Source organism: Micromonospora chersina, assembly GCF_900091475.1.
In the GTDB taxonomy this organism is placed as follows: domain Bacteria; phylum Actinomycetota; class Actinomycetes; order Mycobacteriales; family Micromonosporaceae; genus Micromonospora; species Micromonospora chersina.
Window position 1 is genome coordinate 4,453,823 of the sequence record NZ_FMIB01000002.1, and the last position, 450,185, is coordinate 4,904,007.

Annotated in this window: 419 protein-coding genes, 4 tRNA genes, 3 rRNA genes, 1 other RNA gene, 1 pseudogene and 2 riboswitches (1 of these 430 cut by a window edge); of the genes and pseudogenes, 252 read left to right on the forward strand and 176 right to left on the reverse strand. The window is 74.0% G+C overall.

Going from position 1 to position 450,185, the window contains the following annotated elements; translation table 11 throughout:
* Positions 1-5: 5 nt before the first annotated feature.
* From GA0070603_RS20740 to GA0070603_RS20820, 17 genes are all read left to right on the forward strand, one after another.
* The gene (locus GA0070603_RS20740; RefSeq protein WP_091316652.1) at positions 6-923 is read left to right on the forward strand and encodes an ABC transporter ATP-binding protein; all 918 of its coding nucleotides are present in this window, start codon (positions 6-8) and stop codon (positions 921-923) included.
* Positions 920-1,939, forward strand: coding sequence for an ABC-2 membrane transporter-related protein (locus GA0070603_RS20745; protein ID WP_091316654.1), 1,020 nt, complete (start codon positions 920-922; stop codon positions 1,937-1,939). Before GA0070603_RS20740 ends, GA0070603_RS20745 begins: the two co-directional genes overlap by 4 nt.
* Before the next feature lie 139 nt (positions 1,940-2,078).
* Positions 2,079-3,128, forward strand: coding sequence for a methyltransferase (locus tag GA0070603_RS20750; protein ID WP_091316658.1), 1,050 nt, complete (start codon positions 2,079-2,081; stop codon positions 3,126-3,128).
* Positions 3,129-3,153: 25 nt separating this feature from the next.
* Entirely contained in the window at positions 3,154-4,032 is an 879-nt protein-coding gene (locus GA0070603_RS20755; protein WP_091316660.1) for an FAD binding domain-containing protein, read from the forward strand.
* A gap of 15 nt (positions 4,033-4,047) precedes the next feature.
* Positions 4,048-4,542, forward strand: coding sequence for a (2Fe-2S)-binding protein (locus GA0070603_RS20760; protein ID WP_091316663.1), 495 nt, complete (start codon positions 4,048-4,050; stop codon positions 4,540-4,542).
* Positions 4,539-6,899, forward strand: a complete 2,361-nt coding sequence (locus GA0070603_RS20765; RefSeq protein ID WP_091316665.1) for a xanthine dehydrogenase family protein molybdopterin-binding subunit — start codon at positions 4,539-4,541, stop codon at positions 6,897-6,899. Before GA0070603_RS20760 ends, GA0070603_RS20765 begins: the two co-directional genes overlap by 4 nt.
* Before the next feature lie 26 nt (positions 6,900-6,925).
* Positions 6,926-7,297: a VOC family protein gene (locus GA0070603_RS20770; RefSeq protein ID WP_091316667.1), complete on the forward strand. Its 372-nt coding sequence runs from the start codon at positions 6,926-6,928 to the stop codon at positions 7,295-7,297.
* A 111-nt stretch (positions 7,298-7,408) separates the two neighbouring features.
* A complete protein-coding gene (locus GA0070603_RS20775) occupies positions 7,409-8,422 on the forward strand; it encodes an ATP-binding cassette domain-containing protein (RefSeq protein WP_341864937.1) in 1,014 nt (337 codons plus the stop codon).
* Entirely contained in the window at positions 8,419-9,228 is an 810-nt protein-coding gene (locus GA0070603_RS20780) for an ABC transporter permease (protein WP_091316673.1), read from the forward strand. The genes GA0070603_RS20775 and GA0070603_RS20780 overlap by 4 nt, the downstream gene beginning before the upstream one ends.
* A 142-nt stretch (positions 9,229-9,370) precedes the next feature.
* Entirely contained in the window at positions 9,371-9,742 is a 372-nt protein-coding gene (locus tag GA0070603_RS20785) for a VOC family protein (RefSeq protein ID WP_091316676.1), read from the forward strand.
* 3 nt (positions 9,743-9,745) lie between these two features.
* Positions 9,746-10,090 carry an ArsR/SmtB family transcription factor gene (locus tag GA0070603_RS20790; RefSeq protein WP_091316678.1) on the forward strand — a complete coding sequence of 115 codons (345 nt, stop codon included), beginning with the start codon at positions 9,746-9,748 and terminating at the stop codon, positions 10,088-10,090.
* Positions 10,087-10,527, forward strand: coding sequence for an SRPBCC family protein (locus tag GA0070603_RS20795; protein WP_091316681.1), 441 nt, complete (start codon positions 10,087-10,089; stop codon positions 10,525-10,527). Before GA0070603_RS20790 ends, GA0070603_RS20795 begins: the two co-directional genes overlap by 4 nt.
* Positions 10,528-10,662: 135 nt before the next feature.
* Positions 10,663-11,865 carry a cytochrome P450 gene (locus GA0070603_RS20800; RefSeq protein ID WP_091316682.1) on the forward strand — a complete coding sequence of 401 codons (1,203 nt, stop codon included), beginning with the start codon at positions 10,663-10,665 and terminating at the stop codon, positions 11,863-11,865.
* Between the two features lie 42 nt (positions 11,866-11,907).
* Positions 11,908-13,119 (forward strand): cytochrome P450, encoded by a 1,212-nt coding sequence (locus GA0070603_RS20805; RefSeq protein ID WP_091316684.1) that lies wholly within the window; start codon positions 11,908-11,910, stop codon positions 13,117-13,119.
* 55 nt (positions 13,120-13,174) lie between these two features.
* Positions 13,175-14,287, forward strand: a complete 1,113-nt coding sequence (locus tag GA0070603_RS20810; protein WP_139131906.1) for a class I SAM-dependent methyltransferase — start codon at positions 13,175-13,177, stop codon at positions 14,285-14,287.
* 14 nt (positions 14,288-14,301) lie between these two features.
* Complete coding sequence (locus tag GA0070603_RS20815; protein ID WP_091316689.1) at positions 14,302-15,735, forward strand: alpha/beta fold hydrolase; 1,434 nt, start codon at positions 14,302-14,304, stop codon at positions 15,733-15,735.
* On the forward strand, positions 15,732-16,628 hold the full coding sequence (locus GA0070603_RS20820; protein ID WP_091316690.1) for an NmrA family NAD(P)-binding protein: 897 nt from the start codon (positions 15,732-15,734) through the stop codon (positions 16,626-16,628). The genes GA0070603_RS20815 and GA0070603_RS20820 overlap by 4 nt, the downstream gene beginning before the upstream one ends.
* 127 nt (positions 16,629-16,755) lie before the next feature.
* On the opposite strand, the gene GA0070603_RS20825 is transcribed toward GA0070603_RS20820, so the two are convergent.
* Complete coding sequence (locus GA0070603_RS20825; RefSeq protein WP_091316692.1) at positions 16,756-17,259, reverse strand: ester cyclase; 504 nt, start codon at positions 17,257-17,259, stop codon at positions 16,756-16,758.
* Positions 17,260-17,295: 36 nt separating this feature from the next.
* Positions 17,296-17,724, reverse strand: a complete 429-nt coding sequence (locus GA0070603_RS20830) for an ester cyclase (protein ID WP_167544567.1) — start codon at positions 17,722-17,724, stop codon at positions 17,296-17,298.
* A gap of 214 nt (positions 17,725-17,938) precedes the next feature.
* Between GA0070603_RS20830 and GA0070603_RS20835 the strand changes: the two genes are divergently transcribed.
* Both GA0070603_RS20835 and GA0070603_RS20840 read left to right on the forward strand, forming a co-directional pair.
* Positions 17,939-19,075: an FAD-dependent monooxygenase gene (locus GA0070603_RS20835; RefSeq protein WP_167544568.1), complete on the forward strand. Its 1,137-nt coding sequence runs from the start codon at positions 17,939-17,941 to the stop codon at positions 19,073-19,075.
* A gap of 10 nt (positions 19,076-19,085) precedes the next feature.
* Positions 19,086-20,342 (forward strand): ABC1 kinase family protein, encoded by a 1,257-nt coding sequence (locus GA0070603_RS20840; protein ID WP_091316700.1) that lies wholly within the window; start codon positions 19,086-19,088, stop codon positions 20,340-20,342.
* A gap of 46 nt (positions 20,343-20,388) precedes the next feature.
* Here GA0070603_RS20840 and GA0070603_RS20845 read toward each other — a convergent pair whose 3' ends face one another.
* From GA0070603_RS20845 to GA0070603_RS20855, 3 genes are read right to left on the reverse strand one after another with little or no spacing between them, the layout of a single operon-like run.
* Entirely contained in the window at positions 20,389-21,240 is an 852-nt protein-coding gene (locus tag GA0070603_RS20845) for a helix-turn-helix domain-containing protein (protein WP_244282738.1), read from the reverse strand.
* A 5-nt stretch (positions 21,241-21,245) separates the two neighbouring features.
* Complete coding sequence (locus GA0070603_RS20850; RefSeq protein ID WP_091316705.1) at positions 21,246-22,097, reverse strand: SRPBCC family protein; 852 nt, start codon at positions 22,095-22,097, stop codon at positions 21,246-21,248.
* A gap of 38 nt (positions 22,098-22,135) precedes the next feature.
* Positions 22,136-23,629, reverse strand: a complete 1,494-nt coding sequence (locus GA0070603_RS20855; RefSeq protein WP_139131907.1) for a KR domain-containing protein — start codon at positions 23,627-23,629, stop codon at positions 22,136-22,138.
* A 146-nt stretch (positions 23,630-23,775) separates the two neighbouring features.
* Between GA0070603_RS20855 and GA0070603_RS20860 the strand changes: the two genes are divergently transcribed.
* The 3 genes from GA0070603_RS20860 (at position 23,776) to GA0070603_RS20870 (ending at position 26,982) form a co-directional block, all read left to right on the forward strand.
* The gene (locus GA0070603_RS20860; protein WP_091316711.1) at positions 23,776-25,101 is read left to right on the forward strand and encodes a HEAT repeat domain-containing protein; all 1,326 of its coding nucleotides are present in this window, start codon (positions 23,776-23,778) and stop codon (positions 25,099-25,101) included.
* A 21-nt stretch (positions 25,102-25,122) separates the two neighbouring features.
* The gene (locus tag GA0070603_RS20865) at positions 25,123-25,755 is read left to right on the forward strand and encodes a DUF6073 family protein (RefSeq protein ID WP_091316714.1); all 633 of its coding nucleotides are present in this window, start codon (positions 25,123-25,125) and stop codon (positions 25,753-25,755) included.
* Between the two features lie 114 nt (positions 25,756-25,869).
* On the forward strand, positions 25,870-26,982 hold the full coding sequence (locus tag GA0070603_RS20870) for an SRPBCC family protein (RefSeq protein ID WP_091316716.1): 1,113 nt from the start codon (positions 25,870-25,872) through the stop codon (positions 26,980-26,982).
* A gap of 29 nt (positions 26,983-27,011) precedes the next feature.
* Here GA0070603_RS20870 and GA0070603_RS20875 read toward each other — a convergent pair whose 3' ends face one another.
* Genes GA0070603_RS20875 through GA0070603_RS20885 form a run of 3 tightly spaced genes read right to left on the reverse strand, consistent with a single transcriptional unit; the run spans position 27,012 to position 29,533 of the window.
* A complete protein-coding gene (locus GA0070603_RS20875; protein WP_091316718.1) occupies positions 27,012-27,587 on the reverse strand; it encodes a copper resistance protein CopC in 576 nt (191 codons plus the stop codon).
* Complete coding sequence (locus GA0070603_RS20880; RefSeq protein WP_091316720.1) at positions 27,584-28,150, reverse strand: hypothetical protein; 567 nt, start codon at positions 28,148-28,150, stop codon at positions 27,584-27,586. The genes GA0070603_RS20875 and GA0070603_RS20880 overlap by 4 nt, the downstream gene beginning before the upstream one ends.
* Positions 28,151-28,171: 21 nt before the next feature.
* On the reverse strand, positions 28,172-29,533 hold the full coding sequence (locus GA0070603_RS20885) for an ABC1 kinase family protein (RefSeq protein ID WP_091316722.1): 1,362 nt from the start codon (positions 29,531-29,533) through the stop codon (positions 28,172-28,174).
* A gap of 122 nt (positions 29,534-29,655) precedes the next feature.
* On the opposite strand from GA0070603_RS20885, the gene GA0070603_RS20890 reads away from it, so the two are divergent.
* The gene (locus GA0070603_RS20890; protein WP_167544569.1) at positions 29,656-31,527 is read left to right on the forward strand and encodes an AfsR/SARP family transcriptional regulator; all 1,872 of its coding nucleotides are present in this window, start codon (positions 29,656-29,658) and stop codon (positions 31,525-31,527) included.
* Here GA0070603_RS20890 and GA0070603_RS20895 read toward each other — a convergent pair.
* Positions 31,491-32,414: a hypothetical protein gene (locus tag GA0070603_RS20895; protein WP_091316725.1), complete on the reverse strand. Its 924-nt coding sequence runs from the start codon at positions 32,412-32,414 to the stop codon at positions 31,491-31,493. The two genes, GA0070603_RS20890 and GA0070603_RS20895, sit on opposite strands and share 37 nt — an antisense overlap.
* 69 nt (positions 32,415-32,483) lie before the next feature.
* Here GA0070603_RS20895 and GA0070603_RS20900 point away from each other — a divergent pair, with 69 nt between their 5' ends.
* Positions 32,484-33,158 (forward strand): winged helix-turn-helix transcriptional regulator, encoded by a 675-nt coding sequence (locus GA0070603_RS20900; RefSeq protein WP_091316727.1) that lies wholly within the window; start codon positions 32,484-32,486, stop codon positions 33,156-33,158.
* Between the two features lie 5 nt (positions 33,159-33,163).
* Here the strand turns inward: GA0070603_RS20900 and GA0070603_RS20905 are convergent, their stop codons facing one another.
* The 6 genes from GA0070603_RS20905 to GA0070603_RS20930 are packed head-to-tail and all read right to left on the reverse strand — an operon-like array spanning position 33,164 to position 43,955.
* Positions 33,164-33,823, reverse strand: coding sequence for an NADPH-dependent F420 reductase (locus GA0070603_RS20905; protein ID WP_091316729.1), 660 nt, complete (start codon positions 33,821-33,823; stop codon positions 33,164-33,166).
* On the reverse strand, positions 33,820-34,254 hold the full coding sequence (locus GA0070603_RS20910; RefSeq protein WP_091316732.1) for an acyl-CoA thioesterase: 435 nt from the start codon (positions 34,252-34,254) through the stop codon (positions 33,820-33,822). Before GA0070603_RS20910 ends, GA0070603_RS20905 begins: the two co-directional genes overlap by 4 nt.
* A 4-nt stretch (positions 34,255-34,258) precedes the next feature.
* Entirely contained in the window at positions 34,259-39,961 is a 5,703-nt protein-coding gene (locus tag GA0070603_RS20915; protein ID WP_091316734.1) for a type I polyketide synthase, read from the reverse strand.
* Between the two features lie 33 nt (positions 39,962-39,994).
* Complete coding sequence (locus tag GA0070603_RS20920) at positions 39,995-40,984, reverse strand: enediyne biosynthesis protein UnbU (RefSeq protein ID WP_091316736.1); 990 nt, start codon at positions 40,982-40,984, stop codon at positions 39,995-39,997.
* Positions 40,985-41,013: 29 nt separating this feature from the next.
* The gene (locus GA0070603_RS20925) at positions 41,014-42,912 is read right to left on the reverse strand and encodes a CRTAC1 family protein (RefSeq protein ID WP_091316738.1); all 1,899 of its coding nucleotides are present in this window, start codon (positions 42,910-42,912) and stop codon (positions 41,014-41,016) included.
* 56 nt (positions 42,913-42,968) lie between these two features.
* A complete protein-coding gene (locus tag GA0070603_RS20930) occupies positions 42,969-43,955 on the reverse strand; it encodes a DUF1702 family protein (protein WP_167544570.1) in 987 nt (328 codons plus the stop codon).
* Between the two features lie 201 nt (positions 43,956-44,156).
* Between GA0070603_RS20930 and GA0070603_RS20935 the strand changes: the two genes are divergently transcribed.
* The 4 genes from GA0070603_RS20935 to GA0070603_RS20950 are packed head-to-tail and all read left to right on the forward strand — an operon-like array spanning position 44,157 to position 48,094.
* Positions 44,157-46,028: an ATP-binding protein gene (locus GA0070603_RS20935; protein ID WP_139131908.1), complete on the forward strand. Its 1,872-nt coding sequence runs from the start codon at positions 44,157-44,159 to the stop codon at positions 46,026-46,028.
* Positions 46,029-46,616, forward strand: coding sequence for a nucleotidyltransferase family protein (locus GA0070603_RS20940; RefSeq protein ID WP_091316744.1), 588 nt, complete (start codon positions 46,029-46,031; stop codon positions 46,614-46,616).
* Positions 46,609-47,718, forward strand: coding sequence for an XdhC family protein (locus GA0070603_RS20945; RefSeq protein ID WP_091316747.1), 1,110 nt, complete (start codon positions 46,609-46,611; stop codon positions 47,716-47,718). Before GA0070603_RS20940 ends, GA0070603_RS20945 begins: the two co-directional genes overlap by 8 nt.
* Before the next feature lie 10 nt (positions 47,719-47,728).
* A complete protein-coding gene (locus GA0070603_RS20950; RefSeq protein ID WP_091316749.1) occupies positions 47,729-48,094 on the forward strand; it encodes a VOC family protein in 366 nt (121 codons plus the stop codon).
* A gap of 58 nt (positions 48,095-48,152) precedes the next feature.
* Here the strand turns inward: GA0070603_RS20950 and argS are convergent, their stop codons facing one another.
* From argS to GA0070603_RS20965, 4 genes are all read right to left on the reverse strand, one after another.
* Positions 48,153-49,871, reverse strand: coding sequence for an arginine--tRNA ligase (gene argS / locus GA0070603_RS20955; RefSeq protein WP_091316751.1), 1,719 nt, complete (start codon positions 49,869-49,871; stop codon positions 48,153-48,155).
* Positions 49,872-50,153: 282 nt separating this feature from the next.
* Positions 50,154-51,212 (reverse strand): tryptophan--tRNA ligase, encoded by a 1,059-nt coding sequence (trpS, locus tag GA0070603_RS20960; RefSeq protein ID WP_091316753.1) that lies wholly within the window; start codon positions 51,210-51,212, stop codon positions 50,154-50,156.
* 89 nt (positions 51,213-51,301) lie between these two features.
* Positions 51,302-51,469: a hypothetical protein gene (locus GA0070603_RS31560; protein ID WP_167364291.1), complete on the reverse strand. Its 168-nt coding sequence runs from the start codon at positions 51,467-51,469 to the stop codon at positions 51,302-51,304.
* An 86-nt stretch (positions 51,470-51,555) separates the two neighbouring features.
* On the reverse strand, positions 51,556-52,002 hold the full coding sequence (locus tag GA0070603_RS20965; RefSeq protein ID WP_091322160.1) for a hypothetical protein: 447 nt from the start codon (positions 52,000-52,002) through the stop codon (positions 51,556-51,558).
* Between the two features lie 286 nt (positions 52,003-52,288).
* Here GA0070603_RS20965 and GA0070603_RS20970 point away from each other — a divergent pair, with 286 nt between their 5' ends.
* From GA0070603_RS20970 to GA0070603_RS21000, 7 genes are all read left to right on the forward strand, one after another.
* Positions 52,289-52,756 (forward strand): hypothetical protein, encoded by a 468-nt coding sequence (locus tag GA0070603_RS20970; RefSeq protein WP_139131909.1) that lies wholly within the window; start codon positions 52,289-52,291, stop codon positions 52,754-52,756.
* Between the two features lie 71 nt (positions 52,757-52,827).
* Entirely contained in the window at positions 52,828-53,388 is a 561-nt protein-coding gene (locus tag GA0070603_RS20975; RefSeq protein ID WP_091316757.1) for an alpha-ketoglutarate-dependent dioxygenase AlkB, read from the forward strand.
* Positions 53,389-53,423: 35 nt separating this feature from the next.
* Positions 53,424-53,678, forward strand: a complete 255-nt coding sequence (locus GA0070603_RS20980) for an SCO4848 family membrane protein (protein ID WP_091316760.1) — start codon at positions 53,424-53,426, stop codon at positions 53,676-53,678.
* A gap of 685 nt (positions 53,679-54,363) precedes the next feature.
* A 16S ribosomal RNA gene (locus tag GA0070603_RS20985) occupies positions 54,364-55,878 on the forward strand.
* Positions 55,879-56,250: 372 nt separating this feature from the next.
* Positions 56,251-59,361, forward strand: a 23S ribosomal RNA gene (locus tag GA0070603_RS20990).
* A gap of 88 nt (positions 59,362-59,449) precedes the next feature.
* Positions 59,450-59,566, forward strand: a 5S ribosomal RNA gene (gene rrf / locus GA0070603_RS20995).
* The 16S, 23S and 5S rRNA genes sit together here, the layout of an rRNA operon.
* A 249-nt stretch (positions 59,567-59,815) precedes the next feature.
* Complete coding sequence (locus GA0070603_RS21000; protein ID WP_091316762.1) at positions 59,816-60,442, forward strand: NADPH-dependent F420 reductase; 627 nt, start codon at positions 59,816-59,818, stop codon at positions 60,440-60,442.
* Between the two features lie 73 nt (positions 60,443-60,515).
* Here GA0070603_RS21000 and GA0070603_RS21005 read toward each other — a convergent pair whose 3' ends face one another.
* The gene (locus GA0070603_RS21005; RefSeq protein ID WP_091316765.1) at positions 60,516-62,333 is read right to left on the reverse strand and encodes a VanW family protein; all 1,818 of its coding nucleotides are present in this window, start codon (positions 62,331-62,333) and stop codon (positions 60,516-60,518) included.
* A gap of 193 nt (positions 62,334-62,526) precedes the next feature.
* Between GA0070603_RS21005 and nudC the strand changes: the two genes are divergently transcribed.
* Positions 62,527-63,447, forward strand: coding sequence for an NAD(+) diphosphatase (gene nudC / locus GA0070603_RS21010; protein WP_091316767.1), 921 nt, complete (start codon positions 62,527-62,529; stop codon positions 63,445-63,447).
* Positions 63,448-63,465: 18 nt separating this feature from the next.
* Here nudC and GA0070603_RS21015 read toward each other — a convergent pair whose 3' ends face one another.
* Positions 63,466-64,695, reverse strand: coding sequence for a polysaccharide biosynthesis protein (locus tag GA0070603_RS21015; RefSeq protein WP_244282575.1), 1,230 nt, complete (start codon positions 64,693-64,695; stop codon positions 63,466-63,468).
* Positions 64,696-64,700: 5 nt separating this feature from the next.
* The gene (locus GA0070603_RS21020) at positions 64,701-66,911 is read right to left on the reverse strand and encodes a hypothetical protein (RefSeq protein WP_139131910.1); all 2,211 of its coding nucleotides are present in this window, start codon (positions 66,909-66,911) and stop codon (positions 64,701-64,703) included.
* Between the two features lie 148 nt (positions 66,912-67,059).
* Here GA0070603_RS21020 and GA0070603_RS21025 point away from each other — a divergent pair, with 148 nt between their 5' ends.
* Complete coding sequence (locus tag GA0070603_RS21025) at positions 67,060-68,778, forward strand: MmpA family trehalose lipid delivery protein (protein ID WP_091316773.1); 1,719 nt, start codon at positions 67,060-67,062, stop codon at positions 68,776-68,778.
* Positions 68,775-68,942, forward strand: coding sequence for a hypothetical protein (locus GA0070603_RS31565; protein ID WP_167544571.1), 168 nt, complete (start codon positions 68,775-68,777; stop codon positions 68,940-68,942). The genes GA0070603_RS21025 and GA0070603_RS31565 overlap by 4 nt, the downstream gene beginning before the upstream one ends.
* 52 nt (positions 68,943-68,994) lie before the next feature.
* Here GA0070603_RS31565 and GA0070603_RS21030 read toward each other — a convergent pair whose 3' ends face one another.
* Positions 68,995-70,155: a glycosyltransferase family 4 protein gene (locus GA0070603_RS21030; RefSeq protein ID WP_091316776.1), complete on the reverse strand. Its 1,161-nt coding sequence runs from the start codon at positions 70,153-70,155 to the stop codon at positions 68,995-68,997.
* Between the two features lie 262 nt (positions 70,156-70,417).
* On the opposite strand from GA0070603_RS21030, the gene GA0070603_RS21035 reads away from it, so the two are divergent.
* From GA0070603_RS21035 to GA0070603_RS21060, 6 genes are all read left to right on the forward strand, one after another.
* A complete protein-coding gene (locus GA0070603_RS21035) occupies positions 70,418-72,079 on the forward strand; it encodes a substrate-binding and VWA domain-containing protein (protein WP_167544572.1) in 1,662 nt (553 codons plus the stop codon).
* 29 nt (positions 72,080-72,108) lie between these two features.
* Positions 72,109-76,344 (forward strand): alpha-(1->3)-arabinofuranosyltransferase domain-containing protein, encoded by a 4,236-nt coding sequence (locus GA0070603_RS32395; RefSeq protein WP_091322163.1) that lies wholly within the window; start codon positions 72,109-72,111, stop codon positions 76,342-76,344.
* On the forward strand, positions 76,341-77,189 hold the full coding sequence (locus GA0070603_RS21045; protein ID WP_091316782.1) for a class I SAM-dependent methyltransferase: 849 nt from the start codon (positions 76,341-76,343) through the stop codon (positions 77,187-77,189). Before GA0070603_RS32395 ends, GA0070603_RS21045 begins: the two co-directional genes overlap by 4 nt.
* Positions 77,190-77,257: 68 nt before the next feature.
* Positions 77,258-78,427, forward strand: a complete 1,170-nt coding sequence (gene pgfA / locus GA0070603_RS21050) for a cell envelope lipid trafficking protein PgfA (RefSeq protein ID WP_091316785.1) — start codon at positions 77,258-77,260, stop codon at positions 78,425-78,427.
* Positions 78,428-78,777: 350 nt separating this feature from the next.
* A complete protein-coding gene (locus tag GA0070603_RS21055) occupies positions 78,778-79,410 on the forward strand; it encodes a DUF6230 family protein (protein WP_091316788.1) in 633 nt (210 codons plus the stop codon).
* 79 nt (positions 79,411-79,489) lie between these two features.
* Positions 79,490-80,950, forward strand: coding sequence for a DUF6114 domain-containing protein (locus GA0070603_RS21060; RefSeq protein ID WP_091316791.1), 1,461 nt, complete (start codon positions 79,490-79,492; stop codon positions 80,948-80,950).
* A gap of 67 nt (positions 80,951-81,017) precedes the next feature.
* Here GA0070603_RS21060 and GA0070603_RS21065 read toward each other — a convergent pair whose 3' ends face one another.
* A complete protein-coding gene (locus GA0070603_RS21065) occupies positions 81,018-82,688 on the reverse strand; it encodes a DUF885 domain-containing protein (protein ID WP_091316793.1) in 1,671 nt (556 codons plus the stop codon).
* Between the two features lie 221 nt (positions 82,689-82,909).
* On the opposite strand from GA0070603_RS21065, the gene GA0070603_RS21070 reads away from it, so the two are divergent.
* A complete protein-coding gene (locus tag GA0070603_RS21070) occupies positions 82,910-83,812 on the forward strand; it encodes a DMT family transporter (RefSeq protein ID WP_425270513.1) in 903 nt (300 codons plus the stop codon).
* A gap of 56 nt (positions 83,813-83,868) precedes the next feature.
* On the opposite strand, the gene GA0070603_RS21075 is transcribed toward GA0070603_RS21070, so the two are convergent.
* Both GA0070603_RS21075 and GA0070603_RS21080 read right to left on the reverse strand, forming a co-directional pair.
* The gene (locus tag GA0070603_RS21075; protein WP_091316798.1) at positions 83,869-84,939 is read right to left on the reverse strand and encodes a PHP domain-containing protein; all 1,071 of its coding nucleotides are present in this window, start codon (positions 84,937-84,939) and stop codon (positions 83,869-83,871) included.
* Between the two features lie 69 nt (positions 84,940-85,008).
* Positions 85,009-85,770, reverse strand: coding sequence for a M23 family metallopeptidase (locus tag GA0070603_RS21080; RefSeq protein ID WP_091316801.1), 762 nt, complete (start codon positions 85,768-85,770; stop codon positions 85,009-85,011).
* Between the two features lie 209 nt (positions 85,771-85,979).
* Between GA0070603_RS21080 and GA0070603_RS21085 the strand changes: the two genes are divergently transcribed.
* The 4 genes from GA0070603_RS21085 to GA0070603_RS21095 all read left to right on the forward strand — a co-directional run bounded on the left by GA0070603_RS21085 (position 85,980) and on the right by GA0070603_RS21095 (position 87,794).
* On the forward strand, positions 85,980-86,276 hold the full coding sequence (locus tag GA0070603_RS21085) for a hypothetical protein (RefSeq protein WP_091322165.1): 297 nt from the start codon (positions 85,980-85,982) through the stop codon (positions 86,274-86,276).
* A 72-nt stretch (positions 86,277-86,348) separates the two neighbouring features.
* Positions 86,349-86,519, forward strand: coding sequence for a hypothetical protein (locus tag GA0070603_RS31570; protein WP_167544573.1), 171 nt, complete (start codon positions 86,349-86,351; stop codon positions 86,517-86,519).
* 119 nt (positions 86,520-86,638) lie between these two features.
* A complete protein-coding gene (locus GA0070603_RS21090) occupies positions 86,639-87,166 on the forward strand; it encodes a tRNA adenosine deaminase-associated protein (protein ID WP_091316804.1) in 528 nt (175 codons plus the stop codon).
* A 178-nt stretch (positions 87,167-87,344) separates the two neighbouring features.
* Entirely contained in the window at positions 87,345-87,794 is a 450-nt protein-coding gene (locus tag GA0070603_RS21095; protein WP_208863059.1) for a nucleoside deaminase, read from the forward strand.
* 9 nt (positions 87,795-87,803) lie between these two features.
* On the opposite strand, the gene GA0070603_RS21100 is transcribed toward GA0070603_RS21095, so the two are convergent.
* The 3 genes from GA0070603_RS21100 to deoD form a co-directional block, all read right to left on the reverse strand.
* Positions 87,804-88,247: an acyl-CoA thioesterase gene (locus GA0070603_RS21100; protein ID WP_091316811.1), complete on the reverse strand. Its 444-nt coding sequence runs from the start codon at positions 88,245-88,247 to the stop codon at positions 87,804-87,806.
* Positions 88,244-88,882, reverse strand: a complete 639-nt coding sequence (locus GA0070603_RS21105; RefSeq protein ID WP_091316814.1) for a TetR/AcrR family transcriptional regulator — start codon at positions 88,880-88,882, stop codon at positions 88,244-88,246. The genes GA0070603_RS21100 and GA0070603_RS21105 overlap by 4 nt, the downstream gene beginning before the upstream one ends.
* Before the next feature lie 110 nt (positions 88,883-88,992).
* Entirely contained in the window at positions 88,993-89,700 is a 708-nt protein-coding gene (deoD, locus tag GA0070603_RS21110) for a purine-nucleoside phosphorylase (protein ID WP_091316815.1), read from the reverse strand.
* 75 nt (positions 89,701-89,775) lie between these two features.
* Between deoD and GA0070603_RS21115 the strand changes: the two genes are divergently transcribed.
* A tRNA-Ser gene (locus tag GA0070603_RS21115) sits at positions 89,776-89,862 on the forward strand.
* 75 nt (positions 89,863-89,937) lie between these two features.
* Here the strand turns inward: GA0070603_RS21115 and GA0070603_RS21120 are convergent.
* The 5 genes from GA0070603_RS21120 to GA0070603_RS21140 are packed head-to-tail and all read right to left on the reverse strand — an operon-like array spanning position 89,938 to position 94,485.
* Complete coding sequence (locus tag GA0070603_RS21120; RefSeq protein WP_091316817.1) at positions 89,938-90,540, reverse strand: HD domain-containing protein; 603 nt, start codon at positions 90,538-90,540, stop codon at positions 89,938-89,940.
* 33 nt (positions 90,541-90,573) lie between these two features.
* Positions 90,574-92,721 carry an NACHT domain-containing protein gene (locus GA0070603_RS21125; RefSeq protein ID WP_091316819.1) on the reverse strand — a complete coding sequence of 716 codons (2,148 nt, stop codon included), beginning with the start codon at positions 92,719-92,721 and terminating at the stop codon, positions 90,574-90,576.
* Between the two features lie 47 nt (positions 92,722-92,768).
* Positions 92,769-93,263, reverse strand: a complete 495-nt coding sequence (locus tag GA0070603_RS21130; RefSeq protein ID WP_374628085.1) for a hypothetical protein — start codon at positions 93,261-93,263, stop codon at positions 92,769-92,771.
* Between the two features lie 32 nt (positions 93,264-93,295).
* Positions 93,296-93,910: a hypothetical protein gene (locus tag GA0070603_RS21135; RefSeq protein WP_091316825.1), complete on the reverse strand. Its 615-nt coding sequence runs from the start codon at positions 93,908-93,910 to the stop codon at positions 93,296-93,298.
* Positions 93,911-93,963: 53 nt separating this feature from the next.
* Positions 93,964-94,485 carry an ArsR/SmtB family transcription factor gene (locus GA0070603_RS21140; protein WP_244282577.1) on the reverse strand — a complete coding sequence of 174 codons (522 nt, stop codon included), beginning with the start codon at positions 94,483-94,485 and terminating at the stop codon, positions 93,964-93,966.
* Positions 94,486-94,580: 95 nt separating this feature from the next.
* On the opposite strand from GA0070603_RS21140, the gene GA0070603_RS21145 reads away from it, so the two are divergent.
* Positions 94,581-95,885, forward strand: coding sequence for an MFS transporter (locus GA0070603_RS21145; RefSeq protein WP_091316830.1), 1,305 nt, complete (start codon positions 94,581-94,583; stop codon positions 95,883-95,885).
* A gap of 56 nt (positions 95,886-95,941) precedes the next feature.
* Here GA0070603_RS21145 and GA0070603_RS21150 read toward each other — a convergent pair whose 3' ends face one another.
* Together GA0070603_RS21150 and GA0070603_RS21155 are read right to left on the reverse strand one after the other, a co-directional pair.
* Positions 95,942-96,685: an SDR family NAD(P)-dependent oxidoreductase gene (locus tag GA0070603_RS21150; protein WP_091316833.1), complete on the reverse strand. Its 744-nt coding sequence runs from the start codon at positions 96,683-96,685 to the stop codon at positions 95,942-95,944.
* Positions 96,686-96,804: 119 nt separating this feature from the next.
* A tRNA-Ser gene (locus GA0070603_RS21155) sits at positions 96,805-96,889 on the reverse strand.
* A gap of 82 nt (positions 96,890-96,971) precedes the next feature.
* Here GA0070603_RS21155 and ffs point away from each other — a divergent pair.
* From ffs to GA0070603_RS21200, 9 genes are all read left to right on the forward strand, one after another.
* An RNA gene (gene ffs / locus GA0070603_RS21160) (signal recognition particle sRNA small type) lies at positions 96,972-97,062 on the forward strand.
* 107 nt (positions 97,063-97,169) lie between these two features.
* On the forward strand, positions 97,170-99,893 hold the full coding sequence (locus GA0070603_RS21165) for a DNA polymerase III subunit gamma and tau (protein ID WP_091316836.1): 2,724 nt from the start codon (positions 97,170-97,172) through the stop codon (positions 99,891-99,893).
* A gap of 107 nt (positions 99,894-100,000) precedes the next feature.
* A complete protein-coding gene (locus tag GA0070603_RS21170; RefSeq protein WP_222866112.1) occupies positions 100,001-100,309 on the forward strand; it encodes a YbaB/EbfC family nucleoid-associated protein in 309 nt (102 codons plus the stop codon).
* 8 nt (positions 100,310-100,317) lie between these two features.
* On the forward strand, positions 100,318-100,911 hold the full coding sequence (gene recR / locus GA0070603_RS21175) for a recombination mediator RecR (protein WP_091316841.1): 594 nt from the start codon (positions 100,318-100,320) through the stop codon (positions 100,909-100,911).
* A gap of 333 nt (positions 100,912-101,244) precedes the next feature.
* The gene (locus GA0070603_RS21180; protein ID WP_091316844.1) at positions 101,245-102,915 is read left to right on the forward strand and encodes an ABC transporter substrate-binding protein; all 1,671 of its coding nucleotides are present in this window, start codon (positions 101,245-101,247) and stop codon (positions 102,913-102,915) included.
* A gap of 103 nt (positions 102,916-103,018) precedes the next feature.
* Positions 103,019-104,026: an ABC transporter permease gene (locus GA0070603_RS21185; RefSeq protein ID WP_091316847.1), complete on the forward strand. Its 1,008-nt coding sequence runs from the start codon at positions 103,019-103,021 to the stop codon at positions 104,024-104,026.
* Entirely contained in the window at positions 104,023-105,063 is a 1,041-nt protein-coding gene (locus GA0070603_RS21190; RefSeq protein WP_091316849.1) for an ABC transporter permease, read from the forward strand. The genes GA0070603_RS21185 and GA0070603_RS21190 overlap by 4 nt, the downstream gene beginning before the upstream one ends.
* A gap of 43 nt (positions 105,064-105,106) precedes the next feature.
* On the forward strand, positions 105,107-106,093 hold the full coding sequence (locus GA0070603_RS21195; RefSeq protein ID WP_091316851.1) for an ABC transporter ATP-binding protein: 987 nt from the start codon (positions 105,107-105,109) through the stop codon (positions 106,091-106,093).
* Positions 106,090-107,196, forward strand: a complete 1,107-nt coding sequence (locus GA0070603_RS21200; RefSeq protein WP_091316854.1) for an ABC transporter ATP-binding protein — start codon at positions 106,090-106,092, stop codon at positions 107,194-107,196. Before GA0070603_RS21195 ends, GA0070603_RS21200 begins: the two co-directional genes overlap by 4 nt.
* 61 nt (positions 107,197-107,257) lie before the next feature.
* On the opposite strand, the gene GA0070603_RS21205 is transcribed toward GA0070603_RS21200, so the two are convergent.
* Together GA0070603_RS21205 and GA0070603_RS21210 are read right to left on the reverse strand one after the other, a co-directional pair.
* A complete protein-coding gene (locus GA0070603_RS21205; RefSeq protein ID WP_091316856.1) occupies positions 107,258-107,755 on the reverse strand; it encodes a hypothetical protein in 498 nt (165 codons plus the stop codon).
* Positions 107,737-108,363, reverse strand: a complete 627-nt coding sequence (locus tag GA0070603_RS21210; RefSeq protein WP_208863061.1) for an HNH endonuclease family protein — start codon at positions 108,361-108,363, stop codon at positions 107,737-107,739. The genes GA0070603_RS21205 and GA0070603_RS21210 overlap by 19 nt, the downstream gene beginning before the upstream one ends.
* A 140-nt stretch (positions 108,364-108,503) precedes the next feature.
* On the opposite strand from GA0070603_RS21210, the gene GA0070603_RS21215 reads away from it, so the two are divergent.
* Entirely contained in the window at positions 108,504-109,985 is a 1,482-nt protein-coding gene (locus GA0070603_RS21215; RefSeq protein ID WP_091316861.1) for an MFS transporter, read from the forward strand.
* A gap of 25 nt (positions 109,986-110,010) precedes the next feature.
* Entirely contained in the window at positions 110,011-110,223 is a 213-nt protein-coding gene (locus tag GA0070603_RS21220; protein ID WP_091316864.1) for a DUF1737 domain-containing protein, read from the forward strand.
* Between the two features lie 44 nt (positions 110,224-110,267).
* On the opposite strand, the gene leuA is transcribed toward GA0070603_RS21220, so the two are convergent.
* Together leuA and GA0070603_RS21230 are read right to left on the reverse strand one after the other, a co-directional pair.
* Entirely contained in the window at positions 110,268-112,019 is a 1,752-nt protein-coding gene (gene leuA, locus GA0070603_RS21225; RefSeq protein ID WP_091316867.1) for a 2-isopropylmalate synthase, read from the reverse strand.
* A gap of 237 nt (positions 112,020-112,256) precedes the next feature.
* The gene (locus tag GA0070603_RS21230) at positions 112,257-113,534 is read right to left on the reverse strand and encodes an MFS transporter (protein ID WP_139131911.1); all 1,278 of its coding nucleotides are present in this window, start codon (positions 113,532-113,534) and stop codon (positions 112,257-112,259) included.
* Between the two features lie 78 nt (positions 113,535-113,612).
* Here GA0070603_RS21230 and GA0070603_RS21235 point away from each other — a divergent pair, with 78 nt between their 5' ends.
* Positions 113,613-114,599, forward strand: a complete 987-nt coding sequence (locus tag GA0070603_RS21235) for an ArsR/SmtB family transcription factor (protein WP_139131912.1) — start codon at positions 113,613-113,615, stop codon at positions 114,597-114,599.
* A gap of 15 nt (positions 114,600-114,614) precedes the next feature.
* On the opposite strand, the gene GA0070603_RS21240 is transcribed toward GA0070603_RS21235, so the two are convergent.
* Both GA0070603_RS21240 and GA0070603_RS21245 read right to left on the reverse strand, forming a co-directional pair.
* Positions 114,615-115,145: a nitroreductase family protein gene (locus tag GA0070603_RS21240; protein ID WP_091316872.1), complete on the reverse strand. Its 531-nt coding sequence runs from the start codon at positions 115,143-115,145 to the stop codon at positions 114,615-114,617.
* A gap of 86 nt (positions 115,146-115,231) precedes the next feature.
* Positions 115,232-116,014 (reverse strand): hypothetical protein, encoded by a 783-nt coding sequence (locus tag GA0070603_RS21245; RefSeq protein WP_244282578.1) that lies wholly within the window; start codon positions 116,012-116,014, stop codon positions 115,232-115,234.
* A 240-nt stretch (positions 116,015-116,254) separates the two neighbouring features.
* On the opposite strand from GA0070603_RS21245, the gene GA0070603_RS21250 reads away from it, so the two are divergent.
* Together GA0070603_RS21250 and GA0070603_RS21255 are read left to right on the forward strand one after the other, a co-directional pair.
* Positions 116,255-117,520, forward strand: coding sequence for an aspartate kinase (locus tag GA0070603_RS21250; RefSeq protein WP_091316874.1), 1,266 nt, complete (start codon positions 116,255-116,257; stop codon positions 117,518-117,520).
* Positions 117,521-117,525: 5 nt separating this feature from the next.
* Entirely contained in the window at positions 117,526-118,584 is a 1,059-nt protein-coding gene (locus tag GA0070603_RS21255) for an aspartate-semialdehyde dehydrogenase (protein WP_091316877.1), read from the forward strand.
* 136 nt (positions 118,585-118,720) lie between these two features.
* Here GA0070603_RS21255 and GA0070603_RS21260 read toward each other — a convergent pair whose 3' ends face one another.
* Complete coding sequence (locus GA0070603_RS21260) at positions 118,721-120,172, reverse strand: diguanylate cyclase (RefSeq protein ID WP_091316880.1); 1,452 nt, start codon at positions 120,170-120,172, stop codon at positions 118,721-118,723.
* 175 nt (positions 120,173-120,347) lie between these two features.
* Between GA0070603_RS21260 and GA0070603_RS21265 the strand changes: the two genes are divergently transcribed.
* Positions 120,348-121,127, forward strand: coding sequence for a phosphodiesterase (locus GA0070603_RS21265; protein ID WP_091316884.1), 780 nt, complete (start codon positions 120,348-120,350; stop codon positions 121,125-121,127).
* 203 nt (positions 121,128-121,330) lie between these two features.
* A complete protein-coding gene (locus tag GA0070603_RS21270) occupies positions 121,331-121,759 on the forward strand; it encodes a hypothetical protein (protein ID WP_244282579.1) in 429 nt (142 codons plus the stop codon).
* A 397-nt stretch (positions 121,760-122,156) separates the two neighbouring features.
* Here the strand turns inward: GA0070603_RS21270 and GA0070603_RS21275 are convergent, their stop codons facing one another.
* Positions 122,157-122,960, reverse strand: coding sequence for an alpha/beta fold hydrolase (locus tag GA0070603_RS21275; RefSeq protein ID WP_091316889.1), 804 nt, complete (start codon positions 122,958-122,960; stop codon positions 122,157-122,159).
* Positions 122,961-123,245: 285 nt separating this feature from the next.
* Here GA0070603_RS21275 and GA0070603_RS21280 point away from each other — a divergent pair, with 285 nt between their 5' ends.
* On the forward strand, positions 123,246-124,985 hold the full coding sequence (locus GA0070603_RS21280) for a bifunctional metallophosphatase/5'-nucleotidase (RefSeq protein ID WP_091316892.1): 1,740 nt from the start codon (positions 123,246-123,248) through the stop codon (positions 124,983-124,985).
* Positions 124,986-125,048: 63 nt separating this feature from the next.
* On the opposite strand, the gene GA0070603_RS21285 is transcribed toward GA0070603_RS21280, so the two are convergent.
* Complete coding sequence (locus GA0070603_RS21285) at positions 125,049-126,329, reverse strand: MFS transporter (RefSeq protein WP_091316894.1); 1,281 nt, start codon at positions 126,327-126,329, stop codon at positions 125,049-125,051.
* A 110-nt stretch (positions 126,330-126,439) separates the two neighbouring features.
* Between GA0070603_RS21285 and GA0070603_RS21290 the strand changes: the two genes are divergently transcribed.
* Positions 126,440-126,913 (forward strand): hypothetical protein, encoded by a 474-nt coding sequence (locus tag GA0070603_RS21290; RefSeq protein ID WP_091316896.1) that lies wholly within the window; start codon positions 126,440-126,442, stop codon positions 126,911-126,913.
* Positions 126,914-126,929: 16 nt separating this feature from the next.
* Here GA0070603_RS21290 and GA0070603_RS21295 read toward each other — a convergent pair whose 3' ends face one another.
* From GA0070603_RS21295 to GA0070603_RS21305, 3 genes are all read right to left on the reverse strand, one after another.
* Complete coding sequence (locus GA0070603_RS21295) at positions 126,930-128,039, reverse strand: calcium:cation antiporter (RefSeq protein ID WP_091316899.1); 1,110 nt, start codon at positions 128,037-128,039, stop codon at positions 126,930-126,932.
* A 133-nt stretch (positions 128,040-128,172) separates the two neighbouring features.
* Positions 128,173-128,249: transfer RNA gene (locus GA0070603_RS21300), tRNA-Pro, on the reverse strand.
* A gap of 73 nt (positions 128,250-128,322) precedes the next feature.
* A complete protein-coding gene (locus GA0070603_RS21305) occupies positions 128,323-129,216 on the reverse strand; it encodes a metallophosphoesterase (RefSeq protein WP_091316902.1) in 894 nt (297 codons plus the stop codon).
* 25 nt (positions 129,217-129,241) lie between these two features.
* On the opposite strand from GA0070603_RS21305, the gene GA0070603_RS21310 reads away from it, so the two are divergent.
* On the forward strand, positions 129,242-129,697 hold the full coding sequence (locus tag GA0070603_RS21310; RefSeq protein ID WP_091316904.1) for a GatB/YqeY domain-containing protein: 456 nt from the start codon (positions 129,242-129,244) through the stop codon (positions 129,695-129,697).
* Positions 129,698-129,763: 66 nt separating this feature from the next.
* Here GA0070603_RS21310 and GA0070603_RS21315 read toward each other — a convergent pair whose 3' ends face one another.
* Positions 129,764-132,208 carry a penicillin-binding protein gene (locus GA0070603_RS21315; RefSeq protein ID WP_091316907.1) on the reverse strand — a complete coding sequence of 815 codons (2,445 nt, stop codon included), beginning with the start codon at positions 132,206-132,208 and terminating at the stop codon, positions 129,764-129,766.
* Positions 132,209-132,610: 402 nt separating this feature from the next.
* Between GA0070603_RS21315 and GA0070603_RS21320 the strand changes: the two genes are divergently transcribed.
* Positions 132,611-132,931, forward strand: a complete 321-nt coding sequence (locus GA0070603_RS21320) for a WhiB family transcriptional regulator (RefSeq protein ID WP_091266889.1) — start codon at positions 132,611-132,613, stop codon at positions 132,929-132,931.
* Positions 132,932-132,941: 10 nt separating this feature from the next.
* Here GA0070603_RS21320 and bagB read toward each other — a convergent pair whose 3' ends face one another.
* From bagB to GA0070603_RS21335, 3 genes are read right to left on the reverse strand one after another with little or no spacing between them, the layout of a single operon-like run.
* On the reverse strand, positions 132,942-134,093 hold the full coding sequence (gene bagB, locus GA0070603_RS21325) for an ArsA family ATPase (RefSeq protein WP_167544574.1): 1,152 nt from the start codon (positions 134,091-134,093) through the stop codon (positions 132,942-132,944).
* 54 nt (positions 134,094-134,147) lie between these two features.
* Entirely contained in the window at positions 134,148-135,122 is a 975-nt protein-coding gene (bagA, locus tag GA0070603_RS21330; RefSeq protein ID WP_091316913.1) for an ATPase BagA, read from the reverse strand.
* A 26-nt stretch (positions 135,123-135,148) separates the two neighbouring features.
* Positions 135,149-135,736, reverse strand: a complete 588-nt coding sequence (locus GA0070603_RS21335) for an Rv0361 family membrane protein (RefSeq protein WP_091316916.1) — start codon at positions 135,734-135,736, stop codon at positions 135,149-135,151.
* A 345-nt stretch (positions 135,737-136,081) separates the two neighbouring features.
* Here GA0070603_RS21335 and GA0070603_RS21340 point away from each other — a divergent pair, with 345 nt between their 5' ends.
* From GA0070603_RS21340 to GA0070603_RS21370, 7 genes are all read left to right on the forward strand, one after another.
* Entirely contained in the window at positions 136,082-136,531 is a 450-nt protein-coding gene (locus tag GA0070603_RS21340) for a hypothetical protein (protein WP_091316919.1), read from the forward strand.
* A 62-nt stretch (positions 136,532-136,593) separates the two neighbouring features.
* A complete protein-coding gene (gene sp36 / locus GA0070603_RS21345) occupies positions 136,594-136,758 on the forward strand; it encodes a Sp36 family protein (protein ID WP_091316921.1) in 165 nt (54 codons plus the stop codon).
* A complete protein-coding gene (locus GA0070603_RS21350) occupies positions 136,755-137,216 on the forward strand; it encodes a RidA family protein (protein WP_091316923.1) in 462 nt (153 codons plus the stop codon). Before sp36 ends, GA0070603_RS21350 begins: the two co-directional genes overlap by 4 nt.
* A 118-nt stretch (positions 137,217-137,334) precedes the next feature.
* Positions 137,335-138,165: an MBL fold metallo-hydrolase gene (locus GA0070603_RS21355; protein ID WP_091316926.1), complete on the forward strand. Its 831-nt coding sequence runs from the start codon at positions 137,335-137,337 to the stop codon at positions 138,163-138,165.
* On the forward strand, positions 138,162-141,743 hold the full coding sequence (locus GA0070603_RS21360) for an adenylate/guanylate cyclase domain-containing protein (RefSeq protein WP_091316929.1): 3,582 nt from the start codon (positions 138,162-138,164) through the stop codon (positions 141,741-141,743). Before GA0070603_RS21355 ends, GA0070603_RS21360 begins: the two co-directional genes overlap by 4 nt.
* Positions 141,744-141,849: 106 nt before the next feature.
* The gene (locus GA0070603_RS21365; RefSeq protein ID WP_091316932.1) at positions 141,850-142,332 is read left to right on the forward strand and encodes a hypothetical protein; all 483 of its coding nucleotides are present in this window, start codon (positions 141,850-141,852) and stop codon (positions 142,330-142,332) included.
* A 30-nt stretch (positions 142,333-142,362) separates the two neighbouring features.
* On the forward strand, positions 142,363-143,883 hold the full coding sequence (locus tag GA0070603_RS21370) for a serine/threonine-protein kinase (RefSeq protein ID WP_091316935.1): 1,521 nt from the start codon (positions 142,363-142,365) through the stop codon (positions 143,881-143,883).
* Here GA0070603_RS21370 and GA0070603_RS21375 read toward each other — a convergent pair.
* Positions 143,870-144,334, reverse strand: coding sequence for a hypothetical protein (locus GA0070603_RS21375; RefSeq protein ID WP_091316938.1), 465 nt, complete (start codon positions 144,332-144,334; stop codon positions 143,870-143,872). The two genes, GA0070603_RS21370 and GA0070603_RS21375, sit on opposite strands and share 14 nt — an antisense overlap.
* Positions 144,335-144,587: 253 nt before the next feature.
* Here GA0070603_RS21375 and GA0070603_RS21380 point away from each other — a divergent pair, with 253 nt between their 5' ends.
* Together GA0070603_RS21380 and GA0070603_RS21385 are read left to right on the forward strand one after the other, a co-directional pair.
* Positions 144,588-146,372 carry an alpha/beta hydrolase gene (locus tag GA0070603_RS21380; protein WP_091316941.1) on the forward strand — a complete coding sequence of 595 codons (1,785 nt, stop codon included), beginning with the start codon at positions 144,588-144,590 and terminating at the stop codon, positions 146,370-146,372.
* A 223-nt stretch (positions 146,373-146,595) separates the two neighbouring features.
* Positions 146,596-147,825, forward strand: coding sequence for a GH25 family lysozyme (locus GA0070603_RS21385; RefSeq protein ID WP_091316944.1), 1,230 nt, complete (start codon positions 146,596-146,598; stop codon positions 147,823-147,825).
* Between the two features lie 53 nt (positions 147,826-147,878).
* Here the strand turns inward: GA0070603_RS21385 and GA0070603_RS21390 are convergent, their stop codons facing one another.
* From GA0070603_RS21390 to GA0070603_RS21420, 7 genes are read right to left on the reverse strand one after another with little or no spacing between them, the layout of a single operon-like run.
* Positions 147,879-149,042 (reverse strand): acyl-CoA dehydrogenase family protein, encoded by a 1,164-nt coding sequence (locus tag GA0070603_RS21390; protein WP_091316946.1) that lies wholly within the window; start codon positions 149,040-149,042, stop codon positions 147,879-147,881.
* Entirely contained in the window at positions 149,039-151,048 is a 2,010-nt protein-coding gene (locus GA0070603_RS32400) for an acetyl/propionyl/methylcrotonyl-CoA carboxylase subunit alpha (RefSeq protein WP_091316949.1), read from the reverse strand. The genes GA0070603_RS21390 and GA0070603_RS32400 overlap by 4 nt, the downstream gene beginning before the upstream one ends.
* A gap of 7 nt (positions 151,049-151,055) precedes the next feature.
* On the reverse strand, positions 151,056-152,657 hold the full coding sequence (locus GA0070603_RS21400; RefSeq protein ID WP_091316951.1) for an acyl-CoA carboxylase subunit beta: 1,602 nt from the start codon (positions 152,655-152,657) through the stop codon (positions 151,056-151,058).
* Positions 152,654-153,793 carry an acyl-CoA dehydrogenase family protein gene (locus GA0070603_RS21405; protein WP_091316953.1) on the reverse strand — a complete coding sequence of 380 codons (1,140 nt, stop codon included), beginning with the start codon at positions 153,791-153,793 and terminating at the stop codon, positions 152,654-152,656. Before GA0070603_RS21405 ends, GA0070603_RS21400 begins: the two co-directional genes overlap by 4 nt.
* Positions 153,790-155,475, reverse strand: a complete 1,686-nt coding sequence (locus GA0070603_RS21410) for an acyclic terpene utilization AtuA family protein (protein WP_091316956.1) — start codon at positions 155,473-155,475, stop codon at positions 153,790-153,792. The genes GA0070603_RS21405 and GA0070603_RS21410 overlap by 4 nt, the downstream gene beginning before the upstream one ends.
* Positions 155,472-156,266, reverse strand: a complete 795-nt coding sequence (locus GA0070603_RS21415; RefSeq protein WP_091316958.1) for a TIGR03084 family metal-binding protein — start codon at positions 156,264-156,266, stop codon at positions 155,472-155,474. The genes GA0070603_RS21410 and GA0070603_RS21415 overlap by 4 nt, the downstream gene beginning before the upstream one ends.
* Before the next feature lie 15 nt (positions 156,267-156,281).
* Complete coding sequence (locus GA0070603_RS21420) at positions 156,282-156,926, reverse strand: TetR/AcrR family transcriptional regulator (RefSeq protein WP_091316961.1); 645 nt, start codon at positions 156,924-156,926, stop codon at positions 156,282-156,284.
* A gap of 147 nt (positions 156,927-157,073) precedes the next feature.
* Here GA0070603_RS21420 and GA0070603_RS21425 point away from each other — a divergent pair, with 147 nt between their 5' ends.
* Positions 157,074-158,513: an APC family permease gene (locus GA0070603_RS21425; RefSeq protein ID WP_244282580.1), complete on the forward strand. Its 1,440-nt coding sequence runs from the start codon at positions 157,074-157,076 to the stop codon at positions 158,511-158,513.
* Complete coding sequence (locus tag GA0070603_RS21430; protein ID WP_091316966.1) at positions 158,513-159,526, forward strand: acetamidase/formamidase family protein; 1,014 nt, start codon at positions 158,513-158,515, stop codon at positions 159,524-159,526. The genes GA0070603_RS21425 and GA0070603_RS21430 overlap by 1 nt, the downstream gene beginning before the upstream one ends.
* An 85-nt stretch (positions 159,527-159,611) precedes the next feature.
* Here the strand turns inward: GA0070603_RS21430 and GA0070603_RS21435 are convergent, their stop codons facing one another.
* Positions 159,612-160,355: a metallophosphoesterase family protein gene (locus GA0070603_RS21435; protein ID WP_091316968.1), complete on the reverse strand. Its 744-nt coding sequence runs from the start codon at positions 160,353-160,355 to the stop codon at positions 159,612-159,614.
* A 110-nt stretch (positions 160,356-160,465) separates the two neighbouring features.
* Positions 160,466-161,143, reverse strand: a complete 678-nt coding sequence (locus tag GA0070603_RS21440; protein ID WP_007073398.1) for a Crp/Fnr family transcriptional regulator — start codon at positions 161,141-161,143, stop codon at positions 160,466-160,468.
* A gap of 219 nt (positions 161,144-161,362) precedes the next feature.
* Between GA0070603_RS21440 and GA0070603_RS21445 the strand changes: the two genes are divergently transcribed.
* The 6 genes from GA0070603_RS21445 (at position 161,363) to GA0070603_RS21470 (ending at position 166,698) form a co-directional block, all read left to right on the forward strand.
* Positions 161,363-162,025, forward strand: a complete 663-nt coding sequence (locus tag GA0070603_RS21445) for an adenosylcobinamide amidohydrolase (protein ID WP_091316971.1) — start codon at positions 161,363-161,365, stop codon at positions 162,023-162,025.
* 86 nt (positions 162,026-162,111) lie between these two features.
* Positions 162,112-163,305, forward strand: a complete 1,194-nt coding sequence (locus tag GA0070603_RS21450) for a CapA family protein (RefSeq protein ID WP_091316974.1) — start codon at positions 162,112-162,114, stop codon at positions 163,303-163,305.
* Positions 163,306-163,367: 62 nt separating this feature from the next.
* Positions 163,368-164,147 (forward strand): endonuclease III, encoded by a 780-nt coding sequence (gene nth, locus GA0070603_RS21455; protein WP_091316977.1) that lies wholly within the window; start codon positions 163,368-163,370, stop codon positions 164,145-164,147.
* Positions 164,144-164,746 carry a TlpA family protein disulfide reductase gene (locus GA0070603_RS21460; protein ID WP_091316980.1) on the forward strand — a complete coding sequence of 201 codons (603 nt, stop codon included), beginning with the start codon at positions 164,144-164,146 and terminating at the stop codon, positions 164,744-164,746. The genes nth and GA0070603_RS21460 overlap by 4 nt, the downstream gene beginning before the upstream one ends.
* Positions 164,743-165,432: an NUDIX hydrolase gene (locus GA0070603_RS21465; RefSeq protein ID WP_091316982.1), complete on the forward strand. Its 690-nt coding sequence runs from the start codon at positions 164,743-164,745 to the stop codon at positions 165,430-165,432. The genes GA0070603_RS21460 and GA0070603_RS21465 overlap by 4 nt, the downstream gene beginning before the upstream one ends.
* 87 nt (positions 165,433-165,519) lie before the next feature.
* Positions 165,520-166,698, forward strand: a complete 1,179-nt coding sequence (locus GA0070603_RS21470) for a MarP family serine protease (protein WP_091316984.1) — start codon at positions 165,520-165,522, stop codon at positions 166,696-166,698.
* Positions 166,699-166,719: 21 nt separating this feature from the next.
* Here the strand turns inward: GA0070603_RS21470 and GA0070603_RS21475 are convergent, their stop codons facing one another.
* The 4 genes from GA0070603_RS21475 to eccCa all read right to left on the reverse strand — a co-directional run bounded on the left by GA0070603_RS21475 (position 166,720) and on the right by eccCa (position 173,771).
* Positions 166,720-167,442 carry a phosphatase PAP2 family protein gene (locus GA0070603_RS21475; RefSeq protein WP_091316987.1) on the reverse strand — a complete coding sequence of 241 codons (723 nt, stop codon included), beginning with the start codon at positions 167,440-167,442 and terminating at the stop codon, positions 166,720-166,722.
* Between the two features lie 30 nt (positions 167,443-167,472).
* Positions 167,473-168,270: a phosphatase PAP2 family protein gene (locus GA0070603_RS21480; RefSeq protein ID WP_091316990.1), complete on the reverse strand. Its 798-nt coding sequence runs from the start codon at positions 168,268-168,270 to the stop codon at positions 167,473-167,475.
* A gap of 89 nt (positions 168,271-168,359) precedes the next feature.
* Complete coding sequence (gene mycP / locus GA0070603_RS21485; RefSeq protein ID WP_091316991.1) at positions 168,360-169,682, reverse strand: type VII secretion-associated serine protease mycosin; 1,323 nt, start codon at positions 169,680-169,682, stop codon at positions 168,360-168,362.
* An 87-nt stretch (positions 169,683-169,769) separates the two neighbouring features.
* The gene (gene eccCa / locus GA0070603_RS21490) at positions 169,770-173,771 is read right to left on the reverse strand and encodes a type VII secretion protein EccCa (RefSeq protein WP_091316994.1); all 4,002 of its coding nucleotides are present in this window, start codon (positions 173,769-173,771) and stop codon (positions 169,770-169,772) included.
* 100 nt (positions 173,772-173,871) lie between these two features.
* Between eccCa and eccD the strand changes: the two genes are divergently transcribed.
* On the forward strand, positions 173,872-175,269 hold the full coding sequence (gene eccD / locus GA0070603_RS21495; protein WP_091316996.1) for a type VII secretion integral membrane protein EccD: 1,398 nt from the start codon (positions 173,872-173,874) through the stop codon (positions 175,267-175,269).
* 63 nt (positions 175,270-175,332) lie between these two features.
* Here the strand turns inward: eccD and GA0070603_RS21500 are convergent, their stop codons facing one another.
* Positions 175,333-175,839 carry an inorganic diphosphatase gene (locus tag GA0070603_RS21500; protein ID WP_091266984.1) on the reverse strand — a complete coding sequence of 169 codons (507 nt, stop codon included), beginning with the start codon at positions 175,837-175,839 and terminating at the stop codon, positions 175,333-175,335.
* A gap of 545 nt (positions 175,840-176,384) precedes the next feature.
* On the opposite strand from GA0070603_RS21500, the gene dacB reads away from it, so the two are divergent.
* The 4 genes from dacB (at position 176,385) to GA0070603_RS21520 (ending at position 181,793) form a co-directional block, all read left to right on the forward strand.
* Positions 176,385-177,890, forward strand: coding sequence for a D-alanyl-D-alanine carboxypeptidase/D-alanyl-D-alanine endopeptidase (gene dacB / locus GA0070603_RS21505; protein ID WP_425270514.1), 1,506 nt, complete (start codon positions 176,385-176,387; stop codon positions 177,888-177,890).
* Between the two features lie 79 nt (positions 177,891-177,969).
* The gene (locus tag GA0070603_RS21510) at positions 177,970-179,040 is read left to right on the forward strand and encodes a zinc-dependent metalloprotease (protein ID WP_091317002.1); all 1,071 of its coding nucleotides are present in this window, start codon (positions 177,970-177,972) and stop codon (positions 179,038-179,040) included.
* Position 179,041: 1 nt separating this feature from the next.
* Positions 179,042-180,022: a tRNA lysidine(34) synthetase TilS gene (tilS, locus tag GA0070603_RS21515; protein ID WP_091317004.1), complete on the forward strand. Its 981-nt coding sequence runs from the start codon at positions 179,042-179,044 to the stop codon at positions 180,020-180,022.
* Positions 180,023-180,167: 145 nt separating this feature from the next.
* On the forward strand, positions 180,168-181,793 hold the full coding sequence (locus GA0070603_RS21520; protein WP_091317006.1) for a gamma-glutamyltransferase family protein: 1,626 nt from the start codon (positions 180,168-180,170) through the stop codon (positions 181,791-181,793).
* Here GA0070603_RS21520 and GA0070603_RS21525 read toward each other — a convergent pair whose 3' ends face one another.
* Positions 181,794-182,756, reverse strand: a complete 963-nt coding sequence (locus GA0070603_RS21525) for a GlxA family transcriptional regulator (protein WP_091317008.1) — start codon at positions 182,754-182,756, stop codon at positions 181,794-181,796.
* 150 nt (positions 182,757-182,906) lie between these two features.
* Here GA0070603_RS21525 and GA0070603_RS31575 point away from each other — a divergent pair, with 150 nt between their 5' ends.
* The 4 genes from GA0070603_RS31575 (at position 182,907) to folE (ending at position 186,808) form a co-directional block, all read left to right on the forward strand.
* Positions 182,907-183,044, forward strand: coding sequence for a hypothetical protein (locus GA0070603_RS31575; RefSeq protein ID WP_167544575.1), 138 nt, complete (start codon positions 182,907-182,909; stop codon positions 183,042-183,044).
* A 99-nt stretch (positions 183,045-183,143) separates the two neighbouring features.
* Positions 183,144-183,719 carry a hypoxanthine phosphoribosyltransferase gene (hpt, locus tag GA0070603_RS21535; RefSeq protein WP_091317014.1) on the forward strand — a complete coding sequence of 192 codons (576 nt, stop codon included), beginning with the start codon at positions 183,144-183,146 and terminating at the stop codon, positions 183,717-183,719.
* Between the two features lie 378 nt (positions 183,720-184,097).
* Positions 184,098-186,107, forward strand: coding sequence for an ATP-dependent zinc metalloprotease FtsH (gene ftsH, locus GA0070603_RS21540; protein ID WP_091322173.1), 2,010 nt, complete (start codon positions 184,098-184,100; stop codon positions 186,105-186,107).
* A gap of 35 nt (positions 186,108-186,142) precedes the next feature.
* Positions 186,143-186,808, forward strand: coding sequence for a GTP cyclohydrolase I FolE (gene folE, locus GA0070603_RS21545; protein WP_091317017.1), 666 nt, complete (start codon positions 186,143-186,145; stop codon positions 186,806-186,808).
* A 91-nt stretch (positions 186,809-186,899) separates the two neighbouring features.
* Here the strand turns inward: folE and GA0070603_RS21550 are convergent, their stop codons facing one another.
* Together GA0070603_RS21550 and GA0070603_RS21555 are read right to left on the reverse strand one after the other, a co-directional pair.
* The gene (locus tag GA0070603_RS21550) at positions 186,900-187,601 is read right to left on the reverse strand and encodes a hypothetical protein (RefSeq protein WP_091317020.1); all 702 of its coding nucleotides are present in this window, start codon (positions 187,599-187,601) and stop codon (positions 186,900-186,902) included.
* 42 nt (positions 187,602-187,643) lie between these two features.
* Positions 187,644-190,160 carry an FtsK/SpoIIIE domain-containing protein gene (locus tag GA0070603_RS21555; protein WP_091317022.1) on the reverse strand — a complete coding sequence of 839 codons (2,517 nt, stop codon included), beginning with the start codon at positions 190,158-190,160 and terminating at the stop codon, positions 187,644-187,646.
* A 248-nt stretch (positions 190,161-190,408) separates the two neighbouring features.
* Here GA0070603_RS21555 and GA0070603_RS21560 point away from each other — a divergent pair, with 248 nt between their 5' ends.
* Positions 190,409-190,969, forward strand: coding sequence for an Rv0361 family membrane protein (locus GA0070603_RS21560; protein WP_208862925.1), 561 nt, complete (start codon positions 190,409-190,411; stop codon positions 190,967-190,969).
* 4 nt (positions 190,970-190,973) lie between these two features.
* Here the strand turns inward: GA0070603_RS21560 and GA0070603_RS21565 are convergent, their stop codons facing one another.
* The 7 genes from GA0070603_RS21565 to GA0070603_RS21595 are packed head-to-tail and all read right to left on the reverse strand — an operon-like array spanning position 190,974 to position 199,594.
* Complete coding sequence (locus GA0070603_RS21565) at positions 190,974-191,573, reverse strand: hypothetical protein (RefSeq protein WP_091317026.1); 600 nt, start codon at positions 191,571-191,573, stop codon at positions 190,974-190,976.
* 13 nt (positions 191,574-191,586) lie between these two features.
* Positions 191,587-192,762 carry a M23 family metallopeptidase gene (locus GA0070603_RS21570; protein WP_091317029.1) on the reverse strand — a complete coding sequence of 392 codons (1,176 nt, stop codon included), beginning with the start codon at positions 192,760-192,762 and terminating at the stop codon, positions 191,587-191,589.
* Positions 192,759-193,319, reverse strand: a complete 561-nt coding sequence (locus GA0070603_RS21575; RefSeq protein WP_091317031.1) for a hypothetical protein — start codon at positions 193,317-193,319, stop codon at positions 192,759-192,761. The genes GA0070603_RS21570 and GA0070603_RS21575 overlap by 4 nt, the downstream gene beginning before the upstream one ends.
* Positions 193,316-195,250, reverse strand: a complete 1,935-nt coding sequence (locus GA0070603_RS21580; RefSeq protein WP_091317034.1) for a hypothetical protein — start codon at positions 195,248-195,250, stop codon at positions 193,316-193,318. Before GA0070603_RS21580 ends, GA0070603_RS21575 begins: the two co-directional genes overlap by 4 nt.
* A 1-nt stretch (position 195,251) precedes the next feature.
* Positions 195,252-198,854, reverse strand: a complete 3,603-nt coding sequence (locus tag GA0070603_RS21585) for an ATP-binding protein (protein ID WP_139131913.1) — start codon at positions 198,852-198,854, stop codon at positions 195,252-195,254.
* A 49-nt stretch (positions 198,855-198,903) separates the two neighbouring features.
* A complete protein-coding gene (locus tag GA0070603_RS21590; RefSeq protein ID WP_091317037.1) occupies positions 198,904-199,266 on the reverse strand; it encodes a hypothetical protein in 363 nt (120 codons plus the stop codon).
* 13 nt (positions 199,267-199,279) lie between these two features.
* Positions 199,280-199,594 carry a hypothetical protein gene (locus GA0070603_RS21595; protein WP_091317040.1) on the reverse strand — a complete coding sequence of 105 codons (315 nt, stop codon included), beginning with the start codon at positions 199,592-199,594 and terminating at the stop codon, positions 199,280-199,282.
* A 361-nt stretch (positions 199,595-199,955) separates the two neighbouring features.
* Between GA0070603_RS21595 and folP the strand changes: the two genes are divergently transcribed.
* The 7 genes from folP (at position 199,956) to GA0070603_RS21630 (ending at position 204,584) form a co-directional block, all read left to right on the forward strand.
* Positions 199,956-200,858: a dihydropteroate synthase gene (folP, locus tag GA0070603_RS21600; protein ID WP_091317042.1), complete on the forward strand. Its 903-nt coding sequence runs from the start codon at positions 199,956-199,958 to the stop codon at positions 200,856-200,858.
* A complete protein-coding gene (gene folB / locus GA0070603_RS21605; RefSeq protein WP_091317044.1) occupies positions 200,855-201,214 on the forward strand; it encodes a dihydroneopterin aldolase in 360 nt (119 codons plus the stop codon). The genes folP and folB overlap by 4 nt, the downstream gene beginning before the upstream one ends.
* On the forward strand, positions 201,211-201,738 hold the full coding sequence (folK, locus tag GA0070603_RS21610; protein ID WP_091317047.1) for a 2-amino-4-hydroxy-6-hydroxymethyldihydropteridine diphosphokinase: 528 nt from the start codon (positions 201,211-201,213) through the stop codon (positions 201,736-201,738). The genes folB and folK overlap by 4 nt, the downstream gene beginning before the upstream one ends.
* Before the next feature lie 61 nt (positions 201,739-201,799).
* Positions 201,800-202,288: a DUF3180 domain-containing protein gene (locus tag GA0070603_RS21615; protein ID WP_425270515.1), complete on the forward strand. Its 489-nt coding sequence runs from the start codon at positions 201,800-201,802 to the stop codon at positions 202,286-202,288.
* Positions 202,289-202,407: 119 nt separating this feature from the next.
* Positions 202,408-203,637: an ABC transporter permease gene (locus tag GA0070603_RS21620; protein WP_091322177.1), complete on the forward strand. Its 1,230-nt coding sequence runs from the start codon at positions 202,408-202,410 to the stop codon at positions 203,635-203,637.
* A 56-nt stretch (positions 203,638-203,693) separates the two neighbouring features.
* A complete protein-coding gene (locus tag GA0070603_RS21625) occupies positions 203,694-204,002 on the forward strand; it encodes a hypothetical protein (protein ID WP_091317049.1) in 309 nt (102 codons plus the stop codon).
* Between the two features lie 81 nt (positions 204,003-204,083).
* Positions 204,084-204,584 (forward strand): hypothetical protein, encoded by a 501-nt coding sequence (locus tag GA0070603_RS21630; protein ID WP_091317052.1) that lies wholly within the window; start codon positions 204,084-204,086, stop codon positions 204,582-204,584.
* A 41-nt stretch (positions 204,585-204,625) separates the two neighbouring features.
* On the opposite strand, the gene GA0070603_RS21635 is transcribed toward GA0070603_RS21630, so the two are convergent.
* Entirely contained in the window at positions 204,626-205,612 is a 987-nt protein-coding gene (locus tag GA0070603_RS21635; protein ID WP_091317055.1) for an ABC transporter ATP-binding protein, read from the reverse strand.
* Between the two features lie 2 nt (positions 205,613-205,614).
* Here GA0070603_RS21635 and GA0070603_RS21640 point away from each other — a divergent pair, with 2 nt between their 5' ends.
* From GA0070603_RS21640 to GA0070603_RS21655, 4 genes are all read left to right on the forward strand, one after another.
* On the forward strand, positions 205,615-206,301 hold the full coding sequence (locus GA0070603_RS21640; protein WP_091317058.1) for an ABC transporter permease: 687 nt from the start codon (positions 205,615-205,617) through the stop codon (positions 206,299-206,301).
* Positions 206,298-207,020: an ABC transporter permease gene (locus GA0070603_RS21645; protein ID WP_091317060.1), complete on the forward strand. Its 723-nt coding sequence runs from the start codon at positions 206,298-206,300 to the stop codon at positions 207,018-207,020. The genes GA0070603_RS21640 and GA0070603_RS21645 overlap by 4 nt, the downstream gene beginning before the upstream one ends.
* A 157-nt stretch (positions 207,021-207,177) precedes the next feature.
* Complete coding sequence (locus tag GA0070603_RS21650) at positions 207,178-208,179, forward strand: glycine betaine ABC transporter substrate-binding protein (protein WP_091317063.1); 1,002 nt, start codon at positions 207,178-207,180, stop codon at positions 208,177-208,179.
* Between the two features lie 150 nt (positions 208,180-208,329).
* A complete protein-coding gene (locus GA0070603_RS21655; protein ID WP_091317066.1) occupies positions 208,330-210,345 on the forward strand; it encodes a hypothetical protein in 2,016 nt (671 codons plus the stop codon).
* A 201-nt stretch (positions 210,346-210,546) separates the two neighbouring features.
* Here GA0070603_RS21655 and GA0070603_RS21660 read toward each other — a convergent pair whose 3' ends face one another.
* Together GA0070603_RS21660 and GA0070603_RS21665 are read right to left on the reverse strand one after the other, a co-directional pair.
* Positions 210,547-211,716: an NADH-quinone oxidoreductase subunit D gene (locus tag GA0070603_RS21660; protein WP_208862926.1), complete on the reverse strand. Its 1,170-nt coding sequence runs from the start codon at positions 211,714-211,716 to the stop codon at positions 210,547-210,549.
* Positions 211,713-212,801 carry an SAM-dependent methyltransferase gene (locus GA0070603_RS21665; RefSeq protein ID WP_091317072.1) on the reverse strand — a complete coding sequence of 363 codons (1,089 nt, stop codon included), beginning with the start codon at positions 212,799-212,801 and terminating at the stop codon, positions 211,713-211,715. Before GA0070603_RS21665 ends, GA0070603_RS21660 begins: the two co-directional genes overlap by 4 nt.
* Positions 212,802-213,025: 224 nt before the next feature.
* Between GA0070603_RS21665 and GA0070603_RS21670 the strand changes: the two genes are divergently transcribed.
* From GA0070603_RS21670 to GA0070603_RS21700, 7 genes are all read left to right on the forward strand, one after another.
* A complete protein-coding gene (locus tag GA0070603_RS21670; protein ID WP_091317075.1) occupies positions 213,026-213,973 on the forward strand; it encodes a Rossmann-like and DUF2520 domain-containing protein in 948 nt (315 codons plus the stop codon).
* On the forward strand, positions 213,973-214,821 hold the full coding sequence (gene panC, locus GA0070603_RS21675; protein ID WP_091317077.1) for a pantoate--beta-alanine ligase: 849 nt from the start codon (positions 213,973-213,975) through the stop codon (positions 214,819-214,821). The genes GA0070603_RS21670 and panC overlap by 1 nt, the downstream gene beginning before the upstream one ends.
* A gap of 31 nt (positions 214,822-214,852) precedes the next feature.
* Positions 214,853-215,281, forward strand: a complete 429-nt coding sequence (gene panD / locus GA0070603_RS21680; protein ID WP_091317078.1) for an aspartate 1-decarboxylase — start codon at positions 214,853-214,855, stop codon at positions 215,279-215,281.
* A gap of 194 nt (positions 215,282-215,475) precedes the next feature.
* Positions 215,476-216,369 (forward strand): septum formation family protein, encoded by an 894-nt coding sequence (locus tag GA0070603_RS21685; protein ID WP_091317080.1) that lies wholly within the window; start codon positions 215,476-215,478, stop codon positions 216,367-216,369.
* Positions 216,370-216,430: 61 nt separating this feature from the next.
* Positions 216,431-218,119 (forward strand): L-aspartate oxidase, encoded by a 1,689-nt coding sequence (locus GA0070603_RS21690; protein WP_091317082.1) that lies wholly within the window; start codon positions 216,431-216,433, stop codon positions 218,117-218,119.
* Positions 218,116-219,012 carry a carboxylating nicotinate-nucleotide diphosphorylase gene (gene nadC / locus GA0070603_RS21695; RefSeq protein WP_091317085.1) on the forward strand — a complete coding sequence of 299 codons (897 nt, stop codon included), beginning with the start codon at positions 218,116-218,118 and terminating at the stop codon, positions 219,010-219,012. Before GA0070603_RS21690 ends, nadC begins: the two co-directional genes overlap by 4 nt.
* Before the next feature lie 17 nt (positions 219,013-219,029).
* Entirely contained in the window at positions 219,030-219,788 is a 759-nt protein-coding gene (locus tag GA0070603_RS21700; RefSeq protein ID WP_091317088.1) for a type III pantothenate kinase, read from the forward strand.
* 3 nt (positions 219,789-219,791) lie between these two features.
* Here the strand turns inward: GA0070603_RS21700 and GA0070603_RS21705 are convergent, their stop codons facing one another.
* A complete protein-coding gene (locus GA0070603_RS21705) occupies positions 219,792-220,532 on the reverse strand; it encodes a class I SAM-dependent methyltransferase (protein WP_091317091.1) in 741 nt (246 codons plus the stop codon).
* 91 nt (positions 220,533-220,623) lie between these two features.
* On the opposite strand from GA0070603_RS21705, the gene lysS reads away from it, so the two are divergent.
* The 3 genes from lysS (at position 220,624) to GA0070603_RS21720 (ending at position 225,616) form a co-directional block, all read left to right on the forward strand.
* The gene (lysS, locus tag GA0070603_RS21710) at positions 220,624-222,132 is read left to right on the forward strand and encodes a lysine--tRNA ligase (RefSeq protein ID WP_091317094.1); all 1,509 of its coding nucleotides are present in this window, start codon (positions 220,624-220,626) and stop codon (positions 222,130-222,132) included.
* A 113-nt stretch (positions 222,133-222,245) separates the two neighbouring features.
* On the forward strand, positions 222,246-222,596 hold the full coding sequence (locus tag GA0070603_RS21715; RefSeq protein ID WP_091317097.1) for a histone-like nucleoid-structuring protein Lsr2: 351 nt from the start codon (positions 222,246-222,248) through the stop codon (positions 222,594-222,596).
* Between the two features lie 482 nt (positions 222,597-223,078).
* Complete coding sequence (locus GA0070603_RS21720; RefSeq protein ID WP_091317099.1) at positions 223,079-225,616, forward strand: ATP-dependent Clp protease ATP-binding subunit; 2,538 nt, start codon at positions 223,079-223,081, stop codon at positions 225,614-225,616.
* A gap of 86 nt (positions 225,617-225,702) precedes the next feature.
* Here the strand turns inward: GA0070603_RS21720 and GA0070603_RS21725 are convergent, their stop codons facing one another.
* Positions 225,703-226,608, reverse strand: a complete 906-nt coding sequence (locus tag GA0070603_RS21725; RefSeq protein WP_091317101.1) for an HhH-GPD family protein — start codon at positions 226,606-226,608, stop codon at positions 225,703-225,705.
* A gap of 96 nt (positions 226,609-226,704) precedes the next feature.
* Between GA0070603_RS21725 and GA0070603_RS21730 the strand changes: the two genes are divergently transcribed.
* The 3 genes from GA0070603_RS21730 to GA0070603_RS21740 all read left to right on the forward strand — a co-directional run bounded on the left by GA0070603_RS21730 (position 226,705) and on the right by GA0070603_RS21740 (position 228,636).
* The gene (locus GA0070603_RS21730) at positions 226,705-227,217 is read left to right on the forward strand and encodes a glycine cleavage system transcriptional repressor (protein ID WP_091317104.1); all 513 of its coding nucleotides are present in this window, start codon (positions 226,705-226,707) and stop codon (positions 227,215-227,217) included.
* On the forward strand, positions 227,214-227,777 hold the full coding sequence (locus GA0070603_RS21735) for a peptide deformylase (RefSeq protein ID WP_091317107.1): 564 nt from the start codon (positions 227,214-227,216) through the stop codon (positions 227,775-227,777). Before GA0070603_RS21730 ends, GA0070603_RS21735 begins: the two co-directional genes overlap by 4 nt.
* A 106-nt stretch (positions 227,778-227,883) precedes the next feature.
* On the forward strand, positions 227,884-228,636 hold the full coding sequence (locus GA0070603_RS21740; RefSeq protein ID WP_091317110.1) for a hypothetical protein: 753 nt from the start codon (positions 227,884-227,886) through the stop codon (positions 228,634-228,636).
* A 6-nt stretch (positions 228,637-228,642) separates the two neighbouring features.
* Here GA0070603_RS21740 and disA read toward each other — a convergent pair whose 3' ends face one another.
* The 4 genes from disA to GA0070603_RS21760 all read right to left on the reverse strand — a co-directional run bounded on the left by disA (position 228,643) and on the right by GA0070603_RS21760 (position 233,324).
* Complete coding sequence (gene disA, locus GA0070603_RS21745; protein WP_091322179.1) at positions 228,643-229,827, reverse strand: DNA integrity scanning diadenylate cyclase DisA; 1,185 nt, start codon at positions 229,825-229,827, stop codon at positions 228,643-228,645.
* 142 nt (positions 229,828-229,969) lie between these two features.
* On the reverse strand, positions 229,970-231,421 hold the full coding sequence (gene radA / locus GA0070603_RS21750) for a DNA repair protein RadA (protein WP_091317113.1): 1,452 nt from the start codon (positions 231,419-231,421) through the stop codon (positions 229,970-229,972).
* Between the two features lie 106 nt (positions 231,422-231,527).
* Positions 231,528-232,343, reverse strand: a complete 816-nt coding sequence (locus GA0070603_RS21755; RefSeq protein ID WP_091317116.1) for a putative periplasmic lipoprotein — start codon at positions 232,341-232,343, stop codon at positions 231,528-231,530.
* A gap of 141 nt (positions 232,344-232,484) precedes the next feature.
* On the reverse strand, positions 232,485-233,324 hold the full coding sequence (locus GA0070603_RS21760; protein ID WP_091317118.1) for a UbiA family prenyltransferase: 840 nt from the start codon (positions 233,322-233,324) through the stop codon (positions 232,485-232,487).
* A 45-nt stretch (positions 233,325-233,369) separates the two neighbouring features.
* On the opposite strand from GA0070603_RS21760, the gene GA0070603_RS21765 reads away from it, so the two are divergent.
* Genes GA0070603_RS21765 through GA0070603_RS21780 form a run of 4 tightly spaced genes read left to right on the forward strand, consistent with a single transcriptional unit; the run spans position 233,370 to position 237,071 of the window.
* Positions 233,370-234,125 carry a methyltransferase domain-containing protein gene (locus GA0070603_RS21765; RefSeq protein WP_091317178.1) on the forward strand — a complete coding sequence of 252 codons (756 nt, stop codon included), beginning with the start codon at positions 233,370-233,372 and terminating at the stop codon, positions 234,123-234,125.
* A gap of 43 nt (positions 234,126-234,168) precedes the next feature.
* The gene (locus GA0070603_RS21770; RefSeq protein ID WP_091317181.1) at positions 234,169-235,335 is read left to right on the forward strand and encodes an acyl-CoA dehydrogenase family protein; all 1,167 of its coding nucleotides are present in this window, start codon (positions 234,169-234,171) and stop codon (positions 235,333-235,335) included.
* Positions 235,336-235,375: 40 nt separating this feature from the next.
* On the forward strand, positions 235,376-236,425 hold the full coding sequence (locus GA0070603_RS21775; RefSeq protein ID WP_091317183.1) for a type III polyketide synthase: 1,050 nt from the start codon (positions 235,376-235,378) through the stop codon (positions 236,423-236,425).
* A gap of 40 nt (positions 236,426-236,465) precedes the next feature.
* Positions 236,466-237,071, forward strand: a complete 606-nt coding sequence (locus tag GA0070603_RS21780; protein ID WP_091317186.1) for a hypothetical protein — start codon at positions 236,466-236,468, stop codon at positions 237,069-237,071.
* A 7-nt stretch (positions 237,072-237,078) separates the two neighbouring features.
* On the opposite strand, the gene GA0070603_RS21785 is transcribed toward GA0070603_RS21780, so the two are convergent.
* Positions 237,079-237,780, reverse strand: a complete 702-nt coding sequence (locus tag GA0070603_RS21785) for a hypothetical protein (RefSeq protein WP_091317188.1) — start codon at positions 237,778-237,780, stop codon at positions 237,079-237,081.
* A gap of 327 nt (positions 237,781-238,107) precedes the next feature.
* Between GA0070603_RS21785 and GA0070603_RS21790 the strand changes: the two genes are divergently transcribed.
* From GA0070603_RS21790 to ispF, 3 genes are read left to right on the forward strand one after another with little or no spacing between them, the layout of a single operon-like run.
* On the forward strand, positions 238,108-238,593 hold the full coding sequence (locus tag GA0070603_RS21790; RefSeq protein WP_007073334.1) for a CarD family transcriptional regulator: 486 nt from the start codon (positions 238,108-238,110) through the stop codon (positions 238,591-238,593).
* 54 nt (positions 238,594-238,647) lie between these two features.
* Positions 238,648-239,343 (forward strand): 2-C-methyl-D-erythritol 4-phosphate cytidylyltransferase, encoded by a 696-nt coding sequence (gene ispD, locus GA0070603_RS21795; protein ID WP_091317192.1) that lies wholly within the window; start codon positions 238,648-238,650, stop codon positions 239,341-239,343.
* A 16-nt stretch (positions 239,344-239,359) separates the two neighbouring features.
* Entirely contained in the window at positions 239,360-239,842 is a 483-nt protein-coding gene (gene ispF / locus GA0070603_RS21800) for a 2-C-methyl-D-erythritol 2,4-cyclodiphosphate synthase (protein WP_091317196.1), read from the forward strand.
* 36 nt (positions 239,843-239,878) lie between these two features.
* On the opposite strand, the gene GA0070603_RS21805 is transcribed toward ispF, so the two are convergent.
* Positions 239,879-240,406: a hypothetical protein gene (locus GA0070603_RS21805; protein ID WP_091317199.1), complete on the reverse strand. Its 528-nt coding sequence runs from the start codon at positions 240,404-240,406 to the stop codon at positions 239,879-239,881.
* Between the two features lie 148 nt (positions 240,407-240,554).
* Here GA0070603_RS21805 and GA0070603_RS21810 point away from each other — a divergent pair, with 148 nt between their 5' ends.
* Both GA0070603_RS21810 and GA0070603_RS21815 read left to right on the forward strand, forming a co-directional pair.
* A complete protein-coding gene (locus GA0070603_RS21810; protein WP_244282581.1) occupies positions 240,555-241,949 on the forward strand; it encodes a BTAD domain-containing putative transcriptional regulator in 1,395 nt (464 codons plus the stop codon).
* 59 nt (positions 241,950-242,008) lie between these two features.
* Positions 242,009-243,046, forward strand: a complete 1,038-nt coding sequence (locus tag GA0070603_RS21815) for a tetratricopeptide repeat protein (RefSeq protein WP_091322182.1) — start codon at positions 242,009-242,011, stop codon at positions 243,044-243,046.
* Here the strand turns inward: GA0070603_RS21815 and GA0070603_RS21820 are convergent.
* On the reverse strand, positions 243,043-244,209 hold the full coding sequence (locus tag GA0070603_RS21820; RefSeq protein WP_091317202.1) for a homogentisate 1,2-dioxygenase: 1,167 nt from the start codon (positions 244,207-244,209) through the stop codon (positions 243,043-243,045). The genes GA0070603_RS21815 and GA0070603_RS21820 overlap by 4 nt on opposite strands.
* Before the next feature lie 94 nt (positions 244,210-244,303).
* Here GA0070603_RS21820 and GA0070603_RS21825 point away from each other — a divergent pair, with 94 nt between their 5' ends.
* From GA0070603_RS21825 to GA0070603_RS21845, 5 genes are all read left to right on the forward strand, one after another.
* On the forward strand, positions 244,304-245,158 hold the full coding sequence (locus GA0070603_RS21825) for a hypothetical protein (RefSeq protein WP_091317205.1): 855 nt from the start codon (positions 244,304-244,306) through the stop codon (positions 245,156-245,158).
* Positions 245,155-246,354, forward strand: a complete 1,200-nt coding sequence (gene fahA, locus GA0070603_RS21830) for a fumarylacetoacetase (protein WP_091317208.1) — start codon at positions 245,155-245,157, stop codon at positions 246,352-246,354. The genes GA0070603_RS21825 and fahA overlap by 4 nt, the downstream gene beginning before the upstream one ends.
* Before the next feature lie 141 nt (positions 246,355-246,495).
* Positions 246,496-246,705 (forward strand): DUF397 domain-containing protein, encoded by a 210-nt coding sequence (locus GA0070603_RS21835; RefSeq protein ID WP_091317211.1) that lies wholly within the window; start codon positions 246,496-246,498, stop codon positions 246,703-246,705.
* Positions 246,706-246,815: 110 nt separating this feature from the next.
* The gene (locus tag GA0070603_RS21840) at positions 246,816-247,298 is read left to right on the forward strand and encodes an SRPBCC family protein (RefSeq protein ID WP_091317213.1); all 483 of its coding nucleotides are present in this window, start codon (positions 246,816-246,818) and stop codon (positions 247,296-247,298) included.
* 87 nt (positions 247,299-247,385) lie between these two features.
* Positions 247,386-248,639 (forward strand): outer membrane protein assembly factor BamB family protein, encoded by a 1,254-nt coding sequence (locus tag GA0070603_RS21845; RefSeq protein WP_091317216.1) that lies wholly within the window; start codon positions 247,386-247,388, stop codon positions 248,637-248,639.
* Positions 248,640-248,761: 122 nt separating this feature from the next.
* Here the strand turns inward: GA0070603_RS21845 and hisC are convergent, their stop codons facing one another.
* From hisC to hppD, 4 genes are read right to left on the reverse strand one after another with little or no spacing between them, the layout of a single operon-like run.
* On the reverse strand, positions 248,762-249,865 hold the full coding sequence (gene hisC / locus GA0070603_RS21850; RefSeq protein WP_091317219.1) for a histidinol-phosphate transaminase: 1,104 nt from the start codon (positions 249,863-249,865) through the stop codon (positions 248,762-248,764).
* Positions 249,862-250,836, reverse strand: a complete 975-nt coding sequence (locus GA0070603_RS21855; RefSeq protein ID WP_091317221.1) for an RDD family protein — start codon at positions 250,834-250,836, stop codon at positions 249,862-249,864. Before GA0070603_RS21855 ends, hisC begins: the two co-directional genes overlap by 4 nt.
* Positions 250,833-251,546 carry an RDD family protein gene (locus tag GA0070603_RS21860; RefSeq protein ID WP_091317224.1) on the reverse strand — a complete coding sequence of 238 codons (714 nt, stop codon included), beginning with the start codon at positions 251,544-251,546 and terminating at the stop codon, positions 250,833-250,835. Before GA0070603_RS21860 ends, GA0070603_RS21855 begins: the two co-directional genes overlap by 4 nt.
* A 10-nt stretch (positions 251,547-251,556) precedes the next feature.
* Positions 251,557-252,762 carry a 4-hydroxyphenylpyruvate dioxygenase gene (gene hppD, locus GA0070603_RS21865; protein ID WP_091317227.1) on the reverse strand — a complete coding sequence of 402 codons (1,206 nt, stop codon included), beginning with the start codon at positions 252,760-252,762 and terminating at the stop codon, positions 251,557-251,559.
* 140 nt (positions 252,763-252,902) lie between these two features.
* Between hppD and GA0070603_RS21870 the strand changes: the two genes are divergently transcribed.
* The 5 genes from GA0070603_RS21870 (at position 252,903) to GA0070603_RS21890 (ending at position 261,329) form a co-directional block, all read left to right on the forward strand.
* Positions 252,903-253,394, forward strand: a complete 492-nt coding sequence (locus GA0070603_RS21870) for an Lrp/AsnC family transcriptional regulator (RefSeq protein ID WP_091317230.1) — start codon at positions 252,903-252,905, stop codon at positions 253,392-253,394.
* 60 nt (positions 253,395-253,454) lie between these two features.
* Positions 253,455-254,888, forward strand: coding sequence for an outer membrane protein assembly factor BamB family protein (locus tag GA0070603_RS21875; protein ID WP_091317233.1), 1,434 nt, complete (start codon positions 253,455-253,457; stop codon positions 254,886-254,888).
* 77 nt (positions 254,889-254,965) lie between these two features.
* Positions 254,966-256,633, forward strand: a complete 1,668-nt coding sequence (locus GA0070603_RS21880; protein WP_091317235.1) for a fumarate hydratase — start codon at positions 254,966-254,968, stop codon at positions 256,631-256,633.
* Positions 256,634-256,902: 269 nt separating this feature from the next.
* A complete protein-coding gene (locus GA0070603_RS21885) occupies positions 256,903-259,884 on the forward strand; it encodes an AfsR/SARP family transcriptional regulator (RefSeq protein ID WP_091317238.1) in 2,982 nt (993 codons plus the stop codon).
* 44 nt (positions 259,885-259,928) lie between these two features.
* On the forward strand, positions 259,929-261,329 hold the full coding sequence (locus GA0070603_RS21890; RefSeq protein ID WP_091317241.1) for a class II fumarate hydratase: 1,401 nt from the start codon (positions 259,929-259,931) through the stop codon (positions 261,327-261,329).
* A gap of 22 nt (positions 261,330-261,351) precedes the next feature.
* Here GA0070603_RS21890 and GA0070603_RS21895 read toward each other — a convergent pair whose 3' ends face one another.
* A complete protein-coding gene (locus GA0070603_RS21895) occupies positions 261,352-261,897 on the reverse strand; it encodes a CGNR zinc finger domain-containing protein (protein ID WP_091317244.1) in 546 nt (181 codons plus the stop codon).
* An 82-nt stretch (positions 261,898-261,979) separates the two neighbouring features.
* Here GA0070603_RS21895 and GA0070603_RS21900 point away from each other — a divergent pair, with 82 nt between their 5' ends.
* From GA0070603_RS21900 to GA0070603_RS21910, 3 genes are all read left to right on the forward strand, one after another.
* Positions 261,980-262,936, forward strand: coding sequence for an EamA family transporter (locus GA0070603_RS21900; protein WP_091317246.1), 957 nt, complete (start codon positions 261,980-261,982; stop codon positions 262,934-262,936).
* Between the two features lie 13 nt (positions 262,937-262,949).
* Positions 262,950-263,651: an HAD family hydrolase gene (locus tag GA0070603_RS21905; protein ID WP_091317248.1), complete on the forward strand. Its 702-nt coding sequence runs from the start codon at positions 262,950-262,952 to the stop codon at positions 263,649-263,651.
* Positions 263,652-263,735: 84 nt separating this feature from the next.
* Positions 263,736-265,421, forward strand: coding sequence for a vanadium-dependent haloperoxidase (locus tag GA0070603_RS21910; RefSeq protein WP_208862928.1), 1,686 nt, complete (start codon positions 263,736-263,738; stop codon positions 265,419-265,421).
* Here GA0070603_RS21910 and GA0070603_RS21915 read toward each other — a convergent pair.
* From GA0070603_RS21915 to GA0070603_RS21925, 3 genes are all read right to left on the reverse strand, one after another.
* On the reverse strand, positions 265,383-266,309 hold the full coding sequence (locus GA0070603_RS21915; RefSeq protein WP_139131914.1) for an AfsR/SARP family transcriptional regulator: 927 nt from the start codon (positions 266,307-266,309) through the stop codon (positions 265,383-265,385). The two genes, GA0070603_RS21910 and GA0070603_RS21915, sit on opposite strands and share 39 nt — an antisense overlap.
* A gap of 189 nt (positions 266,310-266,498) precedes the next feature.
* Positions 266,499-267,626, reverse strand: coding sequence for a hypothetical protein (locus GA0070603_RS21920; RefSeq protein WP_091317253.1), 1,128 nt, complete (start codon positions 267,624-267,626; stop codon positions 266,499-266,501).
* A gap of 151 nt (positions 267,627-267,777) precedes the next feature.
* Positions 267,778-268,425 (reverse strand): IclR family transcriptional regulator, encoded by a 648-nt coding sequence (locus tag GA0070603_RS21925; protein ID WP_091317256.1) that lies wholly within the window; start codon positions 268,423-268,425, stop codon positions 267,778-267,780.
* A 63-nt stretch (positions 268,426-268,488) separates the two neighbouring features.
* On the opposite strand from GA0070603_RS21925, the gene cysS reads away from it, so the two are divergent.
* On the forward strand, positions 268,489-269,904 hold the full coding sequence (gene cysS, locus GA0070603_RS21930; RefSeq protein WP_091317259.1) for a cysteine--tRNA ligase: 1,416 nt from the start codon (positions 268,489-268,491) through the stop codon (positions 269,902-269,904).
* Positions 269,904-271,022 (forward strand): 23S rRNA (guanosine(2251)-2'-O)-methyltransferase RlmB, encoded by a 1,119-nt coding sequence (gene rlmB / locus GA0070603_RS21935; RefSeq protein WP_091317262.1) that lies wholly within the window; start codon positions 269,904-269,906, stop codon positions 271,020-271,022. The genes cysS and rlmB overlap by 1 nt, the downstream gene beginning before the upstream one ends.
* Positions 271,023-271,079: 57 nt before the next feature.
* Here the strand turns inward: rlmB and GA0070603_RS21940 are convergent, their stop codons facing one another.
* Positions 271,080-272,171 carry an ABC transporter ATP-binding protein gene (locus GA0070603_RS21940; protein ID WP_091317264.1) on the reverse strand — a complete coding sequence of 364 codons (1,092 nt, stop codon included), beginning with the start codon at positions 272,169-272,171 and terminating at the stop codon, positions 271,080-271,082.
* A 364-nt stretch (positions 272,172-272,535) separates the two neighbouring features.
* Here GA0070603_RS21940 and GA0070603_RS21945 point away from each other — a divergent pair.
* Positions 272,536-272,612 (forward strand) — tRNA-Thr (locus GA0070603_RS21945).
* Positions 272,613-272,657: 45 nt separating this feature from the next.
* Here the strand turns inward: GA0070603_RS21945 and GA0070603_RS21950 are convergent.
* Positions 272,658-273,371, reverse strand: a complete 714-nt coding sequence (locus GA0070603_RS21950; protein WP_244282582.1) for a TMEM175 family protein — start codon at positions 273,369-273,371, stop codon at positions 272,658-272,660.
* Between the two features lie 120 nt (positions 273,372-273,491).
* Positions 273,492-273,956: a carboxymuconolactone decarboxylase family protein gene (locus tag GA0070603_RS21955; RefSeq protein ID WP_091317266.1), complete on the reverse strand. Its 465-nt coding sequence runs from the start codon at positions 273,954-273,956 to the stop codon at positions 273,492-273,494.
* Positions 273,957-274,099: 143 nt separating this feature from the next.
* Here GA0070603_RS21955 and GA0070603_RS21960 point away from each other — a divergent pair, with 143 nt between their 5' ends.
* Positions 274,100-274,966, forward strand: a complete 867-nt coding sequence (locus tag GA0070603_RS21960; protein WP_208862929.1) for a sigma-70 family RNA polymerase sigma factor — start codon at positions 274,100-274,102, stop codon at positions 274,964-274,966.
* On the forward strand, positions 274,963-275,391 hold the full coding sequence (locus GA0070603_RS21965) for a helix-turn-helix domain-containing protein (protein WP_091317269.1): 429 nt from the start codon (positions 274,963-274,965) through the stop codon (positions 275,389-275,391). Before GA0070603_RS21960 ends, GA0070603_RS21965 begins: the two co-directional genes overlap by 4 nt.
* Here GA0070603_RS21965 and GA0070603_RS21970 read toward each other — a convergent pair.
* The gene (locus tag GA0070603_RS21970) at positions 275,360-277,243 is read right to left on the reverse strand and encodes a hypothetical protein (protein ID WP_091322188.1); all 1,884 of its coding nucleotides are present in this window, start codon (positions 277,241-277,243) and stop codon (positions 275,360-275,362) included. The genes GA0070603_RS21965 and GA0070603_RS21970 overlap by 32 nt on opposite strands.
* Positions 277,244-277,435: 192 nt before the next feature.
* On the opposite strand from GA0070603_RS21970, the gene GA0070603_RS21975 reads away from it, so the two are divergent.
* Positions 277,436-277,855: a VOC family protein gene (locus GA0070603_RS21975; protein ID WP_091317272.1), complete on the forward strand. Its 420-nt coding sequence runs from the start codon at positions 277,436-277,438 to the stop codon at positions 277,853-277,855.
* A gap of 67 nt (positions 277,856-277,922) precedes the next feature.
* Positions 277,923-278,534: a histidine phosphatase family protein gene (locus GA0070603_RS21980; RefSeq protein ID WP_091317274.1), complete on the forward strand. Its 612-nt coding sequence runs from the start codon at positions 277,923-277,925 to the stop codon at positions 278,532-278,534.
* Between the two features lie 94 nt (positions 278,535-278,628).
* Here GA0070603_RS21980 and GA0070603_RS21985 read toward each other — a convergent pair whose 3' ends face one another.
* A complete protein-coding gene (locus GA0070603_RS21985) occupies positions 278,629-279,288 on the reverse strand; it encodes a type 1 glutamine amidotransferase domain-containing protein (RefSeq protein ID WP_244282583.1) in 660 nt (219 codons plus the stop codon).
* Between the two features lie 72 nt (positions 279,289-279,360).
* Here GA0070603_RS21985 and GA0070603_RS21990 point away from each other — a divergent pair, with 72 nt between their 5' ends.
* On the forward strand, positions 279,361-280,245 hold the full coding sequence (locus GA0070603_RS21990) for a LysR family transcriptional regulator (protein WP_091317278.1): 885 nt from the start codon (positions 279,361-279,363) through the stop codon (positions 280,243-280,245).
* Between the two features lie 9 nt (positions 280,246-280,254).
* On the opposite strand, the gene GA0070603_RS21995 is transcribed toward GA0070603_RS21990, so the two are convergent.
* Positions 280,255-280,716, reverse strand: coding sequence for a protealysin inhibitor emfourin (locus GA0070603_RS21995; RefSeq protein ID WP_139131915.1), 462 nt, complete (start codon positions 280,714-280,716; stop codon positions 280,255-280,257).
* Positions 280,717-280,887: 171 nt separating this feature from the next.
* On the opposite strand from GA0070603_RS21995, the gene GA0070603_RS22000 reads away from it, so the two are divergent.
* On the forward strand, positions 280,888-283,287 hold the full coding sequence (locus GA0070603_RS22000) for a M4 family metallopeptidase (protein ID WP_091317283.1): 2,400 nt from the start codon (positions 280,888-280,890) through the stop codon (positions 283,285-283,287).
* Positions 283,288-283,365: 78 nt separating this feature from the next.
* Positions 283,366-284,133, forward strand: a complete 768-nt coding sequence (locus GA0070603_RS22005; protein ID WP_091317285.1) for an enoyl-CoA hydratase/isomerase family protein — start codon at positions 283,366-283,368, stop codon at positions 284,131-284,133.
* A 55-nt stretch (positions 284,134-284,188) separates the two neighbouring features.
* On the opposite strand, the gene GA0070603_RS22010 is transcribed toward GA0070603_RS22005, so the two are convergent.
* Positions 284,189-285,742 carry an MSCRAMM family protein gene (locus GA0070603_RS22010; RefSeq protein WP_091317287.1) on the reverse strand — a complete coding sequence of 518 codons (1,554 nt, stop codon included), beginning with the start codon at positions 285,740-285,742 and terminating at the stop codon, positions 284,189-284,191.
* A 322-nt stretch (positions 285,743-286,064) separates the two neighbouring features.
* Here GA0070603_RS22010 and GA0070603_RS22015 point away from each other — a divergent pair, with 322 nt between their 5' ends.
* On the forward strand, positions 286,065-287,921 hold the full coding sequence (locus tag GA0070603_RS22015; RefSeq protein ID WP_139131916.1) for a hypothetical protein: 1,857 nt from the start codon (positions 286,065-286,067) through the stop codon (positions 287,919-287,921).
* Between the two features lie 108 nt (positions 287,922-288,029).
* Here the strand turns inward: GA0070603_RS22015 and GA0070603_RS22020 are convergent, their stop codons facing one another.
* The 4 genes from GA0070603_RS22020 to GA0070603_RS22035 form a co-directional block, all read right to left on the reverse strand.
* Positions 288,030-288,470, reverse strand: coding sequence for an HNH endonuclease (locus GA0070603_RS22020; RefSeq protein WP_091317293.1), 441 nt, complete (start codon positions 288,468-288,470; stop codon positions 288,030-288,032).
* 214 nt (positions 288,471-288,684) lie between these two features.
* Entirely contained in the window at positions 288,685-289,827 is a 1,143-nt protein-coding gene (locus tag GA0070603_RS22025; RefSeq protein WP_091317295.1) for a hypothetical protein, read from the reverse strand.
* Between the two features lie 73 nt (positions 289,828-289,900).
* Complete coding sequence (locus GA0070603_RS22030; protein WP_091317298.1) at positions 289,901-291,430, reverse strand: FAD-dependent oxidoreductase; 1,530 nt, start codon at positions 291,428-291,430, stop codon at positions 289,901-289,903.
* Between the two features lie 38 nt (positions 291,431-291,468).
* A complete protein-coding gene (locus tag GA0070603_RS22035) occupies positions 291,469-291,960 on the reverse strand; it encodes an MSMEG_6728 family protein (RefSeq protein WP_091317300.1) in 492 nt (163 codons plus the stop codon).
* An 87-nt stretch (positions 291,961-292,047) separates the two neighbouring features.
* Between GA0070603_RS22035 and GA0070603_RS22040 the strand changes: the two genes are divergently transcribed.
* Positions 292,048-293,832 (forward strand): potassium channel protein, encoded by a 1,785-nt coding sequence (locus GA0070603_RS22040; RefSeq protein WP_244282584.1) that lies wholly within the window; start codon positions 292,048-292,050, stop codon positions 293,830-293,832.
* A gap of 24 nt (positions 293,833-293,856) precedes the next feature.
* Positions 293,857-294,297 carry a hypothetical protein gene (locus GA0070603_RS22045; protein ID WP_139131917.1) on the forward strand — a complete coding sequence of 147 codons (441 nt, stop codon included), beginning with the start codon at positions 293,857-293,859 and terminating at the stop codon, positions 294,295-294,297.
* A gap of 4 nt (positions 294,298-294,301) precedes the next feature.
* Here GA0070603_RS22045 and GA0070603_RS22050 read toward each other — a convergent pair whose 3' ends face one another.
* Both GA0070603_RS22050 and GA0070603_RS22055 read right to left on the reverse strand, forming a co-directional pair.
* Positions 294,302-295,543: an APC family permease gene (locus GA0070603_RS22050; RefSeq protein WP_091317304.1), complete on the reverse strand. Its 1,242-nt coding sequence runs from the start codon at positions 295,541-295,543 to the stop codon at positions 294,302-294,304.
* A gap of 9 nt (positions 295,544-295,552) precedes the next feature.
* Positions 295,553-296,293: a phosphatase PAP2 family protein gene (locus tag GA0070603_RS22055; protein WP_091317307.1), complete on the reverse strand. Its 741-nt coding sequence runs from the start codon at positions 296,291-296,293 to the stop codon at positions 295,553-295,555.
* Positions 296,294-296,430: 137 nt separating this feature from the next.
* Here GA0070603_RS22055 and GA0070603_RS22060 point away from each other — a divergent pair, with 137 nt between their 5' ends.
* A complete protein-coding gene (locus tag GA0070603_RS22060; RefSeq protein WP_091322192.1) occupies positions 296,431-297,642 on the forward strand; it encodes a DUF4032 domain-containing protein in 1,212 nt (403 codons plus the stop codon).
* A 12-nt stretch (positions 297,643-297,654) separates the two neighbouring features.
* On the opposite strand, the gene nagA is transcribed toward GA0070603_RS22060, so the two are convergent.
* From nagA to GA0070603_RS22075, 3 genes are read right to left on the reverse strand one after another with little or no spacing between them, the layout of a single operon-like run.
* Positions 297,655-298,764 (reverse strand): N-acetylglucosamine-6-phosphate deacetylase, encoded by a 1,110-nt coding sequence (gene nagA, locus GA0070603_RS22065; RefSeq protein WP_091317309.1) that lies wholly within the window; start codon positions 298,762-298,764, stop codon positions 297,655-297,657.
* Positions 298,761-299,693: an ROK family protein gene (locus tag GA0070603_RS22070; RefSeq protein ID WP_091317312.1), complete on the reverse strand. Its 933-nt coding sequence runs from the start codon at positions 299,691-299,693 to the stop codon at positions 298,761-298,763. Before GA0070603_RS22070 ends, nagA begins: the two co-directional genes overlap by 4 nt.
* Positions 299,690-300,619, reverse strand: coding sequence for an SIS domain-containing protein (locus tag GA0070603_RS22075; protein ID WP_091317314.1), 930 nt, complete (start codon positions 300,617-300,619; stop codon positions 299,690-299,692). Before GA0070603_RS22075 ends, GA0070603_RS22070 begins: the two co-directional genes overlap by 4 nt.
* Before the next feature lie 200 nt (positions 300,620-300,819).
* On the opposite strand from GA0070603_RS22075, the gene GA0070603_RS22080 reads away from it, so the two are divergent.
* From GA0070603_RS22080 to GA0070603_RS22155, 16 genes are all read left to right on the forward strand, one after another.
* Positions 300,820-301,605, forward strand: coding sequence for a DeoR/GlpR family DNA-binding transcription regulator (locus GA0070603_RS22080; RefSeq protein ID WP_091322195.1), 786 nt, complete (start codon positions 300,820-300,822; stop codon positions 301,603-301,605).
* A 219-nt stretch (positions 301,606-301,824) separates the two neighbouring features.
* Positions 301,825-302,745 (forward strand): ATP-binding cassette domain-containing protein, encoded by a 921-nt coding sequence (locus tag GA0070603_RS22085; RefSeq protein WP_187399801.1) that lies wholly within the window; start codon positions 301,825-301,827, stop codon positions 302,743-302,745.
* Entirely contained in the window at positions 302,742-303,758 is a 1,017-nt protein-coding gene (locus tag GA0070603_RS22090) for an ABC transporter permease subunit (RefSeq protein WP_091317319.1), read from the forward strand. The genes GA0070603_RS22085 and GA0070603_RS22090 overlap by 4 nt, the downstream gene beginning before the upstream one ends.
* Positions 303,759-303,857: 99 nt before the next feature.
* Positions 303,858-304,274, forward strand: coding sequence for a DUF3263 domain-containing protein (locus tag GA0070603_RS22095; protein WP_091317321.1), 417 nt, complete (start codon positions 303,858-303,860; stop codon positions 304,272-304,274).
* A gap of 88 nt (positions 304,275-304,362) precedes the next feature.
* On the forward strand, positions 304,363-305,265 hold the full coding sequence (locus tag GA0070603_RS22100; RefSeq protein ID WP_091317323.1) for a hypothetical protein: 903 nt from the start codon (positions 304,363-304,365) through the stop codon (positions 305,263-305,265).
* A gap of 151 nt (positions 305,266-305,416) precedes the next feature.
* Entirely contained in the window at positions 305,417-305,926 is a 510-nt protein-coding gene (locus tag GA0070603_RS22105; RefSeq protein ID WP_091317325.1) for a GNAT family N-acetyltransferase, read from the forward strand.
* A gap of 289 nt (positions 305,927-306,215) precedes the next feature.
* Complete coding sequence (locus GA0070603_RS22110; RefSeq protein ID WP_091317328.1) at positions 306,216-306,683, forward strand: hypothetical protein; 468 nt, start codon at positions 306,216-306,218, stop codon at positions 306,681-306,683.
* Positions 306,684-306,685: 2 nt separating this feature from the next.
* Positions 306,686-307,921 carry an SRPBCC family protein gene (locus GA0070603_RS22115; protein WP_091317330.1) on the forward strand — a complete coding sequence of 412 codons (1,236 nt, stop codon included), beginning with the start codon at positions 306,686-306,688 and terminating at the stop codon, positions 307,919-307,921.
* Positions 307,918-308,352, forward strand: a complete 435-nt coding sequence (gene gvpJ, locus GA0070603_RS22120; protein WP_091317332.1) for a gas vesicle protein GvpJ — start codon at positions 307,918-307,920, stop codon at positions 308,350-308,352. Before GA0070603_RS22115 ends, gvpJ begins: the two co-directional genes overlap by 4 nt.
* Position 308,353: 1 nt before the next feature.
* Entirely contained in the window at positions 308,354-309,109 is a 756-nt protein-coding gene (locus GA0070603_RS22125; protein ID WP_091317334.1) for a GvpL/GvpF family gas vesicle protein, read from the forward strand.
* A gap of 3 nt (positions 309,110-309,112) precedes the next feature.
* Positions 309,113-309,451, forward strand: a complete 339-nt coding sequence (locus GA0070603_RS22130; protein ID WP_091317336.1) for a gas vesicle protein GvpG — start codon at positions 309,113-309,115, stop codon at positions 309,449-309,451.
* Positions 309,448-309,795 (forward strand): gas vesicle protein GvpO, encoded by a 348-nt coding sequence (locus GA0070603_RS22135; protein WP_091317339.1) that lies wholly within the window; start codon positions 309,448-309,450, stop codon positions 309,793-309,795. The genes GA0070603_RS22130 and GA0070603_RS22135 overlap by 4 nt, the downstream gene beginning before the upstream one ends.
* A gap of 1 nt (position 309,796) precedes the next feature.
* Positions 309,797-310,174, forward strand: coding sequence for a gas vesicle protein (locus tag GA0070603_RS22140; RefSeq protein ID WP_091317341.1), 378 nt, complete (start codon positions 309,797-309,799; stop codon positions 310,172-310,174).
* Entirely contained in the window at positions 310,158-310,958 is an 801-nt protein-coding gene (locus GA0070603_RS22145; RefSeq protein ID WP_208862930.1) for a GvpL/GvpF family gas vesicle protein, read from the forward strand. The genes GA0070603_RS22140 and GA0070603_RS22145 overlap by 17 nt, the downstream gene beginning before the upstream one ends.
* Entirely contained in the window at positions 310,949-311,170 is a 222-nt protein-coding gene (locus GA0070603_RS22150) for a gas vesicle protein (RefSeq protein ID WP_091317347.1), read from the forward strand. The genes GA0070603_RS22145 and GA0070603_RS22150 overlap by 10 nt, the downstream gene beginning before the upstream one ends.
* A complete protein-coding gene (locus GA0070603_RS22155; RefSeq protein ID WP_244282585.1) occupies positions 311,167-311,520 on the forward strand; it encodes a gas vesicle protein K in 354 nt (117 codons plus the stop codon). The genes GA0070603_RS22150 and GA0070603_RS22155 overlap by 4 nt, the downstream gene beginning before the upstream one ends.
* A gap of 2 nt (positions 311,521-311,522) precedes the next feature.
* Here GA0070603_RS22155 and GA0070603_RS22160 read toward each other — a convergent pair whose 3' ends face one another.
* From GA0070603_RS22160 to GA0070603_RS22190, 7 genes are read right to left on the reverse strand one after another with little or no spacing between them, the layout of a single operon-like run.
* A complete protein-coding gene (locus GA0070603_RS22160) occupies positions 311,523-313,772 on the reverse strand; it encodes an AAA family ATPase (protein ID WP_091317349.1) in 2,250 nt (749 codons plus the stop codon).
* A 54-nt stretch (positions 313,773-313,826) separates the two neighbouring features.
* Positions 313,827-314,336 carry a hypothetical protein gene (locus GA0070603_RS22165; protein ID WP_091322199.1) on the reverse strand — a complete coding sequence of 170 codons (510 nt, stop codon included), beginning with the start codon at positions 314,334-314,336 and terminating at the stop codon, positions 313,827-313,829.
* Between the two features lie 45 nt (positions 314,337-314,381).
* On the reverse strand, positions 314,382-315,143 hold the full coding sequence (locus tag GA0070603_RS22170; RefSeq protein WP_208862931.1) for a GTP-binding protein: 762 nt from the start codon (positions 315,141-315,143) through the stop codon (positions 314,382-314,384).
* Complete coding sequence (locus GA0070603_RS22175; RefSeq protein WP_091317352.1) at positions 315,121-315,564, reverse strand: DUF742 domain-containing protein; 444 nt, start codon at positions 315,562-315,564, stop codon at positions 315,121-315,123. The genes GA0070603_RS22170 and GA0070603_RS22175 overlap by 23 nt, the downstream gene beginning before the upstream one ends.
* Positions 315,561-316,025, reverse strand: a complete 465-nt coding sequence (locus GA0070603_RS22180) for a roadblock/LC7 domain-containing protein (protein ID WP_091317354.1) — start codon at positions 316,023-316,025, stop codon at positions 315,561-315,563. Before GA0070603_RS22180 ends, GA0070603_RS22175 begins: the two co-directional genes overlap by 4 nt.
* On the reverse strand, positions 316,022-318,700 hold the full coding sequence (locus tag GA0070603_RS22185) for a nitrate- and nitrite sensing domain-containing protein (RefSeq protein WP_091317356.1): 2,679 nt from the start codon (positions 318,698-318,700) through the stop codon (positions 316,022-316,024). Before GA0070603_RS22185 ends, GA0070603_RS22180 begins: the two co-directional genes overlap by 4 nt.
* Entirely contained in the window at positions 318,687-319,856 is a 1,170-nt protein-coding gene (locus GA0070603_RS22190) for a hypothetical protein (protein WP_091317358.1), read from the reverse strand. The genes GA0070603_RS22185 and GA0070603_RS22190 overlap by 14 nt, the downstream gene beginning before the upstream one ends.
* Before the next feature lie 376 nt (positions 319,857-320,232).
* Between GA0070603_RS22190 and GA0070603_RS22195 the strand changes: the two genes are divergently transcribed.
* The 3 genes from GA0070603_RS22195 to GA0070603_RS22205 all read left to right on the forward strand — a co-directional run bounded on the left by GA0070603_RS22195 (position 320,233) and on the right by GA0070603_RS22205 (position 324,544).
* The gene (locus tag GA0070603_RS22195) at positions 320,233-323,103 is read left to right on the forward strand and encodes an alpha/beta fold hydrolase (protein ID WP_091317361.1); all 2,871 of its coding nucleotides are present in this window, start codon (positions 320,233-320,235) and stop codon (positions 323,101-323,103) included.
* Positions 323,103-323,981 (forward strand): ABC transporter permease, encoded by an 879-nt coding sequence (locus tag GA0070603_RS22200; RefSeq protein WP_091317363.1) that lies wholly within the window; start codon positions 323,103-323,105, stop codon positions 323,979-323,981. Before GA0070603_RS22195 ends, GA0070603_RS22200 begins: the two co-directional genes overlap by 1 nt.
* Positions 323,982-324,100: 119 nt before the next feature.
* Positions 324,101-324,544, forward strand: a complete 444-nt coding sequence (locus tag GA0070603_RS22205; RefSeq protein ID WP_091317366.1) for a DoxX family protein — start codon at positions 324,101-324,103, stop codon at positions 324,542-324,544.
* Between the two features lie 67 nt (positions 324,545-324,611).
* Here the strand turns inward: GA0070603_RS22205 and GA0070603_RS22210 are convergent, their stop codons facing one another.
* Positions 324,612-325,259: a DUF4232 domain-containing protein gene (locus tag GA0070603_RS22210; RefSeq protein ID WP_091317369.1), complete on the reverse strand. Its 648-nt coding sequence runs from the start codon at positions 325,257-325,259 to the stop codon at positions 324,612-324,614.
* 50 nt (positions 325,260-325,309) lie between these two features.
* Positions 325,310-325,615 carry an ArsR/SmtB family transcription factor gene (locus GA0070603_RS22215; protein ID WP_208862932.1) on the reverse strand — a complete coding sequence of 102 codons (306 nt, stop codon included), beginning with the start codon at positions 325,613-325,615 and terminating at the stop codon, positions 325,310-325,312.
* 90 nt (positions 325,616-325,705) lie between these two features.
* On the opposite strand from GA0070603_RS22215, the gene GA0070603_RS22220 reads away from it, so the two are divergent.
* The 3 genes from GA0070603_RS22220 to paaN all read left to right on the forward strand — a co-directional run bounded on the left by GA0070603_RS22220 (position 325,706) and on the right by paaN (position 330,263).
* Entirely contained in the window at positions 325,706-326,671 is a 966-nt protein-coding gene (locus GA0070603_RS22220; protein ID WP_091317375.1) for a DMT family transporter, read from the forward strand.
* Between the two features lie 91 nt (positions 326,672-326,762).
* A riboswitch (SAM riboswitch) is annotated at positions 326,763-326,895 on the forward strand.
* A gap of 12 nt (positions 326,896-326,907) precedes the next feature.
* Positions 326,908-328,197: a threonine synthase gene (gene thrC / locus GA0070603_RS22225; RefSeq protein ID WP_091317377.1), complete on the forward strand. Its 1,290-nt coding sequence runs from the start codon at positions 326,908-326,910 to the stop codon at positions 328,195-328,197.
* 392 nt (positions 328,198-328,589) lie between these two features.
* A complete protein-coding gene (paaN, locus tag GA0070603_RS22230) occupies positions 328,590-330,263 on the forward strand; it encodes a phenylacetic acid degradation protein PaaN (RefSeq protein ID WP_208862933.1) in 1,674 nt (557 codons plus the stop codon).
* Positions 330,264-330,321: 58 nt separating this feature from the next.
* Here paaN and GA0070603_RS22235 read toward each other — a convergent pair whose 3' ends face one another.
* A complete protein-coding gene (locus GA0070603_RS22235) occupies positions 330,322-330,840 on the reverse strand; it encodes a GNAT family N-acetyltransferase (RefSeq protein WP_091317383.1) in 519 nt (172 codons plus the stop codon).
* Positions 330,841-331,063: 223 nt separating this feature from the next.
* Here GA0070603_RS22235 and GA0070603_RS22240 point away from each other — a divergent pair, with 223 nt between their 5' ends.
* The 3 genes from GA0070603_RS22240 (at position 331,064) to groL (ending at position 334,591) form a co-directional block, all read left to right on the forward strand.
* Complete coding sequence (locus tag GA0070603_RS22240; protein ID WP_067305333.1) at positions 331,064-331,267, forward strand: cold-shock protein; 204 nt, start codon at positions 331,064-331,066, stop codon at positions 331,265-331,267.
* Positions 331,268-331,383: 116 nt separating this feature from the next.
* The gene (locus GA0070603_RS22245; protein WP_091317386.1) at positions 331,384-332,694 is read left to right on the forward strand and encodes a hypothetical protein; all 1,311 of its coding nucleotides are present in this window, start codon (positions 331,384-331,386) and stop codon (positions 332,692-332,694) included.
* Between the two features lie 274 nt (positions 332,695-332,968).
* Positions 332,969-334,591, forward strand: a complete 1,623-nt coding sequence (gene groL, locus GA0070603_RS22250; protein ID WP_091317388.1) for a chaperonin GroEL — start codon at positions 332,969-332,971, stop codon at positions 334,589-334,591.
* Positions 334,592-334,657: 66 nt separating this feature from the next.
* On the opposite strand, the gene GA0070603_RS22255 is transcribed toward groL, so the two are convergent.
* The 3 genes from GA0070603_RS22255 to GA0070603_RS22265 form a co-directional block, all read right to left on the reverse strand.
* A complete protein-coding gene (locus GA0070603_RS22255; RefSeq protein WP_091317391.1) occupies positions 334,658-334,900 on the reverse strand; it encodes a hypothetical protein in 243 nt (80 codons plus the stop codon).
* A gap of 83 nt (positions 334,901-334,983) precedes the next feature.
* Complete coding sequence (locus GA0070603_RS22260) at positions 334,984-335,913, reverse strand: GNAT family N-acetyltransferase (RefSeq protein ID WP_091317394.1); 930 nt, start codon at positions 335,911-335,913, stop codon at positions 334,984-334,986.
* Between the two features lie 43 nt (positions 335,914-335,956).
* Positions 335,957-338,512 (reverse strand): S8 family serine peptidase, encoded by a 2,556-nt coding sequence (locus GA0070603_RS22265; RefSeq protein WP_091317396.1) that lies wholly within the window; start codon positions 338,510-338,512, stop codon positions 335,957-335,959.
* Positions 338,513-338,591: 79 nt separating this feature from the next.
* On the opposite strand from GA0070603_RS22265, the gene GA0070603_RS22270 reads away from it, so the two are divergent.
* A complete protein-coding gene (locus GA0070603_RS22270) occupies positions 338,592-340,406 on the forward strand; it encodes a glycerol-3-phosphate dehydrogenase/oxidase (protein ID WP_091322202.1) in 1,815 nt (604 codons plus the stop codon).
* A gap of 62 nt (positions 340,407-340,468) precedes the next feature.
* The gene (locus GA0070603_RS22275; protein WP_091317399.1) at positions 340,469-340,978 is read left to right on the forward strand and encodes a hypothetical protein; all 510 of its coding nucleotides are present in this window, start codon (positions 340,469-340,471) and stop codon (positions 340,976-340,978) included.
* A 3-nt stretch (positions 340,979-340,981) separates the two neighbouring features.
* Here the strand turns inward: GA0070603_RS22275 and GA0070603_RS22280 are convergent, their stop codons facing one another.
* Positions 340,982-342,382, reverse strand: coding sequence for an FAD-binding oxidoreductase (locus GA0070603_RS22280; protein WP_091317401.1), 1,401 nt, complete (start codon positions 342,380-342,382; stop codon positions 340,982-340,984).
* Between the two features lie 58 nt (positions 342,383-342,440).
* Here GA0070603_RS22280 and GA0070603_RS22285 point away from each other — a divergent pair, with 58 nt between their 5' ends.
* Positions 342,441-342,758, forward strand: coding sequence for a DUF4031 domain-containing protein (locus GA0070603_RS22285; RefSeq protein WP_167544576.1), 318 nt, complete (start codon positions 342,441-342,443; stop codon positions 342,756-342,758).
* Here GA0070603_RS22285 and GA0070603_RS22290 read toward each other — a convergent pair.
* Positions 342,730-343,365 (reverse strand): HD domain-containing protein, encoded by a 636-nt coding sequence (locus GA0070603_RS22290; RefSeq protein WP_091317404.1) that lies wholly within the window; start codon positions 343,363-343,365, stop codon positions 342,730-342,732. The genes GA0070603_RS22285 and GA0070603_RS22290 overlap by 29 nt on opposite strands.
* 74 nt (positions 343,366-343,439) lie before the next feature.
* Between GA0070603_RS22290 and GA0070603_RS22295 the strand changes: the two genes are divergently transcribed.
* The gene (locus GA0070603_RS22295; protein ID WP_091322204.1) at positions 343,440-344,699 is read left to right on the forward strand and encodes an FUSC family protein; all 1,260 of its coding nucleotides are present in this window, start codon (positions 343,440-343,442) and stop codon (positions 344,697-344,699) included.
* 109 nt (positions 344,700-344,808) lie between these two features.
* Here the strand turns inward: GA0070603_RS22295 and GA0070603_RS22300 are convergent, their stop codons facing one another.
* Positions 344,809-346,071: an aminotransferase class V-fold PLP-dependent enzyme gene (locus tag GA0070603_RS22300; RefSeq protein ID WP_091317406.1), complete on the reverse strand. Its 1,263-nt coding sequence runs from the start codon at positions 346,069-346,071 to the stop codon at positions 344,809-344,811.
* 51 nt (positions 346,072-346,122) lie between these two features.
* Positions 346,123-346,243, reverse strand: a riboswitch (SAM riboswitch).
* A 23-nt stretch (positions 346,244-346,266) separates the two neighbouring features.
* On the opposite strand from GA0070603_RS22300, the gene GA0070603_RS22305 reads away from it, so the two are divergent.
* Positions 346,267-347,751, forward strand: coding sequence for a PrsW family intramembrane metalloprotease (locus GA0070603_RS22305; protein WP_091317408.1), 1,485 nt, complete (start codon positions 346,267-346,269; stop codon positions 347,749-347,751).
* A gap of 23 nt (positions 347,752-347,774) precedes the next feature.
* Here the strand turns inward: GA0070603_RS22305 and GA0070603_RS31580 are convergent, their stop codons facing one another.
* A complete protein-coding gene (locus GA0070603_RS31580) occupies positions 347,775-347,942 on the reverse strand; it encodes a hypothetical protein (RefSeq protein ID WP_167544578.1) in 168 nt (55 codons plus the stop codon).
* A gap of 79 nt (positions 347,943-348,021) precedes the next feature.
* Positions 348,022-348,369 (reverse strand): GroES family chaperonin, encoded by a 348-nt coding sequence (locus GA0070603_RS22310; protein ID WP_091317411.1) that lies wholly within the window; start codon positions 348,367-348,369, stop codon positions 348,022-348,024.
* A 153-nt stretch (positions 348,370-348,522) separates the two neighbouring features.
* Here GA0070603_RS22310 and GA0070603_RS22315 point away from each other — a divergent pair, with 153 nt between their 5' ends.
* Complete coding sequence (locus tag GA0070603_RS22315) at positions 348,523-349,821, forward strand: AI-2E family transporter (protein WP_244282586.1); 1,299 nt, start codon at positions 348,523-348,525, stop codon at positions 349,819-349,821.
* 53 nt (positions 349,822-349,874) lie between these two features.
* Here the strand turns inward: GA0070603_RS22315 and GA0070603_RS22320 are convergent, their stop codons facing one another.
* A complete protein-coding gene (locus tag GA0070603_RS22320) occupies positions 349,875-352,016 on the reverse strand; it encodes an ATP-dependent DNA helicase (protein WP_091317416.1) in 2,142 nt (713 codons plus the stop codon).
* A gap of 124 nt (positions 352,017-352,140) precedes the next feature.
* Between GA0070603_RS22320 and GA0070603_RS22325 the strand changes: the two genes are divergently transcribed.
* The gene (locus GA0070603_RS22325) at positions 352,141-352,647 is read left to right on the forward strand and encodes a DUF402 domain-containing protein (protein ID WP_091317419.1); all 507 of its coding nucleotides are present in this window, start codon (positions 352,141-352,143) and stop codon (positions 352,645-352,647) included.
* Between the two features lie 7 nt (positions 352,648-352,654).
* Here GA0070603_RS22325 and sigJ read toward each other — a convergent pair whose 3' ends face one another.
* Positions 352,655-353,611, reverse strand: coding sequence for an RNA polymerase sigma factor SigJ (gene sigJ, locus GA0070603_RS22330; RefSeq protein ID WP_091317422.1), 957 nt, complete (start codon positions 353,609-353,611; stop codon positions 352,655-352,657).
* Between the two features lie 117 nt (positions 353,612-353,728).
* On the opposite strand from sigJ, the gene GA0070603_RS22335 reads away from it, so the two are divergent.
* The 3 genes from GA0070603_RS22335 to GA0070603_RS22345 all read left to right on the forward strand — a co-directional run bounded on the left by GA0070603_RS22335 (position 353,729) and on the right by GA0070603_RS22345 (position 356,474).
* Positions 353,729-354,718 carry a PPK2 family polyphosphate kinase gene (locus tag GA0070603_RS22335; RefSeq protein ID WP_091317423.1) on the forward strand — a complete coding sequence of 330 codons (990 nt, stop codon included), beginning with the start codon at positions 353,729-353,731 and terminating at the stop codon, positions 354,716-354,718.
* 120 nt (positions 354,719-354,838) lie between these two features.
* Positions 354,839-355,465 carry a DUF47 domain-containing protein gene (locus tag GA0070603_RS22340; RefSeq protein WP_091267422.1) on the forward strand — a complete coding sequence of 209 codons (627 nt, stop codon included), beginning with the start codon at positions 354,839-354,841 and terminating at the stop codon, positions 355,463-355,465.
* Between the two features lie 4 nt (positions 355,466-355,469).
* The gene (locus GA0070603_RS22345) at positions 355,470-356,474 is read left to right on the forward strand and encodes an inorganic phosphate transporter (RefSeq protein ID WP_091317426.1); all 1,005 of its coding nucleotides are present in this window, start codon (positions 355,470-355,472) and stop codon (positions 356,472-356,474) included.
* A 44-nt stretch (positions 356,475-356,518) separates the two neighbouring features.
* On the opposite strand, the gene GA0070603_RS22350 is transcribed toward GA0070603_RS22345, so the two are convergent.
* Entirely contained in the window at positions 356,519-357,487 is a 969-nt protein-coding gene (locus GA0070603_RS22350; protein WP_091317429.1) for a Gfo/Idh/MocA family protein, read from the reverse strand.
* Between the two features lie 123 nt (positions 357,488-357,610).
* Between GA0070603_RS22350 and GA0070603_RS22355 the strand changes: the two genes are divergently transcribed.
* Positions 357,611-358,438 carry an NUDIX hydrolase gene (locus tag GA0070603_RS22355; RefSeq protein ID WP_091317432.1) on the forward strand — a complete coding sequence of 276 codons (828 nt, stop codon included), beginning with the start codon at positions 357,611-357,613 and terminating at the stop codon, positions 358,436-358,438.
* A 123-nt stretch (positions 358,439-358,561) separates the two neighbouring features.
* Here GA0070603_RS22355 and pstB read toward each other — a convergent pair whose 3' ends face one another.
* The 7 genes from pstB to GA0070603_RS22390 form a co-directional block, all read right to left on the reverse strand.
* Complete coding sequence (gene pstB / locus GA0070603_RS22360) at positions 358,562-359,338, reverse strand: phosphate ABC transporter ATP-binding protein PstB (protein WP_091317434.1); 777 nt, start codon at positions 359,336-359,338, stop codon at positions 358,562-358,564.
* A 20-nt stretch (positions 359,339-359,358) separates the two neighbouring features.
* Complete coding sequence (gene pstA, locus GA0070603_RS22365; protein ID WP_091317437.1) at positions 359,359-360,447, reverse strand: phosphate ABC transporter permease PstA; 1,089 nt, start codon at positions 360,445-360,447, stop codon at positions 359,359-359,361.
* Positions 360,444-361,529 (reverse strand): phosphate ABC transporter permease subunit PstC, encoded by a 1,086-nt coding sequence (gene pstC, locus GA0070603_RS22370; RefSeq protein WP_091317439.1) that lies wholly within the window; start codon positions 361,527-361,529, stop codon positions 360,444-360,446. Before pstC ends, pstA begins: the two co-directional genes overlap by 4 nt.
* 44 nt (positions 361,530-361,573) lie before the next feature.
* Positions 361,574-362,677 carry a phosphate ABC transporter substrate-binding protein PstS gene (pstS, locus tag GA0070603_RS22375; protein WP_091317441.1) on the reverse strand — a complete coding sequence of 368 codons (1,104 nt, stop codon included), beginning with the start codon at positions 362,675-362,677 and terminating at the stop codon, positions 361,574-361,576.
* 298 nt (positions 362,678-362,975) lie between these two features.
* Complete coding sequence (gene mshD, locus GA0070603_RS22380; protein ID WP_091317444.1) at positions 362,976-363,902, reverse strand: mycothiol synthase; 927 nt, start codon at positions 363,900-363,902, stop codon at positions 362,976-362,978.
* Positions 363,903-363,968: 66 nt separating this feature from the next.
* Positions 363,969-364,838: a polysaccharide deacetylase family protein gene (locus GA0070603_RS22385; protein WP_091317446.1), complete on the reverse strand. Its 870-nt coding sequence runs from the start codon at positions 364,836-364,838 to the stop codon at positions 363,969-363,971.
* Positions 364,839-365,004: 166 nt separating this feature from the next.
* Positions 365,005-365,718 (reverse strand): winged helix-turn-helix transcriptional regulator, encoded by a 714-nt coding sequence (locus GA0070603_RS22390; RefSeq protein ID WP_091267462.1) that lies wholly within the window; start codon positions 365,716-365,718, stop codon positions 365,005-365,007.
* A gap of 252 nt (positions 365,719-365,970) precedes the next feature.
* Here GA0070603_RS22390 and GA0070603_RS22395 point away from each other — a divergent pair, with 252 nt between their 5' ends.
* The 6 genes from GA0070603_RS22395 to GA0070603_RS22415 all read left to right on the forward strand — a co-directional run bounded on the left by GA0070603_RS22395 (position 365,971) and on the right by GA0070603_RS22415 (position 370,392).
* Complete coding sequence (locus GA0070603_RS22395) at positions 365,971-367,014, forward strand: hypothetical protein (protein WP_091317449.1); 1,044 nt, start codon at positions 365,971-365,973, stop codon at positions 367,012-367,014.
* An 82-nt stretch (positions 367,015-367,096) separates the two neighbouring features.
* On the forward strand, positions 367,097-367,882 hold the full coding sequence (locus GA0070603_RS22400; RefSeq protein ID WP_091317451.1) for an LmeA family phospholipid-binding protein: 786 nt from the start codon (positions 367,097-367,099) through the stop codon (positions 367,880-367,882).
* An 83-nt stretch (positions 367,883-367,965) separates the two neighbouring features.
* A complete protein-coding gene (locus GA0070603_RS32490; RefSeq protein ID WP_311202345.1) occupies positions 367,966-368,043 on the forward strand; it encodes an Ms5788A family Cys-rich leader peptide in 78 nt (25 codons plus the stop codon).
* 204 nt (positions 368,044-368,247) lie between these two features.
* Positions 368,248-369,096, forward strand: a complete 849-nt coding sequence (locus GA0070603_RS22405; RefSeq protein WP_091317455.1) for a sulfurtransferase — start codon at positions 368,248-368,250, stop codon at positions 369,094-369,096.
* Between the two features lie 5 nt (positions 369,097-369,101).
* Positions 369,102-369,425, forward strand: a complete 324-nt coding sequence (locus GA0070603_RS22410; RefSeq protein WP_091322207.1) for a DUF1416 domain-containing protein — start codon at positions 369,102-369,104, stop codon at positions 369,423-369,425.
* 187 nt (positions 369,426-369,612) lie between these two features.
* Positions 369,613-370,392 (forward strand): hypothetical protein, encoded by a 780-nt coding sequence (locus GA0070603_RS22415; protein ID WP_244282741.1) that lies wholly within the window; start codon positions 369,613-369,615, stop codon positions 370,390-370,392.
* Positions 370,393-370,434: 42 nt separating this feature from the next.
* Here GA0070603_RS22415 and GA0070603_RS22420 read toward each other — a convergent pair whose 3' ends face one another.
* From GA0070603_RS22420 to GA0070603_RS22430, 3 genes are all read right to left on the reverse strand, one after another.
* On the reverse strand, positions 370,435-372,489 hold the full coding sequence (locus tag GA0070603_RS22420; protein ID WP_091317460.1) for an amylo-alpha-1,6-glucosidase: 2,055 nt from the start codon (positions 372,487-372,489) through the stop codon (positions 370,435-370,437).
* A complete protein-coding gene (locus tag GA0070603_RS22425; protein ID WP_341864938.1) occupies positions 372,486-372,866 on the reverse strand; it encodes an SCP2 sterol-binding domain-containing protein in 381 nt (126 codons plus the stop codon). Before GA0070603_RS22425 ends, GA0070603_RS22420 begins: the two co-directional genes overlap by 4 nt.
* A gap of 87 nt (positions 372,867-372,953) precedes the next feature.
* The gene (locus GA0070603_RS22430; protein WP_091317465.1) at positions 372,954-373,328 is read right to left on the reverse strand and encodes a DsrE family protein; all 375 of its coding nucleotides are present in this window, start codon (positions 373,326-373,328) and stop codon (positions 372,954-372,956) included.
* Between the two features lie 12 nt (positions 373,329-373,340).
* Here GA0070603_RS22430 and mtfM point away from each other — a divergent pair, with 12 nt between their 5' ends.
* Both mtfM and GA0070603_RS22435 read left to right on the forward strand, forming a co-directional pair.
* Positions 373,341-373,445: a small membrane protein MtfM gene (gene mtfM / locus GA0070603_RS32405; RefSeq protein WP_046570768.1), complete on the forward strand. Its 105-nt coding sequence runs from the start codon at positions 373,341-373,343 to the stop codon at positions 373,443-373,445.
* Positions 373,439-374,029: a heme-binding beta-barrel domain-containing protein gene (locus GA0070603_RS22435; RefSeq protein ID WP_091317468.1), complete on the forward strand. Its 591-nt coding sequence runs from the start codon at positions 373,439-373,441 to the stop codon at positions 374,027-374,029. The genes mtfM and GA0070603_RS22435 overlap by 7 nt, the downstream gene beginning before the upstream one ends.
* A gap of 4 nt (positions 374,030-374,033) precedes the next feature.
* Here GA0070603_RS22435 and GA0070603_RS22440 read toward each other — a convergent pair whose 3' ends face one another.
* A complete protein-coding gene (locus tag GA0070603_RS22440) occupies positions 374,034-374,882 on the reverse strand; it encodes an aminotransferase class IV (protein WP_091317470.1) in 849 nt (282 codons plus the stop codon).
* Between the two features lie 67 nt (positions 374,883-374,949).
* On the opposite strand from GA0070603_RS22440, the gene GA0070603_RS22445 reads away from it, so the two are divergent.
* The 4 genes from GA0070603_RS22445 to GA0070603_RS22460 all read left to right on the forward strand — a co-directional run bounded on the left by GA0070603_RS22445 (position 374,950) and on the right by GA0070603_RS22460 (position 378,487).
* Positions 374,950-375,378 (forward strand): Fur family transcriptional regulator, encoded by a 429-nt coding sequence (locus GA0070603_RS22445; RefSeq protein WP_091317473.1) that lies wholly within the window; start codon positions 374,950-374,952, stop codon positions 375,376-375,378.
* Positions 375,375-376,487: a CAF17-like 4Fe-4S cluster assembly/insertion protein YgfZ gene (gene ygfZ, locus GA0070603_RS22450; protein ID WP_091317476.1), complete on the forward strand. Its 1,113-nt coding sequence runs from the start codon at positions 375,375-375,377 to the stop codon at positions 376,485-376,487. The genes GA0070603_RS22445 and ygfZ overlap by 4 nt, the downstream gene beginning before the upstream one ends.
* 118 nt (positions 376,488-376,605) lie before the next feature.
* Positions 376,606-377,433 (forward strand): beta-keto acid cleavage family enzyme, encoded by an 828-nt coding sequence (locus tag GA0070603_RS22455; protein WP_091317479.1) that lies wholly within the window; start codon positions 376,606-376,608, stop codon positions 377,431-377,433.
* A gap of 94 nt (positions 377,434-377,527) precedes the next feature.
* Entirely contained in the window at positions 377,528-378,487 is a 960-nt protein-coding gene (locus GA0070603_RS22460) for an asparaginase (protein WP_091317481.1), read from the forward strand.
* 14 nt (positions 378,488-378,501) lie between these two features.
* Here the strand turns inward: GA0070603_RS22460 and GA0070603_RS22465 are convergent, their stop codons facing one another.
* Positions 378,502-379,299 (reverse strand): alpha/beta fold hydrolase, encoded by a 798-nt coding sequence (locus GA0070603_RS22465; RefSeq protein WP_091317483.1) that lies wholly within the window; start codon positions 379,297-379,299, stop codon positions 378,502-378,504.
* 111 nt (positions 379,300-379,410) lie between these two features.
* Between GA0070603_RS22465 and GA0070603_RS22470 the strand changes: the two genes are divergently transcribed.
* From GA0070603_RS22470 to GA0070603_RS22490, 5 genes are all read left to right on the forward strand, one after another.
* Positions 379,411-380,025 carry a helix-turn-helix domain-containing protein gene (locus GA0070603_RS22470; RefSeq protein ID WP_091317486.1) on the forward strand — a complete coding sequence of 205 codons (615 nt, stop codon included), beginning with the start codon at positions 379,411-379,413 and terminating at the stop codon, positions 380,023-380,025.
* On the forward strand, positions 380,022-380,732 hold the full coding sequence (locus tag GA0070603_RS22475; RefSeq protein ID WP_091317489.1) for a hypothetical protein: 711 nt from the start codon (positions 380,022-380,024) through the stop codon (positions 380,730-380,732). Before GA0070603_RS22470 ends, GA0070603_RS22475 begins: the two co-directional genes overlap by 4 nt.
* A gap of 72 nt (positions 380,733-380,804) precedes the next feature.
* Positions 380,805-381,125: a DUF2516 family protein gene (locus GA0070603_RS22480; RefSeq protein ID WP_091317491.1), complete on the forward strand. Its 321-nt coding sequence runs from the start codon at positions 380,805-380,807 to the stop codon at positions 381,123-381,125.
* A complete protein-coding gene (locus GA0070603_RS22485; RefSeq protein WP_091317493.1) occupies positions 381,122-382,009 on the forward strand; it encodes an alpha/beta fold hydrolase in 888 nt (295 codons plus the stop codon). Before GA0070603_RS22480 ends, GA0070603_RS22485 begins: the two co-directional genes overlap by 4 nt.
* Before the next feature lie 11 nt (positions 382,010-382,020).
* Entirely contained in the window at positions 382,021-382,758 is a 738-nt protein-coding gene (locus tag GA0070603_RS22490) for an alanyl-tRNA editing protein (protein ID WP_091317495.1), read from the forward strand.
* 7 nt (positions 382,759-382,765) lie between these two features.
* Here GA0070603_RS22490 and GA0070603_RS22495 read toward each other — a convergent pair whose 3' ends face one another.
* On the reverse strand, positions 382,766-383,437 hold the full coding sequence (locus GA0070603_RS22495; protein WP_091322208.1) for a nucleotidyltransferase domain-containing protein: 672 nt from the start codon (positions 383,435-383,437) through the stop codon (positions 382,766-382,768).
* A gap of 77 nt (positions 383,438-383,514) precedes the next feature.
* Between GA0070603_RS22495 and GA0070603_RS22500 the strand changes: the two genes are divergently transcribed.
* Positions 383,515-384,429: an SDR family oxidoreductase gene (locus GA0070603_RS22500; RefSeq protein ID WP_091317497.1), complete on the forward strand. Its 915-nt coding sequence runs from the start codon at positions 383,515-383,517 to the stop codon at positions 384,427-384,429.
* Here the strand turns inward: GA0070603_RS22500 and GA0070603_RS22505 are convergent.
* The gene (locus GA0070603_RS22505) at positions 384,420-385,439 is read right to left on the reverse strand and encodes a helix-turn-helix transcriptional regulator (RefSeq protein ID WP_091317500.1); all 1,020 of its coding nucleotides are present in this window, start codon (positions 385,437-385,439) and stop codon (positions 384,420-384,422) included. The two genes, GA0070603_RS22500 and GA0070603_RS22505, sit on opposite strands and share 10 nt — an antisense overlap.
* 37 nt (positions 385,440-385,476) lie before the next feature.
* On the opposite strand from GA0070603_RS22505, the gene GA0070603_RS22510 reads away from it, so the two are divergent.
* Both GA0070603_RS22510 and GA0070603_RS22515 read left to right on the forward strand, forming a co-directional pair.
* The gene (locus GA0070603_RS22510; protein ID WP_091322210.1) at positions 385,477-386,271 is read left to right on the forward strand and encodes an EI24 domain-containing protein; all 795 of its coding nucleotides are present in this window, start codon (positions 385,477-385,479) and stop codon (positions 386,269-386,271) included.
* A gap of 1 nt (position 386,272) precedes the next feature.
* Positions 386,273-386,788, forward strand: a complete 516-nt coding sequence (locus GA0070603_RS22515; RefSeq protein WP_091317501.1) for an O-acetyl-ADP-ribose deacetylase — start codon at positions 386,273-386,275, stop codon at positions 386,786-386,788.
* Here GA0070603_RS22515 and GA0070603_RS22520 read toward each other — a convergent pair.
* Both GA0070603_RS22520 and GA0070603_RS22525 read right to left on the reverse strand, forming a co-directional pair.
* The gene (locus GA0070603_RS22520) at positions 386,785-387,690 is read right to left on the reverse strand and encodes a GNAT family N-acetyltransferase (RefSeq protein ID WP_091317506.1); all 906 of its coding nucleotides are present in this window, start codon (positions 387,688-387,690) and stop codon (positions 386,785-386,787) included. The genes GA0070603_RS22515 and GA0070603_RS22520 overlap by 4 nt on opposite strands.
* Before the next feature lie 41 nt (positions 387,691-387,731).
* Positions 387,732-388,139, reverse strand: a complete 408-nt coding sequence (locus tag GA0070603_RS22525) for a RidA family protein (protein WP_091317508.1) — start codon at positions 388,137-388,139, stop codon at positions 387,732-387,734.
* Between the two features lie 256 nt (positions 388,140-388,395).
* On the opposite strand from GA0070603_RS22525, the gene GA0070603_RS22530 reads away from it, so the two are divergent.
* Positions 388,396-388,929 (forward strand): hypothetical protein, encoded by a 534-nt coding sequence (locus GA0070603_RS22530; protein WP_091317511.1) that lies wholly within the window; start codon positions 388,396-388,398, stop codon positions 388,927-388,929.
* A 176-nt stretch (positions 388,930-389,105) separates the two neighbouring features.
* On the opposite strand, the gene GA0070603_RS22535 is transcribed toward GA0070603_RS22530, so the two are convergent.
* The 6 genes from GA0070603_RS22535 to GA0070603_RS22560 form a co-directional block, all read right to left on the reverse strand.
* The gene (locus tag GA0070603_RS22535) at positions 389,106-390,113 is read right to left on the reverse strand and encodes a LacI family DNA-binding transcriptional regulator (RefSeq protein ID WP_091322212.1); all 1,008 of its coding nucleotides are present in this window, start codon (positions 390,111-390,113) and stop codon (positions 389,106-389,108) included.
* A gap of 19 nt (positions 390,114-390,132) precedes the next feature.
* On the reverse strand, positions 390,133-391,500 hold the full coding sequence (locus GA0070603_RS22540; RefSeq protein ID WP_091317514.1) for a GH1 family beta-glucosidase: 1,368 nt from the start codon (positions 391,498-391,500) through the stop codon (positions 390,133-390,135).
* Positions 391,497-392,330 carry a carbohydrate ABC transporter permease gene (locus tag GA0070603_RS22545; protein ID WP_091317516.1) on the reverse strand — a complete coding sequence of 278 codons (834 nt, stop codon included), beginning with the start codon at positions 392,328-392,330 and terminating at the stop codon, positions 391,497-391,499. Before GA0070603_RS22545 ends, GA0070603_RS22540 begins: the two co-directional genes overlap by 4 nt.
* Entirely contained in the window at positions 392,327-393,316 is a 990-nt protein-coding gene (locus tag GA0070603_RS22550; protein ID WP_091317519.1) for a carbohydrate ABC transporter permease, read from the reverse strand. The genes GA0070603_RS22545 and GA0070603_RS22550 overlap by 4 nt, the downstream gene beginning before the upstream one ends.
* 69 nt (positions 393,317-393,385) lie before the next feature.
* The gene (locus GA0070603_RS22555) at positions 393,386-394,696 is read right to left on the reverse strand and encodes an ABC transporter substrate-binding protein (protein ID WP_091317521.1); all 1,311 of its coding nucleotides are present in this window, start codon (positions 394,694-394,696) and stop codon (positions 393,386-393,388) included.
* A gap of 197 nt (positions 394,697-394,893) precedes the next feature.
* Complete coding sequence (locus GA0070603_RS22560) at positions 394,894-395,649, reverse strand: maleylpyruvate isomerase family mycothiol-dependent enzyme (RefSeq protein WP_091317524.1); 756 nt, start codon at positions 395,647-395,649, stop codon at positions 394,894-394,896.
* A 70-nt stretch (positions 395,650-395,719) separates the two neighbouring features.
* Here GA0070603_RS22560 and GA0070603_RS22565 point away from each other — a divergent pair, with 70 nt between their 5' ends.
* Positions 395,720-396,811 (forward strand): UDP-N-acetylmuramate dehydrogenase, encoded by a 1,092-nt coding sequence (locus tag GA0070603_RS22565; RefSeq protein WP_091317526.1) that lies wholly within the window; start codon positions 395,720-395,722, stop codon positions 396,809-396,811.
* An 87-nt stretch (positions 396,812-396,898) separates the two neighbouring features.
* Here the strand turns inward: GA0070603_RS22565 and GA0070603_RS22570 are convergent, their stop codons facing one another.
* Together GA0070603_RS22570 and GA0070603_RS22575 are read right to left on the reverse strand one after the other, a co-directional pair.
* Entirely contained in the window at positions 396,899-397,681 is a 783-nt protein-coding gene (locus tag GA0070603_RS22570; protein ID WP_091317528.1) for an SAM-dependent methyltransferase, read from the reverse strand.
* Positions 397,682-397,742: 61 nt separating this feature from the next.
* Entirely contained in the window at positions 397,743-398,504 is a 762-nt protein-coding gene (locus GA0070603_RS22575) for an SDR family NAD(P)-dependent oxidoreductase (protein ID WP_091322214.1), read from the reverse strand.
* Positions 398,505-398,675: 171 nt separating this feature from the next.
* On the opposite strand from GA0070603_RS22575, the gene mshA reads away from it, so the two are divergent.
* Together mshA and GA0070603_RS22585 are read left to right on the forward strand one after the other, a co-directional pair.
* Positions 398,676-400,037, forward strand: coding sequence for a D-inositol-3-phosphate glycosyltransferase (mshA, locus tag GA0070603_RS22580; RefSeq protein ID WP_091317531.1), 1,362 nt, complete (start codon positions 398,676-398,678; stop codon positions 400,035-400,037).
* A gap of 48 nt (positions 400,038-400,085) precedes the next feature.
* Positions 400,086-400,619 carry a type III secretion system chaperone family protein gene (locus GA0070603_RS22585; RefSeq protein WP_091317533.1) on the forward strand — a complete coding sequence of 178 codons (534 nt, stop codon included), beginning with the start codon at positions 400,086-400,088 and terminating at the stop codon, positions 400,617-400,619.
* A gap of 83 nt (positions 400,620-400,702) precedes the next feature.
* On the opposite strand, the gene GA0070603_RS32660 is transcribed toward GA0070603_RS22585, so the two are convergent.
* Positions 400,703-401,521, reverse strand: a complete 819-nt coding sequence (locus tag GA0070603_RS32660; protein ID WP_244282587.1) for a hypothetical protein — start codon at positions 401,519-401,521, stop codon at positions 400,703-400,705.
* Here GA0070603_RS32660 and GA0070603_RS32665 point away from each other — a divergent pair.
* Positions 401,469-401,837, forward strand: a pseudogene (locus GA0070603_RS32665) (hypothetical protein); the annotation flags it as partial. The gene GA0070603_RS32660 and the pseudogene GA0070603_RS32665 sit on opposite strands and share 53 nt — an antisense overlap.
* Positions 401,838-402,217: 380 nt before the next feature.
* On the opposite strand, the gene GA0070603_RS22595 reads toward GA0070603_RS32665, so the two are convergent.
* Positions 402,218-403,474, reverse strand: a complete 1,257-nt coding sequence (locus GA0070603_RS22595) for an MFS transporter (protein ID WP_091317538.1) — start codon at positions 403,472-403,474, stop codon at positions 402,218-402,220.
* A 104-nt stretch (positions 403,475-403,578) separates the two neighbouring features.
* Positions 403,579-404,904 carry an MDR family MFS transporter gene (locus tag GA0070603_RS22600; RefSeq protein ID WP_091317540.1) on the reverse strand — a complete coding sequence of 442 codons (1,326 nt, stop codon included), beginning with the start codon at positions 404,902-404,904 and terminating at the stop codon, positions 403,579-403,581.
* A 151-nt stretch (positions 404,905-405,055) separates the two neighbouring features.
* Between GA0070603_RS22600 and GA0070603_RS22605 the strand changes: the two genes are divergently transcribed.
* A complete protein-coding gene (locus GA0070603_RS22605; RefSeq protein WP_091317543.1) occupies positions 405,056-405,823 on the forward strand; it encodes a phosphoglyceromutase in 768 nt (255 codons plus the stop codon).
* Between the two features lie 50 nt (positions 405,824-405,873).
* Here GA0070603_RS22605 and phoU read toward each other — a convergent pair whose 3' ends face one another.
* Positions 405,874-406,527, reverse strand: coding sequence for a phosphate signaling complex protein PhoU (gene phoU / locus GA0070603_RS22610; RefSeq protein ID WP_091317545.1), 654 nt, complete (start codon positions 406,525-406,527; stop codon positions 405,874-405,876).
* Positions 406,528-406,739: 212 nt separating this feature from the next.
* Here phoU and GA0070603_RS22615 point away from each other — a divergent pair, with 212 nt between their 5' ends.
* The 3 genes from GA0070603_RS22615 to GA0070603_RS22625 all read left to right on the forward strand — a co-directional run bounded on the left by GA0070603_RS22615 (position 406,740) and on the right by GA0070603_RS22625 (position 409,816).
* Positions 406,740-408,032: a sensor histidine kinase gene (locus GA0070603_RS22615; protein ID WP_208862935.1), complete on the forward strand. Its 1,293-nt coding sequence runs from the start codon at positions 406,740-406,742 to the stop codon at positions 408,030-408,032.
* Between the two features lie 23 nt (positions 408,033-408,055).
* Positions 408,056-408,739 (forward strand): response regulator, encoded by a 684-nt coding sequence (locus GA0070603_RS22620; RefSeq protein WP_091317550.1) that lies wholly within the window; start codon positions 408,056-408,058, stop codon positions 408,737-408,739.
* 531 nt (positions 408,740-409,270) lie between these two features.
* On the forward strand, positions 409,271-409,816 hold the full coding sequence (locus tag GA0070603_RS22625; protein WP_091317553.1) for a hypothetical protein: 546 nt from the start codon (positions 409,271-409,273) through the stop codon (positions 409,814-409,816).
* A gap of 56 nt (positions 409,817-409,872) precedes the next feature.
* Here the strand turns inward: GA0070603_RS22625 and GA0070603_RS22630 are convergent, their stop codons facing one another.
* The gene (locus GA0070603_RS22630) at positions 409,873-410,526 is read right to left on the reverse strand and encodes an NADPH-dependent F420 reductase (RefSeq protein ID WP_091317555.1); all 654 of its coding nucleotides are present in this window, start codon (positions 410,524-410,526) and stop codon (positions 409,873-409,875) included.
* A 145-nt stretch (positions 410,527-410,671) separates the two neighbouring features.
* On the opposite strand from GA0070603_RS22630, the gene GA0070603_RS22635 reads away from it, so the two are divergent.
* Entirely contained in the window at positions 410,672-411,244 is a 573-nt protein-coding gene (locus GA0070603_RS22635) for a TetR/AcrR family transcriptional regulator (protein WP_091317557.1), read from the forward strand.
* Between the two features lie 112 nt (positions 411,245-411,356).
* Here GA0070603_RS22635 and GA0070603_RS22640 read toward each other — a convergent pair whose 3' ends face one another.
* Entirely contained in the window at positions 411,357-412,031 is a 675-nt protein-coding gene (locus tag GA0070603_RS22640; RefSeq protein WP_091317559.1) for a response regulator, read from the reverse strand.
* Positions 412,028-413,674, reverse strand: a complete 1,647-nt coding sequence (locus GA0070603_RS22645) for a sensor histidine kinase (protein ID WP_208862936.1) — start codon at positions 413,672-413,674, stop codon at positions 412,028-412,030. Before GA0070603_RS22645 ends, GA0070603_RS22640 begins: the two co-directional genes overlap by 4 nt.
* Before the next feature lie 99 nt (positions 413,675-413,773).
* On the opposite strand from GA0070603_RS22645, the gene GA0070603_RS22650 reads away from it, so the two are divergent.
* From GA0070603_RS22650 to rraA, 6 genes are all read left to right on the forward strand, one after another.
* Complete coding sequence (locus GA0070603_RS22650; protein WP_091317564.1) at positions 413,774-414,781, forward strand: Bug family tripartite tricarboxylate transporter substrate binding protein; 1,008 nt, start codon at positions 413,774-413,776, stop codon at positions 414,779-414,781.
* A 5-nt stretch (positions 414,782-414,786) separates the two neighbouring features.
* A complete protein-coding gene (locus GA0070603_RS22655) occupies positions 414,787-415,497 on the forward strand; it encodes a tripartite tricarboxylate transporter TctB family protein (protein ID WP_244282589.1) in 711 nt (236 codons plus the stop codon).
* Entirely contained in the window at positions 415,498-417,000 is a 1,503-nt protein-coding gene (locus GA0070603_RS22660; protein ID WP_091317570.1) for a tripartite tricarboxylate transporter permease, read from the forward strand.
* Entirely contained in the window at positions 416,997-417,389 is a 393-nt protein-coding gene (locus tag GA0070603_RS22665) for a universal stress protein (RefSeq protein WP_091317572.1), read from the forward strand. Before GA0070603_RS22660 ends, GA0070603_RS22665 begins: the two co-directional genes overlap by 4 nt.
* A 69-nt stretch (positions 417,390-417,458) precedes the next feature.
* On the forward strand, positions 417,459-418,589 hold the full coding sequence (locus GA0070603_RS22670) for an MFS transporter (protein WP_208862937.1): 1,131 nt from the start codon (positions 417,459-417,461) through the stop codon (positions 418,587-418,589).
* Between the two features lie 17 nt (positions 418,590-418,606).
* Positions 418,607-419,089 carry a ribonuclease E activity regulator RraA gene (gene rraA, locus GA0070603_RS22675; RefSeq protein WP_091317574.1) on the forward strand — a complete coding sequence of 161 codons (483 nt, stop codon included), beginning with the start codon at positions 418,607-418,609 and terminating at the stop codon, positions 419,087-419,089.
* 15 nt (positions 419,090-419,104) lie between these two features.
* Here the strand turns inward: rraA and GA0070603_RS22680 are convergent, their stop codons facing one another.
* The gene (locus tag GA0070603_RS22680) at positions 419,105-419,914 is read right to left on the reverse strand and encodes a DUF3109 family protein (protein ID WP_091317577.1); all 810 of its coding nucleotides are present in this window, start codon (positions 419,912-419,914) and stop codon (positions 419,105-419,107) included.
* A 74-nt stretch (positions 419,915-419,988) separates the two neighbouring features.
* Here GA0070603_RS22680 and GA0070603_RS22685 point away from each other — a divergent pair, with 74 nt between their 5' ends.
* Together GA0070603_RS22685 and GA0070603_RS22690 are read left to right on the forward strand one after the other, a co-directional pair.
* On the forward strand, positions 419,989-420,933 hold the full coding sequence (locus tag GA0070603_RS22685) for a Ppx/GppA phosphatase family protein (RefSeq protein ID WP_091317579.1): 945 nt from the start codon (positions 419,989-419,991) through the stop codon (positions 420,931-420,933).
* Positions 420,934-421,009: 76 nt separating this feature from the next.
* Positions 421,010-421,816 carry a sugar phosphate isomerase/epimerase family protein gene (locus GA0070603_RS22690; protein WP_208862938.1) on the forward strand — a complete coding sequence of 269 codons (807 nt, stop codon included), beginning with the start codon at positions 421,010-421,012 and terminating at the stop codon, positions 421,814-421,816.
* 36 nt (positions 421,817-421,852) lie between these two features.
* Here the strand turns inward: GA0070603_RS22690 and GA0070603_RS22695 are convergent, their stop codons facing one another.
* From GA0070603_RS22695 to GA0070603_RS22705, 3 genes are read right to left on the reverse strand one after another with little or no spacing between them, the layout of a single operon-like run.
* Positions 421,853-422,428 (reverse strand): CGNR zinc finger domain-containing protein, encoded by a 576-nt coding sequence (locus GA0070603_RS22695; RefSeq protein ID WP_091317585.1) that lies wholly within the window; start codon positions 422,426-422,428, stop codon positions 421,853-421,855.
* A 19-nt stretch (positions 422,429-422,447) separates the two neighbouring features.
* Positions 422,448-423,614: a glutathionylspermidine synthase family protein gene (locus GA0070603_RS22700; RefSeq protein WP_091317588.1), complete on the reverse strand. Its 1,167-nt coding sequence runs from the start codon at positions 423,612-423,614 to the stop codon at positions 422,448-422,450.
* 1 nt (position 423,615) lies between these two features.
* Positions 423,616-423,888: a hypothetical protein gene (locus tag GA0070603_RS22705; RefSeq protein WP_212831549.1), complete on the reverse strand. Its 273-nt coding sequence runs from the start codon at positions 423,886-423,888 to the stop codon at positions 423,616-423,618.
* A gap of 118 nt (positions 423,889-424,006) precedes the next feature.
* Between GA0070603_RS22705 and GA0070603_RS22710 the strand changes: the two genes are divergently transcribed.
* Positions 424,007-424,927, forward strand: a complete 921-nt coding sequence (locus tag GA0070603_RS22710) for a proline dehydrogenase family protein (RefSeq protein ID WP_091317591.1) — start codon at positions 424,007-424,009, stop codon at positions 424,925-424,927.
* 1 nt (position 424,928) lies between these two features.
* Here the strand turns inward: GA0070603_RS22710 and GA0070603_RS22715 are convergent, their stop codons facing one another.
* Positions 424,929-425,333: a VOC family protein gene (locus GA0070603_RS22715; RefSeq protein WP_091317593.1), complete on the reverse strand. Its 405-nt coding sequence runs from the start codon at positions 425,331-425,333 to the stop codon at positions 424,929-424,931.
* Between the two features lie 76 nt (positions 425,334-425,409).
* On the opposite strand from GA0070603_RS22715, the gene GA0070603_RS22720 reads away from it, so the two are divergent.
* The 11 genes from GA0070603_RS22720 (at position 425,410) to GA0070603_RS22770 (ending at position 435,536) form a co-directional block, all read left to right on the forward strand.
* Positions 425,410-426,204, forward strand: coding sequence for an alpha/beta fold hydrolase (locus tag GA0070603_RS22720; protein WP_091317595.1), 795 nt, complete (start codon positions 425,410-425,412; stop codon positions 426,202-426,204).
* Complete coding sequence (locus tag GA0070603_RS22725; RefSeq protein WP_091317598.1) at positions 426,197-426,766, forward strand: TetR-like C-terminal domain-containing protein; 570 nt, start codon at positions 426,197-426,199, stop codon at positions 426,764-426,766. Before GA0070603_RS22720 ends, GA0070603_RS22725 begins: the two co-directional genes overlap by 8 nt.
* Positions 426,763-427,098 carry a YrdB family protein gene (locus GA0070603_RS22730; protein WP_091317600.1) on the forward strand — a complete coding sequence of 112 codons (336 nt, stop codon included), beginning with the start codon at positions 426,763-426,765 and terminating at the stop codon, positions 427,096-427,098. Before GA0070603_RS22725 ends, GA0070603_RS22730 begins: the two co-directional genes overlap by 4 nt.
* 181 nt (positions 427,099-427,279) lie before the next feature.
* A complete protein-coding gene (locus GA0070603_RS22735; RefSeq protein WP_091317603.1) occupies positions 427,280-428,962 on the forward strand; it encodes a hypothetical protein in 1,683 nt (560 codons plus the stop codon).
* Positions 428,963-428,991: 29 nt separating this feature from the next.
* Positions 428,992-430,386, forward strand: a complete 1,395-nt coding sequence (locus GA0070603_RS22740) for an efflux RND transporter periplasmic adaptor subunit (protein WP_091317605.1) — start codon at positions 428,992-428,994, stop codon at positions 430,384-430,386.
* Positions 430,383-431,246, forward strand: coding sequence for an ABC transporter ATP-binding protein (locus tag GA0070603_RS22745; protein ID WP_091317608.1), 864 nt, complete (start codon positions 430,383-430,385; stop codon positions 431,244-431,246). The genes GA0070603_RS22740 and GA0070603_RS22745 overlap by 4 nt, the downstream gene beginning before the upstream one ends.
* On the forward strand, positions 431,243-432,427 hold the full coding sequence (locus GA0070603_RS22750; RefSeq protein WP_091317610.1) for an ABC transporter permease: 1,185 nt from the start codon (positions 431,243-431,245) through the stop codon (positions 432,425-432,427). The genes GA0070603_RS22745 and GA0070603_RS22750 overlap by 4 nt, the downstream gene beginning before the upstream one ends.
* 189 nt (positions 432,428-432,616) lie before the next feature.
* Positions 432,617-432,826, forward strand: a complete 210-nt coding sequence (locus GA0070603_RS22755) for a helix-turn-helix domain-containing protein (RefSeq protein WP_046564428.1) — start codon at positions 432,617-432,619, stop codon at positions 432,824-432,826.
* 221 nt (positions 432,827-433,047) lie between these two features.
* Positions 433,048-433,149, forward strand: a complete 102-nt coding sequence (locus GA0070603_RS22760) for a 30S ribosomal protein bS22 (RefSeq protein WP_007465623.1) — start codon at positions 433,048-433,050, stop codon at positions 433,147-433,149.
* Positions 433,150-433,269: 120 nt separating this feature from the next.
* A complete protein-coding gene (locus tag GA0070603_RS22765) occupies positions 433,270-434,343 on the forward strand; it encodes an NAD-dependent epimerase/dehydratase family protein (RefSeq protein WP_091317613.1) in 1,074 nt (357 codons plus the stop codon).
* 290 nt (positions 434,344-434,633) lie between these two features.
* Complete coding sequence (locus GA0070603_RS22770) at positions 434,634-435,536, forward strand: lysophospholipid acyltransferase family protein (protein ID WP_091322220.1); 903 nt, start codon at positions 434,634-434,636, stop codon at positions 435,534-435,536.
* Positions 435,537-435,551: 15 nt separating this feature from the next.
* Here the strand turns inward: GA0070603_RS22770 and GA0070603_RS22775 are convergent, their stop codons facing one another.
* The 3 genes from GA0070603_RS22775 to GA0070603_RS22785 form a co-directional block, all read right to left on the reverse strand.
* Positions 435,552-436,430, reverse strand: coding sequence for an HAD family hydrolase (locus tag GA0070603_RS22775; protein WP_091317615.1), 879 nt, complete (start codon positions 436,428-436,430; stop codon positions 435,552-435,554).
* Positions 436,431-436,543: 113 nt separating this feature from the next.
* Positions 436,544-437,392, reverse strand: a complete 849-nt coding sequence (locus tag GA0070603_RS22780; RefSeq protein WP_091317618.1) for a DUF5667 domain-containing protein — start codon at positions 437,390-437,392, stop codon at positions 436,544-436,546.
* Between the two features lie 292 nt (positions 437,393-437,684).
* Entirely contained in the window at positions 437,685-438,665 is a 981-nt protein-coding gene (locus GA0070603_RS22785) for an ECF subfamily RNA polymerase sigma factor, BldN family (protein ID WP_091317621.1), read from the reverse strand.
* Between the two features lie 620 nt (positions 438,666-439,285).
* Between GA0070603_RS22785 and GA0070603_RS22790 the strand changes: the two genes are divergently transcribed.
* From GA0070603_RS22790 to GA0070603_RS22800, 3 genes are read left to right on the forward strand one after another with little or no spacing between them, the layout of a single operon-like run.
* Positions 439,286-440,917 carry an AMP-binding protein gene (locus tag GA0070603_RS22790; RefSeq protein WP_208862939.1) on the forward strand — a complete coding sequence of 544 codons (1,632 nt, stop codon included), beginning with the start codon at positions 439,286-439,288 and terminating at the stop codon, positions 440,915-440,917.
* Entirely contained in the window at positions 440,907-441,161 is a 255-nt protein-coding gene (locus GA0070603_RS22795) for a glutaredoxin family protein (RefSeq protein ID WP_091317627.1), read from the forward strand. The genes GA0070603_RS22790 and GA0070603_RS22795 overlap by 11 nt, the downstream gene beginning before the upstream one ends.
* A gap of 21 nt (positions 441,162-441,182) precedes the next feature.
* Positions 441,183-441,830 carry an HAD family hydrolase gene (locus GA0070603_RS22800; protein WP_091317630.1) on the forward strand — a complete coding sequence of 216 codons (648 nt, stop codon included), beginning with the start codon at positions 441,183-441,185 and terminating at the stop codon, positions 441,828-441,830.
* 14 nt (positions 441,831-441,844) lie between these two features.
* Here GA0070603_RS22800 and GA0070603_RS22805 read toward each other — a convergent pair whose 3' ends face one another.
* Positions 441,845-442,507: a response regulator transcription factor gene (locus tag GA0070603_RS22805; protein ID WP_091322222.1), complete on the reverse strand. Its 663-nt coding sequence runs from the start codon at positions 442,505-442,507 to the stop codon at positions 441,845-441,847.
* A gap of 74 nt (positions 442,508-442,581) precedes the next feature.
* Positions 442,582-443,886: a sensor histidine kinase gene (locus GA0070603_RS22810; RefSeq protein ID WP_091317633.1), complete on the reverse strand. Its 1,305-nt coding sequence runs from the start codon at positions 443,884-443,886 to the stop codon at positions 442,582-442,584.
* A gap of 401 nt (positions 443,887-444,287) precedes the next feature.
* Between GA0070603_RS22810 and GA0070603_RS22815 the strand changes: the two genes are divergently transcribed.
* Genes GA0070603_RS22815 through hemB form a run of 5 tightly spaced genes read left to right on the forward strand, consistent with a single transcriptional unit; the run spans position 444,288 to position 449,922 of the window.
* Positions 444,288-445,025, forward strand: coding sequence for a redox-sensing transcriptional repressor Rex (locus tag GA0070603_RS22815; protein ID WP_091317636.1), 738 nt, complete (start codon positions 444,288-444,290; stop codon positions 445,023-445,025).
* Positions 445,022-446,383 carry a glutamyl-tRNA reductase gene (locus tag GA0070603_RS22820; RefSeq protein ID WP_091317639.1) on the forward strand — a complete coding sequence of 454 codons (1,362 nt, stop codon included), beginning with the start codon at positions 445,022-445,024 and terminating at the stop codon, positions 446,381-446,383. Before GA0070603_RS22815 ends, GA0070603_RS22820 begins: the two co-directional genes overlap by 4 nt.
* Positions 446,380-447,348: a hydroxymethylbilane synthase gene (hemC, locus tag GA0070603_RS22825; RefSeq protein ID WP_091317641.1), complete on the forward strand. Its 969-nt coding sequence runs from the start codon at positions 446,380-446,382 to the stop codon at positions 447,346-447,348. Before GA0070603_RS22820 ends, hemC begins: the two co-directional genes overlap by 4 nt.
* Complete coding sequence (locus GA0070603_RS22830; RefSeq protein WP_091317644.1) at positions 447,345-448,925, forward strand: bifunctional uroporphyrinogen-III C-methyltransferase/uroporphyrinogen-III synthase; 1,581 nt, start codon at positions 447,345-447,347, stop codon at positions 448,923-448,925. Before hemC ends, GA0070603_RS22830 begins: the two co-directional genes overlap by 4 nt.
* Positions 448,926-448,938: 13 nt before the next feature.
* On the forward strand, positions 448,939-449,922 hold the full coding sequence (gene hemB, locus GA0070603_RS22835) for a porphobilinogen synthase (RefSeq protein ID WP_091317647.1): 984 nt from the start codon (positions 448,939-448,941) through the stop codon (positions 449,920-449,922).
* On the opposite strand, the gene GA0070603_RS22840 is transcribed toward hemB, so the two are convergent.
* Positions 449,916-450,185: the 3' portion of a hypothetical protein gene (locus tag GA0070603_RS22840; RefSeq protein ID WP_139131919.1), read on the reverse strand. 891 nt of this gene lie beyond the right edge of the window; the window shows 270 of its 1,161 coding nt (coding positions 892-1,161); its start codon lies off the right edge, out of view; the stop codon is at positions 449,916-449,918. The genes hemB and GA0070603_RS22840 overlap by 7 nt on opposite strands.

A 450,185-nucleotide genomic window follows, 5' to 3' on the forward strand; every position in this document is an offset into this window, starting at 1 on the left:
ACGCTATGCCACAGGAGAATTCCTATCCCGCACTCCAGGCCGAGGGTCTGACGAAGCAATACGGCAAGCGGCTCGCGCTGGCCGACTGCAACCTCAACGTCCCCCGCGGACGGGTGGTCGGCCTGGTCGGGCCGAACGGCGCCGGCAAGTCCACACTGCTGAACCTCGCCTGCGGGCTGATCACGCCGACGGCGGGAAGCCTGCGGGTGCTCGGTTCGCCTCCGGCGGCGAACGCGGCGCACCTGGCCAAGGTCGGGTTCGTCGCGCAGGACACCCCGGTCTACGGCACGTTCACCGTGGCTGACCACCTGCGGATGGGCGCGAAGCTGAACCCGTCCTGGGACCAGTCCCTGGCCGACCGGCGGATCGCGCAGGTCGGGCTCAACCTCAAGCAGAAGGCGGGCCGGCTCTCCGGCGGCCAGCGTGCCCAGCTGGCGCTGACCATCGCCGCCGCGAAGCGCCCGGAGCTGCTGATCTTCGACGAGCCGGCCGCCGCGCTGGACCCGCTGGCCCGGGACGGGTTCATGCAGAACCTTATGGAGTTCGTCGCCGAACTGGGTGCCAGCGCGATCCTCTCCTCGCACCTGCTCAGCGACGTGGAGCGGGTGTGCGACTACCTCATCGTGCTCTGCGCCTCCCGGGTGCAGGTCGCCGGCGAGGTGAAGGACCTGCTGGCCCAGCACTATCGGCTGGTCGCCCCGCGCGGCGAGCTGGACCGGCTGCCGGCGGAGGTCGAGGTCATCCGCATGCAGCACACCGACCAGTACAGCCGCGCGGTCGTGCGGGTGGCCGGCGCGCTGCCGCGTACGCCGTGGAGCGTCGAGCCGGTCTCGCTGGAGGAGATGGTCCTCAGCTACATGACCCGGGCGGCGGGCGTCTCCGCCGGCCTGGCGGACGCCATGGCGGGGGAGGCCGTACGGTGATCTGGACGACCTGGCGGCAGTTCCGCGGGCAGGCCCTGGTCGGCGTCATCGGCCTGGCCCTGATCGCCGCGTACTTCCTCTACCTCGGGTTCGACATCCGGGACTCCTACGACAACTACCGGGCGCAGTGCGCCAGCCTGGCCGACTGCGGCCCGCAGCTGAGCCAGTTCAGCGCCGACTACGAGAACACCCTGCTCTACCTGGCCGCGTTGCTCGGGCTCATCCCGGGCCTGCTCGGCATGTTCTGGGGCGCGCCCCTGGTGGCGCGGGAGCTGGAGGCCGGCACCCAGCGGCTGGTCTGGAGCCAGAGCGTGACCCGCCGGCACTGGCTGGCGGTCAAGCTGGCTCTGGTGGGGCTGGCCAGCATAGTGGTGGCGGGCGCGGCCAGCCTGCTGCTGACCTGGGCGGCCAGCCCCGTGGACCAGGTGGCCGACAACCGGTTCAGCACGATCCTGTTCGGCGCCCGGAACATCGCGCCGATCGCGTACGCGGCGTTCGCCTTCGTGCTCGGGACGATCATCGGGCTCATGGTGCGTCGGACCGTGCCGGCCATGGCGCTGACCATCCTGGCCTTCGTGGTCTTCCAGTTCCTGGTGCCCAACGTGATCCGGCCGCACTTCCTGCCGGCGGAGCACCTCACCAAGCCGATGACCGTGCAGGCCATCAACCAGGCCCGCAGCCTGGGCAGCATCACCGGAGCCCCGGTGGTCAAGGGCCTGACCGTGCCGGACGCCTGGGTCACCGACGTCAGCGAGCTGCTCACGAAGACGGGTGAGCCGCTGGACGAGGGGATCTTCAACGAGTGCTTCACCAACGCCCCGGAGACCGGCACGGCCGAGGGCCCGTACGGGGACACCGCCGTCTGTCTGGCGAAGCACGACGTGCACGTGGAGATCGCGTACCAGCCGACCAGCCGGTACTGGTCGTTCCAGTGGCTGGAGTCGGCGTTCTACCTGGTGCTGGCCGGGCTGCTGGCCGGCTTCGGGTTCTGGCGGCTCCAGCGCCGCCCGAGCTGAGCCCGGCGCGGGTCGTCCGGCCGGCGGTCCACCAGGGCCGCCGGCCGGTCGCTTTTCCAGCAACCGAGAAGAAGATCCGGTACGTCCCGCCTGGATAGCTTGAGTGCGACGCAGCCGACGGGCACCGGGAGGCCGAGCCATGGAAAACCCACCGCAGCAGTTCGCGCCTCCCGTGTCGGTGACCGTGCTGGAGAAGCTGCTCGGCCGGCTGACCTCGGTGTGCATCCAGGTCGCCACGGCCGGCCTCGATCTGCCCGACCGGCTCCGGAACGGTCCGAAGTCGATCGACGAGCTGGCCGCCGAGGTGGGCGGGGACCGGGACGTGCTGCTGCTCTTCATGCGGGCGCTGACCAGCGAGTCGATCTTCCAGGAGGTCGAGCCGGGGGTGTTCGCGCACACCGAGGAGTCCCGCTGCCTGATCAGCGACGCGCCGAACTCGCTGCACGGCATCGCCGAGATGCTCGGGGCCGAGTGGGCCTGGAAGGTGTGGGAGCCGGCCGAGGTGCTGCACACCATCCGCACCGGCCAGCCCGCCTTCGAGCACGTCTTCGGCCGGGACATCTGGGACTACATGACGGCCAACCGCGACCAGTACGCCGTGTTCAGCCGCGCCCAGACCATCTTCTCCGGGCCGAAGGACGACGCGATCGTCGACGCGTACGACTTCGAGGGCGTCAAGACCATCGTCGACCTCGGCGGCGGTGAGGGCACCTTCCTGGAGAAAATCCTGCTCAAGCACCCGGGGATCGAGGGCGTCCTGTTCGACCTGCCGCCCGTGGTGGAGCGGGCCCGGGCGCGGGTGGCCGGCAGCGCCGTCGCCGACCGCTACACCTGTGTGGGCGGCAGCTTCTTCGACCGGGTGCCGCCGGGCGCCGACGCGTACGTGCTCAAGCAGGTGCTGCACGACTGGAGCGACGACGAGTCGGTGGAGATCCTGCGCAAGGTCCGCGAGGTGCTGCCGCCGTCGGGCCGGATCCTGGTGGCCGCGCACCTGGTGCCCGCGCCGCCGCGCCGCCCGCTGAAGTACCTGATGGCCGGCATGTGGGTGCGGCTCAACACGCCGGGCGGCTACGAGCGGACCGAGCAGGAGTTCCGCGACGTGTTCGACCGGGCCGGCCTGGAGCTGGTCCGGATCCTGCCCACCGCCTCCACGCACAGCATTCTGGAGACCCGCCGCGCCGAGGACTGACCGGCCGAGCCGAGGGAGGTGGCGCGTGAAGGCCGCGCCCTTCGACCACCACGCCCCGACCAGCCTCGCCGAGGCCCACGACCTCCTCGCCCGGCACGGCCCGGACGCCACGCTGATCGCCGGTGGACAGAGCCTCGTGCCGCTCATGGCGCTGCGGCTGGCCCGGCCCCGGGTGCTGGTCGACCTCAACGGGGTGGCCGGCCTGGCCGGGATCCGCGACGAGCCGGACGCCGTGACCGTCGGCGCGCTCACCCGTCAGCGGGCCGTCGAGCGGTCCCCGGTGGTCGCCGCCCGGCTGCCGCTGCTCGCCGAGGCGGTCGGCCGGATCGGTCACCCGCAGGTGCGCAACCGCGGCACCGTGGGGGGCAGCCTGGCGCTCGGGCATCCCGCCGCCGAACTGCCCGCCGCCGCGCTCGCCCTGGACGCCACAGTGGTCCTCGCCGGCATCGGGGGCGTGGAGCGCGAGGTCGCGGCCGGGGACTTCCACACCGCGACGGGCGGCACGGCGCTGCGGGCGGGCGAGGTGCTGACCCGGGTCCGGTACCCCGTGCCGCCGGCCGGCACCGGCCACGGCTTCCACGAGCTGGGCCGCCGTGCGCGGGACTTCGCGCTGGCCGGCGCCGCCGTGGTGCTCGGCCGGGGCGGTGACGGCGGGTGCGCGTACGCCCGGGTGGCGGTGCTGGGCGGCGGCCCGGCGCCGCGTCGCCTGCCCGGCGTGGAGCGGGCGCTGCGCGGCGGACCCCTCGACGCCGAGGCGATCGCGGAGGCCGCGGCCGGCGCCGCCGCCGAGGCCGAGCCGGTCGGCGACGTGCAGGCCGACGCCGGGTACCGCCGCGAGGTGCTGGTGACCCTGGTCCGGCGGGCGCTGTCCGACGCGGCGCGCCGGGCCCGACCGACACACTGACCTGGGGAGCGACGCATGGAGTCCGTCGAGCTGCTGGTGAACGGGGTACGCCGGGAGGGGCGGGTCGAGCCGCGCCGGACGCTTGCCGACTTCCTCCGCGAGGATCTCGGGCTGACCGGCACGCACGTCGGCTGCGAGCAGGGCGCCTGCGGCGCGTGCACGGTGCTCCTCGACGGCGAGCCGGTCTACGCCTGCCTGCTCTTCGCCGTGCAGGCGCGGGGCCACGAGATCACCACGGTCGAGGGGCTGGCCGCCCCGGGCGAGCTGGATCCCATGCAGGACGCCTTCCGCCGGTGCCACGCCCTCCAGTGCGGTTTCTGCACCCCGGGCATGCTGCTGGCCGCGCACGGGCTGCTCGCCGACGACCCGGACCCGGACGACGCGGGCATCCGGATCGCGCTCGCCGGCAACATCTGCCGCTGCACCGGCTACCAGAGCATCGTGGACGCGGTCCGGCTCGCCGCGGCGGAGCGGCGCCGGTCGGCCGCGCCGGACGGAGCGGCGCGATGAGCGGCGTACCCGAGGAGGGCCGGATCGGCAGCCCGGCCCGGCGGATCGAGGACCCGCGCCTGCTGACCGGCCGGGGCCGGTACGTGGCCGACCTGACCGCCCCGCACCTGGCCCACGCGGCGTTCCTCCGCAGCACCGTCCCGCACGCCCGGATCACCGTGGACGCCTCGGCGGCCCGTACCGCCCCCGGGGTGGTCGCCGTCTTCACGGCGGCGGACCTCGCCGGGACGCTCGGCCCGGTCAGCTTCGACGCCTCGATCCCCGGGATGACCCAGCTCGTGCACACCGCGCTCGCCGACGACCGGGTGCGGCTGGTCGGCGACCCGGTGGCCATGGTGGTGGCGGAGAGCCGCTACCTGGCCGAGGACGCGCTGGAGCTGATCGAGGTCCGGTACGACGAGCTGCCCCCGGTGCCGGACGTGGCGACCGCCCTCGACCCGGCCGCCCCGGCCCTGTACGACGTGGCGCCCGGCAACGTGCCGTACCACGACACCGCGCGGTACGGCGACGTCGACGGCGCCTTCCGCCGCGCGGACCGGGTGATCGGCCGGACGCTGCGGCAGCACCGGTACATGGCCGCGCCGCTGGAGACCCGGGGCGGGCTGGCCGCGTACGAGCCGGCCGGCGGCGAGCTGACGTACCACGCCAGCGCGCACGCGCCGCACCTCATGCGGATGGTGCTCGCCGCGCACCTGCGGCTGCCGCCGCACCGGGTCCGGGTGGTGGTGCCGGACATGGGTGGCTCGTTCGGGTCTAAGTGGGGCATCACCCGGGAGGACCTGCTGGTGTGCGCGGCCGCCGTGCGCACCGGCCGGCCCGTGCGGTGGATCGAGGACCGCCGGGAGAACCTGCTGGTCGGCGGGCACGCCCGGGACGAGTCGCTGCACCTGGAGGCGGCGGTACGGGCGGACGGCACCCTGCTCGGGCTGCGGGCGAGGCTCGTCATGGATGTCGGGGCGTACTCGGTCATCCCCATGAACCCGGCGTTCTTCACGCTGGCGCTGCGGCTGCTGATCCCCGGCCCCTACCGGGTGCCCGCGTACGACTTCGAGGTCAGCACGGTCTGCACGAACAAGGGGCCGTACGTGGCGTACCGGGGGCCGTGGGCGGTGGAGACCTGGGCGCGGGAGGTGCTGCTCGACATCATCGCCGGTGAGCTGGGGCTGGCGCCGGAGGAGATCCGCCGGCGCAACCTGGTCACCCCGGCCGAGCAGCCGTACCGGACGGCGGCCGGGTGGCGGCTGGACGGGACGCGGGCGTCGGCCACCCTGGACCGGGCGCTGGAGCTGGCCGACCTGCCCCGGTTCCGGGCCGAGCAGCGGCGCGCCCGGGAGCGCGGCGAGGTGCTCGGCTTCGGGCTGGCCACCTTCATCGAGCCGTCGCCGGGCGGTGCCGAGTTCCTCGCCATGTCCGGCGGCGGCAAGGAGACCGCCCGGGTCCGCGTCGAGCCGACCGGCGAGGTCTCCCTGTTCACCTCGCAGATCCCGCACGGGCAGGGGCACGAGACCACGCTCGCGCAGGTGGTGGCGGCCGAGTTCGGGCTGCCGTACACGGCCGTGCGGGTGGTGCACGGTGACACCGACGCCACCCCGTTCAGCATGGTGGGCACCGGCGGGAGCCGGTCCGCCACCTTCGGCAGCGGCGCGGCGGTCCGGGCCGCCCGGGCCGTACGCGATCAGGTTCTCCGCCTGGCCAGCGGGATGCTCGGCGCCCCGCCGGAGGAGCTGGAGCTGGGCGGCGGCCGCGTCTTCGTGCGGGAGCGGCCGGCGACCGGGCTGACCATGGTGCAGCTCGCCGGCATGGTCTCCCTGGCCCCGGCCTACCTGCCCCCGGACACGCCGACCGAGCTGGCGGCCACCGCCACCCACGACGGGGCGGACGGCGGGTTCGCCCAGGCCACCCACTGCTGCTGGGTACGGGTGGACCCGGGCACCGGACAGGTCGCGGTCACCCGGTACCTCGTGGTCGAGGACTGCGGCTCGATGATCAATCCAGCCGTGGTCGAGGGGCAGATCCGCGGCGGCACGGCACAGGGACTGGGCGGGGTGCTCCACGAGCGGCTGCACTACGACGCGGCGGCGCGGCCCCTGACCGGCACCCTGCGGGACTATCTGCTGCCCACCGCGGCGGACGTGCCGCCGATCGAGATCGTGCACCTCGGCCCGGAGCCCGGGGCCGGTCCGCCGGACTACCGGGGGGTCGGTGAGGGGGGCGCCATCTGCGCGCCGCCGGCCATCACCAACGCGCTCTCCGACGCGTTGGGCACCGAGATCACCCAGCAGTCGGTGACCCCGTCGTTCGTGCTCGCGGCGCTGCGCAAGGCCGGCGCGACACCCCCGGACCTGCTTGACAGGTAGGAAGTTCCCTACCTATCGTCGTCGGCATGAGCATCAAGGGAATCAAGTTGATCACCGTGCCCGTGTCCGACCAGGACGCCGCCAAGCAGTTCTACGTCGAGCAGCTCGGCTTCGAGGTGTCGCAGGACTCCCAGATGGGGCCCATGCGCTGGCTCGAGGTGGCGCCCAAGGGATCGCCGGTCAGCTTCGCGCTGCTGCCGAGCGTGCTGGGTGTGCCCGTGGGCGGCCTCAAGGGCGTCCAGCTCTTCACCGACGACCTCGACGGCGACTGCGAGAGCCTGCGCGCCGCCGGCGTCAAGGTGGACGGGCCGAACGCCCGCCCGTGGGGTCGTGACGCGAACTTCTCCGACCCGGACGGCAACGGCTTCGTCCTCATGTCGGCGCACGCCGACCAGTAGGTCGACGCGCCCCGGCTCGGCCGCCCCGACCTCTCCCCCCGGGGTCGGGGCCCCGAGCCGGAACGGCCCGACGGACTCCCGGTCCTCAGTTGAGAGAGTGCCATGTCATTGATGATCGAGGCCGTGGGCCTCAGCAAGTCCTTCGGGAAGGTCGTCGCCCTCAACGGGCTCGACGTGCGCCTGGAGTCCGGCCAGGTCGCCGCGATCCTCGGCCCCAACGGGGCCGGTAAGACCACCTTCCTGCGCATGATCTCCACGCTCACCCGGCCGGACGGCGGCACGCTGCGGGTCTGCGGCATCGACGTGACCGCCGAGCCGGCCCGGGTCCGCCAGCTCATCGGCCTCGCCGGGCAGCACGCGACGGTCGAGCCCGCGCTGACCGGGCGGGAGAACCTCCAGATGATCGCCCGGCTGTTCGGCCAGGACCGGCGTACCGCCCGGGCCAGCGCCGAGGAGACGCTGGAGCGCCTGCGCCTCGGCGAGGCCGGCGACCGGCTGGTCCGCACCTACTCCGGCGGCATGCGGCGCCGGCTCGACCTGGGCGCCAGCCTGGTCGGCCGCCCGCAGGTGCTGCTGCTCGACGAGCCCACCACCGGGCTCGACCCGCAGAGCCGGATCGAGCTGTGGGACACCATCCGGGCGCTCACCACCGAGGGCACCGACGTGCTGCTCACCACGCAGTACCTGGAGGAGGCGGACCGGCTCGCCAACACCATCCTGATCATCGACCACGGGCAGGTGATCGCCTCCGGCACGGCCAAGGAGCTGAAGAGCCAGGCCGGCCGCGACATCGTGGAGATCCACGTCCGCGACCGGGAGGATCTCGACCCGGCCGTGCGGGCGCTGACCCGGATCGGCGCCGAGACGCCTGTCGTCGACCACGGCTCGCTGATGGCCTCGGTGGCGGTCGACTCCGGTCCGGAGCGGCTCCGCGAGGCGTTGCACGAGGTCAGCGAGCTGGGCGTGCACGTCGAGGACGTGGCCCTGCGCCGGCCCACGCTCGACGAGGTGTTCCTGTCGCTGACCGGGTCGACCCCGGCGGGCGAGCCCCGTGGCGCCGAGCCGCGGTCGCCCGAGTCCCCCGCGGGCATCGAGCCCGAGACCGTGTCGAGGAGTTCCCGATGACCGCCGTGGCCGCGCCGCACCCGGCCAACAACGCCCGCCTGCTGCCCAGCGTCGGCGTGCTCACCGGTCGCGCCCTGCGCATCTACCGGCGCACGCCCCAACTGCTGATCCTGCGCATCGTGCAGTCGGTGGCGTTCCTGCTGATCTTCCGGTACGTGTTCGGTGGCGCGATCGGCACCGGCACGATGCGCTACGTCGACTTCATGGCGCCCGGCCTGCTCACGGTGGGGATCATGTTCGCCACGATCGGCACCGCGCTCGGCGTGGCCGAGGACCACGTCGGCGGCCTCTTCGACCGGCTGCGGTCGCTGCCCATGCCGCGCAGCGCCGTGCTCACCGGCCGGGTCCTCGCCGACCTCGCCATGACCGTCGCGGTGCTCATCCCGACCATCGCCATCGCCTTCGTGGTGGGGATGCGGGTGCACACCGACTGGGGCTCCGCGCTCGGCGCGCTGGGCCTCCTGGTGCTCTTCGGGTTCGCCTTCGTCTGGATCTTCGTGGCGGTCGGGCTGCTGGCCGGCAGCGTCCAGGCGGCGCAGGGCATCTCGTTCATCGTGATGCCGATCAGCTTCGCGTCCAGCGCCTTCGTGCCGACCTCCAGCATGCCGGGCTGGCTCCAGGCGTTCACCGAGCACCAGCCCGTGACGGTGGTGGTCAACGCGGTCCGCACCCTCACCCAGGGCGCCCCCGCCGAGGCGCTGCTCGGCCACAGCACCGGCTACTACGTCACCCGGGCGCTGATCTGGATCATCGCACTGACCGTGGTCTTCGCGGGCCTGGCCATCGCCCGCTACCGGAGCCGCTGACCGGCCGCTCCCGCGCGATGGTCCGTGCCGTGCCGCCCGTCCCGGGGTGGCGCGGCACGGACCGCCGTCGTGTTTCTCACCCGCTGCCACAGTCTCGTCACTCGGTTGACAGGTAGGAAATTTCCTACCTATCGTCCTGTCCATGACCATCACCCAGATCAGGCTCATCACGGTCTCCGTGTCGGACCAGGACCGGGCGAAGGCGTTCTACGCCGACGTGCTGGGGTTGACGGTCGTGCAGGACCTGACCATGGGGCCGATGCGCTGGTTGCAGGTGGGTCCCGAGAAGGGCGCCACTGGTATCGTTCTGGTGCCGGGTCGCACCGGTTTCGGGCCAGGTGACCTCCAGGGAGTCCAGTTGGAGACCAACGACCTCGACGCCGACTGCGCGCGCCTGCGCGCCGCGGGCGTGGCGGTCGACGGCCCGCACGACCGGCCGTGGGGCCGCGACGCCACATTCGTCGACCCCGACGGCAACGGCTTCGTCCTCGTCACTCGCGAATCGGGCGGCTGAGCCATGTCCCCCGCCACGGGAGTGGACGTCTTCGCGGCCCTGGCCAGCCCGGTGCGGCGCGACCTCATCCGGCTGCTGCGCGACGGCGGCCCGCAGTCGGTGCAGGACCTGGCCGCCTCGTTCGACATGCGCCGGCCCAGCGTCTCCGAGCACCTCAAGGTGCTCCGCGACGCCGGCCTGGTGACCGAGCGCCGCAGCGGCCGGAAGCGGCTCTACCGGCTGGAGCCGGAGCCGCTCATGGACCTGCGCGACTGGCTCACCCCCTACGAGCGGTTCTGGCGTGAGCGGATGAGCGACTTCGCCGCGCTGGTCGCCGAGGAGTCCGCGACCGAGGGGAAGCCGGTGTGACCGAACCTGACAAGATCGAAGTCGACCAGTTCCTGCCGTACCCGCCGGCACAGGTGTGGCGGATCCTGGTCGATCCCGATCTGATGGCCCGCTGGCTGATGCCCAACGACTTCAAGCCGGTGGTCGGTCACCAGTTCACCTTCCAGGCCAAACCCATGCCGGCGCTGCACTTCGCCGGCACCATCCACTGCGAGGTCCTCGCCGTCGAGCCGGAACGGCTGCTCCAGATCACCTGGGCCGACCGCAGCGGCAGCGGCCTCGACTCGGTCGTCACCTGGCGGCTGGAGCCCGAGGGTCGGGGCACCCGGATGCTGATGGAGCACTCCGGCTTCGACCTCGACAGCCCGTTCCAGGCCGTCGCCCACCGCACCATGGGCAGCGGCTGGCGCTCCTCCGTGGTGCGCTCCATGCTCACCGTGCTGGAGCAGGAGTCCTGACCCTCCGGCGGGCCCCGCCCGCCGGAGCAAGGTGGAGGAAGCCTCCTCCCGTCGCCGACGCATAGCGTGGCCGTACGCCGCTGATCTCGGAAGCGGTGTCCCCGCCCGTATCGCGCCGGAACGGCAGGTGGCCTCGTGAGTAGTGACGATCCGGCCCCCGCGTACCCGTTCACCCGGGACGTCGGCCTGACCATCGACAAGCGGTACCGGCAGCTCCTGCACGAGCGGCCGGTCTCCCGGGTGACCCTCCCGTACGGCGGCGAGGCCTGGCTGGTGCTGGACCACGCGGCGAACCGGACCGTGCTGGCCGACCGCCGGTTCAGCCGGGCGAAGATCCTCGGCGCCGACCTGCCCCGGATGTTCCCCCAGCCGATGACGCAGGTGTCCCTGCTCAGCATGGACCCGCCCGACCACACCCGGATCCGCCGCCTGGTGGCGAAGCCGTTCTCCCAGCGCCGGGTCGAGCAGCTACGGCCGGAGATCGGCCGGCACGTCGACCTGCTGCTCGACGACGTCGAGCGGGCCGGCGCCCCGGCGGACCTGATGTCGCTGGTCGCCGCCCGGCTGCCGCTGCGGGTGATCTGCCTGATCCTGGGCGTCCCCGAGGAGGACCGGGCGCAGTTCGACGCCTGGTCCGAGACCGCCATGTCGATCTTCACCCGGACCCGGGAGGAGACCGCCGAGGCGCTCGGCCACCTCTCCCGCTACATCGCCGGGCTGGTCGCGCAGCGCCGCGTACGCCCCACCGACGACCTGCTCAGCGAGCTGGTGGCGGCCCGGGACGGCACCGACCGGCTCAGCGAGGACGAGCTGGTCTTCCTCGGGGTGACCCTGCTGGTGGTCGGGCACGAGACCGCGGAGAAGCAGGTCGGCAACCTGGTCTACACGCTGCTGACCCATCCCGACGAGCTGGCCGGGCTGCGCAAGCGCCCGGACGCGGTGCCCGCCGCGGTGGAGGAACTGCTCCGCTACATCCCGGTGCAGACCGCGCACGGCGTCTTCCCCCGGGTCGCCACCGAGGACGTGCGGCTCGGTGACGTGCTGATCCGGGCCGGGGAGACGGTCTTCCCGTTCTCCTCGGTCGCCAACCACGACCCCCGGGCCTTCGACCACCCCGACGAGCTGGACTTCGACCGGGAGTCGAACCTGCACCTCGCCTTCGGCCACGGCATCCACGCCTGTCTCGGCTCGCAGCTCGCCCGGCTCGAACTCCAGGAGCTGGTCCGGCGACTGCTCGACCGCTTCCCGGAGCTGGCGCTGGCCGTCCCCGAGGCCGAGCTGGCCTGGAGCACGGAGGGATTCGTCCGAGGTCTGCGGGCGCTGCCGGTCACCTGGTGATCCGGCGGGGCCAGAAACCGATCCGACCATGGAGGCCGCAGCATGAGCACCCAGTCCGACGCGACCGGCACGCGCCACGCCACCTTCCCGTTCCCCCAGGACGACCCCTGCCTGCCGCCGCCGGAGTACGCCCGGCTCCGGGCCGACGAGCCGGTCACCCAGGTGGTCCTGCCCACCGGTGACCGGGCCTGGCTGGTCACCCGGCACGCCGACGTGCTCACCGTGCTCGGCGACGAGCGGTTCAGCCGCCGGGCACTGACCGGCCCGGACGCGCCGAAACTGGCCCCGATCCCACCGATGCCGTCGCTGTTCTACCTCGATCCGCCGGACCACACCCGGATCCGCCGGCTGGCCGCCCGGGCCTTCGACCCGGCCCGGCTGGCCCGGCTGCGGCCCCGGGTCGACCGGGTCGTCGCCGCCCACCTGGACCGGCTGGCGGCCGCCGACCAGCCGGCCGACCTGCTCGCCACGGTGGCCCGGCCGCTGCCGCTCGCGGTGGTCGCCACGGTGCTCGGCGTGCCCGAGGACGAGTACGAGCCGTTCGCCGGCTGGATCCGCACCGCCTTCAGCTTCGGCGCCGTCCCGCCCGACGAGCAGATGGCGGCCATGGGCGGCCTCCAGCAGTACCTGGCGGCGCTCGTCGGCAGCCGGCGCAAGGAACCGGCCGAGGACGCGCTCAGCGACCTGGTGGCCCCGACCGGCGACGACCAGCTCGCCGACCACGAGCTGGTGGCGCTGGTCTTCGACCTGATCGGCGCGGGCGACCAGCCGGTCACCGCGGAGATCGTGCACCTGGTGCTCAACCTGCTGCGCGATCCCGCCCGGCTGCCGGCCCTCCACGCCGAGCCGGAGCTGGTGCCGGGCGCCGTCGAGGAACTGCTCCGGCACTCCCAGTCCGCCGGCGGCGGCCTCGGCTCGGTGCGGATCGCCGTGGCCGACGTGGAGCTGTCCGGCGTCACCATCCCGGCCGGCGACCCGGTGATCCCCTCCTTCAACGCCGCCAACTTCGACGAGTCGGTCTTCCCGGACGCGGACCGGATCGACCTGGCGCGGCGGCCCAACCCGCACCTGACCTTCGCCCAGGGCATCCACCACTGCCTCGGCGCCCCGGTCGGCCGGATGGAGCTGACCGCGCTGCTCGGCGGCCTGGCCCGGGACTTCCCGAGCCTGCGGCTGGCGGTGCCCGAGGACCAGCTCCAGTGGCTGCCGGTGCCCGCGTTCCGGACCCCGGGCGCGATCCCCGTGCACTGGTGACCCGCCCGTCCCGACCGACCGGCCACGAGCCCCGTCCCCCTCCGAGGTGATCACCGTGAACCAGCCCACCCTGACCTCCGAAGCCCAGCAGCCGCCCGGCCCGCCGGGGCAGTTGGACATGTCCGCGCTGATGGCCTTCATGCAGCGTTTCGTCGGCGACGTGTCGGCGGCCGGCGTGGTCGTCATGTGCGCCCTCGGCAGCCGGCTCGGCCTCTTCGCCGACCTGGCCCGCTCGGGGCCGGCCACCGCCGGGGAACTCGCCCGCCGCACCGGCAACCACGAGCGGTACGTCCGCGAGTGGGCGCTGGCCCTGGCCAGCGCCGCCTACCTCACCCGGGACGCCGAGGGCCGGTACGCCCTGCCGCCCGGCCCGGCCGCCGCCCTCGGTGACGAGAACGGGCCGTTCTACATGGGGGACATGGCCCAGCTCGTGCCCGCGCTGTCGGCGGTGCTGGACGGTGTGATCGAGGGCTTCCGCACCGGCTCCGGGCTGCACCCCGAGGAGTACCCGGCGGAGCTGTTCGAGACCATCTGGCACAAGGACGCCAACCGCCTCGGCAAGGTGCTCGTCCCGCAGTGGGTGGTCGCGGTGGACGGGCTCACCGAGCAGCTCACCGTCGGCGGGCGGGTGGCGCAGGTGCACTGCGGCGACGGCCGGGCGCTGATCCTGCTCGCCCAGGCCTTCCCGAAGCTCGAACTCGTCGGATACGACCCAGTCGAGATCAACGTCCGCCGGGCCCGCGCCGAGGCGGCGGCGGCCGGCGTGGCGGACCGGATCCGGTTCAGCACCGCCGACCCGGCCGAGGACCTCGACGGCGGGCTGGCGCTCGTGCTGGCGATCGACGTGCTGCACGAGGCGCCCGACCCGGCCGCGCTGCTGCGCCGCATCCACGACTCCCTCCAGTCGCACGGGGTGTTCCTGCTGCTGGCCACCAACGGCGAGGACGTGCCGCTGGCCGGCGCCGGCCCGGTGAGCAGCATGCTCTACGCGATCAGCACCCTCCAGCACGTGCCGCAGGGCCTCGCGGCCGGCGCCGCCGACCCGGCCGGACTGATGGGGCTGCCGCCGGCGCTGCTGCACCGGCTGTGCGAGGAGGCCGGCTTCACGACCGTCGAGAAGCTGATGGAGCCCAGCCCGTTCAACACCCTCTACGAGCTCCGGGCCTGAAGGGAGAACGTCACATGTCCGTCGATGTTCACAGCAGCGACCTGGCCCGCTTCCACCGGCAGCGCCTGACCTGGCAGCCGACCGAGGGCGGGGCGGGTACGGAGACCAGCCGCGTCACCGTCCCGCTCGACTACCGCGACCCCGCCGGGCGCACCATCGAGATCGCCGTGGCCCGCCGGCCCGCCGGCGATCCCGGGCAGCGGATCGGGGTGCTGATGATCGCGCCCGACGACCCGGGCAACCGGGGCATCCCGCTGATCGGGCAGCTCGTCGGGGCGCTTCCGGCCGAGGTGCTGGACCGGTTCGACCTGGTCGCCTTCGACCACCGGTTCAGCGGCGACAGCCACCCCATCGAGGTGGACTGGACGCCCGAGGAGCGGCTCTGGGTCTTCCACCGGCCCCAGAGCATCACCGAGGAGATCCGGTTCCAGTCCAAGGTGGCCGCCAAGGTCGCCGACGTCGCGCTGGACCTGCTGCCGCACGCCAGCACCCGCAACGTGGCCCGGGACATGGACGTCGTCCGGGCCGCGCTCGGCGAGGAGAGGATCTCCTACCTCGGCTGGTCGTACGGGACCTACCTGGGCGCGGTCTACACCCAGCTGTTCGGCGAGCGGGCCGACCGGGTGGTGCTGGACAGCGTGCTCAGCCCGGACTGGCCCTGGCGCGGGCTCTTCCTCAACGTCGCGGCCAGCACCGAGGCGGCGGTGAACCGCTGGTGCGGCTGGGCCGCGGCGCGCGACGGCGAGCTGCGCCTGGGCGACAGCGCGGCGGCGGTCCGGTCCCGCTACGACGAGCTGCTGGAGCGGGCCGGCCGGGAGCCGCTGGCCGTGCCCGGGCTGCCCATGCCGCTGGACCGGTTCGCGCTGGAGTTCTTCACCGTGGTGATGCTGACCGCGGACCGCACGTACCCGCTGCTCGGCGCGGTGCTGAGGGCCGCGGTGCACGGCGACCCGGTGCCCGGCCCGGCGGTCGGCGAGCTGATGGGACTTGTCAACCAGCGCCAGGACAGCACCCCGGCCGGGCAGCTCGCCATCCTCTGCGGCGAGTCGAGCTGGCCGCGCGACCTCGACCGGTACGAGGCCGAGATGGCGAGTGTGGGCGCGGAGCTGCCGTTCATCGGGCGCACCCTGGCCTCGGTGAAGGCCGGCGCGTTCTGGCCGACCTCGCCCGTGGAGCCGCTGACCGAGATCGGGCCGGGGAACAGCGCCCGGTCGATCCTGCTCGTGCAGTCCGAGGCGGACATCTTCACCCGGGCGGTCGGGGCGTGGCGGCTGCGCGAGCTGCTGCCGGAGAACAGCCGGCTCGTGCTCGCCGCCGACACGGCGTGCCACAAGCTCTTCCCGTTCGGGGGGCACCCGGTGGTCAACGAGCTGACCACCCGGTACCTGCTGACCGGCGAGCTGCCGGAGAAGGACGTGACCGTCGAGAACCACCAGGAGTCGGCATGAGCGGGACGATCCTGGTCACCGGCGCCACCGGCCGGGTCGGGTCGGAGCTGGTCCGGCTGCTCGCCGGAGCCGGCGTCCGGCCCCGGGCCCTGGTCCGCGACGTCGAGCGGGCCCGGCAGAAGCTCGGGGACGCCGCGGACCTGGTCGCCGGTGACCTGAACCGGCCGGCGGACCTGGACGCCGCGCTGGCCGGGGTGGAGCGGCTGTTCGTGCTCACGGCGACCAGCCGGGGGCAGCTCACCCAGGAGCGCAACGCGATCGACGCGGCGGTACGCGCCGGCGTGCGGCACGTGGTGAAGCTGTCGGTGCTGGACGCCGGACGCGAGTCGCCGCTGCGGCACGGCGTCTGGCAGGGCGACGCGAACGCGCTGCTGGTCAACTCCGCGGTCGACCACACCGTGCTGCAACTGGCGTTCTTCATGCAGAACCTGTTCGGGATGGTGGCCGGGGGCGCGATCCGCAGCTCGGCCGGTGACGGCCGGGTGGCGATGGTCGACGCGCGGGACGTGGCGGCCGCCGCGACGGCGGTGCTCACCGACTGCCCCGACTGGGCGCGCAACGAGACACTGGTGCTGTCCGGCCCGGAGGCGCTCTCCTTCGACGACACGGCGAAGGTGCTGGCCGAGGCCACCGGTGTCCCGGTGCGCCACCTTCCGGTGCCGCGTGAGCAGGTGGCCGCCATGCTGCGGCAGTTCGGCGCCGAGGAGTGGTACGCCGAGGACGTGGCGGTGTTCAACGACCTGATCGCCGCCGGCCGGGTCCAGGCGGTCACCGACACCGTGCGGCGGCTGACCGGCGCCGAGCCCCGGTCGCTGGGCGACTTCGCCCGGGAGTTCGCGGCCGTCTTCCAGCGGGCGGCCGCACCGCCGCCGGGCGGGTGGCGGGCTGGCTGACCACGAGGGGACCGACGAGGCGACCCGGGCGGGACATCCGCCCGGGTCGCCCTTCCGCAGCACCGAGCCGTACCCACGACGTGGGCCCCGCCGGATCGCCGGCGGGGCCCATCACGGTGGCGGGTCGTCAGCCCTTGCCGGCGGTGCCGATCTCCTCGCGGTCCCACATGGACGACCAGCCGCCGGCCGCACCCGGCTCGCCGGCCAGCAGGTCGGGGATCTTCGCGACGTCGAAGACGCCCCAGTGCTCGGCGATCCTGCCGTTCTCGAACCGGAACGTGTTGGAGCCGCCGATCTCGAACCGGCGGCCGGTCGCCGGGATGCCCATGAACGGCCCGGTGTGCTCGAAGTGCAGCAGGATGGCCTGGGCCAGGATGTCGCCCTCGCACACCGACACGAGCACCTCGACCTTGCGGGTGGTGAGCACCTGGTTCGCGTGGTCGAACCGGTGCGCCACGCCGTCGCGGCTCGGCGGGTCCCACGGCGGGGCGAAATGGTCGACGAAGCCCGGCGCGAGGACGTGCTGCACGGCCGTGAGGTCGTAGTCGAACAGCACCGCCTTGCGGAAATTCCGCACGGTCTCCTCGAACTCGCGTTTGCGCTGCGCCAGATCCGGGTGGTGTCCGGTCATGTCGGTCTCTCCGTTTCCTCGAAATTGCCCGGCTGCTCAGGAAAAGGCGGTGGACAGTTCGGACGGCAGCATTCCGATCTGCACGAGGATGCCCAGCGCGTCGGCCACCCCCCAGTGGTCGACCACGACGCCGTCGACGATCCGCAACTGCCCCATGAGGGCGCAGCTCACCGGGCGGTCGGTCGGCGGGATGCCCATGTACGCGCCGGTGTGCGTGGCGTGCACGGTCATCCGGGTGGCCACGAGTTCGCCCTCGGAGACGATGCTGTGCAGCTCCATGCGCAGGTCGGGGAAGGCGTCGAGGAAGCGCCGCATCTCGGCCGCGGTGTCCTCGGCGCTGATCGTGCCGGCCCGGCCGTGGTGCACCATCGTCGGTGACCAGAAGGTCATCAGGGCGTTGATGTCGCCGTTGTTCCAGGCGTCGATGAGCTGCCGCACGACCGCCTTGTTGTCAGGTGCTGACACCGCAACCTCCGAATTGATGGGTCGGGCCGCGCGCTCGTCGTACCGGGCCGTCGCGGCACCCGGGATACCCGTCGATCGTCGCGCGCGCCCGGGTGTTTCCCCTTATCCGGTGTTGCTGTCTTTCCGGCCGCCGAAACGGAACAGCAATCGGCGAGAACCGGCCCACCGGCACGTCGCTCTACCGTTTCCGCAGTTGAGGCGGAAAGGCGGCGACATGACGACTCGACGGGCGCTCGTCGTCGGCGGCGGGCCGGCCGGGCTGGCGACCGCGCTGGCCCTGCGGGACGCGGGCTGGGACGCGCTGGTCCTCGAACGCAGCGCGGACGAGGGGCCCTCCGGCGTCGCCCTCACCCTCTGGCCGAACGCCCTGTCGGCACTCGCCGCCGTCGGTGCCGACAAGCCGGTACGGGCGGCCGGCTGCCCGGCCGACGGCAACCAGATCCGCGCCGCCGACGGGCGGATCCTCGACGACGTGCCGGGGCGGTTGATGGCGGAGCGCTTCGGCGGCCGGGGCCTGGCGCTGCTCCGTGCCGACCTGGTCGAGGCGCTGCGCGCCCAACTCTCCCCGGGGATGCTGCGCACCGGCGCCCGCTGCGTGGGCTGGACGGAGTACGGCGGCCGGGTACGCGTCACCCTCGCCGACGGCGGCACCGAGGTGGGCGACCTCCTCGTCGGCGCGGACGGACTGCGCTCGACGATCCGCCGCCAGTTGCTCGGCGGCGGCGCGGACCCGCTGCGCTACGCGGGTTACCCGGTCTGGCGCGGCATCGCCCGGTACGACCTCGGCGCCGCGCCGGGCCTGCTCACCATGGGCCGGGCCGCCCAGTTCGGGCTGTTCCCGCTGCCCGAGGGGCGGGCGTACTGGTTCGCCACCATGCCGCTGCGCCGGGGCTGGGGTGAGCAGTTGCCCCGCCGGGTCTGGGCGGCCCGGTTCGACGGCTGGCACGCGCCCATCCCGCAGGTGCTGGCCGCCACCCCGGACGAGGACGTCCTGGTCACCGACATCTACGACCGCGCGCCCGTGCCCCGGTGGAGCGCCGGGCGGGTGGTCCTGGTCGGCGACGCCGCGCACCCCAGCACCCCGAACCTGGGCCAGGGCACCTGCCAGGCGCTGGAGGACGCCGTCGTGCTGGGCCGCTGCCTGCGCGACGACGACGTGGCCGAGGCCCTGCCCCGGTACGAGGCGGCGCGCCGCCGTCGGGCGGACGGCCTCACCCGCCAGGCCCGGATGCTCGGCCGGGTCGGGCAGTGGAGCAACCCGGTGGCCTGCTGGATCCGGGAGCAGATGATCCGCCGCGCCCCGGCCGGTCCGCGGCTGCGGCAGATGGCGGAGATGTTCGCCTTCGAGTGAGGAGTGTCAGATGTCGCTGCGGATGTTCCTGCGGGTGCTGGCCATCGTCGCCGTGGCGTCCGGTGAGGCGCTGCGGACCCTTCCGGCGTCCCTCGTACTGCGGGTGACCCGGGGGCCGGAGGCGGCGGCCGACCGCCGCTACCGGGGGATGGTGCGGGCGCTGCAACGGCTGGGCCCGACCTTCGTGAAGTTCGGCCAGATCGCCGGCACCCGCCGGGACGCCCTCCCGCCCGCGCTCTGCGCCCGGCTCGGCACCCTCTTCGACGAGGTGCCGCCGATGTCCGCCGCGGCGGCCGGCGAGGCGCTGCGCCGCGCCCGGGCGGAACAGCCCCGGCTGGTGCTGCGCTCGGTGGACCCCGAGCCGCTGGCCAGCGGCAGCATCGCCTCGGTCTACCGGGCCGTGCTGGACGACGGCACCGTGGTGGCGCTGAAGCTCAAGCGGCCCGGCATCGACGACCGGATGCGGGCGGACCTGCGGCTCGTCGAGCTGATGGCGCGGCTGGCCGCACGGGCGCCGAAGATGCGGGGCATGCCCATCGCCGACCTGGTCGGCTATCTCAGCGCGGCGATCCTCGGCCAGCTCGACTTCCACCGGGAGGCGGCGAACAGCGAACGGCTCCGCGGCGAGCTGGCCGAGCTGCCGGAGGTCAGGGTGCCACTGCTGCACCGGGACCGGTCGGCGTCGAACTGCCTGGTCTTCGAGTACCTGCCGGATCTGGACGGGCGGACGGTCGAGCGGCTCGACCCGCGGGTCCGGGCGCACCTCGCCGAGGTGGTGCTGGCCGCCGTGCACCGGCTCTTCTTCGGTGCCGGCTTCGTCCACTGCGACCTGCACCCGGGCAACCTCTACCTGACCCGGGACGAGCGGGTGGTGGTCCTCGATGCCGGCTACTGCGTCCAGCTGCCCGACGGCGTACGGGCGGCGATCGGTGAGTTCTTCGCCCGGCTGGGAGCGGGGGACGGCCGGCGGTGCGGCGAGATCGTGCTGGCCAGCGCGGTGAACGCCGGCGCCGGCCTGGACCGGGAGGGCTTCGTCCGGGACGTGGCGGAGCTGGTGGCCCGGACCGCCGGCCCGGACAACGAGTTCGACATGTCGGTCTTCGGCAACGGCGTGTACGACCTCCAGCAGCGGTACGGCATCTACGCCGCCTCCGACTTCGCCTTCCCGCTCATGTCCCTGCTGGTGGTCGAGGGCACGGTGCGCGGGATCAGCCCCGACGTCGACTTCCAGCGGGTCGGTGGACCGGCGCCCACCCCGCACGCGTGACCCGCTCCGGACGCGGTGGCCTCCCGGTCAGGGAGGCCACCGCGGCTCACGGGCGGGCGGCGAGGGGGAGCACCGGCAGGCCGGTGAGGATCGGCGGGTCGATGGGGCGGGCCGGGGCCAGCCGCACGGCCAGTGGACCGGTGGTGCGGCCCGCACGGACCACCACCGGCGCGTCGGCCACCCCGACCCACACGTCCGGATCGCGGGCGCCGGCCAGCACCTCGCCGACGGTGACCGCCTCGGGGTGGGCGCAGGCCAGCAGGTGCCAGGTGCCCTCGGGCGCGCCGGTGACGGCGAACGGGCCGTCGCCCGTGACGCTGGTGCAGGCGACGGGGAGCCCCTGGGCCAGCGGGGTGGGGAAGAGCCCGAGCAGCACCAGCCGGGCGTCCCCGGCCGGGGCGTGCACGGTGCCCGTGACCACGCCCCCGGGCGGCTCGTCCTCCTCCGCCGGCCCGGTCCCGGCGGCGACCACGTGCTCCAGCGGCCGGTCGCCGTGCGCGGCGTCCAGCCGCCGCAGCCGGCCCGGCCCGACCCCGACCTGCTCGGTGAACTGGGTGGTGAAGGTGCCCAGGCTGCTGTAGCCGACCGTGGTGCAGATGTCGGTGACGTTCATCCGGCTGGAGACCACCAGCCGGCGCGCCTCGGCCATCCGCAGCGCGGACAGGAACCGCCCCGGCGGGGTGCCGGTGACCAGCCGGAACACCCGGCTGAAGTGGAACGGGCTGAGATACGCCACCTGGGCCAGCCGGGACAGGGTCCACGGCTCGTCGAGCCGGTCCCGCATGGCCCGGACGACCCGGGAGACCGCATCCCGGTGCTGCTGGAGGACTGTCGACCGGCCGCGCCGGTGCGCCGGCTCGGTGCGGTCGCCCCGGACGGCGGCGCGGTCGTGGGCCATCGCGGTCACGGCAGCTCCTGCCGGGTGCGGGCGCACTCCTCGGCCAGCGACAGCGCGGCCGTCCAGGTGGCGGCGAACCGGTGCCGCAGCGTCCGTTCCTGGAGGTCGCTGAGGCCCAGCCGGTGCCAGCCCTGGTGGGAGACGGAGAGCGTACGGCCGCGCTCGCCCGGCTCCGTCCGGACCTGGCAGGCGGTGACCGTGCGCGCCCCGGGGATCTCGACCGCGAAGGTGAGCGCCCGCTCGCGGTCGAGCTGCCAGTCGCGCAGGGTGAACCGGCGCGGGCCCTCCTCGTCGACCACGAAGAACCAGCCGGGGCCGGCGCCGTTGGTGGCGATGGGGAGCCAGTCGACCACCGTCTCCTCGCGCAGCGGGTGCCAGGAGCCGTTCGGCAGCACCACGCTGCCGTCGATCTCCTGCCGCCAGTCGTACCGGGAGGGTTTGCCGGTTTCCAGGTAGCGGGCCAGCCGGCCGACGAAGTCCAGCCACCCGGCCTTGAGCTGGGCCACCTCCGACCCGGGGCGGCCCGGGCAGCTGTCGTCCACGGTCAGCGTGGTGGCCTCCGCCCCGCCGGTCAGCGTCCAGCCGACCTGGCACTCCGGGCCGACGCCGAGGAAGCTCCACCGGAACAGCAGGCGGTCGCGCGGCTCGACGTGGTCGACCTCGATGTCGAAGAAGTCGCCGTCACCGAAGTCGACACGGGTGCTCGCCCCGGTCGTCATGGGAGCGGACAGGTGGCCGAACCACTGGGCGACCCGCCGCGGGTCGGTGACCGCCTCCCACACCTCGTCCACGGGGGCCGGCACGCTGACCATCACGCGCACCCAGTCGTCGGGCAGTTTCAGGTATCCGTCGGGCATCGTGCTCACCTCTCTCAGGAGCGGGCGGACCGGGTGTCTCAGGTGCCGGCGGGCAGCAGCCGGTAGCGGGAGCTGCGCAGTGCCGGCCCGTCGGGGTCGGCGCCGGAGCGGACCACGCAGTCCACCCCGTCACCGGTGACCGTGGCCCGGACCAGCAGCGGCGCGCCCGGACCGGCCGTCCCGTCCGGGATCAACGCGGCGCCGCCGGCCGCCGCCTCGGCCACCGCGCGCATCGCCATGTCGAGGTCGCCGCCGGCCGGCACGACCAGGGCGGCGTCCACTCCGGGTACGCCCTCCGGCCGCCCCGACCAGGCGCCCTGCGTGCCGGGGCGCTCGCTGCAGACGAGCAGCGAGTCGGGCAGGTCCTCGTCGGGCGGGGCGTCGACAAGCGCGGCGAGCAGCCGGGTGGCCGCGGCGACACCGGTGGCCACCGGCACCGGCACCATGCCGAGGTGCCGGGCGGCGACCCGGGCCACCTGCCGGGCCATCCCGGCGCCGGACCAGAGTGACCACTCGGCGGTGCAGCAGCGGACCCCGGGGTGCGTGGCGGCGTACCGGGCGGTGGCCCGGTGCAGCAGTTCGTTCGCGAGGGCGTAGCCGGCGAGCCCCGGGTGCGCGCCGTGCGCGGTGAGCGAGCCGAAGGTGAGCACCGCCCGCAGCCGCTTCGCGCGGACCGTGGCGAGCACCGTCTCCAGGGTGGCGACCTTCGCGGCGACCAGGGCGTCGACCTCGGCGGGGCCGAGGCGTACCCCGGTGCCGCCGGCGATCCGGCCGGCGCAGTGCACGATCGCGGTGGGCCGCAGCCCGGCCAGGGCCGCGCGGGCGGCCGCCGGGTCGGTGAGGTCGAGGGTGAGCAGCCGGGCCCGGGGGCAGCGCCGCCGCAGCAGGGTGAGCATCCGGCGGACGTCGGGCGGGGCGTCGTCAGGCGTACGCACGTCGAGCAGGACCGGGACGGCGCCGGCGGCGGCCAGGGCGACGGCGAGGCGGCTGCCGAGCCCGCCCAGGCCGCCGGTGACCAGGACGGTGGCCCCGGCGAAGCGTGGCGCCCGGCCGGGCAGCGGGGCGGCCCGCCAGCCGAGGGTGTGCACGGTGCCGTCGGCGGCCACGGTGAGCTCGTCGGCGGCGGACGGCGCGGCGAGCAGGCCGGCGGCGCGGCGCAACGCCGCCGGGGTGGGGTCGCCCAGCGCGACGGTGCCGACCGGCCGGCCGTCCCCGGCGCCGAGCCCGCGCAGCAGGCTGCCGCCGCCGGCTCCGTCGTGGACCAGCGTGAGCTGCCGCCCGGCGGCCCGCTGGTACGCGTCGAGCAGCACCCCGGCGCCGCCGGCCGGCCACCGTCCACCGAGGACCAGCACGTCGGCCTCGGGTCCGGCGGCCGGATAGGGCTGCCGGCGCAGGTGCCGGACGAGGGGGTGGTCGGCCGGGCCGGTCACCCGCCAGCGGGTCGCGCGGGGGGTGGGCCGGACGGGCGCCGGCGCGGGCCGCAGGGCGCGCAGGGCGATCCGGGAGGGGCGCGAGAGGGGCTCAGGTGACATGGGGCACCTTCCACTCAGCAACTTCATAAAGATATATCGATCGTGGTCTTGAAGCAATCACGAGGCTGAGCAACTTGAAAGAAATATAGGGAACGCGGAGCCCCTAGCGTCGAGGCACAGGCCAGAAAGCGCCGAAGGAGGCAGCAATGGCAATCGATCTCTGCAACAAGTCGCCGGGTGCTCTCGCGGAGGGCGCCCAGGGTGCGTGGGAGGAGGCGGTCCCGGCCGACGCGGCACCGGTCAACCTGGACGCCCTCACCGCGGACCAGCGCGACGCGCTCAACTTCTCCTACCGGACCACGCTGCCGGCGATGGACCCGCGCTTCGTCGCCGGTGACCCGGCGGCCTGGGCGAGCGACTTCGGGTACGCGCTGAACAAGGTCGCGGTCCGGCTGGACAACCGCACCAACCAGGAACTGCGCGACGCCGCGCTGAACCACCCCGACGCGGCCATGCGCGAGCAGGCCCTGTTCGAGTACGCCGACCGCGACCTGCCGGACGCGATCGAGCTGCTCGGCCAGGCCGTGCTGCACGACCCCAACCGCGAGGTCCGCTGGGACGCGCTGTGGGCCATCGAGAAGCTGGGCGGCGCCCACGCGGTCGCCAGCCTCAGCAAGTTCGCCAAGGACGCGGACCCGGAGATCGCCGAGTGGTCGCACCTGTTCCGCAGCGAGCTGCAGACGGGTGACCCGGCGTTCGACGGCCGGGCCGGCAAGTTCACCCCGGGCCGCACCTTCGACGAGACCATCTACCTGCTGATCCACTGCGACCTGTACGTGCGGCTGGACGACTCCAACCAGCACTGGGGCAAGATCTCGCTGGCCCCGCAGGGCCTGGCCCGGATCTATGGCCAGGCGCACGCCTGCCCGAACGTGGCGACCCGCGAGCGGCAGCTGGTGATCGCCAAGACCATCGACGGGCTGCACGCCGACGGCTCGCCGCACTGCGACAACTACCTGTTCCGCGGGTTCACCGACCGCACCCGCCGGGACCGGGGGAACTTCTTCTTCGAGTCGCTGGTGCCCCGGACGTTCTTCAAGTCCGGTCACGCCGACGACCCGAGCGAGGGCACCCGCCAGGCCAACATCGGCTTCGCCCGGTACGGCACCTGGCACCTCGACCCGAAGTTCCAGATCCACGACGAGGCGGCCATCCGCTACGTCCGTGGTCGCTTCCAGGGCTGGGGCTACATCAACCTGGCCCGGATCGCCGGCCGCTCCATGGAGGAGATCCTCCAGCCGGGCAACGGCGTGCTCTCCACGCTGCACGACCCGGAGATCGGCCACATGACCAACGCGTTCATCCTCGGCACCTTCAAGGGGAAGCTGAACGACTGGGACGGCGACGGGGTCATCGACATGAACTCGCGCGACGTCTACTCGACCGTCGACGGCGAGATCGACATGAACCAGGACGGCGTGGCGGACCAGCCCGGCCTGACCTGCTGCGACCACACCACCCTGCTGCCGTAACGAAGGAAGAGGACACCAGAGATGAGCACCAAGAGCGTTCTTTTCGGTCGCCCGGTCCAGACCGAGGGCGTGCCGAACGTCTACGCCGGCGCCCCGGTCGTCCCGTGGACCCCGCCGGAGCCCGGCATCGACAACCTGGGCATCAACTCGATCGACACCTTCGCGGTGCCGGGCGTGGGCGAGTACACGGTCGCCTTCGACGGCTGGGTGCGGGTGGTCCGGTCGCCGTCCACCTCGGGCGAGTGGGCCGACGCCGAGGTCTACACCAACCTCATCGAGATGAAGATGGTCGGTGAGTGCGAGGAGCTCGGCAAGATCACCGTCACGCTCAACCCGGACTGCCTCTCGGCCGGCCAGATCCGCACCCCGTTCGACCCGTACGCGGGTGAGGGGCCGTCGGCCAAGGCCTGCCGGATGGCGGTCGGCGCGATCTTCGACATGCCGAAGCTCGGGCTGAAGCTGATGAACCGCGAGCCGATCATCCTGACCATCGACGACGTGCGCAGCATCCCGCCGGCGGGCGCCCCGGGCAAGGGCCAGATCTACCGGATGATGCCGCTGCTCGACGTCAACGACCCGGACGGCCAGCCGGTCGCGTACCTGACCAGCCTCCGGTTCAACATGGGCGGCTACCTGAAGCCCGACCAGATGTGATTCCCCACGGTGCGGGAGGCCGGCTCCGGCCGGTCTCCCGCACCGGCACGACCGCCCCGCCCACCACGGCCGGGGCGCGGCAACCCGAAGGAGCGACGACAGTCGGAGGTTGGCATGCCCGTGGACGACCGGAGCGCACCCGCTCCCCGGCTGGAGCCCCGACCGGGCTTCACCGGGGTCGCACCCGATGACTTCCCGCTGCTGCACCGCAACGGCGGCTACCCGCTGGCCCAGGACCGCTGGGAGCGGCTGGTCAGCCAGGTCCACATCCCCGCGCCCGCCGACCGGGTCTGGTCGGCGCTCACCGATCCGGAGCAGGTCGCGCAGTGGCTCGCGGTCTGCCGGGGCGGGTGGGCCACCGCCGACGGCGAGGCGATCCTCGACTTCGAGGACGGGGAGTTCTTCTTCTGCCGGATCCGGGACGTGCGGGAGCCGGCCTCGGGCGGCGAGGGCCGGCTGTCGTACCTCTGGCGCTGGGTGGGGGTGGGCCCGGCCACCGAGGTGACCTGGCAGCTCACCGCGACGCCGCACGGCACCCAGGTCACCGTCGTCGAGGAGGCGTTCAACCCGCCGTCGGACTGGCGGTCCTGGAACGGCATGGGCTGGCCCGGCATCCTCGACCAGCTCGCCGACTTCATCCGCACCGGGGTGCCGTGGCGCTGGCCCTGGCGGCGGATGGGCCCCTACGTGCAGACCGAGCTGCCCGGCACCACCTTCGAGGTCTGGGGGCTGCTCACCTCGACCCCCGCCACCCAGTTCTGGCTCAGCCGCACCAGCGGCAGCCTGGACGCCGGCAGCGAGGTCGGCCTGATTCTCGGTGACGCCAGCGGGGTGGCCACCATGACGGTCACCCGGCACGTCGAGGCGTACCAGCAGTTCCCGTCGTACCTGCCGCGGCTGGAGTTCCGCCTCGGGCGGCCGGGCTGGCCGGGTGAGCTGGAGGGGCACCTCTGGATCGAGCCGGCCGGGCTGGGCGGCAGCATCATCCAGGTCTTCCACTCCAACTGGGAGGCGCTGAGCACGATCGCCCCGCCGCTGGACGAACGCAAGATCCTCACCGGCTACTGGGTGGGCGCGTTCGGCCGGGCCGCGCTGCTCTGCCAGCGGGCGTTCGGTGACTCGTTCCCGGCGGCGCCGCCCGGCCGGGACCTGGACATCCCGGCCGACCTGAACGGCACCGGGAACGGTCAGCGGGTCGACGCCGGCCCGCACGGCTGGAGCCGGTAGGACCCGGTGGCGACGCCGGCGGAGGGCGGTCATCCGGACCTCCGGCGGCGTCGCCACCAGACCAGCCGGGCGCCCAGCACCACCAGCACCACGGCGTTGGCGGCCAGCACCGCCAGGGTCAGCGGATCGGGCGGCCCGGCGTGGCCGGCGTGGCCCTCGGCCTCCGCGGGCGCCGCCGCGTCGGCGTCCACCGGTGGCGGCGGGCCCGCCGGACGGCCGACCGCGAAGGCGTACGCGCCGCTGGGCTCGGACCCGTCGGTGAGGGTCACGTGGTACGCCACCACGTACCAGCCCTCGTCGAGCGGGGGCAGCGTCTCGCGTACCCCCGTGCCCTGGATCGTGGCCACGCCGCGATCGACCCGCTGCCCGGCGGCGGCGGTGACCGTGACGTGCGCGTCGCCCCGGCGAGGGCGGCTGCCGAAGGCCAGCTCCACGGCCGGCGGGGCGGCGGCGAGCACCGCCCCGCGGGCCGGCGTGGCGGTCACCACCGGGTCCTCCGGCACCCGGAACAGCGGCCGCAGCAGCACCACCGCGCCGATCAGCAGCACCAGCGCCGCCGGGACGCGGCGCAGCGCCACGCCCCGGCGGGGATCCGCTGAGGTCATGCCGACACCCGGTGCGGTGCGGCCCGGTCCGGCGCGGTGGTGGTCGCACCGCGGCCGGAGTCCCGCAGGTAGTGGTACATGGCCACGACCATCGGCAGGAAGACCACCGCGTTGTAGAACAGGTGCAGCTGGACGCGGGGGAACCAGAACTGGAGCACGCTTGTCGGCACCGGCCGGCCGGCCAGGTGCGCGCCGGTCTGCGCCTGGACCAGCAGCAGCAGGTGCTCGATGTGGTGCCAGAACTGGATGGCCAGCGCCACCGTCCACCAGGTGCGGGCCCGGCCCGTGAAGCCGGGGCGCAGCGCCCAGAGGCCGACGAGCATGACGAGCGCGTAGCCGTAGTGCAGCCACTCCGAGCTGATCAGCCACGGGAACGGCAGGCCCAGCACGCCGCGGGCCTTCGGCACGGGCCAGCCGAGGCCCCAGATCTGCACGGCCTGGGCGATGTGCTCGGCCCAGTGCCCGAGGACCACAAGCATGAACAGCATCACGGCGGTCCGGTGGTGACGGCCGTTCAGGTTGGTCAGGAGCCCGTTGCGGTCGGTGTGCGGTCGGTCGGTCACGGTTTCCTCCTCGTGGGGCGGTCAGCCGGCCCGGCGCTGCGGGGCCAGGTGGGCGGTCTCGGCGGCGGCGCGCAGCAGCATCGGGCGGGCCGCCGCCTGGAAGTCGATGTCGGGGTCGAGGTCGCGGACGGTCCCCTCGATCACCAGCAGCGACAGCAGCGGGAAGACGAACTCGGACGCGGCGTACAGGCCGAAGTCCCGTTGCAGGGTGAACAGTTCGGTGCCGAAGCGGGTGAGCTGGAACTCCTTGGCCGGCACCCCGGTGTTCCGCTTGACCAGCTCGGCGACCCGGCCGATGAAGCCGTCGACGTCCGCGTCGGGCGCCACCCGGACCGCGCTGTCCACCACCACCTCGCCGCACTGCCGGCCCCGTCCCAGCGCCAGGCCGAGGAAGAAGTCGGCGAACTGCCGGCGTACGGTCGGGTCGAGCCGGATGCTGAACCCGGCGTCCAGCACGACCACCCGGGGTCCCTTGAAGTAGACGTTCCCCGGGTGCAGGTCACAGTGGACGAAGCCGTCCAGGAAGAGCATCTGGTAGACCGCGCTCACGGTGCGGGCGGCCAGCCGGGGCCGGCGGGCCGGATCGATCTCGGCGACCGGGCGGGCCACCAGGTCCGGGATGAACTCCATGGCCAGGCAGTTGGGCCGGCACAGCTCCGGGAGCGTCGCCGGGATCCACACGTTGTCGGACTCGGCGAAGTTGCGCCGCAGCTCGGCCAGGTTGGTCCGTTCGCCGGCGAAGTCGAGCTGCCCGAGCACTGCCGCGCAGACGAAACCGGTCAGCTCGGCCAGCGGCACCCCGCGGCCCGGCGGCAGCTTCTCCGCCAGCGCCGCCGCGCCGTGGATGAGGGCCAGGTCGAGCGCCATCCGGCGGCGGATGCCGGGGCGTTGCAGCTTCAGCGCCACCTCCCGGCCGTCCGGCCGGACGGCCCGGTAGACGCCGGCGATGCTGCCGCTGGCCCGCGCCGTCGTCTCGACCTCGGTGAAGTGCCGGCTCAGGTCCGGCCCGTACGCCTCGCGCAGCGCGCGGCGCACCTGCCGGCCGGACATCGGCCGGACCCGGTCGTGCAGCCGGCCCAGCTCGTCGCAGAGCAGGGGCGGCAGGAGGTCCCGCCGGGTGCCCATGATCTGGCCGAACTTGACCGGCGCCGGGCCGAGTCGTTGCAGGTGCCGGACCAGCCGGCGGTAGAAGAAGCGGGCCGCCGCGGTGCGGCCGCGCAGGGGTCGCAGCACCGCCGCGCCGGCCGCCGCGGGCAGCAGGTGTGCGGCGCTGCTGGCCACCACGAACGCGCCACGGGTGGCCAGGGCCAGGCGGGACTGGCGGGGGATGGTGCGGGAGAGTCCGGCGGGGCGGTCGCCGGGGAGGGGGTTCTCCGGGAGCATCAACGCCTCCTTGCACGGGGATGGGGTGTGCGTTAAGTGATCCGAACGTGGCGCACCGTCATGGACAGCGTTCTATGGATCCCCTAGCCTCTTGATGGGGGGAGGCGACAATGGGTGCTGCCGTGGACACTGTGCGGATAAAGGTGTTGGGCCCGGTCGCCGCGTTCCGTGACACCACCGAGATCCCCCTGGGGCCGTCCCGGCAGCGTGCGGTCCTCGGCTACCTCGCCCTGCACCCCGGGCAGCCGGTCCCGGTCGGCGCGCTCACCGAGGCGGTCTGGGGCGACGACGCCCCGGCCAGCGGCGACCAGCTCGTCCGGACGTACGTGGCGCGGCTGCGCCAGGTGCTGGAGCCGGACACCGCGCCGCGCGCCCGGACCAACGTCATCGCCTCGGTGCCCGGCGGCTACCGGCTCGACGTGCCGCCGGACCGCGTCGACGCGTCGCACTTCCAGCAGCTGCTCGGCCGGGCCCGGGCCCGGCAGGCGGCCGGCGCGCCGCACGAGGCCTTCGAGCTGCTCGACGCGGCGCTCGGGCTCTGGCAGGACCCGACCCTCGCCGACCTCAGTGGCCTGCTGGCCAGCCCCCGGCACCTCACCGCGCTGCGCGCCGACTGGGTCGATGCCGGCCTGCGCCACGTCGCCGTGGGGCTGAGCCTCGGCCAGGCGTCGGTGGTGCTCCCGGTGGCCGAGCAGCTCGCGGCCGTCGAGCCGCTCCAGGAGGCGGTGCAGGCCCGCTACCTGGAGGCGTTGACCCGCAGTGGGCAGCGGGCCGCCGCCGTGCACCACTACCTGAGCGTCCGGGCCCGGCTCCGCGCCGAACTCGGTGTCGAGCCCGGTCCGGAGCTGCGCCGGATGTACGCCGCCCTGCTGCACGCCGGGGACGAGCCGGGGCCGGGCGTCGAACCGCCGTCCCGGGCCGGGGCGGACGAACCCGACCGGCGGCCCGGCTGGCGCGGACCCGGCCCGGCGATCGGCCCGCTGATCGGCCGGGAGGACGACGTCGCCCGCTGCGCCACGCTGCTCGTCGCGCACCGGGCCGTCACCATCGTCGGGCCGGCCGGCTGCGGCAAGTCGGCCACCGGGCTGGCGGTCGCCGAACGCGTCGCCGCCGCGTTCCCCGACGGCGTGGCCACTGTCGACGCGGCCGAGGCCCGGGACTGCGGCGAGGTGCTGCGGCTGCTGGCCGAGACGCTGGAACTGCCGGGGCCGAACGCCGACCCGCTGCGCGCCGTAGCCGACAAGCGGATGCTGCTGGTGCTCAACGACGTCGAGCACCTCGGCTCGCGGGCCGGCGAGATGGTGGAGCATGCCCTGCACCGCTGCCCGCGCACGGCCATGCTGGTCACCTCCCGCCGCCGGCTCGGGCTCGCCCACGAGGCGGTGTTCCGGCTCGCACCCCTGCCGCTGCCCGGGACCGATGCCCCGGACGCGCTGCCGGACAACCCGGCCGTGCGCCTCTTCGTCCACCGGGCCGGGCTGGTCCGGCCCGGCTTCCGCCTCGCCCCGGCGGACGCGGTGACCGTGGCGCGTATCTGCCGCGGGCTGGACGGCCTGCCGCTGGCCATCGAACTGGCCGCCGCCTGCCTCTACACCGACAGCCTCGACGGGGTGCTGCGCCGGGTCGACGACCCGCTGGACGAGTTGCGGCCACAGCGGCGCGGCCATCCGCAGCACCACCGTTCGCTGCGCGCCGCGCTGCACCGCAGCCTGGCCGCGCTCGCCCCGGTCGAGAGGGCCTGCCTGGCCCGCCTGGCCGCCGGTGACCGGTGCTTCTCGCGCGACGAGGCGGCCGCCCGCTGCGCCGGCCTGGTCCCGCCGGCCCGGCTCGGGGCCGTGCTCGACCGGCTCGTCGACGAGTCCCTGCTGGACGCCCGGCCCGGGCCGGGCGTCCCGCGGTACCGGCTCCTCCGCACGGTGGCGCTGGCGGCGGCCACCGTGCCGGAGAGCGGGGAGCATCAGGCGTTCCACGGCATGGTCGGGAACCAGCCGTAGCCGAACATGGCCGGCAGCCGGACGTCCCAGTAGAAGACCAGGAACGCGCCGAGCGCCAGCAGGCTGACCCCGACGAGCAGGGCGGCCCGGCCGGGGCGGGACAGCCAGCGCTGGAACGCGCCCCGGGTGCCGAGCACCAGCAGCAGGGCCAGCACCGCCATGATGAGCACGTTGCCGAGCGACTGGAGCACCAGCACGAGCGCGCCGTAGAACGGGTTGTGGCTGTCCACGGCCTGCTCCAGCAACTTGTGGAACAGCGGGTACGGGCGGCCCACCAGGAAGCCGCCGACGAGCGCGCCAAGCGTCACGAGCCGGGCCACCGGCCGGCCGGCGAACGGGTCGGGCAGCAGGCCCAGGGCGGCCAGCCCGAGCCAGGCGAAGGCCAGCCCGATCACGCCGAACACCACGGACGCCTGGACCAGCCGGACCGGGAGGCCGTCGCCGACCGTGTCCGTGGAGAGCTGCGGCAGCCGGGAGCCGACGAGGACGGCCAGGAAGCCGTACACGGCGGCCACCGACACCAGCCCGAGGGCCAGCCAGCCCAGCGGGGCCAGCGCGGCGGCCAGCCGGCCGCGGCGGGGCGCGGCCGAGCACTCGGCGACGTCCGGCAGCGCGCCGAACACGGCGATGTTGCAGGCGGTGAACGTTCCGGCGAACCCGGAGACGAAGGCGAAGACCACCCCGGCCGCGGAGCCGGCGATGGCGGTCTGCTTGGCGTCGGTGCCGAGCACCGAGTTGGCGACGTTGTCGCCGATCACGTGGTCGACGAACTCGAACGACCAGAGCACGGCGAGCACCAGGCCGCCGAGCACGCCGGCGACGGCGGCGACCGGGCGGCGCCGGGTGGTGGGAACTTCGGTACGAGTGGAGCTGGCGAGGGCGGTCATCTGGCGGTCCTCTCCGGAGCCGGAACCATGGAATAGTGAAGGGATGGGATGCCCGAAAGGGAGCGAGCGATGGGGCTGCTGAAGGACCGACGCACCTACGACCAACAGTGCGGACTGGCCTATGCGCTGGACGTTCTCGGCGAACGCTGGACTTTGCTGATCGTCCGGGAGCTGCTGATCCGGCCCCGTCGCTACGGCGAACTCCTCGATGCTTTGCAAGGAATCGGCACCAACCTTCTGGCCGACCGGCTCGGCTTCCTCGTCGAAGCGGGGCTGGTCCGGCCGCTCGATCCGCAGCGGCGGACCGCGGGCTACGCGCTGACCGAGTTGGGTGAGCGGATGCGGGAGCCGGTGCTGAGCCTGGCCCGGTTCGGCCTGACCTACGCCGCCCACCAGCCGCCGCCGGCCGCTTCGGTGACCCGGCCGGCCTGGGCGATCCTCGCCACCGACGCGATGCTCGACGACACCCGCGCCCCCGGGATCGACGAGGTCTACGGCTTCGACGTCGACGGCGAGCAGTTCCACGTCGTGGTGGAGGGCGGCCGGGCGGTCCTGCACCCCACCGCCGCGCCCGACGCGACACTCCACGTGAAGACCGACGCGAAGACCTTCTTCCAGCTCGGGGTGCGGCGGCTGGACCCGCTGGAGGCGGTGCTCGCCGGCTCGGTGCAGGTCTCCGGGCCGCCGGCCGCCATGTCGCGCTGCCTGCGGCTGCTCGGCCTGGCCGGCAACCCGCTCGGCTGAGCCGGTCAGCCGGCCCGGCACGCCGGCTCCCACACGGTCCGGTCGCCGCTCGGCACGCCGATGTGGATGGACACCTGGCCGCGCAGGCCCTGCCGGTCGCTGACCGCCATCAGCAGCCCGGTCAGCGCCTCCAGGTGGCGGGCCGTGCGGATGCCCCCGGCGTCCAGTGGCGCGAAGCCCAGTGCCCGGGCCAGCGCGAAGACGTCCCGCAGCGCCGCCGGATGGTCGGCGGCGACCGGCAGCGACACCGGCAGGCCGTTGACCCGGCACCGGGCCAGCACCCCGGCCGGCACCGTGTTGAACGCCTTCGCCACCCGCCAGCCCTCGCCCGGATGGTCCGGGCCGGAGGCCCGGTCGGCGGCGAGTTCGGCCAGCAGTTCGCCGCCGGAGCGGCCGGGCGGCACCACCGGCGGCTCGCAGAACACCGGGTTCGTGGGGTCGACGAGGGTGCGACCCCGGCCGCGCCGCCCGGCCGGGCCCCGCAGGAACTCGACCGCGGCGGGGAACGGCACCGCGAGCACCACAAGCGCGGCCCGGTCGAGCAGGTCGGCCACCCGGCGCGGGTCGGCCCGGCCCGGCACCAGGAGGGGGTGGAGGCCGGCCTGCCGGACCGCCTCGGCCAGGCCCCGGCCCATCCGGCCCCGGCCCACGATGCCGACGGTCATCGGGCCACCACCGCGTACCGGCTCAGCGCCCGGCGCAGCTCGGCCGGCACCTCGACCGGTTCCAGGCCGTGCCCGGCCCGGCGCATGCAGGCCACCGTCTGCCGGCCCTGCGCCAGCAGCGTCGGCGGGCCGGGCGCCACCCGGACGTAGTCGAAGGACATCGCGATCCGGTGGCCGTCCAGCCGGTCCAGCATCATCCGCACCTCGACCTCGTCGAAGGCGCTGCCCTCGGCGTAGAAGTCGGCGTGGCAGTCGACGGTCACCAGGGCCAGCCCGTCGGCCAGCGCGGCCATGACGCCGGGCGCGTGGTCGGCCAGGAAGTGCTCCCGGCAGTGGCCCTGCCAGTGCAGGTAGTGGGCGAAGTAGACGTTCCCCACGAGGTTCGTCTCGTCGAAGGTCACCACGTGCCGGTGGACGTAGCTGTCGGGCATCTCCTCACCCCTCCCCGTCGGCGTCCACGGCGACGGCCAGGCTCACCGCGATCGGCCCGGGTGTCGCCGGCACGACCGTCCCGTAGACCGCGTGCCGGCCGGCGTGCAGCGCCACCCAGCCGTCCGGCCCGGTCTCGTCGCGCAGCACCAGCGGTACGTCGACTGCGGCGCCCGCCTTCACCAGCGCCTCCAGCGCCGTCCACACCCGGGTGCCGGCGGTGGCCGCGTCCTCGCCGGTGAGCCGGGCCAGCGCCTCGGCGACCCGCGCCGCCGCCTCGGGCAACGGTGGGGTGGGGGTGACGACCTCCCAGTCGACCCCGACCGGGCGGTCCGCCGCGGCGGTCAGCAGGTGCCCGTCGAGGTGGCTGACGCTGATCCCGCGCCACCCCAGCGGCGTGGCCGGTACGCCGGGCCGGAGCCGGCCGGTGGCGTCGGCGCGTACCTCGCCGCCGAGCAGCCAGCCGGCCAGCGCCCGGCTGCGTTCCCGGTCGCCCCGCCCGGCCGGCGCGGCGGCCAGGTCCACCCGCAGTTCCGGCCGCCAGCGGCGCAGCCGCCGGGTCACCAGCGGCCCGACCAGCTCGGCCGGCCACACGGCGTTCTCCACCGGGCCGACCGCGCGCAGCCGCAGCCCGGTCCAGCGCTCCACCGGCGAGCCGTCCGCGTCGATGACTGTGACGTCGAAGCGGAACTCGTCGCCCGCCTCGGCCACCTGCCGGGCGTGGACGGTCAGGGTGCCCTCCGGGCGGGCGTGGATGTCGATCCGGTCCACCCCGACGGGCAGCACCCGCCGGTCCGGCACGCACGCCTGGAGCAGGTGCAGGAAGGCGTCCCGCACCCCCGGGTCGCCCAGTTGCAGCCGCTGGTCGTGGAAACCGCCGAACCAGGTCCCCGCCTCGGCGTGCACCTCCGCCACGCACCGGTAGGCGCTCAGCCCGTGGTAGCCGGCCACCCGCCGGAACCGGGGGCCGTGGAAGAAGGCCGGGCCGTAGAGCGGCCCGCCGGGCACCAGCAGCCCGGTGGAGGGCGGCGGCACCGGCTCGCCCGAGGTCACCGCCCCGCCGTACGTGCCGGTGAGGTGGTCCACGGCGAAGCCGGTCTCCGCGCTGCGCACCGCCGCCCGGACGGTGCCGTCGGCGCCGGTCAGCGCGGCCACCCGGACCGGCCGGGGCTCCCGGTCGCCGACCGTCACCGGGCGGGTCAGCGCCACGTCCCGGATCACCGTGGGCACCTGCTTCGCGCCGAGCGCGGCGGCGGCCTGGGCCATGGCCTCCAGCCCGAGCACGGCCGGGAGCACCGCCGCGCCGTCGATCCGGTGGTCGTCCAGGTAGGGGTCGGCGCCGAGGGAGAGCCGGGCCTCGCTGACCAGCTCGACGCAGGGCGTGCCGACCAGCCGTGACTCCAGGAAACGGCCGTGCTCCTCGGCGCACTCGTCCCACTCCAGGGTGTCGCTCACCGGCAGCCGGCCGGCCACCAGCACCACCGGCGGCAGCGCCGGCGTGGCGAGCAGTTCCAGCAGCAGGCGGGTGCCCTCGTCGGGCGGGATGGGGCTGACCCCGCGCCGCAGCAGCCCGTCGAGCACGCCGAGCCGGACGCCCATCCCGGTCCCGGACCAGACCGACCACTCGATGCTCAGCCAGCGCACCTGCGGCACGGTCGCGGCCAGCTCCGCGCAGCGCCGGGAGAGGTACTCGTTGGCGGTGGCGTACGCCGCCTCGCCGGGAAGTCCGGCGCGGCCGATCACCGAGCCGAACGCCACGGCGAAGCGCAGCTCGTCGGGGTCGAGCGCGGCCACCACGTGCTCGAAGCCGTACGCCTTCGGGGCGAGGGTGCGGTGCAGCTCCTCGGCGGTCAGGTCGGTCACCGGCGCCGGCTCGTTGCGCCCGGCCGCGTGCAGCAGGCCGCGCACCGGGCCGTGCTCGGCGCGGACGGCGGTGACCGCCGCGGCCACCGCCACCGGGTCGGCCAGGTCGACCGACCGGTAGACCGCGCCGGTGCGGCGGACCGCCTCGACCACCTCCGGATCGTCGGCGGGGCTGCGGCCGAAGAGCACGAGCCGCGCCCCGGTGGCCTCGCCGAGGGCCGCCGCGCAGGCCGCCCCGATCCCCTTCGCGCCCCCGGTGACCAGGCAGACCTCGCCCGGGCCGAGCGGGATCCGCCGGTCGGTGCGGGGCTGCCCGTCCAGCAGCCGGGTGACCGGCACGGTGCGTACGCCGTCCGCGCCGTACACGACCTCCTGGTAGCCGGACCACGGCCGGGACGCCTCGACGGCGGCCAGCCGGACGCCGGCCGGGCCCGGCGGGGTCTCCACCACCAGCACCGGCGCTCCGGTCTCCACGGCCAGGCTGCGGCCGACGGCCGCGCCGACCCCGCCGTGGTGCAGCACCACGAGCGGCCGCCGGTCGCCCGCCGCGGCGCGCAGCGCGGCGACCACGTCGGCGGTCGGGATGTCGGCCAGCCCTGGCGGCAGGGCGAGCAGCCGGCCCGCCGGCGCCCCGGCGTCCACCCGGAACGCGGTCCGCACCGCCTCGGCGTGCGGGTGCCCGGCCAGCGGGCCGACCACCTCCCAGGCGGGCGGCTCGCCGGCGGGGGCGGCGGCACCGGCCGGTCGGGGCACCAGGTGGTGGCGGAACACCCGGACCCAGGGGCCGACGCCGGCGGCGGGCAGCTCGGCGGCGGGTGCGTCGGCGGTCGGCAGCCCCTCGATCGCGGCGGCGAACTCGCCCACCGTGGCGTCGGCCAGGGACAGCGGCGTGGCGGGCAGCGCCCGGCCCAGTTCCCCGGCGATCTCGGCGGCGAGCTGGCCGACCCGGATCGAGTTCAGGTGCAGGTCGGCGAGGAGGCGGGTGCCCGGGCCCACCTCGGCGGCCGGCAGCTCGGCCAGGTCGGCCACGCGGGCGGCGACCAGCTCGGCGGTGCCCCGGCCGTCGGCCGGGCGGGCCGCGACCGGCCCGGCGCTCGCCCGGGGGCGCGGGTCCGGCGTCGCGGCGCGGGGCGCCGGCAGGGCCACCGCGGGCACCTCCCGCTCGCACGGGTTGACCAGGAACTCCCGCTCCCGGTCCCTGTCGAACGGGCGGGTGAAGCGCCCGGCGAAGAAGGGCGTCGCGTCGTCGACAGCGCCGGCGGCGAAGAGCGCCGCGGTACCGGCGGCCATGCCCGCCGCGCTCGCCGCGCCGGCGTCCAGGCTGACCGCGGTACGCCCGGCCGCCTCGGCCAGCGCGCTGAGCATCCGCCCGGGGCCGACCTCAACGAGCAGGTCGGCGTCGAGCAGGCCGAGCGCCTCGCGGAACCGGACCGGCCCGGTGAGCTGCCGGACCAGCACCTCGACCGGGTCCTCGTCGGCCCACCACGCCCCGGTGACCGTGGACGCCACCGGCCGCTCGGGCCGCCGCCACGGGAGCCGCCCGGCGGCCCGGCGCAGCGCCTCGGCGGCCGGGGCCATCAGCGGGGAGTGGAAGGCGTGCGAGACGGCCAGCGGCGTCGCCTCGATCCCGGCGTGCCGCGCGGCCTCGGCGACCCGGTCCAGCTCGGGCCGGGTGCCGGCCACCACCACGTGCCTCTCGCCGTTGTCCACGGCCACCACCGCGCCGGTCCCGGCGGCCAGTTCCCGCGCGGCGGCCAGGTCGGCCCGGAGCGACAGCATCCCGGAGGGCGCCTCGGTCGCGGCGGACATGGCCTCGCCGCGCGCGCGGGCCAGGGCCAGGGTGTCGTCGGCGTCCAGCGCACCGGCCCAGCTGAGCGCGGCCAGCTCGCCGAGGCTGTGGCCGAGCGCGCCGACCGGCCGGGCGCCGAGCCGGTCCAGCCAGCGGATCCCGGCCAGGCTGTCGGCGATGATGGCCGGCTGGGCCACCGCCGTGTCGACCGGTTCCGCCGGCTTCACCCCGGAATCGGGGTCGGAGCCGGTTCCCGCGTCCGCGTCGCCGAGCAGGTGGCCCAGCGCGCCCCGGTCGGCGTGCACCGGTGCGGCCTGGCCGGGGAAGAGCAGCCCCACCCGCAGCGGCCCGCCGACCACGAGGAACAGCCCGCGACCCGCGTCCAGCAGGCGACGGCCGCCCTCGGCCAGGTGCCCGAGCGCCCGGTCGAGGGCGGCGACCAGCCCGTCGGCGTCGCGGACGGCCGCGGCGAACCGGGCCGGGACGTCCCCGCGGTGGGCGGCGGCGAGCCCGGCGGCCAGGTCGGTCAGCTCGGGGCGGGACAGCGCGGTGGCCGCCGCCCGGACCCGGGTGAGCAGCCCGGTCAGCGCCGCCGCGTCCGGGGCCCCGCAGACCACCAGCTCGTGGTCGGGGTGCGGCCGGCTCAACCGTCGTACGTGCGCGCTGAGCGGCCGGGACGCCGACGGAGCCGTCCCGCCGAGCACCACGTGCGTGTTGATCCCGCCGAAGCCCATCGCGCTGACCGAGGCGTACCGCTCGCCGTCCGGCCAGGGCCGGGCCTCGTCGGTGACCCGCAGGGCGCCACCCTCGGCGAGCAGCGGGTGCGGCCGGTGGCAGCCGGTGGTCGGCGGCAGCACCTCCCGGTGCACGGCCAGCACCGCCTTGATCAGCCCGGCCACCCCGGCCGCCGCCTTGGTGTGCCCGATGTTCGCCTTGATGCTGCCCAGCACCGCCGGTGACGCGGCCGGCCCGCGTACGCCGAGCAGCGCCCGCAGTTCCGCCTCGTCGCCGACGGCGGTGCCGGTGCCGTGCCCCTCCACGAGCCGGACCGCGCCGGGCTCGATGCCGGCCCGGTCGTACGCCCGGCGCAGCGCCAGCCGCTGCCCGCTCTCCTCCGGCCGGGTCAGCCCGCCGCTGCCGTCCGACGAGGACGCCCAGCCGAGCAGCCGCCCGTACGGGCGCAGCCCCCGCTCCCGCGCGTACCCGGCCCGGGCCAGCACCACCACGCCGCAGCCCTCGCCGGGCAGGAAGCCGGTGGGGTGGGCGTCGTACACCCGCATCTCGTCGCCGGCCAGCGCGCCGACCCGGGAGAAGCCGACCAGCTCCAGCGGGTCGAGGCTGAGGTCCACCCCGCCGGCCAGCGCCACGTCGAGCTGGCCGGCGGCCACCGCCTCGGCCGCGGTGATCACCGCGAGCAGCGACGAGGCGCAGGCGCCGTCCACTGTGTAGCCGGTGCCGTGGAAGTCGAACTGGTTGCAGATGCGGCCCGCGATCGTGTTTGCCAGCGCGCCGGCCAGGGTCTCGTCGCCGGGCACCGGGAACGGCGCTTTGAACCGCTCCTCCACCCGGTCCAGCAGCGCCGCGACCTCGTCGGTCGCCAGCCCTCCGTCGACCAGGCCGGCGGCGACCGCCCGGCGCACGTAGGGCCAGCGGATCCGCAGGCCGGCGGCCCGGGAGAACTCGCCGGTCAGCGAATTGCCGATGACCACGCCGACCCGGGACCGGTCGGTGCCGGTCCCGTCCGGCAGGCCGGCGTCGACAAGGGCGTCCGCGGCGGTCTCCAGCGCCAGCCAGTGGGACAGGTCCACGGCCCGGAAGGTGCTGCCCGGGATCCGGAAGCGGGCCCGGTCGAAGCGCCAGCCGTCCAGTACCGCGGCCCGGCGGACCGTGGTCCGGTCGGGGCCGTCGCCGCCGTACTCGGCCAGCGGCAGCCGGCCCGCCGGCAGCGGCCGGAACGCCTGCCGCCGGTTGAGGACGTTCTCCCACAGCTGGGTCGGGTTGTCCGCCGCCGGGTAGCGGCAGGCCAGGCCCACGATCACCACGTCGTCGTCGACCATCACGGTCTCCTCGCTCGTACGGAAGGGGCGCGGTCAGCGGGCGGCGGGCACCGGCACCTGGCCCACGTCGACGGGGGCCGCGTCGGCCGGCGGGGTCCCGGCGGGCCGGCCGGCGCTCAGCGCGGGTGTGCCGTTCGCCCGGTCGCGCAGGTTGGCGCCGAGGATCACCAGGGCGCGCAGGCCGCAGACGATCACCAGCGCGAAGAACAGGCCGAACGTGATGTGGGCGAGGACCAGCAGCCCGTAGACGGCCGCCGTGGCCAGGCCGAACACCACCTGCCGGCGCGGGGCGGCCGGCGTCGTGCCCGGGTCGGTGATCATGTAATTGGTGAAGAGGATGAACGCGATACCGGTCATCGGCAGCAGCGCGGCGGCCAGGTGCGCGTCGAAGAACACCGCGCGCAGCACCGCCTGGAGGACGAAGCCGCCGGCCCAGCCCAGGATCAGCGGCAGCCGCCGGGTCAGCTTGCCGTTGAGCATGGTGCCGGCGGCCAGGATGACCAGCGGGATCACCACGTCGACCGGCCCGTCCACGTCCTCGCTGAAGTGGTACGGCGGTGCGATGCTGACCCAGCTGAACAGGATCAGCGTGACGCTGATGCCGAAGTTGCTCGGGTTGAGCACGTGCCGCAGGCTGCCGCGGACCGGCAGCCGGATGACGTACTTGCTGCTCACCGCCACCGCGGCGGCGAACATGGTGGGCGCCAGGCTCTGGTTGCCGTAGAGCAGCATGGCGCAGGCCAGGCCGGCGATGTGGGCGGGCAGCAGGAAGTTCAGCAGGGCCACCGGTCCGCCCCGGTAGCGCTCGGGGCGCCCGGTGGCGCGCGCCTCGACGGTCTCCAGCAGCAGGTCCACCGCGTACGCGATGAGCACCGCCACGACCGGCGTGACGTACGCCTGCTCGAACCCGAGCAGCAGGTGCCCGACGATGTTGAAGACGGTGATGGACAGCGCGAACCGGCGCAGCGCCGTGATCCGTGGGTCCGGTCGGTTCGCCGTACGGGGAGTGGCCTTGTCGGACACGGTCGACCTCCTGTGGCTCGACGGGTCGGCTACGCGGTCGGGGTGAGCACGAGGGTGTGCCACCCGGGGTTCAGGGACCTGGTCATGGCGTGCTGGCCGGCGGCGTCGCGCCAGGTCACCGTGGCGGTGACCGGGCCGGACGAGTCGCCGAGCCCGAAGAGCAGGTCGGGGGAGTTGCCGCCGGTGTGGCCGTTGGCGGGGTAGAGCTGGGCGGTCAGCGCGGTGCCGTCGGCCCGGCGCACCTGGACCGTCGCGCCGACCGCGGGCCGCGGCTTCCCGCCGGGGACGGTGGCCGGGAGCAGCAGTTGCAGCCCGAGGTGGGCGCGGGCCGGGCCGGTGTTGTGCAGGAACTGCGACCGGGCCCACTGGTTGGCCACCACCAGGTCCAGCCGCCCGTCGTGGTCGGTGTCGCCGACGGCCAGGCCGCGGGTGGTGGCGTGCTGCCGGAAGGCGAGCCGGTCGGAGACGTCCACGTACCGGCCGTCGTCGCCCCGCACGAAGAACGGGTTGCGCTGGTGCCCGGCGATGTCGTCGCCGTCGCGGAAGTTCGGCCAGGCGTACGGGTACTGGAGGAACACGTCGTTGCCCATGGCCAGCTCCTGGAGTTCGGCCCAGCGGTTCACCGTGCCGCGCAGGAAGCCCAGCGCCTGCACGATCTCGTCGGTGCCGTCGCCGTCGAAGTCGGCCACCTTGATGTCCCAGGCCCAGCCGGTGCGGGCCAGGCCCAGCCGCTGGCTCTCGTCCCGGTAGGGAGCGTGGTCGGTGAGCGGGGCGGCGTCGGTGCTGACGAACGCGAAGTTGCTCTCCTGGAGCGCGTACGGGGTGGTGATGTTGCTGACCAGGATGTCCGGCCGCTGGTCGGCGTTGAGGTCGGTGAAGGTAACGCCCATGCTCTTGAACGAGTCGTTGCCGAGCACCTTGGACTTCGGCATGTCGGCGTCGCGCCGCCCGGGCAGCTCGGCGAACCGGATCCGGCCCGGCTGCGAGACGTTGTGCAGCAGGTAGTCGCGGCCGAAGTCGTTCGCCACGTACACCTCGGGCAGGTTGTCGCCGTCCAGGTCCTGGCCGCCGATGGCCAGGGTCCAGGAGCGGGCCTGCTCGTCGGTGAGGGCCGCGGAGGCGTCCGCGTAGGTGGGGCGGGCCGGGCCGCCGGCGACGGGGGTGAGGCCGGTGAAGCGCAGGATCCGGTTGCGCCCGCCGTTGCGGGCCCAGGACATCGAGTCCTGCATCCGCATCCGCGGGTCGTCCTTCGCGGCCGCGTCGAGCACCCGCGCCCCGTCGGGGAAGTAGTTGCCGACCACGATGTCCAGGTGGCCGTCGCCGTCCAGGTCGAGCACGTTGGCGGTGGTGCTGTTCCACAGCTCGGTGGGGCGGTCGGTGACGTCGACGGCGGTGAACGCGGCCGGCCCGAACGGCACGTCGGCGCGTTGCAGCCAGGCCAGCGGCGCCCGTCCCCAGTAGTAGACGAGCACATCGAGGCGGCCGTCCTCGTTGAGGTCGGCGGTCGCGCAGCCCATCGGCGCGGTGATCCCCGTGTCGTAGGGCACCCCGGTGGGGCGCAGGGGGAAGGCGGCGTAGCGGGTGGCCCGGTCCGGGGTCGGGGTGACGCTCACCGAGTCGTCCCGGGGGTCGACGAGGCAGGTGTCGTTGGGCAGGCCGTCCCCGTCGAGGTCGGCCAGCGCCGCCCCGGCGCCCACCGAGGAGATCCACGCCCGCAGGTGTTCGAGGGCGGGTTCCACGGTCCGCTGGGTGCGGGCGCCGGCCGGGTCGGCGTTCAGGTCGCCGACGTCGAAGGCGAACCGCCCGGCCAGCGCCCGGCGGTCGGCGGCGCTGGCGTCCGGCAGCCGGGAGGCCAGCCCGAGGGTCGTGGCGATGAGGACGGCCAGCAGCGGGGCGATGATCCTGCGGGCGCGGTGGGGACTGGGCATGGAGGCTCCTTGTCGCAGGTTCAGCGGTGGGGACGCGGGAAGGCGGGGACGCCCGCTCAGCCGGCGACGTGCCGGGCGGCGAGCCGCTGCACGCGGGCGCGCCACTCGCCGTAGTCGGCCGGGGTGGCGCCGGCCCGGTCCAGGCCGTGCCGGGCCTGCCAGGTCCACTCGGCGGCGGTGTCGGCGGACACCCCGGTCAGGGTCCGGGTGGCGGCGTCGACCGCCGGGCCCGCGGTGCCGTCCGCCCGGCGGGCCTCCGCCGCGAACGCGGCGCCCTGGGCGAGGGCGGGCCGGTGGTTGCCGGCGAGCCGCAGCAGCAGGGCGTGGTCGTCCGGGGAAACCCCGTTGGCGTACGTGGCGGCGAGGCCGACGCCGCTCCACACGTCACCACGGTGCGAGGCCGGCAGGCCGCTGATCCGCTCGGCCAGGGCGGCCGGGTCGCCGCAGTCGCGGAACCAGAGGCAGCGACCCAGCCCCTGGTAGCGGATGGCGCAGGTCGGGTCGCAGGGCTTCCGGTGCCGGCGCCAGCCCGCGAGGGTCGGATCCTTGACGAAAAAGACCTTGAAAAAGCCATAGCCGTCGTACGCCAGCCAGCGGAGCAGGCCATTCTCCGATCCGAGGCGGCCGAGCCGCCCCAGCGCACCGACCGAGACGGCGTCCAGCTTGGCCAGCGCCCAGCCCGCGCCGACGTGCAGCAGGTAGTCGTGGCGCGGGTGCCCGCGCAACTGGGCGGCGAAGCGGCCGTGCCGCCGGGGCGACAGCCGGTCCAGCAGCACGGCCGACATGGCCGACCCCTCGGCGGCGAATCCGCGCAGGTCAGCCGGGATGCCGTCCAGTGTGGTCGGCTGCCCGTACGGCGTGTCCAGGCCGCGGTTGTAGCCGTCGAGGAAGGCGGTGGCGGCGCGTTCCAGGACGTACCTCGTCTCAGGGCGGTCGGTCCGGAAGCCGCGGTTGGCGAAGTCCACCAGGTCCGGACTCAGCGCCAACCGGCTCCGCCAGCCGCCGGGTCGGTGCACCCCGTCCCGCGTGAGCGTCGATGTCATGTGCTCCCCCTTGGTCTGCGCCCGGCGCAAGTTCCACACCGGGGGTGGCAAACATGAAGCAGCCTGACACGAGCGGTATGCAGCATTCTTGAAGCGCATATAGTGGGACGCTCACGCCCCGCAACGATCCATGTCTGGAAAGTGATCGCCGCAGTGCCTACGCTGCGGGGGAGACAGGCGACTGGAAGGATCACCGGTCCCGTGAAACGTCAGCTGTCGGTCACCGTGCTCGGCACGGTCCAGGTCCACGACGGCACCGCCCCGGTGGATCTCGGCCCGTCGAAGCAGCGCGCCCTGCTCGCCCTGCTGGCCCTCCAGGTGGGCGAGAACATCCCCGTCGGCGCGCTCGCCCTGGCGCTGTGGGGCGACAACCCCCCGCCCAGCGGCAGCCACCTCCTGCACACCTACGTGGCGCGGCTGCGGCGGGCGCTGGAACCCGGCTCGCCCCGGCACGCCCGCACCAACGTCATCGCGTCGTCGCCCCGGGCGTACCGGTTGCAGCTCTACGCCGACCAGGTCGACCTGACCCGGTTCCGCCGGCTCGCCGAGGCCGCGCGGGAGCTGATCCGCCGCGACCGGCGGTCCGCCGCCTTCGAGCTGCTGGACGCGGCCGTCGCCATGTGGACCGACCCCGACCTCACCGACCTGCGGGCCCTGCTGCCCGGGGAGGAGGCGGTCGCGGCGCTGCGCCGCGAATGGGTCACCGCCTGCCTCGACCTGGTCACCCTCGGCCTCGAACTCGACCGGCCCGCCGCGGTGCTGGCCACCGCGGAACACCTCGCCGCCGCCGAGCCGCTGCACGAGGCGGTGCAGGCGCGGCACCTCACCGTGCTGGCGCGCACGGGCCGGCGGGCGGCCGCCCTGGACCGGTTCGCCGGGATCCGCGCCCGGCTCGCCGCCGAGCTGGGCATCGAACCGGGCCCCGAGCTGACCGCGGCCCACCGCGAGCTGCGGGACGGCCCGGCGGCCGCCCGGCCGGCGGTCCCGCCGCCCGGCTGCGTGGCGAGCCGGCCCCGGCCGCCCTGGCGCGGCACCCGGCCCGGCGCGACCGAGCTGATCGGCCGGGAGACCGACCTGGCCCGGGTGACCGGGCTGCTCACCGACCACCGGGTGGTCACCGTGGCCGGGCCGGCCGGCTGCGGCAAGTCGGCGCTGGCCCTGGCCGCCGCCCGCCGGGTCCACCCCGGGTACGCCGACGGCGTCCTGTCCGTCGACCTCGCCGCGGCCCGCACGCCGGACGACGTCACCCGGGAGATCCGCCGGCTGCTCCGCCTGCCCGAGCGGGGCGGCCTGCCCCGGCTGCTGGCCGACCGCCACCTGCTGCTCGTGCTGGACAACGTGGACCACCTCACCGACAGCTGCGCCGGCCTGGTCGACGACGTCGTGCAGGTGGGCCGCCGGGTGTCGGCGCTGGTCACCTCGCGGGAGCCGCTGGGCCTGGCGTACGAGTCGGTGTGGCGGCTGCCGCCGCTGCCCGCGCTCACCACCGGCCCGGACGGCGTCCGGGGGATGCCGGCCGTCCAGCTCTTCGCCCGCCGGGCGGCCCAGGCGCGTCCCGGCTTCGAGGTGGGCGCGAAGGAGATCGGCACGGTGGCGGTGATCTGCGGGCTGCTCGACCGGCTGCCCCTCGCCGTCGAACTGGCCGCCGACCGGATGGCCGACGAGAGCCTCGACGAGCTGCTGCGCCGGCTCGACGACCCGCTGACCGCGCTGCGCCGGCCCGACCGGCGGGGGCGGCCGGCCCACCAGACCTCGCTCTCCGCCGCCCTCCAGCGCAGTCTCGACTGCCTCACCCCGGCCGAGCGCTGGTGCTTCGTACGGCTCGGCGCGCTGCCCCGGCTCTTCGGCCTCGACGAGGTGGACCGGGTCTGCGGCGCCGCGCCCTGGTGGCGGCTGCGGACCAGCGTGGTCCTCGACGGCCTGGTGGCGAAGTCCCTGGTGACGGTCCGCCACCACGCCGGCCGCCCCACGTACGCGATGCTGCGCACCGTGCACCAGTTCGCCGCCCGGCTGCTCGCCGGCGAGCTGGGCCAGTACGGCAGCGCACCGGCCCTGTCCGCGCGGGTGGGCTGAATGTCGCCGCCCCCGGCCGGCGTGCTGCTCGCGGCCGGTGCCGGTCGCCGGTACGGCGGCCCGAAGGCGCTGGCGCGGCACGCCGACGGCCGGCTGCTGGTGGAGCGTGCGGCGGGGATGCTCAGCGGCGGCGGCTGCGCGCCCACGGTGGTGGTGCTCGGCGCGGCCGCGGCCGAGGTGCGGGCCCGCGCCGACCTGCCCGGCGCGCTGCTCGTGGACAACCCGGAGTGGGCCGGCGGGATGGGCTCCTCGCTGCGCGCCGGGCTGGCCGCGCTGGCCCGCACGGACGCGCCGGCGGCGGTGGTGCTCCTCGTCGACCTGCCCGGCGTCACCGCGGCGGCGGTCCGCCGGGTGGCCCGGCACGCCACTGCCGACAGCCTGGTGACGGCCGGCTACCCGGCCGGCCGCCGGGGCCATCCCGTGCTGCTGGGCCGCCGGCACTGGCCCGGTGTGGCCGCGCTGGCGGTGGGCGACACGGGTGCCCGGGCCTACCTGCGGGCGCACCTCGACGAGGTCCGGGTGGTCGACTGTGCCGACGTGGCCGACGACGCCGACCTGGACGTGCCGGCGGGGCGGACGGATGCGTGACGTCCTGCCCGACCTGCTGCGCTGGTGGCGTGCCGGCGTGCCGGTCGGCATGGCCACGGTGGCCCGCACCTGGCAGAGCGCCCCGCGCCGGCCCGGTGCCACGCTGCTGGTCGGGCCGGACGGCAGCGCGGTCGGCAGTGTCTCCGGCGGCTGCGTGGAGGCGGCGGTCTACGAGCTGTGCCGGGAGGTCGTCGCCGACGCCACGCCGCGGTCGGTCCGCTTCGGGGTGAGCGACGACGACGCACTGGCCGCCGGCCTCACCTGCGGCGGGACCGTCGAGCTGTACGTGGAGCGGGTCGACCGGGAGAGCTTCCCGCAGCTCGACCGGGTCGCCGCCGAGGTCGCCGCTGGCCGGCCCGTGGCGGTCGCGACCTGTGTGGACGGCCCGCCGGGCCGGCGGGGCCGGCGGATCGTGCTGGACGCCGAGGGGCGGCACGGCAGCCTGGGCGAGCCGGCCGTGGACGCGGCGGTCGCCGCCGAGGCGCGGGCGCTGCTGCGCGCGGGCCGCTCCGGCGTGGTCCGCCCCCGGCCGGTCGGGGAGGAGCTGTCCGTGCTGGTGGTGGCCGCTCCGGCGCCGGCCCGGATGCTGGTCTTCGGGGCCGTCGACTTCGCAGCCGCGGTGGCCCAGGCGGGCCGGTTCCTCGGCTACCGGGTGACGGTCTGCGACGCCCGGCCGGTCTTCGCCACCCCGCGGCGGTTCCCCGGGGCGCACGAGGTGGTGGTCGACTGGCCGCACCGCTACCTGGCCGCCGAGGCCGCGGCCGGCCGGGTCGACGCCCGGACCGTGGTCTGCGTACTCACCCACGACGCCCGCTTCGACGTGCCGGTCCTGCGCCACGCTCTCGACCTGCCGCTGGCGTACGTCGGGGCGATGGGCTCCCGGCGCACCGCCGAGGACCGGCGACGCCGCCTGCGCGAGGCCGGCGTGACCGAGGCGGCACTGGCCCGGCTGCGCGCCCCGATCGGCCTGGACCTGGGCGGGCAGACGCCGGAGGAGACCGCCGTCAGCATCGCCGCCGAGATCGTGGCGGTGACGCGCGGCGGTGGCGGCGTCCCGCTGTCCCGCCTGGCGGGCCGCATCCACGCGGACGCGCCCCGCTAGGGTCCGGCTCATGAGCGTGCATCCCCGCGTCGTCGCCGACGACTTCCCGGCCACCCTCCGCTTCTACGCCGACCTGCTCGGCGAGCCGGAGAAGGTCGTCGCCGAGTTCGAGTACGCCAGCTTCGACGCCGGCGGCGAGACCGTGCTCGCCGTGCTGGGTCGCCGGGCGGCCGAGGCGGTGCTGCCGGTGGGCCGGGGGGACGGCGGCGTGCTCGTGGTGGTCCCGGTGCCGGACGTCGACGCCACAGTCGCCGCCCTCCCCGCCGGCACGGTCGTCGCCGCGCCGGCCGACCGCCCCGGCTGGGGCGTCCGCTCGGCCTACCTGCGCGATCCGGAGGGCAACCTGGTCGAGGTGCAGACCTGGCTGCCGCGCTGAGCGACCCGGCCCCGCCGCCCGGCGCCGTCCGTTCGGGCGGCGCCGGGGCAGCGGCGGATCACAGCCGCTCCGGGGTGCGGATGCCGAGCAGGTGGAGGCCCTGCCGGAGCACCCGCGCGGTCAGGTCGCAGAGCACCAGCCGGCTCTCCCGGACCGGCTCGTCGGCCCGCAGCACCGGGCACCGCTCGTAGAACGCGCTGAACGCGGCGGCGAGCCGGGACAGGCAAGCGGTCAGGTGGTGGAACTCCAGGTTCTCCGCCACCGCGCCGACCACCGCCCCGAAGCCGACCAGCTCGAAGGCGAGCGCCCGCTCGGCCGGATCCACCAGCGAGACCGGTGCCTCGGGCCGGGCCGCAACCCCGGCCCGCCGGAAGATCGACCGGATCCGGGAGTGGGCGTACTGGAGGTAGGGCGCGCTGTTGCCGTCCAGCGACAGCATCCGCTCCCAGTCGAGCACGTAGTCCTTGTGCCGGTCGCTGGAGAGGTCGGCGTACTTGACCGCGCCGATGCCGACCGCGCGGCCCACCTCGGCCGCCTCGGCCTCGCCCAGCTCCGGGTTCCGCTCCCGGGCCAGCGCGGTGGCCCGGGCCACCGCCTCCTCCAGCAGCCCGACCAACTTGACCGACCCGCTGGCCCGGCTGCGCAGCATCCGCCCGTCGGGGCCGAGGATCGAGCCGAACCCGACGTGCTCGGCCCGGGCCGGCGGGGCCAACCAACCGGCCTGCGCGGCGGCGGCGTAGACCATCTCGAAGTGCCGCCGCTGCGGCAGCCCGACCACGTAGAGCAGCCGGGTCGCGCCCAGCGTGCCGGTCCGGTGCCGGATCGCGGCGAGGTCGGTCGCCGGGTAGCCGTACCCGCCGTCGGACTTGCGCACGATCAGCGGCAGCGGCTCCCCGTCCCGGCCCACCGAGCCGGGCGGGAACACGCACGCCGCGCCGTCGCTGGACCGCAGCAGCCCGAGCCGGTCCAGGTCCTCGACGACCGGGCCGAGCAGGTCGTTGTAGCTGCTCTCGCCGTGGAAGTCCCGCTCGGTGAGGGTCACGTCGAGCAGGTCGTAGACGGTCAGGAAGTAGCGCTCGGACTGCTCCACGAGCAGCCGCCAGAGGCGCAGGGTGGTCGCGTCGCCGCCCTGCAACGCCACCACCCGCTGCCGGGCCCGCTCGCGGAACGCCTCGTCGGCGTCGAACTTGGCCCGGGCCGCCTTGTAGAACGAGTCCAGGTCGCCCATCGACAGCTCCTGCGCCGCCTCGGCCTCGCCCAGGTCGACCAGGTGCTCGATCAGCATGCCGAAGGGCGTGCCCCAGTCGCCCAGGTGGTTGGCGCGCAGCACCCGGTGCCCCAGCCACTCCAGCAGCCGGGCCGCCGCGTCGCCGATCACCGTCGAGCGCAGGTGCCCGACGTGCATCTCCTTCGCCACGTTCGGCGCGGAGTAGTCGACCACCACGGTCTCCGGCGCGGCGGCCTCCGGCACCCCGAGCCGCGGGTCGGCGGCCAGCGCGGAGACCAGCCCGGCCAGGGCGTCGTCGGCCACGGTCAGGTTGAGGAAACCCGGCCCGGAGACCTCCGTGGCGCTGCACAGGTCGGCCAGTTCCGCGCGCTCCAGCACCTCGGTGGCGATGGCGCGCGGCGGCCGGCCGAGCCGCCGCGCCAGCGCCAGCGCCGCGTCCGACTGGAAGTCCGCGCGCTGGGAGCGCCGCACGACCGGGTCCACCGGCCCGCCGGCCACCGTGGCGAACGCCGGCGCCAGCCGGTCGGTCAGCAGTTTCTCCAGATCCATGGGTACGCCGATCTCGCTCGGATCCGCCGCTCGCGGATCACCGGACGGGGATGCGGGCGGACCGAGGACGATCGGCGATGACCGGCGGCTCGATCCGCCGGTCGCAGTGAGGAATGCTCAGCGCAGGCGGTCGCGGGACCGCCGGCGTCGCAGCACGCCGACCAGGACGTCGGAGGACGTCGTCGGGTACGCGTGCGAGCTGGTCATGCGAGCAGCCTAACCGGCCGGCCCGGGGGCGGCGCAAGGCCGTACCCGGGCCGGCCGGCCGGCGTACCCGACAGCTCAGGCCGGCGTGCCGACGGCCTTGCGGTAGCGCTCGGCCCGCCGCCGCACCTGGGTGTACGCGCTGGTCAGGCCCATGGCCCGGCGCACCTCGACAAGGGTGCGGCGCACCTGCGCCCGGGTCCGCTCGGTGCCCTCGACGATCAGCTCGTCGACCAGGCCGCGCTGCCCCTCGAACCGGGCCCGCCGCTCGCGGACCGGGTCGAGGAACCGGTTGAGCGCGCCCACCAGTTCCTCCTTGACCTCGACGTCGCCGACCCGGCCGGCCCGGTAGCGCGCCTTCAGCTCCTCGACCGTCGCCCGGTCGGTGTGGAACACGTCGAGGTACGCGAAGACCGGGTTCCCCTCGACCGTGCCCGGCACGTCGGCGCGGACCCGGTTCGGGTCGGTGTACATCCCCAGCACCTTGCGCCGCACGGTGGCCGGGTCGTCGGAGAGCGCGATGGCGTTTCCCTTGCTCTTGCTCATCTTCCCCGCGCCGTCGGTGCCGACCAGGGTGGGCGTCTCCGACATGATCATTTCCGGCACGGGGAAGACCTCGCCGTAGAGGTGGTTGAAGCGCCGGGCGATCTCCCGGGTCACCTCGACGTGCGCGGCGTTGTCCTTCCCCACCGGGACGACCTGCCCCTTCACGCAGAGGATGTCGGCGGCCTGGAGGACGGGATAGCCGAGCAGCCCGTACGGCATCTCCTCCTTGCCGGCGTCCCGGCTCATCTCCTTGAGCGACGGGACCCGTTCCAGCCGGGGCACGGTGACCAGGTTCTGGAACAGGGTGTTCAGGTCGCCGACCTCGGGGATCGCCGACTGGAGGTAGAAGGTGGCCCGGTCCGGTTCGACACCGGCGGCGAGGATGTCGGTGACCATCTCGCGGGCGTTGTGGGAGACCTGCTCGATGTCCTCGCGACTGTTGCGCGTGGTGAGCATGTGCAGGTCGGCGATGATGAAGAAGCTCTCGTAGTGCTGGTGCAGCTTCACCCGGTTGGCGATGCTGCCGACGTAGTGGCCGAGGTGCAGCCGCCCGGTCGGGCGGTCACCGGTGAGCATCCGTGCTGCGGACATGGTCGTACGCCTCTCATGGCTGGTCGGTGGAGGACGCGCGGGCGCGCGGAGGCGACCCGGGGTGTGCCCGGATCAGTGGGGGTGGCTCGTCAGTGCGAGCGCCGCCATCGCCCGCCGGCGCGGAACCGCAGCCCACCGGCACGGAGGACGTCGAGGATCTGCTCCCGACCGTCGTCGACACGGGCCGGGAGAACCGGAGCGGCAGCCGCCGGGAGACCGTCGAGGGTCTCCGGGGCGCAGGTGCTCGGCCGGACCATGCCTGACACGGTAGCCGGTCCACGGCTCCCCGCGCAGACCGGAACGCGCGACGGCCGACCGGCCGCCGCGCGTCCTCCCGCCCTGGTCAGCCCCGCCGGTAGCTCTCGGTGTAGTAGTTGCCAACCTGCTCGCGGTATTCGGTGCGGCCGAAGTCGTCCGGGTCGAACGCCGGTGACTCCTTGACCTGCTCCCGCGTCCGGTCCACGTGCACGACGCGCTCCAGGTGGTCGACCCGGGCCACCGTGCCGACCGGCAGCAGCACCTTCCGACCGAAGATCCACGGCCCGGTGTCCACCACCAGGTAGCCGGCGCCGGCGTCGTCGCTCGCCTGGTCGATCGCGCCGATCCGGCCGTCGGTCGCCTCCACCAGGTAGCCGGTGAGGTCGATCGGAGTGCCCGGGCCGGGCGCGTCGGGGCCGTCGTCGGCGCCACCGTCCGACCGCTGCCGCGGCACGTCGTCCGGGCGGGTCTGCTCGTAGCCGCCGGCGAGGGCGGACGGGTCCCGCCAGATCCACGGATTGAACGGCTGCATGGTGGCCACCTCCGGCTCTCGTCGTGTCGCCATCCGAACAGTGCCCGAACGTCCGGTGCGGGAAACACGAAGGCAATTCCGAATTCATCGGGATGCGTTTATGCGAGATACCTCATAATCGGCGCCCGCCGATCGACTCCACCGCCTCCGCCCAGGTGGCGGACCCTGTCCCGGTCGCCCGGCACACCCGGAAACGAACCGGAGTGGCCACCGCGCACATTCGTCCAACCCGGCGCCGACACCATTCTGATCACGGATCCGTCGGCACCAGGGAAAGGGAATGCAGATGCAGCGGCTCATTCGACGAATCGGGATCGCGGCGGCCGTGGCGGCCGTCCTCGTCGGGGTGGCGGGGACCGGCGCGCAGGCGGCGGCGGTCAACCCGTACACCCCGGAGGCGCTCTGCGGCCCGGGCTTCGTCGCCGTCGACCAGGACCCGATCCACGACACCGCCACCGGCGCGCGGCTCGGCACCGTCCACCTGCTGCGCAACCCCCTCACCGGGTACGGCTGCACGGTCACCCTCAAGTCCGCGTACGTCGGGACGCTCACCGGGACCCGCGTCTACCTGGATCCGGAATGGACCGCCTTCGGCGTCGACGACGGCAGCCGGCGCTACGCGGCCGGCCCGGTCCACCGCTACATCGGCGCGGGTTGTGCCATCTGGGGCGGGTCGATGACCGACCCCGCCGGCGCCGTCCACCAGCACGACCGCGCGAACCCGGCCATCGGCGGGGCGGTCACCTGCTTCTGACCCACCGGGCGGCGGGCCGGTTTCGCGCGGCGCGCGGGCCGGCCCGCCGATACGTTCGCCTCGTGGGCAGGATGCGCGGCATTCACGAGCGGCCGGTGGGGCTCACCTACCAGCCGGACCTGGTCGACGACGACGAGGAACGTTCCCTGCTGGCCACCCTCGACGCGCTCGACTTCCACGAGGTCCGGATGCACGGGCAGATCGCCCGGCGCACCGTCCGCCAGTTCGGCTACACCTACGACTACGGCTCGTTCCAGCTCACCGCCGCCGAGGCACTGCCGGTGGCGCTGTGCGGGGTGCGCGAGCGCTGCGCGGCGCTCGCCGGTGTCGACCCCGAGGCGCTCGCCCAGACCCTTGTCACCCGCTATCCGCCGGACTCCGTCATCGGCTGGCACCGCGACGCGCCCGCCTTCGGGCCGACAGTCGTCGGCCTCTCGCTGGGCTCCGCGTGCCTGTTGCGCTTCCAGCGCTCCACCGGGGAGAACCGCCGGGTGTACGAGCTGGAGCTGTCGCCCCGCTCCGGGTACGTGCTCACCGGGGCGGCCCGGTCGGCGTGGCAGCACAGCATTCCGCCAGTCCCGGCGCTGCGCTACTCGCTGACCTTCCGCACGCTCCGGTCCCCGCGCTCCTGACCTGGGCCGACGGGCCGCTGGCATACTGGCCAGCCATGGTGTTGTCGCGTGGCTGGTCGCTGTTCCTGGTCGGGGTCGGAGTCTGGACCTGGGTGATCTGGCCGAGGTTCGCGGTCGCCATCTGGAACGACCCGCGGGCGTGGTCGGCCGGCACGGTCGGCGAGGGCAGCCCCACCAGCTTCCTGTGGGTGCACGCCCTGCTCATCGCGGCCTCCCTGGCCATCGGCACGACGGTAGGGGTGCTCGGTGTCCGGGGCTGGCTGGCCTCCCGCCGCCGGCCGACCGCCTGAGGGCTCGCGCCCGCAGCCCCTCTGAGCAGGGAAGATAGCCCGGCGGTGATGGTGTGACGCGGGACGCTACCCCTGGATTTGACGATCAAACCCGAATCCGCGTAACTTTCTCTCTGCCAGCGCGGAACGGGGCAAACGGGACGAAGATCCCGAGGGCCACGGACCGGGCCAGGCGCCGGAACCACCGAGGTCTCACCTCGACGGAGCCGGGCCGGGCGGGGCTCGCCGAAACGCCGCAGGGCGGATTTGGCGGAGCGGAACCGACCGGGTAAGGTTGACGACCGGCAGGGCACCGGGCGAGCCTGCGGGAGACCGCAGCGGCCGGCCTGCCAAATCCGATGACCAAGCGACAGCGGTTCACCGCTGCGCGAAGTCGCGGGCGCCGACCCGTACGAAGCATGACAGACCGGGACACACGGTTTGACACGGCGGAGACGGTGAGGTAACGTAGTAAAAGTGCCCGGCGCGAGAGCGGTGGGTGCGGGACGAACGAAATGCCCCTGACGGGGGCTCCACGGTGTGGGGTTTCCGGATGGTGTGTGGTTGTTCTTTGAGAACTCAACAGGGTGCTTGTTAAGCCAGTGCCAAATTGATTTATACCCCGGACTGGTCAGGCTTTGTTCTGGCTGGTTGGGATTCCTTTGGCAACACTTTTGTTGTCAGGATGATTGTTCAACAAAGATTTTTGTTGGAGAGTTTGATCCTGGCTCAGGACGAACGCTGGCGGCGTGCTTAACACATGCAAGTCGAGCGGAAAGGCCCTTCGGGGTACTCGAGCGGCGAACGGGTGAGTAACACGTGAGCAACCTGCCCTAGGCTTTGGGATAACCCCGGGAAACCGGGGCTAATACCGAATAGGACCTGGCCTCGCATGAGGTTGGGTGGAAAGTTTTTCGGCCTGGGATGGGCTCGCGGCCTATCAGCTTGTTGGTGGGGTGATGGCCTACCAAGGCGACGACGGGTAGCCGGCCTGAGAGGGCGACCGGCCACACTGGGACTGAGACACGGCCCAGACTCCTACGGGAGGCAGCAGTGGGGAATATTGCACAATGGGCGGAAGCCTGATGCAGCGACGCCGCGTGAGGGATGACGGCCTTCGGGTTGTAAACCTCTTTCAGCAGGGACGAAGCGTAAGTGACGGTACCTGCAGAAGAAGCGCCGGCCAACTACGTGCCAGCAGCCGCGGTAAGACGTAGGGCGCGAGCGTTGTCCGGATTTATTGGGCGTAAAGAGCTCGTAGGCGGCTTGTCGCGTCGACTGTGAAAACCCGCAGCTCAACTGCGGGCCTGCAGTCGATACGGGCAGGCTAGAGTTCGGTAGGGGAGACTGGAATTCCTGGTGTAGCGGTGAAATGCGCAGATATCAGGAGGAACACCGGTGGCGAAGGCGGGTCTCTGGGCCGATACTGACGCTGAGGAGCGAAAGCGTGGGGAGCGAACAGGATTAGATACCCTGGTAGTCCACGCTGTAAACGTTGGGCGCTAGGTGTGGGGGGCCTCTCCGGTTCCCTGTGCCGCAGCTAACGCATTAAGCGCCCCGCCTGGGGAGTACGGCCGCAAGGCTAAAACTCAAAGGAATTGACGGGGGCCCGCACAAGCGGCGGAGCATGCGGATTAATTCGATGCAACGCGAAGAACCTTACCTGGGTTTGACATGGCCGCAAAACTCGCAGAGATGTGAGGTCCTTCGGGGGCGGTCACAGGTGGTGCATGGCTGTCGTCAGCTCGTGTCGTGAGATGTTGGGTTAAGTCCCGCAACGAGCGCAACCCTCGTTCGATGTTGCCAGCGCGTAATGGCGGGGACTCATCGAAGACTGCCGGGGTCAACTCGGAGGAAGGTGGGGATGAGGTCAAGTCATCATGCCCCTTATGTCCAGGGCTTCACGCATGCTACAATGGCCGGTACAATGGGCTGCGATACCGTGAGGTGGAGCGAATCCCAAAAAGCCGGTCTCAGTTCGGATCGGGGTCTGCAACTCGACCCCGTGAAGTCGGAGTCGCTAGTAATCGCAGATCAGCAACGCTGCGGTGAATACGTTCCCGGGCCTTGTACACACCGCCCGTCACGTCACGAAAGTCGGCAACACCCGAAGCCGGTGGCCCAACCCTTGTGGAGGGAGCCGTCGAAGGTGGGGCTGGCGATTGGGACGAAGTCGTAACAAGGTAGCCGTACCGGAAGGTGCGGCTGGATCACCTCCTTTCTAAGGAGCACCTTCACCCGAAAGGGTGCAAGGAGCCCGCGGCCCGCGAATGTCGGGTCGGGGTGCTCAATGGCGGAGACACTGGCGAGTCTTTCCCTGGCAACGGCTGGGATCCTTCTAGTACGGCCACCTTCGGGTGGTGTGGAACGAAGTCCTGGTGCGGCTGGGGGAGGATGTAAAGCACCCTGTTGGGTCCTGAAAGAACAACCCGTGGTTGTCTTTCAGAGCCTTGAGGCGAGCGTGTGCTCGTCGAGGCGCCAGGCATGGCCTGGCCTCGCATACCGCCGGCGGTTGTCGGGTTTGGTGTGGGGCGTGTCGGGTTGTGGGTTGGTCGTTTGTTGAGAATTGCACAGTGGACGCGAGCATCTTTGTGGTCAAGTTGTCAAGGGCGAACGGTGGATGCCTTGGCACCAGGAGCCGATGAAGGACGTGGGAGGCCGCGATAGGCCTGGGGGAGCTGTCAACCAAGCTGTGATCCCAGGGTGTCCGAATGGGGAAACCCGGCACCAGTCATGTGGTGTCACCCGCACCTGAACACATAGGGTGTGTGGGGGGAACGCGGGGAAGTGAAACATCTCAGTACCCGTAGGAAGAGAAAACAACAAGTGATTCCGTGAGTAGTGGCGAGCGAAAGCGGATTGAGGCTAAACCGGCTGCGTGTGATACCTGTCAGGGGTTGCGTGGTCGGGGTTGTGGGACCCCGCTGAACGAGCTGACACTCGTTCGAGGAGTTACAAAGTCAGTGGCTAGTCGAACAGTCTGGAAAGGCTGACCGTAGACGGTGAGAGTCCGGTAGGTGAAAGTTGCTGACCTTCTGTGGGTGTTCCCGAGTAGCGGCGGACCCCTGAAATCTGCCGTGAATCTGCCAGGACCACCTGGTAAGCCTAAATACTTCCTGGTGACCGATAGCGGACGAGTACCGTGAGGGAATGGTGAAAAGTACCCCGGGAGGGGAGTGAAATAGTACCTGAAACCGTTCGCCTACAATCCGTCGGAGCCTTGCGGGGTGACGGCGTGCCTTTTGAAGAATGAGCCTGCGAGTTAGTGGCATGTGGCGAGGTTAACCCGTGTGGGGGAGCCGTAGCGAAAGCGAGTCTGAATAGGGCGAATATAGTCGCATGCTCTAGACCCGAAGCGGAGTGATCTAGCCATGGGCAGGCTGAAGCGCGGGTAAGACCGCGTGGAGGGCCGAACCCACCAACGTTGAAAAGTTGGGGGATGACCTGTGGTTAGGGGTGAAAGGCCAATCAAACTCCGTGATAGCTGGTTCTCCCCGAAATGCATTTAGGTGCAGCGTCGCGTGTTTCTTGCCGGAGGTAGAGCACTGGATGGTCTAGGGGGCCCACAAGCTTACCGAAATCAGCCAAACTCCGAATGCCGGTAAGTGAGAGCGCGGCAGTGAGACTGCGGGGGATAAGCTTCGTAGTCGAGAGGGAAACAGCCCAGATCACCAGCTAAGGCCCCTAAGCGTGTGCTAAGTGGAAAAGGATGTGGGGTCGCATAGACAACCAGGAGGTTGGCTTAGAAGCAGCCACCCTTTAAAGAGTGCGTAATAGCTCACTGGTCAAGTGGTTCCGCGCCGACAATGTAGCGGGGCTCAAGCACACCGCCGAAGCTGTGGCATTCACATTTTAACCTCGCTTGGACTTGATTCCTTGTGCAGGTGTGTGGATGGGTAGGGGAGCGTCGTGCCGCGAGTGAAGCAACGGGGTGACCTAGTTGTGGACGCGGCACGAGTGAGAATGCAGGCATGAGTAGCGAAAGAAGGGTGAGAAACCCTTCCGCCGGATGACCAAGGGTTCCAGGGCCAGGCTAATCCGCCCTGGGTGAGTCGGGACCTAAGGCGAGGCCGAGAGGCGTAGTCGATGGACAACGGGTTGATATTCCCGTACCCGCGAAAGAGCGACCCTGACGAACCTCGTTGTGCTAACCACCCAAACCAGCCAAGGTCTTCGGACTGAGGTTGGGGAGCGTGGGAACCTGGCGGGTAGTAGTCAAGCGATGGGGTGACGCAGGAAGGTAGCTGAGCCCGGCCGGTGGTTGTGCCGGGGTAAGCGTGTAGGCCGTGCCGTAGGCAAATCCGCGGTGCATATAGGCTGAGACGTGATGCCGAGCCGATTCAGGTGAAGTCAGTGATCCTATGCTGCCGAGAAAAGCCTCTAGCGAGTTCTTAGCGGCCCGTACCCCAAACCGACACAGGTGGTCAGGTAGAGAATACCGAGGCGATCGGGCGAACTGTGGTTAAGGAACTCGGCAAATTGCCCCCGTAACTTAGGGAGAAGGGGGGCCGGAGACGTGAAGCCCCGCGCGGGTGGAGCGTTGTATGGCCGCAGAGAGCAGGGGGAAGCGACTGTTTACTAAAAACACAGGTCCATGCGAAGAAGTAATTCGATGTATATGGACTGACGCCTGCCCGGTGCTGGAACGTTAAGGGGACCTGTTAGCTCTTCGGGGCGAAGCGGAGAACTTAAGCGCCAGTAAACGGCGGTGGTAACTATAACCATCCTAAGGTAGCGAAATTCCTTGTCGGGTAAGTTCCGACCTGCACGAATGGCGTAACGACTTCCCCACTGTCTCAACCACAGGCCCGGCGAAATTGCATTACGAGTAAAGATGCTCGTTACGCGCGGCAGGACGGAAAGACCCCGGGACCTTTACTATAGCTTGACATTGGTACTTGAGTTAGCTTGTGTAGGATAGGTGGGAGCCGGTGAAGCTCATACGCCAGTATGGGTGGAGGCAATCTTGAAATACCACTCTGGTTGATTTGGGTATCTAACTTCGGACCGTTATCCGGTTCAGGGACAGTGTCTGGTGGGTAGTTTAACTGGGGCGGTTGCCTCCTAAAGGGTAACGGAGGCGCCCAAAGGTTCCCTCAGCCTGGTTGGCAATCAGGTGTTGAGTGCAAGTGCACAAGGGAGCTTGACTGTGAGACTGACAGGTCGAGCAGGGACGAAAGTCGGGACTAGTGATCCGGCACTGGCATGTGGAAGCGGTGTCGCTCAACGGATAAAAGGTACCCCGGGGATAACAGGCTGATCTTCCCCAAGAGTCCATATCGACGGGATGGTTTGGCACCTCGATGTCGGCTCGTCGCATCCTGGGGCTGTAGCAGGTCCCAAGGGTTGGGCTGTTCGCCCATTAAAGCGGTACGCGAGCTGGGTTTAGAACGTCGTGAGACAGTTCGGTCCCTATCCGCCGTGCGCGTAGGATACTTGAGAAGGGCTGTCCCTAGTACGAGAGGACCGGGACGGACGAACCTCTGGTGTGCCAGTTGTCCCGCCAGGGGCACGGCTGGTTAGCTACGTTCGGAAGGGATAACCGCTGAAAGCATCTAAGCGGGAAGCTCGCTTCAAGATGAGGTATCCCACCACTCTTTGAGTGGGTAAGGCCCCCAGCTAGACGACTGGGTTGATAGGCCGGAAATGTAAGCCCGGTAACGGGTTCAGTTGACCGGTACTAATAGGCCGAGGACTTGACTACGAAGCTGCTACGCGTCCACTGTGCAACTCTGAACGAGCGAACAACACCCAACAATGGTTGGTTGAGTTGTTTGACATGTTCATAGAGTTACGGCGGTCATGGCGGAGGGGAAACGCCCGGTCACATTCCGAACCCGGAAGCTAAGCCCTCCAGCGCCGATGGTACTGCACTCGGGAGGGTGTGGGAGAGTAGGACACCGCCGGACAATCTTCCAGTCAGGGCCACCCTTCGGGGTGGCCCTGACTGCGTTTGTGGCCCGCTTCGGTGAACCGCCCCGGGCACCGTGCCGCGTCTCGTACCGTCGGTGCGGGACCGTCCGAGCCTGCCCCGTCAGGCCGGCGGAAAACGTGACGTGCTGGACGCGTCCTCCCACGATCGGAGCGGACCGGTCGGGGTACCTGCTGATGGTTCGGCCGGAACTGACCGCCCGGAGTTGGCGGAGGCAGGAGAGGTCATGAAGATCGGAATCATCGGGTCGGGGCACATCGGCGGCACCCTCACCCGTCGACTGCGCACGCTGGGCCACGACGTCACGGTGGCCAACTCGCGGGGGCCGCAGAGCCTGACCGACCTGGCCACGGAGACCGGCGCGACGGCCGGCACCCTGGAGGAGGCCGTCCAGGACGCGGAGCTCGTCGTCATCGCCGTCCCGGTCAAGGCGGTGCCGGACCTGCCGGCGGCGCTCTTCGACGGCAAGCTGGTCGTCGACGCCGACAACTACTACCCCCAGCGGGACGGCGACATCCCCGAGCTGCTCGACCGCAGCCTCAGCTCCAGCCGCTGGACGGCGGACCACCTCAAGGGCGCCCGCGTCGTGAAGGTCTTCAACAACATCCAGGCCGCGCACCTCATGGACGCCGGCAAACCGGCGGGCACCCCGGGCCGCATCGCGCTGCCGGTGGCCGGGGACGACGCCGACGCGAAGCGGGTCGTCATGCAGCTGGTGGACGACCTCGGCTTCGACCCGGTGGACGGCGGCACGCTCGACGAGAGCTGGCGGCAGCAGCCGGACACCCCGGTCTACGGCACCGACCGCGACGCGGACGGCGTACGGCAGGGGCTGGCCGAGGCGCGACCCTGAGGGCGTACGACAGCGAGAAGCCCCGCCGGCGACGTGGCCGGCGGGGCTTTTCCGTGCGTGCGCGCGACGGGCGTCAGGCGGGCGGCTTGGCGCAGATGAAGCGCGGCTCGGGGTCGTAGCGCCAGCTGAACTTCTCCCGCTTCACCACCTTGCCGTCCTTCTTGATGACCCGGTAGGCGTCCTGGGCGAAGCCGACGCTGCCCGCGGCGGCGATGCAGTCCGGGCCGGGATCCAGGTAGACCGTCTTGGGCTGGGTGATGTCCCGGCGCGGGCCGTACTCGGTCTTGACGCTGTCGTAGATCTTGGTGCTCCACATCGACACGGTGATCGTGCTCGACGTGTAGGAGGTGTCGATCAGGACGCCGTACGGGGTGTTGTTGCGGAACTTGAAGTCCAGTTGCGGCCAGTAGATGGTCGACTCGATGACCGCGGGATAGCGGCTGAAGTAGAACGAGTGCGGCTTGTGCTCGACGTCCTCCAGGCCCGCGTAATAGCTGGCGTTGAAGAGCGTGGTGGTGAACTGCGAGACGCCACCGCCCACGCCCGGCACCAGCTTGCCGTTCACGATCGTCGGCGCGTCCTTGTAGCCCTGGTCGTAGCCGCGCTCGCCGGTGTGGCCGTTGAGCGAGAAGGTCTCTCCCGGCCGCACGATGGTGCCGTCCACGTCCTTGGCGGCCTGGACGATGTTCTGGCTGCGCGGCGAGGACAGGCCGCCGGGGAACCGGGTGGTGAAGGTGGAGACCCGCTCCTTGATGCCCAGCTCGGCGAGCTTCGCCTCGGTCAGCTCCGGCTCCGCCGGCTTCAGCGCGGCGGTCACCGTGCGGCCGTCCGCCTTCGGCAGGACGGCGAGCAGGTCCCGGCCGAGCGCCGCGGCGTCGACCTGCCGGCCGGCCCGGCTCGGCACCACCTTCGGCTTGCCGCCGCTGATGGTCAGCCCGGCGTCCTTCGGCGCGACCTCGAGCTTCGCGAGCTGGTCGCCGAGGGCGGTCCGCAGCCGCTTGACGTCGACGCGGGGAGTCAGCTTGCCGGTGTCGTCGGCCGAGAAGCGCAGCCCCCGGGCGATGGCGGCGGGCGGGATGGTGACCGAGCCGCCGTCGGTGGTGAGCGTGACCGGGGCCGCGACGGCCGGCCGGGCCAGCTCCGCGACGAGCCGGTCGACCTCCTCGCGGGTGCTCGCCGGCCACTTCTCGACAAGCGGCACGGCCACCGGCGCGCCGGCCAGCCAGCCGGCCTTCACCGCGTGGGCGGCGCCGGGCGCGTCGACGGTCAGCGCCGGCTTCGGGTAGACCGGCTTGGGGGTGGTGCCGGTGTAGATGATGGCCGGCATGGTCATCTCGCGGCCCTGGTCACCCATGGCCTTGCGCAGCACCGACTCCAGCCGGGCGGTGTCGACGGTGACCACCGGATCGACAGTGCGGGAGCCGACGAGGCGGCTCACCGGGTGTGCCTCGGCGGCGGCGGCCGCCGCCACGGTGGCGTCCACGTCGACGGCGAGCCCGATGTCGGCCGGCTTCAGCTCGGCGGTCTTCTGGCCCACCGTGACGGTGACCGGGGCGTTCAGCGCCGCCTCCCGGCGCTCCAGCTCGGCACGGAGCGCCCGGGCCGCCTCGGCCCGGCTCCGCCCGCCCAGCTCGGCGCCGAGGACCGTGGTGCCCCGGGGCACGTCGCCGGCGTACGCGTAGGTGCCGAGACCGGTGCCGGCGGCCAGCACCGCGGCGACGATCCCGCCGGCGAGCAGCAGCCGCCCGCGCCGGGACCGCCCCGACTTCCCGGTCCCGCCGGCGTCGGGGGCGGCGACCGGTTCCATCTCGACGTCCGGCCAGCTCACCGCTGTCACCTTCACGGTGGGCCGGTCGTCGGCGGAAGGCACTTTTTCGCCGTAGAGCGTCACAGCAACCTCGATCGGAAGTACCACGCGGGGACCGCTTCCCCCGCGGGAGACACCTACGGTAACCAACGCTCGAGCGAGCCGGGAGTGTCCGTCCCGGCGGTCCGCCGGGACGTGCGCCCGCCGTACCCCGGGTGTCGCCGTCATCACCCCCGGCGGGCTCCCACGCCGGTCCGGATCGTGGGACGGTGGCCGGGTGCGGACGGATGAGCGGACCCTGGCGTACGGCGGTGGCTGGCTGGACCGGGCTGCGGCGCTGCGCGCCGACCCGGCGTGGATCGCCGCGCGGCTGAGCGATCCGGAGAGCGTGCTGCTGCCGCTGTGGCGGGACCGCTGCCTGGTGTCGGCCGACCGGGTGCCGGTGCGCCGCTCCGCCGGGGCGGCCGGGCTGCGCGCCGCCGCCGACGAGACGGTGTTCCTCGGCCTGGACGCCGGCCGGGCGGTGTTCGCCGTGGACCTCTCCGGCCGGGGCGACGCCGAGGCGTGCGAGCTGGCCGGCGCGGCCGAGGCGGTGGACGTCCGCGCGCTGGTGGGCGGGCTGGGGGCGGCCGAGGCGGCCGTCCAGGCGTACGCCAAGGGGTTGCTGCACTGGCACCGCGGCCAGCGGTTCTGCGGCGGGTGCGGTGCGGCGACGGTGGCCGGCGACGGTGGCCACACCCGGTCCTGCACCGGCGCCGGCTGCGGGCGGCTGCTCTTCCCCCGGATCGAGCCGGCGGTCATCGTGCTGGTCGAGGCGCCCGGTGAGCCGGAGCGCTGCCTGCTGGCCCGGCACCGGGGAGCGTCCGAGGACTCCTGGTCGACCCTGGCGGGCTTCGTGGAGATCGGCGAGAGCCTGGAGGACGCGGTGCGCCGGGAGCTGGCCGAGGAGGCCGGGGTGACCGTGGCCGGCGTGGCGTACCAGGGGTCGCAGGCGTGGCCCTTCCCGGCCGGGCTGATGGTCGGCTTCCGCGCGACGGCCGCGTCAACCGAGGTGCGGGTGGACGGCGAGGAGGTGGTGGAGGCGCGCTGGTTCAGCCGGGCGGAGCTGCGGGAGCGGCTGGCGGCGGGTCGGCCGCTGGGCCGGATCGACTCGATCGACCACCACCTGCTGCACAGCTGGCTGGCCGCTGGCGACTGAGCACCGGGACCCGCGCGGTCAGCGCCGCGGGCGCAGGGCCAGCCAGGTCATCACGGCGGCGGTCAGCGCGGCGGTGGTCAGCGCACAGCCGAGGACCCCCTCGACCGTACGCGGGGCGACCAGCAGGGCCGCCCCGGCCAGCCCCACGGTGGCCGCCCACAGGGGTGCCGCGGGGAACCGGACACCGCTGGCCACCCGGTCGTTGACCAGCATGAAGACGACCGCGTACAGGGCGCCGGTGGCGACGAAGAGCGGAGCCTCGCCGGCCAGGTGCAGGTAGTCGGCGCCGCCGGCCAGCCGGAACGCCAGCTCCCCGCCGAACGCCGCGGCGGCCACCAGCACCGACCCGCAGGCGAGGATGACCGCCAGGCCCAGCGCCCGGGCCCGCCGGTCGCCCCGGGCCAGCCGGGGCAGCACCAGCAGGGTCACCACCTGCGGCCCCCAGAGCGCGCCCTTTGTCAGCACCGCGCCGACCGCGTACGCCCCGGAGCCGGCCGCCGGCAGCAGTTGGCGGGCCAGGATCAAATCGGCGTACGAGATGGTGAGCGTCGCCAGCGTGGCCGCGCACGCGGTCATCACGTCCCCGGGGCGCAGGTCGCGCTGCCCGGGCCCGGCGGTGGGCGCCGGTCGGCCGCCGGCGGCGAGGCGGACCAGCAGCGGCAGCACGAGGAGGCCGGTGACCGCGGTGAGCGCCAGCGCGGTGACGGCGTCCCCGCCCAGCGCCAGCCCGACGACAAGGCCGCCGTACCGGCCGACGGCGAGGACCGTCATCGCCGCGGAGAGCCGGAGGAAGCGCTGGTCACCCTGGAGCTCGCCGAGCCACCGGCCGGCCAGCACGGTGGCGAAGGTGGTCGCCGCGAGCAGCAGGGTGAGCGCCACCGGCAGCCGCAGCAGCACGGTCAGCACCGGCGCCGCGACCACCGTGACCGCGGCGCTGACGGCGGCGGTGAGCAGCGCCAGCCGGCCGGTGCGGGTGGGGCCGCTCCGCGCCCGGTGCACCGCGACGGCGATCTGGAGGCCGAATCCCGGCACGGCGGCGATCGCGCCGAGCGCGAGGACGGTCGCCAGCGCCCCCAGGTCGGCCGGGTCGAGCCGGTGGGCGCCGAGCACCGGCACCAGGTAGGCGAGCGCGTTGGTCAGCATGGTGGCGACCGTGACGGCGGCGCCGGCCGCGCCCATCACGATCTTCCCGCCGCCCGCGTCGGCCGTCGCGGACGGCGTCGGTTCCGACGCCGTCCGGGATCCCACGGCGGTCACTCCGGCTTCGGGATCGGGTTGCCGATCGAGATCTCGTTCGTGCAGAGGCTGATGGCCGGGCCGCTCACGGTCAGCTCGACGGCGTCCCCGCCCCCGCTGATCTCGAAGAATCGCTGGTTCAGCCCCTTCTTGACCGGGAACTCGTGGCTGCCCTGGCCGAGCCGCAGCACAGCGGTGCCGTCGCTGGAACTCAGGTAGCCGATCCGGACGATCCAGAACCAGTCGTCGCGTGGCTTGTCCAGCGGCATCCGGACGGTCTGCCCGTCGCCGACCAGGTAGCCGCAGCCCTCCTGCGGGCCCGGCCGGATGCTGCTGCCTTCGATGGTGGCCACCTGCACGCGGCCGAGGCCGTCCAGCACGGAGGCGTTCTCCGTCTCGTGCACGAACACCGGCCGGGCGCCGGCCGCCGCGAAGAAGCGGGACTGGAGGTTGTACGGCCAGGAGAGCTCCGGGATCACGGCCGGCGGGATCGGGGTGTCGAAGAAGACGGTGTCGGGTGGGGCGCTGGCCAGCTCGATCCGGGCCGTGTCCAGGTAGGACCGGCCGAACTTGAGCGCCCACTCGTCGCTGTAGCGGGACGTGGTCCAGGCGGTGCCCAACATCGCGGCCAGCAGGACCAGCACCAGACCCGCGGTGACCACCTCCCGGTACCGCTCGGGTACTCCGGCCAGCCAGTCGGGCGGCGGGGGAGCCGGCTCCCGCGGCCCCGGTTCTGCGGTGTCGGGACCCGGCGCGGGCCGGGCGACCGATCCGTCGTCGACCGCCGAGGTGCTGCCGGCCTCGCTGGTGGTCTCGGGTGCCGGCTCCGGCCCCAGGGACGCCGGCCCCGGCTCGGGGGTCGGCTCGGGTTCAAGCTGCCCGGCCGGTTCGATCTCCGGGTCGTACGGCGTCTCGGCATGGATGACGCCGACCCGGGAGGACAAGGCGGCAACCGGTCGGCGCGGGGCGACCGGTTCCGGCTGCCGTGCCGGCTCCGGCTCGACGGCCGACACCGGATCCGTCGGCGGAGCCGGTTCGGCGGGCGCGGCCGGCGCGGACCCGGCCGGTACCGGTCGGGCGATGCCGACCAGCGCGACGCCGATGCAGATCGCCGCTACCACCACAACGTCGCTGACGTACCGGGGCACGCCGCCGGCCACCCCGCTGTAGACCGAGCCCAACCGGGTCGACGCCAGCAGCACGGCGACCAGGACCAGGTACCCGCTCAGCAGAGCCCAGGACCGGCCGGCCGTGCGGTCCCGCCGCACGGTGAACACCACCAGAGCGGCCATGAACGTCCAGGCGATCCACCGGCCGAGTTCCGGCGGGGCCACCACCGGCGCGCCGTCACCAGCTCCCAGCCAGCCCCACGGGCCGCCGAGCAGCCCCGGCACGAGGGTGGAGCCGATCAGCTGGGACAGGAACGAGACGACCTCGCCGATGGACTCCGGTCGGCGCAGGGACGACTCCGACCGGAGCAGATAGACCCCGAAAAAGGCGGCCACGAGGGTGGTGAGTGCCAGCCAGGACGGCCACCACCGGCGCAGCGTGGTCAGCGCCGCGCGTACCGGGCCGCCGTCGGTGAGGAAGCACGCGGTGAAGAGAAAGACCAGCGGCACGACAAGCAGCGCCTTCTCGAAGAAGAGCAGGCCGAGCAGCACGGAGAGGACCAGCGACACCAGATGCCGCTTCCGCCCGGTGCGCACGTACTTCAGCTGCGATCCGAGGGCGAGCACCATGGCCAGCTGCATCGGCAGCATGTTCGCGCCGACCGCCCACCAGGACGTTGCCTCCAGGGTCAGCGGGCTGAACAGCAACAGCCCGAGCGGAACCAGCAGCAGCCGGCTCGGCCGCAGCAATGTACGCAGCAACCGGTAGAAGGCCACGCTGAGCACCGCCTGGCCGACCGCCATCAGCAGCACGTACGGCCAGTAGGTGAGGCCGAAGGCGCTGGTGACCAGCCAGATGATCAGCCGCCCGGCCGGCATGAAGTGGTTGTTGTACAGGCTGAGCAGGTAGCCGCCGGTGAGGTCGGACTCGGACGCCTGCGTGATCATCACGTAGTCGTCGGCCGCCAGGAAACCGCGGGAGGCGATCTGCGCCCGCCAGAGCACGCTGATCACGATCATGGCGATGGCGGCCGTGCGGATCGGATCGGTGCGCACCAGCGCACCGCCCCCGCTGGTCCCGTCCCGCGCCACGCGCACCTCGGATGCGGTCAATGCCATGGCGGGAAGACTGCCACACCGGCCACCGGCCGTCCCATCAGGTCAACGGGTGGTTCGGGGGACGTCGGGGCCCGGCGGGCGCCGCGTACAGTGGCCGCCGGACCAGGGCGGCGCGGGCCGCGCCGGGCGGGCAGGGTGAGGTCGACGGATGCGCGAACGGCTGGTGCCGCACGGCGTGGCCGCCGCCGTGACGGCGGTGGTGCTCGCGCCGCTGGTGCTGCCCGGGTACGTGCTCCGCTACGACATGGTCTTCGTGCCCCGCCAGGCGTTGAGCTGGGACGTGATCGCCCCGGCCTCGGCGCTGCCCCGGGCCGTCCCGCAGGACGCAGTGGTCGCGCTCCTCACCCAACTGGTGCCGGGCTGGCTTCTGCAACGGCTGGTGCTGGTGGCGATCCTCTGGCTGGCCGCGCTCGGCGCCGCCCGGCTGGTGCCGACCGACCGGACCGCCGTGCGGGTGGTGGCCGCGCTCGGATACGCCTGGGCGCCGTACCTCGCCGAGCGCCTGCTGATCGGGCAGTGGGGCCTGCTGCTGGCGTACGCGATGCTGCCCTGGCTGGTGGCGGCGGCGCTCGACGTGCGGGCGGGCCGGCCCGGGGCGCTGCCCCGGCTGCTCCTCCCGGCCGCCGTCGCCGCGATCACGCCGACCGGCGGCGTGCTCGCCCTGGCGACCGTGGCGGTGCTCCTGCCCGGCCGGTATCCCGGCGCCGGTCGCCGGGCGGGCACGGCGCTGGCGGCGACGGTCCTGCTCAACGCGCCCTGGCTGGTGGCCGGGGTGGGCAGCGCCACCGGTGGCCGGTCCGATCCGGCCGGGGTGGCCGCCTTCGCCGCCCGCGCCGAGAACTGGGCCGGGCCGCTGGTCGCGCTCGCCGGCACCGGCGGGATCTGGAACGGTCTGACCGTCCCGGTGTCCCGGCAGTCCGGGGTGGTGCCGCTGGCCACCGCGCTGCTGCTGCTCCTCGCCGGGTACGGCGTGCCGCTGCTGCGCCGGCGGTGGCCCGCCGGCGCGGCCGGCCGGCTCGGCCTGCTGGCGGTCGGATCGTGGCTGGTCGCGGCGCTCGGCGTGCTCCCCGGTGGGCCCGCCCTGCTCGGCCGGCTCGTCGACACGGTTCCGGGCGCCGGGCTGATCCGCGACGGGCAGAAGCTGCTGGTGCCGTACGCGCTGGCCCTCGCCGTGGCCGTGGCGCTCGGCGCGGAACGGCTGGCCGAGCGGCTCGCCAACCGGTTCGACGCGACCGTCGGTCGGGTGTTGCTGGTGGGCGCCGCGCTGCTGCCGGTGGCCGTCCTGCCCGACCTGGCCTTCGGGGCGGTCGGCCGGCTGCGGCCCGTCGACTACCCCGCCGACTGGGCGGCGGTGGCCCGGCAGGTGGCCGACCGTCCGGGTGAGGTGCTCTCCCTGCCGTTCCAGGAGTACCAGCGGTACGCCTGGAACCGTGGCCAGGTGGTGATCGACCCGGCGCCCCGGTACCTGTCGACGCCGGTGCTGATCGACGACACCCTGCGCGTCGGCGACCTCGCCGTGGGCGGGGAGGACCCCCGGGCCGCCCGGGTCCGGGCCCTGCTGGCCGCCGGCCGGCCGCTGGCCGGGACGGGTGTGCGCTGGGTGCTGGTGCAGCGGGCGTCCGGGCCGCCGGTGCCGGCGTCGTCGCTGGTCGGACTGCGTCTGGCGCACGCCGGGCCGGAGTTGACCCTCTACGAGAACGCCGACTGGACGGCGCCGGCGACGACGAACGGACCCGGTCCGGTCGGACTGGCCCACCTTCTGGCCGGAACGGTGGTGTTGACCATCGGTTTTTCGGGCGCTGCGCGGGGGCTGCGACGCGTGGTAGCGTCCCGGGACGCGAGTCCCGCGGAAGGAGAAGGTGGATGAGGAACCTGCCCGCGTTCGTCGCCGTCGGGGTACTGGGGATCGTGCTCGGCCTGCTCGGCAGCGTCGGTCTGGCGAATGCGCTCAGCCCGTCCGCCAACGAGGTTGCCAAGACCAGCACGGTGAGTGAGCAGAGCTCCGAGGCCACCCTGTACGGCACCCGCTGACCAGCGCCGACCGGGGCGTCCGCCGATGCGGGCGCCCCGGTCGCGTGTCCGCCTAGCGGGCGGCGGTGAGCCCGGCGACCAGCTGCGCGAAGCGGGCGCCGGTCGCCGTCCAGGTGAACCGGGCCGCGTGCCCGAGTGCCGCCTCGCCCATCGCCTTGCGCCGCACGTCGTCGGCGAGCAGTTCCCGGACCCGCTCGGTGAACTCCCGCTCGTCGTCCACCAGCAGCCCGGTCTCCGTGTCGACCATCGCCTCGGCGACGCCGCCCGCGTAGCGGAACGCGATCGTCGGGGTGCTGCGGGCGGCGGCCTCGACGATGGTCAGCCCCCAGCCCTCCTTGAGCGACGGCGTCAGGGCCAGCCAGCAGGAGGAGAGCAGTTCGTGCTTCTCCTCCTCGCTGATGAAGCCGGTGAACCGCACCCGGTCGGCGATGCCGAGCGAGTCGCTGAGGTCCCGCAGCGGCTGCTCCCACCAGCCCTGCCCGGCCACCACCAGCTCCAGGTCCGGCAGCTCCCCACTCAGTTCGGCCACCGTACGCAGGGCGATCTCCACCCGCTTGTGCGGAACCAGCCGCCCCAGCACCAGCAGCGACGGGTGGGTCGTCCGGGGCAGTGGGGCGCCGGTCACCGGCGGGGTGCCGTTGGGCACCACGTCGATCCGCTCGTGGTCCACGCCCAGCTCGGTCAGCTCGGCGCGGCTCGCCTCGGAGACCGTGACGTAGCGGCACCGCCGGTACAGCCGCACCGCCAGCCGGGACTCGATCCACCACCCGAGCCGGCTCATGACCGGCCCGAAGACCACCGGCCACTGCTCCCGGTGCACGTGGTGCACCAGGGCGAGCACCGGGCGTCCGGCGTAGAGCGGGGCGAAGAAGGGCACGCCGTTGCACACGTCGACGACCAGGTCGGGCCGGCCGAGGCGCCGCCGGGCCAGCGGGCCCAGGCCGAACCGGCCGGCGAGACAGGTGAGCGCGGCGCGGGCGTAGACGGTGTGCCGGGAGCCCCGGCGCAGCACCCGGGTGCCGTCGGCGTTGGTCTCCTCCGCCGCGCCGCGCTCGTGGGCGGCGCAGAGCAGGGTCACCCGATGACCGGCGGCGACCAGTTCGGCGGCGATCCGCTCGATGTAGACCTCGGAGCCGCCGCCCTCGGGGTTGCTCGTGTCGCGCCAGTTGAGGAACAGCACGTGGCGCGCGGTGGTGCTGCCGGACCTGTCCACGCTGCTCCTACCGATCGGTAACGGCACGATCGCGCCACCCTAGGGCGGCGGAGCACGCGTACGCAATGGGTCGTGTCGGCAGCGACGATCGGATAACAGCTCGTCGACCGGGGGTTTGCCGGGGGCCCGAAAGCTTGGCAGGGTGTGTCAGCGCGGAACCGTGCGCGCCGCCGGTGGCGAAGCCGGTCAGGCCGGTCCGCGATACCCGTGACCTGCGGCCGGTGCCTGCCGGCTTGGCGAAATGGCGAGGAGGTGGCCGGTCGTGGTGCCCGACGTTCCGGCGCGGATCCTCGCTCGTCGTTCCCCGGTCGTGCTGCTCAGCGCGGCCCTCGCGCTGCTGCTGATCGGCTGGGGCGGATTCGTCTGGCTGCGCGACGAGCGCGGCACGCCGGAGTGCCTCCAGCGGATACGCCTGCGGGTGGCCGCCGCCCCGGTCGTCGCTCCGGCGGTGGACCGGATCGCCCGGGCCACCGTCGGCCGGCAGCCGTGCGTGGCGCTGGTGGTGCAGGCCCGGGAGTCCGACGAGGTCGCCACCGAGCTGGCCAACGGCGCCGACGTGGCGGACGCCTGGCTGCCGGAGTCCACGTTCTGGCTGCGCCGGGCCCGTTCCGCAGGGGCCTTCGAGGTGCCCGGGCAGGGCACCTCGGTGGCGATGACGCCGGTGGTGCTGGCGGTGACCGAGCCGGCGGCCCGCCGGTCGGGCTGGCCGGCCCGGCCGCTGACCTGGCGGCCGGTGGTCGGCCCGAAGGCCGACGCGGCGAAGGTGGGGCTGCCCGACCCGGCCGTCGACCCGGCCGGGGTCGGGGCGCTGCTCGGTGTCCGGGCGCTGGCCGCAGGGGAGCGCGATCCGGGCGGTGCGGTGGCGGCGACGCTGCGGAAACTGGCCGGTCGCACCTTCAGCCCGGCCGACGGCACGACCTCGCTGCCCCCGGACGCCGGGCTGCCCGGCGGCTCGGACGCGGTCGCCACCACCGAGCAGGCGGTGCTCGAACACAACGCGCTTACCGGCGCGAACAAGCTGGTCGCCGCGTACCCCGAGGTCGGCGTCCCCGATCTGGACCTGCCGTACGTGGTGCTGCCCGGCGCCCCCGACGCGGTCCGCGACGCGGCGGCCGGCTTCCTCAGCGACCTGCTCAGCACGCCGTCCCGGGACGTGCTCACCGGGTACGGCTTCCGGACCGCCGCCGGCTACCCGCCGGCGATGCCGCGTGACCAGCGGCTCAGCCCGGACCGGCGCAACCCGGTTCCGCTGCCCGGCGAGGAGACCGTCACCGAGATGCTTACCGGGTGGAGCGGCGTGCAGCGCAGCGCCCGGATCCTCACGGTCCTGGACATCTCCGGGTCGATGGCCGTCCGGGTGCCCGGCGGTGGCACCCGGCTCGACGTCACCCTCGCCGCCGCCCGGGAAGGCGCCGGGCTCCTGCTGGACAACAGCGAGCTGGGCGTCTGGGTCTTCGCCACGAAGGTCGACGGGGATCGCGACTACCGGGAGATCCTGCCGGTCCGGCCGCTGCGCGCCCAGCGGGCCACGCTGGACCGGCGCCTCGGCGAGGTGAAGGTCAAGCCGAACGGCGGCACCGGCCTGTACGACACCACGCTGGCCGCGTACCGGGACGCACGGCGGCACTGGACCCCGGGCCGCATCAACCTGGTGCTGGTGATGACCGACGGCCGGAACGAGGACGCCGAGAGCATCGGCCGGACGAAGTTCCTCGCCGAACTCAAGGCCCTCCAGGACCCGCGCCGGCCGCTGCCGATCCTCTTCATCGGCCTGGGCCGGGACGTCGACCCCGACGAGCTGAACGCGATCGCGAAGGTGACCGGCGGCCAGGTGTTCCGCACCGACCAGCCGAAGGGCATGCGGCAGATCTTCTTCTCCGCGTTGGCCGCCCTGAGCTGCCTGCCTCCGGAGTGCCGGCGGTGACCACGACGCCGTCGCGTGTCCTGGCGCGGGTGCTCCGACCGGTCCGGGAGGCGCCGGCCACCGCACTGTGCCTGCTGCTGCTCACCGCTGTCTCGTTCGCCCAGCGACCCGGCCAGGTCACCTTCGACACCAAGCTCGACCTGGCGGCGAACCCCGTGCACTTCCTGGCCCGGGCGCTGCACCTGTGGAACCCGGAGGCCACCTCCGGCGAGCTGCAGAACCAGGCGTACGGCTATCTCTTCCCGATGGGGCCGTTCTTCGCGGTGGGGCAGCTGCTCGGCGTACCGCCGTGGATCACCCAGCGGCTCTGGTGCGCGTTGCTCTTCTGCGCCGCCTTCTACGGCCTGCTGCTGCTGGCCCGGACGATGCGGATCGGCACCGAACCGACCCGGTACGCGGCCGCCCTCGGCTACGCGCTCGCGCCCCGGATGCTCACCGAGATCGGCGCGCTCTCCTCGGAGGTCCTCTCCGCCGCCCTGCTGCCGTGGGTGCTGCTGCCGCTGGTCCGGGTGCGCCGGATCGGCTCGCCGCGCCGGGCCGCCGCGCTGTCCGCGCTGGCCGTGCTCGGCATGGGCGGGATCAACGCGGCCGTGGTGCTGCTCGCCCTGGTGCTGCCCGGGGTCTGGCTGCTCACCCGGCGGTGGGACGCCGCCCACCTGCGGCTGGTCGGCTGGTGGTGCCTCTGCGTCGTCGGGGTCTGCCTCTGGTGGATCGTGCCGCTGCTCCTGCTCGGCGAATACAGCCTGCCGTTCCTCGACTACATCGAGTCGTCCACCACGACCACCGCCGTCGCCTCGCTCTTCCAGGCGGTACGCGGCACCAACCAGTGGGTGGCGTACATCGTGCAGGGCGACCCCTGGTGGCCGGCGGGCTGGCTGCTGATCGACCACCCGGTGCTGATGGCGCTGACCGCGGTGGTGGCGCTTGTCGGCCTGGCCGGGCTCGCCGGCAACCTGCTGCCCGAGCGCCGCTTCCTGGTGCTCGGCTTCCTGGCGGGGCTCACCCTGCTCACCATGGGCTACGTCGGCAGCCTGGACAGCCCGCTCTCCGAGCAGGTCCGGGACCTGCTCGACGGCCCGCTGGCGCCGTTCCGCAACGTGCACAAGCTGGAGCCGGTGCTGCGGCTGCCGCTGATGCTCGGTTTCGCGCACGGCGTGGACGCCTGGGCCACCCGGCTGCACACCGCGGCCCGTCGGCGTCGCCCCGGGCTGCGGCTGCGCCCACTGGTGTTCGTACCGGTGTTCCTGCTGGTGGTCGGGGCGGCCGCGCCGGCCTGGACGGGGCTGCTGCGCCCCGGCCCCGGCTGGTCGGACCTGCCGCCGCACTGGCGGGCCGCCGCCACCTGGCTCGCCGACCGGGACGCCCTGGCCCGCACCCTTGTGGTGCCCGGCTCCGGCTTCGGCCAGTACGACTGGGGACGGACCGTCGACGAACCGTTGCAGTCGTTGGCGGGAGCGCCCTGGGCGGTGCGGCACCAGATCCCGCTCGGTTCGGCCGGCAACACCCGGATGATGGACACCGTCGAGACGGTGCTGTCCGGCGGGCGGGGGTCGGCCGGCCTGGCCGACTTCCTGGCCCGCTCGGGCTTCCGCCACCTGCTGCTGCGTAACGACATCGACCGGACCCAGGTGGACGCCCCGCCGGTGGCGGTGCTGCGCCGGGCGCTGGACGGATCGCCAGGCATCGCACGGGTGGCCACCTTCGGCACGACCGGCGCGGTCGGCCGGACGCCCGGCAGCCCGGTGGACGACGGCGCGGGCCCGTTGCCGGCGATCGAGGTGTACGAGGTCCAGCGATCCGTGCCGGCGGCCTCCGCGGTGCTCACCGCCGACGTGCCGACGGTCAGCGGCGGGCCGGAGTCGCTGCTGCCCCTGCTCGAACAGGGCCTGGTCCGGCAGGACCAGCCGGTGGTGCTCGCCGGCGACCGGGTCGACAGCGGGTCGGACGCGGCCGGCGGGCCGTGGATCGTCACCGACGGGCTGCGCCGGCGGGAACGGGACATCGGCCGGGTCCGGGACAACCTCAGCCAGACGCTGACCGCGACGGAGGCGGGACGGCAGGGGCGGGTCGCCCTCGACCTGTTGCCGTTCGCCGGGCAGGAACACCAGACGGTCGCGACGTACCAGGGGATCCGCGACGTGACCGCGTCCACGGCGGCCAGCTTCGTGGACAACCTGGCCGCCGCCGACCCGTCGCACCTGCCGTTCGCCGCCGTGGACGGTGACGCCGGCACCTCCTGGCACTCCGCGCCGCTCAGTGGCCCGGTGGGGCAGTGGCTCCAGCTGGACCTGGACACCCCGCGCCAGGTGGGACAGGTCTCGCTGTCCTTTGTCGACGACCTCGGGGTCGGTTGGCCGGTCACCCGGTTCCGGATCAGCACCGACCGGGGTTCGGTCGACCACGACGTCGCCGCCGGGCTGGGCGCCCAGACGTACTACACCCTGCCGGGGGTCACCAGCACGATCCGGGTCACCGTGCTCGCGGTGGCCGGCGGCCGGCTCGACGGCGGGGTGGGCATCCGGGAGCTCTCGGTTCCGGGCACCACGCCCCACCGGGCTCTGCGCGTCCCCACCGACCTGCCCGCCGGCACCGGCCCGGTCTCCTGGTCGTTCAGCCGGGGTTCGGCGAGCCGGCCCGCGTGCTTCCCGGCGGCCGCTCCCGGCTCCGACGCGGCCCCGTCCGCCGAACCGACCACGGGCTCCGGTGCCATGACGGCCGGGCCGGGGATCCGGGCGGCGGGCACCGTCATCAGGTGCGACCGCTTCCTGGCCCGGGTCGGCGAGGAGCCGCTCGGCGTGGACCGGCTGTTCCGCAGCGCCGCGCCGGGCCCGTACCTGTTGACCGTCACCGCCGTGGCGCGCCCGGGGGGCGCGCTGGCCCTCGCGGGGGCGCCGGTCACCGCGGAAGCCTCGTCGTACCTGGCCGGGGACGCGGCGGTGGCGCCGTGGGCGGCCGTCGACGGCGATCCCGGCACCGCCTGGCTCGCCGACACCGGTGACCTGCGTCCGACGATCACCCTGAGCTGGCACGGAAAGCGCCGGATCGACCAGTTGCGGCTGCGCCCGGCGGACCTGCCCGTGGGCTCCCTGCCCAAGCGTGTCGAGGTGCGCGCCGGCGGCGCGGTCCAGCTGGTGCCGGTCGGCGCCGACGGTCTGGTCCGCCTGGCCGCGGTGCACACCGACCGACTCGAGATCAGCGTGCGGGAGGCCGTCGACCGGGTGGCGGACCGGCGCGGCAACGGCTGGACCGCGACCGTCGGCATCGCCGAGGTCGAGGTCCCGGGCCTGGACGGCCTGCTACGGCCGCTGCCCGCCGACACCCGGATCGCCGCGCCGTGCGGTGCCGGTCCCGCCGTCGAACTCGACGGCTTCCGGTACGACACGTCGGTCGCCGGCACGCTGCGCGACGCCGTCGCCGGCACGCCGATGGCGGTGACCCTGTGCGGGGAGACGGGCGCGGTGGTGGACCTGCCGGCCGGCGCGCACCGCCTGGCCACCTCCCCGTCGCGCGGCTTCGTGGCGCAGGACGTCACGCTGCGCCCGACCGGGGCCGCGGCCGCGGCACCCCGGCACCGGGACGTGTCGGTGCTGGACTGGGCGCCGGCCGACCGCCGGGTGAGGGTGGGGGCCGGGGAGGGCGCGCTGCTCGTCGTACCGGAGAACGCGAACGCCGGTTGGACGGCCACGATGGACGGACGGACGCTGCCGAAGACACGGGTCGACGGGTGGCAGCAGGCGTGGGTGCTTCCGGCGGGCGCCGGCGGCGAGGTGCGCCTGACCTTCGCCCCGGACCGGGCCTACCGTGGCGGGCTGGCCGCGGGTGCGCTGAGCGTGCTCGTCGTGGTGCTGCTGGCCGCCTGGCCGGTGCGCCGAAGGACCGCGGACGGCGAGCGGGTGCCGGCCGAGGGCGCGCCCTGGCTGATCGGCACGTTGCTGGTGGTGCTGCTCGCCGCGCTGGGCGGGGTGCTGCCGGTGGCGATCGTGCTCGCCGCGATGCTGCTGCGCCAGCTCGCCCGTCGCGCGTTGCCGGTGGTGGTCTTCGGTGGCCTGACCCTGGCCACGGTCACCGCGGTGACGGGCCGGCTCCGGGGCCACGGGCAGGAATGGGCGTACGGCACGTGGGTGCAGGCGGCGATGCTCGTGGCGATCGGCGCGGTGGTGGCGGCGGTGGTGCCGGTCCCCGGCGCGCCGGCGCGGGTGACAGCACAGGGGACAGGCGACCCGCCGGTCGCCGGTGAGGACGAGGACGGGACGGAAGTGCGATGACGGCTGAGCAGGAACGGGCGGCGCGCCGCCGGTTCGCCACCCTGGGCCGTTCGGTGGCCCTGTTCCGGGCGTTCCTGGTCGAGCAGACCGACCCCGACCACTTCTACGGCCTGCTGGCCGACGACTCGGTGCGGCAGGTCGCCGGCTACACCCCGCTGACCGGGCGGACGGTGCTCGACGTGGGCGGTGGCCCCGGCTACTTCGCGCAGGCCTTCCGCGCGGCCGGCGCGCACTACGTCGGTCTCGACCCGGACGTCGGCGACTTCTCCGCGGCCGGTTCCGCAGCCGGCATGCTGCGCGGCAGTGGCACCGCGCTGCCGGTGCGCACCGGCAGCGTCGATGTCTGCTTCTCGTCGAACGTGCTGGAACACGTCTCCGAGCCGCACCGGATGCTGGACGAGATGGCCCGGGTGACGCGGCCGGGCGGGATCCTCTTCGTCTCGTTCACCCCGTGGCTGTCCCCCTGGGGTGGGCATGAGACCGCACCCTGGCACTACCTGGGCGGGGACCGGGCCCGACGGCGCTATGAGCGGCGGATGGGTCGTCCGCCGAAGAACCGCTTCCGGGAAACCCTCTTCCCGGTCTCCATCTCCGACGCGCTGCGCTGGACCCGGGGGAACGGCGAGGTCGAGGTCCTCGACGCTCTGCCCCGCTATCACCCCTGGTGGGGGCGCTGGATCGTGCGGGTCCCCGGGGCCCGCGAGATCGGCTCGTGGAACTTCCTGCTCGTGCTCCGGCGTGCCGGTGCGCGGCCGGACGGGCTCGGGCAGGCGTCCGTAGGTACCGGCGATTCACCGGCTGCGGCGGGAAAAGTGGGGCTGACCGGGGGTCGCGTCGCGATGTGACCTGGTAGTAACCTCGCGGCCATCTCGCTGATCGATATCGACGAAACTGAGCTCCTCAGGGAGGAAAAATGAAGCACCGCGCCATCGGTGCCGTGCTGTTCGGGGTTGGCGTACTGCTCCTGGCGCTGGCCGCCGGGTTGGTGTTCGTCGTGACCCCCGCGCTGGCCAAGCTCCCCTACGATCTGGATTCCTCGACCTCCGTGGCGGAGGCCAGCAACGCGAAGTTCCTCCAGATCAACGACGGGTCCATCAAGATCAATGATGGCAACCTCCGGTCCACCGTCCTGGTCACCCAGCTCCCCAAGGAGACGGCGAACCTGACCGGAGACCTCGACGGCAAGGCCGTGGTGTGGCGGGTCGGCCAGACCGTGGAACGGGTCGACAACAAGCAGCTGGTCAGCGCGTACGGCGCCGAGCTGGCCCTGGACCGGGTGTCCGGCGAGGCGCTGAAGTGGGACGGCCAGTGGCTCGACGACGCCGGCGAGCAGGACAAGGGGATCCGGTTCGCCGGCCAGATCTACAAGTTCCCGTTCAACACGGAGAAGAAGGACTACCAGATCTTCGACCGTGACCTGCGGGCCGTCCGGGACGCCAAGTTCGCCGGTACGGAGAACATCAAGGGCATCGAGACCTACCGGTTCGAGCAGGTGATCACGGACGAGCCGCTGAACCTCGGGGACCGGCTCACCCCTCTGCTGGCCACGTTCGCGCCCGGCGCGACCGACGGCAAGGTCGTCTACAGCAACAAGCGGACGGTCTGGGTGGACCCGGTGACCGGGTCGTTCATCAAGGTCCGCGAGGTGCAGAAGAAGGTGCTGACCCCGAACGTGGGCACGCCGACCACGCTGCTGGACGCGGACTTCGCGTACAACGACGCGACCATCACCGCGTCGGCGGACCGGGCCAAGGACAGCCGGGACAGCCTCCGACTGCTGAGCGTCTACGCCCCGATCGGGCTGGTCGTGCTGGGCCTGGCGCTGCTGGCCGGTGGCGTGCTGATGGGTCGTCGCGCATCGGCGGTCGCTGCGGGTGAGGCGCGGCACCGGGCGGACGCCCCGACCCGCGTCGAGGAGCCGGTCCGGGACGCGGACGCGACTGACGAGCGGGTCGAGGTCGATCGGCAGGGTGGTCCGTTGAGCGACGAGATTCCGCCGGCGTCGACGAACTGGCGCACCGACGAGGAGTCGACGGTGCCGGCCCAGCGGCCGGCCGTGGACGACGAGGCCGAGAAGCGCTGACGTAGGGCACAACGGGGGCGGGTCGACCGGACGGTCGGCCCGCCCCCGTAGTCGTGCCGTCACGCTCAGCGCCCGTTATTGAATCGTAATGGGTCGATGGTTTGAACGCGTACGGTGACGAACGCCGGCTCTCCCGCCCGATTCGCGGGCTTCTCCCCGCTGCCGGCCGGCCCGGTCGCGCACCGACGGTGAGCGCGAGGGCGGCTCGCCGGCGTCGGAGTTACCTGTGAGTAGGATCGCCCCTTGTGACGCAGACCTCTGCCGGTGCACCATCAGACGCGCGTTCGTTACCCGCTGGTAACAGTCGCCTCAGCCCACCCCGGGGCGCGACCGGTCGACCAGCCACCCCGATGAGCGCCCGCCCCACCGAGGAGGAATCTGTGCAGATCGACAACCCGGGACGTACCAGGTGGCGGCGCTTCGCCGCGATGATGGTGCCCGCGACCGCAGCCGTCGGGGCCATCCTGTTCGGCATGTCGACCGGTGCGATCGCGTCCGACATCACCGTCTCCGGCCAGACCTTCAAGATCAGTGCCGACCGCCTGGAGGGTGACGGCTTCAAGCAGTACGGCGGCATCGTCCGGGAGAAGGACGGCACCGTCCACCCGGTCGCCCTCGCCGAGATCACCAGCGCCGACCTCTACAAGCTCTGCCAGTCGGTCCGTGCCGACCTGCCGGGCCTGCCGGTGGTGCTCACCATCAACGCCGGTGACGGCAAGGACCCGGCCAAGGCCAAGGACCTGATGATCGCGATGGACAGCCTGGACGGCAACGCCACCTTCGGCGACATCAAGATCGGCCGGGACGCGTCCGACCTGAACCCGACGGCGCGCGCCGGCTCGTTCGGGCAGAACGCCGAGAAGGTCACCATCACCAACCTCGAGCAGGTGTCCCGCTACACCACGGCCTCCACCTTCAACCTGGTGGGCCTGCGACTCAAGGTCAACGTCGGGGACGCGGCCGCGGGCAAGGAATGCTTCTGAGCGGAACCGCAGGCCTGCGGCGGGCGACCGCCGCAGGCCCGTTCCCGTCCCTCGTTTTCCGCTCCGCCAGGAGGAGTACGTGACGAACGCTGATCCGCAACACGTCCGCGCCGGTGGTGCCGGCCGGGTGTGGCGGGGCTTCCAGAGCTGGCGACGGACCCGGCCGTTCTGGGGCGGCCTGCTGACCGCGCTGGCCGGGGTGGAGATGTTCGCCTCCACCAAGATGACCCTCAACGGTCTGAGCTTTCACAGCGGGTCCACCGGGCTCTACTCGCTGCTGATCCCGGTGATCCTGCTGAGCTGCGGACTGCTGCTCTGGTTCAGCCCGGGGCAGCGGCTGTTCTACTCGATCGTCGCGATGGTCACCACGATCTACTCGCTGATGGGGCTCAACCTCGGCGGCTTCTTCCTCGGCCTGCTGCTCGGCATCATCGGCAGCGCCCTCGCCTTCGCCTGGACCCCGACCGCCCGGCCCGCCGGCGGCCCCACCGCCGGTCCCGCTGACGGCGAGGCGACCGCCGAGGTGCCGCCGGCCGGGGGAAGCGCCCTCGGATCCGACGACGACCCGCAGGCGGCCGAGCCGGTGCCGACCGACGCGGGTCTGCCACGGCAGCGTGACGAGGCGTCGCCGGCGGGAGCACCCGGCGCCTCCGGCGATGCCCGGTACTTCGCGGTGGCGCTGCTGGTGCTCGGCCTCACCGCCACGGCGCTGGTGGCCACCCACCCCCAGCCGGTACGGGCGGCCGCGCCCGCCACCTGCGCGAAACCGCCGGTGCGGGCCGCCACCCCGTCCCCCTCGCCCAGCCGCGCCACCCCCACCCCGACGGCCAGCCCGACTCCGTCGGCCGAGCCCAGCCCGGACGGCAACATCCTCACGGACATCCTGGACGGCATCGGGGACCTCTTCACCGGCGGTGAGCGGGCCGCGTCGACCGCGCCGTCGGCGAGTCCCAGCCCGAGCGCCGGAGCGGTCGGGACGCCGGGCGCCCCGGCCGCGGCGACCCCCACCCCGACCGCATCGGGTGGCGCCACTCCCACCTGCCCTCCGGCGAAGCCGAGCCCGCCCCGCAAGGTGGCGGAGGGCGAGATGATGCCGAAGATCGCCCCCGAGCCGGGGCAGCCGAAGGTGGCCGAGCAGCCGTCCAAGCTGACCGGCTCGAAGGTCACCATGACCGGGCTGCGGTTCGAGGGGATCGTCGAGCTGCCCACCGGGAACGGCACGCTCAAGTGCCTGAAGTTCACCATGGACAAGGCGGTGACGGAGGACTTCGCGCTCCTCGCCGGCGGCCCGGCGGGCAAGGCCCAGCGGTACGTCACCGACCGGCTCACCGTCGAGGGTGATGTCTCCTTCTACGCCACCCGGTTCGTCGGACGCCTGCTCGGCATCAAGATCACGCTCACCCCGGACCTGCCGTTCCCCGACGGCCTGCCGATCACCTCGCCGATCCCGATCAGCTTCACCGACCCGGCGATGGACCTGGCGTTCGTGGACAGCCGCACGCTCACCGCGAGGCCGTCGCTCCGGCTCGACCTCGCCTGACACCTACCGCCGAAACGGCCGGAAGCCGGAGGATTGATTCCCTCCGACTCCCGGCCGTCGTCGTCGCTCAGAGCCGGGCCAGCGCCCGGCGCAGCGGGTCGAGCCCCAGCGACCCCAGGTCGAGGGCCTGCCGGTGGAACTCCTTGAGGTCGAACTCGGCGCCCTTGCGGGCCTTCGCCTCCTCGCGGGCCTGGAGCCAGATCCGCTCGCCCACCTTGTACGAGGGCGCCTGCCCCGGCCAGCCCAGGTAGCGGTTCAGCTCGAAGCGCAGGTTCTCGTCCGGCACCCGGCAGTGCGCCCGCATGAACTCCCAGCCCAGCTCCGGCGTCCAGCGCTCGCCCGGGTGGAAGCCGAACGGGTTGTCGGCCGGGATCTCCAGCTCCAGGTGCATGCCGATGTCGACGATCACCCGGGCGGCCCGGAACGCCTGCCCGTCGAGCATGCCGAGCTTGTCGCCCGGATCCTCCAGGTAGCCCAGCTCGTCCATGAGCCGCTCGGAGTAGAGCGCCCAGCCCTCACCGTGGCCGGAGACCCAGCAGAGCAGCCGCTGCCAGCGGTTGAGCAGGTCGGCCCGGACGGCGGTCTGCGCGACCTGGAGGTGGTGACCCGGCACGCCCTCGTGGTAGACCGTGGTCACCTCGCGCCAGGTGGAGAAGTCGGTGATGCCCTGCGGCACGGCCCACCACATCCGGCCCGGCCGGGAGAAGTCCTCGCTCGGCCCGGTGTAGTAGATGGCGCCGTCGCTGGTGGGCGCGAGGCAGCACTCGATCCGGCGGACCTGCTCCGGGATGTCGAAGTGGGTGCCGTGCAGCTCGCCTATCGCCTTGTCGGCGAGAGCCTGCATCCAGTCCCGGAACGCCTCCTTGCCCTGGATGGTCCGGGCCGGGTCCGCGTCCAGGGCGGCCACCGCCTCGTCGATGCTCGCGCCGGGGCCGACGATCCGGGCCGCCACCGCCCGCATCTCACTCTCCAGGCGGGCCAGCTCCGCGAAACCCCAGGCGTACGTCTCGTCGAGGTCGACCCGGGCACCGAGGAAGTACTGCGAGGCCAGCTCGTAACGCTCCCGCCCGGCGGCCTGCTTGAGCCGGCCCTGCGGGGCCAGTTCGGTGCGGAGGAACTGCCCGAACTCCGCGGTGGCGGCCGTCGCGGCGGCCGCGCCCTTGCGCAGCTCCGCGCCGAGCGCGCCCTCACCGCCGAGCCGCTCGGCCAGACCGTGGAAGAAGTTGTCGCCGTTCGGGTCGACCCAGATGTCGCACTGCTTGGCGACCTCGACGAGCTGCACCTGCGAGCTGACCTGGCCGGCCGCCGCCGCCTCGCGCAGCGTGCGCTTGTAGCCCTCCAGCGCGCCCGCGAAGCCGTTGAGCCTGGCGGCCACGTTCGCCTTGGCGTCGTCGCCCTCGGTCGGCATGAGGTCGAAGACCATCCGCAGGTCGTGCAACCCGCTGGCGATCACGTTGACCTCGCTGCTGGCCTCGCCGGCCTCGTAGCGGGCCAGCTCCAGGCCGAGACGCTCCTGCATCGCCTCCTTGGCGGTCCGCTCCGACTCCGTGTCCGGCTCGGTCACGTCGAGGTCGGCGAGGGTGCGCCGGGTCAGGTCGGCGCGGGCCGCGTAGCCGTCCGGGGAGAGGTCGTCGAGCTTGTCGTCGTAGCCGGCGATACCGACGTAGGTGGCGCCGGTCGGGCTCAGCGGAGCCCAGTCGGCCACGTAGCGGTTGGCGAGGTCATCGATTCGTCCCACGCTGCGACCCTACGTGACCGCGCCACCCCGTTGTCGACCAAGTTCGTCGTGTTCGAAGGAGCAGGGGCCGGCGTGGTGGAGCCGCTGTGGCGGTCGACACGGCGTCCGATTTTCGCGGGACTTCGTCGTACCCCTACGGCAGAGTGTCAGGGGTGACAGCGGATACCACTCCTGACCGGGCCGCACTGCGGAGCTGGCTGCCCGGATTCGTCGCGCTCGGCATGATCTGGGGTTCCAGCTTCCTCTTCATCAAGGTGGGGGTGGCCGAGCTGCACCCGCTGCACCTCACTCTCTACCGGGTGGCCACCGGCGCCGTGACGCTGCTGGTGGTGCTGGCCGTGCTGCGCGACCGGCTGCCCCGCGAGCCCCGGGTCTGGGCACACCTCGTGGTGGTGGCCGCCTTCGGCGTGGCCCTGCCGTTCACCCTGTTCGGCTTCGGCGAGCAGCGGGTGGAGTCGATGCTCGCCGGCATCTGGAACGCCACCACGCCGCTGATCGTGCTGCCGCTGGCGGTGCTGGTGTTCCGCACCGAGCGGCTGACCGTGCGGCGCGCGATCGGGCTCGGGCTGGGTTTCGCCGGCGTGCTCGTGGTGCTCGGCGTCTGGGAGGGCGTGGGCGGGTCGCACTTCACCGGCCAGCTCATGTGCCTCGGCGCGGCGGCCTGCTACGGGGTGGCCATCCCGTACCAGAAGAAGTTCATCGCCGGCAGTTCGTACTCCGGCCTGTCGCTGTCGGCGGCCCAGCTGCTGGTGGCGACCGCGCAGCTCGCGCTGGTCGCGCCGCTGGTGGCGGGCGCGCCGCCAGTGCCGACCGGCCTCTCCGCGAAGGTGGTGGCCTCCGTGCTGGCGCTCGGCGCGCTCGGCACCGGGCTGGCCTTCGTGATCAACCTGCGCAACATCCGCGTGGCCGGTGCGAGCACCGCCTCCACGGTCACCTACCTGATCCCGGTGTTCGCGGTGCTGGTCGGCGCGGTGGTGCTCGGCGAGCGGATGAACTGGCACCAGCCGGTGGGCGCCCTGGTCGTGCTGCTCGGCGTGGCCGTCGCGCAGGGGATGCTCGGCCGGCGCCGGCCGGCGTCCGTCCCCGCCGCCGCCACCCGCCCGGCGGTGCCGGCCGGCCGCTGACCGTCGCACCGGCGAGGTGGCGGGGTCCGGATCCCGGATGCCGCCACCACGGCGGCTCATCCTCGGCCGGCCGTCCACTTCACCAGGCGGTCGGCCTTCCAGGTGTTGACCACCCGGCTCGCCGGCACGCCGCACAGCGCGGCCCGCTCGCAGCCGAAGCGCTGCCAGTCGAGCTGGCCGGGGGCGTGCGCGTCGGTGTTGATGGCGAACTTGCAACCGGCCTCCAGGGCGCGGCGGATCAGCCGCTTGGGCGGGTCCTGCCGCTCCGGCCGCGAGTTGATCTCGACGGCCACGTCGTGCTCGGCGCAGGCCGCGAAGACCGCGTCCGCGTCGAAGTCGCTCTCCTTGCGGGTACGCGCCCGGTGCCCCCGGTCACCCGGGCCGGTCACCCCGGCAGGCCGGGACGAGACCATCCGCCCGGTGCAGTGGCCCAGGACGTCCAGGTGCGGGTTGGCGATCGCGGCCAGCATCCGGCGGGTCATCTTCGCCCGGTCGTCGTTGAGGCCGCTGTGCACCGAGCCGACCACCACGTCGAGCCGGGCCAGCAACTCCTCGTCCTGGTCGAGTGACCCGTCAGCGAGGATGTCCACCTCGATGCCGGTGAGGATCCGGAAGCCCTTCGGCAGCGCCTCGTTCACCGCGGCCACGTGGTCGAGCTGCTTGCGCAGCCGGTCCGCGGTGAGCCCCCGGGCCACCGTGAGCCGGGGCGAGTGGTCGGTGAGCACCACGTACTCGTGCCCCAGCTCGACCGCCGCCAGGGCCATCTCCTCGATGGGTGAGCCGCCGTCGGACCAGTCCGAGTGGGTGTGGCAGTCGCCGCGCAGCGCGTCCCGCAGCTTCGCCGCGGCCTCGTCGAGGTCGGTGCCCTCGGTGGCGACCAGCCGGCGCAGGTAGACCGGCTCCTCGCCGGCCAGCGACTCGGCCACGCAGCGGGCCGTGACGTCGCCGACCCCGGACAGCTCGGTGAGCTTGCCGGTGCGGGCCCGCTCGGCCACCTCGCCGGCCGGCAGGGCGGCGAGCGCCTTGGCCGCCGACCGGAACGCCCGGACCCGGTAGGTGGCCTCGTTCGCCCGCTCCAGCAGGAACGCGATCCGCCGCAGGTCGGCGATGGGGTCCCGGGCACTCATGCCCTGCAACCTACGCGCCCGCGCGGCCCGCCGCGCGGTGTCGCCCGGGGTGTCGGGAGTGGACGGCGGTCAGCCGGCCGCGGCGGAGTCGGTCGGCACCTTCGGGCAGCCGTGCCGGCGCTGCCAGGCGGTCACCTCGGCGGCCGGCGAGCGGTTGCCCCGCTTGCGCCACGAGTCGAGGTACTTCGCCGGCCAGACCACGCCGCGCCGGATCCACCAGTCGTCGTGGCCCGTGCACTTCGGGGAGAGCCCGAAGTGCAGGTGGCAGACGTTGTTGGCGTTGCCGGTGCGGCCCACCTTGCCGAGCTGCTGCCCGGCCCGCACCCGGACCCCGGCGTCGACGCCGGTGGCGATCGCGCTCAGGTGCGACCCGTAGTAGCGGACCCCGTCGTCGCCGAGCAGCGAGACCGACAACCCGCCGTTGTACGGGCCGAGCGGCCCCCGCCTGCTGAACCTGTCGACCCGGCTCACCTCCAGGATCACCCCGTCGGTGACCGCCACCACCGGCTCGCCGCAGTCGGCGAAGATGTCCGTCCCCGGGTACGCGGAGTGGGTCGGGTGGTAGGCGACGTTGCCGGCGCGGACCGGGAAGACGTGCGGCACGTCGGTGCGGGTCGGCGACGGGGCCGGCGTGGGCGGGGCGGCCGACGCCGTGGGGACGGCCGGTTCGGTCGGCCGCGCCCCGGTGGCCCGCGTGCTCGGGCCCTGCCAGGAGTTGCCCGGCGCCGAGGTGGGGCGGTCGCCAGGGGCGCACCCGGCGGCCAGCGCCGCCACGAGCAGCAGGACCGGGTACGCCGGACGCGCGCGACGTCCGATCGATGGCGAGCGCATCCGGCCATCCTGACAGACCACTACCGTGGGGACGAACGCTGAGACAGGTCCGTTCCGCGCGGTCGCTCTGCGTGACCTTGGCACATCTACGTTCCGTGAGGGGGGCAGCGGTGACGAACGGCTGGCAGGGCGTGGCCGGCGAGCCCGGCGCGGGGCCGGTGCGGCCGCTGCCGCGTACCCCGTCGGGGCTCTTCCCGTCCGGGGCGCCGATGCGGCCCAGCTACCGCGAGCCGCACCCGGTCACCGGCGCCGGCGTCGCGGTCGGCGCGGTGACCGCCTTCGCCTGGCTGCTGCTGTTCGGCCTGCTCGGCCGGGACGTCCCCGGCTACGCGTGGTGGACGCTGTTCGCCGGCGGGCTGGCCTGGCTGGCCGCCGCGGTGCTGGTCCGGCACGGTGACCGTGGGGTGGCCACCGGGGTCGCGATCGTCACGGCGGGTGGCTGGAGCGTCGCCGCGGCGATCGTCGCGGTGCGTTGGGCGCAGAGCGGCGACTGGCCGCTCTGGTGACCCAGCGTGCCGGTTTCACTGCGTAGTGAAGGCCGTCTTGACGTACGCGCGGTGACGGTTCACGCTCGCGGTATGGCCTGGACCACCCCGCCGCGGCTCGACCCCGAGCGGAGCCGCCGTCGCCTGCAACTCCTCGCCGAGTTGGCCGGTGCCCGCACCGTGCGGCAGCGTGAACGGCCGCAGCGGGCCCGCAGCGAGCGTCTGCGGGAGCTCATCGCCACCCGCCGACGCATCGCCGGCTGACCGACTTTCTCCGGTAACGGCCGGCCCTTCGGGGCGTTGACCGGTCGGCTGCCGACCCGACCGGTTAACGTGCATCGCGTGACGAGTCGGCGTGCTGCCGAGGCCAATTTGGGGGGACCGTGTCGTACTTCGCTGCTGCCGTGGCGCGCGTCGAGGGCGCCTGGACCGCCGACGAGGTGAGCCTGCGGGGCGTCACCGACATCGAGGAGGTGGCCGACCGGCTGCGCGACGTCGAGCCGGACGCCGACCTCTCGCTGCTCTTCGTCGAGGCCGACGACACGTACCTGGTGATCCTGCGCCTGGACGAGGGGGAGGACCTGCGGGTCTTCGGCTCCGACTCCGCGTACGCCGAGGAGTCCCGGCTGGGTGCGCTGCTGGTCGGGGACCTGAAGACCTCGGTCACCGGGCTGGAGGACGGCGACGAGCCGCGCCCGGCCACCGGTGGCGACGAGGAGTCCGAGCAGCCGGCCGTGGATCCGGAGGCCGACCCGGTGGGCGACGCCGACATCCTCGCCGACCTGGGCATCCCGGCGCCGAAGCTGCTCGCCCTCAGCGGCTCCGAGGGGATGATGCCGGCCGACGTCACCGCCGAGATCTGCCAGGTGCTCGGCTGCGCCGACGAGGTCGAGGAGCTGCGTGAGGTCTGAGCCGCCCGGGCCGGCGTGGACCGGCGGGGCGGAGCCCGCCGACGCCACCGATCCGGCCCTGGAGACCGTACGCCCGGGGCAGCCCACCCCCGGCCGGCCGGCGCGGGTCGGTCCCGGTGCGGACGAGGGGTTCGCCGACCTGGACGGCGTGGGCCGCCGGCAGCGGCACGAGCTGTGGATGAGCCGGGCCCTGGAGGTCGCGGTGACCGGCCCGGACAGCGTGCCCGCCGACGGCGCCGACGCGATCGAGGACGTCCCGGTCGGCGCGGTCGTCTACGGCCCGGACGGCGCCGAGCTGGCCATCGGCCGCAACGAGCGGGAGCTGACCGGCGACCCGACGGCGCACGCCGAGGTGCTGGCGCTGCGCCGGGCCGCCGAGCGGCTGGGCCGCTGGCGGCTGGAGGGTTGCACCCTGGTGGTGACCCTGGAGCCGTGCACGATGTGCGCGGGGGCGATCGCGCTGGCCCGGGTCTCGACGGTGGTCTTCGGCGCGTGGGAGCCGAAGACCGGCGCCGTCGGCTCGCTGTGGGACGTGCTGCGCGACCGCCGTCTCACCCACCGCCCCGAGGTGTACGGCGGGGTGCGGGAGGCGGAGAGCGTCGCGTTGCTGCGCGCCTTCTTCCGCTGACCCGCCCGGTCAGGCGGGTTGCGGGGCGGAACGCAGCAGCGTCTCGGCGACGGCGCGACCGGCCTCGGTCCAGGCGGTGGGGCGCATGGTGGCCGGGTCCAGCCGGACGATCGACCGGGTGCCGTCGGCGTGCAGGACGGCGCCGTCCACCGAGCGGAACTCGAAGGCGTAGCGGGCGCTGCTGGTGCCGAAGTGCTCCAACCAGAAGTGCACCGCCACGGGCCCGACCCCGGTGACCGGGGCCCGGTAGGTGATGGTGAACTCGCGGACCGCGTGGAACACGTCCGGGGCGCTCCGCAGGTCACCGTTGAAGGCGACTCCGCGCTCGGCCCAGTAGGGCGTCAGGGCGCGCTCCAGCAGCACCGCGTAGCGGGCGTTGTGCAGGATGCCCATGGCGTCGAGGTCGTCGAAGTGCACGGGGACGTGCTCGACGTGCCCGAACTGCTGGCTCATGGCTGGCCTTCCGGTAGCAGGGCCGGATCCGGGCAGAGCGCCCGCAACCGGTTCAGCAGGCCCTGGCGGGCGTGCCGGTAGGTGGCGTCGGGGTCGAGCATCCGGGACCGCATCGCCGCGCTGATCCCGAGCGCGTCGATCTCGTACGCCAGCAGCGGCACGTCCACGTCGGCGGGGAGTTCACCGAGGTCGACGGCCTCCTGGACGAGGCGTTCGAGGAACGCGGTCCACCGGCCGAACGCCTCGGCGAGCCGGTCCCGGACCGGGCCTGGGCGGGCGTTGTACTCGAACTCGGTGTTGGCGAAGAAGCAGCCGCCGGGCAGCACCCGGGCGGCGTAGAACCCGATCCGGGCCTCGTGCAGCGCGCGCAGCCGGCGGACGCCCCGGGGTGCGCGCAGGGCCGGGGCGGCGATCCGCTCCTCCCACTGGGCGACGGCCCGGTCGACGGTGGCGAGTTGCAGCGCCTCCTTCGAGCGCCAGTGCGCGAAGAGGCCGGACTTGCTGACCCCGAGACGGTCGGCGAGCTGGGCGAGGGAGAGCCCGTCCAGGCCGACCTCGGTGGCCAGCGCCACGGCGGTGTCGAGCACCGCGGTGCGGGTGCGGTCGCCGCGGGCGACGCGGCCGTCGGAGGTCATGCGGGCAGCCTAACGGAAATAAGAACGACCGGTCGTATTCTTTTGTGTGACCCCGGTAACGCGACCGCCCCGCCACCTGGCGGTGACGGGGCGGTCGAGGATCGGGTCGGTCAGGCGATGATGGTGTCCAGGGCGATCTCGACCATCTGGCCGAAGGTCTGCTCGCGCTCCTGCGACGTGGTCTTCTCGCCGGTCTTGATGTGGTCGCTGACAGTCAGCACGGTCAGCGCGCGGGCCTTGAAACGGGCCGCGATCGTGTAGAGCGCCGCCGACTCCATCTCCACCGCGAGCACGCCGTAGTCGGCGAGGGTGTCGTAGAGGTCCGGCCGGTCGGTGTAGAACGCGTCCGCCGCCAGGATCGGGCCGACCCGCATGCTGATGCCGCGCCGCTCGGCCACCTCGACAGCGGTACGCAGCAGCCCGAAATCGGCCACCGGGGCGTAGTCGATCAGCCCGTCGAACCGCATCCGGTTCATGTTCGAGTCGGTGGACGAGCCGATCGCCGCCACCACGTCCCGCAGCTGGAGGTCCTCGGTCAGGGCACCGCAGGAACCGACCCGGATCAGCGTCTTCACGCCGTACTCGTTGACCAGCTCGTGGGCGTAGATGGAGGCGGACGGCATGCCCATGCCGGAACCCTGGACGGAGACCTCGACGCCGTTCCAGCGGCCGGTGAAGCCCAGCATGCCGCGAACCGTCGTGTAGCAGCGGGCGTCCTCGAGGTAGGTCTCCGCGATCCACTTGGCCCGCAGCGGGTCGCCCGGCATCAGGACCCGCTCGGCGATCTCTCCCGGCTCAGCGCCGATGTGCGTACTCATGGCAAAGATCCTGCCAGGCCGGGCCGGGGGATACCGGTTCGGCGTCCAGACCCGGGGTCCTGTACCCTACTCGGCGGTGGCGTGTCCGAGTGGCCTAAGGAGCACGCCTCGAAAGCGTGTGAGGGTTTACGCCCTCCGCGGGTTCAAATCCCGCCGCCACCGCTCGTGCGCGCGAACGCCCGGTCGATCCGTGAGGATCGGCCGGGCGTTCCGCTTTCGTCGTCGGAGCCGGGGCGGTCAGACGTCCAGCGGGTGCGCGGAGATCCGGAGGCGCCCGCCGGATTCGACCGACCGTGCCGCCGCGCTGGACGGCTTGCGTTCGGCCTGGTCCTCGAACCAGGCCAGGAACTCGGTGGCGAAGTCCAGTCGGGGATACCGGTCGAGCACCTTTCCAGTGAGAGCCTCGGAGAACTCCTCGGGGCGCCGTCCGGCCACGTCCCAGGACGTCGCGACCTGGAGCAGGTGGGACTCGGCGTCCTCGGCGGCGGACACGTCGGCGCGCATGTGGGTCACGATGACGTGTTCCGCGCGGGCCGCGCGGGCCTCGGGCCAGCCGGCGGCCACTCCGAACACCCACGCCAGGTGCCCGCCGGCCTCCTCGAACGGGAGCGAGTGGCTGTCGAACGGCTCGGTGAGCCCGGTGTCGTGCAGGAGCGCCGAGACGTAGTACAGCTCGTCGTCGAACGCGATGCCGTGTGCGCCCGCGTACGTCACCCCCCACACGTACGAGCGGATGGAGTGGTTGAGCAGCGCGGGCGAGCAGTAGCGGGTGGCCACGGACAGCGCCGCCGTCGCCGCCGGCGTACGGGGAAGGTCCGGCAATCCGGAGGATTCGGGCATGAGTGGATCGTAGTTCCGCCGTGCCGGTCCTGGTCACCGCGTCGAGGTGGGCTCCGCTGGATCCTGCCGTGCCGGCGCCGCGCCCGGTCGCGTCCCCTCCCGCCGGGCCTGCGCGGCGGCGCGGAACCGCAGCAGCGGCATGTCGGCCTCGGCCCGCTCGGCGAAGTGGTCGAGCAGTTCCCGGTGCACGAAGATGTAGCCGTCGCCGACCTGACGCAGGAAGAGGCACTGCACCGCGTGGTCGAGGAACGGCAGCAGCGGGTACGGCACCAGGTCCGCCCGGGCGAGCCGCCGCCGGACCAGGGCCTGCTCGATCATCGGGGAGACCGCTACCACGCTGAACAGCAGGAGGCTCGTGCCGCCACCCAGCAGCACCGCGAAGCGGAGCGCCTCCATCGCGCCCCGCGCCAGCGCGACCGGCACGAAGCCGAGCACGGCGACGCCCACACCGAGCGTGAGGAAAGTGCCGGCCATGACTGTCAGCCGCTGCCGCAGCAACGGGCTGGGCAGCTCGCGGCGGCCGGTACGGGGCGGCGGCGGCCGGAAGTAGAGCAGCACCTGGGCGCTGTCGAGGCCGACCAGGGCGACCACCGTGGCGAGGAAGGTCCCGGCGCCGTAGCCGAGGCCGGTGGTCCAGCTCGGCCCGCCGGGGGCGAGCCAGCCGGTGAGCCCGCCGACGGCCGCGCCGGCGACGAGCGCCGAGAGCTGGACGGACCGTTCCAGCCCCGCGAGCTCCGTGGTCCAGGCCACCACCCAGCTCTCCGGGCGGCGGTCCTCGCGGTCGCGGATGGCCCAGGTCAGGTCGAACAGGTCGTCGTAGTTGGCCGCGTACATGAGCACGGCCAGCCCCAGCAGGCCACCGGCGACCACCAGGCCGGTCACCGAGCCGAGCGCCCAGCCGGCGGCGCTGAGCAGCGCGGCGAGCGCGGTGCAGCTGAGCAGCCGGGTGATCGCCGTCGAGGTCCACAGCGCGGCCGAGTGCCGGGCCGACCACGACTCGTCGATCATGTCGAGCACGAAGACCGTCTGCTCGCGCAGGCTCAGCACCCGGGCGAGGGTGGCGAGGTGGCCGGCGGTCCGCTCGGGTGGATACCCGGGGTGCGGCCGGCGGCGCAGCATGGTGTCGACGTAACGGGTGAAGAGGCGTTCGCGGCCGGAGCCGGCCGGGGCCCGGTCGGTGTCCGCGCCGGTCGGGTCGGCGTACGCCAGCGCCATGATGCTGAGCATCAGCGGCGAGTCGGCGAGCTTCCACAGCTCGGGGTCGGCGTCGAGCGCGTCCCGCAGGCCGCCCAGCCCTGGCCGGTCGAGGTACCGGGCGATCTGCGACCGGTCCAGCGGCTGGATGGCGACGGCGCCGTAGAGGGGCAGCTCCGACCGGAGCCGGGCGTACTCCGCCTGCCGGCAGCAGACGGCGATCGGGGTGAGCGGCTGCCGGCCGTGGAACGCGGCGATCGCCTCGGCGCAGGCGTCGCGGTGCTGCTCGGCCACCTCGTCGAGGCCGTCCAGCAGCGGCAGGATCTCTCCGGCGGCCACCCAGGCGGTCGCCTGTTCGGCCGGTATGCCGTACCGCTCGGTGAGCTGCTCGACGAGCCACTGCTCGAGGGGTCGGCGGAGGGTGGCCCAGGAGGACAGGTTGAACACGGCCGGGATCGGGGCGTCCGGGTCGTGGTCGGCGCGGTCGAGCAGGTCCCGGGCGAGTTCCAGCAGGGTGGTCGTCTTGCCGGCGCCGGGGGCGCCGACGATGACCACCGCCTGGTCGAGCTGGTCGAACACTGCCGACATCGAGGTCCGGTCGTCCAGCGAGCCGGTGAGGCCGTCCCGGTGGCTGGCCCGCAGGCTCCACGGGTGCCGGCGGTCGTCGGCGGTCGCGGCGATGCCCAGCTCGATCCGCGCCTCCTCGTACAGGGAGCGGTCCAGGACGCTTGTCACCCAGTAGCGGCGGACCCGCTCCAGCAGCACCTTCCGGGCCCGCGCCGCGCCGGCGGTGCCCATCCGCCGCGGCTCCCGGCCGCGCTGCACCTCGATGACCACGAGGACCGTCACGAGCAGCAGGACCAACGGCCAGGCCAACCAGAGGTACGGGGACCAGCGCACGGGCAGCGCCCCGGTGGCGACGTTCGTGGCCACGCCCAGCAGGGCCACGACGATCACCGACAGGCCGACCATGACCACCCGACGCATGCGTCGTCTCTACCGTCCGCAGGGGCGCACGCACAACCCGCGTCCGGTCAGCAGGGGCCGTAGCCCTCGTCGAAGAGGCGGCGGGCCCAGTCCGCGTACCCGGCGATGATCTTCCGGACCGTGCTGCCGTCGTGCAGGAAGAGGTACGCGCGGTCGCCGCTGCGGGCGAGCAGCCCGTCGAACCGGTGCATCTCCTGTGGAGCGTCGAGGTCGACCACCGACGGGTACGCGGCGTGCACGGCGTCGACAGGCGTGCCGACGGTGATCCCTTCGGGTGTGCTCATCGGGTCGTCGAGCCACAGCAGGACGAGCCGGTCGTCGACGAAGATCGGGCTCACCGAGCCGTGCCCGGCCAGCGTGGGCCCGCACGCGTCCTCGTCGGTGCGCAGCACGCCGCGCCGGGCCAGGTCCTCCTCGGTGGCCCCGAACTCGGCGTTGCCGAGCCCGTCGAGGCTTACCACCTCGGCGGCCCCGACGGGCCGGGCCGGCACGTCCGGTCCCTGTGGACGGACGCCGCTGCCGGCGATCGAGGCGGCCGCCATCAGTGCGGCGATGAATCCGAATTGTCGCAATCTCATGCAATCCCCCAGTCCCCAACGGGACCGGGGCGTGGAGGTTGCTGGTGCTGGTCGGATTGCCGCAGTTCCCACTCCTCGGCCAGCTCGTCCCAGTAGTCCGCGGAGAGTCCGCGCCGGCCGTGCGCCAGCCAACCGGCCGTGTCGCGCTCCAGGTGCAGGCCCAGTTCGGCGAACGGGTCGATCCACGGCCCCGGCTCGGCGCCGAGCCGGGCGAGCGCCGCGTTGATCGGCCACTCGGCGCGCGGCCGGTCCAGCCGGTCGTCGAAGCAGGGCCCCCAGCTCGGCTCGCCGCCCAGCCAGACCGCCGCGGCCTGGTGGCCGAGCCCGCCGGCGAACTCCGCCTCCAGGTACGCCACCGGACCCTCCCGGGACCAGCGGGCCAGCAGTTCGTCAAGGGCGGGCGAGAGGACGAGCTGGAACGGCTGCTCCGCCGAGGGCTCCCCGGTGGCGAAGTCGGGCAGCCGGCCGGTCAGCTCCTCGACGAGCTGCGGGGTGACCGGCAGCAGCGCGAAGTCCTGGCGGAGCGCGGCGAGCACCGCGTGGTCCAGGCCGGCGGTCTGCTCGCGGAGCAGCTCGACGTCGGCGACCACCGCGCTGAGCTGGTAACTCATCCGCTCCCCTCGGCGTCCACAGGCTGTGGATGGAACATGTGTACGACGGTCGGTCAGTCCTCGGCGGCCGGCGGCGGGTCGGTCATCTCGAAGGCCATGAGGGTGGCGCCCACCCGGACCGTACCGGGCGCGTGCGGCGGCTGGGCGGCGTCGTGCAGCTCGGTCATGATCGCTTGCAGCCGCCGGCGGGCCGCCGCCCAGGCGTCGGGGGAGACCCACAGCTCCGCGTCGGTGGTGACGCCGGCCGTCCCCGGGGCGCGGTGGGCCACCCGGTCGAGCAGGTTGCGGGCGAGCGACTCGGCGAGCAGCGGCTGCCCCTCCTGCTGCTCGGTGAGCCACGGTCCGCGTACCGCCCGGTAGCGGCGTTCCCGGCCGCCGCGCCGGGCGCGCACGTCGGCCAGTTCGACAAGGCCGGCGGCGTCCAGCCGGCGCAGGTGCTGGCTGGCGAGAGCGTGGGAGATGGCCAGCTCCCGGGCGAGCGCGGCGGCGGAGAGCGGCGCGCTCCACAGCAACGAGAGCATGCGCAGACGTACCGGATGGGCCAGCGCGCGCAGGCGCGGGTCGGTGGTGCTCACGGCCGCCATTGAACCGCACCCGCCGGCACCCTCACCCCCAAGCATTGACTTGGGGGTCGCGTGTGGACAGAATCGCACCGCACGGGGGAGGTGCCATGAGCTGGGGTACGACCAGGGTGCTGGGCAGCCGCGACGCCGCGCGCTACCTGGCCGCGGTGCTGGTGTCCGGCTTCGGCACGGCGGCCATGCTCCTGGTGGCCGGCATCTGGGTGAAGGACCTCACCGGGTCGAGCGGCCTGGCCGGGCTGGTCACCCTCGGCATCTGGGGGCCCGCCCTGATCGCCCCGCTGATCGGGGTGCTGGCCGACCGGTTCCGCCGCCGGCCGCTGCTGATCTGGCTGCACCTCGCTATGGCCGCCCTGCTGCCGGTGCTGCTGGTCGACACCGCCGTCCTGGTCTGGCTGATCTTCGCGGTGATGGTCGCGTACGGGGTCAGCTTCGTGCTGATCGACTCGGCCGAGGCGGCGCTGGTGCCGGCCGTGGTCCCCGGCGAGCTGCTCGGCGACTTCAACGGGCTGCGGATGACTGTCAACGAGGGCATGAAGCTGGTCGCCCCGCTGGCGGGCGCGGGCCTCTTCGCCGCGTACGGCGGGCGCCCCGTGGTGCTCCTCGACGCCGTCACCTTCGCCCTCGCCGCGCTGCTGCTCTCCCTCATCCGGGTCCGCGAGGCGCCCCCGCCCCCGGCCGAGCCCTGGACCCGCCAGCTCGCCGAGGGACTCGGGCACCTGCGCCGCCACGCCGTGCTGCGGCACCTCGTCGCCTGCACGGGAGTCGCCATGCTGCTGATCGGGATCAACGGCGCCCTCGCGTACGCGGTGGTGGACGACGGCCTGCACCGGCCGCCCGAGTTCAACGGGGTGCTCGGCACGGTGCAGGGCGTGGGGTCGCTGGTCGGCGGACTGGCCACGGGCGCCCTGTTGCGCCGGCTCGGCGACCGGCGGGTGACCGCGCTCGCGGCCGCGCTCCTGGCCGCGGGCCTGGCGCTGCGGGGGGCGCCCGGCCTCGTCCCGGTGGCCGCCGGCACCCTGGCGGTCGGGGTGGGGGCGCCGCTGGTGCTGATCACGGTCTGGACCGCGGTGCAGCGGCAGACACCGAATGCGCTGATCGGGCGGGTGTCCGCGACCGTGAACACCCTCACCTTCGGCCCCGGCACGCTCGCCGTCGTGGCCGGCGCCGGCCTGTTGGAACTTGTCGACTACCGGGTGATCCAACTGGCCGGGGCGGCCGGCGCCGTCCTGCTCGCCGGCTGGGCGCTACGGGGCGGCCCGCGCCCCGCCGCACCTGACGCCGCGCGTGGCGCAGCACCGGACGGCCCGCGTGCCGCCGGCGGGGAGGAAGCCGCGCCGGGACCGGCCACCCCGCAGACCGCCCCGGCCGCCGGGACGGCGGAGCGGGGCTGACGGCGTACCCCGGCAGGGGCCGACCCCGGAGGAGCCGGCCCCTGCCGCGGCGTCGGTCAGCCGGTGAAGCCGCCGTCGGCGTTGATCGTCGCGCCGGTGACGTAGCCGCCGTCCGGCCCGGCCAGGAAGGCCACCACGGCGGCGATCTCGGCGGGCGCGGCGTAGCGACCCAGGGCGGTGAACCCGCGGATGGCGTCCGCGTTCGGCCCGTCCGCCGGGTTCGCCTCGGTGTCGGTCGGCCCGGGGTTCACCAGGTTCACGGTGATCCCCCGACCGCCCAGCTCCCGGGCGAGGCCCCGGGTCAGGCCGAGCAGGGCCGTCTTGCTCATCGAGTAGAGGGCGAGACCGGGGAAAACGGCCCGCTCGGCCACGTTGCTCCCGATGTTCACGATCCGGCCACCGTCGCCCAGGTGCCCGACCGCCGCCTGCGCGAACACGAACGGCGCCCGCACGTTCACCGCTATGGTCCGCTCGACCTCGTCCGGGCCCAGCTCCGTCACCGGGCCGGTCAGGAACACCCCGGCGTTGTTGACCAGCACGTCGAGCCGGCCGAACTCACCGGCGACCCGGCCGACCGCCGCGCGCGCCGCGGCCGGGTCGGCGCTGTCCGCCGGCACCGCCAGGGCGCGCCGCCCCACCGCCTTGATCTGCTCCACCAGTTCGGCCGCCCGGTCGGCGCGCCGCTCGTAGGTCAGCGCCACGTCGGCGCCCTCCTGCGCCAGCCGCAGTGCCACGGCGGCCCCGATACCCCGGCTGCCGCCGGTCACCAATGCCACTTTTCCGTCCAGAACTCCGGTCATGCCACAAGCCTGGTCGGTGGCGGGCGGGGAGTCTGGCGGCGATCAGACGCCGCGTTGCGGGCGGCCGGGGAACGACGAAGGGCCGGCCCCACGGCGGGAGCCGGCCCTCGCGTCGACGGCGGAGGATACGAGATTCGAACTCGTGAGGGTGTTAACCCAACACGCTTTCCAAGCGTGCGCCCTAGGCCTCTAGGCGAATCCTCCGCGAGCCAGGATACAGGTCCCCGACGGGCGGGACACCCCACCACCCCCTGAAGATCCACCCCGGGTCGGGTAGGCTTGGCGGCACCCCCCGTGCGGCGTGCATCTCGTGAACCTCCCCAGGGCCGGAAGGCAGCAAGGATAAGCGGGCTCTGACGGGTGCACGGGGGGCCTTTCTGTCTCCGGGTGCCGGTAACGTCCCTGCGGGTCAGGTCACGGGGTGGTGGGTGGTCACCCGGGGCCGACCGGCGCAGAATGGCTCGGTCGAGAGGAGGCGGGACGGGTGGCACTGGCCCTTTACCGCAAGTACCGGCCCCGTACGTTCGCCGAGGTCATCGGCCAGGAGCACGTCACCGAGCCGCTGTCGCAGGCGCTGCGCAGCGGGCGGCTCAACCACGCCTACCTCTTCTCCGGCCCCCGGGGCTGCGGCAAGACCTCCAGCGCCCGGATCCTGGCCCGCTCGCTCAACTGCGAGCAGGGGCCCACGCCCGAACCGTGCGGGCAGTGTGAGTCGTGTCGCTCGTTGGCCACCGACGGCGCCGGGTCGATCGACGTCATCGAGATCGACGCGGCCAGCCACGGCGGTGTCGACGACGCCCGTGAGCTTCGCGAGAAGGCGTTCTTCGCGCCGGCCCGCAGCCGGTTCAAGATCTACGTCATCGACGAGGCGCACATGGTCTCGTCGGCCGGCTTCAACGCCCTGCTCAAGCTTGTCGAGGAGCCCCCGGAGTACGTCAAGTTCATCTTCGCCACCACCGAACCGGAGAAGGTCCTCGGCACGATCAAGTCGCGGACCCACCACTATCCGTTCCGGCTGATCCCGCCGAAGGTGCTCCGACCCTACCTGGAGCAGCTGACCGAGGCCGAGGGCGTGAAGGTCGAGCCGGCAGTGTTCCCGCTGGTGGTGCGCGCCGGTGGCGGCAGCGCCCGGGACAGCCTCTCCGTGCTCGACCAGCTCATCGCCGGCGCCGGCCCGGAGGGCGTCAGCTACGCCCGGGCCGCCGCGCTGCTGGGCGTCACCGACTCCGCCCTCATCGACGAGATGTGCGACGCGCTCGCCGCCGGGGACGGCGCGGCCGCGTACGCCACCGTCGACCGGGTCGCGGAGGCCGGGCACGACCCGCGCCGGTTCGCCTCCGACCTGCTGGAGCGGCTGCGCGACCTGATCGTCCTGCAGCAGGTGCCCGACGCCGCCGCCAAGGGCCTGATCGACGGCCCCGACGACCAGATCGAGCGGATGGCCGCCCAGGCCCAGCGGCTCGGCCCGGCCACCCTGTCCCGCTGCGCCGACATCGTGCACAACGGCCTCGTCGAGATGCGCGGCACCACCGCGCCCCGGCTGCTGCTGGAGCTGATCTGCGCCCGGATGCTGCTGCCCGGCGTTGACGACTCGACCGGCGGCCTGCTCCAGCGCCTGGAGCGGATGGAACGCCGGCTCACCCTGGGTGGCGCCGAGCCGCCGCCGGCCGCCGCCGGCCCCGCGCCGGTCGCTCCCGCCCCGGAGGTACGCCCGGCCAGTCCCGCCCCGACCGCGGCTGCCGCCGCGTCCGACGTCGAGACCGCCGGCACGCCGGCGGCTGCCGGTGCCCCGACCGGGGCGGCCGCCGCCCGCGCCGCCGCCGCGGCGGCCGGTACCCGCTCGGCGCCGGCCCGCCCCGCCGACCCGGCCACGAACGGTCCCGCCCAGCCCGGCCCGGGCACCCGCCCCGCCGACCGGGCCGGCTCGGCCCAGCCTGGCCCGACCGACCGGACGCCCGGTGCTGGGGCGGCCGTCGGTCCGGCGTCCGGTGCTCCCGCCCGGCGGCCGGTGCCCGCCTCGGCGGTGCTGCCCGATCCGGCGACCCCCGAGCCGCCGCGCCCCGGCGCGGCCCCGGCCGGCGCACTGGACGCCGTGGCGGTGCGCCGGGTCTGGCCGGAGGTGGTCGGCAAGGTCAACCGGAGCAACAAGCGGATCGCGGCGCTGATGCGCGACGCGGTGGTCCGCGACCTGGACGGCGACACGCTGGTGCTGACCGTGAAGTCGACGGTGCTGGCGAAGATGATGGCCGACCACGCCGCCGTGCTCACCGACGCGCTCTACGAGGAGCTGGGCGGCCGCTGGCAGATCCGGTGCGAGGTGGCCGGCGAGCGGGGCGCGGCCTCGCTCGGCGGCCCGTCCCGCCCCTCCGGTTCGTCCCGTCCGGCGCCCGAGGCCGACCCGACCCGCTCGGCGGCCGGTCCGGATGCCGCACCGGCCCGTCCGGCGGCGGATCCGGTCCGCCCGGCCGGGCCGTCCGACACCGCGGGAACCCAGGCCGGGGGCCGGGGCGGGAACGCCGGCCCGTCCGGTGGCGCCGCCCGCACGTCCGAGCCCTCCGGTGGCCCTGCCGCTCGCGGGGCGGCTGCCGGCGGGGACGACGACGAGGAGGACTGGCCGGAACCGGCCCGGCCGGGGGCCACCGGACTGCCGGCGGGCGACAGCGCCGCTCCGGCGGCTGCCGACAGCGAAGACTGGCCCCTACCCGCCCGTCCGGGCGGCGCGGCACCCGTCACCGTGGCTGCTGCCTCGGCCGCCACCTCGATGACCGCGCCCACGACGACCGCCACCGGGTCGGGCGGTTCCGCGCCCGCCGTACCCAGGCCGGCCGGACCACCGGCCACGGCGCCGGCGGGCGGTGGCACGGCGAAGAACAGCGCGATCGCGGCGGCCCGGGCGGCCGCGGCGGCGGCCGCCGCCGGTGGCGGGCCGAGCAAGGGCCCGCGGGCGGCGCAGGCGACCCGGAAGACCGCGGACGCCGACTGGGCCGGCGAGCCGCCCTACGACCCGGACTACGACGGGCCGGTCGGTAACCGGTCGGCGGGCGCGGCCCCGGCGGCGCCCGCCTACGAGGGCTTCGATCCGGGCGACGAGCCGCTGGACGACGTGATCGACGAGCGGACCGCGCGGCAGTCCAGCGAGGAGCAGGCAGTGCAGTTGCTGCGCGAGGCGTTCGGGGCCGAGAAGATCGACGAGGTGGACGCGCGCTAGAGCGCGTCGACCGCCGAGGAGCAGTGCCGCCGCCAGACTAGGCTGGGCGCGGCCGATCAGACGAGTGCGAGAAGGAGCCATCCGTGCGCCCAGGTGGACAGCCGAACATGCAGCAGATGCTGAAGCAGGCGCAGAAGATGCAGCAGCAGATCGCCAAGGCCCAGGCCGAGCTGGCCGAGACCGAGCTGACCGGCACCGCCGGTGGGGGTCTGGTCACCGCCACCGTCGCCGGCACCGGTGAGCTGAAGGCGATCAAGATCGACCCGAAGGCGGTCGACCCGGAGGACGTGGAGACGCTGGAGGACCTGGTCGTCGCCGCCGTGCACAACGCCGCCGAGGCCGCCCGGGAGCTGACCGAGAAGAAGATGGGCCCGGTCGCGGGCGGGATGGGCGGCCTCGGCCTGCCCGGGTTCTGAGCCGGCAGATGTACGAGGGTGCCATCCAGGACCTGATCGACGAGCTGGGCCGGCTGCCGGGCGTGGGCCCGAAGAGTGCCCAGCGGATCGCGTTCCACGTCCTCTCGGCGGATCCGGCCGACGTGAACCGGCTGGCCGGTGCGCTGCGCAAGGTCAAGGAGCTGGTGCGGTTCTGCACCACCTGCTACAACGTGGCCGAGTCGGAGCAGTGCCGGATCTGCCGCGACCCGCGGCGCACGGACGAGGTGCTCTGCGTGGTCGAGGAGCCGAAGGACGTCGTGGCGATCGAGCGGACCGGTGAGTTCCGCGGTCGCTACCACGTGCTCGGCGGCGCGATCAACCCGCTGGAGGGCATCGGCCCGGACAACCTGCGGATCCGGGAGCTGATGACCCGGCTGGGCGGCGGCGCGGTGCGCGAGCTGATCCTGGCCACCGATCCGAACACCGAGGGTGAGGCGACCGCGACCTATCTGGCGCTGATGGTGAAGCCGATGGGCATCGCGGTGACCCGGCTGGCCAGCGGGCTGCCGGTCGGCGGCGACCTGGAGTACGCCGACGAGATCACGCTGGGCCGCGCGTTCGAGGGCCGCCGGGCGATCTGACCCGCCCACGACCATGCCGGCCGGTCCCGTTCGGGGGGCCGGCCGGCGTCGTCCGTCCATCCGGAATGTGGGACGAGTGCGATTCGCCACCCGCTCGCCATTCGGCCGTCGACTGACCTGTTATGCCCCGATTCATCCGATCCCACTATCTGCTCGCGGCTGTGACAGTCCTGTTTGTCGGGAGATCCGCCGCTGTCAGACCCGGCCACTTGGTGTCGGCTTGGTAGCGATTGCCTAACGGGCGTTCCGCATTCTGTGTGTCGTGTCATAGCCTCCCGCACACGGACTGAGTCACAGCTCGGCGTGGACACATGCGCATGACAGAGGTGAGAGATGCAGGCGAGCAGGCTTAAAGCGGCCGTGGCCCTCGCGGCCGCCGCCGCTCTGGCGGTCGGGGCGTCCGGCTGCGCGAAGAGCGAGCGCGACGAGGACAGCGGTGGGGCCAAGACCGGCGGCACCTTCGTCTTCGCGGGCGCCGGTAACCCGAAGAACTTCGACCCGATCTTCAACGACGACGGGGAGTCCTTCCGGCCGATCCGGCAGATGTACGACACCCTCGTGCAGAACAAGCCGGGCACGGCCGATCTGCAGGGCGCCCTGGCGGAGAGCTGGGAGCACGACCCCGAGGGCAAGGTCTGGACCTTCCACCTGCGCAAGAACGTGAAGTTCCACGACGGCACCCCGTTCAACGCCGCCGCGGTCTGCTTCAACTTCGACCGCTGGTTCAACATGAAGGGCGCCGCCGCCCAGTCGCAGATGATCTACTACTCGGACGTCTTCGGCGGGTTCGCCAAGAACGAGGCCGAGGGCGTCGGCGAGCCGGTCTACAACAAGTGCGAGGCGAAGGACGACGGCACCGCCGTCGTCACGATGAACCGCTACAAGGGCGCCTTCCCCGGCGCCTTCGCGCTGACCGCGCTGTCGATCGCCAGCCCCGAGGCGCTGAAGAAGTACGACGCCGACACGGTGAAGCAGAACGGCGACTCGTTCGAGTACAGCGCGTTCGCCAACGAGCACCCGGTGGGCACCGGCCCGTTCACCTTCGGCGGCTGGGACAAGGCCAAGGGTGAGATCACCCTGAACCGGAACCCCGACTACTGGGGCGAGAAGGCCAAGGTCGACAAGCTCGTCATCAAGATCATCGAGGATGAGAACACCCGCAAGCAGGAGCTGCGGGCGGGCACCGTCCAGGGCATCGACTTCCCGGCTCCGGCCGACCGGAAGGCGCTCGCGGGCGAGGGCTTCCAGGTTCTCGACCGCCCGGCGTTCAACATCCTCTACCTCGGCTTCAACCAGAAGAACCCGAAGCTGAAGGACCTGCGGGTGCGCCAGGCGATCGCCTACGCCCTCAACCGCCAGGCGCTCGTCCAGACCAAGGGCCCGGGTGGCACCAAGGTCGCCGACGAGTTCATGCCGGACACCGTGCTCGGCTACGCCCAGGACGTGCAGAAGTACGACTACAACGTCGACAAGGCCAAGCAGCTGCTCAAGGAGGCGGGCGCCGAGAACCTGACGCTCAACTTCTACTACCCGACCGACGTCTCCCGGCCGTACATGCCGAACCCGCAGGAGATCTTCACCGTCCTGGCCAACGACCTGCAGGCCGTCGGCATCAAGGTCAACGGTGTGGCCCGCCCGTGGAACGGTGGCTACAAGGACGACGTGCAGCAGTTCGGCAAGCAGGACCTGCACATCCTCGGCTGGACTGGTGACTACAACGACCCGGGCAACTTCGTCGGCACCTTCTTCGGCCGCGCCAAGGTCGAGTTCGGCGACCAGGCGATGACCGAGATGTTCGACGCGATCACCAAGGCCGACGCCACTGTCGACGAGGCCGGCAAGAAGACCGCGTGGGAGCAGGTCAACCGCGACATCGCCGCCAAGTGGCTGCCGGCCGTGCCGATCTGGCACGCCCCGCCGGCCATCGTGGTCACCAAGGACGTCAAGGGTCTGGTCGCCAGCCCCCTGACCGACGAGCGGTTCAACACCGTCAGCGTCGGCTGAAGCGCTACTGACCGCTGACGCCGTACGTGGAATCGGCCCGGGCCGGGCTCTCTCTCCCGGCCCGGGCCGACCCGCTGTTTACCGAGAATCTGGTGTGTGAGAGATGTTGCGAGTCATAGTCCGCCGCCTGCTGCAGCTGGTGGTGACCCTGATAGGGCTGTCCTTGCTGGTCTTCGTCTGGCTGCGGAACCTCCCCGGCGGCCCGATCGAGGCGCTGCTCGGTGAGCGGGCCACGCCGGAGCGGCGTGCCCTGCTGGTCAAGGCCCTCGGCTACGACCAGCCGATCCTGGTGCAGTACGCCAAGTTCATGCAGCGGCTGCTGACCGGCGACTTCGGCAACTCGATCCGGAGCGGCGACCCGGTCACCGAGGTGATCGGCCGCGCCTTCCCGGCCACCATCGAGCTGGCCGCGGCCGCCATGATCATCGCCATCGGGTTCGGCGTGCCGCTCGGCTACCTCGCCGCCCGGCACCGCGGCCGGCTGCTCGACAACCTGAGCATCGCCGGCACCCTGCTCGGTATCTCGATCCCGATCTTCTTCCTGGGCTACCTGCTCAAGGACGTCTTCACCCAGAACATGCACTGGTTCCCGCCCTCGGGCCGGATCAGCACCGGGGTGGACAACACCGACGTGACCGGTTTCTTCGTCCTCGACGGGCTGCTCACCCGGGAGTTCGACGCCACCGGCGACGCGCTGTGGCACCTCATCCTGCCGGCGTTCACCCTGGCCACCATCCCGCTCGCGGTGATCGTGCGGATCACCCGCGCCAGCGTGCTCGACGTGCTCAACGAGGACTACGTCCGCACCGCCGAGGCGAAGGGCCTGCGCCACAAGACCATCCGGGGCCGGCACATCCTGCGGAACGCCCTGCTGCCGGTGGTCACCACCATCGGCCTCCAGACCGGCGCGCTGCTCTCCGGCGCGGTGCTCACCGAGCGGGTCTACAACTGGGGCGGCCTCGGCACGCTGATCTACAACTCGATCAGCGGCGGCCGCGACTATCCGGTGCTCCAGGCGCTGATCCTCCTGGCCGCGCTGGTCTTCGTGGTGGTCAACCTCCTGGTCGACCTCTCCTACGCCTTCATCGATCCGAGGGTGCGTGTGCGATGAGTGACCCGATCACCCGGCCCGTCGTGGGCACACCGCGCGAGAGCGTGGACCCCGCCGCCGTCGAGGAGAAGCGCGAGGGCACCCTCCCGCGCGGCATCGACCGGCTCGGCGAGCGCAAGCGCGCCCGGCTGGAGCAGCTCGCCCAGGCCACCGCCGACAAGGGCGGCGTGAGCCTGGTCCGGGACGCGTTCCGCCGGCTGCGCCGCAACCCGACGGCGATCGTCGGCGCGTCCATCGTGGCGCTGTTCATCCTGATCGCGATCTTCGCGCCGCTGCTCGCGCCGCACGACCCCGCGCAGCGCTTCGACGAGCTGACGAAGAACCTGACCGTGGACAGCATCCCCGGCGCCAGCAGCGAGTTCCCGCTCGGCTCCGACCCGCTCGGCCGGGACTTCCTGTCCCGCATGATCCACGGCAGCCGGCAGACGCTCTTCGTCGGCGTGCTCGCCACGCTGATCGGGTTGGCCCTGGGCGTGCTGATCGGCGCGATCGCCGGCGCCTTCGGCGGCTGGGTCGACAACATCCTGATGCGCTTCACCGACGTGATGCTGGCCCTGCCGGCCCTGCTGCTCGCCATCAGCCTGGTGGCCATGGCGAGCCGGTCCAGCCAGTGGACTGTCATCCTGGCGGTGGCCATCGTCAACGTGCCGATCTTCGCCCGGCTGCTGCGCGGTTCGATGCTCGCCCAACGGGAGAGCGACCACGTGCTGGCCGCCCGGGCGCTCGGTGTCAAGCAGGGCTCGATCGTGCTCCGGCACATGCTGCCCAACGCCATGACCGCCGTGATCGTGCAGGCCACGCTGACCCTCTCCACCGCGATCCTGGAGGCGGCGTCGCTGTCCTTCCTCGGTCTCGGCGACCCCGACATCAACCGCGCCGAGTGGGGCCTGATGCTCGGTGTGGACGGTCAGCGCTACTTCGAGGTCCGGCCGGAGCTGGCCTACTACCCGGCGGTCGCGATCATCGTGGTCGCGCTGGGCTTCACCCTGCTGGGTGAGGGCATGCGCGAGGCGATCGACCCGAAGAGCCGGCGGTGACGGCGATGCGGACCAAGGACCTGCACGGTGAGGAAGTGACCCGATGAGCCTGCTCGACGTACGCGATCTGAGCGTGGTGTTCCAGCGTCGCGGTGAGCGGCCGTTCACCGCGGTCGACAACGTCAGCTTCAGCGTGGAGCCGGGGCAGACCGTGGGCCTGGTCGGCGAGTCCGGCTGCGGCAAGAGCGTGACCAGCCTGGCGATCATGGGCCTGCTGCCCCGGCGGGGCAACAAGGTCACCGGTGAGGTCAACTTCGACGGCGCCGACCTGCTGAAGCTGCGCCCGGACGACATGCGGGACCGGCGCGGCCGGGACATCGGCATGATCTTCCAGGACCCGCTGTCCTCGCTGAACCCGGTCGTGCCGATCGGCACGCAGGTGGCCGAGGTGCTGGAGCGGCACCGCGGGATGGACCGCAAGGCGGCCATGAAGGAGGCCCGGGAGCTGCTCGACGCCGTTGGCATCCCGGACCCCACGCGGCGGCTCAAGGAGTATCCGCACCAGATCTCCGGCGGCATGCGGCAGCGCGCGCTGATCGCCATCGCGCTGGCCTGCAAGCCGCGGCTGCTGATCGCGGACGAGCCGACCACCGCCCTGGACGTGACCATCCAGGCGCAGATCCTCACCCTGCTCAAGCAGCTCGTCGACGAGACCGGCACCGCGCTCATCATGATCACGCACGACCTGGGCGTGGTGGCCGGCCTCTGCGACACGGTAAACGTGCTCTACGGCGGCAAGGTGGTCGAGCGGGCCGCCCGGCACGATCTCTTCGCCCGGCCGCGGCACCCGTACACGCACGGGCTGCTCAGCTCGGTGCCGCGGCTGGACTCGCCCCGGGGCGAGCGGCTGCACGCCATCCGTGGCTCGGTGGCCGACAACATCCCGTGGGTCGAGGGGTGCGCGTTCGCCCCCCGCTGCGACAACGTGGTGGACGCCTGCCTGGAGGGCACGCCCCCGCTCGAACCCACCGCGACCGGCGGCGACCTGCGCTGCAACAACCCTGTCTCCGAGGAGGTGGCGGTGCCGTGACCGAGTCGACCGAGCGGACCGGACCACTTGTCGAACTGCGCGACGTCAAGGTCCATTTCCCGATCAAGAGCGGTGTGCTCTTCGACCGCACCGTCGGCTACGTCTACGCCGTCGACGGCGTCTCGCTCTCCATCAACAAGGGCGAGACGTACGGGCTGGTGGGCGAGTCGGGGTGCGGCAAGTCCACCCTGGGCCGGGGCCTGCTGCGGCTGGTCGAGCCGACCGACGGTGAGATCGTCTTCGACGGCACCGACATCCGCGCGCTCAAGGGCGAGTCGATGCGCCGGATGCGCCGCCGCATCCAGATGATCTTCCAGGACCCGCTGTCCAGCCTCGACCCCCGCCAGTCGGTGGAGTCGCTGCTGGTCGAGGGGCTCAACGCGCACGGCCTGGCCAAGGACAAGGCGGCCACCGCCAAGCGGCTCCGGGAGGCGCTCGCCGCGGTCGGTCTGCCCGCGTCGGCGCTGAGCAAGTACCCGCACGAGTTCTCCGGCGGGCAGCGGCAGCGCATCGGCATCGCCCGGGCGCTGGTGCTCGACCCGGACCTGATCGTCGCCGACGAGCCGGTCTCCGCGCTCGACGTCTCGATCCAGGCCCAGGTGATCAACCTGCTGGAGGAACTCCAGAACGAGCACGGCCTGACGTACCTGATCATCGCCCACGACCTGGCGGTGGTCCGGCACATCGCCGACACGGTCGGGGTGATGTACCTCGGCGGACTGGTCGAGGAGGCGTCCAGCGACGACCTCTACCGGGAGCCGATGCACCCGTACACGAAGGCGCTCATGTCGGCCGTGCCGGTGCCGGACCCGCAGGTGGAGGACCGCCGGGAGCGGATCCTGCTCGCCGGCGACCTGCCCTCGCCGACGAACCCGCCGGCCGGCTGCCGGTTCCACACCCGCTGCCCGTGGGCCCAGCCGACCCGCTGCGCCGACGAGCGGCCGGCGCTGCGCGAGGTGCTCGGCGGGCACCGGGTGGCCTGCCACTACGCGGAGGACATCGCCGCCGGCCGGATCCGGCCGCACGAGGTGGAGCCGGAACTGGTCCGGCCGGACGACGGCGCGGCGCCGGGCGACACGGGCGAGCTGATCCCGACCCCGTGACGTGACGACGCGAGGCCCCTTCCCCAGCTCGGGGAAGGGGCCTCGTCGCATCCGGAGCGGGTCAGCCCTCGGGGCGGTTGAGCAGGGCCACCGCGACGGTGTGGACGGCGTCGAGCGCCGCCGGGTCGGCCAGCGGCACCCGGCCGCCGGTCACCGCGTACCACTCGTCGGCGTCCTTGTACTGCACCCGCAGGGTGACCTGGCCGTCGGCGTACTCGGTGCGCAGCGTCAGGTCGCCGGTCACCACGCCTTCCTCGTCGGTCATCACCCCGCCCGGGCCGGCGGTGATGTCGCTGGTCCGCTCCTGCGGCCCGGGTGCCGCCGGGGCGCCGGCGGGTGCGGGCGGGGTGGCGTCGGCGGACATCCCGGCCCCGGAGACGTCGGCGGGGGCGGCCGGCGTTCCGTCGGCAGTCATCCCGGCCGAGGTCGGGCCGGGCGCGGTCGTGCCGCCGGCCGCCGCGGCACCGCCGGCCGCCGCCGCGGCGTCCTCGCCGGTGGCGTCCGGCGTCCTCTCAGGTGCCGGTGTGCCACCGGCCCCGGTCACCGCTTGGTCGCCCATGTGCAGTCCTCCAACATGTCGGTGAGAGCGGCCTTCTCGGCACTGGTCACCGTGAGACGCCAGTAGTGCTTGACCGTCACCCAGTCCGCCGCGTACCGGCACCACACGGCCTTGTTCGGCGGCTTCCACTGGGACGGGTCCTGGTCACCCTTTGCCCGGTTCGAGCGCAGGGAAACCGCCACCAGCTGCGGCCGGGTCAGGTCGTTGGCGAAGTCGCCGCGCTTCGCGTCGTCCCACTCGTCGGCGCCGGAGCGCCAGGCGTTGGCCAGCGGCACGACGTGGTCGATGTCCACGTCGGCCGGATCGGTGAGGTCCAGCCCGTCGTACGGGCTCTCCCAGCGGCCGCCGACCACGTTGCAGCCGGAGAGCTTGATGCTCTCGCCGTCCCGTTGCAGCACGCTGTCCCGCACGTCGCAGTTCTTGCCGGTGTCCCGCCAGTGCGGGAAGCGGGTCCGGCTGTAGCCCTTCATCGACCCGGCGGCGGCGACCGTCAGCTCACCGAGCTGCTGGTCGACGTTGCCGGTGCTGCTGGGCGGTGTGTCCGGCTCGTCGACCGGAACGCAACCGGCCACGCCGAGGGCGAGCACCGCGGTGAGCGCGGCGGCCATCCCGGCACGGGCTCCTGATCTGGTACGCACAGACGACACCTCTCCAGCTTGCGTGCTCCGGGCGATCCCGCACAGTACCGGGGCGACGGTTTCTGTGATTCGTGGCGTCGGCAGTGGAGCGCCCGGCAGAGTGGTTACCCATGACCGCACCCGCCCCCGCGCTGCGCATCGGCTCCGCCGCCGGCCGCGGCACGCTGCTCGCCGCGATCCTCGCCTCGGGCATGGTCTTCCTGGACAGCACCGTGGTCAACGTGGCCCTGCCCCGGCTCGGCGCCGAGCTGGGCGCCACCGTCGCGGGTCTCCAGTGGACCGTCAACGGCTACCTGCTGATGCTGGCCGCCTTCGTGCTGCTGGGTGGCGCGCTCGGCGACCGGTTCGGGCGGCGGCGGGTCTTCCTGGTCGGGGTCGTGTGGTTCGCCGTGGCCTCGGTGCTCTGCGGGCTGGCCCAGGGGACCGGCTGGCTGGTCGCGGCCCGGTTCCTCCAGGGCGCCGGCGGTGCGCTGCTCACCCCCGGCTCGCTCTCCGTGCTCCAGGCCAGCTTCGACCCGGACGACCGGGCCCGGGCGATCGGCACCTGGTCCGGGCTCTCCGGGGTGTCCACTGCGCTCGGCCCGCTCCTCGGCGGCTGGCTGATCGACGCGCTCTCCTGGCGGTGGATCTTCTTCGTGAACCTGCCGCTGGCCGTGGGGGTGGTGCTCGCCGCGCTGCGCTGGGTGCCGGAGAGCCGGGACGAGGCGGCCTCGCGTACCGGGGCCGGCCGGCGGTTCGACGTGGCCGGGGCGCTGCTCGGCGCGCTCGGGCTCGGTGGCGTCACGTACGCCCTCATCGACGCCCCGGCGCGCGGCGCCGGCTCCCCGACGGTCCTGGTGGCGGCGGTGCTCGGCGTGCTCGGCGCGGTGGTCTTCGTGCTGGTCGAGCGGCGCCGCGGCGACGCCGCCATGCTGCCCACCGGGCTGTTCGGCAGCCGCCTCTTCTCGGTGCTCAACGTCTTCACCGTGGTGGTGTACGCGGCCCTCGGCGGGTTCACCTTCTTCCTCGCCGTCTACCTCCAGAACGTGGTCGGGTGGTCGGCGCTGCTCACCGGCCTGGCCACCGTGCCCATGACGCTGCTGCTGCTTGTCGGTTCCGCCCGTGCCGGGGCGCTCGCCGCCCGGATCGGCCCCCGGCTGCCGCTCACCGTCGGCCCGGTGGTCGCCGCGGCCGGCCTGCTGCTGCTGCGCCGGGTCGGCCCCGGGGCGTCGTACTGGACGGACGTGCTGCCCGGGGTGGTCCTGTTCGGCGCGGGGCTCACCCTGGTGGTCGCCCCGCTGACCGCGTCCGTGCTGGCCGCCGTCGCGGACCGGTTCGCCGGGGTGGCGAGCGGCTTCAACAACGCCGCCTCCCGGGCCGGCGGCCTGCTCGCGGTGGCGGCGCTGCCGCTGCTGGTCGGCCTCTCCGGCAGCGGGTACGAGCAGAAGACCGCGCTGGCCGACGCGTTCCGCGGGGCGATGCTCTGGTGCGCCGGCCTGCTGCTGGCCGGGGCGGTGCTGGCCGGGCTGCTGATCCACCGCCCGACGCGGACCGCACCCGGCGGCCAGCCCTGCCCCTCCCTGCCCGCCTCCACGCCACCGGACCGGCGGTGACCGCTGGCGCTGTTAGCGTCGGACCATGGGTGATCAGGAGAGTGGGACGCCGGCCCGGCTGCGGTACCGGCTGCTGACCGGGCCGGACGACGCCGACTTCTGCCGGCGGGTCAGCGACCTGCTGGCCGACGGCTACCGGCTGCACGGATCGCCGGCGGCGACCTTCGACGGGCAGCGGGTGATCGTGGCGCAGGCCGTCGTGCTCGACGACGGCAACCCGGTCGTCGTGCCGGTCTGACCGGGTGGTCGGGCCCCGGCGTGCAGGGCCCGACCACCCGTCGCTCAGCTCCGGGCGCGGTTGACCGCGCTGGTGACCGCCTTGATCGAGGCGGTCACGATGTTGGCGTCCACCCCGACGCCCCAGACGGTCCGGCCGTCGACCTCGCACTCCACGTACGCGGCGGCCTGCGCGTCCCCGCCGGAGGACAGCGCGTGCTCGTGGTAGTCGAGCACCCGTACGGCCACCCCCACCGACTGGAGCGCGTTGACGTACGCGTCGATCGGGCCGTTGCCGACCGCGGTGAGCGGGCGGACCTCGCCGTCGTAGCCGACCCGGGCCTCGATCTCGACCTTGCCCTCGGCGGTGCCGATGGCGTAGCCGGCCAGCGTGACGGCCGGGTCGACCTGGTGGTCGGCCAGGTAGTTGCGGGCGAAGATCTCCCACATGGTGCCCGGCTCGACCTCGCCGCCGTCGTGGTCGGTGACCTGCTGCACCACGCCGGAGAACTCGATCTGGAGGCGGCGCGGCAGGTCGAGCTGGTGCTCGGACTTCATGATGTACGCGACGCCGCCCTTGCCGGACTGCGAGTTGACCCGGATGACCGCCTCGTAGGTGCGGCCCAGGTCCTTCGGGTCGATCGGCAGGTAGGGCACCGCCCAGGTGAACTCGTCGACGGGCACCCCGGCCGCCGCCGCGTCGGCGTGCAGCGCGTCGAAGCCCTTCTTGATCGCGTCCTGGTGCGAGCCGGAGAAGGCCGTGTAGACCAGGTCGCCCGCGTACGGGTGGCGCTCGTGCACCGGCAGCTGGTTGCAGTATTCGACGGCCCGCTTGATCTCGTCGATGTTCGAGAAGTCGATCATCGGGTCGATGCCCTGGGAGAACAGGTTCAGCCCCAGGGTCACCAGGTCGACGTTGCCGGTGCGCTCGCCGTTGCCGAACAGGCAGCCCTCGATCCGGTCGGCGCCGGCCAGCAGGCCCAGCTCGGCGGCGGCCACCCCGGTGCCCCGGTCGTTGTGCGGGTGCAGGCTCAGCACCAGGCTGTCCCGGCGGGGCAGGTGCCGGTGCATCCACTCGATCGAGTCGGCGTAGACGTTCGGCATGGCCATCTCGACGGTGGCCGGCAGGTTGACGATCAGCTTCCGGTCCGGGGTGGGGTCGACCACCTCGATGACCTTGGCGCAGACCTCCAGCGCGTACTCCAGTTCGGTGCCCGTGTAGGACTCCGGCGAGTACTCGTAGTGGATGTCGGTGTCCGGGGTGTGGATCTCCGCGTACTTCTGGCAGAGCCGGGCGCCCGTGGTGGCGATGTCGGTGATGCCGTCCCGGTCCAGGCCGAAGACCACCCGGCGCTGGAGCGTGGAGGTCGAGTTGTAGAAGTGCACGATGGCCCGGCGGGCGCCGCGCAGCGACTCGAAGGTCCGGTCGATCAGGTGCTCCCGGCACTGGGTCAGCACCTGGATGGTGACGTCCTCGGGGATGAGGTCCTGCTCGATCAGCTGGCGGACGAAGTCGTAGTCGGTCTGGCTGGCCGAGGGGAAGCCGACCTCGATCTCCTTGTAGCCCATCTGCACCAGCAGCTGGAACATCCGGCGCTTGCGCTCCGGGGACATGGGGTCGATCAGGGCCTGGTTGCCGTCGCGGAGGTCGACGGCGCACCAGCGGGGCGCGGTCTCGACGCGGCGGGTGGGCCAGGCGCGGTCCGGCAGGTCGAACCGGAACTGCTGGTGGTAGGGCAGGTAACGCTGGTACGGCATCCGGCTGGGGCGCTGCCGGGCGATCGGATCGGTCTCAGCGTCGGTGACAGGTTGAGCCATCTCGGAGTGCTCCCTGGGAACATGTGGCGTCAGCAGATCGGAAGGTGTCGGCGGTTGCCGGGCGACGGTGCGCGGCGGTGCCGAGAGGAAGTTCGGATGTGCTGGACGGCGCGGTTCAACTCCGCGACGAGGTGCCGGCCGGTCAGGCCTCGTCGCGGCAGCCAAGGAGAAGGTACGCCCGCCACATGACAGGGTCACCCTACGTGGTGGGACCGGTGGTGGGAAGGCGGGTCCGGACTATGGGACCGGAGTCACGCGCTCGGGTGTCGGCGGAACGGCGTCGCCCAGCCGGGGCGTCCGCTCGGCCCGGGCCACCGCGGGCACGAGCGCCAGGCCGACCAGCGTGAAGATCGCCGCTGCCGGGTACCAGCCCCAGCCGCCCGTGGTCACCCCGAGCGCGGTCAGCCCGGCCGGGGCGATCAGGAACTGCACCTGCGTGCCGAGGCCGAGCGCTCCCACGTACGCGCCGCGCTGGGCGGCGGGCGGCAGGGTGGCGCTGAGCCCCCAGGTGCCCGCCGACTCGACCAGCTCCGCCACGATGAGCAGCGTCGCGGCGGCCACCAGCACCACCACGGTGAGCGTCCCCCGGGTCGCCCCGGAGACCGGCACGACGACGCAGAAGAGGGCGATCAGCAGGGCGCCGCGGCGGGACGCCCGGGCGGCTCCCGGCGCGGTGTCGGCGCCCCGGCTGGCGCGGACCTGGAGCAGCACGATCAGGATGGTGTTGAACAGCACCAGCCCGGCGATGAGGATCTTCGGGGCGTCGGTGTGCGTGATGATCCACAGCGGCAGCACCGTCAGGTAGAGCGTCTGGTGCGCGGTCAGCAGCCCGGAGAGCAGGGAGACCGTCATGAACGGGCGGTCCCGCAGCACGGCGAACCGACTCATCGGTTCCACCGGCCGGGTCACCTCGGGCAGCCGCGGCAGCCGCCGGACGAAGACCGCGGTCACCAGGAACACCGCCGCGATGAACCAGACCATTCCCCGGTACGCCGCCATCGTGTCCACCGCCAGCACCAGACCGCTGATCACCGAACCGAACCCGAACCCGACGTTCAGCAGGGAACGCTGGTAGGCCATCGCGGTGACGCGCTCGGCCGCGGGGAGCGCGTTGATCGAGTACACCTGCCGGGCGGTGCCGGTGGCCGTGCCGACCAGGGCCAGCGCCACCACCACGGCGAGGAAGCCGACGAAGCCGCCCACGAACGGGTAGGTGGCGAATAGCGCCGCGTCCAGCAGCAGCCCGGCCACCCAGACCCGCTGCGGCCCGTACCGGTCGGTGAGCCCGCCCAGGGGGACCGTGCCGAGCAGCGACACCCCCGCCGCCACGGACAGGCCCAGCCCCACCTGGGCGGCGCTGAGCCCGAGCGCCCGGGTGAAGAAGACCGCGCTGCCGGCCTGGAACAGGCCGTTGCCGACGGCGAAGACCATGGCCTGCACGGCCAGGGCGCGGGTCAACCCGGCGGGCGGTACGACGTGACGGACGGCGGTGCGGATGGTGTCTCTGGCCCCCATGGCCGGTGAGTGAACCGTGCCCCCACGGCACCGGTCGAGCCTTTTAGGCTGAGGCGAATCCTGCGTCCGGGGGTGCGCGTGTCCGAGTTGCGGTTCAGCCTTGCCGACGTCGCGGGAGTGCGGTTCGCCGTCTCGCCGGCCAACGAGACGGTCATGAGCATGTGGGCGCTGGGCGATCCGGTCCGCTACGCCGTGCACCTGCCCTGGATCGACCGGGCCCGGCTGACGCTGCGCCGTCCGGAGGTGGCCGACCGGGTCCGCCCGCTGGTGGAGCTGACCCGGCCGCGCCGCTGGCTGCCGGACTTCCTCACGCCGGCGGCCCGGCCGGGCATGGAGATGACCGACCAGCTCGACCAGATCGCGGCGACGCCGCCGGACGTGGTGGTCCAGGACCTGCTGGCGACCATCCCACGCGGGCCGCTGAGCCCGTTCGGGCAGGCACTGCTCGCCGATCCCCGCGGGCTGCTGCCCCCGCTCGTCGACGCGCTGCGGGTCTGGTACGACGAGGCGATCGCCCCGGACTGGACGCGGATGCGGGCGCTGCTCGACGCCGACGTGGCCCATCGTGCCGCCCAGCTCGCCGAGGGCGGTGCCGGCCGGTTGTTCGCGCAACTCCACCCGAGCCTGCGGTGGCTGGGCGACCGGGTGGTCAGCGACGACCCGTTCGAGCGGGACTTCGACCTCCGTGGGCGCGGGCTGGCGCTGAACCCGAGCGTGTTCGCGGACCGGCGGGTGCTGTGGAACCTGCTGGAGGACTCGCTGCCCGCCGGCGCGTACCCGGTCCGGGCGGTCGGGACGCTCTGGGAGCGGGTCCCGGCCACCCCCGGGGACCCGCTGGCCCGGGTGGTCGGCGTCGGCCGGGCCGCCCTGCTGCACCTGCTCGCGGCACCGGCCACCACCACCGACCTGGCCCGGCGCACCGGCATGTCGGGCGGGAACGTGTCGCAGCACCTGGCCGCGCTGCACGCCGCCGGCCTGGTCTCCCGGTCCCGGCGGGGCCGGCACGTCCTCTACCGCAACACCGAGGCGGCGACGGTGCTGGTCCGGGCCAGCGGCGGCGGGTGACGCCGGCCGGAGCGGTCAGGCCAGCAGCAGGTCGGCGAGCGGGCGGCGGCGGCGCAGGTCGGTCTCCCGGTCCCGCAGGTCCTCGGGGAGCGCGAACGGGTCGCCGAGCCGGCCGATCGCGACCACCACGGCGGGCCGGACGCCGACCGGCAGGTCCAGTTCGGTGGCGAGGCGGGCCCGGTCGAATCGGGTGAGCTGGTGCGCGTGCAGGCCGAGCGCGGTGGCCTGCACGGTCAGGTGGGCGACGGCCTGACCCAGGTCGTACGCGGCCCGCTCGGGGTCGCCGCCGGTGTGCGCGCCGAGCAGCAGCGCCGCGGCGTGCCGGGCCCAGCGCTGGTCACCGTCGGGGAGGCTGACCAGCAGCCGCTTCCAGGTGTCGTCCTCCCGGTGCCCGAACGCGAACCGCCACGGCTGGGTGTTGCCGGCCGAGGGCGCCCAGCGGGCGGCCTCCAGCAGCGAGGCGGCCTCGTCGCCGGTGAGCCCGGCGGTCGGGTCGAAGGCGCGCGGGCTCCAGCGGAAGGCGAGCAGCGGGGTGAGGTCGAGCATGCGGAGAAGCATCCCTCATGGGTGTTTTGCACCCTCAACCGCCCCCGGTCAGATGTGGCCAAGAGCACCCGTAACGGACATCCGGGTCACGGCGTTCCCGCGCTCGGGCTGTCGGTCGGCGACGGCGCCTCCCGGCTCACCGGCTCACCCTCGGTGACCGGCCCGGCCAGCTGCACGGTGGCCGGCGCCGCGCCCGGCTCGCCGGCCAGCTTCAGCGTGCCGAAGGCGGCCCGGACCGCCGCCGGGGTGCCGTCCGGCCGGTAGCAGTAGATGCCCACGTCCAGCGGGGCGTTCAGCGAGGCCGAGGTCGACTCGACCGAGTAGCACCCGGCGCTCACCCCGGGCAGCGGGGCGGCCGGCGAGACCGCGAGCGGGGCCCGCCGGTCGGTGAGCACCTCCAGCCAGTCGGTGAACGGGTGCTGCACCCGCGGGTCCAGCTTCCGGGGCACCGCGTCGTCGGCGTCGCCGAGGCGTACGCAGCCCGCCTGCTGCGCCCAGCCGGCCGAGGGCAGGGCGCACTGGAAGAGCCCGTCCGCGTTCGCGGCGACCGAGACGTCGACGGTCCCGCCCTGCCCCCAACCGGGCACGTCGACCCGCCAGGTGCCGTCGTTCGCGCTGGTCACCGCCACCGTCCGGGCCGCGCCGTCGGCCGGCTCGAAGGTGTACGTGGCGGTGAGGTGCCGGTCCTGCGCGGCCGCCGCCAGCGCGGCCAGCTCGTCGCGGGCCGCGTCCACCTCGGCGGGGACCGGATCGGCGGTGCTGGTCGGGGCCGGGCTCGGCGGGTCGGCGGTGCAGGCGGCCAGGAGCGCCGGCAGGGTGAGCGCCAGGGCGCCGGTCAGCCGCCGGGCCGCGCGTCGGTGTGCGTGCACCGGGTCATTCTGCGGTGCCGCCCCCGGTGCGGGGAGCCAGCCGTACGGGTGTACCGCTCGGCGTGTCGCGCGGCCGGGCCGCGCCGGTGAGCCGCCCCACGCCGGGCCGGATGGTGGGATCACCCGACCCGGCGCCGTGCGCCGCCCGATACCCTGGGGAGGTCTGACACGCGCCGCCGGACCGAAGAAACCGGCGGCGCCGGCACGCTCAGGGTCGTCGCTGGGAGGGAGTGCACCGTCGTGGCACTCGTGGTGCAGAAGTACGGCGGGTCCTCCGTCGCCAACGCCGAGCGGATCAAGCGGGTGGCCGAGCGCATCGTGGCCGCCCGCAAGGCCGGCGACGACGTGGTCGTGGTGGTCTCCGCCATGGGGGACACCACCGACGAGCTGCTCGACCTGGCCAACCAGGTCAGCCCGCTGCCGCCCGGCCGCGAGCTGGACATGCTGCTCACCGCCGGGGAGCGGATCTCCATGGCGCTGCTCGCCATGGCCATCCACAACCTGGGCTACGAGGCCCGCTCGTTCACCGGCTCGCAGGCCGGCGTGCTCACCACCTCGGTGCACGGCCGGGCCCGGATCATCGACGTCACCCCGGGGCGCCTCAAGGGCGCGCTCGACGAGGGCGCGGTGGTCATCGTGGCCGGCTTCCAGGGCGTCTCGCAGGACACCAAGGACGTCACCACGCTGGGCCGGGGCGGGTCGGACACCACGGCGGTGGCCCTCGCGGCCGCGCTCGACGCGGACGTCTGCGAGATCTACACCGACGTGGACGGCGTCTTCACCGCCGACCCGCGGATCGTGCCGAACGCCCGGCACATCAAGCACATCACCTACGAGGAGATGCTGGAACTGGCCGCCTGCGGCGCCAAGGTGCTGCACCTGCGCAGCGTCGAGTACGCCCGGCGCGCGGGGTTGCCGATCCACGTCCGTTCGTCATACTCGACCAACACCGGCACGATGGTCACCGGATCGATGGAGGACCTTCCTGTGGAACAGGCACTGATCACCGGGGTCGCCCACGACCGCAGCGAGGCGAAGATCACCATCGTCGGGGTGCCCGACGAGCCGGGCGCCGCCGCGCGGATCTTCGACACGGTGGCCGGCGCCGAGATCAACATCGACATGATCGTGCAGAACGTGTCCACCGAGGGCACCGGCCGCACCGACATCTCGTTCACGCTGCCCAAGACCGACGGCCCGACCGCCATGGCCGCGCTCAGCAAGATCCAGGAGCCGGTCAAGTTCAAGGGCCTGCTCTACGACGACCACATCGGCAAGGTCTCCCTCATCGGCGCCGGCATGCGCTCGCACCCGGGCGTCGCGGCCGGTTTCTTCGCCGCCCTCGGCGCGGCCGGCGTGAACATCGAGATGATCTCCACCTCGGAGATCCGGGTCTCGGTGGTCTGCCGGGACACCGACCTCGACAAGGCGGTCCGGGCCATCCACGACGCCTTCGACCTGGGCGGTGACACCGAAGCCGTCGTCTACGCCGGCACGGGGCGGTAGCGCGGATGTCGTCGCTGCCCACCCTCGCCGTGGTCGGGGCGACCGGCGCCGTCGGCACGGTGATGTGCCAGATCCTCTCCTCCCGCCGCAACGTGTGGGGCGAGATCCGGTTGCTCGCCTCCGAGCGCTCGGCCGGCCGCCAGATCCAGTGCCGGGGCGAGATGCTGACCGTCCAGGCCCTCACCCCCGAGGCGTTCGACGGCGTGGACGTGGCCATGTTCGACGTCCCGGACGCGGTCTCGGCCGAGTGGGCGCCGGTGGCGGTCGCCCGTGGCGCGGTCGCCGTGGACAACTCCGGCGCGTTCCGGATGGACCGCGACGTCCCGCTTGTCGTTCCCGAGATCAACCCCGAGCAGGTGCGCAACCGGCCGAAGGGGATCATCGCCAACGCCAACTGCACCACCCTCGCGATGATCGTGGCGATCGCACCGCTGCACCGCGAGTACGGGCTGCGCGAGCTGGTGCTCGCCTCGTACCAGGCGGTCTCCGGGGCGGGGCAGGCCGGCGTGGACGCGCTGCACGCCCAGCTCGGCAAGATCGCCGGGGACCGGGTGCTCGGCTCCCGGCCGGGCGACGTCCGGCAGGCGGTCGGTGACGAGCTGGGCCCGTTCCCGGCGCCGCTGGCGCTCAACGTGGTGCCCTGGGCCGGCTCGCTGGCGGACGGCGGCTGGTCGTCCGAGGAGCTGAAGATGCGCAACGAGTCGCGCAAGATCCTCGGGCTGCCCGACCTCAAGGTCTCCGCGACCTGCGTCCGGGTGCCGGTGGTGACCGGTCACTCGGTCGCCGTGCACGCGGTCTTCGCCACCGAGGTGGACGCCGAGGGCGCCCGCGAGGTGCTGCGCAACGCGCCCGGCGTGATCCTGGTCGACGACCCGGCCGCCGGCGAGTTCCCGATGCCGATCGACGCGGTGGGCACCGACCCGTCCTGGGTGGGCCGGATCCGCCGCGCGGTGGACGACCCCCGCGCGCTGGACCTCTTCGTGACAGGCGACAACCTCCGCAAGGGCGCCGCCCTGAACACGGCCCAGATCGCCGAACTCCTGGCCAAGGAACTAACCCACTAACCCCAACCCCGCGCCCCCACCCCGCCCCCTCCCCCGCGCCGATCTTGCACTTGGTGCCCCGGCATAACGGGTAAAAGCGGCGCGGGAGGGGCCGCAAGTGCAAGATCGGCGCGGGTGGGTGGGGCCGGGTGGGGGGTTACGCGGCGGAGAGGTGTACTCCGTCTCGGCCGTGTTTCTTCACCGCGTAGAGGGCCTGGTCGGCGCGGCTCAGGGTGCGCTCCGGGGCTTCGCCGGGGCGGGGGAGCGCGACGCCGACGCTGATCGTCCGGCCGACGCGGCGGGCGGCCTCGGTGAGCCGCTCGGCGATCCGCACGGCCTCCTCGGGGCGGCTCACCTCGATCACCGCGACGAACTCGTCGCCGCCGGTCCGGTACAGCTCGTCGCCCTGGCGCAGCGCCCCCTCCAGCGCCCGGGCCAGCCCCACCAGCAGCCGGTCGCCGGCCTGGTGGCCGTACGTGTCGTTGACGTCCTTGAAGCCGTCCACGTCGATCGCCAACAGGGCGGTACGCCCCGGCGTGGCGCGCGCGATCCGCTGCCCGAACGGCCCCGTGTGGCGCAGCCCGGTGAGCGGGTCCGAGCTGGCCTGCTCGCGCAGCCGGGCGAGCGTACGCAGCCGGTCGAGGCAGGTCCACGCCTGCCCGGCCAGCAGCTCGATGAGGTTGACAGTGGTCGGGTCGGGGCGCAGCAGCCGCTCGTCGGCGACCAGCAGCACCCCGCCGCCGTCCGGCGGGCCGACCGGCACGGCCACCAGGGTGCGCGCACCGGCGCGCGTCAGCGGCAGGTAGTCCTCGGTGGGCGGGTGCCCCGCCTCGCCCAGCGTGTACGCCGAGCCGTGCCGGTGCGCCCGGGCGATCATCCGGCCGAGCGCAACCGGCCCAGCCTCGGCCAACTCGGCCCGGATGCGGGCCTCCAGCGGGCCGGGGGTGCCCGTCGGGGCGCCCAGCCGCGGCTCGCGCCGGCCGTCGAGGATCAGCACGGCGGCGGACAGTGCCGAGACGTCCCGGGCCGCGGCGATCGCGGCGGTCATCAGGTCCCAGTCGGTGGGGGCCGTCGTCATGGCGGTGGCGTGCCGGAGCAGCTTCTCGCTGCGGCTCTCGGCCGGCGGGCCACCGAGCGCCCCGAGCCGGGCGCCGAGCCGGTCGGCCAGCCGCTGCGCGGTAGCCCGCCACCGGTCCGTCTCGACCGGGCCGCTCCACTGGAGGTCCAGCACGCCGAGCGGCCGGCCCGACCGGTCCCGCACCGGCACGCAGATCTCGGCCGTCACGTCGGGGCGTACGGGGAGGTAGTCGGGGTCGGCGGTCACGTCGGGGACGGTGGCGGGCTCGCCGGAGTCGTACACCCGGGCGACGATCGACGGTTCCGGGTCGCGGCGCGTGTCGCTCCCGGCCTTCAACGGCACGGTGGAGAAGACCTGCCAGGCGCCGGTGGCCGCGACGCAGCGGAGCCGGTCGTGGACCTGGAGCAGGATCGAGATCGTCGCCGGGGTGTGCCGGGACAGCGCCGCGACGGTCCACTGGCACGCCTCCAGCGCGGTCGACGCCATGGGAAGGCGGACCGTGACGTCCCGGACGACTCGCTCGTGATCCACGTCGTTCCTGCTCGGAGGGGGCGGGGCGCGATCAAGGGTACTCAGCGGACGAGGCGACGACCTTCGTACACATGTGCTATCCACAGGCTGTGGACGGGGCCTGTGGGTGCGGCCGGGACCCGCGGCCGGGCCGGCGACGCTAGCGTGGAGGTCCCGGGCTCGTCAGGAGGCGCCGATGCTCATCGCCCAGCTCAGCGACCCGCACGTGACCACCGGCCCGCTCGCCGCCGAACCGGCGTCCGGGCTGCACCGGGCGCTCGGCCGGGTGCTCGCCCTGCGTCCCCGGCCCGACTGCGTGGTGATCACCGGCGACCTGGTGGGCAACGGTCGCCCCGACGAGTACCTCGCGCTGCGCGAGATCCTCGCGCGCTTCCCGCTGCCCGTCCACCTCGCCGCCGGCAACCACGACGACCGGGAGTCCCTGCTCGACACCTTCGGCGGCACCCCGTACCTGGGTGGCGGTTTCTCGGCCCACTACCACGTGGACCAGCCGGACGGGACGCTCGTGGTGCTCGACTCGCACGCGCCCGGGGACGATGCCGGGCGGCTCGGCGATGACCAGCTCGGCTGGCTGGACGGCGTGCTCGCCGGCCGCACCGAGGTGCCCGCCGTGGTGTGCCTGCACCATCCGCCGGTCGTCGTCGGCGTACCGGCCATGGACGCCATGGGGCTCACCGACGCGGACGCACTCGCCGAGGTGATCGGGCGCCACCCCCACGTCGCGCGCGTCGCCGCCGGCCACCTGCACCGGCCGGTGACCAGCGCCTTCGCCGGCACGGTGCTGACCACCGCGCCGAGCACCTGGATGCAGGTCAGCCTCGCCATGACGGGCGAGGAGGAGATCGGGTGGGTCGCCGAGCCCACCGCGTTCCTGCTGCACCTGGTGTCGGGCGGCGGCTGCGTGACCCACACCGTCCAGGTCAGCCACTCCGCCGGGCGGACCTGCTGGTTCTGACCGAGCAACTCCTCTGGTACGTCGCGTACGGCTCCAACCTGCACGCGGCGCGTCTCGACAGGTACCTGCGCGGCGGGCGGCCGCCCGGCGGGCTGCGCACGTACCCCGGCTGCCGGGACTGCCGACCACCGCGCCGGACGGAACCGGGGCTGATCCCCGGCGGCGTCTACTTCGCCGGGGAGTCGCGGGCCTGGACCGGCGGGATGGCGTTCTACGACCCGGAGCTGCCCGGACGGGCGGCCGTGCGGAGTTACCTCGTGACGGTCGAGCAGTTCGCCGACGTGGCGGCGCAGGAGATGTACCGGCCGCCCGGCACGGACCTGGACCTGATCCGGGCGGCGGCGGAGACCGGCCGGGCCACCCTCGGCCCCGGCCGCTACGAGACCCTGCTCCGGGTCGGTACGCGCGACGGCCTGCCGATGCTCACCTTCACCGCCCCGCACCGGGCGTCCGAGGTGGACTGGGCGTCGCCCGCGCCGGTCTACCTCGGCATGCTCGCCCGCGGGCTGCGCGAGGCGCACGGCTGGGACGTCGCGAGGATCACCGGCTACCTGGCGGCCCGGCCCGGTGTCGCTGGGCGCTGGTCCCGCTCGCAGGTCCGCCGACTGGTCGCGGAGGCGTCGCACCGCTGACGCCACGTCGGCGCGGGGCTCCGGTGCGATGCTCGCTCCCTGCCGGTTCGGCCACGCCTCCGGGCGCCTGGTCGGGAGCACGCGCTGGCGTGCGGCCAGCGGCCGCCCTGCCCGGGGAAGCGCTACCGGGCGGACCGGCAGAACGGGACGCCGTTCGGTCGGGATCCGCCACCCGGTGGGCTGTATTTGCCTGCGCAGAGGTTGTCGACGCAAACGTCTCCCGGTGACATTGGCAGCGTCGACGGCGTGCCGCTCGGCACCCGTTCGTGGACCGGCAGGCGCCGCACCCTCCTGCCGGTCCACCCGGCGCACGGCGCCGGCTCCCTGGTCCCTGGGGGCCGGTGCCGTCGGGCCGCGCCGTGCGGTTGCGCGCCGACGGCCGGCGTGCCGGACCGGATCAGCCGAGCAGGGTGTCGCGCAGCGCGGGGGCCAGCACCTCCGGCGGCACCTCGTGGAAGCCGCCCGCCAGGCTCAGGTGGGTGGCCCCGGGGATCGCCCCCGCGGTCGCCACGGCCGCGTCCCGCAGCCACGGCGGGCTGCCGGTGCTGTCCAGCACCACGGTGGGGGCGGCGATCGCCTTGAGCCGGTCGGCGGGCAGGCCGGCGTAGCCGGTGACCGTCGTGTCGTAGGCCAGGGTGTGGGCCAGCCCCACCATCCAGGCCCATTCCGGGGCCTCGCGCATCCCGCCGACCGCCTCGGCGGGCACGCCGACCGCGTCGGTCAGGAAGAGGGCGACCGCGTCGTCGCGCCGGCCGGCCGCGACCAACTCGCTCAACCGCTCGGCCAGCCCGGGCTTGGCGCCGCCGTGCGGGCCGGCCTGGAACGGCGGCTCGAAGAGCGCCAGCCCGCTGACCGGCACCCCCTCGGCCACGGCGTACGCGGCGAGGATCGCACCCGACGAGAGGCCGTAGAGGTGGGCGCCCGGGCCCGCCCTCTCGATCAGGGCGGCCACGTCCTCGATCTCGCGCTGCACCGCGTACGGGCCGGTGTCGCCGCTCTCGCCGCGGCCCCGACGGTCGTAGCCGTAGACGGTGAAGTCGGCCGTGAGCGCGGCGGCCAGCGGGCGCGTGGTGCTCCGGTCGTTGAAGGCCCCGCCGACCAGCAGGATCGGCGGCCCGTCGCCGGCCGTCTCGTAGGCGATGGTGGTGCCGTCGGCCGACCGCACCGAGTCCACCGTCCAGTTGGTCCCGCTCGACTCCATGGCTACATTCCTAGCCCATACCTCCGACAGCGGCGCGCCGTGAAGGAATTCACCCCCCGGTCATGTCCGACTAGTCGGGCGTACCGGCCCAGGTTGCTGTCGATATCCACAGTTGAGATGCACTGCCCCGGTCGACCGATCGCTTGACGGGTGGCAAGCTTGCTTCGGCAGGCGGCGTCCCCCCGACCGCCGTCATCCGCGATCGACCCCTGTCACGGCACGTCCAGGGTCACCGGTGCGAACCATCGCCCGGACAGCCACGCGCCGAGTCTCACGAGGAGTTCCATGTCCGTCCCCGGGATGCGCCGGGCCGCCGTCGGCCTGGCCGCACTCGCCGCGACCGCGTTCACCGCGGTCGCCGTCAACCCCAACCAGGCCGAGGCCGGCCCGAAGCCGGTCGACGTCAAGCTGCTCGCCATCAACGACTTCCACGGCAACCTCGAGCCGCCGACCGGCTCCAGCGGCTCCATCGCCGGGCAGCCCGCCGGTGGCGCCGCATACCTGGCCGCCCACCTCGACGCGCTGCGTGGCACCACCGAGGAGGAGCGGGAGCGCACCATCACGGTCGCCGCCGGTGACCTGATCGGCGCCTCGCCGCTGCTCTCCGCCGCGTTCCACGACGAGCCCACCATCGAGGAGATGAACCTCGCCGGGCTCGAGTTCACCAGCGTCGGCAACCACGAGTTCGACGAGGGCGCCACCGAGCTGCTCCGGATGCAGAACGGCGGCTGCCACCCGGTCGACGGCTGCGCCGACGGCACGCCGTTCGCGGGCGCCAACTTCCAGTACCTCTCGGCGAACGCCTTCAAGACCGCCACCGGCAAGCCGCTGCTGCCGCCGTACGGCATCAAGAAGGTCGACGGCGTCAAGATCGGCTTCATCGGGATGACCCTGGAGGGCACCCCGCAGATCGTCAGCCAGCAGGGCGTCGCCGGCCTCTCCTTCGCCGACGAGGCGGACACCGCCAACAGGTACGCCCGCATCCTCCAGGCCCAGGGCGTGCAGTCGATCGTCGTGCTGCTCCACGAGGGCGGCGTGCAGAACGGCGGCGGCATCAACGACTGCGTCGGCTTCAGCGGCCCGATCGTCGACATCGCCAACCGGATGGACCCGTCCATCGACGTGATCGTCAGCGGGCACACCCACGCCGCGTACAACTGCAACATCAACGGCAAGCTGGTCACCAGCGCCAGCTCGTTCGGCCGCCTGGTCACCGACATCGACCTGAAGGTCGACCGGCGCAGCGGCGACATCGTCAGCGCGTCGGCGAACAACGTCGTGGTGACCCGGACCGTCGACCCGCACCAGGCCACGAACGACCTGATCACCCACTACAAGACCGCCCTCGGCCCGGTGGCCGACAAGGTGGTCGGCGAGACCACCAGCGCGATCACCAAGACCCAGGAGAACCTGTACCAGACCGGGATCGACGTCAACGGCAAGCCGACGTACCAGACCGGTGAGTCGCCGCTCGGCAACCTGATCGCCGACGCCCAGCTCGCGGCCACCGACAACGAGCAGAACGCCGTCGCCGCGTTCATGAACCCCGGTGGTGTCCGCGCCGACCTCGACGCCGGCCCGGTCACCTACGCCGAGGCGTTCACCGTCCAACCGTTCGCCAACAACCTGGTGACGCTGGACCTGACCGGCGCGCAGCTCTACTGCCTGCTGGAGCAGCAGTTCACCACCACCAAGGTGCTGTACGCGTCCTCGACCGTGCACTACGTCGTCGACGTGAACGGCACCACGGCGCCGGCCGCCACGCCGTGCAGCGGCACCCGCGTGGTCCGGGGCAGCCTCACCATCAACGGCGCCCCGGTTACCGACAGCGCGACCTACCGGGTCACGGTGAACAACTTCCTGTCCGGCGGTGGTGACGGCTTCAGCGTCCTCACCGGCGGCACGAACGCCGTCACCGGCATGATCGACCTGGACGCCTTCACCGCGTACCTGACCGAGAAGTCGCCGGTCTCCGCGCCGGCCCTGGACCGGATCCAGACCACCGCGGAGGTCCCCGCCGCCTGACGGCCGACCGTAACGACGACGGGCCCCCGGAGCTGATGCTCCGGGGGCCCGTTCCGTGTGCCGTCAGGCGTGCGCGGGCTCCGGCTCCCGCACGGGGGTGGCGGCGCGGCCGTCCTGGGCCGCGGTGAGCAGCGGGCGCAGCGACAGGGCCAGCACCGAGGCGGTCAGGCAGCCGCCCACCACGACCGCGACCCAGAGGCGGCCGTGTGCCGCGCCGATCAGCGGGCCCGCGGTGACCGGGCCGATGACCCCGCTGATCCCGAAGATCATCGAGCTCATGGCGTTGTACCGGCCGCGCAGCTCGTCGGTGGCGAGCGCGTTGGTCAGCGCAGGCATCACCGGTGACAGCATCGTCTCGCCGAACCCGAAGATCGCCGAACAGGCCACCACGCCGAGCGCCGCGAGCAGCGCGTTGCCCGTGCCGACCACGCCGGCCGCGCCGAGGACCAGCCAGGCGGTCGCGAAGACCGCGCCCACCGCGGCGAGCGCGCCCGTCCGGCTCCGCCCCTCCATGCGACGGATCACCAGCAGCTGGGACAGCACGATCATCACGGTGTTGCCGGCGAGCGCCCAGGCCACCACCCGGGGTGACACCTCCACCACCCGCACCGAGTACGCGGCGAAGCCCACCTCGATCTGCGCGTAGCCGCAGGTGGTGAGGACCAGGCCGAAGAGGACCAGCCGGCGGAACGGCCGGTCCCGCAGCACGGTGAGGTAGCCCCCGGGCGCCGTTCCGGTGTCCGCCGCCCGGTCGCCGGCCAGCCGGTGCCCGACGTGCGGCAGGCTGAGCAGGATCAGCCCCGGCATCAGGTAGCTCACCGCGTCCAGCACGTAGATGGCCTGGAAGGTGACCGGCCGGGCCACGTCGACCACCGCGCCGGAGATCAGGCCGCCCACGCCGATGCCCAGGTTGAGCAGGGCGAAGTTCAACCCGAACACCCGCTGCCGCTCACCGTCGCCGGTGAGCGAGGCGAGGATGGTGTTCTGGCCGGCCCAGATCGCGGAGCTGCCGATCGCGATAAGCGTCATGACGCCGAACGCCGTCGCGGTCGAGTCGACAAGCGCCAGCGAGCCGGTGCCGATCGCCTCGACGACCAGGCAGGGCAGCACCACCCGCCGCGCGCCGAACCGGTCGATCAGCGTGCCGCCCAGCGGCGACAGCGCCAGCGTCACGGCGCCGAACCAGCCGATCACCAGGCCGGCCCGGGCGTCGCTCAGGCCGCGCACGTCGGTGAGGTAGATGAAGAGGAAGGGCAGGGTGAGGCCGCGCCCGACGGCCGACAGCAGGGTGCCGATCAGGATCCGACGGGCTTCGGGACGGGCGGGAAGGGCGCGGCGCAGCATGGCTGCATTCTTGGCGGCGGGTACGACGACCCGCGACCCGATTTGCGCCGGCCACGCGCTCAGGAGAGCCGGCGGGTGAGCAAGCTAACGCCGTCTGCCATGCTGGCGCGGTGACCACCACCTGGCGCCACCTGCCCGCCCCGGCCCGCGAGATCGCGCAGGCGGCCACCGAGGCGGTCGACGCCGCGCAGGACCGGGACGTCGAGGCGTACGAGCCGGCGGTCGAGCGGCTCGCCGCCGCGGACCGGGCCGGCCTGGTGCTCGGCGGCGTGGTCCGGTTGCTGCTGGAGGAGGGCCACCCCGACGGGCTGGACGGCGACGACGTCCGCCAGGTGCTGGAGCGCTGCGTCCGGTCGAACGCGGCCTGGCGGCCCGACGTCGACCCGCACGTGCTGCTGGTGCTGCTGGCGGGCGCACTCGGCGTCCATGACCCGGGCGACGACGACGCGCCGCCCGCTCCGGCCGCGATCGCCCGGCACGCCCCGCTGCTCGTCGCCGACCTGCTGGCAGCCACCGGACGGCCCCTGTCCGGCTACCTGTCGGCGGCGTTCGCCGAGGTCGCCCGCACCGAACTGCACGACTGACCGCCGCCCGGGACGGTCACGGGCTGGCGGCCAGGAAGACGAACGCGGCGAGCAGCACCAGGTGCACCCCGCCCTGGAGCACTGTGGCGCGACCCGGCACCACGGTCAGCACGCCGGTCACCGCGGTCAGCGCGAGCAGCGTCATCTGGGTGCCGCCGAGGCCCAGCAGCAACGGGCCCTCCAGCCAGATCGAGGCCAGCGCTATGGCCGGGATGGTCAGGCCGATGCTGGCCATGGCCGAACCGAGCGCCAGGTTGAGGCTGATCTGCACCCGGTCCCGGCGGGCCGCCCGCGCGGCGGCGAGGGTCTCGGGCAGCAGCACCAGCAGGGCGATGACCACGCCGACGAACGCCTGCGGCAGGTTCGCCGCCTCGACGCCCGCCTCGATCGCCGGGGAGATGGTCTTCGCGTCGCCCACCACGGCCACCAGCGCCACGACCAGCAGCGCCAGGCTGGCCAGGGCGGTACGCGTGGACGGCGGATCGGCGTGCCCGTCGCCGTCGGCGTCCTCGGGAATGATGCTGCCCTCCTGCGTCACCGGCAGGAAGTAGTCGCGGTGCCGGCCGGTCTGCACCATCACGAACAGGCCGTACAGGGCGAGCGAGGCGACCGCCGCGAAGGTGAGCTGTGCGGGGGAGAACTGCGGGCCGGGCCGGCTGGTGAAGGTCGGGACCACCATGCTGAGGGTGGCGAGCGTGGCCACGGTCGCGAGCGCCCCACCCGTACCCTCCGGGTTGAACACCGCCACCCGGCGGCGCAGCGCGCCGAGCAGCAGGGACAGGCCGAGTATCCCGTTGCAGGTGATCATCACGGCGGCGAAGACCGTGTCCCGGGCCAGCGCCTGCGTCTTGTCGCCGCCGCTGATCATCAGCGTGACGATCAGGCCGACCTCGATCACGGTGACCGCCACCGCGAGGACCAGCGAGCCGAGCGGCTCGCCCACCTTGTGCGCCACCACCTCGGCATGGTGCACCGCCGCCAGCACGGCCCCCGCGAGCAGCGCGGCCACCACCACGATCAGCGGACCCGGCAGGTGCCGGCCCCAGGTGGCCGCGAGCACGACGACCGCGATCACGGGTAGGACGGTGGTCCAGTCGGTCAGGCGGGATCGGATCTTGGCGGTCATCCATCAACCTTGCCAGGTGAACAGACCGATCGCCCGTGGCTGGAGGCTCGTGATCGCGGCCTCGGGCGTCGCGTCGCCGGTGTGGAATGCCGAAAGGCCGCACCCGATGGAACCGGATGCGGCCTTTCACCTCTGGTCGGGGTGGCCGGATTCGAACCGACGACCTCTTCGTCCCGAACGAAGCGCGCTACCAAGCTGCGCCACACCCCGAGGCGTGCCGACAAATAGTAGCCCACCCGTCCCGATGGTCAAACTCGGTACCCCCCGCGCCGAGCCGGGGCGGTCAGCGGGGGATCAGGGTGAGGACGCTCGCCTCCGGGGGGCAGGCGAAGCGCACCGGCGCGGTGGGGTGGGTGCCCAGGCCGGCCGAGACGTGCAGCCAGGAGTCGGAGCCGGGCCAGCGGTGCAGTCCACGCGCCATCGACCGGGGCAGCCCGCAGTTGGTGACCAGCGCGCCGTACCCGGGCACGCAGACCTGCCCACCGTGGGTGTGGCCGGCGAGCAGCAGCCCGAAGCCGTCGGCGGCCATCCGGTCCAGCACGGCGGGCTCCGGGGAGTGGGCCAGCGCGATGGAGAGCGCCGCGCCCGGGTTGACCGGCCCGGCCACCGCTGCGTAGTCGTCGCGCTCGATGTGCGGGTCGTCCACGCCGACCAGCTCGATCTCCCGGCCGCCGGCCTTGAGGGTGGTCCGCGCGTTGTTGAGGTCCACCCAGCCGGCGCCCGTGAAGACGTCGCGCAGCTCCTCGTACGGCAGCGGCACGCCCTCGGTGTACTCCCGGTCCGGCAGAAAGTAGGTGAACGGGTTCTTCAGGACCGGCCCGGTGTAGTCGTTGGAGCCGAAGACGAAGGCGCCGGGCAGGTCGAGCAGCGGTTGCAGGGCGCGCAGCACGCCCGGCACGGCGCCCGGGTGGGCCATGTTGTCCCCGGTGACCACCACCAGGTCGGGGTCGAGGGCGGCCAGCGAGGCCACCCAGTCCTGCTTGCGCCGCTGGCCGGGCATCATGTGCAGGTCCGACAGGTGCAGTACGCGCAGCGGCTCGGCGTCGGTCGGGAGCACCGGTACGTCGTACCGGCGCAGGGTGAACATGTTGCGCTCGATGAGCGACGCGTAGGCCAGGGTGGCCGCCCCGGCGGCGACGGTCCCGGCCGCGAGCCGGAATAGTGTGCGCTTTCGCATGGCGTTCAGGGTAGTTTGACCGTCCATGAGCACGCTGAAGGACCGTCTCACCGCCGACATGCGCGCCGCTCTCAAGGCGCGCGACGAGCTGACCACCTCCACGCTGCGGATGGCCCTGGCGGCCGTCGGCACCGCCGAGGTCGCCGGGAAGGAAAAGCGCGAGCTCAGCGACGACGAGGTGCTCGCGGTGCTGACCAAGGAGGCGAAGAAGCGGCGCGAGGCGGCCACCGCCTTCGCCGACGCCGGACGCGCGGAGCAGGCCGGCAAGGAGACCGCCGAGGGCGAGGTGCTGGAGCGCTACCTGCCGAAGCAGCTCTCCGACGACGAGCTGGCCGAGCTGGTCTCGGGGGCGCTGGCCGCGGGAGGCTTCACCGGCAAGGCGCAGATGGGCCCGGCCATGAAGGCGGCCCAGGCCGCGGTGGCGGGCCGGGCCGAGGGCGGCCGGGTCGCCGCGGAGGTACGCCGGCAGCTCGGTCTCTGACCGCCCCGGTACGACGAAGCGGGCGGGCACCCACCTGGGGTGCCCGCCCGCTGTCGTCAGCTCGGGTCAGCCGCGCGGCCGGCCCGGTTTGGTGGGACCGGCCGGTGGCGGAACCACGGGGCCGGTGCCGGTGCCGGTGCCGGGCTTCGGCTGGCCGCCGCCGGCGCTGACCTCGATGGTCACCACGCCGCCCTTGATGGTGCGCCCGTCGGGGCTGGTGCCGGCCGCGGTGTCCACCGGGCACTCCGACGGGGTCTTCTGGGTGGCGACCACCGGCTCGAATCCGGCGCCGCGCAGCCGCGACTTGGCGGTCTCGATGGACTCGCACTTCACCCCGGGAATCGAGCGCTGGTCACCCTCGATGATCTTCCCGCTCGGCGGGGTGAAGTTGATCCGCTCCTTGCCGATCATGGCGTCGCGCAGCGTCTGGTAGACCGCCGGGTTGATGCCCCACGGCACCTCGTTGTGCCGCATCCGCTGGTTGGTCTGCGGCCAGTCCGGGTCGGCCTGGATGCCGGCCACCGCGTACTGCTTGGTCATGGCGACCAGCGCGGAGGTCTTGTCCCCGTCGGTGGTGCCGGACTTACCGGCCACCGGGGCGTTGACGACGTCCCGGACGTTGCGGGCGGTGCCGTTCTTGCACTTCGAGGTCGAGGAGTGGTCACCCACCGGGCAGCGGGCCGCGTCCACGGCGGCCCGGGCCACCTCGGTGCTGATCCGCTGCTCGCAGTGCGGGTTGGCGATGTCCAGCTTCTCGCCGTCCGGGCCGCGGATCTCCTGCACCGGGATCGGCTCGCAGTACTTGCCGTCCGCGGCCAGCGTGGCGTACGCGTTGGCCAGTTCCAGCGGGGTGGTCTGCGAGACGCCCAGCGTGAACGCGCCCCACTGGTGCGCGGAGTCCTTGTCCGCGGCGAACTTGGCGTCGTTGGACGCCCGGAAGGTGATGCCGAGCTTCTGCGCGGCCTTCACCACGTTCTCCGCCCCGACCCGCTGCTGGAGGTCCACGAAGAAGGTGTTGACCGAAGCGCCGAAGGCGCTCCACATGTTGTGCACGCCTGCCATCGACTTCGAGGCGTTCTGCGGGCAGTAGAAGTGGGTGCCCGGGCAGGCGGCATCGTTGCCCGAGTCGATGATGTACTCCGACTTGAACTGCGGCTGCGCGTTGATGGTGTAGCTGAGCGGGTAGCCCTTCTCCAGAGCCGCCACCAGCGTGAAGATCTTGAAGGTCGAGCCGGCCTGGTAGCCGGTGATGCCGGCGCCGCCGCTGATCAGGGGGTTCACCGTGTTCGGCCGGTTGCCCCGGATCTTCTTCGCGGCCTTCTTCGGGTCGCTGGAGATCTTGTTCTGCGGGTGATCCGGGTCGTCGAGCTTGAAGTTCCGGTTGACCGCGATGGCGCGGACCCGTCCGCTGCCCGGCTCGATTGCGGCCACCATCCGGGCGGCCGTGGCGTCCTCGCTCAGTTGGTTGCGGACCGCCTTGTCGGCGCCCCTCTGCGCCTGCACGTCGAGCGTGGTGGTGATGGTGTAGCCGCCGCTCTTCAGCCGCCGCTCCCGGTCGTAGGAGGTGGAGCCGAAGGTCTCCTGCTGGAGCCACCAGCGGTAGAAGTAGTCGCAGAAGAAGCCCCAGGAGCGGGTGTTGGTGGCGACGCAGCCGTTCGGGGTGCGCTTCTTCGCCACCTTGAGCTTGATCTGCTTGGCCTGGGCGGCCTGCTCCTGGGTGATGGCGCCGATCTGCACCATGTTGTCGATGACGTAGTCGCGCCGGCCGACCGCCTCGGGGTAGCCGGCCGCGGTGGTGGGGTCGAACGCGGTCGGCGCCTTCACCATGCCGGCCAGCATGGCCGACTCCTGGATGTCGAGCTTGCTCGGCGGCTTGTTGAAGTAGACCTGGCTGGCGGCGTAGATGCCGTACGCGCCGTTGCCGAAGGCGGCGATGTTCAGGTAGCGCCGCAGGATCTCGTCCTTGGAGAGTTCCTTGTCGATCTGGAGCGCGTAGCGCATCTCGCGCAGCTTGCGGGCGCTGGTGTCCTCGGTAGCGGCGACCACGTCGGCCGGGTGGGTGGCCGAGTAGGAGATGGCCAGCCGGACGTACTGCATGGTGAGCGTCGACGCGCCCTGCCGCTGGGCGCCGGCCTGGTTGTTGACGAACGCCCGGGCCACGCCGTTGAGATCCACGCCGTTGTGCTTGTAGAAGTCGTGGTCCTCGGCGGCGATGATGGCCTTCTGCATGATCGGCGCGATGTCCTTGAGCTCGACGTCGCGCCGGTTCTCGTCGTACATCGTGGCCAGCGGGGTCTTGCCGTCGGAGGCCAGCAGGTAGGTGATCTGCGGGGCCCGGGCCACCGTCAGTTCCTTGGGCAGCGCGCCGAAGGTCTCGGCTCCCGCCTTGGCGGCAAGTCCGGACATCGCCACCGCGGGGAAGGCCGCCGCTGCGACCACCACGCCGGCCAACAGGCCACAGATGAGTAGCGATGCGGCGTTGGTCAGCACGTTGTGGTCACGTTTCCGCATCCAGGTCACCTCGACAGGGTACGCGAGTAGGGAACGAGGGGCGCGCGGGGAAGTTTCCCCATTTCCTGCGCGCGCCGACCTCGTTGTGCTAAACGCACGAACCCCGGTGCGTGGTTGCGTGAAACCTGGCAGAAGTCTCCTCCGAACGGGGGAGTGGCGCAGCGTTTTCCCGTACTCGGGCCGGGTAGACGGCGGGCGAAAGCCCGGGAAGCCGGGAGTGTCCGGAATGATGGATTTCGCCGACAACGTTGCGTAATCGGGCGACTACACAGCATGATGGTGGCGGCGACAGCAGCCACACGTCGTCCGTGCCGCCCTGGGGAGGCCGGCCCGGACGACCGGGGGGAATTCGACGGCTGGTCGCGCGAAGTCGGTAGGTACTGCAAGGGGGGACGTGTACAGATGGGCATGATCACTGACTGGCCGTCACTGGCGGCGTGTCAGAACGGGGACCCGGACGCGTTGTTCGTACAGGGCGCCGAACAGAACGTGGCGAAAAGGATCTGCCGGAGCTGCCCAGTTCGGTACGAGTGCCTGGCCGACGCGCTCGACAACCGGATCGAGTTCGGTGTGTGGGGTGGCATGACCGAACGCGAGCGTCGAGCGCTGCTGCGCCGTCACCCGCAGGTGACCAGCTGGCGCAAGATGTTCGAGGCGGCCATGAAGAAGAACGCCAAGGAGAAGGCCGGTCGGGACAAGGTCCTCGTGACCACGGCCAACTGACCGGCGGTGCTCACCGCCGGCTGATCGCCTCGCCGATCGTCCGCAGCCCGTCGACGTCGTGCACGTCGGCGGGCTGCGCCGTCACCGACACCGCCGGCACCTCCGGGAACTCCTCGGTGAACCGGGCCGCCACCCGCTGCTCGCGTGCCGCCTGCTCGGCCAGCGCGGCGTGCGCCCGCAGCACCTCGGCGGTGCTCTCGTGCCCGCCCGCGCCGGCCAGCCGCTCCGCGGCCGCCAGGCTGTCCGCCGCGGACAGCTCCGGCACCGCCGGTCGGTGCACCCGGTTGAGCACCAGGCCGGCCAGCGGCATCCGCTCGGAGCGCAGCCGGCCCGCGAAGTAGGCAGCCTCCCGGACCGCGTCCGGCTCCGGCGCCGCGACCAGCAGGAACGCCGTCTCCCGGGCCTGGAGGATGCGGTACGTCTGCTCGGCCCGCTGCCGGAAACCGCCGAACATCGAGTCCAGGGCGGCGACGAAGCCGGACAGGTCGGTGAGCAGCTGCGCGCCGAGAACCTTCTGCACCACCTTCGAGAACATCCCGAAGCTGGCCGTCACGAAGCTGAACATGCTCCGCCCGCCGCTGCGGGCCGGTGCGAGCAGCAGCCGCAGCATCCGGCCGTCGAGGAAGCGGGAGAGCCGGGCCGGCGCGTCCAGAAAGTCCAGCGCCGAACGGGACGGCGGGGTGTCCACCACGATGAGGTCCCACTCGCCCCGGGCGTGCAGCTGGCCCAGCTTCTCCATCGCCATGTACTCCTGCGTGCCGGCGAAGGTGGAGCTCATGGCCTGGTAGAAGGGGTTCGAGAAGATCTCCGCGGCCTTCGCCGGATCGGTGTGCTGGAGCACCACGTCGTCGAAGGTGCGCTTCATGTCGAGCATCATGGCGTGCAACTGGCCGCCGCTGTCCTCGACGTCGATCCCCTTGACCTGGCGCGGGGTGTTGTCCAGCTCGGTCAGGCCGAGCGACTGGGCCAGCCGGCGGGCCGGGTCGATGGTGAGCACCACCGTCCGCCGGCCGTGCCGCTCGGCCGCCCGCAGCGCCAGCGCCGCCGCGGTGGTCGTCTTGCCCACTCCGCCCGCCCCGCAGCAGACCACGATCCGCACGCCGGGGTCGGCGAGGATCTGGTCGACGTCCAGCGGTGGCGCCGCGTCTTCGGAAGGCACCAATCGAGCGTATCGGTCTCGAGGGTCTCTCTGCTCCGTGCCGGCCGCAGGTGTGAGTCAATCCGCCCGGACGAGCGTCTCCGCCAGCGTCTCGAGCCCCGCCCGGTCGACCCCGGCGGGCAGCAGCGGCACCTCGGTCAGGGGCAGGCCAAGCTCCACCAGGTCGGCGCGGAGCGAATCCTCCAGCTCCCGGCGTACGTGCTGGTCGCGGGCCTCGGCGGCGAGGCCGGACACGGTCCGGGCGTCGGTCGGCAGGCCGGCGGCGGCCAGCCCGCGCTTCAGCTCGGCGGCGGTCACCGGGCCGCCGGCCGGCACCGGGGGACGGGCCGCGTTGACGATCACCCGGCCGACCGGGAAGCCGAGCTTGGTCAGCTCGGCGATCGCGTCGACGGTCTCCTGGACCGGCATCTCCTCCAGCAGCGTGACCACGTGCACGGCGGTCATCGGCGAACGGAGCAGCGCGGAGACCCCCTCGCTCTGGGTCTTGATGGGGCCCACCTTGGCCAGCCGCGCGGTCTCCGCGGTGACGTTGAGGAAGCGGCCGATCCGCCCGGTCGGTGGCGCGTCCAGCACCACCGCGTCGTACACCCGGCGTTGCCCGCTGGTCCGGGTGGTCGCCTCCTTGACCTTGCCGGTGAGCAGCACGTCCCGCAGGCCCGGTGCGATGGTGGTGGCGAAGTCGATGGCGCCGAGCTTGCGCAGCGCCCGCCCGGCGGCGCCGAGCTTGTAGAACATGTCCAGGTACTCGAGGAGCGCCTCCTCGGCGTCCACCGCCAGGGCGCGCACCTCGCCGCCGCCCGGCGCGTCGGCCAGGTGCCGCTCCTCGTAGGGCAGCGGGTCGGTGCCGAAGAGCTGGGCGATGCCCTGCCGCCCTTCCACCTCGACCAGCAGGGTGCGCCGGCCGCCGGCGGCCAGCCCGAGGGCCAGCGCCGCCGCCACGCTGGTCTTGCCCGTGCCGCCCTTGCCGGTCACCACGTGCAGGCGGGCCGGCCATCTGCCGGCGGACTCGGCCGGCTGCTCAGTCGCTGCCACCCGTCGAGCCTATCCAGCCGCCGGGGTCAGGCGACCTCGCAGACCCACCAACCCGTCTTCCGCACCACGGTGAAGCGCAGCTCCTGGTCGGCCACCTTCTCGTCGGCGGTGGTCATGGTGACCTTCGTGCTGACCGTGGCCCGGTCCCCGGTCTGGTTGTCCACCTTCGGGCTGGTCCACCGGAACCGCGGGTTCTGGTACTGCCCGGCGTACTTCCGCACCTCGTCGACCTTGGCGGCGATCTTGTCGTCGTCGCGGGACGCGGAGCAGACGAACGTGGCCGCCTTGCGGGCGTCGCGGTCCTGGTAGACCGCGGTGAGGAAGCCGTCGACGGCGACCGTCGGCTCCTTGGCGCCCTGGCCGTCCTCGGCCTGGCGCAGGGTGAGGAACGCGGCCGTGCCGCCGCCACCGCAGAGGAGGATCGCCGCGCCCAGCACGATCGAGGCGATCAGCAGGCCGCGCCGCTTCTTCGGCGCGGCCGGCTGCGGGTACGGCGGGTAGCCGGGCGCCGGCGGAGGCACGGCACCGGGGGCCGGCGTGGCGCCGGCGGGCGGCTCCTGGTGGGCGGGGCCTCCGGGCGAGCCGGCGGCGCCACCGATGGGCGGTTGGGTCATGTGCTCCCCCGAGTGCCTGGCGCGCCGTCGCCGCCCCAGGCGACGGACACGTGATCGAGCGTGGCGGGCGAACGCGGGCGCTCGTCCAGACCGGAAGGGTAGCGGTCGGCCGGCGTCTTGCCAGCCCCGCGTCCGCCGCGCCGCGCCACACCGGACGTGAGGTCGCCGTCGCATTCCGGATCGACAATGTGTCGCATATGTGACTGAAGGTGACCAGCCGTGCGCGTCCCGTTGCCGGGACTCCGCGCAGGTCCTACGTTCGTCGCGACGCGGGGGCCGGACCGGGCAGGGGTTCCGAGCCGGATGGTGGTGACTGTGAACAGGTACGAGGCCCGGAGGCAGCGGATGCGCGACGCGGAGAACATTCCCCGAGCCCAGTTCTCCCCCGGTGAGCGGGCGGGACGGCCCGGCGACGCCGAGGGGCCCGGCACGGGAGTGCCGTTCAACGAGCGGTCCTACCGGCCGCCGATCGAGGTGCTCCGCACCCTGGTCCGGCCCGGCGGGCGGGGCCGGGACGAGGACGAGCCCGGCTACGTCATCCACCTGCCGGTCCGGGTCCCCGACCTGGCGGCGGCCACCGCGCTCGCCGGCACCGTGGCCACCTCGCTGGGCTTCCTCAGCGAACTCGACGCCGGCGAGACCACCGTCTCCACTGCCGACGACCAGAACAACCGGCACCGGGTCTTCTGCGACCTGCTGCTGCCCGACCGCACCCGGTGCCCCCAGCGGTACGACCACGAGGGCCCCTGCGGCGAGCCGCCCGGTACGCCCGAGCAGCGTCCCGGGTCCCCGTAGGAGCGCCGGACCGTAGGCTGTGCCTGACCGCAGTCCATGCCAGGCAAGGGAGCCTTGACTCGATGCAGAAGTGGGAATACGCCACGGTCCCGTTGCTGGTCCACGCGACCAAGCAGATCCTCGACAACTGGGGCGAGGACGGCTGGGAGCTGGTCTCCGTGGTTCCCGGCCCGAACCCGGAGCAGCTCGTCGCCTACCTGAAGCGCCCGAAGGGTGCCGGCGCATGAGCAACGGACCGCACGCGAAGCTCGCGGAACTCGGCCTGACCCTGCCCGAGGTGGCGGCGCCGCTGGCCAGCTACGTGCCGGCCGTCCAGTCCGGGCAGCACGTCTACGTCTCCGGCCAGCTCCCGCTCGCCGAGGGCAAGCTGCTGGCCACCGGCAAGGTCGGCAACGGCGTCTCCGCCGAGCAGGCGAAGGACCTGGCGCAGCGGTGCGCGCTGAACGCGCTCGCCGCCGTCGACTCGCTGGTCGGCCTGGAGAACGTCGTCAAGATCGTGAAGCTGACCGGTTTCGTGGCGAGCGCGCCCGGCTTCACCGGCCAGCCCGGCGTGGTCAACGGCGCCTCCGAGCTGTTCGGCGCCGTCTTCGGCGAGGCCGGCCGGCACGCCCGCAGCGCGGTGGGCGTGGCCGAACTGCCCCTCGACGCCCCCGTCGAGGTCGAGGTCATCGTCGAGGTGGCCTGACGCTCCGCACCCGCGATCTTGCGGACGCCGTACGGGCAGACAGCCCGCAGGGGGACATAACACCTGGCGGAGCCGCAAGATCGCGGGGAGTGGCGGGCGGGGTCGTACGATCGCTGCCATGGGTGGGCGTGTGACCGGAGCCGCAGCGGCGCTCGCGGACGAGCTGCCGGAGTGGGTGACGCTGGTGCGTGCCCCCAACCCGGGGCCGATGACGCTCGACGGCACGAACAGCTGGGTGCTGCGCGCCCCGGGCGCGTCGCACGCCGTGGTGGTCGACCCCGGCCCGGCCGACGAGGAGCACCTGGCCGCGCTCACCGCGCACGGCCCGGTCGGCTTCGTGCTGATCACCCACGGCCACGCCGACCACACCGAGGGCGCGCCCCGGCTCAGCGCGCTGCTCGGCGGCGCGCCGGTCCTCGCCGTCGACCCGGCGCACACCGTGGGCGGGGCACCGCTGACCGCGGACACCGCGCTCGACGCCGGTCTGGAGATCCGCCCGCTGACCACCCCCGGGCACACCGCCGACTCGGTCTGCTTCCTGGTGGGGCACGGCGACGAGCGGGTCGTGCTCACCGGCGACACGATCCTGGGGCGGGGCACCACCGTGGTCGCCCACCCGGACGGGCACCTCGGCGACTACCTGTCGAGCCTGGAACTGCTCAGCACGTACCGGGGGATCCCGGCGCTGCCGGGGCACGGCCCGGCGCTCGCCGACTGCGGCGCGGCGGCCGAGTTCTACCTGGCCCACCGGCGCGCCCGGCTCGACCAGGTCCGGGCGGCGGTCGCCGCCGGCGCGACCACCGCGCCCGAGGTGGTCGAGCGGGTCTACGCGGACGTCGACCGGTCGCTGTGGTGGGCGGCCGAATGGTCGGTCCGGGCCCAGTTGGAGTACCTCGGCGTGACCGCCCGGGAATCCGGCGCCGGGGGTGCGGAGTTGGAGCAACCGTGACCTGCCCGGTGTGTGGCACCGTCGCCGTACCCGGCGCGCGGTTCTGCCACAACTGCGGGGCCGCGCTGCCGGCCGCCGCCACGCTGCCCGCCGCCGAGCGGCGGGTGGTCACCGTGCTCTTCGGTGACCTCTCCGACTTCACCTCCTGGTCCGAGGACCTCGACCCGGAACGGGTCGGTGCGGTCACCGACCGGGTGCTGGCCGCCCTGGCCGGCGCGGTCAAGACCTTCGGCGGGCACGTCGACAAGCTCACCGGCGACGGGATCATGGCGGTCTTCGGCGCGCCGGTGGCGCACGAGGACGACGCCGAGCGGGCCGTCCGGGCCGCGCTCTCCATGCAGCGGGCGGTCCGCCGGGTGCTCGACGACGAGCGGGGCGGCGGCGCGCCGCTCGGCCTGCGCGTCGGGCTGAACACCGGCGACGTGATCGCCGGCATCCAGGCCGCCATCGAGTACACGGTCATCGGCGACACGGTGAACACGGCCGCCCGGCTCGCCGACGCCGCCGCCGTGGGCGCGGTCTACGCCGGGGCGCGCACCTCCGCCGCCACCCGGCACGTCGCCTCCTGGCGGGCCCTGCGCCCGCTGCGGCTCAAGGGCAAGCGCGAGCCGGTCGAGGCGTACGAGCTGCTCGGCCTGCTGGACGCGCCGGGCACCCGGTCCGGCCTCGGCGACGAGGCGCCCTTCGTGGGCCGCGAGACCGAGATCGGCCGGGTCGCCGGCCGGCTCGCCGAGGTGATCGACCGGAGCGAGCCGCGGGTGCTGCTGATGACCGCCGAGGCGGGGATCGGCAAGTCCCGGTTCGCCGCCGAGGTGGAGCGCCTCGCCGCGGGCTACGACGTCGGCGCCGGCCGGTACGCCGCGCACACCGGCGCGCGGGTGCTCTCCGTCCGCTGCGCCGCGTTCGGCGAGCGGCGCCGGCTCGCCCCCCTCGCCGACCTGGTCCGGGCGGCGGTCGGCCTGCCCAGCGACGCCGCCACGGCGCTCACCCGGCCGGCCGTCGAGGAGCGGCTGCGCCGCCTCGGGCAGCGCCTCGGCCGGCTCCCCGGCGACACGCCCCCGCTGGCCGTGGAGCAGCTTCTGGCCCTGCTCGGGTACGCCGAACTCCCCGCCGCCGCCGAGAACGGCGAGTGGAACGCGGCCTCCCCGCCGCCGGACGCCGAGGCGGTGCCAAACGCGGTCGCCGACCTGCTCAGCGCGCTCGCCGTCGAGGCGCCGCTCGTCGTGGTCGTGGACGACCTGCACGACGCCACCGCCGAGACCATCAACGCGCTCGGCCTCACGCTCTCCCGGCTCAGCGGCCCGGTGCTGGTGCTGCTGCTCGGCCGGCCCGAGCTGGTGCGGACCGCCGGCGCCCTGACCCGGGTCGCGGACGCCGAGGTGCACGCGTTGCCCCCGCTGCGCGGCGCCGACGCCTCCCGGCTGCTCACCAGCTACCTGAGCGGCGGCAAGCTGTCGCCGGCCGACGCGGACCGGCTGCTCGCCACCGCCCAGGGCAACCCGTTCTACCTGGCCGAGCTGGTCACCCTGCTCATGGAGCGCGGGGCCCTGACCGCCGGCCCGGGGCGGGACGCCAACGTCGGCTGGCGGCTGGCGCCCGGCTCGCTGGGCAGCCGGCTGCTCTCCCGGGACCTGGCGGCCGTGCTCGCCGCGCGTATCGACGCGCTGCCGCCGGACGCCCGCTCGGTGCTGCGGGACGCCGCGGTGGTCGGCGACACGGTGCCCGGCGGCACGCTGGAGGCGCTCCGCGAGCAGCGCGTCGGGCGGGACGGCCGGCCGGCCGCGGTGGCCGCGGTCGAGCTGGACCGGGCCGTGGAGGAGCTGCTGCAACGCCGGATGCTGCATCGCACCCGCACCGGGTTCGCCTTCGCCACCCCGCTCATGCGGGAGGCCGCGTACGCCGGGGTGAGCAAGGCGGAGCTGGCCGACCGGCACGCCGCCCTGGCCCGCTGGGCCGCCCCGGAGAGCGCCGACGGCACCACCACGCCGCCGGGCGGGTTCACCGAGGCCGCCCGGGACGACTTCGTCGCCGAGCACGTCGAGCGGGCCGCCGCGCTCGCCGACGCGGTCAAGCTCCGCCCGGACGCGCCGGCCCGGGCCGTGGTCCCGCTGGGCGTGGCCGCGCTGGGCCGGGCCGCCCGCCGCGCGCTGCGGTCGGGGGAGCCGGCGCTGGCCGTCGAGTACGCCGAACGCGCCGCCGAACTGGCCCGTGACGGGGTGCCGCTGGCCGACCGGGTGGTGCACGCCCGGGCGCTGCTCCAGATCGGCCGCCCGACCGACGCGCTCGCCTTCGCCGAGAAGATCGCCGCCAACGCCGGCGACGCGGCGGCCACCCGCACCAGCGCCCTGCTGCTGGCCGGGCAGGCCCACCAGACGCTGGGCGACGCCGCCCGGGCCGAGCGGAGCTGGCAGGAGGCGTTGCAGGTGGCGACGGCCGCCAACCTGCCGACCCTGCGCGCCTCGGCGATGCGCCGGCTCGGCATGGCCGACTTCATCGCCGGCCGGCTGGGCCAGGCGAGCAGCCGGCTCGCCGCCTCCTACCAGGTCAGCCTCGCCGCCAAGGATCCGCGCGGGCAGGCCTGGTCGTTGCAGAACCTGGCCTGGGTGACCACCACACGGGGCGACTTCGCCGGCACCGACGCGGTGCTCGGCCGGGCCGCCCGGCTCTTCGCCGAGCTGAAGGACCCGTACGGGCGGGCCTGGCTGCGTGGCACCACCGCGTTCGCCCGGCTGCTCGCCGGCCGGCTGCGCGAGGCGTGCCGGATGGCGCAGGTGTTCCTGCCGTTCGGCGAGCGGGTCGGCGAGGCGTGGGCCGTGGGCACGCTCCGCGCCGTCGAGGCGTACGCCACCGCCGAGCTGGGTGAGCTGGCCGAGGCGGACCGCGCGGCGCGCCGGGCGTACCGGGAGTTCGCCGAGGTCGGCGACGACTGGGGGCAGGGCTTCGCGCTTGTCGTGCGCGGGGTGGTGGCGCGCGGGCTGGGCGAGCCGGAGCACGCCGCCGACCTGCTCACCGACGCCCTCGCGTACGCGGATCGCACCGCGCACCCGCTGCTCACCGGGATGGCCGGGACGCTGCGCGGCTTCGTGGCGCTGGACATGGGCGACGCCGGGACCGCCGAGCGGGAGGCCCGGTCGGTGCTGACCACTGTGGAGCCGCACAACCCGCAGGCCCCGGCCCAGGTGGGGCCGCGGGTGCTGCTCGCCATGGCCCGGCTCGCCGCCGGCGACTCGGCGACCGCCGTGGGGCTGCTCGCCCCGGTGGCGACCGCCGCCGCCAACACGCCGTCGCTGCTGTTCTCCCGCCGGCAGACCATGGCCCGGTACGCGTCCGCGCTGCTCGCCCATGGCCAGCGGGAGCAGGCGCTGGACTGGGCGCAGCGGGCGGTGTCCGCCCCGGCGGAGGACGTGCGCAGCCAGGTCGTCGCCCGGATGGTGCTGGCCGAGGCGTTCTCCGCGTGCGGCCGTCCGGCCGAGGCGCTGGCCAGCGCCGAGGAGGCGGTGCGGCTCGCGTACGCCACCGAGCAGCGCAGTGAACGGGCGGTCGCCGACACGCTCCGCGACCGCCTCGCCGGGCACTGATCCCGCCCCCAGTTCTGCCGGTTCCGGGGATGTCTCCGTCGGAGGGGGCGGTTAGCGTGGGGGCGAGGGCCGTCCGCGTCGACGGCCGCGGGTTGGGGAGGAACGGATGAGGCTGCCGCGCTCCGGCGCCGGCTGGACGATCGCGGTCTTCGGGCTCCTGGCGCTGCTGCTCGGCGCCCTGGGCCTGATCTGGCCGGAGACGCAGCTGCGCCTGCTCGGCTTCGAGGTGCCGGCCGAACGCGCGCCCGGCGACTACACCGGCACGTTCCTCACCGCGTCCTCGATGGCCTCGTTCAACATGGGGGTCTACTACCTGCTCGCGGTGGCCACCGAGTGGCGGCCGTTCTACCGGTTCACCGTCTGGTTCCGCCTGGTCACCTTCACCGTCTTCAGCATCGCGGTGCTCTCCGACGTCGCGCCGGACCGGTTCTTCGGGGTGGCCGCCTGGGAGGGCCTGGGCGCGGTCGCGACCGCCGTGGGCCTGTGGTGGGACGCCCGCCGGGCGGCCACCGGGCCGGCCGGGCCGGGTGCGGCGGACGACGGCGTCGCGGGCCCGGGCGCGGTGCCGGCGACCGACGCGGTGCACTGAGCGACCGGAACAGTTGGGTATTTTCGAGCCGTGACCGAGACCCCGCCCGGCGCCCTGCGGCTGCCCATCGTGCCCGGTCTGACCGACCTGGAGGTCTTCGCCCGGGGCGGTTACGCCACCGTCTACCGGGCCACCCAGATCTCGGTGGGGCGCGAGGTCGCCGTCAAGGTGGAGAACCGCACGCTGGCCAGCGAGCGGGACCAGGCGCGCTTCCTGCGTGAGGCGCGGGCCGCCGGCAAGATGTCCTCCCATCCGCACGTGGTGGACCTCTTCGACGTCGGGGTCACCGTCGACCAGCACCCCTACCTGATCATGGAGCTCTGCGACGGCTCGTACGCGGAGCGGATGCGCCGGAGCCCGTTGGGCGCCGTGGAGGCCCGCGACCTCGGCGTGAAGATCGCCGACGCGCTGGCCCACTCGCACGCGGCCGGGGTGCTGCACCGGGACGTGAAGCCGGCCAACATCCTCTACTCGCACTTCAACCCGGCGGTGCTGGCCGACTTCGGGCTGGCGGTGCTGGCCGAGGTGCGCGACGCCTCGGTCACCCTGGAGGTGCTCACCCCGGCGTACGCGCCGCCGGAGATGTTCAGCCACAGCCCGCCCAGCCCGGCCGTCGACGTCTACGCGCTCTGCGCCACCCTCTACGCGGTGATGCACGGCCGGCCGCCGCGCTGGCAGTCCGAGCGCAACCCGAGCCTGGTCACCGTGCTGGAGATGTTCCAGCAGCCGATCCCCGGCCTGCCCGGCGTGCCCGACGAGCTGATCGACGTGCTGCGGCTGGGCATGGCGAACGACCCGGGCGAGCGCCCCTCCGCGGTCGAGCTGCGCGGCCTGCTCGCGTCGCTCCCGCTGGACCCGGGCGCCGCACCGGTGAGTGGCGCGCCCTACCCGGGGGCCCCGGTCAGCGGCGGTCCGACCACCGGCGGCCACCCGCTGACCCGCAGCGGCCAGCCGAGCCCGCGTCCGCCGTCCGAGGACACCCATCCGACCGTGCCGACCCGCGGCCGGCGCTGGCCGCGCCGGTGGTTCCTCGGCGGCGCGGGGGTGCTCGCGCTCGCCGCCTCGGCCAGCGCCGGGGCCTGGCTCGCCGGCGGTGCGCCGCCCGTGGTGTCGCCGACTCCGGTGGCCAGCGGTGCGGTCCAGCCCTCCGGGGCGAAGGTGCTGCCCGGCTGTGCGGCCGGCGACGTCCGGCTGCCGGCGGGCGCCCACTGCGCGTCCGAACTGGAGTGTTACGGCCCGGTCCGGCTGCGCCGCGACCGGGCCGAGGCGACCCGGGTGCCCTGCGACGGCCGGCACACCTGGGAGACCTACGCGGAGGGTGACCTGCCGGCCGCGCTCGCCGGGGCGGGCCACGACGCGGTTGTCGCCGACCCGACCGTCCAGCAGGTCTGCAACGTCAGCACGTTCCGGCTGGCCAGCGGCATCCGGCAGGCGACCGGCTGGAACCTGGAGGTCCTGCCGCCGGCCGGCACCGAGCTGGACCGCACCTACCGGTGCCTGGCGGGTCGGGGCGTGGACGCGCTCGCCGTGCCCACCCTCACCGGTCGCTGACGCCGTTCGCCGCCCGCTGTTCCCGCACGGCCCGGGGGTCGAGCGTGGCCAGGGTGTCGGCGTCCACCGGGTAGGCGCCGCCGGACGCCCGCAGGTCGCGGACCGCCCGCGGGTCGAGCGTCTCCAGGGTGTCGGCGTCGCCGGCGTAGCCGCCGGTGGGCGTGCGGAGCTGCCGCACGGCCCGGGGGTCGATCGCCTCCAGGGTGTCGGCGTCCACTCCGTACCCGGGGGCCGGCCACTCCTCGGCCGGGGCGTCGGCGCGGGGCGGGGCCTGGCGGGCGGCGGTCACCGTCACCCCGGCGACCATGCCGAGCAGGACACAGATCAGGGCCAGCACCACCGACAGGATGCCGGCGGGGCGCCACACCACCAACGTGACGAGCGCCGCGACCGCCGCCAGCGATGCGACGGCGGCCTTGACCCGCGCATCGGGCTTCGGGAACGAACTCACCCGACAAGCATGGCCCAGCGCGTCGACCTGTCAACCGCCGGGCCGGGACGGCTTCCCGTCAGAAGCGTTCCCGCGGGCGTCACCCTCCCACCTGGAGGGCCAAAAGCGTCGATCAAGAAAAATTCGTTACATCAATCGGCAATCTGTCGCTTCTGCCCGCGTTTGACGGGCGGCTCCAGTGGGCCTTGATCCCTAAAGTGACGGGGGTCGAGGTCTCCTCGACGGACCCCGTTCCCCACCGGAAGGCAGCCACATGCCACATGCAATCCGGTCCCTCACCGCAACAGGGATCGCCGGCATCGTCCTCGCCGGATCGGCGTTCACGCCCGCCGCGGCCGCGGCGCGCACGCCGCAGCCGGCGACGCACGACCGGACCAGCGCCGCCGAGGCGCGCCGTGTCGACCGCGTGCCGACGCCGAAGCTCGACTGGTACGCCTGCTACGACTACGCCGAGTGCGCCACGGTCCGGCTCCCGCTGGACTACGACAGCCCGAAGGGCGCCACCACCGAGGTGGCGGTGCTCCGGGTCAAGGCCCGCGACCAGAAGCACAGGATCGGCAGCCTGTTCCTCAACCCGGGCGGCCCGGGCGGCTCCGGCACCAGCATCGCGCTCGCCGCGCCCTACTTCCTCGGCGACGACCTGCTCGACCGCTTCGACATCGTCGGCGTCGACCCGCGCGGCGTCGCCGCCAGCGACAACGTCAAGTGCTTCCCGTCCGTGAAGGACCAGACCCGGGCGTACGCCGGGCTGAACGTCGCCTTCCCGTACACGAAGGCCGAGGAGAAGGCGTACGTCGCGGCGTCCAAGGCGGTCGGCAGGGGCTGCTCGACCACGGGTAGGCCGCTCACCGGCGCGGCGTCCACCGCCGAGGTGGCCCGCGACATGGACGTGCTGCGCCGCGCGGTCGGCGACAAGAAGCTCAGCTACCTCGGCTTCAGCTACGGCACCGCGCTGGGGCAGTACTACGCGAACATGTTCCCGGACCGGTTCCGCGCCCTCGTGGTCGACGGCGTGCTCAACCCGAACGCCTGGGTCGGCCAGGGCAAGGCCCGCAACCAGCTCCAGGAGACCCGGCTGCGCAGCGCCGACGGCGCGTACCGCGCGCTGCACGAGATCCTGGTCCGGTGCGCCAAGGCCGGCGCGGAGAAGTGCGCGCTGGCGTCCGGCGGTGACCCGGTCGCCGCGTACGAGACGGTCGCGCAGCGGCTGCGCAAGAAGCCCCTGGTCGTGGACGACCCGGACCTCGGGCAGTTCACCGTGAGCTACGCCGACTTCGTCAGCGCCACGCTCGGCAACCTGTACGACCCGAACGGCTGGCAGTACATCGTGGAGCTCACCGGTGAGCTGCTGGTGCTGACCGACCCGGCCGCGGCGGCGCCGGCCCGGGCGCAGGCGCGCACCGCTGTGGCCCGCCGCGCCGCCCAGGCCCACCAGCAGCGCGGGTACGACTTCCCGTACGACAACGGGCTGGAGACGTTCCTGACGGTGGACTGCACCGACGCGTACCACCCGAAGAGCGCGGACGCCTGGCCGGCCCTGTCGGCCAGGGAGGACAAGCGGGCGCCGTACTTCGGCCGGGCCTGGGCGTGGGGCACCGCTCCCTGCGCCCGCAACACCTGGACCGTGCGCGACGAGGACGCCTGGACCGGCCCGTTCGACCGGACCACCGCCGCTCCGGTGCTGGTGGTCGGCAACTACTGGGACCCGGCGACCAACTACCAGGGTGCGGTCAGCTCGGCCCGGCTGCTGCCGAACAGCCGGCTGCTGAGCAGCGACAGCTGGGGGCACACCGCCTACGGCACCTCGGCCTGCGTGACCGGCGCGGTCGACGCGTACCTGCTCAAGGGGACGCTGCCGGCCAAGGGCACGCTCTGCACCGGTGACGCCCAGCCGTTCCAGGACGAGCCGGAGACCACCCGGGCGGCGGCGTCGAAGAGCGACCTGGCCCGGGCCGGCGAGCCCGGCCGTGGTGAGCCGAAGCGGCTGCCGCCGGTGGTCGCGCCGCTGCCGGCGGTCGGCACGCTGACCGTCCGCTGACGGACCCCCGGGGTACGGCGGGTGATCGGGCATCCGCCGTACCCCGGGCCCCGGGCGACGCGGCCGGTCGGGGCACCACGCAGGCGGTTCGGCGGGTTAGAGTACGGCCGCGCCCTGCTCCCGCCGATTCCCCGGCCCGAGTGCGAGGGCGTTCCGCCGCCGTGATCCGCCTGCTCGGCGACCGGCGGTCCTCGACTTCCCGACTGAGGAGATCTCGACCTCCATGTCAAGAAGATGGATCTCTGTTCTGCTGTCCGCCGGGCTCGCGCTCGGCGCACTCGGCATGTCCCAGCCGGCCGGCGCCGCCGACGCCGCTCCGGACGGCGGTGGCCACGCGAACGCGGGCGTCAAGCCGGGCGCCCGCGTCACCTCGGCCACCACGAGCGCCACCATTCCGGCCGGCTACACGATCCGCGGGATCGACGTCTCCAGCCACGACCACAACCTCGGCGCCATCGACTGGCCGGGCGTGGCGGCCGACGGCTACAAGTTCGCGTACGTGAAGGCCACCGAGGGGCAGACGTACCGCAATCCCTACTTCGCCGCGGACTACGCGGCGGCCAAGGCCGCCGGCCTGCTCGTGGGCGCCTACCACTTCGCCCGCCCGGACGGCCGCGACCCGGTCACCGAGGCGAACTTCTTCATCGACAACGCGCAGTTCGCCAAGGACAGCCAGACGCTCGTGCCCATGGTCGACATCGAGTGGCCCTACTGGAGCGGCGCGCCGACCTGCTACGGGCTGACCACCACGGAGATGTCCGCCTGGATCAAGTCCTTCACCGACCAGGTCAAGGCCCGCATCGGCCGGCCGGTGATGATCTACACGAACACCAACTACTGGAACCCGTGCACCGGCAACAACGCCACCTTCGGGGCCAACCCGCTGGACATCGCCGGCTACACCACGACCCGCCCGCCGCTGCCGGCGGGCTGGACGACCGAGACCATCTGGCAGTACGCCGCCGGCGATCCCAGCCAGCCCGGCAACTACAGCCAGAACGTGTTCAACGGCGACTACGCGGCCCTCACCCGGCTCACCGGCGCTCCGGCGCCCGCGGCGCCGATCGCCCTCCGCGCCCGGGTCAACAGCCGCTACGTGGTGGCCGAGAGCGCCGGCGCCAAGCCGCTCATCGCCAACCGCACCTCGGTCGGCCTGTGGGAGCAGTTCGACGTGGTCGACGCGGGCGGCGGGTTCGTCGCCCTCCGCTCGCGGGCCAACGGCCGGTACGTCGTGGCGGAGAACGGGGGCGCCAAGGCCCTGATCGCCAACCGCACGTCGATCGGCGCCTGGGAGAAGTTCACCGTCATCAACAACTCGGACGGCAGCATCAGCCTCCGGGCCAACGCCAACGGCAAGATCGTGGTGGCGGAGAACGCGGGCGCCCTGCCGCTCATCGCCAACCGGACCGCGATCGGGCCGTGGGAGAAGTTCGACAAGGTCGCCACCTCCTGAGCCCGCCGCCGTTGCCCGGTGCCCCGAGGAAGGGGCGCCGGGCAACGGCGCACTCAGTAGGACTTGTCCTGGCCCAGCACGTGCTGGGCGACGAAGTTGAGGATCATCTCGCGGCTGACCGGGGCGATCCGGCCGGCCCGGACAGCGCCGAGCAGGGTCGCCACGCCGTACTCCGTGGTCATGCCGGCGCCGCCCAGCGCCTGCACGGCGGTGTCCACGGCGAGGGCGGCGGCCTCGCCGGCCGCGTACTTGGCCATGTTGCCGGCGACGCCGGCCTCCAGGTCGCGGCCCGCGTCGTAGAGGGTGGCCGCCTTGTGGATCATCAGGCGGGCCAGTTCCACCTGCACCGCCGCGTGGGCGAGCGGGTGGGCGACGCCCTGGTGCGTGCCGATGCTCCGGCCGCCCCACACCTTCCGCGTGGCGGTGTACCCGCTGGCCCGCTCGATGGCGTACCGGCCGGTGCCGGCGCCCATGGCGGCGACCGTGATCCGCTCCGGGTTGAGGCCGGCGAACAGCGCCGGCAGCCCGGCGTCCAGCGACTCGCCGACCAGCGCGTCGGCGGGCAGCCGCACGTCGTCCAGGTAGAGCAGGAACTGGTTCTCCGGGGAGAGGATCTCCATGTCCAGCTTGGACTTCTCCAGGCCGGGCGCGTCGGTCGGCACGATGAACAGCGCCGGCTTCAGCTTGCCGGTCGCGGAGTCCTCGGTCCTTGCCACCACCAGCACGTGCCCGGCCTCGTCGACGCCGGAGATGTAGCACTTGCGGCCGGTGAGCAGCCAGTCGTCGCCGTCGCGGCGGGCCACCGTGCCGAGCCGGTGGAAGTTCGACCCGGCCTCCGGTTCGGTGATCGCGAAGACGATCTTCTGCGAGCCGTCGGCGAGGCCGGGCAGGTGCCGCTTGCGCTGCTCGTCGGTGCCGTGCTTGTTGATCACGGTGGCCGCGATGGCGGGCGAGACCACGAGCAGCAGCAGCGGGCAGCCGGCCGCGGCCAGCTCCTCGCAGACGATGGCCAGCTCGGTGATGCCGCCGCCCCCGCCGCCGTACTCCGTGGGGATGTTGACGCCCAGGTAGCCGAGCCGGCCGGCCTCCTGCCACAGCTCGGTGGTGTGCGCACCGGCCTTGGCCTTCTCGACGAAGTAGCCGTGGCCGTACTTCCGGCCCAGCGCCCGGACGGCGTCGCGGAGCTGGTCCTGCTCGGGGGTGAGGTCGAAGTTCATCGCGGGTCCTCCTCAGTGACCACGGCCAGCACGGCCCCGGTGTCGACCTGGCCGCCGGCCGGCACCGGCAGCTCCGCCACCACGCCGTCGGTCGGGGCGAGCACGGGGTGTTCGAGCTTCATCGCTTCGAGGGTCAGCAGCAGGTCGCCGGCGGTGACCCGCTGGCCGACCTCGACGTGCACCCGGGTCACCGCGCCGGGCAGCGGCGCGAGCAGCGACCCGGCGGCCAGCTCCGCGGTGGGCAGGGGGAAGCGCGGCAGCTCGGTGAGGCTCGCCGCCCCGTCCGGGCCGTCCACGAAGACCTCCGCACCCACCCGGTGTACGCGGAACGCCCGCCGCGTCCCGTCGACGTCGAGCACGACGCGGTCGGGAGCGGCCTCGACCACCGTCATGTCCGGCGGTCCGTCGCCGCCCGCCGCCGGCCCGTCCTGGGTGGTCGAGGCGGGGGCCGGCGACACCGACCAGTCGGCGAGCGTGCCCGTGCGGTCCAGCCGGTACCGGACCTCGATCTCGCCGTCCGGGCCGGCGAAGCGGGTGACCTGCGGGAAGGCCGGCACGTTCCGCCAGCCCGAGGGGAGCCCGCCCAGGACGGGCGCGGCCGCGCGACGCCCGGCGGCGCCCGCCAGCGCGGCGGCCAGGGCGACCAGGGGGAGCTGGTCGGCCGCCAGCAGCGGCGCGAAGACCTCCTCGTGCCGCTCCAGGAAGCTGGTGTCGGCCGCCGCCGCGCCGAACTCACGGCTGCGCAGCACCCGGACCAGCAGGTCCCGGTTGGTGGTCACGCCGTGCAGCTCGGCCCGGGCCAGCGCGCCGGCCAGGGCGCGGGCGGCCTCGGCCCGGGTGGGCGCCCAGGCGACCAGCTTGGCGAGCATCGAGTCGTAGTGGACGCTCACCGCCGAGCCGTCCACCACCCCGGAGTCCAGCCGCAGGCCCTTCGTCGGGGTGAACTCGCCGGCCACCCCCGGGATCGCGAAGCGGTGCAGGGTGCCGGTGGCCGGGCGGAAGCCCTGAGCCGGGTCCTCGGCGCAGAGCCGCACCTCGATGGCGTGGCCGTCGGCCGGCGGGGTGGCCGTCAGCGGCAGCGGTTCGCCCTCGGCGACCAGCAGTTGCAGCCGGACCAGGTCCCACCCGGTGACCGCCTCGGTGACCGGGTGCTCCACCTGGAGGCGGGTGTTCATCTCCAGGAAGTGGACCTCGCCGTCGGGCGCGAGCAGGAACTCGACGGTCCCGGCGCCGACGTAGTCCACCGCCCGGCCGGCGGCCACCGCCGCCTCGTGCAGCCGCGCCCGCACCTCCGGCGGCAGGACGCCCGGCGCCTCCTCGACGATCTTCTGGTGGCGGCGCTGGATCGAGCAGTCGCGCACCCCGAGGGCCACCACCGTGCCGTGCGTGTCGCCGAAGATCTGCACCTCGACGTGCCGGCCGCGCTCGACGTACCGCTCGATGAAGACCGTGCCGTCGCCGAACGCCGCGGCCGCCTCGCGGCGCGCGCCCGCCACGGCCTCGGCGAGCCCGGCGGCGTCGCGGACCACCCGCATGCCCCGCCCGCCGCCGCCCGCGGCGGCCTTGACCAGCACCGGGAAGCCCGTCACCTGGTCGGCCTCGGTCCAGGTCGGCAGCATGGGCACGCCCGCGTCGGCGAGCAGGGCCTTGGCCGCCATCTTGTCGCCCATGGCGGCTATCGCCTTGGCCGGCGGGCCGACCCAGGTCAGCCCGGCGTCGGTGACCGCCGCGGCGAAGTCGGCGTTCTCGGCCAGGAAGCCGTAGCCCGGGTGGACCGCGTCCGCGCCGGCCCGCCGGGCCGCGTCGAGGACGAGGTCGATGCGCAGGTACGTCTCGGCCGGCGTGTTGCCGGGCAGCCGGACGGCCAGGTCGGCCTCGGCCACGAAGGGCGCGTCCGCGTCCGCGTCGGAGTGCACGGCGACAGTCGTGACGCCGAGCGCCCGGCAGGTGGCGAAGATCCGGCGGGCGATCTCCCCGCGGTTGGCAACGAGCAGTTTTCGAATCATGTCCGCCTCACATCCGGAAGACGCCGAAGCCGTCGGCGCCCTTCACCGGTCCGCTGTGGATCGCCGACAGGCACAGCCCCAGGACGGTCCGGGTGTCCCGGGGGTCGATCACCCCGTCGTCGTAGAGCCGGCCGGAGAGGAAGAGCGCCCCGGACTGGGACTCGATCTGCTGCTCGACCATCATCCGCATGGCGGCGTCGGAGTCCTCGTCGTAGTCGCGGCCCCGGGCGGCGGCGGCCTGCCGGGCGACGATCGACAGCACCCCGGCGAGCTGCGCCGGCCCCATCACCGCGGACTTGGCGTTCGGCCAGGTGAACAGGAACCGCGGCTCGTACGCCCGGCCGCACATGCCGTAGTTGCCGGCCCCGTAGGAGGCGCCGAGGTTGACCGTCAGGTGCGGGACCGTCGAGTTCGACACCGCGTTGATCATGAGGGCGCCGTGCTTGATGATGCCGCGCTGCTCGTACTCGGTGCCGACCATGTAGCCGGTGGTGTTCTGGAGGAAGACCAGCGGGGTGTCGGCGGCGTTGGCGAGCTGGATGAACTGGGCCGCCTTCTGCGCCTCCTCGCTGAACAGCACGCCCCGGGCGTTGGCCAGCACGCCGACCGGCCAGCCGTGCAGCTCGCCCCAGCCGGTGACCAGCGCGGTGCCGTAGTTCGGCTTGAACTCGTCGAACTCGCTGCCGTCCAGGACCCGGGCCAGCACCTCGCGCGGGTCGAAGGGCACCTTGAGGTCGGCGCTGGCGATGCCCAGCAACTCCTCCGGGTCGTACTTCGGTGGCTGCGGGAAGGGGTTGCGCGGCGGCGGGCCCTGCTTGCGCCAGTTGAGCCGGCGTACGCACTGCCGGGCCAGCCGGATGCCGTCCCGCTCGTCCTCGGCCAGGAAGTCGGCCAGGCCGGACCTCGTGGCGTGCATGGTCGCCCCGCCCAGCGACTCGTCGTCGGTGACCTCGCCGGTGGCCATCTTCACCAGCGGCGGCCCGGCCAGGTAGACCTGCGACCGGTCCCGGATCATGATCGTGTAGTCGGACATGCCCGGCACGTACGCGCCGCCCGCGGTGGCGTTGCCGAAGACCACGCTGACCGTGGGGATCTTCGCCGCGGAGAGCCGGGTCAGGTCGCGGAACACGCGGCCGCCCGGGATGAAGATCTCCGCCTGGGTGGGCAGGTCCGCGCCGGCCGACTCGACCAGATTCACCATGGGCAGCCGGTTGGCCAGCGCGATCTCACCGGCCCGCCGGGTCTTGGCGAGCGCCCACGGGTTCACGGCCCCGCCGCGTACCGTCGGGTCGTTGGCGACCACCAGGCACTCCACGCCCTCGACCACCCCGATGCCGGTGACCGTGCTGGCGCCCACCGGGAAGTCGGTGCCGTACGCGGCCACCGGCGACAGCTCCAGGAAGGGGCTGTCCGGGTCCAGCAGCAGCTCGATCCGCTCCCGGGGGAGCAGCTTGCCGCGCTTGTGGTGCCGGGTCACGTACTTCTCGCCGCCGCCGGCCCGCGCCTGGTCGAGCGTCGACTCCAGCTCGGCGAGGCGTTCCAGCAGCGCCTCCCGGTTGGCGCGGTGGGCCGGCGAGGACGTGTCGATCCCGCTGTCGAGTGTGCTCACAGGCCCATGCCCTTCGCGATGATCTCGTTCATGATCTCCGTGGTGCCGCCGCCGATGCCGAGGATCCGGGCGTCCCGGTAGTGCCGTTCCACCTCGGCGTCCCGCAGGTAGCCGAAGCCGCCGTGCAGTTGCAGCGCCGCGTCGACGACGAAGTCGCAGGCCGCCACCGCGACGTTCTTCGCCATGGCCACCTCGGTCACGACCGGCTCGCCCGCGGCGACCCGCTCGGCCACGTCGTGCACGTACGCCCGGGCCGCCTCGGCGCGGGTGTGCATCTCGGCCAGCCGGTGCCGGACGAGCTGCCGGCTGGCCAGCGGGCGGCCGAAGGTGGACCGGTCCCGGCACCAGCGGGTGGCCAGCTCCACGCAGCGCTGCGCGGTGGCGTACGCCTGGGTGGCCAGCGAGAGCCGCTCGGTGGCGAACTGCTGCATGATCGCCAGGAAGCCGGTGTCCTCCGGCCCGATCCGGTTCGTCACCGGCACCCGGACGTCGACGAAGGAGAGCTCGGCGGTGTCCGAGCAGTGCCAGCCCAGCTTCTCCAGCCGCCGGCCGACGGTGAACCCGGGCGTGCCCTTCTCGATCACGAGCAGGCTCAGCGAGCCGGAGCCGGGGAAGTCGGTGCAGACGGCGGTGGTCACGAAGTCGGACCGGACACCGCTGGTGATGTAGGTCTTCGACCCGTTCACCACGTAGTGGTCGCCGTCCCGCCGGGCGCAGGTGCGGATGCCCGCCACGTCGGAGCCACCGTCCGGCTCGGTGATCGCCAGCGCGCCGATCATCGTGCCGGCGAGCGTCGGCCGCACGTACCTGTCGATGAGGCCGTCGTCGCGGGAGGCGACCATGTGCGGCAGCGCGATGCCGTGGGTGAACAGCGCGGCGATCAGCCCGGACGAGCCGCCCGAGCGGATGACCTCCTCGGTGACCAGGATCGAGTCGAGCAGGTCGCCGCCGCTGCCGCCGACCGGCTCGGGGAAGCCGACGCCGAGCAGCCCGATCTTCGCGGCGGTCTCGTGCAGCGAGCGGGGCACCTCGCCGGCCCGCTCCCAGTCGTCCAGGTAGGGCAGGACCTCCTTGGTGACGAAGGCCCGGGTCAGCTCGCGGAGCTGCCGCCGTTCGGGAGTGTCCACGATTGTCACGACGGCACCTCCGGGGTGAGGTCGGCGGGCAGGTCGACGACCCGGGAGCGGAGCAGCTCGCCGAGCGCCTTGGCCTGCGGGTCGAAGCGGGTGGAGGCGGCCACGCCCTGGCCGAGCAGCCCCCGGATCACGAAGTTGACGGCGCGCAGGTTCGGCAGCTCGTGCCGCTCGACGGTCAGCGGGCCGGTCTCCGGCAGCAGCTCGGCCAGCCGCGCGACGGTCAGCCAGCCGCGCAGCCAGGCCCAGGTCGCGTCGGTGCGGGCCCACACGCCGAGGTTGGCGTCCCCGCCCTTGTCGCCCGACCGCGCCCCGACCAGCTCGCCGAGCGGCGCCCGCCGGGTCGGGTGCAAGGAGAGGCCCCCTGTTAACGCCTCGTGTTGTACAGGGGGCCCCTGCAAACACGTGGTGGGCGGGGGCGGAATCCTGACCCGCTCGCCGGAGGGCAGCACGGCCACGTGCGCGACCGCGTCCTGCGGCACGGCGTCGGCCGTGAAGACCCCGTACGGGGTGGCGTCGCCGGGCAGGGTGGTCAGCGTGCAGCCCGGGTAGGAGGCCAGCGCCAGCTCCACGGCGGCCGCCGAGAAGGCCCGCCCGGCCCGCGCCTTGTCGCCGTCCCGCAGGTGTACGTGCAGCAGCGCGCTCGCCGCCTCGGTGTCGGTGGCGTCCGGGTGGTCGGTGCGGGCCAGCGTGAACTCCAGCCCCTCCTTGCCGACCGCCTCCTCCAACTGCCCCCGCACCAGGGCCGCCTTGGCCGGGATGTCCAGCCCGCAGAGCACGAACGTCATCGAGTTGCGGAAGCCGCCCAGGTTGTTGACGCCCACCTTGAGGGTGTCCGGCGGGGGCGTGCCCCGGACGCCGGAGACCCGCACCCGGTCCGGCCCCTCCCGGGTCAGCTCCACGGTGTCGAGCCGGGTCACCACGTCCGGCCCGAGGTACGCCGGCCCGCCCACCTCGTACAGCAGTTGGGCGGTGACCGTCTCGACGGTGACCGCGCCGCCGGTGCCGGGGTGCTTGGTGAGCACCGACGAGCCGTCCGCGTGGATCTCGGCGATGGGGAAGCCGGGGCGGTGGCCGCCGTCGGGCAGTTCGGTGAAGAAGCTGAAGTTGCCGCCGGTGACCTGCGCCCCGCACTCGATGAGGTGCCCGGCGACGGTCGCGCCGGCCAGCGCGTCGAGGTCGTCCCGGGTCCAGCCGAAGCGGGAGATGGCCGGGCCGACCGCCAGCGAGGCGTCGGTCACCCGCCCGGTGACCACCACGTCCGCCCCGGCGTCGAGGCAGGCCGCGATCCCGAACGCCCCCAGGTAGGCGTTCGCGGTCAACGCGTCCGGCCGGGCGAGGGCGTCGCCCTCGACGTACCCGATCCGGACGGTGAGGCCGAGCCGGTCGGCGAGCGCGCCGATCGCGGCGGCCAGCCCCGCCGGGTTGAGCCCGCCGGCGTTGGTGACCAGCCGGACCCCGCGCTCCAGCGCGGTGCCGAGGGTGCCCTCCAGTTGGCGCAGGAACGTCTTCGCGTAGCCGAGGGAGGGATCGCGCATCCGGTCCCGGCCGAGGATCAGCATGGTCAGCTCGGCCAGGTAGTCGCCGGTCAGCACGTCCAGTTCGCCGCCGTCGAGCATCTCCCGCCAGGCGGAGAGGCGGTCGCCGTAGAAGCCGGACGCGTTGCCGACCCGCAGCGCGGTCACCGGAGCACCTCGCTGCCCGCCGCCGCCCGCTTCCCGCCGGGCGGGCCCGCGAACGCCTGCGCCACGTCCAGCCACTCGTCGGCGACCGGTCCGGTGGCGACCAGCCCCAGGTCGGTGCGGTGCCGGCGCTGGGTCACCAGCAGGCAGAAGTCGAGTGCCGGGCCGGTGACCCGGTCGGGCGCGTCCTCCGGCCCGAAGGCCCAGGTGTCCCCGTCGGGCGCCACCAGCTCGACCCGGACCGGCGCCGTCGGCACCGCGCGGCCGTGCGCCGCGAAGCCGTGCCCGAGGGTACGGAAGCCCAGGTGCGCGACGTGCCGCAGCCGGCCCGTCGGCGTACGCCGGACGCCCAGCGCGTCGGCCACGTCCTCGCCGTGCGCCCAGGTCTCCATGAGCCGGGCGGTCGCCATCGAGGCGGGCGACATCCGGGTGCCGTACCAGGGCAGTTTCTCCCCGGCCGGCGCGGCCGCGAGCGCCGCCGCCAGCGCGGTCCGCCCCGTACGCCAGCGGACCAGCAGCGCGTCGGGCGGGGCGAGGAACGCCTCGGCGCCGTCGTCGACCAGCCGGGACGGATCCGGGGCGCCGGTGACCGAGGCGAAGAACGCCGCGGTGTCCGTCGCCGCGAGGTGGGCCACGTGGTCGGTCCACGCCAGGTGGGCGATCTGGTGGGCGACGGTCCAGCCGGGGGCCGGGGTCGGCCGCGCCCAGGCTTCCGCCGGCAGCGGCGCGACGAGGGCGTCGAGCTGCTCGGCTTCGGCGGCCAGGTCCGCGAGCAGGGCTGTCAGGTCGACCATGGAGCCTCCGGGGAGTCAGTGCGGCCGCGCGCTCCCGGGCGTGGGCGGGCCGGCGTCGGGGGTGAGCAGAGCGGCGAGCTGGCGCTTCCAGGTGTGCAGCAGGGCGGCCCGGCGGGCCGAGTCGTCGCTGAGCAGGTTGGCGACGCCGAGGCCGCGGAGCAGGTCGAGGGTGGCCTGCACCGCCTCGCGGACGCCGGGCCGCCGCTCGTCCACGCCGAGCAGTTCGACGGTGAGCCGGTGCATCTCCCGGCCCACCCGTGCTTCGAGGGGGACCAGGGCGTCGCGCAGCTCGGCGTCGGTGCGGGCGGCCACCCACAGCTCCAACGCGGCGACGAAGAGCGGCCCCGTGAAGGCGGCGGCGAGCAGGTCGACCACCCGGTCGAGCCGCCGCGGGCCGGCCGGCAGCGCGGCGGCCTCGGTGCGCAGCTCCACGGCCCGGCGTTCGGTGAGGTGCGTGACGGCGGCGGTGACCAGGGCAGCCTTGGTCGGGTAGTGGTGCAGCTGGGCGCCCCGGGAGACACCCGCCCGGGCCGCCACCACTGTCGTGGTGGTGCCGGACCAGCCGTGCTCCACCAGGCACTCGACGGTCGCCTCCAGCAGCCGGGCCTGGGTGGCGCGGCTGCGCTCCTGCTGAGGGACGCGGGTCGATGCGGTGGGCACGGGGACAGCGTGCCGCCCTCGAAACAAACAGTCAAGCCTGACTTTTTCTGAGTCGCTTTGTCGATGTTTTCAATTCAGGCACATGGATCTAGCTGTCCGTCGTGGGCAGGACTAACGTGCGGCCTCACCAGATCAAGGAGGCGTGCCGTGACTCAACCTCCCGCCCCATCCGAGACAGGTACCCAGGTCGAACGGTTCGGCTACCGGCAGGAACTGAGCCGGACCCTCAGCTTCACCGACCTGCTCATCTACGGACTGATCTTCATGGTGCCGATCGCGCCCTTCGGCATCTTCGGCAGCGTGTACGCCGGCTCCGGCGGCATGGTCGCGCTCGCCTACATCATCGGCATGGTGGCGATGATGTTCACCGCCCTGTCGTACGCGCAGATGGTCCGCGCGTTCCCCATGGCCGGCTCCGTCTACACCTACACCGGTCGCGGCATCGCACCGCCCGTCGGCTTCCTCGCCGGCTGGGTGATCCTGCTCGACTACGTCCTCGTGCCCGGCCTGCTCTACCTGGTGGCCAGCGTGGCCATGCACTCCCTCGTGCCCGGTGTGCCGGTGTGGGTGTGGCTGGCCGCCTTCGTCGTGCTCAACACCGTCGTCAACTACTTCGGCATCCGGATGACCGCCCGGGTCAACCGGGTGATGCTCGCCGCCGAGGTGGTCATCCTCGCCATCTTCCTGGTCGTCGGAGTGGTCGCGCTGGCCCGGGGCAAGGGTGCGGGCTTCTCGCTCCGGCCCCTGTTCGACGCGGACACCTTCTCCTGGCCGCTGGTCTTCGGCGCGGTGTCGATCGCCGTGCTCTCCTTCCTCGGCTTCGACGGGATCTCCATGCTGGCCGAGGAGAGCCGCGAGGAGGCCCGGCAGATCGGCCGCGCGATGGTCGGGGCGCTGCTCCTGGCCGGCGCCCTGTTCGTCGTGCAGACCTGGGTCGCCGCCCTGCTGGTGCCGGACGCGCCCAGCCTGCTCGACAACGGCGACCCCGAGGGAACCGCGTTCTACGACGCGGCGCGCGCGGCCGGCGGGGCCTGGCTGGCCGGGCTGACCGCCCTGGCCACCGCGATCGCCTGGGGCTTCGCCAACTCCCTGGTCGCCCAGGCCGCGACCTCCCGCCTGCTCTACGCGATGGCCCGCGACCGGCAGATGCCGCGCTTCCTCGCCCGGATCAACCCGAAACACAAGGTGCCGGCCAACGCGACCCTGCTGGTCGCCGCGATCTCCCTGGCGCTCGGCCTCTACATGGCCAGCCGGGACGACGGCATCTCGCTGCTGTCCACACTCGTCAACTTCGGCGCCATGACGGCGTTCCTGGCGCTGCACGTCTCCGTCGTGACCCACTACGTGGTGCGCAACGGCAGCCGGGACTGGTTGCGGCACCTGGTGGTGCCGGTGATCGGATTCCTGATCCTGCTCTACGTCGTGATCAACGCGAAGGTGGCCGCCCAGGTGCTCGGCTTCGTCTGGCTCGGCGTCGGGCTGCTGGTCCTGCTGGCCTTCTACCTGACCGGCCGGCGTCCCGAGCTCGCCGCGCTCGTCGACGTCGCCCACGAGAGCACCGACGAGCCGGTGAAGGAGCCGCACTGATGACCGACGTGGTGAAGTACCGGCCGGAGCCGGACGAGCTCTCCTACACCTTCGGCGGGCGCGAGGCGGTGCTCCGGGTGCGCCCGGGCACGATCCTCGAGCTCTACACCGAGGACTGCTTCGGCGGGCGCGTCCGCACCGTCGACGACCTGCCGTCGCAGGTCTGCCAGTTCCCGTACCTCAACCCGGTGACGGGACCCGTCCACGTCGAGGGAGCCGAGCCCGGTGACACCCTCGCCGTGCACTTCATCTCCATCGAGCCGGCCCGCGACTGGGCCGTGTCGACCACCTTCCCGCACTTCGGCGCGCTCACCAGCACCCACACCACGGCGACCCTGCAACCCCCGCTCGACGAGGTGGTCTGGCGGTACGACGTCGACGTCGCCGCGGGCACGGCGACGTACCGGGCCCGCCGGGGCGACTACACGGTGGCGCTGCCGCTGGACCCGATGCACGGCACCGCCGGGGTGGCGCCGGGCGCCTTCGAGGCCCGTATGACGATCACCCCGGACGCGCACGGCGGCAACATGGACACGCCGGAGCTGCGGGCCGGGGTCACCGCGTACTTCGGGGTGAACGTGTCGGGAGCGCTCTTCGCCCTCGGTGACGGGCACTGCCGGCAGGGCCACGGCGAGGTCTGCGGCACCGGCATCGAGGCGGCCATGAACACCACCGTCGTGGTGGACGTGATCAAGGGAGCGGGCACCCCGTGGCCGCGGCTGGAGTCGGACGACGCGCTCATGTCCACCGGCTCGGCCCGCCCGCTGGAGGACGCGTACCGGATCAGCCAGCACGACCTGGTCACCTGGACCGCCGAGCTGGTCGGGCTGGACCAGCTCGACGCGTACCAACTGGTCAGCCAGGCCGGCGAGGCGCCCGTCGGCAACGTGTGCGACACGAACTACACGATGGTGGCCAAGGTGGACAAGCGCTACCTGGGCGGGCTCGGCGGATACGGCGGGGTGCACGCCCGGCTGCGGGAGACGGCCCAGCACTACCTGAACCACCGCTGACCGGTGCCGGGACCGGCCGGGCCGCCCCCGGCCGGTCCCGCCGCCCGCGACACACAAACTTCACGATCTCGGTTCGGATGGCCGGTCAGCGGCCGTCGCGCGGGCCGAAGACGGCGAGCGCGTCCGCGTCGGAGTGGCGCGAGCGCAGGTACTCGTCGGCCCAGGCTGCGGCGTCCGGGAAGAGCGACTCGGCGGCCACCCGGGCGCACGCGGCGTCCACGTCGAAGGCGGTCCGGCGCAGTTGCACGCCCGGCCCGAGCAGCGCCCACCAGGCGCCCGCGCCGCCGTACGGCATGCCGACGCTGCCCGGGTTGACCACCAGCCGGCGGTCGACGAGCCGGGTGAACGGCATGTGGGTGTGCCCGCAGACCACAGCGCCCACCTCGGCCGGCAGCCCGGCGAAGACCTCGGCCCACCGTTCCAGCCGGGAGTCGACAAGCACCATCTCCTCGTCGTCCCGGGGGGTGGCGTGGCAGAAGAGCACCTGGCCGAGGCCGGCGACCGGCAGCGTGACGGTGGGCGGGAGCGCGGCCAACCGGACCACCTGGTCGTCGCGGAGCTGGGTCGCCGCCCAGTCGGACACCTCGATCTGCGCCGGCCGCCCGGCCCGCGCCTCGACCAGTTCCCGGTCGGCGTTGCCGCCGACCCAGCAGGCCCGGTCGCCGAGCGAGGCGAGCAGGTCGAGCACCTCGACCGGCTGCGGGCCGGCCGCGATGTCGCCGGTGAGCACGATCAGGTCGGCGGCGGCCACGTCCGGCTCGGCCAGGACGGCCTCCAGCGCCGGCAGCGCGCCGTGGATGTCGGAGAGGACAGCTACCCGCTCGATCATCGCCCCAGCCTCCGCCGTGCCGGCCGGATGGTCCAGCAATTCTGCGGCCGGCAGAGACGGAACCGGCCCGGACCGCAGAGCGGGCCGGGCCGGGACGTCGGGTGGAGGTGTCAGACCCGCGCGCGGCGGGCCAGGCGCTCCGGGTCGAGGATGATGATGCTCTTGCCGTCCAGCCGCAGCCAGCCGCGCGAGGCGAAGTCGGCCAGGGCCTTGTTGACGGTCTCCCGGGAGGCGCCGACGAGCTGGGCGATCTCCTCCTGGGTCAGGTCGTGGGTCACGCGCAGCACGCCGCCGTCGCGGGTGCCGAACCGGCCGGCCATCTGGAGCAGGTTCTTGGCGACCCGCCCGGGCACGTCGGTGAAGATCAGGTCGGCCAGCGAGTCGTTCGTCCGGCGCAGCCTGCGGGCCAGCACGCGCAGCAGCTGCTCGGCGATCTCGGGCCGGTTGTTCAGCCACGGGCGCAGCGCCTGCTTGCGCAGCCGGACCAGCCGGGTGTCGGTGACCGCCGTGGCCGTCGCCGTACGCGGGCCGGGGTCGAAGAGCGACAGCTCGCCGACCATGTCCGACGGGCCCATCACGGCGATCAGGTTCTGCCGGCCGTCCGCCGCGCGGCGACCCACCTTGATCTTGCCGGACAGGAGGATGTAGAGACTGTCGCCGGGCTCGCCCTCGTTGAAGACGACCTCGCCCTTGCGGACCTCGATCGTCTCCATCTCCTTGGCGAGCGCCTCGGCAGCCTCCGGGTCGACACCCTGGAAGATCCCGCTGCGGGCCAGTACCTCGTCCATCGCGCACCTCCGCTTGCGCGTGCCGTCCGTCGGCCGGGTCCGCCGTCCGCTGATCCCTCGCGCGCCGCCAGTCTAGGCGCACATGAGCGGGAATCAGAGGTGCACCCCTGGAATCTTGATCGTTGGGCGTAACCTGCCCGACCCGCCCAACGACTAGGATCCCGCCTCCGGTGCGGGCCGCCACCACCCGTCCCCACCTGTGATCGTAGGGTGACTGGCGTGCTGAGCGAGCCGTTCCTGACCAGCCGGCCCGAGGACGGGTCGGACATCCCGCTGCTGGTCTGGCGGGCCGAGGCGCCGCTGCTGGCGGTCGGGTCCGCCCCGCTGGGCGGCGGGATCGGCGTACGCCGGTGGGTCGTCAACGCGACAGTGCCGATGTCGTACGACCGGGACGACCCGGCCGCGCACCTGGCCGAGCTGGCCGACGGCCTCGGTCTGACCGGGCCCGGGGTCGGGCTGCTGACCGGGGTCGACGTGACCGAGGTGGTGGCCCGCGCGGACGGCGGCGTGCGGGTCTGGGCGACCGTCGGCCTCGGCACCCCGGTCTGGGCGGCCGAGCCCGAGCCCGCCGCGCCCGCCCAGCGGGTCGGCACGGTCAACATCGTCGTGCACGTCCCGGTCCGGCTCGGCGACGCCGCCCTCGTCAACGCGGTGGCCACGGCCACCGAGGCGAAGGCGCAGGCGATCTGGGAGCTGGGGTTGCCGGCCACCGGCACCCCCACCGACGCGGTCACCGTGCTGTGCCCGGCCGACGGCGAGCCGGCCCCGTACGGCGGTCCCCGCTCGGCCTGGGGCGCCCCGCTGGCCCGGGCCGTGCACGCGGCGGTCCTGGCCGGCGGCGCCGGCACGGTCGTGCCCTGGTCCGACCGGTTGGCGGGCTGAGCGTGGATCCGGCCCGCCCGGCCGATCGGGTTTTCCGACCGATCGGCCCTCGTCGCGGCATTCCCGGGACGGTAGCGTCGCGCACGATGTACGCTCCCGCCCTCTCCGTGCCTCGTCCCCGTCGCTCCGCCGCCCGGGGCGTGCGCCTCTCCGCGGCCGTCGGCGCGCTGCTCGTCGTCCTGCTCGCCGCCGGGTGCGGCGGCGAATCCGGCGACGGGCCGATCTGGCAGCCGGGCCAGGGCGGGGGGTCGACCGCCTCGGGCGGCCCCGCCGAGGCCGACCAGCCCGACGCGTCGGGCGAGCCGGCCGAGAAGTCGATCTCGCTGACCGCGACCGGTGACGTGATCATGGGTAACGCCCCGTCCCGGCTGCCGGCCAACGGCGGGAAGGGCTTCTTCGACGACGTCAAGGCCGCGCTCAAGGGCGACCTCGTGATGGGCAACCTGGAGGAGCCGCTCACCGACGACACCGGTGCCGGCAAGTGCGGCCCGCAGCCGAAGAACTGCTACCAGTTCCGGGCGCCCCCGGGCTGGGCGGCGCACCTGCGCACGGCCGGGTTCCAGCTGCTCAACCAGGCAAACAACCACGGCTACGACTACGGCCAGCAGGGCTACGAGAACACCCAGTCGGCGCTGGAGGCGCACGGGCTCAAGCACACCGGCGCGCCCGGCGAGATCACCGTGGTCGACGTCAAGGGCATCAAGGTCGCGGTGGCCGGCTTCTCGTCGTACCCCTGGTCGAACAGCCTCATCGACATCGACGCGGCGAAGCAGGTCATCACCATGGCCAAGGGGATGGCCGACCTGGTCGTGGTGCAGGTGCACATGGGCGCCGAGGGCGCCGACCGGTCCCACGTGAAGCCGGGAACCGAGATGTACGTCGGGGAGAACCGCGGCGACCCCGTCCGCTTCTCGCACGCGGTGATCGACGCGGGCGCCGACCTGGTGATCGGGCACGGCCCGCACGTGCTGCGCGGCATGGAGTTCTACAAGGGGCGGCTGATCGCCTACAGCCTGGGCAACTTCGCCGGGGGCGGGAAGTCGCTGAACAGCGCGGGCCGGCTCGGCTGGGGCGGCGTGCTGAAGGTGTCGCTGACCGCGGAGGGGCGCTTCGTCGGGGGCGAGTTCACCTCGACCGCGATGAACAGCGTGGGCCGGCCGGCCATCGACCGGCAGGACCGCGGCCTCGGGCTGGTCCGCGAGGTGACCCGGGCCGACTTCCCGCAGTCCGGCGCGCGACTCGACGCGACCGGCAAGATCAGCGCTCCGGCGGGTGGCTGAGGCGCACCGCCGCCCGCGTGGGCCCCGCCGGGACGTCACCCCCGCGACGTAGGCTGGCCGGCGTGACCACGCGCCTCCCCGAGACCGACCTCGGCCGCACGCGTCGCGCCCGCCGGATCGGCCGGGTGCTGACCGAGACGCACCCCGACGCGCACTGTGAACTCGACCACTCCAACGCGCTGGAGCTGTCCGTCGCCACGATCCTGTCGGCCCAGTGCACGGACAAGAAGGTCAACGAGGTCACCCCGAAGCTGTTCGCCCGCTACCGCAGCGCGGCCGACTACGCCGGGGCCGACCGCGCCGAGCTGGAGGAGCTGATCCGGCCCACCGGGTTCTACCGGAACAAGACCAGCTCACTGATCAACCTGGGCCGCGCCCTCTGTGAGCGCTACGACGGCGAGGTCCCCGGCCGGCTCGCCGACCTGGTCACCCTGCCGGGGATCGGGCGCAAGACCGCCAACGTGATCCTCGGCAACGCCTTCGACGTCCCCGGCATCACCGTCGACACCCACTTCCAGCGGCTCGTGCAGCGGTGGGGGCTGACCACCGAGACCGACCCGGTCAAGATCGAGCACGCGATCGGCGCCCTCTACCCGAAGCGCGACTGGACGATGCTGTCGCACCGGATCATCTTCCACGGCCGGCGGGTCTGCCACGCCCGCAAGCCGGCCTGCGGGGCCTGCACGCTGGCGAAGCTCTGCCCGTCGTACGGCACGGGGCCGACCGAGCCGGTGGCCGCGGCCAAGCTGCTCAAGGGTCCCCGCGCGCGGGACCTGGCGGTGGCCGTCGGCCTCGACCCCGACCTGGTGCCGCAGCAGGCCGTCGCGGCGGAGGTGCCGTGACCCGCCGGCTCGCGTACCTGCTCGTCCCGCTGCTGCTCGCGGTGGCCGGCTGCACCGGCACCACCGAGGAACCGGCGGGCCCGGCCCCGGCCACCCGGGCCGAGCGCCCCTCGCCGTTCGAAGACTGCGCCCCGTTGACCGCCGCGCCGCCGTCCGGCGCGGCCCCGTCGGGCGCATCCGGTGACCCCCTGCCCGACCTGGCCCTCTCCTGCTTCACCGGCGGCGCCCCGGTGAACGTGCGCGACATCAAGGGCCCGGCCGTGATCAACGTGTGGGCGTCCTGGTGCCCGCCGTGCCGCAAGGAGCTGCCCGCCTTCCAGCGGCTCAGCGAGCGGGCCGGCGGCCGGTTCCAGGTGATCGGGGTCAACAGCCGGGACAGCCGCGGCGGCGCGCAGTCCATCGGCGAGGACTTCGGCGTCCGGTTCCCCATGCTTGTCGACCAGGGGGACGCGTTCGAGCGGGCGCTCGGCCGCAACGCCTTCCCGCTGACCGTCCTGGTCGACGCCGACGGGCGGATCCGGCACACCGACTCGACCGGAGCGCTCGACGACGCCCGCCTCACCGAGCTGGTCCGCACCCACCTCGGGGTGCGGCTGTGACCCGACCGCCCGGCTGGCTCGACCCGCTGCTCGACCGCCTCGGCACCGCGCGGGCCGAGGACTTCACCCGGCTCACCACCCCGGAGAGCGGCGGCCGGGAGAGCGCCGTGCTGGTGCTGCTCGGCGAGGAGCCGGGCACCGGCCCGGACGTGCTGGTCCTCCAGCGGGCCGCCACGCTGCGCAACCACGCCGGGCAGCCGGCCTTCCCCGGCGGCGCGGCCGACCCGGAGGACGCCGACGCCAGCGCCACCGCGCTGCGCGAGGCGAACGAGGAGGTCGACCTCGACCCGGCCAGCGTCACCGTGCTGGCCGAGCTGCCCAAGCTGTGGATCCCGGTCAGCGACTTCCTGGTCACCCCGGTGCTCGCCTGGTGGCACGACCCGCACCCGGTGCACCCCCGCGAGCCCGCCGAGGTCGCGCACGTCGCCCGGCTGCCGATCGCCGAGCTGGTCGACCCGGAGAACCGCATGCGGGTACGCCACCCGAGCGGCTGGATAGGCCCGGCCTTCTCGGTGCGGGGCATGCTCGTCTGGGGCTTCACCGCCGGGGTGTTGAACACGCTGCTGGAGATGGGTGGGTGGGCCCGTCCGTGGCCGCGTTCCCGGGTGGTGGAGCTGCCGCCGACCGGCGCCGCCCCGGCCCCCTCGGCGGGCACCGACGCGGTCGACGAGAGCCCGGTCCGCTGAACCGACCGGGATCACCGGCGCGGATCTGAAGGTCACGTTCAGCGAGCGGTCAGCCTGTTCCGGGCACCGTGCCCGTACCCTGGGGGCGTGTCCGCCGTGGATCTCGTACTGCTCCTGCTCATGCTCGTGTTCGCGATCAGCGGATACCGTCAGGGCTTCGTCATCGGGGCGCTGTCGTTCTCCGGCTTCTTCCTGGGCGCCCTGCTCGGCCTCCAGGTCGGGCCGCTGGTCGCCCGGCAGTTCGCCGACAGCGGCACCCGCGTGCTGATCTCCCTGGTGGCGATCTTCGGGCTGGCCGTGCTGGGGCAGGCTCTGGCCGGCTGGCTCGGCTCCAACCTGCGGGCCGCGATCACCGGGCCGTTCGGGCGGAAGGTCGACGACGCCGGCGGCGCGGTCATCTCGGTGTTCGCCGTCATGCTGGTGGCGTGGCTGGTGGCCGTGCCGCTGGGCTCCTCGTCGGTGCCCTGGCTGGCCTCCTCGGTGCGCAACAGCGCGCTGCTGACAGTTGTCGACCGGGTGCTGCCGGACAAGGCGCAGGAGCTGTCCACGGCGCTGCGCGACACTGTCGACACCAACGGCTTCCCGGACGTCTTCGGCGACCTCGCGCCGACCCGGGCCCGGCAGGTCTCCCCGCCCGACCCGGCGCTCGCCAACTCCCAGGTGGTGAAGAACAGCCAGCGGTCGGTGGTGAAGGTGCTGGGCTCCGCCCCGAGTTGCGCCCGCCGCATCGAGGGCTCCGGCTTCGTGTACGCCGACGACCGGGTGATGACCAACGCGCACGTGGTGGCGGGCACCCGGTCGGTGGCGGTGGAACTGCGCGGCGAGCGCTACGACGGCGAGGTCGTCGTCTACGACCCGGCGCGGGACCTGGCTGTCCTGCACGTGCCGGGGCTGCCCGGGCCGTCGCTGCGCTTCGCCGCCGGGGAGGCCGGCAGCGGGGCCGACGCCATCGTGCTGGGCTTCCCCCTCGACGGCCCGTACGACGCCCGCCCGGCCCGCATCCGCGACGTCGACCGGATCACCGGGCCGGACATCTACTCGTCCGGCGACGTGACCCGGGAGATCTACACGATCCGGGCGCTGGTCCGCAGCGGCAACTCGGGCGGCCCGCTGGTCTCCTCGAACGGGCTGGTCCTCGGCGTGATCTTCGCGGCCGCCGCGGACGACCCGAACACCGGCTTCGCGGTGACCGCCGCCGAGGCGCGGTCGGTGGCGCTGGCCGGCGCGGAGCGTACCCGTGGGGTGGCCACCGGCGAGTGCACCTGAGCCGGCGGCGGCCGACGGCGGTCAGCCGGCCGCGGCGCCCGCCGGCTTCACGTCGTCGCCGGAGCGGCCCAGCGGCAGCTTGGCCCGACCCCAGGTGAGCGTGCGGTCGAGCACCGCCCGCGCCATGATCGCCACGCACACGCCGCCGTTGAGGAAGGACGCCGCCACGTCGCTGGGGTGGTGCATGCCCCGGTACATGCGGGTGAGCGCGACCCCGACCGGCACCAGCACCAGGAGCGTCCACCAGGTGACCTTGGCCGGGGTGCTCCGCGCCCGCAGAGCGAGCAGCACGGCGATGCCGACGTAGAGCGCCATGGCGGCGGACGTGTGCCCGGACGGGAAGCTGGAGGTCGGCGGCGAGCTGTCCATGTGCTCGACGGCGGGGCGTCGGCGGTCGATGGCCATCGTCGTGAAGAGGAAGATCAGCGCCTGCGCGCTCACCGCCGCGCAGAGGAAGATCGGCTCCCGCCAGCGGTGCAGGACCAGCCGCAGCACCAGCGCCACCAGCACGGTCACCACGACGATCAGCTGGGTGCTGGCCAGCGTGCTGAACACCAGCGAGACGTCGTTCCAGCCCGCGGTCCGGTGGGCGGCCAACTCGCGGTTGACGGTGTCCTCCACGGTGAACGGCCAGGTCTTCGCGAGCACCCGGGTGACCAGGAGACCCAGCGCGACCATGACGGAGAAGAGCAGGGCCACCGGCAGCAGGACCCGCCGGGCGATCTGGACCGCGACATCGGACATGAGCGGCCCTTTACCCCGGCGGGTGCCGGACTACGCGTGGCGGCCGTCCGGCCCCGGCTCGGCCAGCTCCGGCTCGACCCCTTCCCGCGTGGTACGCGCCGGCCGCCGTCCGACCCGGGTCCGCCAGGTGGAGAAGGCGGCCGAGGTCGCGGCGACCACCGCCACGCCGAGCAGCCAGCCGCCGACCACGTCGCTGGTCCAGTGCACGCCCAGCGCGATCCGGCTGAGCCCGGTCACCACGGCGATCAGCACCGCCGCCGCCCAGAGCGCGCCGCGCAGCGCCCGGCTGTGCCGGGCGAACGGCAGGAAGACCAGCAGCAGCACCCCGGCGGCCAGGGTGGCGTTCAGCGCGTGGCCGGACGGGAAGGAGTAGCCGGCCGCCCGCGCCACCGGGTCGAGCAGGTCCGGCCGGTGCCGGCCCACCAGCAGCTTGAGCAGCGCGCCGAGCAGCCCGCCGACGGTCATGGTGGTGACCACCCAGAGGGCCAGCCGGGGCGCGCCGCGCACCAGCAACCAGACCACCACCGCCGCGGCGGCCACCCGGAGCGGGCCGGGCCCGAAGACGTGGGTCCACACCTCCATGAGCCGGACCCAGGCCGGGTGGTCGACGGCGTACCCGTGCAGGGCGTCGGTGATCGAGGCGTCCAGCCGGGACAGCGGCGACCAGGCGCCCAGCACCAGCAGCGCGAGCAGGGCGAACGGCACCAGCACCAGGAAGGCGGCGGTGGCGGCCAGGGTCAGCCGGAGCCCCAGCGATCGGTCCCGGTCGAGGCGGCGGCGCCGCCAGGACCGCTCCTGCGGGGAGATCAGGTCGCCGGAGGTGTTCATGCGCTGTTCACTACCCAGGGTGGGGCCCGGTCAGACGGGCGTTCCCGCTCGGCGCGTCGTCGCCGCGCCGCGACCCGGAGCCGTCGCCGTCAGCGGCGGGACTGCCGGAACCGGCGGACCATCAGGGCGGCACCGGTGACCAGGGCGACGAACAGGGCCAGGCCGGTCCACAGCCGCTCCGGCGCCGAGTCGTCGGTCTGGCCGGCCGGGCGGGCCGACCACCGGGCCTGCTGGTTCGGGTTGTAGCCGAACGGGTCGCCGCCCTGCCCGGCCGCGGCGGCCCGGGTGTCCCGGCCCGCGCCGGGCGCCGGCCCGAAGCCCACCACGCCCGGCGAGTCGTTGTCGTCGAGCGGGTTGCGGCCGACCGACGGCACGTCGGTGGTGAGCGCGGCCACCGGGTCGACCAGGCCGAAGCCGAACCGGTCGTCGCGCCCGGTCGGGCCGAGGTCTCGGGCCGTGGTGATCAGCCGGTTGACCACGTCCCCGGCGGAGAGCTGCGGATAGCGGGACCGGACCAGCGCCGCCGTCGCGGCGACAAGCGGGGCCGCGAAGCTGGTGCCCTGCACCCGCCAGTAGCCGCCGTTGGTGCGGGCGCCGTAGAGCGCGGTGGCCGGTGCCGTGAGCACCGTCTCGTGGCCGGTGATCGAGCCGGACCAGAGGTTCTGGCTGTTGCGGTCCAGGCCGGCGACCGCCAGCACGCCCGGCTCACGGGCCGGGTACCAGACCTTCGGGCTGTTCGACGTGGCCAGGTTGCCGGTGCAGGCGACCACCACGACGTCCCGGGCGAAGGCGTAGTCGAGGGCCGCGGCCAGGGCCGGGCTGTCCCCGCCGCCGCCCAGCGACAGGTTGATCACGCGGGCGCCGTTGTCGACCGCCCAGCGCACCCCCTTGGCGACGATCATGGCGTCGTCGTACCGGTTCTCGTCGTCCAGCACGCGGACCGGGAGGATCCGCGCGTCCGGCGCCAGCCCCACCACGCCGCGGTCGTCGTCGGCCCGCCCGGCGATCAGCCCGGCCACCGTGGTGCCGTGGCCGACCGGGTCCGGCCCGTCCGAGCCGTCCGGCGTGACCAGGTCGAGGCCGGGGAGCACCTGGCCGGCCAGGTCGGGATGGGTGCCGTCCACTCCGGAATCGATCACCGCGACCACCACGCCGCGGCCGGTCGACGTGCGCCAGGCGGTCCTCGCGCGCAACTCCTCGAGCTGCCACTGCTCCTCGCGGACCTGGTCCACCCGGGGCAGCGTGCCCACCGGGGCGAGCCGGGGGGTCGCGACGGGCGGGGCCGGGGCGGCGTGCGCGGGCGGGGCCGGCGGACCGGCCACGGCGGCCAGGACCGCCGCCGCACCGAGCAGCACGCGTCCGGCGAGACGCCGGGGCGGCGCGGTGGAACCCCCCTGCCGATCCCTGGTCACATTCCCCAGCCATTCATCGCGTCAGACACATGCCGCTCGGAGATTACCGGTTTTCCCGCGTGTCACGGTGCAACTCGGTGAGACCCGTCAGCCGGGCGGCAGGTGCGCCAGCTGGACCAGGCGTACGCCCTCGCGCCGGGTGACCAGGCGACCGCGGCCCGCTGGCAGCGGACCGGCCTTCACCTGACCGACGAGCGGCCCCTCCTCCGGGCCGCCCGACATGACCAGCCCGGCCGTGGACAGCTCCCGCAGCCGCTGGATGATCGGCTCGTACGAGGTCCGGCCGGCGCCTCCGGAGCGGCGGGCCAGCACGAGGTGCAGCCCCACGTCCCGCGCGTGCGGCAGGTGCTCCTCCAGCGCCCGCAACGGGTTGGTCGGCCCGCCGGCCACCAGGTCGTAGTCGTCCACCAGCACGAACAGCTCCGGCCCAACCCACCACGATCGGTCGCGCAGCTCGGCCGGTGTCACCTGCGGCCCGGGCAGCCGCCCCTGGAGGTAGCCGGCCGCCGACTCGATCAGCTCGGTCGTGTGCGGCGCGGCGGTCCCGTACCCGATGAGGTGCGCCGACTCGATAGTGCCCATCAGGCTGCGCCGGTAGTCCACGAGGATGACCCGGGCCTGCTCCGGGGTGAACCGGTGGACGATCGAGGTGGCCAGCGCGCGCAGGAACGAGGACTTGCCGCACTCGGCGTCGCCGAAGACCACGAAGTTCGGCTCGGTGGCGAAGTCCAGCACCACCGGGCGCAGGTCCGCCTCGGCCACCCCGATGGCGAAGGCCAGCCCGCTGGTCGCGGTCTGGTCCAGCTCGGCGTACGGCAGCACCGGCGGCAGCAGCCGCACCCGGGGCGCGGCCGGCCCGGCCCAGGCCCCGGCGACCGCCTTCACCAGGTCACCCGTCTCGGCGCCCAGGCCGGCCACCCGGGGCGCGGCGGCGAGGAAGTGCAGGCCGCCCGCGGTGATCCCGCGCCCCGGCCGCTCCTCGGGCACGGTCGCCGCCAGCGCGCGCTTGACCACCACCGAGTCGGCCGGGTCGCCGAGGCGCAGCTCCAGCCGGGAGCCGAAGAGGTCGCGGATCGCCGGCCGGAAGTCCGACCAGCGCAGCGCGCTGGCCACCACGTGCACCCCGTACGCCAGGCCCCGGGTGGCCAGCTCGGTGACCAGCGGCTCCAGGTCCTCGTACTCGCCGCGGAGGGTGTTCCAGCCGTCGACCACCAGGAACACGTCGCCGAACGGGTCGGTGCCGGGCCGGCCGCCGGCCGTCGCCGTGGCCCGCCGCCGGCGCCAGGCCGCCATCGACTCCACGCCCGCCTCGGTGAACCGCCGCTCCCGCTCGGCCAGCAGGGTGACCATCTCGCCGACCGTCCGGCGTACCGCGGTGTCGTCGGCCCGCCCGCTGACCCCGCCGACGTGCGGCAGGTCGCGCAGCGCGCCGAGCGACCCGCCGCCGAAGTCCAGGCAGTAGACCTGCACCTCGGCCGGGGTGTGGGTGAGCGCCAGCGCGCAGACCAGGGTGCGGAGCAGGGTGGACCGGCCGCTGCGGGTGGTGCCGACCACGGCGACGTGCCCGGCCGCCCCGTCAAGGGCCAGCCAGAGCAGGTCGCGGCGCTGCTCGAACGGCTTGTCCACCACGGCCACCGGCACCTGGAGGGCGCCGTGCAGCTCCGGGTTGCCCACGGTGAGCCCGCGGGCCGGGTCGGCGCCGACCGGGCCGAGCAGTTCGTCGAGGCAGGGCGAGGCGTCCAGCGGGGGCAGCCACACCTGGTGCGCCGGCGGACCCTGCCCGGCCAGCCGCCCCACGAGCAGGTCGAGCAGGGTCTCGCCGGTCTCCTCCTCGGCGGTGAGGGCGGCCGGGGTGGCCGGCTCGGGCGCCGGCACCAGGTGGGTGGAGAAGGCGAGCAGCCGTGCGCTTCCGGCGCCGGCCGCGCCCGCCGGGCCTTCGCGGCGGTGCACCGCGCCGGAGACGTACGCGGCCTTGAACCGGACCAGCGGGTCGGTGCCCGAGCGCAGGTAGCCGTGCCCCGGACTGCGCGGCAGCTCGTGCGCGTCCGGCACCCCGAGCACCGTCCGGGACTCCAGCGCCGAGAAGGTCCGCAACCCGATCCGGTACGACAGGTGCGTGTCCAGCCCGCGCAGCCGGCCCTCCTCCAGCCGCTGCGAGGCGAGCAGGAGGTGCACGCCGAGCGACCGGCCCAGCCGGCCGATCTGCACGAAGAGGTCGATGAAGTCGGGCTTGGCGGAGAGCAGCTCGGAGAACTCGTCGCAGATGAGCAGCAGCGACGGCAGCGGGGCGAGCGGGGTGCCGGCCGCCCGGGCCCGCTCGTAGTCGCGTACGCCCGCGAAGTTGCCGGCCCGGCGCAGCAGCTCCTGGCGGCGCATCAGCTCGCCGTTGATGGCGTCGACCATCCGGTCGACCAGGGGCAGCGCGTCGGCCAGGTTGGTGATCACCGCGGCGGTGTGCGGCAGCCGCTCGAAGGGCGCGAAGGTGGCGCCGCCCTTGAAATCGACGAGCACGAAGTTGAGCTGCTCCGAGCTGTGCGTGGCGGCCAGCCCGAGCACCAGCGTGCGGAGCAGCTCCGACTTGCCCGAGCCGGTGGCGCCGATGAGCAGCCCGTGCGGGCCCATCCCGTCCTGCGCCGACTCCTTGAGGTCCAGCTCGATGGCCCCGCCGTCGGCGCCCACCCCGATCGGCACCCGGAGCCGGTCCCGGGCGGCCCGGGGCGTCCAGCCGTGCTCGGCGGCGAAGTTCTCCGGGTCGCCGAGACCGAGCAGCTCGGGCAGGCCCGGCTCGGCGCCGGGCGGGGCGTCCGGTCCGCGTGCTGTGCCGGCCAGCCGCAGCGGTGCGAGCCGGCGGGCGACCGCCTCGGCGTCGGCCGCCTCCAGGGCGTCGGCCGCGCCCACCTCGGCGTGCCCCTCGGCGGAGTGCGAGTGCAGCCGGCCGTCGACCAGGTCGAGCAGGAGGGCGTACCGGTCGAGCAGGCGGGGCGGCGGGGTGTCCAGGTCGAGGACGGTGACCGCGTCGATCCCGCCGTCGCCGGCCAGGTCGGCGGCCCCCGTCAGGTCACCGCCGTCGAGCACCACCACCACGTGCGGCCCGTCGGTGGCCGGGCCGGCCGGGCTGAACCGGGACCGGCTGCCCAGCACGTCGTCGAGGAGCCGTTCCAGCTCGGCGGCGGAGCTGGTGACCAGCCGGACCGGGCCGAGCGCGTCGGTGCGCCCCGGGTGGTGGGCGTGCGGCAGCCACTTGACCCACTCCCACCGCGCCCGCCGTTCCGGCCCGGCGCACACCGCGATCAGCAGCTCGTCGGGGGCGTGGAAGACGGCGAGCTGGATGAGCACGGCCCGGGTCAGCGCCTGGGCGTCCGGCGAGCCCGTTCCACCGACGGCTCCAGGTCGCTGCGCGGCGTCAGACGCGCCGAGCTGGAGTTGTCGCACGGCGGGTCCGCGCACGAAGACCCGGGCGAAGCTGCGCAGCGAGAGCGCCACCGGCAGGTCCGGCACCACCGAGTACGCGTCCAGGAAGCGCCGCAGCGCCCCGGCGGTCATCGGCTCCAGCTCGTCCAGCGGCCGGGTGACCGGCGGCAGCAGCGGGGTGGCCAGCGTCTGCGGCCCGACGCCGACCCGGACCACGGCGAAGTCGGGGTCGGCCGGCCGGCGTTCCCAGACCCGGTGGCTGTCCACGGTCGACCAGAGCCGCCCCGGGTCGGGGTGCCGGTAGTAGAGCCCGGCCCGCTGCGCCCCGGCGGTCTCCCGGACCCGGCGGCGCAGCGCGGCCAGGTGCCGCAGGTACTCCCGACGGGCGGCCATCATCTCCGACTTCTTCGGGCCGGCGCTGCCCCAGGAGGTCACCAGCATCGCCACCGAGGAGAGCCCGAACATGCCGCCCACCACGTACGAGTAGGCCCCGCCGCCCCGGCCGAACATCATGGCCATGGCCACCGTCCCGCCGAGCATCGGCAGCACCATCAGCGCCTGCTGCCAGCGCCCGCCGGCCACCGCGGGGATCTCCGGCGGCGCCTCCACGGTCAGCTCGCCGGCCGGGATCTCCGGCGCCGGGCGGCGTGGCGGCCGCTTGATGACGACAGTGGACACAGAGCCTCCCCATGGCTCTCGGTAACCCGAGCCTGGCTCATCGTAGGTAAAGTCCACTCGTCCGTCAGCCACCGTTCCCGCTCGATATGGAGAAGCATCGATGACAAGCGGGCTGGCCCGGGTCACGATCAGCGCCCCCCGGCGGCGGGTCGACGTGGCCCTGCCGGAGCAGGTCCCCCTGGCCGAGCTGCTGCCCGAGGTGCTCCGGCACGCCGGGGAGGGGCTGGCCGACGACGGCGAACGGCACGGCGGCTGGGTGCTGCGGCGGACCGACGGCGCCCCGCTGGCCACCGCGCAGGCGCTGCTGCCCCAGGGCGTCCGCGACGGCGAGGTGCTCCATCTCGTCCCGGCCCGCGCCGAGTGGCCCGAGTTGGAGTACGACGACGTGGTCGAGGCCATCGCCGACGGCGCCCGACGCCGCGGCGCCGCCTGGTCGTCCCGGGCCACCCGGGCCGCGGCGCTCGCCGGGGCGGGCGTGCCGCTTGCCGTCGGGCTGCTCGCCGTGCTGGCCGCCGGTCCGGGGCCGCGCGACGGGTGGCCGGTCGCCGGCGTGGTGGCCCTGCTCCTGGTGCTCGCCGCCACCGCCGCGTCCCGGGCGTACGGGGACGGGCCGGTCGGCGCCACCCTCGGCGGGTACGCGCTGCCCTGGGCCGCCGCGGCCGGCGCCCTGGCGGTCGGCTCCGGCGACCCTGTCGGCCCGTTCGGGCCGCTGCGCTGGGTCGGCGCGCCCGAACTGCTCGCCGGCTCGGTGGCGCTGCTGCTGGTGTCGGTGCTCGGCCTGCTCGGGGTGGCCAGCCGGTCCCGGGTCTTCCTGGCCGGCGCGACCACCGGCGCGGCCGGCGCGGCAGCCGGCCTCGGCGGGCTGTTCCTCGACCCGGCCGGCACCGCCGCCGTGCTGCTCTGCGCGCTGGTCTTCGCGCTCGGCGGGCTGCCGCTGCTGGCCATCCGGCTCGGCAAGGTGCCGCTGCCGCCGATCACCCTGCCCGCGCCGGCCGGCGGCCCACCCGGCGTCCGCGACCTGCCCGACCGGGGCCGGGTGCACGCGGCCGTGGCCCGCACCGAGGAGATGCTGACCGGGATGCTGCTCGGGCACGCGGTGCTGGCCGTGCTGGCCACGGCCGTGCTCGCCACCACCGGCGGGCTCGCCGGTCGGCTGCTCGTGGCGGTCGGCTGCGGGGTGCTGCTGCTGCGCTCCCGGCTCTTCGTGGCGGTCCGCCACCGGGTGCCCGCCGTCGCCGCCGGGCTGGCCGGGTACGCGCTCCTCGGCGCGGTGCTCGCCGGCCGGTCCGGCCCGGCCGGCCGGCTGGCGCTGTCCCTCGGCGGGCTGGCCCTGGCCCTGGTGGCCGTCGCGGCCGGCGCCACGTACGCCCGCCGGCCGGTCTCCCCGTACCTGGGCCGGCTGGCCGACCTGACCGACACCGCGCTGGTGGTCGCGGTGGTCCCGGTGGCCTGCGCGGTGCTCGACCTCTACGACCGGGCCCGGGGCCTGCTCGGCTGACCGGCACGCACGAGGGCCCGGGTCGCTCGGTGGAGCGGCCCGGGCCCGTCGGCGCGGATCAGGTCAGTGCAGGGTCTCGCCGCGCTCGGCGGCCTCCTTGGCGCGCTGGTACGAGGCCACGATCTCGGCCTCGGCCTCGGTGCGGCCCACCCAGGTCGCGCCCTCGACCGACTTGCCCGGCTCCAGGTCCTTGTAGACCTCGAAGAAGTGCTGGATCTCCAGGCGGTCGAACTCGCCCAGGTGGTGGATGTCCCGCAGGTGCTCCTGGCGCGGGTCCTCGTAGGGCACGCAGAGGACCTTGTCGTCGCCGCCCTTCTCGTCGGTCATCCGGAACATGCCGATGGTGCGGCAGCGGATGAGGCAGCCCGGGAAGGTGGGCTCGGGCACCAGCACCAGCGCGTCCAGCGGGTCGCCGTCCTCGCCCAGGGTGCCCTCGATGAAGCCGTAGTCGGCCGGGTACTGCGTGGAGGTGAAGAGGGTGCGGTCCAGCCGGATCCGGCCGGTCGCGTGGTCCACCTCGTACTTGTTGCGGTGACCCTTCGGGATCTCAACCGTGACGTCGAAATCCATCTCCCACGCTCCCTCGTTTGCCCACGCTGGCTAACGGAACCAGTGGCGCCGCCCACCGGCCGGGGTGAACCTCCCCCGCCGGCTCCGACCGCCGCATAGTGTTCGGACCGAAGTAGTGTCACCCAAGGCGCTTAGAGGCGGGGGAGGAGGGGGTCGTGGGGAGGGAAGATTCACACTACCGCCCCGAGGGGGTTGACGGGCGCAGGTCCGCAGGTTCCGGTTCCGGCGGGGCCACCGGCCGCGTCTCGGTCCCCGGCACCAGCCCCGCCCACCGCCCCGGGCCGCCCGTCGGGTCCGCCCCGGTCGGCCGCGCCAACCCCGGGCAGTACGGCCACCCCGGCCCCCCTGAGCACGGCCGCCCTCAGGAGTACGGCCGTCCGGCCGCGCGGGAGTACGGCCGCCCGCAGGAGTACGGCCGCGCGACCCCGCGGGAGTACGGCCACGCCGACCCCCGGCAGCACGGTCACCCGGACCCCCGGGACCACGGCCCGGGTCCGGTCGCCCCGGTGAGCTGGCCCGGCTACGACGCGCCCGGCGCCATTCCGGTGAGCCCGCCCGTCCCGCCGGTCGGCGCCGCGCCGCTCCCGCCGCCCCCGCCACCCCGCCGGCGCCCGGTCCGGCTGGTCGCGGTGCTGGCCAGCGTGCTGATCGTCGCCCTCGCGGCGGTCGGGCTGGCCGTGGTCCGTCCCGGGCCGCTGGCCGGCTGGCTGGGCGGCGAGGACAGCCGCACCGCCGCCGCGCGGACGCCCGAGCCGCCCCCGCCCGCCGTGCTGGCCGCCGCCGACGGCAACGCGCCGCTGCCCACCCCCGAGGGGGTACGCGCCGCGCTCGAACCCCTGGTCCGCGCCGCCGCGCTCGGCGACCGGGTGAACGTGTCGGTGGCCGACGTGACCACCGGCCAGGCGCTCTACGGCAGCGGGCAGGACGCCCCGACCGTGCCCGCCTCGGTGACCAAGCTGGCCACCGGGGTCGCCGTGCTGGCCGCGCGCGGCCCGGCGTACCGGATCCCCACCCGGGCGGTGGCCGGCGCGGCCCCCGGCGAGGTGGTCCTGGTGGGTGGCGGCGACCCGACCCTCGCGGTCGACAAGAACGGCTTCTACCCGGGCGCGGCCCGGCTGGACGACCTCGCCGCCCAGGTGCGCAAGGCGCTCGGCGGCACCGCCCCGACCACTGTCACCGTCGACTCGTCCCTGTTCACCGGCCCGGTGTACGGGCCCGGCTGGGACTCCGACATCCCCACCGGCGGGTTCGGCGCGGCGATCACCGCGCTGATGACCGACGGCGCGCGGCGGGATCCGGCCGAGGCCCGCCGGACCGAGGAGGCCATGAACCACGCCGCCGAGCGGGTGCCCCAACCGGACCTGACCGCCGGCCGGCAGTTCGCGAAGCTCCTCGGGCTCTCCGGGGCTGCCGCCGAGGTGAAGCGGGGCACCGCGCCCGCCGACTCCGGGGCGTCCACGGCCGGCACGCCCGCTCCCGGCACCGAGCTGGGCAAGGTCGAGTCGCTGCCGATGGTCCGCCTGGTCGACATCATGATCAGCGACAGCGACAACGTGATCGCCGAGGCGATGGCCCGCCAGGTCGCGCTCGCCAAGGGCAAGCCCGGCTCGTTCGCCGGCGGCGCGGCCGCCACCGACCAGGTGCTCGGCGAGCTGGGCCTGCCGGCCGACGAGATCAGCCTGGCCGACGGCAGCGGGCTGTCCCGCACCAACCGGATCAGCCCGTCGCTGCTCACCGACCTCATCACGCTGGCCGGCAACGGGAGCCACCCCGACCTGGCCGCGATCTTCGGCGGCCTCCCGGTCGGCGGCTGGTCCGGCACCCTGGACGAGCGCTACCAGGCGTCGGTGACGAAGGCCGGTGCCGGCGTGGTCCGGGCGAAGACCGGGACGCTCAGCGGGGTGAACGCCATCGCCGGGCTGGTGACCACGGCCGACGGCCGGCTGCTCACCTTCGCCGTCCTCACCGACCGCACGCCGGACACCCTCGACGAGACCCGGCAGGCCCTCGACCGGATCACCTCCGCGCTGGCCGGCTGCGGCTGCCGCTGACCGACCCCACCGTGTGACCGGCGTCGATCGGCCGGCGCGAGCCCCGGTTGGGGTGTCGCGGCGCGGGTACGGTGGGTTCATGGCGCAGTTCGTGGACTGGGATCTGGCCGCCGCGACCGCGGGGGCGCTGGGCAAGTCGGGCCCCCGGGTGTCGTACGCCGAGGCCACCGACGTGGTGGGCGAACTGCGCCGGCTGACCGAGGAGGCGGCCGGTCACGTCGCCGACTACACCGGCCTGCGCTCCCAGGTCGCCCACCCGCCGGTGCGCGTGGTCGACCGCCGCGACTGGGCGGCCGCCAACATCGCCGGGCTGCGCGAGGTGATCACCCCGCTGGTGGACCGGCTCTCCGGCGACAAGCGCCCCGGGCCGATCACCGAGGCGATCGGTTCCCGGCTCACCGGGGTGCAGGCCGGCACCGTGCTGGCGTACCTCTCCGGCCGGGTCCTCGGCCAGTACGAGGTCTTCGCCGGCGACCCCGGCCAGCTCCTGCTGGTCGCCCCGAACATCGTCGAGGTGGAGCGGAAGCTGGACGCCGACCCCAGGGACTTCCGGCTCTGGGTCTGCCTGCACGAGGTGACCCACCGCACCCAGTTCACCGCCGTGCCGTGGATGCGCGCGTACTTCCTCAGCGAGGTGCAGGCGTTCGTCGACGCGTCGAAGGGCGGCGAGCACGTGCTGGAGCGGCTGCGCCGTGGCGTGGCCACGCTCGCCGACGCGGTGAAGAACCCGGACAGCCGGGCCAGTGTGCTGGACATCGTGCAGACCCCGGCGCAGCGGGCCGTGCTGGACCGGCTCACCGCGCTCATGACCCTGTTGGAGGGGCACGCCGAGTTCGTCATGGACGGCGTCGGCCCGCAGGTCATCCCCAGCGTCGAGTCGATCCGGGCGGCGTTCAACCGCCGCCGCGAGTCCGGCAACCCCCTGGAGAAGGCGATCCGCCGGCTGCTCGGCATCGAGGTCAAGATGCGCCAGTACGCCGAGGGCCGCAAGTTCGTGCACGGGGTGGTGGACCGGGTCGGCATGGCCGGCTTCAACAAGATCTTCTCCTCGCCGCTCACCCTGCCCCGGCTCGACGAGCTGGGCGACCCGGACGCCTGGGTGGCCCGGGTGCACGGCGGCCCGGCGAACGTGCCCCCGGCCGCCGGCTGAGTTGGCCCCGCTCGCCCCGCCGGTCGCCGCCGTCCGGCTCGCCGTACGCCGGGCGCTGGCCGGGCTGCCCGGGGCCGGGCCGGTGCTGGTGGCCTGCTCCGGCGGCGCCGACTCGCTCGCCCTGGCGGCCGCCACCGCCTTCGTGGCGCCCCGCCTCGGCCGCCGGGCCGGTCTCGTGACCGTCGACCACGGCCTGCAACCCGGCTCGGCCGAGCGCGCCGAGGGGGTGGCCCGGTGGGCGGCCGAGAGCGGGCTCGACCCCGTCGAGGTGGTCCCGGTGACCGTCGCCGGCCGGCCCGGCGGCCCGGAGGCGGCCGCCCGCGAGGCCCGGTACGCCGCCCTCGTCGCCGCCGCCCGCCGGCACGACGCGGCCGGGGTCCTGCTCGGGCACACCCGGGACGACCAGGCCGAGACGGTGCTGCTCGCGCTGGCCCGGGGCGCCGGCCCGCGCGGCCTCTCGGGCATGCCGCCCCGGCGCGAGCTGGACGGCGTGCCGCTGCTGCGCCCGCTGCTCGACGTCTCCCGCGACGACACCCGGGAGGCGTGCGCGGCGCTCGGGCTCACGCCGTGGGCGGACCCGCACAACGTCGACCCCGCGTACGCCCGGTCGCGGGTCCGCGCCGACCTGCTTCCGGCGCTTGTCGAGGCGCTCGGTCCCGGGGTGGTGGGCAATCTGGCCCGGACCGCCCGGCTGCTGGCCGCCGACACCGCCGCGCTGGACGACCTCGCGGCCGCCGCGCTCACCGAGGTCCGGGCCGCCGAGGGCGGGCTATCGGTCGACGGCCTGGCCGCGCTGCCGGCGGCGGTACGCACCCGGGTGCTGCACGCCTGGGCCCGCGAGCTGGGCGCCCCGCCGGCCGCCCTGTCGCACCGGCACGTGGCGGCGCTGGACGCCCTGGTCACCGACTGGCACGGGCAGGGCCCCGCGCACCTGCCCGGCGGCCTCCCGGTGCGCCGCCAGGCCGGTCGCCTCACCACCTGACCAGCCCCGGCGGACCGCCCGCCGGAACGCCGGCCCACCGAGGTGGCGGTGTTCCACCGCACGGGACACCGCCGGCTCGCCGAGCCGGCGGTGGTGGGCGCGCCGAGGGGTCGCCGGGAGCCGCCGGAGGCGGTAGACAGGGCGCATGGCGTACCCCCGACAGCCGTTGCTGGCCCCCCAGGGCGCCGTCGCGACCAGCCAGCCGCTCGCGGCGGCCGCGGGCCTGGCCGTGCTGCGGCGCGGCGGCAACGCCGTCGACGCGGCGCTGGCCACCGCGATCACCCTGACCGTGGTGCAGCCGCCCTCGAACGACATCGGCGGCGACCTGTTCGCGATCGTCTGGGACGGTGAGCGGCTGCACGGTTTGAACGCCTCCGGCCGCTCCCCGGCGGCGCTGACCCGGGAGCTGGTGCTGGCCGCGACGGACCGGCGCGGCGCCGCGCCGGTCGACGCGCTCGGCGGCGCGCAGGGCGAGGGGCGCACCGTGCCGGCCCGGGGCTGGCTGCCGGTGACCGTGCCGGGCGCACCGGCCGGCTGGCGGGACCTGCACGAGCGGTTCGGCTCGCTGCCCTTCGCCGACCTGTTCGCCGACGCGATCGGCTACGCCGAGCGCGGCTACCCGGTGGCCCCGGGCACGGCGGCCACCTGGGCGCGCGGGGTGGCCGCGCACGACGGGCTGACCGGCGCGGAGCACGCCGAGTTCCGCCGGGTGTTCACGGTGGACGGCCGGGCGCCGCGGCCGGGGGAGTGGTGGCGCAACCCCGACGCGGCCGGCACGCTGCGGCGGATCGCGGAGAGCGGCGCGGCGGACTTCTACCGGGGGCGGATCACGGCGGCGATCGACGACCACGCGGCCCGCACCGGCGGGTTCCTCACCGGGGACGACCTGGGCCGGCACGCGTCGACCTGGGTCGATCCGGTCTCGGTCCGCTACCGGGGGCACGAGGTGTGGGAGCTGCCGCCCAACGGGCAGGGGATCGCCGCGCTGCTGGCGCTCCAGATCCTCGACGGGGTGGACCTGGCCGCGCTGTCGCCGGAGGAACGGCTGCACTGGCAGATCGAGGCCGTGAAGCTCGGCTTCGCCGACGCGCACGCCCACGTGGCCGACCCGGAGCGGGCCGAGGTGCCGACGGCGCTGCTCGACAGGGGCTACGCGGCGGCCCGCCGGGCGCTGGTCACCGGGCGGGCGGGTGACCCGGTGGCCGGCGAGCCGGAGCGCGGCGGCACCGTCTACCTCTGCACGGCCGACGCCGGCGGCATGATGGTCAGCCTGATCCAGTCGACCTACCTGGCGTTCGGCTCGCACGTGGTCGTCCCCGGGCACGGCTTCGCGCTGCAGAACCGCGGCCTCGGCTTCCGGCTCGACAGGCACCACCCCAACGTCGTGGGGCCGGCGAAACGGCCGTTCCACACGATCATCCCGGGCTTCCTGACCCGGGACGGGGCACCGGTCGGACCGTTCGGGGTGATGGGCGGGCACATGCAGCCGCAGGGGCACGTGCAGCTCGTCTCGGCCACCGTCGACGCGGGGCGTGACCCGCAGGCGGCCCTGGACACCCCGCGCTGGTACTGGCACGCCGGCCGGACCCTGCTGATCGAGCCGGACCTCGACCCCGAGGTGGTCGCGGGGTTGCGGTCGCGCGGGCACGAGGTCACCGTCGCGGCCGAGCCGTCGGTCTTCGGGTACGGCCAGGCGATCTGGCGTGCGCCCGGTGGCGGGTACGTGGCCGGGTCGGAGTCCCGGGTCGACGGCGCGATGCTGGGCTGGTGATCAGGCGTCGACCCGCTCCCGGAAGGTCGTCCGGTAGGCGTGCGGGGTGGTGCCCACCCGGCGGGTGAAGTGGTGCCGCAGCGCCGCCGCGTCGCCGAACCCGGCCTGGTCGGCGACGCTCTCGACGCTCAGCCGGGTCTCCTCCAGCAGCCGGCGGGCCAGCAGCACCCGCTGGTTGGTCAGCCAGTCGTGCGGGGTGGTGCCGGTCTCGGCGCGGAACCGGCGGGCGAAGGTACGCGGAGCCATCCCGGCCCGGGCGGCCAGCTCGTCCACGGTCACCGCCCGGTCCAGGTGCCCCATGAGCCACTCCAGCACCGGCTCCAGGGTGGGCGCCTCGGGCGCCTTGGGGATGGGCGCCTCGACGTACTGGGACTGGCCGCCGTCGCGGTGCGGTGGGACGACCATCCGGCGGGCGAGCCGGGTGGCCGTGGCCGAGCCGTGCTCCTGGCGGACCAGGTGCAGGCAGGCGTCGATCCCGGCGGCGGTGCCGGCGCTGGTGAGCAGCCGGCCGTCCTGCACGTAGAGCGAGTTGCACTGCACCCGGGCCGCCGGGAACCGCTCCTGGAGCTCGTCGACGTGCCGCCAGTGGGTGGTGCAGTCCCGCCCGTCGAGCAGCCCGGCCTCACCGAGCACGAACGCCCCGGAGCAGACGCTGAGCAGCCAGGCGCCCCGGTCGGCGGCCCGCCGCAGCGCGGCCAGCACGGGCTCGGGGACCGGCGTCCGCCCGTCACCGTGCGCGGGCACCGCCACCAGGTCGGCGGACTCGATCGGGGTCAGGCCGGCGGTCGGGGTGAGCTGGAAGCCGGACCGGCTGCGGACCGGCCCGCCGTCGACGGTGCAGACGTCGAACCGGTAGCCGGGGAAGCCGTCGGCGGTGCGGTCGGTGCCGAACACCTCCGCGACGACCCCGAGTTCGAACACGGCGACCTCTTCGAGGGCGACGACGGCGACCGAGCGAAGCATGTGACGAGGGTAACCCGACAGGTGGCAGGAAATCGAGGCTCACTGGCATTTCTGCCACTGTCCGATGGGTACGGCGGCTCGCAGAATTGATGGTGTCCGGTGCGCACCGGCGGCGAAACCCACATCAACCACGCGAAAGTGAGCGCCGCCATGACCGTTCTGCTGCTCCTCCTCTTCCTGCTCCTCCTCGTGGGCGCCAGCGCCTCCGGGCTGACCGCCGACAGCCGCGACTCGGCCGACTGGAAGCCGACCGAGGACGGGCGCCGCTGGCGCTCGCGCACCTGCTGAGGTGATTTGCTCCGTCTGCGCCGTTAATCCCCGGCGGGACCGCGCCAAAAGGGGCGGCCCCGCCGACGGAGGCCATAGGGCGTACGGCAGGCTAGGAGCATGGCTGACGGCTCCTGGTACGACGCCGACATCGACCACGTGATCATCTCCGAGGCGCAGATCCGCGAGAAGACCGCTGAACTGGCCAAGCAGGTCTCGGCGGACTACGCGCACGTCGAGGACGGTCTCCTGCTCGTCTGCGTGCTCAAGGGCGCGGTCATGTTCATGGCCGACTTCGCCCGCGCGCTGGGCCGCCAGGGCCCGCCCGCCGAGCTGGACTTCATGGCCATCTCCTCGTACGGCCAGGGCACCACCTCCTCCGGCGTGGTGCGGATCCTCAAGGACCTGGACCGGGACATCGCCGGCCGGCACGTGGTGGTCGTCGAGGACATCGTCGACTCCGGCCTGACCCTCTCCTGGCTGCTGCGTTACCTGGAGTCGCGCTCCGCGGCCAGCGTCGAGGTGGTCGCCCTGTTCCGCAAGCCGGACGCGGTGAAGGTGCCGGTCCCCGTGAAGTACGTGGGCTTCGACATCCCGACCGAGTTCGTGGTCGGCTACGGCCTCGACTTCGGCGAGCGCTACCGCGAGCTGCCCTACGTCGGCGTGCTGAAGCCCGAGGTCTACGCCCGGGCCTGACCCCGGCGCCCCGCCGGTCGTCAGCCGACGTTCAGCGGGCTCTCAGCCTTCCGGTCTACGGTAGAGGCCGGTGACGTGGAGGCACCCTCCACGCCCGACCCCTCGAACCGCGTGACCGGGCGGTCGGGTGGCCGGGTGGGGAGCTCCCCGCCACGCCGGCTCAAACCCGGGTTCGCCGTACGCGTAAGTGCCGGGCTCGCAAGCTCACATCTGGCACGAACGGTGTACCGTCGAATGACCGCGGCGCGGCAGTTCGCGCGTCTCGGGGTCGGGGCCGGCCCGCACGGCGGCTGCGGCCGCCGCCCGAGGCGGCGACACCATTCAGACGGTCAGGACGTCGATCAGGAGGATGCGGGCGCCTCGGTGCCCGACAACAGCATGGAACGTACGCGTTTCTTCCGCCGACCGGTGGTCTGGATCATCCTGGTCATCCTCGGCGCCGTTGTGCTCAGTCAACTCTTCACGGCTGGCCCCAGCTACCACCGCGTGGACACGTCGGTGGCGCTCGACCAGCTCCACACCGCAAAGATCAACAAGGCGGTCTTCCAGGACAAGGAGCAGACGCTCCAGCTCGACCTGGCCCAGAAGACGAAGTTCGGCGACACCACCACCGACCGGATCGAGGCCCAGTTCCCCTACGAGGTGGGCAGCCAGATCTGGGGCGAGGTGCTGGACGCCAAGGCGGCCAACCGGATCACCGGCCCGGCCGACACCAAGGTGTCGTCGGACAGCATCTGGGTGAGCCTGCTGGTCAACCTCCTGCCCATCGCGCTGCTCGTGCTCCTGCTGCTGTTCTTCATGTCGCAGATGCAGGGCGGCGGCTCCCGGGTGCTCAACTTCGGCAAGTCCAAGGCGAAGATGATCACCAAGGACACGCCGAAGACCACCTTCGCGGACGTGGCCGGGGCGGACGAGGCCGTCGAGGAACTGCACGAGATCAAGGACTTCCTGCAGAACCCGGCGAAGTACCAGGCCCTGGGCGCCAAGATCCCGAAGGGCGTGCTGCTCTTCGGCCCGCCCGGAACCGGTAAGACCCTGCTCGCCCGCGCGGTCGCCGGTGAGGCCGGCGTGCCGTTCTACTCCATCTCCGGCTCGGACTTCGTGGAGATGTTCGTCGGTGTCGGCGCCAGCCGGGTCCGCGACCTCTTCGAGCAGGCCAAGTCGAACGCGCCCGCCATCGTCTTCGTCGACGAGATCGACGCGGTCGGCCGGCACCGTGGCGCCGGCATGGGCGGCGGCCACGACGAGCGGGAGCAGACCCTCAACCAGCTGCTGGTCGAGATGGACGGCTTCGACACCAAGGGCGGGGTCATCCTGATCGCCGCCACCAACCGGCCCGACATCCTCGACCCGGCGCTGCTGCGCCCGGGCCGCTTCGACCGGCAGATCCCGGTCGACGCCCCCGACATGGAGGGCCGCAAGGCCATCCTGCGGGTGCACGCCAAGGGCAAGCCGTTCACGCCCGACGTCGACCTCGACTCGGTCGCCCGGCGCACCCCCGGCTTCAGCGGCGCCGACCTGGCCAACGTGATCAACGAGTCCGCGCTGCTCACCGCCCGCAAGGACCAGCGGGCGATCACCAACGACTCCCTGGAGGAGTCGATCGACCGGGTGATCGCCGGTCCGCAGCGCCGGACCCGGGTGATGAGCGACCAGGAGAAGAAGATCACCGCGTACCACGAGGGTGGGCACGCTCTTGTCGCCTGGGCGCTGCCGCACGCCGCGCCCGTGCACAAGGTGACCATCCTGTCCCGGGGCCGGTCGCTGGGCCACACCCTGGTCCTGCCGACCGAGGACAAGTACACCCAGACCCGGGCCGAGATGATCGACACCCTGGCGTACGCGCTGGGTGGCCGGGCCGCCGAGGAACTGGTGTTCCACGAGCCCACCACGGGCGCCGGCAACGACATCGAGAAGGCCACGCAGCTGGCCCGCGCGATGATCACCCAGTACGGCATGAGCTCCAAGCTCGGCGCGATCAAGTACGGCACCAGCGGGGACGAGCCGTTCCTCGGCCGCAACATGGGCCACGAGCGGGACTACTCGGACGCGGTGGCCGCCGAGATCGACGGCGAGATGCGGGCGCTGATCGAGCTGGCGCACGACGAGGCCTGGGAGATCCTGGTCGAATACCGGGACGTCCTGGACAACATCGTGCTCGAGCTGATGGAGAAGGAAACCCTCTCCACGGCCGACATGGCCCGGATCTGCGCCCGGGTGGCGAAGCGCCCGCCGATGGCCCCCTACCACGGCTTCGGCAAGCGTCAGCCCTCCACCGAGCCCCCCGTGCTCACCCCGGCCGAGAAGGAGACGCTGAAGGCGCAGGCGCAGGCCGATGGCGCCTCGGTCAGCGGCTCCCCCTCCAACAACTCGGACGGTACCCACTGAGCAGCGACCCGACGGCCAGCTCCCCCAACCGGGAGCTGGCCGTCTCCGCGACCGAGCCCGACGGCGACGACGCGCTCGACTACGTCGCCGCCCGCCTGATCAGCGGCAAGCTGACCGGGCGGCCGGTGGAGGAGAGCGTCGACCTGGCCCGCATCGAGAAGGCGGTCCGGGAGATCCTCGTGGCGGTCGGCGAGGACCCGGACCGGGACGGCCTCCAGCAGACGCCGGCCCGGGTCGCCCGCGCGTACGCCGAGCTCTTCGCCGGCCTGCGGGTCGACCCGGCGCAGGTGCTCAGCACCACCTTCGAGGCCAACCACGAGGAGCTGGTGCTCGTCCGGGACATCGACGTGATGAGCCTCTGCGAGCACCACCTGCTCCCGTTCCGGGGCAGCGCGCACATCGGCTACATCCCCGGGCCGGACGGCCGCATCACCGGCCTGTCCAAGCTGGCCCGGCTGGTCGAGGTGTTCGCCCGGCGCCCGCAGGTGCAGGAGCGGCTGACCTCGCAGATCGCCGACCTGCTGATGACCAAGCTGGCGCCGCGGGGCGTCGTGGTGGTGCTCGAATGCGAGCACATGTGCATGGCGATGCGCGGCATCCAGAAGTCCGGCGCCAAGACCATCACCTCGGCGGTCCGCGGCACCCTCCAGCACGACGCCAAGTCGCGCGCCGAGGCCATGGCGCTGATCATCCCCCGCTGACCGCAGCGAGACAGGGCCCTGCCTCCTGGGAGGGCCCTGTGTCGTGTCCGGGGGTCACCCGCCGCCGCGCGAGCGGCCGGAGGGCGTCGAGTCAGTCGGCCAGCATGGCCAGCAGCAGCCCGGCCGTGGTCAACACCGCCGGGACCAGGCAGACCAGCGCGCCGAAGCGGGGCGTCCGGTCCACCCGGTCGGCCGGGCGGGGCCGGAACAGCCGCCCCACCGCGAGCCAGCCCAGCATGAACGCGACCGCCGGCAACGGCAGCCCGACCACCAGCGCGACAACGGTCAGCGGGCCGGTGCCGGTGGCGAGGAACAGCACGAGCTGGACCAGCGGCACCAGCAGCGCCAGCGGACCGTAGACCAGCAGGTTGCGCGGGTGCGCCGGCCAGCGGGCCAGCCGGGGCAGGCCGCGCGCCGCGAGACTGTCGTCCGCCGAGTCCGCCCAGCCCCGGGCGGACCGCAGGGCGGCCAGCACGGCCGCCGGACCGGCCGCCATCGGTCGGGCCGCCTCGGTCACCTCGGGGGGCGTCGGGACCAGCGAGATCGCGGGTACGCCCAGCTCACGCAGCCGCGACTGCTGCGGGGCGAGCCGCTCACGGACCGCCGTCAGCTCCTCCCGGGCCGCCGCCACCGACCGGGCCTGCTCGCTCGCGGCGGTCGCCGCCGCCCGGCGTACGCCGTCGAGCTGGCGCGCGGCGGCCACGTAGTCCGCCCAGGCCGCCCCGGCCGCGTCCACATCCACCGTCGGGCCGCCGGACCGGGGCGCGGGGACGGCCGTGCCGGTCTCACTCATGGCTCCTCCCCGTTGGCATTCGTGGCGGCCCACTCCGCGCGCTCACGGTGTCACCCCCTCGCCGAAGGGGACCAGCACCGTGCCCTGCTCGCCCGGGCCGTCCCAGAGCACCGCACGGCCCGGCCGGGGACGCCAGAGCACCGGCCGGTCGAACAGCTGCTCCAGCCGGCCACCGGGCACGTCGGTGACCGCCACGGCGGTGAGCTTGTCCACCTCGCCCTCCGGACCGAGCAGCCCGGCCAGCGGCGCCACCGTGCGCCACCAGCCGAGCAGGTGCCGGCCGGCGGGCGGCCCCTCCAACAGCAGCGCGCGCAGCAACTCGGGCGGCAGCTCGGTCGCGTCCGGCACGTCCAGCCCGAACACCACGAGGTAGCCCGGCTCGTCCGCCGCCATGGCCGCCCGCAAGCCGATCACGTCGACCGTCTCCACCCGGTGCCGCCCGGCCAGCTCGGCGGCGAGCACGCCGGCCGGCTCGGCCGAGCCGTTGGCCAGCGGCGCCAGCACGAACCGCGCCGCGCCCGGGTGCGCCGCCGCCGCGCTGCGGACCGCGGTGACCAGCAGCCGCTCCGCCTCGTCGTCCCGGCCCAGCACGGCCAGGTTGCGGCCGGCGGCCGGCCCGAGCGGCACGGCCACCGTGGAGCGCCGGACGTCCACCGCCCGGCCGAGCAGCGCGGCCGGCGCGTGCGCCCGACCGGCCAACGCGGCCCGGTGCCGCGGGTCGTTGGCGAGCAGCGGGCGGGCGAACCCGGCGAAGACCACCGGCGGGGCGGCACCCTCGGGCCGGGCAGACCAGAGCCGGTGCCGCAGGTCGGCGAGGACCTCGGGGTTCTCGTGCGGGTCGGGGAAACGGATCATCCGCTCGTGGCCCCGGGTCGCGCCGCGCGGGCCGCCCAGCCCGCCGGCGGTGTTCACCACCGCGCTGCCCACCGGCAGGCCGGCCGCCGAGTCGTTTGTCGGCTCCAGCACGGCCGAACCCCCGGGCAGCGCCACCCGGACCGGGAACTGGCCGAGCAGCGGGTCCCGCGGGCCGCCGATGCCGAGGTCGCCCTCGCCGGCCAGGACCAGGTGGATCCCGTACGACCGGGCGGCGCGGGCCAGCGCGTCCAGCCGGGCCAGCAGGTCGGTGGCGAGCCGGTCCCGCTCGCGCAGCAGCAGCGGGAAGTTGTCGATCACGCAGACGATCCGGGGCAGCGACTGGTGCTGGCGCAGCTCGGCGTAGCGCTGCCCGCCGGCTCGCCGGGCCGCCTCCTCGCGGCGGCGCAGCTCCGCCTCCAGCTCGCCGAACAGGTCCGCCACGTACTCCCGGTCGGCGGCCATCCCGGCGGCCCGGACCTGCGGCACCCAGGACCGGTCCCGCTCGGTCTGGAGGAACTCCACGAAGGACTCGCCGTCGTCGAGGTCGGCCAGGTAGAGGATCAGCTCGTCGGGGCCGTAGCGGGCGGCCAGGCCGAAGAGCGCGTCGGTGAGGAACGCCGACCGGCCGGCCTGCGACCGGCCGCTCACCAGCCAGTGCGGGGTCAGCTCGGTGAAGCCCAGGCTGACCGGCCGCCCGGCGGCGTCACCGACAGTCGTGACGAGCCCGTCGACCGAACCCTCCGCCCACAGCTCGCCGTCGGGCAGCAGGTCGGTGAGGGCGAGGCGGGAGCCGTCCTCGATCTGCCGGACCAGCCGCCGGCACACCCCGGCCACCAGCTCCTCGGGCGGGTCCTCGTCCAGGAAGACCGGGCAGTTCAACCCGCCCGGCGGCTCCGCCCCGGGACCGCTGAAGCCGGCGGCGGGCGGATCCCCGACCAGCGCGTACGCGGTGCGCACCGCGAGCGGCGTGGCCTGCGGCAGCGGCACCGAGTCGGGCCAGCCGGCCACCACCAGGTGCAGCCCGGCCCGGGGACCCTGCGCCGCCAGCTCGGCGAGCCGGTCGAGATCGGACGGTGCGGCCCCGTCCGGCAGGGCGGCCACCACCAGCAGCAGAGTGCGGTCGTGCCCGCGCTGACGGGCCGTGCCGGCGGCCACCCACTGCTCGGCCTCGGCAAGCACCGCCCGGAAGCCGGTCAGGTCGGTGGCGGGAGGCGGCAGCAGGCCCGCGTCGGCCAGCGGCGCGTAACCAGCCAGCGTGGCGACCAGGCCCCCGTCGACCGCGCGGGCCAGCAGGGCGCCGGCCGGGCTGGCCGCGAACAGCCGCAGCAGAAGGGCCCGGAGCAGCCCGGCCACCCGCGGGTCGCCGGCGTCGGCGTCGACGCTCAGATGTCCGCTGCCCAGCAGCGGCACGAGCGCGGGGAACCGGGCGTCGTCCAGCGGCGCGGCGGTGCCGACCCGGACGAAGGAGGGCGGGCCGTCCCCGGGCGGGCTCGTCGGGGTCAACGTCTCCAGCGGGTCACCGGCCCAACCGGGGGCGGCGAGCGCCGCCGCGGCACGGAGCCGCTCGGCCAGCTCGTACTGCCGGTGGTGATCGGCGGGCGCGGGCCGGATCTCGTCGAGGATCGCGGCCGCCGCGGTCGCGGTGGCCTCGGCCCTGCGGTGCAGCGCGGCGGCCCGGCCGGCGCGCGCCTTCGGACTCGCCACCCGTCCACCTCTCTTCCCGAGGCCGACATCTCCTCCCCGATGGTGACGGTATCCCAGCCGGGGGCCGTCCTCCGGGATGTCGGTCGGCGCGGTGCCCGGCTCCGCGGTGAGCAGCCTCACCCGCCCGGAGGCTCCGGCGGTTCGCCACGGCCTTCATTCGGACGGAGTGCCGCCCGGCGGCGTGGAGGCCGAATTATGGCCGCTTCTGAGGCATTGGGTACGCGCCGCGCAGCCGATAGCCTCAGGAGGTGGAATCAGTGCAGCCCCCCGCCGGTTCCCAGGTCTCCCGGGTACCGGCGCAGCGGACCCCGCCCGAGCAGTTGGCGCCGCCCGCGCCCGCTCCGGCGCCGGCACGCCCGAAGCGGCGGCTGCGCACCGTTCTCGCCGTGGTCGCCGGGGTGATGGCGCTGCTCTGCGCCGGCGGAGCGGTCGTCGGCTTCGTGTTGTACGACCGGGCAACTGCTCCCGACCGCAGCGCCCCGGACGTGGTGGTGGTCAACTATCTCCAGGCTGTGCTGGTTACCCGCGACGACAACAAAGCAGCCCTGTTCACCTGCGATGGCTCGGTGCCGACGATGGACGATTACCGGGATCAGATCGTCAGCCGGGAACAGGAGTTGAAGGTCGCCTTTTCGATCAACATCGAGAACGTCGTAGCGCCGAAGCCCGACTCGTCGAACGCCGTCGTCACCGCCGTAATCAGGAGAAGCGCGATCGTGGACGGTGTGCAGCAGAGCCTTACTGATCCCTGGCGCTTCGAGCTGAAGGATCAAAATGGTTGGCGGGTCTGTTCTGCGCAGCAGATGTGACGCCTTACTCCAGCCACAGCAGGTGTACCGGAACCTCGAGCGTGGTCGGGGCTTGGCCGCGCCAGGCCCAGCGGTACCACTCCAGTTCCGGGGCCACCCGGACGCAGATGTCCCCGTCCGCGCCGGAGTAGGCCTCGGTGACCGCGCGGAGGTCGCGCTGCTCGGTCGCCCCGCTCACGTGCACCACCCGGCGACCCGTGACCGAGTCGGCCTCGAAGACCGGGGTGGGCGGGCGCCGGGTGGGCGCGTCGAGCGAGACCAGCCGGATGCCCGGCTCGGGCGGACCGGTGCCCGGTCGCCGCTCACCCACGGTCTCCACCCAGACCCGCTCCACCGGCACCAGCGGCGCGAAGACCTCCACCTGCTCGGACTCGGCGCGGTACCACTCGTGCTCCGGGATCACCGGCACGTAGGTCCGGCTGCCCTGCACGACCCGCTCGTCGGCGCGCAGGTCACCGCGCCACCCGAGGCCGGGCAGGCCGACCAGCACGCGGCGGCCACGCAGGTCGATCCGCCCGGTGGCGGGGACGATGTCGACGGGGCGCGGCGGCAGCGGCGCCCAGTCGGGCCGGTCCGCGAAGGGGTCGGGCAGCGGGTTGTTCATGTGCCGGTGCGCCTCACGCGGTCCCGTCCACCGGAGCGCCCCGCTCGCGCATGAACGGCACCGGGTTGATCGCGCCGCGGCTGGACCGGTCGCTGTCGACGTGCACCTCGAAGTGCAGGTGCGGGCCGGAGGAGTTGCCGCTCGTGCCGGAGAGGCCGATCAGGTCGCCCGCCTCCACGGACTGGCCCGGCACCACCCGGGGGCGCTCGATCATGTGGCAGTAGCGGGTGATGTAGCCGCCGGCGTGCAGGATGTCGACGAACCATCCGCAGCCGCCCTTGCCCGGCCAGCCGTCCCGGTCGCAGTCGCGCTTCCCGGAGCGGTCGGGGTCGCAGCGGGCCACCAGTACCCGGCCCGCCGAGGCGGCGTGGATCTCGGTGCGCTTGTCCGCGGCGAGGTCAACCCCGTTGTGGCTGGGCCGCTCCGTGGTGCGGAAGCCGGAGACCACGCCGCCGGGCAGCGGGGCGGTCCAGCCGGACGCGGCGATCCTTGCCCCGGCGGCGGCGTCGCAGACCGCCTTCCCGGCGATCTCGACGGTGCGGGCCGCTCCACCGGCGAGCGCGTCCACAATCCGGCCGGCCAGGTCCTCGTGCTTGGCGTAGGCGTCCGGGAAGGCGCTGACCTGCACCCGCTGGGCCACCACCGTGAGCGGCCGGTGCTGCCAGTCCCGCACCCGGACCATCTTCTCGTAGAACTTCCGGGCCGTGTAGGAGGGCGTCATCCGCTGTTCGACGCTGCCCCACCCCGGTCGCTGCTGGAACAGGCCCAGCGAGTCGTGGTCGGCGCCGACGCCCTCGTGTGGCAGGGCCAGGGACGCCGGCACCGTGCTGTTGGCGAGGTTGCGCAGAGCGGACTCCTGCATCGCGGTGGCCAGCGCGATCACCCAGCCGCGGGCCGGTACCTTCATGTCCTGGCCGACCTTGATGATGACCGCGGCGTTGCGGAGCTGGCCCTCGCCGTACTCGGTGAAGCGCGGCATCTCTCCGGTCAGGTTGACCTGGTAGGCCGGGTCGCAATTCAGGCCGGCGAGCACGCCGTCCTTCTGGTCGCCGCCGAGTTCGGTGAGGAGGAACGCGCCCGCCCCACCGACGCAGCAGAGCAGGGTGAGCACCGTGGTGACGGCGGTGACCAGCACGCCGACCCGCAGCTTGCGGCGGACCGGCGCCGTGACGCCGGGCGCCGTGCTCACTGCCGCTCCCAGTCGACCGCGTCCACCAGCCACCGGCCGTCCGGGGCCACCAGTTCGAGCCGGAGCCGGCCGTTGTCGAGCGGGACCAGCGCCTCCACGAAGGACTCGGTCCGCGGGCGGAGGGTCACCGCGCCGGCCGTCCGGCGGGCGGGCACGCTCTCCGGGTCGGCGCCGGTCATCTTCTCGACGAGCGCGGGCGTGGAGAGCGGTCGCAGCCGGGCCTGCCAGGCGTCGCCGCTGCTGCCGGGACCGGTGAGCCAGGCCGTGGTGAACCGGCTCGCGGTCTGCTCGGGCGTGGCCTCGCCCGCCCGGGTCTTCGGGGAGACCGCCGCCGGCGGGCTCGACAGCACGCCGTCGTCGCCGGCGTGCGGGTCGACGGTGCTGATCGGCTGGGTCGGCCGGGTGCTGAGGCCGGTGGTCGGGTCGACCGGACCGGAGACCAGCCGGGCCGCGCCGATCACGCCGAAGACCAGCACGGCGATCACGAGCGCGATGCCGAGCCGGGACCGCAGTACCCGCGTGAGCAGGAATTCCAGCGCCCGCCGCACCGGTGTCACCGCGCCTCGGAGCGGACCCGCGGCGCCGGCTTGGGCGCCGGGGCGCGGTCGGCCGAGTCCGGCCGGTAGACGGCGAAGGAGGGTGCCTCCTCGGGCACGTCGGGCCCGGTCCAACCCGCCGGCTGGCGGCGGGGCCGGGGCGCGGCACCGCGGCGCTCGGACACGGGCTCGGTCGCCGGCGCCTGCTCGGGGCGCTCCCGCCCGTCCGGCCGCTCCCGCTCGACCGCCGTGACGGTGTGCGCCGGGTCCTCGTGCCGGGCCTCGGGCCGGAGGCTGCGCTGGTCGGCCGTCACACCGCGCCGCCGCCCCATCGCGGGCTCGGCCGTGCCGCCCGGCTCGGCCACGTCGAGGCGGGCCGCGACGCGCATGTCGCGGAAGAACCGCCGGTGCCAGGAGCCGGCCGAGCTGACCGCCTCGCTGCTGTCCTTCCCGCCGAGCTGGGTGATCCGCCGGTACGGGCGGAGCAGCAGCCAGCCCACCACGCCGCAGAGCCAGACCAGGACCACCTGGAGCCAGCCGGGCAGGGTGGGCGTATTCATGATCAGATCCACCGCGAACAGGTAGATGGCCGCGCCGGTGCCGAAGATGGCGATGTTGAAAACGGCGGCGACCACGGCGTTCGCGAGCCGCCGGAGGCCGGCGCTGGCCGGGCGCATCAACCCCACTGTGCCCAGGATCGGCGCGGCGATCACCGCCCAGCGGAAGATCAGGAAGCCGAGCAGCACCAGCAGCGAGGCGGTCAGGTCGAACATCGCGAAGAGCAGCGAGGCCAGCACCGCGATGAAGCCCGCGCCGATCCGGTCCATGTCCCGGACGCCCTGGAGGTACTCGTACGCCTCCGGGTCCTCCGACCTGATTTGTTCGGCGACCTTCATCCATTGCTGCTGCTTGGCCTTGATGACCGCATCGCGGGTCGCCGGGTTGGCCCGGATCGACTGTGCTTCTCCCCAGGTCAGCGACTTGGCGTCGTAGAGCGCCGGACCGTACTTCTTGGCGGTCTCGCTGTCGGCGGAGCCGAGCACACCTCGCAGCCAGTTCCGGTAGAGCATCGTCTCGGCCGCAGTGTCGCTAGCGCGAACGGCGGGAGGACGCAGGTCCTTGCATCGGTCCGGATTCTCGCCGATGCAACGCCCGGGCCCCGGATCCTTCTTCTGCGGCCCGACGGCATCGTGGACCACGCTAAGGGTGGTGATCAGGGTGTTGTCGGCGATGTTTGCCGACTTCACCGGCCAAGCGGCCAGGGCGGTCACCGCCACCATGACCAGGATCGCCCAGCCAGCTGTGGTCATGGCGTTGCTCATGTCCGACTGGCGGGACCGCCAGAGCAGGTAGAGGCCGACCACGCAGATCGTGATGATGCCGAAGACGCTGAACACCTTCTGGTAGACGGCCTTGGTGGCCTGCTCCACCAGCGGGTCCGCCCAGCCCCACATCGTCCGGGGATCCCAGGCGCGCTCGCGCAGTGCGTTCGATGCCCCGATCACGGCAGTGGCGAACATGAATTCACCGTTGGCAACGGTGGTGGTGAACTTGTAGTCGGGATGTAGGACAGTAGACGCGCAGCCACCGTCCACGTCATAGGTGGTGTAGTTGTAACCGGCGTATCCGTAGAGGCTGTATCGGCCGGTGACGCCACCGGCAGTTTCCGGGGGAGCGCTCGCGAACCAGCCGGCTAGGCCAGAGTCGGGTGCACTCGGCGTGGGTGCCTCGAGGCATTCCGCTCGTGCCGAAGAGACCTCTTTGAGCTTGGCCACGCACGCCCGGAAGTCGGCCTGCCACTCCTTGGTGCTGCACAGCTCGGCCCGGGCCTGGGCGGCCGGTACGGCGGCGTACGCGGGTGTCGCCCCGACCAGCGGCCAGCCGATGGTGGCCCCGGCCAGTACGCCGAGCGCGAGGAGGAGCGCCGCGATCCGTGCCCGGGCCCTCGCCATGTCACGCCTCCAGATCAGCCAGGACGGTCGGCAGCTGCCCGGCGGCCTGGGCGACCGCGGCGGGGGTGGTGTCCAGGTGCTCCAGCAGCCCGTCGACGTACGACACGTCGACCCGGACCTTCTGCACCCGTCCGTCGACGTCACGCATGACGAACTCGCGGAAGCCGAGCCGGGCGGCCGAGCCGCTGTCGGCCTGGGACAGCGAGGCGAGGGTGGCCTCGTAGCCGTCGTTGACCGGCACCCGGAGCAGCCGCAGCGCCTCGGACGCGATCTCGGTGTCCTCGGCGATCCGGCCGACGAAGACGGTGGAGACCAGGTTCTGCACGTCGAGGCCGAGGATGTCCTTCGGGTTCTGCGAGGCGACAAGCGCGGCCAGGTTCCACTTGCGGGAGTCGCGGGCGAGGCGGACCAGGAACGACCGGCCGGACCGCCAGCCCTCCATGAAGTGCGCCTCGTCCAGGCCGACGAGCTTCCGCGAGGACATCGAGCCGCCGTAGCAGCGGCGGACGGCCAGCCGGTGCGCGGTGTGCAGCATCGGCAGGGCCAGCGCCTCCTCGGCGGACCAGTACTCGCGCTCGATCTTGAGATCGGGTAGCCGGAGCCCGGCCATGGTGATCACGGTGAGCGCGGCGTCGGCACCGAGCAGCCCCTCCGGCGGTCGGCCGAAGAAGAGCATCGCCAGCGGCATCTCGGCCGTGTCGAGGAGCAGGTTGGCCAGCTCCCGGCCGGCGTCGTCGTCCAGCCCCTGAAGGCAGGCGACCACGTCGTCCAGGGTGGAGGTCTCCTCGGCCGGCACCTGGCGTACGGCGTGCCGGAACAGGGTGGCCGTGGACGCCTCCCGGGCCACCTGCGGCGGCACCAGCATCATGCAGATGTCCTGCACCAGCATCCGGCGTTCGGCGCGGGCGTTGGAGACCGCGATCTCGAACTCCCGGTCGCCGGCCGCCCCGGCGCCGAACTCGGTGCGCAGCGGCGTGGGGATGAGCGCGTACGGGGCCAGGGTGCCCTGCTCCGAGCCGGTCAGGTTCAGCACCCGCGAGTACGGGGCCAGCTCGGGCATGGCGCAGAGCCGGGCCAGCGGGCCGGACGGGTCGAGCAGGGTCACCTGCACGCCCCTCCGGGCGGCCAGGTAGCCCAGCGCGCCGAGCAGGGTGGACTTGCCGCCGCCCGGCTCGGCGACGAAGACGGCGAGGCCGGAGCGTTCGCGGACCTCCATGGGGAAGTGCAGGTCGAGGAAGACCGGGCGGCGGCAGGTGCCGGCGGTACGGCCGATCAGGTCGCCGCGCCGGTCGCCGACGGTGGACGCCGCCTGGGGCAGCGCCGCGGCGAGCAGGTTGACCGGCATCCGCCGGACGTAGCCGGTGTTGGCGATCGGCTCGCCGGGGATGAACTCGCGGGCCAGCCAGTCCTGGTTCTTCGGGTGCTGGAGCGAGATGCGTAGCTCGCGCGAGTAGAGCTGGATGAGCCGGCGGGCGCGTTCCAGGCACTCCTCGCGGGTGCGGCCGCCGACCGCGATCCGGTGCCAGCCGTGCGCGCGGGCCGAGTCCACCGGCAGGCCGGTGGTCATCTCGTCGCCGATCACCAGTGCCCGCTTGGCCAGTCGCTCCAGCTCCGGCGGGGCGTCGATGCCGTGCTCGGCGTAGTCGAGCTGCTGGGAGCGGATCATCCGGAGCCGGTGTTCGAGGTTCCGGAAGGAGTCGCCGGGACCGAGGATGTCGACCCGGGTGGAGAGCTCCATGGGCCACGGCAGCCGCTCGTGGAAGTGCAGCCACGGTTCGTGCCGCTCGGGGATCTCCAGCGGCTCCATCCGGCCGACCGCCAGCACGGCCACGTGCCGCTCCTCGCCGGTCATCCGGTTGACCAGCTTGACCGTGGAGCCGTAGGGCGTGCGGTAGCGCTCGACCTGCTCGGTGAGGGCGAGAAGGTCGCCGCGTTCCCACCGGCCGTTGGTGATGGGGGAGAGCACGCCCGGCGGCGCCATGCAGAGCGCCACCGAGCGGTAGAGCAGCCACTCCAGCTCCTGCGCGGTGACCCGGCGGCCCCGCATGCCGAACGCGCCGAGCACCTCGTCGAACTGCTCGACGGTGCGGCCGAGCCGGCGCCGCTCGCCGTCCGCGGTGCCCCGGCCGAAGGTGCGCAGCAGCCGTTCGGTGAGCGAGTCGCCGAGGGACCGGCGGGCGAAGGTGACGCCCAGGTAGGTCTGCCCCTCGGCGTGGTTGACCGCCATGAGGTGCCGCTGCGCGGCGACGAGGTGGTCGGCCCAGCCGGTGGTGCCGGGCACGTCGGGCAGCGGGGCGGCGGTGTGCGCGTCGATGGTGCGGGCCCACTCGTCGGCCGGGAACGGCCGGGTGGTGCGGCGCAGGTGCAGCCGGAAGCCGGCCAGGCCGGCGTACTGCTCGGAGATCGCGGAGAGCAGCGCCTCGCGCTCGGCGTCGGGGCGGAACGCCCAGCGCACCTCGGGCAGCCAGTACCAGGCCGTCACCGTGTTGGGGGTGAAGGTGAGGTGACCGGCGATCTCGGTGATGGCCAGTTCGACCGAGGGGTCCCGGTCGCCGAACTTGATCTTCGGGGCACGGACCCGGACCGGCTTCGCCGGCTTGCCGCCGCGCTCCGGGGACCGCTGCCGGGGCGGGGCCACCTCCCGGCCGGACGGGGTGGCCAGCTCGCGCGCCTCGGGCCGGGGCTCCGCCGTCCGCCGGTCGCGCCGGCGGGCGGGGCGCTCGACCGCGGCCTCCGGCTCGGCCGGCTCCGGTTCGACGGTGGACCGCAGCGCCGGGAGCCGGTCGCCGACCTGGTGCGGCACCCGGGTACGGGCGGTCGGCGCCGGTTCGAGGGCGGGCTGCTCCGGCGCTTCGGGGATGGCGTGCGCCGCCGGGCGTGCGGCCTGGACCGCCTCGCGGGGCCGGCCCACGGGGCGGACGCCGGGCGCGCTCTCCCGGAACCGGGCGGCCGGCGGCTCGTCCTCGGGCCCGGCGGGCAGGGCCGGTGGCGGCAGGGGCCGCTCGACCGGCTCGACCTGGGCGGCGTGCTGGTGCGGGATCGGCAGGGGCGGGTCGACCGGCTCGACCGGGGTGGCGTGCTGGGACGGGACAGCCCGGGGCGGGTCGACCGGCTGGACCGGCTCGACCGGGGCGGTGTGCTGGGACGGGACGGTGCGGGGCGGTAGGGCCGGCTCGACCGGAGCGGCGTGCTGGTGCGGGATCGGCAGCGCCTCCCGGCCGATGCCGCGCCGGGGTGGCGCCACCACGGGCTCCACCGGGGTCGGCGGCCCGGCGGGCGGGTTGGCCGGCCGGCGGACGCGGGGCTGCGCGCCGCCGAAGAGGTCGAGGAACGGGGAGTCGATGTCGCCGCTGTCGGCGACCACCGGCTCCCGCTGCTCGCCGCGCGGGGCGACCACCGGCTCCCGCTGCTCGCCGCGCGGGGCGAGCGGACGGGGTGGCTGGAAGACCCCGACGCGACCGTGCTGAGGGCTGGTCACCAGGGCGGGGTCGAGGGTGACCTCGTCCAGCTCCTCGTCCGGTGGGTAGTCGAACGATCGCGCACGGTTACCGTAGGGCCCGGCCGGGCGTCCGGCCGGGGAACCCGGCGTGGAAGAGCGACTCATGCGACCGCCTCACCCGCGTGGTTCGTCTGCGCCGTCTGCGTACGCCCGGTCATGCCAGTTCCTCCCGGATCCTGATCCGGCTCGCGACGAGGCGCGGGTCGCGCAGTTCGGCGGCCGGCTCCCGGGTGCGCCGCCAGTCCGTCAGCGCGGTCCGGATGACCATGCGCGCCGGCCGGTCCGGGTCGACGTACCGGAAGATGAACGAGGTCGTCACGATGGCGAGCGAGATCTCCCAGGCGGGGAACAGCTCGACCTGGAGCGTGAACAACCAGTGGATGAACATGTAGAGGGGTACGAGCAGCATGAACAGGCCGTACTGGGCGTACGGCAGGTGGACGGGAAGGGTGTAGCCGGGCGGCCCCAGGTAGACGAGGCGAGCCCGGTAGATGTCGTCGTCGGTGCGCAGCCGCATCGTCGCCCAACGCCTATTCGAAGATCAGCTTGATCAGGTAGTCGCCGACGAAGAAGAGTGTGGCGGCGCCCGCGATGAAGGCCAGCCCGATGATCGCGATGGCGGAGCTGGTCAGCACCTTGGAGATCTCGCCGCGGCTCGCTCGGCCGATGAAGATCACGCCGAGCACCGCGAGCAGGATCGGCGCGATCTTGCTCGCGAAGAAGGAGACGACACCGTTTGTGTCGATGCCCTTGGGAGCCGGCTCGGCGAGTGGAGTCGACGCCAGGGTGTGGAGCGCGTGGTCGACGGCGGCGTACGCCGTCCCCATGAGCTCGATGGCGATCACTGGAAAACCTCCCCAAGGTCGCGGCCGGCGGCGCCGCGGTGGTGCACGTGGGCAAAGCCTGGCGGGATGGTGCTCGTTCCACACAGCGTCGACGACGCTGCGTTCGTCACCCACCACGAAGGGTGGTGAGCAATGGGGGGATTCGTCCCGCTTCGGCCCTCCCTCCAGGCTTCGCCATCTCGATGCTGGGCAATTCCAAAGCGTACGGCCCGGCCACCTTTGCGACAACCCGCGAAGAGTCGACCCGGAACGGACCCGACGACCGATCGTACACCTGTTCCAATCCGCACGTCAGGGGTGCCGTCCGGCGCGGTAGCCCGGGCCGCCGGAAGCGCTGCTGGCGACCGGTACTGTCGGGTCCGTGACCGATCTGGTACGGGCGGAGAACCCGGTGGTGATGGGCGTCCTCAACGTCACGCCCGACTCCTTCTCCGACGGCGGCCGATACGCCGACCTCGACGCCGCCGTCGCACACGGAGTGCGACTGCGGGCGGCCGGCGCGGACCTGATCGACGTGGGCGGCGAGTCCACCCGGCCGGGCGCCGACCGGGTCGACGCGGAGACCGAGATCGCCCGGGTGCTCCCGGTGATCCGCGAGCTGAGCGCCGCCGGCATCCCGGTCAGCATCGACACCAGCCGGGCCCGGGTGGCCGAGGCGGTCCTCGCCGTCGGCGCGGACGTGGTCAACGACGTCTCCGGCGGTCTCGCCGACCCGGACATGGCCCGGGTGGTCCGCGACGCCGGCTGCCCCTGGGTGCTCATGCACTGGCGGGGTCACTCCCGGGAGATGCGGGACCTGGCCCGCTACACCGACGTGGTGGCCGACGTGCGGGCCGAGCTGAGCCGGCGCGTCGACGAGGCGCTGGCCGCCGGTGTGGCCGCCGACCGGATCATCGTCGACCCGGGGCTGGGCTTCGCGAAGACCGCCGCGCACAACTGGGAGTTGAGCGCCCGCCTGCCCGAGCTGGTCGACCTCGGCTTCCCGCTGCTGTTCGGGTCGAGCCGCAAGTCCTACCTGGGCCGGCTGCTCGCCGACCCGGACGGCAACCCCCGCCCCACCGCCGAGCGGGAGGCGGCCACGGTCGCCACCAGCGTGCTCGCCGTGGCGGCCGGCGCCTGGGGGGTACGCGTCCACGACGTCCGGGCCACCGCCGACGCGCTCGCCGTCTGGCGGGCCACCGGCCGCCCGCGCCTGGCCCGGCCCGCCGCCGCCGGGAACCGGGGACCGACCGGGCGATCCAGCACCGACGAGGGGGATCGATGACCGACCGGATCGAGCTGACCGGCCTGCGCGCGCACGGCCGGCACGGCGTCTACGACTTCGAACGCGCCCAGGGGCAGGAGTTCGTGGTCGACGCGGTGCTCGAACTCGACCTCGCCCCGGCCGCCGGCTCCGACGAGGTGACCGACACCGTGCACTACGGCGAGCTGGCCGAGAAGCTGGTCGCCGTGGTCACCGGCGAGCCGGTCAACCTCATCGAGACGCTCGCCGATCGCCTTCTGGCGGTCTGCCTGGCCGAGCCGCTGGTGGCCGCCGCGACGGTCACCGTGCACAAGCCGGAGGCCCCGATCCCGCACACCTTCCGGGACGTGGCCGTGACGATGCGCCGTACCCGATGAGCCGGGCCCTGCTGTCGATCGGCAGCAACCTGGGCGACCGCCTCGCCCACCTGCGCGCGGCGGTCGCGTCGCTCGGGGACACCGTGCTGGTGGTCTCCGGCGTCTACGAGACTCCACCGTGGGGGGACGCCGACCAGCCCGCGTACCTCAACGCGGCGGTGCTGGTCGCGGACCCGGCGGCGACCCCCCACGACTGGCTGGCGCGGGCCCGGGCCGCCGAGGCGGCGGCCGGCCGCACCCGCGACCCGGAGCGGCGGTACGGGCCGCGCACCCTCGACGTGGACGTGATCGCGGTCTGGGACGCGGCCGGGGAGCCGGTGCTCAGCGAGGATCCCGAGCTGACCCTGCCGCACCCCCGGGCCCACCTGCGCGCCTTCGTGCTGCGGCCCTGGATCGACATCGAGCCGCACGGCCGGCTGCCCGGCCACGGCTGGCTCACCGACCTGCTCAACGCCGAGCCACTCGCCTCCGACGCGCTGGAACTCGGTCCGCGCCCCGATCTGGCGTTAGAGTCGGACACATGACCCTGTGGAGCCGGACGGCATGAGCCAGGCGCAGTCCCCGCGCGACCCCCAGCGCTTCCGGATGGGTCCGACCCGGATCTCCACGCTGGTGGTGGCCGCTCTGGCCGCCGCCGCGCTCGCCTGGCTGCTGATCAGCACCTTCTACTACGAGGTGGCCCCCAGACTGCCCTGGCTGCCGGTGGTCACGCTGGCCGGCCTGGCCGTGCTGGAGGCCTACGCGGCGGTCAACACCCGCGGCCGCATCGAGCGCCGCCCCGGGCGGGATCCGGTGAACCCGCTGCTGGTCGCCCGGTTCGTGGTGCTGGCCAAGGCGTCCGCCCTGGCCGGGGCCATCTTCGCCGGCTTCTACGCCGGGCTGACCGCCTGGCTCTTCGTCGAGCGGACCAACGCCGCGATGAGCGACCGACCGGCCGGCGGGGGCGGGCTGATCGCCTCGCTCGCCCTGGTCGCGGCGGCGCTCTGGTTGGAGCGGTCCTGCCGGGTGCCCGAGCAGGAGGATGACGAGGACCGGGAGCCCGGCGACCGGGAGACCCCGCGCGGCCGGCTCTGATCCGGGGGTTCCCAGCACCTCCCCCCGCAGGTACCGTGCCTGGCGACCGGAGAGCAACGGCCGCCGCCGGTCCGCCCGCGCGTCGGACGGCTCGGCCGGCCATGTGGGAGGCGCGGGCCATGGCGTACGACGAGACGGGCCGGATCGCGCCGGTGGAGACGTCGTCCGGCGTGCCCGCGGCGGTGCTGGAGAACGTCTTCGACGACCCCTCCCACGGCGAGCCCGGCCGGGACCGGATCGCCGTGCACGTGGTCTGGGAGTTCCTGCTGCTGGTCGGGCTGGCCGCGGTGACCTGGCTGCTCTGGCGGGAGGACGCGGACGCGCTGCGCGGCGGCGCGTTGAAGACGCTGCTTGTCGACGTGGCCGGGCTCGGGCTGCTCGCCCTGGCCGCCGGGCTCAGCCTGCGGGCCGCCGCGGTGAACCTGGCGATCGGGCCGGTCGCGCTGGCCGCCGCCCTGCACTTCGCCGAGCAGGGCGACCGCGGCGTACGCGAGGCGCTGCTCCCGGCGCTGGTGGTGGCGGCGCTCGGCGGGCTGGCGCTCGCCCTGGCCGTCGTGGTGCTGCACGTGCCCGGCTGGGCGGCCAGCCTGGCCGGCGCCGCGGCCGTGATCGTGTACATCGAGCGGCGGACCACCCCGGTTGTGGTCCAGGGCGGCTACGACCCCCGGCGCACCGCCCTCTACCTCTTCGTGGGCTTCGCCGCGGTCGCCGTCCTCGGCGGGCTCTTCGGCGCCATCAAACCGGTCCGCCGGCTGGTCGGGCGGTTCCGGCCGGTCGCCGACCCGGCCCGGCGGCGGGGTGCCGTGGCCGCCACGGTGACCGCGCTGGCGCTTATCGCCTCGACCGTGCTGGCCGTGCTCGGCGGTGTGCTGATCGCCGCCAACGGGGACGGCCCGGTGGCGCCCGCCAGCGGGCTCGACTGGTCGGTCCTGGCGATCGGCGCGGTGATGCTCGGCGGCACCAGCGCGTACGGCCGGCGGGGCGGGATCTTCGGCACCCTGCTGGCGGTGTGTGCCGTGGAGGTCTTCCTGGCCTGGGCCGTGACGCAGGACTGGACGATCAGCCGCTGGGCGGTCGGCGGGGCCGCCCTCGGGGCCGGGCTGCTGGTCACCCGGCTGGTCGAGACGTTCGGCCGGCCGCGGCCGACGCCGCCGGGCGGGGTGCCGGCCCATCCCACCGGGCCGAGCGGCGACGGCACGATCAGCACCGGCTGGGCGCTGACCCCGTCGCCCGAGCCGGCCGACGCCTGGCCGTCGGTGCTGCCCGTCCGGGACACCGACACCGTCGACTCGTGGGAGTCGCCGCGCTGGGAGAGCGAGCCGCGCCGCTGGGACGCCGGGGACCGCTGAGCCGACGGCGTGGCGTCCGGCGGGCCCGAGCTGATCTCGCCGGTTAGGCTCGCGGCATGACGGAGACTCCTGCCCCCGGCGGCCGCACCTTCGACGAGCTGGACAAGCTCTCCACCGAGGAACTGCGCGAGCAGGCGTTCCACCTGGCCCGGGAGCGCCGCGACGTCGAGTTCTTCTGGTCGGTGCTGCGGCACATGCCCAACGCCGACGAGGCCGCGGCCCTGGACGGCGCCCCCAACTCGATCGGGCCGATCATCGACGAGGCCAACGCCCTCTGGCGGGAGATGACCGGGCACGGCTACCAGGAGGAGGAGTCCACGCCGCTGCTGCGGGCCGCCTTCATCGACTACCTGCTGAAGCACTAGGCGATGACCACCCGCCGACCCTCGGCGGTTTCCCGGGTACGCAGGTTTGCCCGGCGCGGTGGGCCGGGAACTGACCGCTCCATGGCCCTCACCAACCGCCCCCGCACCGTCGGCGCGTACGGCACGGCCGCCGGCACCGGCACCCTCGCCGCGCTCCTGCTCGTCGCCGTCTGCGGCAGCCCGATGTACGTGGGCTGGGTGCAGGACCACACCGACCCGACCGGGGCCGGCGGCTGGTTCCTCCGGCTGCTCGCCTGGCCGGCCTGGCGGCTGCACGCCGACGACCCGTCGCAGGGCGTGCTCGCCACCAACCTGCGGGCGATCCTGCTGGTCGTGCTGGCCGCCGCGCTGCTCTACCTGCTGCCCGGCCCGCAGGTGGCCCGGGTGGAGAGCTCGGGCAGCCAGTTCTTCTCCGGCTGGGGCGCGTACGCCCTGGCCGCCGGCTGCACCGCCCTGCTGGCCACCCTCCTCGGGCCGCACGGCTCGCTCTTCGCGGCCTTCCAGGGCGCCAGCACCGGCGTCACCTACGGCTTCTTCGCCGGCTGGATCGTCGGCCTGGCCAGCCTCGGCGGCCGGGCCTGACCGCTCCATCCTCGGCCTGGCGGGTCCGGGCCTGAGCAGGCTCAGTCCAGCACGCCGAGGCCCAGCACGCGGGCCCGGCTGAGCAGGCCCACCGGCCGGCCGTCCTCGGTCACCACCGCGTGCTCGGCTCCCGAGGTGAGCAGCCCGCCCAGCGCGTCGTACGCCGAACCGCCCAGCGGAACGGTCGGCAGGTCGACGCCGCCGTCGGCCGGGAGCGGGTCGAGCACCTCGCGGGTCACCGGCGTGACCGCCAGCCGGCGGATGCCCCGGTCGGCGCCGACGAACTCGCGGACGAACGGCGAGGCGGGCGACCCGAGCAGTGCCGCCGGGGTGTCGTACTGCTCCAGCCGGCCACCCTCGGACAGCACCGCGATCCGGTCGCCCAGCCGGACCGCCTCGTCGAGGTCGTGGGTGACCAGCACGATGGTCTTGCGGACCTCGGCCTGCAACCGGAGGAACTCCTCCTGCAGCCGGGTCCGGACGATCGGGTCGACGGCCGAGAAGGGTTCGTCCATCAGCAGCACCACCGGGTCGGCGGCGAGCGCACGGGCCACACCGACCCGCTGCCGCTGCCCACCGGAGAGCTCGTGCGGGTAGCGGCGGCCGAACTGCCGCGGGTCGAGGCCGACCAGCTCCAGCAGCTCGTCCACCCGGGCCCGGGTCCGCTCCCGGGGCCAGCCGAGCAGCCCCGGCACGGTGGCCACGTTGGCGGCGACGGTCTGGTGCGGGAACAGGCCGACGTTCTGGATGACGTACCCGATGCGGCGGCGCAGCGTGACCGGGTCGACCCGGGTGACGTCGTCGTCGCCGAGCAGGATCCGCCCGTCGGTGGGCTCGATCAGCCGGTTGATCATGCGCAGGACGGTGGACTTGCCGCAGCCGGAGGGGCCGATCAGCACCACCAGCTCGCCGGCCTTCACCTCCAGGCTCAGCTCCCGCACCGCCTCCGTGCCGTCGGGATAGCGCTTGCGGATGCGCTCCAGCCTGATCGAGGCCGCGCCGCGTCCGGCGCCCGGGGTAACGTCCACGTGTGTCCCTCCACCTGAGCTACCGGGCCGCGCCCGGTAACCCGTGGTTCTCCTGGCAGTACGTGCGGGACAACTCTGACACGATCCTCGCCGCGCTGCGGGAGCACACCTGGCTGACCGCCCGTGCCGTGCTCATCGCGGCGCTGGTGGCGCTGCCGCTCGCGGTGGCGGCCTACTGGTTCCGGTCGCTGGCCGCGCCGATCGTGGCGCTGACCGGTGTGCTCTACACCATCCCGTCGCTGGCGCTGTTCGCCTTCCTGGCGCCGTACCTGGGCATCGGGGCGATCACCGTGCTCACCGTGGTGGCCCTGTACGCCCTGCTGGTCATCGTGCGCAACGCGCTGGCCGGGCTCAACCAGGTGCCCCCCGAGGTGCGGGAGGCCGCCGAGGGCATGGGCTACGGCCGCTGGGGCCGCCTGTTCCGGATCGAACTGCCGCTGGCGCTGCCGGGCATCCTCACCGGCGTACGGCTGGCCACGGTCTCCACCGTGGCGCTCGTCACGGTCGGCGTGGTGGTCGGTCGGGGTGGCCTCGGCCAGCTCATCTTCGCCGGCTTCCAGAACAACTTCTACAAGGCCCAGATCATGACCGGCACGGTGCTCTGCGTGCTGCTGGCGCTGGTGCTCGACCTGATCCTGGCCGCCGTGGGCCGGCTGCTCACCCCCTGGCTACGGGGGCGGAACTCATGAACCCGGTGCAGCAGGCGGTCGTCTGGCTGAACGACCCGCTCAACTGGACGAACCCCGGCGGCATCCTCGACCGGCTGGGCGAGCACCTGAGCATGTCCGCGCTGGCGGTGCTGCTCGGCTGCCTGGTGGCCTGGCCGGTCGGGCTCTGGCTCGGGCACACCGGCCGGGGCGGCGGCCTGGTGCTCCTGGTGTCCAACGTCACCCTCGCCGTCCCGACCCTGGCCCTGCTGACCATCCTGCCGTTGACCTTCCTCGGCTTCGGCCGGCCCGCCGTGGTGGTCGCGCTCGCGGTCTTCGCGGTGCCGCCGCTGCTGGCCAACGCGTACACCGGGGTGCGGCAGGCCGACCCGGAGGCCCGGGACGCGGCGCGTGGGATGGGACTCTCCGGCGCGCAGGTGCTGCGCCGGGTGGAGCTGCCGCTCGCGGTCCCCTACCTGGCGGCCGGGTTCCGCACCGCCGCCGTCCAGGTGGTGGCCACCGCGGCGCTGGCCTCCTTCGTCAACGGCGGCGGGCTCGGACAGATCATCCGCGCCGGCTTCGGGCTGGACATCGCAGCCGGCGGCGGCCAGATCGTCGCCGGCGGCGTCCTGGTGGCCGGGCTGGCGCTGCTCGTCGAGGGGGTGCTGGCGCTTGTCGAGCGGGTGGTCACGCCGCGCCCGCTGCGCCGGGCCCGGCGGGCGGCGAACCGCCGTGCGGCCGACGCCACGGCGGGCGGCTGAAATCCATCCGGTGACGATCGGGTGACGAAACCCGCTCGGAGTTTGTCGGTCCGAGCCGGAGGATATTGGCTGGAACTCGCGGGCGACTGATCGGATCGCCCGTCGGACACGCGGCCGGCCCGGACGGGTCGCGCCGGGACACGGAAGGCGGGCACTGATGCGCGCACGTACCAGCCTGGCCGTCGGGGCGCTCGGCGTCCTGACCGCCGGCCTCCTCGCCGGCTGCGGCGACGCCGGTTCCTCCGGCACCGATGCCCCCGAGAAGGGCGCCTCCGGGGCCGGCTGCGCCCCGGTGGCGGGTGACAAGCTCGTCGTCCTCACCGACGACAAGAAGCTCCAGAACACCGACAACGTCATTCCCGCGGTCAACGCGAAGGCGGCCACCCCGCAGCTCGTGGCCGCGCTCGACAAGGTCTCCGCGAAGCTCGACACCCCGAAGCTCATCGAGCTGAACCGGGCGGTCGACGTCGACCGGAAGACGCCGCAGGTCGCCGCGAAGGAGTTCGCCGACGCCAACGGCGTGACCGACGGCGTCGAGAAGGGCCCGGGCGGCCAGGTGACGGTCGGCGCCGGCAACTTCAGCGAGAGCCAGACCATCGCCGAGCTCTACAAGATCGCGCTCACCGCGGCCGGCTACCAGGTCAAGGTGCAGACCATCGGCAACCGCGAGCTCTACGAGCCGGCCCTGGAGAAGGGCCAGGTCCAGGTCGTCCCCGAGTACGCGGCGACCATGGCCGAGTTCCTCAACACCAAGGCCAACGGCAAGGACGCCCAGCCGGTCTCCTCGCCCGAGCTGGACAAGACGGTCAGCGCGCTGAAGGCGGCCGGCGACAAGGTCGGCATCAGCTTCGGCCAGCCCGCCCAGGCCCAGGACCAGAACGCCTTCGCGGTCACCAAGGCCTTCGCCGACAAGTACCAGGTCGCGACCCTCTCCGACCTGGCCGCCAAGTGCTCCGGCACGGCCACCGTGCTGGCCGGCCCGCCCGAGTGCCCGCAGCGGCCGAAGTGCCAGGCCGGCCTCGTCGAGGTCTACGACTTCAAGGCCGGCTCGTTCAGCTCGCTCGACGCGGGCGGCCCGCAGACCAAGAACGCCCTGAAGACCGGCGCGGCCAGCGTCGGCCTGGTGTTCTCCTCGGACGCCGCGCTCGCCGCGAGCTGACCATCGCGCCGCGCCGGCGGGCCACCCCGGCCCGCCGGCGCCGGCGCGGCAGGCCGCCGTGGGCCGGACGGGAAGTCCTGGTCACCGGCTTTTACATCGATGCTTTCGGCCCGTTCCCTACCGGGGCAACTCTCGGTAGTCTGCTCAGCCATGCCCGCCTCGGTCGCCCCCGCCGAAAACCGCAGTCCCGCGCTGCTGACCGTCCTGTTCTGGATCGGCGTGGCGCTCGCGCCACTGGCGGCGCTCATCCTGCTGATCGCCGACGGCAACGGCCCGCTCCGGTTCGGCGCCGTGCTGGCGATCCTGGCCGTGGTGCTGATCGGCCTCTCCATCGCCCTGCGCGCGGAGAGCGGCGGCGGCGCGGCCGGTGCCGACGAGCTCCGCGCGGAACTCGAGCAGCTCCGCCGGGAGCTACGCGGCGAGATCGTGGCCGCCGCCCAGCGCGGCAACCAGGCACTCGACCAGGTCCAGCGGACCCAGGAGTCGGTCACCGCGATGCGTCGCCGGCTCGACGCGGCGGCCGCCGGTATCGCCGCCGCCGCCGGCATCGCCACGTCCGCCGCCGACGAGCCGGCCGGTGGCCGCGCCCGGGTGCCGGCCACCGAGCCGCACGACGAGGGGCGCGCCCGCCCCGAGCCGGCCCGGCCCTCGGCGCGGGACGAGGACGAGCCGGCCCGCCGGCCGGGCGCCCGGTCCGCCGACCATGCCGCCGACCACCCGGTTCACGGCGGCGACCGCCCGCAGGCCGGGGTCTACGGCGGAGACCGTCCCCAGGCCGGGGTCTACGGCGGCGACCGCCCACAGACCGGCGTGTACGGCGGCGACCGTCCCCAGGCCGGGGTCTACGGCGGCGACCGCCCACAGACCGGCGTCTACGGCGCGCCGCGCGTGCCGGAGCCGGAGGCCCGGCCGGAACCCCGCCAGGTCGGGGTGGTGCACCACACCGAGACCGTGCACGTCACCACCCGGCACACCATCGTGGATGGCGGCGCCGACCCGGCCGGCACCCGGTACGGCGGGTACGCCGGCCGCTGGTCCCCGGCGCCCGAGGAGCGCTCGTGGAGCGGTGCGGAGCCGGACGATCGTCCCCGCGCCGGTTACCGGGGCTCCGACGACGACCGCCCCCGCGCCGGCTACCGGGAATCCGAGGACGACCGCTTCGGCACCGGTTACCGGGACTCCGACGACGATCGCGCCCGGGCCGGTCGGGACGAGCGCTCCTGGTCGGCGCAGGTCGGCGGCGGCTGGTCCGGTCCGGCCGAGGGCTCCCGGCCCGGCGGTTCGGTGTCCGGCCAGGGCGGCGAACGTTCCTGGTCCGGGTCGGCCGGTCCCCGCGACGACGCCTCCTGGTCCGGTGCGCCCGGCGGCGAGCACCCGTGGGCGGGGGTCGGCCGGGCGTCCGGCGATGACCGGGGCTGGTCGGCGCGGGAGGACGACGACCGCGGCTGGGCCGGGGAGCCGGCGGACGACCGGTCCTGGCGGTCGGGTCAGGACGGTCGGGCCGACGACCGGTCCTGGCGGTCGGGTCCGGAGGGGCGGGCGGACGACAGGTCCTGGTCGGCGGGGCCCGGCGGGCGCGAGGAGGCGGACTGGACCGCCGAACGCGACGAGCCCGCCCGCACCGGCCAGGGCGCCTGGGCCGGCCAGGCTGACCGGGCCGCCAAGGGCGGCTGGTCGGGCCAGGGCGACCGGGGCGGGTACGGCGAGCGGGCCGCCGAGGAGGGCTGGGCGGGAACGGGTGCTCGCGCCTGGACGCCGGCGGAGCAGTCCGGCCGGGCCGACGACCCGGACGGCGACTACTGGTCCGAGCTGCGCACCGGCAACCGGTGGGCCGCGGTCCGCGACGACGAGCACGGCCGGGAGATCCGGGTCGGGGAGCGGCGGGCCGCGGTGCACGCCGACGGCGGCGGCACCGAGTACCGGATCGAGGACCGGTGGGCGTCCGTCCGGGGCAGCGCGGGTGCCGGAGAGGCGGCCGGCGGCTGGGGCGAGGAGAGCCGACCGGCGCTCCCGGCCGGGGGCGTGCCGGTGCCGGACGAGTGGCGGCCCCCGACGCAGCGCAGCGGCCAGCCCGAGTGGCGCCAGGTCGAGCCCGAGCCGGCCCGCTACGGCTACCCGCCGCGCGACGACGCACCCCGCGCCGGCGGCGCCGACCGCTGGCGCTGACGGCCCACCTGCCGGCGGCCTAGCGCTGGTCCGGTCGTCCAAAGGTGGCCTCGCGCTGGCCCGGCCGTCCAAAGGCGGCCCCGCGCTGGCCCGGTCGTCCAAAGGTGGCCTCGCGCTGGCCCGGTCGTCCAAAGGTGGCCCCGCGCTGGCCCGGTTGCCCAAAGACGGCCTCGCGCTGGCCTGGTCGCCTGCCGGCGCCCGCTACTTGTCGATGTCGCCGACCACGAAGAACATCGAGCCCAGGATGGCGATCAGGTCCGGCACGAGGCAGCCGGGGAGCAGGGTCGCCAGCGCCTGCACGTTCGCGTACGAGGCGGTGCGCAGCTTGAGCCGCCACGGGGTCTTCTCACCCCGCGACACCAGGTAGTAGCCGTTGATGCCGAGCGGGTTCTCGGTCCAGGCGTAGGTGTGCCCCTCGGGTGCCTTGACCACCTTGGGCAGCCGGGTGTTCACCGGCCCGCTGAGCCGGTCCACCCGGTCCAGGCACTGCTCGGCGAGGTCGAGCGAGGCGTACACCTGGTCGAGCAGCACCTCGAAACGGGCGTGGCAGTCCCCGGCGGTCCTGGTGACCACCGGAACGTCGAGCTGGTCGTACGCCAGGTAGGGCTCGTCCCGGCGCAGGTCCAGGTCCAGTCCTGAGGCCCGGGCGACCGGCCCGGAGGCGCCGAACGCGGCGGCGTCGGCGGCCGACAGCACGCCGACCCCGACGGTGCGGGCCAGGAAGATGTCGTTGCGCCGGATCAGGTTGTCCAGGTCGGGCATCCGGCGGCGGACCTCGCCGATCGCCGCACGGGCCCGCCCGGTCCAGCCGGCCGGCACCTCCTCCTTGAGCCCGCCCACCCGGTTGAACATGTAGTGGATCCGGCCGCCGGAGACCTCCTCCATGACGGCCTGGATGGTCTCGCGCTCCCGGAACGCGTAGAACATCGGCGTGATGGCGCCGATCTCCAGCGGGTAGGAGCCGAGGAACATGAGGTGGTTGAGCACCCGGTTCAGCTCGGCGAGCGCCATCCGCAGCCAGACCGCGCGCTCCGGCACCTCCATGCCCATGAGCCGTTCCACGGCGAGGACCACGCCCAGCTCGTTGGAGAAGGCGGAGAGCCAGTCGTGCCGGTTGGCCAGCACGATGATCTGCCGGTAGTCGCGGACCTCGAACAGCTTCTCCGCGCCCCGGTGCATGTAGCCGACGATCGGCTCGGCGGAGACCACCCGCTCGCCGTCGAGCACCAGCTTGAGCCGGAGCACACCGTGCGTCGACGGGTGCTGCGGGCCGATGTTGAGCACCATGTCGGTGCCGAGCTGCTCCCCGCCGGCGCCGGTGCCAACGGTCAGTTCGCGGAGGTCGCCGGCGTCGGTGGTCATGTCCGTCATCGTGCCATGAGCGGATCGAGGGTGACGCCGACCGGTTGCAGCAGCCACCAGTGCCCGCCGAGGCCCGCCGGGTCGGTCAGCTCGGCCACCGCCGACGCGGCGGCCAGGGCCCGCAGGTAGCCGGCCGGGTCCCGGGAGGCCAGGCTCAGCGGCGGTCGCCCGCCGTCGGCCCCGAGCGCCCGCAGCCCCTCCCGCTGCGACACCAGGGTGTACGCACACCGCGCGACCCGCTCACCGGCAGAGGCGACCGAGTCCATGGCCACGTGCGCCGTCACGTCACACGACCCGTCCGGCACCGGCGGAACCTGGCGCCCACCCCGATACCCGGTCAACGTCCCGCCAACGGGCCGCCCGGACCGCAGGTGCCCGTAGTCCACCCCCAGGGCAAGCCCCCGGTCGAGGCGCCCCACGGCCCCCGCCCAAGCCTCATCCCGGCTCCTCCCGATCTCGGCCCGCCCCGCCACCCCGTTGATCAAGAGGTTTCCGTCGGAATCGGCCTCGGAATCAGACGCAGACCTCTTGATCAACGCGTCGGGGGCGGGGGCGGGGGAGGGGGAGGGCCACCACTGGTTCAGCCAGGTGGTGTCCTCGGGGGTGACCGGGTCGCCCGTCGACTCCTCGCCCGTCGTTGGGTTCACCAGCAGGTAGCGCCAGCCCTCGGGGGTGTGGACGGCCAGGTCCAGCGGGACGTTGTCCAGCCACTCGGTGGTCACCAGCAGGCCCGTGATGCCCTGCGGGATCTCGTCCACCCACTCGATCTCCGGCGGCAGGTCGTCCGGCCGGGGAGCCTTCTCGACCGCGACGAGACGTACCCGCTGGGCCAGCGGCACCGGCGCGGCGGGCGACGACCCGACGGAGGTCGACCCCACGGCGAGCGACAACGACCGCAACAGCTCCCCCCGACCGGCACCCACATCCACGACGTCGAACCGAGCGGGATGCCCGAGGGCGGCGTCAAGAGAAGACAGCAGTCGGAGCAGGCACGAGGCGAAGGCCGGAGAGGCGTGGACGCTCGTGCGGAAGTGGGCGGCCGGACCCGGGCCGGAGACGAAGAAGCCGTCCGGTCCGTAGAGGGCCGTCGCCATGGCCTCGCGCCAGCGGAGCGGACGTTCAGGGGGCGTCACCGTGCCGACCCTACGTCGGCGGAACCATGACGTGGGCCGGCGTACCGGAAGGGGTCGTTCGGCGCCGCCGGAGTGGCCCCTTCGCGCCGTCGGTGAAGGTTTTCACACATGCTTGTTTAGGCTCCGTGGCCCCGGCGCATACTTGCGATCGACCGGTACCCCCTTCGAGGACTGGATCGATTGCCATGAGCGCACCGCTGCGTTCGCGTCCCGCCGCCCCGCACCGGGCCGCCGACGCCCCGCTCGTCTTCCCCCGCACCCTCACGGTCGGCGTGATCGGCGCCGGCCGGGTCGGCACCGTGCTCGGCGCCGCCCTCGCGGCCGCCGGCCACCGGGTGGTCGCCGCCGCCGGCGCCTCCGGCGCGGCCAGGGCCCGGATGGCGCTGCTGCTGCCGCAGACCCCCACCCGCTCCGCCGCCGCCGTGGCGCGCGCCGCCACCGACCTGCTGGTCGTGGCGGTCCCCGACGACGCCCTCGCCGGCGTGGTCGCGGGGCTGGTCGAGGCCGGCGCGCTGCGGCCCGGCCAGGTGATCGCGCACACCTCGGGCGCGCACGGGCTGGCCGTCCTCGCCCCGGCCGCCGCCTCCGGCGCCCGGCCGCTCGCGCTGCACCCGGCCATGACCTTCACCGGCACGCCGGACGACCTGACCCGCCTCGCCGGCATCTCCTACGGGGTGACCGCCCCGGCCGAGCTGCGCGCCTTCGCCGCCCGGCTGGTGGCCGACCTGGGCGGCGTGCCGGAGTGGGTGGCGGAGGGCGACCGGCCGCTCTACCACGCGGCGCTGGCGCACGGCGCGAACCACCTGGTGACCCTGGTCAACGAGGCGGCCGACCGGCTGCGTGACGCCGGGGTGGACCGGCCGGAGAAGGTGCTCGCCCCGCTGCTCCGGGCGGCCCTGGAGAACGCGCTGCGGCTCGGCGACGACGCGCTCACCGGCCCGGTGTCGCGGGGCGACGCGGGCACCGTACGCCGGCACCTGGAGCGCCTGGCGGCGACCGCGCCGGAATCCGTGCCCCCCTACCTGGCGTTGGCACGACGGACGGCGGACCGCGCGATCGCGGCAGGACGGCTGCGGCCGGCGGACGCGGCGCCGCTGCTGGACGTGCTGGACGGGATGGAGGTAGCGGCCTGATGACGGAGCTGGTGCACACCCGCAAGGAGCTGGCGGCGGCCCGGGACGCGCTGACCGGCACGGTCGGCGTGGTGATGACCATGGGCGCGCTGCACTCGGGGCACGAGACCCTGCTGCGGGCGGCCCGGGAGCGGGCGGACCACGTCCTCGTGACGATCTTCGTGAACCCGCTCCAGTTCGGCCCGAACGAGGACTTCGACCGCTACCCGCGCACGCTGGACGCCGACCTGGAGATCTGCCGGCGGGCCGGCGCGGACGTGGTGTTCGCCCCCGCCGTGACCGACATGTACCCGGAGGGCCAGCCGACGGTGCGGCTGAACCCGGGCCCGCTGGGCGAGGACCTGGAGGGGCTGAGCCGGCCCGGCTTCTTCCACGGCGTGCTCACCGTGGTCATGAAGCTGCTCCAGCTCACCCGCCCCGACCTGGCCTTCTTCGGCGAGAAGGACTACCAGCAGCTCACCCTGGTCCGGCGGATGGTCCGCGACCTGGACGTGCCGACGGAGATCGTCGGGGTGCCGACCGTACGCGAACCGGACGGCCTGGCCCTGTCCAGCCGTAACCGCTACCTGTCGGCCGATGAGCGGGCGGCCGCGCTGAGCCTGTCCGCCGCGCTGCGGGCCGGCGCCGAGGCCGCCGAGCGGGGCGCGGACGCCGGCGCGGTGCTGGCCGCCGCCCACCGGGGCTTCGACTCGGGCACGCCGGGCGCCCGCCTCGACTACCTGGTGCTCACCGACGCCGACCTGGAGCCCGGCCCGGTCTCCGGCGCGGCGCGGCTGCTGATCGCCGCCTGGGTCGGGGCCACCCGCCTCATCGACAACGCGGCGATCCACCTCGCCCCGCGTTCCTGACCCCACCACATCCCTTCGGAAAGGCACTCCGATGCTCCGGACCATGCTCAAGTCGAAGATCCACCGGGCCACGGTGATCCAGGCCGACCTGCACTACGTCGGCTCGGTGACCGTGGACGAGGATCTGCTCGACGCCGCCGACCTCATCCCCGGCGAGCAGGTCGCGATCGTGGACATCACCAACGGCGCCCGGCTGGAGACGTACGTGATCCCGGGGCGGAGGGGCAGCGGCGTCATCGGCATCAACGGCGCCGCGGCGCACCTCGTGCACCCCGGTGACCTGGTCATCCTCATCTCGTACGGTCAGATGGACGACGCCGAGGCGCGCGCGTACCAGCCGCGGGTGGTGCACGTCGACGCCGACAACAAGGTCGTCGACCTGACCGCGGACCCGACGACGGCCGCCCCCGGCACCGCCGGCGACCCCGTCCCCAACCCAATGGCCGCCGCCCTCAACTGACCCACCGCCTCCTCCCCGCGATCTTGCAGTTGGCGCCCATCAACTGCACCCTTTGACCCACTTGCCGGGGCCACAACTGCAAGATCAGCGGGGGTGGACGGGCGGGGCGGCGTGCGCGGTCTGTTACCGGAAGGTCATTTTCGGCTACCCTGGGCGGACCGTCGGGTTGACGGTCTCGCCTGGGGGAGGCCGCGATGCGCCGTGCGCTGAGGGTTACGGTCGCCGCCCTGCTCACGGGGGCGCTCCTGGCCGGGTGTGCCTCGTCGGGTGGGCTGGACGGGGATCTCACCGACGACTGGGGCGCACTGCCGCCGGCCGGCCCGTTCACCCCGGCGGCCGGGGTGTGCCAGGTCGCCGACTTCACCCCCACCGTGGGCCTGTCCGGCTACGACCCCGTCGGCTGTGACCTGCCGCACCGGGTGGAGACCGTGCACGTGGGGGCGTTCACCGGCGAGCGGCCGACCCCGCCGGCGCTCGGCTCGGCCGAGCTGCGCACCGCCTTCGCGGAGTGCGACACCCGGGCCGGCGGCTACGTCGGTGACAACTGGCGGGCCGGCCGGCTGCGGCTGGCCGTGGCGCTGCCCACCGGGCCCGGCTGGGCGGCCGGTTCCCGCTGGTACCGCTGCGACCTGACCGAACTGACCACGGTCGAGGCGGCGGCGACAGTGGTGACCCGGACGGGCAGCCTCCGCGACGCGCTCAGGGGGCCGTCCCCGCTGCGGCTGGGCTGCCAGCGCACCGGCCGGGACGCCCGCCGGGTGCAGACCCTCACCCCGGTCGACTGCCGTGCCGCGCACGACGCCGAGTTCGTCGGGGTGTGGGCGGCGCCGGACCGCCCGTACCCGAAGAAGGCCGCCGACTGGGCGCCCCTCTACACCGGCTGCAACACGGTCCTCGCCAAGTACGCCGGCGTGCCCGACGACCCGACGCTGCGGTTCCGCACCGGCGTGGTGGTCCGCCCGCCCGGCGCCGGCCGGTGGGTGGTCGGTGACCGAGGGGTGCGCTGCTACCTCTGGCTCAGCGACCGCACGGTGACCGCCTCGCTGAAGGGGGCCGGCCCGGCCGGCCTGCCGGTCCGGACGAGGTAGCCGAAACCACTCGTCCCGCCCCCGCCGCCCGGGATGAGAGGGCTTCGGGTTGACTGTGCTCATGGACCTTCCGACCGTCGACCTGCCGGCCCTGCCGAGGCTGCTCGCCGCGCCCGCACCCGGCTGGGTGGAGACCACCGACGTGATCGTCGTCGGGTCCGGGGTCGCCGGGCTGACCGCCGCGCTGCACCTGCGCGAGGCGGGGCTGCACGTCACAGTGGTCACCAAGGTCAACATCGATGAGGGCTCGACCCGTTGGGCGCAGGGCGGCATCGCCGCCGTGCTCGACCCGGCGGACACGCCGGCCGCGCACGCGTACGACACCGAGGTGGCCGGCGTCGGCCTCTGCGACCCGGCGGCCGTGCGGGTGCTGGTGGAGGAGGGCCCGACACGGCTGCGCGAGCTGATGCGGATCGGGGCGGAGTTCGACCGCAACCCGGACGGGTCGCTGATGCTCACCCGGGAGGGCGGCCACCGGGCCGACCGGATCGTGCACGCCGGCGGCGACGCCACCGGGGCCGAGGTGCAGCGGGCGCTGCACGCCGCGGTCCGCCGCGACCCGTGGATCCGGCTGGTCGAGCACGCCCTGGTGCTGGACCTGCTGCGCGCCCCCGGCGACGGGCCGGACGGGCTCGGTCCGGCCTGCGGGATCACCCTGCACGTGCTCGGTGAGGGCAGCGAGGACGGCGTCGGGGCCATCCTGGGCCGGGCCGTGGTGCTGGCCACCGGCGGGATGGGGCAGATCTTCGCGGCCACCACCAACCCGGCGGTCTCCACGGGCGACGGGGTGGCGCTCGCGCTGCGCGCCGGCGCGGCGGTCACCGACGTGGAGTTCGTGCAGTTCCACCCGACCGCGCTGATCGTGCCGGCCGGTGAGCCGGGCGCCGGCCTCGCCCAGCAGCCGCTGGTCTCCGAGGCGCTGCGCGGCGAGGGCGCCCACCTGGTCGACGGCGACGGCAAGCGGTTCATGGTGGGCCAGCACGAGCTGGCCGAGCTGGCGCCCCGGGACGTGGTGGCCAAGGGCATCCACCGGGTGCTGCTGGCCACCGGCGCGGACCACGTCTGGCTGGACGCCCGCCACCTGGGCGGCGACTTCCTGGCCCGGCGCTTCCCCACCATCGTGGCGTCCTGCCTGGCCATCGGCGTGGACCCGGCCGCCGACCTGATCCCGGTCGCCCCGGCCGCCCACTACGCCTCCGGCGGCGTCCGGACCGACCTGCGCGGCCGCACCTCCATCCCCGGCCTGTACGCCTGCGGCGAGGTCGCCTGCACCGGCGTGCACGGCGCCAACCGGCTGGCCAGCAACTCGCTGCTGGAGGGGCTGGTCTTCTCCCGCCGGATCGCCGAGGACATCGCCGCCGGGCTGCCCGAGCAGGCGAAGCCGGCGGAGACCGGCGCCTGGGTGGGCGGCCAGGGCTGGCTGGTGCCGGCGGGCGCCTCGCCCACCCTCCAGCGGGCCATGACCCGGGGCGCGGGAGTGCTCCGGTCGGCGCCGACCCTCGCCGACACCGCCGCCACCCTCACCGAGCTGGGCCAGGCCCGGGGCGTGCCGCGCACCGCCGACTGGGAGGCGACGAACCTGATCACGGTGGCGTCGACGCTGGTGGCCGCCGCGTACGCCCGCCGGGAGACCCGGGGCTGCCACTGGCGGGAGGACTTCCCGACGGCCAACGAGCGGTGGCGGGGCCACCTCGTGGCCAGCGTCGGGGTGGAGGGCTTTGTGAACGAGCGCTGGGAGGAACAGCAGTGAGGGAGTCGACGGAGCGGGCGCTGCGAGCCGGGGGTCTGGACCCGGAGCGGGTCCGGCGGGTGGTGGTCGACGCGCTCACCGAGGACCTGGGCGCGGACTTCCTCGACGTCACGAGCGTGGCCACCATCCCGGACTGGCAGAACGACACCGCCGACCTGGTCGCCCGCGCCGACGGGGTGGTGGCCGGGCTGCCGGTGGCCGCGGCCGTGTTCGAGCTGGTCGGCGAGGTGACCGGGGCGGACCGTACCGTCGAGGTGTCGCTGGTGGCCCACGACGGGCAGCGGGTGGCGCGCGGCGACGTGCTGGCCACGGTGACCGGCCCGACCCGGCTGCTGCTCACCGCCGAGCGGACGGCGCTCAACCTGCTCTCCCGGATGTCCGGGGTGGCGACCCACACCCGGGCCTGGGCCGACGCGCTGGCCGGCACCAAGGCGATGGTGCTCGACACCCGCAAGACCACCCCCGGCCTGCGGGCGCTGGAGAAGTACGCGGTCCGCGCCGGCGGCGGCACCAACAAGCGGATGGGCCTGCACGACGTCGCCATGATCAAGGACAACCACAAGGTCGCCGCGGGCGGGATCGGGGCGGCCTTCCGCCGGGTCCGGGAGGCGTTCCCGGACGTCCCGGTGCAGGTGGAGGTGGACACCCTGGCCGAGGCGGTGGAGGCGGTCGAGGCCGGCGCCGACTTCCTGCTGCTGGACAACATGACCCCGGCGCAGCTGCGCGAGGTGGTCGCCGCGGTTGGCGACCGGGCGGAGCTGGAGGCGACCGGTGGGCTCACCCTGCCGGTGGCCGCCGAGTACGGGGCGACCGGCGTCGACTTCCTCTCCGTCGGCGCCCTGACCCACTCCTCGCCGATCCTGGACATCGCCCTGGATCTGCGCGAGGAATGACGGTCTAGGCTGCCGCTGTGCTGCTCTGCATCGACATCGGGAACACCAACACCGTGCTGGCGACCTTCGACGGCGACAAGCTGGTGCACAACTGGCGGATCAAGACCGACGCCCGGTCCACGGCGGACGAGCTGGGTCTGATGTTCCGGGGACTGCTCGCCGGTGACGCCGTGGAGATCACCGGGGTGGCCGCCTGCTCGACCGTGCCGGCCGCGCTGCGCTCGCTGCGCACCATGCTGGCCCGCTACTACGCCGACCTGCCCAGCGTGATCGTCGAGCCCGGGGTACGCACCGGCGTGCAGCTCGCCATCGACAACCCGAAGGAGGTGGGCGCGGACCGGGTGGTGAACACGCTGGCCGCGTACACCCTCTACGGCGGGCCGTGCATCGTGGTGGACTTCGGCACCACCACCAACTTCGACGTGATCAGCGGTCGGGGCGAGTTCCTCGGCGGCGCGTTCGCGCCGGGCATCGAGATCTCCTTCGACGCGCTCGCCGCCCGCGCCGCCCAGCTGCGCAAGGTGGAGGCCACCCGGCCGCGCTCGGTGATCGGGAAGAACACCGTCGAGTGCCTCCAGGCCGGCCTCTACTTCGGCTTCGCCGGCCAGGTGGACCGGATCGTCGAGCGGATGACCGAGGAGCTGGGCGAGGTGAAGGCCGTGATCGCCACGGGCGGCCTGGCCTCGCTGGTGCTCAGCGAGTGCCGCACCATCACCCACCACGAGCCGATGATCACCCTGATCGGCCTGCGGATGGTCTACGAGCGCAACACCTGAGCCTCACCGCCGCCGGGAGCGCAGCACCAGGGTGCGGTAGGGCAGCTCGACAGTGGCCCGGTCGGCCAGGTCCGGGTGGGTGGCGAAGAGTTCGCGCAGCTCGCGGTCGATCCGCTCCTGCTCGGCCGGCGTGGCGGTCAGCCAGTAGGAGCGGGTGTGCAGCATGCCGACCACCTCGTCCGGCGTCAGCGTGGTGGTGTGGGCGAACCCGCCCAGCTCGACCGGTGTGAAGGCGGGCCCGAAGTCGGCGTACTTCTCGGTCACGTCGCCGGCGTTGTCGCCGAGGTGGGCGATCCGGGTCAGCTCCGCCACCCAGGCCACCCGCTCGTCCCGGACGTTCCAGATCGGCGCGAACGTGCCGCCCGGCCGCAGCACGCGGGCGATCTCGGCGTGCGCGGGCTGCCTGTCGAACCAGTGGTAGGCCTGCCCGACCAGCACGGCGTCGGCCGACCCGTCCGGCAGCGGCACCGCCTCGGCGCTGCCGGCCAGCGCCGTCGTGCCCGGGGTGGCGGCCGCCAGTTGCGCCCGCATCCCCGGATCCGGCTCCACGGGTACGACCTGGTGCCCGAGCGCGAGCACCCCGCGGGTGAGGATGCCGGTGCCCGCGCCGAGGTCCACGACCCGGGCCGGGGCGGCCTGCCCGTCCAGCGCCCAGCGCAGCGCCTCCTCCGGATAGCGGGGGCGGAACCGGTCGTAGTCGGCGGCGGCGGCGCCGAAGGAGAGCGCCTGAGTGGGGTCGGTCATGGCGGGCAGGTTATCCCGTAACGACCCGGCGGGCCCTTGAGTACGCTCGGGGCCTGACCCCGCCCGAATTCTCCCTCTGAGGAAGCGTGCCGTGACCGAGCAGAACGCCCTGCCAGTAGACCCCGCCGACGACCTTCCGGAGCAGATGAAGGTCCGCCGGGAGAAGCGGGACCGGATGCTCGCCGAGGGCGTCGAGCCGTACCCGGTCGGTTTCCCGCGGACCACCACCCTGGCGCAGATCCGCGAGCGGTACGCCGACCTGCCCACCGACACGGCCACCGGCGACCGGGTCTCGGTCACCGGCCGGGTGATCTTCGTGCGCAACACCGGCAAGCTCTGCTTCGCCACCCTGCGGGACGGCGACGGCACCGAACTCCAGGCGATGCTCTCCCTGGACCGGGTCGGCGCCGAGCGGCTGGACGACTGGAAGCGCCTGGTCGACCTGGGCGACCACGTCGGCGTGACCGGTGAGGTGATCACCAGCCGGCGCGGCGAGCTGTCGGTGCTGGCCGAGGAGTGGGCCGTCACGGCCAAGGCGCTGCGCCCGCTGCCGGTGGCGCACAAGCCGCTGAGCGAGGAGGCCCGGGTCCGCCAGCGCTACGTGGACCTGGTGGTCCGCCCGCAGGCCCGGCAGATGGTCCGCACCCGGGCCGCCGCGGTGCGCAGCCTCCGGGACACCCTGCACGCGCAGGACTTCATCGAGGTCGAGACCCCGATGCTCCAGTTGCTGCACGGCGGCGCGGCGGCCCGCCCATTCGTGACCCACAGCAATGCGTTGAACACCGATCTGTATCTGCGAATCGCGCCGGAACTGTTTCTCAAGCGTGCGGTCGTCGGCGGCGTCGACCGGGTCTTCGAGATCAACCGCAACTTCCGTAATGAGGGCATCGACTCCTCGCACTCGCCCGAGTTCGCGATGCTCGAGACCTACCAGGCGTACGGCGACTACAACACCATGGCCGAGCTGACCCGAAATCTCGTGCAGCAGGCCGCTCTCGCGGTCGCCGGCTCGACGGTGGTCACGCACGCCGACGGCCGCGAGTTCGATCTGGGCGGCGAGTGGCGCTCGGTGTCGCTGTTCGGTGTTCTTTCCGAAGCGCTCGGTGAGGAGGTCACCGTCCGCACCGAAAGGACCCGCCTCGTCGAGTACGCCGACAAGGTCGGTCTCTCCGTCGACCCGAAGTGGGGCCCGGGCAAGCTCGCCGAGGAGCTGTTCGAGGAGTTGGTGGTCCCGTCCCTCCAGGCGCCCACCTTCGTTCGCGACTACCCGGAGGAGACCAGCCCGCTGACCCGGGCGCACCGCAGCGAGCCGGGCCTGGCCGAGAAGTGGGACCTCTACGTGCTCGGCTTCGAGCTGGGCACCGCGTACTCCGAGCTGGTCGACCCGGTGGTGCAGCGGGAGCGGCTGGTGGCCCAGGCGCAGCTCGCGGCCCGGGGCGACGACGAGGCCATGCGACTCGACGAGGACTTTCTCCGGGCGATGGAGTACGGAATGCCGCCGGCCGGTGGTATGGGAATGGGAATCGACCGGCTCTTGATGGCGCTGACCGGCCTGGGAATTCGGGAAACCATCCTGTTCCCGTTGGTCCGGCCCGAGTAGCGCAGAAGCTTCTCCGGGTCGTTACCGCATCCTATTGACGGAGCAAGCAGCGGGCGGGTTATTGTGCTCCTGTATTACCGGGGGCACAACCCTGCTCGAAAGGAATGTAGGACGTGGCCAAGCAGATCATTCACAAGCTGGTCGATGACCTGGACGGCGGGGACGCTGACGAGACCGTCAAGTTCGCGCTCGACGGTGTGCAGTACGAGATCGACCTCTCCGCTTCCAACGCTGAAAAATTGCGTGACGTATTCGCGCAGTACATCGCGCACGGCACGAAGGTCGGTCGCGGCGGCGTGGTCGTGGGTGGCCGGGCGGCGCGGGGTCGTGGCGGCGCGACCGCCGACCGCGAGCAGAACAAGGCCATCCGGGCCTGGGCCAAGAAGAGCGGCAAGGACATCTCCGACCGGGGGCGCATCCCGCAGGAGATCGTGGACGAGTACCACGCGAAGGCGGGGCACTGACCCGACGACCCCCGCAGCGGGCGACACGACGCCGGACCGGAGTGCCACTCCGGGCCGGCGTCGCCGTTTCGGCCCGGCTGCGCCGTCTGTCCGGTCCGCGCCGGCCGCGCCGCTGGCCCCTCGGGGCCCGGGAAGAAACCGGCCGCCGCGGGAGTTGTCCACAGGCGGTGGAGATGCTGTCCACAGGTTGTGGAAGACCGCGGCCGGGCGCCGACGCCCCCGCACGAGCCCCTCGACCGGGCTTTTCCACCGGCGGTCGAATTTCGCTCTGCGCGTACAGGCTGGGGTACCGGAACACCTCCTGAGCGCGGACGGTTGTCAGAAACGACGCGTGAACGGCCATTCGCGGGGACACACGACCTCAGCGGAGTCGGTCCGCGGCGATAGAGTAAGGAGGCACGGACGCCCGTCCCGGACGTCCGCGCACCGGCCCCGCCGAGATCTGACCATCAAGGCGCACGGCACGTGAGGAGCACGAGGGCATGTTCGAGCGGTTCACCGACCGAGCGCGACGGGTTGTCGTCCTGGCCCAGGAAGAGGCCCGGATGCTCAACCACAACTACATCGGTACGGAGCACATCCTGCTGGGCCTGATCCACGAGGGTGAGGGTGTCGCGGCAAAGGCCCTGGAGAGCCTCGGCATCTCCCTCGAGGGCGTCCGTCAGCAGGTCGAGGAGATCATCGGCCAGGGCCAGCAGGCGCCGAGCGGGCACATCCCGTTCACGCCGCGGGCCAAGAAGGTGCTGGAGCTGTCGCTGCGTGAGGCGCTGCAGCTCGGCCACAACTACATCGGCACGGAGCACATCCTGCTCGGCCTGATCCGTGAGGGCGAGGGCGTCGCCGCCCAGGTGCTGGTCAAGCTCGGCGCCGACCTCAACCGGGTCCGCCAGCAGGTGATCCAGCTGCTCTCCGGCTACCAGGGCAAGGAGCCGGCCGCGGCGGGCGCCGCGCCGGGCGAGGCCGCGCCGTCGACCAGCCTCGTGCTGGACCAGTTCGGCCGGAACCTGACCCAGGCCGCCCGCGAGGGCAAGCTCGACCCGGTCATCGGGCGCGAGAAGGAGATCGAGCGGGTCATGCAGGTGCTGTCCCGCCGCACCAAGAACAACCCGGTCCTGATCGGTGAGCCCGGCGTCGGCAAGACCGCCGTGGTGGAGGGGCTGTCCCAGAAGATCATCAAGGGCGAGGTGCCCGAGACGCTGAAGGACAAGCAGCTCTACACCCTCGACCTCGGTGCCCTGGTCGCCGGTTCCCGCTACCGCGGTGACTTCGAGGAGCGCCTCAAGAAGGTGCTCAAGGAGATCCGCACCCGCGGCGACATCATCCTGTTCATCGACGAGATCCACACCCTCGTGGGTGCGGGTGCCGCCGAGGGCGCGATCGACGCCGCCAGCATCCTCAAGCCGATGCTGGCCCGTGGCGAGCTGCAGACCATCGGCGCCACCACCCTCGACGAGTACCGCAAGCACCTGGAGAAGGACGCCGCTCTCGAGCGCCGCTTCCAGCCGATCCAGGTGGGTGAGCCGTCGCTGGCCCACACCATCGAGATCCTCAAGGGCCTGCGGGACCGCTACGAGGCGCACCACCGGGTGAGCATCACCGACGCGGCTCTCGTCGCGGCGGCCACCCTGGCCGACCGCTACATCTCCGACCGCTTCCTGCCGGACAAGGCGATCGACCTGATCGACGAGGCCGGCGCCCGGATGCGCATCCGCCGGATGACCGCGCCGCCAGACCTGCGTGACTTCGACGAGCGGATCGCCCAGGTCCGCCGCGACAAGGAGTCCGCGATCGACGCGCAGGACTTCGAGCGGGCCGCGCAGCTCCGTGACAAGGAGAAGCAGCTCCTCGGGCAGAAGGCCCAGCGGGAGAAGGAGTGGAAGGCCGGTGACCTGGACGTCGTCAGCGAGGTCGACGACGAGCAGATCGCCGAGGTGCTCGGCAACTGGACCGGCATCCCGGTCTACAAGCTGACCGAGGAGGAGACCTCGCGCCTGCTGCGCATGGAGGACGAGCTGCACAAGCGCGTCATCGGCCAGGAGGACGCGGTCAAGGCGGTCTCGAAGGCGATCCGGCGCACCCGGGCCGGCCTGAAGGACCCGAAGCGCCCGTCCGGCTCGTTCATCTTCGCCGGCCCGTCCGGCGTCGGTAAGACCGAGCTGTCCAAGGCGCTCGCCGAGTTCCTGTTCGGCAGCGAGGACGCCCTCATCCAGCTGGACATGTCCGAGTTCCACGACCGGTACACGGTGTCCCGGCTGGTGGGTGCCCCTCCCGGCTACGTCGGCTACGACGAGGGCGGGCAGCTGACCGAGAAGGTGCGTCGCCGGCCGTTCTCGGTGGTCCTCTTCGACGAGATCGAGAAGGCCCACCCGGACGTGTTCAACACGCTCCTCCAGATCCTGGAGGACGGGCGCCTCACCGACGGCCAGGGTCGGATCGTGGACTTCAAGAACACGGTCATCATCCTGACCACCAACCTCGGCACGCGGGACGTCGCCAAGGCGGTGTCGCTGGGCTTCCAGGCCTCTGAGGACTCCGAGTCGAACTACGACCGGATGAAGCAGAAGGTCAACGACGAGCTCAAGCAGCACTTCCGGCCCGAGTTCCTGAACCGGATCGACGACACCATCGTCTTCCACCAGCTGCGCGAGAACGAGATCCTCTCGATCGTGGACATCATGATCGCCCGGATCGAGACGCAGCTGAAGAACAAGGACATGGGCCTGGAGCTGACCGACAACGCCAAGAAGTACCTGGCGAAGAAGGGCTTCGACCCGGTGCTGGGCGCGCGGCCGCTGCGTCGCACGATCCAGCGCGACATCGAGGACAACCTGTCCGAGCGGATCCTCTTCAACGAGCTGACCCCGGGTCAGATCGTGGTGGTGGACTGCGAGGGCGACCCCGACAACATCGACAAGTCCAAGCTCGTCTTCCGGGGCGCCGACCGGCCGGTGGCCGTGCCGGACGCGGTTCCGGCGGACCTCGGCGGCACCGCCGCCACGGGCGCGGACGACGCCGCGTGAGTTCGGGCAACTGATCGAGGGCGACGGCCCCGGCAGGCGAGAGCCGCCGGGGCCGTCGCCTTTTCCGTGCCCGGAGGTCGGGTGGATCAGGGGCGGGGGAGCGGGACCGGCGGGCCGTCACCGACCAGCCGGAAGGACTCCTCGCCGACGGGCTCGACCAGGCCGTCGGTGACCAGCCCGGCGAGGGCCCGGGCCCGCTGCACGTCGTCGTGCCAGACCTGGTCCAGCCGCTGGTGCGGCACCGGCCCGGGAGCGTCGCGCAGCACGGCGAGGAGCAGGCCACGCACCTGTCGGTCGGTGCCGGCGTAGCGCTGGGGGCGGCGGGTCGGCCCGGCCGGGGCCACCTGGCCGGAGGCCCGCCAGGCGCAGACCGACTCGACCGGGCACACCGCGCAGCGCGGGGCGCGGGCAGTGCAGACCACCGCCCCGAGTTCCATGAACGCCGCGCTGGCCAGCGCCGCCGCGGCCGGCTCGACGGGCAGCAGTTCCTCGGTGGCGACCAGGTCGGCGGGGCGGGTGGCCGGGCCGGCGTCGGGCTCGCCGGCGATCGCGCGGCACACCACCCGCCGCACGTTGGTGTCCACCACCGGGTGCCGCTGCCCGTACGCGAAGGCCGCGACCGCCCGGGCCGTGTACGTGCCGACCCCGGGCAGCGCCAGCAGGTGGTCGAGCCGGTCCGGCACCTCACCGCCGTGCCGTTCCACGATGGCGACCGCGCAGTCGCGCAGGCGTACCGCACGGCGGGGATAGCCGAGGCGACCCCACATCCGGATCGCCTCGGCCGGGCTGTCCCCGGCCAGCGCGGCAGGGGTCGGCCAGCGGGTCAGCCACGCCTCCCAGGCGGGCAGCACCCGCACCACCGGCGTCTGCTGGAGCATGACCTCGCTGACCAGGATCGCCCAGGCGCCGACGCCGGGCTCGCGCCAGGGCAGGTCGCGGGCGTTGCGCTCGTACCAGCGGCTGACCAGGGTGGCGAAGGTGGGCTCAGTCATGGCGCCGCCGATGATGTCACGGGCCGCTTTCCCGCAGGTTGGGCGGGGCGGGCGGCCCGTCGCGGCGGACCGGCGGTGACCGGGCAGAATGTCCGGATGAACGAGCTCGCGATCACCGTCATCGGCCGGGACCGGCCGGGCATCGTGGCCGACGTCGCCGAGGTCCTCGCGCGGCTGGGCGCGAACCTCACCGACTCCACGATGACCCGGTTGCGGGGACACTTCGCGATGACCCTGATCTGCGTCGGCCCGGCCGCCGCCGACGTCGAGGCCGCGCTGGCCCCGCTCGCCGCCGAGGGTCAGCTCCTGGCCACCGTACGCGCGGTCACCCCCGACGGGCAGGCCGCGCCCGCCGGCGAGCCGTACGTGATGGCCGTACACGGCGCTGACCGGATGGGCATCGTGGCGGCCATGACCCGGGTGCTGACCGACGCGGGCGGCAACGTGACCGACCTGAGCACCCGGCTGACCGGTTCCCTCTACGTGGTGGTCGCCGAGGTCGACCTGCCGCCTGGCAGCGCCGACGAGGTGGCCGGCCGGCTCGCCCGTACCGCCGCCGAGCTGGGCGTCGGGGTCAGCCTCCGCCCCGCGGACACGGACCTGCTGTGACGGCGGAGGAGTACGCCGGCCTGGGCGGCTGGACCCCGGAGAAGCTCGGCCTCGCCGGCGAGGTACGCGCGGTGGTGGCCGCGCCCGATCCGGTGCTCAGCCGGCCCGGGCCGGAGGTCGACCCGACCTCGGCCGAGGTGGTGCGGCTCGCCGCCGACCTGGTCGCCACCATGCGGGTGTCGCCGGGCTGCGTGGGCCTGGCCGCGCCGCAGGTCGGGGTGAGCGCCCAGGTGTTCGCCGTGGACGTGACCGGGCACCCGAAGGCGGTCACCGTGCACGGCACCTTCGTGCTCTGCAACGCCACAGTGGTGGAGGCGAGCCGCTGGAAGGCCGGGCGGGAGGGCTGCATGTCGGTGCCCGACCTGACCGGCGACGTGAAGCGCGCCAGCCGCCTGGTGGTGGAGGGCGTGCTGCCGGGCACCGGCGACCCGGTGCGGCTGGTCACCGACGGGTTCGAGGCGCGGGCGCTCCAGCACGAGATCGACCACTGCGCCGGCCTGCTCTTCCTCGACCGGGTGGCCGGGGCGCACGCCGTCTACCAGCGCAAGGTCTACCTCTGAGCCGCCGTGATCCGCATCCACTGTGGAGTGCCGGCGGGGCCGGGCGAAGGGTCACCGGCGCGTCGCGCCAGCGGGTCGGGCGTCGCGCCGCTACGGTGAACGCATCATGCGTCTGACGGTCGGCCCTCTGTCTCCCACCGTGTACTGGCGGCGTCGAGCCGTCGTACTCGGCGCCGTGCTGCTCTTCGTGATCGTTGTGCTCTATTCCTGCTCCGGGAACGACCAGAACACCGGTGGGTCCGGCGGCGGCGTGTCACCGAGCAAAACGGCCGCTCCGGGATCGACCGGCTCGCTGCTGACCCCGCAGTCCACCAGCCCGTCGCCCAGCGCGGGCGACTCGGGCGGCGGCAGCGGGACGGGTGACGGCAGCGGGACGACCAACGGCGGCGGCACTGGGACGACCAACGGCGGCGGCACCGGCACGAACGACGGTGGCGCGCCGGCCGCCCCGGTGGCCGACGTCGGCACCTGCGCCGACTCGGAGATCCGGGTGACCCCGGTGGCGGTGCCGGCCACCGCCCAGCGGGGCACGGTCGTCACCCTGCGCCTCAAAATCAAGAACATCTCTGACCGCACGTGCAGCCGGGACGTGGGCGCCGACCTCCAGGAGCTCTACGTCAAGGCCGGCGCCGAGAAGATCTGGTCCTCGGACACCTGCGGCACCGGCAAGGGCTCGGACGTGCAGTCGTTCACGCCGAACTTCGAGCGCTCCTACGAGCTGGGCTGGAACGGCCGCGACGTGAGCAAGTGCGCCAACGGCCTGGCCGCCGGCCCGTACGCCCCGATCGGCACCTACCAGGTCTTCGCGCGGGTGGGCACCAAGCTCAGCGAGCCGGTGAAGCTGACCATCACCGGCTGACGCCGGTCAGACGTAGCGCTCCAGGATGGACGCCTCGGCGAGGCGGGACAGCCCCTCGCGTACGCCCCGGGCGCGGGCGTCGCCCACCCCCTCGACCGCCTGGAGGTCCTCCACTGTCGCGCCGAGCAGCCGCTGGAGGCTGCCGAAGTGCACCACCAGCCGGTCGACCACGGCTGCGGGGAGCCGGGGCACCTTGGCCAGCAGGCGGAAGCCGCGCGGGCTCACCGCGGCGTCGAGCGCGTCGGAGGCCGACGGGTAGCCGATCGCCTTGGCCACCGCGACCAGGTCGATCAGCTCGGTGGCGCTGAGCAGGTCGAGCTCGACAAGGGCCTCGTCGAGGGTGCGCGACTTCCGGCCGACCGGCAGGTAGTCCCGGATGACCAGGGTGCGGTCGGCGTCCACGCCGGCCATGAGCTCGTCGAGCTGGAGGGCGAGGAGCCGGCCGTCGGTGCCCAGCTCGACCACGTAGCCGGCGATCTCGTCGGCGATGCGGCGGACCATCTCCAGCCGCTGCACCACGGCCACCGCGTCGCGGACGGTGACCAGGTCCTCGATCTCCAGGGCGGAGAGCGTGCCGGAGACCTCGTCCAGCCGGAGCTTGTAGCGCTCGAGGGTGGCCAGCGCCTGGTTGGCCCGGGAGAGGATCGCCGCCGAGTCGTCCAGCACGTGCCGCTGGCCGTTGACGTAGAGGCTGATGATCCGCATGGACTGGCTGACCGAGATCACCGGGTAGCCGGTCTGCCGGGCCACCCGCTCGGCGGTGCGGTGGCGGGTGCCGGACTCCTCGGTGGGGATCGACGGGTCGGGCATGAGGTGCACGGCGGCCCGGACGATGCGGGTGCCGTCGCTGGAGAGCACCACGGCCCCGTCCATCTTGCACAGCTCGCGGACCCGGGTCGCGGAGAACTCGACGTCGAGCGGGAAGCCGCCGGTGCAGATCTGCTCGACGACCTTGTCGTAGCCGAGCACGATCAGCGCGCCGGTGCGGCCGCGGAGGATCCGCTCCAGGCCGTCGCGGAGCGCGGTGCCCGGTGCCATGAGGGCGAGGTTGGCCCGCAGCGGGTCGCCGCCGGCCCCGCCGACGTTTCCGGTGACGCTCACGCTGATGGCACGGGCGGGGGAGCCCACGGCGCCGGTGCGGGCGTGCGGCGTCGCCGCGGCGGGCTTGGTGGCATCGCGGTCGATCGGCACGGGCACAGTCTACGGACTGCCCTGCGGTGGGTGCTCTCGTGGTTACTGTGATGTGTCACGATGTCCGGCTCCCCCGGTCGCCGACGCGCTGCGCCGGGTGTCCGGAATCGCCCGGCCGGTCCCCCCGCACGCCTACGGACCGTCACTCGGCCGACGCGCGGGCGGCAGCCTGGAGGGCCGCCCGGACGTCGGTGACCTCCGTCACCCGCATGTTCTCCGGGGCCACCACCCCGCTGCTGCCGGGCCCGCAGCCGGGCGGCACCAGGGCGAACCGGAAGCCGAGGCGGGCCGCCTCGGCGAGCCGGCGGGGAACCGCCCCGACCCGGCGGACCTCGCCGGTGAGCCCGACCTCGCCGATGGCCACCAATTGCGGGTTGAGGGCCAGGTTGAGCCCGCCCGAGGCGACCGCCAGCGCCACCGCCAGGTCGGCCGCCGGCTCGACCACCCGGATGCCGCCCACCGTGGCGGCGAAGACCTCGCGGTCGTGCAGGGTGAGCCGCTCGGTGCGGCGCTGGAGCACCGCGAGCACCATGGCCAGCCGGGCGCCGTCCAGCCCGGAGACCGTGCGCCGGGGGGAGCCGGCGACCGTGGCGCCGATCAGCGCCTGCACCTCGGTGACCAGGGCACGCCGCCCCTCCATGGCCACCGTCACGCAGGTGCCCGGCACCGGCTCGGAGTAACGGGTCAGGAACAGGCCGGACGGGTCGGCCAGGCTGCTGATGCCGCCCTCGTGCATCTCGAAGCAGCCCACCTCGTCGGCCGCGCCGAACCGGTTCTTCACCCCGCGGACCATGCGCAGGGAGGAGTGCTTGTCGCCCTCGAAGTGCAGCACCACGTCGACCAGGTGCTCCAGCACCCGGGGGCCGGCGACCTGCCCGTCCTTGGTGACGTGCCCGACCAGCACGGTGGCGATGCCGCGTTCCTTGGCGACCGCGACCAGGGCCGCGGTGACCGCCCGGACCTGGGTCACCCCGCCCGGCACGCCCTCGGTGCCGGTCGTGGAGATGGTCTGCACCGAGTCGAGCACCAGCAGACCCGGCTTGACCGCGTCGAGGTGCCCGAGCACCGCCGACAGGTCGCTCTCGGCGGCCAGGTAGAGCTGATCGTGCAGGGTGCCCATGCGCTCGGCGCGCAGCCGCACCTGGCTGACCGACTCCTCGCCGCTGACCACCAGCGACGGGCTGCCCGAGTTGGCCGCCCACTGCTGGGCGACGTCGAGCAGCAGTGTGGACTTGCCGACCCCGGGCTCGCCGGCGAGCAACACCACCGCGCCGGGGACCAGGCCGCCGCCGAGCACCCGGTCGAGCTCGCTGACCCCGGTGGCGCGGGCCCGGGCGGGCGCGGCGCTGATGGTGGCGATCGGGCGGGCCGGCTCGGCGGGCATCCGGGAGCTGACCACCCGGCCGGACACCAGCGGGCCGGTCACCGTGCACTCGACCACCGAGCCCCACTCGCCGCACTCCGGGCAGCGCCCGACCCACTTGGGGGGCTGGTGGCCGCAGGCGTCGCACTCGTAGGCCGGGCGCGGCTCCTTGGCGGTGGTGCGGGCGCGGCCGGCGGTGGCGCGGGGGGAGGTCGATCGGGGCGTGCTCACCCCAGGACGCTAACCGGACGGTACGACGAAAGCCCACCCGGAAACGGCGACACCGCCGGGCGTGGCGCTGGCCACACCGGCGGTGCCGTCGGAGCTGGGTCGGGCGTCAGCTGTGGTTGCCGCCCTCGGTGCCGCCCTCGATCAGGCCGCCCGGGTGGCCGGCGCCGCCCTCCTCCTCACGGGGCTGCACCACCGGCGAGGGCGGTGCGGCCGGGGTCAGCGGGACGCCGACCGCCGCGCCGGTCTTGATGACCTTGCCGCCGCCGAAGTCGAAGGTCAGGTTGACCGGCTGGCCGACGCGCAGGCTCTGGTTCAGGCCGACGAGCTGGAGGAACCGCGGGCTGCTGCCGGTGAGCTGGATGTAGCTGTTGGCCGGGATCTCGATCCGGGCCGGCTGACCGGCCGGCGCCGACTCGCTGGCCGACGGCGACGGGTTCGCCGAGGCGGACCCGCTGGCCGAGGCGGAGCCGCTCGCCGACGGGGACTCGCCGGTGCCGAGCGACTGGCTGGGCGAGGCGCTCGGGTCGGTCGCCGTGGGCGACGCGGACGCCGGCTCGGTCGGCGAGCCGGTCGGGGTGGCCGCCTCGCTGCCCGCCCCGGCGCCGCTCAGCACGATCTCCCGGGCGCCGTCGGTGGTGACGGTCACGGTCACCGGCTGCTCGCTGTCGTTGTAGATGACCGCGTTCAGCCGCGCGTTGGCGCCGGACTTGTAACCCTCGGGGCCGGGGAACTCCACGTAGAGGCCGCGCACCTTGTAGAGGTTGTCGGGGGTCTGGACGTTGACGCCCTGCACCGACGGGATCTTGTTGGCGGTCTCGGCCACCTGGCCGGCGCCACACCCGGACAGCAGCAGGCTCGTCGCCGCCGCCGTGCCGGCCAGCAGCAGGGCCGCCCGCCCGGAACCCCTGATCGAGCGCGTCACGTCGGTCCTCCTCGTCACGATCCCCACCCGGCGGGACGCCGGACACGGGGTGGCCATACCCGCGCAGACCGCGCTCCAGGGTAGTTGGAGCTGATCGAGGCCCGCACGCCGACCCGGTAATGCCACCTTCGTGGGGAACCGTCAGACCACCCGGCCGCTCGCCACCAGCAGGACCACATCGATGAGCGCCACCACCAGCACCGCGCGGAAGGCGGCGACCTGCCGGACGCCGGCCCCGGCCGCGGTGCGTCCGGCGTACCAACCGACGGCCGGCACGCCGACGGCGGCGGCGACCGCCGACAGCCCGGCCCACGACGGCGGCCCGGGCGGCCCCAGAACCAGCGCGACGGTGGCCGCGAGGAGCAGCCCGGCGGCGGCCGTCCGGCTGCCCGTGGGTCCCAGCCGGTGGGGCAGCCCGCGCACCCCGGTCCGGGCGTCGTCGGCCAGGTCGGGCAGCACGTTGGCGAAGTGCGCCCCGGCGCCCAGCAGCGCGGCGGCCGCGACCAGCCAGACCGGGGGCGCGGGCGCGCCCGGCAGGGCCAGCACCACGAAGGCGGGCAGCGCGCCGAACGAGACCGCGTACGGCAGCACCGAGACCGGTGTCGACTTCAGCGGCCAGTTGTAGAGCAGTGCCGAGACCAGGCCGAGCGTGGCGCAGAGCGCCGCCGCCGGTCCGGTGGCCAGCGCCAGCAGCGGGGTGGCGACGGCGGCCGGCACGGTGGCGCGGGCCAGGGCCCGCCGGGAGACCGCGCCGGTGGTCACCGGCTTGTCGGTACGCCCCACCGTGGCGTCCCGGTCGGCGTCGATCAGGTCGTTGCTCCAGCCCACGGTGAGCTGGCTGGCCAGCACCGTGAGCGCGACGACGGTGATGCCGGCAGGGTCGTGCCCGACGCCCCGGGCGAGCAGCGCGGCCACCACGGTCACCGCGGCGGCCGGTTCCGGATGGCTCGCCCTGACCAGCCCTAACACCGACATCGACATAAGGGAAGTCTGGTCGTTACCGGGGAGTCGTGCCACGCTCGGTCCATGCGGAACGCGGCCCCGGTGTCCACCCCGCCCCGGGTGCTGCCGCCCAACGATCCCCGCCAGTACGACGACCTGGCCGGCGAGTGGTGGCGACCGGACGGCGCGTTCGCGATGCTGCACTGGCTGGCCCGGGCCCGCGCGGCCCTGGTGCCGCCGGCGTCCGAAAGGGACGCCCTGCTGGTCGACCTCGGCTGCGGCGCCGGGCTGCTCGCCCCGCACCTGACCGGCAAGGGCTACCGGCACGTCGGGGTGGACCTGACCCGCTCCGCCCTCGACCAGGCCGCCGCGCACGGCGTGACGGTGGTCCAGGGCGACGCCACCGCGGTCCCGCTCGCGGACGGCTGCGCCGCCGTCGTCTCCGCCGGTGAGCTGCTGGAGCACGTGCCGGACTGGCGGCGCGCGGTGGCCGAGGCGTGCCGGCTGCTGCGGCCGGGCGGGCTGCTGGTGCTGGACACCCTCAACGACACCCTCCTGGCCCGGCTGGTCGCGGTGGAGCTCGGCGAGCGGCTGCCCACCGTGCCGCGCGGCATCCACGATCCACGGTTGTTCGTGGACGCCCGCGCGCTGGTGGCGGAATGCGCCCGCCACGGCGTGGCGCTGCGGCTGCGCGGGGTCCGACCCGAGCTGGGCGGGACACTGGCCTGGCTGCTGCGCCGGTGGCGCGGTGCCGACCGTCCGGTTCGGAGGGAGCCGCGCATCGTGCCGACCTGGTCGACCGCCGTGCTCTACCAGGGCCACGGGCTCCGGAGCGGGTAGCGGGGGCCGCCCGGGGTAAAGGGGACGCCGAGAAGGGGGCTACATGACTGTGCACGCGCTGGAGGCGGCCCGCAGGTTGGCACCGCGACTGGCCGCCCGCGCGGCCGACCACGACCGGGACGGCTCGTTCCCGGTCGACGACTTCGCCGACCTCCGGGAGGCCGGCCTGTTCGGGCTCCTGGTGCCGCGCGAGCTGGGCGGCATGGGCGCCACCTTCGCCGGGTACGCGGCGGTCGCCACCGAACTGGCCCGGGGCAACGGCGCGACGGCGCTGGTGTTCAACATGCACGCCTCGGTCACCGGCGCGCTGGGTGCGGTCACCGAGGAGCTGGCCGAGGCGCTCGGCGTACCGGACGAGGCGCTTGCCGCCCGGGACCGCCTGCTCCGCGCGGCGGCCGAGGGCGCCTGGTACGCGGTGGCCATGAGCGAGCGCGGCGCCGGTGCCCGGCTGTCCCAGCTCAGCACGGTCTACGAGGCGGTCGAGGGCGGCTGGCACCTCAAGGGCAGCAAGACCTTCTGCTCCGGCGCCGGCCACCCGGACGGCTACCTGGTGGCCGCCCGCAGCGCCACCGACCAGTCGGTGGTCTCCCAGTTCCTGGTCCCCGCCGGGGAGGGGATCACTGTCGAGCCCACCTGGGACTCGCTGGGCATGCGTGCCACGTCCTCGCACGACCTGCACCTGGACGTGACAGTCCCCGCCGACCGGTTGCTCGGCGGGGTGGAGGGCCTGGCCCTGGTGGTCGCCCAGCTCATGCCGCACTGGCTGGTGGCCAGCTACGCGGCGGTCTACGTCGGGGTGGCCCGGGCCGCCATCGACGCCGCCGCCGAGCACCTGAACGCGCGCAACCTGGCCGGCCTGCCGGCGGTGCGGGCCCGGCTGGGCCGGGCGGACGCGGCCGTGGCGGCGGCCGAACTGGTGGTCGCCGAGGCGGCCCGCCGGGTCGACGAGGCGCCCGGCGACGCCGAGACCAACCGCTGGGTGTGGCGGGCCAAGCTGCTGGCCGGCACCACGGCCGCCGAGGTGGCGGCGTCCATGCTGGAGGCCGCCGGCACGTCGGCCACCCGGCGGGGGCATCCGTTGGAGCGGCTCTACCGGGACGCCCGGTGCGGCTCGCTCCACCCGGCCACGTCCGACGTCTGCGCCGACTGGCTCGGCATCGCCGCGCTCGGCGGCGACCCGGACCGTGACGGCTCGACGCCTCGTTGGTGAAGCGTCAGGTTGGGGACGAGAGGTGGGGGACGTGGGGGACATGGGCGTGCCGGTGATCGCGGGTCTGGGTACGGCGCAACCGCCGTCCGCCGCGCAGGACGAGCTGTGGGAGGGATTCTTCGCGAAGCACTTCTCCGGGACCACCCGGGCGCTGGCGGAGCGGATCTTCGCCAACTCCGGGGTGTCCCGGCGCCAGGCGGCGGTGAACCCGCTGCTGGAGGACGTCTCGGAGTGGCCCACCGAGCGCCGGATGCGGCGCTACCAGGTCGAGGCGCTGCCGCTGGGCAAGGAGGCGGTCGGCCGGGCGCTCACCGCCGCCGGCCTGGACGCCTGTGACATCGGCCTCTTCGTGGTCTGCTCCTGCACCGGGTACGCCACCCCGGGGCTGGACATCCTGCTCGCCCGGGACCTGGGCATGGCGCCGGACACGCAGCGCATGTTCGTCGGGCACATGGGCTGCTACGCGGCCCTGCCGGGGCTGGGCGCGGCGAGCGACTTCGTCACCGCCCGGGGCCGCCCCGCGCTGCTGCTCTGCGCGGAGCTGACCAGCCTGCACATCCAGCCGCCGGGTGCGCGGGTGGACACCCAGCAGATCGTCTCGCACGCGCTCTTCTCCGACGCCGCGGTCGCCGCCGTGGTCGTCCCCGGCGGCCGGGGGTACGCGCTGCGCGAGGTCACCTCGGTCACCGACACCTCCACGGCCGACCACATGACCTGGGACGTCACCGACACCGGCTTCCGGATGGGGCTGTCCCCGAAGGTGCCGCAGGTGCTCTCGCGCCACGTGCGGGGGCTGGTCGACGACCTGCTGGCCCGGCACGGGTGGCAGCGTTCCGAGGTGGACGGCTGGGCGGTGCACCCGGGCGGCCCCCGCATCCTCAACGTGGTGGAGCGGGAACTGGCCCTGCCGCCGGATGCGCTCGCGGCGTCCCGGGCCACCCTGGACGAGCACGGCAACTGCTCGTCCCCGACGGTGCTGCTGATCCTGGACCGGCTGGGCCGGGCGGAGACGCCGCCGGGGCGGGTCGTGATGCTGGCGTTCGGCCCGGGCCTCACGCTCTACGCGGCCCTGCTGGAGCGCACCGGCTGACGGGACGGTGGCCGCCGCCGCGCGCCGATACGCTCTCCGCATGGCTCCCGACGAGCGGATGCGGAGTGCGCTCCTGGCCGGGCTGACCGTGACGGCGCTGGCGGCCGGCGCGGGCTGGTGGCGGGCGGCGGCGCCGGAGCTGGGCCGGTCCGCGCCCGCGCCCACCCCGTCGGCAGGCGCCTTCCTCGAACCCGGCGTCCGGCTCGGTCCGACCGGCTCCCCGGTCGGGTTGAGCGTGGTGGTGGACGTGCGGACCGGGCGGGTGCTGGAGCAGACGGAGGTGGATCCGGACGCGCCGGTGGTGATCCACGAGGAGCCAGGCAGGGCGACGTGGCGGAGCGAGGTCCTCTTCGAGGTGTGGCGGGAAAGGTCCCGTCTGATGCCGGACGGCGCTCCGGTGACCCGCCGGGCGAACGCCTCGGACGGCAACCGGTTCCTGCTGACGGTCGGCTGCTCCGGCGGGGGCGCGGTGGTGGTCGGGTTCACCGGTTCGTCCGACGACGGGACCGAGCAGGTGCTGAGCTGCGGCGACCCGAGCGCCACCTCGCTCGTGGTGGTGAGCTCGACGGGCGGGCCGCTGCTGGTGCGGTTGGCCGCGCTGCGGGAGCCTGTCGACCTCGACGCCCGGCTGGAGGCGCTGGGCTGATCGGCGGTCAGCCGGCCAGCCGGACCAGGTCGTCGCGGTAGTCCGTCACCGGGCCCAGGTCGGGCACCACCCGGACCAGGGTGCCCCGCCGGTCCACCAGCAGGGCGGCGGCCGTGCCCGGGTGGGCGGAGAGATGCAGGTAGGAGCGGAGGCCGCCGGCCGGGTCGGCGAGCGGGCGGACCCCCGGGGCGGTGGCGGACCCGGCGCTGCGGCTCTCGGTGACGGTCACCACTGTCACCCCGGGCGGCGCCGTCGCCGCGGCGGTGCCGACCTCCTCCGCGCAGACGCACGCGTCCACCAGGATGATCATGGCGGGCAGCAGGCTGCGCAGCGGCACCGGCGCGTCGTCCGGGCCGACCAGGTCGAGCGCGGGCAGCGGCCCGATGGGCGCCGTCGGGTACGGGAGCACGGTGGGAGCGCCGCCGGAGCGGCTCGACCGGGGCCAGGTGACGGCGGCCAGCCCGGTGAGGGTGATCAGCAGGGCGACCAGCAGGACCAGCACCGGCAGCCCGGGCGCCGCCCGGCCGGCCGGGCCGGGGCGTTGCCGCGAGGTGGCCTGCCGGCGGGCCACCCGCAGCTCGCGGCGGACCTGGCGGGCCTCCTCGGCCAGCGCCGAGGCGTCGTCGGGGACGACCACCCGGCCCCACTCCGGAGGCAGGTCGGGCAGCCCGTCCGGTGGCCCGTGGCCTTCAGCGTCAGGCATGCCCATCGGACCCCCAGAAGCCGTCGCGGTGAGCGGACGTACGTCCGTTTCCAGCGTCCCGCACCGGCCGTCGTACCGCCACACCTGGGCGCACGCGGAATTCCGGAGCTACCATGGAAGGAGCGCATCGCCCTAGATATGAACGCTTCCGTCACCCTTACCGGGTTGTCATCCGTTGGTCACGGAGCGTGTCGAAACCATCGGCTTGACCGCCTGTCAAGCTGAAGAAATACCTCTCACAGGGCCCCTGAGCTGCGCCAACGGTCAGGACAGCGGTGAGACATCGGTGCCTGAGCGTGTTACCCTAGACACAGCGAAAGGGGTTTCGAACCTATGGTTTTCAGTGTCGGCGAGACCGTTGTTTACCCCCACCACGGGGCCGCACTCATCGAGGCAATCGAGACTCGGGTCATCAAGGGCGAGCCTAAGCAGTACCTCGTCCTGAGGGTCGCGCAGGGTGACCTGACGGTCCGGGTGCCTGCCGAGAACGCCGAGATCGTGGGTGTGCGAGAGGTGGTCGGCGAAGAGGGCCTGGGCAAGGTCTTCGACGTGCTCCGTGCACCGCACACCGAGGAGCCGACCAACTGGTCGCGGCGTTACAAGGCGAATCTGGAGAAGCTGGCCTCCGGCAACCCGCTGAAGGTCGCCGAGGTCGTCCGCGACCTGTGGCGCCGGGAGCGGGAGCGGGGTCTCTCCGCGGGTGAGAAGCGCATGCTGGCCAAGGCCCGCGACATTCTCGTCGGCGAGGTCGCGCTGGCCGAGAAGAGCACCAAGGACGAGGCGGAGACGCTGCTCGACAAGGTGCTGACCGAGGCCTGATCCACACCTCATCGTCGTACCCACGCCGTAGCAAACGAATCCGAGGACCGCGACGTGACCGCGCAGCTCAATCCGCGCGGTGACGTCGCGGTCCTCGTTCCTGCGGCCGGTGCCGGGGTACGCCTCGGCCCGGGCGCGCCCAAGGCGCTCCGGCTGCTGGGCGGCGAGCCGCTGCTGGTGCACGCGGTGCGCCGCATCGCCGCCGCGCCCTCGGTGCACACCGTCGTGGTGGCCGCCCCGGCCGCCGACGTCGAGGCGGTCCGGGCGATGCTCGCGCCGGTGGCCCCGGTCACCGTGGTCCCCGGCGGCGCCGAGCGACAGGCGTCGGTGGCCGCCGCGCTGGCCGCCGTCCCCGCCGGACCGGACATCGTCCTCGTGCACGACGCGGCGCGGGCGCTCACCCCGCCCGAGCTGGTCGAGTCGGTGGCCGCGGCGGTCCGCGCCGGCCACGACGCGGTGATCCCGGTGCTGCCGGTGGTCGACACGGTCAAGGAGGTCGACGCCGGCGAACGGGTCCTCGGCACTGTCGACCGGGCCGCCCTGCGCGCGGTGCAGACCCCGCAGGGCTTCCGCCGGTCGGTGCTCACCGCCGCCCACGAGGCGGCCGGGGACGCGCTCACCGACGACGCCGGCCTGGTCGAGAAGCTGGGCGTCCCGGTCGACTGCGTACCCGGGTCGGAGCTGGCCCTGAAGATCACTCGCCCGTTCGACCTGGCCCTGGCCGAGCACCTGCTGGCCAGCGGCGCCTGACGCGTACCCTCGGTTCATGATCGTTCCTCGGGTGGCCATCGGCACCGACGTGCACGCCTTCGCGGCCGGGCGGCCCTGCTGGGTCGCGGGCCTGCACTGGCCGGACCAGGACGGCCTGGCCGGCCACTCGGACGCCGACGTGGCGGCCCACGCCGCCTGCAACGCCCTGCTCTCCGCGGCCGGCCTCGGCGACCTGGGCGCGAACTTCGGCGTGGACCAGCCGGAGTGGGCGGGCGCTTCCGGGGTGGCCCTGCTGACCGAGAGCGCCCGGCGGGTCCGGGCGGCCGGCTTCGAGATCGGCAACGTGTCGGTCCAGGTGATCGGAAACCGGCCCAAGATCGGTCCGCGCCGGGACGAGGCGCAGCGGGTGCTGTCGGCGGCGGTCGGCGCGCCGGTCACCGTCTCCGCCGCCACCACCGACGGCCTGGGCTTCCCGGGGCGCGGCGAGGGGCTCACCGGGATCGCCGTGGCCCTGGTCTACGAGGCGCCGGCGGCGTGACGCGGCGACCGGGTGGCGCCCGGTCGCCGCGCCGGATCAGTCGACGTCCGTGCAGACGTTGTGCGTCGTGCCGTGGAGCATCGTGATGGTCTTCTCGAAGGTGGGGGTGAACTCCACGGTGAACTGGCCGTCGACGATCCACAGCCCCTTCGGCAGCGAACCCGCGTTCTCCCGGAAGCCGAGCAGCACCGGTCCGGTCACGTACCAGGTCATCGACCCGTCCGTGCCGTAGACGACAAGCGCGCTGCCGCTGGCGTCCGCCGTGGACGTGGCCCCGGTCTCCAGGTTCGTCACCCGGTCGATGAGGGCACCGGTGAACAGCTCCCGCTCCGGCGAGCCGTCCGGGTACGTGGCCAGGGTCAGCTTCCGGACCTCGTCAACGATCGGTTCGACACGTACCGCGAAGTCGCAGCGGGCCCCGGCCGGCAGCTCGAACGCCGCCTGCGGGGCCGGCTCCCAGGCGCCGGGGGCGGTGTCGCCGCCCGCGGCGGACGCCGTGCCGGGCAGGGTCGCGACGATCGCGGCCACGACCGACGCCACCACGATGCTCATCGTGAAACGCATTGTCACTCCATCCGTGCTTCTGGTCAGGGCCGGACCAGGGTCACCGGGCCCGCTCACCACCGGCTCACCGCGCGCCGAGCCGCAGCCGGGGCGGATCCGCCCGGGCGCCGGACGGACCACCGGGCACCCACCATCCGCTCACCGCCCGATGACAACCGGCGGGCCGGGCCAGCCGGTCCTGTTCGGTATGGACTTCCGACTGCTCGGACCCTTCGAGGCCCGCCACCGGGGCCGGCCGGTCGAGGTCGGCAGCCGACGCCAGGAGCGCTGCCTGCTCGGTGTGCTGCTGCTCGACACGGGACGGGTGGTCCCCACCGAGCGCCTCATCGACCTGCTCTGGAACGGCCGGCCGCCGGCCTCGGCCCGGGGTGCCGTCCAGACGTACATCGGCCGGTTGCGGGGGTCGTTGACGCCGTACGGGGTGCGCATCAGCACCCGGGGCGAGGGCTATCTCGTCGAGGCGGACGGGCACCGCGTCGACGTCGACGAGTTCGGCGATCTGGTCCGGGCGGCCGGCGTGGCCGCCGACCCGGGCGAGCGGGTGCGGTTGCTCGACCGCGGATTGGCCCTCTGGCGAGGGCCGCTGCTCGCCGACGCGGCCGACGGCGAACTGCGGGACCGGCTGCACGGCACCGTCGAGGAGCTGCGGCTGGTCGCCGTCGAGCTGCGCGCCGAGGCGCAGCTCGCGCTGGGCCAGCACGCCCGGGCGATCGCCGAGCTGATGCCACTGGCCGCCCGGCACCCGACCCGGGAACAGCTCGTCGCCGTCCTGATGACCGCGCTGTACCGGGGCGCGCGGCAGGCCGACGCGCTGCGGCTGTACCGGACCACCCGGCAGGTCCTCGTGGACGAGCTGGGCGTCGAGCCGGGGCCGCGCCTGCGGGAGGTGCACCGCCGGATCCTGCGCGGCGACGACCGGCTGGACCGGCCCGGGCGGCCGGTGTACGAGGTGCGGGTCCGCGACGAGAGCCTGCCCTGGAGCGTGGGCGGCCATCCGGCGCTGGACTTCTGCAACACCTTCGCCGGGTGGGGGCACGAACCGCCGCTGCCCGGCGCCGAATGGCTGCGCGGCTACCGCACCCTGGCCGTGTGGGCCGGGCACGTCGGTCTCCTCGACGACGTCTCGGTGAGCCGGCTGCTGCACCTGGCCCGCCGGGACCCCGACCAGGCCGAGGCGGTGCTCGTCGAGGCCCGGGGCCTGCGGCAGGCGCTGTACGGGTGCCTCACCGGGCCCGACGACCGGCGCGCGTTCGACGCGGTCGCCCGGCACGCGGAGGCCGCCGCGAAGGAACTGGCGTTCCGGCCCGAGAGCGACGGCCGCGGGCGCTGGTGGCCGGAGCTGGCGGCCGGGCTCCGGATGCCCCTGCACGCGGTCGCCTGGAGCGCCGCCCAGCTGCTCGCCGACCCGCGCCGGCTCACCCTCCGGACCTGCCCGGACGAGCGGTGCGGCTGGCTCTTCCTGGACGAGAGCGGGCTGCGGCGCTGGTGCAGCCTGGGCACCTGCGGGCGCTCGCCGGACCGGCCCCGCTGCCACAGCGCCTGACCGGTGTCCGCCCGCTCGGTGACGGGCGGGCGGCCCGGCCGGGGGCTACGCTCGCCGGGATGTCGAACGACGCCGCCCCCGACCAGTCCGCCGCCGACGGCTACCTCCAGCGCGCGCAACTCCTCGCCGAACTGGGCCGGTACGACGAGGCAGCGGAGGAACTCGACGCCGCGCTCGCCGGCCACCCGGGTAACGCCGAGGCGTTGACCATGCTGGCCCGGGTGCACCTGGCCGCGGACCGGTCGGCGGAGGCGCTGCCGGTGGCCGAGGCCGCCGTGGCCGCCGCCCCGGGTGCCCTGTCACCGCTCGTGGCGCGCGGCTTCGCCCTTGTCGACCTGGGCCGGTGGAAGGCCGCGGCGAGCACCGGGGACCAGATCCTGGCGCTCGGCCCGGACGACGCGTACGCCCAGCGGAGCGCCGCCGCGATCCTGGCCGGGGCGCGCAACGGCCAGGCGGCGCTCAACGCCGCCTGGCGGGGTGTGGAGCTGGCCCCGGAGACCGCGCAGGCGCACCTGGTGCTCGGCCTGGTCGCCGCCCGGCTGGAGCTGTACGACCTGGCCGAGCGGGCCTACCGGGAGGCGCTGCGGCTGGACCCGGAGGTGGCCGCGGCGCGGCACGACACGGGCGTGATCCGGCTGGAGCAGCGCCGCTACGCGGAGGCGCTGGAGCACCTGGCCGAGGCGGCCACCATGGACCCGGAACGCCGCGACGCCGGCCCGACCACCGTCGACCCGCTGCACCGCCTGGTGCTCCACGGCGCCGGCTGGTCGCTTGTCGCCACCGTGCTGGTCGCCTTCCTCGCCCCGGTCGCGCCGGGCCCGTCCCGCGTCCTCGCGGTGCTGGCCGCGCTCGGCGGGGCCCTGCTGGTCTGGCGGCACGCGGCCCGGCTGCCCGGCCTGCGGGACACCGTCCTGCCCGGGCTGCTCCGCGCCGACCGCGGCCTGGCTCTGAGCGTGTACGCGGTGGCCGCCGCCCCGGCGCTGCTGGTGCTCTACGCGCTGGTCGGCGGCCCGTGGCCGCTTGTCGCCGGGATCACCGTGGCGGTGGTGGCCGGGTTCGCCGTGCTCGCCCGCGCCGGCCGGCACCCGGTGCGCTAGGCCCGGCGCGCCCAGGTCCAGGCGTACGCGTCGTCCTCGCAGGCGGTCCCCGCGTCGCAGAGGTCCAGCGGGCGGAAGGTGTCCACCATGACGGCCAGCTCGTCGAAGAACTCCGCCCCGATCGACCGCTCCGCGGCGCCCGGCTGGGGGCCGTGGGTGAAGCCGGAGGGGTGCAGCGAGATCGAGCCCTGCTCGATGCCGGAGCCGCGCCGGGCCTCGTAGTTGCCGCCGGTGTAGAAGAGCATCTCGTCGGAGTCGACGTTGTGGTGGTTGTACGGCACCGGGATGGCGTCCGGGTGGTAGTCGACCTTGCGCGGCACGAACGAGCAGATCACGAAGTTCGGGCCCTGGAAGGTCTGGTGCACGGGCGGCGGCTGGTGGATCCGGCCGGTGATCGGCTCGAAGTCGTGGATGGAGAACGCCCACGGGTACATGTGCCCGTCCCAGCCGACCACGTCGAACGGGTGGTTGGCGTAGACGTACCTCGTCCACCCGCGCCGGTGCCGGACCAGCACCTCGACGTCGGTCTCGTCGACGAGCAGCGGGCTGTCCGGCCCGCGGACGTCCCGCTCACAGTAGGGGGAGTGCTCCAGGAACTGCCCGCGCACCGAGAGGTAGCGCTTGGGCGGGCCGATGTGGCCGGCGGCCTCGACAGCGAGCAGCCGGGTCGGCTCGTCGCCGGTGGGCACGAGGCGGTGGATGGTCGAGGTGGGGATGACGACGTAGTCGCCGGCCACCGCCTCCAGCACGCCGAACGGCGACTCCACGCGCAGCGAGCCGGACTCCAGGTAGAGGCAGTGGTCGCCGGTGGCGTCGCGGAACAGCGGCGACGGCTTGTCCGCCAGGACGTACGCGATCCGCACGTCGTCGTTGGCGAGCAGGTACTGCCGGCCGAGCACCGGGTCGGCGCCGGCCCCGTCGAGCTTGTGGGTGCGCAGGTGCCGCGGCTTGAGCGGCAGGTTGGGCACCCGGGTGAAGGCGGGCGGGGTGAACTCCTCGGCGGCCACGATCGCGGTGGGCGCGTGCCGGTGGTAGAGCAGCGACGAGTCGGAGGAGAAGCCCTCCTGACCGACCAGCTCCTCGGCGTACAGGCTGCCGTCGGGCTGGCGGAACTGGGTGTGGCGCTTGCGGGGCACCTCGCCGACGCTGCGGTAGTACGGCATCTCGCCTCCCGATATGTCCCGTTCTCCGGCCGGTGACGTCCGATAATCGGACGCGGTTGTCCGTTCCTTGTAGCGTCCCGTAGATTCTTGTCTCGTGTCAACGCAGGTGCCCCGCCTTCTCGCCGGCCTGGTCGACGACGCGGCGGTCTTCCCGCCCGGCAGCGCCGCGCTGCCGGACGCCGTGACCGCGCATCACCGGCACCGGGCCGGCTGGTACGCCGACCTGGTCGGCCCGCTGCTGCTGCCCGCCTCGACCCTGCCGGACCTGCCCGAGCTGCTCGCCCCGGAGGCGACCCTGGCGGTCGGTGTGATCGGTGACGTGCCGGTCGGCCGGCTGGAGGCGGCCCTCGCCGAGGCGGATCCCCGGCTCACCGTCCGCCAGGTCGAGGCGCCGGTCGCCAAGCGCGGCGAGGACCCGCAGCCGGGCCTGGCCGACCTGGTCAAGCTCGCCGAGCGACTCGGCGGCACCGTCTACGCAGAGGTCCCGCTGACCTTCGGGCTGATGGGCGCGCTGGACGCCCTCGCCGAGGCGCGGGCCGGCGGGCTGCCGGTGGCCGCCAAGTTCCGCACCGGCGGGCTGGCCGCCGAGCTGTTCCCGACCCCTGTCGAACTGGCCGCGGTGATCTGCGCCTGCCGGGACCGGGACCTGCCGTTCAAGCTGACCGCCGGGCTCCACCACGCGATCCGGCACCGGGATCCGGAGACCGGCTTCACCCACCACGGCTTCGTCAACGTGCTGGCCGCCACCCTGGCCGCCACCGGGGGCGCCGAGGTGGACGGTGTGGCCGAGCTGCTGGCCGCCACCGACCCGCTCCGGGTGGTCGAGCTGGCCCGGTCGCACCGGGAGGCCGAGCGCCCGCTGTGGGTCGGCTACGGCTCGTGCAGCATCTCCGAACCACTTACCGATCTGATCCGGCTGGGGCTGGTGAACGGGGGCTTCGAGGAATGAGCTGGGTGACGGGTGCGGCGGGGTCGCCGTACGGGGTGAGCAACCTGCCGTACGGGGTGTTCCGGCAGGGCGACCGCGCGCCGCGGATCGGCGTACGCATCGGCGACTTCGTGCTGGACCTGGCCGGCGCGGAGGCCGCCGGGCTGGTGCTGGCCGCCGGGGCGCTGGGCCGGCCGACCCTCAACGACTTCATGGCGCTCGGCCGTCCGCAGTGGACCGCCGTCCGGCAGCGGGTGACCGAGCTGCTCACCGACCCGGCGCACCGCCCGGCCGTGGAGCCGCTGCTGGTGCCGCTGCGCGAGGTGGAGCTGCTGCTGCCGTTCGAGGTGGCCGACTACGTCGACTTCTACTCGTCGGAGCACCACGCGTCGAACGTCGGGCAGATCTTCCGGCCCGGGCAGCCGCCGCTGCTGCCGAACTGGAAGCACGTGCCGATCGGCTACCACGGCCGGGCCGGCACGGTGGTCGTCTCCGGCACCCCGGTCGTCCGCCCCAGCGGGCAGCGGGCCACCGCGCAGGGCCCGACCACCGGTGCCTCCGTGCGGCTGGACATCGAGGCCGAGGTCGGTTTCGTGGTCGGGGTGCCGAGCCGGCTCGGCGACCGGGTCGCCGTCGCGGACTTCGCCGACCACGTCTTCGGCGTGGTGCTGGTCAACGACTGGTCCGCCCGGGACATCCAGGCGTGGGAGTACCAGCCGCTCGGGCCGTTCCTGGGCAAGTCCTTCGCGACCTCGGTCTCGGCCTGGGTCACCCCGCTGGACGCGCTGGCCGACGCCTTCGTGCCCGCCCCCGACCAGGACCCGCCGGTGCAGGAGTATCTGCACGACACCCCGCACCTCGGGCTGGACCTGACCCTGTCGGTCGAGTGGAACGGCGAGCGCGTCGCCGAGCCGCCCTTCGCCACCATGTACTGGACGCCGGCCCAGCAGCTCGCCCACCTCACGGTGAACGGCGCGTCGCTGCGGACCGGCGACCTCTACGCCTCCGGCACCGTCTCCGGTCCGGAGCGCGGCCAGGTCGGCTCGTTCCTGGAGCTGACCTGGGGCGGGACCGAGCCGGTCAAGTTCGCCGACGGCGCCGCCCGCACCTTCCTGGAGGACGGGGACACGGTGACGATCACCGCCACCGCGCCCGGCCCGGACGGCACCACCATCGCCCTCGGCGAGGTCACCGGGAGCATCCTCCCGGCCCGCTGAACCGACCCCTGTTCACTCTCCGTCCCCGGTCGCACCCGCTGTGCGACCGGGGACGTGTCCTTCGGCGTTGATCGTCGCGGATTGCGTACGCCCCGGCGGTGCGGGCCGGGGCGCACCCGAGAGGAACAGGAAGGACGAGAGATGACCGAGCTGACCGGCGCCGTCTGGCGCACCAGCAGTCGCTCCAACGATCAGGGCCTCTGCGTCGAGGTGGCCACCAACGTGGTGGCCGCGCACGGCGTGGTGGGCGTACGCGACTCGAAGGACCCGCAGGGCCCGGCGCTCGCGGTCAGCCCACCGGGCTGGACGGCGTTCGTCGCCGCGATCCGGGGTGACGCCTTCCGCCGCTGACCGCTCGCCGCACACCCGGTGCCCCGCTCGGGGCACCGGTGGTGGAAATGTCACCGCAAGGCTCCCGTTACCCGGTCACGGCCCGTACCGTGGACGACACGGGAGGTGCCATGTCGACGGTGACGGTTTCCGCATTCATCGAAGCGCAGGACGTCGACGTCTGGCGGCTCCTCACCGATCTCCCGGCGCGTGCCGACTGGCTGTCCGCGGTCGGCGACGTCGAGGTTCTCAACCCCGGCGACCTCGGGCCCGGCACCGCCTGGCGGGAGACCCGGGTCCGGCCGGACGGCGTCGCCGAGGCGGAGGAGTTCCTGGTGGTCGAGGCCGCCGCCCCGGCACGGCTGGTGCTCAGCTCGCGGGGTGCGGGCGCTGACTACCGGATCACCTGGACGCTGCGCGCCGTCGAGCGCCGGCGGCGCGGCTGCACCGAGGTCACCGTCGAGCACGAGGCGGTGCCGACCCGCCCGTACGGCCGGGTGCTGGCCCTGATCCTCGGCGGCCTGGCCGCCCGGGCCGTGGAGGGCGCCCTCCGCCGCGACCTGGCCGACCTGGCGCTGGCCGTCGGGCCCGCCCGGTCCGCCGAGGCCGCCTGAGCCGACCCGCTGACCCGACCCGAGCGGGGTCGGCCGGTGCGGGGCCCGGGAGCCGCCGCTGGGTAGGGTGCCGGGCGGAGGTACGGCATGGGGAAGCCCTCGGGGCGGCGGATCGTGGTGGCGGTCGTGGCGGTGCTGGCCGTCGCGGCGGCGGCCGCCGTGGTCCTGCGGGTCCTCGCGCCCGCCGAGGTGGAGACGGTCGCCCGGGGCGCGTACCCGGCCGCGCCCACCCCGCCGGTCGGCGTGATCGGCCGGCTGCCGGTGGCGCCGCTGGTCGTGGACGGCCGGCTCCGCGTCTACGCGGGCGCCCGCCAGGTGTACGCCGACCAGCCGGTCTCCGGGAAGCACCGGGTCACCCCGTTCTGGTCGTACCGCCGCTGGCCGGCGAAGTTGGTCGGTGTGCTCGCCGAGGGCACCACGGTGGTGAGCCGCTGGTCCGACGGGAAGCTGGTGGCGCTGGACGCGCGTACCGGGCGGGTCGCCTGGCGGGCCGACGGCCCCGCGCCGGGCGCGGTGCCGAAGCCGCGCCGCACCTACGCCGCCACGGTCTGGGACCCGGCGGGGCTGCACGTCACCCGGGCCGCCGACGGCCGTGCCGTGCTGATCGCCGCGGGCCCCGGCGCGGTCGGCGGGTACGCCCTCACGGACGGCCGCCGGCTGTGGCGGGCCGAGGTGGGGCGGGGCTGCCGCGCCGACGTGGGCACCACGGCCGACGGCGAGGTGGTCGGCGTGGACTCGTGCGCCGGGCCGGCCGCTGTCGAGTTCCGGGACGCCGCGACCGGCGCGGTGCGGACCCGCTGGCGGCCTCCGGACGCCCCGGGCCGGCTCGTGGTGACCCCGGTGGGCTGCCGGGACGGGCGCTCGTCCTGTCGGGGGCTGCGTACCTCGGGGCGCGGCGACGAGGCCGGCCGGGGCTGGCTGGTGGTCGGCGCGGCCGAGCCGGTGGCCGCCCCCGCCCTCGACGGCCCGGACGCCGAGCTGGACGGCGAGCGCGCGGTGGGCACCGCGGGCGGCGTGGTCACCGGGCGCTCCGCCCGCACGGGCGAGGAGCTGTGGCGCCGGGCCGACCTCGGGCCGGTCCGGATCCTGGCGGTCGAGCCGGGCCGGGTGCACCTGCTGACCGAGGGGCGGGACCTGGTCACCCTCGACCCGGTGACGGGCGCGGAGCGGTCCCGGTTCGCCATGGACATCGGCCGGGACGGGACCGGCTGGCAGCCGGGCCGGGCGCACGCGGCTGGCGGCTACGTGGCGGTGGAGCGGCTCCGCGAGCGCGCCGGTCCGGACGACGACGACCAGGGCTACTTCCTGATGGCCGAGCCGGTGCTGCTGGCCGCGACCTGACCCGCATGAAACGGACAAATGGTACGATTCTCCACGGTTGCCCGCACGCCAGGTCGACGGGACGACCCGAGGCGTCCGGGGCCGGTCCGTAGGGGGTTGACGGACCGGCCCCGGACCTGCCGTCAGGCCAGCGCGGCCTCCGCGGCGGCCAGGAAGGCGTCGTTCTCGGCCGGCGTGCCGATGGTGACGCGCACCCCGTCACCGGGGAACGGCCGGACGATCACGCCGCGCGCCTCGCACGCCTTGCCGAACTCCACGGCCCGGTCGCCCAGCGGCAGCCAGACGAAGTTGGCCTGGCTGTCCGGCACGTCCGGGACGAACTTGCGCAGCGCCTCGGTGACCCGGTCCCGCTCGGCGACGACCAGCGCGCACCGCCGCTCCACCTCGTCGGCCTGGGCCAGCGCGGCCAGCGCGCCCGCCTGCGCGGCCATGCTGGTGGAGAAGGGGGTGACCACCTTGCGCACGGCGGCGGCCACGGTGGGCGCGGCGACCAGCCAGCCGATCCGCAGGCCGGCCAGGCCCCACGCCTTGGACAGGGTGCGCAGCACCGCGACGTTCGGCCGGTCCAGGTAGGTGAGGCCGTCCGGCACCTCCGGGTCGGTGACGAACTCCCGGTACGCCTCGTCGATCACCACGAGCACGTCGTCCGGCACCGCGTCGAGGAAGCGGTCCAGCTCGGCCCTGCGGACCGCCGTGCCGGTCGGGTTGTTCGGGTTGCAGACCAGGACCATCCGGGTCCGGTCGGTCACGGCCGCCGCCATCGAGGCCAGGTCGTGGCCGTGGCCGGCGTCGTTCGGCACCCGCACGCTTGTCGCGCCGCTGGTCGCCGCGATGATCGGGTACGCCTCGAAGGACCGCCACGAGTACAGCAGCTCGTCGCCGGGGAGGCAGGTCGCCCGGACCAGGTGCTCGGCCAGCGCCACCGAGCCGCAGCCGGTGGCGATCCGGTCGGCGTCCACGCCGTACCGCTCGGCGAGGGCCTGGCGCAGCGCCACCACACCCATGTCCGGGTAGCGGTGCGAACCCGCCACCGCCTCGGCGACCGCCTCCACCACGCCGGGCAGCGGGCCGTACGGGACCTCGTTGCTGGCCAGCTTGATCGCCTCGGGCAGGCCCAGCTCGCGGGCCAGGTCGGCCGGGCTGCGCCCGGGCACGTAGTTGGGCAGCGCGTCCAGGTCGGCGCGGGTGAGCCGCAGCGGAGGCTGGTGACGTCCGGTGTCGGTCATGGGGTGTCTCCCGGGGGGTTGGCGCGGTCGCGCGGGGCGGTACGGGTGTCGGGCCGGGTGCGGGGGAGCTGGACCACCACGGTCTGCGCCCGCTTGTCGTGCAGGGCCTGGCGCAGCGGCTGGTCGAAGAGCGGGGAGACCGCGTCGACGAACTGGAGCAGCAGGCCGAGGCCGCAGCAGTACCAGAGCAGGGTGGGCAGGCCGAGGGTGCTCCAGCGCCGGGTGGCCCGGCCGAACCCGAGCGGCTGGTCCGCCTCGACCGGCACGGCCCGGACGCCCACGAGCCGCTTGCCGAAGGTCTGTCCGCGCGCCGCCATCGAGGGCACCTCGTAGGCGAACCACAGCGCGGTGGCGATCAGCAGGATGGCGATCTGGAGCCCGGCGGCCTGCTCGCCCGGCTGGGGCAGCCCCTCGGTGGAGGTGTCCCCGGCCAGGGACCGGCGCACCGACTCGCGCAGGTACGGCGAGATCTCCTCGACGTAGCGCCAGACGAACCAGCCGTTGACGACGACGTTGAGCAGGAACACCACGCCGAGGTCGATGAGACGGGCGACCAGCCGGGCGCCGTACGAGGCGAGCGGCAGCCCGTGCGGTCGCGGCGCCGGCGGACGTCCCGGCCAGCCCGGGTACGGCCAGCCCGGCGGCGGCCCCTGCTGGCCGGGTGGGCCCGCCCAGGGTCCCGGCTGCCCCGGCTGACCCGGCCACGGCTGGCCCGGGCCACCGGCCGGCGGCCCCGACCACGGCCCGGGGGCCGGACCGCCGGGTTGCGCGCCGGTCACCGGGGCCGGCTGGCCCGGGTGCGACGCGGCGGCGGGGGCCGCTGCGGCGGCGGGGGCCGGCTCGGGCGGCGGCGGTCCGTCGGGCGGGGTGGCGTCGACCGGGATCGGCGCGCCGATCCACCCCTCGCCGTCCCAGTACCGGCGGGTCTCGGGATCGGCGGGGTCGACGTACCAGCCGGGCTGCACACTCACGGTGCAACCTTAACGACGACCGTTCCGGCGAACTTGTCGTGCAGGCACTGCTGCCAGGGCTTGTCCCAGAGCTGCCAGAAACCGTCGAGGTAGTTGGCGAACGGAACCAGCGCGCCGGCGACGAACTCCACGAGGTACCGCTTGCCGAGCATGCCCCGGGTGAGCGCGGCGTTCGGGTCGAGCGGGACGATGCGCAGCTTCATCACCTTCTTGCCGAGCGTCTGCCCGCTCCGGCGGGCGTACTCGACGTGGTAGAGCCAGTAGAAGACGAGCATGAGCGCGAGGACGCCGAACTCGGCGAGGAGCACGGGCAGGAAGAAGTCGGTCATGGCCGTGCCGAAGTCGGGCCCGGCCACCGTGCCGTCCGGCCCGGGCGGCGGCAGGTCGTCGACCATCCTGACGACCATCCAGACGAAGACCGGCGCGAAGAGCACCATGGCGACCCCGGTCGCCACCAGGCCGTCGATCAGCCACGCCACCAGCCGATCGCCGAAGCCCGCCAGCGGCTGCCCGCCGGGGGCCAGGGGAGGCGGCACGAAGGCGGCGTGCGGGGCGTACCCCGGGGGTGGCGGGGGGTAGCTCGGCAGCCCGGCGTACGTGGGCGGGGTGTGCTGCGCCGGCGGCAGGTACGGCCCGGACGGCGGCGCGAAGCCGCCGCCCGCGGGCGGGGGCCCGGCGGGCGGCGGAGACGCTGGTTGAGGCTCGGTCACGCGGACAGTGTTACAGGTTCCCGCGCTTCTCCTGCTCCCGCTCGATGGCCTCGAACAGGGCCTTGAAGTTGCCCTTGCCGAAGCCCAGCGAGCCGTGCCGCTCGATCAGCTCGAAGAAGACGGTCGGGCGGTCCTGCACCGGCTTGGTGAAGATCTGGAGCAGGTAGCCGTCCTCGTCCCGGTCGACCAGGATCTTGCGGGACTGCAGCTCCTCGATCGGCACCCGCACCTGGCCGATCCGGGCGCGCAGCTCCGGGTCCTCGTAGTAGGAGTCCGGGGTGTCCAGGAACTCGACACCGGCGGCCCGCATGGCGTCGACGCTGGCCAGGATGTCGTTGGTGGCCACGGCGATGTGCTGGGCGCCCGGGCCCTGGTAGAACTCCAGGTACTCGTCGATCTGCGACTTCTTGCGGGCGACGGCCGGCTCGTTGAGCGGGAACTTCACCTTGCGGGTGCCGTTCGCCACCACCTTGCTCATGAGCGCCGAGTAGTCGGTGGCGATGTCGTCGCCGATGAACTCGGCCATGTTGCTGAAGCCCATGACCCGCTTGTAGAACTCGACCCACTCGTCCATCCGGCCCAGCTCCACGTTGCCGACCACGTGGTCGACGGCCTGGAAGAAGCGCTTCGGCTGGATGCCGGCGTCGATCATCGGCTGCCGGTCCACGATCGGGCCGCGGGCCACGAAGCCGGGCAGGAACGGGCCGGTGTAGCGGGACCGGTCGACAAGCGTGTGCCGGGTGTCGCCGTAGGCGGCGATGGCCGCCATCCGGACGGTGCCGTGCTCGTCGCTGACGTCGTGCGGCTCGATCAGGCCGGTGGCGCCCTGGGCGGTGGCGTGCGCGTACGCCGCGTCCACGTCCGGCACCTCCAGCGCGATGTCGGAGACACCGTCGCTGTGCTTCGCCACGTGCTCGGCGCCCTCGGCGTCGGGGCGGACCGCGCCGGTGAGCACGAACCGCGCGGAGCCGCTGGTCAGCACGTACTGGGCGTGGTCCCGGTAGCCCTGCTCCGGCCCCCGGTACGCCACGCAGGTCATGCCGAACGCGGTGGAGTAGTAGTGGGCGGCCTGCTTGGCGTTGCCCACCAGGAAGTGCACGTGGTCGAGGCCCTTGACCGGGAACGGGTCGCGGGTGATGTCGTGGTCGACGGCGCCGACGAGGGCGTCGACGTCGACCTCCTCGGTCGACTGGGGTCGGTCGATCGCCTGGGTCATGGTGGCCTCCCTTGCGCACCGGCCGGCCTCGTGGGCCGCCGTTGATCTGCTGTTGTGGCGAGGATCGCTGCGCGGCGGCCGGTTGGGCAACAGTCGCCGAAACTCCTGGTCAGGTTGTGCATTCGGTAATGTGAAACCCCATGAACACTGGTCAGGATGTACAGCTCGATGTGCTGGACGCCCGCTTGATCGATCTGCTCGCCGAGGAGCCCCGGATCGGGGTGCTGGAGTGCTCGCGGCGGCTCGGCGTGGCCCGCGGCACCGTCCAGGCCCGGCTCGACAAGCTGGTCGAGCGGGGGGTGATCGCCGGGTTCGGGCCGGACATCTCGCCGGCCGCCATCGGGTTCGGGGTGACCAGCTTCGTGACCCTGGAGATCAGCCAGCGGCACGGCCACGACCCGGTGACCGCGCACCTGGCCGCCATTCCGGAGGTGCTGGAGGCGCACACCATCACCGGCTCCAGCGACCTGCTGTGCCGCATCGTGGCCCGCTCGAACACCGACCTCCAGCGCGTCATCGACCAGATCGTCGCCTCGGAGGGCATCCGCCGCGCCTCCACGATCATCGCCCTCGCCGAGCAGATCCCGTACCGCACCCTGCCTCTGGTGCGCTCGGCCGCCCGCGGCGGCTGACCGAGAAAGCGGCGCGACACGGCCGTTCGGGGGGCCGGCGCAGCGGTGGTCGTCGCTACCGTGTGCGGTGTGAAGGGCCTTGGCGTACGCGGCTGGTTGCTGCTGGGGCTCATCACCGTGGTCGTGCTCGCCGCCACCGGTGTGTGGAACCCGTTCCCCGCCATCTGGGACTGGGTCGACCGGAGCAAGCCGATCTCCGAGCCGGACGTCGTCTGGCAGCAGCGGGTCGGCGGCACCCCGAAGAGCGTCACCATCGCCGGCGACACGGTGATCGTCGAGCAGCGCACCCGGGTCGAGGCGCGCAGCCTGGCCAACGGCGCGCAGCTCTGGGAGCGCAAGGCCGACTGGGCCGCGGTGGCCGGCAGCGACCGGGACCCGGTCGTGGCCGTGGGGAAGCTCCTGGACAAGGGGTACGAGGTGCTCGACCCCACCACCGGGGTGGTGCGCCGCCGCGACGAGCGGGCGATCGCCGTCTGGACGTACCGCAACCTCCTGCTCGACGCCTACTGCGTGCAGCCCACCGACTGCACCCTGCGCGCCTGGGAGCCGCGCGGCACCGCGCCGCGCTGGAGCGCGTTCCTGCCCGGCGTGCACAGCGGGGTGCTCGCCGACAACCCGGAGCTGCTGGGCACCCGGCGCCTGGGCGCGCCGCGGATCGACGAGGGGGTGGCCGGGCCGGAGTCGGTCCCGCCGCTGCTCGGCTTCCCGGTCGACGGCCGGGTGCACGTGGTGGACACCGCCACCGGCCGGGTGCTCCAGAACGTCGAGCCGGGCCGCGAGGAGCGGCTCGCGGTGGTCGGTGGGCGCCTGCTCCGGATCTCCGCCACCTCCCGGGACGGCACCTGCTACTTCGTCCTCACCGCTGTCGACCCGGCGACCGGGCAGCAGGTGTGGCGCCGCAACGGGGTCAACCTGCGGACCGCCGACTACGCCGGCTGCGTGCAGCGGGAGGACCCGCAGGGCGCCCGCAACGTGCTGCTCGGGGTCGCCCCGGACGGGCGCGAGGCGGTCCTCGACGGGTACGACGGCCGGCTGCTCCTCGTCGGCGCGGAGGGCGAGAAGGTGCTCGCCGTCGACGACCGCTACGCGGTGGTGCGCAGCGCCGACAAGCGCTCGCTGTTCGGCCGGGAGCTGACGGCCGACGGCACCCGGTGGACCCGGCCGGCCGGCGGCAGGAGCGGCGCCGCGCTGACCCCGTACGCGGCGCTGATCGCCGAGGAGAAGCCGTCCCGGCTCATCGCGCTCGAACCGCGCAGCGGTCAGGAACTGGTCCTGCTGCGCACGTCGGCGAACGCCCTGGCGGTCGGTCCGCACGGCATGATCATCGGCGAGGGCCGGGAGATCGGGTACGTCCGCTGGGGCGCCGGCGCCGCCGAGCTGCCCCCGCCCGACGAGGGCGCGGTGCCCGCGCCGGACCCGGGCGACACCTGGCGCCCCCCGACCGACCAGGGCAGCTGCGGCCCGAAGAACGAACTCTGCGCCGACGGCAAGTGACGCCGGGTGAGAGCGGCGTCCCAGGACGCACCCGGCGGGTGCCACCGATCGACGGCTCTGCCCTAGGCTTTTCCGTCATGAGCAGTGCCGCCGCCTTCTCGTACGCCCCCCTGCTGCCGACCGGACCCGACCAGACGGAGTACCGCCTGGTCACCGACGAGGGCGTCGACGTCGTCGACGGCCCGGGTGGCCGCCGGTTCCTCACCGTGGAGCCCGCCGCGCTGACCGCGCTGACGGCCGAGGCGATGCACGACATCGCCCACTTCCTGCGCCCGGCCCACCTGGCCCAGCTCCGGTCGATCATCGACGACCCGGCGGCCTCGCCGAACGACCGGTTCGTCGCGCTGGACCTGCTGCGCAACGCGAACATCGCCGCCGGTGGCGTGCTGCCGATGTGCCAGGACACCGGCACCGCGATCGTGATGGGCAAGCGCGGCCGGCACGTGCTCACCGACGGCACCGACGCCGAGGCGATCTCGCGCGGCGTCTACCAGGCGTACACCCGGCTCAACCTCCGCTACTCCCAGCTCGCCCCGCTGACCATGTGGGAGGAGCGGAACACCGGCAGCAACCTGCCCGCCCAGGTCGAGCTCTACGCCGAGGACCCGGACGGCCACCCCGACGCCTACAAGTTCCTCTTCATGGCCAAGGGCGGTGGCTCGGCCAACAAGTCCTACCTCTACCAGGAGACCAAGGCGCTGCTGAACCCGACGCGGATGATGCAGTTCCTGGAGGAGAAGCTGCGCCTCATCGGCACCGCGGCCTGCCCGCCCTACCACCTGGCCATCGTCATCGGCGGCACCTCCGCGGAATACGCGCTGAAGACCGCCAAGTACGCCTCGGCGAAGTACCTGGACGCCCTCCCGACGCAGGGCTCGATGAGCGCGCACGGCTTCCGCGACCTCGAACTGGAGGCCGAGGTGCTGGAGCTGACCCGCAACTTCGGCATCGGCGCGCAGTTCGGCGGGCGCTACTTCTGCCACGACGTCCGCGTGGTCCGGCTGCCCCGGCACGGCGCGTCCTGCCCGGTGGCCATCGCGGTCTCCTGCTCGGCCGACCGGCAGGCGGTCGCCAAGATCACCCCGTCGGGCGTCTGGCTGGAGCGCCTGGAGACCGACCCGGCGCGCTACCTGCCCGACGTCACCGACGCCCAGCTGGACACCTCCGAGGTGGTCCGGGTCGACCTCAACCGGCCGATGGACGAGATCCGCGCCGAGCTGTCGAAGTACCCGGTGAAGACCCGGCTGTCGCTGAGCGGCCCGCTGGTGGTGGCCCGGGACATCGCCCACGCCAAGATCGCCGAGCGGCTGGACGCCGGTGAGCCGATGCCGCAGTACCTGCGGGACCACGCCGTCTACTACGCCGGCCCGGCCAAGACCCCCGAGGGCTACGCCTCCGGCTCGTTCGGCCCCACCACCGCCGGGCGGATGGACGCCTACGTGGAGAAGTTCCAGGCGGCCGGCGGCTCGATGGTGATGCTGGCCAAGGGCAACCGCTCCGGCCAGGTCACCCGCTCCTGCCAGGCGCACGGGGGCTTCTACCTCGGCTCGATCGGCGGCCCGGCCGCCCGGCTCGCCCAGGACTGCATCAAGCACGTCGAGGTGCTCGAATACCCCGAGCTGGGCATGGAGGCGGTCTGGAAGATCCAGGTGGAGGACTTCCCGGCCTTCATCGTGGTCGACGACAAGGGCAACGACTTCTTCGCCGAGGTCACCAAGCCGGTGCTCACCGTCGGGCGGCGCTGACCTTCGACGTACGCGAAAGGGGGCGTCGGGTGGGATCCCACCTGGCGCCCCTTCGTCATGCCGTCTGCTTGTCGACATCGGTGCGCCCGCCCGGGTCAGGGCCCGGGCGGGCGCACCGCCCCCGTCGGATGCCGTGCCCGGCAACCCAGCACGAGTCTCCGGCCTGGTGCTGTCGATCCGCTATCACGCCGCTATCACCCGGCCGCCGCGAGCGGTGACCGGCGGGTTACGCTGCTGGAAGTTCCACAAAGAGGCGTGCGGGGGCACAGATGCGGTTCGGGATCCTGGGGCCGCTGCGGGTCGGCGACGGCGAGTCCACCATCACGGCGGGTCGTGATCGGACACTGCTGGCCATGCTGTTGCTGCGGGCCGGCCGGGTGGTCCCCGTCGAGGAACTCGTCGACGCCATCTGGGAGGAGCGCCCACCGGCGACCGCCCGGACCCAGCTCCAGATCTGCGTGTCGCGGCTGCGGCAGCGCTTCGTCGCGCTCGACCTGCCGCCGGAGATGATCGTCACCGATCCGGTCGGGTACGGCATCCGGGTCGCACCCTCCGACCTGGACGCCGAGGTCTTCGCCCAGACCGCCGAGGCCGGCCGGTCGGCGGTCGACGCGGGGCAGCCGGCCGACGCCAGCCGCCACTACCGGTCCGCGCTGGCGCTCTGGCGGGGGTCGGCGCTGAGCGGGATCGCGAGCCGGAGCGTACGCCGACGGGCGCAGGCGCTCGACGAGCAGCGGCTGACCGTGCTGGAGGAGTGCGTCGAGGTCGAGCTGCGGCTGGGCCGGGCGGCCGACCTGATCGACGAGCTCAGCGAGAGCGTGGAACGCAATCCGCTGCGGGAGCGGCTGCGCGGCCAGCTGATGCTGGCCCTCTCCGCGGTCGGCCGCCAGGCGGACGCGCTCACCGTCTACCGGGAGGGGCGCCGGATCTTCGCCGAGGAACTCGGCATCGAACCGGGCACGGCGTTGCAGGAACTGCACCAGCGGGTGCTCGCCGGGGACCTGGCCCTGACGGGGCCGCCGCGACCGGCTTCCGGCCCGATCCGGGCGCTGCCCCGGGCGATCAGCGACTTCACCGGCCGGCAGGACACACTGGCCAGGCTGGTCAAGGAGATCGAGGAGCACGACGCCCGGATCCACCTGATCGACGGGATGGCCGGCACGGGCAAGACCACCCTGGCCGTGCACCTGGCGGCGGCTCTGGCCGGCCGCTACCCGGACGCCCAGGTCTTCATCGACCTGCACGGGCACAGCGAGCGCGAGCCGGTCACCCCGGCGGCGGCCCTGGCCGCGCTCCTCCGCCAGCTCGGGGTGCCCGCCGCGGGCATCCCCGCCGACGCCGACGAGCGGGCGGCCCTGTGGCGCAGCGAACTGTCCGGCCGGCGGGCCATCGTGGTGCTCGACAACGCGGCCAGCGCGGTCCAGGTGGCGCCGTTGCTGCCCAACGGCCCGGACTGCCTCACGCTCATCACCAGCCGGCGCCGGCTCACCGGCCTCGACGGCGGCCGGCCGTCCTCGCTGGCGGTGCTCGACCCGGACGAGGCGGTCGAGTTGCTCGCCCGGGTGGTCGGCGTGGACCGGGTCGCCGCCGAGCCGGAGGCGGCCGCCGAGGTGGTTCGCCGCTGCGGCCACCTGCCGCTCGCCATCCGGCTGGCCGGGGCGCGGCTGGCGCACCGGCCGCGGTGGCGGGTCCGGGACCTGGCGGACCGGCTGGCCGCGGGCCGGAACCCGCTGATCGAGCTGTCCGTCGGGGAGCGCTCGGTGGGGCAGGCCTTCGACCTGTCGTACGCGCAGCTCGACCCGGCCGCGCAGCGGCTGTTCCGGCTGGTCGGCGTGCATCCCGGGGCGTTCTTCGACCATCAGGTGGGTGCCGCCGTCGCCGACCTGCCACTTGCCGACGCGCAGGACCTGCTGGACGGCCTGGTGGACGCCCACCTCCTGGAGGAGCCCGACCCCGGCCGGTTCCGCTTCCACGACCTGGTGCGGGACTTCGCCCGGCAACTGCTCGACGGAGCGGGGCGGCCCGGGGAGCGGGCCGAGGCGGTGCGGCGGCTCCTCGACCACCACCTGCACGCGGCGTACGCGATCTCCCGCCAGATGGAGCCGGCGGCCAGCCGCGCCGCCCTGGTGCTGCCCGAGCCGCCCCGACCCGACCTGGTGGCCGTCTGCGAGACCGAGGGCCCGGCGTGGTTCGAACGCAACCGGGCCACGCTGCCGGCGCTGGTCCGGCTGGCGGCCGACGAGGGCCTGCTCGCGCACTGCTGGCAGCTCGCCCGGGTGAGCTGGTACTTCCTCTTCAGCCGGGGCCACCTGGACGAGCTGATCGACACCCACACCGTCGGCCTGCGCGCCGCCGAGCGGTGCGACGACGAGGCCGCCGTGGCCACCACCCGCAACTACCTGGCCTCCGGGCTGTTCCGGCTCGGCCGCTTCCCGGAGGCGATCGACCTCATGGAGGGCGCCCTCCAGATCCGCCGACGGCTGGGCGACCGCGAGGGCGAGGCCACCGTCCGGCGCAACCTCGCCATCGCGTACGGGGCGAACTGGCAGCTGGCGCCGGCCCTGGCGCACCTGGACGCGGCGCTGGACCTGGCCCGTTCCACCGGGCAGCCGGCCGCCGTGGCGGCGCTGCTGAACAACCAGACAGTGGTGCTGCTGGCCTGGGGCCGGTACGCCGAGGCGCAGGCCGTCTCCCGCCGGCACCTCGCCCTGGGCCGGGAGGTGGGTGACCTGAACAGCGTGCGCAACGCGATCGGTCACCTGGGCGCCGCGCGGGCCCGGCTCGGCGACCTCTCCGGCGCGCTGCGGTTCCTGCGGCTCGCGCTGCGGCTCAAGCGCCGGGAGGGCAACCGCTTCGGCGAGGGCGAGGTGCTCAACGAGCTGGGCGTCATCGAGCGGAAGCTGGGGCGGCCGGAGGCCGCGGCGGCCCTGCACCGGGAGGCGTTGACCGCGGTGACCGCCTCGGGGGACCGGGTGCTCGGCTGCCTCTCCCGCAACCTGCTGGCCCGGGCCCTGCTCGAACAGGGCGACGTGCGGAGCGCGCTCGACCTCTACCGCCGGGTGCTCCAGGACGCGGTCCGGCTGCGGGCCCGGCACGAGGAGGCCGAAGCGCTGGCCGGCATCGCCCGCTGCCAGCGCCCCACCGACCCGGCGGCCGCCCGCTCGCACGCGACCCGGGCCCTCGACCTCCTCCGGCAGCTCGACGCGCCGGAACGGGACGAGGTGGCGGCGCTGCTCGCCGAGTTGGGCTGAGCGATCATCTGCGCGTCGCCGCGCGGCGGGGCAGGATGGAACGCGTGACGACTCCAGAGGCGACCGGTTACCGGATCGAACGCGACTCGATGGGTGAGGTGGAGGTCCCCGCCGAGGCACTGTGGCGGGCGCAGACCCAGCGCGCGGTGCAGAACTTCCCGATCTCCGGGCGGGGCATCGAACCGGCCCAGATCAAGGCCCTGGCGCAGATCAAGGGCGCGGCGGCCCAGGTCAACGGCGAGCTGGGGGTGATCGGCGCGGACGTCGCCGAGGCGATCGCCACCGCCGCCGCGCACGTGGCTGACGGCGGCTACGACGACCAGTTCCCGGTCGACGTCTTCCAGACCGGCTCGGGCACCTCGTCCAACATGAACACCAACGAGGTGATCGCCACGCTGGCCGGCCGGGAGCTGGGCCGCGGCGTACACCCGAACGACGACGTCAACGCGTCCCAGTCCAGCAACGACGTCTTCCCCTCGTCGATCCATTTGGCCGCCACCCAGGCCGTGGTGGAGGACCTGCTGCCCGCGCTCAAGCACCTGGCCGGCGCCCTGGAGGAGAAGGCGGCCGAGTTCGAGACGGTGGTGAAGGCCGGGCGTACCCACCTCATGGACGCCACCCCGGTCACCCTGGGCCAGGAGTTCGGCGGCTACGCGGCCCAGGTCCGCTACGGCGTCGAGCGGCTGGAGGGAGCGCTGCCCCGCCTCGCCGAGCTGCCGCTCGGCGGCACCGCGGTGGGCACCGGCATCAACACCCCGCTCGGCTTCGCCGCGAAGGTGATCGAGAAGCTGCGTGCCTCGACCGGGCTGCCGCTGACCGAGGCGCGCAACCACTTCGAGGCGCAGGGCGCCCGCGACGCGCTGGTGGAGACCTCCGGCCAGCTCCGCACCGTCGCCGTCGGCCTCTACAAGATGGCCAACGACATCCGCTGGATGGGCTCCGGCCCCCGCGCCGGCCTGCGCGAGCTGCGCATCCCCGACCTCCAGCCCGGCTCGTCGATCATGCCCGGCAAGGTGAACCCGGTGGTCGCCGAGGCCATGCGGCAGGTGTGCGCGCAGGTCGTCGGGAACGACGCCGCGGTGGCGTTCGCCGGCTCACAGGGCGACTTCGAGCTGAACGTGATGCTTCCCGTGATGGGCCGCAACCTGCTGGAGTCGATCCGGCTGATCTCCGCGGCGAGTCGGCTCTTCGCCGACCGCCTGGTGGTCGGCCTGGTCGCGGACGCCGAGGTCTGCCTGGCGTACGCCGAGGGCTCGCCGTCGATCGTCACCCCGCTCAACCGCCACCTCGGGTACGACGAGGCCGCCTCGATCGCCAAGGAGGCGCTGGCCAAGCAGGTCTCCATCCGCGAGGTGGTGATCTCCCGCGGCCACGTCGACTCGGGCAAGCTCAGCGAGACCCAGCTCGACGAGGCCCTGGACCTGCTCCGGATGACCCACCCCTGAGGCACGCCCGCGCCGGGGTGCGTCAGGAGTGGGACGCGGCCTTGCGGGCCCGGTAGGCGCTCACCGCGGCCCGGTTGCCGCAGCCGGCGTCGCAGAACCGGCGGGACCGGTTCTTGGAGAGGTCGACAAGCACGTTCTCGCAGTCGGGGTGGTCGCAGCGGCGCAGCCGGCTCAGCTCGTCCATCCGGACCAGGTCGGCCAGGGCCATGGCGGCCTCGACCGCCATCCGGGTGGCCAGCGGCGCGTCCCGCGGCACGGCGTGCAGGTGGTACGGCTCGTCGTCGTGCCGGACGAGTTGCGGGAGCGCGTGCGACTCGCGGAGCAGCCCGTTGACCACCGCCACCACCTCGTCGGTGTCGGCGTACCAGATCTGGCGGAGCCGGGGCCGCAGCGCCCGGACCTCGCGCAGCTCCGCCTCGGTGTGCTCGTGCCGACCGGTCCACCCGTACGCCGTGAAGAACTCGTCGAGGGCGGCCACGTCGGGCAGCCCCTCCCGGTCCGGACCCGCCGTGTTGACAAGCGCCGCGGCCGCGACCAGGCCGCACTCGGTGTCATGAGCAAACAGCAACTTGACTCCTGTCGGGGTGCCGGCCTAGCGTCATCAGCATAACCCCGTTTGACTCATGTCCGGTCGACCCAAGGAGCTGTCGATGCGTGAACGGCCCGGCGTCGGCCTCGGCCTGGCGCTGCTCTCCGCGCTCACCTTCGCCACCTCGGGCACCTTCGCCCGACCGCTGATCACCGGCGACTGGTCCGCCGAGGCCGTGGTGCTCGCCCGGGTCGGCATCGCGGCCCTGGTGCTGGCCGTGCCCGCCCTGCTGGCGCTGCGCGGCCGGTGGCCGGTGCTGCGCCGCAACGCCGGCACGCTCGTGGTGTTCGGGCTGCTCGGGGTGGCTCTGGCCCAGGCGTGCTTCTTCAACGCGGTCCGCTACCTGCCGGTCGGCGTCGCGCTCCTGCTGGAATACCTCGGCATCGTGCTCGTGGTGGGCTGGATGTGGCTGGTCCACGGCCAGCGGCCCCGGCTGCTCACGGTGGCCGGTTCGCTGACCGCCCTGTGCGGGCTGGTGTTCGTGCTGGACCTGACCGGCGCCGGCCGCCTCGACCCGGTCGGCGTCCTCTGGGGACTCGGCGCCGGGGTCGGGCTCGCCGGTTACTTCGTCATCGCCGGCCGGGTCGACCCCGCGCTGCCCTCCGTCGTGATGGCCAGCGGCGGCATGGCCGTCGGCGCTCTCGTGCTGCTCCTGCTCGGGCTGGTCGGGGCGCTCCCGCTGCGCGCCGGCACCGCCGATGTCAGCTTCGCCGGCCACGAGATGAGCTGGCTGGTGCCGATCGCGGGCCTGTCGCTGATCGCGGCGGTGGTGGCCTACCTGACCGGGGTGGCCGGGGCCCGGCTGCTCGGCGCGCGGCTCTCCTCCTTCGTCGGGCTGACCGAGGTGATGTTCGCGGTGCTGATCGCCTGGCTGGTGCTGGGCGAGCTGCCGAGCGCCGTGCAACTGCTCGGCGGTGCGCTCATCGTGGCCGGTGTCGCCCTGGTCCGGGTGGACGAACTGCGCGGCGGTCGCGCCGAGCCGGTGGACGAGCGGGCCGACGCGCCGGCGCTGGCGTGAGAGGCTGCCCGTCGTGCTGCGCGTGGTGGTGTTCGACGCCGACGAGACCCTGCTCGACCTGCGCCCGGCGGTGACCGGCGGGCTGGTCGCCGTACTCGCTGAGATGCGGCGGCTGGCGCCGGCGGCGGCCGCGCTGTCCCTCGCGGACCTCGAGGCCGACTGGCACACGGTCTTCGGCGAGCGGAGCGCGGCGCCGGTGCAGGAGATCCGGCGCGCGGCGCTGGCCCGGTCGCTCGCCCGGGCCGCGCTCGACGACCACCTGGACGCGCTGGCGGGGCTCTTCTTCGCCCGCCGGTTCGCGCTCACCCGACCGTTCGCCGACGCGCTGCCCGCCCTCGCCGTGCTCCGTGGGCGCTACCTCCTGGGCTACGCCACCAACGGCAACAGCCGCGCGGAACGCTGCGGGCTCGCGGGTGAGTTCGCCTTCGAGCGGTACGCGCACGACGGCGGCCTGCCCAAGAAGCCCGCCCCGGAGTTCTACGCCGCGGTGGTCGAGGCGGCGGGCGTGCCGGCGGAGCAGATCGCGTACGTCGGCGACTCCCTCGACCACGACGTGGCCGGCCCGCAGCGCGCCGGCCTGCGGGGGATCTGGCTCAACCGGCAGGGCGTGCCCTGCCCGCCCGGAGTGCGTCCGGACGCGGAGGTGGCGACCCTGGCCGACCTCCCCGAGGCCCTGGCCGCCCTCGACGGGGTGGCCCCCATAGCGTCGCCGTAGCCGGCGCGTAGCCGGTCCGCCCAGCCTGGTGGGAGCCGCGGCCATCAACCGCGGTAGATCGAGGTCTCTCACCGAGGAGTCCCATTGGGCTGGTTGCACACGTCCCGTCGCCGCTGGAGCGCCATCGCGCTCACGGCCCTCACGGCCGGCACCGTCGCCGCCGTCGCACCGACCGCCCCGGCGCTCGCCGCCGGGCCCACCGACCACGTCCTGTACTGGAACGACGTCCTGCTGCGCACCTTCCGCCAGGTCGGCGGCGCGCCCGGCCCGCTCGCCCGCGCCGGGGCGATGGTCCACGGCGCCATCTACGACGCCGCGAACTCCGCCCTCTGCGCCGACGGAGCTGATCGGTGCATCGGGCAGCCGTACCGGACCAAGGTGACCCCCACGGCCGGGGTCAGCCCCGACCTGGCCACCGCCATCGACTACGCGGCCTACGACACGCTGCGCAGCATCTGGCCGTCGATCAGCTTCGCCGCCGACCTCACCACCGCGCAGCAGGACATCCCCGCCTCCGCGGCGCGGACGGACGGCCAGCGGATGGGCTCGGCCAGCGCGCAGGCCATGATCAGTTTCCGGACCAACGACGGTTCGCCGGACACCTCGACCTACGCCGACGGCACGGTCGCCGGCCAGTGGCGCCGCACCGGCTCCGGGGAGCCGGCGACCCCCAGCTGGGGGCTGCTCAGGCCGTTCGCCATGACCTCCACCACGCAGTTCCGCCCCGGCCTGCCGGGCGGCTACGCCACCTACGCGCAGCTGCTGGCCAGCCAGACCTACGCGAACCAGGTAAACGAGGTGAGGGGCCTCGGTGCGTCCAACAGCACCACCCGCACCGCCGACCAGACGCAGGCGGCCTGGTTCTGGGCCAACGACCTCGACGGCACGTACAAGCCGCCGGGCCAGCTCTTCGCGCACACGCAGGTGGTCGCCAAGTCGGCGAAACTCACCCAGGCCGGCAACGCCCGCCTCTTCGCGCTGGTCGGCATCGCGATGGGTGACGCGGCGATCGTCGCCTGGGACGCCAAGTACCAGACCGCCATCGACCTGTGGCGGCCCGAGACGGCGATCCACGAGCCGCAGGACGACAACAACGCGGCCACCACGCCCGACCCGAACTGGAAGCCGCTCTCCGCGAACACCAGCGGGGTCAACTTCTCCCCGCCGTTCCCCGCGTACGTCTCCGGGCACGCCACCTTCGCCGCCGCCTGGGCGGGTGCGATGAAGGGGTTCTTCGGCACCGACGCGTTCCGCTTCGTCGGCGGCACGGAGGACCCGCACGCCGTCGGCGTGAGCCGCAGCTTCACCGGGTTCGGGGCGGCCGCCACGGAGAACGCCCGGAGCCGGGTCTACCTGGGCGTGCACTACCAGTTCGACGCCGACTCCGGGATGTCCGCGGGCACCTCGCTGGCCAACCACGTGACCGGGAACTTCCTGCGGCCGAGCGTGCCGGCGTACACCTTCGACGGCTTCTACGAGGGGTCCGCGTACCTGGGCACCAGCTACCCGGACGCCGTCTCCGGGGGGAACTTCCTCGTCACCTTCAAGCTGACCGCCAACGGGACGCCGGTCACCGACCTGAACGCGGTCGTCGGGGTCTCCTGGAACGGTCAGCCGGCGGCGAGCAGTGGCCCGGTCGCCTTCACCAACGGCCGGTACGAGGTCCGGGTCTACACCGGCAAGTCGTGCGGCCCCGGCGGGCAGACGCTCTCCGTCCTGCTGCGCGACGGGTCAAGCCGCAATCTCCGCGTGACCTGCACCATCGTCTGACACCTTCGGCACTGGCGGCGCGGTCGGGACCACCGGCCGCGCCGTCGCCGCGTCGACACCCAGCCGCGACAACTGCTGCCGGATCTCGCCCAGCATCCGCTCGGCCTCGGCCAGCCGGTCGAGGGTGCGGGTGAGATCGGTCCCGACGGCCGCAGCCGGCGGGGCCTCCAGCAGCGACCGGTAGGTCCGGGACAGCTCGGGACCCGGCTCGACACCCAGCTCACGGCGGAGCAGCAGGCGGACCCGGTGGTAGCGGGCGATGGCCTCACCCCGGCGGCCGGCGCGGTCCAGCGCCACGAGCAGGTGACACCAGAGCGGCTCGTGCCACGGGTGCCGCTCCACCAGCGCGGAGAGGCGGGGGATCAGCTCGTGGTGCCGCCCGGCGGCGAGGTCCAGGTCGACCAGGTCAGCAAGGACCGCCAGCCGTTCCTCGGTGAGGCGGGCCGCCGCGGCCCGGGCGAACGGCGCGTCGATGTCGCCGAGCGGCGGACCGACGTGGAGCCCCAGTCCCGCCCGGTACGCCTCGGCCGCTGCGGCCGGCTGCCCGGTGGCGGTCAGGCCGCGCCCCTGTCGGGCCAGCCGGCGGAACACCTCCACGTCGATCTGGGACGGATCCGTGCGGAGCACGTAACCGCTGTCGTGGGTGACGATCTGAGCGTCCGGGGCAGCGCGCAGCCAGCGGCGCACCGCGGAGATCTGGCCGTGCAACTGGGTGCGGACCGTGCGCGGCGGCGCCTCGCCCCAGACCGCGTCGATGATCTGCTCGACGCGGACCAGAGAGTTGGCCTCCAGGAGCAGGAACGCCAGCACCGCCCGCGACCGCCGGCCGTCGAGGCGCTGCTGACCGGGCCCCTCGACAGCGAGCGGGCCCAGTAGTCGGAATCTCATGACGGCCGCGCCGAATGGCGGCACACGACACGCGAAAAGAAGCCCATCAGTCCTCCGGCCCCCGTCTTCCGAGGAGAACGCCAAGCTGCTGTAACCATAGAAGTTGCTAGATGCGATGACAATCGTGCGGATGGTCACGACGTCCCGCCGGCCGTTCCTCTGGACGGGCGGTGTGCGAGGCGGCGTCTCTCACGGCCGCCAGCCCCGGGCGACCAGCGCGGCGCGGATCTCGCGGACCAGCGCGGGGAACTCCCGGTCCAGGCGGCGACCGGTCACGCGCGGCACCAGCCAGCCGGCCGCGCCGAGCTGGTGTAGCCGCTGATGGTGCCGGTCCAGTTGATCCGGGTCGGCGTGCCACCGGTCGTCGTGCTCGACGGCGACGCGGAACTCGGGCCACGCCAGGGCGGGATGCAGCACCAGGCCCGACGGCCCGCGCACCGGGTGCCGCGCGACCGGGCGGGGCAGGCCGGCCAGCACCAGCCGGACCCGCAGGTGCGACTCGGGCGCGGACTGTGCCCCGGGATCGGCCAGGCCGAACACCCATCGCGCCCGCCGGCCACCGGGCCGGCCCGCGTTGCGGTCCGCCACGTCGGCCAGATCGGTCCGGCTGGCCCTGCCCATCCGCAGCAGGGCGTCGACGATCCCGACCGCGCGGACCGGATCGGACCACACCGCTGTCTCCCAGGCGCAGACGGCCGGCTCGGTGCGGAGCAACCGGCCCGGCTCGCTCGGCCGGCCCGCCCCGCTCGGCCGGCCCGGCTCGCCGCCCAGCGGCCCGGGCTCCGCGATGGCCGTGGCGACTGCCGCCGTGCTGTGCCTGGCGGCACTGCCGTTCCGGCCTGACGTGGTGCTCGGGAGGCCGACGGTCGGGCCGTTCCGGCCGGGGGTGGTGTTCGCCGGGCCGTTCCGGGTCGTGTCCGGGGGGCCGGCTGCGGCGGTGGTGGGGATCAGGAGGCCGATCCGTTCGGGCGACGACGGGGCCTGGTGCACCCGGACGCCGGGCTGGGCGTCGGCCCGGGCCGCCGCCGGAATCAGGACGTGCACGTCGTCCCGGAAGCCGGCGGCGTGCGCGACCCCGTGCAGGTGGGCCGCCGACGGGCCGGCGAGCAGCGTGCCCGGCGGGAGGCGGAGCAGCGCGGCGCGGCAGGCGAGCGTGTGGTCGCGGTCGAGGCGGGCGTCCGCGTAGACGTCCTGCCGGAGCCGCACCCAGGAGGCGCCCCGGAGCTGGTGCCGGGTCAGCAGCCCGCGCCGGACCACGTCCGAGCCACGGAAGACCTGCCAGGCCAGCTCGGGCGGTCGATGGGGATGAGGTGGCATGTCGACGAGCCTGGCGGCGACGGACCGTCGCCGGACACCCCTGTGGACAGCCGCGCCCGGACCCGGCGCGGGGCCCTGTGGACAACCACCGCGGCGCCCGGACGGTGTGCTAGCGGCTCCCGCCCCGCCCGCAGTGGAACGCAGGAAACGGTCAGGACAGGGCCGCGGCGATCGACTGGGCGGCGGCGGACACCTGGGCGCCGACCTCGGTGACGTCGAGCGGGGTCAGCGAGACCACCCCGACGCTCGCCTCCAGCCCCGGCACCCCGAGCACCGGCGCGGCCACCCCGTACGCCCCGGACTGCAACTCGCCGCTGGTGCTCACCGGGCCGGCGGCGCCCGTCCGCCCGGCCAGGATGGCCCGCCCGGCCGCGCCCCGCTCCAGAGGATGCCGCGAGCCGGTCCGGTACGCCACGTGGAACGAGGTCCAGCTCGGCTCGACCACCGCGAGGGCGACCCCCTCGCCGCCCTCGACCACGGTCAGGTGGGCGGTAGCCCCGGCCTGCTCGGCGAGCCGGCGCAGGGCGGGCAGCGCCCCCTCGGCCAGCAGCGGCTGGGCCCGCCGGGCCAGGTGCAGCACGCCCGCGCCGAGCCGGAGGCGCCCCTCGCCGTCGCGACGGAGCATGCCGTGGTCGGTCAGCGCGCCGACCAGCCGGTAGACCGCCGCCCGGCCGATGCCCAGCCGGTTCGCCGCCTCGGTGACGGTCAACCCGCCCGGCGCGTCGGCGACCAGGTGCAGCAGGCGCAGCCCCCGGTCCAGGGTCTGCGCCGTCTCTCCCGCACGTGCCGCCGTGTCCACAGCACGCAGCGTACGACCCGGCTCCGGGGTACCTCGAAATGCGCGGACGGCTACCCTTGTACGGTGACGCTACGCCTGTATGACACCGCCACCCGTTCGGTGCGGGACTTCGTCCCGCGGGAAGCCGGCAAGGTGGGGGTCTACCTGTGTGGTCTCACCCTCCAGGCCCCGCCGCACATCGGCCACCTTCGCTCCGGTGTCAACTACGACGTGCTGCGCCGCTGGCTCACCGCCTCCGGTTTCGAGGTCACCTTCGTCCGCAACCTGACCGACATCGACGACAAGATCCTGGTCAAGGCGACGGAGCAGGAGCGGCCGTTCTGGTCGATCGCGTACGCCAACGAGCAGATCCTGGCCGCCTCCTACCGGGCGCTGAACGTGCTGCCGCCGACCTACGAGCCGCGGGCCACCGGGCACATCCCGGAGATGCACGAGCTGATCGCCCGGCTCATCGAGACCGGGCACGCCTACCCGGCCACCGACGGCTCCGGCGACGTCTACTTCGACGTGGCCTCCTGGCCGGCGTACGGGTCGCTGTCCGGCCAGTCACCGGAGGACATGCAGTCCGCCGGGGACGCCCCGGACCGGGGCAAGCGCGACCCCCGCGACTTCGCGCTCTGGAAGGGCGCCAAGCCGGGCGAGCCGGCCGACGCCTACTGGCCGTCGCCGTGGGGCCGGGGCCGGCCCGGCTGGCACATCGAGTGCTCGGCCATGTGCTGGCGCTACCTCGGCCCGGAGTTCGACATCCACGGCGGCGGGCTCGACCTGACCTTCCCGCACCACGAGAACGAGATCGCCCAGTCGCAGGCCGCCGATCTGCCGTTCGCCCGCTACTGGGTGCACCACGGCCTGCTCGGCATCGGCGGCACCAAGATGGGCAAGTCGCTGGGGAACACCCTCGACCTCGACTACGTGGCCTCCCTCGGGGTGCGCCCGGTGGAGCTGCGCTACTACTACGCCGCCGCCCACTACCGGTCCCGCATCGACTACTCCGAGGACGCGCTGCGGGAGGCCGCGGTCGCCTACCGGCGGATCGAGGGCTTCGTGCAGCGGGCCGCCGAGCGGGTCGGCGCCGGGCAGCCCGGCGAGCTGCCGGCGGGCTTCGTGGCGGCGATGGACGACGACCTCAACACCTCGGCCGCCCTGGCCGTGCTGCACGAGGTGGTCCGGGACGGCAACACCGCCCTGACCGCCGGCGACGATGTGACCGTCCGCACGACCCTCGCCGCCACCCGGGCGATGCTGGATATCCTCGGCGTCGACCCCCTGGACCCGGCCTGGACCGGCGGTGGCCGCGCGGACGATCTGCGCGGCGTGGTGGACTCCCTGATCGCGCTGGCCCTGGAGCAGCGCGCCCAGGCCCGCAGCCGCAAGGACTGGGCCGCCGCCGACGCCGTACGCGACCAGCTCAAGCAGGCCGGCGTGGTCGTCGAGGACACCCCCCAGGGCCCGCGTTGGACTATTGGAGAGCAGGACTGATGGCCGGCAACTCGCAGCGCCGTGGCCGGCGACTGACGCCGAAGGCGGGTGCCCCGAAGGGCTCCGGCGGCAAGAACAAGGACTCCCTCGCCGGCCGGGGCCGCACCCTCCCCGCCGACGAGCGGCCGTGGCACAAGGCGTACTCGGGCACCGAGAAGCTGCCCCAGCGCACCGCGTGGAAGCAGGACAAGGAGCGCCGCGCGGCGGCCGAGGAGGGGCGTGCCCCCAAGATCGGCCAGCCGGGCAGCAAGGACACCACCTGGGGCAAGGGCGGGGGCCGGGGCGTCCCCGCCGCGAAGGGCCGCGGCGGCAAGCCCGCCGGTCGGTCCGGGCCGCGGGTCGCACCCGGCCGCAAGGCCAACCCCGCCAAGGACAGCCCGGAGCTGCTGGTCGGGCGGAACCCGGTGCTGGAGTCGCTGCGCGCCCAGGTGCCGGCGACCGCCCTCTACACCGCCCAGGGCATCGACATCGACGACCGGGTCAACGAGATCGTGCGCACCGCCGCCGACCGGGGCATCGCGATCCTGGAGATCAGCCGGGCCGAGCTGGACCGGATGACCGGCGGTGTGCTGCACCAGGGCGTCGGCCTCCAGGTGCCGCCGTTCGCGTACGAGCCGTTCGAGGACCTCATGGCGGCCTCGCTGGAGCAGGCCGCCCCGCTGCTGGTCGCGCTCGACGGGGTCACCGACCCGCGCAACCTCGGCGCGGTCATCCGGTCGGCCGCCGCGTTCGGCGCGCAGGGTGTCTTCGTACCCGAGCGGCGGGCCGCCGGGATCACCGCGACCGCCTGGCGGACCAGCGCCGGCGCGGCCGCGCGGGTGCCGGTCGCGCAGGTCACCAACCTGACCCGGTCGCTCAAGGCGTGCAAGGACGCCGGCTTCATCGTGGTCGGGCTGGACGCCGACGGGCAGACCGACCTCTACGACCTGGAGGCCGCGGTCGGCCCGCTGGTCGTGGTGGTCGGCTCGGAGGGGCGCGGCCTGTCCCGCCTGGTCGGCGAGACCTGCGACCTGACCGTCAGCATCCCGATGGTCTCCGACGTCGAGTCGCTCAACGCCAGCGTCGCCGCGGCGGTCACCCTCGCCGAGGTCGCCCGCCGCCGCTCCGTCGAGGCGTAACGACGACACGAGAAAGGGGCGGTCCGCCGTGGCGGGCCGCCCCTTTCTTCGCGTACGTCAGATCCGGTTGCCGGTGGCGGCGTGGAAGACGTGGCTGCGGCCGGTGCGCGGCTTGACGAACACGGTGTCGCCCATGTTCGGCATCGAGCGCCGGTCGGTGCGGACCACGAACCGCTCGTTGTGGCCCTCGAGCGCGGCGTGGCCGTAGACGTTGGCGTCGGAGCCCAGGTCCTCGACCAGCTCGACCACGACCGGCATGCCGCCCTCGGTCGGGCTGACCAGGTCGCAGTCCTCCGGGCGGAAGCCGACGGTCACCTTGCCGTCGCCGCCCTCGGCGCGGGCCGCCTCGACCTGCTCGCGGGTCAGCGGCACGTTCAGCTCGGCGAACGCGGCGCCGTTCTCGGTCAGCGGCACGGTCTTGATGTTCATGGCCGGGGAGCCCATGAAGCCCGCGACGAAGACGTTGGCCGGGGTGTCGTAGAGCGCCCGCGGGGTGTCCACCTGCTGGAGGACGCCGTCGAGCATGACGGCGACCCGGTGACCCATGGTCATGGCCTCGACCTGGTCGTGGGTGACGTAGACCGTGGTGACGCCCAGCTTGGCCTGGAGCGACGCGATCTGCGTGCGGGTCTGCACCCGGAGCTTGGCGTCGAGGTTCGACAGCGGCTCGTCCATGAGGAAGACCTGCGGCTCGCGGACGATCGCGCGGCCCATGGCGACACGCTGGCGCTGGCCACCGGAGAGCGCCTTCGGCTTGCGGCTGAGGAACTCCTCCAGCTGGAGCAGCCCGGCCGCCTCCTTTACCCGCCGGTCGATCTCCGACTTCGAGGTCTTGCGCAGCTTGAGGGCGAACGCCATGTTCTCGTACACCGTCATGTGCGGGTAGAGGGCGTAGTTCTGGAAGACCATCGCGATGTCGCGGGCCTTCGGCGGGAGGTGGGTGACGTCCCGGTCGTCGATGTAGATCGCGCCGTCGTCGACGTCCTCCAGGCCGGCGAGCATCCGGAGGCTGGTGGACTTGCCGCAACCCGACGGGCCGACCAGGACGAGGAACTCCCCGTCGCCGATCTGGAGGTCGAGCTGGTTGACCGCGGGGCGTTCGGTGCCCGGGTAGATCCGGGACGCCTTCGCGTAGGTGACCGTAGCCATGGTGGAGCGCTTCCTTTCACCGGCAGGAACGTGCCGGACGATCCGAGTGGAAGGAGCGACCGGCACCCGAGGCGCCGGCCAACGGGCGGTCGCCGGGCAGCCGAGGCCAACCGGACTGTCGTCCGTGTCACTGCACCGTAAACGGGTTTGGCGAGCCTGCCAAGACGGGAGGCAGCCGGTGGGACGGAGCGCATACGGCATAACGGTCAGTCGGGCACGGTGAGGTATCAATCTCCACGGTCGTCGTGGCGTGCGGGCGTCGATCCGTTGGCGTCGAGGTCAGGAAATTGACGTTTTCCGTGCTCGGGAGCCCTGCCGAACGGGATTTCCGGCCGTCGGTCGCTATGCTGAGCCCGGACCACACGCCCCTGTAGCTCAGCTGGCCAGAGCACTCGCCTTGTAAGCGAGATGTCGCCGGTTCGATCCCGGCCGGGGGCTCCATTTCCCTGAGGTGTCTCGCGGCGGCAGCCGCCGCGGGACGCCAGGCTAGGCGGATCCTCCGCCGGCGTGCTCGCGGGCCCGCCTGATGCTGGCCACCTCGCCCTTGATCGGCCACCAGTAGAACGGGACGAACGCGGCGAGCACCACCAAGCCGAGAACCGGGTGCCACGCGCCCAGGGCGGTGCCGGCGGCGATCCACACGGGTGCCGGCCGGAAGCGCCTGCTGATCGCCGCCGCGGCGGCCGGGTCGGTGTCCGCGTCCAGCAGGCGGCGGCCGTGCCGCGCGTACTCCCAGATGACGTTGAACAGGATCGCCGCCACCTCGTACGCGATCCCGTAGAAGACGACGGCGGTCCGCTCTCCCTCACCGGACTCGAACGCGCCGGCCAGGACGGCCGAGGCGAAGGGCAGGAACGCGATCTGCATCAACAGGAGGGTGTTGAAGAGCAGGACCAGGCGATCGGCGGCGCGGATGTGGTCGAACATGACGTGGTGGTTGACCCACATCTGACCGATGAGCAGGAAGGTGAGGAAGTACGCCGCGTAGGACGGCCAGAGTTCCCGCAGGCCCTGCCACAGGTGCCGGGTGTCCTCGGGCGGGCGGATCTCCAGGACGAGCAGCGTGACGGCGATGGCGATGACCGCGTCACTGAACCCGACGACCCGTCTCGGGTTCCGTTCCGCACCTACCGGCGTGCTGCGCCGGTCCTTCCGGTCACCGCCGGCCCTGCGCGACCAGGGCATTCCCTCACGAGCCACCGCTGGCCTCCTCGGCGCGGACCTGGTCGACTCCAGCCCGGCAGCCTTCCCCCTCGTTGTCGGGGACAAACCCGCCACCCCGGGGCGGAGGTGCGCACACACCCCCGCCCCGGGCGTCGGTTAGCCCCAGTTCTGCGGGGCCGGCTGCCGGGTGGTGGCGTTGATCCGGTTGAAGAAGTTCGTGGTGGCGATCCAGAGCACCAGCGCCGCGAGTTCCTTCTCCCCGAAGTGCTTCGCCGCCTCGTCCCACACCGCGTCCGGCACGGCGTCGCTCCGGTCGGCGAGCCGCGTGGCGTGCTCGGCCAGGTCGAGGGCGGCCCGCTCCGCGTCGGTGAAGTACGGCGTCTCGCGCCAGGCGGCCACCGCGAAGAGCCGCTCCTCGGTCTCGCCGTTCTTCCGGGCGCCCCGCGCGCCGGAGTCGACGCAGGCGCTGCACCCGTTGATCTGGCTGGCCCGCAGGTGGACCAGTTCCAGGGTGGTGCCCGGCACGCCGGCCGAGTACGCGGACTTGTAGAGCAGGTTGACCGCCTTCACGGCGTCCGGGAGGAGGGCTGCCGGGTTCGGGATGCGAGCGTCGAGAGACATTTTCATCCGTCCTGTCCTGTTAGGCTGGCCCGCGTTCGCCGCGCGGCCGCTGTCGTCGTCCGTCACCGGGTTGTCGAGGGCGGGACCGGCGGCGTGACAGATGTGACGGCGGTCACCCGGAGAGCGTGGGGGATGGCGGGGCCGTGAGCGACACCGACCTGTTGGTCCGCAGCTTCGAGGAGCAGCGCCCGCGCCTGCGCGCGGTGGCCCAGCGGATGCTCGGTTCCGGCGCCGAAGCCGACGACGCCGTGCAGGACACCTGGCTCCGGCTGAGCCGCGCCGACGTCGACGCCATCGACAACCTGCCCGGGTGGCTGACCACCACGGTCGGCCGGGTCTGCCTGGACCGGCTGCGTTCGGCCAGCAGCCGGCACGAGGAGGCCACCGACGAGGCGGGGGACGGGCCGGCGGGGGAGGCGGTCGGCGGGCGGGACCCGGAGCAGGAGGCGCTGCTCGCCGAGTCCGTCGGCCAGGCGCTCGAGGTGGTGCTGACCACCCTCGGCCCGACCGAGCGGCTGGTGTTCGTGCTGCACGACATGTTCGCCGTCTCCTTCGAGGAGATCGCGCCGGTGGTGGACCGCACCACTCCCGCGGTCCGGCAGATCGCCAGCCGGGCCCGCCGCCGGGTGCAGACCCGGTCGGCCGACCCGGTCGCCGACCCCGTGCGCCAGCGCCGGGTGGTCGAGGCGTTCCTCACCGCGTCCCGGGAGGGTCGCTTCGACGACCTGGTCACTCTCCTCGACCCGTACGTGGTGCTGCGCGCCGACGCCGCCGCGGTGCGGATGGGCGGAACAGCGGAGTCGCGCGGCTCCTCGGTGGTGGCCGACTTCTTCAACGGCCGCGCCCAGGCCGCCGTGCCCGCATTCGTGGACGGGCTGCCCGGCGCCGTGGTCGTCGTGGACGGCCGGACCCGCCTCGCGCTCAGCTTCACGGTCACCGACCGGATCATCGGCATCGAGGTGGTGGCCGATCCCGAGCAGCTGCGCCAACTCGACCTGGTGGTCGGATGAGCCGCGCGGTCGAGGAGTCGAACCGGGCGATGCTGCGGGCCCGGGACGCCATGGACCGGGCGTACGCCGAGCCGCTCGACGTGCCCGCGCTGGCCCGGATCGCGCACGTCTCGGCGGCGCACTTCATCCGCACCTTCCGGGCGACCTTCGGCGAGACCCCGCACCGCTACCTGCAACGGCGCCGGGTGGAGCGGGCCATGTACCTGCTGGTGCAGACCGACCAGCCGGTCACCGAGATCTGCCACCTGGTCGGGTTCGGCAGCCTCGGCACCTTCAGCCGGACGTTCCGCGACATCGTCGGCGAGTCGCCGTCGGCCTACCGACGGCGCAAGGTGGCGCCGGTGGCCGCGCCGAGCTGTTTCACCATGGCCTGGATGCGGCCCAGCGCGGCGGTCACCGGCCGCGGACGCGACGACGCACGGTGACCCAGAGCCGGTCGCCGAGCCGGGTTCGCCGGATCCAGCGCAGCGCGGCCAGCCGGCCGGTCGCCGGGGTACGCGGGCGCGGCGGCGCGACGAGCCGGGCGTAGGTGGTGCCGGTCGACGCGCGGGTGGTGCCCGGTTCGAGCCGCTCCGAAGCCACCGCCAGCGCGGTGAACTGCTGGAGGACGCGGGGATCGGGTCGGCCGCCCCGGACCGCGGTGCGCAGCGCCTGCTCCACGGCCGGCCGGCGCATCAGTCCGGTGAGCGGCCCGTGCGCGGTGTCCAGCAGGTCGGCGACGGCCGTCACCCCGTCGCCCTCCCAGACCCGGGTGGCGGTGGACGGCCCGGTGGCGGCGCTGACGAACGGCACCTCCGCCCACTCCGGCACCAGCCGGGCGATCAGAGCGGTGTGCAGCAGCCGGTCACGTTTCTGGGCCACGCCGAGGGCGAAGGTGGTGGCCACGAAGCCCGGCGCCAGGAACGGGGTGACCATCCCGGTGAGGTACGCGGAGGTGCACCACCGGCGCATCCGCTCGACGAGGTAGAGGTAGTCGACCAGGTGCTCGTCGCGCAGGCCGAGGCCGCGGGCGTGGGCCAGCACGGCGGTGACCCGGTCCCGTTCGGCGGCCACCGCCTCCGGCGCCGCGGCGGCGTGCGGCACGCCGGCCAGCAGCTTGGTCAGGCCCGCCTGCTCCGGGGTCGGCACGGGATCGGCACCGGCCGCCGGGTACCAGTAGCCCACCGCGAGTTCGCCCGCCGCGCCGGTGAGGCTCGCCGGGCGGACCGCCTCGGGCAGCCGGTCGCGCACGGCCGGGCGGACCAGGTAGGTCGAGGGGAACTGGTGGTCGTGCAGGTGGGCGAGGCGTCGGGCGCGCTCGCGCAGGCCGGTGCCGAGCACGCTGGCCGGGGCGGCGGCCAGCTGGGTGCGGTGGTCCAGGCGCAGTCCCCGCTTCTCCCGGAGGAGTTGCACCAGCCGGCGGGCCACGTCGCCCTCCGCCGGGGTGTCGTCGTTGGTGACCAGCCGGGGCGCGCGGCCTGCGGCGATCAGCGTCGCGGCGATGAGCCGCGAGTCCCGGCCGCCGGAGAGACCGAGGGTCACCTCGGCGTCGTGCAGCGGGTGCAGGCTGGCCGCGGCCCGGGTCAGGGCGTCGGCCGCCCGGTCCAGCCGTTCGTCGAGCGGTCGTCCCTGGTCGGCGTGCCCGCCGCACACCACGTCGTCGGTGGCGTACCGGAGGTCGGTGTCGAGGTGCCAGCCGCCCTCGGCCCGGCGGCGACCGGTGACCCGTTCGCCCGGGCGCAGCAGCCGGGTGCCCTCGACCGGTGACAGGTCGCCGCCGAAGTGACCGCAGAGGGTGTACGAGGTCCAGCCGGCCACGTCCGGCCGGACCCTGCCGTGCAGGAACGCGGCGAGCAGGCCGGGGCGGGTGCACCAGGCGCTCACCCCGTCGCCGGCCCCCGTGAACACCCGGGCCATGCCGAGCCAGTCCTGTTGCAGGGTGAACCGGTCCCGGTGCAGCGCCAGCAGCCCGAACGGGGGCACCACCTCGCGGTGCACGTCCTCCCCGGCGAGCAGCCGCGCGGCCAGCGCGGCCGGACCGCCCGCCGTGTCGAGACCGACCGGTATCCCCAACGAGATGGCGGTGACCGGGCCCTCCGTGCCGACCGTCGGCCACCGGTACGCGCCCGGGTCGGCCGGGTGCAGCACCAGGACGCCCCAGTCGTCACCGCCGAACTCGTGCCGTCGCCAGGTGTCGGGCACCACCTCGGCGGCGGCCCGCTCGAACCGGTCCAGCCGGGCGGCCCGCGCGGGCCCGGACAGCGGAGCGGCGGCGAACCAGGCAAGCATCACGTGCATCTGCGGTCCCTCCGGGTCGCGGTGGAGCAGCTGCGTGGCCAGCAAGTTAACAATCGATCACGCCGGGTGGTGTCCCGTGCGGACAAACGACGCAGGCCGGACGGCGTTGCGTCCGCACCGGGGGCCGCGCGGGGGCGAACCCGTCACTTTTGGATAAGCAGCAGGTCAGCGGGCTGCTCTAGCGTTCCAGGCATGACGATGACCTCGATTTCCCGCTCCCAGATCTACGTCCTCGACCAGGACGAGGCGCTCGACTTCTACGTCGGCAAGCTCGGCCTCGAGGTGAGCACCGACCAGGACCTCGGCTTCATGCGGTGGCTCACGGTCAACGTTCCGGGCGACCCGGAGCACGAGATCCTGCTGGAGAAGCCGGGCCCGCCGGCCCTCGACCCGGCCACCGCCGAGCGGGTCCGCGAGCTGCTGACCAAGGGTGCGATGAGCGGCTGGCTCTGCCTCACGACGGACGACGCCCGCAAGTCGTACGAGGACCTGGTGGCCAAGGGCGTGGACGTGACCGACGAGCCGACCGAGCGGCCGTACGGGATCGACTTCGGGATCCGCGACCCGTTCGGCAACCGGATCCGCATCGGTCAGATGCACCCCCGCCCCTGACCGGCGGGACAGTGCGGTCGGGAGCGGGCGGCTAGTCTCGCCTCTCCCGACCGCGGAGGTGACCCGAGTGCCCAGCCGTCTGCTCTACCTGGTCCGGCACGCCGAGCAGGACCGGCCGGAGGAGGAGGCGGACACCGGCCTGTCGGCGCGTGGCCGCCGGCAGGCGACGCTGCTGGGCGAGCGGTTGCGCGGCACCGACTTCGCCGCCGTCCACCACGGGCCGGCCCGCCGCGCCGCGGAGACCGCCGCGCTGGTCGCCGCCGCGCTGCCGGGTGTGCCGGTGCACGAGGACGACCGGGCCGGTGACCACATGCCGCACGACACGGACCCGGCCGTCCTGCCCGAGCCGTACGCGGCCTTCCTGGCCGGGTTCACCGAGCGGGAGCGGCGCGACGGGCCGCGCGTGACGGCGGAGGCCGTGGCCCGCTTCGCGACCGCGCCCGCCGAAGGCGACGTACGCGAGTTGGTCGTCACCCACAACTTCCTGGTCGCGTGGCTGGTCCGGCACGCCCTGGAGGCCCCGGAACGCCGCTGGATCGGCCTCAACCACCAGAACGCCGGCCTGACCGTCATCCGCTACACGCCGGCCGCCCCACCCACCCTGATCGCCCTCAACGACGTGGCCCACCTGCCCCCGGACCTCCGCGCCACGGGCCTTCCCCCGGCCTACCGCGTCTGACTCGGTACCACGCCGTCGACCATGAGGTTGGCGGGGTTGAAGCGGACATTCCGCACCGCCAACCTCATGATCAACGAGGCGGGGGAGGTCGGCGTCAGGCGGCGAGGAGCTTGACCACGGCTTCGGCCAGGGCGCGGGCGGACTGGGGGTTCTGGCCGGTGGCGAGGCGGCCGTCGACCACCACCTGCTCGGTGAAGTTGGGCGCCGGGACGTGCTGGGCGCCGGCCTCGGTCAGCTTGTCGGCGAGCAGGAACGGGACCTCTCCGGTGAGGCCCACCGCCGCCTCCTCGTCGTTGGTGAAGCCGGCCACCCGCTTGCCGGCGACCAGGTGGGAGCCGTCGGAGAGCTTCAGGTTCACCAGCGCCGACGGGCCGTGGCAGACGGCGGCCACCACCCCACCGCGCTCATAGATCGAGCGGGCGATCCGGGCCAGGTCCGGGTCGTCGGGGAAGTCCCACATGGTGCCGTGGCCGCCGGCGAAGAAAATCACGTCGTACCCCGTCGGGTCGACGTCGGCGGCCTTCGGGGTGCTCGCCACCCCGGCGGTGGCCAGGAAGTCGTTCTGTGTCTTGTCGTTCTCGTCCCGGCCGTCGAGCGGCGGCTGTCCGCCGGCCACCGAGACGAGGTCGACCTGGTAGCCGGCGGCCCGGAAGACCTCCCACGGCTCGGCGGCCTCGCCCACGTAGAAGCCGGTGCGGCGGCCCGTCCGGCCCAGCTCGGAGTGACTGGTCAGCGCGATGAGTGCACGAGTCATGCCGACCATGCTGGCGCGCGGATCCATAGCTGACCAATAGGCCGAGGTCACCCCGGCGATAGGTTTGCTGATGTGAAGGTGTCCCTGGACCTGCTCCGCAGCTTCCTCGCCGTGCACCGCTCGGGGTCGGTCACCGGCGCGGCGGAGCTGCTCGGGCTGGCCCAGCCCACGGTGACCGCCCAGCTGCGCGCGCTGGAGGAGGCGGTCGGCCGGCCGCTGTTCGAGCGGCTGCCCCGGGGCGTCACCCCGACCGCCGCCGGGAACGAACTGGCCCGCCGCGTCGCCGACCCGCTGGACCGGCTCGCCGCCGTGCTGGCCGAGGATTCGGCCACGTCGTACCCCCGGACGGTCTTCCTCGGCGGGCCGGCCGAGTTCCTCGCCGAGCGGGTGCTGCCGGCGCTGGCCGGGCCGGTTGCCGACGGCCTCGAACTCCGCGTCTCCGCCGGGCTGCCGGAGCGGCTGGTGGACGACCTGGTGGCCGGGCGGCTCGACCTGGCGGTGACAAGCGTGCGCCCGCGCCGCCGGGGCGTGGTCGTGGAGCCGCTCTACGACGAGGAGTTCGTGCTGGTGGCGGCGCCGGCCTGGGCCGGGCGGCTGCCCGACCCGGTCACCGCCGCGGCGCTGCGCGAGGCGCCGCTGGTGGCGTACGGGGAGGAGGCCCCGATCCTGCGCCGGTACTGGCGGACCGTCTTCGACACCCGGCTCACCAGGACGCCCAGCCTGGTCGTGGCCGACCTGCGGGCGGTCCGGGCGGCGGTGGTGGCCGGCGCCGGGGTGAGCGTGCTGCCGACGTACCTCTGCGGGGGTGAGCTGGCGTCCGGCGCGCTCCGGGCGCTGCTCGCGCCGCCGGTGCCGCCGCTCAACACGCTCTTCCTGGCGGTCCGGCCCGGGGTGGCCGGGCGGCGGGAGGTCCAGGCGGTCCGGCGGACACTGCTGGCGGCGGCGGCCGACTGGTGAGCGTCGGGGTCAGCCGGTGGCGCGGGTGAGCAGGTCGACCACGGCGGCGGTGGCGGGCGGCGGGGTGGCCTCGGGTGGGCAGTCCACGTAGCTCGTGGTGGTCGGGCCGACGGTGAGCCGGTAGCTGAACGCGTCCGCGCACATGGTCACCGGGACGGTGGCGGCGGCCTCGGCGGCCAGCCGCGAGTCCGCGGCGAGTTGCCGCAGCCGGTCGAGGTCGGCGGCGCTGAGCTGGCCGGTTCGGGAGGCGCCGGTCCGGTCGACGCGGGTCCACCGGCCGTCGGGCTGCACGGTGACGGTGTCGTTGAGCCCCACGATGCCGCCGGACTTCGTCAGCTCCACCGGCACGGCCGGCGCGGCGGTGGTCGGTGCCGGCCCGGACGACGCGGGCGCGTCGCCGTTCTGGGCGCAGGCGGCGAGCGGGGTGAGAAGCGCGGCGAGGAGGGTCGCCGCGACGGGGGTGGCTCTCATGCCGATCGGACGCACGGTGGAGCCACCCGGTTCCGACACACTCCGTCGCATCGTCCGAACGGTCAGTGTCTCCGGCAGGAAAGCGCTCGCACCCTTTCACGTTCTTCGATGTATCGCTATATCTACATCAGTGACTACCCCCGTCACAACTTCCCCCCTTCAGGAGGGCCCGTGAAGAGATCCCTCGCCGCCGCCAGCGCAGCGCTGCTCACCAGCGGCGTGCTGACCTGCGTCACCACCACGGCGTACGCGGCAACCCCGAGCGCCCCGTCCCCCGAGTCCGCCGCCGCAACCCGGGCGGACAGCCTGCTCCGTGCCAACCCCGGTGCCGTTCAAGGCGCCGGCGGTGAGGCCTACCAGGTTGTCCGCACGAAGGTGGACCCGTCCGGGGCCACCCACACCCGCTACACCCGGACCTACCACGGCCTGCGCGTCTACGGCGGCGACTTCGTCGTGCACACCGCGCCGAACGGCACCATGGCCGGGACCTCGGTCGGCCTGGCCGCGCCGCTCACGCTGAGCACCACGGCCAAGGTCGGCTCGGCCGCGGCCAAGGCCAGCGCGCGCAAGGCGTTCTCCGGCTCGCTCACCTCGGTGGGCACCCCCGAACTCTTCGTCGACGCCAGTTCCGGCAAGGGCCGGCTGGCCTGGGAGACCGTCGCCAGCGGCTGGAAGGCGGACAAGCAGACGCCGTCCAGGCTGCACGTCGTCACGGACGCGACCACCGGCGCGCTGATCGGCTCCTACGACGAGATCGAGACGGTGGTCGGCAGCGGCCAGGGCATCTACACCGGCACGGTCAGCATCGACACGACGCTCTCCGGCAGCACCTACCAGATGGTGGACCCGTCGCACGGCAACGGCCGCACCTGCGACATGAACAACACCACCGGTGGCACCTGCACCACCTTCACCGACCCCGACAACAACTGGGGCAACGGCACCAACTCGAACCGGCAGTCCGCCGGCGTCGACGCCCACTTCGGCGCGGCGAATACCTTCGACTACTTCAAGAACACGCACGGCCGCAACGGCATCTTCGGCAACGGCGCGGGCGTGCCGAGCCGGGTGCACTACGGCAGCAACTACGTCAACGCCTTCTGGGACGGGTCCCAGATGACCTACGGCGACGGCTCGGGCAACTCCCGTCCGCTGGTCTCGCTCGACGTCGCCGGCCACGAGATGAGCCACGGTGTCACCGAGGCGCTCGCCGGCCTGGTCTACTCCGGTGAGCCCGGCGGCCTCAACGAGGCCACCAGCGACATCTTCGGCAACATGGTGGAGTTCTACGCCGCCGCGCCGAGCGACCCGGGTGACTACCAGGTCGGTGAGAAGATCAACATCAACGGCAACGGTACGCCCCTGCGCTACATGTACAACCCGTCGCTGGACGGCTCGTCCGACTCCTGCTGGTCGACCAGCACGAAGAACAAGGACGTGCACTACTCCTCCGGCGTGGCCAACCACTTCTACTTCAACCTGGCCGAGGGCACCGGCTCCACCGCGTACGGCACGTCGCCGGTCTGCGGCTCGGCGCCGGCGGTGACCGGCATCGGTCGCGCCAAGGCGGAGAAGATCTGGTACCGGGCGCTCGACGTGTACTTCACCTCGAACACCTCGTACGTCAACACCACCACCCCGTCGAACACCGCCCGGGCCTACACCCTCAAGGCGGCGACCGACCTGTACGGCAACTGCTCCACCGAGTACAAGACCGTCCAGGCGGCGTGGACCGCGGTGAACGTGGCCGGCAACGACGCGCCCTGCGGCTCCACCGGCAACGACTTCTCCGTCTCGCTCTCCCCGACCTCCGGCTCGGTGACCGCGGGCGGTTCGGTCTCCACCACCGTCGCCACCGCCACCACCAGCGGGACCGCGCAGACCGTGACGTTCTCCGCGTCCGGCCTGCCGACCGGCGCCACCGCGTCGTTCAGCCCGTCCTCGGTGACCTCCGGCGGCTCGTCCACGCTCACCATCGCCACCACGGCGAGCACCCCGTCCGGCACCTACTCGGTGACCGTCACCGGCGCCGGCTCGGTGAACCACTCGGCGACCTACACGCTGACCGTGAACGGCACGGGCGGCGGCTGCACGGGGGCCGGCCAGAAGCTCGGCAACCCGGGCTTCGAGTCGGGTAACACGGTGTGGTCGTCGACCTCGGGTGTGATCGGCCAGTACGGCTCCAGCGGCCAGCCGCCGCGTACCGGCACCTGGAACGCGTGGCTGGACGGCTACGGCAGCACCCACACCGACACGCTGTCGCAGTCGGTGAGCCTGCCGGCCGGCTGCACCTCGTACAACTTCACGTTCTGGCTGCACATCGACTCGGCCGAGACCACCACCAGCGTCCAGTACGACAAGCTGACCGTGCAGGTGCTCAACTCCTCCGGCACCGTGCTGGCCACCCTGGGAACCTGGTCGAACCTGAACAAGGCCAGCGGCTACAGCCAGAAGTCCTTCTCCCTGGCCTCGTACGCCGGCCAGACCGTCACAGTGAAGTTCACCGGCACCGAGGACTCCTCGCTGCAGACCTCGTTCGTCATCGACGACACCGCGGTCAACGTCTCCTGACCTGACCGCCCGACCCCCGGGGCCCGGCGGCCACCCCACGCGGGTGGTCACCGGGCCCCGCCCGTTACGGTCGGAGCCATGTCCGACGCGGAACTGACCGTCACGGTCGACGGCCCGGTGGCGACAGTGGTGATCCGGAACCCGGCGCGCCGCAACGCCATGACGCCGGCCATGTGGCGCCAACTCCCGGTGCTGCTCGACGGCCTGGAGGCCGATCCGGCGGTCCGCGTGCTCGTGCTCACCGGAGCCGGCCGCACCTTCTGCGCCGGCGCCGACCTGGGCGACCTGGACGAGCTGCTGGAGGCCGGGGACGGCAGCATCGCGGTGGCCGCCGAGGAGCGGCTGGCCGCCTTCGGCCGGCCCACGGTGGCCGCCATCGAGGGCGCCTGCGTCGGCGGCGGCTGCCAGCTCGCCGTCGCCTGCGACCTGCGCCTGGCCGCGACGGACGCCCGGTTCGGCGTACCCCCGGCGCGGTTGGGTCTGGTCTATCCCGCGCCGACCACCCGGCGGCTGGCCACGCTCGTCGGACCGTCCGCGGCGAAGCACCTGCTCTTCACCAGCGAGCTGGTCGACGCCGAGCGGGCGCTGCGGATCGGGCTGGTCGACGAGGTGCTGCCGACCGACGCGCTCGCCGCCCGGGTGGCCGCGATGACCGCCACCATCGCCGAGCGCTCCCGGCTCACCGTGGCCGCGGCCAAGGAGATCATCGACGGGCGCGCCGACGCCGACCGGATCGCCTGGTGGCACGGGCAGGTGCGGGAGAGCGGCGAGGCCCGCGAGGGGATCGCGGCGGTTTCCGAGCGCCGGCCGCCGCGCTTCGGCTGGACCCCGCCGGCCGCCGGCTGACGAGCGAGCCTACGGACGCCGGTGGGGGCGGGCGTGCCGCCCCCACCGGCGCCGGTCAGGCCGGATCCGCGAGCACGATGGTGATCTGGCTGGTGCGGTCGTGGCGCACCCGGACGCTCGTGGCCGAGTCGCGGTCGGTGCCGCCGTACCAGCCTCCCGGCGAGGAGAGGGCGGGCCCGTACCGGACCTTCACCGACTGGTCCGCGAGACCCTCGACGACCCGCGGCCCGTAGAACGAGAACTCCTTCACCAGGTCGCCGGTGGTGGCGTTGTAGACCTCGCCGGCGAACCAGCCGTTGTAGGGCTGCCCGTCCTCCGACGTGACGGTGAGGCCGAGCCGGGCACCGGAGCGGGTCAGCGAGGCGTCGGCGACGCCCGGCTGGTCGACGCCGGCCCGGATCGCCTTGGCGGTCTTCCGGTCGGCGGCGCCGCCCGACCACACGGCCGCGTACGGCTCGACGTAGTCATAGAAGTGGGAGAACTCGAGCGGCCACTCGTACGGGCCGAGGGTCGGCACCGTGTAGACGCCGTCGGAGCCGGCGCAGAACGGGCCGACGCCGGGGACGAAGCTGCCCTGCCGCACTGGCAGCACGGCGGCGCAGCCGTTGCCCAGCGGCTCCTTGGTGTCGGCGTCCCGAATGGTTCCGGTGATGCGGGCGGCCGGATCGAGCCGGACGGTCGGCACCGTGCTGAGCCGGCCACCCTCGCCCGTCACCAGCAGGGCGTCCTGCTGCCGGCCGACTCCGCCGTTGCGGCCGACCCACTGCATGCCGTGCACGTCGTCGCCGGGTAGGACGAGCACCGTGTAGTCGCCGGGAGCGAGTTCGCCCACGGTGATCCGGCCCTGGTCATCGGTGTAGTTGACGTCCCACTGGCAGGTCTGGTCGTCGAGCGCGCCGAAGACCATCGGCAGCAGCGCGACGCAGGTATAGGGCACCGGCTCGCCGGTGGCCCGGTCGACCACCGTCGTGGTGATGGCGGTCGTGGGTCGGAGGGACACCTCGACCCGGGTGGTCTGGCCGAGGACGACCTTGACGCCCTTGACCTCCTGCCGCGCGTGCAGACCGTCGGAGGAGCGCAGGTAGAGGGTGTAGCTGCCGGATTCGAGGTTCTCCAGCCGCAGGTGTCCTCCGGTCGCTCCACACTGGAGCGAATACTCCTGGACCCCCGCGCAGAAGGCGTCGACCGGCGCTCCCGTGGTGGCGTCGGTGGCCACGACCTCGACCACGCCGGGCAGGAGCATGGTCTCCTCCGGCACGGTGGCCGTCTGGCCGGAGCTGACGGTGACGACGTCGGCGGTGGAGTAGCCGAGCTTCTCGTGCGACCACTGGTAGCGGCCCAGGAAGCCGTACTGGATCTTGTAGGTGCCGACCGGCACGTCGGCGAAGCGGAAGGTCCCGTCGGCGTCGGTCAGCACCTGTCCGCTGCTGGCGCCGTCGGTGGTGAAGAGGTTGACGGTGACGCTGCCGGGCTTCTCCGTCACGACGTGGCCGGTGATCGCGCCCGGCGTGGGTTCCTCGGCGTACGCCGGCGTGGCGGTCAGCGCGGCGGTGAGGCTCAGCAGCAGGCCGGCGGCGAGCGCGGCGCGCCTGCTGGCGGGTCTGGTCATCTGTTTCCCCCGTTTCGACGGTGGGAGCGAGCGGGTGCCGGCCCGCGGGATGCCCTGTCGCCGGTCCGCCTGCCCACGACCGGTGCTCCGGTCGCGAGCACGCTACTCCGCACCGCGCCGCCCACGCAGTCCCGAGAAGCGGGAACCGGCCGTACGGCTCGGCGGAGGACCACCGAGTCGACGGCGTGGCTCCGCCGATCAGATAGATCCTGGTCACGTGGCCCGCTCGGGCCCGAACGGGACGGTTCACGACGCCCGGGATGGCTAGCATCCTCATCGATCGCCCCGTTGTGGGGGTGATCGACAAAGGAGGACCGTCCACGTGACACTCAGAACCCGCGACGCACGGGGGCGCGGGCGCACGACACTGCGGGGGGCGATCGCCGCACTGGTGCTGGGAGCCGTCGTGCTCCCCCCGGTGTCGGCCGCCGCCGCCGAGCCGCACTTCGTGCTCACGCCCTCTCTGCTGGCGTACACCGACTCCACCACCCCGGACACGGCCGTCTTCTACCCGAGCGGCGGCGACCTGCCCGTCGGCTCGTGGCGCGACGAGGAGTCCACCCGGCACACCTCTCGCGCCTACGTGACCTTCGACATCGGCGGCATCTACGTCGGCCGGCTGAGCAGCGCGACCCTGGTCGCCCGCGAGAGCCGCGCGAACGACTGTGCGAAGCCGCGGACCGTCGTCGCGCTGCCCACCGCGCCCTTCACCGGCGACAACAGCTGGTCGAGCCCGCCGAAGACGATCGGTAAGGAGGTCACCGCCACCGCCGAGGGCGGCGACTGCACCTCGTGGCGCACCATGTGGAACCTCACCACCGCGCTCACCGACGCGCTGACCCGCGGCGATCATCAGCTCACCGCCGAGCTGCGGGTCCCCAAGAAGTACGAGGGGGACGTCGCCTACGGCCGCTGGCTGGAGACCAACGAGTTCCGGTTCGAGGTGGAGTTGAAGAACACCGCTCCGCTCAAGCCGACGAAGCTCTACAACGGCAACACCGAGACGCCGTGCGGCCCGGACTACTTCGCCCGGTCCAACTTCAGCGTCTTCGCGGACATGACCGACCGGGACCGCGATCCCGGCGACTCCCTGACCCCGGAGTTCGAGTTCTGGCCGCTCGCCGACCCGTCGGCCACCACCGCGATGACGATCGGCATCTCCAGCGGGGGCGACGGTCTCAGTGGCGTGGGCAACGTGCCGGTGGACACCCTGGCCGACGGCGAGTACGCCTGGCACGCGCGGACCTATGACCAGCGGGCCTGGTCGCCGTGGAGCGACCCGTGCCGGTTCACCGTGGATCGCACCGCACCGGGTGTGGCGCCCACCGTGGCCTCCCCCGAATACCCGGAGAACCCGGCCAGCCCCACCGGTGGCACCAGCGTGACCGGAACCTTCCTCTTCACCGCTCACGGCGTGCCGGACGTGGTCGGCTTCCGGTACGGCGACAGCCAGTGGAGCATGTACAACCAGGTGCCGGCCGACCAGCTCGGCGGCGCCGCGACCATCCGGTGGCAACCCCGCAGCGCGGGTGAGCAGACCCTGTACGTGGTGAGCGTGGACCGGGCCGGCAACAGCTCGCCCGTGCGCTCGTACACCTTCAAGGTGCGCGACCTGACCGTCACCGCCTGGTCGACCAGGCAGGAGCCGGACCCGTCCGGTGCCGGCATCCTGGTGAGCATGCGGTTCGGCACCCAGCCGGGCAACGGCATCACCACCGTGACCTACCGGGTGGACGGCGGCGCGGAGCAGTCGGTCCCGGTCGACGCGCAGGGCGTGGCCGAGCCGGTCCTCGGCCCGTTGAAGGGTGGCGAGCACACGCTCGCGTACGCCGGGCGCAGCGCCACGGGCGAGGTGCTCTACCAGGCAGAGACAACCCTCTACGCGGACGACGCCCCGTCGATCGCCTCGGACGGTGTCTACCCGATCGACGGGTCCGGCGGCGGGGTCGGCGTGCCGGGCGTTTTCACCGTCACGCCGACGGTCACCAGGGACGCGACCGCCGTCACCTGGTTCACCACCCAGAACAGCGAGCACCTCGACGTGTCGCTGGACGCCGACGGCAAGGCCCGGGTCACCTTCACCCCGACCGCCTCGGGCTGGACCTACTTCTGGTTCTCGGTGAAGTACGCCGACGGCACCTCGTCCGGCTGGCGCTCGTTCTCGGTCACCGTCGACTGATGGCGGCGGGGGTGCGGGACCATTCCCGCACCCCCGGCTCCCGGGACCGGCGGGCGCCGCGCCGGAGGCGTACCTCCGACGCGGCCCCCTGTGCCCGCCGGCCGTCCGTCACCGCGCCAGGGCGGCCCAGCTCGGCGTCCCCGGCTCCCGCCGCAGCGGCATGCCCGCCTCGGCCGGGGTCCGGTCGCCCTTGCGCTGGTTGCACGCGTAGCAGGCGGCGGTGGTGTTCCCCCAGGTGTTCCGGCCGCCGCGCGAGCGGGGCAGGATGTGGTCGACGGTGCTGGCCGGGCCGTCGCAGTAGGCGCACCGCCGGCCGTCGCGGCGCAGCACCCCGCCCCGGGACCAGGCCGGGCCGGCGCTGAACCGCCAGCGCGTCACCACGTACCGGACGAGGCGGACCACGCGCGGCATCGGGAAGACCCCGATGACCTGGTCCGGCTCGGCCTCGTGGATCTCGGCGACCCGCCGGCAGAGCATCCGGATCGCGTGCTGGACGGTGACCCGGTGCAGCGGGCCGAGGTCGGCGTTGATGACGAGGACGGCGTCCACCGGGCTCTCCCTTCACGATCGGTGGTACGGCAGCAAAAAGCCGCCCGGTCCACGGGACCGGGCGGCGACGACGGGGACGCGCGGGCGCGTCAGTCGGGCCACCCGGGGCGGGGACCTTCGGCTCGGCAACCGTCGCTGAGCAGCCACGACGGCATCGTGGTGGCGTGTCGCAGCGACATCGACGGCTCCCGGAGCGGTGGTTGACCTTGCGCGCTCACGGTAGATCCGCGCCGGAAACGCGGGCAACGTATTTCGATCCGCCGTCCGGCGCGGGCCGCTGCCGGCCGGCCCGACCGGCGGCGCGCGCGGCGGTGAGCGGGCGGCCGATCCGGGCGGCCATCTGCACCACCAGCTCGCTCTCCAGCAGCGGCCGGTTCACCTCGGCGGCCACCGACAGGGCCGGCGTGGACACCGACCGCCAGATCGCGGTGAGCCCGGCGCCCAGGCCGACCAGGGCCACCGCCGCCCGGGTGGTGGGCGAGCCGGCCGCCGCCGCGGCGCTCACCCCGACCACCGCCAGCAGCACCACCAGCAGGGGTACGAGCACCGGCCAGAAGATCCCCCGGGCGGCCTGCACCACCAGCTTCCGGTCGCGGATGATCAGGTTCCGGGCCACCACCGCCCAGTTCTCCTCGTCCAGCAGGTCGCGCGGGTGCAGGCCGCCGGTGAGCACGCCCCGCCACAGCTCGCCCTGGTTGCGCAGCTCGCGGGCCAGCTCCGCCAGCCCCGCCTCGCCCGGGTCGCCGATCGCGGCCCGGGTGACCGCCGCCGCCCACGCGGCCAGCGAGTGGCGCACGACCGCCGCCGAGTACGGGGGCAGCACGGTGGCCAGCTCGTCCAGCCACCGGCTGATCTGGATCTGCCGCCCGCCGAACCGCCCGACCAGCTGGTGGGCGTCGCCGTGCCGGACCGTGTCGGCGAGCGACCGGCCGAGCCGGTAGGCCAGGCCCACCCGGTGGTTGGTGGCCATCGTCCAGCGCAGCACCGCCACGTTCAGCTCGTCGAGGGCGAAAAGCAGCGGTTCCCGGTCCGCCCCGGCGGCGGCCCGGGCGGCGGCGGTGGACGGCAGCGGCCGGCCGGGCGCGGTGAGGGCGGCGATCTGGGCGAGCGCCACCTCCACCCCGTCCAGGTTCATCCCGAGCCGGAGCCGTCCGGGCAGCTCGGTGACGTTGGAGAGCTTCGCCGGGGCGGCCGCGGGCGGGTCCGCGTCGTCGAGCAGGTCGGTGGTCTGCGCGTGGTGGTAGGTGTCCGCCATCGACCAGCCCAGGCGCAGCGCGGTGACCACGCACGCCCGCTCGTCGCGGAGCAGCCCGTACGCGTCGTCCCGCTCGTCGTCCACCCGCGGTGCCGTGCTCACCCTCCCGACCTCCCGTGCCGACGGAGTCAGTCGAGACTAGTGCAGCTTTTGAAGGCTTATGACCGGTTTCGGGTCAGCGCCGGCCGGCCAGCAGGCCGCGCGGGCGGACCGAGCTGACCGGCTCGGCCGCCGCCCCCTCCGCCCGCAGGATGTGGTTGGCGGCCACGATCCCGGTCGCCGCCGACCGTTCCATCAGCGCGCTCGGGAACTCGGTCCGGATGCCGTCGCCGGCCAGGTAGAGGCCGGCCGCCCCGGTGCGCACCCCCGGCCGCCAGGCGTGGCTGCCCGGGGTGAACGCCGGCGCCTGCGCCTCGACCCGGGCGCGCAGCGCGCGTACCCGCAGGGCGGCCGCCTCCGGCCACAGCGCGGTCAGCTCCACCCGCATCCGCTCGGCCAGCTCCTCGGCCGGCACGTCCGGCTCGCAGGCGTACGCGTGCAGCTCGACCACCGAGCCGCCGGTCCGCCCCGCCCAGCGCCGCGGCTCGTCCTCCAGCCGGTGGTAGAGGGTCACCGAGTCCAGGGTGGGCTGGCGGGACACCCCGCTGAACACCGCCCGGTCCGGGCGCACGTCGCCGTCCATCCAGTAGCGTGCCACCGCGTACGGCGGGCCGGGCCGGCCGAACGCGGGCATCCGCGCCACCAGCCCGGGCGCCGCCGCGTGCAGGCCGGGAGAGGCGGCGACAAGCGTGGCGAGCGCCGGCGGGTCGACGGCGAGCACCACGTGCCCGGCCTCGTGGATGTCGCCGCCGGCGGTGGTGACCCGCCAGCCGTCCGGCGTCCGGTCCAGCCGGGCGGCGGCCGTGCCGGTGCGGACCCGGGCGCCGTGCCGCTCGACGTGCCGGGTGAGCGGCTCCCAGATCGCCGTGGCGTAGTCCCGGTCCGGGCAGTCGAAGGCCAGCCCCTCCGGGTTGCCGAGCAGGTAGAAGTGGAACTGCGCGATCATCTCGGCGGCCGACATCTCCGCCTCGTGGTTGAAGAACGAGTGCGAGAAGACCTCGAAGAGCATGGCCCGGGCCCGGTCCGGCAGCCGCAGCGAGGTGAGCAGCTCGTCGGCGGTCCGGGCGTCGAACTCGGCGTAGGTGCGCTCCGGGTCGTAGGTGAGCAGCGGCAACGCCGCGTCCCGGTCCATGGCCCGCAGGTCGGCCAGGCGCACGCTGGGGCTGCGCAGCAGCAGGGCGAGCAGGTTGGCCGGCGGTGCCGGCGGCAGACGGCCGAACTCCTCGGTCGGCCACTCGGCGGAGAGGATCGGGTAGCCGGGGACCGGCTTGAGGAAGCGCAGGGCCGGGTCGGCCCGGCGCAGGATGTTCCGCCAGTTCCAGTACTGCCGGAAGAAGGCGTGGAAGCCGTGCTCGTTGCGCTGGACGCCGTGCGGCAGCTCCTCCGGCCAGGCGCCGAGCCGGCCGCCCAGGTGCGGCGCCGCCTCCAGCACTGTCACCTGGACGCCGCGTTCGGCAAGCACCACGGCCGCCGACATGCCGGCGATGCCGCCGCCGACCACCACGGCCCGCACCCGCGGTGGCACGCGCGGGGCGCCACCACCGCCGGGGTCCACCACGTGCCGGCGTACGCCGATGAGCCGGCCGACCACTCGCGACAGTGCCATCTGCGCCTCCGCCCGACGGGAGCCTCCAGTCTGCCGGCTCACGCCTCCGGCGGCAGCAGACAGCGGCGCGGCCGGTCCGACGCCGGCCAGACGTACTCCAAATCGGGCGGGACGCCGTCGAACTGCGGGCCGTAGTGCGCCGGGTCCTTGCGCAGCAGCGACGACCGGTGGCTGCGGTGCAGGTCCTCCCGGCCCAGCCAGGGCGGCAGCTCGCCGGCCTCGGCCAGCTCCGCCTGGGTGCGGATGACGTCGATGCCGCAGGCGGTGGCGAGGTCGGTGGCCATGGTGGCCGCGCAGGTGTCCGCCCGGCCCGGCTCGCACCACACCGCGCACATGTCCAGGCCGTACCGGGTCAGCGCCTCCTCGTACCCGGCCCACATCTTCACCGCCGGGTGGTTGCGCCAGCCGTAGTCCGGCCGGGTCAGCCCCCGCAGCACCTGGATGGTCTCCACGCGCTGCTTGCCCAGCCGCTTCTGGTCCAGCGTCCGGGCGCTGGCCAGGAAGTCCGGATACGGCAGGAACGTCTGCATGGCGGTGCTCTACCCGTACTGGCCGGCACCATGCGTTCATGATCGAGGGGGCTGCGCGCGCTGCGAGCGACTGACTACGATCCGGACATGGCCGAGCCCCTCCGCGACCGCGCGCGCCGGGCGACCGGATGGCGGCTGAAGATGAACGGCGACGTCCGTCCGCACTACGTGGTCTGCGGCTCGGACCCGTTGGCCTACTGGGTGGTCCGCTCGCTGCTCGCCACCGACCCGCCCGCCGGCCGGGTGCGGGTCACCCTCGTGGTGCCGGAGCGCCGACGCTCCGAGGGGCCCGACGGTCGGGATCTCCCGGGCGTCCAGGTCGTCCGGGCGGACCGGCTCGACGAGGCCGCCTTCCGCCGGGCCGGGCTGGCCGGGGCGGACGGGCTGGCCCTGCTGCACCAGGACGACGTGGGCAACATGCACGCGGCGCTGTGCGCCCAGGAGGTCGAGCCCCGGCTGCGCTTGGTGGTCCGGATGTTCAACACCAGCCTGGCCAACGGCGTGCGGCAGCTCTTCCCCGACTCGGCGGTGCTCTCCGACGCCTCGATCTCCGCCCCGGCGTTCGTGGCCGCCGCCCTCGGCGAGCTGGCCCCCACCCATTTCCGGCACGCCGGCCGCACCCTCTACGTGGCCCGCCGCGCCGACGTACGCCCGCAGGACGTGGTCAGCGGGCTGGCCGTCACCACCGACCCGGAGCTGGTCCGGGTGCTGCCCGCCGACGAGTCATCGGCCGACGTGGTGCTGGCCGAGGCGACCGGGCGGCCGCCCGGCACCGAGCTGGCCGCCCGCCGGCTGGTCCGCGCCCGCCGTCGCCGGCAGCCGGTGGCGGTGCTGCTCCGCGCGCTCCGCAGCTTCGCCACCCGCAAGATCGGCGTGGCGGTGCTGGTGCTGCTCGCGGTGATCGCCGTGCTCGGCTGGCTCAACGCCCGGGCGGCGGACGTGACCTGGTCCGAGGCGCTCTACCTCACCCTCGTCACCACCCTCAGCGGGCAGGACCCGGACGTCAACAAGCCGCTCGCCGCCCAGGTCATGCAGGTGGTGCTCAACCTGGCCGGGCTGGCGCTCATCCCGCTCATCACGGCCGCCGTCGTCGACGGCATCGTGAACGCCCGGCTCGCCCTGCACGCCGGCCGGATCCAGCCCGACCGGTCCGGGCACGTGGTGGTGGTCGGGCTGGGCAACATCGGCACCCGGGTCATGGCGCAACTGCACGACTTCGGGGTCGAGGTGGTGGCCATCGACAAGAACCCGGAGGCGCGCGGCGCCCCGCTGGCGCACCGGCTCGGCGTGCCGCTGATCATCGGGGACGCCGGGCAGGAGGAGACGCTGCGGGCCGCCTCCGTCGACACCAGCCAGGCGCTCGTGGTGGTCTCCACCGACGACGGGGTCAACCTCCGCGCCGCGCTCAACGCCCGGTCCCTCGACCCCGACCTGCGGGTGGTGCTGCGCCTCTTCGACGGCGACTTCGCCGAGCGGATCCAGCAGGCGTTCGGCATCGGGATCTCGCGCAGCGTGTCGTACCTGGCCGCACCGGCGTTCGCGGCGGCCATGCTGGACCGCGCGGTGATCGCCACCATCCCGGTCGACCGGCACGCGCTGCTGGTCACCGAGGTGCCGGTGGTGGCCGGCTCACCGCTCGACGGCCGGCCGCTCGCCGCTGTGGCCCGTCCCGGCGAGGTGCGCCTGCTGGCCTACACCCGGGCCGGGCAGAAGACGGAGTGGTCCGCCGACCCGCGGATGGTGATCCACGCGGGGGACCGGCTGACAGTGGTGGCCCGCCGCGCCGGGTTGACGGCCCTGCTCCGCGAGACCACGCCCGTGCCGCCGCCCGCCCCGGCCGGCGCCCCGGCCCCCCGCCAACCGGACGAATGATGCTGCCCCGGCAGTTTCCACCTGGTGCCTGGAGTGATGGTGTCGTCGATTGACCGGCTCGGTGCGGCCGGCCTGGAGGTCCTTGAGTCGCCCTTCGCCCCGCCGGGGTTGCCGTCGGTTACCGCGGCTTGGCGACCAGTGATCAGCTCCCTGGCGCAACCCACGTGCCGGATCGGCCACGACGAGGAGGATGGGCAGGCCAAGCTGGAGCGGGAGTGGCGCCGTCTGCTGGTCGAGCACCGGGTGGTGACCGGCGACGGGCGTCTGCTGGTGAGCCTGTCGGGCGGTGACGCTGCCTGGGCGCTCGTGCGGTTGCCGTGCGAGCCGGTGCGTCTCGGAGAGCTCGGGCCCTACCCCGGTCAGCCGGAGTTCGTCGCGATGTCTGTCGCCGGTGACGCGGTCTGCGGAGTGACAGTCGAGGAGTACGACATCTGGATCATCTGTACTCGACCGGCGTCCGAGTAGCGGGTCATGTTGGCCGGGTGGTGTGGCGGAGGGCGTACCAGGCGGCGCCGAGGGCGAGCACGCCGAAGCCGGTGAGCACGCTGGCGACCGGCAGGTTGACCGCGAGCAGCAGGCAGCCGACCAGCCCCAGCGCGGCGAGCAGCTGCACCGGCAGCTTCCGGGCCGGATCCCGGCCGAGGGTGAGCGCCGAGGCGTTGGCGATCGCGTAGTAGACCAGCACCGTGCAGCTGGAGAAGCCGATCGCACCGCGGACGTCGACCAGGGACACCACGACGATCACCACGGCGGCCACGGCCAGCTCGGCGCGGTGCGGCACCTGGTAGCGCGGGTGCACGGCGGCCAGCGCGCCCGGCAGGTCCCGGCGGCGGGCCATCGCCAGCGTGGTCCGGCCGACCCCGGCCAGCAGGGAGAGCAGCACCCCGGTCACCGCCACTGTCGCCCCGGCCCGCACCAGCCAGGCCAGGCCGGGCAGCCCGGCCGCGGTCACCACCTCGGCCAGCGGTGCGGTCGAGTCGCCGAGCCGCTGCTCGCCCAGCACGCCGACCGCGACCACGGCCAGCACCAGGTAGATGGCCAGCACCACGCCGAGCGCCAGCGGCACCGCGCGCGGGACGGTGCGTTCCGGGTCGCGGACCTCCTCGCCGAGCGTGGCGATCCGGGCGTAACCGGCGAAGGCGAAGAAGAGCAGGCCGGCGGCGGTGAGCACGCCCCGGACACCGGTGTCGGCGAACCCGGCCAGCCGGTCGGTCGCGACGTGCGGGGCGCCGGTCACCGCCACCACGGCGAGCACCGTGAGCACCACGCCGACCAGCACCCGGGTGGCCGCCGCGGTCTTCCCGATGCCGCGCAGGTTCACGGCGGTCACGGCCAGCACCGCGAGGACCGCGATGAGCCGCGCCCGCCCCGGCCAGAGGTACGCCCCGATGGTCAGGGCCATGGCGGCGCAGCTCGCGGTCTTGCCGATCACGAAGCCCCAGCCGGCGAGGAACCCCGCGAACGGGTGCAGTCGCTCCCGGCCGTAGACGTAGGTGCCGCCGGACTCCGGGTAGCGGGCGGCGAGCCGGGCCGAGCTGGTCGCGTTGCAGAAGGCGATGAAGCCGGCGAGGGCCAGTGCGACCAGCAGGCCGGCGCCGCCGGCCGCCGCCGCGGCGGGGGCGAAGACCACGAAGACGCCCGCGCCGAGCATCGACCCGAGCCCGATGACGACCGCGTCGGGTACGCCCAGCCGGCGCGCCAGTTCTGCCACCAGCGCAGGCTAGGTCATGGAGGTGAACGGCCGGTCCCGGTGGCGCAGCGGGCCGGGCAACGGAAGGTCGTCCCAGGGCGCCCGGTGCAGCAGGCGGTCCAGCAGCAGGCCGAGCAGCAGCCCGGCGACCGAGTCGGTGAGCCAGTGCCAGCCCAGGTAGATGGTGGTGCAGAGGACGACGAGCGGCGGCACCACCCGGACCACGGTGACCAGCCGGGGCGGGACGGTCCGGCCGAAGGTGCGCAGCAGGGGGGCCAGCAGCAGGGCGAGCACGCCGTACCAGACGATCGCGTTGGCCACGTGCCCAGACGGGTACGACTGGGCGAAGCGCACCGGCAGGTCGTGCTGGAACAGCGGCAGGGTCTGCTCGGGCGCCAGGAACGGCTCCTTCACGCTGGCGCTCGGCGCGGGCCGTGCGGTCCACACCTTCAACGGCCCGATGGTCAGGTAGGTGAGCGCGAACGCGGTGACCGGCGGCAGCACCGGGCGGATCGAGCGGAGTCGCACCGCCAGCAGCACGCCGAGCCCCGCCGCGAGCAGGGTCAGCGGTGTGCCCTGGCCGAGCAGGTTCAGCACCATGGCGGCCCACCGGGCGGCGGTCGGCCGGTGCGCGGCGGACCAGTCGGCGACGGCCCGGTCGAGCCCGAAGAGGTGCCCCTCGGCCAGCGCCACGGTGAGCGCCACGAGGGCGGCGAGCAGCAGCCCGTCGAACCACCAGCCGGCCGGCCGGACGGGCCGGAGGCGCGGCATCCGGCGTACCCCTGTGGTCTCCCGCACGCGACCACGCTACCGGCCGCCCGCGGCGCCGGACCGGCGCGGGCGGCGGCGGCTGTGGGCCCAACCACGAAGGGAGGCGCTCGGCCGGGTGAGCGGTCACACTTGTGGCCGTGCGGATCACCTCGGCCCTCGTCGACCCGGCGCTGCTCGACCTTCCCTGGTCGACCCCGCTGGAGGAGTGGCCTGCCGAACACCTGGTCGCGCTGCCGCAGGGCATCTCGCGGCACATCGTGCGGTTCGTCCGGCTCGGCGGCTACGTCTACGCCGTGAAGGAGACCGGCGAGCGGGTCGCGGAACGGGAGTACGACCTGCTCCGGGCGCTGGAGCGGATCGACTTCCCGTCCGTCGAGGCGATCGCGATCGTGGCCGACCGGCAGACCGACGACGGCGAGCCGCTCGACCCGGTGCTGATCACCCGGCACCTCCAGTTCTCGCTGCCGTACCGGGCGCTGTTCTCCAACACGTTGCGCCCGGAGACGATGAACCGGCTGCTGGACGCGCTGGCCGCGCTGATCGTGCGGATGCACCTGACCGGTTTCTTCTGGGGCGACTGCTCGCTGTCGAACACGCTGTTCCGGCGGGACGCGGGCGCCTTCGCCGCCTACCTGGTGGATGCCGAGACCGGCGCGCTGCACCCGTCGCTCTCCAACGGCCAGCGCAGCGAGGACCTGGAGATCGCCCGGGTCAACATCTTCGGCGAGGCGCTCGACCTCCAGGCCGCCGGCCTGCTGCACGAGTCGATCGACCCCGAGGTGGTGTGCGAGGAGGTCGTGCGGCGCTACGAGCGGCTCTGGCACGAGATCACCTACGAGCAGCAGGTCGAGCGGGAGGCCCGGCACGACATCGAGGGCCGGATCCGCCGCCTCAACGAACTGGGCTTCGACGTCGCCGAGGTGGCCATGTCGACGGTCGACAACGGGCGATACCTGGTCCGGCCCAAGGTGGTCGACGCCGGCTACCACACCCGGCGGCTGCTCCGGCTCACCGGTCTGGACGCCGAGGAGAACCAGGCGCGCAAGCTCCTCAACGACCTGGACGCGTACCGGGTGGAGAGCGACCTGACCGACGAGCAGCAGGCCGCGCACCGCTGGCTCACCGAGGTGTTCGAGCCGGTGGTCCGGGCGGTGCCGGCGCACCTGCGCCGCAAGCTGGAGCCGCAGGAGCTGTTCGCCCAGATCATCGAGCACAAGTGGCTGCTCTCGGAGCGGGCCGGCCGGGACGTCGGCATGCGCCAGGCGGTGCAGTCGTACCTGGCCGACGTGCTGGTGCACCGCCCGGACGAGCAGGCGGTGCTCGGCGTCGAGGTGCCGGCAGCCGGCTGAGCGGGCCGGGCCTCACTCCACCCAGGCGCCCGCGCGCATCACCCGGACCACGTTGAGGTCGTCGTCGAGGACGACCAGGTCGGCCCGGAGGCCGGCCTGGAGCGCGCCCAGCCGGTCGCCCAGGCCGATGGCCCGGGCCGGCGTGGTGGCGACCATCCGGCAAGCGTCCGGCAGGGGAATCCCCGCGCCGACGGCGTGCCGCAGGGCGGCGTCCATGGTCAGCGTGCTGCCGGCGATCGCGCCGTCCCGGCTGAGCCGCGCCACCCCGTCGGCCACGGTGACGGCCTGGCCGCCCAGCTCGTACTCGCCGTCGGGCATGCCGGCGGCGGCCATCGCGTCGGTGATGAGGGCGGCCCGGTCCGGGCCGGCCACCGAGGTGGCGAAGCCGAGCATGCCGTCGTGCAGGTGCACGCCGTCGGCGACCAGCTCGCAGACCACGTTCGGGGCCTCCAGCAGGGCCACCACGGGCCCCGGCTCGCGGTGGTGCACCGGACGCATCCCGTTGAACAGGTGGGTGCCGACGCTCGCGCCGGCCGCCACGGCCGCCCGGGTCTGCTCCCAGGTGGCGTCGGTGTGCCCGACCGCCGCCACCACGCCGTGGCCGACCAGCAGCTTGACGGCCTCCACCGCGCCGTCCCGCTCGGGGGCCAGCGTGACCATCCGGACCGCGCCGCCGCCCAGCTCGATCAGCTCGGCCAGCTCCTCGGTGGACGGGTCGCGGAGGAACTCCGGGTTCTGCGCGCCGCAGCGGGCCGCCGACAGGTAGGGCCCCTCGAAGTGGACGCCGGCCAGCACCCCGGACTCGACAAGCGGCCGGTACGCGGCGGTGGCCTCGCGCATCAGCGGGAACGGCGAGCTGACCAGGCTGGCCAGCAGCGTGGTGGTGCCGTGACCGAGGTGGAAGTCGGCGGCCTGGCGGGCCGACTCCGCGTCACCGGTGGTGAAGGTGTGCCCGCCCCCGCCGTGGGTGTGCATGTCCACGAAGCCCGGCACGATCCAGTGCCCGTCACGCACCGTGGGGTACTCGGCGACGGCCCGGATCCGGTCGCCCGCGATCTCGACGCAACCCTGCCGGATCACGCCGGTCGGGGTCACCACCTTGCCGGTCACGCGCAGGGTCATCGGCTCTCCTTCGCCAGGGTGTCCAGGGCCAGCAGGGCGGCGCCGAGGCAGCCGGCCTCGTCGCCGAGGGCCGCGGCGACCAGGCGCGGCTCCCGGTGGAAGGTCAGCCGCTCGCGCAGCGCCGTGCGCAGCGGGTCGAACAGCCGGGGACCGGCCTGGGCCAGCCCGCCGCCGATCACGATGGTCGCCACGTCGAAGAGCGCCTGCCCGGTGGCCAGGCCGTCGGCCAGCGCCTCGACCGCCTCCCGCCAGACGCGGCCGGCCAGCGGCTCGCCGGCCGCCGCCCGGTCGGCCACCTCGGCGGCGGTGGCCGGGGCGCCGGACAGCTCGGCGTAGCGGCGGCCGATGGCCGAGGCCGACGCCACCGCCTCCAGGCAGCCGGGGCGGCCGCAGCCGCAGGGCGGGCCGTCTGGGCGTACCAGGATGTGCCCGATCTCCCCGGCGGCGCCGTGCGCGCCGACGGCGGCCCACCCGTCGACCACGTGGGCGGCGGCGATGCCGGTGCCGATCGCGACGAAGAGCACGTGGCCGGCGTCCCGCCCGGCGCCGAGCCGGGCCTCGGCCAGGCCGCCCACCCGCACGTCGTGGCCGAGCGCCGTGGGCAGGCCGAGCCGCTCCCGCGCCAGGTCCCGCAGGGGTACGTCCCGGAAGCCCACGTTCGCCGACCAGACCGCGACGCCGCGGGCCTCGTCGACCACCCCGGGCACGGCGATGCCGCACGCCACCGGGGTGAGGCCGTCGGCGCGGGCCTTGCCGGCCAGCCCTTCGGCCACGTCGAGGATCGTGCCCACCACCGCCTCGGGGCCGCGCGCCGCGTCGGTGGCGTGCCGCTCCGCGTGGACGGTGGCGCCGTCCGGCCGGACCAGGGCGCACTTCATCCCGGTGCCGCCCACGTCCAGCGCGACGACGACCTCGTCGCCTGGCGTCATGCGAGCACCACGGACCGGGTCAGGTGGCGAGGAGCGTCGGGGTCGAGGCCGCGGCTGGTGGCCAGCGCGACGGCGAAGCGCTGGGCGAGGATCAGGTCCGCCATCGGGTCGACCGGGTTGCGCCCGGCCGCCCAGCTGGTCAGCACGGTGTGGCAGCCGTGCGTCCGGCTGTGCACGAAGGCCGCGCCGGTGGCGGCGACGTCCTCGGGCAACCCCTCCGGGATCCCGCCGAACGCCCAGACCAGCCGGCCCGGGGCGGCGATCGAGATGGGGCCGTGCCGGTAGTCCATGGCCGGGTACGCCTCGGCCCAGAAGGTGGCCGCCTCGCGGCACTTCAGCGCGGCCTCCTGGGCCAGCCCGACGGTCCAGCCGCGGCCGAGGAAGGTGACCTGCTCGATGGTGGCCGGGTCGATCGGCAGCGGGGCCCGGACGGCGACCTCGGCGTCGGCGGCCAGCCGGCCCAGGTCCTCGCCGAGGTGGGCGCGGAGCAGCGCGAGCGCGGTGGTGGCGAAGCGGGTCTGCACCACCGAGCGTTCGTCGGCGAAGGGCAGGGGCACCGCCGCGTCGGCCAGTTCGACGGCCGGCGAGGCGGGGTCACCCACCAGGACCGTGGTGGGCACCTGCCCGCGCAGTGCGGCGAGCAGGTCCAGCACCTCGGTGGTGGTGCCGGAGCGGGTGATGGCGATGAGCCGGTCGTAGCGGCGGCCGGTGGGGAACTCGCTGGCCTGGAAGGCGTCGGTCTCGCCCTGGCCGGCGCGCTCGCGCAGCCCGGCGTACGCGGCCGCCATGAACCACGACGTGCCGCACCCGACGACGGCGACCCGCTCGCCGGGGCGCGGCAGGCGGTCGGCGACGGTCGGGGCGAGTCGCGCCGCCTCCCGCCAGCAGTCGGGCTGGCTCGCGATCTCCGCGTGCACGTACGCCATGACAACTCCTCGCCAGGGGAGACCTTGCGCAATACGGCGCGATATGGCCGCCTTTCGCGCGTCATTCTGCGCGATTCGGGGTGGCCGTGGCAACCGGCTCCCAGATCGCGCAGGACAGGGTTTTGCGCCTGACCAGTTTCGCGCACTACTGTGCACGCAATCAATCACCGTTCGTGCAAGAGCCAGTGGAGGCCCCCGCGGTGGACCGCTACGCGCGATGGAACGCGCTGCTCGAGATGCTGACCGACAGCGGCCGGGTCAGCGTCGAGGAGGCGGCCGAGCGCCTGGACGTCTCCCAGGCCACCATCCGGCGTGACTTCGACCAGCTCGCGCAGCAGCAGATGATCACGCGTACCCGGGGCGGCGCCGTCGCCAACGGTGTCTCCTACGACCTGCCGCTGCGCTACAAGACGGCCAAGCACTCGGCCGAGAAGCAGCGGATCGGGGCGGCCGCCGCCGCGCTCGTCTCGCCGGGCACCGTGGTCGGCCTGAACGGCGGCACCACCAGCACGGAGGTGGCCCGGGCCCTCGCCGTCCGCCCCGACCTGAACACCAGCGCCGAGGGTGCGCAGCTCACCGTCGTCACCAACGCCCTGAACATCGCCAACGAGCTGCTGGTGCGCTCGCGGATGAAGGTGGTGGTGGCCGGCGGCGTGGTCCGGCCCAAGTCGTTCGAGCTGGTGGGCCCGCTGGGCGGGGCGCTGCTGCGCGAGGTGACGCTGGACGTGGCGCTGCTCGGCGTGGACGCGATCGACCCGCAGCTCGGCGCCGCCGCCCACCACGAGGGCGAGGCGGCCATGAACAGCCTCATGGTGGCCCGGGCCAAGCGGGTCGTGGTCATCGCCGACTCGTCCAAGCTGGGCGGACACGCCTTCGCCCGGATCTGCCCGGTGGACCGGATCGAGACGCTGGTGACCGACTCCGGCGCGTCCCCCGCCGTGGTGCAGGCGTTCCGCGACGCGGGCGTGCACGTCGTCTGCGCCTGACGCGGCTCCCCGGCGCGCCTTCCCCTGCGCCTGACCCCGAATCCGGGAAAACCCCGATGCATACCGGGTATTGTCTCCGGCTGCATACCGCGTATGGTGTCCGCTGTCACCTACTTATCGGGGGAGGTCAGCTTGTCGGCTGTCCTGGAGATCGAGGGTCTCCGCAAGACGTACCGGAGCCGGAAACGCGGGGTCCGCCACGCGCTCGACGGCTTCGACATGCGGGTCGAGGCCGGCCAGGTGCACGGCTTCCTCGGCCCGAACGGCTCGGGCAAGACCACCACCCTGCGCACGCTGCTCGGGCTCATCCGGCCCAACGGCGGCCGGATGGCCATCCTGGGCCAGGAGCTGCCGCAGGCGCTGCCCGCGGTCGCCGGCCAGGTCGGGGCCATCGTGGAGAGCCCGCAGTTCTTCCCGCACTTCTCCGCCCGGGACACCCTCGGCCTGCTCGCGCAGGCCGGTGAGCTGCCCCGGCAGCGGGTCGACGAGGTGCTGGAGCTGGTGGGGCTGCGCGACCGGGCCGGGGAGCGGGTGAAGACCTACTCGCTCGGCATGAAGCAGCGGCTCGCGGTCGCCTCCGCGCTGCTCAAGAACCCGAAGCTGCTGATCCTGGACGAGCCGGCCAACGGCCTCGACCCGGGCGGCATCCGGGAGATGCGCGGGCTCATGCGCGACCTCGCCGCCGCCGGGATGACAGTGGTGCTCTCCAGCCACATCCTCGGCGAGATCCAGCTCATCTGCGACTCGGTCACCATCATCTCGCTGGGCCGGCGGGTCGCGTTCGGGCCGGTCGACGAGGTGCTCGCCGCCCACTCGCAGGGTGCCGTGCGGGTCCGCCTGGAGGCGGTCACCGACCTGCCGCAGGCCGCCGAGACCCTGACCCGGGCCGGGATCCGGGTCACCGCCGAGCCCGACCACCTGATGCTCGCCGGGGTCGACAAGCCGGCCGCGGTCAGCCGGGTCCTCGCCGAGCAGGGCCTCTACGTCAGCGAGCTGACCCCCGTCGCGGTCGACCTGGAGAGCGTCTTCCTCGAACTGACCGCCACCGCGCCGGTTCCCGGCCAGCACCGGCAGGTCGACCAGTCCATGAAGGTCGGTGAGCCGGGCAGCGGCGCCACCACGGGAGGTTGGGGCGCATGAGCCTGTACGTCACCGAACTGCGCCGGCTCGGCAAGCGCCGGGTCACCCGGCTGCTGCTCGTCCTGCTGCTGCTCGGGCTGGCCGCGGTGGCCACCGCGTTCAGCTTCTCCAGTCACCAGCTCTCCAAGGAGACGGTGGCGGCCGCCCAGGCCGAGTCCGACGCCCAGTACCAGCGGGCGGTGGAGGACTGGAAGAAGTCGGTCGCCGACTGCGACGCCGCCAAGGCCCGCGGCGACCAGAACACCGAGGACCGGTACGGCCCGAACTGCGGCCGGGACTGGCAGCCGCAGCCGGAGATGTTCGACCCGAAGTGGAACCTGCCCTACCAGTTCGACTTCCGGGCCGAGTTCCCCATGTTCATCGCCGTCTTCGCCGGGGCGGTGGCGCTCTTCGCGTTCATCGTCGGCGCCTCCTACGTGGGCGCCGAGTGGAGCACCGGCGGGATGATGAACCTGCTGCTCTGGCGGCCGAAACGGCTCGCCGTGCTGGGCACCAAGCTGGCCGCGCTGCTCACCACCGTGCTCGGGGTGAGCCTGGTGCTCGGCTCCTTCTGGACCCTCGCCTTCTGGCTCATCGGCCGCTACCGGGGGACCACCGCCAAGGTGACCGCCGGGGTGTGGCGTTCCATCGGCCTGGACGGGCTGCGGGCGGTCGGCCTCATCCTGCTGGTCGGCGCGGTCGCCTTCGCGCTCGCCTCGCTGGGGCGGCACACCGCGATGGCGCTCGGCGCGGCCGTGGCGATCTTCGCGATCAGCGAGATCGGCATCCGGATCGCGGTGAACGTGCTCTCCGTCCCGTTCGGCGACCGGTACGTGCTCTCCACGTACGCCCAGTCCTGGTTCATGAAGCAGGCGGAACTGTTCGACTACGACACCTGCCAGTTCGCCAAGGGCGCGTGCGAACCGGCAAAGCTCGTGATCACCTGGCAGCAGTCGGCCCTGGTCTTCGGGGTGGGCGCCGCCGCGGTGCTGATCGGCGCGTTCTGGTCGATGCGCCGGCGCGACATCTCCTGACCGGACGCCGCGTCCGATGCGGGCCGGGCGGACCCTGGTTACGCTGGGGTCCCCCGGCCGGCGCCGTCGCGCCGGTCGCCCGTTCTCGTGAGGAGCGCCATGCCCGCCGACGCCACGGAGCGGGCCGTCACCGACGACCGGCCCGAGCCGTCCGGGACCGCCCACGTCACGCGCCGGGAGGCCGGCGTCACCGTCCCGCCACCCCGCTCCGCCCCCGCGGTCGAGTCCGCGCCGCCGGACGAGGTGCCCGCGGAGGCGGCACCCGCGGCGGAGCCCGGTGAGACCGACGGGCTGACCGAGCGGGAACGCAAGATCCTCGCCTTCGAGCAGCAGTGGTGGAAGCACGCGGGCGCCAAGGAACAGGCCATCCGGGACACCTTCGGGCTCTCCGCGACCCGCTACTACCAACTGCTCAACGCGCTGCTCGACCAGCCGGCCGCGCTGGCCGCCGAACCGGTGCTGGTCGGCCGGCTCCGCAGGCTGCGCTCGTCCCGGGCCCGGAACCGGCGGCGCTGACCGGCCGCGATCGCCGCGACTCCGCCCGTCCCGGCATGGGCACCGGCGGTCCGGGTAGGCGGCGGGCGGCGACGGAGGGAGCAGACGGATGGGGGCACCAGATCGCCGGTACGCGACCGGCAGCCGGCCGGCCCGACCGGTCGGAACGGCGCCGATGATGCGGGTACGCTCCGCCTCCGACCCGGCACCCGGGCGGCTGGAGAACGAGGACGTGGTGTTCCAGTTCGGCCCGCTGGTGGGCGTGCTCGACGGGGCGACGGTGCCGGAGGGTTTCGACACCGGGTGCGTGCACGGGCCGGCCTGGTACGTGCGGCACCTGGCCGCCCGGATCGGCCTGGCCGTCGCGTCCCGCCCGGCGGCGACGCTCATGAGCAGCCTGGCGGCGGCGATCCTGGCGGTGCGGGCGGACCACGGCGGGGAGTGCGACCTGGACCACCCGGGCACCCCGTCCTCCACCGTCTGCCTGCTCCGCGAGGGCGGCGACCAGGTGGACTACCTGGTGCTGTGCGACAGCCCTCTGGTGCTCGACACCGGCGACCGGGTCGACGTGGTCTCCGACGACCGGCTGGACGCGGCGCTGGACGACCTGCGCCGGACCGCCGCCGCGCTGCCGGACGGGGGCGTCGACGCGGCGACCCGGTTCCACCGGGCGGTGACCGCGCAACGGGGCCTGATGAACCGGACCCACGGCTACTGGGCGGCCGCCAGCAACCCGGACGCGGCGTACCACGGGGTGACCGGGACGCTGCCGCTGCGCGGGCCGGGTGCGCTGCGGCGGGCCGCGTTGCTCAGCGACGGCGCCTCCTGCGCGGTCGAGCAGTTCGGCCTCTTCGACTGGGCCGGCCTGCTCGACGTGGCGGCCACCGAGGGCCCGGAAGGGCTGATCGACCGGGTCCGGGAGGCGGAGCGGGACCACCCGGACCGCCTGCGCCGGCACAAGCGCACCGACGACGCCTCGGTAATGCTCTGCGAGTTCGGTCCGGCGGCGTGAGCACCCTCACGGCCAGAACGGACCGGTCGGCTGACAACGCAGCGTGAGGCGGAACACCCCGGGGGTACGACCGGCCGACCCCCTCCGCCGGACCGGCAGTCCGGGTCCAAAGGGGTGGACTTGGGCCGGTACGACCGGCAGACTGCGGCTCGTGACGGGTGCCGTACGACTGGAACCGGTGGACGAGCGCAACCTGGAGCCGTTGCTCTCCGTAGCGGCCGCCGAGGCGGAGCCGGAGGACGTCATGCCCCCGGTGGAGGCGCCGGCGGGTTGGTCGCTGGCCCGCCGGGAGGCGTTCCGCGAGTTCCACCGGGCGAGCTTCGGCGGGCTGGACGGCCCGACCCGCACCCGGATGTACGCGATCGTGGCCGGCGGCGAGGTGGTCGGCATGGTCCGGATGACCCGCTGCGAGGAGCCGGGGACGGTGGAGACCGGGATGTGGCTCGGCCGCTCGGCGCGCGGCCAGGGGCTCGGCGCGGCGGCCCTGCGGGAGTTGCTCCACGCCGCCGCGGCGGCCGGCATGCACACGGTCGTGGCCGAGACGACGCCGGACAACCAGGGCGCCGTGTCAGTTCTTCGTAAATGCGGCGCTGAATTGCGCGAGAAAGACGGAAAGCTGCACGCGGAAATGTGTCTTGATTCCGCTCTGCCGGCACACTGAATCGCTAATTGCCCTCAGACAAGCGATTTGACTTTTCCCTGGTCCAGACGGCCTGTCTGCCCGCTTTGCGCGCTTTGACCCGCCGCTTGCCGGGTTTCCAATTCCGCAGTTAAACGCGTCTCCACGTCCCTCTCCGGAATGTTTTGTCGGTGGGGTGACGGGTACTGCCCGCCGGGTCCGCAGATACGGAACGTCGGTTGCAGGCCCTTTCCGCTGATCCCCGGTAGCTGCTTTCCGGGCCTGCTCCAGACGAGGGTGTCCGCTTCCGCCGGGGAGCGAAGGAGAACTGATGAAGAGCGGAGCACGGGTGGCGCTGGCGGTGGGCTTCGGCTACCTCCTCGGTCGCCGGAAGAAGATGCGTACGGCCCTGACCCTGGCCGCCGCCGTCGCGGCCGGACGGGCCAGCCAGCGCCCGGGTGGCCTGAAGCAACTCGGCACGGACCTGTTGAACGTCCCCCAGCTCGGCGGCCTCGGCAAGCTGGGGGCCCCGCTGGCCACCGCCGGCAAGGCCGCGGCGACCGCGGCCGCGGGCAGCGGCATCGACGCGCTCAGCGGCAAGCTGCGCGGCAGCGCCGACGCGCTGCGCCGGAGGTCCGCCGGCGGCCGGTCCGACGCCGGCCGGCCGGACGAGGAGCCGGCGGATGACCAGCGCTCGGCCCCCGACGACGAGGAGGAGCTGGACGAGCAGCCGACGGCGGAGGACGAGACGGACCGGGGCGCGCGCCCGGCCGTCGCGCGACGGCAGCGGGGGCGGTGACCATGGCGACCAGCAACCTCGCGGACAAGGCCCGGGACCAGCTCGGCGGCGAACTGCGCAACCTCGCCTCCGCCATCGGCGAGCGGGCGATGCACGTGGTCACCGAGCGGATCACCGGCGCCACCGGGCGGCTCAGCGAGTACGCCAAGCAGGGCGGCGGACCCGGCCTGGTCGCCGCCGCCACCGGCGCGCAGAAGCTCGCCGAGGGCCAGTCCCCGGTCAAGGCCATGTTCCATGCCGGCCTGGCCGGCGGTAAGGAGAAGTTGATGTCGGCGTTCGGCGGCGGCAAGGGCGGCAAGGGCGGCGGCAAGAAGCTCAAGGTCACCAACATCGTCGAGACGATCGAGGTCGGCGTGCCGGTGCGCGTCGCGTACAACCAGTGGACCCAGTTCGGCGACTTCCCGAGCTTCATGAAGAAGGTCGAGCAGGCGGACTGCGACTCCGACGAGAAGATGACCTGGAAGGCCCAGGTCTTCTGGTCGCACCGGACCTGGGAGTCGACGATCGTCCGGCAGATCCCCGACCGGCTCATCCACTGGCGGTCCAAGGGCGAGAAGGGCTCCGTCGACGGCACGGTGAGCTTCCACGAGGTCGGCCCGGAGCTGACGAAGATCCTCGTGGTGCTGGAGTACCACCCGCAGGGCCTCTTCGAGCACACCGGCAACCTCTGGCGCGCCCAGGGCCGCCGGGTCCGGCTGGAGCTGAAGCACTTCGTCCGGCACGTGATGACCCAGACCGTGCTCGACCCCGACTCGGTCGAGGGCTGGCGCGGCGAAATCGAGGACTCCCAGGTGGTCAAGGACCACGAGACCGCGCTCCGTGAGGAGCAGGAGGCCGAGGAGCAGCAGCGCCGCGAGGAGCAGGGCCGCGAGGAGCAGCGGGGCCGCGCCGAGGAACCCGAGGAGGAACAGCCCGAGGAGGCCGAGGAGGAACCCGAGGAGGAGCGCCGGCCCGCCGCCCGCGGCCGCCGCCGGCCGCCGCCGCCGCGTCGCCGTCCCACCCCCGACGAGGAGGAGTACGCGGACTACGACGAGGGCGACGACTTCGACGACGACGAGTACGCCGAGGAGCCCGAGGAGGAGGAGCCGCCGCGCCGAAGGGCGCCCGAGCGGGCCCGCCGCCCCCAGCCCCGCGAGGAGCGGGAGGCGCGCCCCGAGCGCCCGCGCCCGGTCCGCCGGGCTCCCGAGGCACCGCGACGGCCGGTGGTGCGCCGTCGGCGAGAGGAGCGTGAGGAATGACAGTGGCGACCACGACAGGTCAACCGGGCAGCGCCCTGGAGCGCACCGGCGGCGGTGGCGGGGGCACCCTCGCCGACGTCGTGGAGACCGTGCTGGACAAGGGCGTGGTGATCGACGCCCAGGTGTCGGTCGCCGTGGTCGGCATCCAGCTCCTGGAGATCAACGCGCGGATCGTGATCGCCAGCGTCGAGACGTACCTCCGGTTCGCCGAGGCGGTCGACCGGCTGAGCATCGTGCCGAAGGACCAGAAGGGCCTGCCGGACCTCGTCGGTGACGCGGCCGGCGCCGCCACCAAGGGCAAGGCGATCTCCGGGCTCGGCAAGGCGGCCCAGGAAATCAGCGGCGCCGTGGCGGACTCGATCCGGGACCGCGGCTCCGAGCCGGAGCGGGAGCGGGAGCGGCCGCGCCGGCGGCGGGACGAGGAGCGCTGACATGGCCCAGGAGAACGGACTGTTCATCTACGGCATCGTGCCGTCCGACGTGGAGCCGACCCCCGAGGCGGAGGGGGTCGGCTCCCCGCCCGGGGAGGTGACCGCGGTCCGGCACGGGAAGCTGGCCGCGCTGGTCAGCGAGGTCGGGCTGGAGGAGCCGCTGGGCCGGCCGGACGACCTGACCGCGTACGAGCGGCTGCTGGACGGGACGGCGGTGGTCGCGCCGGTGCTGCCGGTCCGGTTCGGCACTGTGGTGACCGGCGCGGACGCGGTCGAGGACCTGCTCGCCGCGCACCAGGACCGGTTCGCCGCCGCCCTCGACGAGTTCGAGGACCGGCTCCAGTACACGGTGCACGGCCGCTTCGACGAGCAGGAGTTCATCAGCGGGTTCCTGGCGGAGAACGCCTCCGCCGCGGCCCTCGCCGACGAGGTGCGCGGCCGGCCGGAGATCGAGAGCCGGGAGCAGCGGATCCGGCTCGGCGAGATGATCAGCCAGGCCGTCGAGCTGCGCCGGGAGGCGGAGAACCGCGACCTCATCGACGCCGTCGGCCGGTACGCGGTGGCGGACGCCCCCCTCCCGCCCAGCCACGAGTTGGACGCGGTGCGCGTCTCCTTCCTGGTGGCGGGCGACGAGGAGGACGAGTTCGTCCGGGCGGTCGAGGACTTCGCCGAGCAGCGGCGGGACCTCATTCGGATGCGGCTGATCGGCCCGCTCGCCCCGTACGACTTCGTCAGCGCGCACCAGCTGGTGGAGTGAGCCGTGGACATCCTCTGGGCGCTGCTGACCCTGCCGTACGCGCCGGTGCGCGGGCTCACCGCGCTGGTCAAGGTGGTGGCCCGGGAGGCGGAGTCGCAGCAGTACAACCCGGTCAACGTCCGGCGCGAGCTGGAAGAGCTGGACGAGGCGGCGGCGGCCGGGGACATCACGCCGGAGGAGCGGGACCGCGGGCAGCAGCAGGTGCTGGACCGGCTCACCAAGCCGGCTGCCGGCGCCGGCCGCACCGGGGCGCGTCGCGACGGCGCGCCCGGGCGGCCGGCGCCCGCCCGGCGGGGGAACGGCGGCGGTAGGGCACGCCGCGGACGAGGGGGAGGACCATGACGGCACGGATCCGGGGCGACGGCGACCGTGAGCGGTGGCGCGACCGGGGCGGTCGGGCCGAGGAGCGGTATCTCGACGAGGACGACGAGGAGGCGGTCAGCGCGGCCGAGGCGGCCCGGGAGGGGCTGCGCCAGATCGTCGCGCTGACCGGCAAGGATCCGCTCGGGGTCACCTCGATCCAGCCCACCGACGACGGCTGGCGCATCGGGGTGGAGGTGGTCGAGGACCACCGCATCCCGGCGTCGACCGACCTGCTGGGCCTCTACGAGGTCGAGCTGGACATGACCGGGAGCCTGCTCGGCTACCGGCGGACGCGCCGCTACCAGCGCGGCAAGGGGGACTGAGATGACCATTGGGCGGGCTCCGTCGGTCGTGCAGAACTCCGGTCAGGTGCTGCCGGCCGGCCACGAGCCGGCGAACCTCGGCGACATCCTGGAACGGGTCCTCGACCGGGGCATCGTGATCGCCGGTGACATCCGCGTCAGCCTGCTCGACATCGAGCTGCTGACGCTGAAGCTGCGGCTGGTCATCGCCTCGGTGGACACCGCGCGGCAGATCGGCATCGACTGGTGGGAGCACGACCCGTGGCTCAGCTCCCGGGCCCGTCCGCCGGTCGAGCCGGGTCCGCGTGACCCGGAGGAGGTCGAGGCGTCCCGCCGACCGCGGGTGGCCGCCCGGGCCGAGCGGGACGCGCGGGAGGGCTGGCATGACCATGACCTCTGACCCCACCCCGGACACCGGGACGGCCGTCTGGCTGCACGGCGTGGTCGCCGGCACGGCCACGCCGGCCGGGCTTCCCGGCATCGCCGGCACGCCGGTCCGGGCCGTGGCCGCCGCCGGCCTGGTAGCCGTGGTCAGCGACGCCCCGCTCAGCGAGTACGGCGAGGCCGCGCTGCGCCGCAACCTGGAGGACCTGGCCTGGCTGGAGCGGGCCGCCCGGGCCCACCACGCCGTGGTGGACGAGCTGTCCCGGTCCGGCGCGGTGGTGCCGGCCCGGCTCGCCACCGTCCACCGCGACGACGACCGGGTGGCCCGGGTGCTGGTCGAGCGGCACGACGAGCTGGCCGGCACGCTGGCCCGGCTCGCCGGCCGCGCCGAGTGGGGCGTCAAGGGGTACGTGGTGCCCGGCGCGACCCCGCGGGTCGAGGAACCCGCCGGTGGGGGCGGGGCCGGCGCGGCGTACCTGCGGCGGCGCAAGGCCCAGCTCAGCGCCCGCGAGGAGGGGCAGCGGGCCGCCGCCGACGGGGCCGCCGCCGTGCACGCCGCCCTCGCCGGGTACGCGGTGGCCGCCCGCCGGCACGCCCCGCAGGACCGGCGGCTCTCCGGCGCGCCCACCGCCATGGTGCTCAACGGGGCGTACCTGGTCGACCGGGACCGCTGGGACGGCTTCGCCGCGCTGGCCCGCGAGCTGGCCGACGGGCACCCCGAGGTGCGCCTGGAGCTGACCGGACCCTGGCCGCCGTACTCCTTCGTGGCGGAACCGGAGGGGGAGCCGGCATGGGCGTGACCACGCTGGCGCCGAACAGCGCCGACGACCCGCTGACCTACCGGCCGGTGGCCCTGGTCGACCTGCTCGACCGGGTGCTCGCCACCGGCGTGGTCATCACCGGAGACATCACCCTGGCCATCGCGGACATCGACCTGGTACGCGTCTCGCTGCGCGCGCTGATCGCGTCGGTCGGCGCGCTCGCCCCGCCCGAACCGGAGGCCACGGCGTGACCGGCCGGGACGAGGCGGCCGACCTGGCGGCGGCGCTGGGCGAGCCGGGGTGGACGGCGCCCCGCGTCCGGCCGCTGGACCGCCGGCTCGCCGTGGACCAGGACTCGGTCGAGCGCGGGCTGGCCAGCCTGGTGCTCACCGTGATCGAGCTGCTGCGGCAGCTCATGGAACGGCAGGCGTTGCGCCGGGTCGACCTGGGCGACCTGACCGAGGAGCAGATCGAGCGGGTCGGCGCCACGCTGATGGCACTGGAGCAGCAGATGACGCAACTCCGCGAGTACTTCGGCCTGGCCCCCGAGGACCTCAACCTGGACCTCGGCCCCCTCGGCCCCCTGCTGCCCACCGACTGACCTCACCGCCGGGTGGCCGCGTACGCCTCCAGGTGGGCGAGCTGGACCGGGTCCAGGGAGGGGCGGACCCGCGTGCGGGCGGTCTCGACGTGGGCGGCGGTGACCGTGCTGGCCGCCAGGGACTCGCGCATCGCGGCGAGGGCCGCCTCGCGGATCAGGGCGGCGCAGTCGGCCGCCGAGTAGCCGTCCAGCTCCGCGCCGAGCGCGGTCAGGTCCACGTCGGGCGCGAGCGGGACGTCCCGGGCGGCCGCCCGGAGGATCTCGCCGCGGGCCGGGCCGTCCGGCGGCGGGACGTACACCAGGCGTTCCAGCCGGCCGGGCCGGAGCAGCGCCGGGTCGACCAGTTCCGGCCGGTTCGTGGCGCCGACCACCACCACGTTGCGCAGCGCCTCCACCCCGTCCAGCTCGGTCAGCAGGGCGGCGACCACCCGGTCGGTGGTGCCGCCGTCGGTCGCCTGGCCGCGGACCGGCGCGAGGGCGTCGACCTCGTCGAGGAAGACCAGCGTGGGCGCCGCCTCGCGGGCCCGGCGGAACAGCTCACGGACCGCGCGTTCGCTCTCACCGACCCACTTGGACAGCAGCTCGGCGCCCTTCACCGACAGCACGTTGGCCCGGCCCGAGCCGGCCAGCGCGGTGACCAGGTAGGTCTTGCCGCAGCCGGGCGGCCCGTAGAGCAGCACCCCGCGCGGCGGTGTCACGCCCAGCCGGGCGAACGTGTCCGGGTACGTCAGCGGCCACAGCACCGACTCGGTAAGCGTCTGCTTGACCTCGTGCAGGCCGCCCACGTCGTCGAGGGTCACCGTGGCCAGCTCCAGGGTGGACTCGGCCATCGTGGTGGGCCGGACCACCTCCAGCGCGGCGGTGAAGTCGGCCATCGCCACGGTGGGCGTCTCCGCCGCCTTCTGCCGCAGCGCCGCCCGCACCCCGGCCTCCCGGACCAGCGCGGCCAGGTCGGCGGCGACGAACCCCGGCGTACGGGCGGCCACCTCGTCGAGCCGGACGTCGTCGGCAAGCGGCACCCGCCGGGTGAGCACGCTGAGCTGCTCCCGGCGCAGGGCCGGGTCGGGCAGCGGCACGGTGATCCGCAGCGACAGCAGGTCCGGGGCGCGCAGCGCGGGGTCCACCGCCTCGGGGCGCCCGGTGGTGCAGACCACCGCCGCCCCGGCCCGGACCGTCTCGGCGACCACCTGCCGGAACACGGTGGCCAGCGGGCCGGGGTCGTCCGCCGGGGCGATCGCCTCCACGTCGGTGACCAGCAGCACGGCCGGACCGTTGTCGCGGACCGCCGCGGCGGCCTCGCGCAGCCGGCGGGCCGCCGCGTCGTTGCCCAGCGCGGCCAGTTCGGGGGCCCACAGCGGGCGGACCCGGGCGCGGACCCGGGCGGCGACCGCGCGGACCAGCGCCGACTTGCCGGAGCCGGCCGGGCCGCCGATCAGCACGCCGAGCGAGACCGTGGTGCCGAGCCGGCCCAGCACCTCCCCGTGGTGGAAGCCCAGGTCGAGCAGCTCGGTCAGCTCCTCGGCCTGTGCCCGCAGCCCGGGCAGCTCGTCCACGTCGGGGGCGTCCTCGGGGCCGAGCAGGCCGTCGGCAGGCGCGGTCGTGGCTTGTCCGGCCGGGGCCATCGAATCCGCAGGACCCGACTCATCCGCCGCGCCGGCCGGGCCGGAGCCGCGGGTGGCCGCGCCGTGCTGCCAGCCGACCACGGTGTCCATGGTGACCAGCGCGCCGGTCGCCGGCTCGGCCGCCACGACGGTGAGCAGCGTGCTGGTCCAGGCGTACCCGACGGTGCTGGCGAGGCTGCGCCGGGCGGCCTCGACCAGGCCGCGCAGCGCGGCGTCGGGAAGCACGTCCTGGGGCAGCAGCGAGACGTCGTCGCCGGCGGTGACCACCTTGCCGAGCAGCGCGAGCCGGAGCATCTCCGGGGAGACAGCGGCCACGACGCCGACCGGGCCGGCCAGCGTGACCCGGCGCAGCGGGGCCGCCGGCAGCGGGCTCACCGTGACCTGCCCACCGTCGCGCAGGCCCAGGTTGCCCAGCAGCAGGTCGTCGGCGTAGAGCAGGGCGCTGCTCGCGCTCGGCGCGGCCGGGGCGGCGATGCCGGCGGTCACCCGGCGGCCGGCCAGCCGCACCGGGTCGCCGGGGCGCAGCGCCAGCGCGGTAAGCACCTCGGGGTGCAGGCGGACGACGCCGCGCCGGGCGTCCAGCGCCGCCGGCCGCAGGCTCGCGGTCAGGGTCAGGTCGGGTTCCGCCACCGCCCGACAGTAGCCGCCGGCACCGCGTCGTGCCGGCGTGCCCGGTCGGCGGCGTCAGAGCGGGCCGGTGTCCTCCAGCAGCGAGGGATCGCGCCGGATCATGTCGGCCAGCCGGGCCGCCGGGTCGGCGGCCACCCCGTCCTGCCCGGGGGCCGGCACGGTCTTCACCGACATCGGCCAGGCCGGCGGGGGCGCCGGCGGGGGCGCCGCGCCGACCCGCACCTCCGGGCCGGACCACGAGACCCGCAGGGGGTACGCCTGCCCGCCCACCTCCACCCGCAGGACGACGGCCAGCCCGGGGTGCTCGGCGACCACCCGGCGGACCGCCTCGGCCACCTCCTCGACCGGGTCCCGCCGCTCCGGCCGGTCGCCCCCGCGCAGCCGGTACGCGCCGTGCCCCGCCCGGTCGTCCGCCGGGGCATCGCCCGGCCCGGCCGCCGGCGCGCCGCCCGGCCCGGCCGCCTCGAACTGCTCCTCCGGCTCGCCGGGCAGTGGACCCCGGCGGCGCAGCGCCTCCTCGCGCCGGGCCAGCCGGGCCAGGGTCTCGTCCAGATCACCTCTCATCGCGTCCACCCCTTCCGTCACCACGGGTCGGAACCGACGGCCGGTTCAGGCCCCCTTCTCCCGGGTCGCCCGGTCCAGCGCCCGGTCCAGGACGACAAGCAGTGCGTCCCGTACGGAGAGCCGGTCCCGGGCGTCGAACTGCACCAGCGGCACGTGCTCGCCGATCGCCAGTGCCCAGCGGACCGAGGGCAGGTCGAGGGCCAGCCGGCCGTCGAAGGCGTTCACCCCCACGGCGAACGGCAGCCCGGCCCGCTCGAAGTAGTCGATCGCCGGGTAGCAGTCGTCGATCCGCGCGCTGTCCACCACCACGAGCGCGCCGAGCGCGCCCCGGGCCAGGTCGTCCCACATGAACCCGAAGCGGGCCTGCCCGGGCGTGCCGAAGAGGTAGAGCTTGAGGCTGCGGTCGATGGTGACGCAGCCGAAGTCCATGGCCACCGTGGTGGTGGTCTTCTCGGTGACCGCGCCCGGGTCGTCGACGCCGATCCCGGCGCTTGTCATCTCCGCCTCGGTGGTCAGCGGGGCGATCTCGGAGATGGCGCCCACCGTGGTGGTCTTGCCCACCCCGAAGCCGCCGGCGATGAGGATCTTCACGGGGATCGGCGGGCGGGGCGCGGGCACCCGGGCCACGGTCGGGGCGCTCCCCGCCGGCCGGTACGGCGGCGGCGGGGGCGCCGGCTCGGCCGGCGCGGCGGCCCGCCCGGTCGGTGGGCCGGGCGTGGCGGGGGCGCCGTACCGGACGGCGGCGCTGTTCGCGACCGGCCCGCCCGCGGCGGCGGCCCGCCATTCAGGAGATCGCACGGAGTCCATCAATCACTCGCAGGATGAGGTCGGGGTCGAGGGCGTCGTCGGCGTCCCCGAGGTGCACGTCGAGGTGACCGGCGGCGCGGAGGTCACCGACCAGCACCCGGGTCACGCCGAAGTGCATCCGCGTCCGGGCGGAGATCTCCGCGACCGAGATCGGTTCCGCGCTCAGCGCCACGATCGTCGCCAGTTCCGCGGGCAGCCGGCCGGTCACCGCCCACGAGCCGCTCTCCGGCCGGGCGGTCACCTGGGTCTCCAGGCCGATAGCCGGATCGCCGTCGACCCGGCCGGCGGTGAGCACGAACGGACGCGGCCCGGTCGGCTCCCCGTCGCCCGCGTCCGGCCCGGGGGCGGGTGCGCGCAGGAAGGGCCGGATCCGGGTGCCGGGTTCCGGCTCCGGGTCCTCGCCGGCCGCCTCCGGGATCATTGCTGGACGGCGTTCTTCAGCTCGGCGATCAACCGGGGGCTCAGGGCGCCGCCGGCCCGACCGGCGAAGAGCGTCATCTCGTACGCCACGGTGCCCAGGTTGGCCGAGCGGTCGGCGACCACGCCGAGCACCGAGCCACTGCTGATGGCGCTGATCAGCAGGTAGCCCTCGGCCATGTCCACGATCACCCGGTTCAACCCGCCGAGGGCGTACCAGCTCGCGGCGCCACCGGCGAGGCTGGTCATGCCGGACACGACGGCGGCGAGCCGCTCCGCATTGGACCGGTCCTTGATGGCGGACATGGCCATCAGCAGCCCGTCCGAGGAGACCGCGATCGCCTCCATCACCCCCGCGGTGCTGGAGGTGAACGAGTCGAGCAGCCAGTTGAAGGTGCGCGCCTCGGGGCTGAGGCCGCCGGCGGCGCTCTGGTCGGTGCTGTCGTGCAGGAAGGGGCTGGTCACCGTGATGGGTCCTCTTCGTAGCGGCGGTCGGGACTGACTTCGCGCAGAGCACGGGCGACGCCCGCCTCGAACTCGGTGATGAGGTCGCGGACCTCGGCCGGGTCACCGGGGTGGGAACTGGCGGGCGGGGCGGTGCGTACCGGGGTCACGGCCAGGTTCGCCCCGGGCACCCGCTGGCTGAGCGGGGGGCGGCCGGGGGTGGGCGCGGCGGGGGCGGAGTCGTGCTCGGCCCGGCGTACCCCGTCCTGGAACGCCTCGACGAGCGCCCGGACCGTGGCCGGGTCGGCGGGGGCGTCGGCCACCAGCCCGGCCGCCGGGGTGGCGGCCGGCAGGCTCGCTCCGGGCACCCGCTGCCGGATCAGCGGCCGTACGGCGTCCGGCCCGGTGGTCGAGGACGCGGGCGTGGGGTCGGCCGTCGGGAGACCGGTCGTCGGCCCGGCGGCCGGGGGAGCGGCCGGTGCCGGGCCGACGACCGGTGTCGGCGGGGCGGGGGTGCCGGGACGGGGAGCGGCCGGCGCCGGCGTGGCGGGCGCCCCGGCGGGCGGCCAGGCGAACGGCGGCCCGCCGGTGGGAGCGCCGGCCGGTGCGACCGGCCCGGGCAGGGCGGCCGGTGCGACCGGCTCGGCCGGGGTGACGGGCCCGGCCGGGGTGACGAAGGCGTTCCAGGACGCCCCGGTCTCGATGCTGCGGGTGGCCCGGCTCAGCAGCGCCGCGTCGAAGCCGGCCAGCTCGTCGGCCGGCGGGATCCGGGCGGGCTGCGGCAGCGCCCGGCGCTCCCGGGGCGGCACGGTGGCCCGCGCCACAGTGGCGCCGGCCCGCTCGGGACGGCGGATCACCAGCAGGGCGGCCGGGACGTCGAGGTGGGCGGTCACCCCGCCACCGGCCGTCGCGGCCAGCCGGACCGTCCAGCCGTGCCGGCGGGCCAGCCGGCCCACCACGAAGAGCCCGAGCACCTCGGTCGGCGCCAGGTCGAGCCGCTCCCGGCGGGTGAGCCGGGCGTTCTCCTCGGCGAGGCGCTCCGTGGTCATGCCGATGCCCCGGTCCACCACCGTGATCCGGGCGCCGCCGTCGGTCTGCTCGGCGGCCACCAGCACCCGGGTGTGCGGCGGGGAGAAGACTGTCGCGTTCTCCATGAGCTCGGCCAGCGCCAGCACCAGGTCGCCGGCGGTCGCGGGCGCCGCCGCGACCCCGGGCGGGACCTGCACGTCCACCCGGGTGTAGTCCTCGATCTCGCCGAGCGCGAGCCGGACCAGGTCGGCCAGCGGGACCGGCGCGACGTGCCCGTCCGTGCCGGTGGCGCCGGAGAGCACCACGAGGCTGCCGGCGTTGCGGCGCAGCCGGCTGGAGATGTGGTCGAGGCGGTACAGGTGCTCCAGCCGCCCCGGGTCGGTCTCCTGCCGTTCCAGCCGGTCGATCAGGGCGATCTGCCGGCCGACCAGGTTCTGCGTCCGGCGGCCGACGTGGCCGAACATCTGCGCCACGTTGCGCCGGCCGGCGACCTGCCGTTCGACCAGCCGCGCGGCGGTGTGCTGCACCCGCTCGAACGCCCGGGCCAGGTCGCCGATCTCGTCCCGCCGCTCCGCCCCGACGTCCACGGGGTCGAGGCGTACCGGGGGGACGCTCTCCGCCTCATCGTCGGCCACCCGGGTCAGCTCGGCCTCGGCGACCCGGGCGACCCGGTCCGCCGAGCGGGTGAGCCGGGTCAGCGGCCGCGCCACGGTGCGGGCCACCGCCATGCTGAGCAGCACCACGCTCAGCAGGACGAGGGCGGCCGCCCCGCCGACCAGCCAGGCGGCGGCGAGCGCGTCCCGCTGCTCGTCGCGGGTCTCGGCGATGACGTCGGCGACGATCTTCTTCTCCACGAACTGGCCGAGCGTGATCATCGACCGGACGGAGGGGAAGAGCGCGTCCAGCGGCACCGCGGCGATCGCCGCCACCGGGTCCCGGACGCTGTCGACGAGGAAGGTGGGGCTGGTCCGGGCGGCCACCGCGGCGTCGTCCAGCATGGCCAGCCGGTACTGCTCCGGCGTGATCAGCTTGCGGAACCGCTGGTTGTCCACCTGGAGCGCGGCCATGCAGGCGATGTACGAGCCGGCCACCTTCGGATCGCCCGTCGCCTTGACCAGCACGATCAGCGTGGCGCAGGCGCCCAGCCCCTCGTCGGCGCGGAGCAGCGCGTCCAGCGCCAGCACCTGCCGCCCGGCCGAGGTGCCGGTGTCCACCTCGAACGGCAGCCGCAGCGCCTCGATCAGCGCCATGTCGACGGCACGGAACGCGGTCATGATCTCGTCCGGGGTGGCCTTCCCGGCCAGCACGGCGGTACGCAGGTCGGCCAGCGTGCGTACCCCGTCGAGGGCCGACCGGACCGGCGCCGGCAGCGACTCGGCCCGCAGGTCGGCGACCCGGTCGTCCACCGTGGCGGACTTCTGGATCAGCTCGGTGCGGGTGACCCGGCCGAGCAGCGACCCCACGGAGAGCAGCCGTTCCTGCTGGAGGTCCTGCACGAGGCTGCCGATCCGGCTGGCCACCCGGACGGTGTCGGCGGTGTCGACGGCCCGCTGGGCGGAGGCGACCCGGTCGAGGACCACCGGCACGGCCAGCCCGACCATGCTGAGCAGCGGGATGATCACCAGGAGGGCGAGCCTGCCCCGGATCCGGAGCCTACCGAGCAGCATCGAACGGCCTCCACCGCTCGGCCTGGCCGGCGCCGACCGGCTGGAGTTCGCCGCCGGCCACGGACGTCCGCGGCTCGGGGCGGAACGCCGCCGGCGGCGGGGCGGCCTCGTCGCGCTCGCGCTCCGCCTCGGCGAGCCGGCGGCGGGCCCGGCGCAGTGCGGCGAGCAGCACCCCGGCCAGCACGGCGAGCAGGACGGCGGCCACCGTGACGGCGCCCCGGGCCAGCCAGCGGTCCCGGTCGAGCCGGTCGAGCCGCTCCACCAGCAGCGCGTCGAGCTGGTCGAGGATGACCTGCCGCAACTGGGTGGCGGCCGACTGCGCGACGCGTCGGGCGGCGCCCAGCTGGACCGGATCGGGCCCGGTGGCCCCGGTCGGCGCCGAGAACGCGGCCAGCGCCTCCACCGAACGCTGGTAGGTGTCCAGCGGGGTGAGCACGGTGGGGCCGAGGTCGGTGCTCTCCGAGCTGTCCACAGCGGCCCGCAGGTCGTCCACCAGGTCGGTGGCCGGCCCGAGCGCGGCGACCCGGAGTTCGGCAAGCTCGGCCACGGTCCTCGGGCGGTCCGCGGCGGGGCGTCCCGGGGCGAGGGTGGCCAGGTCGGCGAGGCGGCCGGCGGCGACCATGGCCGCGGGCAGGTCCGCGCCGACCGCGTCCTGGACGAAGAACGAGTCGGACCGCGGGTCGCGGACCAGCCCGGATGCCTCCCGGACCTTCCGGTGCAGGGCGAGCAGCAGGTCGCTGACCTCGGCGTACGCCTGGAAGGCCGCCTGCGGGTCGGCCAGCGCGCGGTCCGGCAGCGCCTCCAGCTTGGCCCGTACCCCGGCCCAGCGTTCCCGGGTGCGGAGCTGGTCGCCGACCTCGCTGTCCACCTGCGTCGCCCGCTCGACGGCGGCGGTGAGTGTCGCCCGGGTGACGGGCCGGCCGGCGACCGCCGTGCTCTGCGCGTCGGTCAGCGCGTCGGTGACCGGTCCGAGTGCACGCAGGTAGCGGACGCCGAGGCGTTCCCTGGCCGCCAGGTCCCGGTCGGCGCCGGTGTGCCGGTCGGTCTGGACGAAGAGGAACCCCAGCGGGGCCAGCAGTGCCAGCACCAGCAGCAGGGGCAGGGCGCGGCCCGGTACGGCGGGCCGCCGGCGGACCCGCGGCGCGGGGACGGTCATGGTCGGTCTCCTCCGGCGACGGCGGGGGACGTTCGGGAGCCGGGAGGTCGCCGTACGCAGTCCCGTGCACCGGACCGGAAAAGTAGTCGAACCGGGCGCGGGTGTGACCGTTGTCGCCGAGTCGACTTCACGTCACTTCCTGTCACGTCACGTCCGGTTGACCTTGCGGCTACGCAGTGTCCGAGATGGCCGGAAGGAAGGTGTGATCGGCACCGATTTGCGGGCGTAGATGTGATTCCACGGGATCCGAATTCATCTCGCTGGGACGCTCTGGACCTTCCACGGTCGACGGGACCCGGACAACGAACGGCGCAGCCGGACGGACGTACGGCGGATCTCAGGGAACGCTCAGCCGCTGGCCCGTACCGTGTGCCGCATGAGATCACCGCTGCCCGTCGCGCGGATCCGGCGCGCCCTGGCCAGCCGTCCCCGCCGGGTCGTCGCCGCGGTGGTGGTGGTCGTCCTGGTCGCCGCCGCCCTGGTCTGGGCGGCCCGCCCGCAGCGCCCCGACTTCCGGACCGAGTCGGCAGTGGTGACCGTGCGCTCCGGACCGGCCGGCGACCAGCCGGTCGACCTGGACACCACGCTCTACCTGCCGGGCGACGCCTCGGCCCGGCACCGGGTCCCGGCGGTGCTGCTGGCGCACGGCTTCGGCGGCACCAAGGAGTCGGTCCGCTCCGACGCGGAGGACCTGGTCGCCCGGGGCTACGCGGTGCTCACCTGGACCGCCCGCGGGTTCGGCCGCAGCGGCGGCGAGATCCACCTGGACAGCCCCGACTACGAGGTGCGGGACGCCCAGCGGCTGCTCGACCGGCTCGCCGCCCGCCCGGACATCCGCCTCGACGCGGCCGGGGACCCCCGGGTCGGCGTGGTCGGCGGCTCGTACGGCGGCGGCCTGGCCCTGCTGCTGGCCGCCCAGGATCGCCGGGTCGACGCGATCGTCCCGATGATCACCTGGAACGACCTGTCCCGCGCCTTCCTGCCGGAGAGCACCGGCAAGGCGCCCACCGAGGGCGTCTTCAAGAAGGGCTGGGCCGGCATCTTCTTCGGCGGCGGCGGCAACGCCGGCTCCGGACCGGCCGGGCTGGCCGGCACCGGCGCGGCCCAGCCGGAGGGCGCCCCGGCGTCGGCCGGCGCGCCCAGTCCGCAGCCCGGCGCCGGCCCGGGCACCGGCCCCGGTCGCGCCCCGGCTGGGGCCGCCGATCCGTCCTGCGGCCGGTTCGCCGCCGACGTCTGTGCCGCGTACCTGCGGATCGCCACCTCCGGGCGGGCCGACGGCGCGGCGGTCGAGTTGCTGCGCCGCTCCTCGCCGGCCAAGGTGCTCGACCGGATCAAGGCACCCACCCTGCTGGTGCAGGGCGAGGCGGACACGCTCTTCCCGCTCACCGAGGCGGACGCCAACGCCCGGGGCATCGCCGCCGCCGGCACCCCGGTGCGGGTCGCGTGGTTCACCGGCGGCCACGACGGCGGCGCCGGCCCGACCTCCGACTCGGACCGGGTGAAGTTCCTGACGGCGCAGTGGCTCGACCACTACGTCAAGGGTGACGGGGAGGCGCCCGGCGACAGCTTCACCTTCTCCCGCATCGCCGGGTTCGACGCGCTCGACCGGGGCCTGGTGGCCACCGGCTTCCGCACCGCCGACTACCCGGGCGTGACCGGGCAGGGCCGCCGCGAGGTGACGCTGTCCGGGCCGGCCCAGCCGGTCGCCAACCCGCCCAACGGCAACCCGGCGGCCATCTCGTCGGTGCCGTTCGCCGGTGCGCTCGGCTCGCTGCTGGACGGGGTGGCCGGCGACATCCCCGGCCAGCACGCCCGGTTCCAGTCCGCGCCGCTCGCCGACCCGGTCGACGTGGTGGGCGCGCCGACCGTGCGGATCCGGGCCGCCTCGGCGACCGGCGAGGCGGTGCTCTTCGTGAAGCTCTACGACGTCGACCCGCAGGGCGCGGCCACGCTGCCCGACGGCCTGGTCGCGCCGGTCCGGCTGACCGGCCTGCCGCGGACCGTCGAGGCGGCCCAGCCGGTCACCGTCACCCTGCCGGCGATCGTTCGCCGGATCGAGGCGGGGCACCGGCTGCGGGTCGTGGTGGCCACCTCCGACCAGGCGTACGCCACCCCGGCCGAGCCGACCGTGCACACCGTGGCGCTCGGCGACGGCCCGCTGGTGCTGCCCACTGTCGACGCCTCGCCCATCCCCACCACCGCCACGGTCTGGCGCTGGGTGCTGGTCGGCCTGCTCGCCGCGATCGCGGTCGGGCTCGTCGTGGTCGTCCTGGTCGCCCGCCGCCGGCACCGCCGCCAGGACAGCTCGGTCCACCCGGCGTACGCGGGCGTCCCGCTCGCCGTCCGCAACCTGCGCAAGGAGTACGCGGACGGCTTCGTGGCCGTCTCCGACGTGGACTTCGAGGTGCACCCCGGGCAGGTGGTCGGCCTGCTCGGCCCGAACGGCGCCGGCAAGACCACCACGCTGCGGGTGCTCATGGGGTTGACCCAGCCGACGGCCGGCGAGATATACGTGTTCGGCCACCGGCTGGTGCCCGGCTCGCCGGTGCTCTCCCGGATCGGCGCGCTCGTCGAGGGGCCGGGCTTCCTGCCGCACCTGTCCGGGCTGGAGAACCTGCGGGCGTACTGGCGGGCCACCGGCCGGCCGTGGGCGGACGCGCACTTCGACGAGGCGCTGGAGATCGCCGGCCTGGGCGACTCGGTGCACCGGCGGACGAAGAACTACAGCCACGGCATGCGCCAGCGGCTGGCCATCGCGCAGGCCATGCTGGGCCTGCCGGAACTGCTGGTGCTCGACGAGCCGACCGACGGGCTGGACCCGCCGCAGATCGCCGAGATGCGCCGGGTGCTCCAGCGGTACGCCACCGACGGCCGGGCGGTGCTGGTCTCCAGCCACCTGCTGGCCGAGGTGGAGCAGACCTGCACGCACGCCGTGGTGGTGAACAAGGGGCGGATCGTGGCGTCCGGCCCGGTCGAGGAGATCGTCGGCGAGTCGCCGAGCGTGCTGTTCGAGGTGAGCGACCCGGACGCGGCCCGCACCGTGCTCGACCGGCTGGCCGGCGTACGGGTGCTGCCCGACGGCGACGGCGCGCTGGTGGTGGACACGAACGGCACCGCCCGCAGCGAGGTGGTGGCGGAACTGGTCCGGGCCGGCATCGGGGTGGACCGGGTGGTGCCCCGGCGCCGCCTGGAGGACGCGTTCCTCGCTCTGGTGGGCGAGAACTCTCGGGGAAGCGGGGACCGGTGATGGCGCAGTCGTCTTCCGTGGGACCGGTCGGGGCGGCGACCGGTTACCGGCCGTCGGGCACCCTGCCGTTCCTGGCGGAGTTCCGCCGGCAGGCGTCGCGGCGGCGCACCCAGCTGGCGCTGGGCTTCATGGTGCTGCTGCCGCTGATCATCCTGGTCGCGTTCCAGTTCGACTCCGGCGACGACGACCGGAACGGCCGGAACGAGTTCGCCAGCCTGGTCGACCTGGCCACGTCGGGCGGGCTGAACTTCACCCTCTTCTCGATCTTCGTGTCGTCGTCCTTCCTGCTGGTCGTCGTGGTGGCGCTGTTCTGCGGTGACACGGTCGCCAGCGAGGCGAGCTGGGGCAGCCTGCGTTACCTGCTGGCCGTCCCGGTGCCCCGGGCCCGGCTGCTCACGGTGAAGCTGCTTGTCGCGCTCGCGTACTCGGCGCTGGCGCTGGTGCTGCTCGCCGGGACCGCGCTGCTCGCCGGCACCCTGCGGTACGGCTGGTCCCCGCTGCGTAGCCAGGTCTCCGCCGAGCTGGCGCCGGCCGACGGGCTGGTCCGCCTGCTCGCCGTGCTCGGCTACCTGGCGGTCGTCCTGCTCGTGGTGGCCGGCCTGGCGTTCCTGCTCTCGGTGACCACGGACGCCGCGCTGGGCGCGGTCGGCGGTGCGGTGCTGCTGTGGATCCTCTCCAGCATCCTCGACCAGATCACCGCGCTGGGCGCCCTGCGCGCGTTCCTGCCCACCCACTTCAGCAGCGCCTGGCTGGGACTGCTGTCGACACCGGTGCAGACCGACGACGTGGTACGCGGCGCCATCTCGGCGATTGCCTACGCCACGCTCTTCTGGGGCCTGGCCTACTGGCGGTTCACGCGCAAGGACGTCACGAGCTGACGCCGGGACGGTAGTATGGGAGCGTTCCCAAGAAGTCTTCCCAACCATAAGGAATCAGTAACGGTCGATGCGTTGGTGCCTCATGCTGGGGATATCCATTCCCATCTATGGAGGTTCCGATGGTCCCGGCACGACTGCACGGCCCCGTGCTCTCCCTGTTCCGCATGGTCACCGGCCTGCTCTTCCTCTGTCACGGCGCGGCGTCCCTCTTCGGCGTTCTCGGCGGCAACCCGATGACCGGCGAGGCGGTACCGGTCGGCGAGTGGCCGGGCTGGTGGGCCGCGCTGATCCAGCTCGTCTGCGGCGCGTTGGTGCTCGTCGGCCTGCTCACCCGGCCCGCCGCGCTGCTCGCGTCCGGCTCGATGGCGTACGCGTACTTCGTGGTGCACCAGCCGCACGGCGCGCTGCCGCTGCGCAACGGCGGCGAGCCGGCCGCGCTCTTCTGCTGGTCGTTCCTGCTCGTCGCGGTGCTCGGCCCGGGCACCTGGGCCCTGGACGCCCTGCTGTCCCGACCTCGCGGAGTGGTCACCGAGCCCGCCGCCCGTCCCTCGGTCCCGGCCTGACCCCGCGATCCCGGTGGGAGGCGGCCCCGCCGAGGGCCGTCTCCTGCCAGGATCCGGCGAGGACGCCTCAGAGGCGGCTGTCGGGGGTGGGTGGCAGGGAGGGCAGGTCGCTGGGGGCGGGTGGCTTCGTTGCCGACGGGCCGTCGTAGCGCTTCCACGCGCTGACGCCGAGGCGGCCGGTGTTGCCGAGGTCGATCGGCCCGTCCAGTTCGACCGGGTACGTCGGCCGACCCCGCAGCGGGGCGACGTCGAGGTGGGCGCCGTTGCTCGCCACCACCGTGGGGTCGGTGACCAGGTTGCGCCAGAGCAGCGCGGCGGCGGCCCGCTCGCCGGGGCGCAGGACGACCCGGGTGGGCGGCTGGTCGAAGCCGGCGGTGATCGGGCGCGCGCCGGGGATGACCTGGACGGTCAGCGGGTTCCCGTCGGCGTCCCGGAGGCTCGGCGCCGGATAACCACGCAGCTCGTACGGCCGGTCACCGCAGTTGACCAGTTCCAGGCCCATGGCCCGCAGGCCCATGGCGGCGTCCACCCCCAGCTCGGTGATGCGGATCCCTTCCGGCGAGCAGGCCGGCGTGGGCGGTGAGGTGCTGACGGCCGGCGTCGGACGGGCCGGCGTGGCGGGGAGACCGGGCGCGCTCCCGGGCGTCGGGGCGGGAGCGCAGGCGGCGAGCACCCCGATGCCCGCGAGGGCTCCGAAGCGCGCCGCCGTTCGCATCCGGCGATCATGCCAGCCGGCGGCCCTCTCGCGTTGCCCCGGGGCGGAGATCAGGCGCGGGCGGGCGTGCTGAGGACCGCGTCGAGCAGCCCCGGGTAGAGGCGGTCCAGTTCGTCGCGGCGCAGCCGCACGAAGCGGCTCGTGCCGGCGACCCGGGTGCGGGTCAGGCCGGCCTCGCGCAGCACCTTGAGGTGGTGGCTGCGGGTCGCCTTGGAGACGCCGAACTCGAACGTGCCGCAGGCGTGCTCACCGCCCTCGGCGAGGGCGCGCACGATCTGCAGCCGGACGTCGTCGGCCAGGGCGGCCAGCACGGCGGTGACCGGCACCTCGCGCAGTTCGGGTTCGTGCAGCTCCACGTGACCAGCGTAACCCATGTTCGACATTCGTCGAACAACCTCCTAGAGTCGGCTCCGTTGGTTCGACGATACTCGAACATAGGAGCCGCGATGCGTTACCGTTCCGCCTTCTTCCCGCTCTTCGCGGCGCTCAGCTGGGGCGTCATGTTCCCCGTGCTGGCCACCGCGCTCGGCCGGGTGGACGCGCTCAACCTGACCACCGCCCGGTACCTGCTCGCCACCGCCGTGCTGGTGGCCCTGCTCCTGGCCCGGGAAGGGGTGGCCGCACTGGGCACCGCGCGGCGCGGGACCGAGGTGCTGCTGCTCGGCGCGCTCGGCTTCGCCGGCTTCAACACGCTCACCAACCTCGCGCTCGGGATGGCCGCCCCGCAGCAGGTCGCCCTGTTCGCCGCCACCGTGCCGGTGGTCACCCAACTGGTCCGCTGGGCGCGGGACGGCGTGCGGCCCCGGCCCGCGCTGCTCGGCCTCTCCCTGGTCGCGCTCGTCGGCGTCGGCCTGGTGATCACGCGCGGCCGGCTCGACGGGCTGGGCGAGTTCGGCCTGGGCGGGCTGCTCATGGTCGGCGCGGTGCTCGGCTGGGCGTTCTACACCCACGGGGCGAGCCGGTTCCCCGAGTGGTCGCCGCTGCGCTACACCACGCTGACCTCCGTCGCCGGCGCGCTCGCCCTGTTCGCCGTCAGCGCGGTCGCCGACCTCACCGGGCTCCAGCACGCGCCGTCCGCCGCCGATCTCGTCGCGGTCTCGCCCCAGCTCGCGTACGCGGTGCTGATCGCCGCCGTCGTCGCGGGCCTGGCCTGGAACATCGGCGTGCGCCGGCTCGGGCCCGCCGACGCCGCGCTGTTCATGAACCTGGTGCCGGTGACCACGTTCGTGGTCCAGCTCTTGCGCGGCTACCGGCCGGGCACGGTGGAGCTGGTCGGCGCCGGGCTGACCGTGGCCGCCCTGGTGGCCGCGAACCTCGTCACCCGTACCCGGAAGGCGCCCGCCGCTCCGGCGGCGGTCGCGGTGACCGACCGCGTCGCGGTGATCGAGCCGGTGGCGGTGGTCGCGCGCTGATTCAGCGGGCCGGCGGGGCCGGGGCTCACACCGTGGGAACCCGGCTCCGCCGCGCCCCGGCGCGCGCATAGACTCGGCGGCACAACTGCATACCTCATCCAGAGGGGCTGAGGGATACGGCCCGATGACGCCCCGGCAACCACCCGCGCGCTCGACGACGAGCGACCGCGGGCAGGTGCCAATTCCGTCCCCGCCGCACCCGGCGATGCGGGGAAAGATGAGAGGAAATCCTCGACATGACGTCGACGCTTCCCGCCGCCTCCGGCATCGACACCACCCTCAGCCCGGCCCGCGCCCTGGTCTGTCGCGCCTGCTCCGCGCGCTACCCGCTGGCCGCCCAGCACGCCTGTTACGAGTGCTTCGGCCCGCTGGAGGTCGACTACGACACGACGGCGCTGGCCGCCGTCACCCGCGAGCAGATCGAGGCCGGCCCGAACAGCATCTGGCGGTACGCCGCACTGCTCCCCGCCGGCCAGGACCCGGCCACCCGCGTCACCCTCGACCCGGGCCTGACCCCGCTGGTCGCCGCCCCGCACCTCGCCGCCGAGCTGGGCATCACCGCCCCGCTCTGGGTCAAGGACGACAGCGGCAACCCGACCCACTCCTTCAAGGACCGGGTGGTCTCGGTCGCGCTGACCGCCGCCCGGGCGCTCGGCTTCACCCGCTACGCCTGCGCCTCCACCGGAAACCTGGCCAACTCGGTGGCCGCCCACGCGGCCCGGGCCGGGGTGCCCTCGGTGGTCTTCATCCCCAGCGACCTGGAGCAGGGCAAGGTGGTGACCACCGCCGTCTACGGCGGCGACCTGGTGGCCATCGACGGCTCGTACGACGACGTGAACCGGCTCTGCGGCGAGCTGGTCGAGACCGACGAGTTCGAGGACACCGCGTTCGTCAACGTGAACGTGCGGCCCTACTACGCGGAGGGCTCGAAGACCCTCGGCTACGAGGTGGCCGAGCAGCTCGGCTGGCGGATCCCGGCCCAGGTGGTCATCCCGATGGCCAGCGGCGAGCTGCTCACCAAGATCGACAAGGCGTTCGCCGAGCTGGTCGAGATCGGGCTGGTCGAGGCGCCGGCCGGCGGCTGGAAGGTGTTCGGCGCCCAGTCCGCCGGCTGCAACCCGATCGCCACCGCGCTGCACGCCGACACCGACACCATCGTCCCGGTCAAGCCGACCGGCATCGCCAAGTCGCTGAACATCGGCGACCCGGCCGCCGGCCTCTACGCGCTGGAGGCGGTGCGCCGCACCGGCGGCTGGATGGAGTACGCCGACGACGACGAGATCCGCGCCGGCATCCGGCTGCTCGCCCGGACCACCGGCGTCTTCGCCGAGACGGCCGGCGGCGTCACCGTGGCGGTGCTGCGCAAGCTTGTCGAGTCCGGCCGGCTCGACCCGACGGCGGAGACGGTCGTGTTCAACACCGGCGAGGGCCTCAAGACCCTCGACGCGGTCGCCGCCGAGGTCGGCCCCACCCACCGCATCAAGCCCAGCCTGCGCGCCGCCCGCGACGCCGGCCTCCTCTCCTGACCCGCCCCCGACCCGGCCGGGCGGGGGAGGGCGGATCGCCCGGCCGGGGGATTGGGGTGATCCGCTGGGTAACTGGCTTTTCGCTGTGAGTGTGGAAAACGCGCCGACAAGGACTTGACGGCAGGAATTGGACGGCGCAAGATGCTCCGTGCGGGAGGGCGTATCGCCGGAGACTTTGTTCTTGCGACCCAGCGCCGGAGGCGTTGTGCGATCGTCCCTCCCGACCAACGTCCGAAGGGGCCGGCGGAAAACCGCCGGCCCCTTCGCTGTCTGCTGCCGAACCAGGCTCGCGCGACACCGCCCCGCCCGAGTGGGCGGGCAACGGCGCCCGACGATCCGACTTGTGACACGCCCCTACTGATCTGGTGGCTTCCTGTTGCATGATGGCGGGCATGACGGAGACCCCGCACCCCCTGTACGACAGGCACGCCGAGACCCTCAACCGGGCGCTGACCGCGATCACGGAGCGCGGGTACTGGTCCGCCTACCCCGAGTCGCCCAGCCCCCGGGTGTACGGCGAGACCGCCGCCGCCGACGGCAAGGCCGCCTTCGAGGCGTACCTGGGCCGCGACTTCCCGCTCGACCAGCCGGGCGACGGCGACACGGTCGCCACCGAGGCCAGCCCGTTCGGCGTGGCGCTCGACGTGCGCTACCCGCACGCCGGCGCCGACCAGCTCGTGGCCGCCGCCACCGCCGCACTGCCGGCCTGGCGCGACGCCGGCCCGCAGGCCCGGGTGGGTGTCTGCCTGGAGATCCTCGACCGGCTGCACAAGAACGTCTTCGAGCTGGCCAACGCGGTGCAGTTCACCAGCGGCCAGGCCTTCGTGATGGCCTTCCAGGCCGGCGGCGCGCACGCGCTGGACCGGGCGCTGGAGGCGGTCGCCTACGCGTACGCCGAGATGACCCGGCACCCGGGCACCGCCGGCTGGGAGAAGGCCGCCGGCAAGGGTGACCCGCTGCGGATGAGCAAGACGTTCCACGTGGTGCCCCGCGGCGTGGCGCTGGTGATCGGCTGCAACACCTTCCCGACGTGGAACTCGTACCCCGGGCTCTTCGCCTCGCTGGCCACCGGCAACCCGGTGGTCGTGAAGCCGCACCCGCGTGCCGTGCTGCCGCTCGCCATCACCGTGAAGTACGCCCGCCAGGTGCTCGCCGAGGCCGGCTTCGACCCCAACCTGGTGCAGCTCGCCCCCGAGGCGGCCGGCGAGAAGCTCGCCTCGACCCTGGCCCTGCACCCGGCCGTGAGGATCGTCGACTTCACCGGCTCGACCGAGTACGGCGACTGGCTGGAGGCGAACGCCCGGCAGGCCGCCGTCTACACCGAGAAGGCCGGCCTGAACACGGTGGTGATCGACTCCACCGACGACTTCGCCGGGATGTGCCGCAACCTGGGCTTCACGCTGACCCTGTACAGCGGCCAGATGTGCACCACCTCGCAGAACCTGCTTATCCCCCGGGACGGCATCGAGACCGACCAGGGGCACAAGAGCTTCGACGAGGTCGCCGCCGGCATCGCCGGCGCGGTCGCCAAGCTCACCGCCGACCCGGCCCGGGGTGTCGAGCTGACCGGCGCCATCGTCAACGACGGCGTGCTGGAGCGGCTGGAGGAGGTCACCAAGGTCGGCGAGCCGGTGCTGGAGTCGCGGGCCGTCGCGCACCCGTCCTTCCCGGACGCGGTGGTGCGGACGCCCACCGTGGTCAAGCTGGACGCGGGCGACACCGCCACCTACTCCCGCGAGTGGTTCGGCCCGATCTCGTTCGCCATCGCGACCGACTCGACCGCGCACAGCCTGGAGATCCTGCGCTCCACCGTCGGTGAGAAGGGCGCGCTGACCGCCGGCGTCTACTCCACGGACGAGGCGGTGCTGTACGCGGCCGAGGCGGCGGCCATCGACGCCGGCGTGCACCTGTCCTGCAACCTGACCGGCGGGGTGTTCGTCAACCAGTCGGCGGCGTTCTCCGACTTCCACGGTTCGGGGGCGAACCCGGCGGCGAACTCGGCGCTGACCGACGGGGCGTACGTGGCGAACCGGTTCCGGATCGTGCAGAGCCGCCGGCACGTGTGACCCTCTGGTTCGGGTGCGTCCGTTGTCGCTCCGGCAGCAACAGGCGCACCCGGAACCGTCAGGCGGGGCGGCGCATCTGGAGTTCGTGCAGGGCGGGGATCCGGGGGTGCGGGACGCGCACGCCCGTGTCCACGAAACCCAGCTTCTCGTACGCCCGGCACGCGCGGTCGTTGCCGACCACCACCTCCAGCATGAGTTCCGGCCGGCCGCAGGCCCGGGACCAGGCGGCGACCTCCTCCACGAGCGCGCCGAGCAGCCCCCGGCCCCGCCAGGCCGGCGTGATGTAGACGGCGTAGATGAGGGTCAGCCCGGGCTCGTCCGGGGCGACCGTGCCGCCGGCGTGGCCGACCAGGCGACCGCCGGGGTCGGCGACGAACTGGGCGTTCTGATCGCCGTGCGAGACGGCGGCGATCCGGGCCGCGTAGTCGGCGTGCGGCCGGGCGGCGGCCTCGGCCACTGTCTCCAGGAACGCCAGCGGGGTGTCGGCCAGCATCTCCAGCCGGAGCGCCCGCATCCGGGCGGCGTCCGACGGGCGGACCCGGCGGACCGTGGTCGTCGTGGTGGGCGCGCTGGTCATCTCGCATGCATACCGGAAGGGGCGGCACCCGCGTCGACCGGGCGCGCACCGTGGCCGAAATATGCCCGATTTGTGGTCGTGCGCGGTCGTCACGCCTCGTGTAGCGTGCGATTTCGGTCACTCAATTCAGCGGCCGTCGCCGATCGCTGAACCGGTGGCTCACCGGTGCCGGTCCGCCGGTCGCCGGGGTTGTGGAACGCCGCGCAGAGTGAGGAAGTGCACCGTGGCACAGGGCACCGTGAAGTGGTTCAACTCCGAAAAGGGCTACGGCTTCATCGCCGTCGACGGCGGGCAGGACGTCTTCGTCCACTTCTCCGCGATCGAGATGGACGGCTACAAGGCGTTGGACGACGGCCAGCGGGTCGAGTTCGAGATCGCCCAGGGCCAGAAGGGCCCGCAGGCCGAGCGGGTCCGCGTCATCGCCTGATCTTCCCTGGCCGCCGCCCGATCGGCGGCCGTTCCACCCCGACGAGGGGGCTGCGGTGCGCGCCCGCGCCGTGGAAGATCATGAGCCGTTCCAGCCGTCGCTGCTGAGGAGGGTTCATGTCCGACCTGCCCCCGTCGGGTCCCACCGAGCCGGTGCCCCCGGCGTCGCCCGGTGTCCCGGCCGACCCGACCCGGTCCACGCCGCCGGCCGCCGTGCCGGCTCCGGCGTCGGGGCACGCGGCCGACCCCACCGCGCCCGGGTCACCCACCCCGACCGATCCGGGCCGGCCCGCCGTGGCCGATCCCGCCGTGCCGGCGCAACCCGGGCCGCCCGCCGTGCCGGCGCAACCCGGCCAGGCCGCCCACCCGGCCGCGCCCGCGCAACAGGGATGGCCGGCCGTTCCCGGCGGGTTCGCCGCCCCCGGGCAGCCCGCACCCGCTGCGCCGCAGCCCTGGGACCCGTACCGGACGGACCCGGCCGGGTCGCCGCAGGGCTGGACCTGGCCGGCCGGTGCCGCTCCGCTGCCCGGCGCGGCCTACCCGGGCTACGCGCTGCCCGGCCAGCCGTACGGCTGGCACCCGGGCCTCGACCCGCAGGACCCGCTCGTCACCCCGCCGCACGCGGGCGTCGGCGGCTGGTTCAGCCGGTGCGGGGGCGCGCTGCGGCGGGGCTGGCGGCAGCTCCTGCCGATCATGCTGCTGACCCAGACGGTCCCGGCGGCGGTGATCGCGGTCCTCTCCCTCGCCTTCGCCCCGACCGGCCAGCCGGTTACCGGCCCGGACGGCGCCCCGGCGCTGCCCGACGGCTACTTCGAGAACATCTTCGCCTTCTACGGCGTGGTGCTGCTCGCCGCCCTGATCTTCGGCCCGTTGCAGAGCACCGGCTGGGCCGCCGGCACCTGGGTGGTCGCCCGCCAGGCGGCCGGCGAGCCGGTCGGTACCGGTGCCGCCCTCCGCTACGGGCTGCGCCGCGCCCTCGGCCTCTGGGGCTGGACCCTCGTGGTCTCGCTGCTGATCACGGTCGGCGCCTGCTTCTGCCTGCTGCCCGGCCTCTACGCGGCCTGCGCGTTCGCCCTGTTCGGCCCGATCTACCTGTTCGAGCGGCAGGAGCCGGTCGGCCGTGCCTGGCGGATGTTCCACCAGCGGTTCGGCATGGTGCTGGGCCGGGTGGCGCTGGTCATGTGCGCGCTGATCGCCGCGGCGGTGCTGGACGGCGTGCTGGGGGCGGTCAACCAGCTGGCCTTCGGGGTGGACCCGATGGCCGCCCCGGGCACGGCCGCCGGCGCCGTGGCGGTGGCCGTGGTGGGCGCGGTGCTGGCCACCCCGGCCTACCTGGCGCAGCTCGTCGGGCTGGTCGCCGCGTACGCGGAACAGCGCGCGCAGGAAGGCCCGGTGAACGCCGCCCGACTGGCGGCGGAACTCGGCTGAGCGGGGACGTCGTGCTTGCACTCGGCTAGGGAGAGTGCTAAACAAGTCATTGGCACTCGCGTACGGTGAGTGCCAATGGTCGGGGCGGTAGGGCCACGGCCGCGCCGGTGTCGAGATGGCGCCGGAGTGGCACGGGGCCGGTCGTCGCGGGCTGTCCGGCCCGACCGAGGAGACGTCGTCGTCGCCAGGTGGCGACATCCCCAAGGTGCGTACACCAGACGGCCCATCCGGGAACCCTCGGGTGGCCCGTGAGTGTCCAGGAGGACAACGCCGTATGGCCAAGATGATCGCGTTCGACGAAGAGGCGCGCCGCGGCCTCGAGCGGGGCATGAACCAGCTCGCCGACGCCGTGAAGGTGACCCTCGGCCCCAAGGGCCGCAACGTCGTGCTCGAGAAGAAGTGGGGTGCCCCCACCATCACCAACGATGGTGTGAGCATCGCCAAGGAGATCGAGCTCGAGGACCCCTACGAGAAGATCGGCGCCGAGCTGGTCAAGGAGGTCGCGAAGAAGACCGACGACGTCGCCGGTGACGGCACGACGACGGCGACCGTCCTGGCCCAGGCCCTGGTTCGTGAGGGTCTGCGCAACGTGGCCGCCGGCGCCAACCCGATGGCCCTGAAGCGGGGCATCGAGGCCGCCGTGGCCAACGTCTCGGAGGAGCTGCTGAAGCTCGCCAAGGACGTGGAGACCAAGGAGCAGATCGCCTCCACCGCCTCCATCTCCGCGGCTGACCCCAGCGTCGGCGAGATCATCGCCGAGGCGATGGACAAGGTCGGCAAGGAAGGCGTCATCACCGTCGAGGAGAGCAACACCTTCGGCCTCGAGCTCGAGCTCACCGAGGGCATGCGCTTCGACAAGGGCTACATCTCCGCCTACTTCATGACCGACCCGGAGCGTATGGAGGCCGTCTTCGACGACCCGTACCTCCTGATCGTCAACAGCAAGATCTCGTCGGTGAAGGACCTGCTCCCGATCCTCGAGAAGGTCATGCAGTCGGGCAAGCCGCTGCTGATCATCTCCGAGGACATCGAGGGTGAGGCCCTGGCCACCCTGGTCGTCAACAAGGTCCGCGGCACCTTCAAGTCGGTCGCCGTCAAGGCGCCGGGCTTCGGTGACCGCCGCAAGGCCATGCTGGCCGACATCGCCATCCTCACCGGTGGTCAGGTCATCAGCGAGGAGGTCGGCCTCAAGCTCGACGCCGTCAGCCTCGACATGCTGGGCCGCGCCCGCAAGGTCGTGGTGACCAAGGACGAGACCACCATCGTCGACGGTGCCGGCGACGCCGACCAGATCCAGGGCCGGGTCAACCAGATCCGGGCCGAGATCGAGAAGAGCGACTCCGACTACGACCGCGAGAAGCTGCAGGAGCGCCTGGCCAAGCTGGCCGGCGGTGTTGCGGTGATCAAGGTCGGCGCGGCCACCGAGGTCGAGCTGAAGGAGCGCAAGCACCGCATCGAGGACGCCGTCCGCAACGCGAAGGCCGCCGTCGAGGAGGGCATCGTCCCGGGTGGTGGCGTCGCGCTGGTGCAGGCCGGCAAGACCGCCTTCGACAAGCTGGACCTGGCCGGCGACGAGGCGACCGGCGCGCAGATCGTCAAGATCGCGCTGGACGCCCCGCTGCGGCAGATCGCCGTCAACGCCGGCCTCGAGGGTGGCGTCGTCGTCGAGCGGGTCCGCAACCTCGACCCGGGTCACGGCCTCAACGCCGCGACCGGCGAGTACGTGGACCTGCTGGCCGCGGGCATCATCGACCCGGCCAAGGTGACCCGTTCCGCGCTGCAGAACGCCGCCTCGATCGCCGCGCTGTTCCTCACCACCGAGGCCGTCGTGGCGGACAAGCCGGAGAAGACCCCGGCCGCCCCGGCTGGCCCGGGTGGCGGGGAGATGGACTTCTGAGTCCAGCTCCACCCAGCACGCCGAAGGGGGCGGGCCGCGTCAGCGGTCCGCCCCCTTCCGTGTGTCTCAGGTCGGCAGTCGGCGTTGGTTGCGTCGCTTGTGCGCCCGGTCGTACGGCGGCGTGATCCGGGTCGGCTCGTCCACCGGTTGCCGCGGCTCCCCCGGGTCCGGTCCGGTGCCGCCGGTCATCTCCGCGAGCTGCTCGGCGTCGCCGAAGTCGAGCCGGTCGAACGGCAGCTGCCCGGGAACCTCGCCGACCGGGCGCCAGCGCGCCGGCTGGTCGTCGGTCCGTTCGTCGTCCGTGGTCATGCCCGCCTCCTCTGGTTCCGACCGTAGGGGCCGGTCGATGCCGAGGAGGCCGAACGGGGTTATTACCGTCTATGTAACTTTAGTTACTTCTGTCCGTTAAGTTCTTTTCGGAAGAGGAAGAACACCCGCTCGATCCGCGCTCCCGCCGCTCCGGAGTAGAACGGCACGGGGCCCACCCAGCCGATCTGTGCCGCCTCGACCCCGGCCGCCGCCTGGTCGCGCAGGCAGCGCCGGAGCAGCACGCCGCCGATGCCCGAGCCCTCGGCCGCCGGGGCGGTCCCCATCGGCCCGAACCAGCTCGGCCGCGACGACCCGTACGCGGCGAAGCCGAGGATCTCGCCGTCCCGCTCGGCCAGGTGCGCGCCCGCGTCCGGCCGGCCCACCGAGCCGGTCAGCTCGCCGTCCCAGGCGCCGCCGAAGGTGGCCCGCGCGAAACCGGCCAGCGCCGGCAGGTCCGCCGGCTCGGCCCGGCGTACCGTCACGCCCCGGCCGGCCAGCCGCTGCTCGGCGGCCTCGGTGGAGCGCAGCGCCGGCGAGCCGTCGCTCAGGTCGGCGGTCATGTTCCAGGCCGTCCGGTCCTGCCGGTAGCCGAGCCGCAGCGCGGCGCAGACCGCCGGGGTGTAGCGCACGTCGATGCCCGGCCAGGCGTACTGCGGCGGGTTCCCGGCCAGCAGCAGCTCGGCCGCGCCGAGCCCGGCGAGCCGGGCCTCCGCCTCGGCCAGCAGCCCGCCGCCGATCCCCTGGCGACGTTCCTCCGGCGTCACCGCCAGCAGGTCGACGTGACCGAGCCGCGGATCCCGCGCGGACAGCGAGCCGACCAGCACCCCGACCAGCGCGTCGCCGCGTACCGCGCCGAGGCGCAGCACCGGCCGGTCGGCCGCCGCACGGTCGGCGAGGGTGGCCACGATCGACGGCGCCTCGGCGGCGTCCTCCGGCAGGTCGAGGGCGCGCCGGCAGAGGTCGACGACCTCGGGCAGGCGGTCAGGACCCAGCTCGATGATCTCCACGTCCATGGACGCCGACCCTAGGCCATCCGCCCGCCAATGGACAGGGTTGTTAACCGAGGTCCGCGGCCCGCGCGGCGCGGACCGCCGCGTACGCGTCGACCAGGCCGGCGCCCACCAGGTTCCGCGCGCCACCGCAGGGCGCGTCGGCGGGCGAACCGGCCGGGGTGGCCGTGTCGGCCAGGATGCGGCGGGTGCGGTCCAGGTCGCCGACCAGCGCCGGGTTGGCCGACCACATGAGCGCCACCACCCCGGCCACCTGCGGGGTCGCCATCGAGGTGCCGTCCAGGGTCGCGTAGCCGCCCCCCGGGTACGCCGACGGCACCCCGGCGCCGGGCGCGACCACGTCCGGCTTCGCGGCGCCCCCGGCTGCCGGCCCCCGGCTGGAGAACCGGGTGAGCTGGCGGGCCCGGTCGACCGCCCCGACCGTGAGCACGTCCGGGTACGGCGCCGGCGGGTCGGCGATCGAGCCGCAGTACGGGCCGGTGTTGCCGGCGGCGGCCACCACCAGGATGCCGGCCGCGGCCAGCGCGGCGGTCGCCGGGCGCAACGCCCCCGGGTCGCAGCCCTCCACCGGCGGGCAGCCCCACGAGTTGGTCAGCACGTCCGGCGCGCGTTGCGGCCGGCCGTCGGTGAGCGGATCCCCGCCGGGCGGGAACGGGGCCAGCATGAACTGGAGGCAGTCCAGGTAGCGTGCCGGGCTGCCCAGGTTGCGGTCCAGGTTGACGCAGCCGACCCAGCTCGCGCCGGGGGCCACCCCGATCCCGTTCCGGCCCACGGCGCTGCCCACCGTGTGGGTGCCGTGACCACCGCGGTCGGCCGGCGTCCGGCGGTGCTCCCAGGGGTCGTACCAGGAGTCGTCGCCGCCCCGGAAACCCGCGGCCAGGGCCGGGTGCCGGCCGTCCACCCCGGAGTCCGAGCTGCCCACCACCACGCCGGCGCCCGTGACGCCCAGCTCCGACCAGACCCGGTCCGCACCGATCAGCGAGACGTTCCAGGTCGGGCCGGTCGGCGCCGGCACGGTGCCCCGCGCAGGGGGCGCCGCCGCGGGCAGCGGGCGCAGCCGCTGGCTGACCAGCACCCGGGCCACCTCCGGGCGACCGGCGAGCCAGGCCCGGACCGCCGGCCCGCCGTCCGTCTCGATGGCGTTGACCAGGTAGTACGGCGTCGGCTGCAGGCGCAGCCGGCCCAGCTCGCGGCGCAGGTCGCCCTGGGTCCGCTCGGCCGTGGCCACCAGCCGCCGGTAGACCTCGGCGGCCCGGGCGTCCCGGCCGGCCCGACCGGGCGCCCCGGCCGGGATGCCGGTCAGGTCGGCCTGCTCGCGGAGCACCACGAGCAGCCGTTCCCCGTGCAGGCCGGGCTGGCCGGGGACCGCGTAGACCACCACCACGGCGGCGAGCAGGGCCGCGGCGGTCAGGCCGGCCAGGCCGCGCCGGGGCGCGCGGGCGCGGGACCGGGCGAGCAGCACGCCGTACCCGACGGCGAGCAGGACCGCGACGGCGAACGCGACGCCCGTCGCGACCGCGACCCAGAACGGGACGTCGCGGGTGGTCGCCAGCAGGGCGGTGACCTCCTCCGGGTCGGTGAACGCCAGCGGCCCGACCAGCGCGAGGCCGACCAGCCAGCGCACCGGTCCGCGCCCGGCGGGCCGGCCGGCGTGCCGGGCCCCGGCCTCCAGCGTGCCGAGCACGAAGCCGAGCGGCGGCAGCAGGAGCAGGGCGGGCAACTGCGCCCCGGACTGGCCGGCCCCGGCGCCCAGCAGCGCGAGGGTCACCCCGGCGACCAGCCCGCCGACCAGCACCAGCCGGGCCGGGCGGGGCGGCGTGCCCACCGCGAACGCGGCCCAGAACGCGGGGCCGAGGAGCACCCCGGCGAGCGTCCCGAGCGCGGCGGCGGCCAGCCCGGCGAGCAGGGTCTCCGACGCCCCGCCCAGCGCGCCCACCCAGACCCAGGGCAGCAGCGAGGCCAGCCCGGCGGCGAGCGCCAGCAGCGTCACCGGCCCCAACCGCCCACCCGGGCCGCCGGCCGGTGCCACGCCGTCGTCCGGACCGTCCGGTGCCGTCGCGCCGCCCCGACCGGCGGCGTCGCCCGTCGCGCTGCCCGGAGCCGGTGCACTGGCAGCGGGAGCGTCGCCGGGAGCCGCCGCGCCGTCCCGGCCCGGAGCGACGGACCCGCGGCGGTGGGTGAGCCGGTCGAGGACCACGGCGACCACCACGGCGGTCGCGGCCAGCGCGGCCAGGTACGCCTCGTGGTGCACCGGCGGCAGCGCCCGGAGCAGGGTCAGCGCGCCGAGCACGAGCGTGCCCGCCAGCCAGGCGCGGCCGGTCGCCCGGATCGCGGGGGAGCGGGGGATCAGCGCGAGCGCCAGCGTGGGCGCACCCACCAGCAGCACGGTGACCAGCGCGACCACCGGCCAGACGGCCACCGCCCGGTCCAGGCCGGCGACCAGCACGATCTGGTCGACCACCCAGCCGGCGAGCTGGCCCGGCACCGCCACCAGCACGGCCCAGAGCCCGGTGACCACCGCGGCGACCACCGGCCACGGGCCGGTGTCGCGGCGGGCGGGGCGAGGCGGGGGGACGGGAGCGGTGGGCGGGCCGGCCTGCATGGCACTCACCGTACGGCCCGGCGGGGGCGTGCCGCCGGAGTGCGGGGCCGGTTACGGTGGACACGTGCGCGACCCCAACGTGTCCCGATCCGTGGCCGGTCAGCTCTCCGTGGAGCGCCGCGCCGATGACCTGCGCCGACTCCGCGCCGAGCGGTTCGACGTGCTGGTCATCGGTGGTGGCGTGACCGGGGCGGGCGCCGCGCTCGACGCCGCGTCCCGTGGCCTGAAGGTGGCCCTCGTGGAGGCGCGCGACTACGCCGCCGGCACCTCCAGCCGGTCCAGCAAGCTGATCCACGGCGGCCTGCGCTACCTGGAGCAGTTGGAGTTCCACCTGGTGCACGAGGCGCTGACCGAGCGGGGGCTGCTCGCCACCCGGCTCGCCCCGCACCTGGTGCGCCCGGTGCCGATCCTCGTGCCGCTCCCCGCCGAGGGCGGCGTGCGCGACCTGGCCGGCCGGTTCTTCCGCCGCTCCTACTACGGTGCGGGGGTGGCCGCGTACGACGTCTTCGCCGGCGTGTTCGGCGGCGGGCGCGGCATGCCGCTGCACCGGCACCTGAGCCGGGAGGGCACGCGCCGGATCTTCCCGAGCCTGCGTCCGGACAAGCTGGCCGGTGCGATCCGCTACTACGACGGGCAGGTCGACGACGCCCGCCTCGTGGTGACCCTGGCCCGCACCGCCGCCAGCCTCGGCGCGACGGTGGTGACCAGCGCCCGCGCGGTCGGCCTGATCCGGCAGGCCCGGGAGGTCACCGGGGTCCGGGTCCGTGACCTGGAGGCGCCCGCCGGCTCGCCGGACGCCGAGTTCGAGGTACGCGCCCGCACGGTGATCGCCGCGACCGGCGTGTGGAGCGACGACATGTCCCGGATGCTCAACGACGTCGGGCTGCGCCCCGGCTTCCGCGTCCGGGCCTCCAAGGGCGTGCACCTCGTGGTGCCCCGCTCGGCGATCACCGGTGAGACCGGGCTGATCCTGCGCACCGCCAGCAGTGTGCTCTTCGTCATCCCGTGGGGCGGTCACTGGATCATCGGCACCACCGACACCGACTGGCGGCTCGACAGGTCCCATCCGGCGGCCACCGCCAAGGACATCGACTACCTGCTGGAGCAGGTCAACACGGTGCTGGACCGCCCGCTCACCACCGACGACATCGAGGGCGTCTACGCGGGGCTGCGCCCGCTGCTGGCCGGCGAGGCGGACTCCACCTCCAAGCTCTCCCGGGAGCACGCCGTCATCGAGCCGATGCTCGGGCTGCTCCTGGTGGCCGGCGGCAAGTACACGACGTACCGGGTGATGGCCTCGGACGTGGTCGACCGGGCGGTGCACCGGCTCGGCTGGACCCGGCCGTCGCGCACCGCCGACCTGCCGCTGCTCGGCGCCGACGGGTACGCGGCCATGTGGCGGGACCGGGCCGACCTGGCCCGCCGGCACGGGGTGCCGGTCGGGGTGGTGGAGCACCTGCTGGAGCGCTACGGCACGCTCACCCTCGACCTGCTCGCCCTGGTCGACGCCGACCCGCTGCTCGGCTCCCCGCTGGCCGGCGCGCCGGAATACCTGGCCGCCGAGGTGACGTACGCGGCCCGCGCCGAGGGGGCGCTGCATCTGGAGGACGTGCTCACCCGGCGTACCCGGATCTCCATCGAGACCAGCCACCGCGGCCTGGAGTCGGCGGAGCACGCCGCGGAGCTGATGGGTGCGGTGCTCGGCTGGGACGAGGCGACCCGTGCCCGGGAGGTGGCCCACTACCGGGCCCGGGTGGAGGCCGAGCGGCAGTCGCAGCTGATGGCGGACGACGTCGCGGCCGACGCGGCCCGGCTGGGAGCGCCGGACGTCCGGGGCTTCGCGGCGGACCGGGGCGCCGACGGCGACAGCGTCGAACTTCCGTCCTCGCGGTGACCGGTCGGTAACGTCGGTCCGGAGGGTTCCGGCCTTACCTACGGAAGTGTAGGTTTCCCCGCGTGGTTCGCCCATCCTGGTCGCGCGTCCCTGCTTTGTCCCTCGGCGTCCTGCTGGCGACCGCGCTCACCGGCTGCTCGCTCTTCGACCGGGCCGAGGGCGCCACCACACCGGACGGGGCGGGCACCGTCTCGCCGACCCCGGTCGGCCGGCGGGTCTCCCTGGTGCAGCAACTCGGCCCGGACAGCCCGCCGCGCACGCTGGAGGTCGACCCGACCGGGCGCTGGCAGTGCCGCGACTGCGCGGGCGACGGGGTGGACTCGACGGGTGCGCTCACCCCCGAGCAGACGCAGCGGTTGCAGCAGATGCTCGCCGACCCGGCCCTGGCGAAGGAGACCGACGAGGCCCGGCACTACAAGCAGGGCTGCATCGACACGCTGACCTCGACGCTGCTGATCCCGCCGGGCCTGACCATCACGACGCAGGACTGCCCGGGCGAGCCGAAGCCCCCGGTGGCCTACCAGGTGCTGCTGCTGATCACCCAGGCCACCCCGGCCGAGGACAAGGGCTGAGCGTCAACACACCTTGCCGGGGTTGAACAGCCCCGCCGGGTCCAACGCGGCCCGGATCGCCTGGTGCACCCGCACGCCCACGGGGCCGATCTCCCGGGCCAGCCAGTCCCGCTTGAGCAGGCCGACGCCGTGCTCGCCGGTGCAGGTGCCGCCGAGGTCCAGCCCGAGCCGCATGATCTCGTCGAAGGCCCGCCGCCCGCGTTCCAGGCTGGCCGGGTCGGCCCGGTCGACCACGATGTTCGGGTGCATGTTGCCGTCCCCGGCGTGCCCGACCACGCCGATCGGCACGGCGCACTCCTCGGCGATCCGGGCCATCCCGTCGAGCAGCGCCGCGAGCGCGCCCCGCGGCACCGCCACGTCGTCGATGACCAGGCCGCCGTTGCCGCCCGGGAAGGACTCCGCGGCGAACCTCTCCATGGCCGGGTGGGCCAGCCGCCGGGCCTGGAGCAGGGCGGCCGCCTCGGCCGCGTCGGTGGCCGCGTAGACCTCGTCGGCCCCGGCCGCCGTGCACACCTCGGCGAGCCGGGCCAGGTCGTCGGCAGCCCGCGAGCCGGTGTCCACCGCCGCCAGCAGCAGCGCCTGCGCGTCGGTGCGCAGCCCCATGGGCCGGTACGCCTCGATGGCCCGCAGGTGGGTCCGGTCCAGCAGTTCCAGCAGGCTCGGCGTGAGACCGCGTTCGGCGATCCCGGCGACCGCGGTGCCGGCCGCCGCCGTGGTGGGGAAGACCGCGACAAGGGTCAGCGACTCCTCCGGCGCCGGCCGCAGCGCCACGGTCACCTCGGTGATCACCCCGAGGGTGCCCTCCGAGCCGACGAAGAGCCGGGTCAGGTCGTACCCGGCGACGCCCTTGGCGGTGCGCCGGCCGGTCCGCAGCACCTCGCCGGAGGCGAGCACCACCTCCAGCCCGAGCACGTACTCGGTGGTCACGCCGTACTTCACGCAGCACATCCCGCCGGCGTTGGTGGCCACGTTGCCGCCGATGGTGGACGACTCCCAGGAGCCGGGGTCCGGCGGATACCAGAGGCCGTGCTCGCGGACCGCCGCGCCGAGCGTCGCGTTCACCACGCCGGGCTGGGCCACGGCGATCCGGCTGACCGGGTCTACCTCCAGGATCCGGTCCATGGCCACGGTGCTCAGCACCAGCGCGCCGTCCACCGCGTTCGCCGCGCCGGCCAGCCCGGTCCGCGCACCCTGCGGCACCACGGGTACGCCGTGCCGGCCGGCCGCGCGGACCACCGCCACGACCCCCGCGGTGTCGCGCGGGCGGACCACGACCAGCGGGACGCCCGCCGGGCACAGGTCGGCCTCGTCCCGCGCGTGCATCGCCAGCAGGTCGGGGTCGGTCAGCACGGCGGCGTCGCCGAGGGCGGTCCGCAGCTCGTCGAGGAGGGGGTGGGCGGCCATGCCGGGAAGGCTAGGTCGTGCCGGCGGGGTTGACCAACCGGGCGTACCGTTGGTCGCCATGCTCTACCTGGACCCGCCCGCGGTGCCCTCGCGGGGGCGGCTGTGGTCGCACCTGATCAGCGACCTCTCGTACGCGGAGCTGCACGCCTTCGCCGAGGCGCTGGGCGTGCCCCGGCGCGGCTTCGACCGCGACCACTACGACATCCCGGCCGAACGCGTCCCGATGGCCGTCTGGCTGGGCGCCCGGCTGGTTCCCTCCCGCGAGATCGTCCTCCTGCTCCGCGCCGCCGGCCTGCGCCGGCCCAAGCCCCGCACGGTCTCCGTTCCGGCGGCACGGGAGGCCGGGATCAGCGCAGGGTCGCGAGTTCCCGGGTGAGGTTGGCGCGGGCGGGGGACTCCCAGCGGGCGTGCGGCTCCGGGAGCCGGTAGAGGGCGGGCAGGGCCAGCAGGTTCGCCAGGACGGCGGCGCGACCGGCGCGGAACGCCGGGTCGGGGACGTGCGCGTACTCGCGCCGGACGGCGGCGGCGTAGCGGTCGTAGTCGGCGGGCGGGGCGGCCAGGACCGCCAGGTCGGCGTCGCACAGCAGGGCGCCGTCCGGGTCGTCCGGCCCGACCGCGTGGCCGGCGGTGAGCAGCACCAGGCGGCGTACGCCGGTCACCGCCGCGGCCGGCAGCCCGGCGGCGGTGAGCAGTTCGCCGGCCAGCTCGGCGCTGGCCCGCTCGTTGGCGTCGCCGCCGGCCCGGGGGTCGTAGACCGCGTCGTGACACCACGCCGCCAGCCGGACCAGGTCCGGGCGGCGGGCCGACCCGGCGTACGCGTCGACCACGTCGAGCACCGCCCGCAGGTGGGTCACCGTGTGGTAGTGCCGGTGCGGCTCCCGCCAGCCGGCCAGCAGCCGGGCGCCGGCCCGTTCCACGCCGGCCGGATCGGTCGCGCCCGCCGCCCGGGCCGCGTCCCGCCACCGTTCCATCAGCTCGTCCACCCGGTGGAGTCTGCCCCACCCCGGGCAATCGGGAGGATTCACCGGGGACGGGACGGGTAGTCCCGGCCATGGCCGTGGCCCGGGACCGACGACCGCCGTTCCTACGCCGTAAGTCGTTGCGCGAGGGACTGGTCGACGTCGACGGGCCGCGGGTCTCGGAGGCCATGGAGGAGCTCCGGCACCGGAGCAAGGCCACCCTGCACGACCGGCTGCACCGGGTGCGTACGGCGGCCGGCCTGGCGCTCCAGGCGGGCCTCGCGGCCGGGCTGGCCTACCTGATCTCCCACCGGCTGCTGAAGAACCCGCAGCCGGTGTTCGCGCCCATCTCGGCGGTCGGCACCCTGGCCGCCTCGGTGGGCCAGCGGCTCCGCCGGACCATCGAGCTGATCATCGGGGTGGCGGTCGGGGTCGCCGTCGGCGACGGGCTCATCTACCTCCTGGGCACGGGTGCCTGGCAGCTCGGCCTGGTGGTCACCGCGGCGATCCTGCTGACCGTCTTCGCCGGGGCGAGCGTCGCCATCGTGATCCAGGCGGCGGCCACCGCCGTGCTGATCGTGACGCTCAGCCCGTCGACGCAGAACCTGGAGATACCCCGGTTCGTGGACGCGTTCCTCGGCGGCGGCATCGCGCTGCTGGTCACCGCGATCCTGCTGCCGCTCAACCCGCTCCGCGTGATCAACCGGGCGGCCCGGCCCGCGCTGGACCTGCTCGCCGGGCAGCTCGACACCTGCGCCGAGGCGTTGCGGAACCGGGACCGGGGCGCCGCCCAGCGGGCGCTGTTCCGGCTCCGCGAGAACAAGGAGGAGCTGGCCGCGCTGTCGGAGGCCATCGAGGGGGCCAAGGAGACCATCACCATCTCCCCGGCCCGCTGGCACCGGCGCGACGAGCTGACCCACTACGCCGAGGCGGCCGACCCGATCGACCGGGCGATGCGCAACAGCGGCACGCTGATCCGCCGCTCCGTCACCATCATCGAGGACGAGGAGCCGGTTCCCGAGACGATGCCCGACTCGATCGCCCACCTGGCCGAGTCGGTACGCCTGCTGCGGCACGAGTTCGCCGCCGGGGAGGAGCCGGAGAAGGCCCGGGAACGGTCGCTGCGCGCGGTCAGCGAGGCCGGCCGGGCGTACGCCGAGGGGGTGGGTTTCTCCGGCAGCGTGGTGATCGCCCAGGTGCGGACCACGGCGAGCGACCTCATGGTGGCCTCCGGCATCGAGCAGGAGGAGGCGAACCGCCTGGTCCGCCAGGCGTTCGGCGACCGGGAGCAGCGCTCCGGCGAAACGACCGAACAGAGCCCCGCCCCCAAACCCCCCACCGCACCCCCCGTCGGCTGACGCCTGGGGCCCACCGCCCCGCCTGGGTGATCATGAAGTTAGCGGCGCTGGAAAGCGCCTTCCAGGGCGCTAACTTCATGATCATTGGGGAGAGGTGGGCGCCGGCGGGTCAGGGGAGGGTGGCCAGGGCGGTCAGGAGGGCCTCCACGTCGGACTCGGTGGTGCCCAGGCCCAGGCTGGCGCGCAGGGCGGTGGGGGGCAGGTCGGTGCGGCCGCTGCGGGCGGCCGCCTCGGTGAGCAGGCGGCGGGCGAGCGGGTGGGCGCAGAACAGGCCGTCCCGGACGCCGATCCGGTGCGCGGTCGCCAGGTGGGCGGCCACGTCGGCGGAGTCCCGACCGGCGACCACGAAGCTGACGATGCCCACCCGGGGCGCGTCCGGCCCGAAGGTGCGCAGCTCCACCACGTGCGGCAGGGCGGCGATGCCCTCCCGGAGCCGCGCCAGCAGCGCCTGCTCGCGGGCGTGCAGTGCGTCCCGGTCGGCGGCGGCCAGCGCAGTGCAGACCGCCGCCAGGGCCACCGCGCCGAGCAGGTTCGGTGTGCCGCCCTCGTGCCGCGCTGGGCCGGTGGTCCAGCGCACCTCGTGGGTGCCCGCCCCGACGTGGCTGGTGGCCCCGCCGCCGGCCAGGTACGGCGGCGCCGCGTCCAGCCAGTCCGCCCGCCCCACCAGCACGCCCGCGCCGAACGGGGCGTACAGCTTGTGGCCGGAGAGGGCCAGGTAGTCGACGTCCAGCGCGGCCAGGTCCACCGGGGCGTGCGGGGCCAGCTGGGCGGCGTCCACCAGGATGCGGGCACCGTGCCGGCGGGCCACCTGGGCCAACTCGGCCACCGGCCAGCGTTCCCCGGTCACGTTGCTCGCGCCGGTCACCGCGACCAGCACCGGCAGCCCCGGCCGGGCGTCGCGGGACAGCTCGGCCAGCGCGGCGTCGAGGGAGCGGACCGCGCCGCCCGGGCTGTCCGGCACCGGGAGCCGCACCGACCCGCGCGGCCAGGGGAGCAGGTTGGCGTGGTGCTCGCCGGCGAACGTGACCACCGTGGTGCCGGCGGGCAGCGCCCGGGCCAGCAGGTTCAGCGCATCGGTGGTGTTCCGGGTGAAGATCACGTGGTCGTCGGGGCGGGCGCCGAGGAAGTCGGCCACCGTCTGCCGGGCCCGCTCGTAGGCCAGCGTGCAGCGCCGCGACAGCGCGCCGGCCCCGCGGTGCACGCTCGCGTACCAGGGCAGCAGTTCGGTCACCGCGTCGGCCGCGGCCCGCGCGCACGGCGCGCTGGCCGCGTGGTCCAGGTTGATCTCCCCCGGTACGCCGAGCACGCCGAGCGGGTCCGGCCGGCTCGGAGTGGACAGCGTGGGCAGCGAGGGTACGAGGGTGACGGTCATGCCGGAGCCTCCCGGGTCCAGGGGACCCCGGGTGGGTGGGCACCGGGACGGGGTCCGCGCTTGCCCAGCACGCGGTTCGGGCTGGGCCCGGTCATCACCCGGGGCACCCCACCGCGAACTCGACGAGGGTTGCCGGCCAGCAAGCCGGGGCTTGACGCTGGCGCTCGTGACCTGTCCCGGAGCATAGCGGCCGCGATGCGGCCGGACCAGTGGGTCGCGGGTGACTACGCTGACCGCATGGCCGTCACCCCGCCCGGCGGAGCCCTGCCGCCGCCGCCGACCGCGCCCGCCGTCCCGCCGGGGTCGCCGGCTCCCCGGATGCCGCTGCGGCGGCTCGGCCGGCGGCGGTTCCTGGCGCTGGCCGGGGTGGTGCTGCTGATCGCCGCCGGCGCCGTCTTCATGGTCTTCACCCTGGGCGAGAGCCTCGGCGCGGAGGCGCTGCTGGTGGGCGTGATCGCGGCGATCCTGCCGGTGCCGGTGCTGGTCTCCTGCTTCCTGTGGCTCGACCGTTACGAGCCCGAGCCGCTGAAGTACCTGATCTTCTGCTTCGCCTGGGGCGCGTTCGTCTCCACCGCCATCTCGCTGCTGGTCAACGAGACCGGTGCCCGGCTGTTCAAGGACTGGGGGCTGCCGGCGGCGCTGACCGCCGTGCTGGTCGCCCCGTTCATCGAGGAACTGACCAAGGCGGCCGGCCCGCTGCTGCTGCTGATCTTCCGCCGCCGGGAGTTCTCCGGGATCACCGACGGCCTGGTCTACTGCGGGCTCTCCGCGGTCGGCTTCGCCATGGTGGAGAACATCCTCTACCTGGGCGGTTACGGCTACCGCACCGGCGTCGAGGAGTACGGGCCGGCCACCGGCGCGCGTCAGGTCATCGCCATCTTCATCGTGCGGATCCTGCTCTTCGGCTTCGCCCACCCGCTGTTCACCTCGATGACCGGCGTGGGGCTGGGGGTCGCCGCGCGTGCCGCCGACCGGCGGGTGCGTTTCCTGGCGCCGATCGCCGGTCTGCTGCTGGCCATGATGCTGCACGGCACCTGGAACCTGCTGCCCTCGCTGGCCGCCGCCACCGGGCAGCCGCTGATCGCGCTGTACGGCTACATCGGCGTGATGGTGCCGATCTTCTTCGGCATGGTGGGGCTTGCCGTCTGGCTGCGTGCCTGGGAGGGGCGGCTCACCGAACGCACGCTGCCCGACTACGTCCGGGCCGGCTGGCTCACCCCGCCCGAGGTGGCGGCGCTGGGCAGCCTCGGCCGGCGGCACGCCGCCCGCACGTGGGCCCGGCGGGTGGCCGGTGACGGCGGGGTGCGGGCCATGCGCGGCTACCAGTTCGCCGCCACCCGGCTGGCGCTGCTGCGCGACGGGATGCGCCGGGGGTTGGACCGCAAGCCCGCCGAGCGGGACCGGACGGCGCGGGAGGAACGGGAGCTGCTGGACGCGATCGGGGCGTACCGGGCGTTCTTCGTGGGGCGCGACCCGCAGGCGCCGGTCGGGGTCTGGGACGGGCAGCGCTACCACCTGCGGTTCCCGGACGGGTCGCAGCGCGCGGTCGAGGCCCCGGACGAGCCGGTGGTGCCGATCCCGGTGGTGCTGGCCCCGCCGCCGCCACCCTTCCCGCACCCCTACGGCCCGCCCGGCGGCTACGGTCACCGCCCCGCCGCCCCCTGGGGTCCGCACGCCTGAGCGGCCGCACTGCGCCCGTACCGTCAGGTCATCAGGCCGGTGAGGAAGTCGCCGAGGCCCTGGGCGATGGCCATGAGCGCCGCCCCGATCCCCTTGAACAGCTGGGCCGCGCCGTCCGGCCGGAACGCCATGAAGTAGATCAGGAACGCGAGGAATCCCCAGGCAAGTATCTTCTTGATGACTACCGGCATGATCCCTCCCCAGGGCGCTGTCGTGCCTGGGGCTTCCCGCCGGGCAGCGGCGCAAACGGCGCCCGCGCCGGGGCGGCGCCTACAGGTAGAGGCCGGTCGAGCCGGTCTGCTCCTTCTCCACCCGCTCGGCCGCCACGGCGTGCACGTCCCGCTCGCGCAGCAGGACGTACGCCCGGCCGTGCAGTTCGACCTCGGAGCGGTCGTCCGGGTCGAACAGCACCCGGTCGCCGGAGACGATGGAGCGCACGTTCGGGCCGACGCCCACCGCGGTGGCCCAGGCCAGCCGCTTGCCGACCGCGGCGGTGGCCGGGATGACGATGCCGGCGGTGGAGCGGCGTTCCCCCTCGCCGTTCTCGGTACGCACCAGCACGCGGTCGTGCAGCAGGCGGATCGGAAGGCCGGTGTCGAGGTCCTGGTCGGCGGTCACGCGAAGACGCTACCGCGTGCCCGGTGACGGGTCCCGGCGTGGTTGGGCGGGGCGGCAGGGGGGCAATGTGTGGCGCAGTCGCCCTAGGGTGGGGCGGACGGACGTATCCTGTCCCCTTGTCTTCAGGGGCGGACCAGTTTGCGGGAGGTGCGCTTGAGCCGCTTCGAGCGGATGCGTGGACGGCTCCGCCGCGCGTACGAGTCCGGCCGCGAGTCGGCGCGGGCCCGCCGGCCCGACCCGGACCGGTCGCCGGAGGAGTCGGGCCTCGCCTCGCCCTCCGCGCCGGGCCCGGCCGCGCCCCCGACGGCGACAGTGGTGGGCGCGGAGCCGCCGGCCCCCGTGCACGCCTCGACCACCAGCCAGGACGACGTGGAGGTGCCGCACGCGCTGCGGATCGCCGCGGCCTGGTGCTGGCGGCTCATCGTGGTGGGCATCGTCACCTGGTCGCTGCTCAAGATCGTCGGCACCATCCGCATCGTGATCATCCCGCTGGCGGTCGCGCTGCTGCTCTCCGCGCTGCTCGCCCCGGCGGTCGGCTGGCTGCTCAGGGCGCGCCTGCCCCGGTCGCTGGCCACCGGCGTGGTGCTGGTCGGCGGCCTGGCCGCGGTGATCGGCACGCTGACCCTGGTGGTGAACGAGTTCATCCAGGGCGTGCCGGAGCTGAGCGAGAAGTCGTCCCAGGGCGTCCGGCAGATCCAGGACTGGCTCAAGACCGGCCCGCTGCACCTCTCCGACGGCCAGCTCAACCGCTACATCGACGAGGCCCAGAGCTGGATCAACGGCAACACGGAGAAGTTCACCAGCGGGGCGCTCAACACGGCGGCCACCCTGGCCGAGGTGCTCACCGGCACCGTTCTGGTGCTCTTCGCGACGTTCTTCTTCCTCCGGGACGGCAGCAAGATCTGGCGGTTCCTGGTCCGGCTGCTGCCGGTGAACGCCCGCTGGAAGGTGGACGACGCCGGCCGGGCCTCCTGGTCGACGCTCGGCGCCTACGTACGGGCCACCGTGCTGGTCGCCTTCATCGACGCCCTGGGCATCGGCATCTTCCTGGTCATCTTCGACATCCCGTTCGCGTTCCCGCTGGCCGCGCTGGTCTTCCTGGGCGCGTTCATCCCGATCGTCGGCGCCTTCCTGTCCGGCGTGGTGGCCGTCCTGGTAGCGCTCGTCGACAGCGGCCCGGTGACCGCGCTGATCATCCTGGGCGCGGTGATCGGCGTGCAGCAGGTCGAGGGGCACGTGCTCCAGCCGCTGATCATGGGCCGGGCGGTCGCCATCCACCCGCTCGCCGTGATCATCGGCATCGCGGCCGGCGTGGTGCTGGCCGGCATCGCCGGCGCGCTCGTCGCGGTGCCGCTGATCGCCGTGCTCAACACCGCGGTCCGCCGGCTCGCCGCGCGCACCGTGCCGGACACCCCGCCGGACGCCGTGGTGGTCGCCTCCCAGGCGCCCTGACCCGACCGACCCGTCGACGCCCGCGTCGCCCCCACCGGGGGGAGGCGCGGGCGTCAGCTCTTGGCGAGCCGCTCCAGCGCGCCCCGCGCCACGTCCGGGCGGGTGGTGTACCAGAACGGGGGCAGCGAGCGCCGCAGGAACGGGCCGTAGCCCCGGGCGGTCTCCAGCCGGGAGTCGAGCACCGCCACCACGCCCCGGTCGCCGGTGGCCCGGATCAGCCGGCCGACGCCCTGCGCCAGCCGGACCGCCGCGATCGGCACGCTCACCGCCGCGAAACCGGAGCCGCCACCGGCGTCGACCGCCGCCGCCCGGGCCGCGGCGAGCGGCTCGTCGGGCCGGGGGAAGGGCAGCCGGTCGATCACCACGAGCTGGCAGGAGTCGCCCGGCACGTCGACCCCCTGCCAGAGCGACATCACACCGAACAGGCAGCTCTCCCGCTCCTCGCGGAACCGGCGGACCAGCAGCGGCAGCGCCTCCTCGCCCTGCAGCAGCACCGGCAGGTCGGTGCGCGCGCGGAGCAGCTCCGCCGCCTGCTGCGCGGCCCGCCGGGAGGAGAAGAGCCCGAGGGTACGCCCACCGAGCGCCCCGACCAGCGCCAGCAGCTCCTCACCGGCCGCCTCGGGCAGCCCGGAGACGCTGGGCCGGGGCAGGTGCGCAGCGACGTACAGGATGCCCTGCCGGGCGTAGTCGAAGGGTGAGCCGACGTCGAGCGACGTCCAGCCGGGCCCCTCGGTGGCCGGAACCGTGCCGATGGCCGCCCGGCTGCCGTCGGTGCTCGCCACCGGGGGCGTGGTGCCCGTGCGGCCGGCGGCGGCCGCGGTGGCCATCGCGGCGGCGGCCGGGGAGGGCGGGGCGGGCGGCGGCGCGTCCAGCCCCAGCGCCCGGGCCACCGTGTCGAACCGGCCGCCCAGCGCCAGGGTGGCCGAGGTGGCGACCACGGTGCGCTCGTCGTAGAGGTGGGTGGCGAGGGTGCCGGCGACCGACAGCGGGGCCACCACGAGCGCCCGGCGGCTGCCGTTCTCCGGCTTCTCCACCCAGGCCACGTCGTGGTCGGCCTCCTCCAGCAGCCGCTGCGCGGTGGTGGACAGCTCGTCCAGCGCGGCCTTGGCCTGCTGCTTGCGCACCGGGTCCGGGTCGTCGGCCTTGATGTCGCCGATCGCCTCCAGCGCGGCCCGGGTGGCCGCGTCGAGCAGGGTGCACGCCTCGCGCAGCGCGGGCGGCAGGCCGGCGGTGAGCCGCCCGGCCGGGGCCTCGGCCAGCCCCACGGCGAGCGCGTCGCCGGCCTCGGTGAGCCGCTCGGCCACGTCGGGCCGGAGCAGCGGCCGGGCCCGGCGGGCGGACCGGTCGATCAGCTGCGGCTCCAGCTCGGCCTGGGCCGCCGAGGAGACCCGGTCGGCCAGCTCGTGCGCCTCGTCCACCACGAGCAGCTTGTGCGGCGGCACGATGTGCCGGCCCGCGAGCATGTCGACGGCGAGCAGGCTGTGGTTGGTCACCACGATGTCGGCCTCGCGGGCCCGGGCCCGGGACGCCTCCGCGAAGCACTCCTGACCGAACGGGCAGCGGGTGGCGCCCACGCACTCCCGGGCCGGCATCGAGGCGCTGCGCCACACCTGGTCGTCGACGCCCGGGTCCAGCTCGTCGCGGTCGCCCGTGGCGGTCTTCTCCGCCCAGTCGCGCAGCCGCTGCATCTGCTTGCCCAGCCGGCCCGCCTCGCCGAGCCACTTGGTGCCGCCGCCGGGGCGCGGGGCGTCGAAGAGGGTGTCCTCCGGCTCCTCCTCCATCGAGTTGTCCAGCCGGGCCAGGCAGAGGTAGTGGTGCCGCCCCTTGAGCACGGCGAAGGTGGGGCGGCGGCCGAGCACCGGCTCGACCGCGTCGGCAAGCCGGGGCAGGTCGTGGTCGACCAGCTGGGACTGCAACGCCAGGGTGGCCGTGGAGACCACCACCGGGCCGTCCACGGTCAGCGCCGGGGCCAGGTAGGCAAGCGACTTGCCGGTGCCGGTGCCGGCCTGCACGAGCAGGTGCTCGCCGGAGGCGATGCTGCGCTCGATCGCCTCGGCCATCTGCTGCTGGCCGGGCCGGGCGGCGCCGCCGGGGACCGCGCCGACCGCGGCGGCCAGCAGCTCACCGCCGCCGGGCTTGCCGCCCCGGCGCTTCTTGGGAACGGCGGGGCCGGTGGCGGTGCGGGGCGGGGTCACCGTGCGACCGTACCCGCCGCCGCCGACAGGGGATGGGTCGCTCCGCCGCGTGGCGTGGCCGGCGGGTCGCGTCCGGTTACCTGCCGATCGCGTCGCGTGGCCGGAATCGGTTAGGGTGCCAATCATGCCGAGCGACGTGGTCCGCGTGATCTACCGCAAGTACGACGGCAGCGCACACCGCGACTACCCGGCCCGCAGGCTCGCCGAGGACGACCTCGGTGTCTGGCTCGGCGTGCCGGCCGGCACCGAGTCGGTCTACCACGGCCGGCCGTCCGTGGAGCAGATCCCGTTCGTCCTGCTGGTGCCCCGGCACGGCTGGTGGACCGGCATGTTCAACCCCCCGCCGCGCACCAGCGAGGTCTACTGCGACATCGCCACCCCGGCCCGCTGGGAGGGCGAGGAGACGGTCCACCTGGTCGACCTCGACCTGGACGTGGTGCGCCGCCGCGAGACCGGCCTGGTCGAGCTGCGCGACGAGGACGAGTTCGCCGAGCACCGGGCCCGCTGGTCCTACCCGGACGACGTGGTGGCCGAGGCGCAGGCCGCGGCCCGCTGGCTGCTCGGCGCGCTCGGTGACGGCACCGAGCCGTTCGCCACCTCCTACCGGAAGTGGCTGGCCCTGGTGGTCTGAGCCGGCCTCAGAGCCGCGGCGGCCAGTCCTCGTCGGCCCCGACGCCGCCCAGGCGGGCCACCTTCTCCGGATTGAGCTGGTTGAACACGCCGGTGATCCGCCCCTCGTGCACGGCGAACGAGGTGACCATCCGCAGCGGCCGCCCGTCCCGGAACACCGTCTCCGCCTGCCAGCCCAGCGCGCCGTCGACAAGCACCGGCCGGGCGCGCAGGGGGCCGCCCCAGCGGTCGGCCTGGCCGAAGAGGCCGAGGATGAAGCGGCCGGCCAGCTCGGCGCCGACCACCGGCCGGCGGGCGGCCGGGAAGTGCCCGCCGCTGTCGCCGATCACCACCACGTCCGGGGCGAGCACCTCGACCAGCCGGTCCAGCTCCCCGGACTCGACCGCCGCCACGAACGCGGCGAGCACCTTGTGCTGCTCGGCCAGGTCGGCGGTGTGCCGGGGCACGTCCGGCGCGGTGACCGCGCGGCGGCCCCGGGAGGCGAGCTGCCGGGCGGCCGCCGGTGTGGTGCCGAGCACGTCGGCGACAGTGGCGAACGGCACCGCGAAGACGTCGTGCAGCACGAACGCCACCCGCTGCTCCGGGGTGAGCCGCTCCAGCACCACGAGCAGGGCCGTGCCGAGCTGGTCGGCCCGGACCGCCCGCTCGGCCGGGTCGGGGGCGAACCCGTCCGCCGTGGGGGCCGCGCTCACCACCGGCTCCGGCAGCCACTGACCGGGGTACGCCTCGCGGCGTACCCGGGCGGAGCGCAGCACGTCGAGGCAGATCCGTGAGCAGGTGGTGGTGAGCCAGCCCCGCAGGTCGCGGACCTGTGCCCGGGCGGCCGGGTCGGCGAGCGCGCCCGCGTAGCGCAGCCAGGTCTCCTGGACCGCGTCCTCGGCCTCGCTCCGGCTGCCCAGCATCCGCTGCGCCACCGCCAGCAGGTGCCCGCGTTCCGCCTCGAACTCCGCCGCCAGCTCCTGCACGTCGTGCTCCTCCCGCCCGGAGTTCCCATTCTCCCCGTACCCCGGGATACGCCGCGGTCCCCCCGGCGTGGCACCGCTCGGGAGGCGGGCGCGGGCGGGGTGGGTGAGGATCGGGGGATGAGCGGTGGCGACGAGGTGGTGCGGCCCGACGGCGGGTCGATGCGGGAACTGCTCCGGGCCGGCCCCGGCGCGGTGGACCTGGCGGCGGTGGATCCCCGGTCGACACCGGGCCTGCCCGCGGCGTCCGGGCACGGCAAGGGGCGCAAGGAGTGGGCGCGCGGGCAGGTCGAGCTGCTCGGCGCGGAGCTCGGCCGGCAGCAGGAGATGCTGTACGCCTCCGCGAAGGGCGCCGCCGGCCCGGGGAGCGCGACCAGCGCACCCACCCAGGCCGGCGCCCACCTCGACGGTGACCGCCCGCGCCGGGTGCTGCTGGTGCTCCAGGCCATGGACTGCGGGGGCAAGGACGGCACGGTCAAGCGGGTGGCCGGCGCCATGAACCCGCTCGGCCTGCACATCCGCTCGTTCGGCCCGCCGACGGACGAGGAGCGGCGGCACGACTTCCTCTGGCGCATCCGGCGGGCCCTCCCGCCCCCCGGCTACGTGGGCGTCTTCAACCGCTCGCACTACGAGGACGTGCTGATCGCCCGGGTCGAGGGCCTGGTCGACGAGCACACCTGGCGGGGCCGCTACGACCTGATCAACGACTTCGAGCGGGAACTGGCCGACAACGCGGTGACCGTGGTGAAGGTCATGCTGCACATTTCGTACGCCGAGCAGGGCGAGCGGCTGATGGAGCGGCTCACCGACCCGACGAAGTACTGGAAGTACAACCCGAGCGACCTGGACACCCGGGCACGTTGGGACGATTACCAGGCGGCGTACGCCGAGGCGATCGAGCGGTGCGGCCCGGACGACGCGCCCTGGTTCGTGGTGCCGGCGGACCGGAAGTGGTACCGCGACTGGGCGGTGGCGCACCTGCTCAGGGAGACGTTCGACGGGTTGGATCTGGGGTATCCGCCTGCCGATTTCGACATCGCGCGGGAGCGGGACCGGCTGCGGAGCGAGGGTGGCACGGGGCAAGGTGAACAGCAGGTGAACGAGCGGTGAATCGGGCCTGACCAGGGGTGGGCCGGGCGTTGCCCGGTTCCACGGGGTACCTAGCATGCGCAGAGCAGACGCCCTCCGGGGCGGCGGCCACCCTTCCACCGACACGACGAGGTCCGTGCTGTGAAGTTTTCCTTCCGTCCCACCGAGGGCGCCTTCTACGAGCTCTTCACCAGGGCCGCGCAGAACCTGGTGAAGGGAACCGAGCTGCTCAACGAGCTGGCTCTGCCGGGGGTCGAGGTCCAGTCGGTGAGCGAGCGGCTCACCGAGGTCGAGCACGACAGCGACCAGATCACCCACGAGCTCTACAAGAAGATCAACTCCACCTTCATCACCCCGTTCGACCGGGAGGACATCTACCGTCTGGGCTCCCTGCTCGACGACGTGATGGACCACCTCGAGGCGGTCGGCAACCTGCTCTACCTCTACGGCCTCACCAAGCTGCCGTCGCTGCCGCGCGAGATGCACGAGCTGGTGAACGTCCTCGACCAGCAGGCCAAGCTGACCGCCGAGGCGATGCCCCGGCTGAAGTCGATGAAGGATCTCGAGGACTACTGGATCGAGTGCAACCGCCTCGAGAACGACGGTGACCAGGCGTACCGGATGCTGCTGGTCCGCCTCTTCAGCGGTGAGTACGACGCGCTCACGGTGCTGAAGATGAAGGAGGTGGCCGACGAGCTGGAGGCCGCCTGCGACGCCTTCGAGCACGTGGCCAACACCGTCGAGACCATCGCGGTCAAGGAGTCCTGATCCTGTGAGTCCCGAACTCATCGCCGTGCTGGCGGTGATCGTGGTCGCCATGGCGTTCGACTACACGAACGGCTTCCATGACGCGGCCAACGCGATCGCCACCAGCGTGTCCACCCGGGCGCTGACACCCCGGGTCGCCCTCGCGCTGGCCGCCGTCGGCAACTTCGTCGGCGCGCACTTCGGCGCGGGGGTGGCCAAGACGGTCGGCGACGGGCTGGTCACCCTGCCCACCGGGATCGAGAGCCTGGGGGTGGTGTTCGCCGGGGTGCTCGGCGCGATCGCCTGGAACCTGATCACCTGGTACTTCGGGCTGCCCTCGTCCTCGTCGCACGCCCTCTTCGGCGGCCTGGTCGGCGCGACCCTGTTCGCCAACGACGGCGTCGTGCAGTGGGGCAACATCCTCGAGAAGGTCATCATCCCGATGGTCCTCTCGCCGGTCGTCGGCCTGGTGCTCGGCTTCCTGGTGATGCTGGCCATCCTGTGGCTGTTCCGGAAGGGCCAGCCCGGCAAGCTCAACCGTGGCTTCCGCTGGGCGCAGACCGCCTCGGCCGCCGCCATGTCCGTCGGCCACGGCATGCAGGACGCCGCCAAGACCATGGGCATCATCGTGCTGGCCCTCTACACGGGCGGCTTCCAGGAGTCCAAGACGCACATCCCCGGCTGGGTGTTCTGGACCTCCGCGGCCATGCTGGCGGCCGGCACCTACGCGGGCGGCTGGCGGATCATCCGGACCCTGGGTCGGAAGATCATCGACCTGGGCCCGCCCGAGGGCTTCGCGGCCGAGACCGTCGCCAGCGCCGTGCTCTACTTCAACGCCCTGGTGCTGAAGGCCCCGATCTCCACCACGCACACGATCACCTCGGCGATCATGGGTGTCGGCGCGACCAAGCGGCTCTCCGCGGTCCGCTGGAACGTGGCCGGCAACATCGTGATCGCCTGGATCATCACATTCCCGGCCGCCGCGGCCATCGCCTGCCTGGCGTACCTGCTGGTCCGCCCGTTCTTCTAGAGCGCCTGACGTCTGAGGGGTCCTTCGCCGTGGCGGGGGACCCCTCACGCGTAGGAGACGCCGATCCGTTCCTTGATGTCGTCCAGCAGGCCCATGATCTCCAGGGTGGCGGAGTGCGGCACCAGCGGGCTCTCGATCAGCCCGGCCGCCAGGCAGCGCTGCACCTCGATCGCCTCGTGCTGGTAGCCGCCCCCGGTCAGGTCGGCCGGGATGGTCTCCGGCTCCGCGCCGGCCCGGTGCAGCACCGCGGCCCCGGGCCGGTAGAACGGCTCCGGCAGGTCGATCCGGCCGGTGGTGCCGGTGATCGCCGCGGTGATCGCCGTGGCGCCGACCATCCCGCAGCTCAGCGTCGCCACCGCCCCGGAGTCCCAGCCCAGCACCATGCCGGTGTTCTCGTCCACCGCCTCCGGGCTCAGCCTGGCCCAGGCCCGCACGTGGTCGGGGACCCCGAGCACGAGGTGCGCCAGGCTCAGCGGGTAGACCCCGAGGTCGAGCAGGGCACCGCCGCCGAGCGTCCTTGCGCGCATCCGGTGCTCCGGCGGGAACGGGCCGGCCGCCCCGAAGTCCGCCCGGACGTGCGTCACCTCGCCGATGGCGCCGTCCCGGATCAGCTCCAGCACCCGCAGGATGAGCGGGTTGGTCCGCATCCACATGGCCTCCATGAGGAAGAGACCGCGGGCGCGGGCCGTCTCGACCAGCTCCGTGGTGGTGGCCAGGTCGAGCGTGCACGGCTTCTCCACCAGCACGGCCTTGTCGCCCGCCAGGCAGGTCAGGGCCGCCTCGTGGTGGGCGGCGTGCGGGGTGGCGACGTAGATGACGTCCACGTCCGGGTCCGCGGCCAGTTCCGCCCAGGAGGCGTACGCCCGGGGCACGTCGTGCCGCCGGGCGAACAGCTCGGCGCTCTCCCGGGTACGCGAACCGACCGCCACCAGCTCGGCCCCCGGTGCCAGCCGCAGGTCCTCGGCGAAGCGGGCGGCGATGCGGCCGGTGGCCAGGATTCCCCAACGCGTCATGCCGGCACGCTATCCCGGGACGTCGTATGACCGGGCAGAAGATCCACCCGTCGGGAAACCACGGCCGACCAGGGGGACCGCTGCCGGACTGGTGATCGACTGGGCGGGAACTAGGCTCGGGTCATGACGATCGACGGCTTCGCCGCACCCCCCGCCCTGGTGGAGCACGCCCGCCGGTTCCGCGCCGAGGGTGGTGTGCCGGCCGTGCCCCGGGTCGCCGCCACCGTGCTGCTGCTCCGCCCGGCCGGCGCCGACTTCGAGGTCTACCTGATCCGCCGGGTGGCCGCGATGGCCTTCGGTGGGATGTACGCCTTCCCCGGCGGCGGTGTGGACCGCTCCGACTCGCAGACCCACCTGGACTGGGCCGGCCCGACGCCGGCCGCGTGGGGCGAGCGGCTCGGCCTCGACCCGGCGGCCGCGCAGGCGGTGACCTGTGCCGCCGCGCGGGAGGTCTTCGAGGAGGCCGGTGTGCTGCTGGCCGGCCCCGACGGCGGGACCGTGGTGGGCGACGTGAGCGGGGACGACTGGGAGGCGGCCCGGCAGGATCTGGTGGCCCGGCGTACCGGCTTCGCCGACCTGCTGGCGGGGCGGGGCCTGACCCTCCGCTCCGACCTGCTGCTGCCGTGGAGCCGCTGGATCACCCCGGAGTTCGAGCCGCGCCGCTTCGACACGTACTTCTTCGTGGCCCTGCTGCCGGAGGGGCAGCGGACCCGGGACGTCTCCGGCGAGGCCGACCACACGCTGTGGCTGCGTCCGGCGGACGCCCTGGCCCGGGCGGAGGCCGGCGAGCTGACCATGCTCCCGCCCACGATGGTCACCCTGGCCCAGGTCGCGGCGGCCGGCGACCTGGCCGGCGTGGCCCGAGCGGCGGCGGACCGTGACGCGTCAACCCCGGTGACCCCGAGCCTGGACCTGCCCGAAGACGGCGAACCCCGCTTCATCCTGTCCTGACCCCTCCCGCCCCCGCGCCCCCCGGCCCCCGGCGATCTTGCACTTGGTGCCCCGGCAAACGGGGCGTATCGGTGCAGGTCGAGGGCCGAAAGTGCAAGATCGCGCGGGGGGCAGGGCGGCGGTTCAGCCGAAGCGGCCGGTGATGTAGTCCTCGGTCTTCTTCTGGCTCGGGTTGCTGAAGATCTTCTGGGTGTTGTCGTACTCGATGAGCCGGCCCGGGTCGCCGGTCTTCTCGATCGAGAAGAAGGCGGTCCGGTCCGACACCCGGGCGGCCTGCTGCATGTTGTGCGTCACGATGATGATGGTGAACTTGTCCTTGAGCTGGAACATCAGGTCCTCGATGGCCAGCGTCGAGATCGGGTCCAGCGCCGAGCAGGGCTCGTCCATGAGCACCACCTGCGGCTCGACCGCGATGGTCCGGGCGATACAGAGCCGCTGCTGCTGACCACCGGAGAGGCCGGCGCCGGGCTTGCCGAGCCGGTCCTTCACCTCGTCCCACAGGTTCGCCGAGCGGAGCGCCTTCTCGGCCGCTTCCTCCAGGATCGACTTGCGCCGCACGCCGTTGAGCCGCAGGCCGGCCACCACGTTCTCGAAGATGCTCATGGTGGGGAACGGGTTCGGCCGCTGGAAGACCATGCCGATCATCCGGCGGACCGCGGTGACGTCCACGTCCCGGTCGTAGATGTCCTGGTTGTCGATGGTCAGGCTGCCCTCGACCCGGGCGCCCGGGAGCACCTCGTGCATCCGGTTGATCGACCGCAGGAAGGTGGACTTGCCGCAGCCGGACGGCCCGATGAGGGCGGTGACGGTCTTGGGCTCGACGGTCAGGCTGATGTTCTCGATCGCCTTGAACCCGCCGTAGTAGGCGGTGACGTCGGTGGCTTCGATGCGCTTGGCCATGGTGGTGGTACCTCCGGGGTTCATCGGCCGAGCCGGTTGCGACGGGCCAGCAACTTCGCCGCGACGGTCAGGATGAGGACGAGGGCGACCAGGGTCAGCGCCGCGGTCCACGCCCGTGCCGGCGAGTACTTCGAGGCCTCGCCGGCCTGCTGGTAGACGAAGAGAGCCAGCGACGACTGGTTGTTCTCGAACGGGTTGAAGTTGATCGCGGCGCCGCCGCCGGCCACGAGCAGCACCGGCGCGGTCTCGCCGGCGGCCCGCGCGATGGCGAGCATGATGCCGGTGACGATGCCGGGCAGCGCGGTCGGCAGCACGACCCGCAGGATGGTCTTCCACTTCGGCACGCCGAGGGCGTACGCGCCCTCGCGCAGCGGAGCCGGCACGAGGCGGAGCATCTCCTCGGTGGAGCGGACCACGGTCGGGAGCATGAGCACGCTCAGCGCCAGCGCGGCGGCGAAGCCGGAGAAGCCCGGCCGGCCGTCGTTGAACCACGGCGAGACGATCAGCACCCAGAAGGCCAGCACGAACAGGCCCGTGACGATCGACGGGATGCCGGTCATCACGTCCACGAAGAAGCGGATGGTGAAGGCGAACCGGCCCCGGCCGTACTCGACCACGTAGATCGCGCAGAGCACGCCGAGCGGGACGGTGATCAGCGTGGCGATGCCGACCTGCTCCAGGGTGCCGACGATGGCGTGGTACGCGCCGCCGTTGGCGTCCCGGGCCCCGATGTTGTTCATCGAGGTGCCGAAGAAGTTGCCGTCGAGCCGCTCGGCGCCCTTGCTGACCAGGGTCCAGACCACCGAGGCGAGCGGCAGCACCGCCAGCACGAAGGCGGAGTGGATCAGCGCGCTCCAGGTCCGGTTGCGGGCGGCCCGGCGGCCCTCCACCGCGTTCGCGGCGGCGTAGAGGCCGGCCAGGTAGAGCAGCGCGCCGACGACCACGACCAGGACCGGGCCGCCGATGCCGGCGCCGTACACGATGCCCGCCGAGGCCAGCAGGGCCACGACGGCGATGGCGGGCGCGGCGTACGCCGGAAGCCGCCGGGCCCGCAGCGAGACCGGCTGGGCCGGTGGCTGCGGGCGGTGGGAGGTGACGGTGGCGGTCATGCGGCTGACTCCGTGAACTCGCGGCGGCGGTAGATGATCGCCCGCGCGGTGATGTTGACGATCAGCGTGATCGCGAAGAGCACCAGGCCGGAGGCGATCAGCGCGCCCCGGCCGGTGTCGTTCGCCTCGGCGAACCGGTTCGCGATGTTCGCGGCGATCGAGTTGCCACCGCTCTGGAGGACGTTGAACGAGATGGCGTACGTGGAGCCGAGGGTCAGCGCCAGGGCGATGGTCTCGCCGAGCGCCCGGCCGAGGCCGAGCATCACGGCGGCGATCACGCCCGGCCGGCCGTAGGGCAGGACTGCGGTGCGGACCATCTCCCACCGGGTGGCGCCCAGCGCGAGGGCGGCCTCCTCGTTGGCGGTCGGGGTCTGCCGGAACACCTCGCGGGAGAGCGAGGTGACGATCGGCAGCACCATGATCGCCAGCACCACCGAGCCGAGCAGGATCGAGTTCCCGTACGGGCCCTCGCCGAAGATCGGGATCCAGCCGAAGTAGCGGTTCAGCCAGGCCGACAGGTCGGCGACGGGCTGGGCGAAGTAGTCCCGGCCCCAGAGGCCGAAGACCACGCTGGGCACGGCGGCCAGCAGGTCGATCAGCCCGCCCAGGCCGTTGCCCAGCCGGCGCGGGGCGTAGTGCGACAGGTAGAGGGCGATGCCCAGCGCCACCGGCACCGCCATGAGCAGGGCGAGCAGCGCGGTGAGCACGGTGCCGAAGGCGAGCGCGCCGATGCCGAACTTCGGCGGGTCGTCGTTCGGGAACCAGCCCTCGAAGGTCCAGAAGGACTCGCTGTTGGCCCGCAGGGCCGGCACGGCCTTGGCGATCAGGAAGATCGCGATGGCCGCGATGACCACCAGGACGGTGGTGCCGGCGGCCAGGGTCAGGCCACGGAACGCCCGTTCCGCGCCGAAGGCCCGGGCCCGGGGCAGCCCGCCGCCGCCACCGAGACCGTTGTCGGGCATGCCCGGGATACCGGAGGGCTCGGCCACACGCGCCGAGGCACCGGCGGGCCGCTCGTGGCTCGTGGCCACGCGGGTCCCGCCGGTGCCGGCGTGCGCCGAGCGGTGAGGGGTGTCACCCATCTGCTCGCTCGCTTCGGGGTAGAGGAGGTGTCTCGGTCAGCGGGTCAGGAGAGGCTCTTGACCGCGGTCTCGACCTTGGCGCGGACGGTCTCGGGCAGCGGGGCGTAGCCCAGCTCGACCAGGTCCTGCTGGCCCTCGGCGCTGGCGGCGTGGCCCAGCAGGCCCTTGACCAGCGGCAGCTTGTCGGCCGCGAGGCCCTTGCTGCAGACGATCTCGTAGGTCGCCAGGACGATCGGGTACGCCCCGGCCTCCGTGGTGTTGTAGTCGATCGACATCTTGAGGTCGTTGCCCTGGCCCTCGAACTTGGCCCCGGCGATGGTCTTGCCGGCCGACTCGGCGGTCAGCTCGGCGAACTCACCGGCGCCGTTCTTGACCTTGGCCTTCTTCAGGCCGCCGTTCTCGGCGTACGACCACTCGACGTAGCTGATGGTGCCGTCGGTGCTCTTGACCTTGCTGGCCACGCCGTCGGACTTGGCGGCGCCGACGCCGCCCGGGGCCTTCCACGCCTTGGCGTTGCCGAAGGTCCAGTCGGAGGCGGCGGTCTTCGACAGGTACTTGGTGAAGTTGTCGGTGGTGCCCGACTCGTCGGAGCGGTGCACCGCCTGGATCGCGGTCGACGGCAGCTTGGCGTCCGGGTTGTCGGCCTTGATGGCCGGGTCGTCCCACTTGGTCACCTTGCCGGCGAAGATCTTCGCCAGGGTGGCCGGGGTGAACTGGAGGTTGTCCGCGCCGGTGACGTTGTAGACGACGGCGACCGGGCCGATCACCATCGGCAGGTTGAGGGCCTGGCCGCCGCTGCACTTGGCGTCCGCCTGCGGCTGCTCCTCCGGCTTGAGCGCGGAGTCGGAGCCGGCGAAGTCGGCGGTGCCGGCGATGAAGGCCTGGATGCCGGCGCCCGAGCCGGTGGGCTCGTAGTTGATCGTGGTGCCGGCGCACTTCTGCTGGTACGCCTTGATCCACTCGGCCATGGCGTTCTTCTGGGCGGAGGAACCCTGCGCGTTCAGCGTGCCCTTGCCGCAGTCGACCGCGGCGGCCGAGCCGGAGGCGGACGTGCTGGTCGACTCGTTGTTGTCCGAGCCGCAGGCGCTGAGACCGAGCACCGCGGTAAGAGCGAGGCAGGCAATGGCGCCGTGCCGCTGGAGCTTCACCTGAGGGGTTTCCCTTCACGTCTTTGGTCAGGTCGCCCGGTCTCCCGGGTGCCGGCGCTGACCGGCTGACACGAAAGGTAGGAGTGCCAGGTAGACGGTTCGCCGGTCGGAAGTGAACGGAAGATGAACAGGCGCGGCCGGCCGGGTGGCCATAGCCTGAGGGCCGGTTGTCCGTTTCGTGAACTCGCGACCCACTATCGCTAATAATACGATTTTTCCGGGCACCCGTTATCCGGCTGAGTCCACCGCGTGACGCGGCCGTGACCGCTTCCCGGGACGGCGAAAGGTGGCGTGACCCTCAGCCGAGGTGGTAGTTCACGTGGGCGGACCAGCGGGCGAAGCCGAGCCGCTCGTAAAGGGCCACCGCGGCCGTGTTCGACTCGTCCACGTAGAGCATCACCCGGTCGAGCCCGCGCCGGTCCCGCAAATAGGCCAGGCCGGCGGTGGTGAGCGCGCGGCCGAGGCCACCACGGTGTGCGCCCGGGTCCACGCCGAGCACGTAGACCTCGCCGATCCGGGCCGAGCCCGGGCGCTCGTGCACCTTGGTCCAGTGGAAGCCGAGCAGGCGGCCGGTGGCCGCGTCCTCGGCGATCAGCAAGCCGGCCGGGTCGAACCACGGCTCGGCGAGGCGTACGCGCAGGTCGGCGGGGGTCCACCGGCCCTGCTCGGGGTGCTGGGCGAAGGCGGCGTTGTTGACCGCGAGCCAGGCGTCGTCGTCCTCACCGGGACGGAACGCGCGCAGCAGTATCCCGTCGGGCAGCGTGGGCTCGGGCAGCGCGGCGGTCAGCGGGCGGCGCAACTGCCACAGCACCCGGGCGCGGGCGAAGCCCAGGTCGACCGCGAGCGCGGCGGCGGACGGGTGGTCGCCGTGCGCCCACGCGCGCAGCGGCCCGGACGCGGCGGCCAGCACGCCCCGCGCGAGGGCCCGCCCGGTGCCCCGCCGCCGGTACGCCGGATGCACCACCAGCTCCACCCCGATCCCGTCCCCGGGCGTCGTGGTGTCGAGGTGGGCGTACCCGGTCAGGGTGTTGTCGGCGGCCCGGGCCGTGAGGTGCACGGCGGGCGCCTCCGGGTCGCGCAGCCGGAGCAGCACGTGCTCGTCGAGCGGGTCGGCGCCGTCCGCGTCGCCGGCGACGCGGGCCAGCGCCAGCACCTCGGCGACCTCTACCGGCGCCAGCCGGTCGGCGCGGGCGACACGGTCGGCGGTCGGCGCGGTGCTGCTCATTCCGCCACCGTAGCGGCCGGCGAGCCGCCGATCATGCCGGACGCGGGCGCCGGACGGTGGCGGTGGTCACGTGGTGCCGGTGGGCAGCGCCTCCAGCTGGAAGCGGTGCATCAGTTCGGGGAGCAGGCTCTGCAACGCCTCGACCGTGCCGGAGCGGTCGCCGCCCGCGTCGTGCATGAGCACGATCGAGCCGGGCCTGGTCTCCGCCAGCACCGTCTGGGTGATCTTGGCGGCTCCGGGCACCTGCCAGTCCGTCGGGTCCACGGCCCAGTGCAGCGGTGTCATGCCCAGGTCCTCGCAGACCGAGACCACCGGGTACGTCCACGCCCCGCCCGGCTGCCGGAAGTACGCGATCCGCGCGTCCGGCGCCGCCGCCCGGATCGCGTCGTTGGTGCGCAGGAGGTCGTCGCGGATCGTGACCGGCGAGCGCTTGCCCAGGGTGATGTCGTGGTTCCACGAGTGGTTGCAGAGGGTGTGCCCGTCGGCCACGATCGACCGCACCAGGTCCGGGTGGCTCTCGGCGTTCTCGCCCACCACACAGAAGGTGGCCTTCACGCCGTACTCCTTGAGCAGGGCGAGCACCTGCGGTGTCCACTGTGGGTCGGGGCCGTCGTCGAAGGTCAGCGCGATCCGGGTCGAGCCGGTGGAGGTCCGCGCGCCGTACGGGCCCTCGCTGTCGTCGGGCTGGCGGGCGTCGTCCGACGCGCTCGGGCTGGCGTCGGGGCTCGGCCCGCCGTAACCGCCGCCCGGCGGGCCGGGGAACTCGGTGCTGGGCGGCTGGTCGCCGTAGTGCGGGGTGTGGATGCTGGCGGCCACACCGGTGTCCCGGTCCGGGTGGTCGGGCACCAGGCTGCGCCCGAGCGCGTACGCGGAACCGAGCAGCGCGGCCACCACAAGCGTCACCATCCCCGCCGCCCGCAGCGTCGACGCCGACATCAGCAGACCCGACCGTTCGTCGCCCCCGTGGTCACCACACGCACCGTCGCCCCCTTCGCCCGGCGGATCCCGGCAGATCCGGCAGTCAGATTAGGTCCGACTGAGCGGGCAAAAAGGGCGAACCGGAGGAAGCATCCCCGATGGGGGACGGTGCGGAGGTCTCGGGTCAGACCGGCAGCGGGGCGGGCTCCGACTCCGGCAGCGACCGCGACGGCGGCACGACGAACTTGTAGCCCACCTGGCGCACCGTGCCGATCATCGACTCGTACTCGGAGCCGAGCTTGGCGCGCAGCCGCCGGACGTGCACGTCGACGGTGCGGGTGCCGCCGAAGTAGTCGTAGCCCCAGACCTCGCGCAGCAACTGGTCCCGGGTGAACACCCGGCCCGGGTGCTGGGCGAGGAACTTGAGCAGCTCGAACTCCTTGTAGGTGAGGTCGAGCGGGCGACCCTTCAGCTTGGCCGCGTAGGTGTCCGGGTCGATGGTCAGCTCGCCGGCCCGGATCGAGCCGCCGGCACCCGCCGTGGCGTTGCTCAGCCGGCCGACCGCGAGCCGCAGCCGGGCCTCCACCTCCGCCGGACCCGCGCCGGCCAGGATCACGTCGTCCACGCCCCAGTCGGCGTTCAGCGCGATCAGCCCGGCCTCGGTGACGACCGCGACGAGCGGGACGCCCAGCCCGGTGGCGTGCAGCATCCGGCAGGTTGCGCGGGCCTCGCTCAGCTCGGCGCGGGCGTCCACCAGGACGGCGTCCGGGGTCGGGCCGGAGACCAGCGTGCGCACGTCACGCGGCGCGGTGCGGACCGAGTGCGGCAGCAGGTCGAGTGCCGGCAGCACGGCCGATGGCTCACCTGCGCGTGCGGTCACCAGCAGCAGGAGCTCCACACGATCACCTCCGTCCCGGCGGCTCTCCGGCCGCGCGCGACCAGCGGCACTCCCGAGGGGTGTGGCGCTGAGAATTTGCGTGGGTCCCGGCGTCGCTGACGGGGCGGGTAACGGCTTGAGCGTAACGGATGACCCGGCCGTCACCTCTGCGCCCTTTCCTGTTTGTCGGATCTGCCCCCGATCGCGGCCCAGGTTTTAACGTTGCCGAAACCGTGACTCCGCCGGGCCGGGCCGGTCTGGCACGATCGGGGCGTGTTTCCCTCGACCTCGCCCGACACCGGCCGCGACCCGTGGTCCGGCGACCCGGCACCCGCGCCCGCCGGCCCCGCCCGTGGCTACCCGCCGGCCCCGCGAACCGGCCCGGCCGACGACGACGGGCGGGAGCGGAAGGGTCCCCGCCGGCTCCGCAAGGGCGGGCCGGGCCGGCGCCCGGACGACGAGTCCGACGAGGCGCCCGAGGAGGAGGTGCCGCCGGTCCCGGTGCGCCGCCCGCTCGCGCTGACCGTCGCGGGCTTCGCCGCGCTGCTCGGCGTGGGCCTGGTGCTCGGCGCGCAGACCGCCGGCCCGGGGCACCGGCTGCCGTTCGCGTTCATCATCTTCGGCGTCCAGCTGCTCTTCGTGCTGTCCTGGACGATGGCCATGCGCCCACCGGCGCTGCTGGTCGTCGCGCTGGTGAGCGCCGCTTCGGCCGGGATCGCCGACGCCGCCGCGGTGCAGTCGGAGATCGCCGGCCTGGCCCCGCTCGGCTACGCGGCGGCCGCCGGCCTCGTGCTCGCCGTGCTCGGCCAGCTCTTCCGGCGGGTGGACCGGGTCCGGGTCACCGACTCGCTGGGCAGCACCCTGCTGATCGTGGTGGGCGTGGTCGCGTTCGCCACGCTGATCGTGCTCAGCCGGGTCCCGAAGGGCACCCAGGCGATCACCGTCTGCCTCACGGCCACCGGGGTGGCCCTGCTGGTGGCCCGGCTCACCGACGCCGTCGCCCCCTGGCCCCGGCTCGCCCCGCAGGTGCCCCGGGGCGCCGCCGGCGTGGTCGCGGGAGCCATGCTCGGCACCCTGACCAGCGCCGTGCTCGGCAGCTACCTGGTCGGCTTCACCCCGACCAGCGCCGCGCTTGTCGGCCTGGTCACTGCGGGCACTGCCGTGCTGGCCGACCTCGCCGTCGGGTACGCCGAGGCGGGCCGGCTCATGGCCGGTGAGCCGCCGACCATGTGGGTCGCCCGGCACATGCAGGGCCCCCTGGGCGGCTTCGCGCTCGCCGCGCCCGCCGCGTACGCCATGTGCGTGCTCTTCCTCTGAGCCGTGCGGTTGGGCCGACGGCGCCTCGGGTAAGTACGGTTGCGCCGCGAGACGCGGTGATGCGGCGAGGGCAGGAGGCGGCGTGGCAGAGGCGTACCCGGCGAACGAGGGCCGGCCCCGACGGCGGGGCCGGAAGGTGCTTGTCGGTTTCATCGTCCTGCTGCTGGTCCTGGCCGGGCTCCTGGTCGTCGCCGACCGGGTGGCCGCCGGCGTCGCCGAGCGGGCCATCGCCGACCAGGTCAAGAAGGAGGTCGCCAAGCAGGACGCGCAGTCCGCGGCGCCCCAGGTCGAGGTGGGCGGCTTCCCGTTCCTCACCCAGGTGCTCGCCGGGAAGTACGAGCGCATCTCCATCGTGCTGACCGACGTGCAGGGCAACGTGCAGGGCGACGCGGTGAGCGTGCCCCGGCTGGACGTGGACGCCCGCGACGTCAAGGCGTCGCTGGACACCCTCCGCTCCGGGCGGGGTGACGTGGTGGCCGAGAGCGTCGACGGCCGGGGCACCGTGACCTACGACAGCCTGGCCAAGCTGCTCGACCGGCCCGGGCTCACCCTCGGCGAGCGGAACGGCAAGCTCGCGGTCACCGCGCCGGTCGACATCCTCGGCGCCAAGCTCACCGTCAACGGCACCGCCGACGTGTCCGTCGCCAACGGCAAGGTGGCGCTGCGCTTCAACGACCTGACCGCCGAGGGCCTGCCCAACCTGCCGCTCGCGAAGACGCTGCTGGCCAACTACGCCAGGGGCATCTCGGTCGACGTGCCCCTCCCGGAGCTGCCGTTCCAGCTCAACGTGCGCAAGGTGGAGCCCAGGCCGGAGGGTCTGGTGGTCACCGCCGACGCGCGGAACGTGCCCATCAACTCGGCCGGCTGAGACCGGCCCGCACTCGCGCCCGGTGTCCCGGATGCTGGTCGGCCCGGTGGCGCCCATCGGGCCGGCTGGTAGTCTCCCTCTCCATGGGGACGCTCCTCACCAAACGGCGCGCGGTCGACCTGTGCCGCGTGGCCACCTGCCTGTGTCGCCCCGTCATCTGACGGCGGGGCTGTCCTCGGCCGCCTAGCGGCCACCGGCACGCAGGGTCCGCGTACCCTCCGGCTCTCCCCCTGATCGCCCGGCAGCGGCGCCGTCGCACGTACCCGTGATCCGTTCCTAGCTCTGGGTCCCGCGCGTGGTGCGACAATCACCGACTTCGATCTCCGCGCGCTGGCTCACCATCCATCCTCACAGGGAGTGATCTGATGAGTCGCGACACCGCACTCGTCTCGGCCGAGTGGGCCGAGAAGAACATCGACGCCCCGGGCGTCGTCTTCGTCGAGGTCGACGAGGACACCTCGGCCTACGACACCGGCCACATCGCCGGCGCCGTCAAGCTCGACTGGCGCACCGACCTCCAGGACCCGGTGCGCCGGGACTTCGTCAACCAGGCCCAGTTCTCCGAGCTGCTCTCGGCGCGGGGCATCGGCAACGACGACACCGTGATCCTCTACGGCGGCAACAACAACTGGTTCGCCGCGTACGCGTACTGGTACTTCAAGCTCTACGGCCACCGTGACGTGAAGCTGCTCGACGGCGGCCGCAAGAAGTGGGAGCTGGACGCCCGCCCGCTGGTCACCGACACGGTGGAGCGCCCCGCCACGCAGTACGTCGCGCAGGCGCCGGACACCTCGATCCGCGCCTTCCGCGACGAGGTGGTCGACGCGATCGGCACCAAGAACCTCGTCGACGTGCGCAGCCCCGACGAGTACGCCGGCCGGCTGCTCGCCCCGGCCCACCTCCCGCAGGAGCAGGCCCAGCGCGCCGGCCACGTGCCGACCGCGATCAGCGTCCCGTGGTCCAAGGCGGCCAACGAGGACGGCACCTTCAAGTCCGACGACGAGCTGCGCAAGATCTACGCCGACGCCGGGCTGGACGACAGCCGCGAGACCATCGCCTACTGCCGGATCGGCGAGCGCTCCTCGCACACCTGGTTCGTGCTTCAGGAGCTGCTCGGCCACCGCAACGTGAAGAACTACGACGGTTCCTGGACCGAGTACGGCTCGCTGGTCGGCGTGCCGGTCGCGCTCGGCGACGAGCCCGGGGAGGCGTGATCACCATGACTGCTCCCACCGCCGCCGGCTGCGCCGCGCCGGACCAGGCCGCCCCCCTCCCGGCCAGCCTGGACCTCGAGAAGGAAACCGTCATCACCGGCCTGGTCACGGCCGAGTCCGGCGAGGTCGTGCCGGGCGCGTACGTCCGGCTGCTCGACTCGACGGGCGAGTTCACCGCCGAGGTGGTGACCTCCCCGGCCGGCCAGTTCCGGTTCTTCGCCGCGCCCGGCAACTGGACCCTGCGGGCGCTCTCCCGGCACGGCAACGGCGACACCGCTGTGGCCGCCGCCCGCGGGATCAACGAGGTGACCGTCACGGTCTCCGCCTGACCCACGCTCTGATCGTGGCCCGCCGTCCCCATCGGGGACGGCGGGCCACGTGCCGTTCCGGCCCGGGGCGACGGGCGCGGCCGGGCCGGTCGCCGGCGCGTGACACGATGGCCCGGTGAGTGGTGCCGTCCAGGCGGGATACGCCCCGCCGACCCGTCCCGACCAGCCGACCGGAGGCCGGCGTCGACTGCGCTGGCTGGTGGCCGCCACGGCGGCGTGGGCGGTGCTGCTGGCCGGGCTCACCTGGTGGTCGGTGCGGCACGACCCGCCGACGGTGAAGGAGCAGCGCACCCTGGGTCAGGCGGTGCCCGTGCTGACCCGGGCGGCCGGCCAGGTGGTGGCCGCCCTCGGCGACGCCGCCTGGGCGTTCACGCCGCCCGTCGTCGAGCGGGGCTGTCGCGTCACCCCGCTGGCCGACGGCGCGTCGCTCACCCGGGGGGTGGACGTGCTGGTGCCCGCCGGTGGGGAGCGCGAGGTGCTGGAGCGCGTGGCGCGGCGGCTGCCCGCCGACTGGCGCGCCGGGGTGGCCCCGGAGGCCGGCAGCCCCCGGCTGCGCGCCGACGCGGGGGAGTTCGTCGCGGTCGACGGCCGGGTGGTGGCCGACGGCCGGGTGCGCTTCTCGGCGGACACCGGCTGCCGCCCGCTCGACACCACTGCCGTCGACGCCCACCTGCTCCCGGGATACCCGCTGGGAGCGGAACTCGACGGGGCGCTGCGGGCCCTCGGCCGGCCGGCACCGCCGGACCCCGAGCAGGTCGTCGCCCCGTGCCCGGCCGGCGGGGTCGCGCGGACGGTCCGCGTCGCCGCGGGCGCGGAGCCGGTGTCGCTGGCCGCGCTGAAGCCGCTCGGCGTCGCCGTGGTCGACCGCCCCGAGGAGTACGCCTACCGCAGCGGATCCGTCGTCGTGCTGGCCGACGCCACCGGCGACCAGCTTCGGCTGTCCGCCTCCACCGGCTGCGCCGGCTGACGTCCCGGCGGCCGCCGCGTCACCGGGCGGACCGGTCGGCGATCAGTGCCCGCGCGGGTGGTCGTGCGGCGTGCGGCTGCGGCCCAGGGCGTCCACCCGACCCCACCGGCCGGGGATGTCCAGCAGCTCCACCCGGCCCATCCCGCCCGGGACGGCGGGGTCGATGATCAGGTGCTCGCCCTGCGGCTCCAGGCCCAGCATCACCCGCAGCAGCAGCAGCGGGGTGCCGGCCGACCAGGCCTGCGGGCTGCACGCGGTGGGGTACTCCACCGGATAGTCGGTGAGACCCCGCTCGTAGCCGGCGAAAGCCTCGGGCAGCCGCCCGTCGAAGTAGCGGGACGCGCTCAGCATCCCCTCGCAGATCTGCCCGGCCTCGTCCCGGAAGCCGTACTTCCACAGGCCCCAGGCGATGATCGAGTTGTCGAACGGCCACACCGTGCCGACGTGGTAGCCGATCGGGTTGTACCGGCCCTGGTCGTCGGCGAGGGTCCGCACCCCCCAGCCGGAGAACAGCCGCGGCCCGAGCAGGTGCCCGGCGACGGTCGCCGCCCGGGACTCGTCGACGATGCCGCTCCAGAGCAGGTGCCCGATGTTGGAGGAGAGCGCGTCGACGTGCCGCCCGTCCGGGTCCAGGGCGAGCGCGTAGTACTCCCGATCGGGGATCCAGAAATCGCGGTTGAACCGCTCCTTCAGCGCCGCCGCCTCGCGTTCCAGCCGCTCGGCGTACGCCGGGTCGTTCCAGTACTTGCGGGCCAGCCGGGCGCCGCGCAGCTTGGCGTCGTACGCGTAGCCCTGGAGTTCGCAGGTGGCCCGGGGGAACGGCGGCAGCCGGCCGTCGGAGTAGGAGATCGAGTCCCAGGAGTCCTTCCAGCACTGGTTCGCCAGGCCGGTCTCCGGGTTGCGGGTCATGTACCAGACGTAGCCGGTGCCGAGCAGGTCGCCGTAGGAGTCGAGCCAGCCCAGCGCCCCCCGGGCCTCCTGCTCCAGCTGCCGGACCAGCTTCGCGTCCCCGGTCCACCGCTCGTACTCGTCGAGCAGGATCACGAAGAGCGCCGTGGTGTCGGCCGAGCCGTAGTACGGGGAGTGGGGCTGCTCCTGGAAACCGGCGGTCTCGCCGTAGCGCAGCTCGTGCAGGATCTTGCCGGGCTCCTCGTCCCGGAAGTCGTCCAGCCGGCTGCCCTGAAGGCCGGCAAGCATGAGGATGGTCGGCGGGACCAGTTCGGGCAGGAACGGCAGCACCTGGAGCGAGGTGAAGATGCTGTCCCGCCCGAACAGGGTCATGAACCAGGGCAGGCCGGCGGCGAGCAGGCGTACCCCCAGCGCGATCGACTCGTACCGGAGGGCGGCCAGGTCGTTCAGGCTGCGCCGGTACGCCCCGGCCAGCGGCTGGCAGTCGCAGCCCAGCTTCGGAGCCCGCTCGATCAGCTCGTTCTGCTCGGCGTGGATGGCCGCGACCGAGCGGTGCCCGCCGAGCGGCAGGGTGGCCCGGATGTCCTCGCCCCGGGCCCCGAAGATGGACGTCTCCACGTGCAGCTGGGTGGTCCACTCGCCGTGCGGCCCGACCCGGAGCCGGTAGGTCAGCCCCTCCTGGTCGAAGTCGGCGGGCGCGGTGCTGGTCACCACCACCTCGCGGTGGAACCCCTCCCGGCGGTAGGTGAGCCGCAGCCGGTCCCCGCTGACCGTGGGCGTGGTGCGCCCCTTCTTCTGCCGCTGGTGCTTGATCTCGAACAGGTCGGCGAAGTCGGAGCCGATGTCCACCCGGAGGGTGAACTCCACCTCCTGGCCGGAGTGGTTGAGCAGGGTCAGCTCCTCGTCGAAGCTGCCGCCGATCGACCGGCTCCGGATCACCGACACCTTTGCGTCCAGGTAGTGCGTCGGCTCGCCGGGGACCAGGAAGAACCGGGTCCGGTACGACATCGAGTCGTCGATCGAGAGCGGGTGCAGCCGCTGCCCGTTGAGGGTGAGCAGCCAGGTCGAGATGAACCGGGTGTCGAAGGAGAAGAGCCCCGTGGGGAAGTCGAACGACGGCTCGATGTCGCCGCGCCGGTCGCTGACCAGGAAGGTGTTGCCGTCCAGGATGCTGATGCGTTCCTTCATCCCGGCCGCCGGACGTGTTCGCGGGCGGTCTCCCGGGGGTCCCGGACGCCGGGCGGGTCGGGGAAGAACCGGCGGAACACCAGGAACAGCACCACGTTGCCGCTGAACGTGGCCTCGTTGCGCAGCACCGCCGCCATGCCGGCCTGCCGGCCGGTGACCAGTTCCTCGAACAGCTCGGCGCTGACCGTGAAGATGGCGTCGGCCGGCAGTTGCTCCCGGCTCACCTGGACCGCCCCGGGCGCCAACACCACGTACCAATGCTCGGTGCGGTTGCCGGTGGTCAGGTCGATCTGGAGGCGGCCACGGGTCGGGCCGCGCAGCACCCCCGGGGCCCGCGCCGGCAGGGACCCGAAGAACCGCTCGATCGCCTCACCCACAACCAAATCGTAGGCAGCGGTCGGACATGTCGGGCCAGGATCGGCAGTCCACGCGGAACGGACATCAGCCGCGCCGCCCCCGGTGGGTCAGTAGATCAGGGCCTGGGCGCCCTCGGTCATCGCCTCCTCGACGAACACCGCCGCCCCGGCGATCCGTACGCCGGGGATGACGTCGCCCTGGCCGATGTCCCGGCGGGCCGCGCACTGGGTGCAGGCGGTCACCTTGCCGGTGGTCAGGATGACGTGCAGCAGCTCGGCCAGCGGCGCGGAGTGCGGGAGCTCGAAGTCCTGCGCCCGCCCGGGCAGGGCGAACCAGGTCGATTCGCCGGTGAGCCAGAGCGACACGTCGACCCCGGCGGCGGCCGCGGTGGCGGCGACGGTGAAGGCCTGTGCGCAGCGCTCGGGGGCGTCCGCGCCGGCGGTGGCCTTGACGACGAGAGTGCGGGCCATGAGGCCCAGCATAGGATGGTCGGGATGGTTACCGAGATCGGGTTCGTCAGCCTGCTGGTCGCCGGCCTGGGCGCGCTCGCCGGTGGCCTCGTCTACCTCGCTGTTCGCATCTCGAGAGGAAAATGGTGAGCGAGAACCCGCTCCAGCCGCCGTGGCTGAACGCGCCGCCGGTCGACCCGTACCCGTACGAGGAGAGCCACGACCTGCGCGTCGGCCCGAAGCTGCACCGGAGTCTGGACGGCCTGCTCCCGTACATCGGGGTGTGGCGCGGGCGGGGTCGCGGCGGGTTCCCCACCATCGAGGACTTCGACTTCGCGCAGGAGATCCGGATCAGCCACGACGGCCGGCCGTTCCTGTTCTACGAGTCCCGCGCCTGGATCCTGGACGAGCAGAGCCGCCCGGTCCGCCCGGCCGGGCGTGAGGTGGGCTGGTGGCGTCCGGTCATGGACGGCGACCGGGTCACCGACGAGCTGGAAGCGCTGATGACCACGCCCACCGGTGTGATGGAGCTGCACATCGGCAAGCGCAAGGGCACCCAGATCGAGTTCGCCACCGACGCGGTGGTCCGCACGGCCACGGCCAAGGAGGTCACGGCGGGCGCCCGCCTCTTCGGCATCGTCGAGGGCGCCCTGCTGTACGCCCAGGAAATGGCCGCTGTGGGCCACCCCCTGAGCCCCCACCTGTCAGCCCGCCTGACCCGAGTGGCCGGCTGACCCCTCAACCCGCCTCGAAGCCCAGGAGGGTGAGGAGGTCGGGGGTGCGGGGGGAGCGTGGGCGGGGGGTCTGGTCCAGGGCGGTCACCTCGGCCAGGCCGCGGAGGGACGACGTCAGCCAGATCCCGTCGGTTTTGTGCAGATCGGCGAGGGTGATCAGGCGTTCCTCGGCCCGTAGGCCCAGGTCGGCCGCGTGGTTCAGGAGCCAGCGGGCGGTCACCCCGGGCAGGACGCCGGTTTCCGTCGCCGGCACCGTGCACAGCGTCGTGCCGGTCAGCCAGACCACGTTCGCGGTGGGCGCCTCCAGGACGTAGCCGTCGGTGGAGACCCAGAGCGCCTCGTCCACCCCGGCCCGCTCCGCCCAGCGGCGGGCGGCGGTGCTCACCGCGTACGAGGTGGACTTCACACCGGCCGGCAGCCAGCCCAGCTCGGGGCGGGAGCGGGCGGTTACCCCGAGCGGCAGGGTGGCGACCGTCACCCCGTCCCGCCGGGCCCGGCGCGCGGCCGCCGGCACCTCGCCGAGCGTGGCGTAGACCGTCGGCGGCCCGCCGCCCTCCGGCCCTCGGGTGCAGACCAGCCGCAGCGCGCCCTCGACCTCGGGCGGCCAGCCCGCGCGGACCGTGTCGAGCAGCTCGACCAGCACCCCGGTCGGAGGCAGGGCCAGCCCGACGGCGTCGGCGCCGGCCCGCAGCCGGGCCAGGTGGGCGTCGCGCAGCCAGGGCTGCCCGCCGCGCAGGTGCAGGGTCTCGAAGAGGCCGTCCCCGTGCAGCACACCCCGGTCGTCGCCGCGCAGCACCGCCTCGCCGGCCGGCACGACACCCCGGCCCGGCACGGCCACCCGCGTCGCCACCACGAGCGCAGCGTAGTGGCGTACCCCGGCGGCGGGCGGACCGGCGCGGCGGCCGAACTATGATCGGACGGTGTCCGAACCCTCCCTGGCGGAACTGCTCCGCTCCCGTGGGCTGCGGCTGACGGCGCAGCGGCAGCTGGTGCTCCAGGCTGTCCTGGACCTCGGGCACGCCACGCCGGAGCAGGTGCACACGGCGGTCCGCGAGGTGGCCGCCGGGGTCAACATCACCACCATCTACCGCACCCTGGAGCTGCTGGAACGGCTGGGGCTGGTGACCCACACGCACCTGTCGCACGGCTCGCCGACCTACCACGCGGCGGGTGAGCACCAGCACGTACACCTGGTCTGCCGGGAGTGCGGCGCGATCGACGAGATCGACCCCGAGCTGCTGCGGCCGCTCGCCGAGCAGCTTGCCGCGCAGCGGGGATTCCAGGTCGACATCGGGCACGTGGCGCTCTTCGGCGTCTGCGGCCAGTGCGAGGACGGGGAACGCCAATGATCGACATCGCGGGAGCGGTGACCGCCGAGGCCATCGACGAGGAGACCCGGGACCAGCCCGAGCCGGCCCACCGGGCGGCCGGGGTCGGCCCGGTGGCCGCCCACTACGGCGACCCGATGCGCGAGCAGCGCACCCTGGCCACCGGCGTCGGCCTGGTCGACCGCTCGCACCGGGGCGTCATCGCGGTGCCGGGCGAGGAGCGGATGACCTGGCTGCACACGCTGACCAGCCAGCACCTCGCCGCGCTGCGCCCGTGGCAGGGCACCGAGCTGCTGGTGCTCTCCCCGCACGGGCACGTCGAGCAGCACGCCATGGTCGCCGAGGACGGCGAGACCACCTGGCTGGACACCGAGCCCGGGATGACCGGCGGCCTGCTGTCCTACCTGGAGAAGATGCGGTTCTTCAGCAGGGTCGACCCGCGCGACGCCACGGCCGACCACGCGCTGCTCTCGCTGGTCGGGCCGGAGGCCACCGGCGCGCTCGACACCCTCGGTGTCACCGGGCTGGCCGCGCCGGACGTGGTCGCGGTGCCGGGTCCGAAGTTCCGCTCCGGCGAGCTGCCGCCCCGGCCCTCCGTGGTGTACGACGTGAAGCCGCTGCCCGTCGGCGGCTGGGCCCGGCGGGTGGCGCTCGGCGTCGACCTGCTGGTGCCCCGACCGGCCATGGCCGGGGTGGTCGAGGAGTTGCGCGGCGCCGGCGTGCCGGTGGCCGGGCTGTGGGCGTACGAGGCGGTGCGGGTGGCCGCCCGACAGGCCCGGGCCGGGGTGGACACCGACCACCGGACCATCCCCGCCGAGGTGGGCCTGATCGGCTCGGCCGTACACCTGGACAAGGGCTGCTACCGCGGGCAGGAGACGGTGGCCCGCGTGCACAACCTGGGCAAGCCGCCGCGCCGGCTCGCCCTGCTGCACCTGGACGGGGTGACCACCGACCAGCTCCCGGCCGCCGGCACGCCGGTGACGCTGGACGGCCGGACGGTCGGCTTCGTGGGCACCGCCGTGCATCACTTCGAGCTGGGCCAGATCGCCCTGGCCGTGGTCAAGCGGAACGTGGCGGACGACGCCCGCCTGATGGTGGGGGAGACGGCCGCCGCCATCGATCCGGCGTAAGGGCTGTCGTCCCGGCGGCCCTGAAGCGGAAAATCTTCCGCGTCCGGTGGCGGGTGCGCCCGATTCTGCTGCGATCCGCCTGTCGACCGGAGGGCGGCCGGCGGTCTAGGATCCGGGCATGACCACAGGGACGTTGATCACGGTTGCCCCGACCGGCGCGGAGTCGGCCAAGGCGGAGGTGCCGGCGCTGCCGGTGACCCTGGACGAGCTGCTGCTGACCGCCAAGGAGTGCGAGGCGCTCGGCGCCGCCGTGATCCACGTCCACATCCGCGACGACGAGGCGAAGCCCACCCTCGACCAGGGCCGGCTGCGGGAGACCGTGGCGGCGCTGCGCCAGAGCACCGACCTGATCGTGCAGCTCTCCTCCGGCGGCGCGGTGACCGACCCGGAGTCCGCCCGGCTGGCCGTGCTCGACGCCGGCCCGGACATGGCCTCCTGCACCATGGGCACTGTCAACTTCGGCGACGACGTGTTCCTCAACCGCTGGGAGTTCATCGTCGACCTGCACACCCGGATGCAGGAGCGGGGCGTCGTCCCCGAGTACGAGATCTTCGACCTCGGCCACCTCGCCGCGCTCCAGCGCCTGCTCGGCAAGTACGGCCTGCCGCACGGCGGGCACGTGCACGTCGACTTCGTGATGGGCGTGCCGGGCGGCATGCCGGGCACCACGGCCACCCTTGTCGCGGCCCAGCAGATGCTGCGCGACCTGCCCGAGGGCACCACCTTCTCGGCCACCGGCATCGGCCGCAGCACCATCCCGGTGATGCTGGCCTCGCTCTCGACCGGCGGTCACCTCCGGGTCGGCATGGAGGACACCGTCACGTACGCCAAGGGCCGCCCGGTCGAGTCGAACATGCAACTTGTCGCCCGCGCGGTCGGCTTCGCCCAGCTCGCCCAGCGTCCGCCGCTCACCACCACCGAGGCCCGGGCGCTGCTCGGCCTGTAAGCGACGGTCCGCCCGGCACCCCTGTACGCAGGCGGGCGACGCCGCTGGTCACCCCGGTGCCGGGCCCGCCGCGCCCCTCGGTACCGTCCACTCCGTGGGAAAGACGTACGAGGGCGGCGTGCCGCTCGCCGAGGTGGTCCGGTCCGGGTTCGTGGAGGGCGTCCACCGTGGTTCCGTGGTGGTGCTCGACGCCGCCGGCGCGCCGGTGTCCGGGGCGGGTGACGTCGCCTCGCCGATCTTCCCCCGGTCGTCCAACAAGCCGATGCAGGCGATCGGGATGCTCCGGGCCGGCCTGCCGCTGACCGACCCGGCCGACGTGGCGCTGGCCTCGGCGAGCCACGCCGGCGAGGAGTTCCACGTCGAGCGGGTCACCGCCCTGCTGCGCGGCGCCGGCCTGACCGAGGAGGCGCTGCACTGCCCGCCGGACCTGCCGGTCGGCGAGGCGGCCCGGGAGGCGGTGCTGCGCGCCGGGGGCGGGCCGACGCGGACCCTCATGAACTGCTCGGGCAAGCACACCGCGATGCTGCTCACCTGCCTGGCCGCCGGCTGGCCGCTGGACGGCTACTGGCGCCCCGAGCACCCGCTCCAGCAGCGCCTCACCGCCGCGATCGAGGAGTTCACCGGGGAGAAGGCGGCGGCCGTCGGGGTGGACGGCTGCGGCGCGCCGGTGCTCGCCGTCTCGCTGACCGGGCTGGCGCGGGCCTTCCTTCGGCTGGTCTCCGCCGAGCCGGGCACCGTCGAGCGGACCGTGGCCGACGCGATGCGGGCGTACCCGGAACTGGTCGGCGGCACCCAGGCCGACGACACCCGGCTGATGCGGGGCGTACCGGGGCTGCTGGCCAAGGTCGGCGCGGAGGGCGTGATCGCCGCGGCGGTGCCGGGGGTGGGCGCCGTCGCCCTCAAGATCGACGACGGCGCCGGCCGCCCCCGGATGCCGGTGCTGGTCTCAGCGCTGCGCCGCCTGGGCGTAGAGGCGCCAGTACTGACCGAGTACGCCGAGATCCCGCTGCTCGGCGGCGGCCTCCCGGTAGGCGCGGTCCGCCCGGTCTGGTAGCCCGCGGCGGCGGGTCAGGGGAGGAAGTCGAGCAGTGCGGCGTTCACCGGCTCGGGGCGCTCCAGGGGGAGCAGGTGGCCCGCGTCGGGGACGTCGGGGAGGCGCTTGCCGTGCGGGGCTTCGGCGGCGATGCGGTCCGCCAGGCGGCGGATGTCGGCCAGGTCGTCCGCGCCCGCGCCCGCCAGCACCGGCATCCGCAGCTCGGCCAGCCGCTCGATCGCCGGCGGGTCGAGTTCGCCGGCCTCGACCGCGCTGAGCGCCTGCTCGGCGGCGAGCGCCCGGCGGTCCATCTCCTCGGCGAACCGGATCAGCTCCGGGTCGACGTCGGCCGGCTGGCGGGTCGGGCCGACCACCCAGAACCGCACCTCGCCGGCCGCGGTCGCGGCGAAGTCCTCCGGGTCCACCTCGCCGACCAACTCGTCCCAGAGCCGGTCGGTCTCCTCGGACCACTCGTTTCCGGAGACCGGGGCGCCGAAGACTGCCAGCGCGGCCACCCGGTCCGGGTACGCCAGCGCGGTGTCCACCGCCACCTTGCCGCCGAACGAGCAGCCCACGAGGGCGGCCTGCGGCAGGCCCAGCGCGTCGAGCAGCCCGATCACGTCGTCGTGGTGTGCGAACGGGGTGGGTGGCAGCTCGGAGTCGCCGTAGCCGCGCAGGTCGACGGCGACGACCCGGTGCCGGGCGGCGAGCGCGGGCACCTGGTGCCGCCACATCCGCCGGTCGGCGATGCCGGCGTGCAGCAACACCACCGGGGTGCCGCTACCGGCCTCGTCGTACGCGAGCTGGGTGCCGTTGACCTCGATCTTGACCACGGGGGAACCGTACGGACGTGACACCCGGCGCGCAACCGGCTATCAGTGACCTCGCTAACTCTGGCTAGCACTTTGCTTGCAGCAGCTAGCACCGCGAGCTAGCGTGGAGTCATGGCCACCAGCAAGGACCTTCCCGACGTCGGCGGGTTCATTCGCGACCTGCGCCGCAACGCGAAGATCTCGCTGCGACAGCTCGCCGAGCAGGCCGGCGTCAGCAACCCGTACCTGAGCCAGATCGAGCGCGGCCTGCGCAAGCCGAGCGCCGAGGTGCTCCAGCAGCTCGCCAGCGCCCTGCGTGTCTCCACCCCGGCCATGTACCTGCGGGCCGGGCTGCTGGACGACAAGGAGGGGCAGGGCGTGCTCGCGGCGATCGCCGTCGACCCCGAGCTGACCATGGCCCAGAAGCAGTCGCTCACCCAGATCTACGAGACGTTCCGCCGGGAGAACGCGCGCCTCGCCGAGGCGACGGCCGCGACCCAGGCGGCCACGGAACCGGAGGCCCCGGCCACCGAGCCGGCCACCGCGCCGGAGGCCCCGGCCACCGTCGCGCCGGCCGCGACCGGCCCCACGACGCCGGACGGCACCCCGACCGAGGCGGTCCTCGAGTCGGTCGCCGTCACGGAGGCGGGCACCGCGCCCGCCCCGACCACCGCCGTCCCCCAGAAGAAGACCGCCCGCAGGGTGGTCCGGAAGGCCGCCGGTGCGGCCGAAGAGGAGCAGTCATGACCCAGCCGAAGACCAACCGCATCCCCGCCCCCGTCTACGCCGCCGCCGGCGCCGGCGAGCTGGCCCTCCAGCAGCTGCGCAAGCTCCCCACCGTGGTCAGCGACCTCGGCACCCGGGTCGTCGCCGACCTCGGCGGCAAGGCCGTCGTCACCGGCTTCGAGCTGCGCCAGAAGGCCACCGAGACGCTGAAGACCGCCAACCTGACCGCCACCGGGCTGCGGGAGAAGGCCGGCTCGGGCGACCTCGACCTCGACAAGCTGCGCGAGGCCGCCAACCTGGACAAGCTCCGGGAGGCCGCCAACCTGGACAAGCTGCGCGAGGCCGCCGGCCGCAACGCCGCCGCCGTGCTGGCCGGCGCCCAGGCCGCGCAGGAGCGGGCCCTGGCCGCGTACGCCGAGCTGGTCGCCCGCGGTGAGCGGGTCGTCGGCGCGGGCGTGCTGGAGGCCGCCGACACGGTGAACGCCGACATCGAGGCCACCGAGGCCGTCACCACCCCGGCCGCTCCGGCCACCGTGGCCGCGGAGGCCGCCGCCGCGCCGGCCGAGGTGCCGACCCCGGCGGAGGTGGCCGAGGTCGTCGAGGCCCAGCCCGCCGCCGTGAAGCGGACCCGGGCGAAGGCCACCACCGCGAAGGCGACCGCCACCAAGGCCACCCCCTCGGCGAAGCTGCCGAAGACCACGAAGCGGACCCGCCCGACCGCCGAGTGAGTCGAGCCTGGACCGAGACCCCGGACGGCGTCCTGTCGGACGTTTCCGGGGTCTCGGCATAAGCTTGCCGACATGGCCTACGCCGCGCCGCTCTTCTACCTCGAAGTCCGCTACGTGATCGAGCTGATCCTGCTCGTCTTCGCCCTGGTCATCGAGGCCGTCTCCCTGGTGCACGCGATCACCCAGCGATCCGACGCCTTTGCGGCCATCGGCACCCTCCCCAAGGGTGGCTGGATCGCCATCCTGGCCGTCTGCATGGTGCTCACCCTGCTCGGTGTCGGCGGCGGTGTGCTCAGCATCTTCGGTCTCATCGGTGTCGCCGCGGCGCTGATCTACCTGCTGGACGTCCGGGTCGGGCTCCGCGACCTGCACGACGGCCGGGGCTTCTGGTGAGAGGTTTCCGCTGGCCACCACCGCCCGACGGCGGGCCCCGCACCTGGGGCCCGGGCCCCGGCGCCCCCCGCACCGGCCGCCCGGCCCTGCCCGAGCCGGAGACCGAGCTGGTCACCACCCCGCACGGCGTACGCCTGGAGCGGCTGGTCACCGGCACCGGTGACCCGGTCACCGTGTTCGCGCACGGGCTGGGCAACGGCATCGCCACCACCCGCCCGTTCGGCAGCGGGGTCACCGGCCGGCGGCTCTTCTTCCAGTTCCGCGGGCACGGCCGCTCCGACTCGCCGCCCGGCCCGTGGAGCTACCTGGACCTGGCCCGTGACCTGCGGGCGGTCGCCGACCTCGGCGGCGCCACCCGGGCCTTCGGGGCCAGCCTCGGCGCCGGCGCGCTGTGCCGGCTGCTCGTCGAGAGCCCGGAACGCTTCGAGAAGCTGGTCTTCTTCCTGCCGGCCGTGCTGGACACCCCGCGCGGCGAGGTGGCCCGCACCCGGCTCACCGGCCTGCTCGACGCGGTGGCCGACGGCGACGCCTCGACGCTGGCCGACGTGGTGTCGCTGGAGCTGCCGCCCTCGGTCCGCAACACCCCGGCCGGTTGGGCCTACCTGCGGCAGCGGCTCGACCAGCTGCTCCGCGACGGGCTCGCGCCGGGCCTGGCCAGCCTGCCCGAGCAGACCCCGGTGCGCGACGCCGGTGCGCTCGCCGCGGTCACCGCGCCGGCCCTGGTGATCGGCTGCGCGGGCGACGACCTGCACCCGGTGGCCGTCGCCGAGCAGTTGGCCGCCGCGCTGCCCGGGGCCACCCTGCACGTGTACGACAGGCCCGGCGTGCTCTGGACGGAACGCGCCGACCTGCGGGAGCGGATCTCGACGTTCCTCAACGGGTAACGTCGGCGGTCATGGGCGTCACACACCACGGCCGCACGCACCGACTCGACCTCGCCGACCCCACCCTGCGGGAGTGGCAGTGCACGGTGCTGGCGGCCGATCCCGAACAGGGCATCGTGCTGGACCGGTCGGCCTTCTACCCGGGCGGCGGCGGGCAGCCGCCGGACCATGGGGTGCTGCTCTGGCAGGGGGTGCAGACCCGGATCGTGGGCACCCGCAAGGGTGACGACCTCTGGCTCGTCCCGGCCGAGGGTGACCCGGTCCCCCCGGTCGGCACCGCCGTGACCGGCGCGGTCGAGGACACCCGGCGGACCATGCTGATGCGCACCCACTCCGGCCTGCACGTGCTCTGCGGCGTGGTGTTCCGCGACTTCGGCGCCCTGGTCACCGGCGGCAACATGGAACCGGGCGAGGCCCGGATGGACTTCAACCTCCCCGAGGTCCCGCCGGACTTCAAGGCCCGCATCGAGGACCTGGTCAACGCCGAGGTGGCCGCCGACCGGTCGGTCGCCGTCCGGGTGCTGCCCCGGGCGGAGGCGCTGGCCCTGCCGGACATCATCCGTACCCAGTCCAACCTGATCCCGCCCGAGGAGCAGGAGGTGCGGATCGTCGACATCGTCGGGCTGGACGTGCAGGCCGACGGCGGCACGCACGTGGCCTCCACCGCCCAGATCGGCAAGGTCCAGGTGGTCAAGGTGGAGAGCAAGGGCCGGGCCAACCGCCGGGTACGCGTGCGCCTGGTCGACTGAGGCCGGTTCAGCGCGGCAGGTGCGCCGCCCGGACGTCGAGCAGCCACCGCTCCACGGTCTCCTCGTCCGGACGCTCGGGCAGCGGGGTGCGGATCCGTGCGAAGTCCCGCTCGGCCGCCGCCACCAGCTCCTCCGCCTCGGCCAGCGCGCCACCTGCCACCCGCTCGCCGAACGCCCGGAACCACTCCGGCTCGGCCAGCCGGATCTCCAGCACGCCTGTCGCGTAGAGCACCCGGCCCTGGTGCAGCAGCCGGGCCAGATGCCGGGCGTGCTTCGCCGACCGCCGCCGACCCCCGACAGTGGAGTCACGAGCCGTCAGCTTGCGGAACTGCTGGCTCGCGTAGCCGAGGTAGGCGTCCCGGACCCGGGGTGCGCTCAGGAAGGCCGAGCGGATGCCGATGAGCCGCTCGCCGAACGCGGTGCGCGTCTCGTAGCACTCCTCGGGCAGCCACATCAGTTCGGTGGCGGTCGGGTTGCCGCTCAGCGCGAGGCGGGCGTACTTCGCGCACTCGTGCAGGGTCACGTCCGGATCCGTCGTCACCACGGACTCCCGGGGCGGGTGCAGGCCGTGGAAGGCGATCGTGGGCGCGGCGAAGACGCCGATCCGGTCCACGTCCGAGTCCGGCCCGGCCAGCCCGTACGCGACCGAGCCGACGATCCCGGAGAGCAGCAGGTGCATGCGGGCCATGATGGCCGATCCCTATCGCTTCGGAAAACCGGACTTCGGCCGTCAGGTATCGGTGTCACGGTGATGGCATGACCACACCGCTGACAGGGAAGATCGCGCTCGTCGCCGGCGCGACCCGGGGCGCCGGCCGGCAGATCGCCGTCCAGCTCGGCGCCGCCGGGGCCACCGTCTACGCCACCGGCCGCTCCACCCGCGCCCGCCGCTCGGAGATGGACCGGCCGGAGACCATCGAGGAGACCGCCGAACTGGTGACCGCCGCGGGCGGCACCGGCATCGCCGTCGCCGTCGACCACCTCGACCCCGAGCAGGTCCGCGGCCTCGTCGCGCGGATCGACGCCGAGCAGGGTCGCCTCGACGTGCTGGTCAACGACATCTGGGGTGCCGACCCGCTGATCACCTGGGAGAAGCCGGTCTGGGAGCAGCCCCTCGACGCCGGCTTCCGCACCCTCCGGCTGGCCGTCGACACCCACATCATCACCAGCCACTTCGCACTGCCACTGCTGATCCGCAACCCCGGGGGCCTGGTCGTGGAGATCGGCGACGGGACCAAGGAGTACAACGACACCGAGTACCGGCTCTCGGTCTTCTACGACCTGGCCAAGGTCTCGGTGAACCGGCTCGCCTTCAGCCAGGCGCACGAACTGGCCCCGCACGGCGCCACGGCGGTCGCGCTCACCCCCGGCTGGCTGCGCTCGGAGGCGATGCTGGAGCACTTCGGCGTCACCGAGGCCAACTGGCGCGACGGCGCGGCGAAGGACCCCCACTTCGTCATGTCGGAGACGCCGGCCCTCGTGGGACGCGCGGTGGCCGCCCTGGCCGCCGACCCGGACCGGGCCCGCTGGAACGGTAAGTCCGTGGACAGCGGTGGGCTGGCCCAGGTGTACGGCTTCACCGACCTCGACGGCACCCGCCCGCACTGGGCCCGCTACTACGAGGAGGTGGTCCGGCCCGGCAAGCCGGCGAACGACACCGGCTACCGCTGACCGGCGTCCGGCGCGGCCGCGCCCTCGGCGTCGTCCGGGTCGTCGGCGTAGAGCGCGGCCGCGCGCCGGGCCGCCGCGGCACAGCGGGCCCGCAGCTCGGGCGGGTCGAGCACCTCCACCTCGGGGCCGAGCGCCAGCAGTTGGGCGTACGCCACCTCGACCGACTCGACGGGCAGCCGGAGCACCACCCGGCCCTGCTCGTCGGGCGGGCCGGCGGCGGCGACCGCCTCGGCGTGGAGGAACGGCGCGTCGACGAGGTGCCGCAGCGCGCGCAGCCCGGCCGGGCTGAGCCGGACGGTCACCTCGGCCCGGAGCAGGTCGCGCAGGAACGCCTCGGCCTGCTCCCGCCAGTAGGCCCCGAGGTCGAACCCCTCGTCCCGGTCGAAGCTCTCCCCGCTCACCGCCACGCCGACCACCCGGTCCACCCGGTACGTCCGCCACCCGTCACCGACCCGCCCGACCAGGTACCAGACCGCGTTCTTCAGCACCAGCCCGTACGGCGCGAGCGTGCGGGTCACCTCGCGGTCACCGCGCCGGTAGCGCAGCTCGACCAGCCGGTCCCGCCACACCGCCCGGGCCAGCTCGGCCAGCCACGGGGGCGGGCCGGCCTCCCGGAACCAGCCCGGCACGTCCAGGTGGAACCGCTGGCCGGTCCGGGCGGGCGCGTCCCGCAGGCTCGGCGGCAGCGCGGCGAGCACCTTCAGCTCGGCGGCGGCAACGGCGTCGGCCAGCCCCATGTCTCCGGCCGGCCCGGGCAGCCCGGCCAGGAAGAGCGCCTCCGCCTCGTCACGGGTCAGCCCGGTCAGCCGGGTCCGGTAGCCGCCGAGCAGGCGGTAGCCGCCGGCGCGGCCGCGGTCGGCGTACACCGGCACGCCGGCCGCGGAGAGCGCCAGCACGTCCCGGTAGACGGTGCGCTCGGAGACCTCCAGCTCGCGGGCCAGTTCGGCCGCGGTCATCGTCTCCCGCGCCTGGAGCAGCAGCACCAACGAGATCAGCCGGGACGCACGCACCCGCCCATTGTGCGCGCGGCCGTTAGGCTCCTTGATCGTGGACGCACCCCGCCTCGCCGCGCCCGTGACCGGCGCCGTCACCCGTTTCCTCGCCGGCGCCGGCCTGCTGCTGCGCGGCCTGGGCCTCTACGTCCGCAGTCCGGGGCTGATGCTGCTCGGGATCGTGCCGGCGCTGATCTCGGGCGTGCTCTTCGTGGCCCTGTTCGCCACCCTGCTGTACTTCGTGGACGACCTGGCCGCGCTGGTGACCCCGTTCGCGGACGACTGGTCGGGGACCTGGCGCAGCCTGATCCGGGTGGCGGCCGGCCTGGCCGTCGTCGGGCTGGCCGGCCTGCTCGGGGTGCTCACCTTCACGGCGGTCACGCTGGCCGTCGGCGACCCGTTCTACGAGAAGATCTCCGAGCGGGTCGAGGAGCGCCTGGGCGGCACGCCCGGCGCCGTCGACGTGCCGTTCTGGGCCTCGCTGCGGCGCAGCATCCTGGACTCGCTGCGCCTGGTGGCCATCTCCGCGCTGGTGGGCGTACCCCTCTTCGTGGCCGGCTTCATCCCGCTGGTCGGGCAGACGGTGGTCCCGGTGGTCGGCGCCCTGGTGGGCGGCTGGTTCCTCGCCCTGGAACTGGTCGGCGCGCCGTTCTACCGGCGCGGCATGCGCCTGCCGGAGCGGCGGTCGTTGCTCAGGGCGGACCGGCCGACCACCCTGGGCTTCGGGGTGGCGGTATTCCTCTGCTTCCTGATCCCGCTCGGGGCGGTGCTGGTCATGCCGGCCGCCGTCGCGGGCGCCACCCTGCTGGCCCGCCGGTCGCTCGGGCAGTCCGTCGTCGAGGAGGCGTGACATGGAGACGGTCCTGATCGAGGGGGACATCACCGCGCAGCAGGTCGACGCGATCGTCAACGCGGCGAACTCCTCCCTGCTCGGCGGCGGGGGCGTGGACGGCGCCATCCACCGCAGGGGCGGGCCGGCCATCCTGGAGGAGTGCCGGGCGCTGCGCGCCTCCCGCTACGGCCGGGGCCTGCCCACCGGCCAGGCGGTAGCCACCACGGCCGGCAACCTGCCGGCCCGCTGGGTGGTGCACACCGTCGGGCCGGTCTTCTCCCCGCGCGAGGACCGGTCGGCGCTGCTACGCGACTGCTACGCCAACAGCCTCCGGATCGCCGACGACCTGGGCGCGCTGAGCGTCGCCTTCCCGCTGATCTCCGCCGGCGTCTACGGCTGGCCGGTCGGTGACGCGGTGGCCCAGGCGCTGGCCGTGCTGCACGCGGCCACCCCGGTCAACGTGACCGAGGCCCGGCTGGTGCTCTTCGGCGCCGACACCTACGCGACGGCCGTCCGGGTCGCCGCCGGGCGCTAGTCGAGGTCGCGCAGGCAGGACCACTGGCTGGCCACCGGCCGGTAGCCGAGCCGGTCGTTGATCGCCAGCATCGGCGCGTTCGCCTCGTCGTTCGAGGTGTACGCGGTGCGCACCCCGGAAGCCGCCGCCCGGTGCAGCGCGGCCTGCTTCGCCAGCCGGGCCAGCCCCCGGCCCCGGTGCCCCGGGACGGTGCCGGTGAAGTCCGACCACATCCGGTCGCCGTCCCGCTTGACCAGGCTGACGGCGACCAGCCTGCCGTCCACCTCGGCCAGCGTGCTGGCGTCCCGGTCCAGCCCCAGGTTGTCCCAGACCTCGTGGTGCCAGATGTCGTAGCCGAGCGCGTCGGTCGGCACGTCGCCCGGCTCGTCCAGCGACGACTCGGCGTCCACCCGGTGCACCTCACGCGGGTCCACCTCGGCGGCCGGCACCAGCCGTACGCCGGGCGGCGGCTCGGGCATCGGCGGCGCGGGCCGGAGGTCGAGCGCGGAGTAGCGCAGCTCCCGGCTGGGTGTGAAGCCGTGCCGGCGGGCGAACGGCAGGGAGCCGGGCTGGGACCAGGTGAGCACCCGCTTCACGCCGAGCAGGCGCAGGTGGGCGAGCGCGGCGTCCAAGAGGGCCGTGCCGACTCCCCGGAGCCGGTGCGCCGGGTGGACGTGCAGGGTCGAGACATCCCCGACGTTCGGCGCGGAGGTCTGGATGTTGCGGTACGCCGACACCCAGCCGATCACCCGCCCGTCCGCCTCCGCCACCCAGGCCGCCCAGTCCTCGCCGGGCGGCGGCTGGGCGATCATCCGTCGGGTCGACTCGACGCCGCGCACCAGGTACGGGTGGACGACGCCGCGCAGTGCCACGACGCCGGGCGCGTCGTCGGGGCGGGCGGGCCGGATCAGGTTGTCGGTCATCCGGCCGACCCTAGAGCGACCGGCCGCCACCGGCGACGGGATTACCGGGGCGTGGCGGCGACCGCCTCGACCTCCACGAGCTGTTCCGGGTAGCCGAGCACCGCGACGCCGAGAAGCGTGCCGGGCGGATCGTGGTCGCCGAACGCGTCCCGGACGACCTGCCAGACGGCCACCAGGTCGGCGCGGTCACCGCTGGCCACGTAGACAGTGGTCCGGACGACGTCGGTGAGCCCGGCGCCCGCGGCGGCCAGCGCCGCCGCCAGGTTGACCATCACCTGCCGGGCCTGGGCGGCGGGGTCGCCGGGCGCGACGGTCCGCCCCTCGGCGTCCAGCGGGCAGGCCCCGGCCGTGAAGATCAGCCGCGCGGGCGGCACGACCTCGGCCGCGTACGCGTACTCCGCGACGTCGGAGAGTTCGGGCGCGCGGATCAGGCGCACGGTGCCGGTCATCTGCGCGACCCTAGCGCCGGCCGCCCATGTCCGCGACGCAATACCCGGCGGCTCCGGTCTGCGCCGCCAGCTTCCTCGAACCCCCAACATGGTCGTGCCGACGGGCTACTTCAGAGGCGAGGACCGGGCCGCTCGGGACGGGGCAGACATAGATCAGATGCTTGGGTACTCTGCGCGTGCTGGGTTCGTCACTGCACGGGGGCGAGTGACCTCGCCGCGTTGACGGCTGGGACTTGACGTGAAGAAGAGGTAAGGCATGCGTGTGCTGTCCAAGGCTGCGGTGGTCGGTGTGACCGGGGCCGCGGTGGCGGCGACCTTCGCCGGCGTCGCACTGGCGGCGGGGGACGACACCCCGACGGAGACCAACGGCGGATCCATCGTGGAGGATTTCAAGTACCCGGGCGCAGCGGCCATCCTGGCCGAGCAGAACGTCGAGCTGATCTCGGGCGACGGCCACATCATGCTGGCCGACTGCGACACGCCGGTCACTGGTGACGTCGGCCTGATCAAGGTCTGGACGACCGAGCCGATCGGCCAGACCAGCGCCGGTCTGATCTGCTTCAAGGCGCTGGCGTCGACCGGCCGGCTCGACCTCAAGGTGCCGGGGGTCTACGAGATCCGGGGCGACGGGCAGACCTCCACCTCCGGCCACAACGGCACGGCGACCGTCACCACCGACGCCGGGGTGAAGACCACCAAGGATCTGGACCCGAACGGCAGCACCCAGTTCGGGATCGGGGAGGGCGGCGAGGAGCCGACCACCCTGCTCCAGTTGACCGTCAAGCCGTGAGCTGAGCGGCCGCCCTTGACGGCCGCCGGCCCAGAACCAGACGTACCTCACGCTCGTGGCCGCGTACCAGGTCTCGGTACGCGGCCACCGGTGTCTCTTGCGGGCGCCGGCGAGCGGACATGTCAATCCACTCGAGGACGCCCGACGGTCGGCCCGCCGACCTCGTCCGCGTTCGCTCAGGCGGAATCGCGCAGCACCAGCTCCGTCGGGAGCACCAGCGCCTGCTCGACCGTCTCGCCCGCGGCGATCCGGAGCAGTTGCCGGGTCATGGCCCGTCCCAGTTCCACTATCGGCTGCTTCACGGTGGTGAGCGGCGGCTCGGTGTAAGCCGCCGTCTCGATGTCGTCGAACCCGATCACCGCGACGTCGTCCGGCACCCGCCGGCCGGCCTCCCGCAGGGTGCGCAGCGCGGCGTGCGCCATGAGGTCGGACGCCGCGAACACCGCGTCCAGCTCCGGGTCGGCGGCGAGCAGCTGCCGCATGGCGGCGGTGCCGGACTCCCGGGTGAAGTCGCCGTACGCGACCAGCTCCGGCAGGCCGGCCGCGGCGACCGTCTCCCGGTAGCCGATGAGCCGCTCGATGCCGGCGACCATGTCCTGCGGCCCGGCGATGGTGGCGATCCGCCGCCGACCGTTCCCGATCAGGTGGCGGACCGCCTCGGCCACCCCGCCGACGTGGTCCACGTCGACGTAGGGCACCTCGGCGCCGTCGAGGGGGCGGCCGCTGCACACCACCGGGATGCCGAGCCGGGCCAGCCGCCCGGGGAGCGGGTCCTCGCCGTGCAGCGAGGCGAAGAGCACCCCGTCGACGTGCCGCCCGGTGGTGTACCGCTCGACCCGTTCGTGCCCGGCCGGCGAGCCGGCCAGCATCAGCACGAGTTGCTTGTCCGCCGCCTCCAGCTCCTGGGCCGCGCCGCGGATGATCCCCGGGAAGACCTGGTCGTCGGAGAAGACCCGGGTGGCCGCCTCGGGCATGACCAGCGCGACCGAGTCGGTGCGCTGGGTGACCAGGCTGCGGGCGGCGAGGTTCGGGACGTACCCCAGTTCCTCGACCGCCCGGCGGACCGCCTGCTGGATCGACTCGGCCACCGTGGTGGAGCCGTTGACCACCCGGGAGACCGTGGCCCGGGACACGCCTGCCCGCCTGGCCACCGCCTCCAGGGTCGGCCGCTGTGCCGTCGTCATCCCCGTCACCACCACCTCGTCACAGCCCGTTCCGGGAGATCACCTCCTGGTACCAACGGGCACTTTCCTTCGGTGTGCGCCGCTGGGTCAGGTAGTCGACGTGGACGATCCCGAACCGCTTCCGGTAGCCCTCGGCCCATTCGAAGTTGTCCAGCAACGACCATACGAGATAACCGCGCAGGTCGACGCCGCGGGCGACGGCCTCGTGCGCGGCGCGCAGGTGCCCGTCGAGGTAGGCGACCCGGTCGGTGTCCGCCACCCAGCCGGTCCCCTCGGTGTTCCGGTCCGGGAAGGCCCCGCCGTTCTCCGTGATGATCAACGGTAGGCCCGGGTAGTCGGCGGCCACCCGCTCCAGCAGCCGGGTGAGGCCGGCCGGCTCGATCATCCAACCCATGTCGGTGAGCGGCCCGACCGGCGGCAGGAACTCGACGCCGCCCTCGGTGCCCGGGTACGCGCTGCTCCCGGCCCCGCCCGCCCGGCCCGCCACGTAGGTGGGCGCGTAGTAGTTGAGCCCGAGCAGGTCGAGCGGCGCGGCGATCACCTTCTCGTCCCCGTCCCGGACGAAGTCCGGCTCGACGATCCGGGCGACGTGGGCCAGCACGTCGTCCGGGTAGCCGGCGCCGGTCAGCGGGTCCAGGAAGATCCGGTTCTGGAGGCCGTCGACGAGCCGCACCGCGGCGGCGTCCGCCGCGCTGCCGGCGTCGGCCGGCTGCACGTCGGCGAGGTTGAGGGTGATCCCGACGACCTCCGCGCCGGCCGCGCGCAGCGCCCGGGCCGCCAGGCCGTGGCCGAGCAGCAGATGGTGTACGGCCCGGAAGGCCGCCCCCGCGTCCCGCCCACCGGGCGCGTGCACGCCGTTGCCGTAGCCGAGGTACGCCGAGCACCACGGCTCGTTGAGCGTGGTCCAGGTGCGGACCCGGTCGCCGAGGCGCTGGTGCACGGCGAGGGCGTAGTCGGCGAAGTGCTCGGCGGTCTCCCGCGCGGTCCAGCCGCCCTGGTTCTCCAGCGCCTGCGGCAGGTCCCAGTGGTAGAGCGTGACGATCGGGTCGATGCCCCGGTCCAGCAGGGCGTCCACGAGCCGGTCGTAGAAGTCCAGGCCGCGCGGGTTGACCGGGCCGGTGCCGTCGGGCCGGATCCGGGGCCAGGCGACCGAGAAGCGGTACGCCCGCAGCCCCAGGTCCGCCATGAGCGCCACGTCCTCGGCGTACCGGTGGTAGTGGTCGCAGGCCACGTCGCCGGTGTGTCCCTGGAACACCTTGCCGGGCGTACGGCTGAAGGTGTCCCAGATGGACGGGGCCCGCCCGTCCTCGGCGACCGCGCCCTCGATCTGGTACGCGGCGGTGGCCGCCCCCCAGACGAAGCCCTCGGGGAACCGCAGCTCCGTCATGCCTTCACCGCACCTTCCATGATCCCGCCGATGATCTGGCGGCCGAACACGACGAACACCAGCAGCAGCGGCAGGGTGGCGATGGCCGTACCGGTGAACACCTGCGACATGTCCTGGTAGTAGCCATCGGACAGGGCCCGCAGCGACAGTTGCACTGTCGGGTTCTCCGGGTCGTTGAGCACCGCGTACGGCCACAGGAAGTCGTTCCAGGTGGTCATGAAGGTGAGCAGGCCGAGCACGGCGGCGGCCGGGCGCAGCGCGGGCAGCACCACGTTCCAGTAGATCCGGGCGGTGTTGCAGCCGTCCATCCGGGCGGCCTCGATCAGTTCGGTGCTGACGGCCTGGCCGGCGTACTGGCGCATCATGAACACGCCGAAGCCGGTGACCAGGGCCGGCACGATGACCGCGGGCAGCCGGTCGTTCCAGTTCAGCTTGGTCATCAGCAGGTAGAGCGGGATCACGCCGAGCTGGGTGGGCACCATCATGGTGGCCACGATGACCAGCAGCAGCGCGTTGCGCCCGCGGAAGCGCAGCTTGGCGAAGGCGAATCCGGCCAGGGTGGAGAAGAAGACCACGGAGACGGTGACGGTGCCGGCCACGATCGCCGAGTTGATGAGGCCGGTGAGGAAGTACGCGTCGGTGTTGTCGAACAGCCGGGCGATGTTGGCGCCGAGGTTGCCGCCCGGGGTGAGCGGTGGCGGGACCTGGCCCATGGCGTCGCTGGTCCGGCTCGCCACCACGAACATCCAGTAGATCGGGAAGACCGACATCAGGGCCGTGACGCCCAGCGCCAGGTAGGTGAGCCGGCCGGCCGACCAGAGGCGGGTCATCGGGAGACCTCCTTGCGCGCGCCGCCGCCGAGCCGGCGGAGGAGCAGGACGTTGATGGCCGCGACCACCGCGATGAGCGCGAAGAGCAGCCAGGCGATCGCCGAGCCGTAGCCGAAGTTGTAGTGCGGCGCGAAGGCGTTCTCGAACATGTACATGGTCACGGTCTGCGACTCGCGCAGCGGCCCGCCGCGGATCGCGTTGGTGCCGGAGTTGAACATCCGGGGCTCGGTGAAGAGCTGGAGACCGCCGATGGTGGAGATGATGACCGCGAAGACGATCGTGGGCTTGAGCAGCGGCACGGTGATCGACCAGAACTGCCGCGATCGGCTCGCACCGTCGATCGAGGCGGACTCGTAGAGGTCGCGCGGGATGGCCTGCATGGCGGCCAGGAAGATCAGCGCGTTGTAGCCGGTCCACCGCCAGTCGACCATCGTGGAGATGGCGACCCAGGAGGCGAGCCGGTTGGCCTTCCAGTCGATCGCGCTCACCCCGACGTGGTCGAGCAGCCAGTTGATCATGCCGAACTCGCGGCCGAAGAGCACCGCGAAGACGATCGCCACGGCGGCGGTCGAGGTGACGTTCGGGATCAGCACCGCCATCCGCCAGGTGGTCCGGGCCCGGAGCTGCCGGTTGAGCAGGTTGGCCAGCCAGAGCGCCAGCAGCAGCTGCGGGACCGTGGAGATGACGAAGATGCCGAGGGTGTTGACCACCGAGTGCCAGAAGTCGGGGTCGCCCAGCAGCTGGCTGTAGTTGTCGAGCCCGATGAACGGGTGCTCGGCGCCGAGCAGGTCCCAGTCGTGCAGCGAGACCCAGAACGTGTACGCCAGCGGGTAGGCCCCGAAGACGCCGAAGAGCAGGAAGAACGGGGCGATGTAGAGGTAGGGCGAGTACTTCGTGTCGAACCGGCTGAGCCGGACGCCCCGGGAGGGGCGGGGGACACGGTGCGCCGGCTGGACCGGCGGGCGGGCGTCGAGCTGGACTGCCATGGCCCGGGACTCCTTTCCGCCGTGCGGGCGGCACCCGTCACCGGGGACCGCCCGCACGCCTGGCTCGGGTTACTTGGCAGCGGCCTTCTTGGCGTTCCCGACCGCGTCGGTCCAGCCCTGCTCCGGGCTGCGCTTGCCCAGCTCCACGGTGCGGACGGCGTTCTCCACCTCGGTCCGGACGGCCTGGTTCTTCGGGCCCATGTAGACCGGCTTCAGGCTCTTGGCGCCCTCGGCGAAGATCTTGCCGACCGGGGCCGCGGAGAAGTACGCGTTCGTCGAGTCGACGATGGCCGGGTCCGCCAGCGCCTGCGGGGAGGAGGGCAGCGGGCCCTTCGCCTTGAACGCGCCGATCTGGCCCTTGGCGCTGGTCAGGAACTTCGCCAGCTCGATCGCCTCGGCCTGGTGCTTGCCCTGCTTCGGCACGGCGAGGAAGGAACCGCCCCAGTTGCCGCCGTTGCCGGGGACCTGGGCGATGTCCCACTTGCCCTTGGCGCCCGGGCCGGCGTTGCCCTCGATGACACCTGTCATCCACGCCGGGCAGGCGATGGTGGCGAACTTCGACTGCTTGAACGCGGAGACCCACTCCTCCGACCACGACCCGTACTTGCCGGACAGGCCCGAGTCGATGATGTCCATGGTGGTGTCGTACGCCTGCTTGACCGCCGGGTTGCTGTCGACGACCAGGTTGTTGCTGGTGTCGTAGTAGCTGTAGCCGGTGGTGTTGCCGGCGGTCTGGAGCAGGATGGTGTTGAACGTGTTGGTCGCGGCGTCGAGGAACGAGGCGCCGGTGTTCTTCGCCTTGAACTGCTCGCCGACCTTGATGTAGTCCGCCCAGGTGGGCCAGAGCTTCGAGACCGCCTCCCGGTCGGTGGGCAGGCCGGCCTTGGCGAACAGGTCCTTGCGGTAGCACATGGCCATGCCGCCGACGTCGGTGCCGAGGCCGATGAGCTGCTTGCCGTCGGCGGTGAGCCCCTGGTTCCACTTCCAGTCCAGGAAGTTGCCCTTCAGGTCGGCGGCGCCGTGGTCGAGCAGGTTGACGAAGTTCTGCGGGTTGGCCTTGTACTCGACGAGCAGCCCCTCCTCGATGGCGACGATGTCGCCCGCGCCCTTGCCCGCGGCGAGCCACTGGGTGAGCTTCGGCGAGTACTCGTCCAGGTTGCTGCCGGTGCCCCGCTCAACGATCTTCACGTTGGGGTGGCTGGCCATGTACTCCTTGTAGAGCTCCTCGTAGCCGAACTGGCCGAAGACGTCGACGGTGAGCGTGACCGGGCCGTCGGCGGCGGCCTCGTCGTCACCGCCCCCGCAGGCGGTGGCGCCCAGCAGCGCGGTGGTGGCGACCAGGGCCACCGCGGCCAGGCGGCGACGCGTGAAGGTGACCATCTCTTATCTGACCCCTCTAGGTGTATCGGGTGGTGGCGGGTGGTTCCGGTACTTAGAGAGCGCTCTCACGACAGGGTGGTGGTTGCCCCCGACCCTGTCAAGAGAGCGCTCTCAGAGCGTCCGGAAAAAGGCGGAGAGTGGCGCTCCGGTGGGAAACGCCGCTCTCCGCCTGATCTCCCGGCCGACCCTCCGGCGGGTCAGCCCACCCGCAGCCCGTCGAGCAGGCGGCGGTCGCCGGCCACCCCGAGGGCGTCGAAGCTGATCCGGCCCATCACCGCCAGCAGCAGGTCGCTGGCGGTGCCGGTGACCTGCGCGCGGGCGTGGTGGTCGTCGTGGTCGAGGATCGTCGCGGTGTCCAGCAGGGCCATCCCCTCGCCGCGCAGCCGCAGGTACCACTCCTGGGCGGCGTCGGTGGCGGTCAGCTGGACCACGCCGTGCCACTGGCCGGGCTGGACCCGCCGGCCCGCCGGCAGCCAGGTGTCCAGCACCTCGCTCACCCCGTCGGCCGCGAGCTTGGCCTCGATCGGCTCACCCGCGCCGATGGCGAGCTGGGCGTCCCAGCGGTGCACCGCGGTCTCGTGCGCCATCCGGCGTGGCCAGAAGGCCGCCTTCTTCGGCTGCGGGGCGAAGTTCCAGGCCGGGGCCTCCGGGTCCAGCCCCTCGAAGAGCGTGAGCAGCCGCTCGTACTCCTGGCCGTACCACTGCGCCGGGGTCAGGCCCGCCGGCGGCTCCGGGTCGTGCCGCTCCGGGCGGGTGGCCGTGCCGGCGGTCACCACGGTGCGGACCCACACGTAGACCCGGGTGAGGTGGTGGGCGAGGTCGGAGACCGTCCAGCCGGGACAGGACAGCACCGGTGTCTCGGGGGGCGCCTCCGCGACGGCGGCGGCGAAGGCGGGACCCTCCGTCCGCAACGCGCCGATCCAGAAGTCCTTCGTGCCGTGCAGTCTGCTCATCGCCATCCTCCCGGGGGTGACCGGGCCACCAGTGGGTGCCGCGGCTACCCCTCAGCCTAGGGTGAAAGGCGTGTCAGACGTCTACGCCGAACCGACGACCGGAGCCGACCCGACCGACCCCGCCACCCTGGCGCGCTACACCACGCTGCGCCTCGGCGGCCCCGCCGGTCGGCTGGAGATCGCCACCAGCGCCGACGAGATCGTCCGGCGGGTGCGCGAGGCGGAGGCGCGGGAACAGGCCGTCCTCCTGCTGGCCGGCGGCAGCAACGTGGTGATCGGCGACCAGGGCTTCCCCGGCACCGTCGTGCTCATCCGCTCCCGGGGGTTCCGGGTGGTCGCCGAGGACGCCGACACCGTCACCGTACGGGTCGAGGCCGGCGAGCCCTGGGACGACCTGGTCGCCGCCACAGTCGAGCGCGGCTGGTCGGGCCTGGAGTGCCTCTCCGGCATCCCCGGCTCGGCCGGCGCCACCCCGATCCAGAACGTCGGCGCGTACGGCCAGGAGGTCGCCGAGACGATCGTGGCCGTGGAGGCGTACGACCGGACCGGGGGAGCCGTGGTCCGGATCGCGGCGGCGGACTGCGGGTTCGCCTACCGGGGCAGCATCTTCAAGTACAGCGACCGCTGGGTGGTGCTCTCGGTCGACTTCCGGCTCACCCGCTCCCCGCTCTCCGGCCCGGTCCGCTACGCCGAACTGGCCCGCGCGCTCGGCGTCGAGGTGGGCGACCGGGTGCCGCTCGCCGACGCCCGGGCCACCGTGCGGCGGCTGCGCGCCGGCAAGGGCATGGTGCTCGACGCGCAGGACCCGGACACGTGGTCGGTGGGCTCCTTCTTCACCAACCCGGTGCTGGAACGGGAGGCGTACGAACTGGTCCGCGAGCGCGCCGCCGACCTGGGTGAACCGCCGAACTGGCCGTGCCCGGGCGACACGGTCAAGGTGAGCGCCGCCTGGCTGATCGACAAGGCCGGCTTCGGCAAGGGCTACACCGGTCCCGAGGGCGTCGCCATCTCCACCAAGCACACGCTGGCCCTGACCAACCACACCGGCACCGCAAGCACGGCAGCCCTGGTAGCCCTGGCCCGCGAGATCCGCGACGGCGTGAACACCCGCTTCGGCGTAACCCTCCACCCCGAACCCGTCCTGATCAACTGCACCATCTGACCCCCAAGGTCGCGTTGATCAAGAAGTTTGCGTCTGGAGAGACCGTCGGTCTGACGCGAACTTCTTGATCAACCAGGCGAGGTGGGGTCAGGTGGGGGCGATCGTCGGCCAGGGGAGGGTCACCTCGCCTCGGCGCCAGCGGGTGGGGCGGTCCAGGACCGGCCAGCCTGCCGCCTTTACCGCGGCCACCGTTCTCGTCCAGCGGTCGCGGGGGCCGAAGGGGGCGTAGCCGGCGGTGGACTGCCAGGCGCTCTCCAGGGCCTGGATCAGGTCGTGGACCGGCTCGCCGGGGACGTTGCGGTGGATGAGCGCCTTGGGTAGCCGCTCGGCGAGCTGGGCCGGGCTGGCCAGGGTGGTGAGCTTCGCGGCCAGGGTCAGCGTGCGCGGGCCGCTGGCGTCGAGCAGCACCCAGGCGCCGAGCCGCCCCAGCTCGTCGCACGTTCCCTCGACCAGCAGCCCGCCCGGCGCGAGCCGCCCGGTGACCGTACGCCAGGCGTCGGCCACCTCGCCCTCGTCGTACTGGCGCAGCACGTTGAACGCGCGGACCAGGGCGGGGCGCAGCCCGGCCAGCTCGAAACCGCCGCGGGCGAAGGTGAGCCCGGGCGGGTCGGCGGCCGGCTGGGCGGCGGCCACGCGTACCGGATCGATCTCCAGCCCGACCACCCGCACGTCGGCGCGGACGGCGGCGGCCAGCCGGGCGCGGAGCTCGACGGCGGTGACCGGGGTGGCCCCGTAGCCCAGGTCGACCACGAGCGGGTCGGCGGCGGCACGCAGGGCGTCACCGCAGGTCGCGGCGATCCAGTTGTCCACCCGCCGGAGCCGGTTCGGATTCGTCGTGCCCCGGGTTACCACCCCGAGCGGCCGGACCATCAGGGCCTCCCGGTTCGCGACTGCGGGGCTCGCAAGAGCGGCTCACTCCTCGCGCTTCACGCTAGACCCGGTGCACCTTGTGCTGGGCGGCCTGGGCCAGTGGGCGGACCACGAGCTGGTCGATGTTGACGTGGTGCGGTCGGGTGGCGCACCAGGCGACGCAGTCGGCCACGTCCTCGGCGACGAGCGGCTCGGCCACCCCGGCGTAGACCGCGGCGGCCCGGTCGGCGTCGCCACCGAACCGGACCAGGCCGAACTCCTCGGTCTTCACCATGCCCGGGTCGATCTCGATCACCCGCACCGGCCGGCCGCACAGCTCCAGCCGGAGCGTGCCGGCGATCGCGGTCTGCGCGTGCTTGGCCGCCGTGTAGCCGCCGCCGCCCTCGTAGACGACGTGCCCGGCGGTGGAGCCGACGATCACGACGGTGCCCGCGCCGGAGGACTCCAGGGCGGGCAGCAGCGCCTTGGTGACGCGGAGCGTGCCGAGCACGTTGACGTCGTACATCCACTGCCAGTCGCCCACGTCGGCGGACTCCACCGGGTCCAGGCCGCGCGCACCGCCCGCGTTGTTCACGAGCAGGGTGACCGGGCCGGGCGCGGCGGCGGCAGCGGCGGCCAGGCCGGCGACGGACTCGTCGGAGGTCACGTCGCACTCCACCGCGGTGGCCGCGCCGCCGGCCGCCTCGATCTCCGCGACCAGGCCGGCCAGCCGGTCGGTACGCCGCGCGGCGGCGAGCACGTGGAAACCCTCGGCGGCCAGGCGGCGGGCGGTGGCCGCGCCGATCCCGCTGGACGCCCCGGTGACGATCGCGACTGAGGTCATCCGGTCATTCTCACCCGCCGCCCGGCTCCGCGCGGTGATGAGGTCCGTCACGCCCGGGACCCGCCGGGACGCATTTCCGAAGCCCGATGGGGAAGATGACATCCGGCGCGGAGGTTGACCGAGAAGCGCCGGTCGTGCGGGACGGCATCAACCGTGACAGAGGGAGCGGACGTGGCGGAGTTGCACACCGGTGTCGGTCGTCAGCGAGGTGCCCTGCCGTGGCCCCGGCCGCGCCGGATCGCCACCCTCTCCGTCCACACCTCGCCGCTGCACCAGCCCGGCACGGGCGACGCCGGCGGCATGAACGTCTACATCCTGGAGGTCGCCCGGCGGCTCGCCGAGGCCGGCGTCGAGGTGGAGATCTTCACCCGGGCCACGTCCGGTGACCTGCCCCCGGTCGTCGAGACGGCGCCCGGGGTGAGCGTCCGGCACGTCACCGCCGGCCCCCTGGAGGGGCTGACCAAGGAGGAGTTGCCCGGCCAGCTCTGCGCCTTCACGGCCGGGGTGCTCCGCGCCGAGGCCGCCCGCCCGCCGGGCCACTACGACCTCATCCACTCGCACTACTGGCTCTCCGGGCAGGTGGGCTGGCTGGCCAAGGAGCGCTGGGGCGTGCCGCTGGTGCACACCGCGCACACCCTCGCGAAGGTCAAGAACGCCCGGCTCGCCGCCGGGGACCGGCCCGAGCCCAAGGCACGCGTCATCGGCGAGGAGCAGGTGGTCGCCGAGTCCGACCGGCTGGTCGCCAACACCCGCGTCGAGGCCCGCGACCTCATCGACAGGTACGACGCCGAGCCAGCCCGGGTGGCCGTGGTCGAGCCCGGCGTGGACCTGGACCGGTTCCGCCCGGCACCCGGCGACCGGGACGCGGCTGTCCTGGCGGCCCGCCGCCGCCTCGGCCTGCCGACCAGCGGTTACGTGGTGGCCTTCGTGGGCCGGATCCAGCCGCTCAAGGCCCCGGACGTGCTGATCCGGGCGGTCGCCGCGCTGCGCCAGCGGGAGCCCGCGCTCGCCGACGAGGTGACCGTGGTGATCTGCGGCGGCCCGAGCGGCAGCGGGCTGGACCGCCCCACTGCCCTCATCGAGCTGGCCGGTTCCCTCGGCGTCGCCGACCGGGTCCGGTTCCTCCCGCCGCAGACCGGCGACGACCTGCCCGCCCTCTACCACGCGGCCGACCTGGTCGCGGTGCCCTCGCACAACGAGTCGTTCGGACTGGTCGCGCTGGAGGCCCAGGCGTGCGGCACGCCGGTGCTGGCCGCCGCCGTGGGCGGGCTGGTCACCGCGGTCCGGGACGGGGTCAGCGGGGTGCTCATCGACGGCCACGACCCGGTCGACTGGGCCCGTGCGCTGGCCCGCCTGCTGCCCGAGCGGCTGCGCCGGGCCGCCCTGGGCCGGGGCGCCGAGCGGCACGCCCGCGCCTTCTCCTGGCACCGCACCGCGTCCGGCCTGCTCGCCGTCTACGGCGAGGCGATCGCCGACCACCGTGCCCGCCTGGCCCGCCGGCTCGGTGACCCCGCGCTCACCTGCTCCTGGTGACCGCCCGTGGCCCGGCGGCCTCCGGTGGGCGGCCGTAGAGTGGGTGCGATGAGCCGCAGGAGTGAGGTCGCCGCGCTGATCGAGGCCGTCTGCGCCGAGCGCGAGCTGGAGTGGGAGTCCACCGGCGAGACGTCGTACGCGGTGACCCTGCCGGGGACGCACAAGCTCAAGACGATCTGCAACCTCATCGTGGGCGAGCACGCGCTCCGGGTCGAGGCGTTCGTGATGCGCCAGCCGGACGAGCGCCGCGAGGAGCTGTGGGCCTGGCTGCTCCAGCGCAACGCCCGGATGTACGGGGTGTCCTTCTCCATCGACGCCGTCGGCGACATCTATCTGACCGGGCGGGTCAACCTGGCCGGGGTGGACTCCGACGAGCTGGACCGCCTCCTCGGGTCCGTGCTCACGTACGCCGACGAGTCCTTCGACAGCATGCTGGAGATCGGCTTCGGCACCGCCATCCGCCGCGAGTGGGAGTGGCGGGTCAAGCGGGGTGAGTCGACGGCCAACCTGGCCGCGTTCGCCCACCTCTTCGAGCCCTCGACCGCGGCCGGGTCGGCCGCCGGAGGTTCGGACCCGTCCTGAGGGGTATGCCGCACCGCGCGGTGCGGCGAAATCGGGACCCACCGCGGGCCGAGGACGGACTGTCGAGGAGCGTGTCCCATGGCTCAGCGCAACAGCTCAAGTCGCGGCACGACTGCGACGAGGACCAAACGCCAGCCCGGCAACCAGACGGCGAACACGCCGGGCATCTCCGAATCCGAGATCTCCCGGATGAAGGTCGACGACATCCGGGGCCAGTTGCGTCGGCGCGGGGTCTCCGGGCTCTCCGCCATGCGCAAGCCGGACCTGGTGAAGACCCTGGTCCGGAGGCTGCGATCCGAACAGGGCGGTGCGGCCCGGAAGAGCACCGGCCCGGCCGGCCGGCCGTCGGCGACGAAGAAGACGGCGGCGGCGAAGAAGACGACCGCGGCGCGCCGGACCGCGCCGTCGCGGGCGAAGGCCGCGCCGGCCGCGAAGGCCACCGGCGCCCGGGCGAAGGCGACCCCGGCGAAGAAGACGACGGCCGCCCGGGCGAAGGCCGCGCCGGCGAAGAAGACGACGGCCGCCCGGGCGAAGGCCGCACCGGCGAAGAAGACGACGACCGCCCGGGCGAAGGCCGCGCCCGCGAAGAAGACCGCGAAGACGGCGCCCGCGAAGAAGGCGCCCGCGAAGAAGACCGCGAAGGCCGCGCCGGCGAGGAAGGCCGCTGGCGTACGGGCGAAGGCCGCGCCCGCGAGGAAGACCGCGAAGGCGGCGCCCGCGAAGAAGACAGCGAAGGCGGCGCCGGCGACGAAGGCCGCGGGCACCCGGGCGAAGGCGGTGCCGGCGAGGCAGGCGGCCGCCGTTCCCGGACCGGCCCTGGCGCGAGCCACGGCCGCGACGGCCACCCAGGTACGGAGCGGTGCGTCCGCCTCCCGGTCGGTCGGTTCGTCCCAGCAGATCACGTCGCTGGACGACCGTCCGGAACGTCCCGGGCGCAGCCTGGTGACGACCAACCACGAGGTCATCCAGCGGTGGGCCCGGGCGCGCAACGCCAAGCCGGCCACCATCGCCGGAACCGAGCGGGGTGACCGTCCCGGGGTGCTGACGTTCAACATCCCCGGATACCGGGAAAGCAGCCGGATCCGCGAGGTGAGCTGGGACGACTGGTTCCGGACGTTCGACTCGCGCGGGCTGAACCTGATCTACCAGGAGCAGATGCGGGACGGCCGGCAGAGCAACTTCTTCCGGACCGAGAACCCGAATCGCGAGGACGCCTGAGGTTTACGGGAATGGTCGACGGGAACCCGCTGTTGGCCAACGAAGAGACCGGAGCAGGGACAGCCGGGTTTCCGACACGGGTGCTGTGACGGGTAAGACAGCAATCTGGGTTGAATCCGGAATCCGGGCGAACTAACTTTATTGCACCGCGCCACGCTTGGAAACGTTCGGGGGAGCGGCGGATCGATCAGATCCGCGCAAGCGAGGCGCGAGGGATCGGGTGGAGCACACCGTTGGGGGACGGTGCCACCCGTGGAACCGGCGGCGCGAGCGGGCGACGCTTACGGGGGTGAGGGTCGCCCGCCGCCGCCGGGTCGTACGGTGCGAGCGCCCATCACGACGGGGGTCGTGGTGGGCGCTCGACGCCGTTCCGGGGACCTTCAGCGCCCCGCCGACACCGTCTCGCCCCGTTCCGCGGCCACCCGCAGCGCGGCGACCCGCCGTTCCCGCGGCGGCCCCGCCAGCAGGTGACCGGCCGCCGCGACCAGGCCCAGGGCGCCCACCACGAGCCAGTGCCCTTCGCCGAGATGCTGGAGGCTCAGCCCGCCCAGCGCCGGCGCCACGAAGGAGGCTGCCGGGAAGGTCAGGTAGAACACCGACTGGTAGCGGGCGCGCAGCTCGGGCGGGGCGAGGTCCGCGTTGATCTGCGCGTTCGGCGGCGCCGCGAGCATCTGCCCGACCGTCCACACCACGGCGGCGCCCAGGTAGAGCGGCAGACCGTCGGCGACGGTCAGCGCCCCGAAGCCGAGCGCCATGAGCCCGGTGGAGACCGCCAGCACTGTCGACTTCCGGTACGGCTCGATGAGCCGGGGCACGAAGAGCTGCCCGACCACGATGAGCGCGCCGCCGAGCGCCACCACCAGCCCGTACGCCGAGGGGCGCAGGCCGTCGGCCCGCATCGCCAGCGGCATGATCGTCGAGGTCTGCATGGTGAGCACGGCCAGCAGGAAGGTCAGCCCCACGAAGGCCAGGAAGGTGCGGTCGGTCAGTGCCGTGTGCAGCCCGGGCCGCCGGCCCGCCACCGCTCGTGGGGTGACCGCCGGGCGGCGGGTCAGGGTCTCCGGGACCTTCAGCGCGATGACCACGGCCGCCGCCAGCGTCGCGGCGGCGTCGACCAGGAACAGCGCCAGGAAGCTCGCCTCGGCGAGCACACCGGCCAGCAGCGAGGCCACGGCCATGCCGAGGTTGAACGCCCAGAACTGGAGGTTGAACGCGCGGGAGCGGCGTGCCTCGGGCACCACGTCCACGATGGCGGCCACGAACGCCGGGCTGGGCATCGAGTGCACCATCCCGACCAGCGCGGCCAGCACGGCGATCACCGCCAGGTGCCGGCTGAACGCCAGCCCCACCATCAGCCCGGCCGCGCCCAGGTGGGCGGCGAGCAGGGTGGACCGGCGGCCCCACCGGTCGGCCAGCACCCCGCCGAGCAGCGTGCCGGCCGCGCCGCCGGCCCCGTACGCCCCGACCACCAGGCCGGCCAGCGACGCCGAGGCGCCCCGCGCGGCGGTCAGGTAGAGCGACAGGAAGAGCATGGCGAAGGCGCCGGCACGGTTGATCAGCAGGCCGGACCAGAGGTACCAGAAGGTGGCGGGGAGCCCGCCGGCCGTGTCGTCCCACCAGCGCCGCAGGCCGCGCACCCGTCCTCCATGAAGCTTTGTTAACTGATCCGCCCCTGCCGACCGTAGTGGCCCGGCCCGGCGTTCGCCTGGTGGCGCTGGTCACCACCGCCGGAAGGCGTACCTCAGGAGCCGGCGCGGACCGGCTCGGCGGGTGCGGTGGCCGCGGCCTCGGCCGCCTCCGGCACCGGGGTCCGGGCCACGGTGACCGGCGTGACCGGGGTGCCCGCGGTGCGGAGCCGGGCCGCGCGCCGCTCCCGGGCCGGGCCGGAGATCAGGTGGGCCACCGCCATCACGGCGCCGATGACGGCGCAGCCGAGCCAGAGCGCCGTGTTGCCGGCGTGCTCCCGGACCAGGCCGCCGAGGACCGGGGCGGTCGCACCGGCGAGCTGCCAGGAGAGTGAGAACGCCCCCTGGTAGCGACCGCGCAGCGCGGCGGGGGAGAGCTCGGCGATGAGGGTGGCGTTGGACGGCGAGTTGAGCATCTCGCCGACCGTCCAGATCAGCACGGTCAGGCCGTAGAGCCAGGCGGTGTCGGCGAGCGCGGTCAGCCCGAAGCCGACGCCCGTCACCAGCGCGGCGAGCGCCAGCACGTGCGAGCGGCTCCGGCCCTTGATCAGCTTGGGCACGAAGAGTTGGCCGACCACGATGAGCACCCCGTTGAGCGCGATCACCGAGCCGTAGGTGGCCGGGCTCAGCCCGGAGTCGCCCATGGCGATCGGCAGCATCGAGATGTGCTGGAGGAAGACCAGCGCGCCGAACAGGTTGAGCGCCACGAAGCCCAGGAAGACCCGGTCGGTGAGGATGGTCCGCAGGGCGCCCGCGGGGGCCGCGGCGCCCTTGCTCACCGGTCCGGCGTGCGCCGACCGGGTCTCGCCGACGCGGGTGAAGATGATCAGCGCGGTGATCAGCGTGGTCGCCGCGTCGACCAGGAAGAGCAGCAGGTAGCCGGCCTGGGCGGCGACGCCGGCCAGCACGGCGGCGCAGGCGAAGCCCAGGTTGATCGCCCAGTAGTTCAGCGAGAAGGCGCGCAGCCGGTCCTTCTCCGGCACCACGTCGACCATCATGGCGCCGAACGCCGGGCGGGCCGCCTCGGCGAACGTGCCGAGCAGCAGCGCGCCCAGCGCCACCGCCCAGAGCGGCCGGGCCAGGCCGAGCGCGACCATCATGGTGGCGGCGCCGAGATGCGCGGTGAGCAGGGTGGGCCGGCGTCCCCACCGGTCGGTCAGGGTGCCGCCGATCGTGGTGCCGACCGCGCCGCCGACGCCCCAGAGGCCGATGACCAGGCCGGCCTGTGAGGCCGAGAAGTCGCGTTCCTGGGTGAGGTAGATGGCCAGGAAGACCAGGACGAACGAGCCGAGCCGGTTGATCAGGGTGCCGGTCCAGAGGTACCAGAAGGTCCTCGGTAGCCCGCCTGTGGTGTCCCGGAACCAGCCCTGCACCGTCCGCATCCCCGCGCCCCCGTATTGGTAATGACCGAGCTATCCTCAGCGCCTTACAACCTAGTCCTGCCCCCGAACGCCGGTCATCAGCTTTTCCACGTGGTGGTCGTCACGACCCGTCCCCGCGTGTCCGCCGAGCCGGTACGGCAGGATGATCCGCATGACTGCGAGCGAGGGGCCCACCGTCGGGACGCTGGTCCTGCTGCGGCACGGCGAGAGCGACTGGAACGCCAAGAACCTCTTCACCGGCTGGGTCGACGTCGACCTGACGGCCAAGGGCGAGACCGAGGCGCGGCGCGGCGGCGAGCTGCTCCGCGAGCACAACCTGCTGCCCGACGTGGTGCACACGAGCGTGCTGCGCCGCGCGATCCGCACCGCCGAGCTGGCGCTGAACGCCGCCGACCGGCACTGGATCGCGGTGCGCCGGTCGTGGCGGCTCAACGAGCGCCACTACGGCGCCCTCCAGGGCAAGAACAAGAAGCAGACCCTTGACGAGTACGGCGAGGAGCAGTTCATGCTCTGGCGCCGGTCGTACGACACGCCGCCGCCGCCCATCGACGACGCCGACGAGTGGTCGCAGGTCGGCGACCCCCGGTACGCGCTGCTGCCGACCGAGCTGATGCCGCGCACCGAGTGCCTCAAGGACGTCGTCGAGCGGATGCTGCCCTACTGGTACGACTCGATCGTGCCGGACATCCTGGCCGGCCGGACGGTGCTGGTGGCGGCGCACGGCAACTCGCTGCGCGCCCTGGTCAAGCACCTCGACCAGATCTCCGACGAGGCGATCGCCAAGCTGAACATCCCCACCGGCATCCCGCTCCGCTACGACCTCGACCCCGACCTGCGCCCGCAGGTCCTCGGGGGCACCTACCTCGACCCCGAGGCCGCCAAGGAGGCCGCCGCGGCGGTCGCCAACCAGGGCCGCTGACGCCGACGACGAAGGCCCCCGGGTGACCGGGGGCCTTCGTCGTGTCCGGGTCAGCTGGCCGAGGGCGCCGTCTCGCCGGTGATCAGGTAGACCACGTGCTCGCCGGCGTTCACCGCGTGGTCGGCGAAGCGCTCGTAGAAGCGGCCCAGCAGGGTCGCGTCGATGGCGGTCTCCACCCCGTACGGCCAGTCGTCGCCGAGCAGCACGCCGAAGAGGCTCTTGTGCAGGTCGTCCATGGTGTCGTCGTCACGGTCCAGCTCGGCTGCCAGGTCGGCGTCGGGCTTCGCGAGCACCGAGGCGATCTTCTCGGCCATCCGGTCCGCGATGGCGGCCATGTCCGTGAAGACCGGGCGCAGCTCGGCCGGCACCGCCGGCGACGGGTGCCGGCGCAGCGCCGTCTTGGCGACGTGGTCGGCCAGGTCGCCCATCCGCTCCAGGTCGGCGGCCACGTGCAGGGCGGTGATCATGGCACGCAGGTCGGAGGCGACCGGCGCCTGCCGGGCCAGCAGGTCGCAGACCCGCTCCTCCACGTGCCGGTACAGGTCGTCGATCTCGGCGTCCCGCGCGATCACCGTCTCCGACGCGGCGCGGTCCGCGGTGAGCAGGCCCCGGGTGGCCTGCCGCATGGCCGCCCGCACCCCCTCGGCCATGTCCACCAGCAGCTGGCTGACAATCTGGAGGTCGGCCCGGAACTCGTCGCGCATCGTCACTTCCTGGGGTCGTTTGTCGCCGTCCCGGCCGGAAGGGCCGAGGTGCGGCGTGAGCAGGTGCGCGACCCACGGTAGGCCGGGGGAACCGGCGTCGAGATGAACGCGGGTTAACGACGCGGGGCCCGCGAGTGAACATTCCCGGAAGTGAGAGTGGTTCGTCCCGTTCTGACCGATCGCCGGGTTAACAATGACCCTACGATCGCCGGGTGGAATGGGCGGTGGCGGTCGTGGTGGCCGTGGCGCTGGCGACCGGGCTGGTCGCCGGCCTCCTGCTGTCCGGACCCGTCCAGCAGTGGCGGCGCCGGTCGGTGCCGCCGGGAGGCCAGACCTCCCTCCGCAGCTCAGGGAGGCCCGCGATTCCCGACGACCAGCAGGGCGGGCTCTCCGGGCTCGGCCGCAAGACCGTCGACTCGCTGCGCGCCGGCGTGGTGGTGCTCGACCCGGACGACATGCCGGTGCTCGTGAACCCGGCCGCCCGGGCCATGGGCCTGCTCCGCACCGGTGCCACACCCGGCTCCATCGCCGCGCACCCGCTGATCCGTACCCTCGCCGGGCAGGTCCGGCGCACGGGCGTGCGCCGCGAGATCGAGCTGGACCTGCCGCGGGGCCGCGACAGCGCGGGGGACAACCCGCTCGGCGTGCACCTGCGCGCCATGGGGCTGGGCGGCGGCTACATCTCGATCGAGGCGGCCGACGTCACCGAGTCGCACCGGCTGGCCCGGGTCCGGCGGGACTTCGTGGCCAACGTGAGCCACGAGCTGAAGACCCCGATCGGTGCCCTCCAACTGCTCGCCGAGGCGCTTGTCGACGCCACCGAACCGGCCGGTGACGGGCCGGCCGAACTCTCCGAGGATCTGGTCGCCGCCCGGCGGTTCGCCGAGCGGATCCAGCACGAGTCGACCCGGCTCGGCCGGCTGGTGCAGGAGTTGCTGGAGCTCACCCGACTCCAGGGCGCCGAGCCGCAGCCCGCGCCCGAGCCCGTCTCGCTGGACTGGGTGATCGCCGAGGTGATCGACCGGACCCGCACCGCGGCCACCGCCCGGCACGTGGAGATCGTCGTCGACGGGCAGCGGGGGCTGACCGCGTACGGCAGCGACAGCCAGCTCGCCACCGCCGTGGCGAACCTCGTGGAGAACGCGATCAACTACTCGGCCGAGGACACCACCGTCCGGGTGACCGCACGGACCACCGACGAGCACGTCGAGATCGCCGTCGCCGACCAGGGCATCGGCATCGCCCCGAACGAGGTCGACCGGATCTTCGAGCGGTTCTACCGGGCCGACCAGGCCCGGTCCCGGGCCACCGGCGGCACCGGCCTGGGCCTGGCCATCGTCAAACACATCGCCAGCAACCATGGCGGTCGGGTGGATGTGTCGAGCACTCTTGGTGGGGGGTCGACGTTCACCCTCCGGCTGCCCGCCCGCCCCCCGGACGACCTGGAGGCGACACTCTCGTCCGCTGAGATCGAGGCCGGCCCGGCCGAGCTCCGGCAGGTCTGACCGACAGGAAAGGAAACACCCCGTTGAGCCGCGTACTGGTGGTGGAGGACGAGGAATCGTTCTCCGACGCCCTGTCCTACATGCTCCGCAAGGAGGGTTTCGAGGTCTCCGTCGCCGCGACGGGTCCCTCCGCCCTCACCGAGTTCGACCGGACCGGCGCCGACATCGTGCTGCTCGACCTGATGTTGCCGGAGATGTCGGGCACCGAGGTCTGCCGGCAGCTCCGGCAGCGGTCCCACGTGCCGATCATCATGGTCACCGCCCGGGACAGTGAGATCGACAAGGTGGTCGGCCTGGAGATCGGGGCCGACGACTACGTCACGAAGCCGTACTCGCCGCGCGAGCTGGTCGCCCGCATCCGGGCCGTGCTGCGCCGGCAGAGCGCCGAGGCCGCCGAGTCGGGTGCGCCCACGCTGGCCGCCGGGCCGGTCCGCATGGACATCGAACGGCACGTCGTGACCGTGGACGGCGCCGGCGTGCAGCTCCCGCTCAAGGAGTTCGAGCTGCTGGAGCTGCTGCTCCGCAACGCCGGCCGGGTGCTCACCCGCGGTCAGCTCATCGACCGGGTCTGGGGCGCCGACTACGTGGGCGACACCAAGACCCTGGACGTGCACGTCAAGCGGCTGCGCTCCAAGGTCGAGCCGGAGCCGTCCGCCCCGCGCTACATCGTCACCGTCCGCGGCCTGGGCTACAAGTTCGAACCGTGACGGGTTCGCGCCGCGGCCTTGCTCGCTGGTACCAAGCCCGATAACCCCAAGGGGTACGCAGAGCGCCGGCCCCACCGGGCTCCGCCCGGCTACCGGTGGCCCGATGAACGCGCCGGGCCGGCCCGGAGTGGGACCCAATGTCCGCTTTCGTGCGGACCCCGACCGTTGGGTGGAACGCCATGGGTGTCTCCGGTGTCCGGATACACCCATGGCGTTCCACCGACCGGGGTGTGCTGTGCCGGGTGTCCGTTCCGAGGGTGGTCGGCGGCACTCTGGCGGCGGAATGGTCGGCGGGCCGGGGTCGTTGTATCCCCGTGAACGACCGAGGAAGGCGCCCCGCCAGGCGGGGTGGTCGGGCCCGGAATGATGGCGGGTCGCCGGTCGTTGTACATGGTCCCGGCGCGACGAAGAGGCCCCGCCCCGCACGCCGGATGATCCCCCAAGACTTTCCCCTTTTGAGCGCCTGACGGTGCTTGCGCACACGCTGACCCCCATCGGCGTGGTGCGCCAACCCCCAAGGAGCTTTCCCCCATGAACACGATGCTGCGTAAGAGCGTTCTCGGTATTGCTGGTCTGGCCTTCACCGGTGGTGTCTTCGCCGGTCCGATCGCCGCTCACGCCGCGGAGCCGGTGAGCACCACCAAGCCGGTGGCCGTGTCGGTGCAGGGTGCGCAGTCGAAGATCGACCTGAACGACGAGCAGACCGCCAACGCCAAGGCGATCATCGCCGCCACGAAGAAGGCCGGTCTGCCGGAGCGGGCGGCGGTCATCTCGATCGCCACCAGCCTGCAGGAGTCGAAGCTGGAGAACCTGGGTCACCTCGGCGACCGCAACGACCATGACTCGCTGGGCCTGTTCCAGCAGCGCCCGAGCTCGGGTTGGGGCACGCCGGAGCAGATCACCGACCCGGAGTACTCCACCCTCGCCTTCCTGAAGGGTCTGAAGCAGGTCGACGGGTGGCAGGACATGCCGCTGACCGAGGCCGCCCAGACCGTGCAGGTCTCGGCCTACCCGGATGCGTACGCGCAGTGGGAGCAGCAGGCCGCCGACATCGTCGCCCACAACTGGAACAGCTGACATCACGAAGGCCGGCACCCCGAGCGGGTGCCGGCCTTCGGCGTACAGGACGTGAGTCAGCGGACGACCTTGATGTTGAACAGGGCGGTGCCGAGTCCCCCGTACAGGCGCAGCCAGAGCGGTAGCAGCATCTCGGTGCCCCGGGCGGTGGTGATGTCGCCCAGGTCGATCACGTCGGTGTGGCCGAAGCTGGTGAGAAGCTCGGTGACCACCTTCTTGGCCTCCGCGTCGTCGCCGGAGACGAAGACGGTGTGGTCCCCGTCGGCGAGCTGCCGGGGGTGGGTCATCAGGTCGGCGGTCAGGGTGTTGAGCGCCTTCACCACCCGGGTACGCGGGAACGCCCGCTGGATCCGCTCGCCCAACGAGTCGTCGTTGAGCACGGACAGGGTGGGCGGGAAGCCCTTGCTGAAGTCGAGCGGGTTGGCGATGTCGAGCAGGACCTTGCCGGCCAGGTTCTCCTCGCCCGCGGCGGTCAGCGCGGGGAGGGCGCCGTCGCCACTCGTCGCGTTCACCACCAGCTCGGCGTCGGCGGTGGCGTCGGCATGAGCGGCCAGGTCGACGCCGGTGTGGGCGGTGGCCCAGTCGGCCCAGTCGCCCGCCCGGGTGGCCGCCACGTCGCGGGTGCCCACGGTGACATCGTGCCCCAGCTCGGCCGCGCGCGCGGCGATCGCCCGACCCACCATGCCGGTGCCCAGTACTGCGATGCGCATGTCGAGTCCGTCCTCCGGAGATGGCGCGACGCCGATGCGACGCGCTCGGTGCGACCGAGACTAACAGACAGGTCTGTCTACCGCGATGCCTCCGGGCGGGCGAGCGCGGCGACCGGGCAGACGTACCGGTCTGTAAGCTGGGCTGATGGCTCGTACCCCCGCCGGCTCCGCCCGGGAGCGCATCCTGGACACCGCGTTCCGGCTCTTCTACGCGCACGGGCCGCGCGGCGTCGGCGTGGACACGGTGATCGCCGAGTCGGGCGTCGCCAAGGCCACCCTCTACAAGCACTTCCCCAGCAAGGACGATCTGGTGCTGGCGTACCTGGACAAGGTCGACCAGGCCTGGTTCGGCGCGCTGCGGGCCGCCGCCCGGGACGCCGGGGACGAACCCCGGGAGCAGCTCGTCGGCATGTTCGACGCGCTCGGCGGCGCCTGCCGGCGGGAGGGTTACCACGGCTGTGCGTTCATCAACACCGCCGCCGAGTCACCGGCCGGCAGCCCGGTGCACGCCCGTACCGTCGAGCACAAGAACGTCGTCCGGGCCTGGGTGACCGACCTGGCCCGACGGGCCGGGGCGGCCGATCCCGACCTGCTGGCCCGCCAGCTCACCCTGCTGCTCGACGGTGGCCTGGCCGGCGGCGTGCTGGACGCCGACCCGGCGGTCGCCGAGGCGGCCAAGCGCACCGCCCGCGCCCTGGTCGACGCCGCCATCGGCTGAGCCGCCGCGCTGGCCGACATCGCCGCCGGCTCAGCCGGTACGGCCCGCCCCTGGTCGCCGCGGCTGCTGGGTCAGCACCGCACCGACGCGGGTGGCGTCGAGCCGGGCCGGGTCAGGCCAGCCAGGTGTAGCGGCGCTCGGGGCGCCCGGCCGCGCCGTACCTGAGGGTCACCTCGGCGCGCCCGCTGCTGGCGTAGTGCTCCAGGTAGCGGCGGGCGCTGACCCGGGAGATGCCGACCCGGTCGGCGCACTCGCTTGCCGACAGCGTCCCCTCGTGCTCGCGCAGGGCGCGTTCCACCAGCTCGGCGGTCTCCGGACTGAGGCCGCGGGGCAGGGTCGCCGTGGCGGCCGGCGAGCCGCTGCGGGACAGCACCCGGTCGACGTCCGCCTGGTCGGCGACGACGGCCGCGCGCAGCGCGGTGCGGCGGGCCGCGTACTGCTCCAGGCGGGTGCGCAGCTCGTCGAAGCCGAACGGCTTGAGCAGGTAGTTGACCGCGCCGTAGCGGACCGCCCGGCGGACCGCCTCCGCCTCCCGGGCGGCGCTGATCACGAGTACGTCGCAGTCGTGCCGGGCGGCCCGGATCCGGGTCACCACGTCGAGGCCGAACATGTCGGGCAGGTAGAGGTCGAGCAGGACGAGGTCGGGGCGGAGCCGGTCGACAGCGGCCACCGCCTCCTCGCCGGTGCTGGCGGTGCCGACGACCCGGAAGCCGTCGATCCGCTCGACGAAGCCGCGGTGGATCCGGGCCACCATGAAGTCGTCGTCGACCACGAGTACGTCGATCATCGTGCCTCCTGCCCCACGGTCGCGGGCACCGACATCCGCGCGGTGAACATCGCGCCCTCGTCGGTGTTGGTCACCGCGACCTCGCCGCCGCGGCGGTGGCAGACCAGCCGGGTCAGTGCGAGGCCGATGCCGCGCTCGCCGCCCTCGGCCGCCTTGGTGGTGAAGCCGTGGGTGAACACCTCCTGCGCCAGCTCCGGCGCCACCCCGGGGCCTGAGTCGCGGACCACGATCTCCACCGAGGCGGCGTCCTGGCGCAGCTCGGCCTCGACCCAGGCGGGGCGGTCGGACGTGTGGCCGGCCACCGCCTCGACCGCGTTGTCCAGCAGGTTGCCGAGCACGGTGGCCACGTCGGCGGCCAGCTCCGGGGGCAGCCGGTCCAGTCCGGTCCGTTCCGAGACCCGCAGCTCCACCCGGCGTTCGGCGGCGACCGCCGACTTCGCCATGAGCAGCGCCGCCACGGCCGTGTCGTGGATCCGGCTGGTCACCGTGAGGTCGAGTGAGGCGCGGTGGCGGCTCAGCGCGTCGACGTACCGGACCACCTCGTCGTGCTCGCCGATCTGGATGAGCCCGGAGATGGTGTGCAACTGGTTGGCGAACTCGTGGGTCTGCGCCCGGAGCAGCTCGGTGGTGCTGCGGAAACCGCCGATCTCCTGCTCCAGGCGAGCCAGCTCGGTCCGGTCCCGCAGGGTGGTGACGGAGCCGAGCCGGCGGCCGTCCTTGCGGACCGTCATCCGGTTCATCACCAGCACCCGGCCGCCCCGGACCACCACCTGGTCCCGGGCCTCCGGTCCGCTGCCCGCGCCGGCCAGCACGTCCCGCAGCCGGCCGTTGATCCGCAGCTCGGCGAGGCTGCGGCCGAGGCAGTGTTCGGGCAGGTCGAGCAGCCGCCGGCCGACCGCGTTGACCAGGGTGACCCGGTGCTGCGGGTCGAGCGCGATCACCCCCTCGGCGATGCCGTGCAGCAGCGCCTCCCGGTGCTCGGCCAGCCCGGCGATCTCGCGGGGCTCCAGGCCGAGGGTCTGCCGCTTGATCCGGCGGGCCAGCAGCCACGACCCGACAACCCCGAGACCGCAGGCGATGCCCAGATAGGTCAACAGGTACGACGACGCCCCGACCAGCCGCTGGGACCAGGTCGGCGACGCCTCGCCGACCACCACCACACCGAGGTACCGGCCGAGGTTCTTCTTGGTCTTCGGGTCGTCACCGAGCACCGGCACCTGGGCCACGAGCTGTTGCGACCCGTCGATCTCCAGCTCGCCGAACCAGCTCCGGCCCTGCGCCACGTCCGGGTCGCCGAGCCTGACCGGGCTGCCCACCAGCGTCGGGTTCGTCGAGGCGACCACCCGGCCCCGGGCGTTGGCGACGGTCACCGACGTGACGCCGTACTGGTCGGGGATGCTCTGCACCAGCGGGGCGATCGCCTCGCCGGGTGCCGGTTGGTCGAGCTGGTCGCGGAGCAGGGGGCTGCCGCCGAGCCGCTCGCCCAGAGCGGCGACGCGGCGACCCTCGACCCGGTTGAAGGTCGCCGCCGACTGCGCCAGCGAGACGGCGGCCACCGCCACCAGCACCACGACGATGATCGCGAGCTGGAGGATCAGCAACTGCCCGGCGAGCGTACGGCGCCGGGACGTGACCGCGACCACAAAGACCTCAACTTCCGCTGGTGACACAACGCAGACAAGCTGCCCGGGTGGAGGCCACCATCTTGCCGCTGGACTCATTCGAAACGGAAGAGAAACAAGATGGCAACTAGGAGAAACGTGCTGGTCATGGGGGTCGCCGCCGCCACGGCGCTGGCCCTGGCTGCCTGTGGCGCCACCGCCGACAAGAACGAGGGCGGCTCCGGCAACGACGGCAAGCCGGTCAGCGGACTGCGGATCATGGTGCCGAACACCCCCGGCGGCGGATACGACACCACGGCCCGGACCGCCGCGAAGGTGATGGAGGACGCCAAGATCGCCACCGGCGTGCAGGTGTTCAACCTGCCCGGCGCGGGCGGCACGGTCGGCCTCCAGCGGACCGTGAACGAGAAGGGCAACGGCAAGCTGGCCATGCAGATGGGCCTGGGCGTCGTCGGTGCCTCGTACACCTCCAAGTCGGCGGCGACGCTGACCCAGACCACCCCGCTGGCCAAGCTCATCGAGGAGGCCGGCGCCATCGTGGTGCCGAAGGACTCCCCGTACAAGACCATCAACGACCTGGTCGCGGCGTGGAAGGCCAACCCGAAGGGGATCGCGGTCGGCGGCGGCTCGTCGCCCGGCGGCCCGGACCACCTGCTGCCCATGCAGCTCGCCAAGACCGTCGGCATCGACCCCAAGCAGGTCAACTTCGTCTCGTACGACGGCGGCGGCGAGCTGCTGCCGGCCGTGCTCGGCGGCAAGGTGGCCTTCGGCGCCAGCGGCTTCGGCGAGTTCCTCGACCAGGTCGAGGCCGGCCAGATCCGGGTCCTCGCGGTGACCAGCGAGGCCCCGATCGAGGCGCTCAAGGACGTGCCGACCCTGAAGTCCGCCGGCATCGACCTGGTCTTCACCAACTGGCGGGGCATCGTGGCGCCCCCCGGCATCAGCGACGCCGACAAGAAGGTCTGGATCGACGTGCTGACCAAGATGCACGACTCGGAGGAGTGGAAGGCCGAGCTGAAGAAGCGCGGCTGGACCGACGCGTTCCTCACCGGTGACGAGTTCGGCACCTTCCTCACCGAGCAGGACAAGGCCGTGGCAGACGTGCTCAAGCAGCTCGGGTTGGCATGAGCGGCATGACGACGCGACCGGACCGGGGCGGCGACCTGCCGCCCCGGCCCCCGGTCGTACCGGACATCCCGGCGCAGCCGGGCCCGGAGGCCACCGCGCCTCCTGAGGCCGCGCCGACACCGCCGGCCACGGCCGACGCGACGGCGACGGGCGCGGAGCGTACGCCCGACGGGCCGGCGACGACGGCCGGAACCGACCCGGCGGCAGCCACGGAGGCGGACGCCGTCCGGCACCCGGACCGGGCCCAGTACGGCGTGGTGGCGTTTCTCGCCCTGGTCGGCGCGCTGGTCATCTTCGACGCGACAACCCGGATCGGGAGCGCGATCAACACCGCCGACCCGATCGGCCCGAAGCCGGTGCCGATCCTGCTCGGCGTGCTGCTGCTCGTCATCGCGGTGATCTACGCGGTGGACGTGGCCCGCGGCGGCGCCGGGGAGCCGGAGGCCGGCGAGGACGTCGACCTGAGCCTTCCGATCGACTGGCGCACCGTGCTGCTGCTTGTCGGCGCGTTCCTGGTCAACGCCGTGCTCATCGACCGGCTCGGCTGGGTGATCAGCGGGACGATCCTCTTCTGGGGTTCGGCCTACGCGCTGGGCAACCGGCACTACGTGCGCAACCTGCTGATCGCCGTCGCGCTGTCGTTGATCACGTTCTACACCTTCGCCATCGGGCTGGGCGTCGACCTGCCCGCCGGCGTGCTGCAAGGGATCCTGTAGATGGACAACTTCGCCAACCTGCTCGACGGGTTCGCCAACGTACTGACCCCGATGAACCTGCTGTTCGCGCTGATCGGGGTGACCATCGGCACCGCCGTGGGCGTGCTGCCCGGCATCGGCCCGGCCATGACCGTGGCGCTGCTCCTGCCGGTCACCTACGGGATGGAGCCGGCCCAGGCGTTCATCATGTTCGCCGGCATCTTCTACGGCGGCATGTACGGCGGTTCGACCACCTCGATCCTGCTGAACACCCCCGGCGAGTCCTCGTCGGTGGTGACCGCCATCGAGGGCAACAAGATGGCGAAGGCGGGCCGGGCCGCCCAGGCGCTGGCCACCGCCGCGATCGGGTCGTTCGTCGCCGGCACCATCGCCACCGTGCTGCTGGTGGTGGTCACGCCGCCGGTCGTGCAGTTCGCGATCAGCCTCGGCGCACCCGACTACTTCGCGCTCATGCTGCTGGCGTTCGTGTCCGTCACCGCGGTGCTCGGCGCGTCCCGGGTACGCGGCTTCGCCTCGCTGCTGCTCGGCCTGGTGATCGGCGTGATCGGCATCGACCAGTCCGGCCAGCAGCGGCTCACCTTCGGGCTGCCGCAGCTCGCCGACGGCATCGACGTGGTCGTGGTGGCGGTCGGCATCTTCGCCGTGGGCGAGGCGCTGTGGATCGCCGCGCACCTGCGCCGCAAGTCCGGCGAGGTGATCCCGGTGGGACAGCCGTGGCTGGGGAAGCAGGACTGGAAGCGGTCCTGGAAGCCGTGGCTGCGCGGCACGGCGTTCGGGTTCCCGTTCGGCGCGGTGCCGGCGGGCGGGGCGGAGATCCCCACCTTCCTGTCGTACGTCACCGAGAAGAAGCTCACGAAGCACCCGGAGGAGTTCGGCCGGGGCGCGATCGAGGGCGTCGCCGGGCCGGAGGCCGCGAACAACGCCTCGGCCGCCGGCACGCTGGTGCCGATGCTGGCGATCGGCCTGCCGACCAACGCCACCGCCGCGGTGATGCTTGCCGCCTTCGAGGGGTACGGCATCCAGCCCGGCCCGCTGCTCTTCACCCGCGAGTCGAGCCTGGTCTGGACGCTGATCGCGAGCCTGTTCGTGGGCAACCTGCTGCTGCTGGTGCTCAACCTGCCGCTCGCCCCGGCCTGGGCGCGGCTGCTGCGGATCCCGCGCCCCTACCTCTACGCCGGGATCCTCTTCTTCGCCTCGATGGGCGCGTACGCGGTCAACGCGCAGCCGTTCGACCTGTACCTGCTGCTCGCCCTCGGCCTGCTCGGCTTCGGCATGCGCCGCTTCGGGCTGCCGATCCTGCCGCTGATCGTCGGCGTCATCCTCGGCCCGCGTGCCGAGTTGCAGGGCCGGCGCGCGTTGCAGCTCTCCGGCGGTGAGCTGCACGGCCTGATCGGCGGCTGGGTGTCCTGGCTGATCTACGCCACGATCGCCGTGGTGCTCCTCTGGCCGCTGATCGGCCGGTTCGTGGTCCGTCCGCTGCGGGAAAGGGTGGTGACGGCATGACGGTGCTGGTGGGGTACGTCCCCTCGCCGCTGGGCGAGGCGGCCCTGCGGGCCGCGATCGAGCAGGCCCGGTTCCGCGACGAGCCGGTGCTGGTGGTGAACACCTCGCGCGGCGACGCGTACGTCGACCCGCGGCTCGCTCAGGAGCCCGACCTGGACCGGGTGGTCCGCGAGCTGGTCGCCGCCGGGGTGCCGCACGACGTCCGGCAGCTCATGCGGGGGCGGGACGCCGCGGAGGAGATCGCCGAGATCGCCGAGACGGAGGACGTGTCGCTGGTCGTGATCGGCATCCGGCACCGCACCCCGGTCGGCAAGCTGATCATGGGCTCGACCGCGCAGGAGATCCTGCTCCGGGTGCCCTGCCCGGTGCTCGCCGTGAAGGCCGACTGAGTGCCGCCCGGGGGCTCCGCCGTCCCCGGGCGCGCCCAGAGGGGCCTCCTGCTCACGCACACCGTCGCGGTGCAGGCGGTCACGTTCATGCTCCGGCCGGCCTCCGCGTACCGGGCGTTGGAACTGGACGTGCCGGGGGCCTGGCTGGGCGTGCTCGGGGCCAGCTTCGCCGTCGTACCCCTGGTGCTGGCCGTGCCCTCCGGGCACGCCGTGGACCGGCTCGGCGAGCGCCGGGTGGCGCTCGCCGGGTCGGCCCTGCTGGTGGCCGCCGGCCTCGGATTCGTGCTGCTCGCCGGCTCGGTGGCCGGCCTGGTCCTGGCCAGCATGGCGCTCGGCACCGCGCACCTCTGCGCGGTGGTCGCCCAGCAGGCGCTGGTCGCCAACCGCACCCCGGCCGACCGGTACGACGCCGCGTTCGGCTACTACACCTTCGCCGCCTCGCTGGGGCAGGCGCTCGGCCCGGGCCTCATCGTGGTCTTCGGCGGGGACCGCACGATCCCGGACACCCGGGCCATCTTCCTCGGCGCCACTGTGGTGGCGGTGCCGTTGCTGGTCGTCGCCCTGTTCCTGCGCCCGTCGGGACACCACCGGCAGGCCGCCGACGGTCCCGGCGCCGGCGGGCTGCGCGACCTGCTCCGCGAGCCCGGCCTGGTCCGCGCCCTCACGGTGAGCTGCGTCGTCCTGGCGGCGGTCGACATCACCCTTGTCTACCTGCCCGCGCTCGGCGCGGAACGCGGCATCGCCGCCGGTTCGATCGGCATCCTGCTCGGGGTCCGGGCGGTCGCCTCGATGGCGTCCCGGCTGCTGCTCGGCCGGCTCGTGGCGGCCCTGGGCCGGCGGGTCGTGCTGGTCGGCACCGTGGCGCTCTCCGCCGCCGGGCTGGCCCTGCTGCTGCCCCCGCTGCCCTTCGCGGTCCTGCTGGTGGTGGTCGCGGTGGCCGGGCTCGGGCTGGGCGCGGGCCAGCCGCTGACCATGTCGTTCCTGGCCGAGGTGGCCCCGCCCGGGCTGCGCGGCCGGGCCATGTCGCTGCGGCTCACCGGCAACCGGCTCGGTCAGGTGCTCATCCCCAGTGCGGCCGGCGCGCTCGCGGCCGGCACCGGCGCGGCCGGCGTGCTCGCCTGCACCGCGGCCGGCCTGGCCGGAGCGGCCGTCGCCGCCACCCGCCTGCACCGATCCCCGCCCCCGACTCCGCATCCCTGAGTGAGAGAAGGACGACAATGGAGAACCCCACCACCGCCGACCTCTACGACCGGCACGGCGAGGCCCTCGGCTCGTGCGACACCCAGCTGCGCCAGTTCGGCGGCGTCCGGGCCTTCGCCGGTCCGGCCGTCACGGTGCGCTGCTTCCAGGACAACGCCCTGGTCAAGTCGATCGTGGCCGAGCCCGGGGAGGGCCGGGTGCTGGTGGTGGACGGCGGCGGCTCGCTGCACACCGCCCTCATGGGTGACCTCATCGCCGGCACCGCGGCGGAGAACGGCTGGGCCGGCGTGGTGGTCAACGGCGCCGTCCGCGACGCCGTGGCCCTCGGCGCCCTGCCCATCGGCATCAAGGCGCTCGGCACGAACCCGCGCAAGAGCGCGAAGACCGGCGCGGGCGAGCGGGACGTGCCGGTGTCGTTCGGCAACTGCGTCTTCACCCCCGGCGCCGAGGTGCACAGCGACGACGACGGCGTCGTCGTGCTGCCCGGCCCAGTCAGATGATCTGCCGGGCGGGTCCTAAGCCTCGGTGGCCGGGTGCGGGGCGACCTGGCCCTGGCGGAGCCGGGCCGCGCAGAGTTCGGCGAGCTTCGCGTACGCGGGGGCGCCGATCAGCGCGGTCAGCTCCGGGCCGTAGGAGATGTACATCGGCTCGGCGCCGACGTGCGCGTCCGTGGAGGAGGTGCACCACCAGTCCAGGTCGTGACCGCCCGCGCCCCAGCCGCGCCTGTCGAACTCGGTGAGCGTGGAGATCAGCACCTTGGTGTTGTCGGGCCGCTTGTGCCAGTCCTGGTCGCGGCGGATCGGCAGCTGCCAGCAGACGTCCGGCTTGTACTCCAGCGGGTGCACCCCGTCGCGCAGCGCCTGGGCGTGCAGCGCGCAGCCGCCCCCGCCGGGGAAGTCGGCGTCGTTGAGGAAGACGCAGGGCGCGTCGGCGGCGCGGGTGGCCGTGCGCCGGGCCGGGTTCTTCCCGTCGATCGTGTCGTTCTCGGTCCAGTTCTTGAAGCCCCGGCGGAAGTGCTGCCAGGTCTCCGGGGTGAGCCGCTTGACCGCCGCCCGGACCCGCTTCTCGTCGTCGCCGTCGGTGAAGAACGCGCCGTGCGAGCAGCAGCCGTCCGCGGCGCGGCCCGCGATGATGCCGTGGCAGCCCCGGCCGAAGATGCACGTCCAGCGGGAGAGCAGCCAGGTCAGGTCGGCCCGCACCAGGTGCTTGGCGTCGGCCGGGTCGACGAACTCGATCCACTCCCGCGGGAAGTCCAGCCCGACCTCGCGGCTGCGCGGGTCGTCGGGGTCGTCCACCAGCACGTGAAGCTCGATCTGCCCTGTCACCCGGCCCAGCGTACGCGGGGTGACCCCGCCCGGCCGGCGAGCCGACGAAACGTGTTGGCCCTAGGGTCGTCACCATGCGACTGGGTGTCCTCGACGTCGGCTCCAACACGGTGCACCTCCTGGTGGTCGACGCCCACCACGGCGCCCACCCGTGGCCGGCGCACTCCGAGAAGGTGGTGCTCCGGCTGGCCGAGCAGATCGGCCCGGACGGCGCGCTGACCGACGCGGGCGCGGACGGGCTGGTCAAGGCCGTCGGCATGGCCCGCGCCGCGGCGGACGGTCTGGAGGCCGACGACCTGCTGGCCTTCGCCACCAGCGCGGTCCGTGACGCCACAAACGCCGGCGAGGTGCTGGCCCGGGTCCGGGACGAGACCGGCGTACGCCTGGAGGTGCTCTCCGGCGCGGACGAGGCGCGGATGACCTTCCTGGCGGTGCGGCGGTGGTTCGGGTGGTCCGCCGGCCGGCTGCTCGTGATGGACATCGGGGGCGGCTCGCTGGAGCTGGCCGCCGGCATCGACGAGGGGCCGGACGTGGCGGTCTCGCTGCCGCTCGGTGCGGGGCGGCTGAGCCGGGAGCGGCTGGCGGTCGACCCGTCCGGCGCCGTGCCGCCGTCGGCCGAGACCGTCGAGGAGCTGCGGGAGTACGTCGACGCCCAGCTCGACCCGGTGGTGGAGCAGCTCACCGCGGTGGGCTGGGAGCGCCCGGTGGCCACCTCGAAGACGTTCCGGATGCTGGCCCGGCTGGCCGGCGCGGCGCCCTCCGGGGCCGGGCTCTGGGCGCGGCGCAGCCTGACCCGCACGGGGCTGCGCCAGGTGCTCGGCTTCATCCGGCACATCCCGCCGGCCCAGCTGCCCGAGCTGGAGGGGGTCAGCGCGCAGCGGGCCCACCAGCTCCTCGCCGGGGCGGTGGTGGCCGAGGCGGTGCTGCGCCGGCTCGACGTGGACTGCCTGGACATCTGCCCGTGGGCGCTGCGCGAGGGGGTCATCCTGCGCCGCCTCGATCAACTCGCGCCGATGTGATCCCGGTCGGCCCTTCTACGTCTTTTGCGGGTGCTCGTCCCGATGCGCGCTGGCGGGGGCGGCTACCCTGAGGGGCGTGACTTCCCGCGTTCCGGTGCTCCTGTCCACGTCCTCGGTCTTCCCTGAGCGGACCGCGGCGGCGTTCCAGCTGGCCTCGGCGCTCGGTTACGACGGCGTCGAGGTGATGGTCTGGACCGACCCGGTCAGCCAGGACCCGGGCGCGCTGCGCGGCCTGTCCGAGCACTACGGCGTCCCGGTCCTCTCGGTGCACGCGCCCTGCCTGCTGGTCACCCAGCGGGTGTGGAGCCCCGACCCGTGGGAGCGGCTGCGCAGGGCCGCGGAGCTGGCCGAGGTCCTGGAGGCGCCCACCGTCGTGGTGCACCCGCCGTTCACCTGGCAGCGCGACTACGCCCGCACCTTCGCCGACGGGCTCGACAAGATCGCCGGCCGCTTCCGCGGGCTGCGCTTCGCCGTGGAGAACATGTACCCGGTGCGGATGGCCGGCCGGCAGTTCGTTCCGTACGTCCCCGGCTGGGACCCGACCGACACCGGCTACGCCTCGTACACCCTGGACCTGTCGCACTGCGCGGCGTCGCACACCGACGCCCTGGCCATGGCCGACCGGATGGGGTCCGGCCTGGCCCACGTCCACCTGGGCGACGGCACCGGTGAGGGGCGCGACGAGCACCTGGTGCCGGGGCGGGGCGGGCAGCCCTGCGCCGAGCTGCTCCGCTCGCTGGCCGGCCGGGGCTTCACCGGCTCGGTGGCCGTCGAGGTGACGACCCGGGGCGCGAAGAGCCGCGCGGTCCGCGAGGCGGACCTGCGCGAGTCGCTCGCGTTCGCCCGGGCCAACCTGACCGCACCCTCCCCGGTCGACGCCTGACCGCCGGGGTCGACGCCGGACCGGGGGAAGAACCGGTCAGCTGACCGGGGTGAGCGGTTCCGGTTGGGCCGGCACGGTCACCTGCTCGCCGACGGCGGCCCGCTTGCGGGCCCGGTGCGCGGCCACGTGCGAGCGGGTGGCACAGCGCTCCGAGCAGAACCGCCGGCAGCAGTTCGACGAGGTGTCCAGGTAGACGTTGCCGCAGCGCTCGTCGGCGCAGACGCCGAACCGGGCGCTGCCGTACTCGCAGAGCCAGACCGACAGCCCCCACACCGCGCCGGCCAGGTACTCCGAGCTGACCGAGGCGCCCCGGCTGGTCACGTGCATGTGCCAGTCGGAGGAGTCGTGGCCGGAGATGCGCGGCTGCACCGGGAACGCCTCCAGCAGCGCGTTCAGCTCCGTCACCGCCTCGGCGTCGCGACCCGAGGTGCCGTAGTCGAAGATGTCACGCAGGCGCTTCTGCGCCCGCCGGAAGATCGTCAGGTCCCGTTCGGCGACCTCGTCGCGCATCCACGCGTTGTCGTCCGGGAAGAGGGCCCGCAGGTCGTCGAGGTCGTCCAGGCGGGCGTTGACGAGATCAACACCGGTCCGGGCGTACGCGTCGAAGTTCACGACACCAACGGTAGACGACTCACGGGGCACGCGGCGCGTCGATGTAGTGGGGCAGGAACCGCGCGTAACCGTCAGTGATGAGGCTCTCGCTCTCCCGGACGCCCGCGCCGGCCGACTCGCCGTCCACGATCCAGCTGCCCAGCACCATCCGGCTGCCCGCGAACTCGGGCAACGCGCGGAACTCCTGGTAGCAGAACCCCTCGTCGCCGTAGATCCCCGGGTTGGTGATCTCGGTGCCGCCGCTCACGATGCGTACCGAGCCGCCTTCCCGGCCGAGCAGCGGCTTGGCCACGTACTCGGCCATCCCGCGCGGCGAGTCCAGGTACGCGGGCAGCAGGTAGTCGTGCCCCGGGTAGAGCTCCCAGAGCACCGCCAGCAGTGCCTTGTTCGACAGCAGCAGCTTCCAGGCCGGCTCGATCCAGGTGGTCGGGGTGCCCGGCTCCAGCGCCGGCGGCCCGTACGGCTCGGCCAGCATCCACTCCCAGGGATAGAGCTTGAAGCAGGTGGTGATCGGCCGGTCGGCGGCGTCGACGAAGCGCCGCCCGTCCCAGCCGACCTGCTGGATCGGCATGAGCGTGACGTCCAGGCCCGCCTGCCGGGCGGTCTCGGCCAGGTAGCCGGCCGTGATCTGGTCCTCGCCCGACTCCTCCTCCGACGACCAGAGCACGTGCACGCGGGGGTCGTGCAGGCCGGCGCCGATCTTGGCCCAGGCCCCCACCAGCCGTTCGTGCAGGCTGTTCCACTGGTCCGCGTCCGGCCTGGTGTGCTCCAGCCAGTACCACTGCACGATGCTCGCCTCCACGAGCGCCGTCGGGGTGTCGGCGTTGTACTCCAGCAGCTTCGGCGGCCAGCTTCCGTCGTACCAGAGGTCGAAGCGGCCGTAGAGGGTCGGCGGCGCCTCCCGCAGCGACCGGGCGACCGCCTCGGCGGCCCACTCCGGGATGCCGAACTCGGCGTACCGGTTGCGGGCCACCACGTGCTCGGCGGCGGCCACCGACATCCGGTGCAGCTCCTCCGTCGCCTCCTCCAGCCGGAGCACCTCGTCCAGCTCGAAGGCGTACGCGCCGGTCTCGTCCCAGTACGACATGATCTCGCCGTCGGGCAGCTCGGTGTCGACGTACACCAGGCCCTGGGCCCGGATGGTGGCGTCCCAGTCGGGGCGCGGGGTGCTGGTCTCGCGCCGCACCTCAGCCGCCGCAGGAGGCGAGGTGGGTGCCGAAGCCGCCGCGCTCGGGCAGCGCCGCGGCGACCGGCGCCGGGGTGTCCCGGGCGGTGGCCGGCGCGGGGACCCGCAGGGCCACGGCGACCGTGTCGCCGCCCCCGCCGGCCGGGCCGAGCGCGCAGTCGTCATCGTCGTCGTCGTAGCCGTTGTTGCAGCCGGAGAGCGCGAGCGCGAGGGCGGTCAGGGCGCCGAGCTGCACGGTGGCCGACCGGAGCCGGCGTCGGGGGCGTCGTTCCACGTGATCGTTGTAGCGGATCGCCGCCAGCCGGGCGGCCCCGCGGTGCCCGCCGGAACGCTGCGTGACGTTGCCCGCCGCCCCCCGGCGCGGGCCCACCGCCGGGCGTTACGCTCGGCTCATGCTCCGTTCCGTCATCCTCGCCGCCTCCCGGTCATCCCAGGTCGAGCGGCTCGTCGCGACGGCCCCGTTCACGCGGGACGTCGTCCGCCGGTTCGTCGCCGGCGCCGGCACCGACGACGCGCTGCGCGCGACCCGCGCACTCGTCGCCGACGGCCAAGCGGTCACCCTCGACAACCTCGGCGAGGACACCGTCACCCCGGAGCAGGCGAACGCCACCCGGGACGAATACCTCAAGCTGCTGCGACTGCTGGGCGCCGCCGGGCTCACCCCGGCCGCCGAGGTCAGCGTCAAGCTCTCCGCGCTCGGGCAGATGTTCGACGAGCAGCTCGCGTACGACAACGCGCGGGCGATCTGCGCGGCGGCCGACGCGGTGGGCACCACCGTCACCCTGGACATGGAGGACCACACCACCACCGACTCGACCCTGGACATCCTCGCCAAGCTGCGCAAGGACTACCCGTCGACAGGTGCGGTGCTCCAGGCGTACCTGCGGCGGACCGAGTCGGACTGCCGCGAGCTGTCCGGCGCCGGGTCCCGGGTGCGGCTCTGCAAGGGCGCGTACAAGGAGCCCGAGTCGGTGGCGTACCAGTCCGCCCGCGAGGTCGACAAGTCGTACGTGCGCTGCATGAACGTGCTCATGTCCGGTGACGGCTACCCGATGCTTGCCACCCACGACCCGCGCCTGATCGCCATCGGCGAGGACCGGGCCCGCTGGTTCGACCGCGGCCCGGAGCGGTTCGAGTTCCAGATGCTGTTCGGCATCCGCCCGGAGGAGCAGAAGCGCCTCGTCGGCGACGGCTACACGGTGCGCACCTACGTCCCCTACGGCGACCAGTGGTACGGCTACCTCATGCGCCGGCTGGCCGAGCGCCCCGCCAACATGATGTTCTTCGGCCGCGCCCTGATGTCGAAGAAGTGAGTCAGTCGTTCGACCAGGTCCGGGTGCAGAGCACCAGCCGGTAGCCGTCCGGATCGGCGAACGTCAACCCCCAGCGGTCCCAGTACGGGCCGGCGGAGACCCTGGTCCCGCCGGCCCGTTCCAGTCGGCCGGCCAGTTCGTCGTCGACCGGCCCGTCGAGGTAGAGCACGAACAGGTCCTCCGCGGTGGGGCGCGGCGCGACGGCCAACTGGGCGCCGCCGACCAGTTCCAGGTGCCAGCCCGCGCCCGGCCGGCCGAGCATCACGAGGTCGTGCTCGCCGGGCCCGTCGGCGGTGCTCCGGTAGAGCACGTCCAGGCCCAGGCCGTCGGCCCAGAACCGCTCGGCGGCGGCGAGGTCCCGGCTCGGGCGGGCCAGGCGTACGTGGGTGTCTGCGGTGAGCGGCATGGCAAGATCCTCCGACCTCCACCCGAGTTGAGGTCAACCCTTGACGGTTAAAGCTAATGGCATTAGCTTTACGGCTATGACGATTAGCCAGGTGGCGCGGGACGGCGGAACCATCGCGTACGAGGTGCACGGGGAGGGGCCGCTCGTGGTCCTCGCGCACGGCATGGGGGAGAACCGGGCGACCTTCCGCCACCTGGTGCCCCGGCTGGTCGCGGCCGGCTACCGGGTCGCCCCGGTGGACGTGCGCGGGCACGGCGACTCCAGCCCGCGCTGGTCCACCTACGCGCCGGCAGAGGTCGGCGGCGACCTGCTCGCCGTGGTCCGGGCGCTCGGCGGCGGCCCGGCCACCCTGGTGGGCAGCTCGTCCAGCGCCGCCGCCGTGGTGTTCGCCGCCGCCGACGCCCCCGCGCTGGTCAACGGCATCGTGCAGGTCAGCCCGTTCGTCACCCCGCCGAATCCCAACCCGGTGCTCCGGGCGGCCCAGGCGCTCGTGCTGCGCAGCCCGCGGCTGTTCGGCATGTTCCACCGCACCCTGTTCCCGTGCGGGCGGCCCGCCGACGACGCCGCGTACCGGAAGGAGATGGTCGTCAAGCTGCGCGGCCGGATGGACGCGGTGCGGGGCGTGGTCGCGCCGGTCGACCCGCACTGGACCGAGCGGGCCCGGGAGGTGCGGCAGCCGGTGCTGGTGCTGATGGGCACGAAGGACCCGGACTTCCCGGACCCGGGCGCCGAGGCGCGTGCCGCCCGCCGGCTCTTCGCCACCGCCGAGGCCCGCATGATCGCCGACTCCGGCCACTACCCGCACGCCGACCAGCCCGACGCCACGGCCGCCGACCTGACCGAGTTCCTGGCGGTGACCTCCGGTGCCTAGGGCCGGCCTCACCCCGCAGACCGTGGTCCGCGAGGCGGCCGTGCTCGCCGACGAGGTCGGCCACGACCGGCTCACCCTGGCCGCGCTCGCCGCCCGGCTCGGTGTCGCGCTGCCCAGCCTCTACAAGCACGTCAAGGGCGTCGACGCGCTGCACCAGAAGCTGGCCGTGCTCGCCACCACCGAGGTCGCCAACGCGCTGACCACCGCCGCCGCGGGCCGGGCCGGCGGGGACGCGCTGCGCGCCACCGCCGGCGCCTTCCGCGAGTACGCCCGCCGGCACCCCGGCCGCTACCCGGCCACCCAGCGGGCGCCGGACCCCCACGACCCCGAGCACCTGGCCGCCGCCGAGCGGGCCGTCGGCGCCATCTACGCGATCCTGCGCGGGTACGACCTCGACGGCGACGCCGCGGTCGACGCCACCAGGATGTTCCGGGCCGCCGTGCACGGGTTCATCACCCTGGAGGCGGCCGGCGGGTTCGGGCTGCCCCGGGACATCGACCGTTCCTTCGACGAGATGGTGGCCGCCCTGGACACCGCGTACCGCAACTGGAGGTCCCGGTGAAGGCCGCCCTGCTCACGCTCATCTTCCTGCTGGAGCTGGCCATGCTCGCGGCCGCCGGCTGGTGGGGGTTCACGCTCGACGCCGGCTGGCCGGTGCGGCTGCTCGCCGGCCTCGGCGCCCCGCTGGCGATCGCCGTGGTCTGGGGGCTCTTCTGCTCGCCCCGCGCCACCGTGGCGCTGCCCGCGCCGGCCAAGCTGGGCGTGCAGGCCGCCTGCTTCCTCACCGGCGGCCTGCTGCTCGCCCTGGCCGGCCGCCCGGTTCCTGGCGCGCTGCTGGTGGCCCTGTGGGCGCTCGACAAGACCCTCCTCACCCTGTCGGGCGAGAAGATCTGACCCCAGCTCTGGATCTTGGACGATTTCGGCCCCTGTGGGGGCCACTTCTTACCAAGATCTTGGACGGGTGGCGGTCGGGGATCCGGGGGCGGCGGGTGGGCGGGTTGGTGCGGCCGATCGGAGCCGGCGCGACGCGCGGGGGACTCTTCCCGGATCGCCCGATTGGTCGTACCCTTCGCCGGTGACCGACGGTGACGAGCGGCCCGCCGGCGCGGCGGCGAGCGGCGACGAGCCGCCGGCCGTGCCGCGGGACGGCGACGGTCCGGCCGACGAACCGGCCGCCGCCAGCACCCACGAATCCGGCCAGGCAGCGGCACCGAGCGGCGCCTCGGCAGCCGAGGACGACGACATAGCCGGCGACCCCGCCCCGGCAGACGCGCCGAACGGCGGCCCGGCAGTCGAGGACGACAACGTAGCCGGCGCCCCGGGTCCGGCGGCCGTGCCGAACGGCGCCCCGGCAGCCGAGAACGGCGAGGCGGCCGGGGACCTCCGTCCGGCCGGCGGCGTCGGTCCGGCCGGCCACCCCGCTTCGCGGCCCGGGCCGCCGCCCCACCCGGCCGGTCACCCGGGCACCGCTCCCGGCGTACAGCCGGTCGTCGCCGGTGGTGGACGCCCGGCGGGGCGGCGGTGGCGGCTCTGGGTCGTGCTGGGGCTGGTGCTCGTGCTGGTGGCGTGCGGGGTTCCCGGCGTACTCCTGCTCGGGCTGGTGCGCGACGCGGCCGGGCGGCCGGCGGCGGACCGCGAGGAGCGCGGCACGGCGGCCGAGCGGCAGCTTCGCGCGCGGATGGCGGCTCAGCTCGACCGGCAGGCCGCCGCCCTGCTCGACGGTGACCGGGCCGGCTTCCTGGCCGTCGCGGAGCCCGCCGCCCGACCCGCGCTCACCCGGCGGTACGCCGCGCTGCGCGCGCTCCGGGTCACCGCGTGGCGGCCGGTGGCGGACGGGGTGCCGGCGGCGGACGACCGGCGGCCGGGGGAGTGGCGGCTGACGGTGAGCGTCGGCTACTGCTTCGTGGTGCCGGGCTGCACGCCGAGCAGCGTCGAGCTGGGCACCCGGTGGCGGGTGGCGGGGGACGCCGAGCCCCGGCTGACCGCGGTCGAGGAGTCCCGGGCGACGCCGGCCGGCGCGCGGCCCTGGGAGGTCAGCGACCTGGCCGTGGCGGTCGGGAAGCGCGCCGTGGTCGCGACCACGCCGGCGCTGCGGGCCAAACTGCCCGGCCTGCTCGCCCAGGCCGAGGCCGCCGCCGCGGTCGCCGACCTGTACGCGGTGGCCGCGCCGCCGCCGGACCGCTACCTGGTCTACTACGCGGGTCGGGCCGAGTGGCAGCGCTGGTACGGCGGCGGGCGGCCGAAGTGGACCGCCGGGTACGCGGTCGGCGTCGGCGGCGGGCACCACGACGTCGTGCTGAACGCGCAGAGCCTGACCCCGAGCGGCGTCGACGACCTGCTCCGGCACGAGCTGACCCACGCCGCGTCGCTGCCCGACGGGGGCTACGCGGACCGGTCGAGCTGGTGGCTGGTGGAGGGGCTGGCCGAGTACGCGGGCGCCGACGGCCAGCCGGTGGACCGCTACGAGGGCCTGGCCGAGGCTCGCAAGCTGGTCCGGGGCGGGTGGAACGGCCGGCTCGACGCGCTGGCCCCGGCCGACGACGCGTCCGACGACCGGGTGGGCGGCGCCTACGGCATCGGTTACCTGGCCGTGCACCACCTGGTCGACCGGTTCGGGGAGCAGCGGGTGCTGGACTTCTTCCGGGCCGTGGTGCACGAGCGCCGGTCGGTGGCCGAGGCCGCCGACGAGGTGTTCGGCGAGCCCTGGTCGGGGCTGCACGACGACTGCGTGGCCTACCTGCGGGCGGTCGCCGGCTGAGGCGTAGACGCTGGTCGACGGGTCGTAGCATGGGCCGGGTGGCCCGCACCCCCTCGCCGCGGCTGCCCGCGGCCCGCCGCCCCCGCCTCGTCACCGCCCTCCTCGCCGCCGTCGCGCTGACCGGCGCCACCGCCGCCTCGTGCGGCGACGACCGGTCCGCTGTCACCGTGGCCCAGGTGGGCCGTTCCGCGGTGACCGAGGTGATCGACGCGCCGGCCACGGTGACCGCCCGGGCCGCCGCGACCCTCACGGCCCCCGCCGACGGCACCGTGGCCAGCCTGCGTGTCCAGCCTGGACAGCGGGTCGCCCGGGGGCAGGTGCTCGCCGTGATCGACTCGCCGTCCGCGCGGGACCGGTTGTCGCAGGCCCGCGAGGCGCTCCGGGCCGCGAAGCGGGCGGGTCGGGGCGTCGGTGCCGGCGACCTGGGCGGCCGCCGGCGGGACACCGACCGGGCCGCCACCGAGGCGTTCGCCGCCGCCCGCAAGGCCGCCGGGAAGATCGGCGACCCGCAGCTGCGGGCGGCGCTGCTGCTCCAGGTCGAGTCGGCGCAGGAGCAGTACGCGTCGGCCGCCCGCGCCGCGGACCGGGCGGTCAGCGCCGTGCAGCGCGGGGTGGCCGGGCTGAACAGCGCCGTCGGCGCGCTGTCGACCGCGCAGCGCCTCCAGGCCCAGCAGGCGTACGACCTGGCGAAGGCGACCGTCGACGCGCTGACCCTGCGCGCCCCGATCCCCGGCGTGGTGCAGCCGGGCGGGACCCGGGCGGCCACCCCGACCGACCTCACGGGGCTGCTCGGTGCCGCCGGCGGCGCCGTGCCGGGCATCGACCCGTCGGCCCTCGGCACGGCCGGGCAGGGCGGGCCGCCGGCAGGAGTGGACGACGCCGTGCCGGCCGGTGGCCGGGTGACCGCGGGCACGCCGGTGCTGACCGTGGTGGACACCGGTCAGCTCGGCCTGCTCGCCGAGGTGGACGAGACCGATGTGCTGCTGGTCCGGGCCGGGCTGGCCGCTACGGTCGAGCTGGACGCGGTGACCGGCGCGACGTACGACGCCACGGTCCGCTCGGTGGACATGCTGCCGACCAGTTCGGCGCGGGGCGGGGTCACCTACCGGGTGCGGCTCGGCCTCGGTGCCGGGCGGCTCGGCGAGGGTGAGGCCGCCCCGGCGCCCCGTCCCGGCATGAACGCCGTGGTCCACCTCCGGGTCCGCGAGGCGGCCGACGCGGTGGCCGTGCCCGCCTCGGCGGTCTTCAACGCCGACGGGCGGGACGCGGTCTGGCTGCTGCGCGACGGGAAGGCCGACCGGGTGCCGGTGACCGTGGGCGTGCAGGGGCAGGACCTGGTGCAGATCGTCAGCGGGGTGCGCGCCGGGGACCGGATCGTCGTCCGCGGCGCCGACCAGGTCCACGACGGCCAGGAGCTGCCGTGACCGTCGCCGCGATCGAGGCGGTCGACGTGTCCCGCACGTACGAGCTGGACGGGGTGTCGGTGCCCGCCCTGCGCGGGGTGTCGCTCACCATCGCGCAGGGCGAGTACGTGGCGGTGATCGGGCCCTCCGGCTCGGGCAAGTCCACACTCATGCACCTGCTCGGCGGGCTGGACCGGCCGACCGGCGGCCGGCTGGTGATCGGTGGGCGGGACGTGGCCACCCTGACCGCGCCGGAGCTGGCGACGCTGCGCAACGAGACCATCGGCTTCGTCTTCCAGGCGTTCCACCTGCTGCCCCGCACGTCCGCCGTGGACAACGTGGCGCTGCCCCTGGTCTACCGGGGCGTCGGGGCGCGGCAGCGGCGGGAACGCGCCGCGGCGATGCTCGGCCGGGTCGGGCTGGGCCACCGGCTGACCCACCGCCCCAACCAGCTCTCCGGGGGCGAGCAGCAGCGGGTGGCGATCGCCCGGGCCCTGGTCACCGACCCGGCGGTGCTGCTCGCGGACGAGCCCACCGGCAACCTGGACAGCGCCACCGGCGAGGCGGTGCTGGAGCTGCTGGAACAACTGAACGCCGAGTCCGGGGTGGCGCTGGTCATGGTGACCCACGACCCGGAGGTGGCGGCCCGGGCCCGCCGGCGGATCGCCGTCCGGGACGGGCTGATCCGCTCCGACACCGTTCATGATCGACCGCTGTCGGGCGGCGACGGTGGACCTGAGACACTGGACGCCGCTCCCAGCGCGGAGCCCCGGTCCGCGTCCGGAAGCGGCCCGGGGCACCCGTCCGGTGGCTCCGGTGGCGCCACCGGAGCCACCGGACGCCTTCCGCGCAACGGCGCGCAGGCCGGGGGTGCCGGATGAGGGTGGCCGAGGCGTGGCGGGTCGCCCTGGACGCGCTGCGGGCCAACCGGATGCGCAGCGCGCTGACCATGCTCGGGGTGATCATCGGGGTCGCCTCGGTGGTGCTCCTGGTCGCCATCGGCACCGGCACCAAGCAGAAGGTCGAACAGCAGGTGGAGGGGCTCGGCTCCAACCTGCTCCTGGTGGTGCCCGGCAAGCTCGACGTCGGCACCGCCCCGGTGGTGTCGCCGCTGGACCTCAAGGACGTGGACGCCGTCTCCCGGGTGGTCGGCGACCCCGGCCGGGTGGCCGTCACCATCGCCTCCGGCGCGACGGCGCGGGCCGGTGCCCGGTCCGACTTCACCACCGTGCAGGGGGTGCTGGAGACCACCCCGTCGGTCTTCACCCGCACGCTGGCCCGCGGCCGCTACCTGACCGGGGCCGACGTGGACACCAGCCGCCGGGTGGCGGTGCTCGGCGCGTCCGTGGCCCGGGCGCTCTTTCCCGACCGGGACCCGCTCGGCCAGCAGGTCACCCTCGCCGGGGTCCGGTTCCGGGTGATCGGCGTCTTCACCCCGCTCGGGCAGAGCCTCGGCGTCGACCGGGACGACGAGGTACACATCCCGGTGACCGCCGCGCAGCGGCTCTGGGGGACCCAGCGGATCGACGGCATCGCGGTCAAGGCGCCCGACCGGGAACGGATCGACCAGCTCGGCGAGCGGATCGTCGCCGAGCTGTCCCGCCGGCACCCGGACACCGAGTTCAGCGCGGTCACCCAGCAGCAGATCCTCGGTGTGCTCGGCGACATCCTCGGCGTGCTCACCGGGGTGCTGGCCGCCATCGCCGGCATCTCGCTGCTGGTCGGCGGCGTCGGCGTCTCCAACATCATGCTGGTCTCGGTACGCGAGCGGACCCGCGAGATCGGCCTGCGCAAGGCGGTCGGCGCGCGGCCCCGGGACATCGGGGTGCAGTTCCTGCTGGAGGCGGTGCTGCTCACCTCGATCGGCGGGCTGACCGGGATGGCGCTCGGCGTGGGCACCGCGCTGCTCGTCGACGCGGTCTCCCCGATCCCGGCGGCGATCACCTGGTGGTCGCTGGCGCTCGCCTTCGGCGTGTCGGCGGCCGTCGGCATCGTCTTCGGGGTGGTGCCCGCCCAGCGCGCCGGCCGGCTCGACCCCGTGGTGGCGTTGCGCGCCGAGTGAACCGGACGAGCCACCCGTCCGGGCGAAAAACGCCAGCTCAACGAGGCGCCCGCCATGATCAAAAGAAAGAAGGGATCGCGCCGGTCACAGCCGCCCCGCTACCGTACTGGTAACACGCGCGTCGCTCGTCGTGGCGGGAAGCAACCTGCTCGGCGGCACGCGCCGGGCATGGGAATGGGTCGGTGAGCCATGGCCGGGTCGCAGTCCGACGCTCGACTGTCGGATGTCAGGTTCCTGACCGTCGCCGAGGTGGCGACGGTCATGCGGGTGTCCAAGATGACGGTCTACCGTCTCGTGCACAGCGGTGAGCTGACCGCGGTGCGGGTCGGCCGGTCGTTCCGGGTACCCGAGCACGCCGTGCACGAATACCTCCGGGGCGCGTTCCAGGAAACCGCCTGACACGTCGCGCGGCCAGGCCGGCGAGTGCGACGTAACGGGCATCGACGGGGGCGCGTTGGTCCTGCTGACGCACTCCGGCTACCCTGGACCCCGACCGTGACCGCACCCTGGTGTGCCCTGCCCACCACGCTGGTCCGGTCCGTTGTCCGCAAGCGGTCACCGACGCCACGTCCCGTGGTGTCTCCCGGTCCGCCCCGCACGTTGCATCGAAAGGCTGTCGTATGGGCTCGGTGGTCAAGAAGCGCCGCAAGCGCATGGCTAAGAAGAAGCACCGCAAGCTGCTGCGCAAGACCCGCGTCCAGCGTCGTCGTCTCGGCAAGTGACCGGGGCCGGGCTGCGGCCCGGCACCCGGCGCCACTTGCCACCTGCCGACCCTCGGAGGCTCAGGTGATCAGGCCGTGGACGTCCCGGCTCGATCCCGCCTGCCGGCCAGGGCGCACGACATGACCCCCGGCGGCACCTCAGGTGCTCCGGGGGTCGTCGTCGTGACCGGCGTCGGCCGCTACCTCGGCGCGCACGTCGCCGCCCGGCTCGCCGCCGACCCCCGCATCGAACGCGTCATCGGGGTCGACCCGGCCACCCCCAACCCCGAGCTCGACGACCTGCTCTCCGGGGTCGAGCGGGTCCGCCTCGACCTCGACTCGCTCGGCGGCCTCCTGGTCGACCTCGACGTCGACGCCGTGGTGCACCTGGCGCTGGTCACCGCCCCCGACCCGCAGCAGGGCGGCCGTTCGGCGATGAAGGAACAGAACGTCATCGGCACCATGCAGCTCCTCGCCGCCTGCCAGCGGGCGCCACGGCTGCGCAAGCTCGTGGTCCGCTCGTCGACAGCCGCGTACGGGGTGTCGTTCCGCGACCCGGCCGTCTTCACCGAGGAGACCGAGCCGCGCGAGGTGCCGCGCGGCGGTTTCGGCCGCGACATCCTCGACATCGAGGGATACGTCCGTGGGTTCCGCCGCCGCCGGCCCGACGTGACGGCGACCGTGCTGCGCTTCGCGCCGTTCATCGGCTCGACCGCCGACACCACGCTCACGCGATACTTCGCCCAGCCGGTGGTGCCCACCGTCTTCGGCCGCGACCCGCGGTTGCAGTTCGTCCACTTCGACGACGCCCTGGAGGTGCTGCACCGATCGGTCGCCGAGGAGCACCCCGGCACCTACAACGTCGCCGGGCCGGGGGTGCTCTCGCTGTCGCAGGCCATCCGCCGGGCCGGCCGGGTCGCCGTGCCGGTGCTGGAGCCGGGCCTCGCCGGGGTGGCCGCCATCGCCCGGAGCATGGGCTTCGGCCGCTACGGTTTGGACCAGGTCGACCTCTTCGTGCACGGTCGGGTGGTGGACACCACCAGACTGGAGCGCGAGTACGGCTACACGCCCCGCTCGACGGCGGCCGCGTTCGACGACTTCATCCGCGCCCACCACGGCGGTGTCGTGGTGACCCGGGACCAGCTCGCCACGGCCGAGCAGCTGGTGCTGGAGGGCATCCGGCAGGTCCGGGCGGCCGTGCGGGAGCGGTCGTGAGCACGGGGGAGGAGCGGTACGACGTACCGCTGACCGTGCCCGGGCCGGACGCGGAGCCGGCGCGGCGCAACGGGCACCGGCGTGCCGCGGCGGCCGCCGCCGAACCGGCGATGAAGGCGGCGCCGCCGGCCGCCGACGAGCCGGACACCTCCGCCGACGAGCCGGCCCCGGCCCCGCGGACGAGTGCGCCGGGCGACGTCCCCCCGAGGAAGACCGTGGCGAAGAAGGCCGTGGCCAAGAAGACCGTGGCGAAGAAGGCCGTTGCGAAGAAGGCCCCGGCCGAGAAGCCGGTGGACGAGCCGGTCGCGGGCGACGCGACCCCGCCCGGGCCGGCGGTGGCGGACCGGCCGGGGGACCACTGGGACCGGAAGGTCGCCAACGGGCTGGCCTTCCTGCGGCGGCGGCTGGCCGGCGACTACGAGGTGGACGAGTTCGGCTTCGATCCCGACCTGACCGACGCCGTCTTCCACCCGCTGGTCCGGCTGCTCTACCGGGACTGGTTCCGCACCGAGGTCAGCGGCGTCGAGCACGTGCCCGCCGAGGGGGCCGGCCTGGTGGTCGGGAACCACTCCGGCACGGTGGCGCTGGACGCGCTGGTGCTCTCGACCGCGCTGCACGACCGGCACCCGGCGCGCCGCTACCTGCGACTGCTCGGCGCCGACCTGGTCTTCCGGATGCCTGTGGTCTCCGAGATCGCCCGCAAGACCGGCGGAACGGTGGCCTGCAACCCCGACGCGGAGCGGCTGCTCGGCAACGGCGAGCTGGTCGGCGTCTTCCCGGAGGGCTTCAAGGGGGTCGGCAAGCTCTACGCCGACCGCTACAAGCTCCAGCGCTTCGGGCGGGGCGGCTTCGTCTCGGCGGCGCTGCGCACCGGCACGCCGATCGTGCCGGTGGCGATCGTCGGCGGCGAGGAGATCTACCCGATGCTCGCCGACATCAAGCCGCTGGCCCGGCTGCTCAAGCTGCCCTACTTCCCGGTCACGCCGACCTTCCCCTGGCTGGGGCCGCTGGGCATGGTGCCGCTGCCGAGCAAGTGGCTCATCGAGTTCTGCCCGCCGATCCCGACCGCGCACCTGCAGGACTCGGCCGACGACCCGCTTGTCGTGTTCAACCTCGCTGACCAGGTGCGGGAGACCATCCAGCAGACCCTGCACCGGCTGCTCGAACGCCGCCCGGACCCGTTCGGCCCCTGAGCCGCGGGCCGGGCGTCAGTCGACGCGCTGCCGGCGGCGGTGCAGGGCCAGCCCGGCCGTGACGGCGCCGGCGACCAGCCCGGCGGCGGCCGTGGACGGCACGGCGATCTTCACGGCCCGGCGGCCGGTGCGGAAGTCGCGGACGTCCCAGCCCCGCTCGCGGGCCTGCCGGAGCAACGCCGGATCCGGATTGATCGCCACCGGTCGCCCCACGGTGGAGAGCAACGGCAGGTCGTTGGCCGAATCGCTGTACGCCGCGCAGCGGCTCAGCTCCAGCCCCTCCACCGCCGCGAGCTGGGTGACGGCCTCGGCCTTGGCCGGGCCGTGCATGAGGTCGCCGACCAGCCGGCCGGTGTACGCCCCGTCGACCACCTCGGCCACCGTGCCGATCGCCCCGGTGAGGCCGAGCCGGGTGGCGATCACGCGGCCGATCTCCACCGGGGCCGCGCTGACCAGCCACACCCGCTCGCCCGCGTCGAGGTGGCGCTGGGCCAGCTTGCGGGTGCCGTCCCAGATGCGCGGGGCCATCAGCTCGTCGAAGATCTCCTCGGCGAGGCGTTCCACGTCGTCGACCCGCCAGCCCTCGATGAAGGCCAGCGCCGCCTCCTTCGCCTGCGACATGTCCCCGGCGTGCTCGGTGGCGAGCAGCCGGAACTTCGCCTGCTGCCAGGCGAACCGGGCGAGGTCACCGGTGGTGAAGTACTTCCGGGCGGCCAGCCCGCGGGCGAACCAGTAGATCGACGCGCCCTGCATCATCGTGTTGTCCACGTCGAAGAACGCGGCGGCCGTCGGGTCGGGCGTCGGGGTGGCCGGGGGCGCCTCCGGGGTCTCCGACCAGCCGGCGGTGTGCCCGTGGACGTCGGTGCTGACCGTCACCTTGCGGCTCCGGGTCACGGCGACCTCCCCTCGACGACCGCGTACGCCCTCCGTACCGAGCCTATCCGGCGCCGTGTGACGGGCGGATGTCCGGCGGGAGAAGTGTGGCGTGAACGGCTGTGCCGGGCGGTTCAGCGGTCGCCGGGGCAGGTGGTCGGCGCCGGTCCGAGCGCGTCGCTGGCCGCCGGGGCCGGCAGCCCGCAGGCGATCGCCTCGCGGAGCGCGTCGGCACGGCGGCCGGCCGCGTCGAGCAGGGCGAGGGAGCGGCGGGTGCGGTCCCGGTCGGCGTGGTCCGACCGGTCGAGCAGCCCGCTGACCGCCCGGCGCTGGCCGCCGAGGAACGTGTCGACGGCGTCCAGCGCCGCCGGGTCGGAGCGCTGCGCGGCCACCGTGGTCAGCAGGCGTACGCCCTGCCGGGTGTCGGCGTCCATGTCGTCCAGCACCGCGCTGAAGCCGAGCCGGTCGTCGCGCACCGTGGCCGCCTCGTCGAGCCGGGTGCGGGCGAAGTCGAGGAACAGCTGACCCCGGCTGATGTCGGAGCTGGCCAGGGCGAGCTGGGCGCGCTCGGTCGAGCGCTTCATGCCGTAGAGGGCGTCGCCGGGCACCGCGTTCTCGCTGGCGGCGGAGATGCCGGACAGGGCGATCGCACCGGCGGCCACGCCGACCAGGATGGCCCCGCGGGCCCGCGCCCGCCGCCCGGTCACCGCCGGCAGCAGGGAACCGCGGACGCCGGTCCTCGCCGGGGCGGTGACGCCCTCGCGCTCGGCGGTGGCGACGAGCATCGCCCGCAGCCCGGTGCGGTACTCGGTGTCCACCTCGACGTCCGGCCGGTCGGCGGTGAGCCGGCGGCTCACCGCGACGAGCGCGGTGAGTTCGTCGTCGGCCCGGGAACGGACGTGGTGCCGCCGGCCGCCGTTGGCCTCGTCGAGGAGTTGCGCGAAGCGCTCGGCACGCCGACGGGAGAAGAGGTCGCTGTCCACCGCAGGCACCCCCTCTCGCTGGTCACGGCCGCTCTGGCCGTCGTCGTCACCAGCGACCGGTGGCAGCGTGTGGCCGACGGCCGACCGGGACGGCCGACCTGACCCGCCGGACCGGGTGGGCCCGGGGGACGCCGGGACAACCACTGGTCGCACCCGGAGAAACGGTTCGCGCCGGTAGCCGGTTACGGCCCGGTCGGTGGCGAAATCACCAAGAGTGATCGCTGTCACGAGGTGCGGAGGGCGCGCCGGCCCGCGCCCGGGGTGCTCGCCGGGCGGGTGGGGACGGGTCGGGTCAGGGCTGGAAGCCGTCCGGCAGCAACCGAGCCAGGGCCCGGACCGCCCGGTACTGCAAAGCCTTGATGGCGCCCTCGTTCTTGCCCATGGCGCGGGCCGTCTCGGCCACCGAGAAGCCCTGGAGGAAGCGGAGCACGATGCACTCCTGCTGCTCCGGGTTGAGCTGCTTGACGGCGGTGAGCAGGGCGACGTTGGTGATGTGCTCGACCACCGCGGCTTCCGGGCTGCCCTCGGGCCCCCGGTCCTCCCGGTCGGCGTCGAGGACGTCGCCGGTGGTCACCTCCAGCCGGTAGCGGCCGGACTTGAAGTGGTCGGCGACCAGGTTGCGGGCGATGGTGACGAGCCAGGCGCCCAGGTCGCGCCCCTGCCAGGTGAAGCTGCCGATCCGCTTGAGCGCCCGGAGGAACGTGTCGGAGGTGAGGTCCTCGGCGAGCTGGCGGTTGCCGACCCGGAAGTAGACGAACCGGAAGACGGTGTCGACGTACCGGTCGTAGATCAGGCCGAACGCCTCGGCCTCGCCGGCCTGCGCCCGCTCCACCAGCGCCCAGACCTCGGTGGCCGGATCGGACGGGTCGGGGCGGCTCGGGAAGCCGGTGGCCGGCGCGGCGGCGGCCGGGACGGCCGGCAGCACCGCCGTGTCGCCGGTGGTCACCGCGGGCAGCACGGCGGTCTCGGCGGCCGAGGGCTCGCTGTTCGCCGCGGCGTCACCGCGCCGGCCCTGGGCCGGCATGGTGGGCCGGGACGGCGCGCCGAGCCGGCCGGCGGCGGTCTTCGCGTTGCCGCCGGGCGTCGCCGGCCGCGGCGGCGCCTCGTTGTGGTGCGTCCGGTTGCGGACCCGCCGCCCCTCGCCGCGGACGGCGAGACCGCGCATCCCGTCGGCGGCGGCCCGTGGAGCGGGCTCCAGGCGCTCGTTGACGGGTGTTCGCTGGGTCGGGCCGGTCACTCCGGCCGGCCGGTCCGCGTAACCGAAGGTGGTCACCGCGCCTCCCCGGTGCAGGCGGGGCACGGCCGCACCGGCCGCCGCGTCGTCGCGGCGGGACCGGGTACGCCCCGACCGGGCGCGGCGGTTCGGGGACGTGCCGACGGGCGGCAGGTCACCTTGAGGTGCTGGTCCAATGCGCTCACAGGCACGGGGGCCTCCTCGGGCTGAGGGGTGTCGACTCACGGCAAATGGGGTGAGCCGACCCGAGTGATGATAGGGCCAACGTCACCCACGCGTGGCAAGTCCGTTACACAGAGCGGAAGTATTTCCGGTCCCGTCGCACAAATGGCGGACGCCTTGTCCGTCGTGTGCGGTTGACTTTCGCGTCGCCAGCTGGTCCGGAGTGGAAAGTCCTGGTCGGAGCCAATTTTGTTGCGCCTTCGGCGTGTCGCGGCGGCGGCACCGCCGGTGCGGTTCCGGCTGCCCGGAGGACCCCGTCGGCCGACCGGTGGAGGGCCCCTTCCCACGTTCGGGAATCGCTCCTGGCGGGGTGGACAGTCCCGTCGGGGGGACCGCGGTCCGGCGTGTCCGGTGGAGCCGGACGCGTTGTCCGCCACGCGGCGTCCCCGGCGCTCGGGCGTGGCCGGGCGGACGCGGCTGTGCCAGACTCAGCCACCGTGCAGGACGCAGCCCACAGCTCCGCGCCGAACCTCGCCGACCGGCTCCGCCGGGTGGCCGCCGTCGACGGTGACCGTCCCGCGCTGCACTGGCGCGACCGGACGCTGACCTGGTCCGCTCTGGACGCCTCGGTGACCGCGACCGCCCGTGCCCTGGCCGCGGCGGTGCCACCGTCCGCTCCCGACGGCCATCCGCCCCGGGTGGCGATCGCCTTCGGCAACACCCCGGACTTCGTGGTCACCTACCTGGCCGTGCTCCGCGCCGGACTGGTGGCGGTGCCGGTCAACCCGGGCTTCACCGCCCGGGAGCTGCGGCACGTGCTCGCCGACTCCGGTGCCGCCGTGCTGGTCGGCGCGGCCGAGGTGGTCGACCGGGTGCCCACCGGCGACCTGCCCGCGCTCACCGCGGTGCACACCACCCCGCCGGTCACCGACGGTGACGAGGCGGCCGGCTTCCCGGCCCGGGACGGGGACGACCTCGCCGTCCTGCTCTACACCTCCGGCACCGAGGGCCGGCCCAAGGGCGCGATGCTGTCGCACCGGGCCCTGGCCGCCAACCACGCCCAGGTCGACCGGATCGACCCGCCGGTGGTCGGCCCCGACGACACCGTGCTGCTCGCGCTGCCGCTGTTCCACGCGTACGGGTTGAACTCCGGTCTGGGGGCCGTGGTCCACCACGGAGCGACCGGGGTGCTCGTCGACGAGCCGGGCCCGACGGGGGCGCTCGACGAGATCGCCCGGCACCGGGTGAGCGTGCTGGTGGGCGTACCGTCGATGTTCCTGGCCTGGGCCGACGCGGCGGGCGACCGCCCCGGGGTGCTGGATTCGGTGCGGGTCGCGGTGTGCGGCGCGGCGCCGCTGCCGCCGGCCGCCGGGGCGCGCTTCACCGAGGTGACCGGGCACCCGGTGCACGTCGGGTACGGGCTCACCGAGACCGCGCCCGTGCTCACCTCCACCCTGGTCGGGGGCGAGCCCAAGCCGGGCTCCATCGGCCGCCCCCTGCCCGGCGTCGAGCTGCGCCTGGTCGGGTCCGACGGCGTGGAGCTGTGGCGCGACGGGGTGCCCACGGCCGAGGAGGACGCCGACGAGCTGCACCTCTCCGACGACCCGGAGGGCACCGACCCGGGGCAGATCGTGGTGCGCGGCGCCAACCTGTTCGGCGGTTACTGGCCGGACGGCCGCGACGGCCCGGACCCGGACGGCTGGTGGCCCACCGGCGACGTGGCGTACGCCGACGCCGACGGGGACCTCTTCCTGGTCGACCGGCTCGGCGAGCTGATCCTGGTCAACGGCTTCAACGTCTACCCGCACGAGGTGGAGCTGGTGCTCCAGGCGCACCCCGGGGTGGCCGAGTCGGCCGTCCTGGGCATGCCGCACCCGCGGACCGGCGAGACTGTCCGGGCGTACGTGGTGCGGGCGGCCGGCTCGACGGTGACGGCGGAGGAGCTGCTCGGCCACTGCGCGCGTAACCTGGCCCGGTTCAAGTGCCCGACCGCCGTCGAGTTCGTCGACGAGCTGCCCCACTCGGCGATCGGCAAGGTACGCAAGACCGAGCTCCGCCCGGCGGCGCCCCCGGTGCCCGCGCCCGCGCCGCCGACCGAGATCCGCACGGAGGTATCCGATGTCCAGTGACGCCCGGCTCACCCTGATCACCCGGCCCGCCTGCCACCTCTGCGAGGACGCGAAGGCGGCGCTCGACCGGGTGGTGGCGGTGACCGGCGACCGCTGGATCGAGAAGGACGTGACGGGCGACCTGGAGCTGGAACGCGAGTACGGCGACCGGCTGCCGGTGGTGCTGCTCGACGGCAAGGAGCACGGCTACTGGCGGGTCGAGGAGGAACGGCTGCTGCGGGACCTCACCACCCCCCAGCTCTGAGCCGCCCCTTACAGTGCAGCGATGACCGCTGCGCGCCGCCACCTGGTGTGGGACTGGAACGGAACCCTCCTCGACGACCTCGACCTGGTGGTGCGGGCCACCAACGTCGCCTTCGCCAGCGCCGGCGGTCCGGTGGTCACCGCCGACGAGCACCGGGTGCGGTTCCGCCGCCCGATCGCCGACTACTACGCCGAGATGCTCGGCCGGGCGATCGACGACGAGGCGTTCGGCCGGCTCGACCGGATCTTCCACGAGGCGTACCGGGCCGGGTTGACCAGCTGCGCGCTGGCCGCCGACGCCACCGCCGCGATCGCCGCCTGGCCGGGCAGCCAGTCGCTGCTGTCCATGTGGTTCCACGACGAGCTGGTGCCCACGGTGCACACGTACGGGCTGACCCCGCACTTCGCCCGGGTGGACGGGCTGCGCGCCGCGGTCGGCGGCGGCCCGAAGGCCGAGTGGCTGGAGAAGCACCTCGCCGAGCTGGGCCTCGACGGCCGTGAGGTGGTGCTGATCGGCGACTCCCTGGACGACGGCGACGCCGCCGCCTCGGTGGGGGCCGCCTGCGTCCTCTACACCGGTGGTCTCTCCGACCCCGCGCGCCTGCGCACCTCCGCGCACCCGGTGGCCGACACCCTCACCCAGGCGGTCGCCCTCGCGCGGACCTTCTGAGCCCGCCGGGCGTCTCAGGCGCGGAGGTGGGTGAGGACGGCCAGGACCCGCCGGTGGTGGTGGGTGGCGTCGGGGGGCAGGTCGAGCTTGGTGAAGATGTTGCGGACGTGCTTCTCGACGGCGCCGTCGCTGACCACGAGGGCGCGGGCGATGGCGGTGTTGGAGCGGCCCTCGGCCATGAGGGCGAGCACCTCGCGTTCGCGGGGGGTCAGCTCGGCCAGCGGGTCGTCGCGGCGGCGCCGGACCAGCAGCTGGCTGATCACCTCCGGGTCCAGCACCGTCCCGCCGCCCGCCACCCGGGCCAGCGCGTCCAGGAACTCGTCGATCGCGGCCACCCGGTCCTTGAGCAGGTAGCCGATCCCGCCCCCGCCGGCCCCGCCGCCCGTCGTGGCGAGCAGGTCGTCGGCGTACGACACCTCGACGTACTGGGAGAGCACCAGGACCGGCGTACGCGGCACCCGCCGGCGCGCCTCCACGGCCGCCCGCAGCCCCTCGTCGGTGTGCGACGGCGGCATCCGCACGTCCACCACCGAGACGTCCGGCCGGTGCGCCACCACCGCCTCGACCAGGGCGTCCCCGTCACCGACGGCGGCCACCACCTCGTGTCCCGACTCGGTCAGCAGCCGGACCAGCCCCTCCCGGAGCAGTACGGCGTCGTCCGCGATCACCACCCGCATGGGTCCGGTGTCTATCACGTCCTGGATCCACAGCGCGGCCGTGTTCCGGTCCGGCGTGCCGCCGGTCGGTGGTGTCACCGGGGGAGTTCCGCGTGGATCCGGGTCGGCCCGCCGGTGGGGCTGGCCACCTCCAGGGTCCCGCCGGCGGCGCGCACCCGGTCGGCGATGCCGCTGAGCCCGTGGCCCTTGGCCAGGTGGGCGCCGCCGATCCCGTCGTCGGCCACGGTGATCTCCAGCCGGCCGACCTTGCGGGTCACCTCGACCCGGCAGGTGGCGGCCCGGCTGTGCTTGGCGACGTTGGTCAGCGCCTCGGCCACCACGAAGTACGCGGTGCTCTCCAGCCCCGGGTCGAGCCGCCCGGCGGCGGTGCCCAGCTCGTCGTCGACCACCAGTTCGGTGGGGACCAGGGCGCGGGCGGCGAGCGCGGCCAGCGCGCTGGGCAGGCCCCGGTCGACGAGGATCGGCGGGGCGATGCCCCGGGACAGGGCGCGCAGCTCGTCGAGGGTCTCCCGGGTCTGGCTGACCGCCTCGTCCAGGGTCCGGCGGGCCGCCTCCGGGTCGGCGGCGAGCTGCTGGCGGGCCCGGCTCAGGTCCATGGCGAGGCGGACCAGGCGCTGCTGCGGGCCGTCGTGGATGTCCCGCTCCAGCCGGCGCAGGGCGGACGCCTCCGCGGACGCGGCGGCCCGCTTCTGCTCCTCCAGCGTGGTGATCCGCTGCCGCATCTCGGCCACCCCGGTGAGCAGCGAGTAGGCCAGGGCGGCCTGGATCCGGGCGCAGGCCCGCGCCACGAGCGGCAGGGTGAACAGGGCGAACAGCCCGATCGCGGTGTTCAGGGCGACCCGCGCCCCGGCCCCGTCACCCATCCCGAGGAGCTGGCTGAGGTCCTGGTCGTCGGGGCCGCGCGGGATGGCCCAGTCGTACGCGCCGTAGAGCGTGCCGGTGAGGGCCAACGCCCACCAGACCACGACCACCACGAACGTGGGCAGGGTCACCAGCAGCCGGATGAAGGCGTGCAGCAGGTCGAGCCAGGACTGCGGGTCGCGCATCGGGGTGAGAACCCGCCGCCAGAAGCCCGCGCCCCGCTCGGGGGCCAGGTAGATCGGGCGTACCCGGGGCTGGCGCAGCACGGCGGGCAGCCGCAGCCGTTCCAGGTCGGCCAGCCCTCGCGCCGCGTACAGGGTGCCGGTGAGGACCGGCAGGCCGAGCGTGGTGACCAGCAGCCCGGCGGTGAGCGAGATGCCGGCCACCGCCAGCACGAAGCCGACCAGCGCCAGCGGCAGGCTGAAGAGCACGTAGCCGGAGTCGCGCAGGAGCTGGCGGACGAGGCCCCGGACGGGTGTGGTGGGGGTGGGCGCGGCGCCCAGCGGTACGGCGGTCATGCTCCGAGGCTATGGGCCGGGACGGGCCCGACCCATCCCGTGCACGGGCCTCTCCGGGGTGGGGTTCTCCCTACCTCCGCCGCCTCCCGGACGTGAGACGCGCCTCTCCCCGACGACGACACAGCGTTACCGGGCGCGCGCGATTGGTCAGAGAAGTCGGGATTGAGCAATAATCGCCACGCGGCGCCGAGGGAGCTCCGTCTATCGATCTTGTTGGAATGGAGGGGCAGGTGGAGGCGCGTCGCGAGCTTTCAAGATCGCGATTTGTGCACCTCTTCACAAGCGCCTACTCTGTAGTTCCGACGCGCCCTGCTAGCACAGCCGGCAACATCGGTCGCCAGCGGGAGTCCCGGAACGACCGGTCACCGTCGCTGGTCGAGGATCGCACCGCACGGAGTCTCATGAGTCAGCACCGTCACCCTGGCGCGCCCGGCCGAGCCGGTGCCGTGCCGGCGCTCCCGGAACTGCCCGAGGCGACCGTCGCGCGGCTCCCGGAATACCTCCGTGCCCTGCACGCGATCGCCGAGACCGGCCACGAGACGGTCTCCAGCGAGGGGCTGGCCAACGCCGCCGGGGTCAACTCGGCGAAGCTCCGCAAGGACCTCTCCCACCTCGGCTCGTACGGCACCCGGGGCGTCGGCTACGACGTCACCCTGCTGATCGAGCAGATCGAGTCGGTGCTCGGGCTCACCCAGTGCCGCTCGGTCGCGCTCGTCGGCGTGGGTAATCTCGGTCACGCCCTGGCCGGCTACGACGGCTTCGCCAGCCGCGGTTTCCGCATCGCCGCGCTCTTCGACGCCGACCCGTCCCGCGTCGGCGAGGAGATCAACGGGCTGGTCGTGCGGCACGTCGACGACCTGGCCCGGGTCGCCGTCGAGGAGTCGATCTCGATCGGCGTGATCGCCACCCCCGCGCCGGCCGCCCAGGCGGTCGCGGATCAGCTCGTGGCCGTCGGCGTGACGAGCATCCTCAACTTCGCGCCCTGCGTACTCTCGGTTCCGGAGGGGGTCGACGTGCGCAAGGTCGACCTCGCGATCGAGCTGCAGATCCTGTCCTTCCACGAGCACCGCAAGGCGTCGCTGACCGCGCTTCCCGGCGGGCTCGCGGCCACCGACACCCAGGAGGCGATCGGCACGTGAAACTGCTCGTCGTCGGCGCGTCCTACCGCACCGCCCCGGTCGCCACGCTGGAGCAGCTGGCGGTCCCGCCCGCGGACCTCACCCGCACCCTGGACCGCCTGGTCGCCCAGCCGTACGTCGCCGAGGCCGTGCTCGTCTCCACCTGCAACCGGGTCGAGGTGTACGCGGCCGTCTCCGGCTTCCACGGCGGCCTCGGGGACATCTGCGCGGTCCTGGCCGAGCAGGCCGGCGCCCCGCCGGCGACGCTCGCCGCCCACCTCTACGTGCACTACGACGCCGCCGCCGTGGACCACGTCTTCCGGGTCGCCACCGGGCTGGACTCGATGGTCGTCGGCGAGGCGCAGATCCTCGGCCAGCTCCGCGACGCCTACCACTCGGCCAGCGGCGCCGACACCGCCGGGCGGCTGCTGCACGAGCTGATGCAGCAGGCGCTGCGGGTGGGCAAGCGCGCGCACGCCGAGACCAACATCGACCGGGCCGGCCAGAGCGTCGTCACCGCCGCCCTCGACCTGGCCGCCGGCCTGCTCGACGGCGACCTGACCGGCCGGCCCGCCATGGTCGTGGGCGCCGGGGCGATGGGCTCGCTGAGCGTGGCCACCCTCTCCCGGCTGGGCGCCGGCCCGCTCACCGTCACCAACCGGGGCGCCGCGCGGGCCGTCCGGCTGGCCGAGTCGTACGGCGCGGCCGCCGTGCCGATGGCCGAGCTGGTCGACGCGCTCACCACTGTCGACATCGTGGTGGCCGCCACCGCGGCGACCGAACCGGTCCTGACCCGCGACGTGGTGACCCGGGCGCTGGCCCGCCGCGACCCCGCCCGGGGCCCGCTGGTCCTGCTCGACCTGGCCGTCCCGCGCGACGTCGAGGAGGGCGTCGCCGCCCTGCCCGGCGTCGAGGTGATCGACATCGACCGGATGGCGGCGATCCTCGCCGACGGCCCGGCCGCCGCCGACGCCGCCGAGGTCACCCGGATCGTGGCCGGCGAGGTCGAGGCGTTCCTGAGCTGGCTGCGCGGCGCCGACGTGGCCCCCACCGTGGCGGCCCTGCGCGGGCGCGCCGACGACGTGGTCACCGCCGAGCTGCGCCGGCTCGCCCAGCGCCGCCCGGAGTTCACCGACGACCAGCGCGCCGAGGTCGCCCGCACGGTCCACCGGGTGGTGCAGCGGCTGCTGCACCAGCCGACCGTCCGGGTCCGCCAGCTCGCCGCCGAGCCCGGCGGCGACCAGTACGCCGCCCTGCTGCGCGAGCTGTTCGACCTCGAGGTGCCGCAGACCTCACCGGTCGACACCGTCCCCGACGTGGTGGAAGCAGAGATCATCATGCCGGCCGACTCCGACCCGCCCACCGGAGGTGCGCGATGACCGCCCCCCTGCGCCTCGGCACCCGGGGCAGCGCCCTGGCGATGGCCCAGTCCGGCCACGTCGCCGAGGCCCTCACCGCGGCCACCGGCCGCCCGGTCGAGCTGGTCGAGGTGGTGACCGCCGGCGACCGCTCCACGGCACCGGTGCACCGGCTCGGCGTCGGCGTCTTCGTCTCCGCGCTGCGGGACGCGCTGACCGCCCGGGAGATCGACTTCGCCGTCCACTCGTACAAGGACCTGCCCACCGCGGCGGCGCCCGGCCTGCACATCGCCGCCGTGCCGCAGCGGCAGGACCCGCGGGACGCGCTTGTCGCCCGGGACGGCCGCACCCTCGCCGAGCTGCCGCCCGGCGCCCGGGTGGGCACCGGCGCGCTGCGCCGCATCGCCCAGCTGCACGCCCTCGGCATGCAGCTGGAGGTCACCCCGATCCGCGGCAACGTCGACACCCGCCTCGGCCGGGTGCTCGGCCCGGACGCGGACCTCGACGCCGTCGTGCTGGCCCGGGCGGGGCTCGCCCGCCTCGGCCGGACCGACGTCATCACCGAGACGCTCGATCCGATGCTCATGCTGCCGGCGCCCGCCCAGGGCGCGCTGGCCGTGGAGTGCCGGATCGACGACCAGGACCTGGTCGAGCTGCTCGGCGTGCTCGACCACGCACCGTCCCGCGCCGCGGTCGTCGCGGAGCGGGCACTGCTGGCCACCCTGGAGGCCGGGTGCAGCGCACCCGTCGCCGCCTACGGCGAACTCGCCGAGGGTGACGCCGGTGAGGAGATCTACCTGCGCGGGGCGGTGATCAGCCCGGACGGCACCCGTGACCTCCGGCTGTCCCGCACCGGAACGCCCGCCGACGCGGCGGAGATCGGCAAGGCACTCGCCGCCGAACTCCTCGAACTCGGCGCCGACTCGATCCTCGGCCAAGAAGGACACGCCGGCCCGGGGACCCAGCAATTTGGGAGCACAGAATGACCCGCACCCGTAAGCCCGTAGGCCGGATCGCGTTCGTCGGGGCCGGTCCCGGCGACCCGGGCCTGCTGACCCGCCGGGCGCTGGACGCCCTGGTGGACGCCGACCAGGTGGTCTACGACCGGGGAGTCCCCGAGTCGCTGCTCGACCACGTGCGCGCCCAGGCCAGGTCCGACGCCGAGTTCAGCCCCGCCGAGGGTGTGCCGGGGGACGTGGCGAAGGTGCTGATCTCCGCGGCCCGGTCCGGCCAGAACGCCGTGCACCTGGTCGCCGGCGACCCGTTCGGCCACGACTCGGTGGTCAAGGAGGTGCAGGCGGTGGCGCGTACCGCGGCGCACTTCGAGGTGGTGCCGGGCGTCGGCCAGGCCGAGGGCGTGGCCACCTACGCCGGCGTGCCGCTGCCGGGCGTACGCACCGCCGCCGACGTCGAGGACGTCACCACGCTGGACTTCGACGCGCTGGCCGCCGCCGTGGCCCGTGGCTCGCTGGCCATCGCGGTGGACGCCGGTGACCTGGCCGCCATCCGGGACGGCCTGCTGGCCGCCGGGGTGGAGGGCACCACCGCCGTCGGGGTGACCGGCGACGGCACCGGCGAGACGCAGTACACCACCACGTCGACCGTGGACTCCTTCGTCGCGGCGGCGCTCGGCTTCACCGGCCGGGTGGTGCTCACCGTCGGCGCGGGCGTCGCCGACCGCGACAAGCTGAGCTGGTGGGAGAACCGGCCGCTGTACGGCTGGAAGGTGCTCGTACCCCGCACCAAGGAGCAGGCCGGCGCCATGAGCGCGCGGCTGCGCGCGTACGGGGCGATCCCGTGCGAGGTGCCGACCATCGCGGTCGAGCCGCCGCGCACCCCGGCCCAGATGGAGCGGGCGGTCAAGGGCCTGGTCGACGGCCGGTACGCCTGGGTGATCTTCACCTCGGTGAACGCGGTCCGGGCGGTCTGGGAGAAGTTCGCCGAGCACGGCCTGGACGCCCGCCACTTCGGCGGTGTCAAGATCGCCTGCATCGGCGAGGCCACCGCCGAGGCGGTCCGCGCGTTCGGCATCCAGCCGGAGCTGATCCCGTCCGGGGAGCAGTCCTCCGAGGGCCTGCTGGCCGAGTTCTCGCCGCACGACGAGATCCTCGACCCGGTCGGCCGGGTGCTGCTGCCGCGCGCCGACATCGCCACCGAGACCCTGGCCGCCGGGCTCACCGAGCGCGGCTGGGAGGTCGACGACGTGACCGCGTACCGGACCGTCCGGGCCGCGCCGCCGCCGGCCGAGATTCGCGACGCGATCAAGTCGGGCGGGTTCGACGCGGTGCTCTTCACCTCGTCCTCCACCGTCCGGAACCTGGTCGGCATCGCGGGGAAGCCGCACGCGCGTACCGTTGTTGCGGTTATCGGGCCCAAGACGGCGGAGACCGCCACGGAGTTCGGCCTGCGGGTCGACGTGCAGCCGCCGCACGCCTCGGTGCCCGACCTGGTGGAGGCGCTCGCCGCCTACGCCGTCGAGCTGCGCGAGAAGCTCGCCGCCATGCCGGCCAAGCAGCGCCGGGGCTCGAAGGTGCAGGGCCCGACCGCCCTGAGGTTCCGCTGACAGGAGGCCCCTCATGTCGTACCCCGAGATCCGGCCCCGCCGGCTGCGGCGCAACGCGGCCGTGCGGCGGCTGGTCTCCGAGACCCGCGTCGACCCGGCCGAGCTGGTCGTGCCGATGTTCGTCAAGGAGGGGCTGACCGAGCCGCGGGCCGTGGCGTCGCTCCCGGGGGTGCTCCAGCACTCCCGGGACTCGCTGCGCAAGGCCGCCGTCGAGGCGGTCCAGGCCGGGGTCGGCGGGATCATGCTCTTCGGGGTGCCGGCGACGCGGGACGAGACCGGGTCGGGTGGCATCGACCCGGACGGCATCCTCAACGTGGCCATCCGGGACGTGATCGCCGAGGTCGGCGACGCCACAGTGGTGATGAGCGACCTCTGCCTGGACGAGTTCACCTCGCACGGGCACTGCGGCCTGCTCACCCCCGACGGCACCGTGGACAACGACGCCACCCTGGAGGCGTACGCCCGGATGGCGGTCGCCCAGGCCGACGCCGGGGTCCACGTGGTCGGGCCGTCCGGGATGATGGACGGTCAGGTCGGCGCGGCTCGCCGGGCGCTGGACGCCGCCGGGCACCAGGACGTGTCGATCCTCGCGTACGCGGTCAAGTACGCCTCCGGTTTCTTCGGCCCGTTCCGGGACGCCGTCGAGTCGGCCCTGGAGGGCGACCGGTCCGCCTACCAGCAGGACCCGGCCAACCTCCGGGAGTCGCTGCGCGAGGTCGAGCTGGACGTGGCCGAGGGCGCCGACATGGTGATGGTCAAGCCGGCCCTGCCCTACCTCGACGTGGTGGCGGCGGTCCGAGCCGCGGTCAACGTCCCGGTCGCCGCCTACCAGGTCTCCGGCGAGTACGCGATGGTCGAGGCGGCCGCCGCGAACGGCTGGATCGACCGCGAGCGGGTGATCATGGAGACGCTCACCTCGATCCGCCGCGCCGGCGCGCAGATCATCCTCACCTACTGGGCGGTCGAGGCCGCCCAGCTGCTCCGCCAGCGCTACTGAACGCCGACCGTCACCACCCGGGCCAGCTCCGCGACGGAGTAGACCTTCCGGGGCGGGTCCGGTAGCTGCGCCCAGACCACGCGCACGGTGGTGTCGTCGACCCAGGCGGCACCCCAGGTCCCGCCGCCCGTCATGCCGTGGGTCGGGCTGGCCGTGCCGAGCGGCTGGTCAGCCCGGAGCCGCCCGGTGGCGGTGTCCAGGATCGCCAGCCGGTAGTCGAGGTTCCGACCGTCCGGGCGGCGGTAGGGGACCGCGACGAGGCT

What these genes read in the sequence shown, in the direction of transcription:
- GA0070603_RS22500 (WP_091317497.1), top strand. Translation starts at nt 383,515, where the DNA reads ATGACCACACCGCTGACAGGGAAGATCGCGCTCGTCGCCGGCGCGACC.
- groL (WP_091317388.1), top strand. Translation starts at nt 332,969, where the DNA reads ATGGCCAAGATGATCGCGTTCGACGAAGAGGCGCGCCGCGGCCTCGAG.
- GA0070603_RS21685 (WP_091317080.1), top strand. Translation starts at nt 215,476, where the DNA reads ATGCGCCGTGCGCTGAGGGTTACGGTCGCCGCCCTGCTCACGGGGGCG.
- GA0070603_RS31580 (WP_167544578.1), bottom strand. Translation starts at nt 347,942, where the DNA reads ATGCCGGTAGTCATCAAGAAGATACTTGCCTGGGGATTCCTCGCGTTC.
- GA0070603_RS22635 (WP_091317557.1), top strand. Translation starts at nt 410,672, where the DNA reads ATGGCTCGTACCCCCGCCGGCTCCGCCCGGGAGCGCATCCTGGACACC.
- GA0070603_RS22650 (WP_091317564.1), top strand. Translation starts at nt 413,774, where the DNA reads ATGGCAACTAGGAGAAACGTGCTGGTCATGGGGGTCGCCGCCGCCACG.
- GA0070603_RS21880 (WP_091317235.1), top strand. Translation starts at nt 254,966, where the DNA reads ATGAGCAGTGCCGCCGCCTTCTCGTACGCCCCCCTGCTGCCGACCGGA.
- pstC (WP_091317439.1), bottom strand. Translation starts at nt 361,529, where the DNA reads ATGGGTGACACCCCTCACCGCTCGGCGCACGCCGGCACCGGCGGGACC.
- eccD (WP_091316996.1), top strand. Translation starts at nt 173,872, where the DNA reads ATGACAAGCGGGCTGGCCCGGGTCACGATCAGCGCCCCCCGGCGGCGG.
- GA0070603_RS22255 (WP_091317391.1), bottom strand. Translation starts at nt 334,900, where the DNA reads ATGACCACGGACGACGAACGGACCGACGACCAGCCGGCGCGCTGGCGC.
- GA0070603_RS22145 (WP_208862930.1), top strand. Translation starts at nt 310,158, where the DNA reads ATGACCATGACCTCTGACCCCACCCCGGACACCGGGACGGCCGTCTGG.
- GA0070603_RS22640 (WP_091317559.1), bottom strand. Translation starts at nt 412,031, where the DNA reads ATGATCGACGTACTCGTGGTCGACGACGACTTCATGGTGGCCCGGATC.
- GA0070603_RS22515 (WP_091317501.1), top strand. Translation starts at nt 386,273, where the DNA reads ATGGAGACGGTCCTGATCGAGGGGGACATCACCGCGCAGCAGGTCGAC.
- GA0070603_RS22720 (WP_091317595.1), top strand. Translation starts at nt 425,410, where the DNA reads ATGACGATTAGCCAGGTGGCGCGGGACGGCGGAACCATCGCGTACGAG.
- GA0070603_RS20900 (WP_091316727.1), top strand. Translation starts at nt 32,484, where the DNA reads ATGGGGCTGCTGAAGGACCGACGCACCTACGACCAACAGTGCGGACTG.
- GA0070603_RS21760 (WP_091317118.1), bottom strand. Translation starts at nt 233,324, where the DNA reads ATGTCGATGTCGGTGTTAGGGCTGGTCAGGGCGAGCCATCCGGAACCG.
- GA0070603_RS21430 (WP_091316966.1), top strand. Translation starts at nt 158,513, where the DNA reads ATGACCGACGTGGTGAAGTACCGGCCGGAGCCGGACGAGCTCTCCTAC.
- GA0070603_RS22090 (WP_091317319.1), top strand. Translation starts at nt 302,742, where the DNA reads ATGAGCCTGTACGTCACCGAACTGCGCCGGCTCGGCAAGCGCCGGGTC.
- GA0070603_RS21740 (WP_091317110.1), top strand. Translation starts at nt 227,884, where the DNA reads ATGCGTCTGACGGTCGGCCCTCTGTCTCCCACCGTGTACTGGCGGCGT.
- GA0070603_RS21550 (WP_091317020.1), bottom strand. Translation starts at nt 187,601, where the DNA reads ATGAGTGAGACCGGCACGGCCGTCCCCGCGCCCCGGTCCGGCGGCCCG.
- GA0070603_RS22200 (WP_091317363.1), top strand. Translation starts at nt 323,103, where the DNA reads ATGGCGCAGTCGTCTTCCGTGGGACCGGTCGGGGCGGCGACCGGTTAC.
- GA0070603_RS21590 (WP_091317037.1), bottom strand. Translation starts at nt 199,266, where the DNA reads ATGCGGCTGCGCACCGACGACGACATCTACCGGGCTCGCCTCGTCTAC.
- GA0070603_RS21785 (WP_091317188.1), bottom strand. Translation starts at nt 237,780, where the DNA reads ATGGGCATGCCTGACGCTGAAGGCCACGGGCCACCGGACGGGCTGCCC.
- GA0070603_RS21055 (WP_091316788.1), top strand. Translation starts at nt 78,778, where the DNA reads ATGAGCGCCCGCCCCACCGAGGAGGAATCTGTGCAGATCGACAACCCG.
- GA0070603_RS21815 (WP_091322182.1), top strand. Translation starts at nt 242,009, where the DNA reads ATGTCGAACGACGCCGCCCCCGACCAGTCCGCCGCCGACGGCTACCTC.
- GA0070603_RS22455 (WP_091317479.1), top strand. Translation starts at nt 376,606, where the DNA reads ATGACCACAGGGACGTTGATCACGGTTGCCCCGACCGGCGCGGAGTCG.
- phoU (WP_091317545.1), bottom strand. Translation starts at nt 406,527, where the DNA reads ATGCGCGACGAGTTCCGGGCCGACCTCCAGATTGTCAGCCAGCTGCTG.
- GA0070603_RS21985 (WP_244282583.1), bottom strand. Translation starts at nt 279,288, where the DNA reads ATGACTCGTGCACTCATCGCGCTGACCAGTCACTCCGAGCTGGGCCGG.
- GA0070603_RS21285 (WP_091316894.1), bottom strand. Translation starts at nt 126,329, where the DNA reads ATGCTGCGCCGCGCCCTTCCCGCCCGTCCCGAAGCCCGTCGGATCCTG.
- GA0070603_RS21145 (WP_091316830.1), top strand. Translation starts at nt 94,581, where the DNA reads ATGAGCTGGGGTACGACCAGGGTGCTGGGCAGCCGCGACGCCGCGCGC.
- GA0070603_RS21645 (WP_091317060.1), top strand. Translation starts at nt 206,298, where the DNA reads ATGAACCCGGTGCAGCAGGCGGTCGTCTGGCTGAACGACCCGCTCAAC.
- GA0070603_RS20765 (WP_091316665.1), top strand. Translation starts at nt 4,539, where the DNA reads ATGAGCGGCGTACCCGAGGAGGGCCGGATCGGCAGCCCGGCCCGGCGG.
- GA0070603_RS21965 (WP_091317269.1), top strand. Translation starts at nt 274,963, where the DNA reads ATGAGCCGCGCGGTCGAGGAGTCGAACCGGGCGATGCTGCGGGCCCGG.
- GA0070603_RS22070 (WP_091317312.1), bottom strand. Translation starts at nt 299,693, where the DNA reads ATGACGCCAGGCGACGAGGTCGTCGTCGCGCTGGACGTGGGCGGCACC.
- deoD (WP_091316815.1), bottom strand. Translation starts at nt 89,700, where the DNA reads ATGAGTACGCACATCGGCGCTGAGCCGGGAGAGATCGCCGAGCGGGTC.
- hemC (WP_091317641.1), top strand. Translation starts at nt 446,380, where the DNA reads ATGACCGCCCCCCTGCGCCTCGGCACCCGGGGCAGCGCCCTGGCGATG.
- GA0070603_RS22550 (WP_091317519.1), bottom strand. Translation starts at nt 393,316, where the DNA reads ATGGCAGTCCAGCTCGACGCCCGCCCGCCGGTCCAGCCGGCGCACCGT.
- rraA (WP_091317574.1), top strand. Translation starts at nt 418,607, where the DNA reads ATGGAGAACCCCACCACCGCCGACCTCTACGACCGGCACGGCGAGGCC.
- recR (WP_091316841.1), top strand. Translation starts at nt 100,318, where the DNA reads ATGTACGAGGGTGCCATCCAGGACCTGATCGACGAGCTGGGCCGGCTG.
- GA0070603_RS21845 (WP_091317216.1), top strand. Translation starts at nt 247,386, where the DNA reads ATGGGGAAGCCCTCGGGGCGGCGGATCGTGGTGGCGGTCGTGGCGGTG.
- GA0070603_RS22305 (WP_091317408.1), top strand. Translation starts at nt 346,267, where the DNA reads ATGCGGCCGGACCAGTGGGTCGCGGGTGACTACGCTGACCGCATGGCC.
- GA0070603_RS21525 (WP_091317008.1), bottom strand. Translation starts at nt 182,756, where the DNA reads ATGCTTCGCTCGGTCGCCGTCGTCGCCCTCGAAGAGGTCGCCGTGTTC.
- thrC (WP_091317377.1), top strand. Translation starts at nt 326,908, where the DNA reads ATGACGTCGACGCTTCCCGCCGCCTCCGGCATCGACACCACCCTCAGC.
- GA0070603_RS21105 (WP_091316814.1), bottom strand. Translation starts at nt 88,882, where the DNA reads ATGACCTCCGACGGCCGCGTCGCCCGCGGCGACCGCACCCGCACCGCG.
- GA0070603_RS22055 (WP_091317307.1), bottom strand. Translation starts at nt 296,293, where the DNA reads ATGCCGCGCCTCCGGCCCGTCCGGCCGGCCGGCTGGTGGTTCGACGGG.
- GA0070603_RS21500 (WP_091266984.1), bottom strand. Translation starts at nt 175,839, where the DNA reads ATGGATTTCGACGTCACGGTTGAGATCCCGAAGGGTCACCGCAACAAG.
- GA0070603_RS21915 (WP_139131914.1), bottom strand. Translation starts at nt 266,309, where the DNA reads ATGAGATTCCGACTACTGGGCCCGCTCGCTGTCGAGGGGCCCGGTCAG.
- GA0070603_RS21820 (WP_091317202.1), bottom strand. Translation starts at nt 244,209, where the DNA reads ATGCCGTACTACCGCAGCGTCGGCGAGGTGCCCCGCAAGCGCCACACC.
- GA0070603_RS22135 (WP_091317339.1), top strand. Translation starts at nt 309,448, where the DNA reads ATGACGGCACGGATCCGGGGCGACGGCGACCGTGAGCGGTGGCGCGAC.
- GA0070603_RS21100 (WP_091316811.1), bottom strand. Translation starts at nt 88,247, where the DNA reads ATGAGCCAGCAGTTCGGGCACGTCGAGCACGTCCCCGTGCACTTCGAC.
- GA0070603_RS22385 (WP_091317446.1), bottom strand. Translation starts at nt 364,838, where the DNA reads ATGTCGGCGTCGACGCTGCGGGCGGCGGGGATGGTGACGCTTGTGGTG.
- GA0070603_RS21295 (WP_091316899.1), bottom strand. Translation starts at nt 128,039, where the DNA reads ATGACCGCCAAGATCCGATCCCGCCTGACCGACTGGACCACCGTCCTA.
- GA0070603_RS21135 (WP_091316825.1), bottom strand. Translation starts at nt 93,910, where the DNA reads ATGAGTTACCAGCTCAGCGCGGTGGTCGCCGACGTCGAGCTGCTCCGC.
- GA0070603_RS21210 (WP_208863061.1), bottom strand. Translation starts at nt 108,363, where the DNA reads ATGGCCGCCGCGCTCACCGCGGTGCTCGCCCTCGGCGTGGCCGGTTGC.
- GA0070603_RS21955 (WP_091317266.1), bottom strand. Translation starts at nt 273,956, where the DNA reads ATGTCTCTCGACGCTCGCATCCCGAACCCGGCAGCCCTCCTCCCGGAC.
- GA0070603_RS21835 (WP_091317211.1), top strand. Translation starts at nt 246,496, where the DNA reads ATGACCGAGCTGACCGGCGCCGTCTGGCGCACCAGCAGTCGCTCCAAC.
- GA0070603_RS22655 (WP_244282589.1), top strand. Translation starts at nt 414,787, where the DNA reads ATGACGACGCGACCGGACCGGGGCGGCGACCTGCCGCCCCGGCCCCCG.
- GA0070603_RS20885 (WP_091316722.1), bottom strand. Translation starts at nt 29,533, where the DNA reads ATGCTCCCGGAGAACCCCCTCCCCGGCGACCGCCCCGCCGGACTCTCC.
- GA0070603_RS22585 (WP_091317533.1), top strand. Translation starts at nt 400,086, where the DNA reads ATGAGCCGCAGGAGTGAGGTCGCCGCGCTGATCGAGGCCGTCTGCGCC.
- GA0070603_RS20940 (WP_091316744.1), top strand. Translation starts at nt 46,029, where the DNA reads ATGTCGCCGCCCCCGGCCGGCGTGCTGCTCGCGGCCGGTGCCGGTCGC.
- GA0070603_RS21615 (WP_425270515.1), top strand. Translation starts at nt 201,800, where the DNA reads ATGGGTCCGACCCGGATCTCCACGCTGGTGGTGGCCGCTCTGGCCGCC.
- GA0070603_RS22520 (WP_091317506.1), bottom strand. Translation starts at nt 387,690, where the DNA reads ATGACCGACAACCTGATCCGGCCCGCCCGCCCCGACGACGCGCCCGGC.
- GA0070603_RS31565 (WP_167544571.1), top strand. Translation starts at nt 68,775, where the DNA reads ATGAGGAACCTGCCCGCGTTCGTCGCCGTCGGGGTACTGGGGATCGTG.
- GA0070603_RS21520 (WP_091317006.1), top strand. Translation starts at nt 180,168, where the DNA reads ATGGCGTACCCCCGACAGCCGTTGCTGGCCCCCCAGGGCGCCGTCGCG.
- GA0070603_RS22810 (WP_091317633.1), bottom strand. Translation starts at nt 443,886, where the DNA reads ATGACCGCCGTACCGCTGGGCGCCGCGCCCACCCCCACCACACCCGTC.
- GA0070603_RS22800 (WP_091317630.1), top strand. Translation starts at nt 441,183, where the DNA reads ATGACCGCTGCGCGCCGCCACCTGGTGTGGGACTGGAACGGAACCCTC.
- panC (WP_091317077.1), top strand. Translation starts at nt 213,973, where the DNA reads ATGACGGAGCTGGTGCACACCCGCAAGGAGCTGGCGGCGGCCCGGGAC.
- GA0070603_RS22170 (WP_208862931.1), bottom strand. Translation starts at nt 315,143, where the DNA reads ATGGACTCCGTGCGATCTCCTGAATGGCGGGCCGCCGCCGCGGGCGGG.
- GA0070603_RS21995 (WP_139131915.1), bottom strand. Translation starts at nt 280,716, where the DNA reads ATGAGAGCCACCCCCGTCGCGGCGACCCTCCTCGCCGCGCTTCTCACC.
- GA0070603_RS22750 (WP_091317610.1), top strand. Translation starts at nt 431,243, where the DNA reads ATGAGGGTGGCCGAGGCGTGGCGGGTCGCCCTGGACGCGCTGCGGGCC.
- GA0070603_RS20925 (WP_091316738.1), bottom strand. Translation starts at nt 42,912, where the DNA reads ATGCCCAGTCCCCACCGCGCCCGCAGGATCATCGCCCCGCTGCTGGCC.
- GA0070603_RS20980 (WP_091316760.1), top strand. Translation starts at nt 53,424, where the DNA reads ATGGTGTTGTCGCGTGGCTGGTCGCTGTTCCTGGTCGGGGTCGGAGTC.
- GA0070603_RS22040 (WP_244282584.1), top strand. Translation starts at nt 292,048, where the DNA reads ATGGCCGAGCCCCTCCGCGACCGCGCGCGCCGGGCGACCGGATGGCGG.
- GA0070603_RS21275 (WP_091316889.1), bottom strand. Translation starts at nt 122,960, where the DNA reads ATGGAGTCGAGCGGGACCAACTGGACGGTGGACTCGGTGCGGTCGGCC.
- GA0070603_RS22410 (WP_091322207.1), top strand. Translation starts at nt 369,102, where the DNA reads ATGACTGCTCCCACCGCCGCCGGCTGCGCCGCGCCGGACCAGGCCGCC.
- GA0070603_RS20875 (WP_091316718.1), bottom strand. Translation starts at nt 27,587, where the DNA reads ATGACCTCAGCGGATCCCCGCCGGGGCGTGGCGCTGCGCCGCGTCCCG.
- GA0070603_RS21385 (WP_091316944.1), top strand. Translation starts at nt 146,596, where the DNA reads ATGTCAAGAAGATGGATCTCTGTTCTGCTGTCCGCCGGGCTCGCGCTC.
- GA0070603_RS22035 (WP_091317300.1), bottom strand. Translation starts at nt 291,960, where the DNA reads ATGCAGACGTTCCTGCCGTATCCGGACTTCCTGGCCAGCGCCCGGACG.
- GA0070603_RS21190 (WP_091316849.1), top strand. Translation starts at nt 104,023, where the DNA reads ATGAGTGACCCGATCACCCGGCCCGTCGTGGGCACACCGCGCGAGAGC.
- GA0070603_RS20895 (WP_091316725.1), bottom strand. Translation starts at nt 32,414, where the DNA reads ATGACCGCCCTCGCCAGCTCCACTCGTACCGAAGTTCCCACCACCCGG.
- pgfA (WP_091316785.1), top strand. Translation starts at nt 77,258, where the DNA reads ATGAAGCACCGCGCCATCGGTGCCGTGCTGTTCGGGGTTGGCGTACTG.
- GA0070603_RS20780 (WP_091316673.1), top strand. Translation starts at nt 8,419, where the DNA reads ATGACCGCCGTGGCCGCGCCGCACCCGGCCAACAACGCCCGCCTGCTG.
- GA0070603_RS21630 (WP_091317052.1), top strand. Translation starts at nt 204,084, where the DNA reads ATGGCCCTCACCAACCGCCCCCGCACCGTCGGCGCGTACGGCACGGCC.
- GA0070603_RS22435 (WP_091317468.1), top strand. Translation starts at nt 373,439, where the DNA reads ATGGTGAGCGAGAACCCGCTCCAGCCGCCGTGGCTGAACGCGCCGCCG.
- GA0070603_RS21280 (WP_091316892.1), top strand. Translation starts at nt 123,246, where the DNA reads ATGTCCGTCCCCGGGATGCGCCGGGCCGCCGTCGGCCTGGCCGCACTC.
- folK (WP_091317047.1), top strand. Translation starts at nt 201,211, where the DNA reads ATGAGCCGGGCCCTGCTGTCGATCGGCAGCAACCTGGGCGACCGCCTC.
- GA0070603_RS20860 (WP_091316711.1), top strand. Translation starts at nt 23,776, where the DNA reads ATGGCAATCGATCTCTGCAACAAGTCGCCGGGTGCTCTCGCGGAGGGC.
- GA0070603_RS21810 (WP_244282581.1), top strand. Translation starts at nt 240,555, where the DNA reads ATGACAACCGGCGGGCCGGGCCAGCCGGTCCTGTTCGGTATGGACTTC.
- GA0070603_RS21130 (WP_374628085.1), bottom strand. Translation starts at nt 93,263, where the DNA reads ATGGCGGCCGCCTCGATCGCCGGCAGCGGCGTCCGTCCACAGGGACCG.
- hppD (WP_091317227.1), bottom strand. Translation starts at nt 252,762, where the DNA reads ATGACCCAGGCGATCGACCGACCCCAGTCGACCGAGGAGGTCGACGTC.
- paaN (WP_208862933.1), top strand. Translation starts at nt 328,590, where the DNA reads ATGACGGAGACCCCGCACCCCCTGTACGACAGGCACGCCGAGACCCTC.
- GA0070603_RS21705 (WP_091317091.1), bottom strand. Translation starts at nt 220,532, where the DNA reads ATGACCGACCCCACTCAGGCGCTCTCCTTCGGCGCCGCCGCCGCCGAC.
- GA0070603_RS31570 (WP_167544573.1), top strand. Translation starts at nt 86,349, where the DNA reads ATGGCCTGGACCACCCCGCCGCGGCTCGACCCCGAGCGGAGCCGCCGT.
- GA0070603_RS20975 (WP_091316757.1), top strand. Translation starts at nt 52,828, where the DNA reads ATGCGCGGCATTCACGAGCGGCCGGTGGGGCTCACCTACCAGCCGGAC.
- fahA (WP_091317208.1), top strand. Translation starts at nt 245,155, where the DNA reads ATGAGCTGGGTGACGGGTGCGGCGGGGTCGCCGTACGGGGTGAGCAAC.
- GA0070603_RS22765 (WP_091317613.1), top strand. Translation starts at nt 433,270, where the DNA reads ATGACCCCCGGCGGCACCTCAGGTGCTCCGGGGGTCGTCGTCGTGACC.
- GA0070603_RS21205 (WP_091316856.1), bottom strand. Translation starts at nt 107,755, where the DNA reads ATGGGCGACCAAGCGGTGACCGGGGCCGGTGGCACACCGGCACCTGAG.
- GA0070603_RS22540 (WP_091317514.1), bottom strand. Translation starts at nt 391,500, where the DNA reads ATGACGGAGCTGCGGTTCCCCGAGGGCTTCGTCTGGGGGGCGGCCACC.
- GA0070603_RS22815 (WP_091317636.1), top strand. Translation starts at nt 444,288, where the DNA reads ATGAGTCAGCACCGTCACCCTGGCGCGCCCGGCCGAGCCGGTGCCGTG.
- mshD (WP_091317444.1), bottom strand. Translation starts at nt 363,902, where the DNA reads ATGAGCAGCACCGCGCCGACCGCCGACCGTGTCGCCCGCGCCGACCGG.
- GA0070603_RS22300 (WP_091317406.1), bottom strand. Translation starts at nt 346,071, where the DNA reads ATGACCGTCACCCTCGTACCCTCGCTGCCCACGCTGTCCACTCCGAGC.
- GA0070603_RS20820 (WP_091316690.1), top strand. Translation starts at nt 15,732, where the DNA reads ATGAGCGGGACGATCCTGGTCACCGGCGCCACCGGCCGGGTCGGGTCG.
- mtfM (WP_046570768.1), top strand. Translation starts at nt 373,341, where the DNA reads ATGGTTACCGAGATCGGGTTCGTCAGCCTGCTGGTCGCCGGCCTGGGC.
- GA0070603_RS21970 (WP_091322188.1), bottom strand. Translation starts at nt 277,243, where the DNA reads ATGCACGTGATGCTTGCCTGGTTCGCCGCCGCTCCGCTGTCCGGGCCC.
- GA0070603_RS22005 (WP_091317285.1), top strand. Translation starts at nt 283,366, where the DNA reads ATGTCCGACGCGGAACTGACCGTCACGGTCGACGGCCCGGTGGCGACA.
- GA0070603_RS22660 (WP_091317570.1), top strand. Translation starts at nt 415,498, where the DNA reads ATGGACAACTTCGCCAACCTGCTCGACGGGTTCGCCAACGTACTGACC.
- GA0070603_RS20945 (WP_091316747.1), top strand. Translation starts at nt 46,609, where the DNA reads ATGCGTGACGTCCTGCCCGACCTGCTGCGCTGGTGGCGTGCCGGCGTG.
- GA0070603_RS22600 (WP_091317540.1), bottom strand. Translation starts at nt 404,904, where the DNA reads ATGCGGACGGTGCAGGGCTGGTTCCGGGACACCACAGGCGGGCTACCG.
- GA0070603_RS21355 (WP_091316926.1), top strand. Translation starts at nt 137,335, where the DNA reads ATGGGTGGGCGTGTGACCGGAGCCGCAGCGGCGCTCGCGGACGAGCTG.
- GA0070603_RS20845 (WP_244282738.1), bottom strand. Translation starts at nt 21,240, where the DNA reads ATGGCCCACGACCGCGCCGCCGTCCGGGGCGACCGCACCGAGCCGGCG.
- GA0070603_RS22220 (WP_091317375.1), top strand. Translation starts at nt 325,706, where the DNA reads ATGCGTTACCGTTCCGCCTTCTTCCCGCTCTTCGCGGCGCTCAGCTGG.
- GA0070603_RS21765 (WP_091317178.1), top strand. Translation starts at nt 233,370, where the DNA reads ATGCGGAACGCGGCCCCGGTGTCCACCCCGCCCCGGGTGCTGCCGCCC.
- GA0070603_RS21510 (WP_091317002.1), top strand. Translation starts at nt 177,970, where the DNA reads ATGGCGCAGTTCGTGGACTGGGATCTGGCCGCCGCGACCGCGGGGGCG.
- GA0070603_RS21475 (WP_091316987.1), bottom strand. Translation starts at nt 167,442, where the DNA reads ATGTCCGATGTCGCGGTCCAGATCGCCCGGCGGGTCCTGCTGCCGGTG.
- GA0070603_RS21975 (WP_091317272.1), top strand. Translation starts at nt 277,436, where the DNA reads ATGACGATGACCTCGATTTCCCGCTCCCAGATCTACGTCCTCGACCAG.
- GA0070603_RS21380 (WP_091316941.1), top strand. Translation starts at nt 144,588, where the DNA reads ATGCCACATGCAATCCGGTCCCTCACCGCAACAGGGATCGCCGGCATC.
- GA0070603_RS21580 (WP_091317034.1), bottom strand. Translation starts at nt 195,250, where the DNA reads ATGGCGAGGGCCCGGGCACGGATCGCGGCGCTCCTCCTCGCGCTCGGC.
- GA0070603_RS21320 (WP_091266889.1), top strand. Translation starts at nt 132,611, where the DNA reads ATGGGCATGATCACTGACTGGCCGTCACTGGCGGCGTGTCAGAACGGG.
- GA0070603_RS20855 (WP_139131907.1), bottom strand. Translation starts at nt 23,629, where the DNA reads ATGTCACCTGAGCCCCTCTCGCGCCCCTCCCGGATCGCCCTGCGCGCC.
- GA0070603_RS21625 (WP_091317049.1), top strand. Translation starts at nt 203,694, where the DNA reads ATGACGGAGACTCCTGCCCCCGGCGGCCGCACCTTCGACGAGCTGGAC.
- argS (WP_091316751.1), bottom strand. Translation starts at nt 49,871, where the DNA reads ATGGATCTGGAGAAACTGCTGACCGACCGGCTGGCGCCGGCGTTCGCC.
- GA0070603_RS21120 (WP_091316817.1), bottom strand. Translation starts at nt 90,540, where the DNA reads ATGCCCGAATCCTCCGGATTGCCGGACCTTCCCCGTACGCCGGCGGCG.
- GA0070603_RS20910 (WP_091316732.1), bottom strand. Translation starts at nt 34,254, where the DNA reads ATGCCCGACAGCTACGTCCACCGGCACGTGGTGACCTTCGACGAGACG.
- GA0070603_RS20915 (WP_091316734.1), bottom strand. Translation starts at nt 39,961, where the DNA reads ATGGTCGACGACGACGTGGTGATCGTGGGCCTGGCCTGCCGCTACCCG.
- GA0070603_RS20770 (WP_091316667.1), top strand. Translation starts at nt 6,926, where the DNA reads ATGAGCATCAAGGGAATCAAGTTGATCACCGTGCCCGTGTCCGACCAG.
- GA0070603_RS22030 (WP_091317298.1), bottom strand. Translation starts at nt 291,430, where the DNA reads ATGGCACTGTCGCGAGTGGTCGGCCGGCTCATCGGCGTACGCCGGCAC.
- GA0070603_RS22280 (WP_091317401.1), bottom strand. Translation starts at nt 342,382, where the DNA reads ATGGCCGCCCACCCCCTCCTCGACGAGCTGCGGACCGCCCTCGGCGAC.
- GA0070603_RS21655 (WP_091317066.1), top strand. Translation starts at nt 208,330, where the DNA reads ATGCCCGCCTCGGTCGCCCCCGCCGAAAACCGCAGTCCCGCGCTGCTG.
- GA0070603_RS21270 (WP_244282579.1), top strand. Translation starts at nt 121,331, where the DNA reads ATGGCGTTCTACGACCCGGAGCTGCCCGGACGGGCGGCCGTGCGGAGT.
- folB (WP_091317044.1), top strand. Translation starts at nt 200,855, where the DNA reads ATGACCGACCGGATCGAGCTGACCGGCCTGCGCGCGCACGGCCGGCAC.
- GA0070603_RS21565 (WP_091317026.1), bottom strand. Translation starts at nt 191,573, where the DNA reads ATGAACAACCCGCTGCCCGACCCCTTCGCGGACCGGCCCGACTGGGCG.
- GA0070603_RS21775 (WP_091317183.1), top strand. Translation starts at nt 235,376, where the DNA reads ATGGGCGTGCCGGTGATCGCGGGTCTGGGTACGGCGCAACCGCCGTCC.
- GA0070603_RS20805 (WP_091316684.1), top strand. Translation starts at nt 11,908, where the DNA reads ATGAGCACCCAGTCCGACGCGACCGGCACGCGCCACGCCACCTTCCCG.
- GA0070603_RS22740 (WP_091317605.1), top strand. Translation starts at nt 428,992, where the DNA reads ATGGGCCGGGTGGCCCGCACCCCCTCGCCGCGGCTGCCCGCGGCCCGC.
- GA0070603_RS22545 (WP_091317516.1), bottom strand. Translation starts at nt 392,330, where the DNA reads ATGACCCGCCTCTGGTCGGCCGGCCGGCTCACCTACCTGGCGCTGGGC.
- GA0070603_RS32400 (WP_091316949.1), bottom strand. Translation starts at nt 151,048, where the DNA reads ATGATTCGAAAACTGCTCGTTGCCAACCGCGGGGAGATCGCCCGCCGG.
- GA0070603_RS21900 (WP_091317246.1), top strand. Translation starts at nt 261,980, where the DNA reads ATGCGTGAACGGCCCGGCGTCGGCCTCGGCCTGGCGCTGCTCTCCGCG.
- GA0070603_RS21220 (WP_091316864.1), top strand. Translation starts at nt 110,011, where the DNA reads ATGGGTGATCAGGAGAGTGGGACGCCGGCCCGGCTGCGGTACCGGCTG.
- GA0070603_RS22245 (WP_091317386.1), top strand. Translation starts at nt 331,384, where the DNA reads ATGTCCGACCTGCCCCCGTCGGGTCCCACCGAGCCGGTGCCCCCGGCG.
- GA0070603_RS20970 (WP_139131909.1), top strand. Translation starts at nt 52,289, where the DNA reads ATGCAGCGGCTCATTCGACGAATCGGGATCGCGGCGGCCGTGGCGGCC.
- GA0070603_RS21840 (WP_091317213.1), top strand. Translation starts at nt 246,816, where the DNA reads ATGTCGACGGTGACGGTTTCCGCATTCATCGAAGCGCAGGACGTCGAC.
- GA0070603_RS21080 (WP_091316801.1), bottom strand. Translation starts at nt 85,770, where the DNA reads ATGCGCTCGCCATCGATCGGACGTCGCGCGCGTCCGGCGTACCCGGTC.
- hemB (WP_091317647.1), top strand. Translation starts at nt 448,939, where the DNA reads ATGTCGTACCCCGAGATCCGGCCCCGCCGGCTGCGGCGCAACGCGGCC.
- GA0070603_RS22760 (WP_007465623.1), top strand. Translation starts at nt 433,048, where the DNA reads ATGGGCTCGGTGGTCAAGAAGCGCCGCAAGCGCATGGCTAAGAAGAAG.
- GA0070603_RS22605 (WP_091317543.1), top strand. Translation starts at nt 405,056, where the DNA reads ATGACTGCGAGCGAGGGGCCCACCGTCGGGACGCTGGTCCTGCTGCGG.
- GA0070603_RS20775 (WP_341864937.1), top strand. Translation starts at nt 7,409, where the DNA reads ATGATCGAGGCCGTGGGCCTCAGCAAGTCCTTCGGGAAGGTCGTCGCC.
- GA0070603_RS22535 (WP_091322212.1), bottom strand. Translation starts at nt 390,113, where the DNA reads ATGACGACGGCACAGCGGCCGACCCTGGAGGCGGTGGCCAGGCGGGCA.
- GA0070603_RS21085 (WP_091322165.1), top strand. Translation starts at nt 85,980, where the DNA reads ATGCGGCCCAGCTACCGCGAGCCGCACCCGGTCACCGGCGCCGGCGTC.
- GA0070603_RS22010 (WP_091317287.1), bottom strand. Translation starts at nt 285,742, where the DNA reads ATGACCAGACCCGCCAGCAGGCGCGCCGCGCTCGCCGCCGGCCTGCTG.
- GA0070603_RS21690 (WP_091317082.1), top strand. Translation starts at nt 216,431, where the DNA reads ATGGACCTTCCGACCGTCGACCTGCCGGCCCTGCCGAGGCTGCTCGCC.
- GA0070603_RS21780 (WP_091317186.1), top strand. Translation starts at nt 236,466, where the DNA reads ATGGCTCCCGACGAGCGGATGCGGAGTGCGCTCCTGGCCGGGCTGACC.
- GA0070603_RS21230 (WP_139131911.1), bottom strand. Translation starts at nt 113,534, where the DNA reads ATGGGGGCCAGAGACACCATCCGCACCGCCGTCCGTCACGTCGTACCG.
- GA0070603_RS20840 (WP_091316700.1), top strand. Translation starts at nt 19,086, where the DNA reads ATGTCGCTGCGGATGTTCCTGCGGGTGCTGGCCATCGTCGCCGTGGCG.
- ygfZ (WP_091317476.1), top strand. Translation starts at nt 375,375, where the DNA reads ATGATCGACATCGCGGGAGCGGTGACCGCCGAGGCCATCGACGAGGAG.
- GA0070603_RS21450 (WP_091316974.1), top strand. Translation starts at nt 162,112, where the DNA reads ATGTACGCTCCCGCCCTCTCCGTGCCTCGTCCCCGTCGCTCCGCCGCC.
- GA0070603_RS31560 (WP_167364291.1), bottom strand. Translation starts at nt 51,469, where the DNA reads ATGGTCCGGCCGAGCACCTGCGCCCCGGAGACCCTCGACGGTCTCCCG.
- GA0070603_RS21195 (WP_091316851.1), top strand. Translation starts at nt 105,107, where the DNA reads ATGAGCCTGCTCGACGTACGCGATCTGAGCGTGGTGTTCCAGCGTCGC.
- GA0070603_RS22570 (WP_091317528.1), bottom strand. Translation starts at nt 397,681, where the DNA reads ATGGTCCGGCCGCTCGGGGTGGTAACCCGGGGCACGACGAATCCGAAC.
- GA0070603_RS21940 (WP_091317264.1), bottom strand. Translation starts at nt 272,171, where the DNA reads ATGGCTACGGTCACCTACGCGAAGGCGTCCCGGATCTACCCGGGCACC.
- GA0070603_RS22630 (WP_091317555.1), bottom strand. Translation starts at nt 410,526, where the DNA reads ATGCGCATCGCAGTACTGGGCACCGGCATGGTGGGTCGGGCGATCGCC.
- GA0070603_RS21025 (WP_091316773.1), top strand. Translation starts at nt 67,060, where the DNA reads ATGCGCGAACGGCTGGTGCCGCACGGCGTGGCCGCCGCCGTGACGGCG.
- GA0070603_RS21185 (WP_091316847.1), top strand. Translation starts at nt 103,019, where the DNA reads ATGTTGCGAGTCATAGTCCGCCGCCTGCTGCAGCTGGTGGTGACCCTG.
- GA0070603_RS22195 (WP_091317361.1), top strand. Translation starts at nt 320,233, where the DNA reads ATGAGATCACCGCTGCCCGTCGCGCGGATCCGGCGCGCCCTGGCCAGC.
- GA0070603_RS22665 (WP_091317572.1), top strand. Translation starts at nt 416,997, where the DNA reads ATGACGGTGCTGGTGGGGTACGTCCCCTCGCCGCTGGGCGAGGCGGCC.
- GA0070603_RS22530 (WP_091317511.1), top strand. Translation starts at nt 388,396, where the DNA reads ATGCGTGTGCTGTCCAAGGCTGCGGTGGTCGGTGTGACCGGGGCCGCG.
- GA0070603_RS21720 (WP_091317099.1), top strand. Translation starts at nt 223,079, where the DNA reads ATGTTCGAGCGGTTCACCGACCGAGCGCGACGGGTTGTCGTCCTGGCC.
- GA0070603_RS21335 (WP_091316916.1), bottom strand. Translation starts at nt 135,736, where the DNA reads ATGACCCAACCGCCCATCGGTGGCGCCGCCGGCTCGCCCGGAGGCCCC.
- GA0070603_RS22355 (WP_091317432.1), top strand. Translation starts at nt 357,611, where the DNA reads ATGACGATCGACGGCTTCGCCGCACCCCCCGCCCTGGTGGAGCACGCC.
- GA0070603_RS21305 (WP_091316902.1), bottom strand. Translation starts at nt 129,216, where the DNA reads ATGCGAAAGCGCACACTATTCCGGCTCGCGGCCGGGACCGTCGCCGCC.
- GA0070603_RS22335 (WP_091317423.1), top strand. Translation starts at nt 353,729, where the DNA reads ATGAGCGGTGGCGACGAGGTGGTGCGGCCCGACGGCGGGTCGATGCGG.
- GA0070603_RS22100 (WP_091317323.1), top strand. Translation starts at nt 304,363, where the DNA reads ATGGGGGCACCAGATCGCCGGTACGCGACCGGCAGCCGGCCGGCCCGA.
- GA0070603_RS22190 (WP_091317358.1), bottom strand. Translation starts at nt 319,856, where the DNA reads ATGACCGTCCCCGCGCCGCGGGTCCGCCGGCGGCCCGCCGTACCGGGC.
- GA0070603_RS22205 (WP_091317366.1), top strand. Translation starts at nt 324,101, where the DNA reads ATGGTCCCGGCACGACTGCACGGCCCCGTGCTCTCCCTGTTCCGCATG.
- GA0070603_RS22710 (WP_091317591.1), top strand. Translation starts at nt 424,007, where the DNA reads ATGCTCCGTTCCGTCATCCTCGCCGCCTCCCGGTCATCCCAGGTCGAG.
- GA0070603_RS21805 (WP_091317199.1), bottom strand. Translation starts at nt 240,406, where the DNA reads ATGCGTTTCACGATGAGCATCGTGGTGGCGTCGGTCGTGGCCGCGATC.
- GA0070603_RS21340 (WP_091316919.1), top strand. Translation starts at nt 136,082, where the DNA reads ATGCGCGACGCGGAGAACATTCCCCGAGCCCAGTTCTCCCCCGGTGAG.
- trpS (WP_091316753.1), bottom strand. Translation starts at nt 51,212, where the DNA reads ATGTCCGCAGCACGGATGCTCACCGGTGACCGCCCGACCGGGCGGCTG.
- GA0070603_RS32490 (WP_311202345.1), top strand. Translation starts at nt 367,966, where the DNA reads ATGGGGACGCTCCTCACCAAACGGCGCGCGGTCGACCTGTGCCGCGTG.
- GA0070603_RS22755 (WP_046564428.1), top strand. Translation starts at nt 432,617, where the DNA reads ATGGCCGGGTCGCAGTCCGACGCTCGACTGTCGGATGTCAGGTTCCTG.
- GA0070603_RS20965 (WP_091322160.1), bottom strand. Translation starts at nt 52,002, where the DNA reads ATGCAGCCGTTCAATCCGTGGATCTGGCGGGACCCGTCCGCCCTCGCC.
- GA0070603_RS21480 (WP_091316990.1), bottom strand. Translation starts at nt 168,270, where the DNA reads ATGAACACCTCCGGCGACCTGATCTCCCCGCAGGAGCGGTCCTGGCGG.
- GA0070603_RS21265 (WP_091316884.1), top strand. Translation starts at nt 120,348, where the DNA reads ATGCTCATCGCCCAGCTCAGCGACCCGCACGTGACCACCGGCCCGCTC.
- GA0070603_RS21125 (WP_091316819.1), bottom strand. Translation starts at nt 92,721, where the DNA reads ATGCGTCGGGTGGTCATGGTCGGCCTGTCGGTGATCGTCGTGGCCCTG.
- GA0070603_RS21790 (WP_007073334.1), top strand. Translation starts at nt 238,108, where the DNA reads ATGGTTTTCAGTGTCGGCGAGACCGTTGTTTACCCCCACCACGGGGCC.
- GA0070603_RS22075 (WP_091317314.1), bottom strand. Translation starts at nt 300,619, where the DNA reads ATGGCGTACGTGCACGCGGAGATCGCGAGCCAGCCCGACTGCTGGCGG.
- GA0070603_RS22115 (WP_091317330.1), top strand. Translation starts at nt 306,686, where the DNA reads ATGGCGACCAGCAACCTCGCGGACAAGGCCCGGGACCAGCTCGGCGGC.
- GA0070603_RS21255 (WP_091316877.1), top strand. Translation starts at nt 117,526, where the DNA reads ATGTCGTCGCTGCCCACCCTCGCCGTGGTCGGGGCGACCGGCGCCGTC.
- GA0070603_RS22165 (WP_091322199.1), bottom strand. Translation starts at nt 314,336, where the DNA reads ATGAGAGGTGATCTGGACGAGACCCTGGCCCGGCTGGCCCGGCGCGAG.
- GA0070603_RS22805 (WP_091322222.1), bottom strand. Translation starts at nt 442,507, where the DNA reads ATGCGGGTGGTGATCGCGGACGACGCCGTACTGCTCCGGGAGGGGCTG.
- GA0070603_RS22095 (WP_091317321.1), top strand. Translation starts at nt 303,858, where the DNA reads ATGCCCGCCGACGCCACGGAGCGGGCCGTCACCGACGACCGGCCCGAG.
- GA0070603_RS21020 (WP_139131910.1), bottom strand. Translation starts at nt 66,911, where the DNA reads ATGGCATTGACCGCATCCGAGGTGCGCGTGGCGCGGGACGGGACCAGC.
- GA0070603_RS21365 (WP_091316932.1), top strand. Translation starts at nt 141,850, where the DNA reads ATGAGGCTGCCGCGCTCCGGCGCCGGCTGGACGATCGCGGTCTTCGGG.
- GA0070603_RS21435 (WP_091316968.1), bottom strand. Translation starts at nt 160,355, where the DNA reads ATGATCGAGCGGGTAGCTGTCCTCTCCGACATCCACGGCGCGCTGCCG.
- GA0070603_RS21650 (WP_091317063.1), top strand. Translation starts at nt 207,178, where the DNA reads ATGCGCGCACGTACCAGCCTGGCCGTCGGGGCGCTCGGCGTCCTGACC.
- GA0070603_RS22685 (WP_091317579.1), top strand. Translation starts at nt 419,989, where the DNA reads ATGCGACTGGGTGTCCTCGACGTCGGCTCCAACACGGTGCACCTCCTG.
- pstB (WP_091317434.1), bottom strand. Translation starts at nt 359,338, where the DNA reads ATGGCCAAGCGCATCGAAGCCACCGACGTCACCGCCTACTACGGCGGG.
- GA0070603_RS22265 (WP_091317396.1), bottom strand. Translation starts at nt 338,512, where the DNA reads ATGCAGGCCGGCCCGCCCACCGCTCCCGTCCCCCCGCCTCGCCCCGCC.
- GA0070603_RS20815 (WP_091316689.1), top strand. Translation starts at nt 14,302, where the DNA reads ATGTCCGTCGATGTTCACAGCAGCGACCTGGCCCGCTTCCACCGGCAG.
- GA0070603_RS22430 (WP_091317465.1), bottom strand. Translation starts at nt 373,328, where the DNA reads ATGCTGGGCCTCATGGCCCGCACTCTCGTCGTCAAGGCCACCGCCGGC.
- pstA (WP_091317437.1), bottom strand. Translation starts at nt 360,447, where the DNA reads ATGACCGCCACCGTCACCTCCCACCGCCCGCAGCCACCGGCCCAGCCG.
- GA0070603_RS21660 (WP_208862926.1), bottom strand. Translation starts at nt 211,716, where the DNA reads ATGACGGACATGACCACCGACGCCGGCGACCTCCGCGAACTGACCGTT.
- GA0070603_RS22325 (WP_091317419.1), top strand. Translation starts at nt 352,141, where the DNA reads ATGCCGAGCGACGTGGTCCGCGTGATCTACCGCAAGTACGACGGCAGC.
- GA0070603_RS21180 (WP_091316844.1), top strand. Translation starts at nt 101,245, where the DNA reads ATGCAGGCGAGCAGGCTTAAAGCGGCCGTGGCCCTCGCGGCCGCCGCC.
- GA0070603_RS20785 (WP_091316676.1), top strand. Translation starts at nt 9,371, where the DNA reads ATGACCATCACCCAGATCAGGCTCATCACGGTCTCCGTGTCGGACCAG.
- GA0070603_RS21095 (WP_208863059.1), top strand. Translation starts at nt 87,345, where the DNA reads ATGAGCCGGGCCCTGGAGGTCGCGGTGACCGGCCCGGACAGCGTGCCC.
- ftsH (WP_091322173.1), top strand. Translation starts at nt 184,098, where the DNA reads ATGGAACGTACGCGTTTCTTCCGCCGACCGGTGGTCTGGATCATCCTG.
- GA0070603_RS20950 (WP_091316749.1), top strand. Translation starts at nt 47,729, where the DNA reads ATGAGCGTGCATCCCCGCGTCGTCGCCGACGACTTCCCGGCCACCCTC.
- GA0070603_RS20835 (WP_167544568.1), top strand. Translation starts at nt 17,939, where the DNA reads ATGACGACTCGACGGGCGCTCGTCGTCGGCGGCGGGCCGGCCGGGCTG.
- GA0070603_RS21670 (WP_091317075.1), top strand. Translation starts at nt 213,026, where the DNA reads ATGAGCGCACCGCTGCGTTCGCGTCCCGCCGCCCCGCACCGGGCCGCC.
- GA0070603_RS21440 (WP_007073398.1), bottom strand. Translation starts at nt 161,143, where the DNA reads ATGGACGAGGTACTGGCCCGCAGCGGGATCTTCCAGGGTGTCGACCCG.
- GA0070603_RS21885 (WP_091317238.1), top strand. Translation starts at nt 256,903, where the DNA reads ATGCGGTTCGGGATCCTGGGGCCGCTGCGGGTCGGCGACGGCGAGTCC.
- GA0070603_RS21870 (WP_091317230.1), top strand. Translation starts at nt 252,903, where the DNA reads ATGAACACTGGTCAGGATGTACAGCTCGATGTGCTGGACGCCCGCTTG.
- GA0070603_RS22525 (WP_091317508.1), bottom strand. Translation starts at nt 388,139, where the DNA reads ATGACCGGCACCGTGCGCCTGATCCGCGCGCCCGAACTCTCCGACGTC.
- GA0070603_RS21725 (WP_091317101.1), bottom strand. Translation starts at nt 226,608, where the DNA reads ATGACTGAGCCCACCTTCGCCACCCTGGTCAGCCGCTGGTACGAGCGC.
- GA0070603_RS22210 (WP_091317369.1), bottom strand. Translation starts at nt 325,259, where the DNA reads ATGCGAACGGCGGCGCGCTTCGGAGCCCTCGCGGGCATCGGGGTGCTC.
- GA0070603_RS22560 (WP_091317524.1), bottom strand. Translation starts at nt 395,649, where the DNA reads ATGAGCAGACTGCACGGCACGAAGGACTTCTGGATCGGCGCGTTGCGG.
- GA0070603_RS22235 (WP_091317383.1), bottom strand. Translation starts at nt 330,840, where the DNA reads ATGACCAGCGCGCCCACCACGACGACCACGGTCCGCCGGGTCCGCCCG.
- GA0070603_RS31575 (WP_167544575.1), top strand. Translation starts at nt 182,907, where the DNA reads ATGACCGTTCTGCTGCTCCTCCTCTTCCTGCTCCTCCTCGTGGGCGCC.
- GA0070603_RS22470 (WP_091317486.1), top strand. Translation starts at nt 379,411, where the DNA reads ATGGCCACCAGCAAGGACCTTCCCGACGTCGGCGGGTTCATTCGCGAC.
- GA0070603_RS20930 (WP_167544570.1), bottom strand. Translation starts at nt 43,955, where the DNA reads ATGACATCGACGCTCACGCGGGACGGGGTGCACCGACCCGGCGGCTGG.
- GA0070603_RS21215 (WP_091316861.1), top strand. Translation starts at nt 108,504, where the DNA reads ATGACCGCACCCGCCCCCGCGCTGCGCATCGGCTCCGCCGCCGGCCGC.
- GA0070603_RS22110 (WP_091317328.1), top strand. Translation starts at nt 306,216, where the DNA reads ATGAAGAGCGGAGCACGGGTGGCGCTGGCGGTGGGCTTCGGCTACCTC.
- GA0070603_RS20790 (WP_091316678.1), top strand. Translation starts at nt 9,746, where the DNA reads ATGTCCCCCGCCACGGGAGTGGACGTCTTCGCGGCCCTGGCCAGCCCG.
- GA0070603_RS21070 (WP_425270513.1), top strand. Translation starts at nt 82,910, where the DNA reads ATGATCTGGGGTTCCAGCTTCCTCTTCATCAAGGTGGGGGTGGCCGAG.
- GA0070603_RS21390 (WP_091316946.1), bottom strand. Translation starts at nt 149,042, where the DNA reads ATGAACTTCGACCTCACCCCCGAGCAGGACCAGCTCCGCGACGCCGTC.
- GA0070603_RS21350 (WP_091316923.1), top strand. Translation starts at nt 136,755, where the DNA reads ATGAGCAACGGACCGCACGCGAAGCTCGCGGAACTCGGCCTGACCCTG.
- GA0070603_RS21730 (WP_091317104.1), top strand. Translation starts at nt 226,705, where the DNA reads ATGAACGAGCTCGCGATCACCGTCATCGGCCGGGACCGGCCGGGCATC.
- GA0070603_RS21170 (WP_222866112.1), top strand. Translation starts at nt 100,001, where the DNA reads ATGCAGCAGATGCTGAAGCAGGCGCAGAAGATGCAGCAGCAGATCGCC.
- ispF (WP_091317196.1), top strand. Translation starts at nt 239,360, where the DNA reads ATGATCGTTCCTCGGGTGGCCATCGGCACCGACGTGCACGCCTTCGCG.
- GA0070603_RS22350 (WP_091317429.1), bottom strand. Translation starts at nt 357,487, where the DNA reads ATGACGCGTTGGGGAATCCTGGCCACCGGCCGCATCGCCGCCCGCTTC.
- GA0070603_RS22475 (WP_091317489.1), top strand. Translation starts at nt 380,022, where the DNA reads ATGACCCAGCCGAAGACCAACCGCATCCCCGCCCCCGTCTACGCCGCC.
- GA0070603_RS22490 (WP_091317495.1), top strand. Translation starts at nt 382,021, where the DNA reads ATGGGCGTCACACACCACGGCCGCACGCACCGACTCGACCTCGCCGAC.
- GA0070603_RS22575 (WP_091322214.1), bottom strand. Translation starts at nt 398,504, where the DNA reads ATGACCTCAGTCGCGATCGTCACCGGGGCGTCCAGCGGGATCGGCGCG.
- sp36 (WP_091316921.1), top strand. Translation starts at nt 136,594, where the DNA reads ATGCAGAAGTGGGAATACGCCACGGTCCCGTTGCTGGTCCACGCGACC.
- GA0070603_RS22185 (WP_091317356.1), bottom strand. Translation starts at nt 318,700, where the DNA reads ATGCTGCTCGGTAGGCTCCGGATCCGGGGCAGGCTCGCCCTCCTGGTG.
- GA0070603_RS20750 (WP_091316658.1), top strand. Translation starts at nt 2,079, where the DNA reads ATGGAAAACCCACCGCAGCAGTTCGCGCCTCCCGTGTCGGTGACCGTG.
- GA0070603_RS20760 (WP_091316663.1), top strand. Translation starts at nt 4,048, where the DNA reads ATGGAGTCCGTCGAGCTGCTGGTGAACGGGGTACGCCGGGAGGGGCGG.
- GA0070603_RS21045 (WP_091316782.1), top strand. Translation starts at nt 76,341, where the DNA reads ATGACGGCTGAGCAGGAACGGGCGGCGCGCCGCCGGTTCGCCACCCTG.
- GA0070603_RS20905 (WP_091316729.1), bottom strand. Translation starts at nt 33,823, where the DNA reads ATGACCGTCGGCATCGTGGGCCGGGGCCGGATGGGCCGGGGCCTGGCC.
- GA0070603_RS21310 (WP_091316904.1), top strand. Translation starts at nt 129,242, where the DNA reads ATGAGCACGCTGAAGGACCGTCTCACCGCCGACATGCGCGCCGCTCTC.
- GA0070603_RS21315 (WP_091316907.1), bottom strand. Translation starts at nt 132,208, where the DNA reads ATGCGGAAACGTGACCACAACGTGCTGACCAACGCCGCATCGCTACTC.
- GA0070603_RS20825 (WP_091316692.1), bottom strand. Translation starts at nt 17,259, where the DNA reads ATGACCGGACACCACCCGGATCTGGCGCAGCGCAAACGCGAGTTCGAG.
- leuA (WP_091316867.1), bottom strand. Translation starts at nt 112,019, where the DNA reads ATGGCTCAACCTGTCACCGACGCTGAGACCGATCCGATCGCCCGGCAG.
- GA0070603_RS22405 (WP_091317455.1), top strand. Translation starts at nt 368,248, where the DNA reads ATGAGTCGCGACACCGCACTCGTCTCGGCCGAGTGGGCCGAGAAGAAC.
- GA0070603_RS22140 (WP_091317341.1), top strand. Translation starts at nt 309,797, where the DNA reads ATGACCATTGGGCGGGCTCCGTCGGTCGTGCAGAACTCCGGTCAGGTG.
- GA0070603_RS21585 (WP_139131913.1), bottom strand. Translation starts at nt 198,854, where the DNA reads ATGAGTCGCTCTTCCACGCCGGGTTCCCCGGCCGGACGCCCGGCCGGG.
- GA0070603_RS21150 (WP_091316833.1), bottom strand. Translation starts at nt 96,685, where the DNA reads ATGACCGGAGTTCTGGACGGAAAAGTGGCATTGGTGACCGGCGGCAGC.
- GA0070603_RS21620 (WP_091322177.1), top strand. Translation starts at nt 202,408, where the DNA reads ATGGCGTACGACGAGACGGGCCGGATCGCGCCGGTGGAGACGTCGTCC.
- GA0070603_RS20865 (WP_091316714.1), top strand. Translation starts at nt 25,123, where the DNA reads ATGAGCACCAAGAGCGTTCTTTTCGGTCGCCCGGTCCAGACCGAGGGC.
- panD (WP_091317078.1), top strand. Translation starts at nt 214,853, where the DNA reads ATGCTCCGGACCATGCTCAAGTCGAAGATCCACCGGGCCACGGTGATC.
- rlmB (WP_091317262.1), top strand. Translation starts at nt 269,904, where the DNA reads ATGGCCGGCAACTCGCAGCGCCGTGGCCGGCGACTGACGCCGAAGGCG.
- GA0070603_RS22085 (WP_187399801.1), top strand. Translation starts at nt 301,825, where the DNA reads ATGCGGGTCGAGGCCGGCCAGGTGCACGGCTTCCTCGGCCCGAACGGC.
- GA0070603_RS21415 (WP_091316958.1), bottom strand. Translation starts at nt 156,266, where the DNA reads ATGGTCGACCTGACAGCCCTGCTCGCGGACCTGGCCGCCGAAGCCGAG.
- GA0070603_RS22285 (WP_167544576.1), top strand. Translation starts at nt 342,441, where the DNA reads ATGCTCTACCTGGACCCGCCCGCGGTGCCCTCGCGGGGGCGGCTGTGG.
- nagA (WP_091317309.1), bottom strand. Translation starts at nt 298,764, where the DNA reads ATGACCCTGCGCGTGACCGGCAAGGTGGTGACCCCGACCGGCGTGATC.
- GA0070603_RS22175 (WP_091317352.1), bottom strand. Translation starts at nt 315,564, where the DNA reads ATGATCCCGGAGGCGGCCGGCGAGGACCCGGAGCCGGAACCCGGCACC.
- GA0070603_RS22150 (WP_091317347.1), top strand. Translation starts at nt 310,949, where the DNA reads ATGGGCGTGACCACGCTGGCGCCGAACAGCGCCGACGACCCGCTGACC.
- GA0070603_RS20850 (WP_091316705.1), bottom strand. Translation starts at nt 22,097, where the DNA reads ATGCCCGACGGATACCTGAAACTGCCCGACGACTGGGTGCGCGTGATG.
- GA0070603_RS22625 (WP_091317553.1), top strand. Translation starts at nt 409,271, where the DNA reads ATGAACACGATGCTGCGTAAGAGCGTTCTCGGTATTGCTGGTCTGGCC.
- GA0070603_RS22420 (WP_091317460.1), bottom strand. Translation starts at nt 372,489, where the DNA reads ATGAAGGAACGCATCAGCATCCTGGACGGCAACACCTTCCTGGTCAGC.
- hpt (WP_091317014.1), top strand. Translation starts at nt 183,144, where the DNA reads ATGGCTGACGGCTCCTGGTACGACGCCGACATCGACCACGTGATCATC.
- GA0070603_RS22480 (WP_091317491.1), top strand. Translation starts at nt 380,805, where the DNA reads ATGGCCTACGCCGCGCCGCTCTTCTACCTCGAAGTCCGCTACGTGATC.
- gvpJ (WP_091317332.1), top strand. Translation starts at nt 307,918, where the DNA reads ATGACAGTGGCGACCACGACAGGTCAACCGGGCAGCGCCCTGGAGCGC.
- GA0070603_RS20740 (WP_091316652.1), top strand. Translation starts at nt 6, where the DNA reads ATGCCACAGGAGAATTCCTATCCCGCACTCCAGGCCGAGGGTCTGACG.
- GA0070603_RS21075 (WP_091316798.1), bottom strand. Translation starts at nt 84,939, where the DNA reads ATGAGTGCCCGGGACCCCATCGCCGACCTGCGGCGGATCGCGTTCCTG.
- GA0070603_RS22125 (WP_091317334.1), top strand. Translation starts at nt 308,354, where the DNA reads ATGGCCCAGGAGAACGGACTGTTCATCTACGGCATCGTGCCGTCCGAC.
- GA0070603_RS22555 (WP_091317521.1), bottom strand. Translation starts at nt 394,696, where the DNA reads ATGGTCACCTTCACGCGTCGCCGCCTGGCCGCGGTGGCCCTGGTCGCC.
- GA0070603_RS21920 (WP_091317253.1), bottom strand. Translation starts at nt 267,626, where the DNA reads ATGCCACCTCATCCCCATCGACCGCCCGAGCTGGCCTGGCAGGTCTTC.
- GA0070603_RS22715 (WP_091317593.1), bottom strand. Translation starts at nt 425,333, where the DNA reads ATGCCGCTCACCGCAGACACCCACGTACGCCTGGCCCGCCCGAGCCGG.
- GA0070603_RS22260 (WP_091317394.1), bottom strand. Translation starts at nt 335,913, where the DNA reads ATGGACGTGGAGATCATCGAGCTGGGTCCTGACCGCCTGCCCGAGGTC.
- hisC (WP_091317219.1), bottom strand. Translation starts at nt 249,865, where the DNA reads ATGACCGACACCGGACGTCACCAGCCTCCGCTGCGGCTCACCCGCGCC.
- GA0070603_RS21000 (WP_091316762.1), top strand. Translation starts at nt 59,816, where the DNA reads ATGAAGATCGGAATCATCGGGTCGGGGCACATCGGCGGCACCCTCACC.
- GA0070603_RS21240 (WP_091316872.1), bottom strand. Translation starts at nt 115,145, where the DNA reads ATGCTCGACCTCACCCCGCTGCTCGCCTTCCGCTGGAGCCCGCGCGCC.
- GA0070603_RS22795 (WP_091317627.1), top strand. Translation starts at nt 440,907, where the DNA reads ATGTCCAGTGACGCCCGGCTCACCCTGATCACCCGGCCCGCCTGCCAC.
- GA0070603_RS22830 (WP_091317644.1), top strand. Translation starts at nt 447,345, where the DNA reads ATGACCCGCACCCGTAAGCCCGTAGGCCGGATCGCGTTCGTCGGGGCC.
- GA0070603_RS21665 (WP_091317072.1), bottom strand. Translation starts at nt 212,801, where the DNA reads ATGGCGACGGCCCTCTACGGACCGGACGGCTTCTTCGTCTCCGGCCCG.
- GA0070603_RS21770 (WP_091317181.1), top strand. Translation starts at nt 234,169, where the DNA reads ATGACTGTGCACGCGCTGGAGGCGGCCCGCAGGTTGGCACCGCGACTG.
- GA0070603_RS22495 (WP_091322208.1), bottom strand. Translation starts at nt 383,437, where the DNA reads ATGCACCTGCTGCTCTCCGGGATCGTCGGCTCGGTCGCGTACGGGCTG.
- GA0070603_RS20870 (WP_091316716.1), top strand. Translation starts at nt 25,870, where the DNA reads ATGCCCGTGGACGACCGGAGCGCACCCGCTCCCCGGCTGGAGCCCCGA.